The organism is Herbiconiux liukaitaii, assembly GCF_041927495.1.
Taxonomy (GTDB): domain Bacteria; phylum Actinomycetota; class Actinomycetes; order Actinomycetales; family Microbacteriaceae; genus Herbiconiux; species Herbiconiux liukaitaii.
Genome location: NZ_JBHFHG010000007.1, coordinates 1 through 439,908, shown reverse-complemented (window position 1 = coordinate 439,908; position 439,908 = coordinate 1). Strand labels below are relative to the sequence as shown.

Here is a 439,908-nt window from a genome sequence, read left to right as displayed (position 1 = left end):
GCGCACTGCTGGGTGAAGCCGTTCTGGCTGGTCACGGTGTAGCCGGTGATCTCGGCGCCGTTGTTGACCGGTGGGGTCCAGGAGAGCACGACCGTGCGGTCCTGGATGCTCGTCACCGTCGGGGTCGAGGGAGCATTCGGGCGACCCTGCACCGTCAAGCGGATGCGACCCTCGGCCGTGCGCGAGGCATCGCCGGTGGCGTCCTGCACCGTGTAGCGCACCACCATGGTGCCCACGAAGTCGGCCGCGGGGGTGACCGCCACGTCCGATCCGGTCGCCTCGGCCGTGCCGTTGCCCGTCTCCACGACGGTCTCGGTGATGGTGAGGGGGGTCTCGGGGAACGGGTTGTAGTCGTTCGCGAGCACGGGCACCGAGACGGTCTGCCCCTGGTTCGCCTGCGGCACGACATCGTCGGTGGCCGACGGCGGGTTGCGCGTGGTGGAGAGCACATTGACGATGACCGTGCCGCGCACGGGCGGGTTCACGCCGTCCGACACCTCGACCTGGATGGCGGAGGGCGCACGGGCGGCGTTCGCGGCGGCGCTCACCACGAGCGTGGCTCCGTCGATGCGAGCCGAGACGTCGGCGGCCTCCTTCTCGGCGATCGTGAACGACAGCGCCTCGAGGTCGCCCTCGTCGGGATCCTTCGAGTTCGCACGCAGATCCACGGTGCCCTCGCCGTCGCCGGCTGCCACGTCGACCGAGGCGCCCACGAAGACGGGCGGGGTGTTGTAGTCGGAGACGACCTCGATGGGGATGACGATCATCGACTTCTTGCCCGCGGGGTCATCGGGGCCGGTGCCGTCGGTGACCTCGAAGCTCAGCGCATCCGGGCCGTCGTAGCGGGCCTTCGGGGTGTAGACCATCGAGTTCTCGTCGACGAGCAGGTCGTCGCCGTTCGCCATCGACGCGCGCACGGTGGCGGCCTCGGTGATGCGCGCGGTCTTGCCCGCGGCCACGAGCACGTAGTCCTCGAGCTCGATCGACGCGGTCTCGCCGTCGTTCACGACGATCGGTTCGATGCCCGGCCGGAGCACAGGGCCCATCTCGTCGATGCCCGGCACGTAGACGAACGCCGAGGCGCTCTGCGCATCCTGGTCGGTGACCGTGTACGTGATGATCTGCGAGACCGGCAGCAGCTCGATCCGCACGAGTCCGTCGCCGATGGCCGAGGCCGTGGCGTTCGGGGCGGTCACGGGAACCGAGACGGTCAGTTCGTCGATGATGCCGTCGGGGTCGTCGTCGTTGGCCCGCACGTCGATGTCGACGAAGGGCCGGTCGAGGGCGTCGGCGGTGGGCACGGAGTCGTCGCGCGCGATGGGCGTGGCGAGAGGCGCATCCGGGCTCACCGAGAGCAGCAGGGTGCCGATGGCCGTGGCCCCCCAGCGGTCCACGATCGTGTAGAGCAGGGTGTAGTCGCCGGGCCGGTCGGGAGCCGTGACCATGACGCGACCGCCCTCGACCGTCGCCTCGATGCCCTCTGGCACCTCGAGGCCGTTCTCTCGGATGGCGATGGGATCGCCGTCGGGGTCGGTGTCGTTGGCCATCACGTCGACCGCGAGGGTGCGGCCCGGCCTCGCCGCGGAGACGTCCTTGAGCGCGTAGGGCGGCTGGTTCGATTCACTCGAGGGGATGATGCCCACGAGCACCGTGGCCGTGGCGCTCGCGCCGAGCTTGTCGCGCACCTCGTAGGTGAACGTGTCGGTGCCGAGCGAGGAGGGGTAGGCCTCGTACACGAGCCAGGCCTCGCCGACCTCGGTGATCCGCCCCTTCGCGGGAGCGGAGTCCTGGCCGATGAGGCGCACGGAGTCGCCGTCCGGGTCGATGCCGTCGAGCGGGATCGGGATGCGCACGCTCGTGCCCTGGAGCGCCCGGATGGTCACGTCCTGCGGCCTGGGCGGGGAATTGTTGCCCGCGTCGGGAGCCACGATGCGGATGGTGACGTATCCGGCATCCTTCTGCCCTTGCGAGTCGACGACCTCGTAGGTGGCGTAGACGGTCTTGGCCTCGGTGCCGGCCTTGAAGCGCACGACGTCCTCGGCCACGAAGATCTCGCCGTCGGCCGGGTCGAGCACGGGCTCGATGAGTGTGGGCGACAGGGTGATGGTGTCGCCGTTCGGGTGGTAGTCGTTGGCCAGCACGGGGATGGTGGCCACGTCACCCGCCCGCACGGTGACCGTGTCGTCGACGGCCACGGGCGGTTGCAGCTGCTCGGGGGCCGGGATGGGCGTGATGAAGACCTCGCCCTTGGCCGAGGCCACCCCGTTCGACACCGCGTAGGTGATGGTGATCGGGGCGGTGAGCCCCCTGTCCGTGATGCGCAGGATCTCGTGCTCGAGCACCTCCACGCTGACCGGAGCATCGGCGGGCACCTGCACCGACTGCACGGCGAGGATGCCGCCGTTCGGATCGGTGTCGTTCGAGAGCACGTTGACGAGCGTCGATCGGCCCGTGGGCAGTTGGGCGGTGTCGCGCACCGCGATCGGCGGATCCTCGGAGTCGTCGTTCTCCACCACGTCGACGCGCACGAGCCCCTCGGCGGTCTTGGGGCCGTCGGAGGCCAGGTACTGCACGTAGTACTGGCCGGCCGCCGCGGCCGTGAAGCCGAAGATGCCCGTGGTGTAGTCCGCCTCGATGAGCCCGCCGGGGGTCTCGTTGACCTTGGCGAGCCGCAGCGGCGCACCCGAGGGGCTGAGGTCATTGTCGAGCGGCGCCACCGTCACGCGCTCCCCGACCGTGGTCACCACGAGGTCGATGTTGGTGATCGGGGCGAGGGCGCCCACATCGCGCACCTGGAACGTCACGGTGGCCTCGGTCTCGGAGCGGCCGTCGGAGACCACCACCGTCACGTCCTTCGGACCGGTGTCGGTCGAGATGCTCGTGAACGTGATCTCGCCGTCCGGCCGGAACTGCACCTGATCCTCGGTGCCCGTGGAGGCGCTCAGCACGAAGAGGTCGTCGCCGTCGGGGTCGATCATGTCCGGCAGCACGTTGTGGCGCACGGTCGCGCCCACCTCGGTGAGCACGTCGGAGACGCGCTTCTGGTCGGGTTGGGTGTTCTCGCTGTCCTCGCGCACGGTCAGCGAGACCACGGCGGTGTCGCTCCCCCCGCGGCCGTCGTCGACCCGGTAGCTGAAGCGGCCGGTGCCCGTTGCGTCGCCCGAGACCACGATCTGGAGGGCGGCTCCGTTGAGGATGCGCTGGACTTCGCCGATGACGGGTTGGCCGCCGTCGAGGGTGGCGGTGAGCACGTCGCCGTCGGGGTCGATGTCGTTGTCGAGCACGGGGAGGATGACGGTGCGGCCGGCGCGCACGCCGAAGTCGTCGTCGACGGCCTCCGGGGGAGTGTTCTCCTCGGTGCGGTCGGGGAGCAGCACCTGCAGCTCTTCCTCGGTGGAGTCCTCTTCCTCTTCGGAGTCGCTCTCTTCGGGGGGCGGTGCGATGTCGTCCCAGTTGTCGACCTTCTTCATGTCCTGGTTCACCAGGTACACGACTCCGGTCGAGAGGTCGTTGAGGACGATGACGTCGCGGTTCACGCGGAAGCGGAGTTCGGCGTTGGCGGCGAGGCCGTCGATCTTCTGCTCGATGTCGTTGGCGTCGCCGGAGCAGTCACGGAGGTAGTCCCCGGATCCGGCCCAGGCCGCGTACGCGCATCCGTTGAGGAACGCCGGCTGAGCGGGCTCACCAGGCTCACCTGACGTCTGCACGATCGTGGCGGCCCCGCCGTCGAGCGGCTGGCGGATGAGCGCCGTCTCGGAGGCGATGAGCACGTCGGTGCTCGCCGGCCCGGCATCCTGCACCCTGCCGCCCTCGGCCTCGGGCACCTCCACCGTGGAGCCACCCGGCAGGTACACCGTGCCGGAGGAGGAGTCGAAGAGCACGGCCTGGTCGCCGACCGTGGTGAGAGCGATGGGCGTGCCCTCCTCGATCTCGGGCAGGGCCGCGCTCGTGGGCTCCTCCGCGAGCGCGCCGGTCTCGTCGAGCGCGAAGGTGAGCAGGGCGTTCGACGAGGAGGAGAGGGCGTGGATGTTGCCGTCGACATCGGTGACCGCCGCCGATCCCGCGCCGAGCTCGGCGAGCGGCTCCTCGGGGTCGATCACGAACGACCCGGCTTGAGCTGCGGGGCTGGAGTAGAGGAAGCCGGTCTCGCCGTCGAGGAGGGAGACGGTGGGCCCGCCGAGCGAGACGGAGGCCTGAGGCGGCAGGTTCACGGGTGTCTCGAGCGCGACCGTCATGGGGTTGACCGGCGTGAGGGTGGCGCCCGACTTGTCGAGCATGAGCACGGTGTCGCCCTGCTGCAGCACGTCGAAATCGTTCGAGCCGGTGCGGAGGCCACCGTCGATCACCTGAGCGGGGTAGTTGAGGTGGCCGAGCAGCAGGCCGGAGGGCTTCGTGACCCACACGCCGCCGTCGTTGAGCTCCACGTCGGCCGTCTCCACGCCCTCGTACACGAAGGCCATCGTGGCGATGCCCACGGAGAGCGCCACGATGGTGGCCACAGAAGCACTGGTCGCTTTGTGGCGGCGGATGGTCTCGAACAGCCTCACACGGTCCCCGAATCGTCGATTCATTCAAACACGGCCGACGGGCGTGACTTCACGGCGACGGCCTCGGAGGACGGGGAGAACTCCCCATTGACACTCCAGATGTGTAGTATCACTTCACAACGAATGTGTACCGTGATGTGACAGGCGCTGATGATGGCGCCGCCTGCACGGTGGGAGGCGACGATTCGATGACGAAGATCGCAGTGCTGGGAACGGGCGCCAACGGCGCCGGCATCGGTGCGGACATGGCCAACGCGGGGCTCGACGTCACGTTCATCGAGCAGTGGCCGGCGCACGTGGCCGCCATCCGGGAGCGCGGCATCGAGGTGCGCCTGCCCGACCGCACCGAGGTGACCCGGGTTCCCGTCTTCGACCTGTGCGAGGTCGCCACGCTCCGCGATCGCTTCGACATCGTGTTCGTGGGGGTCAAGGCCTACGACACCCGGTGGGCGTGCGAGCTCATCAAGCCCCTGCTGAAGCCGAGCAGCCTCGTGGTCGGGTTGCAGAACGGCATGTCGATCGACGACATGGCCGACGTGGTGGGCATCGAGCGCACCATCGGCGCGGTCATCGAGCTCGCCTCGAACATGTGGGAGCCGGGCATCACCAACCGGCAGAACCCGCCGGAGGAGACGTGGTTCGCGGTGGGCGGGCTCACTCCGGCCGCGCAGGCGCGGGCGGAGGAGGTCGCGGCGGTGCTGCGGCACGCGGGCACCGTGGAGGTGTCGGACGACATCCGCTCGTCGAAGTGGATGAAGCTCGTGGTGAACGCGGCCGAGCTCGTGCCCTCCGCCATCCTGGGTCTCGAGCTCAACACGGCCGCCGAGGCGCCCGGCATGTACGACTTCATGCTCGGTTGCGGCAAGGAGGCCGTGCGGGCCGCGGTGGCGAGCGGCAGCCGCATCCGGCCCATCTTCGGCATGGGCGACGAGAACGTGGGCGATCCGGATGCCTTCGCCGAGCACCTGTTCGAGGTCGTGCTCACCACGTTCTCGCTGCCCGACACGAAGACCACCTCGCTGCAGGACTGGCTCAAGGGCCGCCGAAGCGAGGTCGGCGAGATCAACGGGCTCGTGGTGGCCGAGCTCGCGGCCATCGACGAGCCCGCACCGTTCAACCGGCTCGTGGTGGAGCTCGCGGAGCGCATCGAGGCGGGCGAACTCGCCATCGGCCCGCAGAACGAGGCGCTGCTCCGCGATCCTTCGTGAACAGTTACTGCATCTATAAGTAAAGCCCTACTTGACACTGTTGATCAGTGTTCACATACTGAGTACGACCAGCTTGCTCGATGAGGAGAATCATGGCTGAAGACCTCGCACCCGCGACCCGCGCCCAGGCGCAGGGTTCGGGGCGCCTCCTCATCCGTGGTGCCGCCGTGGCGAGCGTCGACCCGCTGATCGGCGATCTCGAGCGGGCGGACATCCTCGTGGAGCACGGTCGCATCGTGGCCGTGAGCGCCGTGTCGGCCGAGACCGGTGAGAGCGAGCTGGCCGCGGCCGCCTCGTCCGCCGAGGTCATCGACGCCCCCGAGATGATCGCCATCATGTACGTGGGCAACTACGCCGGCGCGCTCGATGCCCTCAACAGCGGCATCACCTCGCTCGTGGACTACTGCCACAACATCCTCGACCCCGAGTGCGCGCACGGCGCCGTCTCGGGGCTGCTCGACGCGGGCATCGGCGGGCTCTACGGGCACGGGATGTCGCCCGTCACCTCGAACACCTGGTCCGAGAGCGCCGGTGGCCGCGAGGGCGTGGCCGACCCCGCCGCCTTCGAGCCGCGCGCCCGGCTCGCCCGCGAGATCCGCGAGCAGTACTTCCGCGACGAGTCGCAGCCGCTGCGCTTCGGCATGGCGCCGCAGGAACTGCCCATCGCCCCCGTCGCCGCGGTGGAGGCCGAAGAGTGGGAGCTGCTGCGCGGCACGGGCACCGCGGTGTCGGTGTGCGCCGAGACCGAGATGCAGATGGGCATGGGGTTCCCCGCCATCCGCGAGGCCACCGAGTTCACCCCTGGCCCGAGCCTCGGCATCGACTGCGTGAGCGGTGACAGCGGCGACCTGCTCTCCCACGCCCGCCTCGTGCTGCAGGCCACCAGGTGGCGCGACGACGCCGCGGGCTACGAGCGGCTCGTGGCCCCGCAGGAGATGCGGTGGACCACGAAGGATGCGCTCCGCTGGATCACGCAGAACGGCGCGACGGCGGCCGGCGTGGGCCACGAGGTGGGATCGCTCACCCCCGGCAAGCGCGCCGACATCGTGCTGCTCGACATGAGCGGCATCAGCCAGGCCGGTTGGAACCGCCGCGACCCCACCGGCGCCGTGATCGCGCAGACCAACTCGGGCACCGTCGACACCGTGCTGGTGGGCGGCCGCATCGTGAAGCGCCACGGCCGTCTCGTGCACGTCGATGTCGAGGCCGCCCTCGCGCGCACCCGCGCCTCGCACGACCACCTCTACGAGCAGATGGATCGGAACGGCGGCTTCATCCCGCAGCCGCCCGTCGACATCCCGCTCTACCGGGAACGGGCCTGATGGCCCCGCCCACCTCCGGGCCCCCCTCCAGGCACCCCGCCCCCGTCCCTCCCCGCACGACCCGCAGCATCCGAAGGAGCACACCATGACCGACTCGAGAGACATCCTCATCACCGGAGGCACCGTCCTCACCGGCATCGCCACCGACGCCGCCCTCGCCGACACCGACGTGCTGATCCGCGACGGCAAGGTGGCCGAGATCGGCAAGGGCCTCGAGGCGCCCGCGGGAGCCGAGATCATCGATGCCGCCGGCAGCATCGTGATGCCGGGCTTCGTGGACACGCACCGCCACACCTGGCAGGCCATCGTGCGCAACATCGCCTCCGACTGGTCGCTCGACGAGTACATGGTGGGCCTGCACGTGGGCCTCAGCAAGCACTTCCGGCCCGAGGACACCTACACGAGCAACTACCTCGGCAGCCTCGAAGCCCTCGACTCCGGCATCACGACCCTCGTGGACTGGTCGCACAACCTGCGCACCACCGATCACGCCGACGCCGCGGTCAAGGCGCTCGAGGACACGGGCATGCGCGCCGTCTTCGCCCACGGCGGCGGCGCCGCGCAGTGGGGCGGCGTCATGCCCTCGCCCGTCGAGCACCCGCGCGACGACGCCACGCGCCTGCGCACCGAGCACTTCGCCTCGAACGACGGCCTCGTCACCATGGCCCTCGCGCTCCGCGGCCCGCAGTTCACCACGCGCGAGGTCAACCGCGCCGACTTCGCCCTGGCCAAGGACCTCGACCTGCGGGTGACCGTGCACGTCGGCGACGGCCACTGGGGCAAGATGCGCCCGATCATCATGATGCAGGAGGACGGCCTGCTCTCCGACACCATCACCTACGTGCACTGCACCACGCTGAGCGACGAGGAGCTGCGGATCATCGCGGCGAGCGGCGGCTCGGCCTCGGTGGCTCCGGATGTGGAGGCGCAGATGGGCCACGGCTACCCCGCCACCGGCCGCCTGCTCGCCGCGGGAGTGCGCCCCTCCTTCTCCATCGACGTCTGCTCCTCCAACGGCGGCGACATGTTCGGCACCATGCGCACGGCCATCGGCCTGCAGCGCGCGGCCGACAACGAGGCGCTCGTGGCGGCAGGCGCCGTGATCGAGCGGATCGGGCTGCACTGCGCCGACGTCATCCAGTTCGCCACCCTCGACGGCGCCAACGCTGCGGGCCTCGGCGGCATCACCGGCTCGCTCGAGGTGGGCAAGGCCGCCGACGTGATCGTGGTGAGCGGCGGATCGCTCGCCATGTCGCCCCTCAACAACCCGTTCGGCAGCATCGTCTACAACGCCCACCCCGGCCTGGTCAGTGACGTCGTGGTCGACGGTGTCGTGAAGAAGCGCGCCGGCGCTCTCGTGGGCGTCGACGTCAAGGCCCTCCGCGACGACGCGGCGAACGCTCGCGACTACATCCTGTCGCAGATGCCGGAGGCCTCGGTCGACGGCGCCTGGCACCCCGGGGTCGTGCACGCATGACGATGGGCACGCGCGGCGCGACCGCCCCGCTCGGCTCCTCCCCGGAGCGGCCGAGCATCAAGCCCATCACCCCGTGGGCGAGGGTGGCGTCGTGGCCCGCGGCGCGCGCCCTCATCGCCGTGGTCGTGCTCTTCGCGGTCAGCCCGCTGATCGCTCCCGGCAGCGTGTCGGCCACCGCGATGTCGTCGATGCTGCCGTTCGCCGCCCTCACCGCCGTGGTGGCCATCGGTCAGACCCTCGTGATCATGCAGGGCGGCCTCGACCTCTCGGTGGCGGGAGCCATCACGCTCGGCGCGCTCATCGTGGCGAAGTTCGGCGGCCCCGACCAGCTCGGCATCGGTCTCGCCATCGTGGTGGCGCTCGTGGTGCCGGCGCTCTTCGGTCTGCTGAGCGGTCTCGTGATCTCGCTGTTCGGCCTGCCGCCGCTCGTGGTCACGATCGCGAGCAACGCGCTCATGGTGGGCACCGTGCAGGCCGTCTCCGGCGGCTACGGCGGCCAGGTCGTCGACTCGCTCTCGGAGTTCTCGCTCTCGCGCTGGATCGGCATCCCCGTGCTCGCGATCATCGCCACCATCGTGGTGCTCGTCGTGCACGTCGTGCTCAAGTCGCTGCGGGTCGGCCGCCGCTTCGAGCTCGTGGGCGCCAACCCCAGGGCGGCGCGCTCCATCGGGCTCTCGCCGAACGGCTACGTCATCGGGGCCTACACGCTCTCGGCGCTGCTCGCGGCGTGCTGCGGAGTGCTGCTCGCCGGCCTCCTGCGCTCGCCCACCCTCACCGCGGGCGACGCCTACCTGCTGCCCTCCATCGCGGCCGTCGTGCTCGGCGGCACCGCGCTCACGGGCGGCAAGGGCAGCGTCGTCGGCACCGCCCTCGGCGCGCTCTTCCTCGGTCAGCTCGGCCAGCTCGTGCAGACCTTCACCCAGACCACCGCTGCCCAGAACATCATCCAGGCCGTGATCATCGCCGTCGGAATCGTCGTGCAGATCAAGCTCGGCGGCGGGAACACATCGCGCTTGCGCTCGATGTTCGGCACCAGACCATCCCGAAAGAACACCGCACTCGAAGAGGAGTCACACTCATGAACACAGCACGCACCATCACACCCCGCAGGCGGGCGGCACTCGCCGTCGGCAGCGCCCTCACCGTCACAGCCCTCGCCGTGCTGCTCGGCGGCTGCTCCTCCACCAATGCCGGTGGCGCAGCGGCCCCCACCGCCTCGGGCGGTGCCGACATCGCCGTCGGCAAGGTCGGCACCATGGACGAGTTCGCGAGCATCGAGGACATCTGCCCCGAGGAGGGCGAGATCACCGTGGGAGTCGTCGACGGCTTCGGCACCAACTCGTGGTCGAAGACCGTGCTGGCCGAGATCGAGGCCGAAGCGGCCCTCTGCCCCGCCATCACGAGCGTCGAGTTCGCGGCCGGCCGCGGCGACCTGCAGGCCACCACCGCCGCCATCACGAGCATGGCGGCCCAGGGCACCGACGTGGTGCTCGTCATCCCGGATGCCGGCCCGGGTGAAGCCCACCTCTCGGCGCTCCGCAGCGCCGTGCAGTCCGGATCGACCGTCGTGGCGTTCGCCTCCGACCCCGAGGGCTCGGCAGGCGCCGACTACCTCGACTACACCGACTGGTCGCCTCAGTTCAGCGGCAAGACCTGGGCCCAGTGGGTCGTCGACCAGCTCGGCGACGCGGGCGGCAACGTCGCCTTCCTCGGCGGGCCCGCGGGCAGCGCCGTCTCGTCGCAGGAGCTCGAGGGGGTCAAGGAGGTCTTCGCCGACAACCCGCAGATCACCCTGCTCACGGATGAGCCCGTCACCACCAACTGGGACCCGGCACAGGCCCAGCAGGCGATGAGCGGACTGCTCTCGCAGTACCCGCAGATCGACGCCGTGATCTCCGACTACGGCGCATCCACCGACGGTGTCATCCGCGCGTACCAGGCGGCAGGCATCTCGCTGCCCCCCATCGCCACGACCGACCAGAACAGCCTGAGCTGCGGCTTCGACGAGCTCAAGGCTTCCAACCCGTCGTACGAGCTCGCCACGGTCTCGTCGCGCACCTGGGTGGGCCGGGTGGCCCTCCGCAAGGCCATCGCCTCGCTCTCGGGCACCTCGGACACCGAGCCCTCGATCTACGACCTCTCCCTCTCGGAGGACTCCTCAGGGTCGACCGAGGGCGCCAAGACCCCCTCCGAGGTCTGCGCGGCCGACGCTCCCGCCGACGGCTCGCCGTCGTCGCTGCTCACGCCCGAAGAAGTAGAGAAGACGTTCGCGAACTGATGAACGAGACAGCTGACCGGCAAGAGCCGCTCCTCACCCTCGCGGGAATCGGAAAGCAGTACCCCGGGGTGCGCGCACTCGACGACGTCGACGTCGCCGTGCTCCCCGGGGAGGTGCACGCGATCCTCGGCGAGAACGGAGCGGGCAAATCGACGCTGGTCGGCATCGCCGCCGGGTCGGTCGTCCCCGATTCAGGGACGATCGGCCTCGGCGGGGTCTCCCAGCCCCGCATGTTCCCGCGCGACGCCCGTGAGCGCGGCCTCGCGATCGTCTACCAGATCCCCGCGCTCGCGCCCTCCCTCTCGGTGGTCGACGCCATGCTCCTGCTGCTGCCCGAGGCGGTGCGCCCCGCCCGCCGGGCAGCCACCGCGTGGACAGCAGAGCTCTTCGCCCGCCTCGGCCTCGAGATCGACGTGCGACAGCGCGTCTCGGCGCTCTCGCAGCGCGAGGCCCACCTCGTGGAGATCGCCGCGGCCCTCGCCTCCGACCCCAAGGTGCTCGTGCTCGACGAGCCCACCGAGGCGCTCGGCGCCGACGAGACCGCGTGGCTCTTCGCCCAGGTGCACGAGCTGCTCGCCAAGGGCGCCGGCGTGGTCTACATCACCCACCGCATCCCCGAGGTGCTCGAGATCGCCGACCGCATGACCGTGCTCCGCGACGGCCGGGTGGTGGGCCGCGGCGACGTGGCCTCGTACACGGCCGACCAGATCGTGGAGCTCATCGTGGGCCGCTCCCTCGAGACCACGTTCCCCGAGAAGGCCTCGGCCCCCGGCCGCGAGGTGCTCAGCACCTCCGGCTACACCGGTCGCGCCTTCCGCGACATCGACTTCGTGGCCCGCGGCGGCGAGATCGTGGGCCTCGCGGGAGTCGAGGGCAACGGCCAGCGCGACTTCATGAAGGCGCTCGCCGGAGCCGTGCGCGGAACGGGCTCCCTGCGCCTGAACGGCCAGGAGCTGCGCGGCCACAGCTCGAAGCGGGCGACCGCCGCCGGCATCGTGACCCTTCCCGGCGACCGCCTCGGCGAGGCGATGTTCGGGCAGCTGAGCGTGCGCGAGAACGTGATCGCCCCCAACCTCCGCCAGGCCATGCCGGCCGGCTTCGTGTCGCCGGCGCTCGAGAACCGCCTCGTGCACGAGGCCATCGGCGGCCTCGCCGTGAAGACCCCCACCATCGAGACGCCCATCACCTCGCTCTCCGGCGGCAGTCAGCAGAAGGTTCTGCTCGCACGCGCCAGGCTCGGCAGCCCCACCGTGCTGCTCGTCGAGGACCCCACCCAGGGTGTGGATGCGGGCGCCAGGGTCGAGATCTACTCCTTCCTCCGCGCCATGGCCGACGACGGGGTGGCCGTGGTCATCCTCTCCACCGACGCCGTGGAGCTGGAGGGCCTGTGCGACCGGGTCGTGGTGTTCTCCCGCGGCCGGGTGCAGGCCGAGCTCGAAGGCGAACGTCTCACCGAGCGCGAGATCACGGGGGCCGCGGTGCTCGCCACCGAGACCTCGATCAACGACGACGCGGATGCGGCGGAGCTCACCTCCAAGAAGGGCCTGCCGTTCTACCAGCGCGGCGAGGTGCAGACCGTCTCGATCCTGCTCATCACGATCGTGCTCGCCCTCGTGACCACCGGCATCGCACCGTCGTTCCTCAGCCCGCTGAGTCTCGGGCAGCTGCTAGCGACGGCGTCGATCCTCATCCTCGTGGGCCTCGCCCAGCTGGCGGTCGTCATCACGGGCGGCATCGACCTCTCCATCGGATCGGTCGTGGCGCTCTCGGCGGTCATCGTCTCGTTCTTCGGCGGGGGCGGCCCCGGCCTGCTCGCGCTCGGGGTGGTGGTGGCGATCGCGGCAGGGGCTGTGGTGGGTGTCGTCAACGGCGTGCTCATCACGAGGCTCGGCATGCCGCCCGTCATCGCCACCCTCGTCTCGTCGATCGCCGTGCTCGGTGGGGCGCAGCTGCTGCGCCCCCAACCGGGCGGGCAGGCGAGCACCGATCTCATGACGGCGCTCGGCACGGCCATCGCCGGCATCCCGCTCGTGCTCGTGGTGGCGGTCGTCATCGCCGTGCTGCTGTGGCTTGGCCTCAACAACACCGGCCTCGGGCGGGGCTTCAGGGCCGCAGGGTCCGACGCCGTCAAGGCCAACCGCATGGGTGTGAACGTCAACCGCATGCGGCTCGCCGCCACGGTCGCCTCCGGCGTGCTCGCGGCCGTCGCCGGTGTGGTGCTCTACACGAAGACCGGCATCGGAGACGCGGGGGCCGCCCAGGCCTTCACCCTCACCTCGGTGACCGCGATCGTCATCGCCGGTGTGAGCATCTTCGGTGGATCGGGCTCGGCCCTCGCGGTGGCCGCGGCGGCACTGCTGCTGCAGACCATCACGAGCGCTCTGCCGTTCCTCGGCGTCAACCTCTCGTGGCAGTACTGGCTGCAGGGCCTGTTCGTGCTCGTGGCCGCCGTGCTGCCCATGGCGGTGCGGCTGCGACGCCGACGGCGGATACCCGAGGCGTGACCGGGTAGTAGGGTTCGGCCATGGAGAGAACGGGCGCGGAGTCTGATCAGGGTCGGCCGGATCAGGGTCGGCCGGATCAGGATCGTCCGGGTCAGGATCGGCCGGATCAGGACAGGAGCGTGTCCCAGGTGGGCGAGCGCATCCGCGTGGTCCGTCAGGCCCAGGGGCTCTCGCTGCGGGAGCTCGGCAGCAGGGTGGGCGTCTCGGCCAGCTTCCTCTCGCAGGTCGAGCTCGGCAGGGCGATGCCCTCGATGGGCACGCTCTGGACGATCGTCTCCGAGCTCGACCTCTCGCTCGACGCGCTGCTCGGCGCCGAGAGCGGGTCGGCGACCGGTGCGCCCTCTCCGTGCCCCGATTCCCTGGGGGCCTCCGGATTCCGGCGGCTCACGAGTGTGGGCATCCCGGGCCTGCAGCGCGCGGCCGCCGCCCCCGACATCCGCATCGGCGGTGTGCGCTGGGAGCGGCTCACGCCCACCGACGACCCCCTCGTGGAGTTCGTGCGCGTCACCTACTCGCCCGGCAGCGAGTCGTGCCCGGCCGACAACATGATGCGGCACACGGGGTGGGAGTACATGCACGTGATGAGCGGGCAGATGGATCTGCAGGTGGGCTTCGACAGGGACACCGTGCAGCCGGGCGACAGCCTCACCTTCGAGGCCTCGGTGCCCCACCGCATCGTCAATCCCTACGACATCGACTGCATCTCGCTCTGGGCCGTCGTGGGCCGCCACGGCTACGGGCACCCGCACGAGATCGCCAAGCGCCTCACGGAGATCGGCGGTGCCGCCACCGGCATCCGCTTCGGGGGGACCACCCCACCCCCCTTCCCCAGCTGACCCCGCGCTAGGCTGGCGCGGTGTCGAGGGGGAACGTGTCGAGGGGGACCGTGTCAAAGGGGACTGTGCCGAAGGGGAGCGCGTCGAGGGGGAGCTCGCAGGGGTCGCGGGCTCAGCTGCGCGACGCCAGGAGGCGGGCGAATTCGCGCCGAGCGCTGCTGGCGGCGGGGGCGACCGTACTGGTCGCGGCCGTCGTGGCGGCGGGCACCCTCGTGGCCGCCGGCGTCTGGGGCTTCGGCGCGGAGCCGGGCGGCGGGGTCGCCACCACCTCGGTGTCGAGCACGACACCGGCCGTCTCCCCGACTCCGTCTGCTACCGTGCCGCCCATCCCCTCACCTGAATTCACCCCAGCGCCCGTGCCCACGCCGCCGCCCGTCGAGCCCCCCGCGTTCGACCGCGCCGCGCTCTCGATCGACGACCCCACGAGCCCGTGGTTCGTGGTGAACAAGCTCCGGCCCATCCCGGGCGCCGCCGACTACTCGCCGCCCGACCTCGTCGATCTCCCGGCCGACATGCCGAACCCCAACGGCTACCAGATGCGGGCGGATGCCGCCGCGTCGCTCGATGAGATGTTCCAGGTGGGAATGGCCGAGACCGGGGTGCAGATGGTGGCGCAGAGCGGCTACCGCGACTACAGCGTGCAGGTGCGCGCCTACGACTACTACGTGAACTCGCTCGGCCAGGCCGGCGCCGATCTCACGAGCGCTCGGCCCGGCTACAGCGAGCACCAGACCGGCATGGCCATGGACATCCTCGACACCGTGTCGGGCTGCTCCACCGACGGCCGCTGCTTCGCCGAGACCACGGCCGGCCAGTGGCTCGCCGCCAATGCCTACCGGTTCGGCTGGGTGCTGCGCTACCCCGAGGGCAAGACGGACGTGACGGGCTACGAGTTCGAGCCCTGGCACTACCGGTGGGTGGGGGTGCCGCTGGCCACCGAGATGCACACGACGGGCATCTCGACGCTGGAGGAGTTCTTCGGCCTCCCGGCAGCCCCCACCTACTAGCGGGTCGGGCCCCTACGCGCTGAGGCGCGGGTAGTCGATGTAGCCCTCGGGGCCCGAGGCGTAGATCGTGGCCTGCTCCGGCGTGTTCTCGGGGTGGCCGCCCTGCCAGCGCTCCACGAGGTCGGGGTTGGCGATCACGGGGCGGCCCACGGCCACGGCGTCGGCGAGGCCGTCGTCCATGATCGCGTGCGCCTCGTCGCGGGTGGTCATCACCGAGAAGCCCGTGTTGAGCACCACGACTCCGCCGAAGCGGCCGCGCAGCGACTGCACGAGCTCGCTCGACGGCTCGGCGTGCAGAATGCTGAGGTACGCCAGGCCGAGCGGCGCGAGGCCCTCGACGAGGGCGGTGTAGGTGGCGCGCACGTCGTCGGCGTCGTCCTCGATCACGCCCTGCACATTGTGGCTCGGGGAGATGCGGATGCCGACGTGACCGGCCCCGACCTCCTCCACGACCGCGCGGGCCACCTCGAGCACGAACGCGATGCGCGCCTCGGGAGAACCGCCGTAGGAGTCGGTGCGGGTGTTCGAGGCCGGTGAGAGGAACTCGTGCAGCAGGTAGCCGTTGGCCGCGTGCAGCTCGACACCGTCGAAGCCGGCGTCGATGGCGCGGCGGGCGGCGGCCACGAACTCCTCGCGCACCACGGGGAGCTCCTCGAGGGTCAGCGCGTGCGGCACGCCGTAGGGCACCTTGGTGCCGTCGGCGAGCCTCGTCTCGCCCTCGATCGCGATGGCGGAGGGGGCCACGATGCGCGGGGTGCCGGTGATGCCGGTGTGCGTCACGCGCCCGCCGTTCATGAGCTGCATCACGATGCGACCGGAGGCGGCGTGCACCGCGTCCGCGACCTCGCGCCAGCCCGCGGCCTGCTCGGCCGTCTCGATGCCCGGCTGGCCGGGGTAGGCCTTCGACTCGGCGCTCGGGAACACGCCCTCGCTCACGATGAGGCCCATGCTGGCCCGCTGAGCGTAGTGCTCGGCGATGAGCGCGCCTGGCACGCCCTGCTCGTCGGCGCGCATGCGGGTCATGGGGGCCATCACGAGCCGGTTGGGGAGTTCGATGTCGCCGGCGGTGAGCGGGGAGAAGAGGGTCATGGAGCACCTGTCTGTTCAACGGGAAAGGGGTCGCGAGCGCACGAAGCGCCCACGACCCCAACCCCCGAACGGGGGTCGATCATTCCCGTCGGGACTACGGAGTCAGGGAGTCCACATACTCCTGGTTCTCGGCGGCCCACTCCGCCACGATCCGGTCGTAGTCGCCGGCCGAGGCATCGCTGTTGAACATGGCGTTCTCGAGCGAGTAGAGCTTCTCCGAGTCGAGCTCGAAGTCCTTCACCCAGCCCGCGAGGGTGGGGAAGTCCTCCTCGAACGAGGTGCTGCCGACCGAGTGGATCGACTCCGCCCCACCGAGCGCGCCCTCGGGGTCGGCGAGGTCCTTGATGCCGAACTCGTCGTAGGCCCAGTGCGGGCGCCACAGCGTGACGGCCACGTTCTCACCGGCGTCGAGCGCCGCCGTGAGCTCGGCGAGCATCGCGGGGGTCGAGGAGGTGACGTACTCCATGTCCTCGAGGCCGTAGGTCGGGATGACCTCGCCCTCCGTGATCTCGGTGAGGCCCGCGCCCGGCTCGATGCCCACGAGGGTGTTGTCGAACAGGTCGGCGTTGGCGGCGAGCTCGTCGAGCGAGTCGATGGGGGCGTCCTCGTTCACCGCGATCGTGAGCACGGCGTCCTCGTTCCAGGCGCCGAGATCCACGAGGTCGTCGCCGTACTCGTCGAAGAAGCTCTGGTGGGTGGTGGGCAGCCAGCCGTCGAAGGCCACGTCGTAGTCTCCCGTGCTGAGGCCGGCGAAGACGGGTCCGGCATCCGCGTACTCGAACTCGACCTCGTAGCCCTTCTCCTCGAGCACGTGCTTCCACAGGTACGAGGCGGCCTCGCCCTCCGGCCAGCCGTTGAAGACGCCCACGGTGAGGGCCGAGTCGTCGCCGTTCTCGACGGTCTCGGCGTCGGCGTCGCCACCGGCCGAGCAGCCCGCGAGGGCGAGGGTGGCCACGGCTCCGAGAGCCAGGGTGGACAGGATGTTCTTCTTCTTCATTTCCTACCTTTCCTTTGAGTGCTGTGAGTCCTGTGGGGTGACGCGTGGATCCGCCGCCCGGAGCCGAGCGACGCGGTGAGCCGGTCGAGGATGATCGCGAGGATCACCACGCTCAGCCCGGCCTCGAAGCCGAGCCCCACGTCGACCCGGCTGAGCGCCTGCACGATGTCCTTGCCGAGCCCGCCGGCGCCCACCATGCCGGCGATCACGACCATCGAGAGCGACAGCATGATCACCTGGTTGATGCCGGCGAAGATCGACGGCGCCGCGAGGGGCAGCTGGATCTGGCGGAGGATGCGGCCGGGAGTCGATCCGAAAGCCGAACCGGCCTCCACGATCTCCTTGTCCACGCCGCGGATGCCGAGCTCGGTGAGCCGCACCCCTGGCGCCATCGCGAAGATGATCGTCGCCACGATGCCGGGCACCACGCCCACCCGGAACAGGATGAGCGCCGGGATGAGGTAGACGAACGCCGGCATGGTCTGCATGAAGTCGAGCACCGGCTTGATCACGGCGCTCGCCGTGCTGTGGCGGGCGGCGAGGATGCCGAGCGGCACGCTCAGCAGCACCGCGATGCCGGCGGCCACGATCACGAGGGCGAGGGTGTCCATGGCGTTGTCCCACTGGGCCACGCCGTAGACGACGACGAGCCCGATGGCCGTGCCGCCGCCGAAGACCCAGCCGCGGAGCAGCACGCCGATGGCGGCGATCACCACGATGACGATCCAGAACGGGGGAGTCGCCAGCACGAAGTCGACCCCGTCGTAGAGACCGCGGAAGAGGGTGCTGATGCCCGTGAAGAGGGGGCCGAGCACGTCGGTGAGGAAATCGACGAACGAGTCGGCCCACTCGCCGAGAGGAAGGCGGAATTCCATCAGCGCTCCCCTCCCGTCTGAGCGGAGACCGGTTCGGCGGCGGCGATGTCGGGATCCGCGCCCGAACCCGTGACGGCCGTGGCCCGCAGGGTCTGCGTCACGACGTCGACGGGGATGGTTGCGGGCGGGTCGATCATCGGCAGCTCGCCCGTCGAGGGCACGTTGCCGAGCGCGGCGAGCAGGGTCACACGCGGGATGACGCCGAGCAGGCGCCGCCCGTCGTCGACCACGGCCACGGGCAGCGGGTTCTCGACCGACAGCTCCACGAGATCGGAGATGGGCGCATCCGCGGCCACCTCGGCGAAGTCGCCGTGCAGCACGGCGGCGAGGTCGCCGCTGCCGCGGGTCACGAGCTCCATCACGTCGCGGTCGCGCACGGCACCGAGCACCGTGCGGTTCTGGCCCAGCACGAGCGCCGAGGAGGTCTGCAGGTCGCGCATTGTGCGCATGGCGGCACGCGGCCCCGCCGACATCGAGACCACCGCGCGACCGGGCTGCATCACGCTCGCCGCGGTGAGCACGCGCCCGCGGTCCACATCGTGCACGAACTGCTCGACGTAGGCGTTGGCCGGGTCGGTGAGGATGCGCTCAGGCGTGTCGATCTGCACGATGCGCCCATCGCGCATCACGGCGACGCGGTCGCCCAGGTACATCGCCTCGTTGAGGTCGTGCGTGATGAAGACGATCGTCTTGCCGAGCTTCGCCTGCAGCTCCACGAGCTGCTCCTGCATCTCGCGTCGGATGAGCGGGTCGAGGGCGGAGAACGCCTCGTCCATGAGCAGGATGTCGGTGTCGGCCGCGAGAGCCCTGCCGAGGCCGACCCGCTGCTGCATGCCGCCCGAGAGCTGGCCGGGGAGCTTGTCGCCCCAGCCCTCGAGCCCCACGAGCCCGAGGATCTCGTCGGCGCGCTGCCGCCTGGCGTCGGATCCGACACCCTGGATCTCGAGGCCGTAGGCCACGTTCTCGGCCACGGTGCGGTGCGGCAGCAGGGCGAAGTGCTGGAACACCATCGAGATGTGCTCGCGCCGCACGGCGCGCACGGTCTTCGCCGAAGCGCCCGAGATGGCCGTGCCGAGCACGGTCACCGTGCCCGCCGTGGGCTCGAGCAGCCCGTTGAGCATGCGGATGAGCGTGGACTTGCCCGAACCGGAGAGCCCCATCACCACGAAGATCTCCCCGGATCTCACGGCGAACGAGGCATCGATGACGGCGGGCAGGCCGAGCTTCTCGACCTCGGAGCGGCTGGCGCCGTTCCGCAGCCGCTCCACGGCGTCGTTAGGGCGACGGCCGAAGACCTTGTAGAGATTCGACACCTCGAGGGCGACGGATTCGGTCACGTTCTCTCCTCAGGGCGCGCAGAAGCGCACCGTGCTGACGACCGGGACGGAGACGTTCGAGAACCGCGGGCCCCTTTGGTGAGGCCATCCGGAACTCCTGACGGGCCATCGGGCGCACGTCGACTTCTCCGCCCGTACGGCCCCGGTCTGCTCGCTCTGAGCACCGGGGACGCGGACTGATCGGATTGGCCGACTCCGCTCACGGGCGGTTGTCGGCGACCCCGACCATAACGGAGTCTGGCAAGACCCCGCGAATCGAGAATCGGTCATGGAGCCCTCTGGAAGACGATTCCGGAGCGCAGAACCCTGTACTGTCAGGCATCCGCTGGGGTCGATCTCGTGATCGATTCGTTATGCGCGGGTGGGCAGGATGACCCCCTCATAGGGGACGCAAATAAAAGTGTGATGACATGAGGCAATGCCCCTACGCATGACCCGATCCACGTCTCTGCTCGCCGGAATGGCCGCCATCGTCGGCCTCACCCTCACCGGGTGCGCCGCCGGATCCTCCACGGGAGCCTCGGTCGCCGAGGGGGCCGGATCGGCGGATGCCGCGGCCGCCGCCGCCCAGGTGCAGGTCGACGCGGTCGAGCCGGCCGTCGGCGCGCTCTCCGGAGGCACGACCGTCAGCATCTCGGGCGAGGGCTTCGACGGCGAGACCCCCGTGACCTCGGTGGCCTTCGGCACCGAGCCCGCGCAGGCCTTCAGTGTCGAGTCCGACGGCTCCATCACGGCCGTGACCCCGGCCTCCTTCAACTTCGTCGTGGGCGAGGTGCCCGTGACCGTCTCGCTCGAGGACGGCACCCAGGACGACACGGGAGCCGCGTACACCTACGAGGTGCAGACGCCCGTCGATTCGCAGATGGCCTACGCCTTCAAGCACTGGCAGGACTACAACCTCGCCGAGTGGGGCATCTTCTCCGACAACGACTGCGGCAACTTCGTGAACCAGGCCATGGTGGCCCGCGGCTGGGAGCAGAACGCCGACTGGTACAGCGACTACGCCACCACGGGCGACTACAGCTTCAGCTGGATCCGCGGCAACCCCATGGACGACTACTACGCCTCGCGCCCCGACACCACGCGCTACGAGTTCACCGACCGCTCGCAGCTCAAGATCGGCGACGTCGTCATGCTCGACTGGGATCCCCAGAACGACAACGGTGTCGACCACACGCAGATCATCTCGAAGATCACCACGAACGCCGACGGCTCGATCTCGATCGCCATGGTGGGTCACACCCTCGACTCCACCTACCGCGATCTCGACAACGCGGTCACCGTCGAGAAGCCGGGCGGCACCGCCCACTTCTACTCGATCGCGTAGTGCTCGGGAGCTCCTCCGCGATCGAGCGGAGCGGGCGGTGCGACCGCTCTAGGAGTGGATGCGGCGTCGGCGGGTGACTGCGAGCACGAGGGCCAGGCCGATGGCCGTGGCGGCCACGGTGCCCGCGCCCAACAGGAGCGGTGCTGCGCCGGCTCCCGTGTTGGAGAGCTGGTTCGAGCCGCCGGAGCCACCCGATCCGCCGGAGCCGCCGCCCGAGGTCGACGAGCCGGAGCCGGTCGCTCCCGGGTTGGTGCTGCCGCCGGGCGGGTTGGTGGCGCCGGGCGACTCACCGTCGGGCGATTCGCCATCAGGGCCATCCGTGCCCGGGATGTCGGTTCCGGGGGTGTCCGTTCCCGGGATGTCGGTTCCGGGGATGTCGGTTCCGGGGATGTCCGTACCGGGGATGTCGGTTCCCGGGATGTCGGTTCCCGGAACGTCTGTACCGGGGATGTCGGTTCCCGGAACGTCCGTACCGGGCACGTCGGTACCCGGGATGTCGGTGCCCGGCGCGTCTTCGGTGCAGGCCGCATCCGTGAACACCGTGTTGATGAGGGTGACAGCACCGTTCCTGGCGAGCAGGCGGCCGTCGACGGTGGTCCCGCTCTCCGTCGAGATGGAGGTGAGCGCCATCATCGTGCCCTCGAACGTGGTGGAGGCGCCCATGGTGACCGAGCTGCCGACCTGCCAGAACACCCGGCACGGGTCGGCGCCGTTGATGGTGGAGACCGTGCTGCTCGTGGCCAGGGTGAAGTCGGAGGAGATCTTGAAGAGGAAGACCGCGTCCGAATTGCCTTCGGCGTCGAGCGTCACGGTGCCGGTGAGCTGCAGCGCGCCCGATCGGGAGTGCACGCCCGGCGTGAACACGGAGTTGCCGATGTCGGCGGTCGAGATGGTGGTGTCGGCAGCCTGGTCCGTGGCGGCGAGGTAGGCCGTGGTCAGAGCATCCTTCGCCTCGAGCGCGACCGAGTCGCCGAGGTGAGTCTCTCCCTGGACCTGGCCCGGGCCGAACCCGGGTGCCGTAGTGCCAGGGTGCACGCCGAGTCCGAGCTCGAGCAGGCTCGGGCCCGTGTTGGTCGCGGTCGAACCGGCGAGCACGTTGTAGGGTGCTGCCTTGCCGAGGTCGATCGCGGTGGCTATAGCTGTGGCGGATTGCGACCCCAGGGTCGCAATCGAGACGGTGCCCACCACGAGAGCTGCTCCCACGGCACCCGACCGTAGGAAAGCGAGCGTGCGCGGGTGGAGGGGTCGGTTGTTACGCGTGCGGTTACTCATCGAGTACTCCAGAATCCCCGATACCCTCGGGGGTCATCTCACGAGATGTGAGTGTCCTCAGAGTAACCCCGATACTCAGTAAGTAACCAGGGTCCAATGGCCCTGGTCGAGCGGATTCCCAGCTATTACCGCTAAATCCAATCCGATCGTCGTGCGGAGACGAAGAACCGCGGTGTGCGTCACGCCAGTGCGCGCTCCCGTCTGCGCGGGGCGAGGAGCTCCCGCAGCTGGGCGCAGGCGGCCAGGTGATCCATGAACGCCGAGCGGCTCAGCACCATGAGCACGTCGCCGTTCGAGCGGTCCATCTCCTGGAACCCGAGGCGATCGGCCATGGCCAGCGACCTCGTGTTCGGTGAGCGGATGACCGCGGTCACGATCTTCGCGTGCAGGCTGTCGAAGGCGATCCGGATCATGGCGAGGGAGGCCTCGGTGGCGATCCCGCGGCCCGACGCGCGAGGGTGCACGATCCAGCCGATCTCCACTGTGCGCACCTCGGCGGCCACGGCGCGGAGCTGCAGGGTCGCGTCGCCGATGAGCTCGCCGTGGTGCTCGACCGCCAGCGCCAGGATGTCGTCGGCCTGCCAGAGGCGGGCCGCAGGGTGAGGCGCGGGGTGCGGATGATGTGCGCGGTCACGTGCTCCTCGGCCTCCGAACCGCGCAGGAAGCGGGGTCGGCGCAGGGCGCGGCCGAGGAGCCGGGGGTGCAGCCCGACCGTCATCGGGTGCTCGGCTGCGGGTGGTGACGCGTGCTCGTCATGGACAACAGTCAAATCAGCCGACGGAGATGCGGCGAGAGGGTTGACTCTGCGGGATCGACGGGATCGACGGGATCGCGCCGGGCGGTCAGCTCCAGAAGCCCTCGTGCGAGAGCGCCGCCTCGTCCTCGAGATGGGGGCCTGAGACCTCGATGCTGCGCTGGCCGCGGGCGAAGACCTCGCGGACCGGCAGCGAGAACGTCGGGTTCTCGGGGTGGTCGCCCGTGAGCCCGAGCAGCTGCCACTCGGAGAGCGCGTAGACGACGCGGTCGATGCCGGTCCAGTACATGGCACCCGCGCACATCACGCACGGCTCGGCGCTCGTGAAGAGGGTGCTGCCCACCATGCCCTCCGCCCCGAGCGCGCGGGCCGCCGCCGCCACGGCGCGCAGCTCGGCGTGCTGGGTGGGGTCGCCCTCAGGCGGCAGGGAGTTGTTGCCGAACGAGGCCACGACCGCGCCGCTCGCGTCGACCACGATGGCGCCGAACGGATGCCGGCCCTCGGCGCGCGACTGGTCGGCGACGCGGATGCTCTGCCGCAGGTACTCGAGATCGCGAGCGCTGAGCGCCCCGTCGCCTGCGGGAGCGGCGCTCGACGAACGGGAGCTGGGGGAGTTTGACACAGGATCCTCCACATGTGCACAAGGTGGCTTCGGTTGCGTAACAGAGTGTCACACATCCGCGTATCCACGACGAAGTGTTACGCGCCGGTTACGTCCTTGGAACAAATGGCGCTCAACTTGTCAACAAGTGGATCCGCGGAGTTAGCCTGCTGTCCACCCCACTCGAAAGGCTCGAATGTCCGTCCCTGCCCCCTCCGCCGCTCCCGTCTCCACTCGAGCACGCATCGACGAGCAGGACATCCGGCTGCTGCCGAAGGCCGAGGTGCACGTGCACCTGGAGGGCACCTTCGCCCTCGTCGACATCCTGCGGCTGGCCAAGGAGAACGGCGTGGCGCTGCCGGGCCCCGCGGCCACCATCTTCGACGTGAGCACGCACCACGCCTTCTCCCGGCCCGAGGTCACCACGGGTGGCACGGCGCAGGGCGTCGGCGGGGCCGGGCTCAGCGGATTCCTGCGCTTCCTCGACTGGCAGTGCGGTCTCGTGCGCACTCCGGAGCAGGCGGCCCGCGTGGCCTACGCCTTCGCCGCGCGTCAGACGGCCTCGGGCATCCGCTACTCCGACGTGATCGTCAACCCCACCCACTGGAACGCCTGGAAGGGCCGCGAGATCGAGCTCATGCGGTCTCTCGCCGCCGGCCTCGACGAGGCGGAGCAGGATGGCCTGAGCTCGGCCAACATCGCCTACTCGCTGCTGCGCACGCAGACCGCCCTGGAGGCCGAGCAGGTCGTCGCCGACCTGGCTCTGCACCGCCCCGCCCGCGTGGTGGCGCTCAGCGTGGACGGCGACGAGAAGGCGAGCGGGCCCACGGGCGAGAAGTTCCGCACGGCGTTCCGCGCGGCCGAGGCCGCGGGCTTCCGCCGCACCGTGCACGCGGGTGAGTCGAGCGGCCCCGAAGGCGTGTGGGAGGCGCTCGACCACCTGCACGCCGAGCGCATCGACCACGGCGTGCGCTCGATCGAGGATGGCGTGCTCGTGCAGCGGCTCATCGACGAGGGCATTCCGCTCGATGTGTGCCCGCGCTCGAACATCACGCTCGGCCTCTACGACGACTGGGCGTCGCATCCGCTGCCCCTGCTCGTGGCGGCCGGCGTGCGGGTGACCCTCAACACCGACGACCCCGCACCGCTCGCGTGCACGCTCGACGAGGACTGGGCCGTCGCCGCCGACGTCTACGGGTTCGACAGGCCGCAGCTCGAGCGCTTCGCCGCGGAGTCCATCCGCGCCTCCTTCGCCGACGACGACCTCAAGCGCGACCTGCTGGCCGAGCTGGGGGCCACGACATGATCGGGGCACGCGGCCTGGCCGCCGCCGCTGCTGTCGTAGCGGTGACCACTCTCGTCGCCGTCGCCGCCACGGCCGCCGCCGCACCTGCGGCCGAGGACGGCGCCGTGGTGGAGCTCGCCCCCCTCGTGGCGAGCTGGCCGAGCGGCTACACCGTGACCGGCACGAAGTCGGAGCCCCTCTACGTGGAGCACATCACCTCCACCCGCGACGGCTCGGTCCTCTCGCTCACCATCGACGTCAAGTCGCAGGGCGAGAGCGCCCTCGGTGTGCAGACCGGATCGGTCGAGGTCGAGGCGGATGGCAGCATCCGCTGGCTCGACGGATGCACGAAGCCGGCCGAGGACTGTCTCGACGATCCGGGGCTCCGCGGCTTCCTCGCCCTGGCGGCGCTCCTCGGGGCGGAGAGGAAGGGCACTCTGCCGGCCACGGGCCGGGCAGAGACGCTGCACGGCCACCCGGTGGTGTGCGTCAGCGATGCGGCTCTGCATCCCGACTCCCCACCCGTGGTTGATGGGCTCGACCCGTGCTTCTCGGTCGCCACGGGAGCCATGCTCGGGCACTACTCGGCGGAGAGCGCCGCCTTCGTGGGCCCCACCCTCGCCGAGGGCCTCACCGACCGGCCCCACTGACCGACCTGCCCCTTACCCCCCTTGCCCCATCCCAGCACCATCCCTCCCGCACCACTCCCGTCCCACCGCCGAAAGGAACACCATGACCAGACGAAACGGAGCCCTCCTCACCGGAGCCGTGCTCGCCACCGTGACCGCCCTCGCCCTCACGGGCTGCAGCTCAGGCGGGGCCGCGAGCACCACGGCCGCCGAGGAGTCGTCGGGAGACGTGCTGAAGGTCGGCGCGCTGACCCCGGGCAACACCAACGACGGCGCCTTCAACCAGGCCCTCGCCGATGCGCTCGCGAAGCTGCAGGACGAGGGACTCATCGAGTACGAGCTGCGCGACCAGATGTCCGACCCCGCCGAGAGCGAGCCGGTGATCGCCGACTTCGCGAGCCAGGGCTACGACCTCATCATCGGCCACGGCATCGAGCTCGGGGACGCCGTCTTCTCGGTGGCCGAGCAGTTCCCCGACGTGCACTTCACCGCCTCGGGCGGCCCCGACATCCTCGAGAAGTACACCGACAACGTCGAGACCTGGACCTACGACACCCCGCAGGTCGGCTACGTGGCCGGCTACATCGCCGGGCTCACCGGGGCCTCGCCCATCGGCCGCGTCGAGAGCCTCGAGCTCGACTTCGTGAAGGCCACCGACTCGTTCTTCCAGCAGGGCGTGACGGCGGCCAACCCTTCGGCCGAGCTGCTACCCGTGGTCTACGCCGGCAGCTTCGACGATGCGCAGGCGGCCGCCGCGGCCACCACCGGGCTCGTGGGTCAGGGCGCCAAGCTCGTCTACACCACGGGCGACGGCATCGCCACGGGCGTCGGATCGGCCGCCGCCGAGGCGGGTGTGCTGAGCGTGGGCGTCTCGTCGGCAGGTGGAGAGGCGGCTCTGGCCAACAACGTCTCCACCGTCGACCTCGACATGTACCCCATCGTGAAGGCGTGGGTCGAGGAGGTCTCGGCCGACGAGTTCGGCGGCAAGGGCGTGAACTCCACGCTGCAGAACGGCGGCATCGTCTACCAGGAGATCAACGACGTCGACGGCCTCGTGCCCGCCGACGTCGCCTCGAAGGTCGAGGAGCTCGTGGCCGGGCTCTCCGACGGATCCATCACGATCGGCTGATGACCTCCTCACCCCGCGAGATGGACCGCGTGCTCGACGCGCGGTCCATCTCCAAGAGCTTCGGCCCGGTCCGCGCGCTCAGCGACGTGTCGCTCGTGGTTCGGCCGGGCAGAGTGCACGCCCTCGTGGGCGAGAACGGTGCGGGCAAGTCCACGCTCGCGAAGGTGCTGGCCGGCATCGAGCAGCCCACCTCGGGCAGCATGACCCTCGGCGGCGAGCCCTTCGCGCCGCGCGACCGGGCCGCCGCCAAGCACGCGGGCATCAACATGGTGCCGCAGCAGCTGAGCCTTGTGGGCGAACTGAGCCTCGTGGAGAACTACCTGCTCGTGGGGCCGCGTCGCCTCGCGAACCGGCGCTCCGCGCGCGCCCTGCTCACCGAGACGCTCTCCCGGGCGGGAGTGGCCGTCGACCTCGACGCTCCGACCGCCTCGCTCACGCAGGCGCATCGCCAGCTGGGCGAGATCGTGGTGGCGCTCGCCGAGGGCGCGCACACGCTCATCCTCGACGAGCCCACGGCGAGCCTCGGTCCGCTCGAGGTGGGAGGGCTCTTCGAGCACCTGCGTTCGCTGTGCGAGCTCGGCACCGCCGTGGTGCTCATCACGCACCGGCTCGACGAGGTGCGGCGCGTGGCCGACGACCTCACGGTGCTCTCGCACGGCGAGAACGTGCACCACGGATCGGCCACGGGCCTCGAACCGAGCGAGATCGCCCGGCTCATGGTGGGTGAACTGGCCGCTCCGCCCGAGCGGTCGCGCCGCTCCGTGGGGTCGGTCGTGCTCTCGGCCACGGGGCTCGTGGCCGCCTCGCCGAGGGACGCCTCGCTCGAGGGCGTCGACCTCGCCGTGCGTGCGGGGGAGATCGTGGGCATCGCCGGCGTGGCGGGCAGCGGGCAGAACCTGCTGCTCGACGTGCTCGGCGGGTTCGTGAAGCCCCACGCCGGATCCGTCTCCCTCGCCGGGGCGGCGCACGGGGCCTCCGCCTCCGTGCTCAGGGGTGCCGGCCTCGCCTGGATCCCCGAGGAGCGCACCGAGGCTGTGGTGCCCACGATGACCCTGGCCGAGAACCTCGAGGTGTACTCGACCGCGGTCGGGGCGCACCGGGCCCGTGGTGCCGGCGGGCCGAAGGGCGCCGCCGCCGCGGTCGCGGAGCGGCTCCTGGCGTTCGACGTGCGCCCCGCACGGCCCGAACTGGTGGCGTCGGGACTCTCGGGCGGCAACCAGCAGAAGCTCCTCGCCGCGCGAGAGCTCGGAGGTGATGCGGTGCCGAGCGCCGTGCTCGCCTACGGCCCCACCCAGGGCCTCGACCTGCGGGCGGCCCAGGCCATCCGCGAACGGCTCGTGGGGCTCGCGGCCGCCGGATCGGCCGTACTGGTCGCCTCCCACGATCTCGACGAGGTGCTCGGTGTGGCCGACCGCGTGCTCGTGATGTTCGGCGGCCGCGTGGTGGCCGACCTGCCGATCGCCGAGGCCACCACCGAGCGGCTCGGCCGCGCCATGGCGGGACTGCCCGCCGATCCGGACCCCGCCGATCCGGACCCCGCCGATCCGGACCCCGCCGATCCTGACGCACAGAATCACCAGAAGGACCCCTCATGACCGAGAAGACCGCGCTCTACCCCACCGCCGCCGAGCTCGGCCGGCTGCGCGCCGTGGCCCTCGGCACCGAGCGCCCCGACTTCATCGTGCGCGGCGGCCTCGTGCAGTCGCCGGGCACCGAGGAGTGGCTCGAGCGCGACATCCTCGTGGCGGGCAGGCACATCGCCGCCCTCACGCCGTGGGGTCACGTGGCCGCGGACGCCTCGGAGGCAGGCACGACGGAAGAGCTCGACGCCACCGGTTGCCATGTGGTGCCGACCTTCATCGACGCGCACCTGCACATCGAGTACACCAACCTCACGCCGGGCGAGCTCGGCCGGCTGAGCGTGGCGCGGGGCACGGGCACGGTGCTGACGGATCCGAACGGCGCCGCCAACGTGTGGGGCGCGCGCGGCATGGACCAGCTGCTCACCACGGGCACGCCGCTGCACATCTTCCAGCAGGTCTCGCCGAAGACCCCTGGCTCACCCCACCTCGAGCGAGGCGGAGCCGTCATCCCCGAGGAGGTCGTGCGCGGCCGGCTGTGGGACGACGTGACCACCAACCTCGGTGAGGGCAACCCCTTCGACTACGGCGAGGAGTCGACAGGCCGCTTCCGCGAGGCGCTCGCCGCCGGCCGCCGCATCACGGGCCACACGGCCGCGCAGACGGAGGAGTCGCTCTGGGGCTACCTCGCGGCCGGCGTGGGCGACGACCACAACTCCGCCACGATCGACGAGGTGCTCGAGCGCGTGCGACTCGGCGCCATGATCACGATCATGGGCGCCTCGCTCACCGACAACACCATCCCGATCTTCTCCGACCTCGAGAAGGTGGCACCCGCCCTCCGCAGCCTCTGCTTCTGCGCCGACGACAAGCACGCGCTCGACCTGCACACCGAGGGCCACATCGACCACCACGTGCGCCAGGCCATCCGCTTCGGGGTCGACCCCCAGCTCGCCTACCGCATGGCCACCACGCAGCCCGCCGCCTACTACCGGCTCGACCAGGTGCTCGGCCTCCTCGCCCCCTCGCGGCTCGCCGACCTGCAGCTCATCCCCGACCTCGCCGAGGTGCGGCCCTCCGTGGTGGTGGTCGGCGGCCGCATCGTGGCTCGCGACGGCGTGGCGCTGTTCGAGAACACCGACGAGCTGCCCGAGTGGATGACCGACACCGTGCACCTCCCCGAGCAGCTCGACCCGGCGATGTTCGCCGTGCCCGCTCCCGACGCGGTGGGCGGGCGCACGCGGGTGCGCGCCATGGAGATGTACAAGGGCTACTTCAAGCGCGCCTTCGAGGCCGAGCTCGACGTGGTCGACGGCCTCGTGCAGGGCGACCTCGAGGCCGACGTGCTCAAGATCGCCGTGGTCGACAGGCACCACGGCGAGGCCCTCACCGGCATCGGCTTCGTGAAGGGCTTCGGACTGCGGAAGGGCGCCATCGCCATCACGATGAACTGCCCCAACATGAACATCGCGGTCGTGGGCGCCGACGACGCCGCGATGCTGCACGCCGTGGAGGAGCTCCGCGCCATGCAGGGCGGCTTCGTCACGGTCGCCGACGGCGAGGTCGTGGGTCGGGTGGAGCTGCCGGTGGGCGGCATGATGAGCGCTGCCCCGTTCGAGGAGACGGCCGAGGCCCTCCGGCAGGGTCACGCGGCCACCCACGCGCTCGGCTGCCCCATCCCCTCGCCGTACATCATCCTGTCGTTCGTGGGGCTCTACGTGGTGCCGGATCTCGGGGTGACCGAGCTGGGGCTCATCGACGCCCTCACGCAGTCATTCGTGGACGTGCTCGTGCCGGGCCCCGTCGACCGGTGCGGGCACGAGCACGGACACGAGCACGAGGGGAGCGCCTCGTGAGCGCCTTCGATCGACGCCGCTGGGTGCTCACCGCCGCGGTCGTGCTCGCCGTCGTGGCCGTGGCCGGTGCCCTCATCGTGTTCGCGGGGGCCGACCCGGTCGTGGGCATCCAGGGCCTCATCGAGGGCGTCTCGAGCTCGCCCTACCGCGTGGGCGAGGTGCTCGTGGGTGCCGTGCCCGTGGGGATCGTGGCGCTCACGCTCATCCCGGCCCTCCGAGCCGGCGTGTTCTCGGTGGGAGCCGAGGGGCAGATCGTGGTGGGCGCCATCGCCGCCACGGGTGCCGTGCTGGCCGTCGACTCGCTGCTCGGGGGCGCCGCTCCCAGCGTGCTGCTGTGGCCCGTCGGCCTGCTCGCGGGTGCCGCGGGCGGCGGCGCGATGGCACTGCTGCCGGCGTTCCTCGCCGTGCGCTGGCGGGTCAACGAGATCCTCAGCACGCTGCTGCTCAACTACCTCGCCGCCGGACTCCTCGGCTGGACGCTCCGCACCTGGCTCGCGAGCCCCGACGAGACCGCCACCCCGCAGAGCGCCAAGCTGCCCGAGGCGGCGGCGCTGCCCGCCCTCCTGCCCGGCACGCGCGCCCACTGGGGCATCCTGCTGGTGATCGTCATCGCCGTGGCCTTCGTGATCTGGCGGCGCACGGCCGCGAGCAACCGCCTCACCGTGTTCGCGAGCCGCCCCAAGCTCGCGCTCCGGCTCGGCGCCACCCGCTCGCGCACGATCTACTCGACCATGCTCGTCTCGGGCCTTGGTGCGGGCGTCGTGGGCTGGATCCAGGTGGCCGGCGTCAACGACCGACTGCTCAACTCGGTCTCGGGCGGCGTGGGGTTCTCGGGGCTCGCCGTGGCGCTGCTCGGCGGGCTCGCGCCCCTCGGCATCGTGGTCGCCGCGCTGTTCTTCTCCGCGCTCACCGCGGGCGCCGTCGGCATGCAGTCGGCCACGGGAACCGTGCCCTCGTCGATCGCCGAGGTCATCAAGGGTGTGCTGCTGATCGGCGTGGCCTGCATCGCCGCCTACCAGCGCAAGGCCGTGGCCGCCCTCGCACCGGCGGGCGCGCCCGTCGACGCCGAGCACGACCCGGCGCCGGCCTCCGCCACCGAACCACCATCCCTGAGCGAAGGGAGCCGCTCGTGAGCGTCGAACTCTGGGTCGCCATCCTCGCCGGCGCACTCGCCCTGGCCGCCCCGCTCGTGTTCGCCGGCATCGGCGAGGGCTTCGTGGAACGCGCGGGTCGCATCAACCTCGGCATCGAGGGGATGATGATCATGGGCGCCTTCACGGGCGTCTGGGCCGCGAGCATCGGCGGTCCCGTGCTGGGCCTCGCGGCGGGAGTGATCGTGGGCCTCGTGCTCGCGGTGGGCATGAACCTCGTCATCCACCGGCTGCACGCCAACGAGATCGTGGTGGGCCTCGCCGTCACCATGCTCGGACTGGGCCTCAGCACCTACCTCTTCCAGCTCTGGATCCCGAGCGGCCAGACCAACGTCACGGTGCAGACCGTGCCCCGCACGGGCCTCGGCCCGCTCGCCGACATCCCGGTGATCGGCCCGATCCTCTTCGGCCAGAGCCCCCTCGTCTATCTGGCAGCCGTGCTGCTCGTCGTGGCCTGGGCCGTGAGCCGGTTCACGCGCTTCGGTCTGGCCGTGCAGGCCGTCGGCACCGATCCGGATGCGGCGGCCCTCCGCGGTGTGCGAGTGCAGGCGACCGGCGCCCGAGCCCTGCTCATCGGCGGTGCGCTCGCGGGTCTCGGCGGGGCGGTCATCACCGTGGGCACCATCGGATCGTTCACCCCCGACATCACCGCCGGGCGCGGCTACATCGTGCTCGCCGTGGTGATCATGGGCCGCAGCCGCCCCCTCGGCATCGCGCTCGGCGCCCTGCTCTTCGCTTTCCTGCAGAGCTTCGCGCTGCTCTCGCAGTCCACGGCGCTGACCCTGCCGAGCGAGGTGTACCAATCCGCGCCGTATCTGGTGACACTGGTGGTGCTCGTCATCACCTCCCGCAACCAGCTGCGGAGGCTCTACCGGGCGAGAACGGGAGTGATGGCCGCATGACCAGCGAGAGCGAGCGCGTGCTCGCGGGGGTGCTGCGCTTCGTGCGCGACGCCGCCGCCTCGGGATCGACCCTGCCGGGCGAGGTGGAGATGGCCGAGCGGCTCGGCAGCACCCGCAAGCAGGTGCGCGACGTGCTCGCCTCGCTTGAGCAGCAGGGCATGGTGCTCCGTCGCCAGGGTGCCGCCACCACGGTCGACCCGGTGGCCACGCGCATGAGCGTGCGCTTCGAGGATCAGCTCGAGTACAGCGTGCTGCTGCGCCAGCTCGGCTACCAGAGCACCGTCGAGGTGCTCGAGACCTCCGAGCTGCCGATGCCCGCCGAGATCGCCGGGCTGCTCATGACCGAGGCCGGCCGGCCCGCCGCCCGCATCGTCAAGCGCTGGCGGGCCGACGGCGCCGTGGCGATGCTCTCGTTCGGCACCGTGCCGCTGCCGTTCCCGCGCGGCGAGGTCGATCTGGGCGACTCCATCTACTCGGCCATCAAGCAGGTCTGGAACGAGTCGATCGCGTGGGAGGTGGCCACCCCGTCCGCCGAGGTGCTCACCGAGTCGGATGCCGCGCTCTTCGAGCACCCGGTGGGCACCCCCGTGCTCACGCTCGACATCGTGGGCATCGGGCTCAGCGGCCGGCGGCTCTTCCACGCTCGCGAGCTGCACGACCCCAAGACCGTCTCGTACTCGATGATGCGCACCATCCGCCCGCCGCAGGTGTTCTCCACCGCGCGCTACCAGTTCTGAACCCGCCCGCCCCGCACCGTCCCCCGCACCGAGAGGTCGCCATGCTCACCCGCCCCACCCCGTTCGCCTCCCTGCGGCCCGCCGCCGAGGATCGCTGGATCGAGACCGCCGAGGCGCTCGCCGAGCCGTTCCGCGCCACGGTGGCCGCCGACGACGTCTCGGGCGAGCTGCCCCTCGAGCACCTGCGCGCCATCTCGGCGAGCGGGCTCGACGTGGCGTTCCTCCCCGTGGAGCACGGCGGAGAGGCCCTCTCGTACGCCACGCTCGCCCAGGTCGTGCGGATCTTCGCCGCCGCGCACCCCGCGGTCGCGGCCGTGTGGCTCATGCACATCGGGGCCGCCCACGCGCTCGTGACGATGTCGGCCCCTCCCGCCGCCGAGCACTTCGCCGCGGCCCTCCGCGCCGGCGACCGCTTCTCGAACGCGCTCTCCGAGCCCGCGGGCGGCAACCACTTCCTCTCGTCGCAGCAAGACGTGGGGGCGGTCGAGGGCGGCTGGTCGCTCACCGGCTCCAAGCTCTTCGTCTCGGGTGTCGAGGCGGCCGACCACGTGTTCCTCAACGTGCGGATCGACGGGGTGCCCGGCTTCTTCGGTCTCGATCGCGACGACACGATGTCGCTCCCGCCGATCGAGCAGACCATCGGCATGCGGGCCACCCGCAGTCGCACCATCGACTTCGACGGAACCCTTCTCCCCGCCGACCGCCGCTGCGGACCGCCTCCCGCCACCTACGCGAACCTCATCACCATCGGGTTCGCCGCGCTCTCCATCGGCATCGCCGAGTCGGCCATCGACGCGCTCGTGGCCACGGCCACGAGGCGCAAGCACCCGGCCGCCGAGCGGCTCGCCGACTCCTCGTGGGTCAAGCAGGAGACGGCCATGGTGTGGGCCGAGCTCGGCGCCGCCCGGCTCGTGGCCGAGCGCACCGCCTGGCTCGCCGACCAGCGCGATCCCGTGGCGATGGCCGCGGCCACCGAGGGCAAGATGCTCACCAACGAGGTCGCCAAGAAGGCGGCGGCCCTCGCCCTCAAAGTGGGCGGTGGCGGCGCCTACCTCGCGAGGTCGCCCATCCAGCGCATCTTCCGGGATGCGCAGGCGGGCGCCCTCATGGCGTACTCCGTGCCCTTCAGCCAGGAGGTCGTGGGGGAGTGGGTGCTCGCCGAGCCGGTCGCTCAGGCGCCGAGCGCCCAGGCACCCATCGTCCAGGCGCCGGTCCCAGCTCCCGCTGCCTAGCCGCCGAGCGCCGTGTCGACGATCTTCTTCGCCTCGGCCTGCACCTCGGCGAGGTGCTCGGGCCCCACGAAGCTCTCGGCGTAGATCTTGTAGACGTCTTCGGTGCCGGAGGGGCGGGCCGCGAACCAGGCGCGATCCGTCACGACCTTCACACCGCCCACCGCCGCACCGTTGCCCGGCGCGTGCGAGAGCTTGGCGATGATGGGGTCGCCCGCGAGGGTGTCGGCCGCGATGGCCTCGCCGTCGAGCTTGGCGAGCTGCGCCTTCTGCGCCTTGGAGGCGGGGGCGTCGATGCGCTCGTAGACCGGAGCACCGAACTCCTCGGTGAGCTCCGCGTAGAGCTGCGAGGGGGTCTTGCCCGTCACGGCGAGGATCTCGCTCGCCAGCAGCGCGAGCAGGATCCCGTCCTTGTCGGTCGTCCAGACCGTGCCGTCGAAGCGCAGGAACGACGCTCCCGCCGACTCCTCGCCGCCGAAGCCCACGGAGCCGTCCACGAGGCCGGGCACGAACCACTTGAAGCCCACCGGCACCTCCCACAGGGTGCGCCCGATGGCCTGCGCCACGCGGTCGATCATCGACGACGACACGAGGGTCTTGCCGATCGCGGCCTCGGGCGACCAGCCCTCGCGTCGCGAGTAGAGGTACTGGATGGCGACGGCCAGGTAGTGGTTGGGGTTCATGATGCCGGCATCCGGGGTGACCACGCCGTGCCTGTCGGCATCTGCGTCGTTGCCCGTCGAGATGTCGAAGTCGTGGCGACGTGCCACGAGCGAGGCCATGGCGTAGGGACTCGAGCAGTCCATGCGGATCTTGCCGTCCCAGTCGAGCGTCATGAACGCCCACTGCGGATCGACCGTCTCGTTCACGACCTCCATGTTGAGTCCGTAGCGGTCGCGGATGAGCTCCCAGTACTCCACGCTCGCCCCGCCCAGCGGGTCGGCGCCGATGTGGATGCCCGACTTCTGGATGGCGTCGAGATCGATCACGTTCACGAGGTCGGCCACGTAGCCCTCGCGGAAGTCGTAGCGGTCGCTCGGCACACCCTCGCCGCGCGCCACGCGCTTGACGTCGACGAGGCCTGCCGCGATGAGCTCGTTGGCGCGGTCGGCGATCCAGCCCGTCGCATCCGAGTCGGCCGGTCCGCCGTGCGGGGGGTTGTACTTGAAGCCGCCGTCGGCGGGCGGGTTGTGGCTCGGGGTCACCACGATGCCGTCGGCCTGGTCGTCGTGACCGGCGCGGTTGTAGGCGAGGATCGCGTGCGAGACGGCGGGGGTGGGGGTCCAGCTGTCGCGGGAGTCCGACCACACGGTGACGCCGTTGGCGTTCAGCACCTCGAGGGCCGTGTCCTCCGCGGGCTTCGAGAGGCCGTGGGTGTCGCGGCCGATGAAGAGCGGGCCGGTGATGCCCTGAGCGGTGCGGTACTCCACGATGGCCTGCGTGATGGCGGCGATGTGGTCCTCGTTGAAGGCCGTGTTGAACGACGAGCCGCGGTGACCGCTCGTGCCGAAGATCACCTTCTGCTCGGGGTCGGCGACATCCGGATGAAGGTCGTAGTACGCCGCCACGAGGGCGTCGACGTCGATCAGGTCTTCGGGGAGGGCGACTGTGCCTGCGCGATCATGCATGCCCCAAGTCTGGCACCGACCAGGCGCGGGTGACTCGATAGGCTCGGACCATGTCGGAGACCTACAGCTACCTGGGGCCCTCGGGCACGTTCACCGAGGCCGCCCTCGCGCAGGTGCCTGAGGCCAGAGGCAAGCCGTGGCGCTCGGTCAACAACGTGGGCGAGGCTCTCGACGACGTGGTCTCCGGCCGCAGCGTGGCCGCCATGATCGCCATCGAGAACTCGATCGAGGGCGGGGTCTCGGCCACGCAGGACGCGCTCGCGAGCATCCCGAACCTGCGCATCGTGGGCGAGTACCTCGTGCGTGTGCAGTTCGTGCTCGTGGCGCGGCCGGGCACGAGGCTCGAGGACGTGCGGGTCGTCAACGCGCATCCCGTGGCCTACGCGCAGACCCGCACGTGGCTCGACGAGCACCTGCCCACCCACGGCCACATCCCCGCCACCTCCAACGTGGCGGCCGCGCTCAGCCTGCTCGAGAACGACCTCGCCGACGCGGCCGTGGCGCCTCCGCAGATCACCGAGCACCACGACTTCGAGGTGCTCGCCACCGGCATCTCCGACAACGCCAACGCGGTCACGCGGTTCGTGCTCGTCTCGCGCACCCGCTCGATGCCGGCGGCCACGGGGGCCGACAAGACGAGCATCATCGCCGAGCTGCCCGAGGACCGCTCCGGCGCCCTGCTCGAACTGCTCGAGCAGTTCTCCACCCGGGGCGTCAACCTCTCGCTGCTGCAGTCGAGGCCCATCGGCGACGCCCTCGGGCGCTACCGCTTCGTGATCGACGCCGATGGGCACATCACGGATGAGCGGGTGGCGGATGCGCTGCTCGGCGTGCGGCGGTTCAGCCCCAAGATCGTGTTCCTCGGCTCGTACCCGCGCGCCGACAAGGCCGTGGTGCAGTACGTGCCGCGCTACGACAACGAGGTGTTCCTCGAGGCCCGCGACTGGCTGCGGGCTCTCGTGACGGGCGAACCCGAGGCCTGACCCGCGGTCTGCTCGGCCAGGCGGACCCGCCCGCCCGATCCGCTCGCCCTAGCGGGGGCGGTTGGCGAGGTGGGTGATGGCGTTCGCCGGGATGGCGACCCAGTCGGGGCGGTTGCGCACCTCGTAGCTCACTTCGTAGAGCGCCTTGTCGAGCTCGAAGGCATCGAGCAGCACACGCTGCGCCCGGAGGTCGAGGCCGGAGCGCGAGCTGTAGCCGTCGATGAACGCCTCCCGCGCCTCGTGCGCCCAGGCCCGAGCGGCCTCGGCGTTCTGCGACGCGGCGAGCGTGCCCGCCACGTAGTCGAACGAGCGCAGCATGCCGGCCACGTCGCGGAGCGGCGCATCCGGTTCGCTCCGCTCGGCCACGGGCCGGAGAGGTTCGCCCTCGAAGTCGAGCAGCACCCAGCCGCGGCCGGGCACGCCCAGCACCTGGCCGAGGTGGTAGTCGCCGTGGATGCGCTGGAACGCCGGCCACTCGGCCTTCTCAGCCGCCGCGAACACCTGCTCCACGGCGTCGGCCTGCTGCACGAGGCTCGGCAGCTCGGTCATGGCCTGCGCCGCCCTGCCGCGCATGCTCGTGAGCACGGCACCGATCTCGGCCTTGCCGGCGGCGTGCACGGGGAACAGGCGTGCGAGCTCGGTGTGCACCTGGGCGGTGGCCTCGCCGAGGGCCGTGGCCAGCTGCACGAACGACTCGCCCGACTCGGCCGAGCGCAGCGCCACACGCCACGCATCCTCGACCTCGGGGATGAACTCCTGCGCGAACGCGAGGTGCCCTGAGGCGCGCCCTGCGGTGCCGCCCGCCTCGACGCTCACCCGCGGGTCGCGCCAGGCGCCCGTGACGTAGCCGATCGAGCGCGGCACGAGGCGCGAACCGGCGTCGCTCAGGGCGGACTGCACCACGACATCCGGATTCGGACCGTCGCCGAGCGTGCGGAACACCTTGCAGATGACCGGCTGGGCCGGCTTGCCGTTCGGGTGCACGAGGTCGTAGATGATCGAGGTGTTCGACTGCTCGCCGCGCAGCACGTGCGAGTCGGTCACCCGCACGTCGGAGTTGGTGAGCGCGTGGTGGCCCTCCACCTCGGTGTCGTCGAAGGCGTCGCCCGGCTCGCTCTCGTCGTCGAGCATGAGGCTGAGCAGGGCCCGCGTGAACGCGGGGTCGTGCGGGGCGTCGTAGACGTAGATGTGCGATCCGTCGGTCTGCACGTGCTCGATGAGCGCGCGCTCGCCGCCGAGCAGGCTCGACCCGCGGAACGAGAGCGGCACCTGGTAGAGCACGGGCTCACCGCCCGACTCGACCGCCGACTCGTCGAGGATGAGGTGCGTCTCGAGAGACACCTGATGGCGGTGATCCACGAGCGACCACATGCCGACGCGAGTCAGCTTGGGGGTCTCCGAGGATGACGCGAACCATCTCTGCTGGCGGATCCACTCGGCGAGTGCCGGGCGGACCTCCCTGGACGGGGGGAAGCTCACCGTGGCTGGGCTCATGACTCGGACCCTACGCGGTGGCGGCGGGATCTGCCAGCGTGTCGCACCTGGGCATGTGCCAGGAAGGGCGGGAGCGGCGCGTGGTACGGGATGAGCGGTACGGGATCAGGCGTCGTCGCGGTCGGCGGACGCGTGGTCGCTGGCGTCGTCGCGGTCCGCTGCCACGGCGGCCTTGCCGGCCTTCACGTCTTTGACGCGGCGGTTCTCCTCGCGCACGGCGGCCTGCGTGGCGCGCTCCGTGACGAGCCACTCGGGCGGCGACTGCAGCAGGGCGGCGATCTCGGCGGTCGTGAGCGCCTCGGTCACCCCGCCCCTGGCGAGGCCCGAGATGGAGACGCCGAGCTTGCGCGCCACCACGTCGCGCGGGTGCGGACCGTGCAGGCGCAGCTCGACGAGCCACTCCGGCGGCGTCTCGAGCAGGGCGTTGAGGGCCGTGCGGGTGACGGGCTGCTCCTGGAACTCCGCGGGAGCCGCGGGCAGGTAGACACCGAGCTTCTTCGCGGCCGTGGCGGGCTTCATGGTCTGCGTGGACTTCTCGGTGCTCATCTGCCCAGCGTATCGCGGGCCGCCGGCCGCGTATTCTGTGACCGCGCACTCTGCGACCTCGTTCTCTGTGACCCCGTACTGTGGGGGGCATGGCTCTTCGCGTCGCATTCGCGCCCGGCGTGACGCCGTCCAAGTGGTTCGGTGTGTGGTCGGCCCGCATGCCAGACGAACCGCTCGAGGTGATCCCGCTCGAGTCGGTGCCCACCGCCACGGCCGACGCCATCGCGCTGCTGCTCGAGGATGCGGCCGACGTGGCGCTCGTGCGGCTGCCGCTGCCGGCCTCCGCGCCCGACGATGCCTTCCGCTCGATCCCGCTCTACACCGAGCTGCCCGTGGTGGTGCTCCCGAAGGATCACGAGCTCACGCTGCTCGAGCAGGTCTCGGACGCCGACATCGCCGAAATCGAGCAGGTCGAGGTGCAGGCGGGGCGCACTCCCCTTCGCGCGCTCGCGATCGCCGCGGGCGCCACCGGGGGTGCGGATGCCGTGGAGCTCGTGACCGCGGGCGTCGGCTACCTCGTGGTGCCCAAGTCGGTGGCGCGGCTGCACTCCCGCAAGGATGTGGTGGCGCGCGACTTCGTGCCGGCCGAGGGCGACTCCGGCGAGCAGCGGGTGGCGCTCGTGTGGCGGGCCGACGTGCAGAGCCCCGAGGTGCTCGCCGCCGAGCCCGAGCGCTGGCGCAACGTCGACGAGTTCATCGGCGTGGTGCGAGGCCGCACGGCCAACAGCACGCGCGGTGCCGACACCGTCGAGGCCATCGAGGCCGCCAAGAAGCTCAAGCCCACGGCGGTGGCCAAGGCCAAAGCCGCCGAGGCGAGGGCCGCGAAGGCCAAGTCCCAAGGATCCCGCGCCAAGAAGAAGCCCGCAGCCCCCGGCCGCACGAGACCCCGCCGCTCCCGCTGACCCACCCGCCTTATCCTCCGCCCCGGCCGATCCACCGGCTCACCAGATCCACCCGCCCGCCGCCCCTCTGATCCGTAGGCAGGGCGCATCCGTCAGCCCTCGAGGAGAGCCGCGGGCACGCGCACGAGGAGGGCCGCAGGGTCGACGCGGCAGCGCACCGCGCGGGCCGTGCCCCAGGCATCGCCGTCGAGCTGGATCTCCTCCGTGCTCTCGAGCTGCAGGTCCACGTCACGGCCCGTGGCGTACGACACCGAGCGCACGTCGTGGTTGAGATCGATCAGTCGCCGGCCCGCCGCCGACCGCCGCAGCACGCCGTTCTCGAACGCGATCGTGTTCCACACCTTGAGCCAGCCGAGCGGCCCCTGCGGCCGCAGCGCCACGATGTCGAGCACGCCGTCGTCCGGCTCCGCATCCGGGATGAGCAGCAGCCCGCCGGGCAGCAGCCCGCAGTTGCCCACGATCACGGTGTGCGCCGTCGTCGACTTCCACGCCCCTCCGTCGATCCGGTAGCGCAGCTTCACGGGCGTGAGCTCCGGCAGCGCCCGCCCGATGCCGTCGACGTAGGCGAGCCAGCCCACCGCCTTCTTGAGCTTCACGTTGGTCTTCGCGATCATCTTCGCGTCGAGCCCCAGCCCCGCCATCACGAGGAAGGCGTGCTCCTCCACGCGGCCGTCGCCGCGCGTGGCCTCGATGATCCCCAGATCGATCGCCCGCACCACACCCGTGAACGCGGTGGCCACGGCGAGCTCCACGTTCGTGAGGTTGAGCCCGAGGTTGCGCGCCAGCAGGTTGCCCGTGCCCACGGGCAGCAGCCCGATCGCCACCCCCGTGCTGCGCAGCCCCTCGGCCACCGCGCGCACCGTGCCGTCGCCGCCCGCCGCCATCACCACCGTGGCTCCCCTCGCCACGGCCTCGTGCGTGACGAGCAGGCCCGCATCCGTCGCCGTGGTCTCGAACCACTGCGTCTCGCCCCACTCCGCCGCCTTCTCGGCCGCGGCCACGATGGGGCGCAGTCGCGCGGCATCGACCTTGAGGGGGTTCACCACGATGGCGGCGTGCGGTCGCGTCACGCGTTCACCGTAGCGGCTGCGACCCCGCACAGGCCCGCAGGAACCCCGCAGGAACCCGCCTGGAGCCCGCCGACCGCCCGCATCCGCGACGGTAGGATGGATGCCGTGATCGATCCAGTCCTCCTGCGTGAACAGCCCGACGTCGTCCGCCGATCGCAGCAGGCCAGAGGTGCCTCCGTGGAGCTCGTCGACGCGGCCCTCGCGGCCGACACCGAGCGCCGCTCCGCCATCCTCGAGTTCGAGAACCTGCGTGCGGAGCAGAACGCCTTCGGCAAGAAGGTCGCTGCTGCTCCGAAAGAGGAGAAGAAGGCCCTCGTGGCCCAGGTGCAGGAGCTCGCCGGGCGCGTGAAGGCCGCCGGCCAGCGGGCCACGGATGCCGAGAGCGTGTTCACCGAGACCGCCCGCAGGATCCAGAACATCGTGGTCGACGGTGTGCCCGAGGGTGGCGAGGAGAACTTCGTGACCCTCCGCGAGGTCGGCACCAAGCCGAGCTTCGACTTCACCCCGCGCGACCACGTGGAGCTCGGCGAGTCGCTCAAGATGTTCGACCTCGCCCGCGGCGCCAAGGTCTCCGGCACCCGCTTCTACTTCCTCACCGGCATGGGCGCGCGCCTCGAGCTCGCGCTCATGAACCTCGCGCTCGACCGCGCGCTCGCCGCGGGCTTCACGCCGCTCATCACCCCCACGCTCGTGCGGCCCGAGACCATGGACGGCACGGGCTTCCTCGGCGAGCACGCCGACGAGGTCTACTACCTGCCCGCCGACGACCTCTTCCTCACCGGCACGAGCGAGGTCGCGCTCGCCGGGTTCCACATGGGCGAGATCCTCGATGTGCCGGAGGGCGGCCTGCGCTACGCCGGCTGGTCCACCTGCTACCGCCGCGAGGCCGGTTCGCACGGCAAGGACACCCGCGGCATCCTGCGGGTGCACCAGTTCAACAAGCTCGAGATGTTCAGCTACGTGCTGCCCGAGAACGCCGAGACCGAGCACGAGGCGTTGCTGAGCTACCAGGAGGGCATGCTCACCGACCTGGGCCTGTCGTACCGCGTGATCGACGTGGCGGCGGGCGACCTCGGGTCGAGTGCGGCCCGCAAGTTCGACACCGAGGCGTGGGTGCCCTCGCAGGAGACCTACCGCGAGCTCACCTCCACCTCGAACTGCACCACCTATCAGGCGCGTCGCCTCGACACCCGCTACCGCACGGAGTCGGGCAAGACGGCGCCGGTCGCGACCCTCAACGGCACGCTCGCCACCACGCGGTGGATCGTGGCGCTGCTCGAGACGCACCAGCAGGAGGACGGCACGGTCGTCATCCCCGAGGTGCTGCGCCCCTACCTCGGTGGCCTGTCGCTCATCGAGGCACCGTGATGGCGGCGAGCGGTTCGACTCCCTGGCTCATCGCGCTCGACATCGACGGCACCGTGCTGCACGAGGACGGCTCGCTGAGCGACGCCGTCGGTGCCGAGGTGCGCCGCGTGGTGGCCGAGGGCAACGAGGTCATGCTCGCCACCGGGCGGTCGTGGGCCCACACCGCTCCCGTGCTGCAGCTGCTCGACATCGCTCCCGAGTTCGTGGTGTGCGCGAACGGTGCCATCACGCTCATCCGCGATGCGGAGGCGCCGCTCGGCTACCGGCAGCACCACGTCGAGATCTTCGATCCCTCAGCCGTTCTCACGCGCATCCGTTCGCACCTCACCGAGGCCGTCTTCGCGGTCGAGGATGCGCACGGCCGCTTCCTCTACACCGAGTCGTTCCCCGACTCCGTGCTCGGGGCCTCGAGCGAGCAGGTCTCGTTCGAGCAGCTGCTCGAGACGGAGGCCACGCGTGTGGTCGTGGTGTCGCCCGACCACGACATGGAGGACTTCCTGGCCGTCGTGGAGCGGATGGGGCTGCACCGCGTCTCGTACTCCATCGGCTGGACCGCGTGGCTCGACATCGCGCCCGACGGCGTGAACAAGGCCACCGGGCTCGAGCGCGTGCGTGAGGCGCTCGGCATCCCGATGTCGCGCGTGATGGTGGTGGGCGACGGTCGCAACGACGTGGACATGCTGCGCTGGGCCGGCGTCGAGGGGCGTGCCGTGGCGATGGCGCAGGCCCCGGCCGACGTGATCGCCGAGGCCTCCGAGGTCACAGCCTCGGTGCACGACGACGGCGTAGCCGCCGTCCTCTCCACCCTCTAGCCCGCCGTCGCCGCCGTCCTCTCGGCCCTCTAGCCCGCCGCCCGGGCGGCCCCTGTACACTCGACTCGATCGCTTCGGCGGTCGGGAGGGCTGTCCGAGCGGCCGATGGAGCCAGTCTTGAAAACTGGTGAGGTGTCAAAGCCTTCGCGAGTTCGAATCTCGCGCCCTCCGCCGAGTCGCTTCATAATCTTGAGCGCGTGAGCGAAGATGAATCGTGCTCATCGCTTACATCGACGAGACCGGTGACACCGGATCGCTTTCGAAACGGGGCGCGAGTGCCTGCTACGGCCTCGGCTGCGTGGTCATCGACGCGGACAAGTGGCCGGATGCTATCGACCGCATGCTGCTGCTCCGGCGAGACCTGCGGGGCCGGCACGGGGTGCTCATCCGCAAGGAGCTGAAGTCGACCCAGATCATCAGCGGTTCCGGGGCGCTCACAGGGCTGGCCCTGCCGCCCTACGTGCGTCGCGGCATCTTCAGGGCACACCTCGAGGCGGTGCGCGACTTCGGCGGACGAGCGTTCTCGATCATCGTCGACAAGCGCGTCCACCCTCACGCGGACTGGTTCCATCTGGCCTGGGAGACGTTGCTCCAGCGCCTGGAGCGGCTGTCCTACTTCGACGAAGGCCAGAACATGCTCATCGTGCACGATGACGGCGAGAACCTGAAGGTGAGGGGCGAAGTGCGGAAGGCGCGGGTCTATCTCACGGCCGGCCGGATCGCGGGCGGAGGCCAGTTCAGGTTCGCCGCCCCGATCATCGAGGACTCGATACCGCGGGATTCGGCGTCGTCGTACATGCTCCAACTCGCGGACATCGTGGCCTACGCCGGATGGAGGACGTACGTGCCTCCGAGCCGTTTCGTAGCGCAGGTCGTGCAGCCGACCACCTGGGACGCGCTCGGCGCCGCCATTCACCGACCGGTGAACCGACTCAAGTTGAACGGAAGCGTTCCCGGCGTGGTTCTGCGCTGACTTAAAGCAGGGAGCCCCCCAACGAGTTGGGGGGCCGGGTGGGAACCTACCCCGGAGAATGCTCCGGTTCAGCGCCTGCGATGAATGTACCAGCCGCCGCCGACGTCCGGGCGTTTTGCCATCGGTAGGTCGCTATGGAGAACTGGTCCTCATTCGGTGAGGAGGGTGTCTAGGCGGGCGTAGCCCTCGACGACGCCCTGCTCCATGCCGTTGGCGAGCATGCCGTCGCGGGCCTCCACGGCCGCGAAGGTGCTCCATCCGGTGGTGCGGGTGCGATCGCCCGGCAGGGCCTCGAAGCGCAGGGACTCGAGCGAGACGTGGTCGGGAAGACCCTCCCACTCGAAGGTCTGGATGACGAGCTCGCCGGGCTTGACGGTGTGGAAAACACCGTGGAAGCCGTACTCGTTGCCCTCGGGGTCGGTGTTCACGTAGCGCCAGCTGCCGCCGGGCACGAAGTCGTAGGTCTCGATCCGCATGCCGTAGCCGTCGGGCCCGAGCCACTGGGTGGCGAGCGCGGGGTCGGCCCAGGAGTTGTAGACGGCCGCGACCGGGGCGTCGAACTCGCGCACGATCTCGATGAAGGGCAGACCCTCGGGGGCGGTGATGGTGGTGGGGTTGGTCATGATCCGGACTCCTGTTCGGGGGTGTGGTTCGCGAGCAGCGCGTCCAGCGCCCTGAACTGCTGCTCGTGCACGAGGCGGTAGCGGTCGATCCACGCCGTGAGCGGCTCGAGGGCGGCGGGTGCGAGATGCACGGGCCGGCGCTGGCCGTCGCGGCTGCGGGTCACGAGCCCGGCCGCCTCGAGCACCTTGATGTGCCGCGAGACCGCCTGGAGCGTGATGGCGAACGGCTCGGCGAGCTCGTTCACGGTGGCCGGGCCCCGGCTGAGCCGCGCGATGATGCGGCGCCGCACGGGGTCGGCGAGGGCGAGGAAGGCGACGTCGAGGAGGTCTTCGTCGATCTCCAGCATGGCCGCCTTCCGTATTCAACTGATGTGTTGAATATAGGGCGGTTGCCCGAGGGCGTCAAGGCCCGCTCGTCTCCTCACGGGTTCTCAGGATCGTCGGCGATGATGGGAGGTCTGGAAAACCCGCCCAGGCCCAGGCCCCATCCGCCCCCGATCCCGAGAACAGCACCCGCCCATGACCCATCCGATCGCCCGTCACGGTCGGCAGAAGACCCCGAAGCCCGCCGCCCTCGTGGCCAGGTGGCTCGGTGTCGCCGCCGCCGTGGTCGCCGTGAGCGGCGGCGCCTTCGCCGGTTACGCCACGTGGAGCGTCTCGAGCGAGGTGCAGACCGTGGCCCTCGCCGGTGACGTGGCGGGCGAGGTGCCGCAGATCGACGCGATCGACGGCGGCGTCAACCTGCTGCTCGTGGGCAGCGACTCGCGCGAGGGCCAGGGCGAGGCCTACGGCGACACCGAGGGCAACCTCAACGACGTCACGATGCTCCTGCACATCGCCCAGGACCACTCGAGCGCCACCGTCGTGAGCTTCCCCCGCGACATGGTGGTGCCCATCCCCTCGTGCCCCGACCCGGCCGGCGGCTCGTTCGACGCCATGAGCGCCCAGCCCATCAACGTCACGCTCTCCTATGGAGGCCTGCCCTGCACGGTGCTCACCGTCGAGGCGCTCACGGGCCTCGACATCCCGTTCGCCGCCGAGATCCAGTTCAACGGGGTCATCGAGATGTCGAACGCCGTGGGCGGCGTGCCCGTGTGCGTGGTGGATCCGATCGACGACGAGTTCACGGGCGTCTCGCTCACCACCGGCACCCACATGCTGCAGGGGGCGGATGCGCTCGGCTTCCTGCGCACGCGTCACGGCGTCGGCGACGGCAGCGACCTCGGCCGCATCTCGTCCCAGCAGGTGTTCCTCTCGTCGCTCGTGCGCACCGTGAAATCGGATGCGACGCTCTCCGACTTCGGCAAGCTCTACGGTCTCGCTCGCGCGGCCTCGGGCAACATGGTGCTCTCGCAGAGCCTCGCCTCACCCGACACCCTCGTGTCGATCGCGCTCGCGCTCAAGGACATCGACCTCGACAGGGTGACCTTCGTGGCCTACCCCGGCAGCACCGACGGCAGCGGGGAGTACGCAGGCAAGGTGCAGCCGCTCTACGACGACGCCGAGGTGCTCTTCGCGGCCATCGCCGCCGACCAGCCGGTGACCACGGCCGACCCGGCCAACACGGGTGTGGGCGCGGTCGTCGACCCCAACGCGCCCGTGACGGCGAGCGGCGAGGCGGATCTGGACGCCGCAGCCGGCGCGAGCACGGAGGCGCTGGACGCCCCCGCATCCCCCACCCCCTCTTCTGGGGCGGCGGATGCGGCCCCCGACACGAGCGGGAATGCCGCCGAGCCCGCCACCGCCCTGCCACAATCGATCACGGGACAGACCGCAGCGGAGTACACCTGCTCGAAGGGGAACGACTATTAGCCGCAAGACGTCCGGGTCGGAGCGCGCGACCCCCAAGCCGATCGCGCGGCACGGCCGCCAGAAGACCTCGCATCCGCTGCGCGCCATCGGCACCGCAGCCCTCGCCTCGCTCGCGGTCGTGCTCGTGAGCGGCGTCTCGATCGCGGCCTACGCGGCCTGGGACGTGACGGCGTCGATCACCACCGTCTCACTCGCGGGCGACGGCGAGGGCGGCGACGGCGCTGCCCCGCCCCCCTCCATCGACGCGATCGACGGCGGCGTGAACCTGCTGCTCGTGGGCAGCGACTCGCGCACCGGTCAGGGCGACGCCTACGGCGAGGACGAGGGCGGCGAGCTCAACGACGTCACGATGCTCCTGCACATCTCCGAGGACCACTCCAACGCCACCGTCGTGAGCTTTCCCCGCGACCTCGTGGTCGACATCCCCGAGTGCCCGGAGGGCGGCGGGTACACCGCGCCCATCAACACCGCGCTCTCGCAGGGCGGACTGGCCTGCGTGGCGCTCACGATCGAGTCGATGACGGGGCTCAGCATCCCGTTCGCGGCCGAGATCCAGTTCAACGGGGTCATCGAGATGTCGAACGCCGTGGGTGGCGTGCCGGTGTGCGTGACCGACGTCATCGACGATCCGTACACGGGCGTCTACCTCGAGCCGGGCACGCACCCCTTGGCGGGGGCGGATGCGCTCGGCTTCCTGCGCACGAGGCACGGCGTCGGCGACGGCAGCGACATCGGTCGCATCTCATCGCAGCAGGTGTTCCTCTCGTCGCTCGTGCGCACGGTGAAGTCGGATTCGACGCTCACCGACTTCGGCAAGCTCTACGGCCTCGCGAAGGCGGCGGCGAGCAACATGACCCTCTCCGACCGTCTGGCGTCGCCCGACACGATGGTGTCGATCGCGCTCGCACTCAAGGACATGGACCTCTCGAAGGTCACGTTCGTGGCCTACCCCTCGTATGCGGCCGACTGGGTGCCCGAGGGCAAGGTGGCGCCCGACACCGAGGCGGCCGACGTGCTGTTCGCGGCGATCCAGGCGGATCAGCCGGTGGCTGTGGAAGCGGCCGGGGGAGTGGCGTCGGTGGTGGATCCGAACGCGCCCGTCGACCCGAACGCGCCCGTCGATCCTGCGCCGGTCGACCCCGAGGTGCCTGTGGATCCGGATGCGCCCGTCGACCCCGAGGCCCCGACCGTGCCGACGGAGCCCACCGAGCCCGAACCCGGGTCGGTCAACGCCGATGGAGCCACCGTGCTGCCCTCGGCCGTGAAGGGCCAGTCGGCCGCCGACTACACCTGCTCGGTCGGCAACGAGTAGCCCGCGGGGCATGGCCGACGCACCCGCTTCCCCCAGCACTTCCGAGCTGCTCTGGGAGGGACCGGTCGGTGCGCCCGTGCTCGTGCTCGCGCACGGGGCCGGTGCGCCGATGGATTCCGAGTGGATGAACCGCATGTGCGCCCTGCTCGCCGAACGCGGGGTGCGCACGGCGCGCTTCGAGTTCGGCTACATGGCGGCCCGGCGCACGGGTTCCCGCAAGCCCCCGCCGAGAGCCGAGAAGCTCGTGGGGGAGTACCGGGGGGCCGTGGAGGCGGTGGTGGAGGCGGCCATCGAGGGCAGCGGATCGGGCGCGCGCGCCCCACGCGTGGCGATCGGCGGCAAGTCGATGGGCGGTCGGGTCGCGAGCCTCGTCGCCGACGAGCTGCACGGGGAGGGGCTCGTCGACGCGCTCGTGTGTCTCGGCTACCCCTTCCACCCGCCGGGCAGCCCCGAGAAGCTGCGCACGGCGCACCTCGAGCACCTCGAGACCCCGGCGCTCATCGTGCAGGGCTCGCGCGACCCGTTCGGAACCCGCGAGGAGGTGCCGGGCTACGCGCTCGATGCGCGCATCCGCCTGCTCTGGCTCGACGACGGCGAGCACGAGTTCAAGCCGCGCGTGAAGATCTCGGGGCACACCCACGCCGAGCACCTCGAATCGGCCGCGGATGCGGTCGCCGCCTTCCTGAACGAAGCCACGCCCCCGCATGTCGTATGATGGCGGAGGCGTAAGCCGAGGAGACGTCGCATAGTTCGGCCTAGTGCACCACCCTGCTAAGGTGGAGTACCCGCAAGGGTACCGTGGGTTCAAATCCCACCGTCTCCGCACTTCGTACCTGTTCCACCTTCACCACCCGCACACTTCGGCCCTTGGAGCTACCCGCGTATTGCGGCGACCCGGGGGCCGATTCGTTTTAACTGCTGCCCGGGTGTCTTCATTGCCCGGTGCTCGTCACCGCTCAGTCGGTCGAGCGGCGGAAGACGACCTCAGAGGCCACGACCCGACGCGTCTCCTGCAACGTGGAGCGCTCGGGGTCGGCCGCGGCGGCGATCGCGATGTCGGCGAGTTCCTGCACGGGCTGCCGCACCGAGGTGAGCTGCAGCACCTGGGCCACGAGCGTGTCGTCGAACCCGGAGACCGCGATCCGCCGATCCGGCGACGACCGGGTCGATGCAGGCGATCCGGATCCGGCAGGCCCGGCAGCGCCCAGAGCCTCCAGGTGCTCCAGCACCCCCACCGCGATGAGGTCGTTGGCGCAGATCACCGCGTCGATCTCCGGCCAGCGCTCGAGCAGCGCCTCGACGGCCGCCCGACCGGACTCCGGCGAGGTGCCCCCCGTGACCGCGCGGAGGGGTGCGCCCGCGAAGCGCTCCGACATCACGCGGGCGAACGCCACCTCGCGCTCCCGCGACGTCGCGATGCGCGGATCCTGCCCGATGAACGCCACGTGCCGGCGACCGGTCGCGATCATCCGCTCCACGAGCGCCTCCACCGGCGCCTCCTGGTCGACGCGCACGAACGGCAGGCCCTCGTCGATCACGCGGTCGATCTGCAGCACGGGCACGGTCCTCGCCGCGGCAGCCAGCCCCTCTCGACTCGCCTCGAGGTCGACGGGCGAGATGAGCAGTGCGTCGACGCGCCGGTCGAGGAGGGTGTGCACGGCCGCGGTCTCGGCCTCGACGTCGTTGCCGGTGTCGGCGATGAGGATGCTGAGCCCTCGGGATCGGGCCGCGTGCTCGAGCGCCTGGACGAGCGCGGGGAAGAACGGATTGGTGAGGTCGGGCACGACGAGACCGAAGGTGCCGGTGCGCCGGGTGCGGAGGGATCGGCCGACCGTGTCGGCCCGATAGCCGAGCTTCGCCGCGGAGTCCTGCGCCCGGCGGGCGAGCTCCGGCAGCACCGAGCGCGAGCCGGTGAGCGCCCGGGAGACCGTGGAGATCGACAGTCCCGCATCCGCCGCGACCTCGCGGATGGTGACGCGTTGGGGCCCCTGGTCCATGGCACCTCCCTTGCGCTCAGTATGCACTGCGCGTAGGTTCGAACGCGAAGCCGGAAAACGTTTGCCGAGCAGACTCCGAGTAGCCCACCCCCAGCATCCGGGAATCATCCCGAAGAACAGGAGAACCACCATGTCCGCAGAGACCCGCAGCTTGTCAGGCACCGTCGTGGCCATCACGGGGGCGAGCTCCGGCATCGGCCGTGAGGTCGCCCGCCAGCTCGTGGCCGAGGGTGCCCGCGTGGCCCTCACCGCCCGTCGCGAGGAGCGCCTCGTCGAGCTCGAGACCGAGCTCGGCAGCGACTCCGTGGTGTGGGTGGCCGGCGACATCGCCGACGCCGCCACGAGCAACGCCCTGGTGAAGGCCGCCACCGAGAAGTTCGGATCGCTCGACTCGCTCGTCGCCTCCGCGGGCATCGGCGCCTACGGCGGAGTGCTCGACGGCACCGACGACGACATGCAGCAGATGATCGACACCAACTTCACGGGCACCGTGTGGAGCGTGCGTGCAGCCGTTCCCGCCCTGCTCGAGGGCGGCGGCGACATCGTGATCGTGAGCTCGGTCGCCGGCATCCGCGGCGGCGCCGACGAGGCCGTCTACGCGGGCACGAAGGGCGCCCAGGTGATCTTCGCGGGCGCGATCGACCGCGAGCTGCGCGAATCCGGCATCCGGGTCACGACCGTGTGCCCCGCGGCCGTGAGCACCGAGTTCGCCATCGGGCGGGGTCGCACCGAGGGCGACGCATGGCTCGACGACGTGCTGATGCCGTCCGATGTCGCCCTGTCGATCGTGCAGGCGCTGCAGCAGCCGCGCCGCGTGCGCACCTCGCAGATCGCCATGTGGAGCGCCGCCCAGGGCAGCTGACCCGACCGACGGAAGACCTCGGGGCCGGCGCGATGAAGCGTCGGCCCCGTCTTGGTTCCGCCCAGCGTCGGCGGGACTTCGCTCAGCGGGATCTCGCGCAGCGAGAGTTCGCTCAGCGCTCGTTCACAGGCCTCAGAGGTCGTCGATGTCGAACGTGTCGGTGGTGTCGCCCGCAGCCTGGTCGCTGTGCACGGGATGCGCGGGCTTGAGCCGGGCCGAGCGGTGACGCAGATCCTGCACCACGGCGTCGTCCTCGAGCTCGTCGCCCTCGGTCTCCTCTGACTCGGCGAGCAGCTGGCTCGCGGGGCCGACCAGGATGTTCGCCACTCCCGCACTGCCGTCGGTGTGCCGCACCGGGATCTCGACGGTGTCGGAATCCTCGGAGACGGCGAGCGCACGCGCGTACTCCAGCAGTTCTCGGGCGATGGCCGTTCCGGTCAGCACGGAGTCTCCGGCGTAGTGAATGCGTTCCATGTCCCCATCATCGGCGTTCTCCGCGCGCAGACAACTGGGGTGCCGTATCCCCCGGATCGTGACACACTCCCCGCCCCGTCCGACTCGCCAGGGCTCCAGGTCGCCTCGAGGTCGGAGGTCGATGCCGTCGTGCCCCGACGAATCGCGAGTCCTATCGGCGCCGACGCCCGTCTGCCATCCACTCGATCATGCGCTCGGCGAACCACTCGGGTTGCTGCAGAGGGATGCCGTGGCCGCAGTCACGGACGATCTCGAGCTCGCTCGTCGGCAGCGCCGTGTGGATGGTCGACGCGGAATCGCGCATCAAGCGGCGCTCCTTCTCTCCGACCATCACGAGTGCCTGACCGGGGAACGAGGCCCACCCGGCCGGCACCTGGAACGCGATGTTGTCCCTGACCGCTGCGAGGAGAGTCGGGGCGGTGATCGCGGCGCTGGTGGAGATGTAGTCCTCCATCAGCCGGGAGGGGATGAACAGCTCCTTCGCCTGCAGCTTCGCGAACCATCTCTGACGCGCCAGGGGCGCCGTGAGCTTCAGCGCCTGGAGGGTCATCGCCGGGAACGGCAGAGGCTTTGCCTGGGCGCTGATCACGGCCACGCGCTCCACGAGGCCCGGCCACTCGGATGCGGCTCGGATGGCAAGCTGGGCTCCGAGGGAGAAACCGATGATCGAGAGGGGTCGATCCTGAACAGCCGCCGACAGACTCGATCGAAGGAGCTCGAGCGTGTGGGTGTGCGAGATGTACGGCTCATCCGCGGACCGTCCGTGCCCGGGGAGGTCAGGAACGATGACCCTGTAGGTGGTCTCGAGCCGAGCTCGCACCGCGTCCCACATCCAGCCGGCGACTCCCCCGCCATGGAGCAGAACCACCGGATCGGCACTCGTGGGCCCAGCGTCGGACACATACATGCGGACTCCGTCTTCAGGTCGTCGAGGCTGCGGCGAAACCCTCGGGGAGCCTGCGGTTCACGAGAGTCGCGATGGCTTCACTGATGGCGAAGAGGGCGATGAAGACCCCGGCGCCGAGAAGCAGGCCCCACGGGATGAACTCGATGTCGGGGAAGACGAAGATGCGCAGAAGGATGACGCCGGCGATCGCGATGAAGGGAGTCAGTCTCCGGAGCACCTGGACGGGTGCGCCCTTGCGCGTTCCCGTGAAGTTCTCCGCATAGTGTCGCGCCGGCCCGAACTCGCTCTCCGGCGTGCTGCCGCTCAAGGTCGTGGTCTCGTGCACGTCTTCCAGAGCTTCACGTACCTGCGTCTCGGTGCAGTTGCGGTTTCGCAGTGCCTTCGCAAGGGCGGCGTAGTACGTCATTCGTTCTCCTCGTTCGTGGTCGCGCGTTCTGCGGCAGGACTCGTCAGGACGGCGTCGATCTGGTTCTGGAACTGAGCCCATTGGTCCTGGAGATCTCGAAGTCGCTTCCGGCCGTCGTCGGTGATGGTCATGATCTTGCGAGCCGGGCCGCTCTCGGGGGCATGCCACCGCGATTCGATCTCGCCGGCCTCACTGAGGCGATTCAGGTGGGGATAGACCGTCGCTCCTCTGACGTCGAACCCGGATGCTCGCAGCCCCTCCATCAGTGCATATCCATGCATGGGTCGCTCAGCGAGAAAGCGAAGCAGGAGCATCGGTAGCGCCGAGCGCACCCAATCACCTGTCGGCTTGTCTGGACTCATATCTACATCGTACATCAAACTAATTCAGATTCGGACTAGTCGGGAAGTTGATCGGGTGTAAACGAGTCCCGCTCAGGCGGCCCGCGGATTGGTGCTTGCTCTTTCGGCGGGATTGTCAGACGATTGAGTGAATCTCCGAACACGTGTTCGGAGAGCGAACAGTCGGGATGAGTGTGATCTCAAAGCTGAGAGACGATGCGGCGTCGGCCGTGGCCGGGATCGAGGACGGCTCGACCGTGATGATCGGCGGCTTCGGGCTGGCCGGGCAGCCGGTCGAACTCATCGAGGCGCTGGTGGAGCAGGGTGCTCGCGGGCTCACTGTCGTGAGCAACAACGCGGGCAACGGTGACTCGGGCATCGCGGCGCTCATCGGCGCCGGGCGGGTCGACCGGATCGTGTGCTCGTTCCCCCGGCAGAGCGATTCCCACGTGTTCGACGCCGCGTACCGAGCCGGGAAGATCGAGCTGGAGCTCGTGCCGCAGGGCAATCTCGCCGAGCGCATCCGGGCGGCCGGAGCGGGGATCGGCGGGTTCTTCACGCCCACAGGTGCGGGCACGCCGCTCGCCGCCGGCAAGGAGTCCCGCACCATCGAGGGCCGCGAGTACGTGCTCGAGCACCCCCTCAGGGCCGACTACGCGCTCATCTCGGCCTTCAAGGGCGACCGCTGGGGCAACCTCGTCTACCGGCGCACCGCCCGCAACTTCGGGCCCATCATGGCCGCGGCGGCTCGCGTGACGGTGGCCCAGGTCGACGAGGTCGTGGAGCTCGGAGCCCTCGATCCGGAGTCGATCGTGACGCCGGGCATCTTCGTGGACCGCCTCGTCGCGGTCGGCGAGCGCGCCTGGCTCGACGCCGGAGTCTTCGTGGGCGCGGAGTCCGCCTCGTGAGCGGCGCACCCGCCACGGACGCCGGGAGCGGCACGCCGGCCACCTCCGACGCCACGTCCGGCACGCCGGCCACCCGTGCACCAGGCCTCGATCGGCGCGCGCTCGCCGCCCGCATCGCCCGCGACATCCCCGAGGGCTCCATCGTGAACCTCGGCATCGGCGCCCCCACCCTCATCGCCGACTCCCTGCCCGAGGGGCTCGAGATCATCCTGCACACCGAGAACGGGATGCTCGGCATGGGCCCAGCCCCGGCGCCCGGCCGGATCGACCCCGACCTCATCAACGCGGGCAAGCAGCCCGTCACCGAGCTGCTGGGCGCCTCGTACTTCCACCACGCCGACTCGTTCGGCATGATGCGCGGCGGCCACCTCGACATCTGCGTGCTCGGCGCCTTCCAGGTCTCCGAGCGCGGCGACCTCGCCAACTGGCACACGGGCGCCGAGGGGGCCATCCCCGCGGTGGGAGGCGCCATGGATCTCGCGATCGGCGCCAAGAACGTCTGGGTCATGACCGACCTGCTCACCCGCGACGGCGCCTCCAAGCTCGTGGCCGCGTGCACCTATCCGCTCACCGGCGTCGCGTGCGTGAGCCGCGTCTACACCGACCGCGCCGTCTTCGACGTCGCCGGCCCGGGCCTCATCGTCACCGAGCTCTTCGGCGACACCACGGTCGACGAGCTCCGCACCCTCACCGGCCTCGACCTGACGGACGCGACAGGCCCGACGGATGCGACGCCGACGGATGCGACTGGGCCGGATGCGACAGGGCCGGCTCACATCACCGGGCCGGCTCACACCACAGAAGGGCACTCCGCATGACCGCGAGCTTCGTCTACGACGCCGTGCGCACCCCGTTCGGGCGCTTCGGCAAGGCGCTCGCGGGGGTGCGCCCCGACGACCTGCTCGCCACGACCGTGCGCGGCATCCTCGATCGCCACCCCGACCTCGATCCCGCCACCATCGACGACGTCGTGGCCGGCGCCGCCAACCAGTCCGGCGAGGACAACCGCGACGTCGCCCGCATGGCCGTGCTGCTCGCCGGCCTGCCGACCTCGGTGCCCGGTGTCACCGTCAACCGCCTCTGCGGTTCGAGCCTGCAGGCGGTGATGGACGCCAGTCGCGCCATAGAGGCCGGCGATTCGCGACTCGTGCTCGCGGGTGGCGTGGAGTCGATGAGCCGCGCCCCGTGGGTGCTGCCGAAGCCCGAGCGCGCCTACCCCGCCGGCAACGAGACCCTGCATTCCACCACACTCGGCTGGCGGCTCGTCAACCCGCGCATGCCCAAGGAGTGGACCATCTCGCTCGGGGAGTCGAACGAGCTGCTCGCCGAGCGCTTCGGGATCACCCGCCAGGAGCAGGACGAGTTCGCCGCGGCCAGTCACGTGCGCGCGGCCGCGGCCTGGGATGCGGGGCTGTACGACGGCGAGATCGTGCGGGTTCCCGGCGTCGACCTGGCCCGCGACGAGGGCATCAGGGCGGAGTCGACGGTGGAGTCGCTCTCAGCGCTCAAGCCCGCCTTCCGACAGAACGGCACCATCACGGCCGGCAACGCCTCTCCGCTCAACGACGGGGCCTCGATGGTGATCGTGGGCTCCGAGCACGCGCCCATCGAGGCCGAGCCGCTCGCGCGCATCACCGGTCGCGGGGCGGCGGCGGTGGATCCGGACGTCTTCGGCATCGGACCGGTCGAGGCCGTCAACCGGGCGCTCGCCAACGCGGGCAAGACCTGGGCCGACGTCGACCTCGTGGAGCTCAACGAGGCCTTCGCCGCGCAGAGCCTCGCTTGCCTGCGGCTGTGGCCGGAGCTCGACCCGGCGCGAGTGAACATCCACGGCGGCGCGATCGCCATCGGGCACCCGCTCGGCGCATCCGGTGGTCGAATCATCGGGCACGCCGCGCACGAGCTCGTGCGTCGGGGTGGCGGAGTCGCGGTCGCCGCGATCTGCATCGGAGTGGGCCAGGGCCTCGCGGTGGTGCTCGAACGATGAGCGGCGTCGTGCAGGCGGCGGCCGCAGAGCTGGCGGCCACAGAGGCGGCGGCTTCGGAGACGAACGCCACCGCTTCCCCACCCGGCGAGCAGTTCGTGCAGTCCCTCGCGCGCGGCCTCGGCGTGATCAAGGCCTTCACCGCCGACCACCCCGTGCAGACCCTCAGCGAGGTCGCCCGCGCCACGGGCCTCACCCGCGCCTCCGCCCGTCGCTTCCTGCTCACGCTCGTGGAGCTCGGGTACGTGCGCTTCGATGGCAAGCAGTTCCAGCTCACGCCCCGCGTGCTCGAGCTCGGCTTCGGCTACCTCAGCGCCCTCACGCTGCCCGAGGTGGCGCAGCCGCACCTCGAGGCCCTCGCGCACGAGCTCGGCGAGTCGACCTCCGCCTCGGTGCTCGACGGCACCGACATCGTCTACGTGGCCCGCGTGCCCGTGCGCCGCATCATGGCGGTGGCCATCACGGTCGGCACCCGATTCCCGGCCTACGCGACCTCGATGGGCCGTGTGCTGCTCGCCGGGCTCCCGGATGACCAGCTCGAGCGCGCCCTCGACGCCGCCCCGCCCGTGGGTCTCACCCCGAGCACCGTCACCGACCGCGCCGCCCTGCACGAGCAGATCCTCGCCGTGCGGGAACGCGGGTGGGCCGCCGTGGACCAGGAGCTCGAGATCGGGTTGCGCTCCGTCGCCGCCCCCGTGCGCCGCGGCGGGCGGGTGGTGGCTGCCATCAACATCTCCACCACGGTGGGGGTCACCACGCTCGAACGCATCGAGGCCGACTTCGCACCCGCCCTCATGGCCACCGCGCGCGCCATCGGCACCGACCTCGACCACACCCGCTTCGGAGCCCGCTGATGCCCGCGCCCGGCCCGCTCGACGGCCTGCTCGTGGCCGACTTCTCGCGCGTGCTCGCCGGCCCCTACGCCACCCAGACTCTCGCCGACCTCGGCGCCCGAGTCATCAAGGTCGAGAGCCCCGCCGGCGACGAGACCCGCTCGTGGTCACCGCCCGAGCGCGACGGCGTCTCCACTTACTACCTCGGTGTCAACCGCGGCAAGAGCGCCGTGGTGCTCGACTTCCGCGACGACGCGGACCTCGCCGTGGCCCACGAGCTCGCCCGCCGCGCCGACATCGTGATCGAGAACTTCCGCCCTGGCTCGCTCGCCAAGTTCGGCCTCGACTTCGCCACCGTGAGCGCCACCAACCCCGGTGTGGTCTACGCCTCGATCAGCGGCTTCGGCACGGCGGGCGGGGCTGCGCTCCCGGGCTACGACCTCATCGTGCAGGCCGCCTCGGGCCTCATGAGCCTCACCGGCGACGCCGAGGGCCCCGCCTACCGCAGCGGCGTCTCGGTGTTCGACGTCATGACGGGCATGAACGCCGTCGTGGGCATCCTCGCCGCCCTCCGCCACCGGGATGCCACGGGCGAGGGCCAGCACGTGGAGGTCAACCTGCTCGCCACGGCCCTCGCCGCCATGGCCAACCACAGCTCCACGGTGGTGGCGGCGGGAACGGTGCCGTTCCGCATGGGCAACGCCCATCCGAGCCTGTTCCCCTACGAGCCGCTCCCGGCGAAGGATGGCGAGCTCATCGTGGTGGCGGCCAACGACGGCCAGTTCGCCAAGCTCGCCACGGCTCTCGCTCGCCCCGAGCTGCTGCAGGACGACCGCTTCGCCACGACCGAGGGGCGCAACCGCCACCGGGCGGAGCTCCGGCCCCTGCTCGTCGAGGCTCTCGCCGAGCGCACGGTCGCCGAGTGGTTCGATACGCTCACGGCCGCCGGGGTGCCGTGCGGGCCGATCAACACGATCGACGGCGGCATCGCGCTCGCCGAGCGGCTGGGTCTCGATCCTGTGGTCGCCGTGGGGGAGGGCGATCGCGAGGTTCCCATGATCCGCAACCCCATCACCTTCTCCCGCACCCCCGCCCGCTACGACGCACCACCACCCCGCCTCGGCGAGCACGACGCCGCCATCCGCCAGTGGCTGTCGCATCCGGAGCCCACGAAGGCGCCGAGCAGCCCGCCGCCGAGCCACCCGCAGACCACCCCCGACGAGCCCAGCAGAGACGAATCCAGCAGAGACGAGCCCACCGATGCCTGAATACCCCACCCGCATCGGCACGAGCACCGCCGACTCCATCTCACTGCTCGGCCACGACCTGCCCGGCGAGCTCATCGGTCGGATCGGCTTCGGCGAGCTCGCCTACCTCCTCGTGACCCGCCGCCGCCCCACCCCCGGCCAGCTCCGCGTGTTCGAGGCGGTGCTCGTGGCCCTCGCCGACCACGGCTTCACCCCCACCGCCATCGCGGCCCGCCTCACCCTCTACAGCGCCCCCGACTCCCTGCAGGGCGCACTCGCCGCGGGCCTGCTGGGCGGCGGATCCCGCTTCCTCGGGGTCACCGAGGACACCGGGCTCTACCTGCAGGGAGTGCTCGCCCCCTTGGGCGACACGAGCGCTTTCACCACCGCCTACTGGGACGACGCCGCGCGGGCGGCGGTGCAGGCCACCTCCGCCGCCGGAGCCAAGGTGCCCGGCCTCGGCCACCCCGTGCACAAGCAGGGCGATCCGCGCACTCCCGTGATCATCGGCATCGCCGAGGAGGAGGGCGTGAAGGGCCCGTACCTCGAGCTGTTCGAGGCGATCGGCCGTGTGCACCCCGAGATCCTCGGTCGCACCCTGCCCCTCAACGGTGCCGGAGTCGCGGGGGCAGCCCTCGCCGACGCCGGCCTCCCCGTGCAGCTTCTGCGCGGCTTCGCGCTGCTCGCCCGCACTGCAGGACTCCTCGGCCACCTCGCCGAGGAGCTCGAGCACCCCATCGCGCCGGATGTCTACCGCGAGGTCGACCGCAACGCGGTGTACATCGAACCCTCCGCCCCGACGGAGTAAAGCCCCGGGCTGCAGTTCACACCATCAAAGGAGATGACAATGACGTACGTCGCAGGTTCCCACCACGTGACCCTCTCGGTCGGCCACGCCCAGGAGGACGTGGACTTCCACACGCGGATCCTCGGACTCCGCTTCATCAAGAAGACCGTGCTCTACGACGGCGGAACGCCGGTGTACCACCTCTACTACTCCAACGCCGGGGGTGACCCCTCGGCGGTCATCACCACCTTCCCCTGGGCGCAGGTGGGTCTCATGGGCATCCGCGGCACGAACCAGGCCAGGGAGGTGCTGCTCTCGGTGCCCTCCGGATCGCTCGACTTCTGGTCGAAGCGGCTCGCCGAGCACGGCATCGACAGCACGTTCGAGGACGTCTTCGGCGGCCGCCGCCTCAACCTCCGCCACCCGTCCGGCATCGAGTACGTGCTGATCGAGGTGGAGAACGACCCCCGCGTCGGCTACACCAAGAACGGCGTCTCGATCGAGAACGCCATCCACGGCATCTACGGCGTGGGCATCCACGTGTTCGACCAGGACCGCATGGTGGACTTCGGCAAGGAGACCTTCTTCGCCTCGGACGACGTGGAGGAGGAGGGCGACCGCGCCCGCTACCGCGTGGGCACCGCCGAGGTGGGCAACTTCGTGGAGCTCACGGGCAACCGCACCGATGCGCAGGGCACATGGCGCTACGGCGCAGGCGCGTACCATCACTTCGCCTGGAACCTCGACAACCTCGAGAACCAGAACGAGGTCAAGTTCGACATCGAGGGTGCCGGCTACACCGACATCTCCGAGCTCAAGGACCGCACGTACTTCAAGTCGCACTACGTGCGCACCCCGGGAGGTGCGCTGTTCGAGCTCGCCGTGACCCACAACGAGGGCGGCTGGGACTGCGACGAGTCGCCAGAGGAGCTGGGACGCGCGTTCATGCTGCCGCCGTTCTTCGAGAGTGAGCGGGAGTCGATCATGGCCCGCCTCGAGCCGCTGCGCGACGAGGACTGACGGCACCGGATCGCGACGCACACGATCGCACGATCACCGAGGAGGGGATGACGGGATGACGGAGCCGGAGATCTGGGGCGAGGCGCACGCGGGCGATCCGCACGCGCTCGCCGTGGTGGCGCTGCACGGCCGCACGCAGGACGTTCCGTTCGTGCGCGGTCTCTCGGAGCGCCTCGGGGTGGCGGGCCTCCGCTGGTTCGCCCCCGAGGCCGAGGGCAACTCGTGGTACCCGCATCCCTTCCTCGACCCCTCTCCCGAGAACGCCGAGCACCTCGCGAGGGCGCTCGACGTGGTGGAGTCGAGCATCGCCACCGCCCGCGCGGCGGGGTTCGAGCGGGTGGTGGTGCTCGGCTTCTCGCAGGGCGCGTGCACCCTCGCGCACCTCCTTCTCACACGGGGGGTGGCGGTGGAGGGCGCCGTGCTCTTCACGGGCGGCTACGTGGGTGCCGATCCGCTGGACCCCGCCGTGGTCGCCGAGGCCAGGGCACGCGCCGGGGTGCCCGTGCTGCTGCGGTCGATCGACCGCGACCCCTGGGTGCCCGCCCACCGCGTGGCCGACACCGCGCGACTGCTCGTGCTCGCGGGTGCGCGGGTGGATGCTCTCATCGAGCCGGGCGACGAGCACGGCATCACCGACAGGGCCGCCGCCGATGCGCGCGTGCTGCTCGAGACCCTCAAGGAGTCCGCATGAAGTTCGACCACCGCACCCTCCAGCAGCGCGTGCGCTTCGGCACCGGCGACGCCGCAGGGGCGCTCGCCGCCGAGGTCGCCGAGCGAGGTGCCCGCGCCGTGATGATGATCGCGGCCCCCTCCGAGACCGAGCTCGCCCGCTCGATCGCGAACGGCGTCGACGTCGCGCTCTGGTGGCACGACGTGGCGCCGCACGTGCCCATCGCCCACGCCGACCGCGCCCGCGAGGCGGCCCGCGAGGCGGGCATCGACCTCGTCGTCTCGGTGGGCGGCGGATCGACCACCGGTCTCGCCAAGGCCATCGCGCTCACCGAGCGCCTCCCCATCGTGGCCGTCCCCACCACCTACGCGGGCTCCGAGGCCACCAACGTGTGGGGCCTCACCACGGACTCCCGGAAGACCACGGGGGTCGACGACGTGGTGCTCCCCGCCGTGGTCATCTACGACGCCGCCCTCACGCTGAGCCTGCCGGTCGAGCTCTCCGTGGCCTCAGGCCTCAACGCCATCGCGCACTGCATCGACTCCATGTGGGCACCGAACTCCGATCCGCTCAACCGAGCACTGGCCGAGGAGGGCATCCGCGAGATCGCCGCGGCCCTCCCGGTGCTCGTCGGCGACCCCGAGGACGTGCCCGCCCGCGAGCGCATGCTCTACGGGGCATACGTCTCGGCGGTGGCCTTCGCCTCGGCCGGATCCGGCCTGCACCACAAGATCTGCCACGTGCTCGGCGGCGCCTACGACCTCCCGCACGCCCAGACGCACTCGGCGGTGCTGCCCCAGGTGCTCGCCTTCAACGTCGCGGCGGCACCCGAGGCGGAGCAGCGGATCGCCCGTGCGCTCGGTGCCCCGACAGCCGTGGCCGGCCTCGAGTCGCTCTACGCCTCCCTGCCCGCGGTGCGAGCCCTCGCCGAGGTCGGGTACCGCGCCGACAGCATCGCCGAGAGCGCCGAGCTCATCCTGCCGCTCGTGCCTCCGAGCAATCCGCGACCCGTCGACGAGGCCGCCCTGGAGGGCATCCTGCGTGCCGCACTGGAGGGCCGTGCGATCGCCTGACCAGGCCGCCTGTCCTGCCGCCTGACCCGCCCGCCCCCTGTCAAGACCGGGCGGGGAGGCCACGAACACCCCATGCTGGCTATGGGCGATTCCGCTCGCAGTATGGAAGGCACAGCATGCACGATGACCGACGGAACGCCCGGACACGGCGGGTGGCACGGCCCATCGAGCGGCGCATCGACGTCGACGGCTTCGCCTTCAAGGCCTACAGCAGCCCGGCGTCGGGTGCCCGATCCGCCGGCAGTGACCGGGCCACCGCCCCCGTGCACGTGCTCATCCACGGCATCGGCGCCTCGCACCGCTACCTCTCCCTGCTGCACGACGAGCTCGCCCAGCACGGCGAGGTGCACTCGATCGACCTTCCGGGGTTCGCGGGCCTGCCCAAGCCCGACCACGCGCCGAGCGTGGAGGAGATGGCCACGGCCCTCGCGCGCGCCATCGACCGCCTCGACATCCCCCGCAGTGTGCTCGTCGGTCACTCCATGGGGTCGCAGTGGGTGGTGGAGCTCGCGGTGCAGCGGCCCGACCTCGCCGCGGGAGTCGTGATGATCGGCCCCGTCTCGGACAACGAGCACCGCTCGCTGCGAGCCCAGGCGGTGGCGCTGGGGCTCGACACCCTCATCGAACCGCCGCACGTGAACGTCGTCGTCTTCCAGGACTATCTGCGCAGCGGGCCGATCTGGTTCCTGCGCGAGGCCCGCCCCATGGTGACGTATCCGATTGAGCAGAGGGTGGCCGAGGTCGAGGCGCCCGTGCTCGTTATCCGCGGCGGCCGTGACCCTATCGCGGGCACGGCCTGGTGCCGGCGGCTGCGCGACAGGGCCATGCTCGGCCGCTTCGCGGTGGTGCCGGGCCACGGTCACGTGGTGCAGCACAGCGCCCCGCGTGCTGTGGCGTCGGCGGTGCGCTCGCTCGAGACCGGCAGGTGACGCGATGAGCGGCCGCCGCCCCGGATCTGGCTCTGGCACCGGCGCCGACCCCGGCAAAGGCACGGGCATCCGCGAGCTCCTGCGCGACGCCGACTGGTGGATCCGCGACTACGCGTACGCCGTGGTCTGGCAGCTGCGCGCCATCGTCGACCGCACCGATCCCGACTCGTTCCACGACGGCGAGCGCGCGCCGATCGTGGTCATCCCCGGCGTCTACGAGACCTGGCGCTTCCTGCAGCCGCTCATCACGGCGCTGCACGAGCGTGGGCACCCGGTGCACGTGATCGGACCGCTGCGCTGGAACAACCGCCCCGTGCCGGATGCCGCCCGCCACGTCTCCGACTACCTCGACGAGCACGACCTCACAGGCGTCGTGCTCGTGGCGCACAGCAAGGGCGGGCTCGTGGGCAAGTACTCCATGACCCTCGGATCGGCGGCGGCGCGCGTGCAGTCGATGCTCGCGGTCGCGACCCCGTTCGGCGGATCCTCGTACGCGCGCTACATGGTGGTGCCGAGTCTGCGCATCTTCCGGCCGGGCGACTCCACCCTCGTGGCGCTCTCCGAGCAGCACGACGTGAACACCCGGATCGTCTCGGTCTACGGTCGCTTCGATCCGCACATCCCGGGCGGCAGCAGCCTGCCGGGCGCCAAGAACGTGCAGCTCGACACGGGCGGGCACTTCCGCATCCTCGCCCACCCCCGCGTGCTCGCCGAACTGGCCGCCCTCGCCGGCTGAGAGCCGCTCCAACCACGCCTCGCAGGATTTGGCAACCGGGGCGCGGGATCCGCGTGCCGACCCTCGAATGAAGTCAACCGGACGCATCGCCGGGAAAATCGAGAGGGAAACCATGTCGGACATCTACGCTCCCGGGCCGCCCAGCGGCACCGAGCACTCCGCAGGCGACGACCAGGGCAAGGTCGACTCCGCCAAGCAGGGTGCAGCCGATCTCAAGAACACCGCCGCCGAGCAGGCCGGCAACGTCGCAGGCACAGCCAAGGACGAGGCCGCCGGCGTCGCCCACGAGGCCAAGACCCAGGCGAAGGATCTCTACCACCAGACGCAGCACGAGCTCAAGGAGCAGGCCGGCGTGCAGCAGGAACGTGCGGCCGCAGGGCTGCGCACGCTCGGCGACGAGCTCGGCGGCATGGCCGACGGCTCCGAGAACCAGGGTGTCGCCTCCGACCTCGTGCGCCAGGTGTCGAACCGCGCGAGCAGCGCCGCGTCGTGGCTCGATGCCCGCGACCCCGGATCGCTTCTCGACGAGGTCAAGTCGTACGCCCGCCGCAAGCCGGGCACGTTCATCGCCGCTGCCGCGATCGCCGGTCTCGTGGCCGGCCGGCTCACCAGGGCACTCGCCCAGGGCGCCGCCGAGGAGAAGGCCGCCGAGGCATCCGCGCCCCGCACGCCCGAGACCGCGCACGCTCAGACCACCCCCGCAGCGCACGCCGCTCCGGTCGCGACGACCGTGCCGCCCGTCACATCCGACGTCCCCCCGGTCACGTCGAACGTGGCCCCCGTCGCCGACGCGACTCCGCTCTACACCGAGCGCGCCTCCACCCTGGGCGACGGCTACCCGGCAGAGGGCGATCGGCGATGACCGACCCCACACCGTCGGAGCAGAAGGCCGCGGACACCTCGCTCGGCGACCTGCTCGGAGAGGTCACGCGCGACCTCTCCACCCTGATGCGGCAGGAGCTCGAGCTCGCGAAGGCCGAGCTCAAGGTGTCGGCCGCTCGCGCAGGCAAGGGAGCGGGCATGCTCGGCGGCGCGGGCTACGCGGCGTCGATGACCGTGCTGTTCCTGTCGATCGCCCTCTGGTGGGCGCTCGGCACCCTGATCGGCGGCGGCTGGTCCGGCGCGGTCGTGGCCCTGCTCTGGGGCATCGTCGCGCTGATCCTGTTCGTGGTCGGCAAGAACCGGCTGAAGGAAGTGAACGGCGCCCCGAAGACGGTGGAGTCGTTGAAGAAGGTCCCCGAGACGTTTAAGAGGAATGAGGAGAACCGATGAGCGATTCACCCGAGCAGATCCGTGCCGAGATCGAGAAGACCAGGCGTGAGCTCGGTGGCGACGTCGACGCTCTGGCCGACAAGGTCACCCCGTCGAAGATCGTGCACCGTCAGACCGACAAGATGAAGGGCGCCGTCGGATCCGTGCGCGACAGCGTGTTCGGAGCCGCCGACGACGCGAAGTCGTCGCTCTCCGACGGAGCGTCCTCCGCCTCGGGCGCCGTCTCCGGAGCCAAGAGCGCAGTGACCTCCAAGGCCGGCGGCAACCCGCTCGCCGTGGGCCTCATCGCCTTCGGCGTCGGCCTTCTCGCCGCCTCGCTCGTGCCCGCCTCCACCAAGGAGAAGGACCTCGCCTCGTCGATCAAGGACCAGGCGCAGCCCCTCATGGGTGAGATGACGGATGCGGCCAAGGAGATGGGCGAGCACCTCAGGGAGCCCGCTCAGGATGCCGCCTCCGCCGTGAAGGACGCCGCCACGGGCGCCGTCGACAACGTCAAGTCGGAGGCCACCTCGGCCGCCGACGAGGTCAAGGGCCAGGCGCAGCAGTCGAAGGACACCGTCGCCGGCAGCTGATCACCCCACCCGCGTGAGGCGGTGGAGTCGCGTCTTGTGACCTCCACCGCCTTTCGTCTCCCCACCCGCACCGGATGCCCGATCCCTTTGGAAGCCACACCCTCATGAGCAGCACCAGCAGCACCAGCAGCACCCGCAGCACCCGCGGCGCCACGGCAGGCAGGACCGAGCACGACAGCCCGGACCCCGACGACTCGCGCAAGCCCGATTCGCCGAACGAGATCACCAAGCGCTCGTGGCTCTACGTGCTGCGCAAGACGGTGCGCGAGTTCTCGGCCGACCAGTGCACCGACATCGCCGCGAGCCTCACCTACTACGCAGTGCTCGCGCTCTTCCCCGCCATGATCGCGATCTTCTCGCTGCTCGGTGTGTTCGGGCAGGGCCCTGCCGCCACAGAGGCGCTGCTCGACATCGTCGACGACGTGGCACCCGGCGGCACGGCCGACGTGGTCCGCGGCCCCATCGAGCAGTTCGCGAGCTCTCCCGCCGCCGGCTTCGCCCTCGTCTCAGGGCTCGTGGTGGCCATCTGGTCGGCCTCGGGCTACGTCACCGCCTTCAGCCGCGCCATGAACCGCATCTACGAGATCGACGAGGGCCGGCCGTTCTGGAAGCTCAAGCCGCTCCAGCTGCTCGTGACTCTCATCTCGATCGTGCTGATCGTGATCGCCGCCGTCATCCTCGTGATCTCCGGCCCGGTGGCGGATGCGGTGGGCTCGGCCCTCGGCATCGGCGAGACCGCCACCATCGTCTGGTCCGTCGCGAAGTGGCCGCTGCTGGCGATCGTGGTGGTGCTCGTGCTCGCCATCCTCTACTACGCCACACCCAATGCGAAGCAGCCCAAGTTCCGGTGGATGAGCCTCGGCGCCCTGCTCGCGATCGTGCTCCTCGTCATAGCCACGGTGGCCTTCGGTCTCTACGTCACGAACTTCTCCAACTACGACAAGACCTACGGATCGCTCGCCGGCGTCGTGATCTTCCTGCTCTGGCTCTGGATCGTGAACATCGCGATCCTCTTCGGCGCCGAGTTCGACGCCGAGCTCGAACGTGGTCGCCAGCTGCAGGCGGGCATCGCGGCCGAGGAGGACATCCAGTTGCCCCCTCGAGACACCGCGAAGAGCGACAAGGCGGCGAAGAAGGAGGCCGCCGATGTGGCCGAGGGCCGTCGCATCCGCCAGAACAACGGCTAGTCCCTGCATCACCCCCTCTCCACGAAAGGCACGATCATGACGAACGACAACCGAGACCTCCCCACCAACGAGTCCGTGCCGGCGGGCGGCACCGCATCCGTTCCCCTCGAGCAGCGGGGCACCCTCCGCGAGGAGGTCGTGGGCCGCGAGAAGGAGGAGTTCGGCGGCTTCAAGTTCGGCTCCGCCTTCTTCGGCTGGCTCACGGCCACGGGCACGGGAGTCATCCTCACCGCGCTGGTCGCGGCCACCGGAGCGGCTCTCGGCCTCGGAGCCACCGAGAACGGGCAGGCCCTCGACGAGAGCGAGGCCACCACGATCGGCATCGCCGGCGCCATCGCCCTCGCGGTGGTCGTGCTCATCTCGTACTTCTGCGGCGGCTACGTGGCCGGGCGCATGGCCCGCTTCGACGGTGTCAAGCAGGGCCTGGCCGTCTGGATCTGGGCGGTCGTCATCGCCGTCGTCGTGGCGGTGATCGGCGCCATCGCCGGCAGCCAGTTCAATGTGCTGGGCAATCTCGACACGTTCCCGCGCATCCCCATCAATGAAGGTGCCCTCACCGCCACGGGCATCATCACGGCAGTCGCCCTCGCCGTGGTGAGCCTCATCGGTGCTCTGCTCGGCGGGATCGCCGGAATGCGCTTCCACCGCAAGGTCGACCGCGCCGGGCTCGGTCGCTGACCGATGCTCCCCTCCACCAATCTGCAGAGCCTCGTGGGTGCGACCCTCTTCGGGCCCGGCGAGGTCAAGCTCGGTCGGATCGCCCAGATCTACGTGGATGCCACGGACGGTCACCCCACCTGGGCCGAGGTGCACGTGGGTGCCGTGATGCGGCACTCCACGCTCGTGCCGCTCGACGAGGCCGTGTGGGAGCACGACGACGTGCGGGTGCCGTTCGGCAAGGAGCTCGTGAAGGATGCGCCGCGCATCGAGAGCGGGCGGGGTCTCGATCCGGAGCTCGAACAGGAGCTCACGCGGCACTACTCCTCGCGGTAGCGGCGTGGGCGTCGACTGGGAGTCGTGAGACCAATCTGCGACGCGACCAATCTGTTTCCGGGGTGGTGTCGAAGTATCAGTGTCTGGCAATCACGGACATCATCCACACGGAAGAAGGCATCATGCGACACATCACCAAGGCCACGATCGGACTCGCTGCAGCCGGTCTGCTCACGTTCTCCCTGGCCGCCTGCTCCGCTTCGAGCACGACGGACACCAGCAGCCCGGCCTCGTCGAGCTCCTCCTCGGCCAACGAGACCCCCGAGCCCCTGGCCTCGATCCCCGCGCTGACCGGTGTCGACACCCAGGTCGCCGTGGACGCCGGCTTCCTCGACGCTCTCACGAGCCTCGGCCTCACCCCCGGCGTCGTCGGAACCGCCACCCTCACCGACGGTGTGCTCGCGTTCCCGATCACCGGCGGCAACGTCGACTACTACGACCCCGAGTCCGGCTACCGCCCCTACGTCCAGGGCGAGATCGAGCACGACGGATCCGGCCTCTCGCTCACCGCGGGCGACACCGTCGTCGAGCTCACCAACTTCACCATCGATCCCGGAGAGTCCAAGCTCTACGGTGACGTGACCGTCAACGGCACCGTCGCTGTCGAGCAGGCCTACCTGTTCGAGCTCTGGGGTGGCACGCTGAAGCCGCTCGAGATGGGCCCGAACGACACCGCCATCCTCGAGGGCACCACCGTGCACATCTCCGAGGACGCCGCCGGCCTCCTGAACGAGACCTTCGGCACCACCGCCGTCGAGCGCGGACTGCTCGTGGGCGTCGCCAAGATCACCGTCAACACGAAGTAGCACCTGCCCCACAGCACCACCCAGCACCACAGCAGCCGATGGCCTGCCGCACACGCGGCAGGCCATCGTTGCGTTCGGGGGGCGTCGTTCGAGGGGCACGGTCAGGGGTGCGTAGTCTGTGGGCATGTCTGCCGATGCGCTGTGCGAACCCGGGATCTACGAGCACTTCAAGGGGGCGCGCTACGAGGTCGTGGGGGTGGGGCGGCACAGCGAGACCGAGGAGCAGCTCGTGTTCTATCGCAAGCTCTACGACGACTACTCGTTCTGGGTGCGGCCGCTCGCGATGTTCGTGGAGCACGTGGAGCGCGACGGATACAGCGGGCCGAGGTTCGCGCGCGTGGCGTGAGGCCGCCGGCTGCACCTGGGCGGGCGGTGCGGCCTCAGCGCGTGAGCGCCACCACCACGAGGTACGCCGTCGCGGCGGCCAGGAGTGTGCCGGCGACCAGCTGGAGGTAGGGGTTGCCGACGATCCGGTGCCATCCGGGCTCGAGTTCGGGGCGGAAGAAGCGCCCGCGGCCCGTGCCGGTCGAGGGGGCGGGAGCGCTCGGCTGCACGGAGCGGTACCGCGGCCGGGTGTGCACGGGCACCTCGTCGTCGGATGCGGATTCGGGTGCGGCTGCGGGCGCCGGGGTGGTGGCGACCGGCGGAGCCGGCTTCATCGGCGTGACCGCATCGCCACGGGGTCGCCGCGCGGTGACGTCGATGTCCCAGAGGAAATCCTCGAACTGCTCGTCCGCCTGATCGGCTCTCTCAGGTCTGCTCGAGTGTGCCATGGGTGCCCTGCCGTTCGCGGATGCGGATGTCCTCCGAGAGTAGGCACCCGCATCCGCTCTGCCCATGGGGAGAACTCCCCATGCTTGGACGATGCTGGGGGCTGGGTGGCGCGCGGCGTGGCACCACCCGATGTCGGAGGTGCGGCGCACAATGGGCGCATGAACAACTTGGACACATGCACACGGTGCGAGGGCTCGGGTGCCGACCCGCGTCAGGCCTATTTCGACGACATGGTGGAGCTCTGCTCGGAGTGCCGCGGCGACGGCATGGTGCTCTCCCACGAGCAGTTCGTGCACGCTCTCGAGCTCGCCGGCAGTCGCGCCGCGTAGCTGCCCAGCCGCGGTTTCATGCGAACGCACTGTTCACATGAAACGAACTGGTAACGAATTCCGGAGGGGGATGCGGCGCATCCCTGTTCGGAGGACGATTCTGGCAGAGAGGTGAACCGATGGGCCGACAGCACTATCGCAGGGCGAGCCCCGCGCCGGTCCCGGTCGGCCTCACGGAGCCAGGCTCCGATCCCTATGCCGCGTATCTCGAGTGGATCGCGCGTGGTCGCCCCTCGGTCTCCGGCGGTAGCACTGTGCGTCCGGAACCGGGAACGGTGCTGCTGACCGAGCACGTGCAAGTGCAGGAGAAGGAGCTCTCCGGCGCCTCCGAGTTCGCCGGACCGATCGCGGCCCCGCAGCCCAGTGCCTGGCAGCGTCTCATGGGTGCATTCCGCCGCAACAGCTGACGAGTCTTCGCTGGCTGGGCGATCCGGCTCAGGTGCCGGGGCGGGAGAACCTCGTTGCACCCGCCTGGGTGGGATCCTCGCCGATGAGGCGCCACACGGTTCGAGTGAGAGCCGGGTGATCGAGAGCGATCTGGCGGAGCACGCGGTAGTTGCGGGCGGCGTTCGGCCTCTGCCCGCCGTTCTCGTTGATGTTGTCGGCGCGCAGCAGGTAGACGACGAGCTCGTCGACCGTGGGCAGCTGCTCCATGAAGTCCCACGGATCCTCGCCCGCCAGCAACCGCTCATGCACGATCGTCTCGCGTTCATCAGCGGCCTCGGCGCGCAGCACCTCGAGGCTCGCGCGCCCCCGGGGCAGATGCTCCTCATTCACCCTTTCGAGCCTATGCGCGCACCCGCCCCCACGCGACTCGAGCCCCCCTCACGAACGCCCATCCCGTCCCATAGAGCCAGCAACCCATCTCGATAACCCAACCCATCCCATCTTCGGCAAGCGCGGAGCGCGCGGCAGCCCCGATCGCCTCCTAGCCGTGCTCCTCGGGGGCCGACTAAGCTGCCGCGCGCTTCGCGCTTGCCATCGGATCGGATGGCTGCGTCCCAGTGTCGGTGGCTGATGATTGAATAAATCTCATGAAGCCGATCTTCTCCGAGACACCCGCTAGGGATAGCGACGCCGTCGAGCGGTGTGACGAGAAGTTCCGGATGGCGGTCGAGAGATTCACGCGGGCGGATCGGATGATCGCCGCACTGCAAGCCCGCCAGGCCCAGGCACTCGCTCAGGCGGTCGAGGCGTGTGAGACGAGGGCGGAGATCCTCGCGGGGTCGTCGACACCGGATGGCCGGGAGTGGGCTCGTCGCCTGGTGAAGTCCGAGGTCGCCACAGCAGCGAACCGCTCAGAGGGTGCAATCGTTCGTCTGATCGCCGATGCAGAAACGCTCGTCACAGACCTCCCCGACACGCTCGCCGAGCTCGGCACCGGCAAGATTTCGTACGCTCACGCCCGCTCGATGGTCACCCACGCGACCTCGCTCCCAGTGGAGTCACGAAGCTCGTTCGAGAAGGCACTCCTGCCGCGGGCAAAGGAGTGCAATGCGGCCCGCTTCGACGACGCGGCCCGCCGCCTCCGCGAAACTCACCATCCCGACTCGATTACTCAGCGCGCGAAGAACGCTCACGCCGACCGGGCCGTGTGGCTCGACGCGGAGCGAGACGGCATGGCCACCCTCCACCACCACTTGCCCGCAGTGGATGCTCTGGCGATCCACGATGTTCTCGACAAGGCCGCTCGAGCAGCGCGCTCAGACAACGAGCCCCGCACCCAAGCGCAGCTCCGCTCCGACATCCTCGCCGACACCATTCTCGGCCGCACCCACGGGGCCCTGGGATTCACCCCCACGGTGATCGTCACGGTTCCGGCGGCCATCCTCGCCGGGTGCGAAGACGAAGACGGTGGGGAGGCGGGCGCCGGGCACACCCAGTTGCACGGGTACGGCCCCATCGACCCCGAGCTCGCCACGCGGCTCGCGGCGAAGGCACCCACCTTCCTCAAGGTGCTGACGCATCCGGGGACGGGCGACACCATCGAGGTGGCCGGCCGGTACCGCATCCCCGCCGCCCTCCGCGAAGCCCTCATCGTGGCTGACGAGCACTGCCGCTTCCCTGGTTGCGGCCGCCGGGCGGCGCGTTGCGAACTCGACCACACCGAAGACTGGGCCCACGGAGGCCGCTCCACCGCCTCGAACCTCGCCCACCTCTGCACCAGCCACCACCACCTCAAGCACAACGGCGGCTGGAAGGTCGACCGCCCACCAGGCTCACCTCCGGGATCGCGAGAACTCGAATGGCGTTCCCCCTTGGGTGCCACCTACCGCACCACTCCACCCACCCGGCACACATGGGTAGCGCCGCCGACCCAGCCCGCCGCCGATGCGCCCCCGTTCTGACGTGCCGGCTGCCACTCGGGGTTCCTTCGAACTGCCACTCGGGCTTCTCTCGAACTGCCACTCCGGCTTGCCTCGAAGCGGGCAGCTCAGATCTCGGCGACGGTGGCCTCGAGGCGCACGCGGTCGCCGCGGAAGTGGTCGAAGACCACCTGGATCGGCGTACCGTCGACCGAGTAGTAGATCATCTCCCGCACGATCAGCGGCCAGCCCTCGCTCACCTTGAGCAGCCGCGCCGTGTGCGCATCCGCACGCGCACTGCTGATCGAGACGAACGCCTCGCCCGGCTGCACCCCGAAGAAGATCTCGATCGTCTGCTTCATGTCCATGGGCCCCGCCAGATCCCGCGGGTCGGTGTCGAGAGGGGTGGCGAAGTACGCCGCCCTCACCCCCACGATCTCGCCCGCGAACGAGAAGGTGTTCTCCACCATCCGCACCTCGTCGACATCCACCCCGAGCCGCTCCTTGAGCAGCCGCACGTTGGGCACGATCCGATCCTCGATCACGGCGATGTTCAGATCCTCCACGAGCGGCGGGATCTCGGCGATCGGCACGGCCAACCCGAGCTGGTTCACCCGCGTGCCCACCCGCGGTGTGCGCTCGATGAACCCGGAGTCTCGCAGCTCGTTGAGAGCCGCCCGCACCGAACCCCGGCTCGAGTCGAACAGCGCCACGAGCTCGTCTTCGGCCAGCAGCTCGTCGGCCCCGATGATGCCCTCCCGGATGGCCGCGTTCAGCAGATCGCGCACTCGACGGGCGGAGAGCTGCTTTCCGCGCGCCGTTCCGCCGTGCTCACGTGGATGCTTAGAGGTCGGGTCCATGATCCTGACCTGAATCTACCCCAGCCCGCGTGAACATATCGCAAAACGAGCACTGATCGGGCCAAACCCGTCGGCGCGAAGGCCGCCCGGGTCGCGCAATAGAAGTGTTACTTTACACGCCGCTACCGGAAATACGCCGGTGTGAGGATGGGGCAAGCCCAGGGACGCGCCCCCTGTCCGGGGCTGCATCCCTCCACCCAGCGGAGGTCATCCGAATGAGCGTGAGTGAGAGCATCGACACCGTCGACGCGGCACCACCGCCGGCCGCTACACCAGCACCCGCCCCGCCCACCGAGCCGAAGCCGCGCCGCCACGTGCCCGGCGCCTGGCTGCTGCGCCCGATCCTCACGACGGTCATCAACTTCGCGGTCTTCGTGCTCATCGCGTTCTTCCTCGTCAAGCTCATCCCGGGCGACCCGGTGGTCGCCGCCACAGGAGGCCGCCTCACGGGCGACGCCCTCGAAGCCGCCAGGGAGTCGTACGGCCTCACCGGCTCGTGGTGGGACCAGCTCGTCACCTACCTCGGCCAGATCGCGAGCTTCGACCTCGGCAACTCCATCGCCACCGGCCGCCCCGTGGCCCAGGAGCTCGCCGCCCGCATCCCCTCCACCCTCGAACTCGTCATCTCCGGCCTCGTCTTCTCCTCGATCGCCGCGGTGCTCCTGGCCCATTACGTCGTGACCCACCGCGCCAACCGCGTCTCGCGGTTGCTCACGAGCTACGCCCGCTCGGCCGGAGCCCTGCCCGAGTACGTCATCGGCATCGCGTTCCTCTTCCTCTTCTACGCGGTGCTGCACTGGGCGCCCGCACCCTCGGGCCGCCTCGACCCCATCCTCATGGCACCCCCGACGGTCACCGGATTCCCCGTGCTCGACGCCCTCCTCGCGGGCGACGTCACCGCCGCGGGCTCCTACATGAGCCACCTCGTGCTCCCCGTCATCGTCATGGTGGTCGCCCACACCGCGCTGCTCATGAAGATGCTCATCCTGAGCCTCAACGAGGCCATCGACGAACCGGCCACCAAGTTCCGCGTGGCCTCGGGCGCACCGAGGCGGGTCGTCCTGGCGAGCATCTACCGCCGCGCACTGCCCTCGGTCGTCGCCACCCTCGGCATGCTGTTCGGGCTCCTCCTCGGCGGAGCGGTGGTGCTCGAGGCCCTGTTCGGCCTCGGCGGCCTCGGTCAGTACGCGGTCGACGCCGTCAACTCCTCCGACGTCTTCGCCTTGCGCTCGTTCCTCGTGGCCACCGCGGCGCTCTGCCTCGTGATCTACCTGCTCGTCGACATCGCCACCATGCTGCTCGACCCCCGCCGCCGCTCCGGCGCGGCCCGAAAGGACTCGTGATGTCGATCAGGCTCACCGCGGTGTCGAACGCCGCCCTCGACTCGGTGCTCCCGAAGAAGACCCGCCGCCGCATGCCGCCCCGGGCCGCCTTCGCGCTGCGCGCCATTCCGTTCGCGATCGTGGTGGTGCTCGCCGCGATCGGCCCCCTGCTCGTCACGACCGACCCCACCGAGGTCTCGGGCGCCGGATCGAGCGCCCCCTCCGGCGAGCACTGGTTCGGCACCGACGCCAACGGCCTCGATGTCTACTCGAGAGTGATCGCGGCGTTCCAGATCGACGTGCTCATCGCCCTCACCATCACCGTGGTCGCCACCCTCGCGGCGCTCGTGATCGGTCTCGTCGCCGGCATGTACGAATCCCGCCGCTCCCCGCTCGGTGTCGTGGCCCGCCTGCTGGGTCGCGCCGTCGACCTGGTGCAGTCCATCCCCGTCATGATCGCGGGCCTCGTGATCGTCTCGTTCTTCGGGCGCAACGCCGTGGTCATCACCCTCGCGCTGGCCGTCGTGCTCATCCCGTTCCAGGCGAGGCTCATGCGCACCGAGGTGCTGCGCACCCGCAACGACGGCTACATCGATGCGGCTCGCATGTCGGGCGAGTCGGAGCTCAGCATCCTCGTGCGGCACGTGCTGCCGAACTCCTGGCGCCCCACCATCGAGAACACCTCCACCATCTTCGCCATGGCGATCATCTTCAACGCCGCCCTGGGCTTCCTCGGCGCCGGCATCCCCATCCCGACCCCGGAGTGGGGCAGCATGCTCGCCCTCGGCGCTCCGGATGCGGCGGTCGGGCGCTGGTGGCCGGTGCTGTTCCCGGCCCTCGCTCTCGCCTTCGCGGTCTGGGCGGCGTCGATGCTCGTCTCGGCGTTCACCTCGTATCCCCGCCGCCGCTGACCCGCTGACCCGCTGACCCGCTGACCCGCTGACCCGCTGACCCGCTGACCCGAAAGCTCCACCCGCACCACAGGCACCTCTCATCATCCCCGCACCTCCGAACGGAGAACACAGCCATGAGACACCCCCGCCCCGCCAGTCCCCGCCCCACCCGGCACCACACCACCAGGCGCCTCCTCGCCCTCGGCGCGGCCGCCACCGCGAGCGCCCTGCTCCTCGCCGGCTGCTCCACCCCGTCGGCCGGCAGCACCGACGGCACCTTCGTGATCGTCACCGCCGCCCAGCCGCCGAGCTTCAGCTACGAGACGAGCGTCACCGGCTACGAGGCCGCGGAGTTCAACACGAACATCGGCGCCACCCTCATCCGCAACCCCTACGTGGCGGGGGAGGACGGCCTGGCCTCGCACCAGGACTACTACTCCTTCGAGCCGCTGCTGGCCGAGAGCTACGACGTGAGCGAAGACGGCCTCACCTACACCTTCCACCTCGACCCGGATGCGGTGAGCGCCCAGGGCAACACCCTCACGGCCGACGACGTGGTCTTCTCCATGGAGCGCAAGTTCAACGTGGCCACGAGCATCGTGCCCTTCATCAGCAACCCGGTCTTCACCGACGTGGCCCAGCAGGTGAAGAAGATCGACGACAGCACCGTGTCGTTCACGGTCTCCGACCCCGGCTACGGCTTCACCCTGCTCTCGCTCCTGGCCAACACGCCCTACAACATCTACGACTCCACCGCGCTCAAGGAGCACGCGACCGACGACGACCCCTACGGTGTCGCCTGGTCGGAGGAGACGGGCACCTACGGCTTCGGCGCCTACTCCCTCGTGGACTACACCCCCGGCGAGCAGATGGTCTACGAGGCCAACCCCGGCTACGTGCTGGGTGAGCCCGAGGTCAAGCGCATCGTGCAGCGTGTGGTGGCGGATGCCGGCCAGCGCTCCAACCTCGTCAAGAGCGGCGACGCCCAGATCGCCACGCAGCTGCGCCCGGCCGACCAGGCCACTCTCGCCGCCGACGAGAGCGCCCAGGTCTTCGACGTGGCCACCAACGCCTTCGTCTACATGCCGCTGCTCACCACGTCCGCTCCCTTCGACGACGTGGCCGTGCGCAAGGCACTGGCCCTCGCCATCCCGTACGACGCGATCATGGAGGACGTCTACAAGGATCGCCTCGGCCCCATCGACTCGATCCTCTCCGACCAGGCCCCCGGTTACGACGGTGAGGGCCTCGCGGCCAACACCACCGATGTCGACGCCGCCAAGAAGCTCCTCTCCGACGCCGGGTACACCGAGCCGATCGAGTTCACCCTCACAGTGAACAACGCGGTGCCCGACCTGCAGGAGACCGCCGTGCAGATCCAGACCGCGGCCAAGGAGGCGGGTTTCGAGATCACCATCGACTCCGTCAACTCCGCTGCCTTCCAGGAGGGGCTCGGCACCAAGGCGTTCCAGGCGTCGATGGGCCGCGACTACGCGGTCGTGCAGTCGCCGCCCTACGTGCTCTCGCTCTTCTACACGCCCGGTTCCCCCATCAACTGGCCCGACTTCGACGACGAGGCCCTCAACGGCGCCATCGCCGCGGGCAACGCGGCGGGAGACCCCCTCTCCGACGCGGCGGGCGCGGAGTGGAACGCGGCAGAGAAGGTGCTGCAGTCCGAGCTGCCGACCATCTACATCGGCTACGTGCAGCCCCTCAATGCCTTCGCGAACGGCGTGGAGGGCTACCAGTTCCGCAGCGACAACGTCATCGACTACTCGCAGCTGAGCGTGGCGGAGTGATCATGGGAACGCCGATCGAGCAGAGCGCCGGCAACATCTCGAAGCCGGCCGAGCGCCCCGTGCTGCGGGCGCAGGGCCTGACGGTGCGCTACGGCGCAGCCCAGGCCGTGGCCCCCGCCGACTTCGAGATGCTCCGCGGCCAGCGGGTCGCGGTGGTCGGTGAGTCCGGATCGGGCAAGACGAGCCTCGCGAACGCCATCGCGGGCTTCGTCGATCCGCTAGCCGGTGTGGTCGAGGCCGATGTGCTCGAGCTCGACGGCGTTCCCCTCCGCCGCACCTTCGCCCCCGGTCAGCAGGAGCGCATCCCGCGCCGCACCCCGGGCCTCTCGATGGTGTTCCAGGATGCGATGAGCAGCCTCGACCCCGTCTGGACGATCGGCAGCCAGCTGATCGCTGTGCTCAGAGCCACCGAGGGTGTCTCGCGCAAGCGGGCCAGAGCGGATGCGCTGGTCTGGCTCGAGAAGGTCGGCATCACCGATCCGGAGCGTGTGCTGGGCGCCCGCCCGCACGAGCTCTCGGGCGGCATGCGGCAGCGCGTGATGATGGCGATCGCGCTCTCGTCGAAGCCCGTGCTGCTCATCGCCGACGAGCCCACGAGCGCCCTCGATGCCTCGCTCGCCGTCTCGACCATGAAGCTCATGGTCGAGCTCGCCGAGAGCGAGGGCACGGCGGTGCTCATCATCTCGCACGACATCGAGCTCTGCCGCCGCTTCACCGACTTCGTGATCGTGATGTACCACGGCGAGATCGTGGAGCAGCTGCCCTCCGACCGCCTGCACGAGGCGGCGCATCCGTACACCCAGGGCCTGCTGCAGTGCGTGCCCACGCTCGCGAGCGCCGAGCTCGACCAGCTGCCCACGCTCGAGTCCGTGCGTCGCGAGATGGAAGGCAGGGCCGCATGACGATCCGCATCGAGTGCCGGAACGTGGCCAAGCGCTACGGCCGCAAGACCGCGGTGCAGGACGTCTCGTTCGCCGTGGGCCAGGGCGAACGGGTCGGCATCGTGGGCGAGAGCGGATCGGGCAAGTCGACCGTGGCGAAGATCGTGGTGGGCCTCGAGCGGGCCACCTCGGGCTCGGTCACGATCGATGGCCGAGAGCTCTCGTCGCTGCTCTCCACGAGGGCCGGCACGCTCGAGTACCGCCGTTCGGTGCAGCTCGTGGCGCAGGACACCACCTCGACCTTCGACCCGCGGCACACCATCCGCCGCTCGCTCCGCGCTCCCGCGCAGCTGCTGGCCGGCCACGACCAGGCACGCGCCGACGAGGCGATCGCCGAGATCGTGAACGAGATCGGCATCGCCCCCGAGCTCGTGGACCGCTACCCCGACGAGCTCTCGGGCGGTCAGCGGCAGCGCATGGCGATCGCCAGGGCGCTCGTGATCCGCCCCGACCTGCTGGTGTGCGACGAGGCCGTGAGCGCCCTCGACGTCTCGGTGCAGGGTGTGGTGCTCAATCTGCTCAAGCGCTACTCCGAGCAGCACGGCGCCGGCATCCTCTTCGTCTCGCACGGGCTCCCAGCCACCGCGTTCCTCACTCGCGAGCTCGTGGTCATGAACCAGGGGCTCGTGGTCGAGGCCGGCCGCACCCTGCAGGTGCTAGAGACGCCCCAGCACGAGTACACCCGCTCGCTCGTCGCGGCCTACCGCGACGTCGAGCAGGCGCGCTAGCCACCTCGCGCCTGCCAGCACGCTCCACCCCGCCCCCCAGATCCCCCAGACAGTTCCCGCAACGCAGAATGGAGTCCCCCATGTTTCACCTCGCCTGGTTCCTCGGTGACGGCTTCGGCATCCACCCCTGGAGCACCATCAACGGCGACGGCCCCTGGGTCGGCAGCAACGTGAACGACTGGATGAAGCCCGACATCTACATCGACCTCGCCACGAGTCTCGAGCGGGCCGGCTTCGACTACATCCTCATCGAGGACACGGCCATGGTGGAGGACAGCTACAACGGCAGCTCCGACACCAGCCTGCGCCGCGGGTTCATGGCGCCGAAGAACGACCCCATGCCGCTCGTGCCCCTCATGACCCAGGCCACGAAGCACATCGGCATCATCCCCACCGTCTCGACCATCCAGTACCCGCCCTACCTGGCGGCGCGTCTCTTCACCTCGCTCGACCACCTCACTGGCGGCCGCGTGGGCATGAACGTGGTCACGAGCGTGACCGACCGCGTGGCGCAGAACTTCGGCTACGAGCGGCACCTCGACCACGACGAGCGCTACGAGATGGCGATGGAGTGGACGGATGTGGTGCAGCAGCTGCAGAACACGTGGAAGGAGGGCGCAGTGGTCGCCGACTCAGTGGGCGGCGTCTACGCCGACCACACCAAGGTGGAGACCATCGACCACAAGGGCAAGTTCTTCTCGTCTCGCGGTCCGCTCAACACCATCCCCGGGCCCCAGCGCACGCCGCCGGTGTGCTCGGCGGGCAGCTCGCCGATGGGCCGCGAGCTCGCGGCGCGCTACGACGACACGATGATCTCCCTGGTGAAGGACGGTGCCACGGGCCGCGCCTACCGCGACGACATGCGCGAACGGGTGGCGAGCTTCGGCCGCAACCCCGACGACGTGAAGTTCCTCTTCCTGGCCTCACCCGTCATCGGCGCGACCGACCGCGAGGCCCAGGAGAAGAACGAGGCGTTCCAGGCCTACCGGGCCAGCGACAAGGGGGTCGAGTACAACCTCTGGAACATGTCGTACACCTCGGGCGGCCGCATCGACTTCGGCGGCATCGATCCCGACACCCTGGTGAAGGACATCGACCTGTCGAAGCAGAACGGCGAGCACACGTCGATCCTCAACCTCTTCCAGGACGCCGAGAACATGACGCTCCGCGAGGCGGTCACCACCAAGTTCCAGGTGAGTGACATGGGGCTCGTCGGCTCGCCCGACACCGTCGCCGGAAAGATGGAGGACCTGATGGACGAGATCGGCGGAGACGGCTTCCTCATCTACATGCCCATGACCCGCATGAACATGGCGATCGTGGCCGACGGGCTCGCTCCGGCGCTCCGTCGTCGCGGGCTCATCCGCGAGGAGTACACGGGATCGACGCTGCGGGAGAACCTGCTCGCGTTCTAGAGCTGGCTGTGTCCCTAGAGCTGGCTGTGTCCCTAGAGCTGGCTGCTCCCCTAAAGCTGATCCGCGCCGGCCGCGAAGGTGTCGCAGGCTCCCGCCCCGGAGTCGAGGCCCGTCTCGAACCAGCGCTGGCGGGAGTCGCTCGATCCGTGGGTCCAGGAGTCGGGATCCACCGAACCGGACTGCGACTGGATGCGGTCGTCGCCGATGGCGGCGGCCGCGTTCAGCGCATCCGCGATCTGCTCGCGCGTGACCGGCTCGAGGAAGACGACGCCGTTCTCGTCCTCGATCGTCGAGGCCGCCCCCACCCAGGCGCCCGCGAAGCAGTCGGCCTGCAGCTCGGCGCGCACCGACGAGGAGTCGGGCCCGGTGTCGGAGTGGTCGATCGAACCGAGCACACCGGAGAGCTGCTGGATGTGGTGGCCCCATTCGTGTGCCACCACGTACATCTCGGAGAGGGAGCCGCCGCTGGCCCCGAAGGTCGAGCGCAGCTCGTCGAAGAACGCCGTGTCGAGGTAGATCGTCTCGTCGCTCGGGCAGTAGAACGGGCCCGTGGCGCTCGAGGCCTGACCGCAGCCCGAGCTCGTGGACTGCGGGAAGAGCACGAAATCGGTGGGGGAACGGTAGTCGAGCCCCAGCTGCGGAGCCTCCTCGGCCCAGTAGACATCGAGCGAGGTGGCCGCGCCCACCATGAGGCACTCCACGTTCGCGTTGGCGTCTTCACCGGTCTGGCAGTCGAGCGCCTCCTCGGACTGCGAGCTCGTGCCCGTGCCACCGCCCGCACCGCCGCCGAGCAGGCCCGTGAGGTCGACGCCCACGAGCTGGGAGAGCAGGATCAGCCCGACCACCACCACGGCGCTTCCGCCGCCGATGGCCGCATTGCGACCGCGCTTGCTGACCTTGCCCGAGTCGAGCTTCGAGCCGCGATTGAACGTCATGACCGCGAACCTACCGTGACTGCTCTCGCCGGGCACTGTGTATACACGGATGCGTGCCAGACCCTTGATCAGGGCTTCCTGAGGGCGTAGCCTGACCCCAATGTATACAGACGAGCGGGGGGCGTAGTGGCCCGGGCGAGTGACACCGCCTACGCGGCGCTGCGCGGAGAGATCATCTCGTGGCAGCTGGCGCCTGGCGCCGTGCTCGCCGAGGTCGAGCTCTCGCAGCGCCTCGGGCTCTCGCGCACCCCTGTGCGGGAGGCTCTCGCGCGGCTCGTGGCCGATGGCCTGGTGGCACCGTTCGGGGGCCGTGGGCTCGTGGTCTCCGACGTCTCGGCCGAGAACGTCTCCGAGCTCTTCGAGCTGCGGCAGGCGCTCGAGGCGAAAGCCGCTGCCCTCGCCGCCGAGCGCCGCGACCCGCAGCCGTTCCTCGCGCTGCAGGCCGAACTGGGCCGGGTTCCGGATCTGCTCGCCGACCCCGATCCGGCGCACACCGCCTACTACTCGCTCGTGGAGCGCTTCGACGACGCCGTCGACGAGGCCATGCGCAACCCGTTCCTCGCGCAGGCGCTCGCCGGGGTGCGCACACACCTCGCGCGCATCCGTCGCCTCTCGCACGACAACCCCGGCCGGTTGCTCGATGCGGCTCGCGAGCACCTGCTCATCGTCGACGCCATCCTCGCGGGCGACCCGCAGCTGGCCGCCGACGCCACGCGAGTGCATCTGTTCCGCAGCCTGCAGTCGACCCTGAGCTCGCTGAGCCCACCTGACCTCCAGCACATCCACGACCAGAACCCCGATCCGCAGAACCCCGACCTCCAGAACCCCGACCCCCAGAAGAAGGGCGCACCCGCGCGATGAACCTCCACGAAGTCCGCGTCCACAAGAGCGACGAGAACCTCCGCCGCGACGACCAGCTCGCCTGGAAGATCGCCGAGGTGGCGGCCGACCCCGTGGCCGTGAGCCCCGAGGTCACCGAGATGGTGATCAACCGCATGATCGACAACGCGGCCGTCGCCGTGGCGAGCATCACCCGCGGCCCCGGCATCGCGGCCCGCGCGCAGGCGCTCGACCACCCCTACAGCTACGGCCCCACCCGCAACGGTGCCTCCGTCTTCGGCGTCGAGGGCGGCTACGGCCCCGAGTGGGCGGCCTGGGCCAACGGCGTGGCCGTGCGCGAGCTCGACTACCACGACACCTTCCTCGCGGCCGAGTACTCGCACCCTGGCGACAACATCCCGCCCATCCTCGCGGTGGCCCAGCACGTGGGCTGCACCGGCGCGGATCTCGTGCGCGGCATCGCGACCGGCTACGAGATCCAGGTCGACCTCGTGAAGGCCATCAGCCTGCACAAGCACAAGATCGACCACGTGGCGCACCTCGGCCCGTCGGCCGCCGCGGGCATCGGCACGCTGCTCGGCCTGAACGGGGAGACGATCTTCCAGGCCATCGGCCAGGCGCTGCACACCACCACCGCCACGCGCCAGTCGCGCAAGGGCGAGATCAGCACCTGGAAGGCCCACGCCCCCGCCTTCGCCGGCAAGATGGCCGTCGAGGCCGTCGACCGTGCGATGCGCGGCCAGACCAGCCCCACCCCCATCTACGAGGGCGAGGACGGCGTGATCGCGTGGCTGCTCGACGGCCCCGACGCCCGCTACGAGGTGCCCCTGCCCGCCGCCGGCGAGGTCAAGCGCGCCATCCTCGACACGTACACCAAGGAGCACTCGGCCGAGTACCAGGCGCAGGCCTGGATCGACCTCGCACGCAAGCTCCACCACGAGCACCCCGAGCTCGCCGACCCCTCGGTCATCGGCAGCGTCACCATCCACACGAGCCACCACACCCACTACGTGATCGGCTCTGGCGCCAACGACCCGCAGAAGTACGACCCCACCGCGAGCCGGGAGACCCTCGACCACTCCATCCCGTACATCTTCACGGTGGCGCTGCAGGACGGCGCGTGGCACCACGTCGACTCCTACGCCCCCGAGCGTGCGGGCCGGGAGGACACCGTGGCGCTGTGGAACAAGGTGCGCACCCTCGAGGACCCGGAGTGGACCCGCCGCTACCACTCCAACGACCCCGCCGAGAAGGCGTTCGGCGGTCGCGTGGAGATCATCCTGCACGACGGCTCGACCATCATCGACGAGATCGCGGTGGCGGATGCGCATCCGCTCGGCGCCCGGCCGTTCGCGCGCGCCGACTACGTGCACAAGTTCCGCACCCTGGCCGAGGGTGTCATCGAGGAGGCCGAGATCGTGCGCTTCCTCGCCCTCGTGGAGCGCCTGCCCGAACTCACCGTCGAGGAGGTGCGCGAGCTCAACGTCGTGGCCCGCCCCGGCCTGCTCGAAGCACTGCCCACCCCGAAGGGACTCTTCTGATGCTGTACTCCACCGTTCCCGCCCACGAGAAGCGCGCCGCATTCCGTGCCGCGCTCGCCGGCGGCACCATGCTCCGGATGCCCGGCGCCTTCAATCCGCTGAGCGCTCGCCTCATCGAGGAGAAGGGCTTCGAGGGCGTCTACATCTCCGGCGCCGTCATCGCCGCCGACCTCGGCTTCCCCGACATCGGGCTCACGACCCTCACCGAGGTCGCCACCCGCGGTGGCCAGATCTCGCGGATGACGAACCTCCCCACGCTCATCGACGCCGACACGGGCTTCGGCGAGCCCATGAACGTGGCGCGCACGGTGCAGACCCTCGAAGACGCCGGGGTCTCCGGCCTGCACATCGAGGACCAGGTCAACCCCAAGCGCTGCGGCCACCTCGACGGCAAGGCCGTGGTCGACGCCGACACCGCCGTGAAGCGCATCCGGGCCGCGGTGGAGGCGCGTCGCGACCCGAACCTGCTCATCATGGCGCGCACCGACATCCGCGCCCTCGACGGGCTGGGGGCGGCCATCGACCGCGCCAAGCAGCTCGTCGATGCGGGGGCGGATGCGATCTTCCCCGAGGCGATGGCCGATCTCAGCGAGTTCGAGGCCGTGCGCGCGGCCGTCGACGTGCCGCTGCTGGCCAACATGACCGAGTTCGGCAAGAGCGAGCTGTTCTCGAACCAGAAGCTCGCCGACGTGGGCATCAACCTCGTGATCTACCCGGTCTCGCTGCTGCGCATCGCGATGGGTGCGGCGGAGCGAGGGCTCGACGCGCTCGTCGCCGAGGGTTCACTCAAGGGGGAGGTCGCCGGCATGCAGACCCGTGCGAGGCTCTACGAGCTGCTGGACTACTCCGCATACAACGCGTTCGACACGAACGTGTTCGATTTCGATGTACCCAGTGCCCGTTGAACGTGCCCGTTGAACACGCCCGCTGAACCGCCGAACCGATCACTCACCGAGGAGCTGACATGACCGAACCGTCCGACATCAAGAAGGGTCTGGCCGGTGTGGTCGTCGACTACACCGCCGTCTCGAAGGTCAACCCCGAGACCAACTCGCTGCTTTACCGGGGCTACCCCGTGCAGGAGCTCGCGGCCTCGTGCTCGTTCGAGCAGGTCGCGTACCTGCTCTGGAACGGCGAACTGCCGAGCCCGGCCGAGCTGGCCGCCTTCGAGCAGCTCGAGCGCTCGCAGCGCGCCCTCGACCCCGCCGTGAAGCGCGTGATCGACGAGCTGCCGCTCACCGCGCATCCGATGGACGTGGTGCGCACGGCCGTGAGCGTCATCGGCGCCCTCGACCCCTCGTGGGAGGATGCGAGCCCCGCCGGCACCCTCGCGAAGTCGCTCACGCTGCTCGCCAAGCTCCCCGCGATCATCTCCTACGACCAGCGCCGGCGCCGCGGCCAGGAGCTCGTGGAACCGGATGCCTCGCTCGGCTACTCCGCGAACTTCCTCAGGATGACCTTCGGCGAGGTGCCCTCCGACGTGGTCGTGAAGGCCTTCGACGTGTCGATGATCCTCTACGCCGAGCACTCCTTCAACGCCTCCACGTTCACGGCGCGCGTCGTGACCTCGACCCTCTCGGATCTGTACTCCGCGGTCGTCGCCGGCATCGGCGCGCTCAAGGGTCCGCTGCACGGCGGGGCCAACGAGGCCGTCATGCACGTCTTCGACGAGATCGGATCGGCCGACGCGGCCGAGGGCTGGCTCGAGGATGCGCTCGCGTCGAAGAAGAAGATCATGGGCTTCGGCCACCGGGTCTACAAGAGCGGCGACTCGCGGGTGCCCACCATGAAGGCCTCGCTCGACACCCTCATCGAGGAGTACGACCGGCCCGACCTGCTCGCGCTCTACGACGCGCTCAACGACGCCATGCAGTCGCGGAAGGCCATCCAGCCGAACCTCGACTACCCGTCGGGCCCTGCGTACCACCTCATGGGCTTCGACACCGAGCTGTTCACGCCGCTCTTCGTGGCGTCGCGCATCACGGGCTGGACGGCGCACATCCGCGAGCAGCTGGCCTCGAACGCGCTCATCCGCCCGCTCTCGGAGTACAACGGGCCGGACGAGCGCCACATCTAGCCGGGAGTCGGTCAGGGCAAGTCTGGGGTCAGGGCGAGCCTGGGACCGCGTCGCGGATGCGGCCCCAGGTGCCGCCCTCGTCCATGTTCTCCACCCCGATCAGGTGCTCGAAGATGATGTTGGTCTGGGTGGAGGCCACCGAGCTGTCGAGGCTCAGCTCGGTCGCCACGAAGTCGCGCAGCTGCCCCGTGGAGGAGCAGGCCACGTGGATGAGGAAGTCGTCGGGGCCGCCGAGGAAGAAGACGTTGAGCACGTTGGGCAGCGTGATCACGCGCTGCGCGTAGGTCTTGATCTGGCCGCGCGCCTGCGCCTTCAGTCGCACGGCCACGATCGCCTCGATCGAGAGGCCGAGCGACGCCCAGTCGGGCTGTGCGTGGAACGACCGCAGCACGCCGCTCCTGTGCAGGGCGCGCACCCGCATGAGACACGTGGAGGGCGCGATGCCCACCCGCTCCGCGAGCTCCTTGTTGGGCAGCCGCCCCTCGCGGCAGAGCTCCCAGACGATCCGCTCGTCGATTTCATCGATCGCGCTCATGCACGGGCCTCCTCGAATGCCTGAGGCCGAATCGGCCGTTCATCCGAATTATATTCGGGACCAGTGACACGGGGCCAAATCGCTTCGATACTTTTCCTGACCGTCCCGCCCCGCAGGACCCCGCAGAAGGAGAAGCCTCGTGATCATCGGAGTTCCGAAGGAGATCAAGAACAACGAGTTCCGAGTGGCCATGACGCCCTCGGGGGTCTTCGAGCTCGTGCGGCACGGGCACACCGTGATGGTCGAGTCGTCGGCGGGCCTCGGCGCTGCCATCTCGGATGCAGAGTACGAGGCCGCGGGCGCCTCCCTCGTCGACGTCGACACCGTGTGGACTGCCGAGATGATCGTGAAGGTCAAGGAGCCCATCGCCCCCGAGTACGGGCGACTGCGCGAGGGCCAGCTGCTCTTCACCTACCTGCACCTCGCCGCCGCCGAGCCGCTCGTCGAGGCGCTCCTGGCCTCGAAGGCCACCTCCATCGCCTACGAGACCGTGCAGCTGGCCGACGGATCGCTGCCGCTGCTCGCCCCCATGAGCGAGGTGGCCGGCCGGCTCTCCGTGCTCGTGGGCGGCTACCACCTCATGGGCTCGCAGGGCGGTCGAGGTGTGCTGCTCGGCGGTGTCCCCGGTGTGCGGCCCGCGAAGGTCACCGTGATCGGCGGCGGAATGGCCGGCGAGAACGCCGTGCAGCAGGCCGTGGCGGCCGGCGCCGACGTGACCGTGCTCGATCTCAGCATCCCGCGCCTGCGCCACCTCGACGAGGTGTACTCGGGCCGCGTCAAGACCGTCGTGTCGAACGCCTTCGAGGTCGAGCGCAGTGTGCTCGAGGCCGACCTCGTGATCGGTGCCGTGCTCGTGCCCGGTGCGAAGGCCCCCAAGCTCGTCTCGCACGAGCTCGTCTCGCGCATGAAGCCGGGATCAGTGCTCGTCGACATCGCCATCGACCAGGGCGGCTGCTTCGAAGACTCCCGCCCCACCACGCACGACGATCCCACCTACCTCGTCGAGAACTCGATCTTCTACTGCGTGGCCAACATGCCGGGTGCCGTCTCGTCGACCTCGACCTCCGCCCTCACCAACGCCACGCTGCCCTACGTGGTGCAGCTCGCCGACCTCGGCTGGCGCGAGGCCATCACGCGCAATCCCGCCCTCGTTCCCGCGGTCTCGACCGTCGACGGTCGCCTCACCCACGAGGGCACCGCCGCCGCGTTCCCCGCCTTCGGCTACACCCCCGTCACCGAGCTGGAGGAGCTCAGGAAAAGCTCGTCGTAAAGATTCGACCCGCGTAATACGCCTGTAACGCGGGACGTTCATACTGAAATGGCAACGTAAGCCGTTGCGGGCCCACCGGGCCACAAGATCTCGGTGGTGTGTGAGGGATGTCGGTGTCCCCGCCTTCGGCCTGCGATGCATCGCTTTCGCCTCGGGCACGGTTCCGGCCCTCCTCATTTCCTGACAACCGGTATGAAGTGAGAATCATGGCACTCAAAGCAACGATCGTGGTGGGCAACCCCAAGCCCAAGTCACGCACCCTCAAAGTGGCCGAGACCCTCGTGGAGAAGCTGCTGCAGCAGGGCTCGTACGAGCTCGAGGTGATCGATCTGGCCGACCACACGGCCGAGATCTTCGCCTGGCCCTCGGATGAGATGGCCGCTCTGAACGCCCGGGTCGCCGAGAGCGACTTCGTGGTGTTCGCGTCGCCCACCTACAAGGCGACGTACACCGGGCTGCTGAAGGCGTTCCTCGATCGGTATCCGGCGAACGGACTCTCGGGGGTGACGGCCATCCCGGTGCTCACCGGAGGCGACCTCACCCACGCGATGGGCCCCACCGTGAACCTGGCACCGCTGCTCGTCGAGCTCGGCGCCACCGTTCCCGGTCGCGGCTTCTACTTCGTGGCGAGCCAGATGGATCGGCTCGACGAGATCGTGGAGACCGCCGCCCAGGAGTACATCGCCAACCTCGACCGCCTCGCCGCGGTCGCGGGTGCCACCCGCTCTCTCGCCTCCGCATCCGCGCCGGTCTCGTAACCCCGCACTAGGAGCTGACAATGACACTCGACACCAGAATCGCCACCGACTCCACCGATATCGCCACCGGGCCCGCCTTCGACCCCAGGGTCTTCCGCGACACGCTCGGCCACTACGCCTCGGGCATCACCATCATCAGCGGCATCGACGAGGAGGGGCCGATCGGCTTCACCTGCCAGTCGTTCTACTCGGTCTCGACCGAGCCGCCGCTCGTGTCGTTCAGCGTGATGACGAACTCCACCACCTACCCGCGAGTGCGCGAGACCGGCAAGTTCGCCGTCAACGTGCTCGCCCACGACCAGCACACGGTCTCGAACCAGTTCGCACGCAAGGGCACCGACAAGTGGGCCGGCGTCTCGTGGAACCCCACGGTGGCCGGCAACCCGGTGATCGCCGACACCCTCATGTGGCTCGACTGCGACATCTGGGCCGAGCACGAGGCGGGCGACCACTACATCGTCATCGGCCGCGTCAACGAGATGAGCCCGGCCTCCTGGCACAAGGAGGAGCCGCTGCTCTACTTCAAGGGCCAGTACCGGCACCTGCGCGACCTCGACGCCCTCGCGGGCTGAGCGGCATGTGAGGGAGCTCAGGCGAGCAGGGCGCGGATGTCGTCGGCCGTGAGGGCGGCGTCGAAACCGGCGTCGTCGAGCACGGCGTCGAAGAGCTTCGCCTTGTGACGCTTGAGCTCCATCACCTTCTCCTCGATGGTGCCCGTCGCCACCAGGCGGTAGACGGTGACCGGCTTCGTCTGGCCGATGCGGTGCGTGCGGTCCACGGCCTGCGCCTCGCTCGCCGGGTTCCACCACGGATCGAGCAGGAAGACGTAGTCGGCCTCGGTGAGCGTGAGCCCGAATCCGCCTGCCTTGAGGCTGATGAGGAACACCGGCGCATCCCCCTCGCGGAAGCGCGCGATGACCTCGGGGCGGCGTCTCGTGGAGCCGTCGAGGTACTCGTGCGCCATCCCCTCGGCGTCGAGCCTGTCGGCGACCTTCGCGAGGTAGCTCGTGAACTGGCTGAACACGAGGGCGCGATGCCCCTCGGCGGCGAGCTCGGTGAGGTGCTGCACGAGCACGTCGAGCTTGGAGGAGGGGATGCTCGCGTGCGCCTCGTCGATGAGGCTCGCGTCGAGGCTCAGCATGCGCAGCAGGGTGAGCGAGCGGAACACGATGAAGCGGTTGCGGTCGAGATCCTCGATGAGGCCGAAGAGCTTCTGGCGCTCGCGCTGCAGCACGGTGTCGTAGAGGTGGCGGTGGGCGGGGGCGAGCTCGACCGGCAGCACCTGCTCCTGTCGCGGGGGCAGTTCGGGCGCCACCGACTCCTTGGTGCGACGTAGCAGGAACGGGCGGATGCGACGGCGCAGCGTCTCGAGGGCCCGCACATCCTGGCCGCGTTCGATCGGCCGCTGGAACCTCTCGGCGAAGCGCGTGGGGGAGGGGAAGAGGCCGGGGGCGGTGAGGTCGAAGAGGGCCCAGAGCTCGAGGAGGTCGTTCTCGAGCGGGGTGCCGGTGACGGCGAGCGTGAACGGCACGTCGAGGTCGCGGGCGCAGGCGTGCAGACGGGAGCGGTGGTTCTTGACGAACTGCGCCTCGTCGAGCACGAGGCCCGACCAGGGGATGCGCTGGTAGGCGGGGGCGTCGAGGCGGAAGAGGGCGTAGCTGGTCACGACGATGTCGGCGCCGGTGGCGGTGTCGGCGATGGTGCTGCTGCCGGCTGGGCCGGTTGCGGTGCCGGTGGACTCTGTGGCCGTGATGGTGCGGACCGTGAGGCCAGGGGTGAACCTGGCGGCCTCGTCGGCCCAGGTGGCGACCACGGAGGTGGGGGCCACCACGAGGAAGGGGGGCGCATCCGGGGCCTGCTCGCGCGTGGGGGCCTGCTCCCGGGTGTGGGCGATGAACGCGAGCGTCTGCAGTGTCTTGCCGAGCCCCATGTCGTCGGCCAGCACTCCGCCGAGCCGGTGCCGCCAGAGGAACGCCAGCCAGTCGAAGCCGGCCTTCTGGTACGGCCGCAGCTCGGCACGCACACCCTCGGGCAGTGGTGTCTCCGGCACCCGGTCGACGTCGCGCAGGCCCTCTACGGCCTCCCGCCAGGCCACCGCCTCCACGCTCTCGTCGGCGAGGTCGTCGAACTCGGCCCAGAGGGTGAGCTGGTGCCGGGCGATCCGCACACCCGTCTCCCACTCGTCGAGGGTGCCGGCCTCCTCGAGCAGCTCCTTGAGGCGGTCGAAGGCGGGGTGATCGAGCGAGAGGTAGGTCCTGTCGACCATGAGCATCTTCTTCGAGCCCTTCGAGAGGGCCTTGAAGAGGGGGCCGAACGGGATCCGGTACTCGCCGATGTTCACCACGATGCCGAGGTCGAACCAGTCGCGCTTGAGGGTCTCGACGGTCGTGAGGGTGATGTCGGGGTGGCCGGTGAGCTCGCGGTAGACCGGTCGGGGGCCGATGACCTCGACCTTCACCCCGTCGAGGGCGTCGAGCATGGGCAGGGCCTTCTCGGCGAAGGCGGCCGCGTCGACTCCCCGCAGGGTGACGCTGTCGAGCCGCGGGCCGAGGGGAGCGATGGTGGAGGGGAAGCGGGTGAGCACGGCGTCGAGCTCGATCACCGTGGCGTCGACCAGGGCGCGTTCGGCGTCGGGGTCGCGGATGCCGAGCCACTCCCAGTCGAGCTGCAGCAGGTCCTCGCCGCGGAAGCGGGCGGTGAGCAGCAGCTCGGGTGGGGGCACCTCGGGGAACTCGACCGAGCCGTCGGGGGACGCGATGTCGACGCCGCGGCGGAGGGTGGGGAAGTACTCCTCGAAGAACTGCGCGGTCTCGGCGCCGGGCACGACGACGGGCGTCCGCCCCAGCAGCGCGACCTGCTCGGGGGTGAGCGGCGTGGGAGTGAGGAGGGCAGGAGTGAGCGGGCCGGGAGGGAGCGGGCCGTTTGCTGGCGCTGGCGCTGGCGCGGATGCGGATGCGGCTGCGGGTACGGATGCGGATGTTGAGGGCCCGAGCGTGATCGTGGGGCGCTTGGCGAGGCGGTAGGCGTAGATGCCGTGGGTGCCGATGGCGCCGGCGCCGGTTGCAGCCGCGGCGGCCGCGGTGGCAGGTCCGGGTGTGGGTGCGGCCCCGGGGGCGGTCGCGGTTGCCGGCGATTCTGTTGCCGCGTGCGACGCGGTGTCGACCGGGAGGAACGGGGTGGGGCCATCGCCGACCGCCCGGTCGCGGTGCCAGAACGCGACCACGGGGTCGAGGGTGAGCGCGCCGTCGGAGCCGCGCCGCGCATCCAGGCCCACAGTGGCGCCCGCGGTGACCTCGACGGTGCCGCCCTTGGCGGACGTCACGAGCGCGATGCCGAGGCGCCTGGCCTCGTCGAGCAGCTGCCACAGCAGGGGGCTCGTGAAGTCGTCGAGAGCGAGCCAGTCGGTCTCGGGGGCGGTGAGCCCGGTGCGGGTCGCGCGGTGCAGAGCGGCGAACTGGGCGAACCACCGATGATGCTCGGGATCGAGGTTGAGCCGATTCACCTGATGCGTGAACGACCCCCACGTCACGTTGGCCTTCACGAACCCCCCGGCCCCCACCCGCACCACAGGCCGCACCCCGAGCCGCCGCGAGGGGACACTGCCCGCCCCGCCCCCGCCCGCACTCTCCGCTGCACCGGCACCCCGGGTGCCGTCCACCCCACCCGCACCCTCCGCCCCGCCGGCACTCCCGGCACCGCTCGATTCGGTGGGTGCAGCGGTGGGCGGCGTCGCGGTCTTCGAGGTGGGGCCGCGCCAGCGGTCGTGCGTGCGCGGCGTGAGCTCGCGCACCTCGAACTGCAGCCCCATCGGAGTGGTGGGCTCAGCGGAGCGCGCCGGAGCCCCGACCACGTCGCCCATCACCGCCTGCCAACTCCGCACGCTCCATGCTCCCACCCTCCACCGACCCCGAACCCACCCGTGCGCCGGCTGATGCGGGCTCGACTTTGTGCTGCATTCCGCTCGTGCTAGGCTCTGATGTTCGTGCGGAGAAGTCATCCGCACCATGCGCCCTTAGCTCAGCTGGATAGAGCGTCTGACTACGGATCAGAAGGCCAGGGGTTCGAATCCCTTAGGGCGCACCACAGAAAGCGACTCGCGAAAGCGGGTCGCTTTTGTGTTTCCCAGCACCAGTAACGTCATGCCACGAGTTCGATTGACGATTACTCGGCTTTAAGCATCCTGTTGTGGCAAGGTAGTCACCGTGTGGGTCGCCTATCTCGATGAGTCCGCGCGCAACGACGACTTCTATTTCATGGGGTCTGTCATCGTCGACAGCTCCTCCATCCAGCGGATCGAGACGAGTCTCGACCACATCGGCAGGATGATCGCCGCCGATGTCACGGGATTCGATCCGCTGGCCGAGTTCCACGGCTACGACATGTTCCACGGCCGCGGCGAGTGGGAGATCGTTCCCACCGGGTGGCGGGTGAAGGCCTGCAAGCTGGTGGCGAAGGCGCTTGCCGCGTCCGGCGCGAAGTACGTCCTCCGAGGAATCGATGTGAACAGGCTCGAGGCGCGGTACGGGGCGAGGACGCATGCACCACACGCCCTCTGCACAGCGCAGACGTTCGAATCCATCGACGAGATCGTGCGCAAGGACGCCCCCGAGGGAACGGTGGCGCTCGTGGTCGCGGACGAGCATCACTCCGCTCCGGACAGTCGCCGCAACCTGCGTCAGTTCAAGTCCACGAGCGCCAGGGGGTACACGACCAAACCGGTCGACCGGATCGCCGACACCATCTACTTCGGACCCTCGCACTCCAGTCGCCTGCTGCAGATCTCAGACGTGGCGACCTACTTCGTGAATCGGCACGAGACCGTGATCGAGTCGGATGCGCGAGTCGCAGCGGCGGTCGAGTCGATCTTCACGACGGTGATGACCGCATGCCGGTTCTACTACATCTGGAAGCCCTGAAGACAGGCTTGCGTCAAGCCCTGACTTGAACTGGAGGCTTAAACACAGATCCCCCGCACGAGGCGAGGGAACTGGCTGGGTGCGGGAGGCCCGTAGGCGTCCTGCGCGGGAAGGATAACACGTCATGCCGACACCGGGGCGGTAGCGCATGAGAGACGCGGCGGGTGAGGGGCAGGTGGGCTCAGAGGGAGAGGAAGCCGAGGATCGCGGCTGCCAGGGGGAGCAGCACCAGCACGACGGCCGGCAGGGGGGTCTCCTTGCGGCGCACGTGCACGATCACCGCCCCGATCATCACGACCGCGAGGCAGAGGCCGGCGATCGGGGAGAGGATCGGCGCGATCCCCGTGGCCATGGGGAGGATCAGACCGAGCGCTCCGAGCACCTCGGCGAGACCGATGAGCTTCACCGAGGTGCCCGAGAAGTCGTCGACCCACGCGAGGCCGCTCTGCTTGAGGGCTGCCTTCGGCCTCGCGAGCTTCATGAGGCCGAAGGCGAGGAAGGCGAGCGCGGTCAAGCCGGCGACGATGTAGAACGCGATGATCATGATGCTCCAGGTGGTGAGGGGGAAGGTGCGAGGGGGAAGGGGCGAGACGGGGGTCGGGTTACGCCGTGACCGAGAAGCCGCCGGTGAAACCGATCTTCTGACCGATCGCGAGCTGCAGCTGCAGCAGCCCGAGGGCCTCGAGCTCGCGCGCCGAGGTGAGCGGCCCGACATCGAGGGCCTTGACTCCGCCGGCCGTGACGGCAGCGGCGAGGGCGGCCTTCGCATCGGCGTCGTCACCGGCGATGAGCACCGTGGTGGGGTTGTCGCCCACCGTCCTGCCCACGAGCGAGGCGGCGAAGTTGGTGTTGAAGGCCTTCAGCACCTTCGACGACGGCAGCGCGGCGGCCAGCTCCGCGGCAGCGGCACTGTCGGCCGGCACGGCGAGCTGGAAGGTCTGGAAGTCGATCGGGTTGGTGATGTCCACCACGATGCGGCCGGCGAACTGGTCGCCGTAGGTCGCGAGGATGTCGCCGAAGGCCGCGTAGGGCACGGCGAGGATCACGATGTCGCCCGTCACGGTGGCGTTCTCGGTCGCCGTGTCGATGTGCTCCACGTCGGCACCGCCGGCCGCGAGGATCCCCGCGATCGCACTGCCCATGTTGCCCTTGCCGAAGATGGTCGCCTTGGTCATGATGTTCTTCCTCTCGTGCGGCGTCAGCTCGACGCCGGTTGTCGAATACCCGGAGATTACTTTCCAGGGCAAGTAAGAGCATGGACCGCAAAACTTTCCATGTCAAGTGAATCGACGTAGAGTGGCGGGTATGAGCACGAACGAGACGGATCCGCTGTGGCTGACCGACGACGAGGGCGCCGCCTGGAGGTCGCTGGTGACGAGCACGATGTGGCTGCCGTCGGCCCTCGACATCCAGCTGCAGGCCGACTCCGGCGTGAGCCACTTCGAGTACGGTGTGCTCTCCGCTCTCTCCGAGCAGGATGACCGCACCATGCGGCTCAGCGAGCTCGCCCGCTTCGCCAACAGCACCCTCTCCCGGCTGTCGAAGGTGGTGAACCGCCTGGGCGACCAGGGCTGGGTCGAGAGGAGACCCGATCCGGAGGACGGCCGCAGCACCCTGGCGACGCTGACGGATGCCGGATTCGCGAAGGTCGTCGCCACCGCTCCCGGGCACGTGGCCCGCGTGCGCGAGCTCGTCTTCGACCACCTCACGCGAGCCGAGGTCAAGCAGCTCGGGAGCATTGCGGCCAAGATCTCGGCGGCCGTCGGCCCGGACGGAGCATGCTCGGGCAAGCTCGGCTGAGCGGGGCCCGGTCCGGCTGAGCTCGGCTCGTCGCCCTACGCGCTCCGGAACTCCGGCTCTCGCAGGGTCTGCACGCCCAGGAAGAACTCGCGGGCCGCGACCGGGTCGCCCTCCACGCGCTGGTACTGCTCGAAGGCCTCGTCGATGTCGGCCTGCACGCCGTCGTAGACGAGGTGCTTGAAACGACTCGCGGTGGGCGACGCCTTCTCGAGGAACGCGGTGCGGCGGCGCGTGGCGTAGTCGTCGAGAGCACTGCCATCCGCCTCGCCCGCGATGACCGCCCCCAGGCGGTCGACGAGCAGCTCCACGTCGAAAACCCCCGTGGTGAGCCCCATCGCGCCCGTCGGGTTGGTGAGGTGCGCGGCATCCCCCGCAAGCAGCACCCGCCCCACGCGATACGTCTCGGCCGAGCGCTGGTGCATGTGGTACGGCGAGTACTGCACGAGCTCGTACTCCTTGCGGCCGGCAGCACCGGGCAGGAAGGCCTGCAGGAAGTCGTCGATCCGCTCGGGGATCGTCTCCTCGGGCAGCTCCTCGCTCTCGGCGAAGGTCACCCGCCACAGCCCCTCGCGGTCGAGCAGCGCCACGATGCAGCCGAGCTCGGCATCCATCACCATGTTCGCCCGGTTGAAACCGTGCGCCTCGAAGTCGAAGCGGATGTTCGTGGCCACGAACCGGTCGTCCCAGGTCATGCCGGGAAAGCCGAGACCGAGGCTCGTGCGCACGGCGCTCCGACCGCCGTCGGCACCGATCACCCAGTCGGCGCGGATCGACTCGCCCGATTCCAGCATCACGGTGACGGAGTCGTCAACCTGCTCGAGCGACACCACTCCCTCTCCCCAGCGGATCTCGGCCTCCGGCAGTCGCGCGAGGTGGTCGAGGCAGATCTGGCCGAGCCTGTCCTGACCGAGGTTGAGGTTGTAGGGGTAGGGCACGACGCCCGCGATGGCCTCCTGGCCGATGAGCACCGACTCACCCGTCGACGGCTTGCGGAACGCGTTGCCCCGCACGATCACGCCCTCCGCCTCGGCGTCTTCGCGCACCCCGAACTTCTCGAGCACCTCGAGCACGCACCAGTGGTAGACGGCGGCACGGGGGGAATCGTTGAGTCGCGTGTCCTTCTCCACGACCGTCACGCGGATGCCTCGCTGCGCGAGGGCCAGCGCCGAGAGCAACCCCACAGGGCCTGCGCCGACGACGATCACCTGGGGTGTGCTCATCCAGACCTCACTGTCTCGGAAGCGGATGCCTCGTGAGGTGATCCGACTGTCTTACAATCCGAGGTCCATCTTCGCACTCCGATGGGCCGAGCGCCATGGGGGATCGCTCGGCTCCCGAGACGGCCGTTACGCCGCCGCGGGCGTCGACGCGAAGCCGAGCCAGGTGTGGCGGTTGCCCGCCCAGCACCAGCCGACCTTCGGGGCTCCGCGGCGCAGGCGACCGTCGCGCCCGCTGCCACCCGAGATCCAGATGGCGGGGGTGCGCGTGTCGAGCCCGCCGTCGACCTTCTTGCGCGATCCGATGGTCATGAAGCAGTGGCCGGGCTCGAGCAGGTCGGGCTGCTGCAGCAGCCAGCTGAGGCCCTCGTTGACGGTGAGCGGACGGCGACCGCGAGCGGAGAGCTCGGGCAGGGCCTCGTCGGGTGTGCGGTTGGCGAGATCGTCGCCACGCTCAATGCCGTGCACGAGGTAGAGCGGCTGCTCGGTGAGGCGGAGCTCGTCGAGGGGTGCGAAGTCGTCGAGGTCGGTCATGTCCTCCACCACGAAGCCGCGCTTGCCGCCGCGCTGCAGCAGGGTGGCGAGCTTCGACGGCGGCGCGATGCAGGGGTTCACCACGAGGATCGAGTCGGGCCGCGCACGCAGCTTGCTCGCGTAGCTGCGCAGCTCCTCGGGGCTCACGCCTGCGGCCTCGGGCAGGCCGAGCTCGATGAGGCGAGCGAGCTGCTCGGTGATGGTGGGGGTGCGGGTGGTGGCGTCGGTCGTGAAGGTCAGGGACATGATGGGCGCCTCTCGTGCCGGATATGCACCCCAACGCCGAACCCCCCACCCCTATTCCACCCTCCCGGCCCGAGACGCGCCTGCAGTGCGCCCGAGCGGGTTCTCAGGCGACGCCGTCGGCGTCGAGGTTGGGGCTGTCGGCGTGCTCGTCGGCGGAAGGTTCGGGCTCGAGGCCCGAGCCGGTGACCGTCTCGGCCACGGGGTCGTCGGGGTCGGCGACGCGCTCCTCGTAGGCGAACTCGTCGAGGTCCGGATCGCGGTCGGCGTCGTCGGGCGTGGCGGCTCCCGCGAGCTTCTCGCCGTCGGCGCGCGAGCGATCGGTGCGGTCGTTTGCTGTGGGGTCGAGGTCAGGCGCGTCGTTGTCGGTGGGGTCGAGGTCGTCGGTGCTCATGCGGTCTCCGCATCCGTCGTGGTCGGAGCCGAGTGCTGCCGATGGGCGCGAGCCTACGACGGAAGGTCTCGAGCGCCGAGCGCTGCTCGACGGATGCCGGGGCTGCGAGAACGGAACGGCGAGCGGATGCGGATGCGGGCTCGGTGGCAGGGTGCGGATGGCGGGTGCAAGTGCGGGTGCAGGTGCGGGGTCCTTAGAGGGCCTCGACGTAGAGCCAGTGGCCGTTCTCGCGGAGGAAGCGGCTGCGCTCGTGCACCTCGCCGGCCGTCGCGAGCGGGCGGTCGGGCTTGGGGCGGTAGCGGGCGCGGAACTCGACCTCGCCCTCGGTGTCGAGCACGCCCCCCGCCCGGCGGTCGAGGATGTCGAGGCGGTACCAGCGCACGTCGTCGTCGAGCTCGAGCGCAGGCGGACGGGTGCTCGGATGCCAGCTGGCCCGCAGGTAGTCCGCGTCGCCGATCGCGAAGGCCGAGTAGCGCGAGCGCATGAGCCGCTCGGCTGTGGGGGCCGCGGCGTCACCGCGGTGGTAGAGCCCGCAGCACTCGCCGTAGGTGCTCCCGCTCAGGCAGGGGCAGCGTGTGGAGTCGTCGATCGCGGGCACCGGATCATTATCGATCCGCGCGGGAGGGCGACGCCACCGTGCCCGCCTAGCCTGGGAGGTGTGATGCGGAGCGCGACGTGACGAGTGGAGAGCGGATGCCCGCTCGACAGGGTGGACCTGATCGGCAGGGTGGGGTCGTCGTGCGGCCCGATGGTGTGGCCGTCGCCTGGGAGGCGCTGGGCGATGTGGCGCATCCGGTGGTGCTGCTCGTGCACGGCTTCGCCTCGAGTCGCGAGGGCAACTGGCTGCGGGCGCGCTGGGCCGAGCCGCTGCTCGAGGCCGGGTTCCGCGTGGTGACGGCCGACCTGCGCGGCCACGGCGAGAGCGGCCGGCCCCGCGCGCTCGCGGCCTACGGCCTGGCGCGCTTCCGCGGCGACCTCGTGGCCGTGCTCGATGCGGCGGGCACCGGCGGACACGAGCTGCCGGGCGAGGGCGAGGGCGAAGGTGCGGGCACCGGCACCGGCACCGGCACGGACACCGGCACCGTCACAGGCACGGGCACCGGCACCGTCACAGACACCAACACCGGCTCAGGCACGGATCCCGTCCATGTCATCGGGTACTCGCTGGGCGCGCGCCTGGCGTGGGACCTGGCGCTCCGCCATCCGCAGCGCGTGCGCTCGCTCGTGCTCGGCGGCGCTCCCGTCACCGGCTCGTTCGCGGGCTTCGACCACGCGGCGGCCCTGTCGGCGCTCGCCGAAAGCGATGACCAAGCGGATGCCGCGCCGGCCGATGCCGTGACCGCGCGCTACCTGCGCATGGCCCGCGGGGTGCCCGGCAACGACCCGCACGCGCTCGTGCGGGTGGCCGAGGCGATGCGGCGTCACGGCTTCGACCCCGCCGCCCGCGTGCCCCGCCAGCCGATGCTCTTCGTGGTGGGCGCCGACGACGACCTCGCTCCCGCCGTGCGCCAGACGGCCGCGAGCATCCCGCACGCCGACTTCGTAGAGCTGCCCGGCCGCGACCATCTCAGCGCCGTCACCTCCCGCGTCTTCAAGCAGGCGGCGGTGGGCTTTCTGCAGCGGGCCGGCGAGGCGCACGCCGCTTCTGCACCGCCTGGATAGGCCCGAGCAGCAGCAGCGCGAAGAGGGAGAACAGGCCCAGCCCCGGCACGATCTGCGACAGCACGAGCGCCACCACGAGCATCCCGAGCGCGGTGAGCGACGGCCACATCGAGAGGGTGCCCCGCACATCAGGTGCCTGCAGCTCGGGGTGGCGGATGACGATCCAGTGCGAGAGCGACGCCGCAGCGCTCGTGAGCACCATGGTGCCGATGTAGAGCAGCACGGTGGCCTGCGACGTGTTGCCCCCCTGTGCCATGAGCTCGGTGGGGAAGGGCAGGAACACGATCGTGAGCAGCCAGAACAGGTTCGTCCACATGAGCGCCGTGTTGTAGTCGGAGTACTGCTCGAACGCGCGATGATGCGCGAGCCAGAACCGGCCGATCACCGCGAAGCTGATCGCGAAGACCATGAGCGACGGCCACTCCTTGTCGAGCAGCTCACCGAGCGTCGCATCGCCCAGCTCGCCCGCGACATCGACGAGCGGCAGGATCAGGAGTGTGATGGCGATCGCCACGACGGCATCGCTGAAGTTGACCAGCCGGTCGAAACCGCGCTCGGTGCGCTTGAGCGCGGCACGGTTCGCGGGGGCTCTGCTCATGTGCCCATTATCGCGATCCGAGGCGATCAGGAATACACACGGCCTCCGACCGGTTGCACGCTAAAGTACTTTACAGGGGGCAATCATCTCGGACCAGAACTTCACGTCGATCGACACCGCCAGCACACCGTGGCTGACGGATGACCAGCGCGCACGCCTGCGCCGGCCCGTCAATCAGCGCGCCGTCGTGTTCACCCTCGCCTTCACGGGGCTCATCGCCGCGTTCATGATGACGCTGCTCACCCCGCTCGTTCCCTCCCTCCCCGATCTCCTCGGCGTCTCGGCCGAGGACTCGCAGTGGGCCGTGACCGTCACCCTCCTGGCCGCCGCGGTGGCCACCCCCATCTCGGGCCGCCTCGGCGACCTCTACGGCAAGCGCCGCATGGTGCTCGTGCTGCTGCTGCTCGTGATCGCCGGATCGGCCGTGGCCTTCTTCGCCGACGACCTCATCCTCCTCATCGTGGGCCGGGCCCTGCAGGGTGTGGGCCTCGGTGTCATCCCGCTCGGCGTCAGCATCCTCCGCGACGTGCTGCACCGCGATCGCCTCGGCGGCGCCGTGGCCCTCGTGAGCGCCACGCTCGGTGTGGGCGGCGCGGTCGGGCTGCCCGTGGCCGCCGCCATCTCGCAGTACCTCGACTGGCACCTGCTGTTCGTGCTCTCCGGAGTGCTCGCGGCCGTCGGCTTCGTTCTCGTGCTCAAGCTCATCCCGGTGAGCACGCTGCGCAGCGAGGGCACCTTCGACGTGCTCGGCGCGATCGGTCTCGGCATCGGCCTCATCGGCGTGCTCCTCGGCATCACGAAGGGCGGCAGCTGGGGCTGGGGCAGCCCCATCACGCTCGGTCTGCTCGCGGGCGGGCTCGTCGTGCTCCTGCTCTGGGGCGTCTACGAGCTCCGCATCAAGAGCCCACTCATCGACCTGCGGATCGCCGCCAGGCGCACGGTGCTGCTCACCAACCTCGCCTCGGTGACCGTGGGCTTCGCGTTCTTCGCGAGCACCGTGGTGCTGCCGCAGATCCTCGAGGCGTCACCCGCGACCGGAATCGGCCTCGGACAGTCGATGCTCGTGGCGAGCCTCTGCCTCATGCCCTCCGGCCTCGTGATGTGGGCGATGTCGCCCGTCGCGGCTCGGCTCACCCGCGCGCGGGGCGCTCGCACGAGCCTGCTGCTCGGCATCGTGATCATCGCCGTGGCGTACCTCATCGCCGTGTTCCTCATGACCGAGATCTGGCACATGGTGGTCATAGCCACGGCCGTCGGCTTCGGTGTGGGATTCGCCTACGCGGCCATGCCCACGCTCATCATGGGCGCCGTTCCCGCCACCGAGACGGCCGGCTCGAACGGCCTCAACTCCGTCATGCGCACCCTCGGCTCCACGCTGGCGAGTGCGGTGCTCGGCGTGGTGCTCTCGGCCAACATCGTCGGATCCGGCGAGCTCGCGACCCCGAGCGCCACCGGATTCCAGCTCGCGTTCATCATCTCGGGCGTCGCCGCGGTGGCGGGCGTTGTGGTGGCCGTGTTCATCCCGCGCCACCACAAGGCCTACCGGGGTGCGAGCATCCCGGACGCCGACGACGTGGCGTAGAGCAGGCAGACCGCTCAGCGCGGGGTCGCCAGGGTCGCCGGGATCGCCGGGCCTCAGACGGCCGAGATGGTCCAGGATGCCGTGGCCCGCTCGCCCGGCTGGATCAGGATCAGGTCGCGGCCCGTGTTGAACGCATCGGGCGGGCACGTCATGGGCTCGACCGCCAGGCCGATCCGCGGGCGCACCGGGTCGAGGTCGGCGGTGTGGATCTGCACCCAGCCGCACTCCTCGCCGAAGCTCATCCGCACGCCGCTGCCACTCGCATCCGTCACCCTCACCGTCGCCGTGCCGGAGGAGTCGCGGGTGAGGCCCGTGTAGGCGTGGTCGATGGCCGTCTCGGCGAGCACCCGCGGGGTGCGGAAGTCGAAGACGCCGCGCGCCTCGGTCTCCACGGCCACGAGCTCGAGGGGGATGAGCCGATCCGGTGTGACCGTGAGCACCTCGGCGGCGGGCAGATCGAGCGTCCACTCCTCGAGCGGGGCGGGGCCGGCCACGAGGTACGGATGCGGTCCGGTGCCGTAGGGCGCGGCGGTCGAGCCCGTGTTGACGGCGGTCACGCTCTGGTGCAGGCCGTCGTCGTCGAGGCGGTACTCCACCTCGATCGCGAGCCGGTGCGGGTAGCCCGCCTGGGCCGGGATCTCGGCCCGGAAGACCACGGAGTCGACCGACCTGTCGGTCACGGTGTACTCGAGCCAGGTCGCGAGGCCGTGCAGGGCGTGACCGCGAGAGGGCTCGGTGAGCGCGAGCTGCCGTTCCTCTCCCTCGAACGTGTAGCGGCCGTCGACCACCCGGTTCGGCCACGGCACGAGGGTGACGCCGCGGTAGGCGGGGCGCACCTCGTCGGCCTCGAACGGCACCACGAGGTCGCGACCGTCGTGCTGCAGCAGGCGCAGGCTCGCGCCCACGCCGGCGAGCGAGGCGCGGTAGGCGCCGTGCTCGAGATCGATGCGGGTTCCGGAGAGGGGGGCGGATGCGGGCACGGTGCTCCTTCGAACGGTTCAGATCAACGCTAGCCCGTCGTGCCGGGGCCCGCCGCCGCTCTTCCGTGCCGTGCGGAGGGCATCGCGGTACCCTGGCAGCGTCCTGGACGTTGCAGAAGAGTAAGGAATCACCATGACTGATGACTACAAGCCCCCGGTCCCGCCCCAGTCTTCGCCTCCGCCCGCCGCTCCGCAGTACCAGTCCGCGCCGCCGGTGAACCAGCAGGGCTACGGCCAGCAGCAGGGCTACGGCCAGCAGCCCGCCGCCGTGCCCGGCAAGACCATGGGCCTCGTCGGCATGATCATCTCGATCGTCTCGTTCTTCGTGTTCCCCCTGGTCGGCCACATCGCCGGCATCATCGTGAGCGCCATCGCGAAGAAGCAGTCCAAGAACGGCGGGGTGCCCAAGAACACACCCGCCACCGTCGGCATCATCCTCGGCATCATCGGCGTGGTGCTGAGCATCATCGGAATCATCCTGTTCATCGCGCTGATCGCCGGTGTCGTCGCCGAGTGCAACACGCTCGGCCCGGGGTACCACGAGCTCGACGGTCGCACCGTCACCTGCGGCTGATAACGCAACTTCTCGTTCGAGCCTGTATCCCGCGTCACAAAAAGACGCGAGGGTGCAGGCTCGAACTAATGTGGAGAGCAAGCTTCACGGCAGGACACGATCGCGCCGGGCCCCGATCCCGGTCTCATTGAGAAGGACCCATCCCATGGCAGCTCGCATCTACGACGACGTCACCGCACTGGTCGGCCGCACCCCCCTCGTGCGCATCAACCGCCTCGCCGAGGGCACCGGCGCCACGGTGCTCGGCAAGCTCGAGTTCTACAACCCCGCCAACAGCGTGAAGGACCGGATCGGCGTGGCCATCGTGGATGCAGCCGAGAAGTCGGGCGCTCTGCAGCCAGGCGGCACGATCGTGGAGGGCACGAGCGGCAACACGGGCATCGCGCTCGCCATGGTGGGGGCGGCCCGCGGGTACAAGGTCGTGCTGACGATGCCGGAGACCGCGTCGTCCGAGCGCCGTGTCGTGATGCGCGCCTACGGCGCCGAGCTCGTGCTCACCCCTGGCCCGGAGGGCATCAAGGGCGCACTGGCGAAGGCCGAGGAGATCGTGGCATCGACGCCCAACTCGATCCTCGCCCACCAGTTCGAGAACGAGGCGAACCCGGCGGTGCACCGCGCGACCACGGCCGAGGAGATCTGGGAGGACACGGACGGGGCCGTCGACATCTTCGTGGCCGGCATCGGCACGGGCGGCACCATCACGGGTGTGGGTCAGGTGCTCAAGGAGCGCAAGCCCGGTGTGCAGGTCATCGGCGTCGAGCCCCTCGACTCGCCACTGCTCACGCAGGGCAAGGCCGGGCCGCACAAGATCCAGGGCATCGGCGCCAACATCGTGCCGCCTATTCTCGACCGCGAGATCTACGACGAGATCATCGACGTGTCGCTCGACGACTCGCTCGTCACGGCCCGTCGCCTCGCTAGCGAGGAGGGCATCATGGCGGGCATCTCGTCGGGAGCCATCCTGTGGGCGGCCGTCGAGGTCGCGAAGCGCCCCGAGAACGCCGGCAAGACGATCGTGGCCATCGTCTGCGACCTGGGTGAGCGCTACATCTCGACCCCGCTGTGGGCCGGCCTCGCCGACTGAGCCGCTGCTCGTGAGCGGTGGTGCCGGGCGGGTGCCCGGTGGTGGATCGGCGCGTGGCGCTCTGGGCGCTCCGGGTGCCCTTCGCCGGGTGCTCGGGCGGGTGCGGGAGGACGTGCGGGCGGCCAGGCAGCATGATCCCGCCGCCCGGAGCGACGTCGAGGTCGTGCTCGCCTACCCCGGGGTGCACGCGGTGTGGGTCTACCGGGTGGCGCACCGCTGGTGGAGGAGCCCGGGCCTCAAGCTGCCCGCGCGGTTGCTGTCGCAGTTCGCGCGCTTCCTCACGGGCGTCGAGATCCACCCCGGCGCGCGCATCGGCCGGCGCCTCTTCATCGACCACGGCATGGGGGTCGTGATCGGCGAGACCGCCGTGATCGGCGACGACGTCATGCTCTACCACGGCGTCACCCTCGGCGGTCGAAGCGCCCGGCGCGAGAAGCGGCACCCCACGCTCGGCGACCGCGTGGTGGTGGGTGCCAACGCCACCGTGCTCGGCCCCGTCGTCATCGGCGCCGACGCGGCCGTGGGCGCCGGAGCGGTCGTGGTGAAGGATGCCCTGCCCGGCGCGGTGCTCGTCGGCATCCCGGCCCGCGACATCACCCACCTCCCGGCCCACACAGCCGCCCCCGCGGCCACGCGCGAGTCGCTCACCGACCCCGCCTTCTACCTCGACCCCGCCATCTACATCTGAGGATTGCTCGGCATCTGGTAGTGTCCTCCCATCATCGCGTCCTGTTGTGGTGATGGGCGGAGGGTCTCGTGAGGCGAGCAGTGCTGGCGATGGTTGCAGTTGCGACGGCTCTGGCGACAGCGGGAGTTGTATCCCCGAGCGCCATGTCGACGGCATCGGTCGTGGCGGTTGCTGATCTCATCCCGCCCTCTGTCACGCGGCTCGCGAGCACTACCGCGGCCGGCGCTGGGGCCAGCGGGCCCTCGCGACTTGCCTCGGTCTCGCAAGACGGCCGGTACGTCGCGTTCTCGTCCTCGGCCAGTGATCTGACCTCGACCTCCACCTCCGGCACCGACCAGGTCTATCTCCGAGACACGGTCGAGGGTACAACGACGCTCCTCAGCGCCGGGGTCGGTGCCGTTCCCGGGGATGCGCGCTCCTATGCGCCGAGCATCTCCGCCGACGGATCGCGGGTCTCCTACATCTCATACGCCAGCAACATCGCGGTCGGCACGCGGTCTCGAACCTCGCAAGTGCTGCTGTGGACGAGGGGGGCGGCCGGCGCCCAACTGGTCACCTTGAACACCGACCCCGTCCCCGTCGGTTCGTCCGGCACTGCAGATCAGGCAGTGATCTCCGGTGATGGTGAAACGGTGGTCTTCACCAGTCGTGCGAGCGATCTGACTGCCGCGAACTCGCGGGGCGAGACCCAGGTCTACAGCCGCTCACTCCGCACTCGCGCGACGACCCTGCTCAGCTCGGTGCCCGGTGCGCCGCTTCAAGGGACTCCGAATGGCGCTCGGGACATCTCCGTCTCGTTCGACGGATCGACGGTCGCCTTCGTCAGCGAAGACTCGTTCACGAGCACGCCGTCGAACGCTGTTCCGCAGGTCTTCGTGAAGAACGTTCCGGCCGATCGGGTAGTGCTGGCGAGTGTCTCGAGGGATGGCGCCAACCCTGCCTGGAGGTCGGCGGGTTCACCATCGCTGTCGGCCGACGGGAAGACCGTGGCCTTTGCGAGCGACGCTGAGAACCTGGCTGATCTCGATCCGGCTGGGGCGACACAGGTCTGGTCCCGTGATCTCGACGAGGGAATCACTCGTCTCGAGTCAGCTGACCCGGCAGGAAACCCCTCGCGGTGGTCGAGTGAGAGACCGAGGCTCTCCGGCGACGCGAACACGATCGTCTTCTCCTCGTCCGGCGCGAACCTGACGCCCGAGGCGTCGCGCGCTGAATGGAAACCCCGGCAGGTCTATCTCCGCAACCGCACAACGGGTGAGACGAGGCTCGTCTCAATCGCGGCCGATGGGTTGCTCGCGGGGGATTCCGACGGGTACAACGCGAACGTGAGCAGCGACGGTCGGGTGGTCGTGTGGGAGTCGCAGGCGGGGAATCTCATCGCCGGTGGGCCGACGCGGTTGCAGGTGTATCAGCGCAACATGACAGAGGTTGCGGGCGTGCAGCGGTTGGGCGGTGCGGACCGGTATGTCGTGTCGGCGGCGATCTCGCGGGATGCCTTCGCGGAGGGGGTGCCTGTGGCCTATGTGGCCTCGGGAGCTGGATTCGCCGACGCGCTCTCCGGATCGGCGGTCGCCGGTATCCGCCATGGACCGGTGCTGCTGGTGGGCAAGAGCTCGATCCCCCAGGCCGTCTCCGACGAGCTCGCCCGGCTGAAACCGAAGAGCATTGTGGTGCTCGGTGGCCCTAATTCCGTCGATCCCCTCGTTGAACAAGCCATGTTCGCCTACACGGGGTCGGTGACGCGGGTCGGCGGCGCCGACCGCTACGAGGTCTCGGCCAACCTCGCTAACTCGATCGATTGGGCACAGGTCGGCAGGCCGCCCGGCCAGCCGGTGGCATTTGTGGCCTCGGGCGAGGTGTTCCCCGACGCGCTCTCCGGCTCCGCCGCGGCGGGCCGCCTCGGCCCAGTCATCCTCGCGTCGAAGGGCGGGTTCTCCGCGCCCGCCCTGGCGGCTCTGCAGACGGCCGCCCCGAAGTCGATCGTGCTGCTCGGCGGGCAGGCCACACTCTCGGACGCCGTCATGCTGCAGTCCGGCACCGTGGCCCAGACCTCACGGATCGGCGGTGCCGACCGCTTCGCGGTGTCGGCCTCCGTCTCCGAGAAGCACTTCGATCCGGGCCTCCGCACCGTCTACGTCGCCTCTGGGGCGGTGTTCCCCGACGCGCTGTCGGGATCCGCGGCGGCCGCTCTCCGCGATGCTCCCGTGCTCTTGGTGCAGGCCGGTTCCGTGCCCGAGAAGGTCGCCGCTGAACTGGACCGGCTGGACCCGGTGCGCATCGTCGTGCTGGGGGGACCGAGCTCGGTCAGCGACGCCGTGGTGGCCCAGCTCGCGCAGTACGTGGTCGCGCCGAGGTGAGGGTTGACCCGGTGTCGGGGGTCATGTGTACGTTGTTCACATGAGCTTCGAGCAGCCTGTGCAGGCCACCCCTCAACCCGCCGAGACCGCCGGCGCGGCCGACGCGCATCCGCACTGGAAGCGCAACGTCGGGCTGTTCCTGAGCGGGCAGACCGTGTCGCTTTTCGGATCGATGATCGTGCAGTACGCGGTCATGTGGTACGTCACGTTCGAGACGAGATCCGGCCTCGCCATCGCCCTCTACGCGGTCGCCGCCTTCCTCCCGCAGGGTGTGGTGTCGATCTTCGGCGGCGTGCTCGCCGACCGCATGAACCGGCGCGTGCTCGTCATGGTGGCCGACGGCACGATCGCGGCGGTCACCCTCGTGCTGGCCCTGCTCATGCTCAACGGCATCACCGACCTGTGGATCATCCTGCTCGCCGTCGCCGCCCGCTCGATCGGGGCGGGGGTGCAGACGCCAGCGGTGCAGGCGATGATCCCGCAGATCGTGCCGCCCGAGCACCTCATGCGAGTGAACGGGCTGTTCCAGACCATCCAGTCCGCCATGGCCCTGCTCGCCCCGGCCGCCGCCGGTGCGGTGTTCGGCATCTTCGGCATCGTTCCGGTCTTCTTCATCGACGTGGTGACCGCAGCCATCGGCATCCTCCTGCTGGCCTTCGTGGCGGTGCCCACCCTCGCCTCGATCGCCGAGAAGACCTCGAGCTACCGGCAAGATCTGGTGGAGGGCATGCGCTACATCTGGACCCACAGGATCGTGCGCTGGCTGCTCGTGGTCTTCGCCATCATCTTCCTGCTCACCGTGGCGCCGTCGTTCATCACCCCGCTCATGGTGGCGCGGAGCTTCGGCAGCGAGGTGTGGATGGTGACGGTGCTCGAGATCGCCTTCAGCGTGGGCATGCTGCTGGGCGGGGTGCTCGTGTCGACCGTGCTCGCCAAGCGCAGTCGGATCGGCCTCATCCTGGGTGCCTCGTTCGGGTTCGCCGTGTGCACGGTCGGGCTGGGCCTCAGCCCCAACCTCTGGGTGTTCTACGCGTTCATGTTCCTGTTCGGTCTCGGAGTGCCGCTCTTCTCGGCCCCGTTCATGACGCTGGTGCAGGAGACGGTGCAGCCCGAGATGCACGGGCGGGTGTTCAGCTACGTGGGCATCGTCATGGCGCTCGCGACACCCATCGGCATGTCGGTGTTCGGGCCGCTCGCCGATGTGGTGAGCGTGCAGATGCTGCTCATCGGCGGTGGCGTGGCCACGGTGCTCGTGATGGTCGTGGCCATCATGCTCCCCTCGGGGCGCGCGGCGATCAGGGCGGCGAACGCCACGAAGTCCGAGGAGGACGCGGGAGCGGAGGTGGGCACGCGGGCCGGCGAGGGCAAGGGGGTGACCGAAGGAGACGGGTAGGAGCAGGCTCGGGGGCATGACAGACGAGCCGCTCGACGACCGACCCGCAGTGACAGACCCAGCAGGCGCGGACCCCGATCCTCGCCAGCGGCCGGGTGCGGTCCACACCCGCCCAGCCGGCGTGAGCGACGAGACGGTCGCCGCGCTCGGCAAGCTCTCCGAGGCGCTCGAGGTGGTGGAGCAGGCGCGCGGCATGCTCTACGGCTTCCACCGCCTCACCGGAACCGCCGACCTGGCGCTCGGCGAGGCCGTCGACCTGCTCCGCTCGGCGGGCCACGGTGCGGTGGCCGACCAGATCGACCGCACGCTCGTGGGCCGCAACGTGATCGACGGCCGGTGGACCTTCCAGATCGTCGAGGACTACGACGACGGCTACTACGCGGCTTTCCGCGCCGCCGACACCTCGGCGCGCGAGGCCCTGGCCGGCGGGCGGCGCCACCTCTTCGAGGCGGAGATGAAGGAGGACCGCCGCACCCACGGAGCGCCGGGGCACGAAGCCCGGCCCTGACCAGGGGCTCCGATCCGCCGCAGGGCCGGTCCAGCCTTAGGGCCGGTCTCGCCTTGGGGTCGGTCCCGCCTTGGGGCCGGTCCCGCTTCAGGCCTCGGCGCCCAGCAGCAGCTCGATGTTCTGCGGTCCCGCCTCGAGCGAACCGGACTCGATTCGTCGTGCGAGGTCGGCCACGAGCGAATTGTGCGGAGCACTACCACCCAGCCGTGCCTGCTCGCGGGCGACGAGCCCGTTGAGCTGATCGGCCTCCGAGCGGCGGCCCTTCCGCCAGTCCTGCAGCACGGTGGTCATCGTGTCGGGCAGCGTGTACCGGTCGAGCACGATGTCGAGCAGATCCTCGGCGAAGCGGTCGGGGTCGGTGGGGGAAGCACCTTCTGCGGGGGCGGCCATGCCGAAGATCGGGATGGTGCGATTGCCGAGTGCGACCGCCGTGCGCACCGCCTCTTTGCCCGTCTCCACCATGAACGAGCGCATGCCGGGCACCTTCTCGGCGTCGGCCAGCGGCAGGTCGAGGATGGCGGAGGGCACCAGTTCGGCGGCGTTCACGACGAGCTTCATCCACTTCGACGAGCGGATGTCGGCGGAGATCTCCACGACCCCGGCATGTCGCAGCACCTCGGCCACCTCGGGCTCCCGCCCGGCGGTGGAGGCATGGAAGCTCCCGAGCGCGAACCACAGCGGAGCCTGCTGGTTCACGATGCCGGGTTCGAACATGTTCGCGGCCACCTCGATCACGGCACCGAGCGTGCGGTGGGCGCCGAGGACATCCGCCATGTCGTCGAGCGTCATGCCGTTCTGCAGGCCGACGGCGAGGCCGCCCTCGGCCAGCAGCGGCCTGATGAGCGCGCACGCCCACCGGGTGTCATACGCCTTGACGGCCACGAAGACGATATCGAACGGCCGACGGATCTCGGCCACCTGGCAGAGGTGCAGCACCTCGACCCGGGTGACGGTCGTGCCGGAGGCCGTGTGCACGGTCACGCCGTCGCGGCGCATCGCCTCGACGTTCTCGGGCCACTGCTCGATGAACGTGACGTCGAGCCCCGCCCGCGTGAGGTCGGCGCCGATGGCGGCACCGTTCGCCCCGGTCCCGACCACAGCGACCCTCACGAGCCCGACCCCGCTGACGACGGCGACCCCGCTGAAGACCCCGACCCCTCTGCCGACGAATGGAAGGCTCGCTCCCGCAGCGGCTCGACCTGGTGCAAGCCGCGTTCGGCGTCGCCGCGTTCGATCTCCCGAGCCAGCTCGACCATCGCGGTGTTCACCGGCGCCGATCCACTGTGCGCAGCGAGCGTCGCCACCACGTGGCCGTTCAGCTCGTCGACCTCGCTGTGTCTGCCCTTGATCCAGTCCTGCAGCACGGTCGAGCGCGAGTGGGTGAGCACATAGTGGGCGAGCAGCTCATCGAGGATCGTCTCGACGAACGTCTCCGGGGTGGTCTCGGCCATGCCGAAGATCGGGCGGATGGTCGCGCCGTCGAGCTGGGCGGCCCTGACCGCCTCGTTGCCGGCCTCGAGCATGAGCTCGCGCATCTGCGGATGCCGGGCGCTGTCGGCGATCGACAGGTCGACGATGGCCGAGGGCACGAGCTCGGCCGCGTTCAGGATGAGCTTCATCCACTTCGCGGAGTGGATGTCGGTGGTCTCCTCCACCGTGCCGGCATGGCGGAGCAGCTCGGCCACGAGCGGCACCCGGCCCGCGGCGGCGGGGTGCACAGCCCCGACGGCGAACCACGAGCGGTCGTGTGCGCTGTGGCGCTCGACGACTCCGGGGGTGTACATCGCCGAGGTGATCTCGATCACGGCGCCCACCGCACGGTGCTCGCCCAGCACCTCGGCCAGCACCTCGCCCGTCATGCCGTTCTGCACGCCCACCACCACGCCATCGTCGGCCACGTAGGGCTTGATGAGTTCGGCGGCCCAGCGGGTGTCGTACGCCTTCACGAGCAGCAGCACGACGTCGAAGGGGCGGCGGAGCGTGGCGACCTCGCAGAGGTGCAGGATCTCGACGGGGGTGACCGTCGCATCCCCCGCCAGCTCGACCCGTACGCCGTCGCGGCGGATCGTCTCGACGTTGTCGGGCCACTGGTCGATGAACGTCACGTCGAGCCCCGCGCGCACGAGATCGACGCCGATGGCCGACCCGTTGGCGCCCGTGCCGAGAACGGCGATGCGCGGCCCCGACGCGAGGTCGGAACCCTGTGGTGTGTGCTCCATCGCACCTTCCCTGTCCCGCGTCCGCTGTGCAGCTGAGATGCACATGACAGCGCTGATCGACAGTGTTAGCGTACATCGTGATCGACATCGGACCCATGATCCCGAGGTGAGACCGTCAGCGAAGACCTCTCACTCCCCAGGCGAAGGACACACGACATGACTGAACGACTCACCGGAAAGACCATCATCGTCACGGGCGGAGGCTCGGGCATCGGGGCGGGCATCGGGCACGGACTCGCCGCCGAGGGGGCGAACGTCGTGCTCGCCGACCTCAACCTCGAGGCCGCCCAGAAGGTGGCGGACGACATCACCGCCGAGGGCGGCAGCGCGCTCGCCGTGCAGGTCGACATCACCGACCGCGCCGCCGTGGCCGCCGGGATCGCGACCACGGTGGAGGCCTTCGGTCGCCTCGACGTCTACTTCAACAACGCCGGCATGAACTCGCCCATGAAGTTCCTCGAGATCACCGAGCAGAACTTCGAGCTCATCATGAAGGTCAACGCCCTCGGCGTGCTCATCGGCACCCAGGAGGCCGCCAAGCAGTTCATCACCCAGGGCGGCGGAGGCAAGATCGTGAACACGGCCTCCATCGCGGGTCGCACCGGCTTCGCGAGCTTCGCGCCCTACAGCGCCGCCAAGGCCGCCGTCATCTCGCTGACCCAGGCGGGCGCGCGGTCGCTCGCGCCCGAGGGCATCACGGTCAACGCCTTCGCACCCGGTGTGGTCGCGACCCCGCTCTGGAAGAAGCTCGACGCCGACCTCGAGAAGATGGGTGAGGGCGACTCCGGCTTCGACTCGATGGCCTCCGGCATCCTGCTCGGCCGCCCCGCCGAGCCCGAGGACATCTCGCCCACGGCGATCTTCCTCGCCTCGAGCGATTCGGACTACATCACCGGACAGGTGATGGCCATCGAGGGCGGCATGATCCTCGTCTGAGCCGCGTGCGGCGGTGCGAGCCGCCGACGAGCGACAGCGGGACGGGCTGGAGGGCCCCGGTCACCCCTCCAGCGCGTCGCGCAGCGCCACGGCCGCCTCGATCAGCGCGAGATGGCTGAGCCCCTGCGGCAGGTTGCCGAGGAAGGAGTGGTCATCGGCCGAGATCATCTCGGCATACAGCCCCACGTCGTTGCCGAGGGCCACGAGCTCGTCCATGCGCTCCTTCGCCTCGTCCACGCGGCCGAGGTGGGTGAACGCCTCCACGAGCCAGAAGGCGCACGCCACGAAGGTGCCCTCCTCCTCCCACACATCGGAGTAGCGGTAGAGCAGCGGGCCGGCCGAGAGCTCCTCGTCGATGCGCGCGACCGTCTGCTCGATCCGCTCGCGGGGCCCGAACTCGCGGGCGGCGTGCAGCAGGATCGAGGCGTCGAGCGCATCCGACCCCGGGTGCATCGTGTACGCCTGTCGAGACTCCGACCAGGCCTCCTCGGCCAGCCACTCCTCGATGAGGCCCCGATTCCTGTGCCAGTGCTCGAGGTCGTCGTCGGTGGGCTTGATCTCGCCGAGCGACGCCAGGTGGATGGCATCCGAGATGGCCTGCCAGCAGCCGATCTTACTCGAGGTGTAGTGCTCGATCTCGGGCAGTTCCCACATGCCGGAGTCCTTCTTCTGCCAGTTGCGGCAGGCGGAATCGGTGAACTTCACGAGCAGCTCGCTCGTGCGCTCGTCGAGGATGTTGCCCGCCTCCACGTAGCGGCGCATGATGCCCACCACGTCGGCGAACACCCCGAGCTGCAGCTGTCCTGAGGCGTCGTTGCCCACGAGCACGGGGCCGATGCCGTTCCAGCCCTCGGCGGGTACCACGCGCACCTCGCCCGACCCAGGACCCTTCGGCACCGTGCCGTCGAGCTCGAAGAAGATGTGCATGTCGCCCTCGAAGCCCTTGAGCGTCTTGAGCACCCACGAGACCGCCGCGTGGGTCTCCTCGCGCAGGCCGAAGCCGATGAGGGCACCGACCGTGTAGGCGAGGTCGCGCACCCAGGCGAAGCGGTAGTCGTAGTTCTTGCCGCCGTGGAGGTTCTCCGGCAGCCCCGTGGTGGCGGCCGCGGCGATCGCCCCCGTGGGGCTGAAGATGAGCAGCTTGAGGGCCAGAGCACTCCTCCGCACGGCCTCCGCCCACGGGCCCTCGTAGTCGAACTCGTCGAGCCAGCCGGCCCAGCTCGCGACCGTGCGGTCGATGCCGCGATCCACGTTGCCGATGTCGGGCACGTGGATGGGCTCGTCGTCGGTGCCGCAGAGGGCGATGACATGGCGCGATCCCGGTGCCGTGGTGAAGGCGCCGAAGAACGAGAGCGGGCCGTCGGGGAATCCGTCGGAGGGCTCGTGCGGATCGAGCCTGCCGTGCTCGGAGCCCACCAGCACGAGGTCGATGTGGCCTGCGCGCAGCAGCGGGCCGTGCAGGGTGTCGATGCGCTGCACCGCCCTGCCCTCCTCATCGAAGACGTTGCCCGGCACGACGGCCCAGCGCATGGGCACCTCGCCCTCCACACCGTCGACCCGGCGGGCGAGCTCGAGCCAGGGCAGGCGGCCGGCCACGCCGGTCACGAGGGCGTCGGTGACGGTCACGGTGCCCGTGGAGGTGCGGAAGGTCGTGCGCAGCACGTTGCTGTCGGTCACGTACTCGCGCGTGGCCTCGAAGCCGTCCTCCTGGGGGCGCAGCTCGATGCGGCCGCCGTTCTCGGCGTCGAGCAGCCCGGCGAACACGGGAGGGGTGTGCAGAGCCGGAACCGGCAGCCAGTCGACCTGCCCGTCGAGGGCGATGAGGGCCACGGTGCGGCCGTCCCCGATGGCGGCGTAGTCGCGGAGGGGCACATAGGTGCGGAGCGGCACGAGGTCATCGGATCGGGTCATTCTCTCCTGACTACGCCACACGGGCGGCGGCGGCAACCCCGCGCGGGCGGGCAGCACCCGGCCTAGCGTCGACACCATGGCTCAGAACATGTACTCCCCCCAGGACCCGAACACCCAGTTCCCCCGCCCTCCGTTCCCGCCCCAGCAGCAGAGCGCCCCCGGTGACGTGCGCAAGATGGATCCGGCCCCTGACCACGGCGAGACCAGCTACATCGGCAACGGCCGTCTGGCCGGCCGCAAGGCGCTCGTCACAGGAGCCGACTCCGGCATCGGCCGCGCCGTCGCCATCGCCTACGCCCGTGAAGGCGCCGACGTGGCCCTCAGCTACCTCCCCGAGGAGCAGGCCCAGGCCGAAGAGGTCGCCACGCTCATCGAGGAGGCCGGTCAGAAGGCCGTGCTGCTCCCCGGCGACCTCCAGGAGGAGGCGCAGAACGAGAAGATCGTCGCCGAGACCGTGAAGGCCTTCGGAGGCCTCGACATCCTCGCCATCATCGCGGGCGTCATGCCCACGGTCGACAGCATCGACGACTTCGAGACCGCCACGCTCGACCACGTGCTGAAGGCCAACATCTACCCGCTGTTCTGGCTCACCAAGGCGGCCTCGCCGCACCTCCAGCCCGGCGCCTCGATCATCACGTGCTCGAGCATCCAGGGCTTCGTGCCGTCGCCCTCGCTCGCCGAGTACGCGGTCTCGAAGGCCGGCATCGCCAACTGGACCCGCGCCATGGCCCAGCAGCTCGCCGAGCGCGGCATCCGCGTGAACGGCGTGGCCCCCGGCCCCGTCTGGACCCCGCTGCAGCCCTCCTCGGTGCCCAACGAGAAGATCGAGTCGTTCGGCGAGGAGACCCCTCTCGGCCGCGCCGGCCAGCCGGTCGAGCTCGCACCGCCGTTCGTGTTCCTCGCCTCGCAGGAGTCGAGCTTCGTGCTGGGCGAGACCATCGCGGTCACGGGCGGCAGCCCCACCCACTAGCGCTCGGCCCACGGGGCGTCGACCGGTCGATGACCGGTCGCCCTCCCGTCACGGCCAGGTGACGAGGCCCCGGGCGGCGAGCGTGCCGCCCGGGGCGATGGCGTGCACCTCCGTGCGGCCGTCGGGCAGGTCGTGCCCGGCGATCGTGAGCGGGCGGTCGACGAAGAGCGGTGCCATCGACCGGAACGCGAAGCCCGAGGGGCGGCGTTCCGGATGCGCTTCCGCGGCGGCATCCAGCAGCAGCATGCGGGTGAGCGGCCCATGCACGAGCAGGTCGTCGAGCCCCTCGGTCTCGCGCGCCCAGACACGGTCGTAGTGCACCCGGTGCGTGTTGAAGGTGAGCGCCGAGAACCGGAACAGGTGCCGGGAATCGAGCACGCGCTCGCTCCGCCACCACTCGCCTCCGAGGTCCACCGGGTCCGCAGAGGGCGCCTCGACAGACCCGGGCGGCGTCGCCTCGAGGAACACGTCGTGCCAGATGCTCCGGATGCGCAGCTCGCCGCCCACGCGGTACTCGCGCACCGCATCCGCGAACACGAGCCGGCCGCTCCGGCCGTTCTTCTCCGTGACCTCGCCGAGCGACGTCGTCTGCTCCACGACCTCTCCGAAGCGGAGCGGCGCGAGGAACTCGGTGTCCTCGCCCGCGAAGAGCCGGCGGGGCAGGCCGAAGTCGGGGATGACGTCGGCGGAGGCGTCGGGCGACCCGTCGGCCCTGAGCCGGTCGAAGGGTGTCTCGAAGGCGAAGTACACACCCTCCCACCCCGCCGGCAGCTCGTCGCCGAGCGGAGCGGGCGTCGCGAACGTGTCGCGATAGCTCGCCGCCGGCCCCGGCCCGATCGTCTCGGTGCGCACCACGGAGGTCGCCATCACACCACCCCGCGTTCTCGCAGCCCGGCGATCCTCTCCGGCGAGTACTCGGCCAGACCCTCGAGCACGATGTCGGAGTGCTCGCCCATGCGGTTCGCCACGCGGGTGGGATCGGCGGGGGTGGCACTGAGTTTCACCGGCTGCCCGAACATGCGCAGGGTGCCGAAGGGGCCGTAGTCGGCCTCGACCACCATCTCGCGCTCGGCGGTGCCGGGATCCTCCACCACGTCGCCGATCGTCTTCACCGCGGTGAGGGGGATGATGTCGCCGGCCAGCTCCTCGAGCTCGAGGCGTGTGCGCGAGGCGAACCACGAGGTGACGAGCGGCTTGATTCGGCGCTCGTAGACCTCCTCGTCGAACCTCTTGCGCATGGTGTCGATCTCGGGATCGGAGGCCGCCTCCGGGGTGCCGAACAGCTCGCAGCTCGCCCGCCAGAGCTTGTCGGTGTAACCGCCGAAGAAGACCTGACCGTCGGCGCACGGGAACAGCTCGTACGGTCGCACCCACGCGTGCGCGTTACCGGCGGGCGAGGCCACCTTGCCGTCGACCGTGTAATCCACCACGGCGGTCTCGGTCATGGCGATGATGCTGTCGACCTGCGCCACGTCGACGAGCTGGCCCTCACCGGTCCGCTCGGCGTGCCGGAGCGCGGCCAGCGTGCCGACCACGCCGAACAGAGTGGCCGAGAGGTCGCCGATCGTGACGCCCACGCGCACGGGAGGCTGGTCTGCGTAGCCGTTCATCGACCACAGGCCGCCCGCCGCCTGGGCGGTGTTGTCGAAGGCCGGCCGTCTGCTCCGCGAGCCCGTCTGGCCGTAGCCCGAGATGGCGGTGTAGACGAGTCGCGGATTGAGCTCGATCAGCGTCTCGAAGCCGAGCCCGAGCTTCTCCATGGTGCCCGGCCGGAAGTTCTCCACGAGCACGTCGGCCTTCACCACGAGGTCGCGCAGCACCTGCTTGCCCTCCTCGCTCTTGAGGTCGAGCGCGAGGCCGAGCTTGCCGCGGTTGTACTGGGCGTAGTAGCCGCTGAACTCCTCGTCGCCCGAGGTGAGGTACGGCGGGAAGCCGCGCGAGACATCCGGATCGGCCGGGTTCTCGATCTTCACCACGGTGGCGCCGAGATCGGCGAGCATGGTGGCGGCGTAGGGGCCCGCGAGCACGCGCGAGAGGTCGAGCACGAGCACTCCGCTCAATGCGCCCGGGGTGGGGGCGAGCAGCTCGAGCGGCAGGGCGAGGGGGTTCGGTGCGGTCATGCGGTGGATCCTCGAGACGTGTTCGCGGGGGTGCGGGAGTTCTGGACGGCGGTGAGCGCTCTGACCACTCGAGAGGGCGCGGGCCGGCCGAGCTGGGTGGCCATCCACTGCGACGTGGCCACGAGGGCGTCGAGGTCGAGTCCCGTCTCGATGCCGAGGCCGTGGAGCATCCAGACCAGATCCTCGGTAGCCAGGTTACCGGCGGCGCCCGGAGCGTACGGGCAGCGGCCGAGACCGCCGGCGCTCGAGTCGAACTCGGCGACCCCTTGCTCGAGAGCGGCGAGCACGTTGGCGAGCGAGAGCCCGTAGGTGTCGTGCAGGTGCAGCGCGATGGCGTCGACGGGCACCCCGGCGGCCACGGTGAGCTCGAGCACCCGGCGCACGTGGTGCGGGGTGCCCGTGCCGATGGTGTCGGAGAGGGCGATCGTGGAGCACCCCGCGGCGTGCAGGCGAGCCGCGAACTCGGCCACACGCTCGGGGGGCACCGGCCCCTCCCACGGGTCGCCGAAGCTCATGGAGAGGTAGCCGCGCACGGGCACTCCGGCCTCCGCGGCACTGGCGGCCACCTCCGCGGCGCGCGCGAGCGAGCCCTCGGCGGTGGTGTTGAGGTTGGCGGCGGCGAAGCTGTCGGTGGCGCTCACCACCACGGAGACCGAGCGGATGCCGGCCGCGAGCGCCCGGTCGAGGCCCCTCAGGTTCGGCACGAGAGCGATCGTGCGTGGGGCGTCGGGCCCCTCCGCGTTCAGGTGACCCGTGGCGGCGAGGCCCGCCACGACCTCCTCCGCGTCGGCGAGCTGGGGGATCCAGGTGGGCGGCACGAAGCTCGTGACCTCGAGCTGCGAGACGCCGGCGGCCAGCAGCCGGCGGCAGAACTCGATCTTGGCGGCGGCGGGCAGAATGCCGGGCTCTGCCTGCAGCCCGTCGCGAGGGCCGACCTCGAAGACCCGCACGGCAGTGGGCAGCGGGGTGCCAGACGCGGAGGCGGGTGCGGGGGTCGGCTGCGGCCGGGGGAGCCAGAGCTCGGCGGGAGCCGCCGCCGCTCTGGCGCCGCTCATCCGCTCCGTCACAGCACCGGGGTGCCGGCGCGCAGCTCGGCCAGCACGGTCTCGGCGTAGTCGAGGCGGATGCGCTTCTCGCTCACGATGCGGGCGGCCACCTCGCCCACCTCGTCGGCGCGGGCACCGGCGGAGGCGGCGATGGTGCGGGCGTGCAGCGTCATGTGGCCGCGCTGGATGCCCTCGGCCGCGAGGGCTCGGCACGCGGCGAGGTTCTGGGCGAGGCCCACGGCCGCGATCACGCCGGCGAGCTCGGCCGCGGTCTCCACGCCGAGCAGCTTCACGGCGGCCTGCGCCACCGGGTGCACCCGGGTGGCGCCGCCCACGAGGCCCACCGCGAGCGGCACCTCGAGGGTGCCCACGAGGTTGCCCTCCGCATCCTTCTCGAAGCGCGAGAGCGCGGTGTAGCCACCCGCTCGGGCCGCGTGGGAGTGGCAGCCGGCCTCCACGGCGCGGGTGTCGTTGCCGGTGGCGAGCACCACGGCGGAGATGCCGTTCATGATGCCCTTGTTGTGGGTGGCGGCGCGGTACGGATCGGCTGTGGCGAAGGCGCTCGCCCGCACGATGTCGTCGACCACGTCGGGGCCGCCGAGGAGCTCGGCGTCGAACACACCCCGCACGCGGGTGAGGCGGCGGTCGGCCTTGTTGCTCAGGATGCGCAGCAGGGCGCGGCCACCGCTCAGCTCGGCGAGGCGGGGCGCGAGGGCCTCGGCCATCGTGTTGACGGCGTTGGCGCCCATGGCGTCGCGCACGTCGACGACGAGATGCACGATGACGTGCACGCCGGTGCTCGTGCCGACCAGCCGCACCTCCACGTCGCGGGCGCCACCGCCGAGGCTCACGAGCATCGGATCCTGGGCGTCGGCCGTGGCCAGCAGCTCGTCGCGGGCCTCGAGCACCCGCAGCCGGGCGCCCTCCGCATCCACGGTGTCGACGAGCTGGATCTGCGCGATCATGACGTCGCCCGTGGTGGAGGTGCGGAAACCGCCGTGCACGCGGGCCATGCGCGCGGCGTTGGAGGCCGCGGCCACGACGCTCGGCTCCTCGGTGGCCATCGGCACGAGGTAGTCGCGGTCGTTCACCCGCAGGTTGGTGGCCACGCCCACGGGGATGCCGATCACGCCGATGGCGTTCTCGATCATGTGGTCGGCCTTCTCCACGTCGAGCCCGTTCGCCGGTTCGAGCACCTCGAGCACGGCCTCGTCGATGCCGGCGTTCGAGGCCACGACGGCCCGTCGCTCGGCGGGCGTGGAGTCACGCAGGCCTGGGATGCGGCTGTTGATCGCCAATGATCCTCCTCAGCGGATGCGGGCCGGCCTCGGCACCGGCGCCACGCGCATCGCACCCCTCCGACGGTATCGACAGGTATCGAGTCGCCCTATGGAGCGATCACTCACCTCTCCGCGTCGGTCATGTGCGATTCATCCATTGAGTGAGTGGGTCTCCCGGGTCCCGGAGAGCTCGTCGCGCAGCTCGTCGAGCCGCACGGCGATGCTGAGGCGGAAGAACCTCTCGTCGCCGCGCCAGTCGTCTCCGAGCACGCGGTCGAGGCGGTCCAGCCGCTGCAGGATGGTGTTGGTGTGGAAGTTGAGGTGCCGAGCGGTGCGGGTCGGGCTCGCGTTACAGCGCACGAAGGCGCGCAGGGTGCGCAGCAGCTCGGTGCCGCGATCGGCGTCGTACCGCCGCACGGCCCCGATGGAGCGGTCGATGAAGGAGCGCAGCGCCCGTTCGTCGGCGTCGAGCACGGCGGAGTACGGCAGGTAGTCGTCGGTGGAGGCGGTGATGTCGTCGACTCCGAGGGCCCCGAGCAGCCTGGCGGTGCGCCGCGCGGAGTCGAAGGCGGCGGCGAGGTCGCGCGACGGCGGGGCCGAGACGGCGAGCACCGGGGCGGCCAGGGCAGCTGCCGTGCGCCTGCGCAGGTCGGCGGGATCGAGCGGCGACGCGGTCTCGGCCGCCACCTCACCCTGCGGTGACCCGGAGGGGCCGCTGGGCGAGAGCACCACCACGAGCCCGTTGTGCTCGCCGACGAGGCTGCGAGGCCCCACGAGGGCGGCGAGGGTGCGCGACGCGGCGGCGCGGTGCTCGCCCGGAACGGAGTAGGCGGTGAGGCCGTCGAGCTCCCTGGCGTCGACGCCGAGCCGACGCACCCGGCGCTCCACATCGCCGCGGTGCTGGGGGTCTGCGGCCAGGAGCTCGGCCACGAGCTCGCTCTGCACCCGGTGCTCGGCCTCGGCCACCGCCTGCTGCTGCAGGGCGAGCAGTGCACCCACCTGGGCGGCCCGCTCGATGGTGCGGCGATCGACGGGCCCGAGCTCGAACTCGCCGCCGCCGAGGAGCACCGCTCCGAACCGCTGCGAACCCGCCACGAGCGCCGAGACGGCGCGCACGGCTTCGCGCGGGGACCCCAGCGCCATGCCGTCCCTGTTCTCGTCGTCGTCCTCATCCACCAGCACGCAGTGGCCGGAGAGCCTGCTCTGCTCGATGGCCGCGAGGGTGGGGGCGTCGAGCCGCAGCGACCCGCCGCCCCCGGATCCGCTCTCCGCCGAGCCGCCCGAGGCCGCCATCACCACGCCGTGCTCGTCGATCACGGTGACCGCACGCCGCAGTGCCGACGAGAGCGTGCCGGCGAGCGGCGCGAATCCGCCCCCCGCGAGCACGGCGTGCACGAGCTCCTGGTGCACGGTGTTCGACCGGTCGCGCTCGGCCAGGTGGCCGGTGAGCCGGTCGAGCGCTCGCCTCGCCTCGTCCTCGCTGCGCTGCAGGCTGCGCAGGGTGCGGGCGGTCTGCAGCACGATCGACGCGTGGTCGGCGAGAGCCGAGAGCAGCGCGATCTGCTCGGGGGCGAAGCTGTACTCGGTGCGGGTCGCCACGAAGAGCACCCCCAGCACGTCATCGCCCGAGAGCATCGGCACGCCCAGCATCGAGACGATCCCCTCGGCGTTGACCGCCGCGTCGATCGACGGATCGTGCCGCTCCTCGCGGTACTCGTCGTAGCGCAGCACGGTGAGCGGCGCCCTCGTCTCCACCACCACGCTCGCGAGCCCCCGCCCCGGCGGCACGCGCAGGGTGCGGAACGCGGGGCTCACCGATCCCGTGGTGGTGCGCACGTTGAGCTCACGGCTCAGCGGATCGAACTCCGAGAGGTAGGTGAGGTCGCTGCCCATCATGTCGTGGGCGCGCTCCACGAGCCGGTCGAGCAGTGCCGCGGTCTCCCGCACCTCGGCGAGTTCGCGGGCGCTCGAGAACAGCGCGGTGAGCTCCTGCTCGCGGCGCCGCAGGCGCACGTGCTCGCGGTGGGAGCGGTTCACGGCCTCCGCGAGGCGCCGGCCGTCATCGCCCGCCACCCCCAGGGCGGCGAGGGCGTCGTAGACCTCGGCCGCACTGCGGTCGGCGTCGCCCTGGGTGGCCTCCAGCAGCACCGCTGCCGCTGCTGCTCTCTCATCCGTCATGGGTTCATCATTCACCAGAACGCGGGAACGGTGTGCGATCAGCACATGGGAGGGCCCGTGGGCGGGTGGCTAGTCTGATGCCGCGCACCGATCAGCACGACCCACGCACGAAGGAGTGTCATGGCCATCCAGAACGACATCGACGCGGCAGGACTCGACTCCCGCCAGCAGCGTCGGCACGCCATCATCGGCAGCTCGGTGGGCACGGTGATCGAGTGGTACGACTTCATGCTCTACGGCCTGGCATCGGCGCTCGTGTTCGCGCCGCTCTTCTTCGGAGACGGCGGAGTGGCGGGCACCCTCGGTGCCTTCGCGACCTTCGCCGTCGGATTCGGCGCCCGCCCCATCGGCGGCCTCATCTTCGCGCACTTCGGCGACAAGGTGGGCCGCAAGGCCACGCTGCTCGTGACGCTGCTCACGATGGGCGCGGCGACCACCCTCATCGGACTGCTGCCGACCACCGAGTCCATCGGCGTCTGGGCGCCGATCGCGCTCATCGTGCTCCGCATCTTCCAGGGTGCAGGCGCCGGCGCCGAGTTCGCCGGTGCGATGACGATGGCGAGCGAGTCGTCAGGCACCCGCAACCGTGCGTTCACGGCGGGCTTCCCCGGCGCCGCCGTCTACGTGGGCATGGCGCTCGCCACGGCCACCTTCGCCATCCTCACGGCCGTCATGCCCGCCGATGTCTTCCTCGCCTGGGGCTGGCGCATCCCGTTCATCGCGAGTGTCGTGATCGTGGCCTTCGCCCTCTACTTCCGCCTGCGGGTCAAGGAGACGGCGGCGTTCGAAGACGCCGAGAAGAAGGGCGCCGTGAAGAGCGCCCCCCTCGTGGAGGCCGTGCGGTCGCACTGGCGTGTGCTCGTCCCCGGCATGGCGCTCTTCACGTTCGCGCTGCCGTGGGTCTACGTGGTGCAGACCTTCTCGATCTCGTACACCACGGGCACCCTGTCGGTGCCGGCCACCGACGCGCTCATCGGCCTCATCGTGGCCGAGCTGCTCACGATCCCCGCCACCCTGCTGTTCGGCCGCCTGGCCGACCGCATCGGGCGAAAGCCGGTGCTCATCGGGGCGGCGATCTTCGCGATCGTCTTCGCCTACCCGATGTTCATGCTCTACCTCACCGAGTCGTCGTTCCTCGTGGGCGTGGGTCTCGTGCTGGGCCTGGCGATCGTGCAGGGCGCCACCATCGGCGTCTCGGCGGCGCTGCTGGCCGAGGTGTTCCCCACCAACATGCGCTGGTCGGGCATCGCCATCTCCCGTGAGATCCCCGCAGCTCTCGTGGGCGGCACGGCGCCTCTCGTGGCCACGTGGCTGGTCTCGATCTCGGGAGGCACGCCCTGGCTCGTGGCGGGCTACCTCGTGGTGCTCAGCATCATCGGGCTCGTGGGCATCCTGTTCCTCCCCGAGACGCTGCAGAAGAAGGGCGCGGCCCGCACCGGCTCGTTCGCCGAGGCGGATGCGGCGTCCGACGCAGCGGACGAGGCCCGCGCCGCCAGGGCGCGAGCCTCGTCCCGCTAACTGGATCCCGCTAAACCGGATCCCGCTGGCCGGATCCTGCTGGCCGGAGAGCTCTCTACTCCTCGTAGCCGAGGTTGTCGTTGAGCACCTCGACGTCGTCGTCGAAGATCGGGTCGACGGCCACGTCGTCGGTCGCCTCCACGAAGTCGTCGAGCTCCTCCGCCTCGCCGGGGTCGACCGACTCGGGGTCCACCGGGATGGGGCTCTCGAGCAGTTCGTCGTCGATGCGGTCGGTCGGGTCGGTCATGATGACTCCTCGTCTGGAAAACTGGCGATCCCACCGTAGGCACGATCCATCCGCTCTGTCGACCGCTACCTGCGATGGTGGCCCGGGTGTTCACTGAGCACATGACCACCGAGCAGAACGACCCGCAGCGCACGTCGCTCTGGCGGAGCGGCCGCGAAAGCATCCCCACGCAGCCCTTCACTCCAGGCCCAGGAGCTGACGGCACGGTCTACGACGACGTGATCGTGGGCGCCGGCCTCACCGGCCTCAGCACCGCATTGATGCTCGCCGAGGCGGGCCGCAGCGTGGTGGTGCTCGAGGCGCGCGAGATCGGCAGCCTCGCGACAGGCAACACCACGGGCAAGATCTCGCTGCTGCAGGGCAGTCGGCTCTCCACCATCCGCAGCCACCACTCCAAGCGCGTGCTGCAGGCGTATGTCGACAGCAACCGCGACGGTCAGGAGTGGCTCCTCGAGTTCTGCGAGCGCGCCGGAGTCGCCGTCGAGCGCCGCACGGCCTACAGCTACGCCCAGCACGACGACGGCGACTCCGCCTCGGCCGTCGAGGCCGAGCACAGGGCCGCTCGCGAGGCGGGCCTGCCGGTGACGCTCGTGGAGCGCGGTGACGACCTCGACGTGCCGTTCCCCTTCGCCTACGGGGTGGCGCTGCCCGGGCAGGCGCAGTTCGACGCCATGGAGGCGCTCGAAGCCCTCGCCGAGGCCTTCATCGCGGCGGGCGGCCGCATCCACGACGACACCCGCGTGCTCGGCGTGCGCGCCAGGGGTGGGGCAGCGGATCCCTGCCGGGTGCGCACGTCGCGCGGCGAGATCCTCGGCCGCGACGTCGTGCTCGCCACGGCCACACCCATCCTCGATCGCGGTCTCTACTTCACCAAGACGCACGGCCTCCGCTCGTACGGCGCCGCCTTCGACATCGAGGATGCGGGCGAGCAGGGTCTGCCGAACGGCATGTTCCTCTCCATCGGCGATGCGGATCCGAACCGGTCCAGGTCGATCCGCACCGCACCGGGCCGCGAGTTCTCGACGGGCGACCTCCTGGTGCTCGGCGGCGACGGGCACCCCGTCGGCCGGCCGGGCGACTTCACCGAGCAGCAGCGCCTCGACGACATCGCCGCGTTCGCCCGATCGATGTACCCGGGCGCGCGCCTCACCCACACCTGGTCGGCCCAGGACTACGAATCGCACAACCTCGTGCCCTTCGTGGGCCTCCTGCCGCGCGGTCGCGGCCGCGTCTACGTGGCCACGGGCTTCGCCAAGTGGGGCATGACCAACGGGCCGGCGGCGGCACTCCGCCTCCGCGACGAGATCCTCGGCGTGCCCCGCGACGACCGCAGGCACTGGCACACCGTGCTCGGCACGCGCCTCACCAAGCCCGCCGACCTGGGCCGTGGAGCCAAGGAGGGCGCGACCGTCGGCATCACCATGACGAGCGGATGGCTGGGCGCCACCTCGCGCCCGGTTCCGGTGCCGCAGCCGGCCGAGGGAGAGGGCGTCATCGCCTCCTCGCGCGGCCTGCCGGTGGGCATCTCGACCGTCGACGGCACCACGTGCGCGGTGCGCGCCGTGTGCCCCCACCTCGGTGGAGTGCTCGCCTGGAACGACGCGGAGCGCAGCTGGGACTGCCCGCTGCACGCCTCCCGCTTCGCCGCCGACGGCACCCGGCTCGAGGGCCCCGCCGTGACCGACCTTGCGGTGCTGCCCAGGAGGGGTCGCTAGCATTCCGCTATGACTCGAGTGCAGGGCGGGGGAGCCGGCCGGGAGTCGCTCACCAGGCAGACGACGGCGGGGGCCGTGAGCGGCATGCGGGAGCGCAAGCGCGATCCGCGCGATCGCGAGGCGACGGGCCACGAGGGCGCGGGCCGCACGGTGCTGAGCTGGAAGGGCATCCCGTTCGCGGCGGCCCCCGTGGGCGAGCTCAGGTTCCGCCGACCCCAGCCGCCCGAGCCGTGGGAGGGCACGCGCCCCGCCACCCGCTTCGGGCCGATGGCGCCGCAGAACGTGCTCAAGTCGATGGAGGTCGTGCCGGGGGTGGGCATCTCGGAGGACTGCCTCTCGGTGAACGTGTGGGCTCCCGCCGGCGCCGAGCGCGGATCGAAGCCCGTGATGGTGTGGATCCACGGCGGCGGCTACTTCCAGGGCTCCACCGCTCAGCGCTTCTACGACGGCCGCAACCTCGCCTCGGAGGGCGACGTCGTGGTGGTGACCGTCAACTACCGGCTCGGCGTGATCGGGTTCGTCGACTTCTCCAGCCTCTCTTCGTCGTTCGAGTCGAACCTCGGGCTGCGCGACCAGATCGCCGCGCTGCGCTGGGTGCAGGAGAACATCGCCGAGTTCGGCGGCGACCCCCACAACGTCACGCTCTTCGGCGAGTCCGCGGGCGGGGCGTGCGTGCTCGCCCTCATGGCGTCGCCGCTCACCGAGGGGCTCTTCCACCGCGCCATCGCGCAGAGCGCCCCGGTCACGAGCGTCTACGGGCGCGAGCGCGCCGCCGCCGTGGCCACCCGCTACCTGGGGCTCGTGGGGGTCGATCCCGCCGAGCCGCACCGCCTCGAGGAGCTCGATCCGTTCACCATCGTCGACGCCGGGTCGGAGCTCGTGCACGAGGTCTCCGGCGAGGTGCCCGGCACCCTCGCCCTCGCTCCCGTGCACGGCGACGACGTGCTGCCGGAGTACCCGCTCACGGTGTTCCAGGAGGGCAGGGCGCCGCGCATCCCGCTCATCATCGGCACCAATCGCGACGAGTCGTCGTTCTTCAAGCTCATGCGCTCGCCGCTGCTCCCCATCACGCCGGATGCGGTCACGCAGATGTTCCTCGAGATCGCGAGCGACCGACCCGAGTTCGAGGGAGCCGCGGAGCGCATCACGAACGCGTACCCCTCGTACCCTCGGCGCAGCACGCCCGCCGAGGTGTCGCGCGATGCCGGGTTCCGCATGCCCTCCATCTGGCTCGCCGAGGCGCACAGCCGCTACGCCCCCACCTGGATGTACCGGTTCGATCACGCCACACCGCTGCTGCGCATCACGGGCATCGGTGCCACCCACGCCGCCGAGCTCGCCTACGTGTTCGGCTCGTTCGCGCCGTGGGGCAAGGACATCGTGTTCCGCCTGGGCGGTCGTGCCGAGGCGCTCGCGGTGAGCGGGCGCATGCAGTCGCGCTGGATCGCCTTCGCGCGCGACGGCGTACCCGAGCCCGAGGGCGAGCCGTGGCCGCGCTACGACGAGGAGCACCGCAGCACACTCATCTTCGACAGGGAGGACGTGATCGAGCACGACCCGGATGCGCCCATCCGGCGCGCCTGGGGGCCGGAGATCGTCGCCTTCCGCTGATCCGTAGCCCGCAGAGCGGATGCGGATGGGCCGGGCAGCGGATGCGTGTCGCCCGCTCGTGCTAACAATGGAGCATGGTCGCCGAGCAGTTCGTCACGCCGTTCTGGCTCGACCTCGCGGCGACCGGTCTCGGCAGCGTGCAGGGCGCCATGTTCGCGGCGCAGTTCAAGGACCGCAGGCTCGACCTGCTGGGAGTGGGCGTCATCGGCCTCGTGGCGGGAACGGGCGGCGGCATGCTCCGCGACATCCTGCTCGACCAGCCGCCGGTCTCGCTCTCGAACAACTGGTTCATCCCCGTGGCCGTCGTGGCCGCGCTCGTGGGCATGCTGCTCGAGCGGCTGTTCTCGCGGCTCAACGTGGCCATCACCATCCTCGACGCGGTGAGCCTCGGCCTGTTCTGCGCCATCGGCACGAGCAAGGCGCTCGCGCTCGGGCTGCCGGTGGTGCCCGCCATCTTCGTGGGCATGGTCGCCGCGGTGGGCGGCGGCATCCTGCGCGACATGCTGCTCGGCATGCCCATCGGTGTGATGCACGTGGGCTCGCTCTACGCGGTCGCCGCGGGCGCGGGGGCGGTGTTCCTCACGGCCACCACCTCGGCGGGGCTCTCGATCGAGTTCGGGGGGATCGGCTGCGTGGTGGTGACCACGGTCATCCGGCTGCTCGCCGTGCGGTTCGGCTGGAGCCTGCCGGAGCAGCGCACCATCAGCACGCTGCGCCGACTCCGCAGGCAGCGCTCGAACGGTCGCTGAACTCGTCTGAACGATTCGCGCCGGTGCCGCGTTGAGCCGGATTGAGGCCACCCCGCGGGTTGCGCGAGGTGTCACACAGAACGCATCGGCGGCTCATAGCGGGCTGCCAGCATCGCTCAATACGTTCGAAGCCGCCGCACCGGCCGGCCTCACCACGACCGACCGCACCAACGACAGGGAGCACCATGAACATCCGCCAGAAGAAGATCGCCCTCGCCTCGATGACCGGCCTGTCCATCAGCGTGGCCCTCGCCGGGTGCGCCACCGACACCTCGGGCGCGGCCACCGACACCGAGACCTCGGCCCCCACGAGTGCGGCCACGAGTGCACCGAGCACGGGCGCGGCCACCGACTCCGGCACCACCACGGATTCCGGGTCCGCCGCCGACAGCGGCAGCGTCTACACCGACGGCACCTACGAGGCCACGGGCAGCTACACCTCCCCCAACGGCCAGGAGGAGATCGACGTCTCCCTCACCCTCGAGGGCGACATCATCACCGCCGTCACCGTCACCCCCGAGGCCACGAACCCCAACTCGGTCAACTACCAGAACCAGTTCGCCGATGGGATCGCGGCCGTCGTGGAGGGCAAGAACATCGACGAGATCGACGTCTCGCGTGTGGCCGGGTCGAGCCTCACGAGCGGTGGCTTCAACGAGGCCGTCGAGACCATCAAGGGCGAGGCCTCCTAGGCAGCCATGACAGCGACCCGCACCGGCATGGCCCCGGCCTCGGATGCCACGGCGACGGCGACACCGTCGGCGACGGCATCGAGCGATCTGCGAGGGCCCGACGTCTTCGCGTTCGACGCGATCGGCACGTCGTGGCAGATCGAGACCCCCGCGCCGCTCGAAGAGGCCGAGCGCGCCGCGGTGCTCGCGCGCATCGAGGAGTTCGACCGGGTGTACTCCCGGTTCCGCCTCGACTCGCTCGTCACGGCCATCGCCGAGGCGCCGGGTGCGGGTCGCTACGAGTTCCCCGCCGACTCGGAGGTGCTCTTCGATCTCTACGACCGGCTGGCCCTCGCCACCGGGGGAGCGGTCGATCCGCTCGTCGGTCGCGATCTCGAGCGCCTCGGCTACGACCGCGACTACTCGCTGCGGGCGGAGCCGACCAGTGCGAACCCGGCCGGTGCCGTGGCATCGCCTCGGGCATCCTGGGGCACCGACGTCTCGCGCGAGGGGCGGATGCTCCGCACCACGGCCCCGGTGGTCATCGACGTGGGAGCAGCGGGCAAGGGCTACCTCGTCGATCTCGTGGCCGAGGTGCTCCGCGAGCACGGTCGCACCGAGTTCGTGGTCGACGCGAGCGGCGACCTCGTGCAGGCGGGGCCGGAGCCCGTGCGCATCGGCCTCGAGCATCCGCTCGATCCGTCGAAGGCCATCGGGGTGGCGCGTCTCCGCAACGCGTCGCTCTGCGCGTCGGCGAGCAACCGGCGGGTCTGGGGCGACGGGCTGCACCACATCGTGGACGGGCGCACGGGCAACCCCGCACGCGAGGTCATCGCCACCTGGGTCATCGTGAACGGCACCGCACCGGCCTCCACCGCCCTCGCCGACGGTCTCGCGACCGCCCTCTTCTTCACCGGCGCGCACCGCCTCGCCGAGACATTCCATTTCAGCTATGTACGCATGTACGCCGATGGCCGCGCCGAGATCTCGCGCGACTTCCCTGGGGAGCTCTTCACATGAAAGCACGACTCGACACCCTCATCGGGCGCGTCACGATGTACAACCTCATCATCGTGGTGCTGCTCGCCATCACCGTCGTGGCGCTGATCGGCAGCCTCATCGGTCAGATCTTCTACAGCCCGGCCGCCATCCTCGCGAGCGTCGTGGTGGCCGTGGGAGCCACGCTCATCTCGAGCTGGCTGTTCGCGCGGCTCTTCCGCACGTCGGCGCACCTGCCGTCGTCGGTCATCACCGGGCTCATCATCCTCTTCGTCTTCATCCCCACGGCCGAGCCGGGTGGCCTCGCGCTGCTCGCGCTCACCGCGGTGGTGGCGTCGGCCTCCAAGTTCGTGCTCGCCATCCGGGGCCGGCACGTGCTCAACCCCGTCGCGGCAGCGGCCGTGATCATGTCGGTCACCGCGCTCAACCCCTCCGGGTGGTGGGTGGCCACGCCGCTGCTGCTGCCGTTCGTGGCCGTGGGGGCGTTCCTCGTGCTCTACCGCACGCGCAAGCTCACGATGGGGGTGGGGTTCATCGTGGTGGCGGCCGTGATCATCACGGCTCGCATGATGCTGCTCGGCACTCCCTTCGCGGATGCGCTGTGGCTCGCGGTCGGATCGTTCCCCGTGGTGTTCCTCGCGGGCTTCATGCTGAGCGAGCCGCTCACGCTGCCGCCGCGCCGGTGGCAGCAGTTCGCGGTGGCGGGGATCGTGGCCGTGCTGCTGGCCATCCCGTTCCAGATCGGCCCTGTGTACTCGTCGCCCGAGATCGCACTCGTGGTGGGCAACATCGTGGCCTTCGCGTTCGGTCAGCGTCGGGGGCTGCGGCTGCGGTACCTGGGGTCGCGAGCGCTCACGCCCACGAGTGCGGCGTTCGACTTCGAGCCGGTGGCACCTGTGCGGTCGCTGCCCGGGCAGTACCTCGAGCTCGCGCTGCCGCACCGCAAGGCAGACGCTCGCGGCACGCGCCGCATGTTCAGCATCGCGTCGGGTGCGGGTGCGGGTGCGGGTGGGCCGGCCGGCGCGAAGGCGCCGCTCAGCGTGGGGATCAAGCTCTCGCAGCCGTCGAGCTCGTTCAAGACGGCGCTCACCGAGCTCGAGCCCGGCGCGATCGTGCGGTCCACGTGGGTGGGCGGCGACTTCGTGCTGCCGTCCGACACCTCGGTGCCGCTGCTGCTCGCGGCGGGCGGCATCGGTGTGACGCCGTTCATCTCGCAGCTCGAGGGCCGTGCGCGAGGTGCATCCACACCGTCCGACGTCGTGCTGCTCTACTCGGTCTCCGGGCCGGATGAGCTCGCCTACCAGCCCGAGCTCGTCGCGGCGGGCATCCGGGTGCTCGTCACGGCACCCACCCGCCCCGTCGATCTCCCCGACACGTGGGAGTACCTCGGCGCCGGCCGCGTGACCGCCGACACCCTCAGCGCCTCGATCGGCGACCTCGCGTCTCGTCGAGCCTTCGTCTCGGGCCCTCCCGGCTACGTCGACCACGTCACCGCCGAGCTCCGCCGAGCCGGCGCCCGCCGCATCCACACCGACCAGTTCGCCGGCTACTGAGCCGCCCGCTGCTCGCCGGCTGAGGCTCAGTTGGCGGGCTGTCGAGGCCGCTCCGGCACCAGGGCCGGAACGAGCTTCACGAACACCACCATGCCCACGAGCTCCACGAGGGTCTGCGTCACCACGGCGAGCGGCGCCAGCTCGAAACCGGCGGGCAGTGCGAGCGCGATGGGAAGCACCACGAGCGAGTTGCGGGTGGCCCCGCTGAACGTCAGTGCCCGGATGCGCGGCACCGGCAGTCGGGCCACCCGCCCGGCCACGATCCCCACCCCGAGCATCACCACGAGGAACCCCACGTAGAGCGGCACCACCCGTGCGAGCGCCCCAGCTTCTGCCCCGACCGCCGCCACCTGCGAGCACACCACCACCGCGAGCGTCCCGGCCATGAGCGGCACCATCGCGCCGGCCCCCGCCATGGTGATCCGCCGCGCGGCCCCCTGGACCGCGCCCGCCCGCCCATCACTGCTCGAGCGGGCGGTGTCCGAGCCACCCACCGTGCCCACCGGGCCACGCAGGCGCGCCAGCAGCTGCACGAGCGCGGCGGCCACGAGAGGCAGTGCGATGAGCAGCACGAACGCGCGCACGAAGGGTGCGGCGTCGAGGCCGTCGGCGCCGGTCGGGGTGCCCGTCCCACCCGTCACGAGGGTGGCGTCGGGGGTCAGCGCGGCGAACACCGCGAGGTAGACCGGCAGCAGCACGATCTGCGCGAGCATCAGCAGCGGCGTCGCGGCGAGCAGCCGGCCCCGATCGCCGCCCGCGAGCCCCGCGAACACGATCACGTAGTCCACACACGGGGTCAGCAGCACGAGCAGCACCCCGGTGAGCAGCGCCTGCTCGTCGGCCACGAACCTCGACAGCCCGAACACCACCACAGGCACCACCACGAAGTTCACCACGAGCACCGCCCCGAGGAACCGCAGGTCGCGCACCGCCCGCCCCACCTCCACGAGCGGCACCCCCAGGAACGTGGCGAACAGCAGCAGCCCCAGCAGCGGCTCGATCGCCCACTCCGCCCCCGCCATCACCGCCCCGGCGACAGCCCGCGCCGGTCCGCCATCCCCGCCGCCAAGGGCAGCACCCGCACCCATGTCGCCCGCGATCCACCCCAGGAGCAGCCCCACGGCGGCGGCGAGCACGATCGCACCCAGGTAGATGCCCACCTGCCGCCGATCCCACCACCCCACCATGCGCTCCACCCGGCCAGCCTAGGTGCCCGATCCGCCCCCGAACCCCCGGATCCCTGGCCCCCGAGACCGCGGGCCGCGAGCGGCGGGCGAGCTCAGCGGATGGTGGCGTAGGCGTCGAGGGCCGCCCGGCGCGACTCCTTGAGGTCGACCATGGGCTCGGGGTACTCGGGAGTGCCGACCTCGGGCACGTACTGCGCGATGTACTGCCCGTGCGCGTCGAACTTCGACGCCTGCAGCTCGGGGTTGAACACCCGGAAGTAGGGTGCCGCGTCGGGCCCCGACCCCGCCACCCACTGCCAGTTGAGCGCATTCGACGCCGGATCCGCATCGACGAGCGTGTCCCAGAACCACTCCTCGCCCACTCGCCAGTCCACCCGCAGGTTCTTGATGAGGAACGACGCCACCACCATGCGCACCCGGTTGTGCATCACGCCGGTCTGCCACAGCTCGCGCATGCCGGCGTCGACGAGCGGGATGCCGGTGCGCCCCTGCTGCCAGCGCTCGAGCGAGGCCTCGGGCAGCTCCTGCCACGGGAACCTGTCGAACTCGGGCCGCATGTTCTCGGTCGTGATCGAGGGCAGGTGGAAGAGCAGGTGGTACGCGAAGTCGCGCCACACGAGCTGCCGGAGGAACGCGGAGGCCCCCGCAGAGGCAGAGGCTCCCGCCCGCGCCCGGTGCTTCTCGGTGGCGTGCCACACCTCGAACGGGCTCAGCTCGCCGAACCGCAGGTAGGGCGAGAGATTGGAGGTGCCGTCTTCGGCGGGGAAGTCGTTCTGCTCGCTGTACTGGTCGACCCCCGAGCGCAGGAAGGCGCTCAGACGGCTGTGCCCCTCCACGGCACCGGGCGTCCAGCGCTCCCGCAGCCCAGCGGCCCAGTCCGGGCGGGTCGGCAGGAGCGCCCAGGAGTCGAGCTCGTCCGAGTCGACCCGCCGGTGCTGCAACCCGTCATCCGCCCCAGGAGCCGGCAGCGGAGCGCGCGGACCCGGCTTGCCGAGCACGGCCCGGTAGAACGGGGTGAAGACCTTGTACCAGCCGCCCTGCCCGGTGAGCACCGTCCACGGCTCGGCGAGCACCGAGGCGTGGAAGCTCTCGACCTCGAGACCCGCCTCGCGCAGCGAGCTCTTCAGGTCGGTGTCGACGGCCCGCTCCGCCTCACCGTAGCGGCGGTTCCAGAAGGCGGCCGTGGCCTGCACCTCGTCGACGACCGAGCGCACCACGCTGCCGGCGGGCCCGCGACGCAGCGTGAGCTCGAGCCCCACCTCGCGCAGCTCCCCGGCGAGGGCCTCGAGACTGCCGTGCAGCCACCAGCGCGACGCCGCCCCGAGCGGCCGGATGCCGGGGCTCTCGTCGTCGAGCACGTACAGCACCACGATCGGATCCCCCCGCAGCACGGCCGCGTGCAGGGCGGGGTTGTCGCGCACCCGCAGATCGTCGCGCAGCCAGACCAGCGAGGTGGGGGAGGTGCTCATCGTCCCAGTCAACCCGGTTGTCGCCGTTCCCGCCCGCGGTGTAGCCTCCCGCCGCCTACCGCTCGGTCACACCCGCGCGCAGCTTGTCGCACAGCTGGGCGAGCTGCACGAGCTCCTCGGGGCTCAAGTGCCCCGCCATGTGCGCGGTGATCGACTCCGCGTGCAGCACGGCCGCTCGCCGATACACCTGCACACCCTCCTCGGTGAGCGCCACGAGAGTGCCGCGGCCATCCGTGGGGTCGTCGCTCTTCTCCAGGATGCCGCGGGCGGCGAGCCTGTCGACCAATCGGCTGATGGAGGGCTGGGTGAGCAGCACCTTCTCACCGAGATCCCGGATGCGCAGCACCTTCTGCGGCTGGATGAAGAGATTGAACATCACGTCGTACTCGTTGAGCGACACGATCTCGGTGGGGAACTCGAGGGCGAGCTGCCGCATGACCGTCACCTGCGCCCTGAACAGGGATTCCCACGCCGCCACGGGCGAGACCTCCGGCGACATCGCGACTCCTGACACTTCGATGGATGAGGGACGTAGGGATGAGGGTTCATTCTGCCACGGAGAGGGCAGTCGCCCGCGGCACGGCGCCGGTGTCGGTTCGTGAGAGGACCGGGCGTTAAATGATTGAGGGCCCGTCGTAGAGGCTAACGACGGGCCCTCTCCCTTGCACCAAGAGTGTCCTGCAATCACATTCCGCGGGAGCTGCCACAGCAAACAACTTCCGCTCTTCGAATATATAACGGTCTGGTAACGGAGCGCTAGTTATCAAAACGTTATTTTTCTGACAGTTGTCTGGGCGCCCTGAATGGAGGTCTGAGTCTGTGTTCGGGTCCGATTCGCGTCCGAAACGCTTGCATTCGGAAACAAACGGACATAGAGTCACCGAAACGCAGATTCGCACAGACGCAGAGCACGCGCAGGAGCAGGGGTCAGAGTCGACATGTACGCCATCGAACGGCACGAGCGCATCAGCGAGCAGCTCGCGGATTCCGGCCGCGTCACCGTCACCGGACTGGCCGGCGCCCTCGGCGTCACGCCCGAGACCGTGCGCCGCGACCTCGACGCTCTCGAGCGCCGCGGGGTGCTCCGTCGGGTGCACGGCGGTGCCGTGGCCAGCGGCAAGACGAGTCTCGCCGAGACCACGGTCGCCGATCGGGCCGACCGTGCCCGCGAGGCGAAGGCCGCCATCGCCGCCGCGGCCTTCGAGCTGCTGGGCGAGGGCTTCACCGGATCCGTGCTGCTCGACTCGGGCACCACGACGGCCGCCCTCGCCGAGCTCATCGCCCACCGGCGCCCGGATGCGCAGGGCGCCCGACTCACCGTCATCACCAACTCGGTGCCGATCGCGGCCCTCCTGCACCACGACGACGCGCTCGAGCTGCACCTGCTCGGCGGTCGTGTGCGCGGTGTCACGAGTGCGGCGGTCGGCAGCCCGGCCATCGACCAGCTCGCGCACCTCCGCCCCGACATCGCCTTCATCGGGGCCAACGGCGTGAGCGCCGAGTTCGGGCTCAGCACTCCCGAGGAGCACGAGGCCTCGGTCAAGGCGGCCATGGTACGGAGCGCGCGCCGGGTGGTCGTGCTCGTCGACTCCTCCAAGCTGGGCGACGAGGCCCTGCACCGCTTCGCCGAACTGCGCGAACTCGACGTGCTCATCTCCGACGCCGACCCCGCCGGCACCCTGAGCGCCGCGCTCGATGCGCACGACGTCGAGGTGATCGTCGCGTGATCGTCACCGTCACCCTCAACCCGTCCCTCGACCGCACCATCGAGCTCGAGGATCGCCTCCTCCGCGGTCAGGTGCAGCGGGCGGCCCGCATCACCCAGCAGCCGGGAGGCAAGGGGGTCAACGTCTCGCGTGCGCTGCACGCCGCGGGCGTCGACACCCTCGCCATCCTGCCCGGGGCACCGACCGATCCGATGATCGTGGCTCTCCAGGCCGACGGCATCCCCGCCGCGAACCTCGCCGTGCCGGGGCCGGTGCGCTCGAACACGACCATCACCGAGCCCGACGGCACGACCACCAAGATCAACGAGGCCGGCAGCGCCCTCGACGAGGAGGAGGCGGATGCCCTCATCCGCCTCATCGTGGAGCACGCCCGTTCGGCGAGCTGGCTCGTGCTCGCCGGCTCGCTGCCGCCCGGTGTGCCCGACGACCTCTACGCCCGCATCGTGCGCACGGTGCGCGCGGATCGAGCGGCGGGGGAGCAGCTCGGGGAGCGGATCGGCGAGTCGCTCGGCGAATCACTCGGCGAACCGCTGCGCATCGCGGTCGACACGTCGGGTGCGCCGCTGGCCGCGCTCGTGGCGTCGGGCGAGACGGTCGATGTCATCAAGCCGAACGCCGAGGAGCTCGTGGAGCTCGCCGAGGCGCTCGGTGTGCTGCCGTCCGAGCCGATCGGCGATCCGGATCTGCTCACCGTCGACGACGAGCGCCTCGCCCGCCTTGCCGACGCCGTGCTCTCGCCGGCGCTCGGTGCCGTGCTCGTGACCCTCGGTGCCGAGGGCGCCGCCCTGTTCGAGCGCGACGACGTGCACACGGCGCCCGCTCCCGTGATCGTGGCCCGCAGCACGGTGGGCGCAGGCGACTGCTCGCTCGCCGGCTACCTGCTGGCCGCCGAGTCCGGTGAGGGTGCCGCCGGCCGCCTCGCCCTGGCCATCGCCTACGGCGCGGCGGCGGCCTCCCTGCCCGGCTCGACCGTGCCCACGCCCGACCTGACCCGCCCCGAGGCGATCCACATCACCCGCCGCTCCCGCGTGCGCTCCCCCTGAGAGCGCCGCACCACCTCTCGACAGCGCTTCAGCTCCACCCCCCAACCCCGTTCGTCCCCCGCCCCGTTCGTTCCTCACCCTCGCCGCACCGCCGCGGCGCCCGCCCCCTAAGGAGTACCGATGTCCGTCCTCATCACCCCCGAGCTGGTCGTCCTCGACCAGGATCTCGGCACAGACCGCGCGCCGGTCATCCGCCGTCTCGCCCAGCTCGTCGTCGACGCCGGCCGAGCGAGCGACGTCGACGCTCTTTTCGCCGACGCCTGGGACCGCGAGAGCAAGACCGACACCGGCATCCCCGGCGGCCTCGCCATCCCGCACTGCCGCTCCACCGCCGTGCTCGAACCGACGCTGGCCATGGCGCGCCCGAACCCCGGCGTCGACTTCGGGTCGGCCGACGGCCCCGCCGACCTCATCTTCTTCATCGCGGCCCCCGACGGCGCCGACCAGGAGCACCTCAAGCTGCTCTCGACCCTCGCCCGCTCGCTCATCAAGCCCGAGTTCGTCGCCGCGCTCCGCGCCGCCGCCACTCCTGCCGAGGTCGTCGCGCTGGTCGAGGGTGCGCTGGCCTCGGCACCCGCCGCGGCGCCCGCTTCCGCAGCGCCGGCCGCTGCAGGCCCGGCTGCAGGACCCGCCGTCACAGGCCCTCCATCACCCGCGGCCAAGCCCGTCATCGTCGCCGTCACGGCCTGCCCCACCGGCATCGCCCACACCTACATGGCGGCCGACTCCCTCGTGGCGGCCGGTGAGCGCGCCGGCATCGAGCTGCACGTCGAGACCCAGGGATCCTCGGGCGCCACACCCCTCGACCCCGCGATCATCGCCCGCGCGTCCGCCGTGGTCTTCGCGGTCGACGTCGACGTGCGCGACAAGGGCCGCTTCGCCGGCCTCCCCGTGGTGCAGTCGCCCGTGAAGCGCGGCATCGACGAGCCGGACACCATGGTGGCCGAGGCCCTCGCCGCCGCCTCGGACCCGAACGCCCGACGAGTGGCCGCGACCGACGGATCCGGCGCAGGAGCGGGCGCGACGACGGACGGCCGCACCGAGCACATCGGCCAGAAGCTCAAGCGCTACCTGCTCACCGGTGTCAGCTACATGATCCCGTTCGTGGCGGGCGGCGGTCTGCTCATCGCCCTCGGCTTCCTGCTCGGCGGCTACCGCATCACCGAGAACGCCACCGAGATCGTGCTCGGCAACAGCCTGTGGAACCTGCCCGACGGCGGCATCCTCACCTACCTCGGTGCGGTCGCCTTCGTGATCGGTGCCGCATCGATGGGCTTCCTCGTGCCGGCACTCGCGGGCTACATCGCCTACGCCATCGCGGATCGCCCCGGCATCGCCGTCGGCTTCACCGCCGGTGCCGTCGCGCTCGTCATGAACGCCGGCTTCCTCGGCGGCCTCGTGGGCGGTCTGCTGGCCGGGTTCATCGCCTGGGCCATCGGTCGCATCCGGGTTCCGCGGGTCATCCGCGGGCTCATGCCGGTGGTCATCATCCCGCTGTTCGGCTCGATCTTCGCGTCGGGGCTCATGCTCCTCGTGCTCGGCGGCCCGATCGCCCTGCTCATGACGGGTCTCAACGACTGGCTCTCCTCGCTCACGGGCGCCTCGGCCGTGCTGCTCGGCGTCATCCTCGGCACCATGATGGCCATCGACCTCGGTGGGCCCATCAACAAGGTCGCCTACGCGTTCGCGGTCGCCGGCCTCGGTGCGGGAACCATCGCGAACCAGGCGCCCTGGCAGATCATGGCCGCGGTCATGGCCGCCGGAATGGTGCCGCCGCTCGCCCTGGCCCTCGCCACCCTGATCGACCGCAAGCTGTTCAGCGCCGCCGAGCGCGAGAACGGCAAGGCGGCCTGGTTCCTCGGCGCGGCCTTCATCTCCGAGGGTGCCATCCCCTTCGCGGCGGCGGATCCGCTGCGCGTGATCCCGGCGGGCATCGTGGGCAGCGCGCTCACCGGCGCGATCGTGATGGGCACGGGCGTGACCTCGCAGGCACCGCACGGCGGCATCTTCGTGTTCTTCGCCATCGGCAACGTGGGCATGTTCATCGTCGCGATCCTCGCGGGCATGGTCGTGTCGGCCGCGCTCGTGGTGCTGCTCAAGCGCTTCGTGCGCCGCCGCCCGGTGACGGGTGCAGAGACGGATGCGGAGCGCGCGACCGGTTCGGCCGTTCCCGCCAAGGGCGCCACCGCGGCCGCTCCGGCACGCACGCCCGTCGTCGCCCGCTGATCGTCGCCCGGCTGATCGCCGCTCCGCTGATCGCCCCCCACCCCCGAACGCTCCACCCCCGGAAGGAATCCACCATGACCGAACGCACCGCCACCATCGCCAGCCGGGTGGGCCTGCACGCCCGCCCCGCCTCCATCTTCATCGAGGCCGTCAAGCGCCAGAGCATGAAGGTCACCATCTCGAAAGACGGCAGCACGCCGATGGATGCCTCGAGCATCCTCTCGATCATGAGCCTCGGCGCCGCGAACGGTGACACCGTCACCCTCGCCGCCGACGGCCCGGAGGCCGACGCTGCCCTCGCGGAGCTCGTCGGCATCCTCGAGACCGACCTCGACGCCGAGTGACAGAGAGCCGAGTGGCCGTGTGACCTCGTCACCGGTCGCTCGGTGACCGACTGACATCGCGTGCTGCCCGTCTCCCGGGCAGCACGCGATCCGTCGCTCAGAACAGGTCGGGCGAGGGAGTGCTCGTGTGGCGCACCGAGACGTCGGCGTGGCGGTCGAAGCGGTAGCCGACGCCGCGCACCGTGCGCACGATGTCCTCGTAGTCGCCGAGCTTCGAGCGCAGGCGACGCACGTGCACGTCGATGGTGCGCTCGTTGGGCACCTCGTCGTCACCGGCGCTCCAGAGCGAGGTGATGAGCTCGGCGCGATCGATCGTGCGACCCTCGCGCAGCACGAGGTACTGGAGCAGCTCGAACTCCTTGTAGGTGAGGTTGGCGGGGTTGTTGTCGAGCAGCACGCGCTTGCGCGAGAGATCGACGACCACGCCGTCCCGCGCGCGGTCCTGCTCCTCGGGTGCCTGGCGCTGCTTGGCGAGCGCGGCTGGATCCTGCAGGGCGAGCCGCACCACGTCGACGTCGCGGCCGCCCACGCCGCGGGGGGCGAGGGCCACGGCGGCGTAGGTCTCGGAGGAGGGGGCGAGCTCGGCGGCGAGGGCGCGGAGCGCCTCGACGATGCGGCCGAGGTCGGTGCCGTCGGCTCCGGCCTTGACCTCGTCGATGCCGACGTAGAGCACGAAGCCGCGGGCCTCGGTGCCCTCGGGCACGGCGCGGAGGCGGGCGGCGGCCGAGGAGGAGGAACCAGCGGCGGTGGCCGAGGCAGTGGCGGGGGAGGAGGTGCGGGGGGCGAGGTGGGTGATGGTCATGGCAGTTGTCCTTCGAGCGACGACCCACGAGGGGCCGGAAGAGGTGTCGGTACGCGGGATCCACGGGGATCCGGAACGGCTCCGAGAACGGAGACCGTGAGCGCGACTCGACCGAACCGAAAGCGGTTCAGGAGTCAACGGGCGAGAGAACTCGTCAGCGACACATTCGACAACACATGACGACGCTGCCGGTCATCATCATGCCGGCATCCCCAGGGGCCTCAAAGGAGGTCAGGGCGTGCACGTTGTCAGTCATGCCCTCATCAAACCCGAAGGGCAGGCGAGAAGTCAAGTGCTCAGCGTCGGAAATCCGTCGACTCCCAGACCGAGGGGGATAGTTACCACAGGTATAGGTTGTGCCGTATGAGCTCCCCCTCTGCACTCCAGATCTCCCCCCGCGCACGCTGGCAGGCCTTCGGCGTCTGCGTCGCCGTCGCCGCCCTCACGATCCTCGATCTCTCGAAGGTCAACGTGGGGCTGCCCTCCATCGAGAAGTCGCTCGGAGCGGACTCCACGGCGCTGCAGATCATCGTGGCGGGGTACGCCCTGGCCTTCGGCCTGGCGCTCGTGCCCGCAGGGCGGCTGGGCGATCTCTACTCGCGCAAGGTCATGTTCATCGTGGGCCTCAGCGGCTTCACCCTCGCGAGCGCATTCTGCGCCATCGCGCCCGACATCGAGACGCTGCTCATCGCCCGCATCCTGCAGGGGGTCGCGGCCGGTGTGCAGATGCCCCAGGTGCTGGGGCTCGTGCAGCAGCTCTTCCAGGGGGAGGAGCGGGGCCGCGCGTTCGGGCTCTTCGGTGCCACGATCGGCATCTCCACCGCCTTCGGCCCCACGCTTGGCGGTCTGCTGATCGCCGTCGGGGGGCCCGACGACGGGTGGCGACTGCTGTTCTGGATGAACGTGCCCCTCGGCATCATCGCCCTCGTGCTGGCCCTGTGGCTGCTGCCGAAGACGCAGCCGCACCAGCCTGGTGCGCGCAACCTCGACCTCGTGGGTATCGTGCTGCTCGGCGCCTCGGTCTTCTTGTTCATGCTGCCGTTCGTGCTCACCACGGGCGGGCCGGATGACAGCCCCCTGAGGTGGCTGTCGCTCGTCGGATGCGCGGTCGCCGTCGTGCTGTTCATCGCGTGGGAGCGGCGCTACGAGGCCGCGGGCAAGTCGCCCGCCATCCACTTCGCGCTCTTCAAGCTCGGCTCGTACCGCAACGGACTGCTGCTCGCCGCCGCCTATTTCGCCGCGATCCCGGCGGTCTTCCTGCTCACGACGCTCTTCCTGCAGGAGGGTCTCGGCTACGAGCCGGTGTTCGCGGGCATGGTGAGCATCCCGTTCGCCCTCACCTCGGCGGTCACGGCGCTCATCGGCGGGCGGCTCGTGGCGAAGTACGGGCGCTCACTCGTGGTGATGGGGCTCGTGGTGGCGTTCGTGGGCTTCGTGCTCGTGCTGCTGGGGGCCACGCTACCGCCCGCCGAGTACTCGATCTGGTTCATGGCGGGTGCGATGGCGGTGGCCGGAGCCGGTGGCGGCTTCGTGATCTCGCCGAACCAGACGCTCACGCTCGCCGAGATCCCGGTCACCGAGGGTGGCGTGGCGGGGTCGATGGCGCAGGTGGGTCAGCGGGTCGGCACCGCCGTGGGTGTGGCGGCGGCCTCGTCGATCTTCTTCTCGACCCTCTACAGCGAGGGGCCCGGCAACTCGGACAACGTCGAGGTGTACCACGACGGCTTCCGCAACGCGTTCTTCGTGACGCTCGCGCTCATCCTCGTGGCGCTGGCGATCGGGCTCGTCGATCTGCTGCGGCGGAAGCGGGAGGCCGACGACCCGGAGGATGACGCTTCTGACTCGGATACTGCGGCTGCGGTGCCGGTGGCTGACCCGGTGGCGACTGACGAGTAGTCAGGCTGTCGTGACGCTTGGGCGCTGACACTGGTCATCCGCAGGGACCGCCGACGATTCCCGAAGCTGCAGGCCGTACTCGCTGACCCAGGGTGAGGGCGTGGCCGCGAAGCGACCACACCCGAACATGTCGCCTCGCGCCGCAGAGGCGGCGGCGCGAGCGGAACGGTCTGCGGCCGTAGGCCTCAGACCGTTCCGTACAAGCGGTCTCCGGCGTCTCCGAGGCCGGGCACGATGTAGCCCTTCTCGTTGAGCTTCTCGTCGAGGGCGCCTAGTACGAGCGTGACGTCGCGGCCTGCGGTGGCCTTCTCGAGGGCGGCGACACCCTCGGGGGCGCCGAGCAGGCAGATGGCGGTGACATCCTGGGCGCCGCGCTTGAAGAGGAACTCGATCGCGGCGCTCAGCGACCCACCGGTGGCGAGCATGGGGTCGAGCACGAAGCACTGGCGGTCGCTCAGGTCGTCGGGGAGGCGCTCGGCGTAGGTGGTGGGCTCGAGGGTCTCCTCGTTGCGCACCATGCCGAGGAAGCCGACCTCGGCGCTCGGCACGAGCTTGACCATGCCCTCGAGCATGCCGAGCCCCGCACGGAGGATGGGCACCACGAGCGGACGCGGCTCGGCGATCGCCACGCCCTGCGCCTCGGAGACGGGCGTCTGCACCGTCACCGGCACGACGGTCACGTTGCGGGTGGCCTCGTAGGCCAGGAGGGTCACGAGCTCTTCGGCGAGAGCGCGGAACGTGGGCGACGGGGTCGCCTTGTCGCGCAGCACCGTGAGCTTGTGCGTGATGAGCGGGTGATCGGCAACGTGTACTCGCATAGGCTCAATCTACTGGACGCGGAGGGGGGCGATCGTGGCGGAAGAGTCGGCGAGGTGGGCAGCTGCCGACGTCGCCCCGGCTGCACGGGATCACTTGGTCGCCCCGGATCGCTCTGCTGATTCGGATCACTCGTCGGCTCGAGATCTCGCACCCACTCGGGAGCGGTCGGTCGTGCCGCTCGGTCCTCTTCCCTCCGACGCCGTGCTCGAGGAGTGGATGGCTCTCGCGCTCGCCGAAGCGCGCCGGGCCCTCAGCTGGGGTGACGTGCCCGTCGGCGCGATCGTGGTGGGGAGCGATGGCACCGTGCTCGGGGTGGGCCGCAACGAGCGGGAGCTGCACCAGGATCCGACCGCGCACGCCGAGGTCGTCGCCCTCCGTCAGGCGGCGGCGGCCCTCGGCGACTGGCACCTCTCGGGGGCCACCCTCGTGGTCACGCTCGAGCCGTGCGTCATGTGTGCGGGGGCCATCCTCGCCGCGCGTGTGCCCCGTGTGGTCTTCGGCGCCTGGGACGAGAAGGCGGGGGCGGCCGGTTCCGTCTACGACGTGCTGCGTGATCGGCGGCTCAACCACCGGGTCGAGGTGGTCGCAGGCATCGAGGCCGAGGCCTGCAGCGAGCTCCTCACGACCTTCTTCCGAGGCGCCGACCGGTCCTAGCGCCGCAGCGGCGCAGCGGATGTGCGGCGGCGTGGCGGTGCGGTGGCGCGGGCGTGCCGGCGCGATGAAGCGGAGGTGCGGGTGTGCGGCGGGAGCTCAGCGGGGGGCGAGGCCGTCGAGGTACTCGCCGAGGAGGCGGGCGGAGGCCTCCTGCAGCGCGGCGCCGTGCTGCGCGCGCTCGGTGCGGAGGGTGGCGGGGTCGATCCCGTGGCGCTCGAGATAGGCGGCGTCGGAGACGACCCACTGCTCGTGCATCGCATCCGTGAGCTCGGGGTGGAACTGCACCGCGAGCAACCACCCGCCGATCCCGAACGCCTGGTTCTCGTAGGCCTCCGACGAGGCCAGGAGCGTGGCCGCAGCGGGCAGCTCGAAGGTGTCGCCGTGCCACTGCGCCATCGGCGTGCCCGCCACGTGCCGCACGGGTGAGGCGAGGCCCGCACCGGTCGGCGTCACGAGGCGGTAGCCCACTTCGGGCGCACGGCCGGGCTGCACCTCGCCGCCGAGCGCCGCTGCGATGAGCTGCGCGCCGAAGCACACACCGAGCGTTGGTCGTTCGGCGGCGATCCGCTGCCGCACGAAGGCGATCTCGGGCTCGATGAACGCGTGCCTGTCGGTCTCGTAGACGCCGGCCGTGGAGCCGAGCACGATCACCAGGTCGGCCCCGGCTGCCCGCTCGAGCGCGGCGGATACATCCTCGGCGGTGTGGCTCTCGAGCACCTCGACGACGTCGATCCCGTAGCCGCGCGCCTCGAGCACGGGCCCCAAGTTCCCGAGCCCGATTGTCTCCGCATGCCGCACCACCGCGACCCGCCGCCCCGACCGACTACCGCCCCTGAGCCCCGATCCTCCACCGGCCCCGAGCCCAGATCCGCTGCCGCCCCGGGGCCCCGATCCGCTGCCGGGTTCGACGGCCGATCCGTGACCGGCCTCGAGATCCGGTTCGCGTCCGGGGTCGCGGTCCGATGCGCTTGTCAATCGGCGCTCTTGATGACGATGGCCGAGGTGCTCGTCTCCACTTCGAGCGGCTCCACGTAGACGTCCGGCTCGATGTAGATGACCCGGGCCACGGGCACCGCCTGGCGTATGCTGCGCTCGACCGCGTTGATGGTGTCGGCCACGTCGCGCAGCTCCGAGTCGGGGGCGAGCGCGATCTTGGCCGCGACCATCAGCTCGTCGGGCCCGAGGTAGAGGGTCTTGATGTGGATGAGGCGATCGACCTTGGCGGTGCTCGTGATGGCGCCTTCGATCGCGGCCTCATCCGCATCGCTCGCACCCTCTCCCACCAGCAGGCTCTTCGTCTCGATGCCGAGGATGATCGCCACGAGCACCAGCAGGGCCCCGATGAAGAGGGTTCCGATGCCGTCCCACAGGCCGTTGCCCGTGATGGCCGAGAGGCTCACGCCCACGAGCGCGAACGCGAGACCGCACAGGGCCGCGGTGTCTTCGAGCAGCACCACGGGCAGCTCGGGGGCCTTCGCGCGGCGCACGAACTGCACCCAGGTCTGCTTTCCGCGGTGGTGGTTCGACTCCTTCACACCCGTGCGCAGCGAGAGGCCCTCGAGCACCATGGCGATGATGAGCACGCCGATCGGGATCCACGGCGCCTCGATGGGGTGGGGATCCTCGATCTTCTCGATGCCCTCGTAGATCGAGAACACACCGCCGACCGAGAACAGGATGATCGACACCACGAAGGCGTAGACGTAGCGCTCGCGACCGTAGCCGAACGGATGCTCCTTGTCGGCCCTCTTCTTCGCCTTGCGACCGCCGAGCAGCAGGAGCAGCTGGTTGCCGGAGTCGGCGAGCGAGTGCACGCTCTCGGCGAGCATCGACGACGAACCCGAGATGAGGTAGGCCACGAACTTCGCGATGGCGATGCCGACGTTCGCGAGCAGTGCCGCGATGATCGCCCTGGTGCCGCCCGATGCGCTCACGAGCATCCTCCCTGCCGGTGCGCCGGTCTGGCCGGCCCGTCTCCTCCGCCCGCCCGGAGGCCGGTCGAGCGCCGGGCCCGGTCGGTCCGACCAGGCCAATTCTAGGATGGACGGATGAGCCTCGCTTCGCCCTCCTCCCAGATCGTCCGACTTCCCTCCATCGCACTGCTGGGGGCCGGCTCCATGGGGCGCGCGATCCTCAGCGGACTGCTCGCACCGACGGTGTCGGTGGAGGGTGGCATCCGAGTGACGAACCGCTCGGCGTCGCGCGCCGCCGAGCTCGACGGCACCCCGGGCGTCACCGCTCTGGCCACCGACGATGATCCCGACGCCAACCGCAAGGCGGTGGCCGGAGCCGCAATCGTGCTCGTGGCCGTGAAGCCCGCGATGGTGCCGGCGCTGCTCGACGAGATCGCCGACACGTTGGAGGAGGGCGCGGTGGTGGTGAGCGTGGCCGCTGGCGTGACCGTGGCGACCTTCGAGGAGCACCTGCCTGCCTCGGTCGCCGTCATCCGCTCGATGCCGAACACGCCGGCCGTGGTGGGAAAGGCGGTCACCGGACTCTCGGCGGGTACGCGCTCGACGGCGGAGGAGCTCGCCCTGGTGCGGTCGCTCTTCGAGACGGTGGGGACTGTGGTGGAGGTGCCGGAATCACAGCTCGATGCTCTCAGCACCATCTCCGGCTCGGGCCCCGCCTACGTGTATCTGTTGATAGAGGCGCTCACCGAGGCTGCTGTGCAGAAGGGGTTCACCGAGGCGCAGGCGGCCGAGCTCGTGAACGGCACGTTCGCGGGGTCGACCGAGCTGCTCGTGGCCTCGGGCAAGTCGCCCACGGAGCTGCGGGTGCAGGTGACGAGCCCGAAGGGCACCACCGAGCGCGCCCTCGCGGTGCTGCAGGAGGCCGCGCTGCCGCAGCTCTTCGCCCGAGCCACCGACGCCGCCCTGGCCCGAGCCCGGGAACTGGCCGCCGGCTGAGCCGTGCCGGTCTGGGGATGGGGCGCGGCTCAGGGTTCGAAGCGGGCGTCGCGGGCGAGCATCGCGGCCTGCAGTCGCGAGGAGCAGCCGAGCTTGGCGAGCACGCGGCTCACGTGGGTCTTGGCGGTGGTCTCCTCGATCACGAGGCGCTCGGCGATGCCCTGATTGCTGAGGCCGTCGGCGAGGCAGCCGAGCACGTCGCGCTCGCGAGCGGTGAGGTCGGCGAACGGGGCCGGTGCCACCGCGGCGCGGCGCGCGTCGGGTGGCAGCGTGTCGGCGGGCCGCCGGTCGGCTGTAGGCACTTCGGGGGCAGGGGCCACGGCCACGGCCGCATCCACGGCGGCAGCGGTGGCGGCTGCGCGGAGCACGCGGCGGGTCACCTCGGGCGAGAGCATCCCCTCGCCGACGGCCGCCCGCTGCACCGCCGCGATGACCGTCGCCGCATCCGAGGTCTTCACGAGGAAGCCCGCCGCCCCCGCCCGGATCGCCCCGAACACGTACTCGTCGAGGTCGAAGGTGGTGAGCACGATCACCTCGGCGAGCCCCTCCGCCACGATTCGGCGGGTGGCCTCGATGCCGTCGGTGCCGGGCATCCGCACGTCCATGAGCACGACGTCGGGCCGCAGGTCTCGCGCGAGTCGCACGCCCTCCTCGCCGTCTCCCGCCTCGCCCACGACGGCGATGTCGCCGGCCGTCTCGAGCATCATCCGCAATCCGCCGCGGATCATCGCGTGATCGTCGACGAGCAGCACCCCGATCACGCGCGACCTCCGAGGGTGCGGGTGGGGAACTCGGCGTGCACGATCCACTCGCCCTCGGACGGCCCGGCCATGAAGACGCCGCCGAGCGCCAGAGTCCTCTCGCGCATGGTCACGATCCCGAGCCCGCCGCCCCGGGATCGCCCGGTCGCCGCGACCCCTGCCCTGCCACCCGCTTCGGGGTGCGGGGCGAGTGGGTTGCGGGACTCCACCACGAGGCGCTCGCCGGCGGGGTCGTCGCGGAGGGCGACGGTCACGGGCAGGCCGGTGGCGTGCTTGCCCGCGTTCACGATCGACTCCTGCACGATGCGGTACGCCGCCTGCTCGACCGCGGTCGGCGGCCCCACCCTGGCGAACGACCAGGGCGGGTCGACCCGCACGTCGATCCCCGCTCGCCGCGACGCCTCCGCGAGCTCGCCGAGGCGCTCGAGCCCGGGTGCTGTGGCGAGCGGATCGGCGTCGCCGTCGCGCAGCAGCCCGATCATCTGACGCATCTCCCCGAGCGATCGCACGGCCGACTCCCGCACCACGGCGAGGCTCTCGCGGTCGCGCTCGGCGTCGGCGGGATGCGCGAGACTCGCCTCGGCGCGGATGGCGATGACCGAGAGCTGCCCCGCGATCGTGTCGTGGAGGTCGCGCGCCATGCGTGCCCGTTCTGCGCGCACGGCGTCGTCGCGGTCGGCGGCGGCCACGCGCTCGAGGGCGTCGGCGCGATCCCGTTCGAGATCGGCCCGCTCGCGTTCGAACTCGGCGGCGCGGGCGGCCAGCTCGGCGAGCTCGCCCTTCTGCACCACGTTGAGCGCCCACCACACGGGCACGAGCAGCAGTGCGACCGTCTGCAGCGCGAGCAGCACCGCGACCTGCAGCGAGGCTCCGAGGAGGAGGGGCACCACGCCCACCGCCACCACGGCCGCCACGGCTCCCCGCACCACGAACCGGCGCCGACACTCCGTCGTGTAGGCGGTCGCGGCGTAGAGGAGGTCGAACAGCACCACGATCATGGCGACGCTGCCGCCGAGCCCCCAGTCGACCACCACGGCGGCGACGCCCACGAGCAGCATCGAGATCGGCCGCCGCCGCTTGAGGAGCATCGCCCCGCAGCCCACCGCGAGCGGCACGAGGTGCACCCAGGGCGAGACGTCGTCGCCGAGCCAGCGCGGCGCATCCGACCACACCCCGCTCGAACCGAGCGCGACCAGCAGCACCCCGAGCGCGAACACGACCCCTGCCGCCAGCGCATCCTCCCCCCGCGCCCCGACCCCCCGCGCCTCCGCGGTCGCACTGGAAGAGGCGGATCCGCCGGGCGGGGTGGTGGATGCGTCGCGTGGGGTGGGGATGCCGGGCGGGGCGGTGGGGCCGTCGGGTGGGGTGGGGGTGCCGCCGGGCGGGGTGGGGGGCTCGCTCCGGGGGGTCATGTCCGCCATCCCATCACAGGGCCTGCCGGGGCGCATCCTCCGAAGGATGGAGGAGGTGCCGTCCGGGGCGATCGGCGATGGCATGCCGGTGTGGGAGATGCTTCGTTCGGCCGACGACAGCGGGCCCGGGTGGCGCGAGCCTGGGTGCATGAGCATCGAACTCCTCGGATCCCTCGCCGTCCTGGCCCTCATCGACAGCACCAGCTTCGGCACCCTGCTCATCCCGATCTGGCTCATGATGGCCCCCGGTCGCATCCGGCCCGGCCGCGTGATCGTGTTCCTCGGCACGGTCGGCGTGTTCTATCTGGGGGTCGGGATCGCCCTGCTCACCGGGGCGCGAGCGCTCACCGGGGCGCTCGGCGGCGAGGTGGAGTCGCTGCTCGAGAGTCCCGTGGTGCGCGGGGTGCAGCTCGTGCTGGGCGTGGGGCTGCTCGTGCTGAGCTTCGGCATCGACTCACCGAAGCGCCGCGCCCGCGCCTCGGGCGCCGAGCCGGGTCGCGTGCACCGCTGGCGCGAGCGCGCCATGGGCACGAGCGAGGAGATGCCCGCGGGTGCGCCATCGCGGGTCGCCGTCGCGCCCGCCGCCGGGCTGCTCAGCCTCATGGGGCTCGCGCTCGCCGCGGCCGCCATCGAGGTCGGCAGCATGATCCCCTACCTCGCCGGCATCGGCCTCATCAGCACCTCGGGCCTCACCTGGCCCACCGCGGGTGTGCTCCTCGCCGCTTACTGCGCCGTCATGATCCTGCCCGCACTCGTTCTGCTGACCGCACGCATCGTGGCGGCCCGCGCCGTGGAACCCGTGCTCTCCCGCCTCAGCGCGTGGATGACGAAGCACGCCGCCTCCACCACCGCCTGGATCGTCGGCATCGTGGGCTTCCTCATCGCCCGAGACGCCGCCATCGCCCTCGGCCTCTTCGGTGAGCTGAGCAAGCTCGGCAGCTGAGCGAGCTCGGCACCTGAGTACCTGAGCGCCGAGCGCACCCGCGCAGCTAGCTCCCGATCGCCGCGAACACCTCGATGTCGGACGACTTGCCCGACACGATGATGAGATCGTGATTCGACACCACGGTCGTCTCCGTCGCATACGTGAACGGCTTGCCGGGGCTCTTCACTCCCACGACGGTCACGTGGTACTTCGACCGCACCCCCGACTCCGTGAGGTTGAGCCCCCGGATCGGCTTCGGCGGATACATCTTCACGAGAGCGAAGTCGTCGTCGAACTCGATGAAGTCGAGCATGCGCCCCGACACGAGGTGCGCCACCCGCTCGCCGGCCTCGGCCTCGGGGTAGATGACGTGGTTGGCGCCGATCCGCTCGAGGATCTTGCCGTGCGAGCGCGAGATCGCCTTCGCCCAGATCTGCGGGATGCGCAGATCGACGAGGTTCGCCGTGATGAGCACCGACGCCTCGATCGAGGAGCCCACCGCCACCACAGCCACCTGGAAGTCGGCGGCACCGATCTGCCGCAGCGCCTCGACGTTCTTCGCATCCGCCTGCACGGTGTGCGTCACACGCTCCGACCATTTCTGCACGAGACGCTCGTCCTCGTCGATGGCGAGGACCTCCCGACCGAGCCGATCGAGCTCTCCCGCCGTGGCCGCGCCGAAGCGGCCGAGGCCGATGACGAGCACGGGTGCGTCGTGCTTGATGCGATCAACCAACGATGGGCCTCTCTTCCGGGCGCTTGTACAGCTGCTGCCGCTGGCTCGCTGCCAGGGCGGCGGCAAGAGTCACAGTACCAACGCGGCCCATGAACATGGTGGCCGCCATGATGTAGACGCCCTCATCCGGCAACGACGCCGTGAGCCCCGTGGTGAGCCCCGAGGTTGCGAACGCCGAGATCACGTCGAACAGCACGAAGTCGAGCGGCGCCTTCGAGATCTGCAGGATGAGCACGCTCGAGACCGCCACGGTCGTGGCCCCCCACAGCACCACCGAGACACCGAGCCGCAGCACGTCGCCCGGGATGCGGCGACCGAACGACTCCATGTCCTGCACACCGCGCGCCTCGGCGAAGGCCGCGAGGAACAGCACGGCCAGGGTCGTGACCTTGATGCCGCCCGCTGTCGACGCCGATCCGCCTCCGATGAACATGAGCATGTCGGTCACGAGCAGACTCGACCCGTTGAGGTCGGCGATGTCGATGGTGGAGAAGCCGCCGGAACGCGTCATGACCGAGAGGAAGAAGCTCTGGAACACGGTGTCGGCGGCGTCGAGCGTTCCGAAGGTCTCGGGATTGTCGAACTCGAGGATGATGTAGAGCGCGGCTCCCGCCACGATCAGCAGCGCACTCGTCACGAGGGTGAGCTTGACGTGCACCGACCAGCGCACGCGCATCTCGGGCCCGTGCCCCTTCGTGCGCTTGCGCCACGCGCCGAGGCTGCGGGCGAGCGCGTAGATCACGGGGAAGCCGATGGCGCCGAGGAAGACGCCGACCATGAGGATGCCGAGGAAGAAGTAGTCGTCGGCGAACGGCGTGAGCCCCTCGGCGTTGGGCGCGAAGCCCGTGTTCGTGAAGGCCATGGCCGAGTAGTAGAGGCTGTGCCAGACCGCCTCGCCCAGCTCGATGCCGTCGATGAGCATGCGGGGCAGCAGCAGTGCCGCGATCACGAGCTCGATCACGAGGGCGCTGATGGCCACGGTCGCGAGCAGCGAGCCGATCTCGCCGAGCCGCACGGCCTGACCCTCGGCGACGGGGCCGTGGTGCATGCGGAGCGGGTTGGTGTCGCTCGCCGCGATGAGGCGGGCGCGCAGCCCGAGCCGGCGGGAGATGACGAGCCCGAGGATGCTCGCCAGGGTGAGCACGCCGAGGGCTCCGATCTGCACGCCGATGTAGACGACGACGTGCCCGAAGACCGACCAGTGCGTGGCCATGTCGACGGTGGAGAGCCCCGTGACGCAGATGACCGAGACCGCTGTGAAGAGGGCGTCGGCGAAACCCGTGGCCTTGCCGGAGGCGCTCGAGACCGGCAGCGAGAAGAGGATCGTGAAGATCACGATGAGGCTCGCGAAGATGAGGATCGCGAACCGGGACGGCGACTTCTCCGAGAACTCGCGCATGCCCTGGCGCACCCGCCCCGCCCAGGTGCGGCTGCGATTGAAGGGGTTGCGGCCGACGACGGTGCTGCGGATGCTCATCCCAGTTCCTCGCTTCGGCCGGGCATCGGCGCCGCCAGTCGGCCGCCCTCGGTGAACGCTGCAATGCTACCCGGAGGTGGCGCGGATGAGGGGCCACCCCACTACCCTTGGGGAATGGCCGACATCTTCTCCGTGATCGCCGACCCCACACGGCGCCAGCTCCTGTCGCTGCTGCTCGAGAGGTACGTCTCCACCGACCAGGTGAGCGCCTCCGGAGCGGGTGACGGCGAGTTCAGCGTCTCCGAGCTCGTGGCGCAGCTGGAGCTGAGCCAGCCGACCGTGTCGAAGCACCTCAAGGTGCTGCGCGACAACGGTCTCGTGGCGGTCCGCGAGGAGGGCCAGCACCGCTTCTACAAGATCGACGTGTCGCCGCTCGAGGATGTGGAGGACTGGCTCATCCCCTTCCTCTCGGCCGATTTCGACACGGCGGAGGAGGACGAGCTCTGGGACAACGCCTCGGATGCCGTCAAGTCGGCTGCCGCCGCGTTCGGCCAGAACGTGGGTCGCCGCGCCGCCGCCACCTCGTACGCCGTGAAGACCGTGGCCGACGACCTGGTGTCGAAGCTCCGCCGCTGAGCTCGCTCCACCACGCACCGGGGGCGCTCCGCACCGGTTTCGTGTGCGGTTCATCGATGTGACCTGAGTGACTGCTGTTGCCGCTGAGGGTGCCTGGGCCCTATAGTTTCGCCATGACCCAAGACCTCGACGACGTGCGCTTCCTCACCGTCGCCGAGGTGGCCGAGATGATGCGTGTCTCGAAGATGACGGTCTACCGCCTCGTGCATGCCGGTGAGCTGCCCGCCATCCGCTTCGGCCGATCCTTCCGGGTGCCCGAATCCGCCGTGGCCTCCGCCGTCAGCAAGCACATCGCCGATTCGGCCTGACGCGGCCTGCTACACTTCTCCGAGGCTCTTCAGCCTTCTGACCGCCGGAACTGCGCGGTCTTCCCTGATACGTGTGAGGTTTGTGTGGGTTCTGTAATCAAGAAGCGTCGCAAGCGCATGGCGAAGAAGAAGCACCGCAAGCTGCTTCGCAAGACTCGCCACCAGCGTCGCAACAAGAAGTAGCGCCAGACTCACGTCTCGCGCGCTACGCGAGCAGAGCGCCAGGTTCCGACCTGGCGCTTTTTGCTTTGCCGGCGCACGATCTCTCTATGGCATCTCCCGAGTTCTGCGCCACCCTGGTCGTCCGCGATGCGGTGACCAAGCTCGACGCGCTCGCGATCGTGTCCCTCGCGGTCGACCGGCCGGTGTCGGGGGCTCGCACGGTGCATCCGTTCATCGAGCTCGAGGGCGGGGCGCGGGTGGAGATCGAGATCCCCAGGTTCGGTGAGCCACCGCCGCTCGCGCTCGACGTGTACTCCACGCTGAGCTTCGACCACGCCGCGATGAGCGCGCTCGCGCTGCTCTCGCGCCTCGAGGCGACGACGGCCTGGACGGTCAAGCCCGACTTCACGCTCTGAGCGGCCGGCTCGCTAGGCTGGCAGCGTGCCCACGCCCGTCGCCCTCGCCCTCATCGGCAAGCCGGGTTGCCACCTGTGCGATGACGCCCGCGCGGTGGTGAGCGGAGTGATCGCCGACCTCGGCGACGCCGTCTCGGTCGAGATCACGGAGCTGTCGATCCTCGAGAACCCCGCCCTCATGGACGAGTTCGCCGAGGAGATCCCGGTCGTCATGATCGACGGCCGCGTGCACACCATCTGGCGGGTCGATGAGGCCCGTCTCCGAACCGCCCTGCTGGAGGCCTCCGCATGATCCGCCACATCGTCGCCTGGAAGCTCGCCGCCACCGATCCCGACCAGAAGGCCGCCGATGCGGCCGAGATCGTGCGGGTGCTCTCGGCCCTCCGCGACACCGTGCCCTCGGTGAAGGCGCTGAACGTGGGCGCGAACATGGCGTACTTCGAGAAGAACTGGGATGTCGTGCTCGTGGCCGACTACGAGACGCTCGCCGATCTCGATGCCTACCAGACGCATCCGGAGCATGTGGCGGCGGCGCCGGTGGTGGCCGCGCGGGTCTCCGATCGCGCCTCGGTCGACATCGAGATCTGACGTCGTGGCCCGATAACTACAGAAATGAAGAGGACCGACGCCCTATACGGGGTCGGTCCTCTTCATTCTGTTACTTACCGGGGCTACGGGGTGAGGCGCGTCGGCCCGCGGAACAGGTAGACGACCTCGCGCAGGTTGGTCTGGTGCAGCATGAGCATGAGCACCCGCGAGAGCCCCATGCCGAACCCGCCGTGCGGCGGCACGCCGTAGCGGAAGAAGTCGAGGTAGAAGTCGAGCTCCTCGGGGTCGAGCCCCTTCTCGCGCGCCTGCTCGATGAGCACCTCCACGCGGTGCTCGCGCTGGGCACCGGTCGAGATCTCGACGCCGTTGTAGATGAGGTCGTAGCTGTTCGTGAGCCCCGCGTCGCCCTCGTGGCGCATGTGGTAGAACGGCCGGATGCTCGAGGCGTAGTCGGTGAGGAACACGAAGTCGTGCCCGAACGTCTCCTTGACGTAGGCGGCGATCTGGCGCTCGCCCTCCGGGTCCATGTCGTCGTCCTCGCGCGGCACGACGTACCCGCGGTCGGCCACGATCTGCTTCGCCTCGGCGAGCGGGATGCGCGGGAACGGCTGGGTGGGCACCTCGACGTCGACGTCGAAGAGAGCCTTGATCTCCGCGCCGTGCTTCTCCTTGACCGCGCGGAGACCGGCGACCATGAGCTCCTCGTGCAGCTGCATGACGTCTTCGTGCGAGTCGATCCAGGAGATCTCGGCGTCGACACTCGTGAACTCGGTGGCGTGACGGCTCGTGAACGAGGGGTCGGCGCGGAACGCGGGCCCGACCTCGAAGACCTTGCCAAAGCCGGCCGGCTGCGCCATCTGCTTGAAGAACTGCGGGCTCTGCGCGAGGTAGGCCTTGCCCTCGAAGTAGTCGACCTCGAAGAGCTCGGCGCGCGACTCGCTGGCCGAGGCCATGAGCTTGGGGGTGTGGATCTCGATGAAGTCGTGCTCGACCCAGTAGGTGCGCCAGGCGTGCTCGAGCGTGGTCTGCACGCGGAACACGAGGTTCTGCTCGGGGCGGCGCAGGTCGAGGAAGCGCCAGTCCATGCGCTTGTCGACACCGGAGTCGGGCGCGATCGGCGTCTCGGGGATGGCCGCGGTCACGACCTCGAGGGCGGTGAGCTTGACCTCGATGCCGCCGAGCTTCACGCGCTCGTCGTGCTTGAGTTCGCCGGCCACCGTGATGAAGGAGCCCTGCGCGAGGCTCGAGATCGTCTCGGAGATCGCCTCGGTCTCGTCGGTGCGCGGGTTCACGAGCTGCACGGCCCCGGACTCGTCGCGCAACACGACGAACTGCACCTTCTTCTGGTCGCGAACGGTGTCGACCCAGCCCGAGACGACGACGGGGCCGGCTTCGAGGGCGGAGAGGTTCTTGACGAGGGTGCGGGAGCGGGGTTCAGTCACGGTAGAGGAGTCTACCGGGCGGGCGCGCCGTGCCCCGAGGGCCTGGCGTGCCCGGCGGCCGGTGAGCTCAGACTCGGTTGGCTCAGACCCGGCGGGTGGGCAGACGGTGGTAGCCGTCGATGCCGATGGCGCGGATGGTCGCTGCGATGCCGGCGACGGAGACGAGGGCGAAAGCGGAGAGGGTGATGATGGTCATGGTCGGTGCCTTTCTTCCTCTCTATTGCAGCTGCTATGACTGTTCAGCACAATCACGGAGTTCTACACGTCTCGTGTAGCTGAGCTACATGATCCCGTTCTCGGCGGTTACACGGCGACCGCGATCGTAGACTGGATGGGTGCCCGCCGCCCAGCTCCATCTCGTCCGTCACGGTGAAGTCTTCAACCCCGACGAAGTGCTCTACGGGCGCCTGCCGAACTTCGGCCTCTCCGAGCTCGGGCACCGCATGGCCGGAGCGGCCGCCGACGACCTCCTCGCCCGCAACCGCCCGGTGAGCGCGCTCTACACATCTCCTCTGCAGCGGGCGCGCGAATCGGGTCAGCCGATCGCGCAGGCCTTCGAGCTCTCGCCGCGCATCGAGGAGCGGATCATCGAGCCCACGAACGCGTTCGAGGGTCGCCGCATGAAGGGCAAGGGCGGGGCGCTCCGGGATCCGCGTATGTGGCGCTACCTCTACAACCCGTGGAAGCCGGCATGGGGCGAGGCGTTCTCGAGCGTCTCCGCGCGCATGCTCGCGGCCATGAACGCCGCCTTCGACGTCGCAGCCGCTTCCGCCGCCGCTGAGGGCGATGAGGATCACGGGGACGTCATCATGGTCAGCCACCAGCTCCCGATCTGGATGGCGCACCGCACGATCGTGGGGGAGCGCCTGCCGCACGACCCGCGCAAGCGCCGCTGCGCCCTCTCGAGCATCACCACGTTCGAACGCCGCGACGGCCGCTTCGTGGAGGTCGGCTACTCCGACCCCGGCGCACCGCTCGCGGCCACGGCGCTCGACGTCGGGGCGGTGTGACCGGCATGCGCATGCGTTCGCGCGGGATCCGCGTGGCACTGGCGGCGACGCTGGCCGCCACGGCCCTCGTGCTCGCCGGGTGCTCGAACGATCCGCTCGCCGAGCAGTACCGCGAGGGCAGCAACAAGGGCTACATCTCGGGCGACGGGGTCGTGACCGAGTTCGCCGAGTCGGAGCGCACCGATCCGATCGCCTTCGAGGGCGTCGACGAGTCGGGTGAGCAGGTCTCCTCCGACGACTACGCAGGCCAGGTGCTCGTGCTCAACTTCTGGTACGCCGGATGCGCGCCGTGCCGTGCCGAGGCACCTCTGCTCGAGGAGGCCAACGCCGAGTTCGCCGGCCGTGGGGCCTCGTTCCTCGGGGTGAACGTGCGCGACCAGGCCTCCACTGCCGCCTCGTTCTCGAAGACGTTCGACATCACCTACCCGTCGGTGGTCGACACCGACGGCGCGATGCAGCTGGCCTTCGCGGGCAAGGCCGCGGCCAACGCCGTGCCGACCACCCTCATCCTCGACACCGAGGGTCGGGTCGCCGCTCGCATCCTGGGTCAGGTCAAGGATGCGTCGATCCTCGAGACGCTCATCGAGTCGAATCTGCCGGATGGTGCGGATGGCGCGGATTCCAGCGACTCCGGGTCGACCGATTCCGGGTCGACGGGCGAGCCCACCGAACCGGCTGAGCCCACCGCACCGGCCGAAGCCGACTGACAGTGGACAATCCCTTCGCCGAGATCGTGCTGAGCGGTCAGCTGCTGCTCGCCGTTCCGGTAGCCCTGCTCGCGGGGCTCGTGTCGTTCGCGTCGCCGTGCGTGCTGCCACTCGTGCCCGGATACCTCGGCTACGTGGGCGGCATCTCCGAGGCGGGGCGCGCATCGGTGGGCAGTCGTGCCGGATCCGGCGCCGCCGGTATCGCAGGCACCGCCGACGCCGCCGCGAGCGAGAGATCCGCCAGGCGAGCCGGTCGTCGGCGCATGCTGCTCGGCGTGGCCCTCTTCATCCTGGGCTTCTCGCTCATCTTCCTCGCCTACTCGGCCGTGTTCGGCACCCTCGGCTTCTGGCTGCTGCAGTGGCAGGACACCATCACCCGCGTCATGGGCGCCGTGGTGATCGTGCTCGGTCTCGTGTTCATCGGCCAGTTCAGCTTTCTGCAGCGCACGTTCAAGCCGAGCTGGCGGCCCGCGACGGGCCTCGTGGGCGCACCCCTGCTGGGCATCGTGTTCGGGCTCGGCTGGACCCCGTGCATCGGCCCGACGCTCAGCGCCATCCAGGCTCTCGGCCTCACGAGCGGCTCCGCGTGGAGCTCCGTGCTGCTCGGCCTCTTCTACTGCATCGGGCTCGGCGTGCCGTTCGTGCTCGTGGCTCTCGGCTTCGAATGGGTCGCGGGATCCGTCGCATTCCTCAAGCGGCATATCCGCGCCATCAACATCATCGGCGGCGTGATGCTCGTCGTGATCGGAGTGCTCATGGTCACCGGCCTCTGGACCCTCTGGATCTACGAGCTGCAGGCGGTGATCACCGGTTTTGTCACGCCCATCTGATCACTACGACTCCGCCGAGGTCGTGCAGCCCCGGCTCGGACCCGTGGGCTGGCTGCGCTGGTTCTGGCGGCAGCTCACGAGCATGCGCACGGCGCTGTTCCTGCTCCTGCTCCTCGCACTCGCCGCCGTGCCCGGATCGCTCGTGCCGCAGCGGGCCGCGGATCCGAACGGCGTCACCCAGTACTTCGTCGACAACCCCGACCTCGCTCCCGTGCTCGACCAGGTGCAGGCCTTCGACGTCTACACCTCGGTGTGGTTCTCCTCCATCTACCTGCTGCTGTTCGTGTCGCTCATCGGCTGCGTCATCCCGCGCACCAAGCACCACCTCGACGCGCTGCGGGCCAAGCCCCCGCGCACGCCGGCGCGCCTGTCGCGCCTTGCGGGGTTCACGACGCGCGACGTCGAGGGGAGCTCTGCCGCCTCCGTCATCGACTCGGCCAAGACGCTGCTCAAGCGGCAGCGCTATCGCACGGTCGTGTTCACGAACGTCGACAAGCGCACCGGCCAGGAGGTCGTCTCGGTCTCGGCCGAGCGCGGCTACATGCGCGAGACCGGAAACCTCGTGTTCCACTCCGCGCTCGTCGGCATCCTCCTCGCGGTGGGCATCGGCGGCGGCTTCGGCTACAGCGGGCAGCGCGTGATCGTGGAGGGGCAGACCTTCGTCAACACCCTCCTCGCCTACGACTCCTTCAATCCCGGCCGCTTCTTCGACGACAGCGGACTCGATCCGTACTCCATCACCCTCGACCAGTTCGACGCCACCTACGAGACCCAGCCGAACAACGCCTTCGGCCAGCCGCTCGATTACACGGCCTCGGTGACGACGTCGGAGGACGGCCAGGAGTCCGAGGCCGCCATCAAGGTCAACGAACCGCTCAAGATCGGCGGCACCGACGTCTTCCTGCTGGGCAACGGCTACGCGCCCACCATCACGGTGCGCGATCCGCAGGGCGAGGTGGTGTTCACGGATGCCGTTCCGTTCCTGCCCCAGGACTCCAACCTCACCTCGCTCGGCGTCATCAAGGTGCCGGACGGCCTCGACGAGCAGGTCGGGCTCATCGGGTTCTTCTACCCCACGCAGGCCGAGTCGAGCACGGGCGCCTACTACTCCTCCTTCCCGTCACTCGAGTACCCGGTGCTCACGCTCAACGTGTACGACGGCGATCTGGGCCTCGACGAGGGTGTGCCCGCATCCGTCTACTCGCTCGACACCGACTCGATGAACCAGCTCACGGGCGGATCGACCGGGGTCGACTCCATTGAGCTCGCACCAGGCCAGACCGCCGACCTGCCGAACGGGCTCGGCACGGTGAGCCTCGACGAGGTCAAGAGGTTCGCCTCGTTCGACGTGCACCACGACGCCACGCAGGGGTGGGTGCTGCTGTTCGCCATCCTGGTGCTCGCGGGGCTGCTGACGTCGCTGTTCATCCCGCGGCGCCGGCTGTGGGTGAAGGCGACCTCGCGGGCCGACGGCACCGTGCAGGTCGAGTACGCCGGACTCGCCCGCGGCGACGACCCCCGGCTCGACGAGGCCGTGGCCACGCTCGCGTCACGGCATGCCGCGCAGTTCCCGTCGGCTGCGAGCTCGTCGGATCCCTCCACCACCCCCGAAATCAAGGCTTAGGCTCTTCCTGTGACGCAAACGCTCGATGATCTCTCCCTCATCCTGATCTACTCGGCCATGGGGGTGTACGCGCTGGCCTTCATCGCGTTCACGCTCGACCTGGCGCGTCGGTCGTCGACGGTGAAGAAGGCCGTCGTGGCCGAGGTGCCTGTGGCGGTGGGGGCCGGGGGTGTGGGCGCCTCCGGAGCCGGTGCGTCCGGTGCCGGTGCCGGTGCGGGTGACGCCGACTCGTCGCTGCTGTCGCTCGAGGGGCGCGACTCCTCCGGTCGTCGGTCGCTCGCGCTGCGGCTCGGCGTGGTGTTCACGGTGCTCGCGTTCGTCATCCAGCTCGTCGCCGTCGTGCTGCGCGGCATCGCGGCCGCCCGGGTGCCGTGGGCCAACATGTACGAGTTCTCCATCACGGGCACCGTGCTCATCGTGGCGGTGTTCCTCGTGCTGCTCCTGCGCGAAGACCTGCGGTTCCTCGGCACCTTCGTGACGGGCCTGGTGCTCGTGCTGCTCGGCGTCTCGACCATCAACTACTACGTGGCGATCTCGCCGTTGCCGCCTGCACTGCAGTCGGCGTGGCTCGTCATCCACGTGCTCGTGGCCATCCTGGGTACGGCGTTCTTCGCTCTCGGTGGTGCGCTCTCGATCGTGCAGCTGCTGCAGACGAAGGGCGACGCCATGGGGCGGCTCGGCAGCGCGCTGCGACTGCGTTTCCTGCGCACGCTGCCCGACGCCGACACCCTCGAGCGGCTCGCCTACCGGGTGAACATCGTGGGCTTCGTGTTCTGGACCTTCACGCTCATCGCCGGTGCCATCTGGGCCGAGCGCGCGTGGGGCCGGTACTGGGGCTGGGACACCAAGGAGGTCTGGACCTTCATCATCTGGACCATCTACGCGGGCTACATCCACGCGCGGGCCACACGCGGGTGGCGCGGGTCGCGGTCGGCGTGGCTGGCGATCGTGGGTTTCGCGGCCGTGCTGTTCAACTTCGGTGTGGTGAACGTGTTCTTCAAGGGCCTGCACGCCTACTCGGGGCTGTAGACCGCCCCTTTCGGCTCTGTGTCCGCAGTGCTCGCGTCAGAGGAGGGCGTGCACGCGGGTGATGCGGGCGCGCCACCACGTGTCGCGGTTGGGGTCGGCGCTCTGGGCCGCCAGGAGGGCGGGGTCGGGCGTGACGCGCTCGACCGGGATGCTGCCGCCGCGGGGCCGCAGGCTGCGCTCGGCGCTCACGACGTCTGCCTCGAAGAGGTCGACGGTGGCGAGCCCGCAGTCGTAGGGCAGCTCGGGTAGCGCCGCGGCGAGGTGCGCGCCCATCGCGATGCCGATCGAGCTCTCGAGGGCAGACGAGATCACGGCGGGGAGGCCCGCCTCGGCCACCACGTCGAGCGCCCGTCGGATGCCTCCGAGCGGTTGCGCCTTCACCACGAGGAGGTCGGCGGCGCCCGCGCGGGCGACCGCGAGCGGATCCTCGGCCTTGCGCACGCTCTCGTCGGCCGCCACCGGGATGCCGAGGTACTTCGTGCGGCGGCGCAGCTCGGCGAGCTCCTCCACGCTCGCGCACGGCTGCTCGAGGTACTCGAGGTCGAACTCGGCGAGGCGGTGCACGGCGTGCTCGGCCTCGTCGAGGTTCCAGCCGCCGTTGGCGTCGAGGCGGATGCGACCCTCCGGCCCCAGCAGCTCGCGCACGCGGGCGATGCGCTGCACGTCGTCGTCGAGGGTCTGGCCGCTCTCGGCGACCTTGACCTTCACGGTGCGGCAGCCGTCGTAGTGGGCGAGAACGCGCTCCACGTCGTGGGCGGCGACGGCGGGGAGCGTGGCGTTCACCGGGATGCTCGTGCGGATCGGTGCCGGAGGCGTCGACCAGCCGAACTCCAGTGCTGCGCGGAGCCAGGCGGCGGCTTCCTCGTCTGCGTATTCGGGGAAGGGGGAGAACTCGGTCCAGCCCTCCGACCCCTCGAACAGGGCGATCTCGCGCACGGTCTGGCCGCGGAAGCGGGTGTGCAGGGGGAGTGCCACCACGTGCAGGCGGTCGAGCAGGTCGGCGAGCGGGGGGAGGGGGGTGTCGGTGTCGCGATCGTCGGCGGTGGTGGTCACGTCGGTGTCGCGTTCGTCGTCCTGCACTCCACAAGTGTCGCCCCGCGCACATCCATCCACAATCCCGCTCGGCCATGGGGGCTTCCCTGTGGGGCGCGTACCCTTGCAGCATGAGCGATCGCACCACCGTCTCCGACATCTTCGACCCGGCCGAGTGGGTCGTGGCGCCGGGTTCCGAGGGGTTCACCGACATCACCTACCACCTCGACCACGCGAGCCAGGTGGCGCGCATCGCCTTCGACCGGCCCGAGGTGCGCAATGCCTTCCGGCCCAAGACGGTCGACGAGCTCTACGCCGCGCTCGACGATGCGCGGCAGAACCCGCGCGTCGGGGCGGTGCTGCTCACGGGAAACGGGCCGAGCCCGCGCGACGGCGGGTGGGCGTTCTGCAGCGGGGGTGACCAGCGCATCCGGGGTCGAGACGGCTACAAGTACTCCGACGAGGAGACGGCGGCCGGCATCGACACGGCGCGGGCCGGGCGGCTGCACATCCTCGAGGTGCAGCGGCTCATCCGCTTCATGCCCAAGGTCGTCATCGCGGTGGTGCCCGGGTGGGCGGCCGGGGGCGGGCACTCGCTGCACGCCATCTGCGACCTCACCATCGCGTCGGCCGAGCACGGCCGGTTCAAGCAGACGGATGCGGATGTGGGGTCGTTCGACGCCGGCTACGGCAGCGCCTACTACGCGAAGCAGATCGGGCAGAAGTTCGCGCGCGAGGTCTTCTTCCTCGCCGAGGAGTACAGCGCGCAGCGGGCCTACGAGATGGGGGCGGTCAACAAGGTGGTGCCGCACGCCGAGCTCGAGACCGAGGCGCTCGCCTGGGCGCGCATCGTGCTCGGCAAGTCGCCGACGGCCATCCGCATGCTCAAGTACGCGTTCAATGCGGTCGACGACGGGCTCGTGGGGCAGCAGATCTTCGCGGGCGAGGCCACCCGCCTGGCCTACGCGAGCGACGAGGCCGTGGAGGGCCGCGACTCCTTCCTCGAGAAGCGCGACCCCGACTGGTCGTCCTTCCCCTACCACTTCTGATGCCCACCCCAGCGGTGATGGCGGTCGCGGCGATGCCGGTGGCACCGGTCGCCGTAGGTGCGATGGTGCGCGTGCGGGTGGCGCCCGCCGCAGCGCCGGCGGTGGCTGGGGCGGTGCGGTCGTGAGCCGGCGGCTCGAGGTCATCGACGGGTCTGACCCCGGTGTGGTCGAGCGTGAGCTCCGGCGCGCGCTGGCGAATGACGGCTCGGCGATCCTTCCGCGCGATGCTTCCGTGACCCCACCGCGAGACCAGCCGAGCGATCCCGCAAGCGGATCGACGAGCACCGCGGTGGCCGACGTTCCGGCAGCTGGCGGGCGTGGTGCGGCCAATAACCGCGGGGCAGATCGTGCGCGCAGCGCGGGTGACGAGCGCGTGGTGGGTCGTGGGGGCGGTGTCCGGGAGGGCGACGTCCATGGGGGCGGGCGCGGGGTGGGGCTGCCGGGGGAGGTGGCTAAGCGGGTGTCGGTGGTGATCGAGACGTCGGGGTCGTCGGGGGAGCCGAAGCGGGTGGCGCTGAGCTCTGATGCGCTGCTGGCGTCGGCCGGGGCCACCGAGGCCGCGCTCGGCGGCCCGGGGCAGTGGCTGCTCGCCCTGCCGACGCACTACATCGCGGGGGTGCAGGTGCTCGTGCGCTCGATCGTGGCGTCGACGAGGCCGGTCATCCACCCGCGAGGTCACTTCTCCGTCGAGACGTTCGTCGACCTCGCCGCTCAGCTCGACGCCCCCCTGCGCTTCACGTCGCTCGTGCCCGCCCAGCTGCTGCGGCTCGTGGAGGCGGCCGAGGCCGACGCCCGCATCCGCTCGGCCGTGGCCCGCTTCGACGCGGTGCTCGTGGGTGGGCAGGCGCTGCCTGAGCTGCTGGGGGAGCGCGCGAGCGGGCTGGGGATCCGGGTGGTGCGCACGTACGGCTCGAGCGAGACGGCGGGCGGCTGCGTCTACGACGGCGTGCCGATCGGGCGGACGACGGCGCGCATGGTGGGCGGCGAGATCGAGCTCTCGGGGCCGACGCTGGCCGAGGGCTACCTCGGCGACGACGAGCTGACCGCCGAGCGCTTCCACACCGAGGTCGATGGGCGCTGGTACCGCACGGGGGACACCGGGACGGTGGTCGACGGGGTGGTGCGCGTCTCTGGCCGCAAGGACAACGTGATCATCTCTGGCGGAGTGAAGGTGTCGCTCGACCTCGTGGAGCGCCTCGTGCAGAGTGTCCCCGGCTTCGAGCAGGCCGTGGTGGTCCCGCGCGCGAGCGAGCGCTGGGGTCAGGTGAGCGAGCTCGTGCTCGAAACCGGCGAAGGAGCAGGCTCTGGTGCTGGTGCTGGTGCTGGTGCTGGTGCCGCGGGCGCGGGTGGTGGCGGTGCGGGTGGCGATGATGGCGCAGGTGGGCGTAGCGGTGCGCGCGGTGACAATGGCGCAGGCGCAGGCGCAGGTGGTGGCGCGGGCGCGGGCGCAGGCGCAGGTGCAGGTGGTGGTGGCGGTGTGGGTGTGCGGGGGCCCGACAGTGCGCTCGAGGCGGTGAGGGCCGTCGTGATCGAGGCGGCCGGGCGGGCCGCGGCGCCTGCCGGGCTCACTCAGGTGCAGGCCCTGCCGCGCCTCGCCTCGGGCAAGCCCGACCGCGCCACCCTCGCCCGCTGGTTCGAGACTCCCCGCCCCTGAACCGACGACCCCACCTCTGCCCGTTGGTGCGAGACGCCCCGCCCCTGAGCCGCCACCACCCGTCCTCGCCCGCCGGTTCGACCCCCCATCCCTGAACCGACGACCCCGCGTGTGCCCGCTGGTTCGGCCCTCACTGCCAGGCGGGGCGCGGGGTGCGGGGCGGGCTGGCAGGTGGCGGGAATAGGATCGGGGCGATGTCGAAAAGCAAGAGCAAGCGACCCTCCGGCCATCCTGCGCGCGTGAACCGCGGCGCCGCTGCGCGCGGTGCCGGTGGCGGCGCCGGTTCGGGCAACCGCACCCCATCCGCCGCGGGCGTCGGTCCAGGGGCGCGCGCCGCCGCCGGGGCAGGGGGGCGCGCCGCCGCCGGGCCGCGGTCGGCTGCCGGGGCCTGGATCGCCGGGGCCCGACTGCGCACCCTCACCCTCTCCATCGCCCCCGTCGCCCTCGGCGCGGGAGCCGCCGCCGTGATGACCGACATCGACATCACCCTCGCCCTGCTCTGCCTCGCCGTCTCGGTGCTGCTGCAGGTGGGCGTCAACTACGCCAACGACTACAGCGACGGCATCCGCGGCACCGACGACTACCGCGTGGGCCCGCCCCGCCTCACCGGATCGGGGCTCGTGCCCGCCAAGCGTGTGCTCGCCGTGGCGATCGTGTGCTTCGGCCTCGCGGCGGTCGCGGGCCTCGCCATCACCGTGATCACGGGCCACTGGTGGCTTCTGGCCGTCGGTGCCGCCGCGATCGCCGCCGGCTGGTTCTACACGGGCGGCAAGCATCCGTACGGCTACTACGCCCTCGGTGAGGTCTTCGTCTTCGTGTTCTTCGGGATCGTGGCGACCGCGGGCACCACGTTCATCCTCGCCGGCGACGTGAGCACCGAGAGCTGGCTCTCGGGCATCGCGATCGGCCTCATCGCGTGCGCGGTGCTGATGGCCAACAACATCCGCGACATCGACCAGGACAAGCTCGCCAAGAAGCGCACGCTCTCGGTGCTCATCGGGCGCACCGCATCCCGCGTCGTGTACGTCGTGTACCTCGTGCTCGCCTACGCGATCCTGTGGTTCTTCAGCCTGCTGTACCCGCTCGCGCCGCTGGTGTTCTTCACGCTGCTCATCACGGTGCCGGCGTCGATCATCATGATCACGGCCAGGCAGCCACGCGAGTTCATCATCGTGCTGCAGCTCACGAGCCTGTTCGGGCTGCTCTACGGAGTCGGGCTCGGACTGGCGTTCGCGCTCTAGTCGGAGCTCTTCGTGCCGCTCCGGTCGATCGCGGTGTCCTCCACGTCCTCATCCTCCGAGGCGGCGGCGGGCTTGGTGCTCTGCGCCTGGCCGCGGTTGGCGCGCGCCTCGTAGAGCGATCGGGACGCCTCGTCGCGAGGCTTGCGCAGCACGATGATCGAGATGCAGAGCGAGATGAGCGCGGCGATGACGGCCGCGAGCCACGGCGTGATCTGCAGCACCAGCAGGAGCGCGAGCACGGCGGCGAAGATGCCCACACGGATGAGGGTGTACACGAGCCAGGTGCGTCCAGGATTCACGCTGTCGAGTCTAAAGCGTGCATCCTGACCGCCTGCCGGGACGCCGGAACGGGTGCCGATCCGCGGGGCGGACCCCGGTCCGGATCGACCACCGGAGATGCCCAGGTCACGGTCCTGCAACACGCAGTCTGCTCCCGGATGCCGGGGGTACGCTTACTCACATGGCCCGCGTCCTCCTCGCTCTCGTCATCGTCGTCGTGGCGTTCACCGTCTACGCCCTCGTCGATTGCCTGATGCTCCCGAAGGCCCGCGTGAAGGTACTTCCGAAGGTCGCGTGGGTGTTCATCATCATCCTGTTCACCCCCATCGGCGGCATCCTGTGGCTCATCTTCGGGCGTGCCCGCCGTGTGAACTCCGCGCCAAAGCGCGCGATGGGGCCGGACGACGACCCCGACTTCCTCGGCACCATGCGCGTCGTGCCCGACCCCACTGAGGACGAGCGGATCCGCGAGCTCGAGAAGCGTCTGGCCGAGACCGACGACGAGACGGACAACGACAGAACCGACCGGTGAGCCCGACCGAGCCGCGGGCCGACCGCGCAGGTGGTTCGGCAGACGACCGCGAGCCCCTGGTAGGCCTCGATCCCGACCGCGCAGAGGGTTCAGCAGGCGATCGCGAGCCCCTGGCGGGCCTAGATCCCGATCACGCAGAGGGTTCAGACGATCGCGAGCCCCTGGCCGGCCTCAATTCCGATCACCACGAGGTCATAGCCGCAGACGCGGGCGCACCCACGGCGAGTGCCGCCGCCACGTTCGCCGACCGGCTGCTGCGTGCGTTCGTCGAGCGCGGGGTGCAGCACGCGATCGTGTCGCCCGGCTCACGTTCGCAAGCCCTCGCGCTGGCGCTCGCGGCGCTCGAGACGGAGGGCCTCGTGCGACTGCACGTGCGCATCGACGAGCGGGTCGCGGCCTTCACCGCCCTCGGCATCGCCCGCGAGACCGGCCGGCCGGCCCTCGTGGTGACGACCTCGGGCACCGCCGCCGCCAACCTGCTGCCGGCGGTCGTGGAGGCGGGCCACTCCGGCGTCCCCATGATCGTGCTCACGGCCGACCGCCCCTCCCACCTCCGCGGCACCGGATCGAACCAGACCACGTGGCAGCCCGGTCTCTTCGGCCGCTTCGTGCGCTCCGAGATCGACGTGCCGGCCCCCACGCTCGAGGCGATCCCGGATGCGCGGGCGCTCGCTGCCGCGGCGTTCGAGACGGCGACGGGCGCAGCGCGGGGGCCCGTGCACCTCAACCTGCAGTTCGTCGAGCCGCTCTCGGGCCCGCTGTTGCCGGAACCCCCGGATTCGCTGGAACCCAGCGATGTTAATGGCGACCTGATCCTGGGCTGGGCGGGCGCGACGGCCGTCGCCGCATCCGTGCCCCGCATCCTGCACCTGGCCCGCGGCCCGCGCACTCTCGTGGTGGCCGGTGCCGACGCGGGGGAGCGGGCCAACGCCGTCGCCCTCGAGGCGGGCTGGCCGCTCGTGGCCGAGGTGTCGAGCGGGGCGCGCTTCGGGCCCAACCTCGCGCAGCACCACCGCGAGCTGCTCGACCACCCCGACTTCGGTGGCCGCGTGGAGCGCGCCGTCGTGTTCGGCCACCCCACGCTCAGCCGCCAGGTGGCGGCCCTGCTCGCCCGTGACGGGCTCGAGCTCGTGGTGGTGGAGGGGCCGGGGGAGCCCGTGGTCCCGCATCCGGATGCCGTGCTCGTCGACGACGTGACCGTCGACCCCGAGGACCGCTCCGACCGCGCGGCCCGCGCCTGGACGGGCCAGTGGGTGTTCGCCGGCCGCGAGCTCGCCGAGCTGGCGGCGGAGGGCGACGACGTGGCGCCCCCGGTGATCGTGCAGGGCGGCAGCGACGACATCGAGGGCTCGCGCGCCTACGCCAAGCGCGAGCTCGAGGTGCTCAACGCCCCCATCACGCGCCGTTCCCTCGTACTCGCCGTGTGGCGGGCCACCTGGCCGCACGACCGCCTGGTGCTCGGCGCCTCCCGCCTCATCCGCGAGCTGGATGCTGCGGCGCCCGGCAAGCGGATCCCGGTGCACTCCAACCGCGGCCTCGCGGGCATCGACGGCACCATCGCCACCGCCACGGGCATCGCCCTGGGCAGCCAGACGGCGGCGGCCCGCGCGGGCACCACACGCGTGCTGCTCGGCGACCTCACGCTGCTGCACGACGTGGGAGCGCTGCTTCTGCCGATCGGCGAGACGGAGCCGCGTGTGCAGGTGATCGTGGGCAACGACGGCGGCGGCACCATCTTCGACGGGCTCGAGGTGGCGGGATCGGCCTCTCCGGACGCCTTCGACCGCGTGATGTTCACCCCGCAGGGCGTCGACATCGCGGCGCTCGCCGCGGCCTACGGCTGGAGCCACCGCCTCATCGCCCGCCGCGGCGACCTCGACTCTGCACTGGCCTCGCCTCCGGCGGGTCGCAGCATCGTGGAGGTCCGCTTCGGGCGCTGAGCGGATCGCGGGACAGCGCCGGGCCAGACCTGGCAGGCGACCTCTCCTGCACAATCGCGCTCGGCGCGTGACGGATCAAGGGACCTGGGGAGAACAGCTCGCTGTCGGATCCGCGAACTAGGCTCGACACGTGACAGACACCACAGCCTCCGCCGCTCTCGACACCCTCAGCCGGGTGTTCGGCTACGACTCGTTCCGCGGCGACCAGGCCGAGATCATCGACCACATGATCGGCGGCGGCGACGCCGTGGTGCTCATGCCCACGGGTGCGGGCAAGTCGCTCTGCTACCAGGTGCCCTCGATCGTGCGGAAGGGCACGGGGGTGGTGGTCTCGCCGCTCATCGCGCTCATGCACGATCAGGTCGAGGCCATGAAGGCCGTCGGCGTGCGTGCGGCCTTCCTCAACTCCACGCAGGACTCGGCCACGAGGGCCGAGGTCGAGAACGCTTACCTCGCAGGCGAGCTCGACCTGCTCTACGTCGCTCCCGAGCGGCTCTCCTCCGAGAGCACGAAGCGCTTCCTCGCCAGCGGCGAGATCGCGCTCTTCGCGATCGACGAGGCTCACTGCGTGTCGCAGTGGGGTCACGACTTCCGGCCCGACTACCTCGCGCTCGCGGAGCTCGCCGAGCGCTGGCCGGATGTGCCGCGCATCGCCCTCACAGCCACGGCCACCGAGGCGACCCACAAGGAGATCACGTCGCGGCTCTCCCTCGGCGAGGCCAGGCACTTCGTGGCGTCGTTCGACCGGCCCAACATCCAGTACCGCATCGATCCGAAGAACGAGGTGCGCAAGCAGCTGCTCTCGTTCATCCGTGCCGAGCACGCGGGCGATGCGGGCATCGTGTACGCGATGTCGCGCAAGACCGTGGAGCAGACGGCGCAGTTCCTGGCCCAGAACGGCATCGACGCCATGCCGTACCACGCGGGGTTGGATGCCGGGGTGCGTGCGCGCACGCAGGCCAGGTTCCTGCGCGACGAGGGTGTGGTGATCGTGGCCACGATCGCGTTCGGTATGGGCATCGACAAGCCCGACGTGCGGTTCGTGGCGCACATCGACCTGCCGAAGTCGGTGGAGGGGTACTACCAGGAGACCGGTCGCGCGGGGCGTGACGGTCTGCCCTCGACGGCGTGGATGGCGTACGGCCTCAACGACGTGGTGCAGCAGCGGCGCATGATCGACGAGTCGCCCGGCGACCTGGCGCACCGCCGCCGGCTGTCGTCGCACCTTGACGCGATGCTCGCGCTGTGCGAGACCGTGCACTGCCGCCGGGTGAACCTGCTCGGCTACTTCGGGCAGCCGAGCGAGCCGTGCGGCAACTGCGACACGTGCATCACGCCTCCCGAATCGTGGGACGGAACGGTGCCGGCGCAGAAGCTGCTCTCCACGGTGGTGCGGCTCGATCGCGAGCGCAATCAGCGCTTCGGGGCGGGGCACCTCATCGACATCCTGCGCGGCAAGCGCACCGACCGGGTGGGTCAGCAGGGTCACGACACGCTGAGCACGTGGGGCATCGGGGAGGATCTGAGCGAGTCGCAGTGGAGGGGCGTGGTGCGGCAGCTGCTGGCGCAGGGCCTGCTCGCGGTGAACGACGACGGGTACGGCACCCTGGTCATCACGCCCGCGAGTGCCGAGGTGCTCTCGAGCACGCGCACGGTGCAGCTTCGGCGCGAGCCTGAGCGGCCGGCGCGGTCGGGGTCGGGCAGCGCATCGGGAGGCGCGGGCGGATCGGGTCGCACCCGCTCGTCGGCGGCCAAGGCCGATCTCTCCGATGCTGACGCCGACCTGTTCGAGGAGCTGCGTGCCTGGCGTGCCGCCACAGCGCGCGAGCAGGGGGTGCCCGCCTACGTGGTCTTCCACGACGCCACCCTCGCGGCGGTCGCGTCGTTGCGACCCGCCTCGGTCGAGGCGCTCGAGGGCATCGCCGGCATCGGGGAGCGCAAGCGCGACTCGTACGGCGCCGGTCTCGTGGAGGTGGTCACCGCGGGTGTCTTCACCCCGTCGGAGGAGTCCGCAGACGGAGCCGCCCCGGCTCCCCGAGCGGCCCGAGCGACCTCGTCGCCCTCCGCTGGCGGCACATCGGGAGGCTCGCCATCCTTCGGCTCACGGTCGGGCGGCACGCGCTCGGGTGGCGCCGGGTCGGGCGGCTCGCGCTCGGGTGGCTCGCGATCCGGTGGTCGCAACGACCGGCGTTCGGCGCCGGCGCGGGGCGCCCAGCCCTCGTTCGACGACGCGCCCCCTTACGACGCGCCACCCCCCTTCGACGACGTGCCGCCGGACGACGAGTACCCCCCGTTCGACGACATCCCTCCCTACGACGACGCAGACGCCCCCCGCTGACGCACCTGCCCCCCCGTTGACGCACAGGGGTGGGCGGCCGAGGCCGGTGGGGCGGGCGCTACGTGCGGGCGGCCAGGAGGGTCTGCATGTACTCGATCTCGCTCTGCTGGGCCACGATGATGGCGTCGGCGAGCGTGACCACGAGCGGGTTGGTGGTGCGTGAGACGGCCGCCTCGGCCATTTCCACGCCGCCGCGGTGGTGCGCGATCATGAGCTCGAGGTAGAGGCGCTCGGCGTCGACGCCCTGCAGCTGCTGCAGCTCCTGGAGCTGCTCGAAGGTGGCCATGCCGGGCATCTCGCCGCCCGGGGTCATCGGCTCGGCGGTCGCCGCCGTGCCCGTGCTCGCGGCGTCGCCGGTGCCGGTGCCGGTGACGGCGTCGGCGCCGTGGCCGTGGCCCGAGTCGGAGCCGTCGAGGGTGGGCTGCGACATCCAGCTCATGACCGGCTGGCTCGACGCCTGCGGGAGGCCCCACGAGTTGAGCCAGGCGTACATCTGCCCCGACTGCTGCGACTGCGACGTGGCGATGTCGTAGGCGAGCGATCGCACCTCCGGATCATCGGTGACGTCGCGCAGGATGAGCGACATCTCGACGGCCTGGTTGTGGTGAGTCTGCATGTCGCGCGCGAAACCCGCCTCGACGCTCGTGTCGGTGGGAGTCGGCACGCGGGGTGCGGCCAGCCATCCGGCCGAGAACGCAGCGACCACGAGCACCGCCACCGCCACGACGGCCGCGAGCACGACCCGACCGCGCCCCGCGCTCTTCACAGCGACCGCGGGGTCGGACGGGGCGGTCGGGTCGCCGGAGGAACGAGGGGCGCTGCCGCCCTGCTCAGCCCCGGTCGTCAAGCGACCTTGCCCGCGGCGTCGAGCCCGCCGGTGCACGCGGCACCGGGCTCGGGAGCGTCGTTGGAGCGCCAGAACTTCTGCACGAAGTCGCCGAGGCGCTCGTCGTTCACACCATCGAGGAAGACCTGGTTGTCCCACGCCGAGATCACCACGGGCGAGCTCAGGCCGGGGAACGGCGAGAGCACCACGTAGTTATCGGGCAGCTGGTCGCGCAGGGTCTGCACACCGGCCTCGTCGACGACGTCGGGGTTGTACGTGACCCACACGGCACCGTGCTCGAGGGCGTGCACGGCGTTCTCGTTGGGCACGGCCTCCTCGTAGACACCGCAGTTGAGCCAGACGGCGTTGTGGTCACCGCCGGCGGGCGGGGTCTGCTCGTAGTCGACCGTGCCCTCGACGTGGTTGGCGGTGAGGTCGTAGGTCTGCAGGTCGGCGATCGAGATCGAGGCCGGATCGACCTGCGGCTCGGCGCTCGTGACCACGAAGGTGATGATGAGCCCCACGGCCACGACACCCGCCACGGCCCCACCGATGATGCCGAAGCGCTTGTTGCGCTGCTGCCGCTTCTGCTGCGCTACGAGGGCGGCGACCTTCTCGGCCCGGCGGGCGTCGCGCTCCTCTTTGACGGTCAGCTTCTTGGCCTGCTCCTTCGCCTTGGGGGGCACGCCACCGGCCGAACCGGAGGAGGACGACGAGGAGGAGGACGAGGAACGGGTGGCGTCGTCGTTGCGAGGAGTCACGGGTCTCATTTCGAAAGGGACTTATTGTCGAGACAACTATTCCGGATCCTGCTGGGGAATGCATGAATACACGCGCATACCCGATGGGGAATGTGCGCCGTGTGAGGGTAGGGGCATGTTCAAATCCGTGCTGCGCGGCGTCACCCGACCCGTGGCCCGGGTGCTCTACCGACCGACCGTCGAAGGGCGCGAGAACGTGCCCCGCGAGGGGCCCGTGCTGTTCGCCAGCAATCACCTGAGCTTCATCGACAGCGTGGTCATCACGCTCATCGCACCCCGTGACGTGCGGTTCCTCGCCAAGTCGGAGTACTTCGACGCCCCCGGCGCGAAGGGCAGGCTCTCGAAGAGCTTCTTCGAGTCGATCGGCGCCATCTCCGTCGACCGCGAGAGCGCCACCGCCGCGCAGGACTCGCTCGAGAGCGGTCGCGAGGTGCTCGAATCCGGCGGCGCCTTCGCCATCTACCCCGAGGGCACCCGATCCCGCGACGGTCGCCTCTACAAGGGCCGCACGGGCGTGGCCTGGCTCGCACTCACCACGGGGTGCCCCATCGTGCCCGTCGGCCTCACTGGCACCGAGGAGCTGCTGCCGGTGGATGCGAAGATCCCGCGGATCCGGCCGGTCACCATCCGCTTCGGCGAGCCGATCGACCCCACGACCTATGGGGAGGCGGGCGCCGCGCGGGCCCGCCGGCGGCTGACCGACGACGTGATGGCGGCCATCGGCACCCTCTCGGGCCAGGTGCTCGCCAACGCCTACAACGAGCCGCCTCCCGCCTCGGTGGTGGAGCGGGTGCGCCGCGCCCTGCACCGCAACGACCCGCTCTGACCCGCGACCCGCTCTGAACGACCCGCTCTGACCCGCTCGGCAGCCCCCAGCCAGCCAGAGCGCGTTTGTCTCTCTCGGCTGGGAGAACGCCCCGCTGACTGTGGGATCCCTACAGTCGACCATCGAGCGCCCCGGCCCCTCTTTGTAGGCCGCTGACGGGTGATTTCGAGGCGGATCGAAGGCCTCTTAGCGTGGGAGTCGACTCAATCAGCGATGAAGAGGACCAGAGATGACGAACACGCTCGACACCGAGACGGCCGAGATCGAGAAGGACCTCGACGAGACCGCCCGAGTGCCCCAGAAGGGTGCAGGCAAGAACGGCAAGGGCGCCGGACGAGACGGCCGGAGCGGCAAGCCCGCCAAGACCGACCGCGCCGACGTGGTGGTCGCCCGCACCGACGTGGAGTGGCTCGGCCGCTACCTGCTGGGCACCTGGTCCGAGGTGCGCCTCGCCTCCCGTGAGCTGACGGCCCGCCCCGAGATGCAGCGCATCGACGGCCAGAGCGTGGCCGAGCACCGCGAGCGCGTGTTCGAGCAGCTCAAGCTCCTCGTCAAGGACGGCGCCGTGCACCGCGCGTTCCCCAAGTCGGTCGGCGGCCAAGACGACCACGGCGGCAACATCGCGGGCTTCGAGGAGCTCGTGACGGCCGATCCGAGCCTGCAGATCAAGTCGGGTGTGCAGTGGGGCCTCTTCGGTGCGGCCGTGCTGCACCTCGGCACGAGCTACCACCACGAGACGTTCCTCCCCGCGATCATGAGCCTCGACGTGCCCGGCGCCTTCGCGATGACCGAGACCGGCCACGGATCCGACGTCGCCTCCATCGGCACCACCGCGACCTTCGACGAGGAGTCGGGCGACTTCGTGCTGAACACCCCGTTCCGCGGCGCGTGGAAGGACTACCTCGGCAACGCCGCCCAGCACGGCATCGCCGCCGTGGTGTTCGCCCAGCTCGTGACGAAGAACGTGAACCACGGCGTGCACGCCTTCTACGTGCCCATCCGCGATGCCGCGACCGGTGAGTTCCTGCCGGGCATCGGGGGCGAGGACGACGGCATCAAGGGCGGCCTCAACGGCATCGACAACGGCCGCCTGCACTTCGACGACGTGCGCGTGCCGCGCGTCAACCTGCTCAACCGCTACGGCGACGTGGCAAAGGACGGCACGTACTCGAGCCCCATCGAGAGCCCCGGTCGCCGCTTCTTCACCATGCTCGGCACGCTCGTGCAGGGCCGCGTCTCGCTCGACGGCGCCTCGGTGGCCGCGGCGAAGATCGCCCTCACCATCGCCGTGACCTACGGCAACGAGCGCCGCCAGTTCACCGCCGGCAGCGACACCGACGAGGAGGTGCTGCTCGACTACCAGCTGCACCAGAAGCGCCTCATGCCGAAGCTCGCCACCACCTACGCCGCGAGCTTCGCGCACGAGCAGCTGCTCACCAAGTTCGACCAGGTGTTCTCGGGTGCCGCCGACACGGATGCCGACAGGCAGGACCTCGAGACCCTCGCGGCCGCCCTCAAGCCGCTCAGCACCTGGCACGCGCTCGAGACGCTGCAGGAGGCTCGCGAGGCCTGCGGCGGCGCCGGCTTCCTGGCCGAGAACCGCCTGGTGGGCCTGCGCGCCGACCTCGACATCTACGCCACCTTCGAGGGCGACAACCACGTGCTGCTGCAGCTCGTGGCCAAGCGCCTGCTGAGCGACTACAGCCGCCGCTTCGCCAAGGCCGACTTCGGGGTGCTCGCGCGCTACGTGGTGGAGCACGCCTCCGACAGGGCGGTGCACGGATCGGGTCTGCGCTCGCTCGCGCAGCGGGTGGCGGACTTCGGATCGACCGCCCGCTCGGTGGGGCAGCTGCGCGAGACCGCCGCCCAGCGCCAGCTGCTGACCGACCGCGTGGAGACCATGGTGGGCGAGGTCGCCACCAAGCTGCGGCCCGCCTCGAAGCTCTCGCAGAAGGCCGCTGCCGATCTGTTCAACCAGCACCAGGCCGAGATCATCGAGGCCGCACGAGCGCACGCCGAGCTGCTGCAGTGGGAGGCGTTCACGGATGCCCTCGAGGGCGACGCCGTCGGCGCAGGTATGGACGACGGCACCCGCGTGGTGCTCACCTGGCTGCGCGACCTCTTCGGGCTCGGCCTCGTGGAGAAGCACCTCGCCTGGTACCTGCTCAACGGTCGCCTGTCGCCCCAGCGGGCCCAGGCCGTGGGCCTCTACACCCAGCGGCTCTCGGCGCGCATCCGCCCGCACGCCCAGGACCTCGTGACGGCGTTCGGCTACGGCCCCGAGCACGTGCGCGCGGCCATCGCGACCGGCGCCGAGAAGGCCCGCCAGGTGGAGGCCCGCGACTACTACAAGGCCGCTCGAGCCGATGGCACCCTTCCCGCTCCCGAGAAGAAGCCCAAGGCTCCGCGCCGGTAGCACGTACCGCGCCCGTCGGAACGGGGCTGACGGGCTTCGTAGAATGAACCCGTGACCTCGGCTCCGCGACCCTTCGATCCGCCGCAGCTCGAGGCCACGGCGTCGATGGTGCGCGGCATGAGCCTGGGGCTGGCCTGCCTGTCGATCGTGCTGCTCGTGTTCGTCGTGGGCCTCGAGACGGTGCTGCCGGTCGCGCCGGGCAACGCGGTGCGCGACGGCATCGGGCTCGGCATGGTGGCGGTGGGCTCGTGGGCGCTCTTCGCGGTGGCCGCCTCGGTGCGCTCACGGTCACGGTCGCGCCCCGGGCGACCGGATGCGGGTGCCGCGTTCGGCTGGACGGTCGCGCTCATGGTGGTCTTCGGCGGCGGCAGCATCCTCACCGCCTTCGCGCTCGACATCGCGCTCGAGACGTCGGTGCTCGCCATCGCCACACCCGCGGCGGTCGTGCTCTGCATCGTGGTGCCCGGGGTGTACATCGCCTTCGCGGCCCGCGGCGTGCAGAGGGCCGCGCGGGGGGTGCCGCCGCACCCCGCCGATCCGTCCGCCGCGTCCGCCGCGGGCACTGCCGACTGGCTGCATCCCGCCGATCCTGCGTGGGCAGGCAACCCGCCCCACCCCGCCCACCCTCTGCCGCCTCCGCCCGGCGCCTTTCTCACCGTCCAGCAGGCCGAGGCCGCCCTCGACCTCGCCGTCTTCCCCGCGTGCGCCGTCACCGCGAGCCCCGAGCACATCGACGCCGCGGCGATGCTGCTCGACCAGCAGCTGCGCACCGCTGACTACCGCCCCGCCGAGCCCAGGACGCCCACGCCCTCCGTGCGCCTCTTCGAGCGGGGCCCCGGCCGCCGGGCCCTGGCGCTCGCGGCCGACGTGCTCGTGCAGGGCGGCGGGGGAGACTTCACCCTCGCCCTGCGGGTGCTGCTCGAACGCACCTCGCCCACCGAGCTGCTCGTCTCGGTGCACGGCGTCGACACGACACTGCGGGCGCGCTTCGACCCGGAGGCGGAGTTCGGCGACACGCTCGACACCGTGCGGTCGTCCATCCCCGGCGTGCAGGTGAGCCCCTGGTTCGGCGCGAGCTCCCTGCCCCCGCACCTCGCCTCCTCCCCCTCCGGCTTCCGCCACCTCGTGTAGCAGGCCGCGCACGCCCGCGCGGAACCCCTGGCGCCCGCGCCCCGTCGCCCGACTGGTACCGGGGTACCACGCTGCGCTGCGCGGCGGGCCGAAGGACCAGACCTGGGGCGGATGAGCGCGCCGGGCGCCGTCCGTAGCGTGAGAGATGCGCAGAGAGCGCACCCATCACGACCCAGGAGGACGGATGATCGAGGCGACGACCTTGACCAAGCGCTACGGCGCGAAGACAGCGGTGGACGGGGTGAGCTTTGTCGTGCGGCCCGGCCAGGTGACGGGATTCCTCGGCCCGAACGGCGCGGGAAAGTCCACCACCATGCGCATGATCGTGGGGCTCGACCGGCCCACGAGCGGCCGCGTGACGGTCAACGGCATGCCCTACTCCGAGCACCGCTCGCCGCTGCACGAGGTGGGGGCCCTGCTCGAGGCGAAGGCCGTGCACACCGGCCGCAGCGCCCGCAACCACCTGCGCGCCATCGCCGCAACCCACGGCATCCCGCGCCGTCGCGTCGATGAGGTCATCGACCTCACGGGCCTGCACTCGGTGGCCGGCCGTCGCGTGGGCGGCTTCTCGCTCGGCATGGGCCAGCGGCTCGGTCTCGCCGCCGCCCTGCTCGGCGACCCCGCCACCCTCATCCTCGACGAGCCCGTGAACGGTCTCGACCCCGAGGGCGTGCTGTGGGTGCGCGGCTTCGTGCGGCAGTTCGCCGCCGAGGGCCGCACCGTGCTGCTCTCGAGCCACCTCATGAGCGAGATGGCCCTCACCGCCGACCACATCATCGTGATCGGCAAGGGCCGGGTCATCGCGGATGCGCCGGTCGGCGACATCGTCGGCTCCACCCAGACCTTCGTGCGGGTGCGCAGCCCCCGAATCGACGAGATCGCCCGCCGCCTCTCGCAGCCCGACGTGGAGGTCACGAGCACGACCGCCGACACCATCGAGGTGCGCGGGCTCGACGCCGACGTGATCGGCGACGCCGCCCTGCAGCTCGGGGTGCCGCTGCACGAGCTCACCCCCGTGCAGGGCTCGCTCGAGGACGCCTACATGAGCCTCACCCGCGACGAGGTGGAGTACCGCACCGCCGTGCCCTCCGAAGCCGCCACCACCGAAGGAGCACTCCGATGACCGCCGTGACCGCGCCCGCCGTGGCCCGCCTCTCGCACCAGCCCCTGCCCGACGCGAAGCTCACCTTCGGGGGAGTGCTGAAGAGCGAGTGGATCAAGCTCACCACGGTGCGCTCGACCATCTGGGCGTACGCGATCATGATCGCGCTGCAGGTGGGCATGGGCGCGCTGATCGTGCTCACCCAGGAGCCGGAGTACCTCGCCGCCTCACCCGCGGCCGACACCGTGGTCTTCTCGGCGAGCCTCGGTGTGATGCTCAACCAGCTCGTCATCTCCGTGCTCGGTGTGCTCGTGATCACCGGGGAGTACGGCACCGGGCAGATCCGCTCGAGCCTCACCGCCGTGCCGCGTCGACTGCCTGTGCTCTGGGCGAAGGCGATCGTCTTCAGCGTCACGAGCTTCGTGGTCGGCCTCGTCTCGGTGTTCGCGAGCGCCGCGGTCAACTGGGGGCTGCTCGATGCGCGCGGGGTCTCGCTGAGCCCGTTCGACATCGAGGTCTGGCCGCACCTCGTGGGTGCCGCCGGCTACCTCGCGCTGCTCGGGCTGATCGCCTTCTTCGTGGGTGCCCTCATCCGGCACACCGCCGGAGGCATCGCCGCGGCGATGGGCCTCATCCTCGTGGTGCCGAGCGTGCTGGCCTTCATCACCGCCGAGTGGGTGACCGTGCTCAGCCAGTGGCTGCCCTCGAGCGTGGGCCAGGGGCTGTTCTTCGCGAGCGACGTGTTCGAGCCGTGGCAGGCGCTGCTGGTTATGCTCGGGTGGATCGCGGTCGTCGCCACGCCCGCCGCCGTGCAGCTGAAACGGAGAGACGCCTGACCGACGAAAGACGCACGGCCGACGAGAGACGCACGGCCGACGACCTGCGCCTGCCCAAGCCGCCCGGGTTCATCCGCTCCTACTTCGCCCGCTACCCGTGGGTGCTGGACGGACTGATCGCGGGCGGCTACGCGGTGCCGATGGGCGTCGTGGCGCTCCTCTCCTTCGGGGGCGCGGTGTTCGGGTCGTCTCCGTACGGGGACGACCCGATCCGCAGCACCCCGCTCTGGGGTCTGTTCCTCATGTACGTGACGGCGGGCCTCGCCATGGCGCTGCTCTTCCGCCGTCACGTGCCCGTGGTCACGGCGGCCATCTGCGCGGCCTCGATGTTCGTGGTGCCCCCCTTCACGAACCAGCTCGACGTCGTCCCCATGATGTTCGCGCTCTACGCGCTCGCCGTGTACCGCTCGGCCAGGTCGGCCTGGCTCTGGACGGCGATCGGCGCAGGCATCGCCGTGCTCTCGACCGTGCTGGCGAATCCCTTCGAGCTCGCCGTGATCGTGGGCTACGTGGTGCTCACCACCATGCTCATGACCATCGCCACCCTCGTGGGCATCACCTTCGGCAACCGCCGCCGCTACATCCTGGCCCTGCTCGACCGCGCGAGGCAGCTGGCCCGCGAGCGCGACCAGCAGGCGCAGCTCGCGGCCGCCGCCGAGCGGGCCCGCATCGCCCGTGAGATGCACGACATCGTGGCGCACTCCCTCACCGTGATCGTGGCGCTCTCGGATGGCGCGGAGGCGAGCATCGACCGCTCGCCCGAGACGGCCAGGGAGGCCGTGCGGCAGACGGGCATCACGGCGCGGAGGGCCCTCACCGACGTGCGGCGCTCGCTCGGCGTGCTCACCGAACCCGGTGGCGAGGGCGCGACGGGCCGTGCGACCGGCGAGCCCGCTCCCATCGCTCCCCAGCCCGGGCTCTCCGACCTCCCCGAGCTCATCGCCTCCTTCCGCGCCGCCGGGCTGCCGGTGCGCTTCACCACGGCCGGCGACCCGCCCACCGACCTGCCGCTGCAGGTGACCGTCTACCGCGTGGTGCAGGAGGCCCTCACGAACGCCCTGCGCTACGCCGTGCAGGTGACGGCGGTCGATGTGGTGCTGCGCTACGTGGCCACGCCGGGAGGGGGATCCGCCGTGTCGATCGAGGTGGCCGACGACGGCGTCGACCCCGGTCGCGAGGCCTCCTCCACCGGGTCGGGCCGTGGACTCATCGGCATGCGCGAGCGCGTGGCCGTCTACGGCGGCACCGTGAGCGCGGGCCCCGCAGGCAGCCGCGGCTGGCGTGTGCACGCGACCCTCCCCACGACCCCCCGCGACGACGACGGAGCCCCACGATGACCGACGACGCCCCCGCGCTCTCCGCGCCCGCCCCGGGTGACGGAGCCGCCCCCACCGCCGGCCGCATCCGCCTGCTGCTCGTCGACGACCAGCAGCTCATCCGGCTCGGCATGCGCATGGTGCTCGATGCCGACCCCGGTTTCGAGGTGGTGGGCGAGGCGGGAGACGGGTACGAGGCCGTGGCCGCGGTGGAGCGGCTGCGCCCCGACGTCGTGCTCATGGATGTGCGGATGCCCGGCATGGACGGCATCGAGGCCACCAGGCGGGTGGTCGCGGCGCACCCGCAGAGCCGCATCATCATCCTCACGACCTTCGACCTCGACGAGTACGCGTTCGCCGGGCTCAACGCCGGGGCCAGCGGATTCCTGCTCAAGGACGCCAAGCCGACCGAGCTCGCCACGGCCATCAGGGCGGTCGCCTCGGGAGATGCGGCCGTGTCGCCGCGGGTCACCAGGAAGCTGCTCGAACTGTTCGGCCCGCAGCTGCCGAGCTCCGCACCGGGGACGGGTGCAGGCACCGGCTCCGCCGCGCCCCGGGAGTCCGCCTCCGATCCGCGCTTCCAGAGCCTCACCGAGCGCGAGCGCGAGGTGCTCGTGGCCATGGCGGAGGGCCTCACCAACACCGAGATCGCCGCGCGCTTCTACCTCTCGGAGTCGACCGTCAAGACGCACGTGGGCCGTGTGCTGCAGAAGCTCGAGCTGCGCGACCGCGTGCAGGCGGTCATCTACGCCTACGGCGCCGGGCTGGTCTGAGGGCCTGGCTGGTCTGAGCGCCGGATCGGGCTGAGCGCGCACGGTACTCTTGGCTCACCCGCCCCCGATCGAGGAGAACGCATGTCCGTCGGACTGCTCGCCGTCGTCGACGACATCCTGACCGCCGCCCTCAAGGCCAGCGCCAAGACCGCCGGCGTCGTGATCGACGACGCCGCCGTCACACCGCAGTACGTGCAGGGCCTCACGCCGGCGCGCGAGCTGCCCGTGGTGTGGAGGATCGCGCTCGGCAGCCTCTTCAACAAGTTCATCATCATCATCCCGCTCGCCCTGCTGCTCTCGGCCTTCGCGCCCTGGGTGCTGCCGTTCCTGCTCATCATCGGCGGAACGTACCTGTGCTTCGAGGGTGCGGAGAAGGTGACCGAGTGGTTCGGGGTGCACCACGGTGCCCACGACGAGGGGGCTCGGGATGAGAAGAAGCTCGTGTTCGGCGCCATCCGCACCGACCTCATCCTGAGCACCGAGATCATGCTCATCGCCCTCGCGAGCCTCGACCCCGACTTCGGCATCTGGATGACGCTCGGATCCCTCGTGGTGATCGGCCTCGGCATGACCGTGATCGTCTACGGTGCCGTGGCCCTGCTCGTGAAGATCGACGACGTGGGCCTCAGGCTCATGAAGAGCCCCACCAGGCGGGTGCGCCGCACGGGGGCCCGCATCGTGGCGTCGATGCCCGCCGTGTTCCGCGTGATCAGCATCGTGGGCACCGTGGCCATGCTCTGGGTGGGTGGCCACCTCGTGATCGCCAACCTCGCCGAGACCTTCTGGCACGGACCCTACGACCTGCTGCACGTCGTGACCCACGCCGTGGAGGGTGCGGGCCCCGTGGTGGTGTGGATCGCCGACACCGCGATGTCGGCCGTCTTCGGACTCGTGCTCGGCATGCTCATCGTGCTCATCATCACGGGCATCAAGCGCGTGCTGCCGCGCCGCGAGACGGCCGCCGCCGCGCACTGACCCGTCGCGCACTGACATCCCCTGACGAGAGGATCCCGATGTTCCAAGCCCAGGAAGTGCTCCGCAGGAAGCGCGATGGACTCGAGCTGTCGACCGAGGACATCCGTTCGTTCGTAGCCGGCATCGGCACGGGCGAGGTGGGTGAGGCGCAGATCGGCGCCTACACGATGGCCACCTACCTCAACGGCATGACCACCCGCGAGATCGTGGACCTCGTGCTCGCCATGCGCGACTCGGGCACCGTGGCCGACTGGACCGCCGCGGGCGTCGACCACTCCAAGGTGATCGAGAAGCACTCCTCGGGCGGGGTGGGAGACGAGAAGATCACCCTGCTCGTGGTGCCGATCGTGGCGGCCGCCGGTGTCTTCATCCCGAACATGTCGGCCTGGGGGCTCGACTACTGCCCGGGCGAGATCGACATGCTCGACTCGGTGCCCGGTTACCAGGGTGCACCGAGCGTGCAGACCTTCGTCGACACGGTCGCCCGCACGGGAGGCGCGATCATCGGCCCGAGCCCGGAACTCGCACCGGCAGACGGCACGATCTTCAAGGTGCGCGACACCACGGCCACGGTCGAGAGCGTGGCGCTCATCACCGGCTCGATCATGTCGAAGAAGCTCGCGGCCAACCCCTCTGGCGTCGTGATCTCGGTGGGCTGCGGCAACGGCGCGTTCATGCACACGCTCGATCGGGCGCGCGAGCTCGCGAACTCGATGTCGAACGTGGCGACGGGCGCGGGCATCCCGAGCGTGATCATGATCACCGAGCTCAACTCGGTGCTCGGCACGACCGTGGGCAGCGCCGTCGAGATGATCGAGACGATCGACTTCCTCACCGGGGCCGAGCGCGACCCGCGGGTGCTCGAGCTCGTGCTCGAGCTGTGCTCCGAGATCATCGCGATGGCGGGCCTCGCGGGCGACGCCGCCGGGGCACGTGCGATCGCGCTCGAGCAGCTGGAGTCGGGGCGAGCGGCCGAGAAGTTCGGCGAGATCATGGCCGCTCAGGGATGCCCGGCCGACCTCGTGCAGAATGCGCGCGCGATCCTGCCGACGGCCACCGTCATCCGCCCGGTCGTCCCGGCCACCGCGGGGTTCCTCGCCGCGATGGACACCACCGAGGTGGGGCTCACGCTCGTGGAGCTCGGCGGCGGGCGGCAGAAGCCCGAGGACGACATCGACTTCACGGTGGGCTTCAGCCGGTTCGCGCAGCTCGGCGACGCGGTCGGGCCTGAGGCGCCGATCTGCGTGGTGCATGCGCGGAGCGAGGCAGAGTGGGAGCGGGCTGCCGCCCGCGTTCTGGCCGCGATGACCGTCTCGGTGGAGCCCGCAGCGCCCGCCCTCCCCATCGTCATCGAGAAGATCGTCGCCAGGTGAGACGCGGGGCGCTCGTCCCGCTGGCCGCCACGACTCTCGCCCTCGTGCTCACAGGGTGCGCGGCGTCGGGGGTCGGACAGGCCGGGGTGGCACCGCTGCCCGCTGACGCGGTCGTGGACTACCAGCTCGGTGGTGCCTACCCTCCGCCGGACGGCGTGACGGTCGTGGCGCGCGACAGCACCGACGAGCCGGCGGAGGGGATCTACAGCATCTGCTACGTCAACGGCTTCCAGACCCAGCCCGGCGCGGACTGGCCGAGCGAGCTCGTGCTGCACGACGCATCCGGAGCCGAGGTGTTCGACCCCGGCTGGCCCGACGAGCGGCTCCTCGACATCCGCACCGCCGAGAACCGGGAGCGCGCGGCCGCCGAGATCGGGCGAGCGATCGAGGGATGCGCCGACGACGGCTTCGAGGCCGTGGAGTTCGACAACCTCGACTCGTACACCCGCTCGGGCGGCGCCTTCGGCCTCGAGGAGGCGGTGGCCTTCGCGACCCTCCTGGTCGACCGGGCGCACGCCTCGGGGCTCGCCGCGGGCCAGAAGAACACGCCGCAGCTCGGCGAGAGGGGGCGCGACGACGTGGACTTCGACTTCGCCGTGGCCGAGGAGTGCGTTCACTACGAGGAGTGCGGCGCGTACACGGATGCCTACGGGCAGCAGGTCATCGACATCGAGTACGAGGGCTCCATCGAGCAGATCTGCACCGACCCCGAACGACCGGCGGGCACGGTGCTGCGCGACCGCGACCTCACCCCCGCGGGCGACCCCGCCCACGTCTACGAGCACTGCTGACGCCCAGCCCGAGAGCAGCCGCCCGCGACTTCACCTCCCGTTCACCCGACATTGGGTTGCGGCGACGCGTGCAGGCCGCTTCGGGCACGGAGGATGGTCGGCATGGGTGGCGTCGCGGGTCGAGGGTCGGGCCGCACCGGCGTGCCCGAGATCGACTCGAGGCTCTGCGAGACGATGGTGATGTTCGCCTGGAACGGCACCATCGTGGTGGATGCCGATCGCGCTCGCGCCGCCCTCAACCACGTGCTCGTGCGCCGTGGCCTGCCCGCCCTCGGGGAGGCCGAGTTCGCTGTGCGGTTCCGGCTGCCGATGGGTGAGCTGTTCGAGCGCCTCGGGGTGGAGACGGGCGACCTGCCCGGCGCCGAGGAGGAGTGGGCCGTGGAGCTCGCCGCCGTGCGCGCCCACCTCAGGGAGGGCGCCGTGGAGTGCCTCGGTGCGCTCAGGGGTGCCGGAGCCTGGCTCGGCGTGATCTCGTCGGCGTCGACCGCCGCGGTGCGCTTCGACCAGCGCTCGCTCGCGGTGCCCGCGGTCTGGAACTCGGTCGACACCGCGGTGTCGGACACCTTCGAACTGCTGCTGAGGCACCGCCCGGTGCGCCCGATCGCCTACTTCGTGGGGGATGCGCCTGACGACCTGCGATCGGCGTCGGCCGCGGGCTACACGCCCGTGGGAGTGTTCGACCCCGCCACCGCGGAAGCGGGGCGGGGTCGGGACGCACTGCGCGCGGCCGGGGCGACCCATGTCATCGACAGCCTCGAGGAGCTGCTCGACATCGTCGCCTGACCGCCCGCCCGATCAGTGGGCGTGCGAGTGGGCGGGTGCCGCGGGGGCAGCCTCCGCAGCGGCCGGCTGCTCGGCGTCGTCCTTGAGGTACTGGTACGGGTTCGTGAGGATCTCGACCTCGGGGATCTCGGGGTTCATGCCCGACTTCCAGGTCTCCTCGCCGAGCTCGCCCTGCAGGTAGGCGACCGTGTCCTCGAGCTTCGCGCGCACCGAGGGCAGGTGGCCGCCGGTGAGCTTGCCGTCGAACTTCACGGCCTCGCCGCCCACGAGCACGGTGTGCACGTCGCCGCGACCCACCTGGTAGACCACGTGGCCGTAGGGGTTCACGATCGGGGTCATGGTGGGCGAGTCGTCGTTCTTGAGCAGCACGATGTCGGCGAGCTTGCCCTTCTCGAGGCTGCCGATCTGGTCGAACTTGCCGAGCGCCTTGGCGCCGCCACGGGTCGCCCAGTCCACCACGTCCTCCACCCGCAGCACGGCGTGGGTCACGGTCTCGCCCTTCTCGTGGGCGATCAGGTGCTCGAACGACCGGTCGGCGCCGATGGTGGAGCGCATGGCCGCGAACATGTCGGCGCTGAACCACACGCTCGTGTCGACCGAGAGCGAGGTCTGGATGCCGTGGCGACGCAGAGCGTGCGCCGGCGGGTAGCCCTGGCCGCACGTCTGCTCGCTCTCGGTGGAGAGCGAGACGGTGCCGCCGGTGCCCGCGATCATCTGGTACGACTCGTCGTTGAGGCTCGCGGCGTGCACGTAGACGGTGCCGGGATCCATGACCTTGTTCTCGTACATGCGGCGCACACCGGTGTCGTCGGTGGCTCCCCACACGCCCACGTGGGTGGTGACACCCACGCCGAGCTCGCGGGCCGCCTCGAAGGCGGCCTTCTCGAGGAAGTCCTCCTCGGCGGCAGGCACGTCGAAGGCGAGCTGAGCGCCGAACAGGCGCGAGTCGTCGCGAGCGCGCTCCACGAGGCGGCGCACCTCGGGATCCTTCGTCCACTCCCAGGGGGCGGCGGCGAGGTTGCCGTAGGCGAAGACGAAGCGGCCGGGCGAGCCGGCGAGCGCGTCGAGCGCCGCCTCTCCGTGCTCGGGCGTGCGCAGGCCGTGAGACCAGTCGACGCTCGTGGTGACGCCGGACTCCACGGCATCGAGCGCCGAGACGAGGTTGCCCGCCGCTACGTCCTGCGGGCGGAACTTCATGCCGTGCTCGAGGTAGTACCACACGAAGTACTGCGTGAGGGTCCAGTCGGCGCCGTAGCCGCGCATGGCGGTCTGCCACATGTGGCGGTGCGTGTCGACCATGCCGGGCATGACGATCCCGCCCTTGGCGTCGATCTCGAAGGCGCCGTCCGGCACGGCCAGGTCGACGCCGACATCAGCGATCTTCCCGTCGATCACGAGCACGTCGCCGCGCGGGATGATGGTGTGGGCGTCGTCCATGGTGAGGACGATGGCGTTCCGGAACACGATGGGCTGATCGGGCCGGGGGGTAGGGGTACTGGACATGGTGGGCGCTCATCCTCCTTGACTTGCGATTCACTGCTGAGTTCACATTAAGCGTTGCTGCACAGGCTGTCGAGTAGAGCTTGTCATAATTGTCGGACAATATAAACGCACATTTAGTTATAGTGTGTACAACGAACACGCGCGAAGAAGGGCTGGTTGAAGTGAGCGATCGAACCATCGTGATTGTCGGGGGCACCTCGGGCATCGGACTGGAACTCGCGAAGGACTGCATCGCGCAGGGCGACAGCGTGGTGATCACCGGCCGGGACCAGACCCGCACCGAGGAGATCGCCGCGACGCTCGGCTCCTCCGCCACGGGCATCGCCCTCGACATCTCCGAGCCGAGGACCATCGCCGAGCAGCTCAAGCCCGTCGGCCAGGCGCACGGCCTCGTGCTCGCCGCCATCGAGCGCGACCAGAACACCATCCGCGACTACGACATCGAGCGCGCCATCCGCCTCGTGACCCTCAAGCTCGTGGGCTACACCGAGACCGTGCACGCCCTGCTCGACCGGCTCGACCCCACGGTCGACACCGGCATCGTGCTGTTCGGCGGCCGGGCGAAGGATCTGCCCTACCCGGGCTCCACCACCGTCTCCTCCATCAACGGAGGGGTCACGGGCCTCGTGACCACGCTGGCCCTCGAACTCGCCCCCATGCGCGTCAATGCGCTGCACCCCGGCATCATCGGGGACAGCCCGTTCTGGGCGGGCAAGCCGGCCGGAGTGCTCGACGGCTACGAGAGCCGCACCCCGGGCGGAAAGCTCGCCACCATGGAGGACGTCGTGGGCGCCACGCAGTTCCTCCTCCGCAACCGCGGTGTCTCCGCGGTCAACCTCTACGTCGACCGCGGCTGGTCGATCACCTGACCCGACACCCGCACGGGTGCCTTTTCAACGACGAAAGGAACGCACGATGACCATCACCGAGGAAGCCAGAGTGACCGGGATCCACGAGGATCCGGCTGCCGTGGAGAAGCGACTCGTCGCCACCGCCCGTGCCATGAGGGACGAGATCATCTCGTACTCCGCCGAAGGCCAGGAGGTCACCCACATCCCCGAGGGGCTCCGCCGTCGTTTCGACGAGGAGGGCTTCTACGGGATGTACATCCCGCGCGCCCACGGCGGGCTCGAGGTGACCCCGGTGACCTTCTTCAAGGTCGTGCAGGAGATCGCCCGTGCCGACATGGGCATCGCCTGGAGCTTCTGCCTCTCGGCCAACCACGCCCTCATGTTCGCGAACTGGTTCCCCGAGGAGATCCACGAGGAGGTGTACGACGGCGGCAACTTCCGCGCCGCGTCGATGTACGCCCCCACCGTGGCCGCCACTCCCGTGGAGGGCGGCTGGGAGCTCAACGGCGTCGTCAACTACTGCTCCGGCATCCCGTGGTCGACCTACTTCCTCGGCCAGTGCCGCCTGCCGGGCCAGGCGGAGCGGGGAGGGCCCCGGCTCGGCCTGTTCATCGCACCCCGGGAGACGTTCGAGATCCTCGACGACTGGGGCAACATGATCGGCCTGAGCTCGTCGGGCTCGAACAGCATCCGGTTCGACGGCACGTTCCTGCCCGAGCGCTTCCTCGTGGAGGACGCCGACCTCATGGACTACGCCTTCGACGGCGACAGCCCCGGATCGCGCGCCTACGGCAACTCGATGTACTCCGCGAGGCACATGAGCTCGTTCGGGCTCGCGCTCGCCGTGCTCTGCCTCGGCGGTGCCTACGGCGCGCTCGACGAGTACGCCGAGCAGATGACGACGCGCAAGACCACGATCCCGCCCTTCGTGCTGCGCAGCCAGGACCCCGACTTCCTGCGCTACTACGGCGGCGCCATCGCGAAGCTCGCCACCGGTGAGGCCGCGACCTTCAAGGCGCTCGAGAAGTGGCAGGAGGCCGCCGCCGACAACGTGAGCGGCGCCGCATCCTTCTCGCAGGAGACGGATGCCATTCTCGGTGCGATCGGCCGCGAGGTCATCATCCAGGCCTGGGAGGTGGTGGAGCGGGATCTCTACCGCACCATCGGCGCCTCGGCCTCGAAGAAGGGCGAGCGGTTCGAGCAGATCTTCCGCGACATGGCGCAGGCGGCCGGCCACCGCAACCCGCAGCTGCGGGATGCGACGTTCCAGCTGATCGCCCGCCAGTCGCTGGGCCTGATGTGAGCGGGGCGGCACAGCTGCCCCGGGAACTCGCGCACTACCCCGTCCGCTCCGTGCGGCGCGGCCACTTCTGGATCATGGGCGAGCGGGTGGAGGGCGAGCGCGGCACGGTGCAGCGCGCGCCCCTCTTCGTGGAGTGGGAGGCGCCGGAGGAGATCACTCGGCCCTACCCGCTCGTGCTCGTGCACGGCGGCGGCGGTCAGATCACCGACTGGCGCGGCACGCCGGACGGCCGCCCCGGCTGGGCCGACCTGTTCGTGGATGCCGGGTACCTCGTGTATCTCGTCGATCGTCCGGCCCACGGCCGCTCCTGGTCGCACCCCGACGTCGTGGGGGCGCCAGGCGCCCAGTTCAGCTACGAGATGTCGATGGGGCTCTTCGACACCGGCATCCCCGGCCACGACCAGGCTCCCTGGAGCGGCGGCATCGGCGATCCGCTGCTCGACCAGCTGACTGCGGGCATGGGCTTCCTCCCCGCCGATCTCGCCGAGTCGCACCGCATGGACCAGGACAGGGTCAGCCGACTGCTCGACCGGATCGGCCCCGCTGTGCTCGTGACGCACTCGGCGGGCGGCCCCACGGGCTGGCTCGTGGCCGACGCCCGACCGGAGCTCGTGAAGGCGCACGTGGCGATCGAGCCGATGGGCCCGCCGTTCCACGAGTTCGGGCCGGGAACGCGCCTCGACTGGGGCATCGCCGCGGCTCCGCTGCGGTACGAGCCCCCCGTGGCGGATGCGGCGGCCTTCGAGGCGGCCGTGACCGCCGCACCGGGTCGGCACACCCTCCCGGCGCTCGTGGACCTGCCCGTCGTGGTGGTGGTGGGGGAGACCTCGCCGTTCACGGCCTGGGCGCCGCTCATGGTCGACTTCGTGAACGCCGCGGGTGGGAGCGCTGAGTTCCTCAACCTCGGGGAGCACGGCGTGCGCGGCAATGGCCACGCCATGATGCTCGAGAAGAACTCCGACGAGGCCATCGTGCCGATCCTGGACTGGATCGCCCGGATCTCCTGACGGATCACGCCCTCCGGCGGGCGAGCACCGTGACCGTGCCGAGCGCGAGCAGAGCGATCGCGAGCGCCGATCCGATGGCCGTGATCGCGGGCGCGGTGCCCGCCGCCGCTCCGGTGGCCGCGAGCTCCGCCGAGGGGCCTCCGGCGGGAACCGGCACGGGCGCGGGGGTCGGCACAGGTGCGGGTGACGGCACGGGAGTCGGTGCCGGTGTCGGTTCGGGAGCCGGCTCGGGCAGCGCCGCGAGGAACCCGGCGGCGTCCACGAGGCCTGCACCGGCCGAGTCCTCGGCGGTCACCGAGGGCACGATGCCCGGGATCTCCTGGGCGGTCGACAGAAGGGCGGAGCGCACCGCCGCCTCGGTGGCGGCCGGTCGCAGCTGCAGGCCGAGAGCGGCGACGGCGGCCACCGACGGGGCGGCGGCCGAGGTGCCCGTGAATGAGTAGACGCCCTCCTGGCCCTCGACCGGTTCTCCGAAGAAGTCCGTCCATCCGTCGTCGACGCCCGTGAGTGTCGGCGCCCCCACTCGGAATGGTGCCGGGAGTGCATCCGTGCCGGGGTAGGGCTCGAAGTAGAGGGTGATCGGGCCGGTGCCGCTGAACCGCTCGAGTGTCGTGGGTGTCTGGGCTGAGGCGGCGGCGACCCCCACGGCTGCGGGGGTGCCGGCGTGGCCGTAGATGCTGGGCCCCACGATGTCGCCGTCGCGGCTCTCGAAGTACTCGGCCTGCCACACGTTGCCGCCCGTGAAGATCGCCTTCACGCGCGGCAGCGAGGTGGGCGCACCCGTGCTGGTGTCGCGCACCACGATGAAGTCGTAGGTGCCGCCGGAGGGTGCGAAGTTGCCGTACTGCACCGGGAAGCCGTCGGTGGGCGGCGGGGTGAGCGCCACGAGGGTCCCGGTCGAGTCGACGAAGGCGCCCAGCAGCCTCGTCTCGGCCGCGCCGAGCGGCTCGCCCCACTGCAGCATGAACGACTGGGATCCACCCACCGATGCGAGGTTCGGGAGGTAGAGCGAATCCGTGGCGTCCTCGCCGGCGCCCGGATCGAAGTCGAGGCAGTCGGCCGCGGTGATGCCGAGCTCGGCGAGCCCGACATCGATGGTGGTGGGGCACTCCATCGGGCGGTACTCCGGTGTCTCCCACGACGAGATGACCGCCCCCTCGCTCGCGCCCCCGAGACCGATCGAGGTGTCGTTGCCCGCAGCTGTGAAGAACGGGATGCCGAGGGCGACCGCGTCGCTCACCGAGTTGGAGACCGGGCCGTCCTGGAACATCGGCTCGTTGAGGTACCCGATGTCGTCGACGATGATGTCGGCCCCGGCCTCGGCGAGCTCCTCCACGGAGCTCGCGAAGTCGGCGGGGCCGTCACCGGTCGAGAACATCAGCGTGCTGCCCGGGGCGATGCTGTGGATGAGCTGCGCCATCGCGCGGCCCTCGTCGGCGAGACCGCCGGGCACGGACGTGTCCTTGAGCACCTCGACGGGCTGCGTGTAGCCGCAGGGATTGCCGGGGCCAGGGAGCATGCCGAGGGAGATGTCCTCGTCGGGGGTGGTGGGGCGGGGCGACCTGGCCCTGTCGAACGAGTCGGAGATGATGCCCACGCGCACGCCGGTGCCGTCGACCCCGTACAGCTCGCGGGCGAGGGGCACGTTGAGCGGATCGGCGAGGTTGGCGGGCACGGCGCGGCACGAGTCGTCCGGACCGTCCGGAGCTGCGGCAGCGGCGGGAGCTGCGGGCGCCGATGACTCCCGTGCCGCCGTCGCGGATCCGCTCGTGAGCGGAACGGGGTTCTCCTCCACGGCCGTCACGTTCGGCAGTGCAGCCACCGCGGTGAGCTGCCCGGTGGGCACCGAGGCATCGACCACGAGGTACTTCGCGGCCACGGCGCGCACGGTGCCGAGGGCCTCGAGTGACGCGATGTCGGAGGCCGTGGGAGGGGCCGAGTAGTAGACCGTCACGGCGACGCTGTCACCGGTGACCTGCAGGCTGCCGGGGCCGGACGCGGCGACCGCGAGGGAGTCGAAGGTCGCCTCGATCTGGGACTGCGCCTCGGCGGGATCGCTCGAGGTCGGGAGCTCGGAGAGGATGGACAACCGCCCCGAGAGCTTGTCGTCGCCCTCCCCGGCCGGTGCCGCCGCGGCCCCGCTCACCCCGGCCAGCACGATGCCCGCCGCCATCGCCGCCGCTGCGCATCGCGCGATCGTCGTCATCGGAATCGCCATGATCTCCCCCATCGTGTGCCCCGAGCCGAACTTAGCGCATCCGTGCGCCGAGGTCACGAGCCCGGTCGAGGTCAGCCCGGCGCTCGGCGATCAGTAACTGGGCGGCGTGATGGCCACGATGTACGTGGCGGGCTTCGCGCTCGCGTTGAAGAGACGGTGCGGCAACCGCGAGTCGTAGTGGCAGCTGTCGCCCGCCTGCAGTACCACGGTGCCGCCGTCCACGTCGATCGACAGGGTGCCCGCCACCACCACGATGCACTCCTCCGAGGCGTGGCTGCGCGGCTCGGTGCTCGACTCGCCTCCCGGCGCGATGTCGCCCTGGAGCACCTCGAGCTGACCGCGGGGCTTCGACAGCCGCGTGTAGGTGATCGAGGTCGCCGGCGCGGTGATCTCGATGTGCTCCCCCTGCCGCATCACGGCCACACGGCCCGACTCCTCGTCGTCGACGAAGAGCTCGAAGAGCGGCACCTCGAGCACTCGCGCGATCTGCCGCAGCGTCTCGAGGCTCGGATCGGCGAGGTCGCGCTCGACCTGGCTGATGAGACCGCTCGACACGTGGGCCGCGGCGGCGAGCTGCGCGACGGTCAGGCCCCTCTGCGCGCGGATCTCGCGGATTCGGAAGGTCATAGGGTGATTCTACGATCCCGCCGATCCGCATATTTCAATCACGTTAACTCTCTTTCACCCAGGTGATGGATGGGGTTAGAGTCGCGTCCATGACGACGACGTACCCCCTTCAGGCGACCGCCTTCTCGGCGGAGTCCTTCCGCTCGAACTTCCCGCCGCTCGACTCGATGGTGCACCTCGCGAGCTGCAGCCAGGGGGCGCTCTCGAACGAGCTCTCCGCGGCTCTCGGCGCTGTGACGGACTCCATCACCGAGTCCGCCGCCCCGTGGGGGCTCTGGATGGACGAGGTCGAGTCCCTCCGCCGGCGCTTCGCGGCCTTCATCAACGCCTCACCCGACGAGATCGCCATCGTCTCCTCCGCCTCCGAGGCCGCCTACCAGATGGTGTCGAGCTTCGACTGGTCGAAGGGCGGGGCCATCGTGACCTCGGCCCTCGAGTTCCCCTCGGTGGGGCACGTGCTGCGGGCGCAGCAGGCCAACGGTGCCGAGATCCGCTCGATCGACGACCGGTTCGCCGCTCTCGACGTCGACGCGTGGGCACCGCTCATCGATGGCGACGTGCGGCTCGTCTCGGTTCCGCTCGTGAGCTACCACGACGGATCGCGCGCCCAGGTCGACGCCATCACCGCCCTCGCCCACGAGGCGGGAGCCCGCGTCTTCGTCGACGCCTACCAGGGGGCCGGCGTGGTGCCCATCGACGTCAAGGCGCTCGACTGCGACTACCTCACCACCGGATCGCTCAAGTACATGCTCGGCCTCGCGGGCGTCGCGTTCCTCTACGTGCGCGGCGGCATCACGAGCGAGCGGGCACCCGAGCTCACCGGCTGGTTCGGCCGTGTCGATCCGTTCGCGTTCGACCCCACCCTGGTCGACTACCCCGAGACCGCGAGGCGCTTCGAGAGCGGCACCCCCGGCATCCCCGCCGTGTACGCCGCCGGCGCCGGGCTCACGCTGCTCGAGTCGATCGACCGGCAGGCCGGCTGGGCCCACGTGGTCGGGCTCACCGACCTCCTCGCCGACGGGCTCACTGAGATGGGTGTGCAGCTCAGCCGGCCCGCCTCGCCCGACCAGCGCGGCCCGCAGGTAGCGCTCTACGACGACGACCCCGTCGCCCTGTCGGCCGCCATCCACGAGCACCGCGTCATGTCGGCTCCGCGCAGCCGACTGCTGCGCCTCTCCCTGCACTACTACAACACCGAGAGCGACGTCACCGCCGCCCTCGCCGCCATCTCCACCGCACGTCGAGCCAAGGAGCAGTCATGACCGAGAGCACCACCACATCACACACCGGTGCCGGGAGCGCTGAGGCGACGGAACCGCTGAAGTTCCGGATCGGGATCGTCGGTGCCCTCGTGGCGCCCTTCATCTTCCTGATCGGCGTCATCGCCTACTTCGTGATCTTCGCGGTGTTCGACATGAACGCGCTCACCGCGTCCGGACTCGCGGGCATCCTCATCGCGGCGCTCTTCGCCCGCAAGTACAGCCGGTTCTGGGAGGCCGTGATCTCGGGTGTCTCGTCGCGGCCCTCGGTGACGCTGCTGCTCATCCTGCTCGCGGTGAGCCTCGTCTCGGCGCTCATCACCGCCACCGACGTCTCGGGCGGCTTCGTCTGGCTCGCCAGCACGCTCGGGGTGAGCGGCGGGCTCTTCATCGCCGTCATCTTCCTCATGGCCTGCGCCATCTCGATGTCCACCGGAACGTCGATCGGAACGCTCTTCACGGCGTTCCCGATCTTCTACCCGGCCGGTGTGCTGCTCGGCGCGGATCCGCTTCTGCTCGCCGGTGCCATCCTCTCCGGAGCGCTCTTCGGCGACAGCCTCGCGCCCATCTCCGACTCCACGATCGTCTCCGCGTCGACCCAGCGCTACCGGCGCAAGATCGGCACGGCGGAGATCGGCGGAGTGGTGCGGTCGCGCGCCAAGTTCGCGCTGCCGGCCGCGGCCGTGAGCGCCATCCTGTTCCTCGTGATCGGCTCGATCGTCTCGCCCGGCACCGACCTGAGCGCCTCCGACATCGTGGACGCCACCGGAGCCGGCCCGCTGCCGCTCATCATGCTCATCCCGATCGCCCTGCTGCTGTTCACGGCGTTCTGGAAGCGCGACATCTTCCTGGCGACGACCGTGGGGCTCATCTCGGGCACCATCCTGGGGCTCGTCACCGGGCTGCTCAACCCGGCCGACATCATCTCGGCGAACGACGACGGCACCCCTGGCGGGTTCCTGGTGGCCGGCATCGCCGACATCATCCCGCTCATCGGGCTCGGCATCGTGATCTTCGGCATGATCGGCGTGATGCAGGAGGCCGGTGTCTTCGACGCGATCGTGAACGCGGCGAGCCGCTCCGCCTTCGCCCGCACCCCGCGTGGAGCCGAGGTCGTGATCGGCCTCGGAGCGCTCGCCACCGCGACCGTCTTCGCCGGCGTCAACGGGCCCTCGATGATCATGTTCGGCCCGGTCGCCGACCGCATCGGTGCCGCAGCGGGGCTGCACCCGTACCGGCGCGCGAACGTGATGGAGGGCTTCACGCTGGGTCTCGGCTCGGTGGTGCCCATCGTGAGCTCGTTCCTGCTCATCGCGAGCCTGCTCACCCAGGGCCACGAGGGGGTTCCCGAGGTCGCGGCGCCCGCGATCTTCCTGGGGGCCTTCTATCCGCTGGCCCTCACGGTGGTCGTGGCCATCTCGGTGCTCTCCGGCTGGGGCCGTCGCTTCGAGGGTGAGAACGGGGCCGAGTCGAGGACTCCCGTGGCACCCGTCACGGCCGACGCCGCCTGATCCATCGGGGTGGGGAGTTGTCCCCATTGAGACGGTGCGGCTCCTCGACCAGTCTGGAGGAGAGCCGCACCGGCTCGACCGAACACGAACAAAGGGGAGATCGATGCACAGCGAACTGCGCACTCACAAAGCACCGCGCACTCACACGACACTGCGGCGATCGATCGCATCGGCCGCCATCGCGGCACCTGTCGCTCTGCTGCTCGCGGCGTGCGGCATTCCAGCCGACCTGAGCCTCGGCGACAGCGTCGACATCTCGAACGGATCGGTGACCGTCACCTCCATCGAGGAGCGCCCGGCCTCCGACGTCGCCGACATCGAGCTCGACGAACTCGCGGGCCAGACCCCGTACTTCGTGCGCTTCGAGGTGCAGGCCGAGGGAGACGACTTCGACGAGAACCTCTGGAAGGGCAAGGCCACAGGCGGAGAGGTCACCCCGCTCAACATCATCGACATCAGCGGCGGCTTCGACTGCAACGGCCTCGGCGAGATCGTCGACGGCACGGCCGAGGGCTGCCAGCTCATGATGGTCGAGAGCGGAGAGACGCTCGAATCCGTCTCCTACGGCCAGGCGGCCACCTGGAAGGCCTCCGAGTAGATCCTGTCTTCGATGGGCCGGTCCACCTTGTGGACCGGCCCATCGGCATCTCTCACATGGTGAGCGGCTGGCCGAGGAGCACCCGGCCGAGAGAGGCCAGCAGCACGTCGTGCTGGGCGCCGATGTGCGTGCGGTACATCGCCGCATCCAGGTAGTACTTGCCGAGCTTGGTGCCCGCGAGGCCCGCCGAGGTGGTGCCCGCCGTGGAGAAGGCCACGTCGATGGCCTCCTGCGCGAGGCGCGCCGCCTGCACGATCTGGCCGCGGATGCGCACGTCGTCGCGCGTGGTGAACTCGGGGCCGCCGTCGACCCACGCCTGGTTGAGCTGCTCGAACTCGCGCACGGCGGCGAGCAGCAGGGTGGCCGACGACTCGGCGAGCGAGACGGCCTTGCCATACCAGAGCTGGTACTCGGGCGACTCGCTGCGGGGGATGCGCGGAGGGAAGCTCGATCCGCGGTCCATGAGGCGCTCGTACTCGTCTCGGCAGGCGAGAGCGCAGCCCACCATCGTCTGGGTGAGCCCCGCGATGAAGATGGAGGAGGTGCGGCCGAGGTAGAGCGGGTTCTCGTGCAGCTGGTAGCCGGGAGTGCCCTCGTCTCCCCACTCGATGTCCTTGAAGTTGAACGGCACCGCGTTGTAGTCGGCCACGAACGCGTCGTGGATCTCGATGGAGTTGGAGCTCGAGGCGTGCAGGCCGATGGTGCGGCCCTCGCCCCAGTCGTCGATGATGGTGAAGTCCTCGCGGGGGAGGATGAACATGAAGGGCCGCTTGGAGCCGTCGGCCTGCGTCACGAACGCCACGGGCATGAAGTGGGTGCTGAAGGTGCAGCCGGAGTTGTAGTCCCAGCGGCCGGTGAGGCGGTAGCCCCCCTCGACCTCGGTGACCGTGGCCTTCTGAGGGAACGCGCGCGATGCCGAGACGAACGGCTCGGATCGGAACGCCTCCTCCTGGGCGCGCTCGGGGAAGTGCGAGGCGAACTGGTAGGCGTGGCTCGAACCGAGCTCCCACGACCAGCCCACGGCGGGGTCGCCGCGCGAGATCTCGATCGCCACGCGGAAGTAGGTCTCGAGGCCGAGCTCGAGGCCGCCGTACCTCTTGGGGCGCAGGATGTCGTAGAGGCGGCCGGCCACGAAGGCCTCGTGGATCTCCTCTGAGTAGGTGCCGAGGCGCGCGTGCTCGGGCTGCAGTTCGCGCAGGCGGTCGCGCAGACCGCGGGCGTACTCGACGAGGTCGTCGGCCGTGGGGGTCTCCGTGATCGGGGTGTCTTGCAGGAGCGACATGCGTGCTTCTCCGATTCGCGTCATTGCGGTTCCGGCAGGCGGCCGAGACTCGGTACTTATAGTAGCTATAACTATATGGATCGGCCGCTCGTCCTGCAAGGGGCTCGGATGCCCCGCGCTACACTCGACGGATGACCGGCACCCGGCCCCGCGCCGAGCTCCTCGGTGAGCTGGGCGAAAGCGTGATCGAATCCTTCCGCTACCTGCAGCGCGAGGTCACCGTGCCGCATGCGGGGCTCATCCACATCACGCGCTCCGAGGCCGACATCATGCGCATCCTCATGGAGGCTCCGGGCACCACGGTCACCGAGATCGCGCGCACCTTCGGCCAGCACAAGAGCAACACGAGCGCGCGCATCGCGGCCCTCGTGGAGAAGGGCCTCGCCGAGAAGCGCTCGGCCGCGGGCGACGGTCGTGAGGTGCGCGTCTACCCCACAGACACCGCGCGCTCCAACCTCGCCGGCTACCGCACCATCTGGGCCGAGCACCTCGCCCCGCTCTCCACCGCCGACGACGAGCGCCTCGCCATCGCCGTGGAGGTCCTCGCCGAGATCGCCGAGGCCCTCGCCGCCGAGTCCCGCCGCACCCCCACCCCCGACTGACCCCCGCACCCGGGTCTCGACGCAGGGCGGGTCAGGGGAGGAGGACTCCCGTGAGGTCGTCTTGGGAGAGGGAGCGGCGGAGGGTGGTGTCGATGTCGGCGAGGGCGTAGCGGCGGGTGATGAAGGGGGAGGGGTCGAGGGCACCCGACTCGAGGAGGGACATCCAGCGCGGCATGTCGTGGCGGGGGCTGATCTGGCCGTTCTGGCAGCCGAGGATGCGTTTGCCGTGCACCGTGAGCTGCAGCTGCGGGAGGTCGACCTCGGTGGCGGAGTGCGCCACCCCCGCGAGCACGATGGTGCCGGCTCGCCGCGCCATCATGACCGCCTGCCGCGTGGCGAGGGCCGGGCCCGCCGCCTCGATCACGACATCCGCACCCCGACCCGACGTGAGCTGCTGCACGGCGGTCACCGGATCGACGCGGGCCGAGTCGACGGCATCCGTCGCCCCCATCTCGAGCGCGAGTCGGCGACGGGCCGGGTGCCCGTCGACGCCGATGATGCGCCCGGCACCCGCCAGCCGCGCCGCCTGCACGGCCCACAGCCCCAGGTGCCCGAGCCCCACGATCGCCACCGACTGCCCCGGCTGCACCTCGGCGACCGTGAAGACCGCGCCCAACGCGGTCGAGATGCCGCAGCCGAGCAGGCACGCCACCTCGTCCGGCAGCGAGTCCGGCAGGCGGTGCACCTGGAAGGCGTCGGCGAGGATGAGCTCCGAGTATGCGCCCACGCGCCCAGCGGCCCGCACCTCCTGCCCGTCGGAGAGTGTGGCGACCACGGGATCCGTGCCGTCCATGAGCACCGAGCACTGATCGGGCCGCCCGATGCCGCAGTAGAAGCACTCGCCGCACTCGGGTGTGCCCGCCACGAGCACGCGGTCGCCGGGCACCAGATCCGCGACGGCCGATCCGACGGCCTCCACCACCCCCACGGCCGTGTGCCCGAGGATGACGGGCGGCTGCTTGCGCCGCATCGCCCGCCACCCCATCCAGTCGGTGGAGCAGAACGGCGCCGCGGTGGTGCGGATGACGAGCTGCCCGGGCCCCGGCTCGGCCAGCTCGACGGGCCCCACGAAGAAGGGGCTCTCGAACTCGGTGAGCACCGCGGCGACGCTCCGCATCAGACCGTCTCCTGGGCACCGCCGCTGTGGATGAGCCGGGCCACGTGGCCGCGGAGGTGGATGAACGCCGGATCCTCCCGCGTGGTGATCTGGTCGCGCGGTTCGGCGAGCTCCACGCGGATGTCCTCCACGAGAGTGGCCGGCGGCCGCGAGAGCACGAGCACGCGGTTGGCGAGGTAGACGCTCTCGTCGATGTCGTGCGTGACGAAGAGGATGGTCATGTCGTAGCGATCCCGGATCGACAGCACGAGGTCTTCGAGGCCCTCGCGCGTCTGTGCGTCGACCGAGGCGAACGGCTCGTCCATGAGCAGCAGCTTGGGCCGGTAGGCGAGAGCGCGGGCGATGGCCACACGCTGCTGCATGCCGCCGGAGAGCTGCCACGGGTAGCGCTTCTCGAAGCCCTTGAGCCCCACGGCCTCGAGCGACTCGTCGACGATGGCGGTGCGCTCGGCCTTGGAGAGCGACGAGCCGGCGAGGGGGAACGCGACGTTCTTCTCGACCGACAGCCACGGCAGCAGCGAGCGGCTGTAGTCCTGGAACACCATCGCCATGCCGTCAGGCACCCCGGTGTTGCGCTTGCCGTTGACGAACACGGCGCCCTCGCTGGGCTGCAGCAGCCCCGCCAGGGTGCGCAGGAGCGTGGTCTTGCCGGCGCCGGAGGGCCCGACGATCGAGACGAACTCGCGGGGCTGCACCGAGAAGGCCAGATCGCGGATGGCGTGGTGCGCGGTGTCGCCGCGACCGTAGGTGTGCGAGACGTGGTCGACCACCACGGTCGCCTCGGCGAGGACCGAGGCGGTTGGTGAGGCGGCAGGGGTGGGGTTCGGGCTGTCGGTCATGGGAGCACCGTCTTTCAGATCTTCTGGCGGGAGAGCGAGTGCCACGAGAGCACGCGGTTCTCCACGGCGTCGAGCAGGACGTTGATGAGCAGGCCGAGGAGCGCGAGCGCGAGCATCCACGACCACATGTTGAGCAGCTGGAACCGCCCCTGCGCCTGGATCAGCTGGAAGCCGATGCCGTTCGAGGCGAGGATGAACTCCGACACGATGGCCAGCAGCAGCGCCGCCGTGCTGGCGATGCGCAGCCCCGCGAAGATCTTGGGGCTCGCGGCCGGCAGCACGATGCTGAAGAGGCGGCGGGCGGGCGAGATCTTGAACACCTTTCCGAGGTCGAGCATGGTGCGGTGGATCGATCCCACACCCGAGGCGGTGTTGATGAGCACGAACCACGAGACGCCGTAGGCGATGAAGACGATGCGCATGTCGTCACCGCCGCCGAGCAGGATGATGAAGAGCGGCAGCGTGGCGGTGGCCGGGATGGAGCGCAGGAACTCCACGATGGGCGTCACGGTCTCGCGCGAGGCCTGGCTGAGCCCCATGGCGGTGCCGATCACGATGCCCCAGGCGGCTCCGATCGCGAAGCCCGCGAGCATGCGCCCCACGGTGGCGAGCAAGTCCTCGTAGAAGACCGCCGTGAAGAACGCGTCGCCGCCCACGAGCAGTGTCACGAGGTTCTCGCCGATCTCGACGGGAGGCGGGAAGAACGGGGAGGGCGCCACGGTGGTGGCGATCTGCCAGAGCACCACGAGCACCACGAGCGGCACGAAGAAGTAGGCGAGGCCGACGAGCACACCACGACCACGGCCAGGGCCGCGATCACGATCACGGCCGGCACGGGATGACGGACGCCCCGGCCCTCCGGTCCGGGCACCGGCACCGTTCTTCTTCTCGGGCGCGACGGTCATCACGCACCCCCTCTCGCGGTCGAGTCCCAGCCGAAGAAGCGGCGCTCCAGCCAGCCGATGCCGAGGTTGATCACGAGGCCGAGCAGCCCGGCCGTCACGGTCGCGGCGAGCACGGCGAGGTAGCTCTCGGCGTCGCTGAACGCGCGTTCGCGCGAGATGAAGGCGCCGATGCCCTGGGCGCCGCCCGCGATGAGCTCCACCGTGATGACCACGATCAGCGCGATCGACGAGGCGATCCGGATGCCGGTCATCACGAACGGGGCCGCCGAGGGGATGACCACACGTCGGATCACGCCGAACCGGCTCACACCGAAGCTGCGGGCCATCTCCTTGGCGTACGGATCGACGTCGTGCACGCCGTAGAGCGTGTTGAACATGATCGGCCAGATCGCGGCGAACACCACGATCACGAGCTTCATCTCGAGGCCGGCGCCCAGCACGAGCAGCACGAGCGGCACGAGTGCCACGGGCGGGATCGGACGCATGAGCTCGACGATGGCCCTCGCCCCACGGTAGGCGGGGCGGAACATGCCGAGCACCACGCCGAGCGGGATGGCGATGGCGCAGGCGATGAGCATGCCGTAGACGTAGGTGAGCAGGGTCGAGAGCACGTCGGCGCGGAAGACCTCGTCGCCCCAGAGCGTGACGGCCTTCACCAGCACGCTCGAGAACGGCGGCAGGAAGTTCGTGTTGACGAGCCCCGAGCGCGACACGAACTCGAGCAGGAGGATGAGGCCGAGGGCTCCTCCGAGGCCGCGCAGCACGGCGTTGCGGCGCGCGGTGCTCTTCGGGCGGGCGGGGGTGCCCGCCGCGGGATCCCGCGTGGGGGAGGGGGTGGGCGGAGTGGGAGTGGCGATCGCCAAGGCGGTGGTCTCCAGACGGTCGGATGCGGCCGGTCGGGCGGGTGTGCGGGTGCTCCCACCCGAAGGCGGGAGCACCCCGTGCGTCACGCCGCGTCGCAGCTCTCGGGAGCGGGCAGCACGTACTCGGTGAGGTCGAACTCCTCGGTGAGGCGCCCGCTCTCGAAGTAGACCTCGGCGTTGCGCTGGATCTCGTCGAGACGGTTCTCGGTCTGGTACTCGAGCATCACCTCGGCGGCGGCGACCGCGGGAGGAGCGCCGAGGAAGGCCGAGAACTGCTCCTCGAAGTAGGCGCGGTCCTCCGCGAGCGCACCCTGGGCGGTGAAGAGCGAGCACTGGATGGCGGCGATCGTGTTGGGGTTGGCCTCGGCGAACTCGCGGGAGGCGACCCAGCCCGATTCGGCCATGCCCTCGTAGTCGCCCGATCCGTAGTCGAACACCGTGACGCTGCCGAGACCGCGCACGGCGGCCAGGGTGGGGCCCACGGCGCTCGAGGCGTCGATGGTGCCCTGCTCGAGGGCGGCGGCGACCTCGCCGTACGGCAGTTCGACCCAGTCGACGGCGTCGGGGTCGAGCCCATCCTTGAGCATGGTGTCGCGCAGCTTGATGGCGTGGCTCGACGAGAGCGAGATGACGTTCACGGTCTTGCCCTCGAGATCGGCGAGGCCCGTGATGCCGGAGGATTCGAGCGCCTCGAGCGATCCGGTCTGCGGCGTGGAGGCCCAGCCCTCGGCGATCACCACGAGGTCGAGGCCCTGCTGGATGGCGTCGATCACGCCGAAGTAGCTCGTGTTCGCGGCGGCGGCGTCGCCCGAGATGACCGAGGTCACGGCCACGCCGCTGTTGTCGACGAAGTACGGCTCGATGGCGAGGCCGAACTCGCTGCCGGTGGAGTCGGCGGCCACCTGGAGCGGCACGGTGCCCGGCCCCTTGATGCCGGTGAGCGAGACGTCGGCGGTCTCGGGTGCGAACGGATCGCCGGGGGTGATCTCCTCGGCGGCCTCACCGCCGCCCTCCGGTGCGGAGTCTCCTGACGAGCAGGCGGCCAGTGAGGCGGCGAGTCCGAGGGCGGCGACGCCGGCGAGAGTGCGGCGGATGGCTGTGCTGTGCTGTGTGCGGGCAGGCATGATGATGGGTCCTCTCCATTGAGAATGATCATGGCTTTTGTCGGACAATATTACGGGCAGTCCGAATGGTCAAGGGCCATGACCCCATGCCCAGCTACACGGGAGGTTCGCCTCCGGGGTGTGGCTGGGCTCAGCCGGCGTCGGGCCCGTTCTCGGCAATCCGCAGGCTCTTGAGCGCGGTCTTCGAGGCGTTGCGCACGTGCGTGGCGCACAGCTGCGCGGCCAGCGCGCCGTCTCGCCGCACCGCGGCGTCGGCCATGGCCTTGAGCTCGGCCGCGGCCAGCTCGGCGCGCCCCGGCTCGCCCATGGAGGTGGCGCGCAGGATGCGCACGCGGGCCTGGATGCCCTCGATGATGTTCTTGAGTGCCGGGCTCGCGGCCCCCTCGATGAGCACGACGTAGAGCACGTCCTTGGCATCGAGCACCACGCGGATCTCGTTGCTGCCCGCTGTGGCGGTGGCGAAGTGCTCGACCGCGTCGACCAGCCGGGTCATCTGCTCGTCGGTGGCGCGCTCCACGAACCGCTCCACGAGGATCGCCTCGAGCACGGCACGGATCTCGTAGAGATCCTCGGCCTCGGCGAGGGAGGGAGCGCTCACGATCGCCCCGCGCTGCGGCACCACGGTGACGAGGCCCTCGCTCGTGAGCTCGCGGAGCGCCTCGCGGATGGTGGTGCGGGAGACGCCCAGCTGCTCGATCAGCTCGCGCTCCACCAGCCGCTGGCCGGGGCGCAGCGTGAAGTCGAGGATGGCCGACCGGAGTGCGGTGATGACCTGCTCGCGGAGGGGGGCTGCCACGCGTTCCACGTGCGCGCTCGACCAGGCCGCGGAGAGAGTGTTGGGAGCGCTCATGGTTGATCCTTACTGCGTGACGGTGTGCCGATCATACAGTGACCTGTTGCGCTGGCCGGGAGGGGACTTGCGGCGCGTGCGAAGCGCTCGGCACTATATTACTGTCAGACAATCCATGGGGGCAGATCCGACGCGACGATGCATCGGGCGGCCATGGACGACCGGAGGGATTCCGGGCAGCGAAGGGCGGCACGATGACGTACGCAGGACTCGAGGGCAAGGTCGCGATCGTGACGGGGGGCGTGGGCGGAATCGGATCCGCCGTGGTCGACCGGCTGTCGGCGGCTGGTGCCCGTCTCGTGATCGTGGACCTCGACGGGGACCGTGCCAAGGCGGCCGCCGATGCGCTCGACGGCGAGGCCATCGGCGTGGGGGCCGACGTCTCCACCGAGGCCGGCGTCGACGCCTACCTCGAGGCCGCCCTGCAGACCTTCGGATCCGCCGACCTGCACCACCTGAACGCCGGCATCGCCGGCAGGCCGCGCCTGCAGCTCACCGAGGCGACCGTCGACGAGTGGGACGCGGTGATGGCCGTGAACCTCAGAGGGCCGTTCCTCGGCACCCGCGCGGCTCTGCGGCACTTCGTGAAGACGGGCACCACGGGCTCGATCGTGGTGACGGCGTCGATCGCGAGCCTGAGGGGTGCCGCCGACCTGCTGGCCTACACGACCTCGAAGCACGGCGTGATCGGCCTCGTGCACGGCGCCGCCGTCTACGCGGGCCCGATCGGGGTGCGCATCAACGGCGTGGCGCCCGGCATCGTGCCCACCCCGATCTTCGGCGAAGCGGGCATCCAGGACATGAAGAAGCGCGCGAGCACCTCGCCCCTCCGTCGCGCGGGAGAGCCCGACGAGGTCGCCGCGGCCGTGGCGTTCCTCCTGAGCGACGACGCCTCCTACGTGACGGGAGCGGTGCTGTCGGTCGACGGCGGCGCGAGCGTGCAGAACACCAACCGCTGGGGCGGGGGAGCCGGGCTCTGGGATCCGACACCCATCGACGCCGATCTGATCGCCGCGTTCCACGCCGACTAGACCCACGTGATTGTCATACAATATTGACATCATACAATCCGTGGGCAACCATGGACCCAGGAGCCGCGACGACGCGGACGAGCAGTTTCGAAGGGGAAACCGCATGCACATCGTGACCGGAGTTGGCGGCTACGTCTCGGGAGCCGTGGCCGAGCAGCTGCTGGCCGAGCTCGGACCGGGCGAGATCATCGTCACCAGCCGAGACGACAGCACACTCGAGAGCTGGAGGCGCCGCGGCGTCTCGGCGCACAAGGCCGACTACACCGACAAGCAGTCGCTCATCGAGGCGTTCCAGGGCGGAACGCGGCTCTTCATGGTCTCGGCCATGGAGGCGGGGCAGAGCAGGCAGGCCCAGCACCGGAACGCCGTGGAGGCGGCGGTGGAGGCGGGTATGCAGCACATCGTCTACACCTCCTTCATCGGCACCGAGCGGCCCGAGGTCAACTCCGTCGAGGTGGCCGACCACAAGTTCACCGAAGCCCTCATCCAGGGCAGCGGTCTCACCTGGAACTTCCTGCGCAACAACCAGTACGCGGATGCGATGGCCGAGAACCAGGCGGCCATCGCCATCACCTCGGGGCGGAGCATCGGCAACGCGGCCGACGGCCTGGTGGCCTTCGTGGCACGCGCCGACGTGGCCGCCGTGGCCGCCGCCCTGCTGAAGGGCGAGGGGGAGCCCGACACGGGCTACGACGTGACGGGCCCCGAGCTGCTCACGTACCGGCAGGTCGGCGAGATGATCGCCGAGCTGAGCGGGGCCGAGATCGAGATCATCGATCTCACCGACGACGAGATGTACGCGATGTGGGATGCGCTCGGCGTGCCCCGCGATGCGACGGGCGACTTCTCGAACTCCCCGGTGCCGTGGGGCAGTGACGGCATGGTGACGTTCGGCCGGATGATCCGCGCAGGTCACCTGGCGCGCACGACCGACGTGGTCGAGCGCTTCACGGGCCGGCCGCCGCGCAGCCTGCGCGACCTCATGCTCGAGCGCCGCAGCACGTGGCCGCCCGCGCCCGCGCCCGCTCGCGTGTCGGCGGAGACCAGCGCGTGACCACGGGCAGCGAGCAGTACGAGTTCACGATCGTGCAGTACGGCACCCGCCAGGGTCATCGTGCCGAGGTGTTCCTCAACTACCACGTGCACGGGCAGCCCGACGCGCCGATCGGCATGGACTACTTCGTGTGGATCGCCCGCAACGAGAACCGCACCGTGCTCTTCGACACCGGCTTCTCGGTGCAGGGCGGTGCGAACCGCAACCGCACCTTCGTGGCCGAGATCCCGGATGTCTACGCCGCTCTCGGTGTGGACATGGCCGCCGAGCAGACCCTCGTGGTCACGCACGCGCACTACGACCACATCGGCAATCTCGCGGCCTTCCCGAACGCGAGGATCGTGATCGCGCAGTCCGAGCTCGACTTCTGGCTGTCGGCGATGGCCGACCGGGCGCAGTTCGCGTGGTCGACCGAACCGGAGGAGCTCGACGCGCTGCGCACCGCCCTCGAGGAGGGGCGCGTGACGGCCTTCGAGGGCTCGATCGAGGTCGCACCCGGCATCGAGGTGATCGAGGTCGGCGGCCACACCCCCGGCCAGGCCATCGCGAGGATCGCCACGAGCGAGGGCGAGGTGCTGCTCGCCTCAGACGCCCTGCACTACTACGAGGAGTTCGAGGAGGACATGCCGTTCGCCTACGTGGCCGACCTGCCGGCCATGTACGCGGGCTTCGACCGCATCCGGGAACTCCTCGACGGCGGGGTACAGCACCTCGTGAGCGGGCACGACCCCGACACCCTCACTCGCTTCACGATGGTGCGCGAGGGCCCGCTCGCGGGCATCGCAGCCACCATCGGCACCCGCATCGGAACCACCAGGAAGGACGCCTGACATGGCCGACAGCATCGGTTTCATCGGCCTCGGCAACATGGGCGGCCGCATGACGCGCCGCATCGTGGACGGCGGGGTGGAGGTGCGCGGCTTCGACATGCAGCGCGCCGCCGTGGAGGCAGCGGGAGCGGCTCCCCTCGGGTCGGCCGCCGAGGTGGCCGCCGCGAGCGACGTGGTGTTCCTCTCGCTGCCCGACAGCAAGGTGGTGGAGAAGGTCGTGCTCGAGAACCCCTCGTTCATCCCGGCCCTCCGCGACGGCGCCGTGGTGGTCGACCTCAGCACGGCGGCCCCCGCCTCGACGAAGCGCATCAGCGAGCAGCTCGCCACCCGCGGTGTCTCCTACCTCGACGCCGGGATCTCGGGCGGTGCCGCGGCCGCCGAGAAGGGCGCGCTCACCCTCATGGTGGGCGGCGACGAGGCCGCGCTCGACCGGGTGCGTCCGGTGCTCGCCCACTTCGCCACCAACGTGTTCCTCATGGGGGGATCCGGTGCGGGCCACAGCACGAAGCTGCTCAACAACTTCCTCAACGCCATCAGCCTCGCGGCCACCGCCGAGGTCATGGTGGCGGCCAAGAAGGCGGGGCTCGACCTCGCCACCGTGCTCGAGGTGCTCAACGCGAGCTCGGGTGTGAACTTCGCCACGCTCAACCGGTTCCCCAAGATCATCACGGGCGACTACCTCAAGGGCGGCCTCACCAACGCGCTCATGATGAAGGACGTGGTGCTCTACGTCGATCATCTGCACGAGCTGGGTGTGGCCTCGCTCAACTCCGCCGGCCCGCTCGCGAGCTTCGGGCTCGCGGGAGCGCTCGGCTACGGCAACGAGATCAGCAACACCGTCGTCGATGCCATCGGAGACGTCTCGGGGGGCGTGCGGCTGCACGAGCCCGACCCACAAGCCACCGACACGAAGGACTGAAGCCATGACCGATCAGGATCAGACTCGACGGCAGACCTACGAGGCCGGTCTGAACGTGCGCCGCGAGGTGCTCGGCACCGACCACGTGGATCGCTCGCTGGGCGCGGTGACGGAGTTCTCCCGCCCCATCCAGGAGCTCGTGACCGAGTACTGCTGGGGAGCGGTATGGACGGGCGACGGCATCGACCGACGCACCAGGAGCCTGCTCAACATCGTGATGCTCACGGCGCTCAACCGCTCGCACGAGCTCGGGGTGCACGTGCGCGGAGCCATCCGCAACGGCGTGACGATCGAGGAGATCCAGGCCACCCTGCTGCAGACCGCCATCTACGTGGGAGTGCCCGCGGCGCTCGAGTCGTTCCGCGTGGCCGAGGCGAAGCTCACCGAGATGAAGGCGGCGGGCGAGCTGTGAGCGGTGGTTCCGAACGCCCCACGATCGGCTTCGTCGGTCTGGGCAACATGGGCGGCCCGATGTCGGAGCGGCTCGTAGCAGCCGGCTACCCCGTGGTGGGCTTCGACCTCGCTCCCGCCGCACGCGAGCGGCTCGAGGCAGCGGGGGGCTCGACCGCCGACACCGCGGCCGAGGTGGTCTCGCGCTCCGACGTCGTCATCCTCATGCTGCCGAACTCCGACATCGTGGAGGCTGTGCTGACCGGTGCGGGGGCCGCGGAAGCGGGCGGCGTGCTCGCCGGTGCGCGCGCCGGCACCCTGTTCGTCGACATGAGCTCCTCGGAGCCGCTGCGCACCCGCGCGCTCGCCGAGGTCGTGGATGCTGCAGGATCCCGGCTCATCGACGCCCCGGTCTCCGGCGGCGTCAAGGGCGCCCTCGCCGGCAGCCTCACCATCATGGTCGGCGGTGCCGAGGAGGATCTCGCTCGCGTGCTCGACGTGCTGCAGGTGCTCGGCAAGCCCACCCTCGTGGGCCCGATCGGTGCAGGCCACGCCCTCAAGGCCATCAACAACCTCATGTCGGCCGCGCACCTCTGGGTGACGAGCGAGGCGATGCTCACGGGCATCGGGTTCGGGCTCGATCCCACCGTGATGCTCGACGCCATCAACACCTCGAGCGGGCGCAGCGGATCGACACAGCTCAAGTGGCCCAACTTCATCGTGGGCGAGACCTACGACTCCGGCTTCGGGCTGAGCCTCATGCTCAAGGACATGCGGATCGCCACCGGCCTCGCCGAGAGTCTCGGGGTGCCCCATACGCTGAGTGACCAGGCCGTCGCGCACTGGAGCGCGGCGAGCGGCGACCTCGGACCCGCCGCCGACCACACCGAGGTGGCGCGCTGGCTGCGCGAGCGCGAGAACGAGCGCGAGAACGAAGGGAGCGGGGCATGACAGACGACACCCGCAAGGCCGACATCCGCCGCGAGTACGAGGCCTCCCACGGCGAGTGGGATGCCGGCACCCAGGCCGTGCTCGACCTCGACCCCGAGTTCCTGGCCGCCTACTCCCGGCTCGCCGGTGTGCCCGCCAAGGTGGGCGCCCTCGAGGAGAAGGTGCAGCACTTCGTGCGCCTGGCCGTGGTGGCCAACTCCACGCACCTCTACCTGCCTCCCGTGCGCGGCCACATCCGTCGCGCCCTGCAGGCCGGTGCCTCGCCCGCCGAGGTCATGGAGGTGCTCGAGTGCTGCGCCACCCTCGGCATCCACTCGATGAACATCGGGGTGCCCATCCTCGTCGACGTGCTCGAGCAGGAGGGCCTGCGCACCGAGGCCGCCGAGCTCGACGACCACCAGGAGCGGCTCAAGGCCGAGTTCACCGAGAAGCGCGGCTACTGGCACAGCTTCTGGAACGAGATCCTCGAGCTCGCACCCGAGTTCTTCGACGCCTACACCGAATTCTCCTCGGTGCCGTGGGTGAGCGGAACGCTCGAACCCAAGGTGAAGGAGTTCATGTACATCGCCTTCGACACGGCGGCGACGCACCTCTACACCTCGGGCCTGCGCCTGCACATCGAGAACGCGGTGCGCTACGGCGCCACGGCGGGCGAGATCGTGGAGGTCATGGAGATCGCGGCGACCCTCGGCATGCACGGCGTGTTCGAGGCGGCCCCTGTGCTGATCGAGGAAGCGAGGAAGCTCTCGTGACCCCCGACACCACGCCCTACGTGCTCGGCGACGACGCGGTCGCGCGGTTCCGCGAGGTGCTGGGCGACGAGGCGGTCGTGACCGACCGGGCCGGCCGCGACGAGTACTCCGATCCGTACTGGGTCCGGGGCGACCGCACCTACGACTCCTCCGCCGTGCTCTACCCGTCGAGCACCGAGCAGGTGCAGGCCGTCGTGCGCATCGCCGACGAGCTCGGAGTGCCGCTCTGGGTCTCGTCGCAGGGCCGCAACAACGGCTACGGCGGCCCCTCGCCGCGCGTGGCCGGATCGGTGCTCGTGAGCCTGCGCCGCATGAACCGGGTGCTCGAGATCAACGCCCAGCTCGCCTACGCGGTGGTGGAGCCCGGTGTGAGCTGGATGGACCTGCACGCGGCCATCGCCGAGGCCGGCCACGACGACCTGCTCGTCTCGGTGCCCGACCTCGGTTGGGGCTCCGTGGTGGGAAACTCGCTCGACAGCGGCATGACGTACCTGCCGCTCGGTGTGGACTTCCAGGCCCCCACGGGCATGGAGGTCGTGCTCGCCGACGGCTCGCTGCTGCGCACCGGCATGGGCGGCATCCCCAACTCCAAGGCGTGGCACGCCTACAAACGGGGTCTCGGCCCGAGCCTCGATCCGCTCTTCGTGCAGTCGAACTTCGGCATCGTCACGAAGATGGGCTACTGGCTCATGCGCAAGCCGGAGGCCTACGCACCCGTCTTCCTCACCGTGCCGCGCGACCACCAGCTCGAGCAGGCCATCGACATCCTGCGCGAGCTGCGGCTCGACGGCGTCATCCGCGGTGTGCCCGTGATGCAGAACACCCTCACCCTCGCATCCCATTTCCCCGACCTGCTCGGTCAGATGCAGGCGGGTGGCACGCTCGGGCCGGAGCAGCTCGACGAGCTCGCCGACGTCTCGGGCGTGGGGCGCTGGGGCATGCGCTGCGCCGTGTGGGGCGACGAGGTGGTGGTGGCCCGCCACGTGCAGAAGATCACCGAGGCGTGGTCGGCCATCGAGGGCTCGAGGGTGGACCACCACCGCACCTACCTGCGCGACGAGTGGGACCAGATCGAGCACTTCGTCGACAAGGTGCAGGCCGGCATCCCCACCCTCGACATGCTCGAGTCGCTGCCGCCGGACTTCGGGCACGTGGGCTTCTCGCCGGCCGTGCCGCTCGTCGGCTCCGAGATGCGGAAGGTAGTCGACACGCTCGAGCACATCGTGACCCGTGACACCGGCAACAGCTTCCTCGTGGGCATCTGCGTGTCGAGCGAGCGTAGCGCGCTCGTGGTGAGCGGCTTCGGCTTCAACACGGCCGACGACGAGGAGACCCGCACCGCCTACGCGACCGTGAAGACGATGATCCGCGAGGTGGGCGAGCTCGGTTACGGCGAGTACCGGGCGCACCTCGACTTCATGGAGGAGGCCTCGGCCGAGTACTCCTTCGGAGACCACGCCTACCGGCGCTTCGTGGAGCGCATCAAAGACGCCGTCGACCCGAAGGGCATCCTCTCGCCCGGCAGGCACGGCATCTGGCCCTCGGGCCGCCGCACCAGCTGACCCCTTCGCCACCCACACCCGAGGAGCAACGATGCCCACCCTCTCCGAGACCGACCTCGCATCCTTCCGGTCCGCACTCAGCGGACCGCTCCACGAGCGCGGCGACGACGGCTACCAGGCCGAGATCGACGGCTTCAACTCCCTCTCGCCCATGCGCCCCGACCTCGTGGTGGGGGCCGTGGACGAGGCCGACGTGCAGACCGCGGTGCGATTCGCGGCCGAGCACGGTCTCGAGGTGATCGTGCAGGCCACCGGTCACGGCTCCTACCGGGGGGTGGAGGGCGGTGTGCTCATCCGCACCCATCGCCTCGACTCCATCGAGATCGACACCGAGGCGCTCACCTTCACCATCGGGGCGGGCGGCAGGTGGATGGACATCCTGCCGAGGCTCGGCGAGCACGGGCTCGCGGCGGTCACCGGATCGTCGCCGAGCGTGGGCGCCGTCGGCCTCGTGCTGGGCGGGGGAGTGGGGCCGCTCAGCCGCACGCTGGGCTGGGCCGCCGACCGGGCCGTCTCGTTCCGCGTGGTGATCGGCGACGGGTCGGTGGTCGTCGCCAGTGCGTCGAGCGAGCCCGACCTCTTCTGGGCGCTCAAGGGCGGCAAGGTGGGCCTCGGCGTGGTGACCGAGCTCACGCTCGAGGCCCTCGCGCTGCCCTGGATCTACGGCGGAGGGCTCTTCTTCGCCCAGGAGGACATCGACACCGTGCACCGGGCCTGGCTCGACTGGACGGCCACGCTCCCCGAGTCGGCGAACACCTCGATCGCCATCCTGCGCCTGCCTCCCGTGGGGGTGCCGGAGCCGCTCGCCGGCCGCACCCTCGCGCACGTGCGCTTCGCCTACGTGGAGGAGGGGGCGGATGCCGGGCAGCTCGCGGAGCGGGGAGCGGCCCTGCTCGCGCCGATGCGCGAAGCGGCGCCCGTGTACCTCGACGGTGTCGACGTGATGCCGACCTCCGAGTGCGGCTCGATCCACGCGGAGCCCTTCGGACCGCTGCCCATCTGGGAGCGCGGCGAGTTCCTCGACGAGATCGATCAGGGGTACGTCGAGAGCATCCTCGCGCACGCCGGCGGCTCGGTGGAGTCGCCGTTCGCGACCGTGGAGACCCGGTTCCTCGGCGGCGCCATCGCCCGCGAGCCCCGGTCGCCCAACGCGATCGGCGGTCGGGGGGCAAAGTTCTCGCTGCTCGTGATCGCCGCGGTCATCCCCGGCCTCAACGACGAGCAGCTGCCCGTGGCCGGGCCGGCGCTGTTCGACTCCGTCGCCGACTACTCGCACGACGAGATCAACTACAACTGGGCCGGGCATCCGAGCCCCGAGGTCTTCGCGCGGCTGTGGCCCGCCGACATCGCTGCCCGCCTCGCCGAGGTGCGGCACCGCTACGACCCGGCCGGCACCTTCGGCTACGGCAACTGACCCACCCCTCGAGGAGCGAACATGACCAGCATCACAGGGCGCGTGGCCGTCGTCACGGGCGGAGCCTCCGGCATCGGCCGCGGCATCGCCGAGCAGCTCATCGCGGAGGGCGCGCAGGTGGTGATCGCCGACGTGCAGCAGGATGCGCTCGACGCGACCGCCGCCGAGATCGGGGCCACCGGCATCCGCGTCGACGTCACCGACCCGGAGAGCGTGGAGGCGCTCGCCTCCGCGGTGGTGGAGCGCTTCGGATCCGTCGGCATCCTCGTGAACAACGCCGGCGTCGGGCCGCTCGCGCGCATCGCCGAGCTCTCGCTCGCGGACTGGAAGTGGCTGATCGACGTGAACCTGTGGGGCGTCATCCATGGGGTCACGACCTTCCTGCCGCTGCTGCAGGCGAACCAGGAGGGCGGCCACATCGTGAACACCGGATCAATGGCCTCGTTCTCGCCCATGGCCGGCGGAGGCGCCTACTCGGTCACCAAGTACGGCGTGGCCGCGCTCACCGAGTCGCTCGCCCTCGAGCTCGAGGAGGACGGATCCGACGTGCACGTGACCCTGCTGGCTCCCGGCACCGTGCGCACCAACATCAAGAACAGCCTGCGCAACCGGCCCGAGGGTCTCGCGGGGGTGCTCGCCGACGTCGACATCTCCGAGGGGGTGGCGGCGGATCTGCGGTGGATCGACCCGATCGACGCCGGGCGCATCGTGACCAGGTCGATCCGCAACAACGATCTGTATGCGCTGACCCACCCCGACTGGTGGCACATCGTGGAGGGGCGGCAGGCCACCATCAGGGCGGCGTTCGAGAAGTACCCGGTGGATGCGTCTTCTGGGGCGTCCGCATGAGCACCTGGCGCGGTCGCGCCGGAGTGCTCCGGGCCATCAAGGAGCCGTTCTCGATCGAGGAGGTCGATCTGCTGCCGCTCGGCCCCCACCGGGTGGTGGTCAAGACGCATGCGAGCCCGTTCTGCTCGACCGATGTGAAGAACTGGAAGGGCAAGCTCTACAAGATCCCACCCACCATCCTCGGCCACGCCTCGATCGGGGAGGTCATGGAGGTGGGGTCGGCCGTCACGGGCGTGCGGGTGGGTCAGCGTGTGGTGGTGCCCGGAACGCCCGAGTGCGGCGTGTGCTACTACTGCTCCATCGGGGAGCCGTGGCAGTGCGGGGAGCTCTTCGACCTCGGGGGCATCTACCCCGACATCGCGGCGGGCGACGACGGTGCGCGCATCTCGTGCGCGGGGTGCGTGGGCGGCTACGCGGAGTACATGTCGATCTCGGGCAACCAGGTGTTCCCGATCGAGTCCTCGCTGCCGTCGGACGTGCTCTCGATGCTCGGGTGCGGCATCTCCACGGGGGTCGGATCGGTGTTCAACGTCGCCCAGGTGCAGCCGGGGGAGTCGGTGGCCATCGTGGGGGCCGGGCACCTCGGGCTCTGGATGGTGCAGGCCGCGCGGCTCGCGGGAGCCGGAACGGTGGTGGTGGTCGAACCGCATGCCGGGCGGCGTGCACTCGCGGGCTTGCTGGGGGCCGACCACCTCGTGGATCCTGGTTCGGATGAGGAGGGTGCGGCGTCGGCGCTCGCCGAGGTGCGCGCGCTCACGGGTGGGCGCGGGGCGGATGTGGTGCTCGAGGCCGCCGGCCCCGCCGTGTCGCAGAGCTTCGCGGTGCAGGCGGCGCGTCGAGCCGGCCGCACGGTGCTCACGGGGTTCGAGATCGGGGGCGCCACACTGCCGCTGCCCCAGGTCGAGACCGCGCTGCAGAGTCGGCGCATCCTGAGCTCGCAGAACGGGCAGGTGCACATGAGGAGCGACCTGCAGCGCTACGCGGGCCTGCTCGAACGGGGGCTGCTCGATGCGGAGCCGATCCTCACCCGTCGGTATGCGATCGACGAGCTCGACCTGGCGCGCGACCGGTCGGAGAGCTACGACGACGTGTGCGGTGTGATCGTGTTCGATCACTGATACTGGATGCTGCTCAGTGACCCCCGGCGCGGGCGGATGCGCGTGATGCGGGGCACACTCGGGAGTGGGACGGCTCGCGTCCTCGGACGAGGAGCAGCATGCGCATCGTGATCATCGGAGCATCCGGCAACCTGGGCACGGCTCTGCTGCGCCGGGCGGCGCGGGAGCCCGACACGGAGCTCGTGGGCGTCTCGCGACGGCGGCCGGGGCATGCCGAGCCGTACGCGTCGGCCACCTGGCACACGATCGACATCGGGTCGCCCTCGGCCCCCGCGCGGCTGCGGGTGGCTCTGCACGGTGCGGATGCGGTGGTGCACCTCGGGTGGGCCCTGCAGCCGAACCATCGCGAGCCCGTGATGGCGCGCACCAACGTGGGCGGCACGCGCGCCGTGCTCGATGCGGCGGCCGCTGTGGGGGTGCCGCATGTGCTCGTGGCGTCGTCGGTGGGGGCGTACAGCTTCGGGCCCAAGCACTCGCGGGTGTCGGAGGACTGGCCGACCGGCGGGTTGCAGACCTCGCACTACTCGCGGCACAAGGCCATCAACGAGCGGGCCATGGACGTGTTCGAGGAGGAGAACCCCGAGACGGTGCTCACGCGGCTGCGGCCAGGGCTCGTGTTCCAACCGGATGCGGCGCGCGAGATCGCGCACCTCTTCGCCGGGCGGCACATCCCGGTGCAGCTGCTCGGGCTCATCCGCCACCTGCCGGTGCTGCCGCTGCCCACGTCGCTCATCTCGCAGGCCGTGCATTCGGACGATGTGGCGGAGGCGTTCTGGCTCGCGATCTCGCGGCGGGCCGGCGGGGCCTTCAACATCGCGGCGGAGCCGGTGCTCGGTCCGTCGGAGATCGCGGCGGCGCTCGGCGTGCCGTGCACGGTGCCGTTCCGGCGGGGCGTGCTGCGGGCGATCGTGGCGCTCAGCTGGCGGCTGCGGCTGCAGGCCTCCGACCCGGGGTGGATCGACATCGCCACGTCGGTGCCCGTGATGTCCACGGATCGCGCGCGCCGCGAGCTGGGCTGGGAGCCCACGATCTCCTCGACAGAAGCCCTCCGCGCCATAGCCGACGCCTTCGCAGTGAACCGCGGCCTCCCCGGATCCCCATCCCTCGGCGGCTGAGTCTGGGGTCGACTGGGCTGCCGCGCGCTGCGCGCTTGCCATCGGATCGGATGGCTGGGTCTCAGTGTCGGTGGCTGCTGATTGAATAAAGCTCATGAAGCCGACCTTCTCCGAGACACCCATTACGGGTAGCGACGCCGTCGAGCGGTGTGACGAGAAGTTCCGGATGGCGGTCGTCAGGTTCACGCGGGCGGATCGGATGATCGCCGCACTGCAAGCCCGCCAGGCCAAGGCGCTGGCGCAGGCGGTGGAGGCGTGTGAGGCGAGGGCGGAGATCCTGGCGGGGTCGTTGACTCCGGATGGCCGTGAGTGGGCTCGTCGCCTGGTGAAGTCCGAGGTGGCCACGGCCGCACGCCGTTCGGAGGGCACAATCGTCCGCCTGATCGCCGACGCAGAAACGCTCGTGAACGACTTGCCCGCCACGCTCGCCGAGCTCGGCACCGGGAAGATCTCGTACGCTCACGCCCGCTCGATGGTCACCCACGCTACCTCGCTCCCAGTGGAGTCACGAGGCTCGTTCGAGCAGGCGATCCTGCCGTGGGCGAAGGAGTGCAACGCGGCCCGCTTCGACGACGCGGCCCGTCGCCTCCGCGAAACCCACCACCCCGACTCCATCACTCAGCGCGCCAAGGCCGCGCACGCTGATCGGGCAGTATGGCTCGACCCAGAGCGAGACGGCATGGCCACCCTCCACCACCACCTCCCGGCGGTCGATGCCCTCGCGATCCACGACGTCCTCGACCAGGCCGCCCGAGCAGCCCGCTCCGACACCGAGCCCCGCACGCAGGCGCAACTCCGCTCAGACATCCTCGCCAACACCATCCTGAATCGCACCGACGGCGCCCTGGGCTTCACCCCCACGGTCATCGTCACGGTCCCCGCCGCCACGCTGGCTGGATGCGAGGGCCCGGAGGGTGGGGAGGCAAAGTTGCACGGCTACGGCCCCATCGACCCCGAGCTCGCGCGACGCCTGGCCGCGAAGGCACCCACGTTCCTCAAGGTGCTCGTGCACCCGGGCACCGGCGACACCATCGAGGTCGCCGGCCGCTACCGCATCCCCGCGGCACTCCGCGAAGCGCTCATCGTGGCCGACGAGCACTGCCGCTTCCCCGGCTGCGGCCGCCGAGCAGCCCGCTGCGAACTCGACCACACCGAGGATTGGGCCCTCGGAGGCCGCTCCACCGCCTCCAACCTCGCCCACCTCTGCACCAGCCACCACCACCTCAAGCACAACGGCGGCTGGAAAGTCACCCGCCCACCCGGCTCCTCACCAGGCTCCCGAGACCTCGAATGGCGCTCCCCCCTCGGAGCCACCTACCGCACCACCCCACCCACCCGGCCCGCCACGCAGTTCCGCCACGCCGCCAACTTGCCCCACCGCTCAGCGGCAGACCCGCCCCCGTTCTAGCACTTCCCGCCCGAGCACTCCGTCCCCCCCCAGGCACCCGACCCCCGGGCGCGTAATCCGCGCTCGACGGCGCGCTGCCTTCCACTCTGCGCCGCCGCGCCGCCGCGCGCCGTGTTCCGGCGACACCCGGCTCGCCGCGCGCCAACGCCCACCGGGCCCTCGGCCGGTCAGGCGGGGGCGGCTGCGGTGGCGGGGTCGGGGTCGGGGGCGGCGCCTGCGTCGGCGAACTGGGAGGCGTAGAGGGTGGCGTAGGCGCCGCCCGCTTCGAGCAGGGAGGCGTGGGTGCCCTGCTCCACGATGCTGCCCGACTCCATCACCAGAATGAGGTCGGCATCGCGGATGGTCGAGAGGCGGTGCGCGATCACGAAGCTCGTGCGCTCGGCCCGGAGCGCCGACATGGCCTTCTGCACGAGCTGCTCGGTGCGGGTGTCGACCGACGACGTGGCCTCGTCGAGGATGAGCACACTCGGCTCGGCCAGGAACGCCCGCGCGATCGTGAGCAGCTGCTTCTCACCGGCCGAGACGTTCGACGCCTCGTCGTCGAGCACGGTGTCGTAGCCCTCGGGCAGCGAGTGCACGAAACGGTCGACGTAGGTGGCCTTGGCCGCCGCGAGGATCTCCGCCTCCGTGGCAGAGGGCCGCCCGTACGCGATGTTGTCGCGGATCGTGCCCCCGAACAGCCACGTGTCCTGCAGCACCATGCCGGTGCGCGACCGCAGATCCTCCCTCGTCATCTGCGCGATGTCGACCCCGTCGAGCGTGATCCGCCCACCATCGAGCTCGTAGAACCGCATGATGAGGTTCACGAGAGTCGACTTGCCGGCCCCCGTGGGCCCCACGATCGCCACCGTCTGCCCCGGCTCCGCCACGAGCGACAGATCGTCGATGAGCGGCCGATCCGGCGTGTAGCGGAACGAGACGTTCTCGAAGCGCAGCCGACCGGGCCCATCCACGGGCGGCGTCTGGGCGGGCACCGGATCCGGAGTCTGCTCGGGCGCATCGAGCAGCTCGAACACCCGCTCGGCCGACGCCACCCCCGACTGCAGCAGGTTCACCATCGACCCCAGCTGGGTGAGCGGCTGCGTGAACTGCCGCGAGTACTGGATGAACGCCTGCACGGCCCCGATGCTGAGCGCCCCCGTCGCCACCTGCAGCCCGCCCACCACGGCGATGACCACGTAGATCAGGTTCCCCACGAACATCATCGCCGGCATGATGATGCCCGACACGAACTGCGCCCCGAAGCTCGCGGTGTACAGCTCCTCGTTCTTCGCCGTGAAGGAGGCTTCGGTCTCGCGCTGCCGACCGAACACCTTCACGAGCGCGTGCCCGGTGAAGTTCTCCTCCACCTGCGCGTTGAGCTCGCCCGTGGTCTTCCACTGCGCCACGAAGAGCTTCTGCGACCGCTTGGCGATCACCGCCGTGATGAGCACCGTGAGCGGGATCGTGACGAGCGAGATCACCGCGAGCAGCGGCGACGTGATGAACATCATCACGAGGATGCCCACGACCGTCAGCAACGAGGTCAGCAGCTGCGAGAGGGTCTGCTGCAGGCTCTGCGCCACGTTGTCCATGTCGTTCGTGACCCGACTGAGCAGCTCACCCCGCGGCATCGTGTCGAAGTACGACAGCGGCAGCCGGTTGATCTTCGACTCCACCTCCTCGCGCAACGCGAACGTCGTGCGCTGCACGACCGTGTTGAGCAGCCGCCCCTGCACCCACGAGAACACCGAGGCCAGCACGTAGAGCACGAGCACCGTGCCGAGCACCATCCCGAGCGCCGTGAAGTCGATGTGCTGACCCGGCACGAGGTCGATGCCGCTGATGAGGTCGGCCTGCGAGTCCTGACCACTGGCCCGGAGCCCCGCGATGACCTCCGCTTTGGTGGAGCCCGCGGGCAGGGTCTGGCCGATGGCCCCCGCGAAGATGAGGTTCGTGCCCATGCCGAGCAGCCACGGCCCGATCACGGTGAACCCCACACTGATGGCACCGAGCAGCACCACCACGAGCACCGGGATGCGGTGGGGGGCCAACCGGCGCACGAGACGCAGAGCGGATGGCCCGAAGGTCATCGACTTCTCGGCCGGCAGCTGGGCACCGCCGAACGGACCACCGCCCGGGCCGCCACGACGAGGGCCGGGGGCAGCCGCCGGTGCACCACTCCGAGGCCCGCTCATACCGCCTCCTCCGCCGTGAGCTGCGACGCCACGATCTCGGCGTACGTCTCCGAGCTCTCGAGGAGCTCCTCATGGGTGCCACGCCCCACGATCGCCCCGTCCTCCAGCACGATGATCACATCGGCGTCGAGGATCGTCGACACCCGCTGCGCGACGATGATCATGGTCGCCCCCTTCACGTCCGCACGCAGGGCGGCGCGGAGCCGCGCATCCGTCGTGAGGTCAAGCGCAGAGAACGAGTCGTCGAACACGTAGATCTCGGGCCGCTTCACGAGCGCCCTGGCGATGGCGAGCCGCTGCCGCTGACCGCCCGAGACGGTCGTGCCGCCCTGGGCGATGGGAGCCTCCAGCTGCCCCTCCATGGCCCTCACGAACTCGGCGGCCTGCGCCACCTCGAGCGCGTGCCACAGCTCCGCCTCGGTGGCGTCGGGCTTGCCGTAGCGGAGGTTCGAGGCCACCGTGCCCGAGAAGAGATAGGGCTTCTGCGGCACCAGCCCGATGCGACTCCACAGCAGATCCGGATCGAGCGAGCGCACATCGACCCCGTCGACGAGCACGGCCCCCTCGGTGGCGTCGAAGAGGCGGGGGAGCAGGTTCACGAGCGTGGTCTTGCCGGCCCCCGTCGATCCGATGATCGCCAGGGTCTGCCCGGGCGAGACCGCGATGTCGAGGTCACGCAGCACCGGCTGCTCGGCGCCGGGGTACGAGAACGAGGCGCCGCGCAGCTCGACCGTGCCGTGCTCCGCGAGCTCGTGCACCGGCTTCGCGGGCAGGGTCACCGAGGTCTCCGTCTCGAGCACCTCGGTGATGCGATCGGCGCACACCGAGGCGCGCGGGATCATCATGGCCATGAAGGTCGCCATCATCACGGCCATGAGGATCTGCACGAGGTAGCTCAGGAACGCGATGAGCGTGCCGACCTGCATCGAGCCCGAGTCGATCCTGAACGCCCCGAACCAGATCACGGCCACGCTCGAGACGTTCAGGATGAGCATGACGGTGGGGAACATGAGCGCCATCAGCCGCCCGGCCCTGAGCGCCGAGTCGGTGACCTCGCGGTTGGCCTCGGCGAAGCGCTCCGTCTCCACCCCCTCGCGCACGAACGCCCGCACCACGCGGATGCCCGTGAGCTGCTCCCGGAGCACCCGGTTGACGGTGTCGATCCGCTTCTGCATGCGCCGGAACTGCGGCACCATGCGCACGATGATGAGGCTGAGCGCCACGAGCAGCACGGGAACGCTCACTGCGATGATCCACGACAGCTCCAGATCCTGCTGCAGCGCCAGCACCACTCCGCCCACGGCGAGGATGGGGGCCGAGACGAGCAGCGTGAAGGTCATGAGCGCGAGCATCTGCACCTGCTGCACGTCGTTGGTGGAGCGCGTGATGAGCGAGGGCGCCCCGAACTTCGAGACCTCGCGCTCACTGAACCCGCTCACGCGGTGGAAGATGGCACCCCGCAGATCGCGCCCGAGCGCCATGGCGACCTTCGCGCCGAAGTACACCGCCGTGATGGCTGCCGCGACCTGCACGAGCGTGATGCCGAGCATCCAGAGGCCCGTCGACAGCACGAACGCGGTGTCGCCCTTGGCCACGCCCTCGTCGATGATGTCGGCGTTGAGGGTGGGCAGGTAGAGCGACGCCACCGACTGGATGAGCTGGAACAGCACCACCAGCACGATCGGGCGCCAGTGCGGGCGGAGGTAGCGCCCGAGCAGTCGGAGGAGGGTCACACCCTCCAGGGTAGGCGCGTCAGTCGTCGTCGCGGTACTTCGCCGGCCACACCCCGTGGCGGCCGGGCGAGAGGATGCCCTTCGGGTCGACCGCGTCCTTGATGGCCTGGGTGAAGCGCCGGTAGGCGTGGTCGCCGAACGAGTATTGCTCGGAGGCGAGATCCATGAAGTCGAGGTGCGCGCGGTACTCGCCGTAGCCGAGAGCCGCGACCTCCTCGATGAGGATCTTGACGGTCTCGAACGTGCGCGCCACATCCGCCGCGTTCGTGCGGTCGAAGCTCACCGAGCTCACGATCATGGCGCTGCGGTCGTTGGTGGGAAAGATGGCGCACACGAAGTTGGTGCCCGTGCGCTCGATCACCCGCGCCTTGATGCGGTCGACGACCTCCACCACCTCGGAGCCCTTGAGCGGCACGATCGGTGAGAACCCCACGTGACCCACCCAGTCGGGCATCTGCTCCATCATCTCCATGGTGGGGATGCCGGCCGAGATCTTCTGCATGAACGTCGAGATCTCGTGCCAGTTGTCGGGCCCGAACCGCCCGAGCTCGTCGATCCGCGAGCCCTCGATGGCCGACCAGGCCTCGCGGATGCGCGAGAGGTGGTGGTCGATCACGGGACCGTCACCCCAGAGCGCCGTGCGCACGCCCCAGCGGCCGATGCCCGTGGTGTCGGCGAGGGCGTCGAGACGATCCTCCGACCAGGTGGCGTCGGCACCGGGGAACATGCCCATGTGCTCCGGGAACTGGGTGCCCATGGTGATGAGGTTCTGCAGGTTGGGCACTCCGCGGATGACACCGTCTAGCCGCAGCTCCCGGATGATGTCGATGGCCCGGGCCAGCTGGTGGTCGCGCGGCACCGAGAGATAGAGGGGAGCGTAGGCGCGCGGGCGGCGCATGAGCCACACACCCATGCGCGTGACGATGCCGTAGTTCGACTGCGTGAACAGCGGATCCAGCGTCGGTCCGAGACCCCGCTTGTAGACGTGCCACGACTTCGACTCGGGGATCGCGCCCATGCCCGTGCGGAGCAGCGAACCGTCGGCGAGCACGACCTCCATTCCCGTCGGAGCCTGGAAGTCGACCCCGAGCGGCAGATAGGTCATGCCGTTGTCGAGCGAGTTGCCGATGATCGAGCCCCAGCCGATGTCCGGCACCGACAGCATGAGCTCGTCGCCGAGCTCGTGCAGCGCGGCGTGCAGGTCGAGCCAGCGCACGCCGGGCTCCACCACGGCGTAGGCGAGCTCGGTGTCGATGTGCAGGATGCGGTTCATGTTCCGCAGGCTGATGAGCACCGATCCGGCCACCCGCGGCGACGGGCCGCCGTAGCCGTTGTTGCGGCCCTGCGAGGAGGTCCACACGGGCACCTCGTGGCGGCCCGCGATGCGCACGATCTCCTGCACCTGCTCCACGCTCGTGGGGAAGACCACGGCCGAGGAGTCGTAGGTGCGGTCCTCGTGGTGCCAGTAGGGATCGCGGAAGGTGTCGCGCTCCTCCTCGGTGAGCAGGATGTTCTCGCGACCGACCACGGCGATGAGCTCGTCGCGCGCGGCTTCGGGGAGGGTGGCGGGGGTCGGGGTGCGCGCGGTCACTCTGCCGTCAGCTCCGCTGCAGCCGCGTACTCCTCGTCGGAGACCTCCTCGAGCCACACGGTGTCGCCGAGCGTGATGGCGGTGTGCCCGAGCAGCGACTCCGCGGTGCCGCCGTGCCAGTGCCGCTCGCCCGGCTCGATCCAGACGGTGTCGCCCTCGGCGATGATCCTGGGCACCCCGTCGGCGCCGGCCACGAAGCCGCGACCGCGGAAGACCTGCAGGATCTGCCCCTGCGAGTGGTGGTGCCAGTAGGTGCGCGAGCACGGGGTGAACAGCACGGTGTTGATCTTCACGTCGCTGCGATCGGTGATGACCGGATCCTGCAGCACCTGACCCGTGAAGGTGCCGGTGGCCGTGATGGAGGGGGCGCCGGATCGGCCCGAGATGATGCGCATGTCGCTCGCTTCCGTGAACGTCGTCGTTCGGATTGTCAGACAGTACTATAGCTCGCGACCGAGCCAGCAAACTAGTTGTAGGTGTTGTAACTAAATGCTAGCATCGGCCCCACATCGAAGTCAGCGCAAAGGGGCGAGACATGACCGTAGTCGACACCACCACCACGGATGGACCCAGCAAGGGTGAGTTCCGCGACGTCATGGGGCGATTCGCGAGCGGGGTGACCGTGATCACCACGCACTTCGAGGGCGAGGACCTCGGGGCGGCCGCGAGTGCCGTGAGCTCGCTCTCGGACGAGCCGCCGAGCCTCCTGATCTGCCTCAACGTCACCTCCACCACCGCCCAGGCGATCGTGAAGACCGGCACCTTCGCCGTCAACGTGCTCGCCGAGGACTCGGCGCCGATCGCCCAGCGCTTCGCGAGCAAGGCGCCCGACAAGTTCGCCTCGATCGCCTTCGAGCGCGGTCACGCCGACGTGCCGCTCATCGCCGGCAGCATCGCGCGCTTCGAGTGCGTGGTCGACGAGACCGTGCGCGGCGGCACACACCTCGTCTTCCTCGCCAGGGTGGTGCGCGTCTCCTCCGAGCCGGGCAACCCTCTCGCCTACTTCCGCGGCTCGTTCGGGCGCATGGAGACGGCACCGGATGCCGCGGCCCTGCACGCCGTGCGCGACTACGTGGTGGCGTCGGTCTCGGACGAGTCCGTGCCGCTCGACGCCGAGGCCATCGCGGGCGAGCTCGGCATCGAGGTGGGCCGCACCTTCCAGGCGCTCGTGGCGCTCACCGCCGAGGGTCTCGTGCGGCGGGCCGGTGGCACCTTCGAGGTCGAGCCCGTTCCCGACGAGGTCATCTACGACTACTACGCCGCCAAACTCGCCATCGAGGTGGGTGCCGCCGCGCAGACCGTGGGCTCCGTGCAGGAGGATCAGCTCGCCGAGCTGCACCGTCTGCTCCAGGAGACCCTCTCGTTCAGCGTCGACGAGCAGTTCAGCGACCCCAAGGGCTGGATCAAGGCGAACGCCGACTTCCACGAGTACCTCGTGGGGCTCGCCGGCAGCGTCATCCTCACCGAGACCTACAAGGGCCTGCAGCTGCCCGCCCTCGAGCGCCGCTCGATCAAGCCGTCCACGAAGGCCACGGCCGTGCTGCACGACGACCACAAGGCGATCGTGGAGGGCTACGAGAGCGGCGACGTCGAGCTCGTGCTGCGCACCCTCGCCGCCCACAACCGCCGCCCGCAGGAGATGCGCACGCTCGCCTGAGGGCCGTCCGTCACATGACCATGCCGCCGTTGGAGTTGACGGTCTGGCCCGTGATGAACTGCGCCTCGTCGCTGCACAGGTAGACGATCGTGGCCGCCATCTCGGAGGGCGGCACCACGCGCGGGATCGGCTGCAGCTTCACCATCGAGGCGAGCAGTTCCTCGTCCTCCGGCAGCATCGCCGTCTGCGTGGCCGCCGGTGCCACGGCGTTGATGCGGATGTTCTCCACCCCCACGAGGGCGGCGATGGCCCGGGTCATGCCGAGCACGCCCGCCTTCGAGGCGGGGTAGGCGGCGGCGAGCGGATATGGAGCGAGCGCCCCTACGCTCGAGATCGTCACGACGGCGCCTCCTCGGGGTCCGTTGCGGCGCAGCAGGGGCAGGGCGGCGCGCACGCAGTAGAACGTGCCGGTGAGGTTGACCCGGATCACCAGGTCCCAGGCCTCGTCGTCGATCGTGGCCGGATCCGGGTCGCTGTTCATCTCGGTCAGCCGCCACGGCGCATCCGAGATGCCCGCCGCCGTCACGAGCACATCGAGTCTGCCGTGCTCGGCCTCGACCTGCGCGAAGGCCGCGTTCACCTGCGCGCTGTCGCCCACGTCGACGCCGAGGGGCGTGACCTCGGCGACGCCCGCCCACACGGCCTCGAGCGCCTCGGTGGAGCGGTCGAGCGCGTAGACCACGGCGCCCTCGGCCACGAGGCGCTCCACCACGGCTCGGCCGATGCCCGAGGCGGCGCCCGTGACGACGGCGATGCGCTCGCCGAAGCGATGGGCGCCGTAGGTCTCGACCTCGGTGGTCCCGACACGGATGGGTGGGGTCTGTTCGTGGTTCGGCATCGTCGCCTCCTGGTCGTTCCGGCCGACACCGTCGTCCGCCGGTTGCAATATGTCTGATTGTCGTACAACAATGAGGCCGATGGTAGATGCGGCATGAGCGCACCGCCACCGCATCCGCAGATTTCGAAGGAGAGATCGACGTGCACACCTTTCCCCGACCCCGATCAGAACGCCTGTCGGTCGAGCGCGAACCCGTCGAGGCGACCTGCCCCGAGTGCGGCGGCTCCGACATCAAGCGCTATCGAGCACTCAGCGAGGGCGGGTGGTGGACGGTCGTGAAGTGCCAGGACTGCCTCGCCTCGCTCGAGCGCACGCCGGCACCCGCCCTCGGTTCGTTCGTGCCGCTCGGCACCACGGTGGGAGGCGCCGCATGATCGGCGTCGACGTGGGGGGCACGTTCACCGACGTCGTCGCCATCCGCGACGGCAGGGTGACGGTCACGAAGGTGCCGAGCGGGCGCAGCGACCCCGCCGGCTCGGTGGTCGAGGGCGCGCGCCGTCTCGGCGTGGAGGGCAGCGCGGTGTTCAACCACGCGAGCACCATGGGCCTCAACGCCGTGCTCGAGCGCCGGCTGCCGAAGGTGGCGTTCCTCACCACCGAGGGCTTCCGCGACGTGCTCGATCGCGGATCCGTGCACCGCCCGTTGAGCGCGCAGACCGATCCGTCGTGGCGCCGGAGCTTCGGCGACGCGGCCCGCCCGCTCGTGCCCCGCTACCTGCGGCGCGGCATCGTGGAGCGCAAGACCGCGGATGGCGGCACCCTCATTCCGCTCGACGAGACGCAGGCCAGGCACGAGCTCGAGATCCTCGGCCGTCTCGACGTGGACGGCGTGGCCATCTGCCTGCTCAACGCGTACGTCGACGACTCGCACGAGGTGCGCCTGCGCGAGCTCGTGCGCGAGGTGCTCGGCCACGAGGTGGAGGTGTCGATCTCGTCGGCCACCTCGCCGCTCGCCAAGGAGTACGAGCGGGCCTCGACGACCGTGATCGACGTGGTCATGAAGCTCCTCTTCAGCGAGTACTCCGAGCAGCTGCACACCGGGCTCGGCGACCTCGGCTTCCACGGTCAGCTCAACTTCGCCGACTGCGCGGCCAACCTGCTGCCGTGGCAGGAGGCGCTCGAGCGCCCCTTCCGCATCCTGTTCGCCGGTCCCGCCGCCGGCACGGTCTCGAGCGGCCACCTCGGAGCCGCCATCGGGCGGCCCGACCTGCTCTGCGCCGACGTGGGCGGCACCTCCACCGACGTCTCGATCATCGTGGGCGGCGCACCCTTCGTGCAGAACACCTTCGAGATCGAGCACGACCTCATCATCAACGCGCTCTCCACCGAGGTGTCGAGCGTGGGCGCGGGCGGCGGCAGTCTCGTGACGGTCTCCTCCTCCGGCGGCATCCTCGTGGGCCCCGGCAGCGCGGGCGCGGAGCCCGGCCCGGCCTGCTACGGGCGCGGCGGCACGCAGCCGACCGTCACGGATGCGGCGCTGCTCATCGGCATCCTCGACCCCGCCGGGTTCGCGGGCGGCGAGTTCGAGCTCGACAGGGAGGCCGCGCGGCGGGCGTTCGAGTCGCTCGACACCCCGGTGCCGTTCGACGAGCGGGTGCGCACGGCCTACCGGCTCGCGGTGGCGCACATGGCCGAGGAGATCCTCAACGTGGCCGTGCGGCACGGTGTCGACATCCGCGACTTCAGCCTCATGGCCTACGGCGCGGCGGGCGGCATGCTGCTGCCGTCGGCGCTCGAGCTGCTGCCGCTCAAGGACGTGGTCATCCCTCCCCACCCCGGCCTGTTCTCGGCCATCGGACTGCTCTCGGCCGATCAGGTCTACTACGAGGCCGAGAGCGCCTACGTGGTCTTCGGCCCCGAGAGCGCCGAGGGCATCGACGCCGTGTACTCGCGCATGGAGGCTCGCCTCCGTGAGCGACTGGGCGAGGCGGCCGACGGGCTGCCCGTTCGCCGGAGCTTCGACGGGCGACTGGTGGGCCAGAGCTGGGAGACGCCGTTCGTGCAGATCCCCGCTGGGCCCATCACGGCCGAGAGCATCGGCGCCGTGGTGGCGGGATTCCACGACACCTACGAGGCCCGCAACGGCAACCGCTTCGACGCCTTCCCGGTGGAGGGCGTGACCTACCGGGTGGAGCTCGTGGTGCCGTCGGAGAAGATCGACTACACCCCGGCCGAGGCCCGAGATCCGTTCCCCGCCTCGCCGCAGGGCACGCTCACCTTGACGCACCTGACCGGGGAGCCCGTGGAGGCGGAGTGGTTCAGCCGCACAGCCCTCGAGGTGGGTGCCACCGTCACCGGTCCCGCCGTCATCCGGGAAGAGCTCAGCACCACCTTCGTGGCGCAGGGGCAATCCGCCGTCGTGGGCCGCTGCGGCGAGCTCGTCATCACCTCCGGGAGTGCATCATGACCGCCACCACCACCACCATCACCACCACAGCCAGGACCGCAGCGCTCATCCGCGATCTCGACGAGACCGCGTTCCGCGAGCACTACGACTGCGACCGCTACACCGCCACCGTGCTCGGCAACCGCTTCGACTACCTCGTGGAGCATATGAGCGCGCGCCTCCTCACGGGTGCGTTCTCACCCGTGCTGCGCGACTTCTACGACCTCGCCTGCACCGTGGCGGGCCCCGCGGAGCTCGGCTACCCGGTGCCCGCGGCATCGAACGGCATCGTGCTCATGGCGGGCACCACGATCGACGCCGTGCCCACCATGGTGGGGGAGTACGGCGCCGAGCGGCTGCACCCGGGCGACGTGCTCATCGCCAACGACCCGTACCGCACCGGCAACCACAACAACGACCTCGTCTTCACCCGGCCCGTGTTCGTCGACGGCGCGATCGTGGCGTTCGTGACCCTCAATGCCCACCAGCTCGACATGGGCGGCACGGTGCCCGGCGGCTTCAGCGCCACCAAGCAGAACGTGTTCGAGAACGGCCTCGTGCTCTCGCCCCGACTGCTCGTGAGCCAGGGTGTGAACGTGCAGGAGACGTGGAGCGTGATCTTCGACAACGTGCGCATGGCCGAGGTGCTCCACCCCGACATGAAGACGGTCTGCTCGAGCCTCGAGCTCGGCGAGCGGCTCGTGCTCGAGTCGATCGAGCGCTACGGCCTCGCGGCGTTCCACGGCGCCATGCGCTATGCCACCGACGTGGCGGCCGAGCGCATGGCGGTGGGCATGGCCGAGCTGCCGGACGGCGACTGGGAGGCCGAGCACGGCGTGGACTGCGACGGGATCGACGACACCGAGGGCTACCCCGTGCACGTGGCCATCCGCAAGCGCGGCGACCGCATCGAGGTGGACTTCTCGGGCACCCACCGGCAGGCCCGCACCTCCATCAACGCCACGGTGTGGGAGGTCAAGACCGCCATTGGTGTGGCCCTCAAGTACAACTTCGATCCGCGCGGCCGCTTCAACTCCGGGCTCTTCCGCAACATCGACATCGTCATCCCCGAGGGCACCGTGGTGTCGGCCCTGCCGCCCGACGGCGCGGTGTTCCTCTACTTCGAGCAGAGCCAGGTCATCCTCGCCACCGTGCTCATCGCGCTCGAGAAGGCGCTGGGCGAGCGGGCGATCGCGGGCGACCGCGCCGGCACCAACCTGCACACCGCGTTCGGAGCGCATCCGGATGGCACCCCCTGGGTCTCCGCGATGCAGTGCGGCGGCGAGATCGGGCCGTTCGGCGCCAACCGGCACGGCGACGCCGACACGCAGTGCATGTCGTACCTCGCCAACGGGGTGGCGCCCTCGGTCGAGGCGATCGAGAAGGGCAGCCCCGTGGTGATGCTGCGGCACGAGCCCGTGGCCGACACCGCGGGCCCCGGCCTCAACCGCGGCGGCAACGCCATGCTGCGCGACACCCTGTGGCTCACGGATGCCGCCCACTCGATCATCGAGCTCAGGCACAAGACGGTCACCGGTTTCGGGGTGCACGGCGGCGGGGGCGGTGTGAACGGCGGGGTGTGGATCTACCCGCCCGACGCCGCGGGCCACGCGGTGGTGCCAGGCACGGGGCGCGACTCCTTCGGTGCAGGCACGGCGTGGGCCGGCGTGATCGATCCCACCTCGAACGGGCCGTCGCCCACGGGCGAGTACGTCTATCCGTTCGCGAACGCCAACACGAGTGCGGAGCAGTCGGTGCTCCGCTACATCACGAACGGCGCCGGCGGGTGGGGCGACCCGCTCGACCGCGAGCCGGAGCGCGTGCTCGTCGACGTGCGCGACGAGTACGTGACCATCGAGGGCGCAGCGAGGCTGTACGGCGTGGTCGTCTCGGGCGACCCGCACGAGGATCCCGAGGGCCTCGTGCTCGATCTCGAGGCCACCGCAGCCCTGCGCGGGCGCCTGCGGGCCTGATCGCCGAGGGCCCGACGAAGCGTAAAGCACGGGTTTACAACAACCGCAAAATGCCCCTGGTGTTCGTGCACCGCGAGTGTATGATTACCCCATTGTCCGACAATTATTGTCCGACGCTATGACAATGACGTCACTAGAAAGTGAGCAATCACATGCACACACGCACCATTGCGACGCTGCGCACCGCAGCCGTGCTCGCCGCCCTCTCCCTCCTCGCCACCGGGTGCTCCGCGGGCGGCACGAGCGACGGCGGCGACGGCGGGGGATCCGGCGACGAAGCCGCCCTCACCTACCAGACCGCCGACGGCGAGTGCGAGTCGGGCCCCGCCGAGGGCGTGGACTACGACACCGCCAACGAGCTCGTCAAGTCGTTCCAGGAGCCGTCGACCACCCTGCTGCAGACCGAGGCGCTGCCGGAGCCCGTGACCGCCGACACCACCGTGGCCTTCCTCAACAACGACACCGCCGTCGCCGGCATCATGTACTCCTCCATGCAGCTCGCCGCCGAGGCCGCCGGCATCAACCTCGTGAACGTGAGCACCGGCACCGACGCGCAGAGCATCAACACCGCCCTGAACACCGTGGTCGAGCTCGATCCGGATGCCGTGATCTCGGTGGCGATCGACGCCACGTTCTACCAGGAGCAGCTCGCGCAGCTCGAGGAGAACGGCGTGGCCGTGGTGTACTCCTCGCAGCCCAACGCCGACGACTTCGGCCTCGACGACTCGCTCGGCGGCTACAACGGATCGCTCGTCAACGGCCGTGTGCTGGCCGCCGGCGCCGTGGCCTTCACGTGCGGGACCGGTGACGAGTTCGTCTTCTACAACATCCCCGAGCTCGGCTTCTCGGCCATCCAGCTCGAGTCCACCCAGGAGTACCTGGCCGAGCTGTGCGCAGACTGCAACCTCCGGGTGGTCGACATCTCGATCGCGGATGCCAGCCCCGCCGACAAGATCGTGAGCGACCTGCAGTCGCACCCCGAGACCGACTACTTCATCACGCCGGCCGACCAGTACCAGGTGGGTCTCGCCGACAAGGCCCAGCTCGCCGGGCTCACGAACGCCTACGGCTTCGGTCAGTCCTCTCTTCCGCCGAACATCCAGCAGCTCGCCGACGGGCTGCAGTCGGCCGGTTTCGCGGTGGACCTCAACATGTACATGTGGCTCACGCTCGACGAGGCGTTCCGCAAGGTGCAGGGCGTCTACGAGCCGTACTCCGACTGGGAGGCCGTGAACCGGTCGATCTCGATGGTGCTCACCCCGGCCAACGCCTCCGAGTACCTCGACGGCTTCGTGGCGTACCCCGACATGGAATCCGACTTCAAGACCCTCTGGGGCAAGTAGGGGGTCAACCCTCCCACCGGTCCTCCTCTTCCCGACACCGCTGTCACCCTGAAAGGGATCACTCACATGCAACGACGCATCACCAACGCCCTCCGAGCCGCAGCCGTGCTCGGATCCATCTCCCTCCTGGCTGCGGGCTGCTCCGCCGGGGGCGGCGACACGGGAGGGGGTGACACCGGGGGAGGCGAGGTCGAGCTCACCTACGTGGCCGAGGACGGTTCGTGCGCCTCAGGGCCCGCCGAGGGCATCGACCTCGAGGCCGCCGACGAGGTCGTGGCGAGCTTCGAGGTGCCCAACGAGAAGATCCTCGCCACCGAGCCGCTCGACGAGCCGATCGATCCGAACACCACCGCCGTCTACCTCAACAACGGCACCCCCGTGGCCGGTCTCTTCCAGGCCGGTCTGCAGGCAGCTTCCGAGGCCGCCGGCATCAAGTTCGTCAATGTCGACACCGGCACCGACGCGCAGAGCATCAACTCGGCGCTCAACTCGGTGGTGGAGCTCAAGCCCGACATCGTCTTCGACCAGTCGGTCGACGCGCGCTTCTTCCAGGACCAGCTCGAGCAGCTCAAGGAGCAGGGCGCCGCCATCGTCTACGGCGGTCAGCTCAACGCCGAGGAGTTCGGGCTCAAGGACTCGCTCGGCGGCGCCGGCAGCATCGAGGTCAACAGCAAGGTGCTCGCCAACGCGGCCATCTCGCTCACCTGCGGCACCGCGACCGAGTTCGTGATGTACTCCATCCCCGAGATCCCGGCCTCCGAGATCCAGAACGAGGCCGTGCCCGCCGCTCTCGCCGAGCTGTGCCCCGAGTGCACGCTGCGCATCGTCGACATCTCCATCTCCGACCCGAGCCCCGCCGACAAGATCGTGAGCGACCTGCAGGCCAACCCGCAGACCGAGTTCTTCATCACCCTCGCCGACCAGTACCAGATCGGCCTCGACGAGAAGGCCCAGCTGGCCGGTCTCACCAACGCCTACGGCGTGGGCCAGTCGTCGCTGCCGCAGAACATCCAGCAGATCGCCGACGGCACCGAGGTGGCCGGCTACGTCGTGGACTTCAACATGTTCATGTGGCTCCAGGTGGATGAGGGCCTCCGCACCATGCAGGGCATGGAGGTGCCCTACCTCGACGGCGACTGGGACTCCGCGGCCAAGGCCGTCTCGCACATCGTGACCGTCCGCAACGCCGACCAGTACCTCACGCCCGCGGGCTACGTGGCGCTCGAGGGCTTCGAGGACGAGTTCCTGACGCTCTGGGGCAAGTGATCCGATGACCATCGAGACGCCGACGACGGCCGATCCGCGCACCGCTTCGCCGCTGCTCCGCATCGAGGGGATGGTGAAGGACTTCCCGGGGAACCGGGCCCTCGACTCCGTCTCGCTCGATGTGGCGAGCGGTGAGGTGGTGGCGGTGGTGGGTCACAACGGCTCCGGCAAGTCCACGCTCGTGAAGATCCTCGCGGGCGTGTACACCTCCGACGGAGGCACGGTGGAGCTGTCCTCCGAGGACGGCTTCGACACGGAGCTGCACATCATCCACCAGGATCTCGGCCTCGCCAACGAACTGACGGGCATCGAGAACCTCGGCATCACGCACTACCACGGCGCCTCATCGTTCGCCCCGTTCAACCGCAGGAAGGAGCGGGCGAAGGCCCTCGAGCTCATCGGCCGCTTCGGCGAGCCGTTCGACGTGGACATCCCCATCTCCAAGCTCGCCCCCGCCCAGCGCTCGATCATCGGCATCGCCCGGGCGCTCGACGGGTGGCAGCACCCCCGCAACGTGCTCATCCTCGATGAGCCCACCGAGGCGCTGCACGCCACCGAGGTGCGGGTGCTCTTCGACGCGGTCAAGAAGCTCGCCGCCGATGGCGCGGGGGTCATCTTCATCTCGCACCGGCTCGACGAGGTGCTCGACCTCGCGGATCGTGTGGTGGTGCTGCGCGACGGCCGCAAGGTCGCCGATCAGGAGCGCTCCTCGCTCGATCACGACCAGCTCGTCTCCTACGTCACGGGCATCCCGGCCGGCGAGGCGGAGCACGGCGAGAACGCGCGGAACGCCGGCGAGGTCGTGCTCGACATCCGGGGGCTGACGGGGGAGATCCTGCAGGGGATCGACCTGCAGGTGCGGGCGGGCGAGGTGGTCGGCGTGGCCGGCGTGCTGGGCTCGGGCCGCGAGGCTCTGCCGGCGATGATCTACGGATCGATCGACGCCGACGTCGACGGGTTCACGCTCGCGGGCAAGCCCTACCTCAAGCGGTCGCCGAGCGAGAGCATCCGCCGGGGCACCGCCTTCGTGCCAGGCGACCGGGCGAAGCTCGGCTCGGTGCGGCCCATGACGGCACGCGAGAACGTGACGCTGCCCGAGCTCAAGTCGCTCACGGGCGCCTCGGGGTCGATCAACCTCAAGCGGGAGCGCGAGCACGCCGCAGCTCTCATGCGCGACTACGACGTGAAGCCGCCGCGCGCCGAGCAGGTGTTCGCCCAGTTCTCGGGCGGCAACCAGCAGAAGATCGTGTTCGCGAAGTGGTTGCGCAACCGGCCGCAGCTGCTGCTGCTCGAGGAGCCGACGCAGGGTGTCGACATCGGCGCCAAGCAGGCCATCTACGACGCCATCGACGGGGCGGCCTCGGCCGGCACCGCTGTGCTCGTCTGCTCCTCGGAGGCGAAGGAGCTCGTGCGGCTGTGCGACCGCGTGCTCGTGCTCCGCGAGGGAAGGATCGCCGCCGAACTGGCGGGCGACGAGCTGACCGAGACGCAGCTCGTCATCGAAGGCTATGGACTGAAGAGCGAGGACGAACTGTGAAGAAGACCGAGGGTATCCAGACAGTCGACCCGGCGGTCGCCGAACGGCAGCCGGCCAAGCCGAGCGGTGTGCTCGCGGCGCTCTCGTTCCGCAACATCAGCGCGATCTACATCTTCGTGGTGCTGTTCGTGATCTTCGCGATCATCACCCCGCGCACCTTCCTCACCCCCGGCACGTGGCTCGTGCTGCTCGACGCGCAGTCCATCACGGTGCTCGCAGCCATCGCGGTGCTGATCCCGCTCGTCAACGGCGTGTTCAACCTGGCGATCGGTGCGGAGGTCGGCTTCTCCGTCATCCTCGTGGCGGTGCTGCAGGCCAAGCTCGACATGCCGTGGGGCATCGCCATCCCCGTGGCCATCCTCATCGGCGCGTTCATCGGACTGGTCTCGGGCCTCATCATCACCAAGGGCAAGATCGACTCGTTCATCGCCACCCTCGGCATGAGCTCGATACTGCTCGCTGGGCTCGCGTTCCTCTCCGAGAACCGCCAGATCATCGGCCTCGAAGACGGCTTCCGGCTGTTCGCCACGGGCGGTCTGCCGCTCGCGGCCGACAACCCGAACTTCAAGATCACCAACCCCGTGTTCATCATGCTGCTGGTCGCGTTCATCGTCTGGTACGTGCTCGAGCGCACCCCCGTGGGCCGTCGCATGTACGCGGCGGGCTACAACCCCGACGGCGCCCGGCTCTCCGGCGTCAACGTGGGCCGACTGCAGATCGCCTCGCTCGTGGCCGGCGGCATCATCGCCGCCCTCGCCGGTGTGCTGCTCGCCTCGCGCATCAACGCGGGCGACCCCACGGTGGGCCCAGGCCTGCTGCTGCCCGCCCTCACCGCGGTGTTCCTCGGATCGACCCAGTTCAAGGGTGGCCGGTTCAACGTGTGGGGCACCGTGATCTCGGTGTACGTGCTCGCGGTGGGCATCAAGGGTCTGCAGCTGCTCGGCGCTCAGAACTGGGTGAGCGACCTGTTCAACGGTGTGGCCCTGCTCGCGGCCGTCGGCCTCTCCCGCTGGGAGCGCACCGCGAAGCGCGGCAGTGCCATCAAGCGGGCGACCCCGAGGTTCGGACGCGGCAAGTAGCGCGCACGAAGAAGCCCCCTCCGCGAGTGTGCGGAGGGGGCTTCTCGTTGTGCCTGAGTGCCGGTGTGCCGGTGCGTCAGAGCAGGTCGCGGCGGGAGACCTCGGCGATGGCGCTCCAGTCGGATTCCTTGAGATCCGGATCAGCCAGAGCTCGGTCGAACACCGCGATGAGGGCCGGGAGTGTGGCGGGGGTGACCCCACCGGCCTCGGCGACCTCCTGGGCGAGCCCCAGATCCTTGCGCCCGAGGGCGATGTGGAAGCCGGGAGGGGTGTACTCGCCGCGGGCGATCATGCCGCCGTAGCCCGAGTAGACGACCCCGCCGAAGAGCGTCGACGAGAGCAGCTCGGTGAACAGCTCGGGATCGACACCCTGGCGCTCGGTCATGGCGACCGACTCGCCGATGGCCTGCATGGCGTGGATGATGTTGTAGTTCACCGCGGCCTTCACGGCGTTCGCCGCCGAGGGCCGCTCACCGAGCCGCCAGGTGCGCTTGCCGAGCTGGGCGAAGAACGGCTCGAGCGCGTCGAGCGCCTCCGCCGGGCCGGCGGCCAGGATGTTCAGCTGTCCGGCGGCGGCCACGGGAGGGCGGCCCAGCACGGGAGCCGCCACGTAGGTGGCCCCCGCCTCGGCGAACGCCGCCGCCAGCCTGTCGGCGAGCGACGGGCTGATGGAGGCCATCACCACGTGCGTGCGGCCGGCGAGCGAGCGGATCGCCTCCTCGTCGAGAACGGACTGCACGGCCAGGTCGTTCGCGAGCATCGAGAACGACACCTCGGCCGCGAGGGCCTCGGCGGGCGACTCGGCCCGACGTGCCCCGGCGGCGACGAGGTCGTCGGCGGCAGCGGGCGAGCGGTTCCACACCACGACGTCGTGACCGGCGTCGAGAAGCCGCTTGGCCATGCCCTGGCCCATGGAGCCGAGGCCGAGGAACCCGAGGGTCATCACGCTTCCCCGCGTCCCCAGGTGGTGTTGAGGTGCGACTGCGAGTCGCGCTTGAGGTCGAGGGGCCCATCGATCGTGAAGTACCGCTTGCCGGCCACCAGCAGTTCCTCGGCGGGGAACTTGGTGATGACCTCGCAGCCGTCGGCCGTGACCACGACCTCCTCCTCGATGCGGGCGGCGCCCCATCCGTCGGCGGCCGGCCAGTAGGTCTCGAGGGCGAAGACGTTGCCCTCCTGCAGCACCTCGGGGTGGTCGAGCGAGGTGAGGCGCGAGAAGATCGGCTTCTCCCAGATCGACAGCCCAACACCATGTCCGTACTGCAGGGCGAAGGCGGCTTCCTCGTCCTCGAAACCGAACTCCTGTGCAGTGGGCCACACCGCGCAGATGTCGGCGGTGGTCGCACCGGGCTTCACCAACGCGATGGCGCGGTCCATGTACTCACGGGCGCGGGTGTACGCGTCGCGCTGGGCCGACGACGCCGACCCCACCGCGAAGGTGCGGTAGTAGCAGGTGCGGTAGCCGTTGAAGGAGTGCAGGATGTCGAAGAACGCCGGGTCGCCGGGGCGGATGAGGCGGTCCGAGAACACGTGCGGGTGCGGCGAGCAGCGCTCGCCCGAGATGGCGTTGACACCCTCGACGTACTCGGAGCCGAGGTCGTAGAGCGTCTTGGCGACCAGGCCCACGGCCTCGTTCTCGCGCACACCGGGGCGGAGGAAGCGGTAGAGCTCCTCGTAGGCGGCGTCGACCATGGAGGCGGCTTGGGTGAGCAGGCGGATCTCGTCCGGCGTCTTCACGCGGCGGGCCTCCATGAAGACCTGCTGGCCGTCGACGACCTGGATGCCCTCCTGCTGCAGGGCGAAGAGGATGGGGAGCTCGATCACGTCGACACCGAGCGGCTGGTCGGCGAGACCGAACTTCTCGAGCTCGCGCTTGATCTTCTTGGCCACCTTCTCGGCGATGTGCGCATCCGGCGGGAACGCACCGCGGAGGGTGGAGATGCCGGCGCGGGCACCCGACTCGAGGCGGGGGCGCTTGGCGCCCTCGTGCGGGGCGTTGGGGTCGGCGTCCATCTCGGCCGTGGTGGTGTCGAGCCACGGGTTGTAGAGCTTGTGGTGCTTGGCGGCGGAGCCGAAGTCCCAGACCACCGGGTCGGTGTTGCGCGTCAGCAGGGAGAACCGGATGAGCTTGTCCATCGCCCAGGTGCCGATGTGGGTGGCACTCATGTAGCGGATGTTCGAGAAGTCGAACGCGAGCACGGCTCCGAGATGGGAGATGTCGAGCTCCGCCTTCAGGCGCGCGAGCCGGGCATCGCGCAGCCGCTCCATGTCGACCCGCTCCTCCCAGTCGACGGCGTTCGTTCCTGTGGTGCCGGTGCTCTTCATCGAGTCCTCCTGTATAGCGGTGGCCGCATGTGCTGATGATGGGATGCCGCGCTTTACACGCGTACAGCGTTACTTAACACTACAACACCGGCATTCCGTTCGCGCGGGCTCTACTATGGACTCCATGCCTGACGGACTCGGTGCGCGACTACGCGAAGCTCGCTTGAAGCGGGGGTTGAGCCTGCGCAGTGTCGCCCAGTCGCTCGGCGTCTCCGCCTCCCTCATCTCGCAGGTCGAGATCGGCAAGACACAGCCCTCTGTGGCCACTCTCTACGCCATGGCGAGCCACCTCGGCGTCTCGCTCGACGACCTGCTCGGCATGGGCCCCGGATCGATCGCCTCGGCAGGCGGCGCGAGCGCGGGGTCCGGATCCGGATCCGGTGACGCTCCCACACAGATGTTCGGTCACGCCGGCCCGCCGCTGCCCGACGTGCAGCGCGCCGCAGAGAACCCCGTCATCGAGATGGAGAACGGCGTGCGCTGGGAACGGCTCGCCGCCGGCGCGGGCGGTCCCGTCGACGCCCTGCTCGTCACATACGAGCCCGGCGCCTCGAGCTCGGTGGAGGGCAAGCTCATGCGGCACGCGGGCTTCGAGCACGCCTACCTGCTCGAGGGCGAGCTCACGCTGCACATCGACTTCGAGACGCACGTGCTCGGCCCGGGCGACTCGCTGCAGTTCGACTCGGTGCGCCCGCACCTCTACTCCAACCGGGGGTCGGTGCCGGCCAAGGGCGTGTGGTTCGTCTTCGGCCGCCGCCAGCAGAATCTCGCCATGCGCGACGCCCCGCAAGGCGAGACGGGCGCCCCCGAGGGTTCCCCGGGGTCGGCCGTCGACGTGCTGCGGCAGATGGACGGGCTGGGCGTCTAGCTCGAGTGCCCGCTGGCCCGCCCGCCCGCTCTGCGTCTAGCTCGAGTGCACCGCCGGGCGCGACTCCGTGGCCCACGGGTCCACGAGCGTCTTGATCTGCGCCGAGCGACCGTCGATGAGCGGCTGCAGGGCGCCGTCCGCCACGCGGTCGAGGGGGATGACCTCGCTCGCGATGTCCGACCAGTCGGGCCGCGTGCCGAGCAGGCGCACCGCCTCGGGGAAGTCGATGGCGAAGACGTGCGCCACGGTGCCGATGATCGTGTACTCCCGGAGCGTCCACGAGCCGAGCGGCAGAGCCGGCTCGCCGTTCTGGATGCCGACGGGCACGATGGTGGCGCCGGGCTTGGCCGCCTCGAGCACGGAGGCGAGGCCGGGGCCCGATCCGCTCACCTCGAAGAAGACATCGGCATCCATGCCGAGCTCCTCGAGACGGTCGGCGATCGTCCCGGTGCCCGCCTTGAGGGTCTCCGAGGCGCCGAGGCGCATCGCGAGGTCGAGGCGGTCGTCGTTGAGGTCGACCACGAGCACGCGGGCTCCCGTGGCGGCGGCCGCCACCGTGAGGAACGCGCCGATGCCGCCGACGCCCACGACCACGGCGTCCTGCCCCGACGTGAGACCGCTGCGGCGCACGGCGTGCACGGCGATGGCCATGGGCTGGGTGAGGCCGAGCGTGTCGAGGGAGAGGCCGGAGTCGCTCACATCGAGGGTGATGGCGGCGGGCGAGATCACGTAGCCGGCGAGCCCGCCCTCGTGGTGGAAGCCGATGGTGGAGTAGGTGCGGCACAGGTTGGTGCGGCCCTGAAGGCACGGCTTGCACTCGCCGCACGAGATGCCCGCGCCGCTCACCACGGTGGCGCCCACGGGGGGTGAGGTCACGCCCTCGCCGACCGCCGCCACGGTGCCCGCGAACTCGTGGCCGAGGGCCACGGGCGGAGAGGCGAGCAGGATGTGCCTGCCGAACTCGGTCGCGTCGCTGCCGCACACGCCGCAGACGGCCACGCGGATGAGGACCTCGCCAGGCCCCGGCTGAGGCACCTCGCGCTCCTCGATGCGCAGGTCGCCGACGTCGTGGAGCACGGCCGACTGCATGGTGGTCTCGAGCTGAGGTGTCTCGGTGGTGGTCACGCGAACGATCCGTTCTCGATGGGCAGCTGCACGGCGGAGCGCTCGGCGATGAGGCGGCCGAGGTGCTCCTCGTAGACGGCCTTGTGGGCGGGGTGGTCGAGGTAGGCGTCGAGGCCCGCCGCGTCGTCGACGATCGCGACCACGCCGTAGTCGGAGCCCCCGGGGCGCAGGTGCAGGTTGGGGCCCGCGGTGTAGGACTTGATCTCGGGGATGCCGGCGGCCATCTCGGAGAGGGCGGAGGTGAGCGCGCTCACGTCGGCCTCGGTGACGTCGTCTTTCCACCGGAAGGCGGCGATGTGGAGGATCATCGGTTCCTGCTCTCTTCGTCGAGTTTGTCAAGCGTCAACTTACAGTGCCGCGCTGATGGCTTCAATTTATCAGCGATTGTGTGACCGTTGTACATCGGTGCTGTATTCTCGACAGCGCCGATGAGGGCTGCCGGCTGAGGCTGCCGATGAGGGCTGTGGAGGGACAACGATGAGCGACCCACGAATCGCCGTGCTCGGCGCCGGAGCGAACGGGGCCTCCATCGGAGCCGACCTCACCGAGGCGGGGCTCGACGTCGTGCTCGTGGAGCAGTGGCCCTCCCACGTGGAGCGCATGCGGGCCGACGGCGTGCGCATCATCACGCCCGAGAGCGAGCTGCACGTGCGGCCCCGCGTCATCCACCTGTGCGAGGTCGCGGAGCTCAAGCAGCCCTTCGACATCGTGCTCATGCTCATGAAGGCCTACGACTCGCGCTGGGCCGCGGAGCTGCTGCGCCCCCACCTCGCCGCCGACGGGCTCATGGCAGGGGTGCAGAACGGCATGACCGCGCACGTCGTGGCCGACGTCGTGGGCGCCCACCGCGCCATCGGGGCCGTGATCGAGTGCTCGGCCACCATGGACGAGCCCGGGATCGTGCACCGCCACACAGGAGTCGAGCGCTCCTGGTTCGCCGTGGGGGAGCTGCCGGGCGGGCCCGCCGGCCGTTCCGAGGAGGTGGCGGCACTGCTCAGGCACTCCGGCACCGTGCAGCACTTCGACGACATCGAGGCCGCCAAGTGGATGAAGCTCGTCTCGAACAGCACCCTGCTCGTGACCTCCGCCATCCTGGGCCTGCCGATGCTCGACGCCCTGCACACCCCCGGTTACCGCGAGGTGATGGTGGCCGTCGGCGACGAGGCGCTCGCCGTGGGAGCCGCCGCCGGGCACCCTGTGCTGCCCATCTTCGGTCTCACGCCCGAGGAGATCGCCGAGCCCGACCGGGTGGTCGAGATCATGACCGACAAGCTCTTCAGCGGTTTCGTGGTGCCCGGCGCCACCACCACCGTGCTGCAGGACTGGCGGAAGGGCAGGCACAGTGAGGTCGACGACCTCAACGGCCACGTGGTCGACCGCGGCCGGGAGCTCGGCGTGCCGACCCCCGTCAACGCAGCCGTGGTGGAGCTCGCCCACGCCATCGAGCGCGGCGACCTGCAGCCGGAGCCACGGCATCTCGAGGTGCTCACCCGGGCCAGAGGGTGACCTCCGACACCCCCACGAAGGCTCGACCCGTCGTCGCCACCCTCGCAGCCCTCCTGGCGGGCGCGGCCGTGGCGGCGCAGACCTCGATCAACGGGCACACGAGTGTGGCCGTGGGGTCGCCCGTGCTCGCCACCGCCGTCAACCACGGTTCGGCGCTGCTGCTCTCCCTCATCGTGGCGCTCGCGATGGGAGCCCTGCCGAGAGCGGCCCGAGAGCTGCGTCGGCGGCGGGCCGAGCTCAAGTGGTGGTGGTTCCTCGGCGGGCTCATGGGCTTCGTGGCCGTCTTCGCGATCATCTCGGTGACCCCCACGGTGGGTGTGGTCGCCGTGGCCGTGGCGGTCACGCTCGGCCAGCTCATCGGATCGGTGCTCGCCGACTCGTTCAGCATGGGGCCCGGCGGGCGACGGCCGCTCAACGTGCTGCGCTCGGTGGGGCTCGGGGTGGCCGTGATCGCCGTCATAGTGGGCGCCGTGGGGCGCTTCGATCTCGGCAACCTCATCGTCATCCCCATCGTGGTCGCGGCCGGAATCGTCATCGCCATCCAGCAGGCCTGGAACGGGTGGATGGTCGTGGTCTCCGGCGAGTTCGCCGCCATGTCGGTCATCAACTTCGCCGTCTCCGGACTCTTCGTGGGCACGGCCCTGCTCGTCTCGGCGCTCTCGACCCCCATCGACTTCGCGGCGCTGCCGCCGTGGGCTCCGCTCGGCGGCGCCGTCGGAGCCGCGATCGGCGTGGTGACGGCACTGACCGTGCGCACCATCGGAGTGCTCAGCGTGATGCTGTGCATCGCCGCGGGGCAGGCCGTCTCGGCGGTCGTGCTTGACCTCGTGGTGCCCGTCGACGCTCTCGGGCTCACTCCGGCGGCCGTCGTGGGGGCGGCGCTCGCCGTGGCCGCGGTGGGCATCGCGGGGCTCGGCGCGCTCTCGGCGGGCGCGGCTCGGCGGCGGGCCGCGACGCTGCCCACCTAGGCCTGGCAGCCCGGACTTGCCCACCCAGACCTGCCCACCCAGACCTGTCCACCCAGATCTGTCCACCCGAGGCGTCACCGATCGAAAGGGATCCACACATGCCCACCACCGTGCAGGCCGCCGTCGCCCACCTGGGCGCTCTCGAGCTCAGCGTCGAGCCGCTCGCGCTGCGCGATCCCGGGCCGCGCGACGTGGTGGTGCAGATCGACGCCACGGCGTTCTGCTACAGCGACTGGCTCGCCGTGCGCGGCGACACGGGGCTGCCGGAGCTCGGCCTGCACCCCGTGGTGCTCGGGCACTCCGCGGTGGGCACCGTGGTGGAGGCCGGCGCTGCGGCGCGGCACGAGGTGGGCCGGCGGGTGCTCGTCACGGCCACCCCTGAGTGCGGCGAGTGCTTCTGGTGCCTGAGCGGCCGCATCGACCAGTGCGAGGGGCTGTTCGTGCCCGCTCCCGTCATCGGCACGCTCGACGACGGTCGCGAGGTGCGGGCACCCGGGTCGGCGGCGACCTACGCCGAGCTCAGCGTGATCCGCGACATCCAGGTCTTCCCGGTCGAGAGCGGGCTGCCGGATGCGTGGCTCGCCATGGTGGGCTGCGGCATCATCTCGGGCATGGGCGCCGTGGTGAACGTGGCACGCATCGAGCCGGGCAGCTCCGTGGTGGTCGTGGGCTGCGGGCAGGAGGGGCTGTGGATGGTGCAGGCCGCCGTGGCGAGGGGCGCCAGGCGGGTCGTGGCGGTGGAGCCGCTCGCTGCGCGCCGAGCGCTCGCGCTGCGGCTGGGGGCCACGGATGCCGTCGACCCAGGGGCGTTCGACACCGACGCGGAGGTGCGGGCGGCGGTGCTCGAGCTGCTCGACGGGCGAGGGGCCGACTACGGCTTCGACGCCGGAGGATCCGTCTCGTCGGTGCAGCAGGCCTTCGCCTTCACACGGCTCGGCGGGGTGGTGACGCTCACCTCGTACGTGCGACGCGACACCACCGTCGCCCTGCCGCTGTTCGACCTCGCGCTGCGGGGTCGGGATGTGCGCAGCTCGCAGAGCGGGCGGCTCGACATGCGGCGCGATCTGGCGCAGTTGCTGCCGTGGCTCGAGTCGGGGCTCGTCGACGCGGAGGCGATGCTCGGCGGGGTGCGGCCGCTCGCCGAGGCGAACGCCGCCCTCGCCGCCTCGCGCGACCGCACCGAGCTCACACCGGTGCTGCTGCCCTGAACTGCCCTGAGCTGCCCTGAACTGCGCTGGTCAGGCGCGCCAGACCGACTTGAGCGAGACGAACTCGCGGATGCCCTCGATCGAGAGCTCGCGGCCGATCCCGGAGTCCTTCGTGCCGCCGAAGGGCAGCTCGGGGTACGAGATCGACATGCCGTTCACGAACACGGCGCCCGCGGTGAGCCCCGCGATGAGGTGCTCCTCCTCGGCGGCGTCGTTGGTCCACACGGCAGAGCTCAACCCGAACGTGGTGTCGTTCGCCACGCGCAGCGCCTCATCCGCATCCGTCACCCGGAACACGGTCGCCACGGGGCCGAAGGCCTCCTCGGCGTAGAGCCGCATGCCGGCGTCGATGCCCGTGAGCACGGTGGGCGGGTAGTACCAGCCGGCGCCCTCGGGTGCCGCGCCGCCGGTGGTGGCCGTGGCACCCTTGGCGAGCGCGTCCTCCACGAGGCCTGCGAGCTCGTCGCGGCCCGAGGCGGTGGCGAGCGGGCCCACGTCGGTGGCGTCGTCGGTGGGGTCGCCCACGGTGAGGGAATCCATGGCGCTCGTGAACTTCTCCACGAACGCGTCGTAGACCTCGGTGTGCACGAGGAAGCGCTTGGCGTTGATGCAGGCCTGGCCGTTGTTGGAGGTGCGCGAGGTGACCGCGGTGGCGACCGCGGCATCCAGGTCGGCGCTCGGCATCACGATGAACGGGTCTGAGCCGCCGAGCTCGAGCACCACGTGCTTCACCTCGGAGCCCGCGATGGCTGCGAGCGAGCGGCCGGCCGGCTCGGAGCCCGTGAGGGTGGCGGCCACCACACGGCGGTCGCGCATGACCTTCTCCACGCGCGCGGCGGGGATGAGCAGGGCGCGGAACGAGCCGGTGGGGAAGCCGCCGCGCTCGAACAGGGTGTCGAGGTAGAGGGCGGCCTGCGGCACGTTCGAGGCGTGCTTGAGCAGGCCCGTGTTGCCCGCCATGAGGGCGGGGGCGGCGAAGCGGATGACCTGCCAGATGGGGTAGTTCCAGGGCATGACGGCGAGCACGGGGCCGATGGGCTCGTAGCGTGTGTAGGCGCCGGAGGCGTTCATGCGCTCGGGCTCCTCGATGGTGCGGCCGCTCAGGAACTCCTCGGCGTGGTCGGCGTAGAAGCGCATGGTCTTGGCCGACTTGAGGGCCTCGGCGCGTGCCTGGGCGAGGGTCTTGCCCATCTCGAGGGTGAGCATCGTCGCGACCTCCTCGACCTCGCTCTCGAGCACGTCGGCGGCCGCGTGCATCCAGCCGGCGCGGTCGGCGAAGGTGGAGCGGCCGAGGGCTTCGAAGGCGCTCACGGCCTCGTCGATGCGCGCGTCGACCTCGGCCTCGGTGTGCGCCTCGAACTCGCGCTCGGTGACGCCGGTGGCCGGGTTGATGGTGGCTATCGCCATGGAAGTGCCTTTCGTCGAGCTGGAGTCAGGGTGTGTCGAAGATCAGGGTGTATCGAAGATCTGGGGGTGCCGCGCGAGCTCGAGGCGCGTGCGGCGGATGTGCGAGGCGAGCACGCGCTCGGCCTCGTCGGAGTCGTCGCGGCGGATGGCCGAGACGAGCAGGTGGTGCTCGTGGTGCACGCTCCGGTCGCCCTCCGAACGGAACACGGAGGTGTAGGCGCGGCGGTACGGCTGGGTGCGGTTCCACAGCCGCAGCACGGTGTCGTGCAGCATGGTGGTGGCCGCCACGGAGTAGCAGGAGAGGTGGAACTCGCGGTCGAGCCGCAGGAACGTCTCCACGTCGTTCGACCGCTCCATCTCGTGCGCGAGCTCGTCGAGGGCGTCGATGCGCTCCGCCGAGAGCAGCGGCACGTTGTAGCGCAGCAGCAGCGGTTCGAGCCGTTCACGCACCTGGTAGATCTCCTCGCACTCCTCGAGGTTGAGGCTCGTGACCCAGGCACCCGTGTTCGCGACGACCTTCACGAGACCCTCGGACTCGAGAAGGCGCAGAGCCTCGCGCGCGGGCACGCGGCTCGCGCCGTGCCTGCCCGCCACATCCTCCTGGCGGATGCGGGTGCCGGGAGGGTAGGTGCCGGCGAGGATGGCGTCGCGCAGCTCGGCGGCCACGCGCGTGCCGGCCGAGCCGTGGACGAGGTCGGAGGTCATGGCCCTCACTCCGCCGGGTGGGCGGGGTGCCAGAGACGCACGTCGGCATCCCTCTCGTACGCCTTGCCCTGCGGGAAGCTCACGAGCTCGAACTGCATGCCCCACGGGGCGCGGAAGTAGAGCCAGCGCTGGCCCTCAGCGGCCTGCTTGCTCGCCACGGGCACACCCATGACCTCCACCCCCTTCTCGCGGAGAAAGCTCTCGGCGGCATCCATGTCGTCGACGTAGAGGGCGAGGTGGTGGCCGCCGATGTCGCTGTTGAGGGGTTGAGGGGCCTGCGGTCGACCGTCGGCGGGCACCTCGTACTGGAACACCTCGAGGTTGGTGCCCGTGCCGAGCCGGTAGAAGCGGATCTCGCGGATGACCGTCTGCGGATCGACGCCGATCTGCACACGCATCCAGTCGTCGTCGGCCTGCTTGGCGCCGAGCGTGTAGATGGGCACGGCGCCGAGGACGCCGACGAGGAACTCCTCCGCCTCGTCGAGGTCGGGGACCGTGAAGCCCACGTGGTCGATACCGCGGGAGCCCGGGATTCCTTCGGACATGCGACCTCCTTGACGCTTGATTGGATCCATTGTGCGCCACCTGCTCGGAAATATCCACCGAATCCCGATCCAGACGTTGATATTGGATGCAATCCCTCGTATCGTTCACTGCAACCGAGATGCGTCGCCAGACGTGTCCGCGCGGAAGGAACGTGGCGAAGATGCCGAAGACCCGTCGATTGCAGACCGGAGTGGAGTGGCAGGAGCTCACCACCACCTCCGCCGACTGGAAGGCCGCAGACCCGGCCCTCCTCGGCACCATGCTCGCCGAGCTCCACCTCATCCGGGCGTTCGAGGAGACCGTGCTCGACCTCGCGGGCGAGGGCCTCGTGCACGGCCCGGCCCACTCCAGCATCGGCCAGGAGGGCGGCGCCGTCGGCTCCATCGTGGGCCTCAGCTCGGCGGATGCGGTGAACGGCTCGCACCGCGGGCACCACCAGTTCCTCGCCAAGGCGCTCACGCACGTCTCGGGCGGCACCATCGACCCGGCCGACGCGGTCACCGAGCCCATCCAGGCCGTGCTGCAGCGCACGCTCGCCGAGATCCTCGGTCTCTCCCAGGGCTACTGCTCGGGGCGCGGCGGCTCCATGCACCTGCAGTGGTTCGAGGCCGGAGCCCTCGGCACCAACGCCATCGTGGGCGGCGGCGCGCCCATGGCCGCCGGCAACGCCTGGGCGCAGAAGCACTCGGGCACCGACAACGTCACCATCAACTACTTCGGCGACGGCGCCGCCCAGATCGGCTCGGTGCTCGAGTCGATGAACCTCGCGGCGGCGTGGAAGCTGCCGGTCATGTTCTTCATCGAGAACAACATGTACGCCGTCTCCACGAAGGCCGACGAGATCACGGCAGACACCCGCTTCTCGGTGCGCGGCCAGGGCTTCGGCATCCGCTCCTGGCGGGTCGACGGCATGGATCCGCTCGCCGTGCACCTCGCCACCAAGGCGGCCGAGGAGCACATGCGCTCCGGCGAGGGCCCCACCATCATCGAGGCCGAGGTCTACCGCTTCTTCCACCAGAACGGCCCCTACCCCGGCAGCGCGTTCGGCTACCGTCCGAAAGACGAGGAGGCGACCTGGAAGTCCAGGGACCCCCTCGAGCGCATGGCCAAGGAGATGATGGCGCTCCGTCTCATCGACGAGGCGGGTGTCGTCGCGCTGCGCACGCAGGTGAAGGAGGCCATGACCGCTGCGGTCGCCGAGCTCATCGAGGCCGACCCCGACTCCGACGGCAAGCGCCGCATCCGCCCCTCCCTCTGGCCCGACACGAGCTACGTCAATGTGGGCGTGCGAGGCGATGCGAGCGAGCTCGAATCGCTCACGGTGGCCGATCCGCTCGACCACACCGGCGAGTGGCGCGACCTCAAGTTCGTCGACGCCGTCTCGGGGGTCATGGACCGCCGCATGGAGCAGGACGACCGCATCGTGGTGATGGGCGAAGACGTGCACCGCCTGAACGGTGGCACCAACGGCGCCACCAAGGGCCTCGCCAAGAAGTACGGATCCGATCAGCAGGGCGACGGCCGGGTGCTCGGCACCCCCATCAGCGAGAACGCCTTCACGGGTCTCGGCGGCGGGCTCGCGCTCGACGGCCGGTTCCGGCCCGTGGTCGAGTTCATGTACCCCGACTTCATGTGGGTGGCCGCCGACCAGGTGTTCAACCAGATCGGCAAGGCCCGCCACATGTTCGGGGCCAACACCCCCGTTCCGTTCGTGCTGCGCACGAAGGTGGCCATGGGATCGGGCTACGGCTCGCAGCACCTCATGGACCCGGCGGGCATCTTCGCCACGAGCCCCGGCTGGCGCATCGTCGCACCGTCGACCGCGGCCGACTACGTGGGTCTCATGAATGCGGCCCTGGCTCTGGAGGATCCGGTGCTCGTGATCGAGCACGTCGACCTCTACGGCACCGCCGATCGCGTGCCCGAGGGCGACCTCGACTACATCCTGCCCCCCGGCCGCGCCGCCATGCGCCGCACCGGGTCGGAGGTCACCGTGATCAGCTACCTCTCGATGGTGCGGCACGCCCTCGAGGCCGTGGAGCAGACCGGGATCGACGCCGACGTGATCGACCTGCGCTGGCTCGACCGCGCGTCGATCGACTGGGACACCATCGGGGAGTCCATCAAGAAGACCAACAGCGTGCTCATCGTGGAGCAGGGCGCAGAGGGGACCTCGTACGGCGGCTGGCTCGCCGACGAGATCCAGCGCCGCTACTTCGACTGGCTCGATCAGCCGATCGAGAGGGTGCACGGAGGTGAGGCGTCGCCCAGCATCTCCAAGGTGCTCGAGCGCGCCGCCATCGCCCGCACCGAGGAGGTCGTCGCCGGCCTCGAGCGCGTGCGACTCGGATTCGGAGAGCGCTGATGTCGACCGTCATCCGTATGCCGGAGGTTCTCGCGGGAGCCGCCGAAGGTGCCATCCAGTCGTGGCTGGTGCAGGTGGGACAGGCCGTCGTGGTCGGCGAGCCGCTCGCCGAGGTCGAGACCGAGAAGGCCACCGTGGAGTACGCCGCCGAGATCGGGGGCACGCTGCTCAAGGTGCTCGTCTCGGAGGGTGTGTCGGTGAACGTGGGCGAGCCCATCGCCGTGGTGGGGGAGCCGGGGGAGAGCGCCGATGAGGCGGACGATCCCGGTGCGCCCGAGGGCGATGGTGCTGTGGCCGGTGATGCCGGGGCTTCGGCCGCTGCCGGGGCTGTTGCCGGTGCCGGCGAGAGCGTGCCTGCGGGGTCTGCGCTGGCCGATTCGTCGGCCGAGTCCGACGAGCCTCGAGAGGCGCCCGAGCCCGAGACCGCTCCGGAGGGCGACGAGTCGCCTGTGGCGGATCTGCCGACGGGATCCGGTGGGTCTGAGGCTGGAGCATCCGCGTCAGGCTCTTCCGAGTCCGGGGGGCGTCTGTTCGCGAGCCCCATCGTGAGGCGGCTGGCGAAGGAGCGCGGGGTCGATCTGGGGTCGCTGCGCGGCACCGGGCCCGGCGGGCGGATCGTGCGGGCCGACCTCGAGCGGGCACCGGAGGCTGCGCCTGCTGCTGCGCCGGCAGCGGAGGCTGCACCTGCGGAATCCGCTCCGGCGGCTGCACCCGCATCCGCACCGGCTCCGACTGCTGCGGCGTCCGCTTCGGCTCCGGCTGCTGCTGCTGCGCAGCCCGCCTCGGGGGCCGGGTTCACCGAGGTGAAGCACACCGGCATGCGGCGGGCCATCGCGAGGAGGCTCACCGAGAGCAAGTCCACGGTGCCGCACTTCTACCTCGTGGCCGACTGCCGGGTCGACGAGCTCATCGCCCTGCGCAAGACGGTCAACGCGGCCACGAGCACCAAGGTCTCGCTCAACGACTTCGTGCTGAAGGCTGCTGCGGCGGCGTTCCAGGACGTGCCGGAGGCCAACGCCACCTGGGGTGACACCGCGGTGCGCCGCTACGACACCGTCGACATGTCGGTGGCCGTGGCCATCGAGGGCGGTCTCGTGACCCCGGTGCTGCGTTCGGTCGAGAAGCTCACGCTCACCGAGGTGGCACGCACCGTGGCCGACCTCGCCGGTCGTGCCCGCGAGGGCAAGCTGCGGCAGAACGAGCTCGAGGGCGGCAGCTTCGCCGTCTCGAACCTCGGGATGTACGGCGTCACGGAGTTCTCGGCCATCATCAACCCGCCGCAGTCCGCCATCCTCGCGGTGGGTGCGGCCCGTCCGATGCCCGTCGTGGTCGACGGCGAGCTCGCGGTGGGCACGGTCATGACGGTCACCCTCTCGGCAGACCACCGGGTGCTCGACGGCGCTCTCGCCGCCCAGTGGCTGGCCGCCTTCGTGAAGCGCATCGAGACCCCTCTCTCGATCATCCTGTAGCGGTCCTCGCAGGTCCCATCCGGCCCCTCACCCCGCTGCGGGTGGGGGGCCGGACGTGTGTCAAGCCCGCTGGGGGAATCGGGGTCGGTCGTACGGTGAGGGGATCACCCGACGAAAGGCACCTCATGGACATCGGATCGCTCGGCAGCTACCGCCTCCCCCTCGCACTGCGCGACGCCTACGGCGTGGGCACGGCGCAGGAGCTCGCCGACCAGCTCGGCGTCACCACGAAGCCCGGCCCCGAGCTCGGCCCTGAGGCCGACGCCGCCTACACGGCCCTCAAGTCGGGCGACCAGGCCCCCGCCCGGGCGCTGCTCGTGACGAAGCTCGGGGTGAGCGAGGCCAACGCCGACGCCGCCCTCGCCAAGCTCCCCCGCCTCTGACGTGGCACGCCCCCGCCCGGACCGGCGACCCGCCGACGAGCGCTACTCGGCGCCCCCGCCCGCGGAGTCCGAGCGGGCGCTCCGCGAGGGTGGGCCCGGCGACGGTGCGCGGCGGGCCGAGCTCGAGCGGCACGCGGCGGTGCTCTTCGTGGGCGGCGCCCTCACCATGGCGATCATCTGCGGCGCCGTGATCGTGTCGGGCTGGTTCGCCGGCGTCATCGTCGACAGCTGGGAGCGGCTGTTCTGGCTGGGCGCGTTCCTCGGCGGTCTCATGGTCGCCACCTTCGCGGCGGCGGCCGCGCCCGGTGGCCGCAACGCGCGACGGGCCACCCTGCGCATCACCTGGCTGCTCCGACTCGGCCTGCTGCTCTTCGTGCTCGCGCCGACCCTCTGCATCCTCTCCCTCGTCGGCGACTACTACCGCCTCTGACCCGCGCCTCCCGTGAGGGCGGCGGTCACCGCGGAGGCTGCTGCGCGGCCGGCGCGGTTGGCGCCCACGGTCGACTGCGAGGGGCCGAAGCCGATGAGGTGCACCCGTGGATCCGCCACCACCTCGGTGCCGCGCAAGGTGATGCCGCCCTGCTCGTTGCGGAGGTGCAGCGGGTCGAGATGGGCGAGATCGGCGCGGAACCCCGTGGCCCACAGCACGGTGTCGACCGAGGTGAAGCTGCCGTCGGCCTCGCGCACGCCGTGGGGCTCGAGGGCCGTGAACATCGGGCGGCGCTCGAGGGCACCGCGGTCGCGGGCGGCGAGGGCGTACGGGGTCCAGATGAGGCCCGTGTACGAGACCACGCTCGAGCTCGGCCGGCCCGCCTCGACGTCGGCGGTGACCCGCGCGATGGTGTCGCGGCCGGTCTCGCTGCCGAACTCTCCCTCGAGGAAGACGGGTTCGCGGCGGGTGTACCAGGCCGTCCACGCCACCCGCGAGATCTCCTCGAGCTGCTGCACGGCCGAGATGCCGCCGCCCACCACCGCCACCCGGTGCCCCCGGAACTCCTCGAGATCCACGTAGTCGCGCGTGTGCAGCTGACGCCCGAGGAAGGACTCCTGCCCCGGGTACGCCGGCAGCACGGGGTTGCCCCACGTACCGGTGGCGTTGATGATCCGCTCGGCGAGCCAGGTGCGGGGCATGCCCCCTCCACCAGCAGTTGCGTCGGTCTCGACGAGGAGCGGGCCGCGAGGGTTGGCGTCGGGGCTCGGATCGGCCGGACGCACCGTGGTCACCCGCACCGGGCGCAGCACCGGCAGGTCGAAGCGCCGCTCGTACTCCGCGAAGTACCGCGGCACGGCCTCCCGGCTCGCCTCCGCCGCATCGATCGGCGGCTTCTCGAACCCCGGCAGGTCGAAGATGCCGTTGACCGTCGCCATGCGCAGCGACTCCCAGCGGTGCTGCCAGGCTCCCCCCGGCGCCGCGTCGGCGTCGAGCACCACGAAGCTGAGGCGGGCCTCAGGATGCTCGAGCGCACTCACGACACCGCGCCGCTGCAGGTGGTACGCGGCCGACAGCCCGGCCTGACCGGCCCCCACGACCACGACGCCCACCCGCCGCGCCTCATCCGTCATGCGGAATACAACGCCTGCCGCCCCGGGATGTTCCTCACGGGGTGGGTGTGGGCGTCGAGTCGACGTAGGCGGCCACCTCGGCCGTGATCACCTCGGGGGCCGACGCGGCGTCGACCGTGATGCCGTGCTCGGAGGGGCCGAGCGGCTCGAGCGTGGCGAGCTGCGAGTCGAGCAGCGAGGCGGGCATGAAGTGCCCGGCCCTCGACCGCAACCGCTGCAGCAGCAGGTCACGATCGGCGTGCAGCATCACGAACCGCGCGTGCGGCGCGCGCACCCGGATGGCCTCGCGGTAGCTCGCCCGCAGCGCCGAGCACGCCACCACGACGCCCGTCGTCTCCGCCGCCGCGATCGCCTGGCCCACGGCGTCGAGCCACGGCCAGCGGTCGTCGTCGTCGAGCGCCACACCCGCCCGCATCTTCTCCACGTTGGTGAGCGGATGCAAGTCGTCGGCATCCACGAAGGGCACCCCGAGTGCGTCGGCGAGCTCCGCCCCCACGGTCGACTTGCCGGCACCGCTCACACCCATCACGACGAGGCAGGGGAGGGAGGTCATCCCTCCACCGTACCCAACAGCGGCGAACCCGCCCGCGCGCGCCCTCCCTCAGGCGCGGGGCGCCCCTCGGCGCATGAGAAGGCCCGACGTCACGGTGGCCGCGAGCACGAGCGCCACGAACACGAGCAGCACGGGCGTGGGCGGCTCCACGAGCAGCACGGCTCCGATCGCGAGCACGGGCAGTGCGAGGCCCGCGTAGGCCACGAGGAACATGAGCGCGAGGCTCTCACCCTTGCGAGCAGGATCGGCGACCGCCACGGCCGTGCCGAGCGCGCCCTTGAAGAGCACTCCCACCCCCAGCCCGGCGAGCACACCACCCGCGAGGAACACGACCAGCAGCGGAGCGACGGCCCCGATCGCCACGCCCACGAGCCCCACCGCGCACCCCGCCACCGCGACCGTCAGCTGCGTGCGCAACCCGACCCGCGCGAGCAGGATCTGCCCGGCCGCCGCCGCGGCGAAGACCGAGAACGTGGTGGCGCCCGCGAGCAGGTGATCGCCCTGGCGGAACGTGGTGACGAGGAAGGTCGGGGCCAGCGAGGTGAAGAGCCCCAGCACGGCGAACCCCGAGAAGGCCCCGAACGCCGCGATGAGGAACGCCCGCCGCGACTGCCGCGGCACCGAGACTCGCTGCGGCCGCCAGCGCGGCGGGTCGCTCGGCACCTCCACCGTCTCGGGCACCATGAGCAGCACCAGGGCGGCCACGAGCAGCACCACGAGGAACACGACGTGCGGCAGCAGGAGCGGGTCGGGCAGGAACTCGGCGAACACCCCGCCGATGAGCGGGCCGAGCGCGAGCCCCCCGAGGTTCGCAGCTCCCGAGACCGAAGCGGCCACGATGCTGTTCTCGTCCGGCCTCGCCACCCGCCGGAGCTCGCCGAGGTGGGCGGTGGCGGTGGCGGTGAGGATGCCGATGCTCGCGCCGTTCACGATCCGCGCCACGATGAGGCCGGGCACCTCCGACCAGAACACGAACATGAGCGCGCTGAGCGCCGAGAGCAGCACGGCGATGAGCAGCACCCGACGGCGACCCACCCAGTCGCTCACGTGGCCGAAGAGGTAGAGGCTGATCATGACACCCACGGCGTAGGCGGCGAAGATGACGGTGATCGTGAACGTCGGGAAGCCGTCGCGCTGCTGGTAGAGCGGATAGAGCGGCGTGGGCACGGTGGAGTAGGCCATCACGAGCAGGAACGTGACGGCGATGATCCAGAAGCCGGCGGCGTGCCGCACCTGCGGCAGCGACCCGACCGCGCCGCGCGTCGTGCTCTTGGCCGTGCCCCTCATCTCGCTCTTCTTCTCGCCGCTCATCAGAACGTCTCCGCGAGGTAGCGGTGTGCGAAGGTCACGGCCATCGCCCCCTCGCCCACGGCCGACGCGACCCGCTTCACCGAGTTGCGCCGCACGTCGCCCGCGGCGAACGACCCGGGCACACTCGTCTCGAGGTAGAACGGCGGCCGCTCGAGCGGCCAGGTCGCCGCGAGTGCGGTGGGGTCGAGGTCGGGCCCCGTCACGAGGTAGCCGAGCCGGTCGCGCTGCAGCGGGGTGTCAGCCGCCCATCCGGTGTCCGGCGCTCCGCCGATGCAGACGAACAGGCGACTCGTCTCGACCGTCTGCCTGGTGCCGTCGCGGGTGTCCTCGAGCTCGATCGAAGCGAGCGAGTCGTCTCCGTCGAGCCTCGACACCCGGGTGTCGAGGAGGATGCGCACGTTCGGCTGCCTCGTGACCCGCTCGGCGAGGTAGCTCGAGAGCGTGTCGGAGAGGTTCGGTCCGCGCACCACCATGGTCACCCGTCGCGCGTGCGCCGAGAGGTTCATGACCGCCTGCCCCGCCGAGTTGCCGCCCCCCACCACGTAGACCTCCTCGCCCGCGCACTGCGGGGCCTCGCTCGTGCCCGCGCCGTAGTAGAGCCCGAGGCCGAGCAGGTCGTCCTCCCGGTCGAGCCCGAGCCGACGCCACTCGACCCCCGTGGCGCAGATGGTGGAGCGCGCCACCATGGTGCTGCCGTCGGTGAGCCTGGCGTGGATGCGGTGGTCGTGGAACTCCCCGCGGATCCCGCCGCGCATGAGCAGCAGCTCCGCTCCGAAGGTCACCGCCTGCTGGCGTGCCCGCTCCGCGAGCTCGGCGCCCGGGATGCCGCCGGGGAAGCCGAGGTAGTTCTCGATGAGGCTGCTCGACCCGGCCTGGCCGCCCACCGCCTCGCGCTCCACCAGCACGACCGAGAGACCCTCCGAGGCGGCGTACACCGCGGCGGAGAGCCCCGCCGGCCCTGCGCCGTAGATGGAGAGGTCGTACTCACGGAGGCGCGGCGTGCTCACCCAACCGAGTCTCGTGGCGATCTCGGTGAGATCCGGATCGTTCAGCCGGCTCCCGTCGGGCAGCACGACCACGGGCAGGCGCGCGTCGGCGAGCACGCAGCCGACGAGACGCACGCAGTCCGCATCCGTCTCGATCGGCGTCCAGTCGAAGTCGACGACGCTGCGGGTGAGGAAATCGCGGATCGCGTAGGCATCGCGGCTCTGCCTGCTGCCGTAGACGTGGACTCGTTGCATCCGTCTAGAACCTCCCGGTCGACTCCCACTGGCGGACGAGTTTGAGACACAGGTGCAGCGTGCTGCGGGCCACACCGTCGTCGAGGGCCTCGCGCACCACCTCCGGCATGTTCTCGAGGCGGTAGTAGAGCGTGGTGCGGTGCACGTGCAGCAGCTCGCACGCGGCGCGCACGTTGGCCCCGGCGTCGAGGTACTTCTCGATCGTGGTGCGCTGCACCGTGTCGCCACCGACGCACAGGGTGTGCGCGGCGGGGGAGTACGTGGCGAGGTCCACGCCCTCGCCGGCCACGGCATCCAGCAGCAGCCAGGTGCCGAGCTGCGAGATGTCGGCGCGACCGGCGTACCGGGCGGCGGCCTCAGGGGGCAGCCCCTGCAGAACACGGGCGGCCGTGAGGGCGCGTTCGGCTGCGGGCAGCAGGTCGTCTTCGCGACGGCCGGGGTGCGCCGTGCCGAGCGCCAGGAGGCGCACCGATTGCACGGCCGCCTCGCGCCTCGCGCTCTCCACGGCGGCGTCGGCGTGCTCGCTGCGCCCCGCGAGCAGGAGTGCACCCTCGCGCTCGCCGAGGAGCACGAGCGGTGTGGAGCGGAGCGCGGCGAGGTGACGGCCGAAGGCGATGCGTGCGATCGTGCTCACGGTCGGATCCAGCGCGATCGCGAGCACCACGGTGCCCGATCCCCGTTCGAGGACGTGCTGGGAGGCCGCGGCGGAGAACGCGCTGCGGCGCACGTGCACGTCGTCGGCGAGCAGGCGCGCCACGAGGGCCGCCCTGGTGCCCGAGGCGCTCGAGGGGGCGGATCCGGTCTGCGTGCCTGGCGTGCCCTGTGTGCCCTGTGTGCCTGCCGTGCCCTGTGTGCCCTGCATGCCGTGTGTGCCGGTCGTGCCCGGCGCGCTCAGCGCCCCCGGGTGTCCCGCGCGGCCGGTGCCCGAGAGCGCGTCGCGGGCGAGCAGCACGGCGGCGTCGACGGCCTCGAAGTCGGCCGAGCCGAGCGGCCGGAGCCCTCCGGTGATGAGCCACAGCACGGCGAGCGGCCCGTTCTCGTCGCGCACCGGAACGGCCAGTCGTGCACGACCGCCGAACGGAGCGAGCTCGATGGTCATGGGTCTGGGCGACTCGTTGACCTTGAGCCGATCGAGGTAGGCCCGCGCCTCGGAGGGGGCGCTGCGCCTCAGCAGCGTCGTGGTGCGCAGGGCGTCGATCTCCTCCCCCTGGGCGCTCGCCGCGAGCGGGCGGTACTGGAGGTCGTTGATCACGACGGAACGGCCGAGCGTGTCGGCGAGCTGGTCCACCACATCCTGGAGATTCATGCTGCCGCCACGGTAAGCCTCCACCGGCCGGCTCCGCGTGGCCCCCTGACTACCACCCAGGAATCGCGAGCGGAGGTGGGGGGCGCGCGGCGTCAGGAGAGCTGCGACTGCCAGTCGGCGGGCACCCGGTCGGCGGGGCCGGGGGTGGTCTGGGTGAGCGGATGCGCGTGCGGCGGCGCCAGGGTGGGGCCGTCGGTGTAGTCGTCGGTGTCGTAGTTCCAGAACCAGTCCTCGCCCGGCTCGAAGCTCTGGATCACGGGGTGCCCCGTGGAGCGGTAGTGCGCGGTGGCGTGCCGGTTGAGGGAGTCGTCGCAGCAGCCCACGTGCCCGCACGCGGCGCAGCGACGGAGGTGCAGCCACCAGCTGCCGGTCTGCTCGCACTCCACGCAGCCCGGCCCGCTCGGGGGGACGGATGCGTCGATGGCCTGCTCGTTCGCTGTCATGGGGCGATTCTGCTCCCGTGCGGGTTGTGGGGCAACGGCTCGAGTCGAGGGGGTTTCCGACAATCGTCGGCAGACGGTGCCCCCCGTGAGCGACTAGACCTGGGGCGACGGGTCGGCCGAAGGAGGACGGACATGGCGGAGGGCGCGGTGCCGGAGGACGGCGGGCCGGTGGACGGCGGGCTGGTGGACGGCGGGCCAGGCGACAGCGCAGCGCGGGAGAGGTTGCGTGCGCTCGTCGATGCGTGGCCGGGGGTGCCCGCGTTCGTGCACGACAGGCACCTCACCGTGGTGGTCTCGAACGCCATCGCGCGGGCGCTCACACCGAACTTCCGCGAGGGCATGAACCTCGCACGGTCGACGTTCCTCGATCCGGAGGTCGCCCGCACCCAGCCCGGCTGGCAGGCCCTCGCCGGCCAGGTGGCGGGGAGCCTCCGCGAGTCCCTCGACGAGAACGACGCCGACGACGCCTTCCGGAGCATCGTGGGCGAGCTCTCGGCGCACAGCCGCAGCTTCTCCGAGGCGTGGGCCGACGAGTCGGGCCCGACGGAGCCGACGGGATCGTGCCTGTTCCCGCACCGGGTGGTGGGCGACATGCACCTCGCCTTCCACCGCTTGCGGCCCCCCGGTCAGACCGACGACACCATGGTGGCGTGGCGGCCCGTCGACGACGCCTCCGCGCGGTCGCTCGCGATGCTGGCCGAGCTCGTCACGGGCGGGTCCGAAGCCTGAGGGCCAGGTCCTCCACCGCGAGGGCCGCCGGACTGCCCGCGGGGCACCAGTAGCTGAGCACCACGTACCCGGGGCTGTTCGGCACCTCGAGCACCTGCCACGAGAAGTCGACCCAGCCGTGCCCCTCGATGCGCATGCGGGTGGGGCCGGCCACGAGGGGGCGGGCGTCGTACCGTGCCCAGATCTCGCGGAACGCTCGGTGACGCACCGAGAGGATGCCCAGGATCTCCTGGAACCGCGGGTCGCGCGGCTCGCCGTGGTAGCGCAGCGCCGCCACCATCTGCGCGGCCTTCTCGTACCAGGCGGCGCGCTGCGCGGCGGCGTTCTCGGAGGTGGGGGAGCTCTCGAAGGCGGCGGCGCCGTCGAAGGTCGCCAGCACGAGATTCACGCCCTGGTTGAGGAACCCGGGGGCGAGCGCTTCGGCGAGCGGGGTCGAGGCCGCCACGTCGAGGTTGCGGTCGAGCACGACGGCCGGGGTGTCGGCCCACTGCGCGAGCAGCGCCTGCACTCCGGGTCACAGCTCCCGCCCGGCATCCGTCGGCACGTCGGCGGTGGCCTGAGCGCTCCTGGCGAGCCGGGTGAGGTAGCGCCGCGCATCGGGGTCGAGCTGCAGAGCGCGGCCCAGGGCGGCGAGCACCTGGTCGGAGGGCTGGTGCTCGCGACCCTGCTCGAGCCGCAGGTAGTACTCGGTGCTGATGCCGGCGAGCGAGGCCACCTCCTCGCGGCGCAGCCCAGGCACGCGGCGGGCCGTCGAGCCGGAGGCGGGTGTGCCCACGAGCCCAGCGGCCTCCGGTGTCACGAGCCCCCGGCGCGCGCGCAGGAACTCCCCGAGCGCTCCGCTCTCCTTCGCCATCCGGCCCGTCCCCACCCACCGCTCGACGTCATCTGCCAGACGTCGTTCCGAGCGTAGCGCCCGTCGGCCCGCCGAGCGCCGACGGGGAAGCTTCCGACTTCTTGACGTGGCCGCCGCCCGAGCCCCTGACTAGCGTGTCGCCATGACGAACCACTCCACCTCCCGCCACGTGCGATCGCTGCTCGAGGCCCCCGCCCAGCACGAGAGCCCCGCGGGCTCCATCCGTCGTCTCACCGCCGACGACTTCCCCCTGCTCGAGCGCCTGTCGATCAAGCGGCTCGTGCTCGAGCCCGGCAGCATCCGTGAACCGCACTGGCACGCCAACGCCCACGAGCTCGGCTACTGTCTGAGCGGTTCGCTGCTCGTCTCCATCCTCGACGACGGTAGCACCTTCTCCTCCTTCACCCTCACCGCGGGTCAGATGTTCACCGTCCCCTCCGGCTCGCTGCACCACCTCGAGAACATCGGCGACGACGCGGCGGAGGTGATCGTGGCGTTCTCGCACGAGCGCCCGGAGGACTTCTCGCTGCAGGCGGCGTTCGGCACGATGACGGATGCGGTGCTCGGCAACACCTACGACCTCGACGCGTCGGCGTTCGAGCCCCTCGTGCGCGACACCGGGTCGCGCGACATCGTGGTGCGGCAGGGGGAGCCCGTGGTGCCGGACACCGCCGGCTTCAGCAACCCGCACAAGTTCGACGTGGAGGGGCAGAACGCGCCGCTCAGCTATCCGTTCGCCCACGTCAAGCTCGCGCGGAGCCAGTTCTGGCCCGCGCTCGAGAACCTCTCGATGTACTCGCTCACCGTGGAGGAGAGCGGCATGCGGGAGCCGCACTGGCACCCGCGCACCGCCGAGATGGGCTACGTGCACCGGGGGCGGGCGCGCATGTCGATCCTCGACCCCGACGGCACCGTCGACACGTATCTGCTCGAGGCCGGTGACGTCTACTTCATCCCGCGCGCGTACCCGCACCAGATCGAGGTGCTCGGTGACGAGCAGATCCACTTCCTGATCTTCTTCGACCAGCCGACGCCCGGTGACATCGGCTACCGGGCCTCGGCCTCGGCGTTCTCCCGCCCTGTGCTCGCGGCCACGTTCGGGGTCGACGAGGCAACGCTGCCGTCGTTCCCGTTCACCCCGGCGGATCCGCTGCTCGTGGCGAGACGGAATCCCACCGACCCGGAGTGAGGGCGGCGGTATCGGGTGCCGTGGCCGGTGCCGCGGCCGGTGCCTCAGCGGGTGCTAGGCGGTGAGGCCCGGCATGGTGCTGACGCCGTTGCGGATGAGGTCGATCGTGAGGACGATGATCACGATCGACGCGATGATCGACATCGCGATGAGGGCGAACGACACCCACATCGGTGCGATGCCGCGACCCGAGCGGCGGCGCACCACGATGGAGCGCCCGATGGGGTAGACGGGGTTGAGGAACGCGAACGCCCAGTGGAACGGCTGGGCGTAGCCGCGGGCCAGGAGCCACTTGCGGTCGAAGAAGGCCAGCACGATGCCCACCGCGTAGACGGCCCAGGTGAGGAGGGTGCCGACGGCCTGCGCCGCGAGGGAGGCCGCGGAGGCCCCGCCGAACGGGTCGGTGGTGGCGGCCTGGAAGGGGGCGTTGATCTGCTGCTCGTAGTCGGCGAGTGTGAACGGCAGGGTGAGCAGGCCGATGAGGGGGAGGAGCGTGATGATCCAGATGAAGGGTCCGTACGCGGGAGTGCCCGGAGCCACCTTCGGGATGGGTGCGGGGCCCTGCGCCGGGTAGGGGTAGGGGTAGGCGTTCTGGGCCTGGCCCGGGTACCCGGGCTGGCCCGGGTACTGCGAGGGGGCGGCCGGGGTGAACTGGGGCTGCGGGGCCGGCTGGGACTGGGGGGCCGGCTGGGACTGGGGGGCCGGCTGGGACTGCGGTGCCGGCTGGGACTGGGGGGCCGGCTGGTAGTGCTCGGTCCAGGTCGTGCCGTCCCACCAACGGAGGGATCCTGACCCTGCCGGATCCTGGTGCCAGCCCGCCGGAGTGCGTCGGTGGTCGTTGTCGCTCACTGCATCCCCCTGCCGTTCACGGCCGAGCAGGCCGCCGCAGCCAGCTTAGGCGCGCATCCGTTCAGAGCGGAGCGGTATCCTCGGTGGGGGAAATCGACGGGATGCACATGACCACCACCGACACCGACTTCGACACCCGCGGGGTCGACGGCCTGCGCGTGCCCGCGCTCGACGACTCGGTGCGCGTGGAGGGCGGGGCTGTGCACATCCTCGATCGTCGCGTGTTCCCGGAGGCCGTGCAGTGGGTCACCGCCACCGATGCCGAGCAGGTGGCCTCGGCCATCGCGGCGATGGTGACGCAGAGCTCCGGACCGCTGTTCGCGGCCTACGCGGGGCTCGAGATCACGGCGCTGCAGGTGGCGGGCCTTCCTCCCGCGGCGGCACGCGAGCGCATGCGCGAGGCCGGGCGGGTGCTCGAGAGCGCGCGCCCCACGAACAACCACCCCCGCGAGGCCGTGGCCCACGTGCTCGCCGCGGTCGATCGCGCCCTCGCCGACCCCGGTGCGACCGACGTGGACTCGCGTGGCGCGGGCGCGCTCGGTGGCGGGTCGACCGCGGAGCTCGTGACGGCGGTCGTCGAGGCGGCCCGCGAGGGTGCGCGCCACTACCGCGAGCGCAGCCACCGCTTGGGTGCGGCGACCGTGGCTTTGCTGCCCGACGGTGCGCGCATCCTCACCCACTGCTGGATGGACACCTACCTCATCGAGCTCGTGCGCGCCGCCCGTGCCGCGGGCAAGCGCTTCGAGTGGATGGCCACCGAGACCCGGCCCTACCTGCAGGGCGCCAGGCTCACCGCGCACACCCTCGCCGAGCTCGGGGAGCGCGTGACGCTCATCACCGACGGCATGGGGGCGGCAGCGCTCGCCGCGGGACGCGCCACAGCGGCGAGCGGGATCGCCGGGCTCGGCGCCGCCGGTGGGTCTCGGGCGGCCGGTGGGATCGGCGGGTCGGATGCGGCCAGCGTGCTCGGCGGGGTCAGCGGTGGCGGCCGGACCGGTGGGATCGGGCCCATCGATGCGCTCGTGACGGCGGCGGATCGGGTGTCGCTCGACGGCAGCGTCGTGAACAAGGTGGGCACGCTCGGTCTCGCCGTGGCCGCCCACGCCTTCGACGTGCCGTTCTACGCGCTCGTGCAGGCACCGGATCCGGAGGCCCCCACCGCCGACGACATCGTGGTGGAGTCGCGCGACCCCGCCGAGGTGCTGCACACCCTCGGCCGGCGCACGGCCTCCCCGCTCGTCACCGAGGCCTGGTACCCGGCCTTCGACGTCACGCCCGCCCGCTTCGTCACACGCATCGTGACCGACCGCGGAGCCTTCGAGCCCGCACGGGTCGGCGAGCTCTACGCCGCCGCGGGGGAGCGCGCATGAGCGTGCCCGAGTACGACCTGCTCGTCACCGCCGACGACGTCATCGCCCACCTGGCCCGCCGCGACCTCCTGCACCACGTGCTCGGAGGCGATGCGGATGCCGCGGACCCCATCGAGCCAGAGCGCGCCGGTACCATCGCGCCCAGTGCCGGTGCCGGCGGGGGTGCGGATGCGGGTTCCCCGACCGGTGACGGGCGCGCGGCGATCCGGGTGGTCGAGGTGACCGCGGGCAACATGAACCGCGTGTTCTTGGCGCGTGGCCCCGCGGGGTCGCTCGCCGTCAAGCAGGCGCCGCCGTGGGTGCAGGTCGCGGGTCCGGACTGGCCCATCGACCCCACCCGCATCGCCTCCGAGGCCCGCACCTACGAGCTGCTCGCCGAGCGGGTGCCGGAATCGATCCCGCACATCGTCGACTTCGACGAGTCGCGCTTCGTGCTCGTCATGGAGGACCTCTCCGACCTCGCCGTGCTGCGCGACGCCCTCGTGCGCCGCATCTCGACACCCGGCGACGCCCTCGAGATCGACTTCACCGACCTCGGATCCGTGGTCGGCCGCTTCGTGGGCGAGCTCGCCGTCGCGACCTCGGCGCTCGCCCTCGGTGACGAGGAGCACGCCCGCCTCATCGAGCTCGCCGCGAACCCGGAGCTCTGCGCCCTCACCATCGACGTCGTGCTCGACGAGCCCTACCGCGAGCACGAGCACAACCACTGGCACCCGTCGCTCGAGCAGCGCGTGCGGGCCCTGCACGCCGACGCCGACGGGGCCGTGCGAGCTGCTGTCGCGCGCATCCGCGAGGTGTTCGAGACCAGGCACGAAGCGCTCGTGCACGGCGACCTGCACAGCGGATCGGTCATGATCGGCCGTCGTGACGGCGTGCAGCACGTCAAGGTCTTCGACCCCGAGTTCAGCTTCGTGGGGCCCATCGGGCTCGACCTCGGACTGTTCTGGGCCAACCTCGAGCTCGCGGCCCTCGCGGCCTCGGTCGTGGGGGACGAGGAGCTCGCCACCCGGCGCTACTCGGCCGTGACGGCGTCGCTCGAGGCCTTCGCCTCGGTGTGGCTCGCGGCGGGGCACGACGAGGAGTCGCTCGCCCGCATCGTGCGCGATGCCTGGGGGTTCGCGGGAGTGGAGGGCATCCGTCGCGCGGCGGGCTACTCGCACGCCGCCGACATCGAGTCGCTCCCCTCCGCCCTCCTCCCGGAGGCCTCCGCCCGCCTCTTCGACGCCGCCCTCCACCACCTCCTCACGGGCGAGCCAGCGCCGTCTGCGCCGGGCACCCCGACCGAGCCCACCGGCCCGTGACACCGTTCTCGTCCCCCATCCCCCTCCCGAGGAGCGCACCGTGACCGAAGACAGCACCCCCACTCCCACGCCCGACCCCCTCGCCATCTCGGCGCGCGCCGTGGTGGTCGACATCGAGGGCACCACGAGCGCCGCGGGCTTCATCCTGGGCGACCTCTACGACTACGCCCGCCCCCGCCTCGCCGCCTGGCTCGACGACCACGCCGCCGATCCCGCCATCGCCGAGGCCCGCGCCCAGGTCATCCACGACGCCGACCTCGCCACCGATGCCTCGACCGACCAGATCGTGGCGGTCATGCACGAGTGGATGGAGCGCGACGTGAAGGCCACCCCGCTCAAGACCGTGCAGGGCCAGATCTGGGCCGAGGGCTTCGCACGCGGAGAGATCTCGTCGCACTTCTTCGACGACGTCATCCCCGAGCTGCGGGCCTGGCACGAGCAGGGAGTGGGCCTCGCGGTGTTCTCGTCGGGCTCGATCGCCTCGCAGGTGCCGTGGTTCCGGCACTCGCCCGACGGCGACCTCACGGGGCTCATCACCGACTTCTTCGACACCGTGAGCGCGGGCCCCAAGAAGGAGACCTCCTCCTACGACGCCATCGCGGCGGCGCTCGGCATCCCTGCGGCGGAGCTCGTGTTCTTCACCGACAACCCCGGGGAGGTGGAGGCGGCCCTCGCGGCCGGCTGGCAGGTCGTGGCCTTCTCGCGCGAGGGCGAGCCGTTCTTCGAGGCCGACTTCGGCGAGGCCGCCGTGGTGTCGTCGTTCGCCGACGTCGAGGTGGTCGCCCCGTGACCGAGGCGGGTGCTGCGGGCGATTCGGGCGGGGCGCCCGTCGTGGCGCACGTGCTGGGTGACGGCGTGGTCGACGATGCCTCGCTCGCCGCAGCCGGGGCATCCCTGGCCGCCGAGTCGGCGCGCTTCGCCGGCCTCGGCTGGATGCCGGGCACGGCCGGCAACCTCTCGGTCACCCTGGCGCGCGACCCGCTGCGCCTCGCGGTCACGGCCTCCGGCCTCGACAAGGGCGAGCTCACCTCCGCCGACATCGTGCTCATCGACGGCGACGGCGAATGGGTTCCGGATGCGCCGGCCGACGACGTCACGGCCCGGCTGGGCCTCGCGCGCAAGCCGTCGGCGGAGGCCGGGCTGCACGCGCGGATCGCGGCGGTCACCGGAGCAGGTGCGGTCATCCACGTGCACGCGCTCGCGGCGGTGCGGGCCGCGCACGCCTGGCCGGAGGGGGTCGTGCTGCACGACCTCGAGATGCTGAAGGGCATCGGGCACTCGGCGCACGGCGAGCGGGTGGTGCTGCCCGTGGTGCAGAACCACCAGGACATGCGGGTGCTCGGCGACGACTTCGAGCGCGTCTACCTGCCGCGCACGCGCGACGTGGCGGAGGTGCCTGCGCTGCTCGTGGCGAGCCACGGCATCTACGCCTGGGGCGCCGACCTGCGCCAGGCCCGCTGGCACCTCGAACTCACAGAGGCCCTCCTCCAGATAGCCCTCGCCACCCGCTAGCTCGCCGGCTCCACCTCTGGCGAGGCGGGCATCATCTGAGGAGCGGCGGGCCCCACCGTCGGCCCCGCGGGCCCCACCTACCGCGCTGCGTACCCGAGGTGCGCGCCGTAGTCCGCGACCCCCGCCTCGACGTCGGGGCCGATGTGGCCCACGTAGCCATCGGGGCGCACGATCACCACCCCTCCCGCGGCGAGCCCGGTGGATCGCCGGAGTTCGGCGGTGTCGTGGTCGGTGACGATCAGCTCCGTCACCCAGTCCCTCTGCCCGCCGCTCTCCCCGTCCGTCGTCCAGTCGGTCGACCGTGTGGCCGGCGCCCCGTTCGCAGCGGGCAGCAGGATGGCCAGGTGGTTCGGCCGCCCCGCCAGCCCGCGCGCCACGATCGTGTCCGGCAGGTGCAGGAAGTCGCCAGGCCGGAGCGACTTGCCCGACCCGGAGACGACGGGGCTGTCGCGGTAGCGCACGTTCTGCTGCTCGACCGTGCCCGCGAGGCGTTCGGCCACTGCGGGCAGCTCGAGCCCCAGGTGGATCAGGATGTTGCGGGCGTGCTGGGCCACGGGATTGCTCAGGGTGCCGACCGTCGACAGTCGGGTCGTGAACGCGATCACGGAGGCCGCGACGGGATGGCGTTCGGCGTGATAGCTGTCGAGGAGGGCAGACGCATCGCCGACCCCCGGCTGCGCGGCTGCGGCGAGCTTCCAGCCGAGGTTCATCGCATCCTGCATTCCCGTGTTCATGCCGAGCCCACCGGCCGGGCTGTGGATGTGCGCTGCATCGCCCGCCAGGAACACCCGGCCGTCGCGATACCGCGGAACCTGTCCGTGCTTGAGCTGCACGCGGGTGAGCCAGTGCGACTCGCGGATGTGCAGGCGCACGCCGCGCTCGTCCAGCGCATCCTGCAGCCATTCGATGGTGACGGGCCGTTCAGGATCTGTGTCGGGAGCGAGCTGCGCGAAGACCCGCACCCGGTCGCCGGGGAGCGCGAAGAGCAGGCCCGTCGCCTTGCCGGGTGCGAAGAAGGTGTGGAACGAGGATCGGTCGTAGTCGTGATCGCCCTCCACGTCGCCCAGCAGGAAGTCCTCTCCGGCGAACGAGCCCTCCAGCTTCTGCCCCATTCCGTGGCGCACGACGCTGCGGGCGCCATCAGCCCCCACGAGGTAGCGTGCTCGCACCCGGTGCGACTCACCGTCCGCCCCGGTGAACTCGGCGTCGACCCCGTCGGCATCCTGGCTGTACCCGGTCAGGGTGCTCGAACGCTCCACCGTGACTCCGAGTTCGGTCAGCCGACCGGTCAGCACCGCCTCGGTGTCGGTCTGCGCGAGTGCCGCCGAATAGGGGTGCACGGCATCGATCGATTCGAAGGAGATCTGCGCCACGGTCGTGTCGCCGGCGTGCATCTGCATGCCGCGGGCCACGACGGCGTGCGCCATGAGGGCATCGAGGGCGCCGAGCGCTTCGATGTGGTCGAGCGACCGTGAGTGCACGACGATCGCTCGGGACTCGGTCGTCGGGGCGGGGAGGGACTCGATGATGCGCACGGGGGTTCCGCGCCGCGCCAATTCTGCGGCGAGCACGAGCCCGACGGGGCCCGCGCCGGCGATGAGCACGTCGGTGATGGTCGCGGTCATGCGCGGTGCCTCCCTGTCGCGGCGGGGTGAGTGGCCGCATCCGCTCACAGCATGTCAGACCGCGCGGGGGCGCGGCAGGCCCCCATGAGGGCGGGTTCTGGGCGCGCTGGGGGAGTCGTCGCCGGGTCAGAGGCCGAACGTGCGCTCGAGGAGCAGGCGGGTGAGGACGGCGTCGACGGGGAGCGGGTGGCCGTCGAGCTCGCGCACGGGTGCGAGCAGTCGGCCGCTCGAGAGCAGCCAGAGGCCGTCGGCGGCCACGAGCTCGTGCGGGGCGAGCACGGCTTCGGCGGTCTCGAAGCCGAGGTCGCGCAGGGTCTCGAACACCGCGGCCTGCGTGGTGCCGGCGAGGATGCCGAGGTCGAGGCGCGGAGTGCGGAAGGTGTCGCCGTGCCGCACGAGCACGTTGGAGGTGGGCCCCTCGAGCACCACGTCGTCGGAGCTCACGAAGATCACGTCGTCGGCCCCGCGCCTGGCGGCTTCGCGCAGGGCGGCCTTGTTCACCGCGTACGAGAGCGTCTTGGCGCCCTGCAGCAGCCACGGCGAGGTCTGCGCCACATCGTGCTTGTAGCCGCGGTCGAGGGTCACCACGCGGATCCCCTGCTCGCGCGCCGGGCCGTGATCGGGCCCGCTCAGCACCTGCACCCATCCGCTCGCGCTGCTCTCGCCCTCGATGCCGCGGCTGTGCAGGAGCTTCACGAGCAGTTCGCGCTGGGGTGCCCGGGAGGCGACGCCCAGTCGCGCGGCGCGTTCGAAGGCCTCCACGTCGGGCTCGGGCAGGTCGAGCATCGCGGAGGAGTGCTTGAGCCGCTCGAGGTGCCGGGGCAGTTCGAGGAACCGCCCGTCGATGACCCCGATCGACTCGAACACCCCGTCGCCCCGAGTCACGGCCAGGTCGGCCACGTTGACCGAGGCCTCGGCCTGAGGCACCACGACCTCACCGCCCTCGCCACCCACGAACACCACGACATCGCCGTCCAGCACCACGTCACTCATCCCCCCAGTCTCCCCCACTCGCGCACCCCAGCCGCCCCGCGGGTAACGCAACGCACCTCTAACGCCCGAGGTGGGTCGTCTTGCGCTACCCCGCGACCGAGCCAGGGGCGGGGGTCAGGGGTGGATGGCGGCGCGGAGGGTGGCGAGGGTCTCGGCCGAGAGCGCCGTCACCGAGGGGATGCCGTGGCGGTTGAGCGCGAGGGCGCGGCCGGCGCGGAGTGCTCCACGGGCGGCCCGCTCGCGCAGCTCGGGCGGGAGCGTCTCGAGGTCGCTCGCCTTCGCGAAGCCCACGATGCGCCGGATGGTCTTGGCGGCGGCGAAGACGGCAGCGTCGTCGCGGATGCCGTCGAGCAGCCCCTCGAGCACGCCGTCGCCCCAGACCCGCGGGTCGACGCGGGAGGGCCAGAGGGAGCGGTACTCGGCCTCGAAGGCGTCCCATAGACGGGCCGGCAGGTCGAGGAGCTGCTCGGCGCGGTCGCTCTCGCCGAGCGCCTCCGCGCGCGCCGCCGCGAGCACGAGGTTGGCCCACAGCGCCCCGAGGTCGAACCCGGTGGGCCCCACGAACCCGAACTCACTGTCGAACGCCCGCACCGACGCCGTGCCCGACGCGCTTGCCACCGCGTCCGACGTGCCCGCCACCGCATCCGGGGTGCCCGCAGCGGGGCGCACGAAGACGGAGCCCGTGTGGAGGTCGCCGTGGATGAGGGACTGGGCCGTGGTCATGAACTTCCACTTCGCGAGCCCCATCTCGCGCACGAGCGCCGCGTCGCCGCGGAGCGCCTGCACGTCGGCCTCATTGCCGGGCAGCACCACGTTGTGCGGGTGCGGGATGTACGGCTCCGTGAACACGAGGTCCTCGGTGATCTGCGCGAGCTCCGGGTTGACCGCCCGCGCCACGAGGGCCTTGTGCTCGAGCGGATCGAGGCCGAGCGGCGAGGTGGCGAAGGCGGTGCGGGCCACGTAGCGCCCGATCTCCTCGGCCGCGTAGGCGTGCACCCGCCCCTCGTTGAGCTCGTTGCGCCACACCCGGTGGTCGCTGAGGTCTTCGAGGGCGAGCACGTAGTGCACCTCGTCGAAGTCGTGGAACGCGGGCACGTGCTCCGGGTCCGCCGCCGCGTGCGCCCCCAGCACGGTGGCCTCCCGCGTGGACCGCTCGCGGGTCATCGGCCACGACGGATCGGTGCGCACGTGCGGCAGCGACTGCTTGAGCACGAGCGAGGCGCCCGTCTCGTCGGCCACGATGAACACGAGGTTGAGATTGCCGTCACCGACCTCGCGCACCGAGGCGATGCGCGAGACGTCGATCCGCGAGCCCAGTGCGGGCCGGCTCGCGAGGTAGGCCACGACCGTCTCGGCGGTGAGCTGCGTGAAATCGGTGATGCTGTCGGTGGGGGAGTCGGTCATGCGCGGATCCTGCATCGCTACGAGGTCGAGGTGGTGGAACCGGCGGTCACCACGGTGCGCCGCCTGGAGAAGGTGAAGCTGAAGAGCAGGGCGATGAGGAGCACGATGCCCTTGCCGAAGTCCTGCGCGTAGTAGGGCAGCCCGATCATGGTGAACCCCGTCACCATGACCGCGATGAGCACGGCGCCGAGCGCCGTGCCCCACGCGTTCGGCCGGCCGATGCCGAGCACCGAGACGCCCACGAGCGCCACGGCCACCGCATCGAGCAGCAGAGAGTTGCCGGCGCTCACGTCGCCCTGACCGATGCGCGCCGCGAGCAGCAGCCCCGCGATCGAGGCGAGCAGACCGCAGCCCATGTAGGCGATCGTGCGGTACCACTGCACCCGGATGCCCGCGAGCCGCGCCGCCTCGGGGTTGGCGCCCACCGCGAACAGCGCGCGACCCCAGCGCGTGCGCTCGAGCAGGAACCACAGCAGCACCGTGATGACCACGAGGATGATGACGGGCACCGGCACGGGCCCGATCGACCCGCGGTCGAGCCACAGGAAGTCGGCGGTGAAGCGGCCGGGCGCCGTGGTGCCGTTCGACAGCGTCATCTGCGACGAGATGGACTTGCCGTCGACGATGATGAGCTTGAGGCCCACGATCACGAACATCGTGGTGAGCGTGGCGAGCAGATCCGGGATGCGCGCCACGACGATGAGGAACGCGTTGAGTGCTCCGATGAGCAGCCCGCAGACGAGCACGACCGAGACGGCGACACCGCCGACCTGGTTGCCGATCACCATCGTCCACGCCGCGATCGACACCGCGAAGCCCGCGGATGCCCCCACCGAGAGGTCGATGCCGCCGACGGTCATGGCCAGCATGACGCCGAGACCCGCGATGGCCGTGGGGGCGATGAACTTGAGCATGCCGAAGAAGTTCTCCGGCGTGCGGAAGTTCGGCTCGGTCACCACGAAGAAGAGGATGAGGGCGGCCGTGACGGCCACGAACCCCCACTTCACCACGAACGCGGCGACGCGCTCCGAGGTCTTAGCCGAGGCGGCGCGCGAGCGCGGTGTCTTGCCGGGGGTGCCGGGTGCGCCGGCGGGGGAGCCGCCGGTCGAGGTGCCCGTGGGGGTGCTGCTCATGGGGTTGATCCTTCGGGGGAGGACGGATGCGAGGTGCCGAGGAAGGCGCCGATGACGCTCTCCCTGGTGGTCTCGTCGGCGTACTGGTCGAGCTCGATGCGGCCGGCGACGAGCACCACGATGCGGTCGGCGACCTCGAAGATCTCGTCGACGTCGCTCGAGAGCACCACGGCGGCGGCACCGCCCGCGGCGATCGTGGCGAGGCGGGCGCCGATCTCGCGCCGGGCGGAGATGTCGACGCCGCGGAACGGTTCGTCGAGCAGGGCGAGCCGCGGATCGGCCGAGAGCCAGCGGCCCACGACGACCTTCTGCTGGTTGCCGCCCGAGAGGTCGTCGATCGACTCCTCCGGACCGGTGGTGACCACGGAGAGCGTGTCGATGACGGTCTCGGCCCGCGGGCGCTCGAGCTTCGACCGCAGCAGTCCACCGGCGCTGGACGCGCGGAGGAACGGGATCGTCACGTTGCGGAGCAGTGACCAGCCCGGCAGGATGCCCTGCCGCTGGCGGTCCTCCGGCACGAGCACGACGCCCGCGGCGATCGCGTCTCCCGGCCGCTTGGGCGCATAAGGCGCTCCGCCGAGGGTGAGGGAGCCTCCGACCGGCGTGGCCAACCCCGCGAGCACCTCGGCGAGCTCGGTCTTGCCGGCGCCGATGAGGCCCAGGATGCCCAGCACCTCGCCCGCGCGGATCTCGAGCGAGACGGGAGGGGCCTCCGGCAGCAGCGTGATGCCGTCGACGGTCGCGACGACCTCGTGGCCCCGCTGCGCCGCACCGCGGTCGTGCGAGAGCTCGGCGGCCCGCCCGAGCATGTCGTGCAGGATGCCGTGCCACTCGAACGGCCGCGCGCTCTCGCTCTGCACCCGCCCGTCGCGGAGCACCACGACACGATCGGCGAGGGCCTCGATCTCGCCGAAGCGGTGCGAGACGTAGACGATCGAGAGCCCGGTGGCGCGGAGGGATCGCAGCACCTCGAAGAGGCGCTCGGCCTCGGCGGCGGTGAGCGCGGAGGTGGGCTCGTCGAGGATGAGCAGTCGGGGAGTGCCGCGGAGTGCTCTGGCGAGCACCACGAGCTGCGCATCCGAGATTGCGAGGTCGGCGGCGTCGCGCCCGAGCACGGCCTCCGACCAGTCGAGGCCGAGGGTGGCGAGCGCCGCCCTCGCGTCGGCGAAGGCGGAGCTGCGCGAGCGCAGCGGGCGACGGGAGGCCTGGGCCAGGTCGTCGAGCGTGAGGTTCTCGGCCACGGTGAGCCCCGGCACGATGCCGTCGGCCACCTTCTGGTGCACGGCCGTGATGCCGAGCTGCCTCGCCTGCACGGGCGAGGAGAGGTGCACGGCCTCACCGCCCACCCGGATGGCGCCGCTGTAGCGGGGGTTGGCCCCCGAGAGCGCCTTGATCAGCGTGGACTTGCCGGCCCCGTTCGCTCCGAGCAGCGCCACGATCTCGCCGGCCGTGAACTCGAGCGTGACGTCGGTGAGCACCACGTTCGATCCGTAGGCCACCGACACGCCCGCAAGGGACACGACGCGTGCGTCGTGCCCCTCGTCAGGTGGCACCGGGGCTACGACGCTCGCGTCGCGCCCCCGGTTCGAATCGGATCGGTCGGAGGTCATCCGGAGACCGCGGGCAGCCAATCCGCCACGACGACGTCGGAGAGCTCGAGGCTCGGCTCGGCGGTGCGGAGCTCGGCCACGTTGGTGACCTCGTTCTCGGCGAGGAACTCCTGCGTGATGGTGATGGCCGGGAACAGCACCTCGGTCTCGTCGAGCTCACCCGCGAGGCTCAGGGCCAGGGTGCGCACGACGGCGGCGCCCACGGCGGCCGGGTCGGTGGCCGAGGTGGCGACCCACGGGCTGCCCTCGGCGTTCATGACCTCGAGGTCGGCGTTCGAGATGTCGATGCCGTAGACCTTCACCTTGTCTTGCAGGTTGTTCTGCTGCACAGCCAGAACAGTACCCTTCGTGATCTCGTCGTAGGGCGCGAAGATGGCCTGCACGTCGGGGTTCTGCTTGAGCGCTGCGTCGACGAGCGGCACGTTGTCGCTCGCCGTGGAGTCGGAGACCTCACCGGTGGAGAACACGACGTCGAGGTCGTTGTCGGCCACCACCTGGTCCCACACCTCGGCACGGCGGTCGAGGGGCGCGAAGCCCGTGGCCGAGACGTAGCCCACCTTGGCGCCCTCGCCCACGTCGGCGATGAGCTGCTCGAGCACACCCTCGGCCATCGACTTGTCGGACTGCGCCGTGACGATGACTCCCTCGGTGTCGGTGAGCGCGAGGTCGTAGACCACCACGGGGATGCCGGCCTCGACGGCTTTCGTGACGAGCGGCTGGATGGTGTCGGTCTGGCCGTGGTCGACGATGATGGCGTCGGGCTTCGCGGCGATGGCCTGCTCGAGGTCGCTCGCGTGCTTGGCGTTGTCGTTGCGCGCATCCGTGACCTGCAGGTCGATGTTGGCGAACGAGGCCTGCGCCTCGGCACCTGCGCCCCACGCCTCGAAGTAGTCGCCCGCGCCGCTCTGGCGCACGAGCGCCACGGTCACGGGGTCGTCGCCGTCGAAGGGCGCGGGCAGCGCGGCGGCGGCCGTGGGTGCCGCGGTCGAACCGGAGGTGGCGGCGGGGGTGCCGTTGGACTGCGCGCAACCGCTGACGGCGAGGGCGCCGGCGGCGACGAGGGCGGTGACGACCGCTGCTCTGCGGAGGATGGCCATGGGTGTCTCCTTCAGGAGGACGAGATGCTTCGGGACGGGATGCTGCAGGACTGGGTGCTTCAGTACAGGGTTCTTCGGAACGGGGTGCCGGGTCGGCGTGCTGTGATGACGGTTCGATTCAACCGCGACGGCATGGCGTGCGGCCAATCGTGTTTCATTCTGTTACTCCCGCGGGCAAGAAAGGGCCCTGTGCAGGAGAGGACGAATATCATGGAGCCATGACCCTCCTGACCGTGTGGAACGACACCGACCCCTCGACGCCCGAGCTGCAGACGCGCGACTTCGACACCATCCACGACGTGCTCGCCGGCCTCGGTGCGCGCTTCAGCCGCTGGGAGCTCAAGGAGCTGCCCGAGGGCGCCACCCAGGAGCAAGTGCTCGAGCTCTACCGCGACGAGATCGACGCCGTCAACGCCGCGCACGGCTATACCCTCGTCGACGTGGTCACGATCGAGCGCGACGACAGCCCCGCCTACCGCGAGCAGGCCGACGCCGCCCGCCAGAAGTTCCTCAACGAGCACCAGCACGACGACGACGAGGACCGCTTCTTCGCGAGCGGATCCGGCGTCTTCTACCTGCACGTCGGCGGCAAGGTGCACGCCGTGTTCTGCGAGGCGGGCGACCTGCTCTCGGTGCCGAAGGACACGACCCACTGGTTCGACATGGGCACGAACCCCGAGTACGTGTCGGTGCGCTTCTTCCACGACGACGACGGCTGGGTGGGCAACTTCACCGGCAGCGACGTGTCGAGCCGCTTCGCCACCTACGACGAGCTCGCCTCCGTCTCGGCCTAGCCGCCGAGGGACGCTCCGAAGAGGAGCCCCAGCACGTAGGTGACGCCGGCCGCGCTGTAGCCGATGGCGAGCTGCCGCAGCGCTCGCCGCAGCGGCGGCCCGCCCGAGAGCAGCCCCACCACGGCACCCGTGCCGAGCAGCGCGAGCCCCACGAGCACCGAGGCGAGCAGCACGGCCGCGAGGCCGCTGAGCCCGAACAGGTACGGCAGCACCGGGATGACCGCTCCCGACGCGAAGAAGCAGAACGACGAGAAGGCGGCCTGCCACGCGGTGCCGATCTCCTCGTGCTCGTCGGCGGGGGAATCGGATGCGCCGCTCCCCGCGGCCGGCGTGATCGACCCGGGTCCCTCGGCGCCGGGCGCGGTGAGCCCCGCGTCCCCCGCCCGCGGCAGGCGGATGGCGGAAGTCGCCGTCGTGAGCCCCCCGAACACGTCGCGCGCCTTCGCCTCGGCCTCCGGCTCGCTCATGCCGCGCGCCCGGTAGACGAGCGCGAGCTCATTGGCGTCGACGTCGAGCTGCGGCACGGCCGTGCTCGCCCGGAGGTCGGGCGTGGAGGCCGCCAGCAGCTCGCGCTGCGAGCGCACCGAGACGAACTCGCCCGCGCCCATCGAGAGCGCCCCGGCGAGGAGTCCGGCGATGCCCGTGGCGAGCACGAGCGAGGCGGGAACACCCGTGGCTCCGATGCCGAGCACGAGCGCGAGGTTCGAGACCAGGCCGTCGTTGGCGCCGAACACCGCGGCGCGGAAGGTGCCCGAGAGGCGGCTGCGCCCGCGTGCCGCGAGCCCCCGCACGACCTCGCCGTGGATGCGCTCGTCGGCGGCCATGGCGGCGGTCGCGTCCACGTCGGTGTCGTAGGGCGAGCGAGCCTCGGCGCGCTGCATGAGGGCGAGCACGAAGACCGAGCCGAAGCGGCGCGCCATGACGCCGAGCACGCGCGTGCGCACATCCGCTCGCCTCGGCTTGCCCACGTCGTCGCCGAGCAGCTCGAGCCAGTGGGTCTCGTGACGGCCCTCCGCGTCGGCGAGGGCCTCGAGGATGGCGCGTTCGGAGCCGGTGCGCCGCTGGGCGAGCTCGCGGTAGACCTGGGCCTCGGCGCGCTCGTCGGCGAGGTACTGCCGCCATCGGCGGAGGTCGGCCGGGGTCGGGGTGGGCGCCGCGGCGGCGGGCGCGGGAATAGGAGGAGTAGTCATGGGGATCGCCTACATCCTGGCAGTCGGCGGGCCGGCGCCGGGCCCGGATGCCGCGAATCCCAGGATTTCGAGCCCCCGAAACGGCGCCCGGACATCGCCTCGGGGGAGGGGGAGAAGGGGATCAGCCCGTCGCCCAGCCCGCGGATCCGCCCTCTGTTCGGCCCCCTGTTCAGCCCGTGGTCTCGAGTGCGGGCGCGCTGATCGCCGCCGTCAGCAGCCGCAGCAGTTCCTCGCCCGCGAGGATGCCCCGCGCCTCCGTCACCGTGAGGTTCGCCGCCGCGTAGCCGGCATCGTGCAGCTCGCCGTGGGCCGGCCGGAAGGCCGCATCCGCCCCCTCGAGCATGGGCTGGTCGAGCAGCGAGTCGCCGGCCGCGAGGATGCGCACGCGGGCGTCGCCGGTCGCCGCCGGCCCCGTCGAGCCCGGCTCGGCGGCCTCCAGCCGCTCGGCCACCTCGGTCACCGCGGCCCGCTTCGTGAGCACACGCGGCACGCAGTAGAGCTTGCGCCCCTGCACCGACACCGACCACTCGAACGCCTCGCACGTGGCGTGCAGTTCGGCGAGCCACGCCTCGGGCATGGTCTCGCGGTCCACGATCGAGTAGACGAAGAGCTCGTCGGCGACGTTGGTCTTGAGGATCCACCCGGCGGCGAGCGGATCCTCGAGCAGTGCCCGCACCTCGGCCAGTGGAGCGCTCGACGAAGCCAGGCGGGAGCGCACCCCGTCGCCCCAGGCCGCATCCCGCACCCCGTCGACGAGGATCTCGCCGCCGTTGCTCGTGACCGCGAACCGCGGCTGTGCCCCGAGCTGCACGCGCTGGTACTGCGCGATCGTGCGCGTGGTGACGGGCACGAACTCGGCCCGCAGGCGCAGCTCGGCGAGGAGTCGCTCCGACTCGCGGGTCATGAACGAGATCGGCACCCCGTTCCAGAGCTCGGAGACGATGATCGGCGGCGCGAGCGCATCCGGGGTCTCGAGCCAGAACGCCTTGGGCGAGTAGATGAGTGTGCGGTCGAGGTCGCACGCCACGAGGGCGCTCACTGCTCGCTCCCCGCAGGTGCGCCGGCGACGGGGTGGATGAGGCCGACGCAGCTGTAGGGCAGCCCCGGCACGTACTCCACGGGCACGCCGCGCTGCTCGGCGAGCAGCAGCACGTGCGCGACGTCGTCGAGGGCGTCGGGCCGCACGAGGATCTTCCACGGCACCCGTCGCAGCAGCACCCGTGTGGTCTCGCCGACTCCCGGCTTCACGAGGTTGATGCTCTCGATGCCGTACTCCTCACGGATGCGCTCGACGGCGGCCCAACCGGTCCAGGTGGGCGTGCGGTCCTCGGCGAGGGCGGCGCGCACCTCGTCGGCCACCTCCTGCTCCACCTCGGCGAAGCGGTCGCAGACGGTGTCGAGCAGCTGCCCAGAGACGTCGTGGTCGGCGAGCTCGCGGTAGAACTTGGCGCCGTGGAACATGTCGTCCGAGATGAGGTCGGTGTTGTAGACCGTGCGGGAGACGAGGCCCGAGACCGTGGAGTTGAGACACGCCGAGGGGATGAGGTAGTCGTCGCGGGTGCCGTAGATGCTCACGCAGTGGCCGGGATCGGCCAGCACGGCGAGCTCGTCGGGGAAGCGCACACCGTCGGTGCTCGCGTAGAGCTCCAGGGCGGCCGTGAGCTCGCGGGCGATCGCGCCCTTGCCGGTCCAGCCGTCCACGAAGGCCACGCGGGCGGGATCGTGGTGGGCGGCGAGGTAGCGCAGGGCCGTGCGGTCGACCCCGACACCGCGCACGATGCTCATCGTGTAGTGGGGCGCGTCGACGCCGCGCATCCGCTTGGCCCAGCGGCGCATGAGGATGCCGATGGGGGTGCCGGCCCTGGCGAGCGAGACGAGAACGGGTGCGTTCTGGCGCTCGGCCAGCACGAGGTCGGTCACGACGCCCACGGCCACCGCGAGACGGCGGCTCGAGCGGGCGAGGGCGTCGCGGTAGAGCTCCTCGTACTCGGGCGAGGGGAGGTACTCGATGGGGAGCGACTCGGCGTAGTGCGCCGCGCCGCTCTGGATGGCCTGCTCGCGCTCGGCGGCGGGCGCCTCGAGCACGGTGTCGCCCAGGTCGGTGAGCAGCCACTCCACGTCGTCGGCGGAGTAGGAGCCGAAGGCGGGGCCGGTGAGCGGCTGGGGGAGGGCCGGTGCGGTGGCATCGGTCATGCGTGGTTCGTCCGTTCGAGGGAGGGGCGGGCGGTGGCTTCGGGGGTGGTGGCGGATGCTCGGGCGCCGGTGGTGGCGGGCGGGGCGGCGGATACGCGGGCCCCGGGTGCGACGGAGGCGGTGGCGGGCGGGGCGGCGGATGCGCCGACGGCTGGCGGGGTGGCCGCAGAGGTGGTGGATGCGCGGGCCCCGGGTGCGGCGGAGGCGGAGGCGGTGGGGGCGGCCTCGGGGAGGAGGGGGAGCAGCACGTGGTCGGTGATGCGGCGGAGAGCCTCGACGGCTCCGGCCGGGGCGAGGAGCCGCTCGCGGTCTACGCCGGGCTCGGGGAAGAGCACCACCGCGGCGAAGCGGTGCCCGCCCCTCGTGAGGTTGTAGGCGAAGCGCGGGCCGGGGCCGTCGACCGTGGCGTCGTGGCTCGCGAAGGCGATGCTCGAGGCGATGGCGTAGTCGGGCCGGTCGATGGAGGCGATGGGGGAGCGGGTGGTGGTGGAGAAGAGCACTCCGCCGCGAGCGCGGTCGAGCTCGGCGGCCACCGCGAGCGGCAGGGCGATGAACTCCTCCGAGCCGAGCACGAGCACGTCGTCGGCGACGTCGCCGGGCAGCGAGGCGATCAGCGAGCGGGCGATCTCGGAGGCCGAGGCCGGATCGAGTCGCCCGTCGATCCCGAAGCGCGCGCTCCGCACGGGCGCCACGTCGGGCTCGAGGATCGTGAGCGCGCCCTTCCGCTCGGGCTCCGGCGCCGGCGCGGGCGCGAGCTCCGGCCTCGGCGTGGGCTCCGATCCGGGCGCGGACCCCGGCTCGGCTGCGGGCTGCGGCACCCGGAGCGCCTCGATGAGGTCGCGCGAGCGCTGCAGCACGTCGGCCGGCAGGTCGATCGAGCCCACGCCGAGCGCCACCGCGGTGATGCGCGTGCCGAGTCGCGCGGCCAGCTCGTCCAGGGCCGCGCGGTCGGCCGCCGAGCGCAGGTCGATGAGCGAGGCCACCACCCAGTGCGCCTGCGGCGACTGCTGCTGCAGCGCGGTGATGGTGTTGCGCACGGTGCGCCCGGTGCTGAGCTCGTCGTCGACGAGCACGGTGGTGCCGTGCGGAGGCAGCCATCCTGTGCTGGTGCTGGTGCTGGTGCTGGTGCTCGCGTCCGTGCGGATGCCGGTGCTGGCCGGAGTGCCCGTGCCGGCCGAGGTGCCCGTGCTGGCTGTGGTGCTCGCGCCTGTGCCGGCGGTGGCGCTTGCGGCTGTGTCGGCCGCGGGGCCGATGCCTGCGCTCCACGCGGCGTCGGGGTAGAGGCGGTGGTCGCTCGCGTGCGAGTGCTCCTCCTCGAACGCCGTGTACGCAGCCCCGGGCACGTCGTGCCTCGTGGAGTGCAGGTAGGGCGAGCCGAGCGCATCCGCCACGAGGTGGCCGAGCCCCGTGGCCGTCTCGGCGTATCCGATCGTCACGATCTCCGGATGCCGAGCCGCCTCGCTCGACCGCCGCAGGGAGGCGAGCAGGTCGTGCAGCTCGCGCCGATCCGCCTCGTCGAGGGGGCCGCCCTCCGCGAGCAGTCGGCCGAAGGCGGCGAAGTCGCCCTCCTCGGGCCGGGTGCCGTCGATGGCCTCCCGCACGAGCTGCCCGAGCAGCGCGCCGGCCGCGAGCGCGAGGGCGGGAACAGTCGGCACGTGCTTGGCGAGCACCGTCGACACGAGCAGCTGCGCGCGCTTGGGGTTGTCGCGCAGCGCGAGTCCCACGAGCGCCTCGAGCGCAACCCGACTCCGCCCGGCATCCGTCTGCAGCGAGATGCCCACGGTGTCGCGCACGAACCCACCCGTCCACACGGGGAGCCCTTCCGTCACCGCATGCTCGCTTCGAGCAGGTCCACGAACGTGGTCTCCTCGGCAGCCACCCCGAACGCCTCCGCCCGCAGCAGCGTCTTGCGGGCCCAGGCCTGGTGCGGCTTCATCTCGTTCATCTTGTTGCGGTACGGGGAGGCCGTGGCCCCGCCCCCCACACCGTCGGCGATCGCGGCCGCGTCGAGGTACTCCTCGTGGCTCACCACCGAGAGCGCGTGCACCACGGGCACGTGGCTCGGGTGGATGACGGTCTTGCCGAGCAGCCCGTTGGCCTGGTCGAGCGAGATCTCGCGGATGAGCCCGTCGAGGCCCGCCAGCACGAGTCGGTGCCGCAGCTTCTTCTCGTTGGCCTCGGCGAACGGCGTGACACGCAGCTGGGGGCGCATGAGGCGCTCGGCGGTCTGGAAGTGCTCCCACACGGGGCCGGTGATCACGAAGTCGTCGGCGGGGCGGCCGAACACGTTCACGATCTCGGCGATCACGAACGACACGAGGGTGACGTCGTACACCGTGAGGTCGCGCGAACGCCGCAGCCCGAACGCGCTCGAGAGATCCGTGGCGCCGATCCGCACCGCCAGCACGTCGTCGCGATTGGCCTTGGTGACATCGGCGATGGCCTGCATGGCGCTCGCCCGCGTCTCGGCGTGGATCATGACGGGCGACTCGAGGATCGGCATCACCCGCAGGCGGTGGCCGTTCGCGCCCGTGCGGCCGTACTCGGCCTGGATGGTGTGCAGCGCGTCGAAGAACCCCTGGGCGTAGCCGTTCTCGTTCTCGTACTTCGGGATGACGAAGCCGCTCAGCAGGTCGAGGCCGGCACCGCTCTGCGCCGCCACCCTGATCATCTGCTCCGCCGTGCGCACCCGCACGAAGAGCAGAGGCAGCGCGGGCGGTTCGTCGCCGGCTGCGAGCGTGGCCAGCTCACCGAGCACGGCCGCCACGTTCTTCTCGGCGAACTCCACGGCGTCGTCGGCCACCGAGTCCTCGAGGCACAGCACCATGCTGAAGCACCCGCGCGCGCCCTGCTTGACCACATCGGCCACGAGGGTCGTGCGGTTGCCCGGGCTGTAGAGCGTGCCGCCGAGGGCTGAGGCGAGGATGGCGGGGGGCGAATCCACTCCCACCTCGGAGGGCAGCTTGTGGAAGAGCCGCTCGGACTCGTCGTGGTCGATGAAGCTGAAATGGCGCATGGTCAATTCGTCCTGGTGCGGCGTGGAGCCACAGAAGTGGTCGGCACGAAGCCGAACTCCCGCAGCAGGGCATCGAGCGGCAGACCGGGGGTCACGGGTTCCGCACGCAGCTCGAGCCGCGCACCGACCCTCAGCAGCGAGAGCACGAAGGCTCGGCCGTCGTTCGCGGGCACCGTGAAGTTCTCGTCGTCGAAGAGCTGCACACCGAGCGGAGCGTCGCCCGCCACGAAGAGCGCGCGCCGGAGCGACCGCAGGTGGCGGAGCGCCACGATCGCGTCGCCCTGGTCGAAGCCGACGAGCGGCCGGTTGCCCGAGGTGGTGACGGGGGTGCCCAGGGCGCCGCCGTCGAGGGTGAGCGCGCCGGTGACGAGGTCGGTGGACTCCCAGGCCACGGCGGTGGCGCCTGCGACGATGAGGCTGCCGATGGCCGACTGCCGCGGGTCGAGCCGCACGAGCGGCACGTCGGCGCTGAGCTCGCGCACCTCACGCACCGTGGGCGCGGGGAACGGCTCGGGCCCGCGCGGGCGAGCCGGAGCCGCGGGCCGTGAGGAGCCCGAGCCCGAGGCCGGCGCGGAACCTGACGCGGAGGGACGCTGCCCGAGATCGAGCCCACCCGACCCGCCGGATCCACCGGACGGTCGCTGCCCCAGATCGAGCCCGCCGGATGCGCCGGATCCACCGGAGGGGCGCTGTCCGAGGTCGAGCCCACCAGATCCGCCGGACCCGGCAGGGGGGCGCTGCCCCAGGTCGAGCCCGCCCGATCCGCCTGATGGTGCTGATCCGCCCGACCCGCCGGAGGGGCGCTGTCCGAGATCGAGCCCGCCCGATCCGCCTGACCCGCCGGATCCGCCCGAGTCAGCGGCGGGGCGCTGCCCGAGAGGGTGCCCGCCCGACCCGCCCGATCCGCTTGGGGCGGCGGCGGGGCGCTGCCCGAGAGGGTGCCCGCCCGACCCGCCCGATCCGCTTGGGGCGGCGGCGGGGCGCTGCCCGAGAGGGTGCCCGCCCGATCCGCCGGTGGGCACCTGAGCGGCCGGCGCGGGCGTCGAGGGCACGGCGGGTGAGGCCGTCGCCGTCTCGACCACCACGGGCTGCGGCTTCACCCGCCGGCGCAGGAAGACGAGATCCGCCCTCACGGGCGACGTGTTGCGCGGCACGGCTCAGACGTCGATTCGGAAGTCGGAGGCGATGCCGGCCAGCCCCGAGGAGTACCCCTGGCCGAGCGCCCTGAACTTCCAGTCGTCGCGGTGCCGGTAGAGCTCCGCGAGCAGCAGCGCCCGAGTGCTCCGCGCATCGCTGAGCGGCACGTCGAAGCGCACGAGCTCGCGCCCCTCCGGCGTCGAGACGCTCACGTAGGCCGAGCGCACAGGCGAGAAGTCACCGGGCCCCCGCACATCGGGATCGACATAGACGAAGAACGCGATCTTGGCGACCTCGGCGGGGATGCGCGAGAAGTCGACGTCGATCTCCTCCACGTCGTCGGCCGACGCGAACGAGACCGACCCGTCCTCGCTCTCGATCTGGTTGAAGAACACGAGGTGGTCGTCGCTCAGAGCCCGGCCGTCGTCGCCGCACAGCACAGCGATGGGCACGAGCTCGGTCTGCGGGCCCCTGCTCGGGATGATGTCCCAGCCGAAGCCCACGAGCACGGAGGCGAGCCCGGGGTTCTCCGCCGTGAGTGCGGCGTTGGCCCCGGCGACGAGTGACCCCATCAGCTGCCACCCAGCACGAGGCCCTCGTCGGGCGTCTGGAACTTGTCGGCCAGGAACCGGCCGTGCGTCGAGAGCTCGGCGATCGCACCGATGCGGATCTGGTTGAGCAGGTCGTGGATGGTCTCCTCGATCAGCTCGAGCTGGCGCGCGAAGAGCTCGGTGGCGCGCGACTCCTCGGCGCGATCCGGGGCGGGGAGCGCGAGGAAGGCGTGCAGCGGCGTGGCGATGTAGTCGGTGATCATGGCCTCGAGCAGCACACGCTGCTCGGTTGAGGCATCCTGAGCCGCGATGGTCGCCACGACCACCCGCAGCACGTCGTCGATCTGCCGCAGGCGCGACGACACGATGCCGGGAAGCTCACGCCCCGAACGGCGCGCGAGAGCCCGCAGTTCATCGAGCTCCCGAGCGGTGCGCTCGTCGTCGGTCTCGTTCGCCGGCGGCCGCGACGGGCGGTCGGCCGGAGTGAGCTCCGGCTCGCCCTCCTGCCGCACCTGCCCCGTGGGCGCGGGCGCGCCGTGGAGGATCGAGTTGACCAGTCGTCCTAGCGCCATGATCTGCCTTCAGTAGGGTCTCAGGAATCCAGCGGCCGTGGATCAGCGCAGCTCGCCGAGATCCTGACGCTCCGACTGGCGGCTCCGCTCGAGGTAGGGCTTCGCCCGCTCCAGGCCGGATTCGAGGGCGGTCACTGTGCCCTGCATGTTCTTGGCGGCCTCGGCGCGGAAGGTGTCGATGGCGTCCATGGTCTGGAACACGTTGTCGAAGGCCTTCTGCAGGGTCTCGACGCTCACACCCGAGGTGGAGGCCTGCTCGTGGATGCGCGTGGTCTGATCCTTCAGCATCTCGCTCGTCGAGAGGATCATGTTGTTGGTGGTCGTGTTGATCGCGTCGATCTGGTCGAGCACCATCTTCTGGTTCGCGAGCGCCTGGGCCACGATCACGGCCGTGCGGAGCGCCGCGATGGTGGTGGTGCGCGCGCGATCCACACCCTTGATGAGCTCGGTGTTGTTCTTGCGGATGAGATCCATGGCGAGGTAGCCCTGCACCGAGACGGCGAGCTGGGTGAGGATGTCCTGGTGCCGCTGGCGCACGGGGAACAGCACGTCGGCCTCGAGCTTCTGCGCCTCCTCCACGCGGCCCGCGGCGCGGCTGGCCTCGATCTTCTCCACGCAGGCCGCGTCGAGCGCCTTGGCGAACACGGCGTACTCGCTGAGCTGCTGCATGGTCTCCCACAGCTGCACCTTCTCGCCGGCGAGCGAGGCGTTGTCCTTCAGCAGCTCGTCCTGGCCCGCCATGAGCGACTTGATGATCTTGTCGAGCTGCACCTGCGCCGATTCGTACTTCTGGAAGTACTTCGCGAGCTTGTTGCCGCCGGGGATGAAGCCGAGGATCTTGCGCCCCACGCCGAGGTCGGCCTGGTTGGGGGTGAGGTCCTCCACCGTGCTGCGCAGGTCGCCCAGCGTGCTCGCGACCTTGATCTGGGCGTTGTTGCCCGAGCGCTTGGCGCCCGCCACCGAGGTGGAGGAGCGCTCCAGCATGCGGCTGGAGTAGCCGGAGGACTGCACCATCTCCTTGCCGCCGATCTGCGAGATCCCCTCCACCTTCTGGGTGAACTCGGGAGCGCGGGGATCCATCGCCGCCACCTCGGCCACGAAGGCACGGGCCTGCTGCTGGATCTCGCTCTGGCGCTCCACGGGAACCGGCACCATGCCGGGTGCCTGCTCGGCCTGGACGATCTCGGGGGCGTCAGGGGCGTGCAGCACCAGCGATGCTGCTGCGGACTCGTCGGCGCTCGGAGGAGTGAGGGGCGTGCTCATGACGATTGACTTCTCTCGTGTCGGAGGAATCGAAGGGGGTGGATCGAGTGCCCGGCGATCAGCCGAGCGAGACGCCGAAGTCGGTGGCGATGCCGGCGAGACCGGTGGTGTAGCCCTGGCCGACGGCCTTGAACTTCCACTCGGCGCCGTTGCGGTAGATCTCGGAGAAGAGCATGGCCGTCTCGGGCGCCGCATCCTCACTGAGGTCGAAGCGCACGATCTCCTGGCCGTCCTGGTCGACCACGCGGCAGTACGCACCGCGCACCTGGCCGAAGTTCTGGCGACGCTCGTCCGCCTTGTCGATCGACACCGCGAAGATCACGCGCTGCACATCGGCCCCGACCTTCTGCAGGTCGACCGTGATCTGCTCGTCGTCTCCCGCGCCGTCTCCGGTGCGGTTGTCGCCGAGGTGCACGACCGACTGGTCGGCGCTCGCGGGCTGGTTGTAGAAGATGAAGTCGGCCGAGGAGCGCACCTTGCCGTTCTCGGCCACGAGGAGCGCCGAGGCGTCGAGGTCGAATGCCTCACCCGTGGTGGTGCGGGGATCCCAGCCGAGCCCGACCGTGGCGACCGTGAGGCCGGGGCTGGTCTTGGTGAGAGAGAGGTTGCTGCCCTTTTCGAGGCTGAGTCCTGCCATGGCTGTTGCTCCTTCGGTGGTGCGGGCTAGAGGGTCTGGGCGGCCGGGCCCAGGAGGTCCATGACCGAACGGCCGTTGGCGCGCTCGCCGATGGCCTTGAAGCTCCAGCCGGCGCCCTCGCGCGAGACCTTCGACATGATCATCGCGGTGTGCGGGCCGGAGTCGGTGAGCTGATAGCGGGCGACCTCGGGGGCGCCGGGCGTGGAGTCGTCGACCACGCGGCTGAAGGCGTTCTTGACCTGATCGAAGGTCTGCCGGCTGTAGCTCGAGATCACGAAGACGATCTGCGCCACGGCGGGGGAGACCTTGGAGAGGTCGACCAGGATGGTCTCGTCGTCGCCGTCACCGGCACCCGTGAGGTTGTCGCCCGTGTGGGAGGCCGATCCGTCTTTGCTCTTGAGCTGCTGGAACCAGATGGTGTCGAGCACCTTGCCCGACGCGTCGAAGAAGATGGCCGAGGCGTCGAGGTCGACCTCAGCGCCGCCCGTGAGGCGACCGAAGAGGCCCTTCTTGACCGGCGCCGCGCTGTCCCAGCCGAGGCCGAGGCGGATGCGGGTGAGCGCTCCTCCGTCGGTCTTCGTGAGCGAGAGCGACTGGCCTTTCTCAAGACTCAGACCCATGTGTTTCTCCTTGCTGCTTCGAATCTCATAGACGTCATCGTGCACGATCAGGTCTCGGGTCCCGGAGGCGCACTGCCTACGTTAGTAGGATCCGGTGCGCCTCCGCTTGGAACCCGGTGTGCAAGGGCTAGTTGAGGCCCTTGGAGTCGGCGCTCTGGGTGCCGCGCTGGGCGTGGGCCGCCGCGAGGCGCTCGTGCAGCGTCTCGTCTTCTGCGGCCTTCTGCTGGTACTTGGCCGGCAGGGCCTCGAGCTGCTTCTCGCGCTCCACCATGCGGGTGAAGGTGGTCTCGCGGGCCACGTCGTCGCCCTTGAAGTCGTACTCCACGAACCGCTTGGCCTGAGCCTTGGCGTCGGCCATCACGGTGTGGGCGCGGCCGGCCGGGCTGAACAGCGAGAGCACGACGGTGACGGTGAGGATGCCGATGATCACGATGAGCGAGACGCCGGTGCTGAACTCGAACACCGGCACGTGCTCGCCGCCGTTGATGAACGGGAGGGTGTTCTCGTGCAGGGCGTGCAGCACGAGCTTGATGCCGATGAAGCCGAGCACGGCGGCGAGGCCGTAGCTGAGGAAGATGAGCCGGTCGAGCAGCCCGTCGATGAGGAAGAACAGCTGGCGGAGGCCCATGAGCGAGAACGCCGTGGCCGTGAACACGATGTACGGGTTCTGGGTGAGGCCGAAGATGGCGGGGATCGAGTCGAGCGCGAAGAGCAGGTCGGTTCCACCGATGGCCACCATGACCAGCAGCATCGGGGTGAGGACCTTCTTGCCGTTCTCGATCGTGAAGAACTTGTCGCCGTCGTAGCGGTCGGTGGTGTTGAAGAGGCGCTTCGCGAGGCGGATGAAGACGTTGTTGGCGTCGTCGCTCTCCTCCTCGGGGCGGAGCAGCTTGATGGCCGTGAAGATCAGGAACGCGCCGAACAGGTAGAAGAGCCACGAGAACGAGTTGACGAGCGCGGCACCCAGGAAGATGAACCCGGTGCGGGCGATGAGCGCGAACACGATGCCGAAGAGCAGCACCTTCTGCTGGTCGGCGCGAGGCACCTTGAAGCTCGCGATGATCACGAGGAAGACGAAGAGGTTGTCGACCGAGAGCGCCTTCTCGGTGATGTACCCGGCGAAGTACTCCGAGCCGAGGGTCCCACCACCGAAGATGAGCACACCGATGCCGAAGAGGATGGCGATGCCCACGTAGATGGCCGACCACTTGGCCGCCTCGGGGAGCGTGGGCTCATGGGCCTTCCGCACGTGGAAGATGAAGTCGAACGCGAGCAGCGCCAGGATGCCGACGATCGTCAGCACCCAGACGTATGCGGGGATGTTGTCCATGGAGGGATTGTCTCTCGGGTGGGAGGGCGGAAGGGGAGGGGTGTCTTGCTGACCATGTTAGTTGGGTTTATCCAACCATTCTCGACTTCTTCGCATCTTGATCAGGAATGATTCAGCTATGAGCGAAGAGAGCGACCCCGGTGCCGTCATCCAGGCGTCGTTGTCCACCGTTCTACGCTGGTCGACCCGATCCGACAACCGGCGTTCGCTCCACCATTCCGAGGGCGCCGCTCTCACGAGCACGGATGCGTGGCTGCTGGAGTACATCGCCACCTCCGGCCCCGTGCGCATGTCGGCGCTCGCCGAGTGGCTCTCGGTCGACCGCTCGACCATCACCACCGAGGTGCGCAGGCTCGAGGAGGCCGGCCTCGTGGTGCGGGCCCCCGACGAGAGCGATCGCCGCGCCGTGCTCGTGTCGGCGACGCCGGAGGGGGCGGAGGCGCTGCGCCTGCACCTCGAGGCCGCGCAGGCCGTCTACACCACGCTCGTGGGCAAGTGGAGCGAGCACGACCGCACTGAGCTCGCGCGGCTGCTCGAGCGCTTCGTGCACGAGTTCTCATGGGTGACGGACGCCATCCCGAGGCACAACGCGTCGCGCTAGCTGTAGCCGGAGGGCTCGGGGAAGGCTCCGCGCAGGGCGTGGTCGCCGACCTCCCGCGCCTTGTAGGCCACGGGGTCGTGCAGGGTGACCGTGCGGGCGTTCCGCCAGAACCGGTCGAAACCGTACGGGGTGCCCGTGGCGCGGGCGCCGGTGAGTTCGAACACCCTCGAGGTCACGTCGAGGGCCACCTTGGTGGTCACGACCTTCGCCGCCGCGATCTCCACGGCCGCCTCGCCGCGGTCGGCGTCGGTGAGCGCCCAGCCGCGCTCGGCGACCTCGGCCAGGAGGTCGGTGGCCCGCCAGGTCAGCGCATCCGCCGCCCGGGTGGCCGAGGTGAGCTCGCCCAGGAGCTCGCGGATGTAGGGGTCGTCGAGGGCGCTCTCGACGCCGCTCGTGGACCACGGCTTCGTGCTCGTCCGCACGTACTGCGCGGCCGCCTCGAGGGCGCCCTCGGCGAGGCCGACGTGCACGTGGTCGAGCGCGAGCTGGAAGAAGAGGATCGAGAGGGAGGAATAGGGGTGGTACCGCGGGCCGTCCTGCCCGCCGAAGCCGAGCACGTGCGCCTCGGGAACCCAGGCCGCATCGAACGACACGGATCCGGAGGCCGAGAGCCGCTGGCCGTTATTGTCCCAGTCATCGTGGTGGGTCACGGCCGGCTGGGTGGAGTCGACCACGATGGCGAGCCGCTCGCCCGTGTCGACCCGGGTGCCGCTCGCGGTGAGCCGCTCGGAGACCTGGGCGCCGGTGGCGAAGAACTTGCGGCCCGAGACCGTGAAGCCGCCCTCCGAGGGGGTGAGGGCGAGGCCGGCGTCGCGCGGGTTGCCCGCGCCGCCCCAGAACCAGTGCTGCTCTGCGAGGCCGCGCTGCAGGGCCTCGATGCGCTCGGTGTTCTCGTTGAGCACGACCCGCCACGAGTTGACGAAGTGGTAGGTGAAGAGGTGGCCGAGACCGCCGTCGGCGCGGATCACGGGGCGCAGGGCGGTGAAGACGGTGCGCCAGTCGAGACCGCCGCCGCCGAGCTCACGCGGCACGAGCGCGGGGAGCGTGCCGGTGGCGCGGAACGCTGCGACCTCGCCGAAGGGAGCGGTGCCCTCGTGGTCGCGCTCGGCCGCGACCGTCTCGAAGCCCGCGGCCAGGGCCGCGAGGGCGTCGACGGCCTCGGCGGGGTCGGAGACGACCCGCGCGGGGGCCACATGCTCGGTGACCGGCAGGCTCACCCCGCCACCTCGCTCCAGGGGGTGCGGTTCCAGCCGCGCAGCACCTGGTTGCCGTGCTCGAAGCCCAGCACGCTCACGGCGGCGGTGTCGAGCACGAGGTACTCGCCGAGGCGGATCGGGGCGCCCATCCAGGTGGCGGCGAGGGTGCGCAGGTAGTGCCCGTGCGAGAACACGAGCACGTCCTCACCCTTGTTGAGCGTGAGGTGGAGGCGGCGGATGACGGCCTGGTTGCGTGCCAGGAGATCGGCGGCCTGCTCGCCGCGGCCCTCCGCATCCGGCACGACGCCGTTCTCCCAGAGGTTCCAGTCGCCCCCGAACGCGGCGGCGATCTGGGGGCTCGTGAGGCCCTCGTACGAGCCGTAGTCCCACTCCACCAGATCGGCATCCTGCACCGCGTCGGGGTAGCCCACGATGGCGGCGGTGTCGACGGCGCGGCGGCGGGGGCTCGTGAGCACGAGGCCGAAGCGGCGGCCCGCGAGGGCGCGGCCCACACTGCGGGCCTGCTCCACGCCGCGCTCGGTGAGCGGGATGTCGGTGCGACCGGTGTGCCGGCCGTCGAGACTCCACTCTGTCTCGCCGTGCCGCACGAGCACCACCTGGGGGGCGGTGCCGCGGGGGGCGTGCTGGAAGGTGGCGCCGGCGTCGGGGTGGCCCTCGGGGAGGGCGGCCGGGTGCGGATCGGAGAATGTCATGGGGGCCTTCGGACTCTCGGGAGGCGAGCGCGGGAGGTCGCCTCGTCCAGGGTACCGGCAGGGCGGAGACCCGTGCGCGGAGCTGTTACCTCCGAGGTCATGCGGCGAAACCTGGCTGCAATGTCGGCGCGCGAGGATGACGGCATGAGTCTCACGGTGGTGAATGCGGTGGTCATCCCGATGGCCGACGGGGTGGAGTGGTTCAGGGGCTGGCTGCGGGTGGGCGACGACGGGCGCATCGCGGGGCTAGGCGCGGGGGATCCGCCGGCGCTCGACGACGGTGACGACGGTGCCGCCGGTGACGAGCCCGGGGAGCACGACGTCTTCGACGCCCGCGGCGCCTTCGTGGCCCCCGGCTTCATCTCGGCGCACAGCCACCTCTTCACCTCGGGCATGCGCGGCATGACGCCCGGTGACAACCTCTACGGCTGGGTCGGCGAGCAGAGCACCTTCATCGCGGGCGCCGACGTCGACGACATCTACTGGTTCACGCTGCACGGCTGCCTCGACTTCCTCGTCAACGGGGTCACGAGCGCCTACAACTTCACCGACTCGCGTGTGGTGGGCAAGTACGACGCCGAGACCGACAGCCGCGAGATCTACGCCATCCGCCCCGAGGAGTACCTGCACAGGCAGATCGACGCGGCGCGCGACGCCGGGCTCCGCACCATGAACGCCCTCCGCCTCGACAGCGAGTTCCAAGACGTGGAGGAGGCGTTCGAGGTGTTCGCGCGCGCCGTTGCCCACCTCAAGAGCGCCGTGCCGCCCGAGCTCGACCTCGGGGCCTCGGTGTTCGGGGCCGTGCAGTGGTCGGCCTCCGAGCAGGCGGCGCGCGACGAGGTGCGGGCCATGGATGCGCACGGCATCGGCAACCAGGCGCACTTCCTCGAGACGAGCGAGGCGCTCGACCAGCAGCGGGAGAAGTTCCGCTGGTACGACGAGGCGGGGGCGCTGCGGCCCGGCTTCCTGTTCGGGCACTTCGTGCATCCCGACGCGTACATGGCCCGCGTGGCCGCCGAGAAGGGCGCGGGCATGGTGTGGCAGCCGACCTCGAACGGGCGTCTCGGATCGGGCGTGGCCGACATCCTGCGCTATCTCGCCCTGGGCATGCCCGTGGGGGTGGGGCTCGACGATCAGAGCTGCACCGACGTCTCCGATCCGTTCCAGAACCTGCGCATCGGCGCGTACACGCAGCGCGCGGTGGCGCAGGACGCCTCGGTCGTGATGCCGCGCGACATGCTGCGGCTGCACACGCTCGGCTCGGCCGAGGCGCTCGGGGTGGCGGATCGGATCGGCTCGCTCGAGGTGGGCAAGTTCGCCGACTTCCTCGTGGTCGACCCGACGGCGCCCGACACCGGACCGGTGTGGGACGTCTACGCGCACTACGCCTTCGCGTGCGGGCTGCGCAACCTCACGCGTGTGTACGTGGGGGGTGAGCTCGTGGCGGAGGGCGGTGTCTCCACCAATCCGCTCGCCGCCGACGCCTCGCGCGAGCTGCACACCCGCGTGCGGGAGGTCGCGGGCCGGTCGGCCTCGCGGAGCACGGAGCGCCTCGCTTGGTGAGAGCTGAGATATGCTCAGTCGATGGGAGTCGCTGAGCTCAAGGCCGCCGTGGCCGAGCGCCTCGAACCGCTCGTGGGTGGGGAGGGGTTCGGCTGGCGGGTGTCGACGGCGTCGTTCGTGCGCAGGTCGCCTGGCGTCGTGGCCCAGCTCGTGGTGCGCGTGGAGCGGTCGAGGTTCCGCGAGGAGTACACGCTCAGCTATCCGCTCGTCGTGCGGCACGACGACGTGGAGGTCGCCTACCACCGCATCGTCGGCACCGAGAGGTCGCAGCTCGACGCGGGCCTCTCGCCTGCGGAGATCCGGCGCCTCATGCACGGGTCGCAGACCGTGGTCTCGAGCTGGGACCGCACCGAGATGTATCCGCCCCTCACGATGAAGCAGCTGATCGGGCCGGGCGACCCCGTGGTCGATCCGCGGAGGAACGCCGCTCGTGCGCTTCCCTGGCTCGAGAGGCACTCCGACCGAGCGGGCCTGCGGTCATCGCTGGAGCGGCTGAGCGGCATCGTCGGTCTCGACGCACTCGAGAAGCGCCTGGCCCTGCACCTCGCCGACGGCGACCGGGAGGGCGCCAGGCGGCTGGCGCTGCAGCTTCTCGCGGAGCCGCCGTTCACCCACGCCGATCCGGCGGGTCTCGTCGCCGTGTGCACTCGCGTCGTCGACGAGACCCGCTGACCGGATCGCCCTGCGGGGTGGTGGGTTACAGCGTGATGAGGCCCTGGGTCTTGGTGCGGGCGGCGGTGAGGCGTTCTGCGACGTTGGACCAGTTGGCGATGTTCCAGACGGCCTTGATGTAGTCGGCGCGCACGTTGAGGTAGTCGAGGTAGTAGGCGTGCTCCCAGACATCGAGCATGAAGAGGGGGACGACGCCGAGGGGCACGTTGGACTGCTGGTCGAAGAGCTGGAAGACGGTGAGGTTGCCGCCGATGGAGTCGTAGCCGAGCACGGCCCAGCCGGAGCCCTGCACGCCGAGGGCTACGGCGGTGAAGTGGGCCTGGAACTTCTCGAACGAGCCGAACGCGTCGTCGATGGCGGCTTTGAGCTCGCCTTCGGGGGTCTGGGTGTCGGGGGTGAGGTTGGTCCAGAAGACGGTGTGGTTGACGTGGCCGCCGAGGTTGAAGGCGAGGTCCTTCTCGAGCTTGTTGACGTTGCCGAGGTCGCCGGATTCGCGGGCGGCGGCGAGGGAAGCGAGGGCGGTGTTGGCGCCGGCGACGTAGGTGGCGTGGTGCTTGTCGTGGTGGAGCTGCATGATCGTGCCCGAGATGTGGGGCTCGAGAGCGGCGTAGTCGTAGGGGAGTTCGGGCAGCGTGTAATCGGTCATGACTCCACGCTAGAACCTCGACTACGGTTGAGGTCAAGGAGGTCGGCGGATGCCCAGTATCGACCCGGCCCGCAGTCTGCTGGCGATCGGTCAGCTCGCCGAGCGCAGTGCCACGAGCGTGTCGGCGCTGCGCTTCTATGAGAAGAACGGCCTCATCACCGCCGAGCGCACCGTGGGCAACCAGCGCCGCTACCGGCGAGACGTGCTGCGGCGCATCGCGTTCATCCGCACCTCGCAGCGCGTGGGCATCTCGCTCGCCGACATCCGCGCCGCCCTCGACTCGCTGCCGGACGGCCGCACCCCCACCCGGGCCGACTGGCTGCTCATCTCCGCGGGCTGGCGGGTGGAGCTCGAGCAGCGGATCGCCGACCTGCAGCACCTGCGCACCGAGCTCGACGGCTGCATCGGCTGCGGCTGCCTGAGCCTCACCACGTGCGCACTCACCAACCCCGGCGACGTGCTGGGCGAGGAGGGTGCCGGCCCCGTGCGCTGGGGTGGTGTGGCGGGCGAGACGACTGGATAGGGTGTCGCCATGACGAAGCAGGCGCAGGCGGGCGGCACGTGGGGTGAGCGACTGAGGATCGAGCCGGGGCGGGGGCTTCTCGACCTCGCGGCGATCCCCACCGATGCCACACCCGGAGTGGCCGACAAGTTGTCGGCGGCCGAGCTCTCCTCCGCCACGGCGCCGTCGCTCGCCGAGCTGCAGGAGAAGCTGTTCGCCTCGAGCCTGTACGGCGGCACCCGCTCGGTGCTCCTCGTGCTGCAGGGCATGGACACCGCGGGCAAGGGCGGGGTGGTGAAGCGTGTGGCGGGCAGCATGGATCCGCAGGGGGTCGCGCACCACGCCTTCAAGAAGCCCACCGAGGAGGAGCTCGCGCATCCGTTCCTCTGGCGCGTGGAGAAGCGGCTGTCCGCCGCGGGCTATGTGGGGATCTTCGACCGCTCGCACTACGAGGACGTGCTCGTGCCCGCTGTGCACGGGAGCATTCCTGCCGTTGATCTCGCCGCCCGGCGCGACGAGATCAACGCCTTCGAGCGGCGGCTCGTGGGGGCGGGCACCGTGGTGGTCAAGGTGCTGCTGCACCTCGGGTACGACGAGCAGCGGTCGCGGCTGCTGCGACGGCTCGACCGCCCCGACAAGCACTGGAAGTTCTCCACGGCCGACGTCGACGATCGGGCGCTGTGGCCGCGGTTCCAGGCCGCCTACGCCGAGACCATCGCGGCCACGAGCACCTCCTGGGCGCCGTGGCACGTGGTGCCGGCCGACCGCAAGTGGTACTCGGCGCTCGCGGTGCAGCAGCTGCTCGACGAGGCGCTGCGGGGGCTCGACCTCGAGTGGCCTGTGGCGGAGTACGACGTGGAGGAGCAGCGCGCGCGGCTGCTCGCCACGTGAGCGGCTGGGCTGATGGGTGACTGAGCGATGAGCATCGATCTCGACGAGCTGCGGCGCCTGCGTCGTGCTCGCGACCTCATGGACCGGGAGTACGCCGCGCCCCTCGACGTGCCCGCGCTCGCCCGTTCGGCGCTCATGTCGACCGCGCACTTCAGCCGCCGCTTCCGCGAGGCGTACGGCGAGACCCCGTACGCCCACCTCATGACCCGGCGCATCGAGCGGGCGAAGGCGCTGCTGCGGAGCGGTGGGGTGAGCGTCACGGATGCCTGCTGGGCCGTCGGCTGCACGAGTCTCGGATCGTTCAGCGCGCGCTTCACCGAGATCGTGGGGATGACCCCGAGCGCGTACCGGGCGCTCGACCACGAGGCGATCCGGGTGGTGCCGAGCTGCGAGGCGATGGTGCTGGGGCGGCCACGTCGCACACCCGCCGCCCACCGAACATAAACGCAGCGAGCAGAAACGGAGAAGCGCGGATCCGCTGGCCGTCGCTAACGTCGAGCCATGACCATCTCACTCAGCCACGTGCACCTGCTCGCCGACGACCCCGACGCCGCCCTCGCCTTCTATCGCGACACCCTGGGGCTCGAACTCCGCTCGGAGGTGGAGAACGACGGCTACCGCTGGATCACCCTCTCGACCGCGGATCAGCCTGAGATCGAGATCGTGATCTCGCAGCCCCGCGCCGGTCACTCCGATGAGGACGGCGCGGCCATCGAGGCGCTGCTCGCGAAGGGCGAGCTGCCCGGCCTGCTGTTCCGGAGCGATGACCTCGACGCCACGTTCGAGAAGGTGCGCGCGGCCGGCAACGCCGAGATCGTGCAGGAGCCCACCGATCAGTTCTGGGGCGTGCGCGACGCGGCGTTCCGCGACCCGGCCGGCAACATGGTGCGCATCAGCCAGTCCTGACGCTTGACGGCGACGCCGCCATACTGTTAAGTGCTTAACGTTATGGCCACATCCACCACTCCCTCGTCCTCTTCTCCGTCGTTCACCGACAGCCCCGCGTTCAAGCTGCATCGCGCGACCGCGCTGCTCGACCGTGTGTCGGACCGCTATCTGCGGGCGCACCACGGCATCCCGTACTCCGACTTCGTGGTGCTGCTCGTGGTGCGGGTGCTCGAGGAGCCCACGCAGCGGCAGATCGCCGACGACCTGTCGGTGTCCAGAGCCTCCGTCACGCAGCGACTCGACGGGCTGCGGGCCCGCGGTCTCGTGGAGGTGCGACCCGACCCCGCTGATGCACGGGCGAAGAGGGTGCGGCTCTCGGCCGAGGGCGATGCGCTGCTCGATCGGGCGTGGCGCGGGCTCGAGGAGCACCAGGACGGCGTGGACGCAGGTGTCGACCTCGCCGCGCTCGGCGCCCTGCTCGACCGCGTGATCCACAACGCGCTCGAGGTGCTGCGGGCCGCCGAATCGGGCGCTGCGTCGTGAAACGCATCGAGACGCGGGACGGGCTCGTGGCGGAGGAGCTGGGGGGCGGGGGCGGTGAGACGCTCGTGCTGCTGCACTCGTCCAACACCGCCGGCTGGATGTGGGGCCCGCAGCTCGAGGGCCTCGCGGGGCATCACCTGCTGGTGCCCGACCTGCCCGGGTTCGGATCGAGCGCCGGGCTGCGCTGGGGATCGGTGGCGCAGGCGGCCGACCGCGTCGCCGAGCTCATCGCGGAGTTCGCGCCGGGCGGGCAGGCGCACCTCGTGGGGCTGTCGCTCGGTTCGTCGGTGGCGCTCGAGCTGGCGGCCTCGCATCCGCTCCTTGTGCGCAGCGTGTTCGCGGGGAGCGCGGCGCTCGCCCCGCCGTCGGTGTTCGCACGCGTGGCGAGTCGCGTGGCGATCGGCTTCTGGGAGTCGCCGGCGTACTGGCGCGGAACAGGCAGGAGCTACGGGCTCGCGGGTGAGGACCTGGAGCTGTTCGTGCGGACGGGTGCCGGCATCAGGAAGGAGACCGCCGAGCAGATCTACCGCGAGGTGCGCCAGGGTATGCCCGCCGCGACGCTCGCGCGGGTGCAGGCGCCCGTGCTCGCCGTGGCCGGGGGGCGCGACGCGGCCTTCGTGCGCGAGGCGTCGCTGCGGCGGCTGGGGGAGGCGCTGCCGTCGGCGCGGCGGGCGGTCGCGCCTGGGCTCCACCACCACTGGAGCGCGGAGAGCCCGGCGCTCTTCGTCGAGGCGGTCTGCGCGTGGGTGGAGCGGGGCGAGGTGGCGGCCGGGCTGAGGGCGCACGCCGGGCGCGGGTGACGGCACGGGCCTCGTGCTGGGCCAGGTTCTGGGCGGCTACTGCGGGGTGGTGACGGCTCCGGAGCGTGAGCTGCGGCGGGGGAGCCACAGGGCGAGGAACAGGCCGCCGAGCAGCGCGCAGGCGAGGTAGACGAGGCCGATGGGGGTCTGGTCGTCGTCGGGGAGGGCGGCCGCCGATCCGAGCGTGATCGCCACCAGGAGGTAGCAGACAGCGCTCGTGAGACCGCCGATGAGGCCGAGGTGGCGGTCGAAGAGACCGAGCGCGAGGCCGTAGGCGAGCGGGCAGATGGCACCGCAGCCCAGCATCACGAGCATGCCGCCGAGCGTGATGAGCACGATGTCTGGGCCCACGAGCAGGCCGCTGCCGGCGAGCACGAGCGCACCGGCCGTGAAGATCGCGAGGGCCGAGAAGCCGAGCACGCGAGAGGTGAGGCGGGTGGCGAGGGCGCCGGTGGCGAGCTCGCCGCTGAGGTTGGCGGCGCCCACCAGGAGCGCGATGAGGCTGTAGGTGACCGTGGGCAGGCCGAGCACCGTCTGGTAGAGCAGCGGGGCGACCACGCCGAAGAGAAGCTGCGCGCTCGCGAAGACCGCGAACACCAGGGTGAGCCCCACGAACACGCGGTTCCGCAGCGTTCCCCCGAGCACACGGGCGATCGCGCGCGGGCGGATGGGGGTGGCGGCCTCGGCGGTGAGCGTCTCGGGCAGCAGGCGCCACACCGCGAGGGCCGCCAGGGCCGCAAGCACCGCCACGAGCACGAAGTTGCCGCGCCAGGAAACGAACTCCGAGAGCACCCCACCCACCGCGGGCGCGATCACGGGCGCGAGCCCCCACGACGCCCCCAGCCATCCCGAGACCGAGGTGAGCTTCTGCCCGCGGAAGGTGTCGGCCGCGATCGCGTAGACGAGCACCATGCACGCGCATCCGCCCAGCCCCTGCACGAACCGCAGCACGAGCAGCACACCGATGTCGTTCGTGAAGACGATGGCGACGCTCGCGGCGACGAGCAGGGCGAGGCTCACGAGCAGCGTGGGCTTGCGGCCCTTGGCGTCGGCGATGATGCCGACCGGGAGCAAGCCGAGGCTCATGCCGAGCACGTAGGCGGCCACGGTGTTCTGCACGAGCGTGGTGGAGGTGCCGAGATCGCGCACCATCTCGGGGATCACCGGGGTGTACACGTCGATGGGGAACTGGCTGAGCGGAATCACTCCGAGGAGCAGGGCGAAGAGGATGCGGCGGTCGCGCGCTGTGCCGTTCGTCGTGCCCGTCGTGGTGCTTCTCGTCGTCATCCGCTTGCCCCCTGCGGCCCGCCCCGCCGCCCCGTTCCGAGGCCCGGCCCCCGGGTCCCGCGCGTCAGCCTAGCGGCGGGGGCGGCTCGGCTCTGCACCCCAGAACGGGGCAGGAGGGAACAACCGGGCGGCGGCGCGTGTTCGAACTCACGGGCCGGCTACGACGGCTCGCTGACGAAGGGAACTCTCATGACGTCGAAGACCTGGTTCATCACCGGCACCTCCCGCGGCTTCGGCCGCGAGTGGGCCATCGCCGCCCTCGAGCGCGGAGACAGCGTCGCCGCCACCGCACGCGACACCTCCTCGCTCGACGACCTGGTGGAGCGGTTCGGCGACCGCATCCTGCCCCTCGCCCTCGACGTGACCGACCGCGAGGCCGGCATCGCCGCCGTCGACCGCGCGTTCGAGCACTTCGGCCGGCTCGACGTGGTGATCAACAACGCCGGTTACGGCCACTTCGGCTTCATCGAGGAGATCACCGAGCAGGAGGCACGCGCCCAGCTCGAGACCAACGTGTTCGGAGCCCTCTGGATCACGCAGGCCGCCCTCCCGCACCTGCGGGCGCAGGGCAGTGGCCACATCATCCAGGTGTCGTCGATCGGCGGCATCTCGGCGTTCCCGCTCGTGGGCATCTACCACGCGTCGAAGTGGGCGCTCGAGGGGTTCTCGCAGGCGCTCGCGCAGGAGGTGGCCGACTTCGGCATCCACGTCACGCTGGTGGAGCCCGGCGGGTTCAGCACCGACTGGTCGGGATCGTCGGCGGCCACGTCGGAGCCCCTCGAGGCCTACGCCGAGCTGCACGAGAAGGTGGCCGAGAGCCGCAAGGCGCGCGTGGGCAGCCCGGGCGACCCCGTGGCCTCGGCCCGCGCCATCCTGCAGGTCGTCGACGCGGAGGAGCCGCCGCTGCGCGTGTTCTTCGGCACGGCGCCGCTCGGCATCGCGAAGGCCGACTACGCGAGCCGCATCGAGACGTGGGAGAAGTGGAACGACGTGTCGGTGATCGCGCAGGGCTGACGAGTCAGTACGGAAATGCGAAGGACCGACCCTCTATACGGGGTCGGTCCTTCGCATTTCGGGAGAAGCTAATCAGGGCTGACGGGTGACCTCGCGGCGCGGGCGGCCGCGACGGCCGCTCGGGTGTCGTCGCCCACGAGGTCGGCGTTGATGGCGGCGGCCGCCATGGCGCCCATCCCGGCCGCCACCACCACGAGCGCCCCCGCGTTGGCGGAGTTGCCGGCCACCCACACGCCGGGCACGCTCGTGAGGCCCGTGAAGTCGGAGCTCGTCCACTCGCCCATCGGGCCGGTGGCGGTGGCGGCGCCGAGCTGGCGCAGCAGGTCGTCGTGGGCCACCAGGCGCGGGCCCACGAAGAGGCGGTCGAGCTCGAGCGTGCTGCCGTCGTCGAGGGTGACGCCGGTGAGGGTGCCGCTTGTGTCGCCGTCGTCGGTGAGCACGCCGGTGACCGCGGTCTCGACGATGCGCACGCCGCGGGCCTCGAGGCCCTCGCGCACGTCGGGCTCGAGGTCGGCGGTGAGGGGGCCGAGGAAGGTCACGTCGTCCGACCACTGGCGCACGAGCGAGGCCTGGTGCACCGACATCGCGCCCGTCGCGAGCACGCCGATGCGCACGTCGCGCGCCTCCCAGCCGTCGCAGTACGGGCAGGCGACCGCGCCGCGGCCCCACTGCTCGGCGAGGCCGGGGATGCCGGGGAGCTCGTCGCGCAGGCCGCTCGCCACCACGAGGCGGCGGGCCGTGAGGGTGCGGGTGGGGGTGGGGTCGACCGCCGTGGTGGTGGCGGGGGAGCCCTCGGTGGCTGCGAGGGTGGCGGAGGCCGGGTCGACCTCCACCGTGACCTCAAAGGCGCCCGCCGCTCCGGTGGCTGCGACGGCGCGGCCGGCGAGGAACTCGCCGCCGTAGCCGCGCACCTCCTCCCGGCCCAGTTCGAGCAGTTCGAGCGGCGAGAACCCGTCGCGGGTGAGGAAGCCGTGCATGTGCGCGGCGAAGCGGTTGCGAGGCGCACCCGCATCCACCACGAGCACGCTGCGGCGGGCGCGGGTGAGCACGAGTGCGGCGTTGAGTCCGGCGGCGCCTCCGCCGATGATGATGACGTCCCAGGTGTTTTCGTTCATGCCTCCACGATCGCTGCCCGTCTCGACTTCGGCAATCCGATGTGCTGAAATGGCAAGATGGAGCAATCGAGAGGGGCGCGGATCGGCGCCCGCCTGCGCACGGCCCGATCCGATCGCGGGCTCACCCTGGCCGAGCTCGCGGCGTCGACGGGCATCTCGGCGAGTACGATCTCACGGCTCGAGGGCGGAGGGCGGCAGCCGAACCTCGACCTGCTCATCCCTCTGGCGAAGGCGCTCGAACTGAGTCTCGACGAGCTCGTGAGCGACGAGGTGCCCGATCCGCGGGTGGCGACGCGGCGATCCCGGGCCGACGGTCGCGTGATGTACAGCCTCTCGAAGGAGACGTCGCCGAACCAGGCGGTGCGCATGGTGATCCCGGCCACGAGTGGGGTGCCCGCCGAGGCGCCCTCGCTCAAGACGCACGAGGGGTTCGAGTGGGTCTACGTGCTGAGCGGGCGGCTGCGGCTCATGCTCGGCGAGCACGACCTCGTGCTGCGGCCGGGCGAGGCGGCGGAGTTCGCCACGCGGGTGCCGCACTGGCTCGGGAGCGCCGACGGGGAGGAGGTCGAGATGATGTGCATCTTCAACCGGGATGGCGAGCGCATCCATGTGAGGGCGCAGACGGAGCCCGACCGGAGGGTGGGTCGCTGAGCCCGCGCCGCCGGAGGCCGGGTGGAGGGTTGCCGGGTAGCCTCGGGGGATGGCTGAGAACGTGAGCGCGGCCCGCCCGGGCGACCCCGTCGACGTGCGCGGCGGCGACTGGCTCGACGACAATCGGGCGACCTGGAACGAGCGCGTTCCGCTGCACCTCGAAGGCGACTTCTACGACTCATCCGCTCTGCTCGCCGGTCGCGGGCGGCTGCTGGAGCTCGAGGAGGAGGCGCTAGCCCGCCGCTTCCCCGACGGCTTCGAGGGGCTGCGTGTGCTGCACCTGCAGTGCCACTTCGGTGCCGACACCCTCGTGTTCGCGCAGCGCGGGGCCGAGGTCGTGGGGCTCGACTTCTCGCAGCCCGCCATCACCGCCGCCCGCGAACTCGCCGCCACGGCGGGGCTTGCCGATCGCGCGCGCTTCGTGGTCGCCAACCTCTACGACGCGAGGCACCTGCTGCCGCAGCCGGGATCGTTCGACCTCGTCTACACGAGCTGGGGCACCATCGGCTGGCTGCCCGACGTGGCGGAGTGGGCGCGCATCGTGGCGTGGTTCCTCAAGCCTGGCGGGCGGTTCTTCTTCGCCGACTCGCATCCGGCCGCCTGGGTGTTCGACGATGCGGGGCCAGGCGAGCTGCCGCGCTTCGCGTACCCGTACGACGACGGAGGGGTCGCCACGGTGGAGGAGCAGCAGGGCGACTACGCCGACGAGTCGGCCGTGCTCGAGAACCCGCGCACGTGGGAGTGGACGCATCCGCTCTCGTCGACTCTCGGCGGCCTGCTCGACGCGGGCCTTCGGCTCGACCGGCTGGGGGAGCACTACGAGCTGCCGTGGCGCATGTTCCACCCGCTCGTGCGCGGCGACGACGGGCTCTGGCGCTGGCCGGAGCGGCGTTGGCTGCCGCTCGCCGTCACCCTCGAGATGACCCTCCCCGCATGACGCCCACCGGTGGGGTGTCGGGCGCGGATGGTGGCGCGGGCGGGGTGCTGCGGTTCTCGGGGCGCATCGCGGGGTTCGGCACGGCGTCGGGCACACGGGTGGTGACGGGGCTCTGGGAGCGCTCGCCGTTCGGTCGCTTCGCCGACGTCATGGTGGAGGATGCGCGGGGGCACCGCACGCTGCTCGCTCCGAGCGAGGAGGTGGCCGAATTCGTCTCCTCGACCTACACGTTCGACGAGGTGCGACTCATGCCCGTGAGCTGGCGCCGGGTGGCCGGCGGCCTGCACGTGACCGCCGGTTCAGGACCGGGCCGAGCGGGATCGGAATCGGGGGCGGATGCGGTGGCGGGCTCGGCTGCGGGCGCGGGATCGGCTGGTGGCGCGGGATCGGCCGCAGGCGCAGGCGCAGGCGCAGGTTCTGGCGCGGAGGGCGGGCTCGAGGCCCGCATCCTCGTGGGGGCCCTGCCGCCGCTCGGGCGGCTGCTCCGGGTGGTGCCCGCTCCGATCGCGACGGCGCCGCTGTGGCTCGAGGCCATCGACCCCATCGCGCGCATCCTGGTGCCCGGTGTGCGCACGGCCGGGAGCGCGGGAGGTGGGCGCCGCGAGTACTACGGGGTGAAGACGCTCCGCCGCATCGCGTGGGCGGGGGCGACCCTCGACGGCGTGGACCTGGGCGCGTTCGCACCGCTCGACCCGCCCGTGCGCTTCGGCTTCGGATCGGCCCCGCCCGAGCCCCACCTCGTCGACCTCGTCACCACCATCCGCCTCCCGCGCACCCCCTAGGCGCCCCCGGCTCAGCCACCTCAGCCAGGCGCGCCTTCCGCCACGTGTGGGGGCCGTGCGGATCCCCGGGCGCCACCCGCCACCTGCCACCCGCTACCCGGCGCCGGGGGCTAGCGGGCGTCGCCGGCGTAGACGTAGACCCAGGCCTGCTCGCCGGTGGCGAGGGGGACGAGCACGCGGCGGTAGTCGTCGACCTCGTAGGCGTCGGCTGCTGCGAGCTCGTCGGCGGTGATCTCGAAGACGGTGCCCTCGACCTCGGCCCTGGCGTCCAGCTCGGCCTCGGCGTGCACCTGGGTGGCGATCCCCGCATCTGATTCGGTGTCCACCGCTGCCTCGGCCTCGGTGGCGACGTCGGCGTTCACTTCGGCATGCGGGGCGGGGGCGGTGGGGGTGTCGGACGCGGGTACGAGGAGCGGGTGCCGGTCGGTGCCGCTCGTGGCGATGACGTGCGGATCCGTGATGGTCAGCCACTCCAGCCGATACCCCACCACCGCTGTGCGTCGGCCGGTGAGCAGCCGCCCGAAGGTCGCCCGCTGCACCTCGGGCAGCTGCAGGGTGCCGTACGAGAACAGCAGCACCGCACCCCGATCGCTCACGATCCGAGCCTAGCCAGCGGCCGCCGCGTGTGCTGCATGCGAATGACCTGTCAAGGCCTTGGGGGTGCCAGGGGCCCGTTGTTGGCTGGGGAACGGAGTGCGACCCGGTGGGGGACGCGGAGACGAGGAGCCATGCGACCCGGTGCCGTGACACTCGAACCCGGCTCCCTGCCGTCGCTCCTGGCCGCGGCCCCGATCCCTATCTCGGTCCCCGGAGGGCCCTCCGGCAGCAGGGAGGGTGCCGTGTCGGGCAGCCCGGCGGCCGCCGGCTCGGTGCAGAGCCCTCCCGGACGGGCGCGGCCCGAGCTCGAAGTGCTGTTCGGGCAAGCAAAACGCGCGCGCCACGACGTCGGCCACTCGCTGGAGCTGGCGACCAGGGTGACCCGACGCATCCCGCGCCCTGGTGGCGGGGAGACCGCGCTCTACCTCGAGACGCTCGCCACGCTCGCCGCCGCCGATGTGACGGTGGCGCGGGTGGTGGAGCCGCACGTGGATGCGGCGATGATCCTGGCGGAGTGCCCCGATGCGGTCGACCTCGAGGCCATCGGTGCCGGCCGCGAGAGCACGTGGGGTGTGTTCGCGGCAGAGGGGCCGGGTGTGCGGCTGACGGCGACTCCGGATGCGGACGGCTGGCTGCTCGAGGGCACGAAGCCCTGGTGCTCCCTCGCCGGCCGCCTCACCCACGCCCTCGTGACGGCGCACGTCGACCCCGAACTGGCCGACGATGCCGCCCCGCACAGCGGCGGCGTGCGCGTGGGCGGCGGGCGGCGGCTGTTCGCGGTCGATCTGCGGCAGGGCGGAGTGGTGGCGCACGAGGAGCAGTGGGTGGCGCGCGGGTTCCCCTCGGTGCCGAGCGGACCGACCGACTTCGAGCGGGTGCGTGCTGTGCCGGTGGGGGAGACCGGGTGGTACCTGCACCGCGCCGGGTTCGAGTGGGGCGGGATCGGCGTGGCCGCGTGCTGGTTCGGCGGCGCCGTGGGGGTGGCGCGTCGAGTGGTGGAGGCCGCCGTGACGCGGGGCGACGACATCGCCCTGCTGCACGCGGGCCGAGCCGCCCTCGCCATCGAGACCGCAGCCTCGGCCCTAGCCGCAGCGGCCACCGCCATAGACGCCCGCGCCGCCGCCGACGGGCATGCCGGTGGAGCTGGCGACGTGGGGGTCGGTGGTCTCGGCAGGGTCGATTGGGCGGATGAGGGTGCGCGCGAGGCGATCGGGGTGGTTGCTCACACCCAGGTGGGGCGTGGGGGTGAGGAGGATGCGCTGCTGGCGCAGGTCGCTCGCTCGCTCGTGCGGCGGGCCGCCGAGGATGTGCTGCGCGAAGCCGCCCACGCCCTCGGCCCCGCGCCGCTCGCCCTCGACGCCGACTACGCCGCCCGGGTGGCCGACCTCGAGCTCTACCTCCGCCAGGATCACGGCACCCGCGACGAGGCCCGCGTCGGCCGCCAGCTCGCCGCCCTCGCCGCCCTCGCGGCCCTCGCGGCCACCGCCGATACAGCCCCCGCGGCCGCTTCCGCCGACGCAGCACCAGGCGCAGGCGCGCCCGCCGACCCGCCAGCCGCGGTGACTGCGCGATCCGCCACCGCGGCCGGCAACGGGGCAGCACGCGCAACAGGCGCACTCGGCGCTCACGGTTCGCCGGGCTCGACCGACGCACCCGCTGACGACGCACGCGCTGACGACTCGCTCGATGCGACCGACGCCCGGGAGGGGAGCAGCGCATGAGTTTCACCCATGACATCGACGGCACCGCCGAGGGCGAGTGGGGCGTCGCCTTCCGCACGCGCGACCTGGCCGTGCTGCCGGAGGAGCTCTTCGTGGAGTTCGACCACGTGGTCGTCGTGGCCGCGCATCCCGACGACGAGACCCTCGGCGCCGCCGGACTGCTCGCCCGCGCCTACGCCGCCGGAGTGCGCATCACGGTGCTCGTGGCGACCTCGGGCGAGGCCTCCCACCCCCACTCCTCCACCCACCGCCCCGCCGACCTCGCCCGCCTCCGCGAGACCGAGACGACCGCGGCCGTGGAGCTCGTCGCCCCCGGCGCCACCCTCGAGTTCGCCCACCTCGCCGACGGCGGCCTGAGCGAGCCTGCCGCCCTCGCGGCCCTGCGCGAGCACCTCGACATGATCGTCGGCTCCGCCCGTGCCGGCCGCGTGCTGCTCGTGTCGCCGTGGGTGGGCGACGGTCACCCCGATCACGACGCCGCCTGCGAGACCGTCGCGGCCGTCGCAGCCGAGCACGGCCTGCTGCACCTCGCCTACCCCATCTGGCTGTGGCATTGGGCCTCGCCCGACGACCCGGCCGTGCCGTGGGATGCCCTCGTCTCCCTCCCCCTCGACCCCGCGCTCGCCGAGGCCAAGCAGCGCGCGCTCGCCGTGCACACGAGCCAGGTCTCCCCGCTGAGCGCCCTGCCCGGCGACGAGGTGCTGCTGCACGAGCGCATGCTCGACCACTTCACCCGCCCGTTCGAGCTCTTCGTCGACGTGACCCCGCCCGCCGACGCGACTCACGACGGCGACGCGACACCGACCCGAGACGCGGCTCGACCAGACGACGCCGACCTCACCACAGCTCCCGCCCACCTCCACGACCCCGCCGTCGCCACCGACTACTTCGACCGCCTGCACGAGCGCGCCGCCGATCCGTGGGGCTTCGAGACCCGCTGGTACGAGCAGCGCAAACGCGCCATCCTCGCCGCCACCCTCCCGGATCGCCGCTTCGCCGACGTGCTCGAGGTCGGCTGCTCCACGGGAGTGCTCTCGGCCGAGCTCATCGCCAGAACCACCCACCGCTTCGTGGGGGTCGACGTCTCCGAGGTCGCACTCGAACGCGCCAGAGCCCGCGTCCAAGGCACGCACGACCCCCACGACGCACCCAGCGCCGACGCCCACGCACACGATGCGCCCAGCGCCCACGCCCACGCCCACGACGCCCCAAGCGCAGGCCACCCCGCACCCCCCACCATCTCCTTCGAACGCATGCTCGTCCCCACCGAGTGGCCGGAAGGCGTCTTCGACCTCGTGGTCGTGAGCGAGGTCGGCTACTACCTCGACCCCGCCGACCTCGAGGGCCTCATCGACCGCGCCGTCGCCGACCTCGCCCCCGCGGGCGCCATAGTCTGCTGCCACTGGCGCCACCCCGTGAGCGGCCGCGCCACCACGGGCGACGACGTGCACGCGGCCTTCGCCGCGCGTGCAGCCCTCGAGCCCCTCGCCCACCACCTCGAGGAGGACTTCGTGCTCGACGTCTTCGCCCTCGCCCCCTCCGTCTCGGTGGCGCGCCGCGAGGGGATCCTGTGATCGAGCGCATCGACGTGGTCGTGCCTGCCCGCAACGAGGAGGCCCTGCTCGGCGCCTGCCTCGAGTCGGTGATCGTGGCCGCGGAGGCGCTCCCCGACGGCATCCCCTCGCGCATCGTGGTGGTGCTCGACGACTGCACCGACGGATCCTCCGATGTGGCCCATTCGTTCGGCTCGCGCATCCGCATCGTGCGCACGGCGTTCTCGAACGTGGGCCGGGCCCGCGCCGCCGGAGTGGAGGAGGTGCTCGACGGAGCCACCCCCAGGCGCACGCACTGGATCTGCTCCACGGATGCGGACAGTGTCGTGCCGAGGATGTGGTTGCGCCAGCACCGCGCGGCAGCCGAGGCGGGCGCGCTGCTCGCGGTCGGCCGGGTCGAACCCCGACCGACCGACATCGACGCGGCCGTGCTCCGCGCCTGGAACGACGCCCACCGAGATCCCGAGCGTCACGTCTACGGCGCCAACCTCGGGGTGCGCGCCGATGCCTACCTGCTCGCCGGCGGCTTCCCGCCGCTCGCCTCGGGTGAGGACGAGGCACTCGTGCAGGCCGTCGAGGCCCTCGACCCCGGGCTGCTGCCCGCGCTCGGCAGGGAGCACACCGCCGGCCCGCTCGTGGTCGAGCTCCTGAACTCGGTGGTCGACACCTCGGGCCGCACCCAGGGCCGCACAGCAGGCGGATTCGCCGGCTACCTCCGGCTTCTCACCGACCGATCCCCGCATCCGGCCGTCAACCCCCTCGCCGCGGAGCGCCCACCGGCGTAAGCCGGAAGCATGAGAGCACTCACCTACCAGGGCACCATGAAGGTCCGCGTCGACGACGTTCCGGATCCCGTCATCCAGGAACCGACCGACGTCGTCATCCGTGTCACCTCCACCGCCATCTGCGGCTCCGACCTGCACCTCTACGACGTGCTCGGACCGTTCCTCGACAAGGGCGACATCCTCGGCCACGAGCCGATGGGCATCGTGGAGGAGATCGGCTCCTCCATCACGAAATTGAAGGTCGGCGACCGGGTCGTCATCCCGTTCGTGATCGCCTGCGGCCACTGCCACATGTGCACCCGCGGTCTCACCACCCAGTGCGAGACCACCCAGAACCGCGCCTCAGGCACGGGCGCATCGCTCTACGGCTACACCGAGCTCTACGGATCGGTTCCCGGCGGCCAGGCCGAGCGCCTGCGTGTGCCGTTCGCCGACTTCAACGCCCAGAAGGTGGGCACGGAACTGCCCGACCACCGCTACCTCTTCCTCTCCGACATCCTGCCCACCGCCTGGCAGGGCGTGCAGTACGCGGAGCTCGAGGAGGGCGACGTGCTCGGCGTGATCGGCCTCGGCCCCGTCGGCCAGTTCGCCGCCCGCATCGGCCGCCTGCTCGGGCACCGCGTCATCGGCGTCGACCCCGTGCCGGAGCGCCGCGCCATGGCCGAGCGCCACGGCATCGAGACCCTCGACCTCACCGACGACATCGTCGACCGCCTGCGCGAGCTCACCGACGGCCGCGGCCCGCACTCGGTGATCGACGCCGTGGGCATGGAGGCGCACGGCAACCCCGGTGCCGCGTTCGCGCAGTTCGCGGCGGGCCTCCTGCCGGATGCGCTCGGCAAGAAGGCGGCAACGACCGTCGGCGTCGACCGGCTCGCAGCGCTCATGCTCGCGCTCGACTCGGTGCAGCGCGGCGGCACCGTCTCGCTCAGCGGCGTCTATGCGGGAGCAGCGGATCCCGTGCCGTTCATGACCATGTTCGACAAGCAGCTCACGATCAAGATGGGCCAGTGCAACGTGCACAAGTGGCGCGACGAGATCCTGCCGCTCGTGGAGGACCCGGCCGATCCGCTCGGCATCGACGACCTCGTGACCCACCGGGTCTCGCTCGAGGAGGCGCCGGAGATGTACGAGATCTTCAAGAAGAAGGAGGACGGCTGCATCAAGGTCGTCCTCGTCCCGTAGACGGATGCCGCCCCGCCCGCACCCCTCATCGGGTGCGGGCGGGGCGGTTCTGTGTCAGCAGTGGTTCTGTCAGAAGCCGTTCTGCGTCAGAAGCCGTAGAACGCGTTGATGACGATCGGGTAGAGCACCGAGCTCAGCACGTTCACGAGGAGCGCCCCACCCAGGGCGGTGCCCGCACCGGCCATGGCCTTCGACTTGCCGGATCCCGGTCGCACGAGCGCGAGGATGCCGAGCACGAGGGCGGCGATGCCGAGGAGCGCCTGCAGGGTGAGCTGCACGCCGGAGATGGCACCGTACGCGTCGGAGCCGCCGCTCGAGAGCAGTGCAGCCTGCACGAGCAGGAAGAGCAGTCCGAGCACCGTGGGGATCACACCGAGGATGAGCGAGGCGAAGGCGAGCGGATTGCGGGTGGATGCCGCCTTCTGCGGCTGCTGCCCGTAGCCCGGGTACTGCTGCTGCTGGCCGGGCTGCTGCTGACCAGGCTGCTGCCCGTAGCCAGGCTGCTGCCCTGGCTGCTGGGGGCGGTACTGCGGCGCCTGGTACGGAGGCTGCTGCTGGGGCGGCTGGTACTGAGGCGGCTGATACTGCGGCTGCGGCGGCCCCTGCGGCGGCTGGAACTGCGGGGGCTGCCCGTAACCGGGCTGCTGGCCTGAGGAGGTGGGGTCAACGGGGGGCTGGCTCATGGTCATCCGATCGACGAGGTGGGCCGGTCTCGTACCCGCCCTGCTCCATGCCTACCGCACTTCGCGCCCGCGAACACGGTTCGTGACTACGCGAGCGGGTCGCGCTGCAGCTTGACGAACACCACTCCGCCCACGATGAGCGCCCCGCCGAGGGCCTGCACGAGCGTGGGCACCTCGCCGAGCAGCAGCCACGCGAACAGCACCGCGAAGAGCACCTCCACGAGCCCCACGAACGACGCCACGCGTGAACCCAGCCGAGCGGCCCCGAGGATGCCGGCGACGTAGGCGAACGAGGTGGCCACGATCACCACCACCGCCATCGGCACCATCCACGACACCTCGCCCACGAGGGGCATCACCACGTCGTCGAACGACATCGTGAAGGGCAGCAGTCCCGTGAGCCCCACGAGCCCGAGGGCCAGGCCGCCCACGAGGAGCCCCGCGCAGACGAGCGCCACGGGCGGCACGTCTCCGCTCGGCCTGGCCGAGATGAGGTAGTAGCCCGCCAGGCAGACCGCGGCGGCCAGGGCGAAGAGCACGCCGAGGACATCGAGCCCCCCTGCTCCCGACGGATCGATCACGAGCACGAGCCCCGCGATGCTCAGCACGGCACCCACGATGGTGAGCAGCGCCGGGGGGATGCGTGTGCGCGCCCAGGCGAGCAGCACGAGCAGGATGGGCGCCGAGTACTCGATCAGCAGGGCGATCCCCACGGGCATGCGGGAGATGGCCGCGAAGTAGAAGACCTGCGCGCCCACCACAGCGACGAGACCGTAGAGCAGCACGAGACGCCAGGCCGAGAGGAGGGCGCGGAAGCGGCCCCTGAGCGCCCAGAGGGCGGGGCCGAGCAGCACGAGACCACCGCAGAGCGCACGCACGGCGACCGCGGCGACCGGTGACCAGCCGGCCTCGAGCAGCGGCTTGACGAACGGACCGCTCGTGCCGAACGCCGCAGCGGCCGCGAGAGCGAGGAGGAGGCCCGACGCGCGGTGGCCCGCGAGGCCACCCGCCACCATGCTGGCCGGACTGGCCGGCCCTGCCGGCCCGACCGGGGCGCCGGACTTCTTCGCGATGATGCTCATGGCGCCGCCTGTCAGGAGTCAAAGGGTTTACGCTAGTGACACTATCCTCGCTCGACGTCAGGAGTCAACATGCTCTTCGCCTATGACACGGAAGAGACCCTCGCGTTCGCGGCTGCGATCGTCAACACCGAGGCTGCCGTCTCGAACAGCGGTGTCGACGAGCTGGCCGACGTTCCGGCCCTCGTGGCGGTGCTCGACCACTACGACTACTCCGGCCGTCGCGACGGCGACGAGGCCGAGCTCAGCGCGGTGCGGGCGCTCCGCCCCGAGTTCCGTCGCTACTGGGAGGTCGATCGCGATGAGGCGGTCGAGCTCGTCAACGCCACGCTCCGCGAGGCGCGCGCCCTTCCGCAGCTCGTGCGGCACGGCGACTGGGACTGGCACCTGCACGCCACCGACGCGGAGGCGCCCCTGGCCACGCGCATGCGGGTCGAGGTGGCCATGGCGTTCATCGACGTCATCCGCAGCGACGACTTCGACCGCTTGCGACTGTGCGCGGCCGACGACTGCGAGGCCGTGCTCGTCGATCTCTCGCGCAACCGCTCCAAGCGCTACTGCGACGTGGGCAACTGCGGCAACCGCATGAACGTCAACGCCTACCGGGCCAGGCTGGCCGCCGAGGCCTGATCGGCGCGACTCGCCTCGACGACCCGCTAGAGGAGCTTGCGCAGGGTGCGCAGGTTGCGGGTGGTCGTCGTGGCCTTGAAGCGCGGCTTGGCCAGGAACTTCGCGAGCGCCGTCTCGGTGCTCGAGCCCTTCGGCACCTCCCAGTAGAAGACGGGTTGACCGCCGGGCCCGTCGCCCGGCGTCCCGCTCTCGCCGTCGACGGACGGGTCGACGTTCGCCGCGAACTCCGCGATCTCGTCGAGCGCCTCGGCGGTGGAGGAGAAGAGCACGTAGGGCTGCCGCTCGTCGACCTCCTCGAACGGGTACCCGGCGATGATGTCGGCGAGCTCGTCGTGATCCACGAGCACGATCCAGGCGTCGTAGCCGAAGCGCTCGCCGAGGCCCTTCTCGATCTGCGTCTTCACGCGCTCGTGCTCGGCGCTCGAGGCGTCGGCGGAGGGGGTCGAGAACAGCACGTTGCCCGAGGCGAGCACGGTCTTCACATCGCTGAAGCCCAGAGAACGGAACAGCTCGGCGAGCTCGGCGCTCTTCACCGTGATGCCGCCCACGTTCACGCCCCTCAGGAGCGCTGCGTACCTCGCCATGCGTTCACACTAGCGGCGGCCGTCGCCGGCGGTCGAGGCCGGCGGCCGACGCCAGTGATCGATGTCAGTGGCGGTGCAGCACCAGCACCGACTCGGGCGAGCCGTGCTTGCCGCGCTGCACCTCGGCGAACCCGAGCCGCTTGGCCAACGCCACCGACCGGGTGTTGCGCGCATCCGTCACCGCGGTCACGGTCTGCGCGCCCACGGTGTCGAAGGCGAAGCGGAGGAGTGCTGCGGCCGCCTCGGTGGCGAACCCGTGCCCACTGTGCGCCGGGTGCATGACCCAGCCGATCTCCACGTCGCGCGAGTCGGCGTCGACCGACCGCAGGTGCAGCGACACGTCGCCGATGACCCGGCCCTCACGCACCACGGCGAGGGCGAGGAAGTCGTCGGCCTGCCACAGCCGGGTGTGCTTGGTGCGGTCGCGCAGATGGCGGCGCGAGGCGCGGCGGTCGCGTTCGGGCCAGGGCAGGAACTGCGTGACGGAGGGGTCGGACTGGAGGTCGTACCAGTCCTCCGCGTCGTCGATGCGGTGGGGGCGGAGCTCGAGCTGCTCGGTCGAGAGGGTGGGCGCGTCGAACGGCATCTCGGTGCGGGGGCCGCGCAGCACGCGGGGCCGGCGCACGCCCGCGGAGGCCAGGGCGTCCCTGACCTTCGTGCGAAGGGGAACAGTGGGGCCGTCGGAGTGCGCGACCCTGGCGGAGGTGCTCCACGGCGAACGATAGCCGAGAGCTCTGATCTGGGTCATGGGGTGACGGTACGTGATCGATGCAGGTGCATCGTGTGGAAAGATTTGAGGTCTCTATGAATCGATGCGGATGCCCGCGGCATGGTGCACACGCCACCCACAATGAATCGTGGCGAACTCACCGATCTCGGAGGAACTCGTCTCGTCGGGGCGCCGGCGGGCCGTGCTCGCCAAGCTGCCCCGAATGTACCGGGCCGACGGCTCGCCCATCCGTGTGCTCCTCGTCGACGACGAGATGGTGCTCACGAGCCTCGTGAGCCTCGCGCTCGCCTATGAGGGCTGGACGGTCGACATCGCCCACGACGGCGAGACCGCTCTGCAGAAGTACCGCGAGGAGCGCCCGGACGTGGTGGTGCTCGACATCATGCTCCCCGACACCGACGGCATCACGCTGCTCAAGCAGCTGCGCGACATCGAGGGGGCGTCGCCCACGCTCTTCCTCACGGCGCGCGACTCCGTCGACGACAGGATCATCGGTCTCACCGCGGGCGGCGACGACTACATGACGAAGCCGTTCAGTCTGGAGGAGCTCGTGGCGCGGCTGCGCGGTCTGCTGCGCCGCTCGATGATGACGGTGTCGGATGAGGACTCCCGCATCGTGGTGGGCGATCTCCTGCTCGACGAGACGAGCTACGAGGTCGCCCGTGCGGGCTCCCCGATCCAGCTCACCACCACCGAGTTCGAGCTGCTCCGCTACTTCATGCGCAACCCGCGCCGTGTGCTCTCGAGGGCCCAGATCCTCGATCGCGTCTGGAACTACGACTTCGCCGGGAAGGCCTCGATCGTCGACCTCTACGTCTCCTACCTGCGCAAGAAGATCGATGCCGATCGCCCGTCGATGATCCACACCGTGCGCGGCGTCGGCTACGTCCTCAGGCCGGCAGAGTGAGCGGCACCGACGGGCGTCGGGGCACCGTCTCGACCCGACGCCGACCCTGGAGCCTCAGCAACCGCCTCGTGGTGGGAACGGCCGCCGTGGTGGCGGCCGTGCTCGCGACCGTGGGTGTGGTCAGCATCGTCACCCTCTCGAGCTCGGTCACCCAGGTGGTCGACACGCAGCTCGGCGGATCCATGTCGGCCCTCAGCTACTCGGTGGAGAAGTTCCACTACGGCAACTCGCCCTCGGGTCAGATCCACGCCGACAAGCCCCTCACCGAGTTCACCGGCCACGGCCCTGGCGCCATCATCGCCACGGCATCCGACGGGCGCATCACCGATTCCGCACGGTTCTCCGACACCGACGCCGAGGCGCTGCCCCCGTCCGCTGTGGCGCAGCTCGAGCAGAACGCGCTGACCTCGGGCAGCTCGGAATCGATCGTGCTCGACGGTTTCGGCCACTACCGCTTCAGCACCGAGACCGACAGCGAGGGCAATCTGCTCATCGCGGGCGTCTCGCTCGCGGCCGCCGATGCCTCGGTGCTGCAGCAGACGGTCATCACGGTGGCCCTCGCCATGCTCGCCCTCCTCGTGATCGTGGTGGGGCTGATCGTAGTCGTGCGGCTCGCGCTCCGACCGCTCGGCCGTGTGGTCGGCACCGCGGTGGAGGTCACCAACCTGCCGCTCGACCGCGGCGAGGTCGAGATCACCACCCGGGTGGGCGAGGCCGACACGGATCCGCGCACCGAGGTGGGCAAGGTGGGCGAGGCGCTCAACCGCCTGATCTCGCACGTCGACGAGGCCCTCGCGGTGCGTGCGGCCACGGACAAGCGGATGCGCCGCTTCGTGACCGACGCGAGTCACGAGCTGCGCACCCCGCTCGCCGCCATCCAGGGCTACGCCGAGCTCACCAGGCAGGAGAACGCCGAGCTCCCCGACATCACCGAGTACTCCCTCGCCCGCATCGAGTCGGAGGCGAAGCGCATGAACTCGCTCGTGAGCGACCTGCTGCTGCTCGCCAGGCTCGACGAGGGGCAGGATCTGCACCTCGACCAGGTGGACCTCGCCGAGATCGTCGTCAACGCGGTGAGCGACGCCAAGGCCATGTCGGCCGCGCACACCTGGCTGCACGAGGTGCCCGATGCTCCCGCGCTCGTCTCGGGTGACCGGGAGCGACTGCACCAGGTGGTGCTCAACCTGCTCTCGAACGCGGCGCTGCACACGCCGGACGGCACCACGGTGACGGCCGGACTCCGCTTCGCCGAGCACGACGGAGCTCCCGCGATCGAGCTCACCGTGCGCGACGACGGGCCGGGCATCGATCCCGACCTCGTTCCCGAGCTGTTCGAGCGCTTCGCCCGCGGCGACTCCTCGCGCTCGCGACGCTCGGGCAGCACCGGCCTGGGGCTCGCCATCGTGGCCTCGATCGTGGAGGCCCACGACGGCGCGATCGACGTGACGTCCTCCCCGGAGGGCACCGTGTTCACGCTGTGCTTCGCACGCGTGGCGGGCGCTACCGCCGGCCCGCTCGGGGAGCGGCGCGTCGTGCGCGAAGACGCACGACGACAGTGACCAGCACCACCGCCGAGGCCGCCACGACGGCGGCGATCGCGACGGGTGGGGAGAGCAGTTCGCCGGTCAGGCGCGAGACGGCCACCCAGGCGAGCCCCCACGCGAGCGAGGCGGTGGGGGCCAGACGGCCCTGATCCCACACCGCGAGCCCGATGCCGAGCACGGCGGTGACCGCCACGATCGCCACACCCCAGCCATCGGGGGCGAGCCCGAAGCCGTCGAAGCCGGCCGCCACGAGCGCGGCCGTGATGTTGGCGGCGGTCGCCACGCTCACCCAGCCGAGGTAGAGGCCGACGGTGCCGTCGACCACGAGGGACTCGACGATGCCCTGCTGCGGGCGCCGGGTGCGCACCACGCGCACGAACGTCACGAGCAGAGCCACGAGGAGCAGCGCGATGACCACGACGCTCAGTGCCAGCAGCCCCGCCTGCACGCTCAGGATCCACGCGGCGTTCAGCAGGAGGGTCGCGGCGATCGGGTAGCCCAGCGCCCGCTGCCGTGACGAGGCCCTCTGTGCGGGCAGCGCCTGCCACACGGCGTAGGCGATGAGGCCGAGGTAGATCACCGACCAGATCGAGAACGCGGGCCCGGCCGGGGCGATGAGGGTCGAGTCGGCGCTCAGGGCGCCGCCGGCCGCTTCGGCGATCGGTGTGCCCCCCGCGGCGCCGGAACCCACGAAGCTCCCCACCACGGCCAGCACCGCGCTCACCGCCACGATGATCTGGCGCACGCGGTCCGATGTCTTCTTTTCGCTAATCACCTTAACTACTTTGCCACCCGACGACCCTCTGCGCACGTTTCGTAGGCCGAGACTCGGTCGTGGTCCGCCGGTCGATGCCGTCGGGCACCACGGCGAGGAGTCTCGTGCCGGCGCCTCCGGGAGCGGGGGAGAGCTCGAGGCGCCCGCCCACCAGCTCGAGGCGCACCTGCAGCCGCTGCAGGCCGTTCAGCTGCACGGGGGGCACGAGCCCGGTGCCGTTGTCGTCGAAGGTCACCTCGAAGGCGGCGTCGGCGTGGGTGATGGCGAGCTCGAGGGCCGTCGCCCTGCCGTGCTTGAGGGCGTTCGACAGCGCCTCCTCCACGATGCGCACGAGCAGCAGCCGCCGCTCAGGGCTGAGCGCCTTGGCGCCGTGGCTCTCGAGCTCGAGCACCTCGTCGCCGAACGACACCACCGTGGAGATGGTGGCCGGCACCCGCTGGAACAGGGCGCGCACGGCGGGCACGGCGCCCTGGTCGAGGCGATCCGGATAGAGCAGGCGCGACATGCCGCGCAGGTCCTGCTCGCGCAGGGCGTCGAGATCCTGCCGGATGGAGCGCAGCTCGGCCGCCACGGCCGGATCTCGACGGTCGAGGTCGCCCTCGGCGAGCAGCGCCTCGAGCCGGGTGCCGAGCAGCACGAAGCGGTGCTGCACCGTGCCGTGCAGGCCGTCGGCCACCTCGCGGCGCACCCTCAGCTCCTCGCCCTGCAGCGCCTCGAGCGCGGCGGAGGCGCTGAGCGCTCGGAGGGCGGAGGCGCGCTCCTCGGATCGCAAGCGTCGGCGGGCATCCGACTGCGCGAGGGCGAGCACGAGCGAGATGGCGGCCGCCACCGAGGCCGTCACGAGCTCGGCGGTGAGCTCGGTGAGGTCGTCGGGGGCGTAGATGCCGAGGGCGATCTGCAGCACGGCGCGCACGGCGGCGGCGGAGAGGGCGATCACGAGCCCTGTCCAGACGCGGCCGGCGGGGCCGCGCTCCTGCGGCGAGAGCAGGGCGATGGCGGCGAGGGCCGCGCCCACGGCTGCCGCGTTGGCGCCGAGGCGCATCGCGAGGTTGAGCCCCACGTCGAGCGGCACCGCGGCAGCCGCGGCGTCCGCGCCGCCGCGCACCATCGAGTGGGGCAGGATCCCGAGCACGAAGACCGACTGGATCGAGGCGCCCGTGGCGAAGAGGCCGAGGATGACGCCGAAGGTCAGCAGCGTGATGCGAAGGTAGTCGATGCGGTCGGTCGGGGTGACGGTGGCGGCCTCGCGCAGCGCGTCGCTGCTCATGAGGAGGTGCTCATGATGCGGTGCTCATGATGCGGCTGTCTCTTCGAGGAAGCGCAGGGCCGCTCCCACCCGCGGGTTCACCACGCCGCCCGAGGCGAGCCCCAGCTCGGCGTAGACGGCGGCGATGTGGTTGTCGACCGAGCGCGGCGCGAGCCCGAGCCGCGAGGCGATCCCGGCGTTGGAGAGGCCCTCGGCGAGCAGTCGCAGCACCTCGTACTGGCGGGCGCTCAAGCGTGTGAGCCCCGATCCGCGGCGGGGCTTCCTGCGGGCCACGAGCTCGGGGTCGAGCACGGTGCGCCCCTCCGCGGTCACCTCGATGGCGCGCACGAGCGCCGGCAGGCCGAGAGAGGAGGTCTTCGACAGGCAGCTCCAGCCTTGCGAGTCGGGCCGCGGCAGCTCGAGCAGCACGTCGAGGGCGTCGGTGGCCGAGAGCAGCACGATCCCGAGGCCGGGGCGGGTGGCGCGCAGCTCGAGCCCGAGCTCGATGCCGTCGCCGTCTCCGAGCTGCACGTCGAGCAGGGCCACGTCGACCGCGTCGGGGCGGAGGCCCGCGAAGATCTCGCGCGCGGCACCGGCTCCGGCGGCCACACCGACCACCGTGATGCCGGGCGCCGACGACAGGGTCGACGCGAGCATCTGTCGATAGAGCGGCTGGTCGTCGACCACGACCACTCTGATCCCTGCTGAAGCCCCCACTCTCCTCATTATTGCGGCAACCGGGGGGTGGGGACCGCACTTTTCGCAGCCTGGGCGGGCGGATCCGTGGGCTTGCTCGGCGTGGTCGCGTGCTCGGCGTGGGCGGGGCGTCGGGTCTGTCGGCTGGGTCGGGGCGGTCGGGTCTGTCGGCTGGGTCGGCCCGGTCGGGCTCGTCGTCGTCGGGGACCGTGGCGTCAGAGGCGGATCTGCCCGTACGACTCGAGCCTGGTCCAGCGACGGCCCGCGGCACGGAGGGGGGCGAGGTAGGCGTCCGCGGCCCTGAGCTCGGGCATGGCGGCGCCCACGAGCGCGGCGATGTCGGCGATCGGCACCTGGAAGGTCCTGAACGGCCCCAGGGGAGGTGGTTCGGCCAGCGCTCGGGCGCCGGCGCGGGCGGTCTCGAGGTCGATGCCGTAGAGCTGGGGCGACTGGTCGAGCAGGTAGCCGGTGGCGCGCAGCCGGCCGCTCGAGGCGTCCGCCCAGGCCGCGACCTTCCAGAAGCGCTCGGGGATGCGGATGCCGCGGTACACGGAGTCGGCGGGGTCGAACACCGGGCCGGTGAACACGCAGAGCCGCTGACGGTAGGTCTCGGCGTAGTCGAGCACGTGATCCTCGATGCCGTTCCAGAGCTCCTTCGACTGGTTGAAGCCCGCCGCCTGGGGGGCCGCGTTGGTGTAGACGAAGGTGTCCTCATTGGCGCGTCGGGCCTCGGCGGCGGGGCCCCACACGGGGTCGCGGCGGCGCACGAGGTGGCCGCGGTCGAGGTCGTTCCTGGCGTAGAGCTCGGGTCCGGCCTGCTCGTCGGCGGGAACGCGGGGGTCGAGGCGCCAGTCGTCGCTCCGCGGCACGTCGGCGAGGGTGTCGCCGTCGATGTTGACGCCGGTGACGGCCGCCAGGCGGCGGTCAGCGTCGAGCAGCACGGTGAAGTGCGTGTAGTCGAGCCGGCGGATGCGGCGCTCCGGCAGCGCTTCGGCCGCCGGCACCGCCGCCGCGGGCACCGCCGGTACCGCGGGTGCGGCGGCGGGCGTTCCAGCGGAGGGGTCGGGGAGGGGGCAGGTCGCGGGGAGGAAGGTGGGGTCGTATCCGAGGGCCATGCCCCCAGTCGAGCACGGAGCGCGCGTTGCGCAAGTGCGACCGGTCCCACGGCGCGTCCGGCCACTTTCGGGCGCCGGGCGCCCCGAACGCCAGGCGTCGGGTTAGGAGCCGCGTCCCGCGTGCTGCGTGCCCGGTCCCGCGTCCCGCTTGCTGCGTGCGGGTGCGGGGCGTCGCGTCAGCTGGCGAGCGGTTCGATGAGGGTGCGGTCGTCTTTCGCCACCGAGGTGTCGCGCACGTTGTTGACGCGCTTCGAGACGGGGTAGGTCGTGATGGTCGCCGCCACCGCCAGCGAGGTGCGGTCGAGCATGGCCACGAGCTCCTGCTTCTCGTCGGGCTTGTCGATCTTGGCGGGGCTCGTCCAGTCGTCCCAGGTGTCGGGGGTGAGGAACACGGGCATGCGGTCGTGCACCTCGCCCGAGGCATCGGCGGCCTCGCGGGTGATGACGGTGAAGCTCAGGTGCCAGCCGTCGTCGCCCTTCTTGAGCTCGTAGAGGCCGGCGGCGGCCAGCAGGTCTTCTGGACCGTGGATGAAGTGCGGCTGCTTGCCCTCCGGGGTCGCCTCCCACTCGTAGTAGCCGTTCATCGGCACGAGGCATCGCCGCTGGGCGAAGGCCCCGCGGAAGAGCCCGTTCGTGGACACGCTCTCGAGACGCGCGTTGATGGGGGCCGGCCCTCCCGGTTTCGCCCACGCGGGCTTGAGACCCCAGGCGGCGGCGTCGACCTCCCGCACGATCTCCCCGTCGACCACGCGCTCGCGCACGATCGGCGAGAGCTCGGTGGGCGCGACGTTGTAGGAGGGGCGCCACTCCTCCAGGGTGCCGCCGCGGGCGATGAACTCGGTGATGAGCTCGTCGGTCTCGGCGCTCATGCTGAATCGGCCGCACATGGTGCTCACCGTCCTCTCGTGGGTGTCTCGGTCACGGGCGCGGTGGCACTCGTGGTGGCGTCGCTCGGGCCGCGTGTCTCGCCGAACGGGGAGCGGTCGGTCGGCGTGGTGGCGTCGCTCGGGCCGCGTGTCTCGCCGGACGGGGAGCGGTCGTCGGGCGTGGCGGCATCACACGGGTCGCCGGTGTCACCGGACGGAAATCTGTCGTTGGGCATGGGGGCGTGGGAAGCGGCGGCAGAGCCGGGGAAGGGGAGGTCGTGGGCGTCGAGCACGGCGCTGGGATGCGGGCCCGCCCGGCGCAGGTCGTCGGCGAGGTCGAGCACGGCCGGGTCGCGCGAGGCGAGGATGACGGCGTTGCCGGCCTGCGCCTCCGTCAGCACCGAGGTCGGGCCGAGCACGAGCCGGTACGGCAGAGCGGGTGCGATCGCCGCGAGCCTGCTGCGCACGCCGGGCAGCCCGTCGTCGTCGGCCACGTTGACCACGAGCATCCCGCGCGGCCCGAGCAGCCCGCCGACCGCGGAGTACCACTCCGGCGTCGTGAGATGCGCGGGCGTCGTGAGCCCGCTGTACAGATCGTCGACCACCAGATCAACCCGCCCCGCCCATGCGCCACCATCCTGGGCGCTGCCGTCCTGGGCGCTGCCGTCCTGGGCGCTGCCATCAGGGGCGATCAGGTCGGCCACGACGGCCGCGGCGTCGCCCTCGCGGAGAGTGAGGTGCGTGCCCGCCGGCACGGGCAGGCGCTCGAGCACGGCGTCGACGAGGCCGCGCTCATACTCCACCACGAGCTGTTCGCTGCCCGGCCGGGTGGCCTGCACGTAGCGGGCGAGCGTGAGCGCCCCGGCCCCGAGGTGCACCACGGTGAGCGGGCGCCCTGGCAGATCGATGCGGTCGATGACGGCGCCGATCCGCCGTACGTAGTCGTAGAAGAGCGACCCCGGATCGCCGAGGTCGACGTGCGACTGATCGACGCCCTCTATCGACAGCACCCACGATCCCGGCACGAGCGGATCGACGGCCACCCCCGCGGATCGCCCACTCGCCAGCCCGAACCGCCCCTCGAGGCCCCTCACGTCACCCACGGGCGCCCACCTCCACCGCGAGCGGCAGCCCCAGGAGCCACGCGTGCCGGTCACCCATCGTCGCCGTCCCCTCCACCGTGAGCGAAGACCCCAGGAGCCATGCGTGCCGGTCATCCATCGTCGCCGTCCTTCAGCGTGAGCGGCAGGTCGAGGAAGCGGGCGTAGCTGCGGAGGGCTCGTGCGAAGCCGGCGCGGGCGTTCGCCGAGAGGGGCTCGAACGGCACGGTGGTGAGGGTGACGCCGGCGGGGGTGATCCGTCGCCGCCACGTGCCCACCACGGTGCCGTGCGCCACGAGCATCGGCAGGAAGACCCCGTTGTTGCCCGGCACGATCCGCTGCGCGTACTCGGCGGCCACGGCCGGAACCCGCTCGGGGTACCCCAGCAGGAACTCATCGAATCCCGGCAGCACCAAGAACGCCGCCGCTTTCCCCGCAGTGCCCTCCGCGACATCCACGCCCGCTGCGCCTGCCACGGCCCCACCGCCAGCCTCGGAACCGGTCTGCCCATCGCCCTCGCGTCCGGCCCGCCCGCCCGCTTCGGATCCGGCCCGGTCAACCGCCTCCGCGGCCGGCGCTTCATCCGCTGCTTCGCCTCGGGCTGCGACGGTCCAGTACTCGGAGTTGTTGATGTGCTCGAGCGACAGCCTGTCGCGGATGGCTGCGAGACCTCGCTGGGCGTCGGCCACGGTGACCTTCGACCACCAGCAGAAGTCCTTCAGCGTGGCCGGCCCGTGCCCGGCCAAGTACTTGAGCACGAACTCGCCGAGTGCCGCATCGCGCCGCGGATCATCGGCCGCCGCGTCGGCCACCCCCTGCGAGACCGCCGCACCGGGGCCGGGCGGAGTCCACTCGTCGAAGAGAACGAGCTTTTGACGCCCCGCGGCGGTCGGCCCCCAGCACACCACGCCGTCGTGCGCGAGTCGCCCGATCACGTGCGTGCCCCGCTGCCCACCCGGGTCGATGCCCTCGGCGGCGAGCAGCGCGAAGAACTCCTCGCGACTCGCCCGCCCACCCCCGCCCAGCTCGGCGAGTGCCAGCTCGCGAGCCCGCGCGTGGATCTCCTCGGTCAGCCCCAGCTCGCGATACCGCGGCAGGATGCTCCGGATGGTGCGCGCAGCGGTGATCGAGAGCATGAGCCGCAGATTGTCTGGCGTGCTGAAGTGCAGAGTGCCCCGCATGGGCCACGACCGCACTACCGACCCGGCGTCGAGCGCCGCCTCCACGTCGCGCAGCGTGCTCCCCGCGCTCCGCACCCCGAGCGCCCACACGGCCTGCCCGAAATCCTGAGCCTGCACGGCCAGCATCCGCCCGACCACCCGCCGGATCCGCGCAGCACCCGCCCCAACCGACGCAGCGCCCGCCCCGATCGGCGCGGCACCCGCCTCGATCGGCTCAGCGCCCGCCACGACCTCGGTGCGCGCTTCGGCGTCATCACCCGCGCGGGGGGCAGGCAGCGGGGGAGCCACCCACTGCATCGCGAGCCTCCGAGCCATCAGCGAGCGCGCGGCAGCCCTCGACCACCCGGCTCCCTGCTTCGCCATGCGCCCAGTATGCCGCGCACCCCCGACATCGCGAGGGACTCGATCGACCGCCGCCGCAGAGCCCGGGAAAAGCGAATGCGGCACCTGGCTGAGCCGCGGTGCCGCATCCATCCCATCCTCACGAAGAGGATCCACCGCATCCGGTCCCGAATCCGTTGCGACTTGAGATCCCAATATTGCATACCCAACGTCAGAAAGCGAATGGGTCCGCTGATGTCGCTGCATTAAACTCAAGAGCGCTCGCACCGGCGCCCGCCGCGGCGAAGTCATCGGCCTTGGGCTCGACCGAGTCGGAGACGACCTCGAACTGCACTGGCAACCGCAACGCATCATCTGGGCCCACGGCTGCGGCACATCCACCCGCAGAGCCGACGGCACACCCATCTACAGGTGCAAGCGCATCCGTGGGACCGACTGCGACCGCCGCCTCGACGACCCCGCCAATTAGGACTACCGCCCCATCGAAGGCGGCCTCTTCTGGACCGCCCCAAGTAGAACTGAGGCTGGCGAGTCATCCCCCTCGTCGATCCGCTGCGCTCTATCATCGAACGCCGCATCGAGACCATGGACCCGAATACTTGCGGCCCGCTCTTCGCATACAACGGGGGAGCGATCGATCCCAACAGGGACACCGCCCGCTGGAAGACCGTCCTCGGTGAGACCGGCAACCAGCGAAGATTAAAGCTCGAACGTCTGACCGGTGGCGTCGCCGCTATTCCAAGCGTCGTCGACGAGTTTGTAATGATCCAAGACGTATTTCAGCTGCCCTTCAGGCAGAACATCGTCCATACGCAGGTACGCCGCCACGTAAGTCTCGACGGCATACAACAGCTTCTTTTGGACCCGGTAAATGGGTTCAGTCAGGTGTGGTTCAGCTGGCCCCATCGAGTTGATGATTTGCGCGGTCCTGCGGACGCACTGCCGAACGTTTTTGTCCGAAATCAGCTTGCCACCGACGGCGATTGCATCGACGTCGGTGGCGTCGAACTCGAAGCGCCCGTCTGCCGGCCTGGCCTCAAAGCGAACTTCTGCACTCATCTCAGTGACCTTCGTCAGGACGGTGCGCGCGTTGGCTCTTCCGAACTCGTCCCTCGCATCCTGCAGGGCGTCGAGGCGCTCCCGCTCACGAATGCCATCCTCCCGAGCTTCTTTGAGCTTCTCGCGCTTTCCCGCCAGCCACCACTGCAGCAGCGTGCCCCCGAGTGTGAGCAAGGCCCCCGAAATGAGAAGGAAAGCATCTCGAACGAGTTGATCGTTGAAGATTGCAGCCAGGTTCCAGATGTGCACGCCCGAACTCTAGCTGCGGCGATCCAATTAGCTGAACTCGTCCAAGGTCTCGAAATGGAATTTGAGGGCCTTGGAGAAGAAAATGCCTGGCTCGCTGCCATCAGCGGCTTGGAGCATGAGGTGCCCGCCTCCGAGTTGGATCTGTCGGGCGATACGCTCCTGCAGGGCAGGAATGTCGACGTCATCGGCGAGCACAATCTGGCTTCCGTCGACGACCAGCATCGTTTGCTTCATGCCCTCACTGTATTGGCGGTCACCGCATGATTACCGTCACCGACCTGTTCGCTGGCGCCGGCGGCTGATCCACAGGCATGACCCAAATCCCGGGCGTCCAGATCAAGATCGCCGCGAACCACTGGCAGCTCGTCACCGACATCCATAACCTCAACCACCCAGACACCGACCATGCTGTGGTCGACCTCCATCAGGAGCGACCGTCGTTCTTTCCGAAGACCGACAGGCTCTGGACCTCGCCGGAGAGTACGAAATGGTCGCAGGCCAGCGGCATCGCAGAGCCCCCGATCGAGGGAAGGACTGTTCGAGGACCCGCTGTCCGACAATGCGAAGGCCCGCTCGTGGCTGCTGATGTTCGACGTGCTCAAGTTCATCGATTACCACCGCTACCGCCTCGTGATCGTCGAGAACGTTGTCGATAGTTCGCTGAGCACGTCGCCGGATCACTCACGAAGGGCAGCCGCGTCGTCGCGACCGGTCGCCTGCGGCAGCGCTCCTACGAGACCAAGGAGGGCGACAGGCGCACTAGCACCGAACTCGAGGTCGACGAGGTCGGCCCCTCACTCCGCTACGCGACCGCGGCCGTGGTCCGCGCCAGCAGCGGAACCCTGGCGCCCCGCGAGGAGCAGCAGTGGGAGACCACCCCGTCGGCCGCCGATGAGCCGTGGGCGGGAGGGAGTAGCTATGGAGACGGAGTCCCATTTTGATCGGTTCTTAGTTGGACCTCTCGAGGTCTGTTTCGAAGTATCGAATGAGTTCGTCAGATGCATTCGCGTACTCGATAGCCGCGGAAGAGGTGATGCTGAAGTCCGCACTGTGAGCAGCTCTATTGCGGAGATCGGAGATGACGGAGAGCGACCTTCGGACCGTTACCGGAATCTCATTGTTCCGGCGAAGGGCTGCGGTAGGGCTGCCCTTGTATTGGAAGCCCTTCGCCATGAGCCAGCGAGAGACGGCACGTTCGACGTCGATGTAGGACTCAATTACTGCTTCTCGCGGAGCTACCTCTGCCAGAGTTGCCACGCGCTGCGCACGCTCTTCGTTCTCACTCTTTGTAGCGGATGGCAAGCCGCCGGCACCGCCATCCCCGTGTCCAGCTCCGGTTGCCTCGTTCAACTGCGCGACCGATGCGCCAGCTTCCGCGGCCTGCCGCTTGAAGGTCGCCGCATTGTTGCCGATCTTCAACTCCGACAGATCGTCAATTCGCGAAAGCAGCCCCTTCACCACCGCAACGACCTGGGAGCGGAACACCAGCAAGAGTGTGGTTACTGCCACAGGCCAGGCCAGCGCAGAGATGAGTGCTGCGACAAATTGCTGCCAGTCGGTCACGGCAAGCGACTCCCTATGTACGTGGGCGGCAGCTCACCCCCGGCTGCCGGGAATGATCCTCCCATGTCTGACCGAAGGACCACCAGCCCCCGACAGTGCCAGCGAAAGGAGAACTGATGATTAGCAACATCACCACCGACCCCGACTGTCTCGCAGGGAAGCACCGCGACTGCGACGGCACAGGCTGGGACATCGCGAATGATGAGCCCACCGCGTGCCCGTGCACATGCCACGGTAGGAGCGCCGCATAACGTTCCGTGGCACGTTCAACGCCGGTATCCACGCTCTCACCTCACACAAACACGACACCAGCACCGATGCAAGAGGTCCTGCAGTTGGACACCGTTCGGGCACGCCTTCCGTGAGGGATGCGAATGCCACACCACGCCCCAAGAGATCCTGACCCGGCTCCGAGTGCGAGTCTCCCCAACGCAGGAGACCCCATGACCAAACACACAGACCTCCTCGCCGCAGTCCAAGCCCTCACCCGCCCCGACGTCGATCACTTCACCCAGAAGACCGACGAAGGTGTGCTCGTTATGATCCACTCCATCGAGGAGGCACCCCTCCTGGAGCAGCTGTACGCCGCGGTGAACCCATCGACGAACACGTCCGCAGGGTCCGCGTCACTGCCCTCGACCCGGAACCTCATCGACGGTGACGCCCCCTTCGATTACGCGAAGATGGCGACCACAGTGAAGGACTGGTGCCGCATGGTCCGCGTCACCGCCCCCTCTCTACGGTGGGGGTCCTTTCGAGTACCAGCTTCGCGGTGCCCTCCACACGCACCGACATGCGCCCCTCACCCCCACCGAGGCGGCCGAATCCGATCCCGGGTGCGAGACCGCGAACCCTCCTAGCTGTGTACCGCGCCTAGCCCGCCTCACCCGCGGCACGGCGACCGGAGCGGAAGCCCCTCGAGGCGGGTGCCTCAATGCGAGGGCCCCGACACCACCTCGCGAGGGAGCAACCACGAAGCTGCTCCCATGGGCTCATTCGTCTGCGGGCAACGACGACGGCTGCTCACCGCCCTCTACCGCACGGTACGCCTGCGCGAGAGCCAACACGGCTCGCGCCTGGTGCGCTGCGCCGCCGATGGTGGGTATAGCTTTCGCAACTCGCTCGATCTCCGAGTACAGCGCCGCCGTAGCGTCTCCCTTGCCCATGATTTTCTTTCCAATCCGACCCGCACCATGCGGAGCCTCTTCGGACGCTAGCGCAGTGCACCGACATCTCCAGTTTTGTGGCGCGAAACTATGTCTGGCCGATGAGCAACCGCAGTATCCGCGACGGCAAGGGCCTACCGCGCCTACCACCGACAGCAGGCCGCGCTGAAGCGCCGCACCGCCGTCGACAACCTGCCCTGCGGGTACGGATCACCCACGGTGAGGGATGCGGGCAACCCATCGACACCTCCATCCCAGCCGGCGAACGCATGTCGTTCACCGCCGACCACCCGGACGCACTCGACTACGGCGGCCGCCTCGTCGGACCGTTCCTCGTCCCAATGCACCTGTCCTGCAACAGCGGCAAGGGGAACTACGCGCCCGCCGAGATCTGGGCCGCCACCGGACCGCGAGGAGGAACGCATGCTGCACCTCGACGTGTACAAGCGCACCGACCAGCTTGGGGCCTGGCGCGTCGTCGCCGACAACGGCCACACCATCGCCACCGACGACGGCCGGGGCTACGAGAACCGGGACGACTGCGAACAGATGGCCCGCGGCATCATCAGCGGCTACTACCGCCCGAGACGACTGGGAGCACCCGTGAACACCAGCCAGCACGTCGACGTCGTCATCGCGCACGGAGAGCCCGCCACCACACCCACTGAAGCCACCGATGTCGCACCCCCGCCCGAGTGGCGCATCGTCCTCCTCGCCCGCACCAAGCAGGAGGGCATGGCCGAGGCAACGAGGCGAGGCTTCACCCCCGCCGCATCGTCACACCGCGAGCACTCCAGGACGACGCATCACCGCCGACGAGGTCGTCGTCTCCACCGCACTCACTGACGCAGAGCGAAAAACGCCGATGCCGTATGCGTTACCGGCCAGAGCTGCCGCATAGACCGGGCCAAGGCGGACTGCCAGGATGAGCTCATGCTCTCCGGAACCTGCGCCTTCTGCGGTAATCAGACTCATTTCACAGCGCGAGCCGGGCGTGTAAACAGCCTTGATCTCGTCCAGCAAACAAGTCGGCATTCTTATCGGCTCGAGATTTCAGCTACCTGCGATGCATGTCAGCGCTTCAACTCCGCGTACGGTGTCAGCCGAGTTGCTGATCGCCGCCTGGTCAATGGCAGCATGCTCTCCGGCAGCGACGTCGTGACAGAGGGAGAAGCTATGAGCATCGACTCCTGGTCCCCACCGCCTATGCGCCCAGTTGACACCGCTTTCATCCCAGATGGAGTCGCTGGTTTCTACAAGGAAGCGCACGACGCATTCAGCATCGGTGCTTACCGCGGCGTCCTCCTCCTCGTCCGAAGCGTCATCGAGGCGACCGCGAAGGACCGAGGCGTAGGAACGGGCACTCTCGTGCAGAAGATCAACAAGCTCTTCGACGAAGGTCACGTACGTCGAGGCACGAAGGACATGGCCCATGCGCTACGCATCCTTGGCAACGACATGGCTCACGGCGACATCGACGACATCCCCACCCAAGAGGATGCCGATGACGCACTCACCATCGCCCGGTTCGTCCTCGACGACGTCTACGTGGCCGACGCGCGCAGGGCCGACATGATGGCACGACGTCAGCCGCCCGAGGCCTGAATAAATCCAGCACCACCCCTTCGGTGCCAACCTCCCGCGCGGTCCTGGCAGCTCTCTCCGAGGGTAAATTCGGGGCTGCGGGGGAATTGGAGGGCCCAGTGAGCAACCCGAAGGCCCCTTGTGGCACCGACACGGCCTACCGGCGACATCTGAAGCACGATGAGCCCGTAGATGATGTGGGGTCCGACCCAACCGGCGCCGCGAATCATTCCTGCGACGATCGGCGAACAGCAGCCTGTCAGTGCTGATGCGATCCGGTCGCTTCTGGATTCCGGCGCGATCGAGTACGACGAACCGCTCGAGGTTTACCTCCGTGAGAAATTCGGCCTGCCTGTGACGGACACCAGCACCGCACGACCTGCACCGAGGAGGCAGCATGAATCAGCACGCCAAGGGCGCCCACCGCTTCTGGGGTGAGAAGCCCCTTCCGAAGTCGAAGCTCGAGTTTTTCAACGCGGTAACCACCCCCGCGCCGACAGGCGACGGCGCAGTCGCCACGATCCGCGTGTGCGTCCCATCGACTCGTGGGACGGCTATTGGGGCATCTCGACGAAGGACGTCGGCCAGGTCCTCGGCGCTCTCCCGAACTCGGTGTTGCAGATCATCCTCCGAGTGAACTCGCCGGCGGCGAAGCATTCGAGGGCGTCTCGATCCTCGCGCTTCGTCGTCACCGACGAGATTGACTTGGCGGGGATCATCTCGGTGCTGGCCTTGCCGACCGACGCGCTGGCCAAGTACCCGCAGCTCATCTAACGGCTCCGCGGGTGACACGAGCAGCGGCTGGGGGAACGGAATCGGCGGCTGCTCCGCCGCGACGAGTGATTCAGTCATCGAAGACACCGAGAATCTATCGGAGATGCAAGAAACCCCCACCATGTAGAAGCTAGGCGGGGGTTCCAGTGGCTCCGACGGGCGTCGATCCCGTGACCTCACGATTTTCAGTCGTGCGCTCTACCAACTGAGCTACAGAGCCGAAATCAACACACGAACCGCGATTCTGGCTGATCTCTAGCGAAAAGCCCTTCCGATGTGGAAGGGCTTCACGCCTTGCGACCCTGACGGGACTTGAACCCGCGACCTCCGCCGTGACAGGGCGGCACGCTAACCAACTGCGCTACAGGGCCTTATGTGTTGTTCCTATTGTATGTGTTGTCAGCCCGGTGCTTTCACACCGGCCATCGTGACCCCAACGGGATTCGAACCCGTGCTACCGCCGTGAAAGGGCAGCGTCCTAGGCCGCTAAACGATGGGGCCGCGGCGACAACTCATCGAGTATGCCACAACTCCTGCACAGTCTCCAATTCGCGACCAGTTGAGCAAATTCGGGGGAATGTCCGTGCATTCTGCGCCCGCCCGCGTTAGATTCGCCGGAGCACTGTGACAGATGTTACAGAAGAGCACTGTGGAAATTTGCTCGGCAAAACAGGTACGGCAGGGGAACATGAGCACCGAGAAGTCCGCCAGCAGGCCCTCCCGCCCGTGGCGTCTGAGGCACGGGGCGATGGCGTTCGCCGTCGCAGCCACGCTGGTCGCGCTCACCGGCCTCACCTCGAGCCCCGCCTACGCCGACGAGTACCCCACGTGGGACGACGTGAAGAACGCCCAGGCGAACGAATCGGCGAAGTCCGAGGAGGTCACGCGCATCCAGGGCCTCATCGAGGGCATGAACGCGGCCGTTGCGGATGCGCAGGCCGTCTCGGTGCAGCGAGGCACCGAGTACCAGGTGGCTCAGGAGAAGTACGACACCGCCGAGTTCCGCGCCACCGAGCTCGAGACCCAGGCCGCCGACGCCACGGCGCGGTCGGCCGAGTCGAACAAGCAGGCCGGCCAGCTCGCCGCCCAGCTCTCCCGCTCGGGCGGCAGCGACCTCACCGTCAACCTCTTCGTGGGCGGCGAGGTGTCGAGCGACCTGCTCTACCAGCTGAGCACGATGTCGAAGCTCACCCAGAAGACCTCGCAGATCTACGCCCAGGCCGAGCAGGACAGCAACACGGCAGAGGCCCTCACCGCCCAGGCCGAGGTCGCGCGCGACGAACTGAAGGGCCTCGCCACCGAGGCCGAGCGCCTGCGAGACGAGGCCGTCGCGGCCCAGCTCGCCGCCGAGACCGCTCTGCAGGAGCAGCAGGACCACCAGGTCGAGCTGCAGACCCAGCTCACCGTGCTGCAGGAGAACCGGGTCGCCACCGAGGCCGACTTCCAGGCCGGCGTCAACGCGCGTGCCGAAGCGGCCAGGGCGGCTGCTGCGGCCGGTCTGCCCACGCTCCCCTTCATCGCGGCGAGCGGATGGGCGAGCCCGTTCCCGGGCTCGCACTCCTCGGATGAGTTCGGCATGCGCGTCAACCCCGTCTCGGGCGCCTACATCCTGCACTCGGGCATCGACCTGGTGTACAACGGCGGCACCTGTGACGCCGTCGTCTACGCCGCCGCTGAGGGTCTCGTGAACTACGCGGGCTACAACGGCGGCTACGGCAACTTCATCCGCATCGACCACGGTGGCGGCATCGCCACCGCCTACGGCCACAACACCACGCTGCTCGTGGGCAACGGCGCCTACGTCTCGGTCGGTCAGCCGATCGCCTACGCCGGCACCACGGGCAACTCCACCGGCTGCCATTTGCACTACGAGGTGCGCGAGAACGGCACCGCCATCAACCCCCGACCGTTCATGGCGGCGCAGGGCATCGAGTTCGGATGATCCAGATGACGTCCACCAGCACAGGCACCACCCGACGCACCCCCTCCGGCACCACCGAACGGGGCCGTAAAGGCCGCAGGCGGGCGACCCGCTGGGTCGCGGCCCTCACGCTCGCGGCGAGTCTCGTGGCGGTCGACGTGCTGCGGGGCGAGGGTGGCGCGGCCTTCGCGGCCGACTACCCCACCTGGGAGGACGTGCTGGCGGCCAAGGGCAGCGAAGAGGCGAAGAACGCCGAGGTGGCCAACATCCGCGCGCTCATCGACACCGCGCAGGCCGAGCTGCAGGCCGCCGAGGAGTTCGCCATCCTGAAGGCCGACGAGTACTCCGCTGCTCAGGACGCCTACGACACCGCGGTCTTCCGGGCCGACGAGCTGGCCGCCCAGGCCGCGGAAGCCACCGCGAGGGCCGAGGCGTCGAACAAGCAGGCCGGCATGCTGGTGAGCCAGTTCACGCGCACCGGTGGCGGCGACCTCTCCCTCAACCTCTTCGTGTCGGGTGAGGACTCCGACGACCTGCTCTACCAGCTCGGCGCCATGAGCCGCCTCTCCGAGACCACGGGCAAGCTCTACGAGCGCGCCGCGCAGGACAGCAACACCGCCGCGTCGCTCACCGAGCAGGCCGACATCGCCGAGGGCGAGCTCGAGGCGCTCAAGGTCACCGCCCAGGAGGCGTTCGACGCCGCGGTGGCGGCCCAGGCGGCGGCGGAGGACCTGCTGGCCGAGCAGGAGGCGCAGCGTGTGGTGCTGGATGCGCAGCTCGCCGCTCTGCAGTCGGCGACGGCTCAGACCGTGGCCGAGTACGAGAAGGGCGTGGAGGAGCGACGCAAGGCCGAGGAGGCCGCTCGCGCCGCCGAGGCCGCCCGCAAGGCCGCCGAGGACGCCGCACGGCAGGAGGCAGGCGGAGGTCCGCCTCCCGTGTCGGTCTCCGGCTGGGGTGCGCCGCTCTCCGCGTGGCGCGTGACCTCGGAGTGGGGCATGCGCTTCCACCCCATCGCCCGCGTCAACCGACTGCACGCCGGGATCGACCTCGTGCAGGCAGGTGGTGGCACGTGCGGCGCGCCCGTCTACGCGGCGGCGGCGGGAACGGTCATCCAGTCCGGCTACAACGGCGGCCTCGGCTACTCGGTCACCATCAACCACGGCGGCGGCCTCACCACCGTGTACGGCCACAACAGCTCGCTCGTGGTGGGTTACGGGCAAGACGTGGGCGGTGGCGAGCTCATCGCCTACGCCGGCACCACGGGATCCTCCACCGGCTGCCACGTGCACTTCGAGACCCGCGTGAACGGCACATCGCAGAACCCGCGCAACTACGTGGGTTTCTAGCTGCTGGAGGCAGCCGTGCTTCGCGCGGCTGTCTCCAGTCTGCGCCGGTCCCCGCCCGGCGCAGGCGACATGTTCCGGTGCGGTCGCTTCGCGGCCGCGCCGTCACCCTGGGTCGTCGAGTACGGCCCATCACCTTCGGACCAGTGCGAACGTGTGGGGAAGGGACCCCGACCGTCTGACTTAGGTCGAGTGGGTTAAGAAAAGCGGACGTCGCGGCAACCGGAGTGCCTTGGGAGGCGGTTGCCGCGACGTTTGCGCTTCTGGACTCGAAGGGCTAGTGAGAGCCCTCTTCGGCCAGCTTCGTGATGCCTGCCTGGATGATGGCGTCGGCTTCTGCGGCGTCGCCCCAGCCCTCGATCTTGACCCACTTGGAGGGCTCGAGGTCCTTGTAGCGGGCGAAGAAGTGCTCGATCTCGTTGCGGGTCTGCTCCGGAACGTCAGAGATGTCCTGGATGTGCGCCCAGCGCGGATCCTTGTGGGGCACCACCACGACCTTGGCGTCGGAGCCGGCCTCGTCGCTCATGTTGAGCACACCCACGGGGCGCACCTTCACACCCACGCCGGGGAACACGGGGTACTCGAGCAGCACGAGCGCGTCGACGGGGTCGCCGTCGAGGCCCAGGGTGTTCTCGAAGAACCCGTAGTCGGTGGGGTACACGAAGCTCGTGAAGAGCACGCGGTCGAGGTAGACGCGACCGGTCTCGTGGTCGACTTCGTACTTGTTGCGGCTCCCCTTGGGGATCTCGACGACGACGTCGTACTCGGCCATATGGTGCTCCCTACGTGTGTGTCATGGGCCCGGGCGTGCGCAGGATGCGCCGCCGGAAACTGCAATAACGTTACTGGATGCAGATGCCCGGCCGCCGCCCCCGGCTCACGCCCGCGATCGCCGATGTGCGCCGTGCCGTGCGGCAGGGACTCGAGCAGGCCGACGCCGCTTTCGTGCTCGTGGCGCTGAGCGGCGGGCCCGATTCCCTGGCCCTCGCCGCGGCGACCGCCTTCGAGGCGGAGCGGTCGGGGAGACGTGCCGGTGCGGTGATCGTCGACCACGGTCTGCAGCAGGGTTCGGATGCGGTGGCCGAGCGCGCGGCCCGCCAGGCGCGCGCTCTCGGCCTCGGTCCGGTGAGCGTCGTGAGGGTCTCCGTCGACGACGGGCGGGCCGACGGGCGAACCGACGGTCGAGCCGCCGCGGGAGGCCCGGAGGCCGCCGCCCGCACCGCCCGCTACGCCGCCCTCGACGAAGCCCTCCGAACCACCGGCGCCGACCACATGCTCCTCGGCCACACCCTCGACGACCAGGCCGAGACCGTGCTGCTCGGCCTCGCGAGGGGGGCGGGCGCCGCCAGCCTCTCCGGAATGGCGCCCGTCACCGGCACCCGGATGCGCCCGCTGCTCGGCATCCGTCGCGCCACCACCGAGGCGTTCTGCGCCGACTCCGGCCTCGACCCCTGGCACGACCCCCACAACCTCGAGGATCGCTTCTCCCGCGTGCGCGTGCGCCAGAGTGTGCTGCCCGTGCTCGAGAGCGAGCTCGGCCCCGGCATCGCCGAGGCCCTCGCCCGCACCGCCGAACAGCTGCGGGAGGACGACGAGACGCTGCACGACATCGCCACCGAGACCATCGAGGATCTCGTGGAGCACGCCGAGGCCGGCATCGCCGTCTCGGCACGCGCGCTCGCGGCGAACCCTCCCGCCCTGCGCAACCGCATCATCCGCTACGTCGTCGAGAGCGAGTTCGGTGTCTCACCGAGCCGCGTGCAGACGCTCGCGGTGGCGGCGCTCGTGACCGACTGGCACGGCCAGAAGGGCGTGGATCTGCCAGGGATTAGAGTGGTGCGGCAGGGGGCGCTGCTCGTCTTCACGCGCACCGGACACCACGAGGGATAGGGACCAATGGACGTCAGCGACATCGAATCCGACATCACGGAGGTTCTGCTCACCGAGGAGCAGATCGCCCAGACGATCTCGGGGCTCGCCCGCCAGATCGAGGCCGACTACACCGATGACGACAACGTGCTGCTCGTGGGTGTGCTGCGCGGTGCCGTGATGGTCATGGCCGACCTCGCCCGCGAGCTCACGCTGCAGCTCAACATGGACTGGATGGCGGTCTCGTCCTACGGCTCAGGCACCCAGTCGAGCGGCGTCGTGCGCATCCTCAAGGACCTCGACACCGACATCACGGGCCGCAAGGTACTCATCGTCGAGGACATCATCGACTCCGGCCTCACCCTCTCCTGGCTGCTCGCCAACCTGCGGAGCCGCGGAGCTGCCTCGGTGGAGATCTGCGCACTGCTGCGCAAACCCCTTGCCGTGAAGGTCGAGATCGACGTGAAGTACATCGGCAAGGACATCCCCAACGCCTTCGTGGTGGGCTACGGCCTCGACTACGCCGAGCGCTACCGCAACCTCAAGTCCATCGGCGTGCTCGCTCCCCACGTCTACGCCTGAGCCCCGGCGCCAGACCCCTCGCGCCCTCCGGCACTTACGCCCACGGGGAACATGGAGGGTGCGTCCAGTCGCCGACGGGTACCCTGAGGCAACGACCCAAGCCCCGTGCCGATCCTGCAGGCACCAGAGCGATGAAGAGACATGAACGCGAAACGCATCCTTCGATCTCCCATTCCCTACATCCTGCTGGGTGCGATCGCGCTCTGGATCGGGTTCAGCCTGATCACCAGTGCCGGCTACCAGCAGGTCACGACGCAGGAGGGGCTCTCCTACCTCTCGAGCGGCAAGGTCGCCGAAGCCACCATCATCGACGGTGAGCAGCGCGTCGACATGACCCTCACCACCGCCGACCAGGAGCACGGCGAGAAGGTGCAGTTCTACTACGTCGCCCCCCGCGGTGCCGAGGTCGTGGCGGCGGTCACGGATGCCGACCCGAGCGACGGCTTCGACGACGAAGTGCCGCAGACCAGCTGGTTCGTCTCGGCCCTCAGCATCCTGCTCCCGCTCCTGCTCATCGGTGCGTTCTTCTGGTTCATGCTCTCGGGCATGCAGGGCGGCGGCAACCGCGTGATGCAGTTCGGCAAGTCGAAGGCGAAGCTCGTCTCGAAGGAGTCGCCGAAGGTCACGTTCGACGACGTGGCCGGCGCCGAGGAGGCGCTCGAGGAGCTCGAGGAGATCAAGGACTTCCTCAAGGAGCCCGCCAAGTTCCTCGCCGTGGGTGCCAGGATCCCCAAGGGTGTTCTGCTCTACGGCCCTCCCGGAACAGGCAAGACCCTGCTCGCTCGCGCCGTGGCGGGCGAGGCCGGCGTGCCGTTCTACTCCATCTCGGGATCCGACTTCGTGGAGATGTTCGTGGGTGTCGGCGCGAGCCGTGTGCGCGACCTCTTCAAGGAGGCCAAGGAGAACTCCCCGGCCATCATCTTCATCGACGAGATCGACGCCGTCGGCCGCCACCGCGGCGCCGGCATGGGCGGCGGTCACGACGAGCGCGAGCAGACGCTCAACCAGCTGCTCGTCGAGATGGACGGCTTCGACGTGAAGACGAACGTCATCCTCATCGCGGCCACCAACCGGCCCGACATCCTCGACCCCGCTCTGCTCCGGCCCGGCCGCTTCGACCGCCAGATCGGCGTCGACGCCCCCGACCTCAACGGCCGCAAGAAGATCCTCGAGGTGCACGGCAAGGGCAAGCCCCTCGCCGCCGGTGTCGACCTCGAGGTCGTGGCCCGCAAGACCCCCGGTTTCACGGGTGCCGATCTGGCGAACGTGCTCAACGAGGCGGCGCTGCTCACGGCGCGCTCCAACGCGCAGCTCATCGACATGCGTGCGCTCGACGAGGCGATCGACCGCGTGATCGCGGGCCCGCAGCGCCGCACGCGCATCATGCGCGACCAGGAGAAGCTCGTGACGGCCTACCACGAGGGCGGCCACGCCCTGGTGGCGGCCGCCATGAACAACACCGACCCGGTCACGAAGGTCACCATCCTGCCCCGAGGCCGCGCCCTGGGCTACACAATGGTGCTGCCGCTCGAGGACCGCTACTCGGTGAGCCGCAACGAGCTGCTCGACCAGCTGGCCTACGCCATGGGCGGCCGCGTGGCCGAAGAGGTCGTGTTCCACGACCCCACCACCGGTGCCTCCAACGACATCGAGAAGGCCACGGGCACCGCCAAGAAGATGGTGACCGAGTACGGCATGACGGCCAGCCTCGGTGCCGTCAAGCTGGGGGCCGCCTCGGGCGAGATGTTCCTCGGCCGCAACATGGGCCACGAGCGCGACTACTCGGAGAGCCTCGCACAGCAGGTCGACAACGAGGTGCGCAACCTCATCGAGGCCGCGCACGACGAGGCCTGGCAGGTGCTCAACGACAACCGCGACATCCTCGACAAGCTGGCCGCCGAGCTGCTCGAGAAGGAGACCCTCGACCACGACGAGCTGGCCGAGCTCTTCAAGGACATCAAGCACCTCCCGCCGCGCCCGCAGTGGCTCTCGAGCGAGCGCCGCCCGGTGTCGTCGCGGCCCCCCGTGGCGTTCCCCGCCAAGGCCCCGATCGATGCCGGTGCCGTCGACGGCGGAGTCACGTCGGAGCCCGAGCCCGACGCGACCCCCTCCAAGCCGACGCGCTCGCCCGTCATCAACCCCCGCCCCGCCACCGCCTAGCCGCCCGTGCCGAGCGTCGACCGAGCGAGGATCGAGGCCGCCGTCAGCGAGATCCTCGCGGCGATCGGCGAGGACGGCGCGCGCGAGGGCCTCGTCGAGACCCCTCGGCGCGTGGCGGAGTCGTACGCCGAGCTGTTCGCCGGTGTGGGCAGCGACCCCGCCGAGGCGCTCGGCGCCACGTTCGAGGCCGCGCCGTTCGAGGCAGTGCCGGGTGAGGCCGTGCGGGGCGACGCCCAGCCGGTGCTCCTCCGCGACATCACGTTCCGTTCCATGTGCGAGCACCACCTGCTGCCGTTCGAAGGCGTCGTGCACGCGGCCTACCTGCCGGGCGACGCGCTCGCGGGGCTCGGCGGCATCGTCTCGGTGATCGAATCCGCATCGTCGCGCCCGCAGCTGCAGGAGCGCCTCACCGACGACATCGCGGAGGCCCTCGAGCGCGGCCTCGGCGCCAGGGGAGTGCTCGTGGTGATCGAGGCCAAGCACGGCTGCGTCTCGGCGCGGGGGCGCAGGCAGGCGCTCAGCACCACCGTGACCCTCGCGGCGAGGGGCGAGCTGTCAGAGCCGGCGGCCCGGGCGGAGCTCATCGCACTGCTCGGCACGAGACCTGGGGACGGTGGCACGCGGTGAGGCGGAGCGGCACGTCCATCATGGGCATCCTCAACGTGACCCCCGACTCGTTCAGCGACGGCGGACTCTGGCTCGACCGCGACGCCGCCGTGCGGCACGCCGTGGGCATGGTCGACCGCGGGGCCGACATCATCGACGTGGGCGGCGAGTCCACGAGGCCCGGATCCTCGAGGGTGCCGATCTCGGAGGAGCAGCGACGGGTGCTGCCCGTGGTGCGCGACCTCGTGGACCGCGGCATCACCGTGAGCGTCGACACCATGAACGCCTCCACCGCCGAGGCCGCCCTCAAGGCGGGGGCCTCCATCGTCAACGACGTGTCGGGAGGGCTCGCCGATCCGGACATGGATGATGTCATCCTCAACTCCGACGCCCGGTTCGTGGTGATGCACTGGCGCGGTCACGCCGACTCCATGGACGATCTCGCACGCTACCGCGACGTCGTGGGCGAGGTCGTGGGTGCCATCGAGCTGCGCGCCGCCGAGCTCATCGTGAAGGGCATGGCCCCCGAGCGCCTCATCCTCGACCCCGGTCTCGGCTTCGCCAAGAAGTCGGGCCACAACTGGACCCTGCTCGGCCATCTCGACCGCCTCGTGGCGCTCGGCCCGCCCGTGCTCATCGGAGCCTCCCGCAAGAGGTTCGTGGGCGAGCTCGTGCCGGGCGGGGCGCAGACCTCCGAGCGGGACTTCGCCTCGGCGGTGCTGGCCGCCCTCGCGGCCTCCCAGGGCGTGTGGGGGGTGCGCGTGCACGACGTGTCGAGCACGGCAGCCGCCCTCGACGTGGCGGCGGCCGTGGAGCGCGGCCGCACGGGGCAGCCGTGAGCGGCGGCGACCGCGCGGGGGACGCCGTGACCGCGACCGCGACCGGCAGCGGCGACCGCACCGAGGCGGCTCCGGCGACCTCGCGGATCGGGCTCGACCTGCTCACCCTCACCGGGCTCGAGGTGTTCGCCCATCACGGCGTCTTCGACTTCGAGCGCGAGAACGGCCAGCGCTTCGTGATCGACGTGGAGCTCGCGCTCGACACCACACCTGCGGCCGGCGGCGACGACCTCGCGAAGACCGTGCACTACGGCGATCTCGCCCTCGAGATCTCCGAGGCGGTCGCCGCAGATCCGGTGGACCTCATCGAGACGCTCGCCGAGCGGATCGCGGGAGTCGTGCTTGCCCACGAGCCCGTGGAGCGCGTGAAGGTCGTGGTGCACAAGCCCGACGCGCCCATCACGGTGCCGTTCGGCGACGTCTCGATCACGATCGAGCGCGAGCGCGCCCGCCGCAGCACCCCGGTGCCCGCCGTGCCCGCGCTGCCCGCGGTGCTGGCCTTCGGCAGCAACCTCGGCGAGCGGGAGTCCACCATACTCGCCGCCGTCGACGAGCTGCGGGCCGAGCCCGGCATCGAGGTGCTCGCCCTCTCGCGCCTCTACGAGACCTCGGCGGTCAAGCCCGCCGGCATCGACCTCGAGGCGCCGGCCTACCTCAACGCCGTCGCGCGCATCCGCACGACGCTGCGGCCCGAGGCCCTGCTCGACGTCGTCAACCGGATCGAGAACGAGCACGGCCGGGTGCGCGAGGAGCACTGGGGCGATCGCACGCTCGACGTCGACATCATCACGATGGGCTCGATCATGCAGCAGACCGAGCGCCTCACCCTGCCGCACCCCCGCGCGGCCGAGCGCGACTTCGTGCTCGTGCCCTGGCTCGAGATCGCGCCCGACGCCGTCATCCCGGGTGCCGGCCGCATCGACGAGCTCGCGGGCCGCATCCCCGAGTCGACCCTCCGCCCGTACGCGGGGGAGCCGCGATGAGGCACACCCGCCCCGCCACCATCGCGGTCTTCGCGGTCGTGGGGCTCGCCGTGGGCTTCGTGCTCGAGGTCGCACTGGCCTCGATGGGCCAGCCCGTGCTGATCCCGCCCATCACCCTCGCCATCACGCTCGCGGTCGTGGGCGCCATCGTGGTGGCGCTCGCGCTGCCCATCCGCCGGGCCATCCGAGGCGCCTCCAGCACGAGGATCGATCCGTTCCGGGCGATGCGTGTGGTGGTGCTCGCGAAGGCCTCCACGCTCGTCGGCAGCCTCATGGCGGGCTTCGGCGCTGGGGTGCTCGTGTTCCTCCTGAGTCGCCCGGTCGTGGCGGATGTAGGCTCGCTCTGGCCGTGCGTCGCCGCCGCGCTGTCGGGCCTCGTGCTCGCCGTGGCGGGGCTCGTGGCCGAGAGGCTGTGCACCCTGCCGCCCGACGAACCCGACACGGAGGCCTGACATCGTGACCGACCCCGAGGTGGGAACGCGTTCGCCGGCCGGCTTCGAGAGCGGCGAGTGGCAGCGGGTGAGCCCCAAGTACCTCGGCGTCGAACTGGTCTCGAGCGCCATCGGCGCACTCGTGCTGTGCGGCATCACCGTGCCCTTCATCATGCTGGGAACGTGGTTCGGCTGGCCCGCCCTGGCCGCAGCCGTCGTGATCGGCGTGCTCACGCTCGCCTTCGCCCCCCGCCGGGTGCGTTCGATCGGGTACCGGCTGCGGGCCGACGACCTGGTCTTCCGCCGGGGCATCATGTTCCACCGCGTCGTCTCGGTGCCGTACGGCCGCATGCAGCTCATCGACGTGAACCGCGGCCCCGTGGCGCGCGCGCTCGGGCTCGCCGAGCTCAAGTTCGTGACCGCAGCGGCGGCCACGGGGGTCTCCATCCCCGGGATCGCCGAGGCCGAGGCGGATGCGCTGCGCGACCGGCTCGTGGAGCTGGCCGAGTCGCGGCGCGTCGGGCTGTGACCGACCCCGCCTCCACCCCCGCCCCGCGCGACGACCTCGCCGACGGCGAGTGGCACCGCCTGCACCCCGCCACCCCGTTGCTCCGTGGCGGCATCGCGCTGCTCGCGGTGCTCGGTTTCGCCCTCGCCAACTTCCGCGAGCGACTCGTCGAGCTGCTCTTCGGCGGATCCTCCCTGCCCGATGACCCGTTCCAGACCGCCTACGAGCGCGGCCACCTCGGCTGGGTCGGCGCTGCGGTCGTCATCGGCCTCGTGCTGGGCGTCGCCGGCTTCTATGCCTCGTGGCGCATGCACACCTTCCGGGTGGGCGACGACGTCGTGGAGGTGAAGAGCGGCATCCTCTTCCGCACCCACCGCCGTGCGCGACTCGATCGGATCCAGGGCGTCGCCATCTCGCGTCCGCTCTTCGCGAGGCTCTTCGGCGCAGCCAAGCTCGACGTGAGCGTGGCCGGTCAGGATGCGAAGGTGCAGCTCTCCTACCTCGGCTCCGCCGACGCCGATCGGCTGCGGCGCGAGGTGCTGCTGCTTGCCTCGGGGGTGCAGGCCACGGAGCGGCCGACGGCGGGTGGCGCGGCACCGTCGGTGCAGGGCCTGGACAGCGCAGACGCAGACGCGGGCGCGGGCTCGGGCTCGGGCGCAGCCGTGGGGGCGAGTGCAGGCGCAGGCCAGGGCGCCGACCCGCAGGCCCCGGGCATCGTGAATCAGCGGATGCGCGAGCTGCTCGCACCCGAGCTCGATCCGTCGATCGCGGCGCCGGAGTCGATCGTGCGCATCCCGCCCGGCCGCCTCATCGCCTCGCTCCTGCTCAGCGGTGTCACCGTAGCGATCCTCGTGGCCGCAGTCGCCGTGGTGGTGGCGGGGTTCACGGGCCGGCAGGAGTTCGTGGTGTTCCTGCTCATCCCCGGGGCCCTCGCGGCGGGCGGGTACTACGTCAACCGCTTCACGAAGTCGCTCCGCTACAGCATCGCCGGCACCTCCGACGGGGTTCGGATCGGCTACGGCCTGCTCTCGACGAGCAACGACACCCTGCCGCCCGGTCGCATCCACGCCGTCGAGGTGAGCCAGCCCCTGCTCTGGCGAGCGAGCGGCTGGTGGACCGTGCGGATCAACCGGGCGGGCGCCGCGGGGGAGGGCAGCGCCCAGGCCAGCACCACCATGCTGCCCGTCGGCACGATCGACGACGTGAGCAAGGTGCTCGGCCTCCTGCTGCCTGGCCTCGCGGGGGAGCATACGCGTGAGCTCGTGCTCGCGGGACTCGTGGCGAAGAGGGGTGAGGGCTTCGTGGGAGTGCCGGGGAGGTCGTGGCCCTACCAGCCGCTCTCGTGGCGGCGCACCGGGTTCGCCACCACGGATGACGCCGTGCTGCTGCGCTCTGGCCTCATCTGGCGCCACCTGTCGATCGTGCCGTTCGCCCGCATGCAGAGCCTGCGCCTCACCGACGGGCCGCTTTTGCGGGCGCTCCGCCTCGTGGAGCTCACGGTGCACACGGTGGCGGGCCCCGTTCGCTCGAGGATCGCCGCGGTCGACCGCGACGACGGAGCCGAGGCGTTCGAGCAGTGGGGCCGCAGCGCCGTACGCGCCGCCGACACAGACCCCACCGACCCCACCCTCCGCCGCGCGACCCCACCCGCCACCCCGCCCGCGGCTTCAGGCTTGCCCGACGCCCAGCTCGGGGCCGGCACCGGCGAGAACGAAGGAGAGACGCGATGAGGCCCTCGGAACGCAGCGGGCGGCTCGGGATCGGGATCATCGGCGCAGGCCGCGTGGGGCCCGTGCTCGGTGCAGCGCTCGCCGGTGCCGGCCACGCCGTGGTGGGAATCTCGGCCATCTCCGAGTCGAGCCGCGACCGCGCCGAGGCGATGCTGCCGGGAGTGCCCGTGCTCACGATCCCCGAGATCGTCGAGCGCAGCGAGCTCGTGCTGCTCGCCGTGCCCTCGGCCGAGCTGCCCGCCCTCATCGCGGGCCTCGCCGAGACCTCCACCTGGCAGATGGGGCAGCTCGTGCTGCACACGGCCGCGGAGTACGGCATCGACGTGTTCGCTCCCGCTCGCACCGCCGGGGTCATCCCGCTGGCCGTGCACCCGGCGATGTCGTTCACCGGCACGAGCATCGACGTGGCCCGCCTCGCCGGAGCCCACTTCGCGGTCACCGCGCCCGCCCCCGTGCTGCCGATCGCGCAGGCCCTCGTGGTCGAGATGGGCGGCGAGCCCGTGGTCGTCGCCGAGGAGGACCGCCGTGCCTACGCCGAGGCCATCGAGACCGCCACGACCTTCTCCACGGCGATCGTCGACCAGGCCACGAGCCTGCTGGCCGGCATCGGCATCGACGATCCTGGCCGGGTGCTCGCGCCCCTCGTGCGCTCCGCCGTCGACAACGCCCTCGCCCGCGCCGGCGGGATCGCCCCCGCGTGAGCCACCCGCGCACGAGCCGGTAACATCGTCGTGGCGACCGGCACCACGCGGCCGCCTGCACCATCACCCTGCACAGCCAAGGAGTCCCGGTGACCGAAGCCTCCATGGCCGCCCGCCCGTCTGCATCGCGCCCGGCTGCATCCAGTCCGTCCGCAGCCCCCACGGTCGTCACGACCATCGCCGAGGTGCGGGCCGCCATCGCCGACCGCCGGGCCGCCGGCCCGCTGCGCGTGGCCCTCGTGCCCACCATGGGCGCCCTGCACACCGGCCACGTCGCCCTCGTGGAGCGCGCGGCCGAGGTGGCCGACCTCGTGGTGGTCTCCGTCTTCGTGAACCCCCTGCAGTTCAGCGACCCGTCCGATCTCGACCGCTACCCGCGCGACCTCGACGCCGACATCCAGGCCCTCACGGGCCACGGGGCCGACCTCGTCTTCGCCCCCGAGGTCGACGAGCTCTACCCGCGCGGCCTCACCGCCACTCGAGTCACGGCCGGTCGCATCGGCGGTCTGTTCGAGGGCCGCAGCCGCCCAGGGCACTTCGACGGCGTGCTCACGGTCGTGGCGAAGCTCATCCACAGCGTGGGGCCCGACGTGGTGCTGTTCGGGCAGAAGGATGCGCAGCAGGTCTTCCTCGTGCAGCAGATGGTCACCGACCTCGACATGCCCGTGCGCGTCGAGGTGGTCGAGACCGTGCGCGACGACGACGAGCTCGCGCTCTCGAGCCGCAACCGCTTCCTCGACGAGCGGGAGCGCCGCGCCGCCGTGACCCTGCCGCACGTGCTCGAGGCCGCCGAGTCGGCCTCCGACCGCGGCATCGACGCCGTGCTCGCGGCCGCCCAGTCGGCGGCCATGGGGGAGCAGCTCGTGGAGCTCGACTACCTCGCCATCGTGCACCCCGACACGTTCCTGCCCGTCGACGACGGGTACACGGGCCGGGCCACGGTCATCATCGCCGCGACCGTGGGCGACACCCGCCTCATCGACAACGCCTCGATCTACCTCGGCGCCTGAGCCCGCCCGGCCTGGGCCCCGGTGCCTGAGCCCGTGGCGCCTGGAAGCGCAGCGTCAGCGCGCAGCAGGGGAGAGGTTCAGCGTCTCGCCCGCGGCGACCTCCACGTCGTCGAGCACCCCGCCCTGCCCGATGCGGCCCGCGTTGAGGTAGAGGATCGCCTGCTCCGACACCCCGAACCGCTCCGCGATCTGCGAGAGAGTGTCGCCCTCCTCCACCACGTACGACGTGAGGCGGCCCTCCTCGTCCGAGACCGCCTCGCCCGTGGCGCCCGCGCGGATGCCCGAGTCCTCGGTGTCGGGCACATCCTGGGGCGTCAGCCACTCGAGGTCGGCGATCGCCACCGTGTCGCCGTAGCAGCCGGCGGGCAGGGTCGACGGATCGGCGACCGCGTACACGACGGCCTGGTCGAGGAAGCTCGGATCCCCGCTCGGCAGCTCGTCCATGGGCCCCATGGGCGTGCGCTGCTCGGCGTCGCCCGTGGGCGGCGCGGGCTGGAACGAGTAGCCCGCGGTGTCGTAGCAGCCGATCTCGCCGATGGGCTCGGAGAGCAGGGTGAGCTGCACGGGGCGCTCACCGAGCGCGGCCCCGTCGAGGGCGAAGTCGGAGAGCACGATCTCCACGTTGCGCTCGGCATCGGTGACGATCGCGATGTTGCCCACCACGGCGCCCTCGGGGGAGTCGAAGGTGCCCGTGGCGAGCACGGCGTTGCCCGGCAGCGGTTCGGGCGCCCACGTGGTGGCGCCGCCCTCGCCTGCACTGTCAGCGTCGGCACCGTCTGCGTCCGCACCACCCCCGTCTGCACTGCCCTCGTCGGCCGGCGCCGCTGCGCTCGCCTCGGGCGGGGCGACCGTGCCGGCGACCGTCGATCCGGTGTCGCCCGCACCACCCGTGCAGGCCGTGAGCAGCAGCGCGCTCGCCGCCACGATGCCCGCGAGCAGAGTCGCGCGGTGCCTCGAGCGCCTCTCCGCAGTCATCCCACGACGATAGCCGATGCCCTTCGCCACCGCCCCTGCCGGGTACACTGGGCCCGACTTCAAGGAGACCCTTCGGAATGACCGCAGCACCCGCCGAGAACACCCCGTCCGCCCCGGTCGCCGCCGAGGCGGGCAGCGCCATCGACGACGCGGCCGCAGAGGCCCGCGCCGCCGAGGAGCTCGCCGCCGCCGAGGCGGAGGTCTCCGAGCAGAAGGCCGTGCGGCTCGCCAAGCGCGACAAGCTCAACGACTCCGGCGCCGAGGCGTATCCCGTTGCCGTGCCGATCACCACCACCATCCCGGCCGTGCGCGCGCAGTGGGGCCACCTCGCCGCCGACGAGGTCTCGGGCGAGACGGTCGGCATCGCGGGCCGCGTGGTCTTCCTCCGCAACACCGGCAAGCTCTGCTTCGTCTCGCTGCAGTCGGGCGACGGCACGCGCATCCAGGCCATGCTCTCGCTCGCGAACGTGGGCGAGGAGTCGCTCGCCGACTTCAAGGAACTCGTCGACCTCGGCGACCACCTGTTCGTGGCCGGCGAGGTCATCTCGTCGCGCCGCGGCGAGCTGAGCATCATGGCCACGGAGTGGAAGATCGCCTCGAAGGCCATCCTGCCGTTGCCGAACCTGCACTCGGAGCTCTCCGAGGAGACGCGCATGCGCAACCGCTACCTCGACCTCATCGTGCGCGACCAGGCCCGCCAGGTGGTGCGCACGCGCGCCGAGACCATGGCTTCGCTCCGCCGCACTTTCAGCGAGCGGCAGTACCTCGAGGTCGAGACGCCCATGCTGCAGACCATGCACGGGGGAGCTGCGGCCCGCCCCTTCTCCACCCACTCCAACGCGTTCGACACCGAGCTGTTCCTGCGCATCGCCCCCGAGCTGTTCCTCAAGCGCGCCGTGGTGGGCGGCATCGACCGGGTGTTCGAGATCAACCGCAACTTCCGCAACGAGGGCGCCGACTCCACCCACAGCCCCGAGTTCGCCATGCTCGAGGCCTACGAGGCCTACGGCGACTACACCTCCATCGCCGAGCTCACGCAGACGCTCATCCAGAACGCCGCGCTCGCCGTGGCCGGTTCGCACGTGGTCACGTGGGCCGACGGCACCGAGTACGACCTCGGCGGCGAGTGGGATCGCATCAGCATGTACGGCTCGCTCTCCGAGGCGGCCGGAGTCGAGATCACGCCCGCCACGGGGGTCGCCGAGCTGCTCGAGCTCGCCGAGCGCGAGGGCGTGGAGGTGCACCTGCCGAACCACGGCAAGCTCGTGGAGGAGCTGTGGGAGCACTTCGTGAAGGGCGGCCTCACCCGCCCCACGTTCGTGCTCGACTTCCCGGTGGAGACGAGCCCCCTCACCCGCGCCCACCGCAGCATCGACGGCGTGGTCGAGAAGTGGGATCTGTACATCCGCGGCTTCGAGCTGGCCACCGGCTACTCCGAGCTCGTCGACCCTGTAATCCAGCGCGAGCGCTTCGTGGAGCAGGCCAGGCAGGGTGCCGCGGGAGACGACGAGGCCATGCGCCTCGACGAGGAGTTCCTGCGCGCACTCGAGTTCGGCATGCCCCCCTCGGGCGGCATGGGCATGGGCATCGACCGGCTGCTCATGGCCCTCACGGGTCTCGGCATCCGCGAGACGATCCTGTTCCCCCTGGTCAAGTGAGCCGGCCGGTAGCCGCTTCGGCGCGTCGGCGGGGAGAATGAGGGCATGAGCTTTCTCGGTGGCGCCAAGCCCGATCCGTTCGAACCAGGCAAGACCGAGCGCGAGAACAAGCAGAAGGCGGCCGAGCAGGCCGGCGGCAAGCCCCCCGCCGACGAGAACGACCCCCGCAAGCCCACCATGACGCGAGTGGCCATCTGGCTCGTGGCCGGAGGCTTCGGCCTCTACCTCCTCGGCTCCGGGATCTTCCAGCTCATCACCCAGGGTGGGTGACGTATCCTTGACGCGATGAACGACTTCTGGCCCGCGATCTACGCCGTGACCCCCACCATCCTGCTCGGTGTGGTGTTCTGGTTCATCATGCGATCCGTCATCAGGGCCGACAAGTCCGAGCGCAAGGCGCTCGCCAGGGTCGAGGCCGAGGAGCGCGCACGACTCGGACTGCCCGTGGAGAAGACCGCCGCCGAGTAGCCGCTACGGTATCCCTGTGGGCAGAGGGCCCAGGGGGAGGCCGACGTGTCGAGTGTGGATGTGGCCGCGATGGTGGCCCTCGTGCTCCTCGCACTCGACCTGGTGCTCCGCGTGATCGCGGTCATCGTGGTGCCACGCAACCGGAGACCCTCCACGGGCATCGCCTGGCTCATGGCCATCTTCGTGCTGCCGTTCGCGGGATTCCTGCTGTTCCTGCTCATCGGCAGCTACAAGCTCCCGAAGGCCAGGCGCGACAAGCAGCACGCCATCAACGAGTTCATCATCGAGACCACAGAGGGCATCGAGCGGGTCAGCGACGACCACCCGTGGCCGCCATGGTTCAAGAACGTCGTGGAGCTCAATCGCACCCTCGGCGCCATGCCCCTCGTGGGCGGCAACGACGCCACCCTGCTCGGGGAGTACGACGAGTCGATCCGCCGCATGACCGAGGACATCGACAACGCGCACCGCTACGTGCACGCCGAGTTCTACATCCTCTCGTACGACGCCACCACGAAGCCCTTCTTCGAGGCGCTCGCCGCGGCCGTCAAGCGCGGCGTCACCGTGCGTGTGCTGCTCGACCACATCGCCTCGGTGCGGGCACCCGGTCACCGCAAGACGGCGAAGATGCTCGACGCGGCGGGCGTCAAATGGCACTACATGCTCCCGGTGCAGCCGCTCAAGGGCAAATGGCAACGGCCGGATCTGCGCAACCACCGCAAGATCCTCGTGGTCGACGGCGAGGTGGCCTACATGGGGTCGCAGAACGTGGTCGACCGCAGCTACAACAAGCCCTCCAACCTCAGGCGCGGCCTCAAGTGGAAAGACCTCATGACCCGCCTCGAGGGGCCGATCGTGACGGGCATCAACGCCATCTTCATCACCGACTGGTACAGCGAGTCGAACGAGCTGCTGCTGCGCGAGACCCGCGCCATCACCGACGAGATCATCGACAAGGATCCGCAGGCGCTCGACATGCAGGTCGTGCCGTCCGGCCCCGGATTCGAGGGCGAGAACAACCTGCGCTTGTTCCTCTCGCTGCTCTACGCCGCCCAGAAGCGCATCATCATCACGAGCCCCTACTTCGTGCCCGATGACGCCATGCTCTACGCCATCACCACCGCCACCCAGCGCGGGCTCGTGGTGGAGCTCTTCGTCTCCGAGATCGGTGACCAGGCGCTCGTCTACCACGCTCAGCGCTCGTACTACGAGGTGCTGCTGCGCGCCGGAGTGCGCATCTACATGTACCAGGCGCCGTACATCCTGCACTCGAAGCACTTCACGATCGACGACGACGTGGCCGTGATCGGCTCGAGCAACATGGACATGCGCTCGTTCAGCCTCAACATGGAGGTCTCGCTCATGGTGCGCGGCCGCACGTTCGTCGACGCGATGCGGACGGTCGAAGACGGCTACCGTGCGGTGAGCCGCGAGCTCACGCTCGAGGAGTGGCACAAGCAGCCGCTCCGCTCCACCATCCTCGACAACCTCGCCCGCCTCACCTCCGCCATCCAGTAGCCTCCCCCCCCCGGGGCTGGGCGCGAGGCTAGGTGCGGGGTTTGAGGCGCACCGTGGGGAGCTCGGGGGCCGGCAGGGGGCTTCCCGCGAAGTGGTGGTCGGTGGCGCCGAAGCGGGCGGGCTCCGGATGCGCCGCGTCGGGTGCGGTGCGGTCGGCGGGCGCGGGCGCGAGGCCTGCCTCGTGCTGCCAGGCGGCGCGGTAGGCCACGATCTCGTCGTGGGAGCGGCCCACGAAGTTCCACCACATGAGGATGTGCTCGTCGAGCGGCGCCCCTCCGATGAGCAGCAGACGCACGCCGCCGGCACCCGCATCGGCGCCGGCTTCGAGGCTCACGGCATCGCGACCGAGACCCATGTACGCCAGCTCGGTGCGGGCCACCTCGGTGCCCGCCACGAACGCAGGCCCCGCATCCACGAGCACGCCGTACTCGAAGGAGGGGTCGAGCGGCAGCTCGCAGCGACCGCCGGCGGGCAGCACGATCTCGGCGGCCACGAGGGGAGTGAACGTCGTGGCGTCGACTCGGGATCCCGCGAGCTCGCCCAGGAAGACGCCCGCGCGCGCGTCGCCGACATCCGTCCACTCCGCTGCGCGGTTCTCGAAGAACGGATCGACCTCGCGCGAGCCCTCGGGGAGCGCCACCCACAGCTGCACGCCGTGCAGGGTGGAGGTGGCCTCGGTGGAGACCTCGGAGTGCGAGATGCCGTGGCCAGCCGTCATGAGGTTGAGCTCGCCCGGCCGCACGAACGCGTGGCTGCCCACGCTGTCGCGGTGCTCGATCTCGCCCTCGAACAGCCAGCTCACGGTCTGCAGGCCGGTGTGCGGATGCGGCGGCACCACCATGCCGCCCGTCACCGAGACATCCGAGGGTCCGTAGTGGTCGACGAAGCACCACGCTCCGATGAGGGTGCGGGCGCGGCTCGGCAGCGTGCGGTGCACGGTCATGGCACGCGGACCGCCGAGCGGCACCTCGCGCGGCGCGATGATCTGCACGGGGGAGGCGCCCGCCTCGACGGCGTCGCAGGTCACCTCGGTCTCGCGCGGCTCGACCTCGAGGTTGCTCATGCCGCCATCCTAGGCACGGGATCGCCCGCAGCCATCGCCCTCTCGCTCCCTGCTCCGCTGCGATCCACGAGTGGTATCACGCCCACGGCGAACAGGGGCTGTCGGGCCCCTGTTCGCTGGCTAGTCTCTTCGTAACGGTCGCCATCCACCTGCCCTGGCGACCAGGGAGACTGACATGTTTGAGAGATTCACCGACCGAGCCCGTCGTGTCGTCGTCTTGGCGCAAGAAGAAGCCAAGATGCTCAACCACAACTACATCGGCACCGAGCACATCCTGCTCGGTCTCATCCACGAGGGCGAGGGTGTCGCTGCCAAGGCGCTCGAGTCGCTGAACATCTCGCTCGACGCCGTGCGCGAGCAGGTCCAGGACATCATCGGCCAGGGCCAGCAGCAGCCCACGGGGCACATCCCCTTCACGCCGCGTGCCAAGAAGGTGCTCGAGCTCTCGCTCCGCGAGGCCCTGCAGCTCGGCCACAACTACATCGGCACCGAGCACATCCTGCTCGGGCTCATCCGCGAGGGCGAGGGCGTCGCAGCCCAGGTGCTCGTGAAGCTGGGCGCCGACCTCAACCGGGTGCGCCAGCAGGTCATCCAGCTGCTCTCCGGCTACCAGGGCAAGGAGCAGGTCGCCGTCGGCGGCAACGACCAGGCCCCCGACAAGGGATCCCAGATCCTCGACCAGTTCGGGCGCAACCTCACGCAGGCCGCGCGCGACAACAAGCTCGACCCCGTGATCGGCCGCGAGAAGGAGATCGAGCGGGTCATGCAGATCCTCTCGCGCCGCTCCAAGAACAACCCCGTGCTGATCGGTGAGCCCGGCGTCGGCAAGACCGCCGTGGTCGAGGGCCTCGCCCAGGCCATCGTGCGCGGAGACGTGCCCGAGACGCTCAAGGACAAGCAGCTCTACACGCTCGACCTCGGTTCGCTCATCGCCGGCAGCCGCTACCGCGGTGACTTCGAGGAGCGCCTGAAGAAGGTCACCAAGGAGATCCGCACCCGCGGCGACATCATCACCTTCATCGACGAGATCCACACCCTCGTGGGCGCCGGTGCGGCCGAGGGCGCCATCGACGCCGCGTCGATCCTCAAGCCGCTGCTCGCCCGCGGTGAGCTGCAGACCATCGGTGCCACCACGCTCGATGAGTACCGCAAGCACTTCGAGAAGGATGCCGCTCTCGAGCGCCGCTTCCAGCCCATCCAGGTCGCCGAGCCGTCGCTGCCCCACGCGATCAACATCCTGAAGGGCCTCCGCGACAAGTACGAGGCGTTCCACAAGGTGTCGATCACGGATGGCGCGATCGTGGCCGCCGCGAACCTCGCCGACCGCTACGTGCAGGACCGCTTCCTGCCCGACAAGGCGATCGACCTGATCGACGAGGCCGGCGCACGCCTGCGCCTCTCGATCCTCTCGGCCCCGCCGGAGCTGCGCGAGTTCGACGAGCGCATCGCCGCCGTGCGCGGCCAGAAGGAGGCCGCGATCGAGGATCAGGACTTCGAGAAGGCCGCCTCGCTCCGCGACGAGGAGAAGAACCTGCTCGGTGAGCGTCTTCGTCTCGAGAAGCAGTGGAAGGCCGGAGACGTGCAGACGTCCGGCATCGTCGACGAGGGCCTGATCGCCGAGGTGCTGGCCCAGGCCACGGGCATCCCGGTGTTCAAGCTCACCGAGGAGGAGTCGGCTCGCCTCGTGTTCATGGAGAAGGCCCTGCACCAGCGGGTCATCGGTCAGAACGAGGCCATCGCCGCACTGTCGCGCACGATCCGTCGTACGCGTGCCGGCCTCAAGGACCCGAAGCGCCCCTCGGGCTCGTTCATCTTCGCCGGCCCCACGGGTGTCGGTAAGACCGAGCTCGCCAAGGCGCTCGCCGAGTTCCTCTTCGACGACGAGAACGCACTCATCTCGCTCGACATGTCGGAGTACGGCGAGAAGCACACCGTCTCGCGGCTCTTCGGTGCCCCTCCCGGGTTCGTCGGCTTCGAGGAGGGCGGCCAGCTCACCGAGAAGGTGCGCCGCAAGCCGTTCTCCGTGGTGCTGTTCGACGAGATCGAGAAGGCCCACCCCGACATCTTCAACTCGCTGCTCCAGGTGCTGGAGGAAGGCCGCCTCACGGACGGCCAGGGTCGAGTGGTCGACTTCAAGAACACGGTCATCATCATGACGACCAACCTCGGCACGAAGGACATCACGGGCTCGCCCATCGGTTTCCAGGTGTCGGGCAACGAGGCGACCTCGTACGACCGCATGAAGGCGAAGGTCTCGGAGGAGCTGAAGAAGAACTTCAAGCCGGAGTTCCTCAACCGCGTCGACGACACGATCGTGTTCCCGCAGCTCAACAAGGTCGAGCTGCTGCAGATCGTCGATCTCTTCGTCAAGCGCCTGCGCGACCGTCTGCTCGACCGCGACATGACGATCGAGCTCACGGTGCCCGCCAAGGAGCGCCTCATCGAGGTCGGGTTCGACCCGTCGCTCGGTGCCCGGCCGCTGCGTCGTGCCATCCAGCACGAGGTGGAGGACCAGCTCTCCGAGCGCATCCTGCAGGGTGAGCTCAACGCGGGCGACCACGTGCACGTCGACTTCATCGACGGCAAGTTCGTGTTCACGCAGACCTCGCGGGAGCCCGTCGCAATCGGCGCCGGTGCCATCACGGGCGCCGACTCCCAGGCCTCCGCGGCAGCAGCCGCGGCCGCCCTGGGCGATCTCGACTAGCACTCAGCACCACCCCTCGAGGGGCCGGCCACTTCGGTGGTCGGCCCTTCGTCGTCTCTGAGGGTCCCTCCGCCGTCCGTTCGCCGTGCCCGGCCGGGATTACGCTGGGGGGATGAGTTCGAGTAAGGCGCCCGTGACCGTAAGGCGGGCGCGCACCAGCGATGTCCCGTGGATCCAGTCAGTGGTGGAGCCCCTGGTGCAGCGACGCATCCTGCTCGGCAAGGACGCCGTGGTGTTCTACGAGGCCGTGCAGGAGTTCCGCATCGCGGAGACCGCCGACGGCACCCCCGTGGGCTGCGGCGCCCTGCACGTGTTCTGGGAGGACCTCGGCGAGGTGCGCACTCTCGCCGTGCACGAGGACTGGCTCGGCCGCGGCGTGGGCCGTGCCCTGCTCGAGCGCATCGAGGCGGATGCGATCGAACTCGGCCTCTCGCGCCTGTTCTGCCTCACGTTCGAAGTGCCGTTCTTCGAACGCAACGGCTACACCGCCTCACCGCTGGCCCTCGTGGAGCCCGAGGTCTACGCCGAACTCGTGCGCTCGCCGGACGAAGGCGTGGCGGAGTTCCTCGACCTCGCCCGCGTCAAGCCGAACACCCTCGGCAACACCCGCATGCTGAAGCACCTCTGATGAGCGACGAAGCACAGAGGAAGAGCTTCAACCAGCGCCTGCGCGACCGCTACTTCGGCCGACGGGGCGCGGCTGCGGAGGCGGGTGAGGTGTCGGATCCGGACACCGTGCTCACCAAGTCGAACCAGATGGGCTTCTTCGGTCGTGTGCAGCGGCCGGGCGGGTTCGACACCCCTCCCGACGAGCCGATCGAGTTCGAAGGGCCTCTGCCGTGGGAGCTCCGCGGCGAGGGCGACGGGGACGATCAGGGCTCGAAGGTCTGACCCGAGAGGGGTGCGTAGGCGGTCCAGCTGCCGCCGTGCGATGTGCTCGTCTCGTGCACGTGCTGGTGCACGCCGGGGCCCGCAGCGCCGGCACGGCCTCCGCCGGCGCCGCTGCCTCCGCCGCCGAGGAGGCTGCGGGTGAGGTGGGCGCTCGCGTCGAGCAGGCCGTTGAGGGCCGCGGCGAGGTCGGCGTCGGTGACCTCGCGCGACTCCTCGGCCGCGGTGAGCACGGCCCGCCGCACGAGCTCCTTGGCGAACGAGCCCGTGGTGCCCGCGGCCCGATCCGCTGCCGCGTCGAGCGCCTCGGTGCTCAGCGGGAGCCCCGCGGCGTAGCGCCGGAACAACCGTCGTCGGGAGTCGTCGTCGGGCAGCGCCACCTCCACCGCCAGGTCGACCCGCCCCGGCCGCTCGGCCAGGGCGCGCTCGAGCATCTCGACCCGGTTCGTGGTGAGCACGAACGCCACATCCGCGTCTCCGTCGAGCCCGTCCAGGGCGTCGAGCACGGCGAAGAGCAGCGGCTGGGGGCCGTGCAGGCCGCGCTCCTGCGCCACGAGATCGACGTCTTCGAGCACCACGATGGCCGGCTGCATGGCGCGGGCGAGCTCGGCCGCCTCGGTGATGAAGCGGATGCTCGGGCCGGTGAGGAGCACCGCCGTGGTGCCCGGCGTGCGGGTGAGCAGGTGCCGCACGGTGAGGGTCTTGCCTGTGCCGGGCGGGCCGTAGAGCAGCACTCCGCGCTTGAGGTGCTGGCCGGCCTCGAGCAGGCGCTCGCGCTGCTCGCCGACGCCCACCACGTGGCGGGTCACCGACTCGAGCACCCCCGGGGCCAGGATCACGTCATCCGCCGGCACCTGCGGCCGGTGCAGGAAGGTGGCGCCGGCCGCACCGTTGCCGTACTCGTTGCCCGTGAACGAGAGCACCTGCCCGCGCAGCACCGAGAGCGAGAGCATGCGCCGCGAGAACTCGGCGAGAAAGGCGCCCGCCACCTCGGCATCCGCCGAGAGCACCTCGACGGACGCCGAGGAGCGCCCCCGCTCGGGCTTGGCCGCGCGCTGCAGCGCCACCACGGGCCGTCCGTCGACGTGCAGCAGCACGAGGCCGAACGACATCACCCGACGCACGGAATCGGGCCCGTCGGCCACCGACACGTAGTCGACGGGGCCGGGCGCGAAGCGCTGGTGCCGGGATCCGGCCAGGAGCTCGGGCAGGGCGCTCTGGTCGCGCATCTGCCCGCCCGAGACCCCGAGGGGCTCAGCCCCCGACTCCGCCGCGAGCGACGAGAGGGCGAGATCGGCGTCGACGAGGCGGTGGGCCGCGATCTGCTGCGTGATCACCGGCAGCTCGCGGATGGGCACCCCCACGTGCTGCTCCACGAGCTGGCCGAGCGGTGAGAGCCCATCGTCTTCCGCCCGCTCGCGGTGCACCACCTCCTCGAGGAAGGTGCGGAAGGTCTCGATGAAGTCGTGGGTGCTGTCGTCCATGTCGTTCTCCTGTCGTGGATGAGAGAGGGGGAGGCGGCCTCACCGCGGCGAGGCGCACTCCACGCAGAGCGAGGCGGTGGGGCGCACCTCGAGTCGGCCCGGGGCGATCTGCCGCCCGCAGTGCAGGCATCGCCCGTAGCTGCCGTCGTGCACACGCGCGAGCGCGGCATCCGCCTCATCGCGCCGAACTTCAGCGGCGCTCAGCAGCCCCTGGATGCGCGACCACTCGCTCGAGAGGGTGGGCCCCTCCGGATCGTGCTCGTCGTCGTCCGACGCCGACTCGCGCATCCGCCGCAACGACTCCATGGCCACCGTGAGGTCACCGATGTCGGCGAGTGCCTCGGCGTGAGCCCGGTGCAGCGGATCGGTGGAGCTCATGGGGCACACGCTACGCCGCACCGCCGACGCCCGTAACCCGAAACATGCCGAACACATGCCGGGGATATCATCCACAGGTGTCCCCCGTCTCCCCGTACCAGGTCTGCGTGGCGTTCCTCCTGCGCGAGGGTGCCGACGGCCGCACCGAGGTGCTGCTCGGTCGCAAGAAGACGGGGCTCGGATCCGGCAACATCGTGGGGCTCGGCGGCAAGGTCGAGCACGGGGAGTCGGCGCTCGAGGCGATCGTGCGCGAGATCGAGGAGGAGTCGAGCCTCGTGGTGGAGCCCGGCGACCTCACCGAGATGGGGCTCGTGAAGTTCGCCTTCCCCTATCGGGAGAACTGGAGCCAGGACTCCACGGTCTTCGTGGGCGCGCGCTGGAGCGGCGAGCCCCAGGAGTCCGACGAGGTCTCGCCGAGCTGGTACCCCATCGACGAACTGCCCCTCGACGGCATGTGGGATGACGCCAAGTACTGGCTCCCCGCGGTGCTCGCGGGCGAGCGCGTGCTCGGCGACTTCACTTTCGGCGAGGACTGCGCCACCGTGAGCGACCACGAGCTTCACCGCCCCTAGACAAGCACCGCCCCTGAGCCGTACACACGACGGAAACACCACCGTGACGTCACCGTAATCGAGATATTAGATCCTAGATCTTAAGAGGATCGATACCGGACGGTGGCCTGATGGCGAGCGAACACGACGAGCCCGGCAACGGGCGCATGCTGCATCTCAACCTGTTCATGCGGCTCTACGGGCACCACCCGGCGGCCTGGCAGCGGCCGGGCACCGAGGTCGAGAGCGCCTTCGACCCCGACACCTTCGCCGCCCTCGCGCAGACCTGCGAGCGCGGCCTCTTCGACGCCGTGTTCCTCGCCGACTCCCACCTCGCCACCTTCGGCGGCCTCCACAACAGCTCGGCCTCCCTCTTCGAGCCGCTCACCCTGCTCTCGTACCTCGCCGCCAAGACCTCGCGGATCGGCCTCATCGGCACGCTCTCGGCCTCCTTCCACGACCCCTACAACGCGGCCAGGTCGCTCGCCTCGCTCGACTTGCTCAGTGGCGGCCGCGCGGGCGTGAACCTCGTGACCTCGCAGAGCGACGCCGAGGCGCCCCTGCACGGCATGGCCGCGCTGCTGCCGCCCGCCGAGCGCTACGCCCGCGCCCGCGAGTTCGCCGAGGTGCTGCTGGCGCTCTGGCAGAGCTACCCGCGCGAGGCCGTGCTCATGGACAAGGTGGGCGGCGACTTCCTCGACCCCACGGCCTTCACGCCCGTGAGCCACCACGGTGCGGCCTTCGACGTGGAGGGCCCCCTCAACATCCCGCGGAGCGCTCAGGGTCGGCCCGTGATGGTGCAAGCGGGCGCCTCGCCGGAGGGGCGCGACCTGGCCGCGCACTACGCCGAGGCCATCTACGGCATCGGTTCGACGCTCGAGGATGCGCGCGACTACTACGAGGACATCAAGCGGCGCACCCGCGAGCACGGCAGGCACGAGCACGACATCGTGGTGCTGCCCGGTGTGGTCACGATCATCGGCGACACGATGGCCGAGGCCCGCGACACGAAGCGTCAGCTCGACTCGCTCAAGTCGCTCGACCGCCAGCTCGCGGTGCTGAGCGGCTACATCGGCCGGGACTGCGCAGGGCTCGATCCGAACGACCCGATGCCGGCGCTGCCCCCGCTCCACGACTTCCCGGGCCCGAAGGGCAGGTACGTCATGATGCAGACGCTCTCGGTCGACGACGACGGCCGCACGGTGTCGGTGGGCACCATGCTCGAGCGCATCTCGGCGGGCGGCGGCCACTTCACCGCCGTGGGCACGCCCTCCTCGATCGCCGACGAGCTCGTGACGTGGTTCGAGGGTCGGGCCGCTGACGGCTTCAACGTCAACGCCTCCACCCTGCCCGAGGGCATCGAGCAGTTCGTCGACAAGGTGGTGCCCGAGCTGCAGGAGCGCGGGGTCTTCCGCACCGCCTACGAGGGGTCGACCCTGCGCGGGCACTTCTCCGAGCGGCGAGCGGTGGTCTCGCGATGAGCGCCTCCGCCCCCGCCACCACGGCCGCTCTGCGGGAGTCGGTGGGCACCCTGTGGCCCGCCCTCCTCGAGCATCCCTTCCCGCGGGGTCTCGCCGACGGCACCCTCCCGCTCGAGCGGTTCCGCTTCTACGTGACCCAGAACCTCCTCTACCTGCCCGACTACGCGCGCATGCTCGCCGTGGGCGCCTCCCGCTCGCAGAGCGGAGTCGTGCTCGAGGAGTACACCGACGCCCTCGTCAACATCGTGAAGGTCGAGCTGCCGCAGAACGAGCGCATGCTCGCCGACGTGCTCGCCCTGGCCGGTGCCGGCCCGGAGAGCGAGCTCGTGCGCGCCCCCGCCACGGTGGCGTACACCTCGTGGCTGCTCTCCGTCGCCTCGGCGGGAGACGCCAACGACATCGCCGCCGCACTCCTCCCCTGCGCCTGGAGCTACGGCGAGATCGCACGCGGTCACCTCGCCACGGCCGTGCCGCACCCGGTCTACCGCGGCTGGATCGAGTTCTTCGCCTCCGACGCCTACGACGCCGTGGTCACGACCCTGCGGGCCTCCTTCGACCGCGAGCTCGAGGCTATGCCCGAGGCCGCTCGCCGACGCGCCGCCGACATCTTCATCACGGGCTGCCGCCTCGAGCGCCAGTTCTGGGACCAGGGGTTCTCCGGAGCCACCTGGGCCGACCTCGAGCCCCACGGATAGGAACCACCATGACCCTCCAGATCGACGCCCACACCCACATCCTCTCCATGGGCACGGATGCGGCCTTCACGAAGCGCTACGGGCGCGAGGGCTCCCTCACCATCTACCGCGCCGAGGGGAAGCTGCCGAGCCACCGCTGCCCGGTGGACCACGAGTGGGAGGAGATCGAGGCCGCGGAGGGCAAGGACGGCTTCGGCGTGGTCGGTCCGCACGAGACCGTGGCGGCGCATCCCGGCTTCGACAAGATCGTGGCGCTCGCCGTGAGCCCGCAGTACCTCGAGGGCCGCCTCATGGGCACGGTCGACGTGCTCGGCCAGACCGACGTCACGGGGGAGCAGCACCCCGAGCGGTGCAACGAGTACATCGCCGGCTGCGTGCGCGCCGAACCCGAGAAGATCATCGGCTTCGCCTCGGTCAACCCCGCCTACCGGGGAGTCAAGGCCGCCGTCGACGAGCTCGCCCGCGCGGTGCAGGAGGACGGCCTGCAGGGTGTGAAGCTCTACCCGATGTACCAGCACTGGTCGCCCGTCGACCGCGACCTCGCCTTCCCGGTGCTCGCGGCCGCGCGCGATCTCGGCATCCCCGTCATGATCCACCAGGCAGGATCCACGCGCATCGACGCGAAGATGGAGCTCGGCCGCCCGGCGCTGCTCGACGACATCGGCCGCAACTTCCGCGACCTGACGGTGATCATGGCGCACTGCGGCATCCCGTGGATCGACGAAGCCATGTTCATGCTCACCAAGCATCCGAACTTCTATACCGAGATCAGCTACCACATCGCCACCATCACGAGACGCGATCTGTTCCTCTTCCTGCACCGCGCGGAACCGTTCTTCGTGCCGCTCGAGAAGATCATGTTCGGCACCGACTTCCCCGGCTTCCTCTACGACCCCGTGGGCCTCCGCGAGAAGCTCCTGACCGTCAACGACGAGGCGGCGGCCCTCGGCCTGCCGCCGATCCCGCAGTCGAAGCTCGACGGGGTCATGGGCGGCAACTTCGCCGCCCTCCTGGGCCTCGACGAGACGACGCAGAAGGCGGAGGTCTCGGCATGAGGATCGTCATCGCGGGTGGAGGCAACGGCGGCCTGCTCGCCGCCCACCGGCTGGCCGACCTGGCCGAGGTCACCCTCATCGAGGCGGGCGCCGATCCGGGGGATCCCGTGCCCCACCGCTACCTGCACGAGCACGCGTTCCCGGATGCCGACTGGGACTACACCGACCTCGACTCCGGCCGCCACCTCGTGCGCGGCAAGGTGCTCGGCGGCGGCTCGAGCGTCAACGCCGCGGCGGGCTCGCGCGGCCAGCCGAGCGGATTCGAGGCGTGGGGCGAGGGCTGGCAGTGGGACGACCTGCTGCCAGGACTCCGCGCCATCGAGACGGACGAGCAGTTCGGCGACCGGCCGTACCACGGCAGCGAGGGCCCGATCCGCGTCACACGCCTCTCGCAGAGCCCTCTCGACCTCGCGTTCGCCGCGGCATCGCGCGACGCGGGGCACCCGGACTGCGCCGACCACAACGCCCCGCACACGCAGGGTGTCGGGCCGTGGCCGACCAACCGCGTCGAGGAGGGCCGCTGGGGAGCGCTCGCCGCCGTGGCCCCGCTCGTGCGCCCGCGCGTGACCCTGCGGGACCGCTCGTTCGTGCGCCGCATCGTGATGGAGGGCGTCCGCGCCGTGGGGGTGGAGATCGACGGCCCCGGCGGCGTCGAGATCCTCCCCGCCGACCTCGTGATCGTGGCGGGAGGTGCGTTCGGCACCCCCGAGCTGCTCTGGCGCTCCGGCTTCGACCTGCCCGGCATCGGCCAGGGCCTGCAGGATCACCCCTGGCTCATGATGAACGTGCTGGCGCGCGACGAGGCCGACGTGTTCGCCCGCCCGGTGAGCGGATCGCTGCTGCGCGCCGGTGTCGCCGACGACCCGGCCGACGAGTTCCAGGTGTTCCCGTTCTCCACCTGGCTCTACGACCGCTCGGCTCCCCGCAACGGCTACAGCGTCTCGGTCGCCCTCATGCAGCCCGAGGCGCGCGGCAGCATCACGCGCGGAGAATCGGGGGCGGACCGCGACCGCGGTCGCATCCGTCTCGGCCACCTCGGCACCGACTCGGATGCCGAGCGCATGGCGATCGCGGTGCAGAAGACCGCCGACGTGATCGACGCCATGGCCGACGAGGGCATCATCACGGTGCCCGAGGACGCCTGGTGGAAGACCACCGACCTCGTGCCCGAGCTGCGCCGACGGGTCGAGACCTACAACCACCCGGTGGGCAGCTGCGGCATCGACCGCGTGGTCGACAGGCGGCTGAACGTGCTCGGCACCGAGGGCCTCAAGATCATCGACGCCTCGGTCTTCCCGCGCATCCACGATGCCGGCCCGAACCTCGTGACCATGGCCGTCGGCTGGCTCGGCGGCGGCCTCGTGATCGACGACGAGCGGCTCTGAGGTCGGTGTGTTTCGAGCGTGTTACCGCGTGTGAACACTGATCGATTCGGCTTGAAGAGGGCCTCCGGGGCCCCTAACCTCTAAATAAGATCTTAGATCTGAAACCCTGATCGCCTCCCGGAAGACGAGAAATGTCCCGCATCCACCTCACCAACGGCATGGTCCTCACGCTCGACGACGAGGGCACCTACCTCGAGAACGGCACCGTCGTGCTCGACGACGACCGCATCAGCTGGATCGGCCCTGTGGCCGACGCTCCGGCCCCCGCGGCGGGCGACACGGTGATCGACGCGACGGACAAGATCGTGATGCCCGGCCTCATCGACCTGCACTTCCACACCGCGCTCGGCAAGGGCTACAACGACCACCTGCCGCTCTGGGAGTACCTCGACGAGTGCTGGTACCCGCTCATCCGCGCCCTCGACTTCGACGCGGCCTACTGGGCCGCCATGGCGAGCTACACCGAGTCGATCAAGGCCGGCGTCACGACCGTCAACGACATGTACCGCAAGCTCGACGCGCTCGCCGTGGCCGCCGAGGAGATCGGCATCCGGGTGGTGCTGTCGAACGACATCGCGCTCGACGAGTTCCGGCTCGACACCCTGCAGGACAACGTGGAGGCCTTCCACCGCAGCCACGGAGCCGCGAACGGACTCATCGAGGTGCGCTTCGGCATCGAGTGGCTGCCGCTGGCCTCGCCCGAGCTGCTGCGCGAGACCCGGGGGCTCGCCGACGAGCTCGGCATCGGCATCCACATCCACCTCAACGAGTCGATGTCGGAGGTCGAGAACAGCCTCGAGCGCTTCGGCAAGCGGCCCACCGAGCTCGCCTACGAGACCGGACTGCTCGGCCCCGACGTGGTCGCCGCGCACTGCGTGCACCTGAGCGACGACGAGATCAGGATGATGGCCGAGACCGGCACCCACATCTCGCACAACCCCTCCTCGAACGCCAAGCTCGGCAACGGCATCGCGAGGGTGCCCGAGATGCTCGCCGCGGGAATCAACGTGGGGCTCGGCCACGACGCCGTGGAGTGCAACAACTCGGCCGACATGTTCGAGGTCATGAAGTACTCCTCGCTCGTGCACAGGGCCCAGCGTCAGGATTCCTCGCTCATGCCCGCCGCCGACGTGCTGCGCATGGCCACGAGGAACGGCGCGAAGGCGCTCGGGCACGAGACCGGTCAGCTCGTGGTCGGCGCGAAGGCCGATGTGATCCTCGTCGAGACGAACTCCGTGGAGTTCACCCCCATGCTGCGGGAGACCCCCGTGCACATGACGAGCCACCTCGTGTTCGCCGCGAACGGCGGCATGGTCGACACCACCATCGTGAACGGTCGCGTGCTCATGCAGGGCCGCACGCTCACGACCGTCGACGAGTCCGAGATCGTGCGCCAGACCAACGCGGCCTTCCGCCGCACGGTCGAGCGCATGGAGGTCGTGCACCGCCCCTCCTGAACCCCCCCACCTGAGCCCATCCCATCCCCATCCCCACCACCGCAAGGCCCCCTGCACCGCCCGACAACGAAAGAGGACCACGCACATGACGAAGAAGCGGAACTTCACCGCCGGACTGGCCTTCGTGGCCACCGCCGGTCTGCTCGCCGCCTGCTCGAGCGGCGGCTCGGCGGCCGAATCCACCGATGTGGCGGAGGGCGAGCTCACCCCCATCACCTTCGCCCTCGACTGGACGCCCAACACCAACCACACCGGTCTCTACGTGGCCATCGAGAAGGGCTATTTCGAAGAGGCCGGTCTCGACGTGGAGGTGCTGCCCTACAACGGCTCCTACCCCGAGACGCTCATCGACGCGGGATCCGCCGACTTCGGCATCGGGTTCCAGGACGTGTCGACCTTCTCGATGGCGGCGGGCGCCGACGTGCAGGCGATCATGGCCCCCATCCAGACCTGGGTGACGGCCATCGGCGTGCGCGCCGACGACGACTCCATCCAGAGCCCCGCCGACCTCGACGGTCTCACCTACGCCGGGTTCGGCAGCCCCTCTGAGGAACCCACCCTCAAGGCCGTCATCGAGGCCGACGGCGGGACCGGCGACTTCGAGAACGTGACCCTCGGCACCTCCGCCTACGAGGCGCTCTACTCGGGCGACGTGGACTTCACCATCCCGTTCGAGACCTGGGAGGGCATCGAGGCCGAGCTCAACGGCACGCCCATGAAGTACTTCAAGTTCACCGACTACGGCTTCCCCGACAACTACGGACTGCTCGTGCTCGGCAACAAGACCTGGATGGGCGAGAACGCCGAGACCACGAAGGCCTTCACGCAGGCTCTCGCCAAGGGCTACGAGGATGCGATCGCCGACCCAGAGGGCAGCGCCGAGATCCTCATGGCCGCCAACCCCGACGTGCTCACCGAGGAGGAGCTCGTGGTCGAGAGCCAGACCCTGCTCTCGAGCGACTTCATGCTCGACGACAACGGCGAGTTCGGCCTCATGACCGACGAGCAGTGGACGGGACTCGGCGAGTTCTACCTCGAGGCCGGCCTGCTCGCCGACATCGACGGCAACACTCTCACCGAGGCGCCGGACTGGTCGAGCTTCTACACCAACGAGTACCTGACCGACTGATCAGCTCCCGAGCAGAGAACACGACATGACAGACAGCCCAGCCCGCCCGCTCTCCGCGCGCCTCACCGCGATCATCGCGGAGGGTGTGGCGGGCTGGGCCGATCTGCCCATCCTCGCCGGCATCCGATCCGGCACCCTCGATCCCGCCCTGTTCCGCAACTACCTCGAGCAGGACTACCTCTACCTCCGCGCCTACGCCAGGCACTACAGCCGGCTGGCCGCCACCTCCACCGACGACGAGACGCTCGAGTACTTCGTGGCCCTCGCCCACGGCGTGGTCGCCGTGGAGCTCGAGCACCACAAGCAGGCCGCGCTGCCCTTCGGCTGCGACTTCAGCGACGTGCGGCCTTCGCCCGAGACGGCCGAGTACCTCGCCTTCTACGACGGCTTCGCCGACGACTTCGACGGGATGCTCGTGGCGATGCTGCCCTGCATCTACGGCTACGGCGTGGCCCTGGAATCCCTCCGCGGCGCCGCGGAGGGCGCCTACCGGGAGTGGGTCGACATCTACACCGGCGGCGACTACGCCGCGCTCGTCGACCGGCACCTCCGCCTCGTCGACGACGCGCGGCTGCCCGAGCACCGGGCCCTCGAGATCACCGACCGCGCTCTCGAGCTCGAGCGCCGGTTCTGGAACCAACTACCCGAGACCGTGGAGGCCTGATGACCAGCGTCGAGAACAGGAAGAGCGCGTCGCCCGCGGCGGGAACGGCCGCTGCCGGCTCCCCGCCGCCGCGCGCCGCGCAGAAGAGCAGGCGCAAGCGCCCGCGCCGCGACTCGTTCTGGGGCAGCGTGGTGCCGCCCGTCGTGATCGTGGTGCTGCTGCTCGTGGGCTGGGAGCTAGCGGTCACGCTCACGGGCATGCGGCCCCAGGTGCTGCCCGCCCCCTCGCGTGTGGTGGTCGAGGGCTTCGAGCGCGCCGACATCATCTGGGGCCACACCCTCTCCACCCTGCAGGTGACCCTCATCGGGTTCGCCTTCTCGCTCATCGTGGCGTGGGTGATCGCCGTGGCGATCGACTTCTCCGGCGTGCTCCGGCGCGGAATCATGCCGCTGCTCGTGGCCTCGCAGACCATCCCGATCATCGCCATCGCGCCGCTCATGATCATCTGGTTCGGGTTCGGACTGCTGCCGAAGATCCTCGTGGTGGCGCTCGTGACCTTCTTCCCCATCGTGGTGGGGCTCATCGAGGGCTTCAACAAGGCCGATCGCGAGACCAGCAACCTGCTCCGCAGCATGGGCGCGAGCCGGTGGAAGGAGTTCACCTTCGTGAGGCTCCCCTCGGCGATGCCGTCGTTCTTCACCGCCCTGCGCATCTCCATCACCTACGCGGTGGTGGGCGCGATCTTCGCGGAGTACGTGGGCGCGCAGTCCGGTCTCGGCATCTTCATGTCGACGCAGAAGAACGCGTTCCGCACCGACCTCGTGCTCGCTGCGGTGGCCGTCACGGCCGTGCTGAGCATCTCGCTGTACCTGCTGACCTTCGTGATCGAACGCTTGGTCATCCCCTGGAGCTTCAAAGAGAGGAAGGCGCGAGGTGACCGCTGAGATGAGTGCAGGCGCACACGTCCCCAAGATCGAGATCGTGGGTCTCGACAAGCAGTTCGACCTCGGCGGCGGCGAGACCCGCCACGTGGTCGACGACATCTCGTTCTCGGTGCAGCCGGGCGAGTTCGTCTCCGTCATCGGCCCCTCGGGCTGCGGCAAGAGCACGATGTTCAACATCATCGCGGGGCTCGAGGATCCGGATGTCGGTGAGGTGCGCGTCGACGGCGCCGACGTGGTGGGGCAGCGCGAGCACTTCGCCTACATGCCGCAGAAGGATCTGCTGTTCCCGTGGCGCACGATCGTGGAGAACGGTGCGCTGGGCCTCGAGGTGCAGGGCATGCCCAAGAAGAAGGCGCTCGAGCGGTCGAAGTCGTTCTTCCACACCTTCGGTCTGGCCGGGTACGAGAACGCGCATCCGTATGAGCTCTCCGGAGGCATGAAGCAGCGGGCCGCTCTGCTGCGCACCGTCGTGCAAGGGCGCGAGATCCTGCTGCTCGACGAGCCGTTCGGCGCCCTCGACTCGCTCACCCGCATCGAGATGCAGAACTGGCTGCAGGGGGTGTGGTCGGAGTACTCCTGGACGGCCGTGCTCATCACGCACGACATCCGCGAGGCCGTCTACCTCTCCGACCGCGTGATCGTGCTCACCGCGCGACCCGCCTCGGTGCGGCTCGAGCTCGAGATCGACCTGCCGCGCCCGCGCGACCTCTCCGTCACGACCTCGCCCGAGTTCATCGCCTACGAGGAGCAGCTCATCGAGGTGCTCCACGAGGAGTCCCGCAAGGCGTTCGCCCAGCAGAATGGAGCCCCCCGCTCATGAAGGACATCGAGTACGGCATCTTCATGCCCGTCGGCTCCGGGGGCTGGATCCCCTCGGGCAACATCCCCGAGCTCGACGGCAGCTACCGCTACAACCTCGAGGTCGCGCGCGACTCCGAGCGCTTCGGCTTCGACTTCACGCTCTCGCAGGCGGTCTGGCGCGGGTACGGCGGGGTGTCGAAGCACTTCGACGTCAACCTCGAGTCGCTCGTGACGAGCGCGGGGCTGGCCCAGGCCACGACCGACATCGGTGTGTGGTCGACCGTCAACACGGCGCTCCTGCACCCGGCGGTGGCGGCCAAGATGGTGGCCACGCAGTCCGAGATCTCGAACGGGCGCACCGGACTCAACATCGTGGCGGGCGGCAACCGCATGTCGGAGAAGCAGATGGGGTTGGGGCTCGACCTCGACAATGCCGCGAAGTACCGCAGGGCGGGGGAGTGGGTCGAGATCGTCAAGGCGCTCTGGACCTCGGCGTCGGTCGACTACGACGGCGAGTTCTTCACCCTCGAGGACTGCCAGAGCGACCCGAAGCCCGTGGGCGGCATCCCGCAGATGATCTGCGCCGCGACCTCCGACACCGGGCTCGCCTTCGTGGCCAAGAACCTCGACGGCGTGCTCTTCGAGGGCACCTCGCGCGACTCCGTCATCTCCATCGGGCAGCGGGCGCGCAGCATCTCGCAGGCCAACGGCGACAAGCTCAAGACCTACTGCGTCTTCATGATCATCCCCGGCGACACGGATGCGGATGCGCAGCGGCGCATCGACCACTACAACGCCGGGCGCGATCTCGTGGCCATCACGAACATGGCGCGGGAGTGGGGGGCCGTGCAGCACGACCCCACGGCCTACAACCCGGACAACGAGAACTGGGCGTCGTCGACCGCCATCTCGACAGGCACCGTGGCGGGCTCCACCGAGTCGATCGCGGAGCAGCTGGCCGACATGATCGAGCACGCCGACGTCGACGGAGCGGTGTTCATCATGCCCGACTTCAAGGACGACCTCGCGGCCCTCGGCGAGGAGATCATGCCCATGCTCGTGAAGGGCGGGTTCGGCAGAGTCGCTGCGGCGTAGAATCTCGTGTGACCTTCGACGACACCGATGCCTCTGCTGGCTCCGACGCCTCTGACGCTTTCGGGCCCCGCATCGATCGTGGGGAGCTCGAGGTCGCGCTGCGGGTGCTGCGGCAGATGGTGGAGCTCGACGAGGAGCACCCCGACTTCGTGACCATGCGCCATGCCACGGCGCACATGTTCAAGGCCGTCAAGCACAAGCGGCGGCGCGAGATCAGGCAGGCGATCGCCGAGGCCGATCGGGGCGTCGTGGCGGCCACGGCCACCGGGGCGCCGGACCGGATCGACGACGAGACCCGCGGGGTGCCGCTCAGGGCCGCCGGCGCGGTCACCGATGGCACTGCCACCACCGCTGCGACGGCCGGCACCCTGCTCAAGGCCCGCAAGTGCTACATCTGCAAGCAGCCCTACACGCTCGTCGACGCGTTCTACCACCAGCTCTGCCCCTCGTGCGCTGCCCTCAGCCATGCCAAGCGCGAGGCCCGCACCGATCTCACCGGTCGTCATGCGCTGCTCACCGGGGGCCGCGCCAAGATCGGCATGCACATCGCCTTGCGGCTGCTGCGCGACGGCGCCCACACCACCATCACCACGCGCTTCCCGCGTGACGCCGTGCGCCGGTTCAGCAGCCTGCCCGACTCGGCGGAGTGGATCGGCCGGCTCAAGATCGTGGGCATCGATCTGCGCGACCCCGCCCAGGTCATCGGGCTCGCCGACGAGGTGGTCGCGGCAGGCCCTCTCGACATCCTCATCAACAACGCCACCCAGACCGTGCGGCGATCGCCGGGCGCCTACCAGCCGCTCGTCGACGCGGAGTTCGCGCCGCTGCCCGACGGTCCGCTGCCCGAGCTCGTGACCTTCGGCCACACCAACGACCAGCATCCGCAGTCCCTCGCCCGGTCGGTGAGCGCGCACCCGATCCTTGCGGCGGCCGCCACCGCGGCCACGGCGGCCGACGAACTCACCGCGCAGGCCCTCGCCCCCGGTTCGAGCTCGCTCGAGCGTCTCGCGGCGGGCACGGCCATCGACGCCGGCGGCCTCGTGCCCGATCTGCACGACGTCAACTCGTGGACCCAGCGCGTCGACGAGGTCGATCCGCTCGAGATGCTCGAGGTGCAGCTCGCCAACACGACGGCGCCGTTCATCCTCATCTCGCGTCTGCGGCCGGCGCTCGCCGCGAGCGAGGCTCCCCGCCGCTACGTCGTGAACGTGAGCGCCATGGAGGGCGTCTTCGCGCGCGGCTACAAGGGCCCCGGCCACCCGCACACCAACATGGCCAAGGCCGCGGTCAACATGCTCACCCGCACGAGCTCGCGCGAGATGTTCGAGACCGACCGCATCCTCATGACGAGCGTCGACACGGGCTGGATCACCGACGAGCGCCCGCACCCCACGAAGGTGCGCCTGGCCGAGGAGGGCTTCCACGCGCCCCTCGACCTCGTCGACGGCGCGGCCCGCGTCTACGACCCCATCGTGCGCGGCGAATCAGGCGAAGACCTCTTCGGCGTCTTCCTCAAGGACTACACCCCCGCCGCCTGGTGACCGGGCTGCCTGGCAACCACCCTGCAGCCTGATCCGCTGAGCGCTACTGCGACTGGAGGTCGAGCACGAGGCCCTCCGTGAGGCGCAGGATGGCCGCCTCGCAGTCGAACTCCGGATCCGGTTCGAGCAGGGCGTCGACGAGCGCGTCGACGGCGAGTGAGGCGATGGGGGTGGGGCAGGAGGGACTGCCGTAGGCGGCGCCCCACACCGTGTGCAGGCTGTGGCGCACCACGCCGAGACCCTCCAGGGCGGCCACGAGCAGCACACCGAAAGCTCGATGGTCGTCACGGAGCGACGACCGCAGCCGAAAGCCCACGAGCGGCAGGATGTTGCGGTAGAACTCGCCCATCCGCGTCGCGAAGGCCTCCTCCGCCGCGGACATCTCGGTGCGGAGCGATTCGGCCAGCTGCGGCGAGGAGCTCGCGGAGGTGGTGCACGCCACGTAATTGCGCCACTCCATCGACCCCGTGAGCTCGGAGAAGGACTCCACCGTGAGCAGCTGGATCAGCTCGTCGAGCACCGCGCGCCGCTCTGCCGGGTCGCGAAGGCGCTCGCTCTGCCGGGCCACGAGGTTCCAGGCGTCGATCAGGTTCTCGTCGTCGGCCTTCGTGCCCAGGCCGTCTTTGGCCAGGTGCAGCAGCACGTCGGCTTCCATGATCTCGGAGCTCGGCCAGAGCGCTCGGACCCGAGCGACGGGCACGCCGAGCGTCGAGGCCACTCGCGACAGCAACCCGGGGGGTACCCCGACGACGACACCGGAGCGATTCAGCTCGTCGACGGCCGCTGCCAGCACCGACACGCGGCACAGGTGCTCCTCGGCCTCGGCGGCGGCACGCGAGAAGGTGGTGTTCCCGCCGACCGGCCGGCCGACGGGGAGGCCGTGTGCGATGCCCGACCGCTCGAGTTCGGTTGCAAGAGACTCCTCCAGCGTCGCCAGCTCGGCGAAGAAGGCCTGTGCGCGAAGGCACGCATCGTTCCACCTGGCCGTGCCTCGGGAGCGGACGAGCTCCCGCGATGCCAAGCCTGCTCGCTCGCGCGCGATCCGGTGATCCGCCACGAGTCCCGCCAACGGCGTGCTCTCCGCGCCTCCTCCCGTGAGACCCGTGACGATCGACCCCGCCGCCGAGGCGGCCCTCGACTCCCACGCGGCGACCGCCGCGATCGTGGCGTCGAGATCGGTGGACCGCAGGCTGCCGGTCACGACCGTTCCCGAGCGCGACCACTGCACGCTGTAGCTGTACCACCCGGAGTCACCGCATCCGGGATCGTGGAAGTAGTCGCCGGCCGGGTGGGCGTGCGCCTCCACGAGCGCGCACGGCCTGCCGTGTTCATCCCGCACGAGGTGCAGGGTCTCCTGGGCCCCGTCGCCACGGTGGAGTACCTCGTGCGAATGGGTTGCGTCGGCCATCGCGGCCCTCCCGATCTGATAGTGAGCAATGGTCACTATAGTGCCGTCGGGCGGGAAGGGGCGGGGCTGGGCGGGTCAGAAGGCGAGGAGGTTCTCGCGGAAGGTGGGGGCCGTGTAGGCGGTGCGCACGCGGGCGCGGCGCTGCAGGGCGGGCACGAGGGCGTCGGTGATGCTCAGCACGAAGGCGCGGCTGGGCTGGAAGCCGGGGGCCTCGATGAGGTAGCCGTCGCCGCCCACCTCGTCCATCACCGCGCACATCTCGTCGGCGACGGTCTCGGCCGAGCCGATGAGGTCGACGCTGTCGGAGGAGAAGCCCATCTCCACGATGCACTGCCGAAGCGTCTTGCCGCTGTCCCACTGGGCCAGGCGCTCGAGGATCCCCTGGCTGCCCTCGGTGTGGATGCGGGGGAGCGGCGCGTCGAGGTCGTAGACCGAGAGGTCGTGGCCCGTCCACCCCGACATGCGGGCGAGGATGTCGAGCTGCGAGCGCTCTGTGGCGAGGATCGAGTCGTAGAGCGCCCGCGCTTCCCCATCGGTGCGGGCCACGATCGGGGTCACCAGGTACATCACCTTGCAGCTGTCCGGCTCCCGGCCCGCGAGCACGAGACGGCGGCGGATGTCGTCGCGGAACGCCCTCATCGCCTCGGGTCCGCGCTCGGTGGCCACGATGCACTCGGCGTGCTTCGCCGCGAAATCGCGGCCGGCCGACGACGAGCCCGCCTGGATGAGCACGGGCTGCCCCTGGGGCGACCGCACGGTGTTGAGGGGGCCGCGCGAGGAGAAGTGCGCGCCCCGGTAGTTGATCTCGTGCACCTTCGAGGGGTCGGCGTAGACGCCCGTCTCGTGATCGCGCACGACCGCATCCGGAGCCCAGGAGTTCCACAGCGCTTTCGCGATCGACACCGTCTCGTCGGCGATCGCGTAGCGCTCGTCGTGCCCCGGATAGCCGTCGAGACCGAAGTTCTCGGCGATGCCGGCGCCGGCCGTGGTCACGAGGTTCCAGCCGAAGCGGCCGCGGGTGAGGGAGTCGATCGTGGAGGCGAGCCTCGCCACCGAGTACGGCCGGTTCCACGTGGTCGACATCGTGGCGGCCACACCGAGGTGGCGGGTGTGCGAGCCGATCACCGCCGTGAGCGGTACCGGATCGTGCTTGGGTGCCACGAAGGCGTGCTCGAGGTAGACGTCGCGCGATCCCCCGTACGAGTCGGGCACGGCGATCGCATCCTCGATGAGCAGGAAGTCGAAGCACGCCCGCTCGAGATCGCGGGCGATGTCGACGTAGAAGTCGCCCGTCCAGAAGTCGCCGCCCCCCGAGGCCATCGGCCCGTTCCACTCATCGGGCGCGAACGCCGTGAAGAAGCCGAGGTGGAAGGGCCTGCCACTACCGGACATCGAGACTCCCGAGCGTCGAATCAGATCTGATATCTGAAACGCTACTGAGCCCGTGTTTCCCCGACGTTTCCGTCAGGAGAAGAAGAGGGGCTAGACGCCGAGGGCCTCTACCTGCTGGCGCTGCACGGAGTGAACGTGGGCGCGCAGGGCGGCCTCGGCCGCATCCGCGTCGTGCGCTGCGACCGCCTCGATGATCGCGCGGTGCTCGGTGAGGGAGCGCGCGATGGAGTCGGCGGAGAGGTTGACCCGCCCCACCCGCCGCAAGTGCATGCTGAGGCGCTGGCGGATCTCGTCGAGCAGGCTGTTCTGCAGCTGCTCGAACAGCACCTCGTCGAAGTCGTCGAGGCTCGCCGCGGCCTCGGCGATCTCGCCCCGCTCCACGGCGCTCTCGGCGGAGGCCACCGTGCCCGCGAGACGCTCGGCCGTCGAGGGCCCGTCGGCGAGAGCGGCCCGACGCACGCACTCCACCTCGAGGATCTCGCGCGCCTCGAAGATCTCGGCCAGGTCGGCAGAGCTGTACGACGACGCCCTGGCGCCCCGGTAGGCGGCGATCTCCACCAGTCCGTCCTGCTGCAGGCGCACGAGGGCCTCGCGGATCGGCGTCTTGCTCACGCCGTACATCTCGGTGAGCGTCGCCTCGCGGAGCGGCTCACCCGGCGCGAACACCTGATCGATCAGCGCTTCACGTAACCGCTCGTAGACCCGGTCCTTCACCTGCAGGGGCGAGACGCGCTCGTCGCCGGTCAGAGACATGCTGCTCCCGTGGGGTCGAATGGTGTGGGCACCATCCTGACACGGCGCGCGCTCAGCCGAGGTCGATCCACACCGTCTTGGTCTGCAGGTAGGGCTCGAGCGCCTCGGCGCCGAGCTCCTTGCCGTAACCGCTCGCCTTGAAGCCGCCGTAGGGGATGGCCACGTCGAACATGCCGTACGTGTTCACCCACACCACGCCCGCCTGCAGGGCGGCCGAGACGCGGTGCGCCCTGGCCACGTCGCGGGTCCACACGCCCGAGGCCAGGCCGAACGCGGTGTCGTTGCCGAGCGCGAGCGCCTCCTCCTCGGTGGAGAACCGGCCCACCATGCCCACGGGCCCGAAGATCTCCTTGCGCATGATGTCCATCTCGGCCCTCACATCGGTGAAGAGGGTCGGCTGCACGAAGTAACCGCCGGCGAGCGACGAGGCCTGCGCCGAGGAGGAGACCGGCGCCCCGCCCACCACCGCGGTGGCGCCTTGCGAGATGCCGGAGGCGATGAGCGAGTCGACCCGCTGCTGCTGCTCCTCGCTCACGAGCGGTCCCATCGTGGTGGCCGGGTCGAGCCCGTTGCCGAGCCGCACCCCCGAGACCCTCGCCGCGAGCCCCTCCACGAAGCGGTCGTAGATCGAGTCGTGCACGAACACCCGGGCGCCGGCGATGCAGCACTGCCCCTGGTTGAAGTAGACGGCCCCGAAGGTGCCCTCGATCGCCTTCTCCAGGTCGGCGTCTCCGAACACGAGCGAGGGCGACTTGCCGCCGAGCTCGAGCGAGAGCCGCTTCATGTTGCCGCCCGAGGCCTCGAGGATCTTGCGGCCGGTCGCGTTCTCGCCCGTGAACGTGATCTTGTCGACGTCGAGGTGCCGCGAGAGCGGGGCGCCGGCGCCGGGCCCATCACCGGTCACGACGTTCACCACACCGGGCGGGAACCCGATCTCGAGCATGAGCTCGACGAGTCGCAGCGCCGAGAGCGGGGTCTGCTCGGCGGGCTTCAGTACGAGGGTGTTGCCGGCCGCCAGGGCGGGCCCGAGCTTGTAGCCGCACATGAGCAGTGGGAAGTTCCAGGGGATGATCGCACCCACCACACCCACGGGCTCCCGCCGCGTGTAGACGTGGAAGTTCATGCCCGACGAGGGCGCGATCGTCGATCCCTCGATCTTCGTGGCCCAGCCGGCGTAGTACTTGAAGAGGGATCCGGCGAGCGGCACGTCGAGCACGGTGGACTCGCCTGTCGGCTTGCCGTTGTCGAGCGTCTCGAGCTGGCCGAACTCGGCGGCCCGTCGCTCGATCTCCTCACCCAGCTTCCACAGCAGGTTCGCGCGCTCGGCGGGAGCGAGGCCGTTCCAGACGGGCAGGGCCGCCCGGGCGGCGGCCACGGCGGCGTCGACGTCGGCGGCGGTCCCCGACGCCACGGTGGTCAGTTCGCTGCCCGTGGCGGGGTCGTGGACCGTGATCCTGGCGCCGTCGCTCGCGGGTCGCTGCTCGGCCCCGATGATGAGGCCGTGCTCGCGGTCGAGGAAGCTGCGGACCTCGGGGAGGATGACGTCGCTCGGTGCCGACATGAAGGACTCCTGCTCATAAAAGATCTGATATCTCATTTCACCCTAAACGCAGCGGGCTCGCGTGAGTCGTCGCCTCCGCGAGTCGTTACATGGTGTTAACGCAGCCCCGGGAGAGAGAAAAGATCTGAGATACGATATGGCTGTGACCACCGTGCCCGCCCGAGACGCGCTCGAGCCCGTCCAGGTCAAGGATGTCGTCTACCTGCGCATCCGCGACCGCATCGTCGACCTCACCTTCGCGCCGGGCGAGTCGCTCCGCGAGGTCGCGCTCTCGGCGATGTTCGGCGTGAGCAAGACCCCCATCCGCGAGGCCCTCGTGCGCCTCGAGCGCGATGGGCTCGTGGAGATCGTGCCGTATCGGGGTGCGCGCGTGCGTCGCTACACCGAGGAGGATGTGCGAGAGCTCTTCGACGCCCGCGGCATCCTCGAGACCGAGTGCGTGCGCCGAGCCGCCTCCACGAGGGATGCCGCCGTCATCGCCGCCCTCACCGCCAACATCGAGGAGACGGCCCTCGCGCTCGAGGCCCACGACGAGGATCGCGCGGCCGCCGGGCTCGACGCCTTCGACGACATCCTCTTCGGCATGCTGCACAACAAGCTGCTCTCGGATGTCTTCGACCGGTTGAGCGTGCACCTCAAGCGCATCGGCAAGATGGGCGCGAGCGTGGAGCGCTTCCGCGACTCGCTGCAGTTCCACCGCGAGATCGTGTCGGCCATCGAGGCGGGTGACCCGGCCGGCGCGGCGGCGGTCATGCGCGAGCACATCGGCTCGGTCCGCGAGCTCTCCGCTCCGTAACAAGCTGTTTACGTGATCGACTCGCGATCGGCGTGAAGCGGGCAGGCCCCCAGATAAGATCTAATACATCAGATCTAATCAGAGAGGGGGCGTCGGATGACCGACCTCGCCAGGAGCGACCTTGACGTCGCAGCAATCGTCGCGGCCCACATCGATGTCGACCGTGTGGTCCGGCTGGTGCAGGACGTGTGCCGCATCCCGAGCATCCTGGGGGAGGAGGGCCCGCTCGCGGACTACCTCGTGACGGTGATGGCGGAGTCCGGCTTCGACGACGCCAGGGCCCAGCCCGTGCTGCCCGATCGCCCCAACGCCATCGGTCACCTCGACTTCGGGCCGGGCAAGACGGTCGTCATGACGGGCCACATGGACACCAAGCCCGTCTCGCACGGCTGGACGCTCACGGAGCCGTTCTCCGGCGACATCATCGACGGCGCCGTCTACGGCCACGGCATCATGGACATGAAGGCGGCTCTGGTCTGCCAGATCGTCGCCCTCGAGGCGGTGCGCTCCGCCGCGGCCGAGGGCCTCCCGATCGCCGGACGGCTCGCGATGGCCGCCGTGAGCGACCACATGGGCGACCAGCTCGGTTCCATCAAGTACTTCGAGGAGTACGACGCCGACTACTGCGTGCTCGGTGAGCTGAGCGACAACGAGATCTTCCTCGGGCACCGCGGCCGCTACTACTACGACATCATCGTGCGCGGCATCTCGGCCCACACCTGCCACAAGCCGCTCGCGGTCAACGCCAACATGCTCGCGGCGCACGCCATCATCGAGCTCGACGCCTCCAAGCTCGAGCCTCAGCTCGAGAGCTGGGTCTCGAGCCTCTTCGGCAGCGAGACCTTCATGGCGCCGGGCCGTGTCTACGGGGGTCTGCCGCCGGGAGGCCCGTCGATGATCCCCGACGAGTGCGTCATCCGCGTGGACTGCCGCCCGCAGCCCGGTGTGAGCCTCGAGGAGGTGCGCGACGAGATCGAGCGCTGCCTCGCCAAGGCGAAGGAGCGCGAGCCGCGCTTCGAGGCCGAAGTCGTGCTGGCTGACGTGAAGTCGGGCTACCTCGCCCGCCCCGAGGCCGAGGTGACCGAGCTCATGGTGCGCGCGGTGCGTTCGGTGCGGGCAGAAGGCACCACCGGCACCGGCCGCAGCGCAGAGCCCGAGCTGCAGGTGGCCGGCTGGCTCGGCGACACGGCGAGCTTCGGCGACCGCATTCCCACCATCATCTTCGGCCCCGGCGGCGAGCCCGTCTACTGCCCCGACGAGCACCTGTCGATCGAGGACATCGTGGAGGCCACGAAGGTCTACGCCGCCTTCGCCGCCTACGCTCTGCTCCAAGACTGACCCGAAGGAGTCCACCATGCGCTCAGGCGTCGCCCTCCAGCCGGCCTACGACCCCGAGGTCTTCGGCGACATCGTGCAGAAGTCCGAGGAGTGGGGTCTCGACGAGCTCTGGCTCACCGACTCGTCGCTGCACTCCCGCTACTCGTACTCGTACCTCACCATCGCCGCGCTCCGTACAGAGCGGATGACGCTCGGCACCGCGGTGACCAACCCGGTCACGCGGCATCCGGCCCTCGGAGCGGTCGCGATCTCGACGATCGACGAGATCTCGAAGGGCCGTGCCATCTACGGCATCGGCGCGGGGGACCGCCCGCTCGAGGCCCTCGGCTACAAGCCCGCCAAGCTCGCGCTGCTCGAGGACTCGATCGAGGCCGCGAGGCGGCTCTGGACGGGCGACAGCGTCACCTGGCAGGCACGCGGCTTCGAGCTCGATGACGCGCACATGCGGTTCCCGCCGGCGCGCCCCGACATCCCGGTCTACATCTCCGCCTCGGGCCCGAAGACGCTCGAGCTCGCGGGGCGGGTCGCCGACGGCGTCATCCTGCTCGCGGGATTGCACCCCGACGGCCTCACCTACGCGCTCGAGCACATCGACCGCGGCGTCGACATGGCGGGCCGCTCGGAGCGGCCGCAGATCTCGGTCTTCGCCTACGGCCAGATCTCCGACGACGAGGAGGCCGCCCTCGCCTCGGCCCGCACCATCGCCGCCTGGTTCCCGCAGACCGCGCCGATGTACTGCGAGCTCGCCGGGCTCTCGAAGGAGCTCATCGAGAAGGTGCGCGGGCTCTATGCGGGAGGCGAGTTCCAGGAGGCCGAGGAGGCCGCCAAGCTGCTGCCGGACGAGTTCGTCCACCGCATGGCGCTCGCGGGCGGCGAGGCCACGGTGCGCGAGCACATCGCCACTCTCGAGGGCCTCGGCATCGACTCCATGACGGTGTTCCCCATCGGTGGCACCGTCGAGAGCCGTTTCGCCACCATCGAGGCATACGCCGACATCGTGAGCCGCACGTGATCCCGTTCGTCCCCCGGCCGCAGCCGGCGCCGTTCGTCATCCCCGAGGCGACCGTGGCGAGGGTGCTCGACACCTGCCTCGGCGTCGCCGCGGGGGAGCGCGTGGTGCTGCTCCGCGACGGGGGCACGGATGCGGTCGTCGTCGCGGCGCTCGCCGCGGGTCTCGCCGAGCGGCGTGCCGTGCCGATCGTCGTCGACGTGCCCACCTTCGTGGTGCCGGGCACCGAGCCGCCCGCCTCCGTGGCGGAGGCCCTGCTGGCCGCCGACGCCGGCATCGAGCTCACGAGCGCCTTCATCGGCTCGAGCCTCGCCAGGCAGCGCGCCACCGCCGCCGGCCGCCGCTACCTCGCGATGCCCGCCGTCGTGGCCGACACCTTCCGTCTCGGCGGTCCGCTCGACGTCGACTTCGACTCCCTCGTCGACACCACCACGGCCCTCGCCCGAGCCTGGGAGGCGGCGTCCGAGTACCGCATCACCACCCCGGGCGGCACGGATCTGCGCGGTTCCGTGAAGGGCCGGAAGGGTAGGGCGCTCACGGGTGTGGCGCGCAACGCCGGTGACTACATGGCGCCGCCGGACGTCGAGTCGGGCACCGCGCCGGTGGAGGGCTCCTCGAACGGCGTGGTCGTGATCGACGGAGACTTCCTCTTCATGGGCAAGGGTCCCGTCACGTCGCCCGTCACCCTCGAGATCCGCGCGGGCGAGCTGATCGGGCTCAACGGTGCCGATCTGCGGGGCACCGAGGCCGAGCGCCTCACCGAGATGATCGGCCGGGTCGCCGATCCCCGCATGACCAACCTCGCCGAGGTCGCCGTGGGCCTCAATCCCAACGGCTCGGTGTGCGGCGTGCCCATGGAGACCGAGTCCACCAAGGGATCGGCGCACATCGCGTTCGGTAACTCGATCGCCTACGGCGGCACCGTGGCGGCCCCCGCCCACCTCGACTGCGTCATGCGCGACGCCACCGTGTACCTCGACGGCGTTCCCCGCATCGTCGCGGGCGAGCTCGTGGACTAGAGACCCAGAGCCCCGAGACCTCCAGAACCAGAGAACAGGACGCACCATGACAGGCCAGGCTCCTACCCTCCCCGCGAAGAGCGCGGCGGCGCCCTCGTTCGAGGCGCTCCTCGACCGCGACGACATCGTGTGGATGGGCCAGAACACCACGCACCTGCCACCGGCCCCCGAGGTGGTCGCGGCGCTCGAGCAGAGCACCGCCAAGCACGAGTTCAACGTCTACGCCCCCGCCGGCGGCTTCCAGGAGCTGCGCGAGCGCATCGTGGACGACCTGCGCGGCCCGGACTCCGATCTCCCGCTCGACGCCTGGATCACCGACGGCGCCGTCGGCGGCCTCCACCACATCTGCACCGCCCTCGCGCCCCGGCTCTCGCAGATCATCGTGAGCGATCCGGGATGGCCGTGGCCGGCGCGCTTCGTCTCGCTCTCGGGAGTGCCGATCCGCGTGCTCCCCGTCTACGACGAACCCACCCACCTCATGCAGGCCGCGCAGATCGCCGAGGTCATCCAGCCGCAGTCGCTGCTCTACCTGATCGACCCGCTCAACCCGCTCGGCTCGAGCTACACGCGCGACGAGCTGCAGGCGATCGTCGACCTCGCCCGCGAGACGGGCTCGACCATCATCCACGACTGCACCTATCGGCACTTCGCCGACGGCCACTCCCTCGCGGCCGAGCTCTACCCCGAGGGCACCTTCAGCACCTACAGCTTCTCGAAGTGGCTCGGGCTCGCGGGCCTCCGCGTCGGCGCGATCGTGGCCGATCCCTCGCTGCTCGCCTCCCTCACCGCGGTGCCCGCCAATCCGCTCGGTGCGAGCATCCAGGGCCAGCGGGCGGCGCTCGCCGGCCTCAGGGTGAAGGGGCCGTGGCTGGCGAACCTGCGGGCGGTGAACCGCGGCAACCTCGAGCGCGTGGAGCAGATCGTGGCGTCGAGCGGCCTGGGCACCGTGGTGGTGTCGCCCTCGCAGGGCAACTTCCTCGCCGTCGACCTCGGCGACTCGGGCTGGACGGCGGATGCGCTGTGCGAGTCGCTGCTCGAGGAGGGTGTGTTCATCCGCCCCGGCACCTACCAGTCGCCACTCCACGGCGAGCGGTTCGTCAAGATCTCGACCTCGGTGCCCGCCGAGTGGATCGAGCGCTTCGGTGCGGTGTGGGCGGATCGGGCCGCACGGGGCCCCGAGGTCGCCGCCCCGGTGGCACCCCAGGCCACCACCGCTCCCGCAGAGGCGGTCGAGGCGTGACCGGCACCGGCACCTTCACCGACCTCGGCGTCGAGGAGTACCAGGCCTCGAGCGCGCTCCTCCTCGGCGAGCGGATCGCCCGGGGCGAGCTCTCGCCCGTGCAGCTCGCCGAGTGCGCCCTCGAGATCGCCCGCGAGCACGAGCCCCGCATCAACGCCTACGCCGCCTTCATGCCCGAGCGCGCCCTCGCCGAGGCTGCCGAGCGCGAGGCCGAGGCACGTGACGGCCGTGTGCGCAGCCGGCTGCACGGCGTGCCCATCGCCTCGAAGGACAACCTGTACATCGAGGGCGAGCCCCTCGGCAAGGGATCCCTCACGAGCCCTGACACCATCGCCACGACCTCGTCGCCCATGACCGCGCGGCTCCTCGCGGCGGGCGCCGTGATCATCGGCCGCACCACCACACCGGAGTTCGGCTGGAAGGGCACGGGCATCTCGCCGCGCACGGGCATCAGCCGCAACCCGTGGGATCCGACCCGCAACACGGGCGGCTCGAGCGCCGGATCGGGCGCCACCGTGGCCTCGGGCGCCGTGCCGCTCGCCACGGGCACGGATGCGGGAGGCTCGGTGCGCATCCCGGCCGCCTTCTGCGGTGTGGTCGGCTTCAAGCCCACGCTCGGCGCCATCCCCGTGTGGCCGGGCACGGTGAACGAGAACCTCTCGCATGCGGGGCCGCTGGCCCGCACCGTGGCGGATGCTCGGGCCATGTTCGAGCTCACGAGAGGGCCGGATGCGCGGGATCCGCAGTCGTCCTTCTCGGCACCCGTTCCTGCCGGGAGCGCGACGGGGCATGTCCTCCGCGTGGCGGTCGTGCGGGAGCCCTTCGGCATCGCGCCCTCCGACGAGGTCGGTGAGGTGTTCGACGCCTCGCTCGCGCTCCTCCGTGCGGCCGGCCTCGCCGAGTTCACCGAGTTCGAGCTGCCCGCCGAGCTGCCGAGGCGCATCTTCGAGGCGCTGTGGGTCACGGGCAGGGGGATCGGCTTCGACGCCCTCATCCGCGAGCACGGCGACATCATGGATCCGGGACTCGCCCGCCTCGGTGGCCCCGACGGACTCGCCGCCGGGTACTCGCTGCCCGACTTCCTGGGGGCGCTGCAGCAGCGACGCGCCTTCAACGCGGCCTTCTTCGGCATCTTCGACGAGTTCGACCTCGTGCTCACCCCCACGATGCCCATCACGGCGTTCGCGGCCGAGGCCGAGGTTCCCGAAGGCGGCGAGCACGACGCCGAACTGCCGTGGATCACCTGGACCCCGTACACCTACCCCTTCAACATCACCGGGCAGCCGGCGGTCACCATCCCGAGCCACCTGCGGGCCGGGCGACTTCCCGTCGGCCTGCAGATCGTGGGCCCGTGGGCGCACGACCTGCGGGTGCTCGGGTTCGCCGAGCTGTGCGAGGAGGCGCTCGCCGTCACCAACGAGCTGAGGGTGGCGCCGAGCAGCAGCTGAGCGCCAGCGGCGCCGCTCAGACCGCCGCTCGGACGCCGCTCACACCACCGGCGCCACCGCGGGCTCCACCGCCGGCTCGAGCCGCACCACGATCGCCTTCGACACGGGCGTGTTGCTGCGGTCGGCCGTCGAGTCGAGCGGCACGAGCACGTTGGCCTCGGGGAAGTAGGCGGCGGCGCATCCGCGGGCCGTCGGATACGAGACCACCCTGAGCGCGCGCATCTCGCGATCCGGCTGCCCCGGCCACTCACTGAACACGTCGACGAGCTGCTCGTCGTCGAGCCCGAGCTCGGCCAGGTCGTCGGGGTTCACGAAGATGACCCTGCGGCCCTTCTTGATGCCGCGGTAGCGGTCGTTGAGGCTGTAGATCGTGGTGTTGAACTGGTCGTGCGAGCGCAGCGTCTGCAGCAGCAGGCGACCGGGAGGGCGCACCACGGGCTCGAGCTCGTTCACCGTGAGCAGGGCCTTGCCCACGGCCGTGTCGAAGCGGCGGGCGTCGCGCGGGCCGTTCGGCAGCACGAAGCCGTCGCGGCGGCGCACCTTCTCGTTGTAGTCGTCGCATCCGGGCACGACGTTCGCGATGTGGGTGCGGATGAGGTCGTAGTCGTGCTCGAAGGCGGCCCAGTCGATCCGCGGGGCGTCGCGCCCGGCCTCACGGGCAGCACCGAGCGTCGCCTCGGCGAGGCGGGCGATGATCGCGATCTCCGAGAGCAGGCCCTCGGCCACCGGCGGGATGCGCCCGTGCGAGGCGTGCACCGCGCACACCGAGTCCTCCACGGTCACGAACTGCGTGCCTGTCTGCTGCAGGTCGATCTCGGTGCGGCCAAGGGTGGGCAGGATGAGCGCCGCCTCGCCCGTGACGGCGTGCGAGCGGTTGAGCTTGGTCGAGATCTGCACCGTCAACTTGGTGCCGCGCATGGCCGCCTCGGCGGCCGCGGTGTCGGAGATCGCCCCCACGAAGTTGCCGCCGAGCGAGAACCACGCCTTGATCTCGCCCCGCTGCAGCGCGCGGATGCCGTCGACCGAGTCGACACCGACCTTGCGCGGCACCGGGAAGTCGAACTCGCGCTCAAGGGCGGCGAGGAACGACTCCGGCATGCGCTCCCAGATGCCCATCGTGCGATCGCCCTGCACGTTGCTGTGACCGCGGATGGGCGAGGCTCCGGCGCCCGGCTTGCCGATGTTGCCGCGGAGCAGCAGCAGGTTCACGATCTCCTTGATCGTGTCGACGGCCTTCTTGTGCTGGGTCACGCCCATGGCCCACGTGATGATGACGCGGTCGGAGCTCAGGTAGTGCTCGGCCAGCTCGTCGATGGCCTCGCTCGTGAGGCCCGTGGCCTCTTGCACGGCGTCGTCGTCGAGAGCCGCGAGGTGCGCGGTGAGCTCATCGAGGCCCACGCAGTGCTCGGTGAGGAACGCGTGGTCGAGCACGGTGCCCGGCCTCTCGGCCTCAGCCGCGAGCACTCGCTTCGAGAGCGCCTGCAGCAGCGCCATGTCGCCCCCGAGGCGGATCTGCAGGAACTGGTCGGCCAGAGCGGTGCCCTTGCCGATCGTGCCGCGCACGGTCTGCGGGTTCTTGTAGCGGTGCAGCCCCGCCTCGGGCAGCGGATTCACGGTCACCACGGTGGCGCCGTTGCGCTTCGCGTCCTCGAGGGCGGTGAGCATGCGCGGGTGGTTCGTGCCGGGGTTCTGACCCATCACGATGATGAGCTCGGCCTGCTCGAAGTCGTCGTACGAGACGGTCGATTTGCCGATGCCGATGGTCTCCACGAGCGCCGATCCGGTGGACTCATGGCACATGTTGGAGCAGTCGGGCAGGTTGTTGGTGCCGAAGGCGCGCACGAAGAGCTGGTAGAGGAACGCGGCCTCGTTGGAGGCGCGACCGCTCGTGTAGAAGGCCGCCTCGTCGGGGGAGTCGAGGTCGTTGAGGGCCTCGGCCGCGATCCTGAAGGCGTCGTCCCAGCTCACCGGGCGGTAGTGGTCCTCGCCGGCGGGCTTGTAGACGGGCTCGGTGAGGCGGCCCTGCTGGCCGAGCCAGTACTCGCTCCTGCCGGCGAGCTGCTCGACGGAGTGCGCGCTCCAGAACGTGGAGGGGATGGTGAGGGGAGTCGCCTCCCAGATCACGGCCTTCGCGCCGTTCTCGCAGAACTCGAGCTTCTTGCGGTGGTCGGGATCCGGCCACGCGCAGCTCATGCAGTCGAAGCCGTCCTTCTGGTTCATGGCAGTGAGGAGCTTGAGGGTGCGCACGGGGCCGAGATCGGCGAGGGCGGGGCCCATGGAGTGCAGCACGCCCGGGATGCCGGCGGCGGCCTCGCCGGGGGAGGTCACGTGGAGCAGAGCGTCGGTGAAGTCGTCGATGGGCGGCTTCGGCGGCTTGGGGGTCATGCCCGTGCTCCTTGGGGTGCGTGGTCGAGGTGGGGTGCGGGGGTGGCGGTGGTGGTGGGCTCTGGGGTCGGCTCCGCGCTGGGCTCTGCGGTCGGGTCTGCGCCGGGTGCCGCGATCCGCTCTGCGCTGGGTGCTGCGATCCGCTCTGCGCCGGAGTAGACGACCATCGAGTCGCCGCGCAGGAAGCCGACGAGCGTCATCCCGAGCTCGGTGGCGAGCTCGGCGGCGAGCGACGACGGCGCCGAGACGGCCGCGAGCATCGGGATGCCGGCCATCGAGGCCTTCTGCGTGAGCTCGAAGCTCGCGCGCCCGGAGACCATGAGCACCGTTCCGCGGAGCGGCAGCCGGTTCTCCTTCACGGCCCAGCCCACCACCTTGTCGACGGCGTTGTGCCGGCCCACGTCCTCGCGCAGCACGAGCAGTTCGCCGGTGCGACCGTCGAAGAGGGCGGCGGCGTGCAGCCCCCCTGTCTTCTCGAACACGTCCTGCTTCTCGCGCAGTCGCTCGGGGAAGGTCACGAGCAGGGCGGGGTCGAGCACGAGGTCGTCGCCCGCCACCTCGTAGTGCGAGAGGGTGCGCACGGCGTCGATGCTCGCCTTGCCGCAGAGGCCGCAGCTGCTGGTGGTGTAGAAGTTGCGCTCGAGCGACGGATCGGGGGCGGGCACCCCGGGTGCGAGCGTCACGTCGAGCACGTTGTAGGTGTTGAGGCCCTCGTCGGTGGCTCCCGCGCAGTAGCGGGCCGCGGCGAAGTCGTCCCCGTGCGCGATCACGCCCTCCGACACGAGGAAGCCCGCCGCGAGGTCGAAGTCCTCTCCCGGAGCGCCGGGCGAGCGCATCGTGATGGCGAGCGAACGCCCGCCCACCCTGATCTCCAGGGGCTCCTCCACGGCGAGCACGTCCTCCCTCCGCCGAGGCGCCGAGCCCACCGTGATGCGGCTGACCCGCCGCCGTGCCGTGATCCGTCCCATCCCCCAGGCATAGCACCCGCACCTGAGCACCCCAACCCCACCGCGCCGAGCACCCCCTCATCCCGCCCACCCCGCGCCCCCTCATCCTGCCCACCTCGCGCCCCCTCATCCCGCCCACCCCGCGCCACCCCCACCCCCACTCCCGCGCCGCGCCGCGCCGAGCACCCTCCTCCCCGCGCGCCTAACGCCCCGTCATCCCGCGCGCGTTCCGCCCCGCCATCCCGCGCGCGTTCCGCCCCGCCATCCCGCACCCCCACCGTCCCGCGCCCGCGCCTACCTCGCCCCCGCATTCCGCCACCTCTTCCCGCCGAGCGCCCTCGCCCACCCGCGCCCCCACCCCTCCCACCTCCGCTGAGTCGCGCCTTCGTGTCGTCATTCGGCCGTTCTCGGGGGTTTTGACGACAGTTTGCCGCGACTCGGGAGCGTGGGTGGGCGGCGGGGGAGTCGTAGGGTTGAGGCGTGCAACTCGACGCGATCGTCCTCGCCGGGGGCCGGTCGACGCGGCTCGGCGGATCGCCCAAGGCCCTGCTGCAAGTCGACGGCCGCCGCCTCGTCGACATCGCGGTCGACGCCGCTCGTGAGGCAGGCGCCCGCCGCATCGTGGTGGTGGGCCCGCCCGTCGACCTCCCACCGCCTGCGTCTCCCCTCTCGACTTCCGCGATGGGGACCGTGCGCGAGGATCCTCCCTTCGGCGGCCCGGCGGCGGGCATCGGCGCCGGCCTCGCGGCGCTCGATCCTCCTGATACCGATCTCGGGGACAGCCGATACGCGGATGCGGATGCGGATGCGGATACGGGTGGCCGGGCCGTGCTGGTGCTGGCGTGCGATGTCCCGGCGGCCGGCGGTGCGGTCGGGCCGGTGCTCGTCGAGGCCGAGCGGATCGCGGCGACCCGTGCGCGCGGGTGGTGCGCCGCCGCGGTCGACCCCAGCGGTGCACGGCAACTGTTGCTCGCGGTCTACGACGCAGGCCTGCTCAGCGAATGCGTTGCAGCCCACCGTGTCGCCGGAACCCTGAGCGGCCTGGCGGTCCGCATCCTCGTCGCCCCGTTCGCGGTCACCGAGGTCATCGTGCCCCCCGGCTCCACCGCCGACGTGGACACCTGGACAGACGCCGAAGCACTCGGCGCCGTCCCCGATTCCGACGTCCCCGATTCCGTCGTCTCCGATTCCGCCTCCCATCTCTCCGCCCCGCACCCGAAGGAGCACCGATGACAGCCGCCGACGACCAGTCCCTCGAACTCGCCGCCTGGGCCGCCCGGGTGGCCGCCGAGCTGCGCCTCGAGGGTTTCACCATCGACGTCGACGCCCTCCTCGCGCTCGCCGGAGCCGCGGCCCACTCGGTACGGCGACCGGCTGCACCCCTCACCACCTACGTCGTCGGCTTCGCAGCGGGCCACGCCGCGGCAACGGGATCCGACCCGGCAGCCGCCCTCGCCGCAGCCATCGACACCGCCACCCGCCTCGCCGCCACCGCAGCGGCCGAGCGCGATGCCGCCGCCGACATCCCCCCAACAGTCCCATTCGACCCCGCCGCGACCGACCAGCCCGCGACCGAGCACCCCGATCCGTCCGACCCCACCGCGACCGAGCACCCCGATCCGTCCGACCCCATCGCGACCGAGCGCTCCGATCCGTCCACCACCCCCGACCTCGACCCCACTTCGACCGAGCACCTCGAGCCAGCCGCGACCGACCGTCCCGCGCGCCAGGAATGACCGAGTGACTGTTCCCGCCCCGTCCGCCCCCGCCGATCCACCCGTCGCCGGCCCCGGTGCTGGCCCTGGTGTCGACGGCCCCGGTGTCGCCGGCCTCGGTTCCGGCCCCGGTGGAGCCGGCCCGGTCGACTGGTTCGCAGCCAGGCGGATCGCCCAGGCCGCCGGTGCGCAGGCGCGTGCCACCTCGGACCGCGGCGCCGAGGTCACCCCGCTCGAGACGGCCCTCGCCCGGGTGGTCGCGGCGCCGGTCGCCGCACTCTGCGACATCCCCCACTACGCCTCGTCGGCCATGGACGGATGGGCGGTCTCCGGCGCTCCGCCCTGGCGCCTCACCGGAGCTTCGCCCGCCCCATCGGAGCACTCGAGCACGGCCGTCCCGATCGTGACCGGGGGAGTGGTCCCCTCGGGCACGTGGTCCGTCCTCCGCAGCGAGTTCGGCGAGCTCACCGCGAGTGGCAAAGGTGGCGCCGGCGCCGGCGACGGCGATCGTGCCGGCGTGTTCACCGCGAGTGGCGAAGGTGGCGACGGCGAGGTCCTCCTCGCGCTCAGCGCCGACGCGCCGCCGAGCGAGCTGCGCCAGGGCCGCCACATCCGCCCTCCCGCCACCGAGGCCCACCTCGGCGAGACGGTCATCGCCGCTCGGACCGTGCTCACCCCCGTGCACCTCGCTCTGGCAGCGGCGGCCGGTCACGACGCGCTGCCGCTCGCGCCGCGTCCCCGCGTCTCCCTCCTCCTCACGGGCGACGAGGTCGTCACGAGCGGCATCCCCGCCCCCGGTCGCGTGCGCGACAGCTTCTCCCTCACCCTGCCGCCGATCCTCGCAGCGCAGGGCGCCGACGTCTCCACCCCCCAGCGCGTCCCCGACGACCTCCCCTCCACCCTCGCCGCCCTCACCCACCCCACCCTGTCCGCTCCCCGCACGGCCGCCACCAGCCTCACCGCCTCGGGCACGGCCGCCACCGGCCCCGCCACTTCCACCGCCACCGAGCCGAGGCCCGTCGACCTCGTGGTGACGACCGGCGGCACGGGCGGCTCCGGATCGGATCACGTCCGCGCCGCCCTGCTCGCCCTCGGGGCCGAGCTGCTCGTCGACGGCATCGCCGTGCGCCCGGGCGCCCCCGCCCTGCTCGCCCGCCTCCCCACCGGCGTGCTCGTCGCGGCGCTCCCCGGCAACCCCCTCGCAGCCCTCCTCACCCTTCACGCACTCGTGCATCCGCTGCTCGCCGGATGGCAGGGCCGCGACCTCCCCGAGCTCATCGAGGTGACCACCGCCGTCGACCTCGCCCCCCACCGAGCCCAGCTCTCTCTCCGCCCCTACCGCCTCACGCATCCGACCACGTCCCCCGCGCCGACCGCGCCGACCGGGGCGGCGGGGCCGAGTGTGGTGGCCGAGCCGAGCGAGTGGCAGGGGTCCGCCATGCTCCGGGGTCTCGCCGATGCCGACGGGGTGCTCCTCGTGCCCTCGCGCGGCGCGGCGGCCGGGGAGCGCCTGCAGGCCATCGCGCTGCGGTGACCGCCGCCTCTGGCTTCTCCCGCGCACGCGAGCGATACTGGAGGCGACGCCGGAGCCGGCGACACGCGACCCGCCCCCAGCGGTGAGGGCCGCGCAGCGAACGGCCCCACGCACCACACCCCTCGATCGACGACGATTGGCGGTCCAGATGAGCAGCCCCTGGCTCGCCCTGCCCGGTGCCCGCGAGCGTCGCAGCCCCCGCCGGGTCGTGAGCGAGTCGTGGGAACGCGCCAAACGCCACGCCCTCGACCCAGAGCACCTGCTGCCCGACCTCGAAGTGGGCGAAGACGTGCTCGCCGAGTTCCGCCGCGCGCATCCGCTCGATCGGGTGCTCCCCGTCATCCGCAAGCTCCTGGTGCGGGATGCCGAGGGCTCCGGCCTGCTCGTGGCCGTCGGCGACGAGATGGGTCGACTGCTCTGGGTCGAGGGAGACGCGGCCGCCAAGCGCGCCGCCGAGCAGATGCGGTTCGTCGAGGGCGCGGGCTGGGCGGAGCGCCAGGTGGGCACCTCGGCCCCCGGCACGGCCCTCGAGCTCGACCACGGCATCCAGATCCACGACTCCGAGCACTTCAACCGCCTCGTGCACGGCTGGAGCTGCACGGCGGTACCCGTGCACGACCCGGAGACCCGCCGCATCATCGGCGTCATCGACATCACAGGGGATGCGCGGGCCGTCGACCCCCACACCCTCCCGCTCGTCGAGGCCACGGCGGCCGCGGCCGAGGCGGAGCTCATGGTGCTCCGGCTGCGAGCCCTCCGCGACCACCCGGCTCCGGGCGAGCGGATGTCCGTGGCCGGTTTCGCTCCGCGTCTCGCCCCCGGCAAGGCTCCCGGCGTGGCCCCAGGCTCCGCTCCCACCCAGCGGATGCGCCCCCGCGCGGTCTCGATGCACGTGCTCGGCCGCGACACGGGAGCTCTGGCCACACCGACCGCCGCCGGCCCGCTCGAGCTGAGCCTCCGCCACTCCGAGATCGTCACCCTGCTCGCCTGGCACCGCGAGGGCCTCTCGGCCGCCCGCCTCGCCGAGCTCGTCTACGGCGACGACTCGGCCACGGTCACCCTCCGCGCCGAGATCGTCCGCCTCCGCCGCATCCTCGCTCGCGCCGCCGCCGCGACCCTCGGCATCGAGTCGCGCCCCTACCGCCTCACGGCCCCCCTCGAGCTCGACGCCCACCACGTCACCTCCCTCCTCGACCGCGGCGCGCACCGGGTCGCCCTCGCCGCCTACCGCGGCCCCCTGCTCCCAGGGTCGGAGTCGCCCGGCATCGAACGCATCCGCGCCGAGCTGCGGTCCCGCCTCCGCGAGGCCATGCTCGGCGACGCGGCCGTCGACGTGCTCCTCGACTACGCCGCCACCGACGACGCCCACGACGACGCCGAGGTCTGGACCACGGCCCTCCGCCTCCTCCCGCCGCGCTCCCCGAAACGCGCCGGCATCGTCCTCCACCTCGAGCGCCTCGAGGCGGAGGCGGTCGCCTCCGCCCACCCCGGCGAGCCCGTCTGAGAGCTGCCGACGTGCCCTCCCGATGACCGTTTCGTGAACGGCACGTGAAGGTGCACCACTTGCACCCACTGCAAGTGGAATTGCGCTTAGCGTCCTGATCGTGTTCATCACCGACCTCGTCAAGAGCAGGGGCCACAAGCTCACCGAAACCGACCGCCGCCTCGTGGCGGTGCTCCAGGCGCAGCCCGCCGAGGCGGCGTTCTGGTACGCCAACGACCTCACCTCGCCGCTGGGCCTGCACCAGTCGGCGGCCACCCGGCTGGCGCAGCGCCTCGGCTTCGCCGGGTACCCGCAACTGCGGGATGCGCTCCGCCAGGACTACCTCGCCGGCGACGGGCCCTCCCAGCGACTGCAGGGCCGCCTCGACCAGCACCCGCACGAGGAGGTGCTGCGCTCCTTCGTCGACGACGAGGTCCAGGTGCTCCGCGCCCTCACCCAGCACGTCACCCAAGCCGAACTCGACGATCTGGCCCGCCGGGTGGTGTCGGCCCGCACGGTGTTCCTGCACGGTCAGGGCAACGCCACCGTCCTGGTCGACCTGCTCGGCCGCCGTCTGCAGCGCTTCGGCATCCGCTCGGTGCGCCTCGTGGGTTCGCGCCGCGACATCGCCGAGGCGGTCACCGCTCTCGGAGCCGACGACCTGCTGCTCACCTTCGCCTTCCGGCGTGCGCCCTCCACCCTCGCTCCTCTGCTGAGCGTCGCCGAGACGGCAGGTGCGCACAGCGTGCTGATCACCGACAGCCTGCTGTCGATGTCTCCCCGGCCCGGAGCCATCATCGCCGCTCCCCGCGGTGCCACCGACTCCTATCTCTCGCTCACGGTGCCCATGGCGATCGCGAACGCCCTCGTGCTCACGATCGCGCGAGACGCTCCGGATGAGGCGGTGCGTGCTCTCGACCGCCTCGGTGCCGTGCTCGAGTCGTTCGAGGCCTGACCCGCCGCCGGCCCGATCCCTTCTGTCCCGCCCGACCCGACACGCACACCACCCGCACCACCAGCCTGCCCGACCCGACCCGACCCGACCCGAATCGAACCAGGAGACACCCATGCCGAACCGCGCCCGCATCCGCCCCCTCGCCGCTCTCGCGGCCCTGCCCCTCGCCGCTGTGCTCGCCTCGTGCAGCGCCCCCGCCGAAGCGGAGAGAGACGCCGTCGACTTCTCCGCCCTCAGCCATGACGAACTCGTCGAGCTGGCCACCGAGGAGGGCGAGGTCTCGGTCTATGCCTTCACCAGCCGCATCGCCAGCGTCGAGGAGTCGTTCGAGGCCGAGTATCCCGGCATCGACGTGGTCTCCACCGATGTCTCCTCCACCGAGCTCATCACCCGTCTGGCCACCGAGCACGCCGCCGGCAGCACGACGGCCGACGTCGCCTACGTCTCCGACGCGCCCGTCGTGGTCTCCGAGCTGCTCGCAGATGGTGTGCTCGAGAATTGGCTGCCGCCCCGCGTGGCAGACGCCCTGCCCGCCGAGTACCAGACCCCGCTCGTGGCCAACCGTCTCTCCACCAAGGTCCTCATGTACAACGAGGAGGCGTACCCCGACGGCTCGCCCATCTCGAACCTCTGGCAGCTCACCGAGCCGGAGTGGGCCGGCAAGGTCGTGCTCGTCGACCCGAACGTGCGCGGCGACTACCTCGACCTCGTCACCGAGATGTCCCTCCGTTCGGAGGAGATGGCCGATGCCTACGAGGAGCACACGGGCTCCCCGCTGGAGCTCGATGAGGGTGTGGAGGATGCCGGACTGCAGTTCGTGGCCGATCTCTACGCCAACGACGCCGTTCTGGTCGACGACACCGACACCGTGAACGCCGCCATCGGTGCGCTCGGCCAGGCCGAGCCGCCCGTGGGCTTCACCTCCTACTCCGATCGTCGCGACAACGAGGACGAGGGGTGGGCCCTGCAGGTCTCGGCAGGCACGGTCCCCTCGCCCGGCATCGTGTTCCCCGCCATGCTCGGGGTCACGGCGAACGCTGAGCACCCGGCCGCCGCGCGCCTCCTGATCGACTACATGATGGGCGACGACTCCGAGACGGGCGGCCCGGGCTTCGAACCGTTCTACGTGGCCGGCGACTACCCCACCCGCTCCGACGTGGTTGCGCCTGCGGACGCCCTGCCGCTCGACGAGCTCGGGGGCTGGATCATCGACCCCGAGGCCTCGGCCGAGCGCCGCGACGCGGTGGCCGACTTCCTGCTGACCGTCCAGTAGCGCATGAGACGTGTGACCACGGCCCTCGGCCGTCCCCTCACCTGGCTGGCCGTGGCCGTGCTCGCCGTCCTCGTCGTGCTCGTCGCGTTCCCGCTCGCCGGTCTCGTGGCGGCCACCCTCGAACCAGGCGCCTCCGGATCCTGGACAGACGTGCTGGCGAGCCCGCTCTCGGCCAACCTGTTCTGGATCCCGCTCGGCAACTCCCTGGTGGTCGGTCTCGGCACCGGCCTCATCGCCACCGTGCTCGGAGCCTTCCTGGCCTGGGTGGTCGTGATGAGCGACGTGCCGGGCCGGCGGGTCATCGGCGTGCTCGCCACGATCCCGTTCGCCCTGCCGAGCTTCGCGATCGCACTGGCCTGGGAGAGCGTGTTCCGCAACGATCGACTGGGCGGCAGCCCCGGCCTCCTGGCCGGCCTCGGGGTGGCGGTGCCGGATGCCGTCTCCTGGGGTGCACTGCCCATCACGCTCACCCTGGTGGCCCACTACTACTCGCTCTCGTTCGTGGTGGTGGCCGCTGCCCTCTCGAACGTGGGCGGCGACCTGCTCGCGGCCGCCGAGCTGACGGGGGCCTCCCGCCTCCGTGTGGCCGGCCGCATCGCCCTCCCGGTGGTGCTGCCCGCGCTCGTCTCCGGCTTCCTGCTGGCCTTCGCCGAGGGCGTGAGCAATTTCGCGGTTCCTGCGCTGCTCGGTCTCCCCGTGCGCTTCCAGACCCTCAGCACGAGGCTCTACGGTTCGATCGCCACGGGAGACACCGAGCGCGGCTACGTGCTCGCCATCCTCCTCGTCGTCATCGCCGCGGTGGTGCTCTACGCCGGCAACCGCCTCACGGCGGGCCGTTCCTTCGCCACCATCACGGGCAAGAGCTCACGGCCCAGGCGCATCCGCACCGGCCGGTGGAAGTGGTTGCTGCTGGCACTGAGCGCCGCCCTGGTCACGGCCACCACGATCGTGCCGGGTGTCGTGCTGGCTGTCAGCACAGTGCTCCGGCGCACCAACAGCTTCGATGCGGGGCTCACCTGGCACTACTGGGTGGGGGAGTCTGACCCCGCGATAGCCCAGGGCATGCGCGGGGTCCTCCGCGATCCGATCGCTCTGCAGGCCCTCGGCAACACCGTGCTGCTGGGTCTCGCTGTGGCCGTCGGCGCCATCCTCGTGGGCCTCATCGCCTCCTACGTGGTGGGGCGGATGCGGCGGGCCCGCGTGGTCACGGGCTCCATCACGCTGCTGAGCTACGTGCCGTTCCTCATTCCGGGGATCGCCTTCGGTGCCGCCTTCATCGCCCAGTTCGGGGCGCCGATCGGCCCCTTCCCCGCCCTCTACGGCACCTTCGCCATCCTCGTGGTCGCCGGCATCGCGGCGAGCGTGCCGTTCGCTTTCCAGACATCGCGCTCGGCCCTCGGCCAGGTGTCCGGCGAGCTCGAGGAGGCGGCGGTGATCGCAGGGGCGGGCACCGCCAGGCGGATCGGGCGGATCGTCCTGCCGCTCGCCTCCCGCGGCGTCGCGAGCGGCGGCATCCTCGTGTTCGTCACCATGGTGCGCGATCTCTCGCTCGTGGTGCTGCTCGTCACCCCCGCCACCCCTCTGCTGTCGGTGATGACCTACCGGTACGCCTCGGAGGGCTTCACGCAGTCGGCCAATGCCATCACCCTCGTGATCGTGATCGTCTCGGTCGCGGCCACTCTTCTCGCCCGGCGCCTGCAGGGCGCCCGTCAGCCCTGGAGCAGCGCATGACCAGCATCACCCTCGACCGCCTCGGCAAGCACTTCGGCGGCAGCGCCGCGCTGCACGAGGCCAGCCTCGAGCTGCCCTCCGGCTCGTTCGTGGTGCTGCTCGGCCCCTCCGGCTGCGGCAAGACCACGACCCTCCGCATGCTCGCCGGACTCGAGCAGCCCACGAGCGGGCGCATCCTGTTCGGCGACCGCGTGGTCGCCGACGGCGACACCGGCGCCTCGGTGCCCGCGGAGAAGCGCGGGCTCGGCATGGTGTTCCAGAGCTACGCGCTCTGGCCGCACATGACGGTGCGCACCAACATCGACTGGCCGCTCAGGGTCGCCCGCTGGGCGCCTCTCGAGCGGAAGGCCCGGGTGGAGGAGGTCCTCGCCATGCTCGACATCTCGGCGCTCGCCGAGCGGCACCCCGCCGAGATCTCGGGCGGGCAGCAGCAGCGCGTGGCGATCGCCCGCACCATCGCGGCGCGACCGCAGGTGCTTCTCTTCGACGAGCCGCTATCGAACCTCGACGCCCGGCTGCGGGTGGAGACCCGCGCCGAGCTCGCGCGGGTGCATCGTGCCACGGGAGGCACGAGCGTGTACGTCACCCACGACCAGGTGGAGGCGCTGGCGCTGGCGACGCACATCGCCGTGATGCGTGAGGGGCGGATCGAGCAGTTCGGCACCCCCGACGACCTGCTCGAGCGGCCGGCCACGGCGTTCGTGGCGGCGTTCCTCGGCACGCCGCCTGCGGTGCTCCTGGCGGGGGAGGTGCGTGAGGGGCGGCTGGTGCGAGACGGCGTGGTGCTCGCCGAGTCGGCGGGCGGCGGTGGAACGCTCCGAGCGATGTACCGCCCGCAGCACGTGGGCGTCTCACCCGAGGGCGGTCTGCCGTTCGACGTGGCCGAGTGCACACCGTTGGCCGGTCGCTACGTCGTCTCGGGCTTCACAGGAGGCGACCGGGTCTCGATCGTCTCCGAGCACCCGGTGCCGGCGGGAACCACCACGCGACTCGTGCTGCCCCCGCGCCCCGAGGTCCTCTTCGGCGCCGACGACCGGAGGCTGGGCGCGTGACCACCCTCCTCCTCGTCCGCCACGGAGCCACCGACTGGACGGGGCAGCTGCGCCTGCAGGGGCGCACCGACATCGGCCTCTCCGAATCGGGCCGTCTGGATGCCGCAGCCCTCGCGCCGGTCGTGGCGAGCTGGCGTCCCGTCTCCCTCGTGGTGTCGCCGCTCTCCCGCAGCCGCAGCACGGCCTCCATCCTGACCGGGTTGGAGCCTGTGATCGACGACCGCTGGGCCGAGGCCGGTCTCGGTTCCTGGGAGGGCCGCCGCGCCGACGAACTCGGTGCCGACTACGCGCGCTGGCGGGCCGGCACCCTCGTGCCTCCAGGAGGGGAGCACCCCGAGCTCGTCACCGAGCGGGTGCGCGCGGCCACCCTGGCCGCGGTCGCCGCTCCCGGCCCGGTGCTCGTCGTCACGCACGGCGGCACCATCCGCACGGCCCTCGCGAGCTTCGTCGGCCTCACCGCCGACCACCTCGAACCGGTCGCGGCGCCGAGCCTCACCGTCCTCGACGTGGAGCCCGACGGCGCGGCCCGCCTCCGCCACTACAACCTGCGCTGACCGCCCGCCCCCCGCGCAACCGCATGCAACCTCCCGCGGCGTAACGTCGCCCTCGTCCGACACCGTCGTCGAGAAGGAGATCCCATGACCATCACCGATCGTCCACAAGCCGGGTCAGAGGCCGAGCCCACCCCGGCCCCCTCCGCCCCCAACGTCTACGCCAACCCCGGCACCCCGGGCAGCGTCGTCACGTTCAAGCCCCGCTACGACAACTACATCGGCGGTCGCTACACCCCGCCCGCCAACGGCCAGTACTTCCAGAACCCCAGCCCCGTCACGGGCCAGATCTTCACCGAGGTCGCCCGCGGCACGGCGGCCGACGTCGACGCAGCCGTCGAGGCCGGCTGGAAGGCCTTCCCCGAGTGGAGCACCACGAGCGTCGCCGAGCGCGCCGTCATCCTCAACAGGATCGCGGATCGCATGGAGCAGAACCTCGAGCTCCTCGCCGTGGCCGAGACCTGGGAGAACGGCAAGCCCGTGCGCGAGACGCTCGCCGCCGACATCCCGCTCGCCATCGACCACTTCCGCTACTTCGCCGGCTGCATCCGCGCGCAGGAAGGGGGCATCAGCGAGATCGACCACGACACCATCGCCTACCACTTCCACGAGCCGCTCGGCGTCGTGGGCCAGATCATCCCCTGGAACTTCCCCATCCTCATGGCCGTCTGGAAGCTCGCCCCCGCGCTCGCCGCGGGCAACTGCGTGGTGCTCAAGCCGGCCGAGCAGACCCCGGCCAGCATCCACGTGCTGCTCGAGCTCATCGAGGACCTGCTGCCCGCGGGGGTGCTCAACATCGTCAACGGCTTCGGCATCGAGGCGGGCGCCCCGCTCGCGAGCCACAGCAACATCCGCAAGATCGCGTTCACGGGCGAGACCACCACGGGCCGCCTCATCATGCAGTACGCGAGCGAGAACCTCATCCCCGTCACCCTCGAGCTCGGCGGCAAGAGCCCCAACGTGTTCTTCGCCGACGTGGCCGACCAGAAGGACTCCTTCTACGACAAGGCGCTCGAGGGCTTCACCTTCTTCGCCCTCAACCAGGGCGAGGTGTGCACGTGCCCGAGCCGGGCGCTCGTGCAGCGCTCCATCTACGACGGCTTCGTGGCGGATGGCCTCGACCGCGTGGCGAAGGTCAAGCAGGGCAACCCGCTCGACGTGTCGACCATGATCGGCGCCCAGGCGTCGAACGACCAGCTGGAGAAGATCCTGAGCTACATGGACATCGGCAAGCAGGAGGGCGCCAAGCTCCTCACGGGCGGCGAGCGGGCCGACCTCGGGGGCGACCTCAGCGGCGGCTTCTACGTGCAGCCCACGGTGTTCGAGGGCCGCAACGACATGCGGATCTTCCAGGAGGAGATCTTCGGCCCCGTGCTGGCGCTCACGAGCTTCGACGACTACGACGACGCCATCTCGATCGCCAACGACACGCTCTACGGTCTGGGCGCGGGCGTCTGGTCGCGGTCCGGATCGCAGCTCTACCGAGCGGGTCGCGCCATCCAGGCCGGTCGCGTCTGGTCGAACACGTACCACCAGTACCCCGCCCACGCGGCGTTCGGCGGCTACAAGCAGTCCGGCATCGGGCGGGAGAACCACCGCATGATGCTCGACCACTACCAGCAGACCAAGAACCTCCTGGTCTCCTACGCCGATGGGCCGATGGGGTTCTTCTGATGCCGGAGGCCCCCCGCTCGCGGGTCGATGTGACGGATGCCGCAGCAGCCATGCTGCGGCATCTCGCCACGACCCACGGGCCGCTCATGTTCCACCAGTCGGGCGGCTGCTGCGATGGATCGTCGCCCATGTGCTACCCGGTGGGCATGTTCCGCACGGGCGGTTCCGACATCCTCCTCGGCACCCTGCAGGTCGAGGGCATCGACCCCGTCGAGGTCTTCATGTCGCGCTCCCAGTTCGAGTACTGGAAGTACACCCACCTCACCATCGACCTCGTCGACGGCCGGGGCAGCGGATTCTCCATCGAAGCACCGGAGGGCAAGCGGTTCCTCATCCGCTCCCGACTGCTCGACGACGGCGAACTCGAAGCCTTCGGCCTCGCGACTCACGGGGGCGTGACGGGGTAGACGCGCCCGGGCTGGTTACCCTGAGGTATGTCGACGCTGAGGCATCCGGTGGGGCCGCATTCGAAGAAGATCTACTGGCGCCGCCGCGCCTTCGTGCTCGCCATCCTGGTGGCCATCATCGCCATCGTGGTGCTCATCGTGGTGCGGCCGGGGGCGAGCGCAGAGGGCGAGACGCAGGGCGCCTCCTCCGTGGCGCCGGCGACGGATGACGCAGCCGGTTCGGAGGGCGCGACCGACGGTGCCGCCGACACCTCCTCGGGTGCCGCAGCCTCGGATGCAGCACCCGGCACGGTCGACGCCGCAGCGGATGCGAGCGGTGAGGTGCCCGCGTGCGCGGCGGGCAACATCGCGGTCGCCGCCGTGACCGACGCCGACACCTATCCGGCGGGTGTGAACCCGCAGCTCTCGTTCACCATCCAGAACACCGGTGCCGAGGCCTGCAAGCTCAACGCGGGCACGTCGCAGCAGCTCTACACGATCACGAGCGGCGAGGAGACCTACTGGGTCTCCACCGACTGCCAGACCGGCGCCTCGGACACCGAGGCCGTGCTCGAGCCCGGCGTCGTGGTCGCCTCCACGCCCTTCGGCTGGGACCGCACGCGCTCCTCCACCGAGACCTGCGAGGCGACGGATCGCCCCCAGGTGCCGGCGGCGGGCGCTTCGTACCACTTGAACGTGCAGGTCGCGGGCATAACCGCTCCCGACTCGAAGCAGTTCATCCTCCAGTAGCGCGCGCGGCTCAGAGCCCCAGGACGAGCCCGCCCGCGGCCCCCAGCAGCACCACGGCCCAGGCGGGCGCGCGCCACGCGGTGAGCAGCACGAAGCACAGCAGGGCGAGGCCGAAGGATGCGGGCCCGGTGACGGCTGAGACGAACACGGGGTCGTAGAGCGCCGCCGCGAGCAGTCCCACAACGGCCGCATTGGCGCCGCGCACGAGGGCGGTGGCCCAGCGGCGGCGGGAGAACGCGTTCCAGAGCGGCAGCACTCCCACGAGCAGCAGGAACCCGGGCAGGAAGATGCCGGCCAGCGCGATCGCCGCACCCGCGATGCCACCGGGGCCCACGGTCGAGAGGGCGCCGAGGTAGGCGGCGAAGGAGAAGAGCGGTCCCGGCAGTGCCTGGGCCGCGCCGTACCCGGCCACGAAGGTGTCGGCCGAGACCCAGCCCGGGTCGACGACGCCGGCCTCGAGCAGCGGCAGCACCACGTGCCCGCCGCCGAACACGAGCGCGCCCGAACGGTAGAACGCGTCGAAGAGCTGCAGCCACCCCCACCCGGTCGCCGACGCGAGCACCGGCAGCCCCACGAGCAGCACCCCGAACACCCCGAGGCACACCCACCCGGTCACCCGCCCCACGGGAATCCGCAGCCCGCCTTCCGCGGTGCCCGCGCCAGCATCTGCCACTCCGCTCTTCGCCACCCCACCCGCGGCGCCGCGGCCATCCGCCACCCCGCCCGACGTGGCGGCCGGTGCGACCGCGGAGGGTGCCGGGTCGCGGCACAGGAGCAGGCCGGCGAGGGCGCCCACCACGATCACGCCCACCTGCGCGAGCGGCCCCGAGACGAGCAGCACGCCGATCGCCGCCACCACCGCGATGGCGGCCCGCTGCCTGTCGGGTGTGAGGTTCCGAGCCATCCCCCACACCGCTTGCGCCACCACGGCCACCGCCACCACCGAGAGCCCCGCGACGATCCCCCCGCCCACGGGCCCGTCGAAGAGCGAGGCACCAGAGGCCACGGCCACCATGATGACCGCCGAGGGCGCCGTGAACGCTGCGAACGCGGCCAGCGCCCCGAGCGGTCCGGCGCGCAGCCAGCCGAGCCCGAATCCCACCTGGCTCGACGCAGGCCCCGGCAGGAACTGGCTGAGCGCCACGAGATCCCCGTACCCGGCGTCGTCCACCCACTTGCGCCGCTCCACGAGCTCGCCGCGGAAATATCCGAGGTGCGCGATCGGCCCCCCGAACGAGGTCAGCCCGAGGCGCAGGAACGCCAGCAGCACCTCACCCACAGACCCCCGCATGGCCGAATGCTAGACGATCGGGGTGAACCGCCCGCGTCACCCACCCTCCCGGCAGGCTCCCATTCATGCGTGCGGGCTACGATGCGGCACGTGGATGACGAGTCGGCGAATCACGGTCGGGGCGGCCACGGCGTGTCCGATCTCGACGTGCGGACCACCGGCGGCATCGTGCGCGGTGCCCGCAGGCGCGGTCTCGTCTGGTGGCGCGGCATCCCGTTCGCCGCCCCTCCGGTGGGGTCGCTGAGGTTCCGCGCCCCGCGACCCGCGCGGCCCTGGCAGGGGGTTCGGGATGCGAGCACGTTCGGCCCGGTCGCCATGCAGTCCCGCAACGGCAACTTCATCGGCACCTCACGCTCCACACCGATGTCGGAGGACTGCCTCACCATCAACGTCCTGCGCGCGGACCGCCAGGCCGCCGAGGACGCGACAGCAACAGCCCCGACCCCAGCCACGGCCTCCGCCGACGAGAAGCTCCCCGTCATGGTGTTCATCCACGGCGGCGCCTACAGCGTCGGCTCCTCGGCCGAGCACCCGCAGAACGGCGAGACCCTCGTGCGCGAGGGCGGCATCGTCTACGTGAGCTTCAACTACCGCCTCGGCGCCCTCGGCTACCTCGACTTCTCCCGCTACTCCACCCCCGAGCGCCCGATCGACTCGAACCTCGGCCTGCGCGACCAGGTCGCAGCCCTCCAGTGGGTGCAGCAGAACATCGCGGCGTTCGGCGGCGATCCCGCCAACGTCACGGTCTTCGGCGAATCGGCGGGCGGCAACGCCGTCACCACGCTCATGGCCGTGCCGTCCGCTCGCGGTCTCTTCGCGCGTGCGATCGCGCAGAGCTCACCCGCCAACGCCATCTACCTGCCCGAGATGGCGGCGATCTGGGCGGAGGAGTTCGCCGAGCGCCTCTCGGACTCCATCGACACCGACGCCGTCGAATCCACCTCCGACGACTCCGCCGGCGCGCTCCTCGTCGACGCCTCGGCCGAGGAGCTCGTCGACGCCGCGGTCGCCCTCACGCTCGACACCCCGGATGCGCACCCCGGCACCATCGCGCTTTCCCCCGTGATCGACGGCGACTTCCTGCCCGAGCGCCCGCTCGACGCCTTCAAGGAGGGGCGGGCGGCCCGCGTGCCCCTCATCATCGGCACCAACGATCGCGAGGGTGCCCTCTTCACCGGGCGACTCGACATCCTCGCCACCACGCCCAAGCGCATCCGCGCCATCTTCGCGCGCACCAAGAAGAAGTCGCGCAAGGCCATCAAGGCGGAGTACCCCGGCCTGCCCGCCCAGCGCCCGGCGGCGGACTTCGGCGGCGACTACGCCTTCTGGTACCCCACGGTCAAGGTGGCCGAGCGGCACTCCCGCTACGCGCCGGTGCACTTCTACCGCTTCGACATAGCACCCCGACTCGTGCGCCTCGCGGGCTTCGACGCCACGCACGGTCTCGATCTCTTCGCCGTCTTCGATCGCCTCGACGGCACCTTCGGTCGCTTCATGACCATCCTGGGCGGCCGCCGGGAGTTCCGCGGGGCGGCCGAGCGCATGCGCGCGCACTGGCTCGCCTTCGCGCGCGACGGCCGTCTCGATGAGACCGCCTGGCCTCTCTACGACGAGACCGACCGGCTCACGCTCATCATCGCCCCCGTCGACCGCATCGAGGCCGACCCCCGCAGCACCCGCCGCCAGGCCTGGCAGGCCTTCGTCCCCCACGTCTGAGCGCCGAGGCCGCCACCCTCAGCGGAAGGCGCGCCCCAGCGCCTTCACGAGCTGCCCCGCCTCGTCGTCGATGATCGTGGTGAACCCCAGCCGTCGAGCCTCCGCGGCCCTGATGCGACTCGACGACACCGGCCGCACCTCACCCGCGAGGCTGATCTCCCCGAACGCCGCAAGGTCGTGCGCGAGCGGCTTGTCGTTCGACGCCGAGGCCAGAGCGAGCGCGATCGCCAGGTCGGCCCCCGGCTCGGTGAGCTTGACCCCGCCCACCGTCGACACGTACACGTCTTTGTCGCTCAGCGGAATGCGCGCCCGCCGCTCGAGCACCGCGAGGATCATCGCCACCCGAGACGCATCCACCCCGTTCGTGACCCGCCGCGGGTTGGGCGACGGCGTCGACACCACGAGCGCCTGCACCTCCACGGGCAGCGCCCGCCGCCCCTCGAGCGCCACCGTCACGCACGTGCCCGACACCGCATCCGACCCCCGGGAGAGGAACAGTCCGCTCGGATCGGGCACCTCGCGGATGCCGTCGGAGGTCATCTCGAAGCAGCCCACCTCATCCGTCGGCCCGAAGCGGTTCTTGAGCGCCCGCACGAAGCGCAGAGCGGTCTGCCGGTCTCCCTCGAACTGGCACACCACGTCGACGAGGTGCTCGAGCACACGCGGCCCCGCGATCGAGCCGTCCTTCGTGACGTGCCCCACGAGCAGCACGGGCAGCGACCGCTCCTTGGCCACCCGGATGAGCGAGGATGCGACCTCCCGCACCTGGGTGGGGCTGCCCGCGGCGCTCTCGAGCGACGACGACGAGACGGTCTGCACCGAGTCGACGATCACGAGGTGCGGCTGCACGGCGTCGATCTGCCCGAGCACGGTGGCCAGGTCGGTCTCGGCGGCGAGCATGAGCGTGGGCGAGAGCGAGTGCGTGCGCTCCGCCCGCAGCTTGACCTGCGACACCGATTCCTCGGCCGAGACGTAGAGCACCCGCAAGTGCTCCTCGGCGGCCTTCGCCGCCACCTCGAGCAGCAGCGTGGACTTGCCCACGCCCGGTTCGCCCGACAGCAGGATGGCGGCACCCGGCACGAGCCCGCCGCCGAGCACGCGGTCGAACTCGCCGATGCCGGTGGCCCAGTGCGCCGCCACGTCGGAGGAGATCTCGGTGATCGGCCGCGCGATGCGGGCGGCGTCGAGCACGGTGGCCTTCACGGCTCTGGCGATGCCCTCGTTCTCGGCGGCCGAGACGACGGTGCCCCACGACTGGCACTCGCCGCAGCGCCCCACCCACTTCGCGGTCTGCCACCCGCACTCGGTGCAGCGGTACGCGGTAGACGATCTCGTGGCCATGCGCCCACCCTAGACGCGCCCCCCGACACCGCCCGGCAGCAACCGGATCAGTCGCGGGAGACGGAGCGGATCAGTCGTCGGTCTCGGTGTCGGCGGCGGTCGCGCGCCCCTTGGCCGAGATGGTGGCGGCGCGCTCCGCGAGGCGGCGGCGCACGTCGGCCTGCGCGCTCTCCACGAACGCCGGATCGAGAGGCGCACTCGGCGCGTGAGGATCCCCGTGCTTCGCCGCGATGTACGCGTCGAGCTCCGGCCCCGACTCCCACGACGTGATGAGGCAGTAGCGGGGCTCCGGCCCCTTATGCCACACGGCGTGCCAGAACCGCTGCGTGTCCACGATCACCTGGGCGCCCGCGGGCAGCGGGATGCGCACCTCGGTCTCGGGATCGAAGCGGTCCTCGCGCAGGATGAGGAACGACGACGGGTCGTCGGAGAGGTTGAAGAAGCCGCGCACGATCCAGCCGGTGCCATCGGGGTTCAACCGGTTGTTGTCGTCCTGGTGCAGGTTGTAGAGGGCGTTGGCGTAGTCGTTGGGCTGCAGCTCGATCACGCGGCACCGCCCGATGTTGGCGCCGGGCTCCTCCGCGCGGGCCTTCAGGATGGGGGCCTTCGCCACGTTGGCAGGCACCCACACGCCGTCTTTGTCGGTGCGCGCGGGGGAGTGGTTCCAGAAGCCGTCGCACTCCATCTCGCCGAACGCGCTGGCCAGAGGGGCGAAGCGGGTCTCGCCGGAGGACTTCCAGTCGACGTACTCCAGATCGAGCCATTCCTCGGGATCGCCGGCCTGGTCGTAGCGGTCGAGGACGACGTAGCCGGTCTCCTCGAAAGCGGTGGAACGGATGTAGCTCATCGCGAAATGAACCTTTCGATCGGAGGGCGAGCATGTTGCGACATGTCGACTTAGGCAAGGCTAACACGCGGGGTTCCCGCCGTTCCGGTGATCCGACCCACCCCGGGAGGGCGTAAAATGAAGGGTCCGGCACCACTGACGAGGAGACCCGACGAACCCCAGAACCGACGCGAGGAGCCCGCAGTGACCGATGATGTGACAGGCGCCCCGCACCTCGAATCCGTGCTGCGAGCGGCTCCCGCGCATCCTGTGGCCCTCGGTCGGGACGACCTGGTGCTCCGCAAGGGCCAGCTCACGCTCCTCAACGGCCACGCCACTCCCCGCGAGTCGATGATCGAGGATCTCTTCTTCATCGCCGACACCCTCGAGGCCGCGGGAGTCCGGTTCCTCCTCGTGCGCGGCAACGACGAGCGGCCCGTGCTGGCCGTCGACTGGGCGCACCGCAAGCGTGCGCGCACCGCCCTCATCGAGGCGATGGCCGAAGAGCCCTTCTACGCCAAGTCGCCCGGCTCGCCCGCCGTGCTGGTGGCCGACGGCAAGCTCGCGCGCGATCCGAAGACCAGGGTGCTGCGGTTGTACCGCCCCCGCATCGAGCCCATCGGCCGTTTGCGCTACGGCGTCGAGTCGGCGGTGCAGCTCGAGTTCTGGCAGCGCGACGGAGACGTGGTGGAGGCGCCGCAGGAGAACTCGCTCACGCGCCGCACCATCCCGGCCGACGAGATGGTCGAGACCTCCGTCGACCTCTACGGTCGCACCTGGGCCACCATCGAGGGCATGTTCACCACCCTGGCGAGCGATGTCGGCTTCGAGATCGACATGGTCTTCTCCTGGGTCGACGGCACGGCCATCGAGTTCCAGCGGGCCCGCGCCAAGCGCATGGCGAGCTACGTGGTGGGCGACGGAGACGACTCCGAGGCGCGCTACCGCCAGATCGACGAGCTCAAGTACGCCCTCCGCAGCGTGTACATGTTCGCGCCGTGGGTCCGCCGCATCTTCATCGCCACGGATTCGCCGAAGCCGGCCTGGCTCGCCGACGACCCGCGGGTCACCATCATGCCGAGCGAGAAGTTCTTCAAGAACCTCTCGGATCTGCCCACCCACAACTCCCACGCCGTCGAGGCGCAGCTGCACCGCATCCCGGGCATCTCCGAGCACTTCCTCTACTCGAACGACGACATGTTCTTCGGGCGGCCGGTCTCACCCGACCTGTTCTTCTCGCCGGGCGGCATCACCAAGTTCGTCGAGGCCGACACCCGCATCGGTCTCGGAGGCAACGCGCTGCACCGCAGCGGCTTCGAGAACGCGGCCAGGGTCAATCGCGAGCTCCTGCAGAACCGCTTCGGCCGCGTCACCACCCGACACCTCGAGCACTGCGCGGCACCGCTCCGCAAGAGCGTGCTGTTCGAGATGGAGCAGGAGTTCTCCGCCGAGTTCGCGCGCACGGCGGCGAGCCCGTTCCGCTCGGCCACCGACATCTCGGTCACGAACTCGTTCTACCACTACTACGCGCTCATGACGGGCCGTGCCGTGGTGCAGACCGAGGCGAAGGTCAGGTACATCGAGACCACGCTCAAGGTGGCGCTCAAAGAGATGGATGCGCTGCTCAAGAAGCGCTCCATGGACATGTTCTGCCTCAACGACGGCTCGCAGCCCGAGATCGGGGTCGAGGAGCGCACCACGGCGGTCATCTCGTTCCTCGAGCGCTACTTCCCGTTCCCCGCGCCCTGGGAGGTCGTCTCGAGCGAGAGCAGCAGCGACTCCGAGAGCCCGGTCAGCCCGGTGGGGGTCACGCGTCCGTCGGCACCAGAGCAGGCCCGTGCACAGGTGCCGGCTCAGGGGCGGCCTCGGGCAGCGTCAGGGTCAGCGGCGGCTCGGGAGCGACCAGCGGGCTGACCGCATCCGCGATCCGCACGCCCTGCGCGGCGAGCCGCGTGCGCGTCTCCTCGGCCGAGATATGGTCGAGCGCCGGGTAGCTGCCGAGCGGCACCACGGAGTGCAGCACGGTGTGCTCGTAGACGTGCACGAGGTTGAACGCCTGGGCGCCCGCGCGGCCCTTGGTGCCGCCCACCTCGACCGTGAGGTCCTGGGTGTAGCAGGTGGCGGATGCCACGGAGACGGGGATGCCGGCGAAGGTGGCGGTGGTCGAGTAGTGCAGGTGGCCGGCGATGATCGAGCGCACATCCGAGCCCTCGAGAACCTCGGCGAGCCCGCGCTGGTCGCGCAGCTCGACGGAGACGGCGAGGTCGAGCACGCTCGGCACGGGCGGGTGGTGCATGGCCAGGATGGTGCCGTGCGGGGCGGGGGAGGAGAGCTCCTCGGCGAGCCAGTCGAGCTGGTCGCCCGAGACCTCGCCGTGGTGGTGGCCGGGCACGGTGGAGTCGAGCGTGATGACGCGGAGGCCGTTGACATCGTAGACGCGGTCGACGCTGCGGTCGGTCGGCACCTCGCCGAGCAGGCCCTCGCGGAACGAGGCGCGGTCGTCGTGGTTGCCCATCACCCAGATCACCTGGGCGCCGAGCCGCGCGGCGGCGGGCTCCACGATCTCACGGAGCCGGTCGTAGGCATCCGGTTCGCCCTTGTCGGCGAGATCTCCCGTGAAGACGATCGCCTCGGGTCGCCCGCCCGAGGCCTCGAGCTCGTCGAAGAGCGTGCGGAGGAGGCTCTCGCTGTCCACGACGCCGTAGAGCTTGCCACCTCCGGCCAGCAGGTGCGTGTCGCTGAGATGCAGGAGGAAGTGGTTCGGCCTCGGGTACTCGGCCGTTCTGATACTCACAGGAGTTCCATTCGGTGAGGTGCGGGCCTCGGGGTGCGACCCGTCCGTGGTGCTTTCCGTTGAGCCAAGCATGCCAGTCTGAACGCAAGGAGAACATCTCCCCGCGAGTCGCTGTCTTCGCGCTGCGGGTTCGACGGGTGTCGCTCAACGACACGATCGCGGCCGTCGCCACATACACGCTCTCAGAATGGACCGCGGTCCGCCCGATTGGCGACACGCGCGCGGCTCGCGTACACTCTTCCTCGGTACCGTGTCCGAGCGGCCGAAGGTGCAACTCTCGAAAAGTTGTGTGGGGGAGACTCCACCGTGGGTTCAAATCCCACCGGTACCGCCACTCTTGATCCCCCTGGGTCCCTTGTCTGCAAGGGAGCCAGGGGGATTCTTCTGTTTCCCGGTGAGGCTTTACCCGGTTACAAGTCGCGCCCCTCTCAGAGGCGGACGTACACCTGGCGGTTCACCACGCGAACGAGGGTTGCATGGCGTTCACGATGGATGACCTCAGCGATCCGGTTGAACGCTCGCTTGGCGCGGATAGCGACGACCATCGCCATCACCATCACCGCTATCAACACCAGCACGATCACGATGACCACCGTGCCGTAGCCCGGAGCAGTGACGAGCGCAGGCCCGAAGATCGCGGTGAGAAAGCCCAGGGCAGGGGTCAACAACGCCGCGGTGAAGAGCACAGTCAACGCAGTGCGTGCGTGACTGGCTGCGCTGACCACGTCGGGCATCGAGGCGTTCAGGGCCTCAGTGGCCTCTCGGCTGAGCTCAGCTCGCATCTCATTCACGTGACCACTATGCCTCTTTTCCTCGAGGGAATCAGGGGCATGCAGAAGGATGGTTGCACGTCATCCAGACGCGGCGCGGGAATGCAACCCCCTAGAGGTGGCGCGGGGGCGGGCCGTATCTTCGGCGGAGGGGAGCGGGCTCGGGCACCCCACGTGCCTCCGGGTCCGCTCCCGTCGTTTCCTTGCCGGAAAGTTCGGTGGCCGCCGCAAGGATGGGGATCAGAACGGCGGCCATGGCAATGGTAGGCAGCCGTCAGAGCGCCGGATCGCTGTTTCCACCAGCTTCACCCGGCATATCACCTGCTGGATGAGAGTTGCGCCTGAGCGGCGTGGGGATCGACCGAGTGCGACACCTTTTATACAGGTGTTGTTCGACTTCGCCGGGCAGACTTCCGCCATGGGGCAGGGGATTCTGGGGCGGCGAAGAGCTGTGGGGCGACCGGTGGAGGGCGAGGATCCCTACGCGGACTACCTCGCCTGGATCGCCGACGGCAAGCCCACCCTCGCCGCGGCCGATTTCCTCACCGGCGGAGCCCTTGCGATGCCCGCCGCAGACGATGCGCCGGAGGATGCCCCCGCCGTCGCGGCACCCCCCACTCGTCGAGGTCGCCACTCCGGTGAGCCGCCGCGAGGGTGAGACTGGAGGGGAACGCATCATCACCGCATCCAGCAAGGAGCACGACATGACCAGCCCCTCTCCCTACGACGCCATTGCGAAGGTCCCGACCTTCGAGCTCACCAGCACCGACATCATCGACGGCGGCGTGCTCCAGCCCGCCCAGGTCAGCGGCATCTTCGGCGCCGGCGGCCAGGACGTAAGCCCCCAGCTCTCCTGGAGCGGCTTCCCCGAGCAGACCAAGAGCTTCGCCGTGACGGTCTACGACCCCGACGCCCCCACCACGAGCGGCTTCTGGCACTGGGCGGTCGCCAACGTGCCGCTCTCCACCACCTCGCTCCCGAGCGGAGCAGGCGACGACAGCGGATCGGGTCTGCCCGATGGCGCCGTGCAGCTCAAGAACGACGGTGGGCTGGCACGCTTCCTCGGAGCGGCACCGCCGGCCGGCCACGGCCCGCACACCTACTTCGTCGCCGTGCACGCGCTCGACGTGGACTCGCTCGAGGTCGGCCCCGACGCGACCCCGGCGTTCCTCGGCTTCAACCTCTTCGGGCACACGCTCGCCCGCGCGGTCATCTCGGCGACCTTCGAGGTCGAGTAGCAGCCACGCCGAAACGGCAGCAGGCAGCCGGCAGCCGGCGGCGGATGGCGGGCCGGGTCGCATCCCGCTCCCCATCCGCTGCCGGCGGCCAGGTCAGCGACCGGCCAGGAGCTCCCGTGAGCGCTGCTCCAGGAACGTGCAGAGCGCGGCAGCCAGACCCAGGTCGTCCGCCAGCGACTGCACCCCATCGGCCCTCAGGGCGAAGTCGCGCTCGCGGGCTCCGAACACCACCTCGTAAGCAGGATCTCCGGGAGCCACCGGCTGCAGATAGACCTCGGTCAAGGTGCTGCGCAGGCGCACGATCACGAGCCCGGTGTCGTCACCGCTCTCGCCGTCGTGCCGCAGCACATCCACAACCCCCGTGTGCGGAGGCCGCTGCTGCTGCTGCTGGAACTCCTCGACCCAGCGCTGCAGGGTCTCCTGACTGCGGAACGGCATCGCGATGGCCCCGGTGCGTCAGTACCCGACACCCGGCTGCGGACCCCCCGGCGACGGGAGGGGCTGCACGCCGAAGGCGCGGGCCAGCTTGTCGATCTTCTCGGCGCGACCGAGACGCGGCAGGTCGCTGCCGTCGCGGATGACGCGGCCCCTGGCCTCGAAGTCGTCGAGGAAGTCGCGGGCCCACGTCACGTCGGACTGAGTGGGGCTGATGGCCTCGTTGATCACCGGCAGCTGCTCGATGTCGAGGCACAGCTTGCCGGTGAGGCCGAGCGTCACGGCCACGGCTGACTGCTCGCGCAGCACGGGGTGGCTCGAGCTCACGGTCGGGCCGTCGATGGGGCCGGGCAGGTTGCCCACGCGGCTGGCGATCACGAGGCGCGAGCGCGGGTAGGCCATGGCGATGTCCTCGGCGCTCGTCCCGGTGTCGCGCCGGTAGTCACCGCTGCCGAAGGCGAGGCGGAAGGCGCCGCGGGCCCGGGCGATCGAGACCGACTCTTCGATGCCGAGCGCCGACTCAACAAGGGCCAGCACCGGGGTCCTGCCGCCGAGGCGGTCGAAGGTCTCGGTCACGTCGGCGGCCGACTCGGTCTTGGCGAGCATCACGCCGCGGAGGCCGGGCGCGTCCTTCAGCTGGTCGACGTCGTCGCCCCAGAAGTCGGAACCGTGGTCGTTGATGCGCACCCACCCGGTGCCGTCCTCGGTGTTGAGCCACTCCACCACGTCGGTGCGGGCCGCCTCCTTGTTCGACGGGTCCACGCCGTCCTCGATGTCGAGCACGACCTGGTCGGCGCGCGAGTTGCGGGCCACGGGGAAGAGGTCGGTGCGGGTCGCCGAGACGAGCAGCCACGAGCGGGCGATCTCCGGGGGCACGGTCTGACGGCCCCAGGTGCGCTTCGGTTCGGAGTTCGTGGGATTCGAGGTCATCGGGCTTCTCTGCTCGTCTCTGATCGCGGTTGGAGCGGGTGGCCGCCTGCGCGACCGCCTCAGGCAGATTATCAGGTGGGTTCTCTGCCCCCGTCGGGAACTATTCAGGCAGAACGGTTGTTCTTCTTGATGACCGCCGCAGCCAGCGGTGGGAATGACGAGGAGACCAGATCGTGACCACCGAGTACCAGAAGACCCAGGAGTCGCTCGCGCGCCTCACCAAGCGGCAGTACGCCGTCACCCAGGAGGACTCGACCGAGCCCGCCTTCCGCAACGAGTTCTGGAACAACCATGACGACGGCATCTACGTCGATGTCGTCTCGGGCGAGCCCCTCTTCTCGTCGACCGACAAGTTCGACAGCAGTTCGGGGTGGCCGAGCTTCACGGCGCCCATCGATCGCTCGACCGTGGTCGAGAAGACGGATCGCAGCTGGGGCATGCGCCGCACCGAGGTGAGGAGCGCGAACGCCGACAGCCACCTCGGCCATCTCTTCCCCGACGGCCCTCGTGAGGCGGGCGGTCTGCGCTACTGCATCAACTCGGCGGCGCTGCGCTTCGTGCCGGTCGCCGAGCTCGAGGCGCAGGGATACGGGGAGTTCGCGGCGCTGTTCGGCGCGACCGCCGGCACCACCGCTGTCAGCACCACGACCACCGACACCACCGAGACCACCGACACCACCGGGGAGAACGCACGATGACCACAGAGACCGCGATCCTGGCCGGAGGCTGCTTCTGGGGCATGGAGGATCTCATCCGCCGTCGCCCCGGAGTGACCAGCACCCGAGTCGGCTACACCGGTGGCACGGTGCCGAACGCCACCTACCGCCATCACGGCGACCACGCCGAGGCGATCGAGATCACCTACGACCCCACCGTCACGAGCTACCGCTCGATGCTGGAGTTCTTCTTCCAGATCCACGACCCGTCCACCAAGGACCGCCAGGGCAACGACAGGGGCACGAGCTACCGCTCGGGCATCTACTACCTCGACGAGGAGCAGCGCCGCGTGGCGGAGGACACGATCGCCGACGTCGACGCGTCCGGTCTCTGGCCGGGCAAGGTCGTCACCGAACTCGCTCCCGCCGGTGACTTCTGGCAGGCCGAGCCCGAGCACCAGGACTACCTGGAGCGCTACCCGAACGGCTACACGTGCCACTACGTGCGACCCGGCTGGGTGCTCCCGCGCCGCGGTGCGGAGACCGTCGACGCGTCCTAGCGGCATGCGGTCCGGCGACGCCCCTCTTGGCGTGTCGCACCGGGATGGATGACACTGGACACTCGAACATACATTCGAATGTCTGGAGGTCATCATGAGCACACTCGATCTCACCGACGTCGCCACCCTGTGGTTCGGCGAGCGGGAGTCGGCGACCGTCCCGGTGCGCATGCTGTGGAGGGGTGAGCGCTGGCGGGTCACAGACAGGCCCACGGAGCCCGAGGGCCTGTACTGGACCACCCACCCACCCGAGTTCGCCGCCTGGCGCTTCCAGGCGACGGATGCGCACGGCTTCAGCCGGGTCTTCGACCTGGTGCGCCACGACGGCGACCCGCACTGGGTGGTCGTGCACGTCTACGACTGAGCGGGCTGCTCTCGGGTGAGTGTCACGAAGCGGTAGCGGATGCCCGAGCGTGACTCATTCCAGCCTTCGGCGGGCGTCACCACCCGGCTCCACCCGGCGCCTCCACCGGTGCCGTCGCCATCGCCCGTGCCCGCACCGACATCCGGCGCCATGGTGTCCCCGTCCACCTCCACGTCGACCTCGGTGACCTCCACCCGATCCGCGAACGGCAGCGCCTGCCGGTAGATCTCCCCTCCGCCGATCACCCAGACGGTCCGCCCCTCCGAGCCGTGCGCCTCCAGCGCCTCCTCCACGGAGCCCGCGGTCTCGGCCCCCTCGGCCGCCCAGCCCGCCTGCCGCGTGACGACCACATTGGTGCGCCCCGGCAGCGGCCGGATCCGCTCGGGCAGCGAGTCCCACGTCTTCCGCCCCATCACGACGGCCGACCCGGTGGTGAGCTCCTTGAAGTGCGCGAGATCCTCCGGCAGGTGCCACGGGATGCCACCGCCCTGCCCGATCACTCCGCCACGGGCCTCGGCCCAGACGAGCGCGACGCTCATCGCGAGACCACCTGCGCGTCAGACCGCGACGGCGGCGCGGATGGCCGGGTGGTGCACGTAGTCGACGATCTCGAGGTCGTCGTACTCGTAGTCGAACACGCTCGGCCGCTCGTTCAGGATGCGCAGCTTCGGCGCCGGGAACGGATCGCGCTGCAGCTGCAGCTCCACCTGCTCGACGTGGTTGTCGTAGATGTGGCAGTCGCCGCCCGTCCACACGAAGTCGCCCACGCCCAGACCGGCCTGCTCGGCGATGAGGTGCGTCAGCAGCGCGTAGCTGGCGATGTTGAAGGGCACTCCGAGGAAGAGGTCGGCGCTCCGCTGGTACAGCTGGCACGAGAGCTTGCCGTCGGCCACGTAGAACTGGAACAGCGCGTGGCACGGCGCCAACGCCATCTCGGGGATCTCGGCCACGTTCCAGGCCGACACGATCATGCGCCGGGAATCCGGATCGGTGCGGATGGTCTCGAGCACCTGCGAGATCTGGTCGATGGGCTCGCCCGAGGGGGTGGGCCAGGATCGCCACTGCACTCCGTAGACCGGGCCGAGCTCTCCGTCGGCGTCGGCCCACTCGTCCCAGATCGAGACGCCGTTCTCCTGCAGCCAGCGCACGTTGCCGTCGCCGCGCAGGAACCACAGCAGCTCGTAGGCCACCGACTTGAAGTGCACTCGCTTCGTGGTGATGAGCGGGAAACCCTCGCTCAGGTCGAAGCGCAGCTGGCGGCCGAACACGCTGCGCGTTCCCGTGCCGGTGCGATCCGACTTCGGCACCCCGTTCAGGAGCGTCTCGCGCAGCAGATCCTCGTACGGTGTCGCGATGGCCATGCCCTCGAGCGTACGGCCAATCGAGGCTGGTTGCGAGCTTGCCCGGCCCTCGTCGAATACTCTGATCGTGAGAGCGGGAGACGACCATGAAGCGCATCAACATCCTGTACGGCGGCAAGCAGTACTCCATCTCGGGTCGCGACGTCGACGAGGTCAAAGAGGAGATCAGGTCGGCCATCGCCGCCCCGGAGCCCTCCTGGTACGAGGTGAACGTGGGTGAGGGCCGCTTCAAGCGCGCGAGCATCCTGCTGGCGACCGGAGTCGACGTCGCCGTGATCGGCATCGACCCGGAGGATTGAGCGTGACGCCCGCGCCGCTCTCCCGCACCGCACCGCCCCTCGGCGATCGTCAGCACGAGCAGGACTGGCAGTCCCTCACCTTCCTGCACTGGCGGGTCGATCCGAAGGTCGTGGCGCCGCACCTCCCGCCCGGCACGGAACCCGACGTCTTCGACGGGTCGGCCTGGGTGGGTCTCATCCCGTTCCGGCTCGCCAATGCCACCGCGCCGGGGTTCAGCGCCCTCGGTCCCATCCCGTACGCCGGCACCTTCCCCGAGGTCAACGTGCGGCTCTACTCGGTCGACGGCACCGGTCGGCGCGGAGTGGTCTTCTCCTCCCTCGAGGCGTCGAAGCTGGCTGCGGTCGGCGCGGCGAACGTGCTCTTCGGCCTGCCGTACCGCTGGGCCAGGATGTCGATCACCACGAGCCGCGATGGTGCCATCACCTACCGGTCCGAACGCCGGGGAGCCGCAGGCCTCGGCGGTCGCACCGGGCCGCACACCGTCATCGAGGCACGACCGGGCACCCGCGATCTCTCGCACGACGAGCTGGCCGTCTTCCTCACCGCCCGGTGGGGTCTGCACATCGCCCGCGGGGGCCGCACCCGCTACATCCCCAACGAACACGAGCCGTGGCACATCACCGACGCGGAGCTCCTGCACCTCGACGACGAGCTGCTCGCGGCGGCGGGCTTCGGCGACCTCGCGAGCCGAGCGCCGGACTCCGTGCTCTTCTCCCCGGGGATCCACACGGCCTTCGGTCGCCCGTTCCCCCTCTGAGGACCCGCGCGGTGCACGCAGCCACCACCACACGGGCGCAAGGCGGCCGCCGTCCCGACCGAGCCGGCTCCATGCCGCCGACCATAATGGACGGGTGACCTCACCCACCCCGGATCTCGGCCTGCTGCTCGACGTCGACGGGCCGATCGCGAGCCCGATCACCCGCACCATCGCCATCCCCTCCATCACCGCCGATCTCGTCGCGCTCGCGAACGCCGGCGTGCCGATCGTCTTCAACACGGGCCGCTCCGACGAGTTCCTCCGCGGTGAGGTCGTGGAGCCGCTCGTGACGGGCGGGCTCGGCGACCACGCCCGCGTGTTCGGCGTGTGCGAGAAGGGTGCCGTGTGGTTCCGCATCACGCCCACGGGCGTCGGTGATCTCTCCATCGATGAGTCCCTCGTTCTCCCGGTCGAGCTCCGCGCAGGCGTGGAGGAGCTGGTGGCGGCGCGCTTCGCGGAGTCGATGTTCTTCGACCGCACCAAGCGCACCATGGTCTCCGTCGAGCAGCGCACCGACGTCGACAGCACCGACTATCTCGCCATCCAGCCCGTCTTCGACCGCGCGGTGCTCGATCTGTGCAGAACTCTCGATCTCGGCGCGATGTGGAGGAATGAACGGCAGCCCGCCTCCGAAGGCACCGTGCCCTACCGCCTCGACCCGTCGATCATCTCGACCGACATCGAGTCGGTGCGCGTCGGCAAGGATCTGGGGGCCGAGCGCGCCATCGCCCTGGTGGCCGAGCTCGGCACCGTCCCCCGCCGGTGGCGCACGGTCGGCGACTCCCGCAGCGACTACGCCATGGCCGACTGGATGCACGCGCAGCACTACGACGTCGCGCACGTCGACGTCCGCCCCGCCGAGGGGGTGCCGCAGAAGCCCTACGGGGTGCTCACGGCCGAGGAGCACGAGGTCAACGACGCCGCGGGAGCCGTCTTCCTGAGGCGCTGGGTGGCCGAGATCCTCGAGGGCGCCGCCCCAGGGCAGTCCTGATCACCGCAGGCCGGATCACAGCGAGCCGGATACGGTCGGGCCTGCTCAGATAGAGCCTGATCAGTGCGTGCCGGACGCCCTGCGGATCCTCGCGATCCGCCCGCGCACCGCTGCCACGAGGTCATCGGGCGCGATCTCGAGATCGAACCCCCGCCGGCCGCCGGAGACGAACACGGTCGGGAAATCCCGAGCGGCATCGTCGATCACCGTGTCGAGCGGTGTGCGCTGCCCGAACGGGCTGATCCCGCCCACGACGTAGCCGCTCTTGCGCTCGGCGACGGCCCGGTCGGCCAGGGCGGCCTTCTTGGCGCCGAGCTCCGCCGCCAGTGCCTTGAGGTCGAGTTGGTCGCGCACCGAGACGATTCCGATGCCGAGCCCCGCATCCGTCTCCACCATGAGCGTCTTGAACACACGGGCGGGGTCGATACCGAGTTCGCGCGCGGCCTCGGCTCCGAAGTCCTTCGCGGCGGCGTCGTGACGGTAGGCGTGGGGTGTGAAGGGGATGTCCGCCGCCCGCAGCGCCTGGGTCGCGGCCGTCGTGGGCCCGGCGGCGTCGCCCTTCCTGGCCATCAGCCCTGCTGCAGCAGCGTGTCGCGCAGGAAGCGGGCGACGTCGTCGGCCTCGTCCCGCGAGATGGAGTGCGCGATGCCCGGGTACTCGCGGGCCGTCACGGTGAAATGCCCGGGCACGAACGCCGCCGTGCGGTCGATGCCGCTCTGCGGGATGATCGGGTCGTCGATGTCGCGACCCCAGAAGAGCGGCGGCAGCGTGCGGGCGAGCACAGCGTCACCGGGCTCGGTCTCGGTGGCCACGAAGCCGGAGAGGTTGACAGCAGCGGCGAACCGCTCGGGAGAAGCCCGCAGCAGCTGCACACTCATCGCTCCGCCCTGCGAGAACCCGAGCGCGGCGACCGCAGGGGGCGCGCCGAACGCAGCCTCCACCCGGTCGAGCCAGGCCAGCACGGCGGCGACCGAACCCTGCACGGAGTCCACCGGGGGAAGGGCGGGGGCACCGGGGGTGAACCAGCTCCAACCGCCCATCCCGTAGGGCTCGCCCGAGAGCGGTGCCCGCAGCGACGCGTAGACGATGCCGTCGGGGAGCAGGGGGAACAGCGACGGCAGGTCGTTCTCGTGCGAGCCGCGCCCGTGCATCACGATCACGAGCGGCTGCACGGCGAGTCGCGAGGCGATGGAGTCGGCGGGCACCGACCACACCACGGCCTGATCGTCGATCACGAAGGGAGTCGCTTCATCGGAGGTCACCCGCCGAATCTAACAGCCGCACCCCACCACCCACCTCAGTGCTGGCAGTTCGGGCACCAGTAGGTCACGCGCTGGCTCAACTCCGTCGCGCCGAGCGACCCCGAGCGGATCCGCGTGCCGCAGCGCAAGCACGGCTTGCCCCCGCGCCCGTAGACGTAGGTGCGGCGCCCAGGGCGGGTGTCCCCGGTCGTCGTGCGCTCGGAGCGGTCGCGATTGGCCGTGATGAGCCGGTGCGCCAGATCCACGACGGCCGGCAGATCCGGCACGTCGCGCACGGGCCGTTCGGGGTGCAGCCCGCGGATGAAGCACATCTCGTTGGCGAAGACGTTTCCGAGCCCCGCCAGGTTGCGCTGGTCGAGCAGGGCCACGTCGATCTCCCGCGACTCGTCCGAGGCCAGTCGGCGCACGGCCTCCTCGGCATCCCAGTCGGGCCCGAGAAGATCGGGCCCGAGGTGCCCCACGGCCTCACCCTCCTCGGCGAGCGGCAGCACCTCCACGGTGCCCAGATCGAACCCCACGGTCACCCAGTCGGCGTTCGCGAGCACGATGCGCGCCTGGTAGGCGGGCCGCCGCCACTTCGTGCCGTGCCGGTAGATGTGCCAGGCACCCTCCATCTTGAGGTGGGTGTGGATGCTCATGCCGCCCACCCGCGTGAGCAGGTGCTTGCCACGTGCCACGACTTCATCCACCACCTCGCCGCGCAGGTCGACGGAGGCGTACTTCGGCACGCGCACGTCGCAGACCGTGAGCGCGCGACCGGCCAGGGCCTCGTGCAGGTGCACGGCCGTGCGGTAGACGGTGTCGCCCTCAGGCACGCAGCCTCAGCCCCCGGGGCGTGCCGGTGAAGCCTGCGGTCTCGAGGGCGGTGCCCACCGGGGTGCCGAGCACGAAGTCGCCGTTCACCCGCTCGACCGCGAGACGGTCGACCCGCCCCGTGGTCACGGCGCCGGCCACCGAGCGGGCCGCTGCAGCGATCTGCCCCTGGTCGTCGGTGAAGGCGAGCGCCGACTTGCCACCCCGCTCGAGGTAGAGCACGAGGTCGCCATCCACGAGGCACACGAGCGCTCCCGCCTTGCGGCCGGGCTTGTGCCCGGTGGAGTCCTCGATCGTGGGCCAGCCGAGAGCCGCGCCGTAGGGGTTGGCAGGGTCGGTGGCGGCGAGGGTGATGGCCTCGAACTGCCGCTCGCGACCCTCGCGGCCCACGGCATCGGGCGAGAAGCCGCGCAGTCGATCGACGGTGCCCCCGGTCGCGAACTGCGCCGCACCCAGAGTCTCCACGAAGTAGCCGCGACGGCACCGACCGCTCTCCTCGAACTGGCTCAGCACGCGGTAGACGAGGGCGAAACCGCCCGGAACCCGCTCGCTCACCACCGAGCCGCGGGTCACGATCCCGTACCTGTCGAGCAGCATCTCGGCCGTCGCGTGGGCCCTGAGGGTCGGATCGGCGACCGGTTCGGGCAGCATCGACCAGCGGCCACCCGCGGTGGGCGGCCCGACCCTCGTCTGCATGGTGGCGCGGGCCACACTCCGCCCGCGGTACATCCGCGAGCGGGGCGCTTGGCGCTTGGTGCTGTGCGCCGCCTTGCCCGATCCGGTGAGGGTGCGGAGCGGAGCGACGGTGTCGTTGGTCACGAGGCCCGCCCAGACCAGATCCCACAGGGCCTCCACCACCGCGGCGTCCTCAGGCACGCGGTCGGGCATACGCGTCGCCACGTCGTCGGCGAGGGAGCGGAAGAAGAACCCGCCGCCGCGTGACAGCGCGTCGCGCAGAGCGGTGTGCACCTCGGTCTCGTCGAGCTCCTCCAGGGCAGCGGTCGTCGCGGAGAGCGGCAGGGTGTCGAGTGTGTGGAAGGCCACCCAGCCGTCGCTGCCCGGCAGCCGACCGCGCCCCGACCACACCACTTCGCCCGACGCGGTGAGCTCGTCGAGCATCGCGGGGCTGTAGTCGCGCACACGGGCAGGCAGCACGAGGTGCTCCCACGCGGAGGCGGGCACGGGAACCCCGGCCAGTTGCTCGATGACGGTCAGCACGCCGTCGACACCACGGAGAGAACCGCCCACGTGCTGCCAGGCGGGCAGGAAGCGCGCCAGCGTGGTCGTCTCCACCGGCTCGACCTCGTGACGGAGCGCCGCGAGGGAGCGGCTGCGCAGCCGCCGGAGCACCTCGGCATCGCACCACTCGGTCGATCCGGTGCGCCCGCTCACGACGGGCGACGACGGCTCGGGTTCGGCGAGACCACTCGGCCTGAACTCACCCTCGATCACACGGCGATCGGCGCCCAGCCGCCGCAGCGCATCCGTCACCACGGCGATGCCCAGCCCGAACCGCTCGGCCACCTCGTGGGCGAGGAACGGCCCGTGGGTGCGGGCGTACCGGCTCACGAGGTCGTGCACGGGCTGCTCCACGGGCGCGATGAACGCATCCGGAACCCCGAAGGGGATGGGCACTCCGAGTGCATCGCGCAGACGGCCCGCGTCTTCGATGGGCGCCCACCACTCGGTGCCCGCGAAGCTCACGCGCAGAGCGCGCTTGGCCGTCACGAGCTGCTCGAGGGCTGCGGCCACATCGAACTCCTGCGATCGGGCGACGACCTCGGCGGTGGTCAGAGGCCCGAGCATGCGCAGCAGATCGGCCACGCCCTCGATGTCGCGCGCCCGGCGCTCGGGCACGAGCCGCTGCAGCTCCTGCTGGGTCTCCACGATCACCTTCGGATCGAGCAGCTCTCTCAGTTCTGCACGACCGAGGAGCTCCGAGAGCAGGCTCGGGTCGAGCGAGAGCGCGGCCGCCCTCCGCTCGGCGAGCGGGCTGTCGCCCTCGTAGACGAAGGATGCGACGTAGCCGAACAGCAGCGATCGCGCGAAGGGCGAGGCCTCCGGCGATTCGATCTCGACGACCTTGATGCGCCGCGACTCGAGATCCCGCGCGATGCCGAGCAGCGAGGGCAGGTCGTAGACGTCCTGCAGGCACTCGCGCACGGTCTCGAGGATGATCGGGAACGTCGGGTACTTGCGCGCCACCTCGAGCAGCTGAGCCGAGCGCTGGCGCTGCTGCCACAGCGGGGAGCGCTTGCCGGGGTTCTGCCGGGGGAGCAGCAGCGCGCGGGCAGCGTTCTCGCGGAAGCGCGACGCGAAGAGCGCCGACCCGCCCACCTCGTCGGTCACGACCTGCTCGAGGTCGGCCGGCTCGAACAGGAACAGCTCGGCCGAGGGCGGCTCGCTCTCGGTGTCGGGCAGCCGCAGCACGATCCCGTCGTCGCTCGCCACCGCGCTCGCGTCGAGGCCGAAGCGCTCGCGGATGCGGCCGTTCACGGCTAGGGCCCACGGCGAGTGCACCTGCATGCCGAACGGCGAGTGCAGCACCACGCGCCAGTCGCCGAGTTCGTCGCGGAAGCGCTCGAGCACGAGCGTCTTGTCGCTCGGCACGTGCCCGGTGGCCTCGCGCTGCTCAGTGACGAAGGTCACGAGGTTCGACGCCGCCCACGGATCGAGCCCCGCACTCCGCGCGAGCGTGGCGGCCTCCTCCGGGGAGGCCGCGGCCACCTGCCGGGTGAAGGCGCCGATGGCCTCGCCGAGCTCCGCCGGGCGGCCGATGCCCTCGCCGCGCCAGAACGGCAGCCGACCCGGCTGCCCGAACGCGGGCGTCACGAGCACACGATCGTGCGTGATCTCGTGGATGCGCCAGCTCGTCGCCCCGAGCGCGAACACGTCGCCCACGCGCGACTCGTAGACCATCTCCTCGTCGAGCTCGCCCACGCGCCGCCCGGGAGCGGAGCGGGTGGAACCTCCCGCGCTCGCCGTCGGATCGGCCTCCGTGGGTTCGCCGCCCACCATGAACACGCCGAAGAGCCCGCGGTCCGGAATGGTGCCGCCGCTCGTCACGGCCAGTCGCTGAGCGCCGGGCCTGCCGGTGAGGGTGCCCGCGTCGCGATCCCACACCAGCCGGGGTCGCAGTTCGGCGAACTCGTCGGAGGGGTACAGGCCGGAGAGCAGATCGAGTGTGGCCTCGTAGGCCGAGCGCGGAAGGTTCGCGAACGAGGCGCTCCTCCGCACCACGTCGAACCACTCCTCCACATCGATGGCCTCGAGCGCGCACGCGGCGACCGTCTGCTGGGCCAGGATGTCGAGCGGGTTCGCCGGGATCGACAGCGTCTCGATGAGCCCTTCGCTCATGCGGATCGAGACCACCGCGGAGTGGATGAGGTCGGCGCGGTGCTTCGGGTACAGCAGCCCCTTCGAGATCTCGCCCACCTGGTGGCCTGCACGCCCCACGCGCTGCAACCCGCTCGCCACCGACGGGGGAGCCTCCACCTGGATCACGAGGTCGACGGCGCCCATGTCGATACCGAGCTCGAGGCTCGAGGTCGCCACCACGCACCGCAGCCGACCGGTCTTCAGGTCGTCCTCGATGAACGCCCGCTGCTCCTTGCTCACCGATCCGTGGTGCGCCCTGGCGAGCAGCGTGTCCGCGCCCTCGATCCGCCCCTCCTGGCTGAGCCCGGCGGTCTGCCCGGCCTGCCCCATCACCTGCGCGGGGGCCGACGCCGGGCGCGCGCCCTCGCCGTCCTCATCCGTCGCGTACCCCATCCGCTCGGCGTAGATCTCGTTGAGCCGTGCCGTGAGCCGCTCGGCCAGCCGCCGCGAGTTGGCGAACACGATCGAGGAGCGGTGCTCCAGGATGCGGTCGACGATGTCCTCCTCGACGTGCGGCCAGATCGACCCCTGCTCCGGTGCGTTCGCCGCCGACGCGGCCCCCTCGAGCGAGGCGGACTCTGGCGGCGGGATCTTCGTCATGTCCTCCACCGGAACGACCACCTGGAGGTCGAACTTCTTGGTGGAGGGAGGCGCCACGATCGCGACCGGGCGGCCGCCCGCGAGAAAGCGCGCCACCTCTTCGCGAGGGCGCACGGTGGCCGAGAGCCCGATGCGCTGGGCGGGGCGCTGCAGCAGCGTGTCGAGCCGGTCGAGGCTCACCGCGAGGTGCGCACCGCGCTTGGTCGCCGCCACCGCGTGCACCTCGTCGATGATCACGGTCGTGACCTCGCTCAGCGACTCGCGCGCCGCCGAGGTGAGCATGAGGAAGAGCGATTCCGGCGTCGTGATGAGGATGTCGGGCGGCGTCTTGGCGAGCGTTCGACGCTCGTTGGCCGGGGTGTCTCCGGATCGCACACCCACCGAGATCACCGGGGGAGCGGCACCCAACCGCTTGGCCGTCTGCGTGATGCCCACGAGGGGCGAGCGGAGGTTGCGCTCCACGTCGACCGCGAGCGCCTTGAGCGGGGAGACGTAGAGCACCGAGGTCTTGCGCGGCTCCTCGCCCGAGGCGAGGGGAGGTGCCGCCGAGAGCCTGTCGAGGGCCCAGAGGAACGACGCCAGAGTCTTGCCGGAGCCCGTGGGCGCCACGACGAGCGCGTGGTCGCCCCCCGACACCGCCTCCCAGGCACCAGACTGCGCGGTGGTGGGGCCCGAGGGGAAGGCACCGAGGAACCACTCGCGTGTTGCGGGGGAGAACCTGTCGAGCACATTGCTCATGCGTCCATCATCACCCGAGCCACCGACATCGGCATCGAGGCGGGCGATCCGTGGGTAAGAATGGACTATGAGCGTGCGCACCCCCGACCCCAACTCCGGCTGGTTGAGCGACCAGGAGCTCGCCGAGATCAGGCAGCGACTCCCCCTTCTCTACGTCGAGGCCGTGCCGGTGCGGGTCGATGGTCTCGGTCAGGTCGTCGAGGTCGGTGTGCTGCTGCGGGTGGGATCGAGCGGCACCATCACGCGCACCCTCGTCTCGGGCCGGGTCATGTACGGCGAGACCCTCCGCGATGCGCTCTTCCGCCACCTCGAGAAGGATCTCGGGCCCATGGCGTTCCCGCAGCTGCCCGCGAGCCCCATCCCGGTGCACGTGGCCGAGTACTTCCCGCTGCCCGGTGTCTCCGCGTTCTACGACGAGCGCCAGCACGCCGTCTCGCTCGCCTACGTCGTGCCTGTCACCGGCACCTGCGACCCGCGGCAGGATGCTCTCGAGCTCACCTGGATGACACCGGAGGAGGCAGCATCCCCCGCCGTCTCCGACGAGATGGAGGGCGGCCGCGGAGCCCTCCTCCGCGCAGCGCTCGCCTCGGTCGGCAAGCTGGTCTGAGTCGGGCCGTGGCCGAGCCGAGACCTGAGTACGAGCACCTCCAGTTCGACGACGACGCCGGCTGGGATGCCTGGCTCACGGTGAACGGCGGGTCCTCGGAGGGCGTGCGCCTGCGCATCGCCAAGAAGAGCAGTGCGCACACGATGCCCAGCTACGTCGAGGCGCTCGACGTGGCGCTCTGCCACGGCTGGATCGACGGCCGTCGCAATGCGTTCGACGACGACTTCTTCCTGCAGACCTTCACCCCTCGACGGGCGAAGAGCATGTGGTCCACGATCAATCAGGAGAAGGTCGCCGTGCTCATCGAGGCGGGGCGGATGCGCGAGGCCGGCTTCCGCGAGATCGAGCGGGCCAAGGCGGACGGCCGCTGGGAGGCCGCGTACGCCCCCGCGTCCTCCATCGAGGTGCCGCCCGAGTTCGCCGCAGCGCTCGAGGCCAACCCGGAGGCGGCCGCCTTCTTCGCGACCCTCACGGGCTCCCCGCGCTACGCCTTCCTGTTCCGCCTGCACCACCTCAAGCGCCCGGAGACCCGCACCCGCCGCATCGCGGAGTACATCGCGCTCCTCACCCGCCACGAGACCCTCCCCTAGGCCTCACTCAGGCCCGTGGGAGCGCCGAACGGCCCACCTCACGAGGAGACGGGCCGTTCGAGGAGTCAAGCGGATGCGCGACTAGCGTGCGCGACGACGCCCGCCCGCGGATCCGGCCGAGAAGGCCGCCGCGGACTGACGCGGGCGACCGGTGCCTGCCGCAGCACCCGAGCCGGAGCCCGAGCCGCCGCGACGTGCGCCGCCCTCGCCCGAGCCTGACGCTGATCCTGCGCCCGAGCCGCCGCGGCCCTGGCCGCCACCGCTCGCGCCATCCGACGAGGTGCTGTAGAACGAGCGGCTTCCGCCACCGGCGCTGCCACCACGGCCGCCACCGGCACCGCCGGCGCCACCGCCGCGGCGTGCGCCGCCGGAACCGCCCTGGCCACCACGGCCTGAGCCGGCGCCTGCACCGGCGCCCACACCCTCGCCGTCACGACGAGCGCGCTTGCGCTGCGCGTTGGCGCCCTGCGAACCGCCGCTGCGGCCGGTTCCGTCGTTGCCGGTGCGGCGCTGGCCGGAGGAGGGCAGCTGGTTGGTCGTGCGGGGAGCCGGCTTCACGTAGGCGGCGACATCGCCGGTGAGGGCGTTCACCGAGGCCGAGTCGGCCGAGACGACCTCGGGGGTGACGTTGATCGCGGCCTTGCGGAGCAGATCCTTCACGTCCTTGCGCTGCGCGGGCAGCATGATCGTCACGACGTCACCAGCCGATCCGGCGCGGGCGGTGCGGCCCGAGCGGTGCAGGTACGCCTTGTGCTCGGCCGGCGGGTCCACGTGGATGACGAGCTCGATGTCGTCGACGTGCACGCCACGGGCGGCCACGTCGGTCGCCACGAGCACGCGCACGGAGCCGTCGGAGAAGGCCGCGAGGTTGCGGTCGCGGGCCACCTGCGAGAGGTTGCCGTGCAGGTCGACCGAGGGGATGCCCGCCTCGGTCAGCTGCTTCGCGAGCTTCTTGGCCTGGTGCTTGGTGCGCATGAAGAGGATGCGGCGGCCGGAGCCCGAGGCGAGCTTCTCCACGAGCACGCGCTTCGACTCGACCGACTCGGTCTCGAACACGTGGTGGGTCATCGCGGCCACGGGGGAGTTGGCCTCGTCGACCGAGTGCAGCACCTCGTTGTGGAGGAACTTGCGCACGAGCTTGTCCACGCCGTTGTCGAGCGTCGCCGAGAACAGCATGCGCTGTCCGTTCGACGGGGTCTTGTCGAGGATGCGCGTGACGACGGGCAGGAAGCCGAGGTCGGCCATGTGGTCGGCCTCGTCGAGCACGGTGATCTCCACGGCGTCGAGCGAGACGAAGCCCTGCTTCATGAGGTCCTCGAGGCGGCCGGGGCAGGCCACCACGATGTCGACGCCGGCCTTGAGCGCGGTCACCTGTCGGCCCTGCGAGACGCCGCCGAAGATCGTGGTGGTGGTCATGCCGTAGGCCTTGGCGAGAGGAGCGACGACCGCATCGATCTGCGTGGCGAGCTCACGGGTGGGAGCCAGGATGAGGCCGACGGGGCGGCCGGGGCGGCGCTTGCCGCCCGCGAGCTCGCCGCCGAGGCGGGCGACCATCGGGACGGAGAACGCGAGGGTCTTGCCCGAGCCGGTCTTGCCGCGGCCGAGCACGTCGCGGCCGTTGAGGGTGTCGGGGAGGGTGTCGACCTGGATGGGGAACGGCTCCGTCTTGCCCTGTGCGGTGAGCACCGAGACGAGGGGAGCGGGCACGCCGAGCGCGCTGAAGGATGAGGGGGTAGTGGACAACGTGGTGCCTTTCGGGCATCAGTCCGGTGCGCGCGTCTCTGCAGAAGGCCCACTCGGATGTGAGGCGAACGCACCGACGGTGCATCCGTTCGCCGCAAGAAGTATCTGCAGATGATCCGCCCCGCTGCTACAGCCCTGCTGTGCCTGCGGTTCCTGGATCGATCGGAGAGGGAGCGTTCTTTCGACGCACGGGGCTCCCTATCGAGCCCTCGAGTACCCCCAGCCTAGCGCATGGATGCGGAGTAGGACTCGCCGACCGGGATGTCGACGTCCACGCGGTTGCCCGGCTGGGCCAGCGGGCACGCCCAGGCGGGGTCATAGGCGCACGACGGGTTGTACGCGAAGTTGAAGTCGAGCACGAGGTGCGCGCCGGAGGCGCTGCCGCCATGCGCTTCAAGGGTGTCGTTGAGGTGCGCGCCCTTGATCGTGTCCACGAGGTAGCGGCCACCGCCGTAGGTGCCGTGCGGCTTGCCGGCGCGGCCGTCCTTCACGGGCACGAACAGTCCGCCCCCGTACGAGGCCAACCGCCACACGTCGAGCTCGCCGACACCCTCCAGGTGCGCCACGCCGAGCAGCTCGAACGGCACGACGCCGTCGGTCCCCGTCTCGAAGTCGAATCGCCTCGGCCTCGGGTCCGAGTCGTCCACGGGTTCGATCGACACCTCGAACCGCCAGGCCGCGTCGTACTCGGCCACGAGCAGCCCCGCGAACGCGGCCCGCTCGTCGGGCAGCAGCGGTGAGGCGGCGTGTGAGGCGAAGAGCCGGTCGCGCTCGAGCCGCCAGTGCTCGTGGGCGGCGGCCACGTCGCCGGTGGCGCTCCTCCGGCGCACCTCCTCGTAGATCTCGAAGACCCGCAGCCGCCAGTCGGCGGTCTCGAGGGCCGTGATGGCGGAGATGCTCATCGGTCGTGCCCTCCGTCGGTGTCTGGCTCGTCGTCGACGGGGAGGTCGTAGGCCCAGGTCGGCGCGAGCTTCTGCAGCTTGTGCCCGCGGAACTGCCAGAACGCCCACAGGCTGTACCAGGCGAATGGCGTCAGCAGTCCGGCACCGATCACGAGCTGGTCCCGATAGAGCGTCTTGCCCGTGCCGGCGGGGTCGGGTGCGATGGCCATCTTGTGGTCCCAGAGCTTGATCGTGCTCACGGCTCCCGTCACGCCCTGGCCGGAGTCGTGCACGATCCGCACGTCTCCGTGCTGCCGGGTCTCGAAGTCCAGCCGGATGATCTGCTTGCCCATCGGCACCACGCCGCCGCCGCGCATCAGCACCGGATGCTGCCCCGGCTCCCACACGGTGGGGAACCCGTCCGCCGCGAGCGATTCGATCTCCACGAGCGGGCTCGACACCTCCCGGAAGACGGCGGGGCTCCGGATCGCCCTCCAGGCCGCATCGGGATCGCAGTCGAGGATGAGTTTCAGCAGCACGCGCATCCCCCCAGTCAACTCGGTCCCACGACGTATTCCCACCACGAGCGGGTAACCATTGCTCATCACACCCTCGGTGCTCCCTGTGGTGCTCTAGCTCGATGACAACCACGACCTCCAGCTCCCGCATCGCCGCAGCCCTCGTCCTCTCCCTCGTCACGCCTCTCGCGGCCCTCGGCCCGGTCGTGTCGGTCGCAGCCCTCGACCTCCCACCGGCCGGCATCTCGCTCTGGCACGACGTCCCGCTGGCCAACCCGAGCGGCATCGCCGAGGTGGTCACGAGCGATGCGCGGGGCGACATCTGGTACTACGACAGCCGCGACGAAGACCTGGTGCGGGTCGACTCGGCCACTCGCTCGCAGCAGACCTTCGCCCTGGGCCCGCGCGCGTGGGTGCTGGGCATCGTCGGGGTGCCCGACGGCACCATCTGGTACACGGATCTGCGCGACCACACCATCAACCACCTCGATCCGGGGACCGGCTCGATCGACTCGTTCCCACTCACCGGGGTGAGCTACACCCCGTCGTCGCTGGCGCTGGGATCCGACGGCAACGTCTGGTTCGGGGATCCGTTCGCCACGAACCTCGTCCAGGTGAGCCCGGCGGGCGTCCTGACGATGGTGGCCGAACCCCGCGACGAGCGCATCCTGGCCGTCGCGACGGCTCCCGACGGCCGTCTCCTCTACACCCGCACCGGATCCGATCGCGTGGGAGCGCTCGACCTGTCCACAGGCACTTTCTCCGACCTGGGGGTAGGAGCGTCGGCGGGAGCCGCCCTCACGGTCGGCGCGAGCGGGGCGGTCTGGATCGACGGAGTCGGCGAGTTCACCAGGATCGCGCCCGACGGCACCATCACGACGCATCCGATGTCGGTGCCCGGCCCTATCCCGGTGCGGCCGATCGCCCTGGCCGGGGGAGACCTCGCAGGCGACGACGACGTCGAGCTGTCCTTCATCGACCCCGAATACGGCTTCGGCACGGTCGATGCCTCAGGAGCTCCGCAATTCAGTCGCCTCGACGGCGCCCGCACCTCCCTCGCGCTCGACGGAGCGGGGCACGTGTGGGTGAATGACCTGTGGGGTGCCTCCCTGCAGTGGCGCTGAGGCGTAGCGTGGAGGTGACACAGGAGGTCAACACATGAAGGCAGTTCTGGGCGACATCGTGATCGCCGAAGCACCCAAGGAAGACCTGATCGCCATCGAGGGCAACTGGTACTTCCCGCCGTCGAGCGTGAAGTCCGAGTACCTCGAGAAGAGCGACACCCCCTACACCTGCCCGTGGAAGGGCGAGTGCCAGTACTTCGACGTCAAGGACGGCGACGAGTCCCTGAAGGACCGCGCCTGGAGCTACCCCACCCCCTACCCGGCCTCCTTCGACCGCGTCGGCAAGGACTTCAGCAACTACGTAGCCTTCTGGAAAGAGATCCAGGTCACCGACTGACCCACCCGAGCGCGCGGCGGCCTGGGTAGAAACTGCTCAGGCCGCTCTGCGGTTCCGCACCTCTACGGTGGGCGGATGCTCCGTCGAACCACCGCCCTCCTCGCGGTCACCGCTGCCGTCTCAGCCCTGCTGACTCTGGGCTCCGTCGCCGCGTCGCCGGCCGCGGTGCAGGCCCTCGACCCGTTCCCGCGTGACTTCGCCACCTGGCACGAGACACCGCTGGCCACCCCAGGCGGTCGAGCGGATGCGATCGCGACGGATGCGAGCGGCCAGGTCTGGTACTCCGACTCCCTCAGCAACCAGATCGTGGGCCTCCGCCCCGACACGGGTACGCAGACGGTCCACGACCTCGGCGCCGTGCGCCCGGGAATCACGAGCCTCGCCATGGGTGCCGACGGGATGCTCTGGTTCAACGACCTCTCCCACGGAGCCGTCGGCCGCCTCGACCCGGTGTCCGGCGCGGTCGAGACGTTTCCCCTGGGCGCTCCGACCGACTCGGCCATGTCACTCACCTCCACCCCCGACGGCCTAATGTGGTTCGGCGACCTCGACCATGGCGGCCTCGCCTCCATCACGGGCGATGGAACCATCACGCGCCACCCCGACCCCGACGGTGCCCTCGCCATGCACCTCGTGCGCGCCACAGACGGTCGGCTCTGGTACACCCGAGATGGGCTCACCTCGCTCGGTGTGCTCGATCCCCGCACCGGCGCGGTCGATCTCGTGCCGCTCGGGCTGGTCGGCTTCTCCGGCCTCGCGGCCTCGCCCGCGGGAGACGTGTGGGTGGGTGGCTTCGGCGGCGTCGCGAGGGTCTCCCCGGCCGGCGGCGTCACCATCGTCCCCGTCTCCGCCGTGCCCTGGGCACCGGCCGTCCCCGTCTCCCTCGTGGCGGGCGAGCACTCGGCCCTCTACTTCACCGACGAGAACGGCGGTCTCGGTCGCGTCGACTTCGCCGACCACGTCGACTTCCTCCGCCCCCCGTTCACCGGCGCCACCCCCGACCGCCTGGCGGTCACCCCCACAGGCACCCTCTGGTACACCGACTTCACCCGCTCCACCCTCGGCTCCCTCTGACCCACCCCTCACCGCACCCAGTAAGCACACGATGACCTCCACACCCGTGTCCGCCGCCGCAGTCTCGCTCGAATCGCGGCGGCCGTCACTGCGCTCGCCGCAGGTCTCAGCGTTGCGACCTCCGCCCACGCCTTCGTCCCCCGCCCGTCCTGGCATGAGATGGCTGTCGCCACACCAGGAGGCACGCCCAGCGGGATCACCAACGGGCCCCTCGGCGACATCTGGTACGTCGACAACGTCAACCGCCAGGTCGTGCACGAGCTCTACGCCGCCGGAGTCTCCAAGACGTACTCCGTCGCACCGTTGGGCTACATCTCGGACGTGACGCGCGGCGCCGACGGAAACCTCTGGATCTCGGCACCGCTCGACAACGCCCTCGGGCGACTCGACCCGGCCACGGGCACGATCGACGTCATCCCGCTCTCCTCCCGGGCGTCATCCGCGGGTTCCCTGGTGAGCGCGCCCGACGGAGTGTGGTTCACCGATGCGGGCCCGGGCAACCTGGTGCGAGTCGGGTACGACGGGACGCTCTTCGAGGTCGCTTCACCGAGCAGCTGGATCGGCGATGGGATCGCGGTCGACAGCCGAGGTGCGGTGTGGGTGAGCGATCCGCTCTCCACGGACATGTTCGTCTTCGATCCGGCGACGGGCGTCTTCACGACCGTCGCCACCGGGATCACGGGCATTCAGGCCATCACCCCGTCGGCGCGTGGCGGGGTCTGGGTGGCGGGAGCCGCGGAGCTGGCACGGGTCACGTCGGTCGGCGTCAGCGAGACGACGAGCATCCCGGTCACCACCGGAGGGTCGGCCTACATCCGCACCATGGAGGAGGGCGCCGACGGCGCCGTCTACTTCGCCGACTTCGCCGAGGGATTGGGATGGAGGAATCCCTCCGGCGCTGTCTCGTTCCTGGCGCCGCCGATGGCCGGGGCGAAGCCCGAGGAGGTGTCCGTCACCTCAGACGGCCTGCTCTGGTACACAGACTCTGCTCGGGGAACGATCGGGTGGAGGTTCTGACCACCGACGAAGTCGACGAGTCAGCGGGTCGGGGTCAGCGGGTCTGCGCGAGGGTGCTGCGGCGCACGGCGGAGACGTCGCGGCGGGACCAGTCGATGAGGTGCGCCGAGCTGAAGCCCCGGGCGCACAGGCTGCACGAGAGGCGCGACTTCGGGCGGCGGTGGCGGTAGAACTCGTGCCCGGCGGGGCACCGCCCGATCCACGGCGCCAGCTCGTCGGCCCGCGTGCCGTCGTGCAGCCGCGAGCCCTCGTAGCCCAGCTCTCGAGCGACAGCCACCCACCGGGGCCCGTGCCCCGCGGCCGAGCCCGCCAGCGCGTGCGCCACTTCGTGCAGCAGGATCTGGTGGATCTCGTCGTCGTCGTACCGCGCCGCGAGATACCGCGACACCGTGATCCGGTGCGCCGTGTAGTTGCACTGCCCGGCCCGCGTCTTCGCGTTGTCGAACCCGAAGCTCCAGAGCGACGCGTCGAGGTGCAGCGCGATGAGCGCGTTCGCCCAGCGGGTCACCCGCGCGAGATCGGCCATGGTGCGCGCCTCAGGCCGAGAGGAACGACTCGGTCACGGCGACCGCCACGAGAGAGCTCTCGAGCTGGTCGATCGAGGCGCCCTGCTTCTCCATGAGGAACACCGCCGACTTGAAGTCCGCGAGCGCCGCCTCGTACTCGGCCATCTCGAACTGCACCTTGCCGCGCGCCAGAGTCGCGATCGCCTCGAGGGCACCCCACTCGTGCGTCTGCGCCTCCTCGACGCACAGCCCGAGCTCCTGCAGAGCAGCCGGGTACTTGCCCTGGTACTGCTGCACCTGGGCGCGACGGATGCGGGCACCCAGCGCGATCTCACGATCCCCCGAGAAGCGCGCCTGCCGCAGCGCCTCGTTGGCGATCGTGTACGCCTCGTCGAGCCGTTCGAGCAGGCGCAGCAGCACGACCTTCTCGTTCAGAGCCGAGAGGCTGCGCAGCTTGCCGAGCTCGTCGAGTCGCTCGGTCGCCGCGCGAAGGTCGACCTTCTCGCGGAGGGTGGTGGTGTCATAACCGGTGATGATGCTCAGTTGGTGCTCCAGGTGCGTGCGTTCCCGTGCTGTCACGATACCCAGGGCATCCCGGATGCGCCCGTGCGGATCTCGGCAGGTCGTCGAATGGTCCGGCGATCCGCCCCTGTGCAGGAGAGGACAGACCGGAGAAGAACTCGCTCAACCAGCCGGCACCAGATTCACCTGGTACAGCACGTCATCCCCCTCCCGAGGGGTCCCCCGCCCGTCGGTGTTGTTCGTGATCAGGTAGAGAGACGACCCCGGCCCGCGCACCACGTCGCGCACCCTCCCGAGCTGCCCGCCCTGGTACCACTCGGCCGACGCCCCGTCGAACCCGATCGTCCACAGGCGCTCGCCGCCGAGGGCCGCCATGAACACGGTGTCGCCCACAACGGCGATCCCGGAGGGCGACGCCTCATCGGTGCCCCACTGCTGCACGGGGTTCGCGAAAGCCGGATCCGATCCGAACCCCTCCTCCACAGGCCACCCGTAGTTGGCGCCCGGGGTGATCACGTTGATCTCGTCCCACGTGTTCTGCCCGAACTCCGCCGCCCACATCGTGCCGTCCGCCGCCCACGCGATGCCCTGCGGATTGCGGTGCCCCACCGACCAGATCGGCGACCCCGCGAACGGGTTGTCGGCGGGCACCGATCCGTCGGGCGCGATCCGCAGGATCTTGCCGCCGAGCGAATCCAGCGACTGCGCGTTCGCGGGCACGTTGGCGTCGCCCGCCGTGATGTAGAGCATGCCGTCGGGCCCGAACGCGATGCGACCGCCGTTGTGGTTCGAGGCCCGCGGGAGCCCGGTGAGCACCGGCTCGACCGCCCCGACCGTGCGGGCACCTGGCGTGCCCGAGACCGGCATCCGCACCACCCGGTTGTCGGATGCGGTCGTGAACTGCGCGTAGAGATAGGTTCCGCCCGAGCCCTCCAGTGCGGCCAGCCCCAGCAGCCCACCCTCGCCCGCGGCGGCGACATCGGGCACGGTGAACACGGGCACCGCCTGGCCGTCGACGATCTCGAGGATGCGCGCGGTGTCGCGTTCGCTCACGAACATCGATCCGTCGGCCAGCTGCGCGATCGACCAGGGTGCCTGCAGGCCGCCGACCACCGGCGCCGGATCGCCCGAGGGCACGAGCGGCCCGAGATCCTCGGCCGCAGGCGTAGGCGCAGCAGACGGCGACGGCGACGCAGAAGAAGGCGACGGCGAAGAAGACGGAGAAGGGCCAGCGGATGCGCTCGGCGCCACCGTGCGCTCCGGCTCCCCGCTGCACCCCGCGAGCACGAGCCCCACGACCGACGCTCCCACGAGCAGACCGAATCCCCTGAACGTGCTCATCCGCGCCTCCGATGTGTGTGGCTTACTCGTCCAGTCTCTTCCGATCGACCTGGAAAATGCTCCGAGCCGGCGCAGGAGACTTCGTCGACGTCTGATCGGTGGCCACGGGAGCCCCCGCGACGAAGTTCACGAGCTCGCGCCCCGCCACCACCTTGGCGGCCACCGGATCGCTCGCGAGCAGCCGCGGCAGCCCGTCGAACGGCAGTGGCAGGGCCGAGGCGAACGCCACCACGTTGCCGAACCGCCGAGCCTTGAGCATCTGCGGGTCGACGGCCAGCGCCACGTCGGCGAACACGTGCGAGAGCGTCGCCGCCTGGCTGCGGGCGAAGGCGAGTCCGGCGCCGTCCGCCACGTTCACGGCCACGATCCCGCCGGGTCGCAGCAGCGCGGCCACGGCGGTGTAGAACTCCACGCTCGTCACGTGGGCCGGCGTGCGCGCCCCCGCGAAGACGTCGACGACCACCACGTCCACGGTGCCCTGCAGTCCAGGCGGGAACTTCGACAGCACCTCCCGCGCGTCACCGTGCCGCACCCGGATGTTCGCGCTCTTGGGCAGCGGCAGGTGCGATCGCACGAACGCCACGAGCGAGCTGTCGATCTCCACGACCTGCTGTCGGGACCCCGGCCGGGTCGCCTCCACGTAGCGGGGGAGTGTGAACGCGCCCCCGCCGAGGTGCACGGCGGTGAGGGGCTCGCCGGGCGCGGCCACGAGGTCGATCCCGTGGCCGATCCGCCGCACGTACTCGAACGAGAGGTACGTGGGGTCGTCGACGTCCACGTGCGACTGCGGCGTGCCGTCCACGATGAGCACCTGCGATCCGGGCCGGAACCGGTCCTCCTCGAGGGTCGCGAGCAGCCCGTCGTCGAGCCGGGTCGACGGATGCTCGCGCGGCTCCCCGCGCTTGTCCCGTCCCTTGGCCATCCGTCGACCCTACCCGGGCCGTCGTGGCGGATACACCCAGGTCACGAGCACCACCGAGATGATCATGAGCAGGAACCACGAGCCGAGCTTGGCGAGCGAGACGAGCTGCCACCCCTCCATCTGGTCGGGGTAGCTCCAGGCCTCGGAGAACGTGGCGATGTTCTCGGCGAACCAGATGAAGAGCGCCACCAGCAGGAAGGAGAGCAGCACGGGCATGCGCAGCGTGCGCCTGAACACCCGGTAGTGCATCCAGGTGCGCCCGAAGATCACGACCACGGCGGCGAGCAGCACCCACCGAAGGTCCCAGATGTAATGGTGCGTGAAGAAGTTCAGGTAGATCGCGCCGGCGAGCACCGCCGTGACCCAGAACGGCGGGTAGCGCGTGAAGCGCAGATCGAACAGTCGGTACACGCGCACGATGTACGAACCCACGGCGGCGTACATGAACCCGCTGAAGAGCGGCACGCCGGCGATCCGCAGCACCCCCTCGCCCGCGTAGGTCCACGACCCCACATCGGTCTTGAAGATCTCCATCACCGTCCCCACGATGTGGAACAGCACGATCACCCGCAGTTCGCGGAACGTCTCGAGCCGGGCCGCGACCATCACGATCTGGATGGCGATGGCGGCGAGCGTGAGGAAGTCGTTCCGCGCGAGCACCGACTCGGCCGGGTACCAGAGCCGGGCGGCGAAGATCACGGCGAGCAGCGCCCCGCCGAAGACGCAGGCCCAGGCCTGCTTGAGCCCGAAGGCCAGGAACTCCACGAGCCACGAGACCGGCCCGCGGGTGGGGGTCGCGGCGAGGATGCGCCGCCACCGCGACTCGAGGCCCCGCTCGATGTCGCTCATGCGCCGGTTATACCTGAGAAATCGAAACCGGTCAAGGATTCCACTGGACAGGCGTGTCGAACGGGCCTATAGTTGTTCTTTGCGCTCCCAGAACAACCATGCCTTCATATTGTGGTCGGCAGCTGCGCCCCCCGGTGTAGCAACACTCTAGAACCATATTGCGGGTTCAGACCATATCTCGGGAGTACTCGACACACATCGACCGTAAGTATCGCATGGCCCCACGGGGCCCACGGAGGTTATTTTCTTGGCTGCTGCGCGCAACGCAACCACCACTTCACCCAAGAACGGTCGGGCCGCATCGCGGCTCTCGTTCGCCAAGATCACCGACACCCTGACGGTTCCGGATCTGCTCGCCCTGCAGACCGAGAGCTTCGACTGGCTGGTCGGCAACGACGTGTGGAAGGCACGCGTCGCAGAAGCGAAGAAGGCCGGTCGTCAGGACCTGCCGAACAACTCGGGTCTCGATGAGATCTTCGAGGAGATCTCCCCGATCGAAGACCTCGGTGAGACCATGCAGCTCAGCTTCACGAGCCCGTTCCTCGAGCCCGAGAAGTACACGATCGACGAGTGCAAGGAGCGCGGCAAGACCTACGCCGCCCCGCTCTACGTCGAGGCCGAGTTCATGAACCACCAGACCGGTGAGATCAAGACCCAGACGGTCTTCATGGGCGACTTCCCGCTCATGACCGAGCGCGGCACCTTCATCATCAACGGCACCGAGCGTGTCGTCGTGTCGCAGCTGGTCCGCAGCCCCGGCGTCTACTTCGACCGCACCCCCGAGAAGACCTCCGACAAGGACATCTACTCCGCTCGCATCATCCCGAGCCGCGGTGCCTGGCTCGAGTTCGAGATCGACAAGCGCGACCAGGTCGGCGTGCGCATCGACCGCAAGCGCAAGCAGTCCGTCACGGTCTTCCTGAAGGCCCTCGGCCTCACCAGCGAAGAGATCCTCGAGGAGTTCAAGGGCTTCGCGTCGATCGAGGCCACCCTGGAGAAGGACTCGATCCTCACCAAGGAAGAGGCCCTGAAGGACATCTACCGCAAGCTGCGCCCGGGCGAGCAGGTCGCCGCCGAGGCCGCGCGTGCGCTGCTCGACAACTTCTACTTCAACCCCAAGCGCTACGACCTCGCGAAGGTTGGTCGCTACAAGATCGACCGCAAGCTCGGCATCGACGCGCCGCTGTCCGACTCGGTTCTCACGAACCAGGACATCATCGCCACGATCAAGTACCTGGTGGCCCTGCACGACAACCAGACCACCATGTCCGGTGTCCGTGACGGCAAGAAGGTCGACATCCGTCTCGATGTCGACGACATCGACCACTTCGGCAACCGCCGCATCCGTGCGGTCGGCGAGCTCATCCAGAACCAGGTCCGCACCGGTCTCTCCCGCATGGAGCGCGTCGTCCGCGAGCGCATGACCACGCAGGACATCGAGGCGATCACCCCGCAGACCCTGATCAACGTGCGCCCCGTCGTCGCTGCGATCAAGGAGTTCTTCGGAACGTCGCAGCTGAGCCAGTTCATGGACCAGAACAACCCCCTCGCGGGTCTGACGCACAAGCGTCGTCTCTCCGCGCTGGGCCCTGGTGGTCTGAGCCGTGAGCGCGCCGGCGTCGAGGTGCGAGACGTGCACCCGAGCCACTACGGCCGCATGTGCCCGATCGAGACCCCGGAAGGCCCGAACATCGGCCTGATCGGTTCGCTCGCCTCGTTCGCGCGGATCAACTCGTTCGGCTTCATCGAGACCCCGTACCGTCGCGTCGTCGACGGCGTGGTCACCTCGAACATCGACTACCTCACCGCGTCGGAGGAGGACGAGTACATCGTCGCCCAGGCCAACGCGCCGCTGACGGCAGACGCCATGTTCGCCGAGGCCCGCGTGCTCGCCCGCAAGAAGGGCGGTGAGGTCGACCTCTTCCCGAAGGAGGACATCACCTACATGGATGTCTCGCCGCGCCAGATGGTGTCGGTCGCGACCTCCCTCATCCCCTTCCTCGAGCACGACGATGCGAACCGCGCGCTCATGGGCGCCAACATGCAGCGTCAGGCCGTGCCGCTCCTCCGTTCGGAGAGCCCGCTGGTCGGTACCGGTATGGAGGGCTTCGCAGCCATCGACGCCGGTGACGTGGTCACCGCGAACGGCGCCGGTGTCGTGCAGGAGGTCTCGGCCGACTCCGTCACCGTGCTCCTCGACGACGCAGGCACCGAGACCTACTACCTGCGCAAGTTCGACCGCTCCAACCAGGGCACGTCGTACAACAACCGCGTCATCGTCTCCGAGGGCGAGCGCGTCGAGGCCGGTCAGGTCATCGCGGATGGCCCGGCCACCGAGAACGGCGAGCTCGCGCTCGGCAAGAACCTCCTCGTGGCGTTCATGCCGTGGGAGGGTCACAACTTCGAAGACGCGATCATCCTCAGCCAGAACCTGGTGAAGGACGACGTGCTCTCCTCGATCCACATCGAGGAGTACGAGGTCGACGCGCGCGACACCAAGCTCGGCAAGGAGGAGATCACCCGTGACCTCCCCAACGTCAGCCCGGAGCTGCTCGCCGATCTCGACGAGCGCGGCATCATCCGCATCGGTGCCGAGGTCCGCCCCGGCGACATCCTGGTGGGCAAGGTCACGCCGAAGGGCGAGACCGAGCTGAGCGCCGAGGAGCGACTGCTCCGCGCCATCTTCAACGAGAAGTCCCGCGAGGTCCGTGACACGAGCCTCAAGGTGCCCCACGGTGAAGAGGGAACGATCATCGCCGTCAAGGAGTTCTCCGCCGAGAACGACGACGAGCTCGGCTCTGGCGTCAACCAGCGCGTCGTGGTCTACATCGCCCAGAAGCGCAAGATCACCGCGGGTGACAAGCTCGCCGGCCGTCACGGCAACAAGGGCGTCATCTCGAAGATCCTCCCGGTCGAGGACATGCCGTTCCTCGCCGATGGAACTCCGGTCGACATCGTCCTGAACCCCATGGGTATCCCGGGGCGCATGAACTTCGGTCAGGTGCTCGAGACCCACCTCGGGTGGATCGCGAAGCAGGGCTGGGAGGTCGAGGGCAAGCCCAAGTGGGCGGCGAACCTGCCTGAGCAGGCGCGTTCCGCAGCTCCCGGCACCAAGGTCGCGACCCCCGTGTTCGACGGCGCGTCGGAGGAGGAGATCGCAGGTCTCCTCGACTCGACGACCCTCACCCGCGACGGTGAGCGCCTCATCGGCTCCTCGGGCAAGACCCAGCTCTTCGACGGCCGCTCCGGCGAGCCGTACCCGGAGCCCGTCTCGGTCGGCTACATGTACATCCTGAAGCTGCACCACCTGGTGGACGACAAGATCCACGCCCGCTCGACCGGCCCGTACTCGATGATCACGCAGCAGCCGCTGGGTGGTAAGGCGCAGTTCGGTGGTCAGCGATTCGGTGAGATGGAGGTGTGGGCACTCGAGGCATACGGTGCCGCCTACGCCCTGCAGGAGCTCCTGACCATCAAGTCCGACGACATCCTCGGCCGCGTCAAGGTCTACGAGGCGATCGTCAAGGGCGAGAACATCCAGGAGCCCGGCATCCCCGAGAGCTTCAAGGTGCTCATCAAGGAGATGCAGTCGCTGTGCCTGAACGTCGAGGTCCTCTCGGCAGACGGCACCGCGGTCAGCCTCCGCGACACGGACGACGAGGTCTTCCGTGCAGCAGAAGAGCTCGGCATCAACATCTCCAGCCGCTTCGAGTCGTCGTCCATCGACGACATCTGAGCCGGCAACCACTAGAAGACTTTTTCCAGGAGAGAAGGAAAATTGCTCGACGTAACAACTTTTGATGAGCTGCGGATCGGCCTCGCAACGGCCGACGACATCCGCAAGTGGTCGCACGGTGAGGTCAAGAAGCCCGAGACCATCAACTACCGCACGCTGAAGCCCGAGAAGGACGGCCTCTTCGGAGAGCAGATCTTCGGGCCGAGCCGTGACTGGGAGTGTTCCTGCGGCAAGTACAAGCGGGTGCGCTTCAAGGGCATCGTCTGCGAGCGCTGCGGCGTCGAGGTCACGAAGTCGTCTGTGCGCCGTGAGCGCATGGGCCACATCGAGCTCGCCGCCCCGGTCACGCACATCTGGTACTTCAAGGGCGTCCCCTCGCGCTTGGGCTACCTGCTCGACATGGCGCCGAAGGACCTCGAGAAGGTCATCTACTTCGCCGCGTACATGATCATCTCGGTCGACGAGGACGGCCGTCACGACGACATGCCCGGCCTCGAGAACGAGCTGCGCCTCGAGATCAAGACGCTGGCCGACCAGCGCGATGCCCGCATCGCCGAGCGTCTGACCCGTCTCGAGACCGACCTCGCCGAGCTCGAGAACGAGGGCGCCAAGGCCGACCAGAAGCGCCGCACGAAGGATGGCGCCGAGAAGGAGATGTCGCAGACCCGCAAGGCCTACGACGACCAGATCTCCCAGCTCGAGCGCGTCTGGGAGGACTTCCGCAACCTCAAGGTCGGTGAGCTCAAGCCGGAGGACGCGATCTTCCACGAGCTCCAGGACCGCTACGGCATGTACTTCGAGGCCTACATGGGCGCCGAGGCCATCAAGAAGCGCCTCGAGGCCTTCGACCTCGAGACCGAGGGCGAGAACCTCCGCCTGCAGATCTCCGAGGGCAAGGGTCAGAAGAAGATCCGCGCCATCAAGCGGCTCCGCGTCGTGAGCTCCTTCCTCGCCACCGGCAACTCGCCGGCAGCGATGGTGCTCGACGTGGTCCCCGTGATCCCGCCGGAGCTCCGCCCGATGGTGCAGCTCGATGGTGGCCGCTTCGCGACCAGTGACCTCAACGACCTCTACCGTCGTGTGATCAACCGCAACAACCGCCTTCGTCGTCTGCTCGATCTCGGTGCCCCCGAGATCATCGTCAACAACGAGAAGCGGATGCTGCAGGAGGCCGTCGACGCACTGTTCGACAACGGCCGCCGCGGTCGCCCCGTCACGGGTACCGGCAACCGCGCCCTCAAGTCCCTGAGCGACATGCTCAAGGGAAAGCAGGGTCGTTTCCGCCAGAACCTGCTCGGCAAGCGCGTCGACTACTCGGGCCGTTCGGTCATCATCGTCGGCCCGCAGCTCAAGCTGCACCAGTGCGGTCTGCCCAAGCAGATGGCTCTGGAGCTGTTCAAGCCGTTCGTCATCAAGCGCCTGATCGACCTGAGCCACGCTCAGAACATCAAGGCCGCGAAGCGCATGGTCGAGCGCAGCCGTCCCCAGGTGTGGGACGTGCTGGAGGAGATCATCCGTGAGCGCCCGGTTCTGCTGAACCGCGCACCCACGCTGCACCGTCTCGGCATCCAGGCCTTCGAGCCTCAGCTCGTGGAGGGCAAGGCGATCCAGCTGCACCCGCTCGTCTGCGCCGCGTTCAACGCGGACTTCGACGGTGACCAGATGGCCGTTCACCTCCCGCTGTCGGTCGAGGCCCAGGCCGAGGCGCGCATCCTCATGCTCGCGTCGAACAACATCCTGAAGCCGTCCGACGGCCGCCCGGTCACCCTGCCCACGCAGGACATGATCATCGGTCTGCACCACCTCACCACCATGAAGGATGGGGCAGTCGGCGAGGGCCGCGCGTTCTCGTCGATCGCCGAGGCGATCCTCGCGTTCGACCAGAAGACGCTCGACCTCAACGCCGCCGTGCGCATCCGTCTGACGGACGTGCACTTCCGCGAGGACGAGCGCCCCGAGGGCTACGTCGACGGCCCCGTGCTCGTCGACATCTCGCTCGGTCGCGCCCTGTTCAACGAGGCTCTGCCCGTCGACTACCCCCTCACCAGGGACGTCGCCGACAAGGGCATGCTCTCCGGCATCGTGAACGACCTGGCGGAGCGGTACCCGAAGGTGGAGGTCGCTGCATCGCTCGACCGCATCAAGGACGCCGGCTTCTACTGGGCCACCCGCTCGGGTGTCACGGTCGCTCTCTCCGACATCCTGACCCCGCCCAACAAGCGGGAGATCGTGGCGGGCTACGAGAAGCAGGCCGCGAAGGTCCAGGGCCAGTTCGAGAAGGGTCTCACGACCGACCTCGAGCGTCGCCAGGAGCTCATCCAGATCTGGACGAAGGCCACCGAGGAGGTTGCGCAGGCGATGCGTGCCAACTTCCCGACCGACAACACCATCAACCGCATGGTGTCGTCCGGTGCCCGAGGCAACTGGCTGCAGATCCGGAACATCGCCGGTATGCGAGGCCTGGTGAACAACCCGAAGGGTGAGATCATCCCTCGCCCGATCATCTCCTCGTACCGCGAGGGCCTGTCGGTGGCGGAGTACTTCATCGCCACCCACGGTGCTCGCAAGGGTCTGGCCGACACGGCTCTGCGTACGGCCGACTCGGGCTACCTCACGCGTCGTCTCGTCGACGTCTCGCAGGATGTCATCATCCGCGAGCCCGACTGCGGCACCTCGCGCGGTCTCGACCTGCCGATCGCGATCGAGGGCGCCGATGGCGTCTGGACTCGCGACGACAACGTGGAGAACTCGGTCTACGCTCGCTCGCTGGCTGCGGATGCGGTCAACGAGAAGGGCGAGGTCGTGGCCGAGGCCGGTTCCGACGTCGGTGACGTGCTGATCGAGAAGCTCGTCGAGGCGGGCGTGCGCAACATCAAGGTGCGCTCGGTCCTGACCTGCGAGTCGGCCGTCGGTGTCTGCGCGACCTGCTACGGCCGGTCGCTCGCCACGGGCAACCTCGTCGACATCGGAGAGGCCGTCGGCATCATCGCGGCCCAGTCGATCGGCGAGCCCGGCACGCAGCTCACCATGCGCACCTTCCACACCGGTGGTTCGGCTTCGGCCGACGACATCACGCAGGGTCTTCCCCGCGTGCAGGAGCTCTTCGAGGCCCGTACCCCCAAGGGTGCGTCGCCCATCGTCGAGGCCGCAGGTCGCGTCACGATCGAAGACACCGACCGCAGCCGCAAGGTGATCCTCACGCCCGACAACGGCGACGAGCCGATCGCCTACCCGGTGCTGAAGCGTGCGACCCTCCTCATCGAGGACGGGCAGCACGTGGAGCTCGGTCAGCAGCTCATCGTGGGTGCCGTCGACCCCAAGGAGGTCCTTCGTGTGAAGGGCGTCCGCGAGGTGCAGAAGCACCTCGTCGGCGGTGTGCAGGGCGTCTACCGCTCGCAGGGTGTGCCGATCCACGACAAGCACATCGAGGTCATCGTGCGCCAGATGCTGCGCAAGGTCACCGTCGTGGAGCACAGCGACACCGACCTGCTCCCGGGTGAGCTCGTCGACCGGGCGCGCTACACCGAGGTGAACCGTGCCACGGTCGCCGAGGGCAAGCGTCCCGCGTCGGCTCGCCAGGAGGTCATGGGTATCACCAAGGCCTCGCTCGCGACCGAGTCGTGGCTGTCGGCCGCGTCGTTCCAGGAGACCACGCGTGTTCTCACGCAGGCCGCCATGGAGGGCAAGTCCGACCCGCTGGTGGGCCTCAAGGAGAACGTGATCATCGGAAAGCTGATCCCGGCTGGTACCGGGCTGCAGCGCTACCGCAATGTCACGGTCGAGGCAACCGAAGAGGCGAAAGCCGAGCGCTACCCGAACCGCATCTTCACGGATGACTCGGTGTTCTCGGAGGCGGACCTCTCGTTCGTCGACTTCGACAGCTTCTCGAGCGACGACTACACCCCCGGTACCTACAACTAGGCAGGCACCGGAACACCTCGGAAGGCCCCTCACCGCTCAGGTGGGGGGCCTTCCGCCATGTCGGCGCGCATCCCGGGCAATGCACCCGCCGATTGTTAGAGTTCACGTCATGAGCACCGACGACCGGCCCGACGACAAGCCCGAGTTCCCGAAGGGCGATCCGGCCGCGGAGAACCGCGACGGAGCCGCCGGCGCCACCCCGCCGCTGCCGGAGATCCCCGCCTGGGAGGCCCCTGCGTCCGCCGCGGCTCCCGCGTCCGCCGAGACCGCAGCAGACGCCCGCGCCGAGCAGCCTCGCCCGGCCGCGGCCCCCATCCCCATCCCGGAACCGATCCAGATGCCCTCAGAGGTGTCGCCCGCTCCTGAGACGTCCGCAGACTCCACGCCGGGGGAGGACTCCGCCACGCGTGCGCCCCTCGGAGGCCCGTACGTGGTCTCCGAGACCGGCGCCCCGATCGCGGAGCAGGCCGCCACGGCCTACGACCGCCAGCCGTCCGGCGGCCCCTACGTCACCTCGTCCGAGCCGCCGGTCGACGCAGAGCCGAGGGAGGCGCGCACGCCGTACCCCGCCGCCGCCTTCGCACCGGCCCCAGCTCCTGCCGGTGCCGCCGCCGGTGCCGCCGGTGCGTCGCCCCAGGAGGCCCCGACAGGCCACACGGCGCCCATCGACCCGCAGAGCGGCTACCCGACCGGGTACGCCCCCTACCAGGCCGCCCCGCAGCCCCTTCCGCCACGGCCGCCGCGCCCCCGCGGCAACCGCGGTGTCGGCTCGCTGCTGGCGCTCGCGGGTGCCGTCGTCTTCGCGGCGGTGTACGCGGGTGCCGCGTTCCTCATCATCGCGGCCAACCTCGCCGGAGACGCCGCGGTCACCGCCTTCTCCGACTTCCTGCTGAGCGCCGCGTTCATCGTGCCGGTGGTGGCGTTCGCCCTCACGATGATCCTGCTCGTCCTCATCCTCAACCGCGCCAGGTGGTGGACGTTCGTGCTCGGCGGGTTCCTCGTGGGCATCGTGGTCTACTTCGCCGGCATCGCGGGCGCCCTCGTGCACGTGCAGGCCTGGAACTGGCAGGCGCAGCAGCAGTACGAGTTCGTACGATCCCTCACCATGGATCCGCTGACCCTAGCGGGCGCCATCATCGCCAGGGAGGCGGCCATCTGGACGGGAGCGGTCATCGCCCTCCGAGGCCGCCGGCTGAAGGCCCGCAACGCCGCCGAACGCGAGGAGTTCGAGCGCGGACAGGCCGAGACGCGCACGGCCTCCGCCGAGGGCCAGCCCGCCGTCACCACGACCTGGTAACATCACTGGGTCCACCCGCCTCGTGCGGGAGACACCCGCGGTGCCGGAGGTCATTTGACCGCACGGGGCCTAGCGGCTATTATTTTCCGGGTGTGTGCATACTTGCATGCCCAGATTTTCGAGCGAAGCAGAACTGCCCGGCGACAGCCGATCAGAAGCTCCACCGCTCTACCAACCAGCGATACCAGAGCTATTTTGTACCGCCGGTGGGTCCAAACGATCTCGACACGCCACCTCGAGTGGCCGAGATACGCGAACGAACGGGTTCCGGACGTCCGTGCCCGATAGACAGACACTGAGCAGTACGAATACAAGGAGTAAGTAGTGCCAACCATTCAGCAGTTGGTCCGCAAGGGTCGCACCCCCAAGGTCGTCAAGACCAAGGCCCCCGCCCTCAAGGCCAACCCCCAGCAGCGCGGCGTGTGCACCCGTGTGTACACCACCACCCCCAAGAAGCCGAACTCCGCGCTTCGCAAGGTCGCCCGCGTCAAGCTGTCGAACGGCACCGAGGTCACCGCTTACATCCCCGGTGAGGGCCACAACCTGCAGGAGCACTCGATGGTGCTCGTGCGCGGCGGTCGTGTGAAGGACCTCCCCGGCGTTCGGTACAAGATCATCCGCGGCGCGCTCGACACGCAGGCCGTGAAGAACCGCAAGCAGGCTCGCAGCCGTTACGGCGCGAAGATGGAGAAGAAGTAATGCCTCGCAAGGGTCCCGCCCCGAAGCGTCCCGTTGTCGCCGATCCGGTCTACAACGCGCAGATCGTCAGCCAGCTCGTCAACAAGATCCTCCTCGATGGCAAGAAGGCCACCGCTGAGCGCATCGTGTACGACGCTCTCGAAGGCGTCTCCGCCAAGAACAGCCAGGATGCAGTCGTCACCCTGAAGAAGGCCCTCGACAACGTGCGCCCGACCCTCGAGGTCCGCTCGCGTCGTGTCGGTGGCTCGACCTACCAGGTGCCGATCGAGGTCAAGCCGCACCGTGCGAACACCCTCGCACTCCGCTGGCTCACCACCTACGCCAAGGCTCGCCGCGAGAAGACGATGACCGAGCGTCTCACCAACGAGATCCTCGACGCATCGAACGGTCTGGGCGCCGCTGTCAAGCGTCGCGAGGACACCCACAAGATGGCCGAGTCGAACAAGGCATTCGCCCACTACCGCTGGTAGTCGTTCGACCCCCTCTTTACCGCTCTTACCCAACCGGAGGCTATTCGTGGCACAGGACGTGCTCACCGACCTGAACAAGGTCCGCAACATCGGCATCATGGCTCACATCGATGCCGGCAAGACCACCACGACCGAGCGCATCCTGTTCTACACGGGTATCACTCACAAGATCGGTGAGGTCCACGACGGCGCTGCCACGATGGACTGGATGGCTCAGGAGCAGGAGCGTGGCATCACGATCACCTCTGCTGCGACCACCTGTTTCTGGAACAAGAACCAGATCAACATCATCGACACCCCCGGGCACGTCGACTTCACGGTCGAGGTGGAGCGTTCGCTCCGCGTGCTCGATGGAGCGGTCGCCGTCTTCGACGGCAAGGAGGGCGTCGAGCCCCAGTCCGAGACGGTGTGGCGTCAGGCCGACAAGTACAACGTTCCCCGCATCTGCTTCGTCAACAAGATGGACAAGCTGGGCGCCGACTTCTACTTCACGGTCGACACCATCATCAAGCGACTGGGTGCCAAGCCCCTCGTGATCCAGCTCCCGATCGGTGCGGAGTCGACCTTCGAGGGCGTCGTCGACCTGGTCGAGATGCGTGCGCTCACCTGGCGCGGCGACTCCAAGGGTGACGTCGAGCTGGGCGCGAAGTACGAGATCGAGGAGATCCCGGCCGACCTCAAGGAGAAGGCCGACGAGTACCGTCAGCTGCTCCTCGAGACCGTCGCCGAGACCGACGACGCTCTGCTCGAGCGCTACTTCGGTGGCGAGGAGCTGACCGTCGCCGAGATCAAGGGCGCGATCCGCAAGCTCACCGTCAGCAGCCAGATCTACCCCGTGCTCTGCGGCTCCGCGTTCAAGAACCGCGGTGTCCAGCCGATGCTCGACGCCGTGGTCGACTACCTCCCCTCCCCGCTCGATGTGCCCGCGACCGAAGGTCACGACATCCGCGACGAGGAGATCGTCGTCGAGCGCCACCCCGACCCGTCGAGCCCGTTCGCGGCCCTCGCCTTCAAGGTCGCGGTGCACCCGTTCTTCGGTCGTCTCACCTACATCCGCGTGTACTCGGGCCACCTCGCGTCCGGCGGTCAGGTCATGAACTCGACCAAGGGCAAGAAGGAGCGCATCGGCAAGATCTTCCAGATGCACTCCAACAAGGAGAACCCGGTCGACTCGGTCACTGCAGGCCACATCTACGCGGTCATCGGCCTGAAGGACACCACGACCGGTGACACCCTGTCCGACCCGTCGAACCAGATCGTCCTCGAGTCGATGACGTTCCCGGAGCCGGTCATCGAGGTCGCCATCGAGCCGAAGACCAAGGCCGACCAGGAGAAGCTGGGTGTCGCCATCCAGAAGCTCGCTGAGGAGGACCCGACCTTCCGCACGGAGCAGAACCAGGAGACCGGTCAGACGGTCATCAAGGGAATGGGCGAGCTCCACCTCGACATCCTGGTCGACCGCATGAAGCGCGAGTTCAACGTCGAGGCCAACGTCGGCAAGCCCCAGGTAGCCTACCGCGAGACGATCCGCAAGACCGTCGAGCGTCACGACTACACGCACAAGAAGCAGACCGGTGGATCCGGCCAGTTCGCGAAGATCCAGATCGCGATCGAGCCCCTCGAGGTGACCGCGGAGACGATCTACGAGTTCGTCAACAAGGTCACGGGTGGTCGCATCCCGCGCGAATACATCCCCTCGGTCGACGCCGGAATCCAGGATGCGCTGCAGGTCGGCGTTCTCGCCGGCTACCCGATGGTGGGCGTCAAGGCGCTCCTGCTCGATGGCGCATCGCACGATGTCGACTCCTCGGAGATGGCGTTCAAGATCGCCGGCTCCATGGCGTTCAAAGAGGCAGCTCGCAAGGCCAGCCCCGTGCTGCTCGAGCCGCTCATGGCCGTCGAGGTCCGCACCCCCGAGGAGTACATGGGCGACGTCATCGGCGACCTGAACTCCCGTCGTGGTCAGATCCAGTCGATGGAAGACGCCCAGGGCGTCAAGGTCGTGCGAGCTCACGTTCCGCTGTCCGAGATGTTCGGCTACATCGGCGACCTCCGGTCGAAGACCTCCGGTCGTGCCGTCTACTCGATGGCGTTCGAGAGCTATGCAGAGGTCCCGAAGGCTGTGGCCGACGAGATCATCCAGAAGAACAAGGGCGAATAGCCCCTCGTTCTGCGGGCCATGTCGGTTCGCGTAAAATATCAACAAACCCCCGCCTGAACCCCGGATGCAATCCAGCATCCGTGTATCGGGCATGAGCGTCCTGAGGAGGACCTAGTGGCTAAGGCCAAGTTCGAGCGGACCAAGCCGCACGTCAACATCGGAACGATCGGTCACGTTGACCACGGTAAGACCACTCTTACCGCTGCCATCTCGAAGGTCCTGGCGGACAAGTACCCGTCGGCGACCAACGTTCAGCGCGACTTCGCGTCGATCGACTCCGCTCCTGAAGAGCGCCAGCGCGGCATCACCATCAACATCTCGCACGTCGAGTACGAGACGCCCAAGCGTCACTACGCTCACGTCGACGCCCCCGGCCACGCCGACTACATCAAGAACATGATCACCGGTGCGGCTCAGATGGACGGCGCGATCCTCGTGGTCGCCGCCACTGACGGCCCGATGGCTCAGACCCGTGAGCACGTGCTGCTCGCCAAGCAGGTCGGCGTGCCGTACCTGATGGTGGCTCTCAACAAGTCCGACATGGTCGACGACGAGGAGATCCTGGAGCTCGTCGAGCTCGAGGTCCGCGAGCTGCTGTCGAGCCAGAACTTCGATGGCGACGACGCCCCCGTCATCCGCGTCTCGGGCCTCAAGGCTCTCGAGGGCGACGAGAAGTGGGTCCAGTCGATCGTCGAGCTGATGGACGCCGTGGACGAGTCGATCCCCGACCCGATCCGCGACAAGGACAAGCCCTTCCTCATGCCGGTCGAGGACGTCTTCACGATCACCGGTCGTGGAACCGTCGTCACGGGCCGCGCCGAGCGTGGCACCCTCGCCATCAACTCCGAGGTCGAGATCGTCGGCATCCGCCCGACGCAGAAGACCACGGTCACGGGTATCGAGATGTTCCACAAGCAGCTCGACGAGGCATGGGCCGGCGAGAACTGTGGTCTGCTCCTCCGCGGCACGAAGCGTGAAGACGTGGAGCGCGGTCAGGTCGTCGTGAAGCCGGGTTCGGTCACGCCGCACACCGACTTCGAGGGCACCGCGTACATCCTGTCCAAGGACGAGGGTGGGCGTCACAACCCCTTCTACACGAACTACCGCCCGCAGTTCTACTTCCGCACCACCGACGTCACCGGCGTCATCACGCTGCCCGAGGGCACCGAGATGGTCATGCCCGGCGACACCACCGACATCTCGGTCGCGCTGATCCAGCCGATCGCGATGGAAGAGGGCCTCGGCTTCGCGATCCGTGAGGGTGGCCGCACCGTCGGTGCCGGCACCGTCACCAAGATCAACAAGTAACAACTCGCTTCACCAGAAGGGCCGTGCCTCCGGGCGCGGCCCTTCTGCTTTCCCAGGTGGGGATGCCACGATGGAGTCATGGCTATCGACGACATCACCAAGAAGGCTCAGGCGTTCCTCAACGACAACAAGGTCAAGGATGCGCTGAAGAGCGAGAAGGCCGAGGAGATCAGCGACAAGCTCCTCGACGCTGCGGCCTCCGCGGCCAAGAAGGCGACGGGCGGCAAGCACGACGCCAAGATCGACGAGGCGAAGGCCAAGGCCGACAGGGCCATCGGCAACGAATAGCCCGTTCCCCGGGGGTTGGTAGGCTCGATTCTCGTGTCAGAGACTCTTGATCGCGCCCCGGTGCCGCAGCAGAACGATCCCGCCTTCGATGATGTGTGGGACGAACTGCGGTATCGCGGGCTCGTGCACGTCTCCACCGATGGGGATGCGCTGAAGGCACTGCTGGCGGGCCCTCCGATCACGTTCTACTGCGGCTTCGACCCCACGGCGCCGAGTCTGCACCTCGGCAACCTGGTGCAGCTGCTCGTGATGAGGCGACTGCAGCTCGCCGGTCACCGGCCGCTCGGGCTCGTGGGGGGATCGACCGGACTCATCGGTGATCCACGACCCACGGCGGAGCGCACCCTCAACACGAGGGAGACGGTCGCCGAGTGGGTCGGCTACCTGCAGGGTCAGATCGAGCGCTTCCTCAGTTTCGAGGGGGAGAACGCAGCCCGCATGGTGAACAACCTCGACTGGACGGCGCCTCTCTCGGCGATCGACTTCCTGCGCGAGGTGGGCAAGCACTTCCGGGTGGGCACGATGCTCAAGAAGGATGCGGTGTCCGCCCGCCTCAACTCGGATGCCGGCATCAGCTACACGGAGTTCAGCTACCAGATCCTGCAGGGAATGGACTTCCTCGAGCTCTACCGCTCATACGACTGCGTGCTGCAGACCGGGGGGAGTGACCAGTGGGGCAATCTCACGAGTGGCACCGACCTCATCCACCGTGCGGAGCAGGCGAGTGTGCACGCCATCGGCACCCCGCTCATCACCAATTCGGACGGCACGAAGTTCGGCAAGAGCGAGGGCAATGCGGTCTGGCTGGATCCTGCACTCACGAGCCCGTACGCGTTCTACCAGTTCTGGCTCAACACCGATGACGCCGACGTCGTCGAGCGGCTCAAGATCTTCACCTTCCTCTCCCGCTCCGAGCTCGAGCGGCTGGAGACATGCGTGCGGGATGAGCCGTTCCGCCGGGAAGCGCAGCGCACGCTCGCCTTCGAGGTGACCGCGCTCGTGCACGGAGTCGAGGCCACCGAATCGGCGATCGCCGCTGCGGCCGCGCTGTTCGGCCAGGGTGAGCTGGAAGCGCTGGATGCGCCGACGCTGACGGCCGCGGTCTCCGAGTTGACGACCACGCAGGTGTCGGGGGAGACCACGGTGATCGAGGCGCTCGTGAGCACGAAGCTTGTCGCGAGCGCCAGTGAGGCGCGGCGTGCCATCTCCCAAGGTGGCGTGTACCTCAACAACGTCAAGGTCACGGGTGACGATGCGGTGGTCGGCGAGGCTTTCCTCGCCGGCGGAGTCGCTGTGCTGCGCCGGGGTAAGAAGACCCTGGCGGGTCTGCTCCGATCCGCGTGATCCCGGGCGACACGCCCGGGCGGCATGCGGAGTTGCGGCCCCCTCGGCGATCCGCGTAATGTGATCCCTCGTCACCCCACAGGTGCGGAAAAGCGGAAGAGCTTACCGGCCTCAAGCGGAGACCAGACCCCCTACTGAATCTCGCTCCGGCGTGAACTTCGGTTTGACTTGCGAGTCGAGAGTGGTAGGGTAGAGAAGTTGCCCGGAGGGCTGCCAGTTTTGCTGGTGGGGCCGGTGCGTCCGATCCTTGAGAACTCAACAGCGTGCACAATGTCATATGCCAAAAACCCGTGCGGTCTTCGGATCGTATGGATTCCTTTTG

At 70.4% G+C, this 439,908-nt stretch carries 418 protein-coding genes, 7 tRNA genes and 3 pseudogenes; 264 read left to right on the top strand and 164 right to left on the bottom strand.

Annotation, left to right across the window (positions count from 1 at the left end; all coding sequences use genetic code 11):
• Positions 1–4,499, bottom strand: a 4,499-nt coding sequence (locus tag ACEXQC_RS16540; RefSeq protein WP_374824863.1) for an Ig-like domain-containing protein, incomplete at its 3' end; no start/stop codon positions are given.
• Between the two features lie 236 nt (positions 4,500–4,735).
• Here ACEXQC_RS16540 and ACEXQC_RS16535 point away from each other — a divergent pair.
• The 8 genes from ACEXQC_RS16535 (at position 4,736) to ACEXQC_RS16500 (ending at position 15,179) form a co-directional block, all read left to right on the top strand.
• Positions 4,736–5,755, top strand: a complete 1,020-nt coding sequence (locus ACEXQC_RS16535) for a ketopantoate reductase family protein (RefSeq protein WP_374824860.1) — start codon at positions 4,736–4,738, stop codon at positions 5,753–5,755.
• Positions 5,756–5,847: 92 nt separating this feature from the next.
• Positions 5,848–7,077, top strand: a complete 1,230-nt coding sequence (locus tag ACEXQC_RS16530) for an amidohydrolase family protein (RefSeq protein WP_374824857.1) — start codon at positions 5,848–5,850, stop codon at positions 7,075–7,077.
• An 85-nt stretch (positions 7,078–7,162) separates the two neighbouring features.
• Positions 7,163–8,554: an amidohydrolase family protein gene (locus ACEXQC_RS16525; RefSeq protein ID WP_374824854.1), complete on the top strand. Its 1,392-nt coding sequence runs from the start codon at positions 7,163–7,165 to the stop codon at positions 8,552–8,554.
• The gene (locus tag ACEXQC_RS16520; RefSeq protein WP_374824851.1) at positions 8,551–9,636 is read left to right on the top strand and encodes an ABC transporter permease; all 1,086 of its coding nucleotides are present in this window, start codon (positions 8,551–8,553) and stop codon (positions 9,634–9,636) included. Before ACEXQC_RS16525 ends, ACEXQC_RS16520 begins: the two co-directional genes overlap by 4 nt.
• Positions 9,633–10,832, top strand: coding sequence for a substrate-binding domain-containing protein (locus ACEXQC_RS16515; protein ID WP_374824848.1), 1,200 nt, complete (start codon positions 9,633–9,635; stop codon positions 10,830–10,832). Before ACEXQC_RS16520 ends, ACEXQC_RS16515 begins: the two co-directional genes overlap by 4 nt.
• Positions 10,832–13,336 carry an ATP-binding cassette domain-containing protein gene (locus ACEXQC_RS16510; protein WP_374824845.1) on the top strand — a complete coding sequence of 835 codons (2,505 nt, stop codon included), beginning with the start codon at positions 10,832–10,834 and terminating at the stop codon, positions 13,334–13,336. Before ACEXQC_RS16515 ends, ACEXQC_RS16510 begins: the two co-directional genes overlap by 1 nt.
• Before the next feature lie 119 nt (positions 13,337–13,455).
• Positions 13,456–14,172 carry a helix-turn-helix domain-containing protein gene (locus ACEXQC_RS16505; protein WP_374824842.1) on the top strand — a complete coding sequence of 239 codons (717 nt, stop codon included), beginning with the start codon at positions 13,456–13,458 and terminating at the stop codon, positions 14,170–14,172.
• Positions 14,173–14,222: 50 nt separating this feature from the next.
• Complete coding sequence (locus tag ACEXQC_RS16500; protein WP_374824839.1) at positions 14,223–15,179, top strand: M15 family metallopeptidase; 957 nt, start codon at positions 14,223–14,225, stop codon at positions 15,177–15,179.
• Between the two features lie 12 nt (positions 15,180–15,191).
• Here the strand turns inward: ACEXQC_RS16500 and ACEXQC_RS16495 are convergent, their stop codons facing one another.
• The 4 genes from ACEXQC_RS16495 to ACEXQC_RS16480 form a co-directional block, all read right to left on the bottom strand.
• On the bottom strand, positions 15,192–16,268 hold the full coding sequence (locus ACEXQC_RS16495) for an alkene reductase (RefSeq protein ID WP_374824836.1): 1,077 nt from the start codon (positions 16,266–16,268) through the stop codon (positions 15,192–15,194).
• Between the two features lie 94 nt (positions 16,269–16,362).
• On the bottom strand, positions 16,363–17,265 hold the full coding sequence (locus ACEXQC_RS16490; protein ID WP_374824833.1) for a glycine betaine ABC transporter substrate-binding protein: 903 nt from the start codon (positions 17,263–17,265) through the stop codon (positions 16,363–16,365).
• Entirely contained in the window at positions 17,262–18,140 is an 879-nt protein-coding gene (locus ACEXQC_RS16485; RefSeq protein ID WP_374824830.1) for an ABC transporter permease, read from the bottom strand. Before ACEXQC_RS16485 ends, ACEXQC_RS16490 begins: the two co-directional genes overlap by 4 nt.
• The gene (locus tag ACEXQC_RS16480) at positions 18,140–19,477 is read right to left on the bottom strand and encodes a quaternary amine ABC transporter ATP-binding protein (protein ID WP_374824827.1); all 1,338 of its coding nucleotides are present in this window, start codon (positions 19,475–19,477) and stop codon (positions 18,140–18,142) included. Before ACEXQC_RS16480 ends, ACEXQC_RS16485 begins: the two co-directional genes overlap by 1 nt.
• A 430-nt stretch (positions 19,478–19,907) precedes the next feature.
• On the opposite strand from ACEXQC_RS16480, the gene ACEXQC_RS16475 reads away from it, so the two are divergent.
• Entirely contained in the window at positions 19,908–20,804 is an 897-nt protein-coding gene (locus ACEXQC_RS16475; protein WP_374824824.1) for an amidase domain-containing protein, read from the top strand.
• A gap of 48 nt (positions 20,805–20,852) precedes the next feature.
• Here the strand turns inward: ACEXQC_RS16475 and ACEXQC_RS16470 are convergent, their stop codons facing one another.
• The 3 genes and pseudogenes from ACEXQC_RS16470 to ACEXQC_RS16460 form a co-directional block, all read right to left on the bottom strand.
• A complete protein-coding gene (locus ACEXQC_RS16470) occupies positions 20,853–22,007 on the bottom strand; it encodes an ice-binding family protein (protein ID WP_374824822.1) in 1,155 nt (384 codons plus the stop codon).
• Positions 22,008–22,255: 248 nt separating this feature from the next.
• Positions 22,256–22,678, bottom strand: a pseudogene (locus tag ACEXQC_RS16465) (GNAT family N-acetyltransferase); the annotation flags it as partial.
• A 240-nt stretch (positions 22,679–22,918) separates the two neighbouring features.
• Positions 22,919–23,452, bottom strand: a complete 534-nt coding sequence (locus ACEXQC_RS16460; RefSeq protein ID WP_374824819.1) for a nucleoside deaminase — start codon at positions 23,450–23,452, stop codon at positions 22,919–22,921.
• Between the two features lie 175 nt (positions 23,453–23,627).
• On the opposite strand from ACEXQC_RS16460, the gene add reads away from it, so the two are divergent.
• The 9 genes from add (at position 23,628) to ACEXQC_RS16415 (ending at position 33,932) form a co-directional block, all read left to right on the top strand.
• Positions 23,628–24,737, top strand: coding sequence for an adenosine deaminase (gene add, locus ACEXQC_RS16455; RefSeq protein ID WP_374824817.1), 1,110 nt, complete (start codon positions 23,628–23,630; stop codon positions 24,735–24,737).
• A complete protein-coding gene (locus tag ACEXQC_RS16450) occupies positions 24,734–25,366 on the top strand; it encodes a hypothetical protein (RefSeq protein WP_374824815.1) in 633 nt (210 codons plus the stop codon). Before add ends, ACEXQC_RS16450 begins: the two co-directional genes overlap by 4 nt.
• An 82-nt stretch (positions 25,367–25,448) precedes the next feature.
• A complete protein-coding gene (locus ACEXQC_RS16445; RefSeq protein ID WP_374824812.1) occupies positions 25,449–26,474 on the top strand; it encodes a BMP family lipoprotein in 1,026 nt (341 codons plus the stop codon).
• A complete protein-coding gene (locus ACEXQC_RS16440) occupies positions 26,474–28,069 on the top strand; it encodes an ABC transporter ATP-binding protein (RefSeq protein ID WP_374824810.1) in 1,596 nt (531 codons plus the stop codon). The genes ACEXQC_RS16445 and ACEXQC_RS16440 overlap by 1 nt, the downstream gene beginning before the upstream one ends.
• The gene (locus tag ACEXQC_RS16435) at positions 28,066–29,910 is read left to right on the top strand and encodes an adenine deaminase C-terminal domain-containing protein (protein WP_374824807.1); all 1,845 of its coding nucleotides are present in this window, start codon (positions 28,066–28,068) and stop codon (positions 29,908–29,910) included. The genes ACEXQC_RS16440 and ACEXQC_RS16435 overlap by 4 nt, the downstream gene beginning before the upstream one ends.
• A complete protein-coding gene (locus ACEXQC_RS16430) occupies positions 29,907–31,043 on the top strand; it encodes an ABC transporter permease (RefSeq protein WP_374824804.1) in 1,137 nt (378 codons plus the stop codon). The genes ACEXQC_RS16435 and ACEXQC_RS16430 overlap by 4 nt, the downstream gene beginning before the upstream one ends.
• Complete coding sequence (locus tag ACEXQC_RS16425) at positions 31,040–31,963, top strand: ABC transporter permease (protein WP_374824802.1); 924 nt, start codon at positions 31,040–31,042, stop codon at positions 31,961–31,963. The genes ACEXQC_RS16430 and ACEXQC_RS16425 overlap by 4 nt, the downstream gene beginning before the upstream one ends.
• On the top strand, positions 31,960–32,700 hold the full coding sequence (locus ACEXQC_RS16420; RefSeq protein ID WP_374824799.1) for a GntR family transcriptional regulator: 741 nt from the start codon (positions 31,960–31,962) through the stop codon (positions 32,698–32,700). Before ACEXQC_RS16425 ends, ACEXQC_RS16420 begins: the two co-directional genes overlap by 4 nt.
• A gap of 41 nt (positions 32,701–32,741) precedes the next feature.
• On the top strand, positions 32,742–33,932 hold the full coding sequence (locus ACEXQC_RS16415; RefSeq protein WP_374824796.1) for an acyl-CoA dehydrogenase family protein: 1,191 nt from the start codon (positions 32,742–32,744) through the stop codon (positions 33,930–33,932).
• Here ACEXQC_RS16415 and pgm read toward each other — a convergent pair.
• Entirely contained in the window at positions 33,929–35,557 is a 1,629-nt protein-coding gene (gene pgm, locus ACEXQC_RS16410) for a phosphoglucomutase (alpha-D-glucose-1,6-bisphosphate-dependent) (RefSeq protein ID WP_374824793.1), read from the bottom strand. The two genes, ACEXQC_RS16415 and pgm, sit on opposite strands and share 4 nt — an antisense overlap.
• 50 nt (positions 35,558–35,607) lie before the next feature.
• On the opposite strand from pgm, the gene pheA reads away from it, so the two are divergent.
• Positions 35,608–36,540 carry a prephenate dehydratase gene (gene pheA, locus ACEXQC_RS16405; protein ID WP_374824790.1) on the top strand — a complete coding sequence of 311 codons (933 nt, stop codon included), beginning with the start codon at positions 35,608–35,610 and terminating at the stop codon, positions 36,538–36,540.
• A gap of 48 nt (positions 36,541–36,588) precedes the next feature.
• Here the strand turns inward: pheA and ACEXQC_RS16400 are convergent, their stop codons facing one another.
• Together ACEXQC_RS16400 and ACEXQC_RS16395 are read right to left on the bottom strand one after the other, a co-directional pair.
• Complete coding sequence (locus ACEXQC_RS16400) at positions 36,589–38,034, bottom strand: maltokinase N-terminal cap-like domain-containing protein (protein ID WP_374824787.1); 1,446 nt, start codon at positions 38,032–38,034, stop codon at positions 36,589–36,591.
• 105 nt (positions 38,035–38,139) lie between these two features.
• Positions 38,140–38,580: a DUF5997 family protein gene (locus ACEXQC_RS16395; protein ID WP_374824784.1), complete on the bottom strand. Its 441-nt coding sequence runs from the start codon at positions 38,578–38,580 to the stop codon at positions 38,140–38,142.
• Between the two features lie 89 nt (positions 38,581–38,669).
• Here ACEXQC_RS16395 and ACEXQC_RS16390 point away from each other — a divergent pair, with 89 nt between their 5' ends.
• Positions 38,670–39,482, top strand: a complete 813-nt coding sequence (locus ACEXQC_RS16390; RefSeq protein WP_374824781.1) for a LysR family transcriptional regulator substrate-binding protein — start codon at positions 38,670–38,672, stop codon at positions 39,480–39,482.
• A 92-nt stretch (positions 39,483–39,574) separates the two neighbouring features.
• Here the strand turns inward: ACEXQC_RS16390 and ACEXQC_RS16385 are convergent, their stop codons facing one another.
• On the bottom strand, positions 39,575–40,552 hold the full coding sequence (locus ACEXQC_RS16385; protein WP_374824778.1) for a diacylglycerol/lipid kinase family protein: 978 nt from the start codon (positions 40,550–40,552) through the stop codon (positions 39,575–39,577).
• A gap of 105 nt (positions 40,553–40,657) precedes the next feature.
• Here ACEXQC_RS16385 and serS point away from each other — a divergent pair, with 105 nt between their 5' ends.
• From serS to ACEXQC_RS16365, 4 genes are all read left to right on the top strand, one after another.
• Positions 40,658–41,920, top strand: a complete 1,263-nt coding sequence (serS, locus tag ACEXQC_RS16380) for a serine--tRNA ligase (RefSeq protein ID WP_374824775.1) — start codon at positions 40,658–40,660, stop codon at positions 41,918–41,920.
• A complete protein-coding gene (locus ACEXQC_RS16375; protein ID WP_374824772.1) occupies positions 41,920–42,732 on the top strand; it encodes an HAD family hydrolase in 813 nt (270 codons plus the stop codon). Before serS ends, ACEXQC_RS16375 begins: the two co-directional genes overlap by 1 nt.
• A gap of 84 nt (positions 42,733–42,816) precedes the next feature.
• Positions 42,817–42,903, top strand: a tRNA-Ser gene (locus ACEXQC_RS16370).
• A gap of 43 nt (positions 42,904–42,946) precedes the next feature.
• Positions 42,947–43,705, top strand: a complete 759-nt coding sequence (locus ACEXQC_RS16365; RefSeq protein WP_374824770.1) for a DUF3800 domain-containing protein — start codon at positions 42,947–42,949, stop codon at positions 43,703–43,705.
• A gap of 149 nt (positions 43,706–43,854) precedes the next feature.
• Here the strand turns inward: ACEXQC_RS16365 and ACEXQC_RS16360 are convergent, their stop codons facing one another.
• Positions 43,855–44,328 (bottom strand): SRPBCC family protein, encoded by a 474-nt coding sequence (locus tag ACEXQC_RS16360; protein WP_374824768.1) that lies wholly within the window; start codon positions 44,326–44,328, stop codon positions 43,855–43,857.
• Positions 44,325–44,675: an ArsR/SmtB family transcription factor gene (locus ACEXQC_RS16355; RefSeq protein WP_374824765.1), complete on the bottom strand. Its 351-nt coding sequence runs from the start codon at positions 44,673–44,675 to the stop codon at positions 44,325–44,327. The genes ACEXQC_RS16360 and ACEXQC_RS16355 overlap by 4 nt, the downstream gene beginning before the upstream one ends.
• Positions 44,676–44,847: 172 nt before the next feature.
• Between ACEXQC_RS16355 and ACEXQC_RS16350 the strand changes: the two genes are divergently transcribed.
• From ACEXQC_RS16350 to ACEXQC_RS16335, 4 genes are all read left to right on the top strand, one after another.
• On the top strand, positions 44,848–46,140 hold the full coding sequence (locus ACEXQC_RS16350; RefSeq protein ID WP_374824762.1) for an LCP family protein: 1,293 nt from the start codon (positions 44,848–44,850) through the stop codon (positions 46,138–46,140).
• Between the two features lie 118 nt (positions 46,141–46,258).
• Positions 46,259–47,452 (top strand): LCP family protein, encoded by a 1,194-nt coding sequence (locus ACEXQC_RS16345; protein WP_374824759.1) that lies wholly within the window; start codon positions 46,259–46,261, stop codon positions 47,450–47,452.
• Between the two features lie 10 nt (positions 47,453–47,462).
• A complete protein-coding gene (locus ACEXQC_RS16340; RefSeq protein ID WP_374824756.1) occupies positions 47,463–48,167 on the top strand; it encodes an alpha/beta family hydrolase in 705 nt (234 codons plus the stop codon).
• A 19-nt stretch (positions 48,168–48,186) separates the two neighbouring features.
• Positions 48,187–48,275 (top strand) — tRNA-Ser (locus tag ACEXQC_RS16335).
• A 133-nt stretch (positions 48,276–48,408) separates the two neighbouring features.
• On the opposite strand, the gene ACEXQC_RS16330 is transcribed toward ACEXQC_RS16335, so the two are convergent.
• The gene (locus ACEXQC_RS16330; protein ID WP_374824754.1) at positions 48,409–49,449 is read right to left on the bottom strand and encodes a LacI family DNA-binding transcriptional regulator; all 1,041 of its coding nucleotides are present in this window, start codon (positions 49,447–49,449) and stop codon (positions 48,409–48,411) included.
• A gap of 130 nt (positions 49,450–49,579) precedes the next feature.
• On the opposite strand from ACEXQC_RS16330, the gene ACEXQC_RS16325 reads away from it, so the two are divergent.
• Positions 49,580–50,311, top strand: a complete 732-nt coding sequence (locus tag ACEXQC_RS16325) for an SDR family oxidoreductase (protein WP_374824751.1) — start codon at positions 49,580–49,582, stop codon at positions 50,309–50,311.
• A gap of 132 nt (positions 50,312–50,443) precedes the next feature.
• Here the strand turns inward: ACEXQC_RS16325 and ACEXQC_RS16320 are convergent, their stop codons facing one another.
• From ACEXQC_RS16320 to ACEXQC_RS16305, 4 genes are all read right to left on the bottom strand, one after another.
• Positions 50,444–50,785 (bottom strand): hypothetical protein, encoded by a 342-nt coding sequence (locus tag ACEXQC_RS16320; RefSeq protein ID WP_374824748.1) that lies wholly within the window; start codon positions 50,783–50,785, stop codon positions 50,444–50,446.
• A 151-nt stretch (positions 50,786–50,936) separates the two neighbouring features.
• Positions 50,937–51,692 (bottom strand): alpha/beta fold hydrolase, encoded by a 756-nt coding sequence (locus ACEXQC_RS16315; protein WP_374824745.1) that lies wholly within the window; start codon positions 51,690–51,692, stop codon positions 50,937–50,939.
• A 13-nt stretch (positions 51,693–51,705) separates the two neighbouring features.
• Positions 51,706–52,098, bottom strand: a complete 393-nt coding sequence (locus tag ACEXQC_RS16310) for a hypothetical protein (protein WP_374824742.1) — start codon at positions 52,096–52,098, stop codon at positions 51,706–51,708.
• Positions 52,095–52,460: a PadR family transcriptional regulator gene (locus ACEXQC_RS16305; RefSeq protein ID WP_374824740.1), complete on the bottom strand. Its 366-nt coding sequence runs from the start codon at positions 52,458–52,460 to the stop codon at positions 52,095–52,097. Before ACEXQC_RS16305 ends, ACEXQC_RS16310 begins: the two co-directional genes overlap by 4 nt.
• A gap of 167 nt (positions 52,461–52,627) precedes the next feature.
• Between ACEXQC_RS16305 and ACEXQC_RS16300 the strand changes: the two genes are divergently transcribed.
• The 19 genes from ACEXQC_RS16300 (at position 52,628) to ACEXQC_RS16210 (ending at position 67,802) form a co-directional block, all read left to right on the top strand.
• On the top strand, positions 52,628–53,347 hold the full coding sequence (locus ACEXQC_RS16300) for a 3-oxoacid CoA-transferase subunit A (protein ID WP_374824737.1): 720 nt from the start codon (positions 52,628–52,630) through the stop codon (positions 53,345–53,347).
• Entirely contained in the window at positions 53,344–54,165 is an 822-nt protein-coding gene (locus ACEXQC_RS16295; RefSeq protein ID WP_374824734.1) for a 3-oxoacid CoA-transferase subunit B, read from the top strand. The genes ACEXQC_RS16300 and ACEXQC_RS16295 overlap by 4 nt, the downstream gene beginning before the upstream one ends.
• Positions 54,162–55,334, top strand: coding sequence for a thiolase family protein (locus tag ACEXQC_RS16290; protein ID WP_374824731.1), 1,173 nt, complete (start codon positions 54,162–54,164; stop codon positions 55,332–55,334). The genes ACEXQC_RS16295 and ACEXQC_RS16290 overlap by 4 nt, the downstream gene beginning before the upstream one ends.
• Positions 55,331–56,185, top strand: coding sequence for an IclR family transcriptional regulator domain-containing protein (locus tag ACEXQC_RS16285; RefSeq protein ID WP_374824728.1), 855 nt, complete (start codon positions 55,331–55,333; stop codon positions 56,183–56,185). The genes ACEXQC_RS16290 and ACEXQC_RS16285 overlap by 4 nt, the downstream gene beginning before the upstream one ends.
• Complete coding sequence (locus tag ACEXQC_RS16280; RefSeq protein WP_374824725.1) at positions 56,185–57,432, top strand: CaiB/BaiF CoA transferase family protein; 1,248 nt, start codon at positions 56,185–56,187, stop codon at positions 57,430–57,432. Before ACEXQC_RS16285 ends, ACEXQC_RS16280 begins: the two co-directional genes overlap by 1 nt.
• Positions 57,425–58,219: a citryl-CoA lyase gene (locus ACEXQC_RS16275; protein WP_374824722.1), complete on the top strand. Its 795-nt coding sequence runs from the start codon at positions 57,425–57,427 to the stop codon at positions 58,217–58,219. The genes ACEXQC_RS16280 and ACEXQC_RS16275 overlap by 8 nt, the downstream gene beginning before the upstream one ends.
• A 39-nt stretch (positions 58,220–58,258) precedes the next feature.
• On the top strand, positions 58,259–59,218 hold the full coding sequence (locus ACEXQC_RS16270; protein ID WP_374824719.1) for a VOC family protein: 960 nt from the start codon (positions 58,259–58,261) through the stop codon (positions 59,216–59,218).
• Between the two features lie 55 nt (positions 59,219–59,273).
• Positions 59,274–59,909, top strand: coding sequence for an alpha/beta hydrolase (locus ACEXQC_RS16265; RefSeq protein ID WP_374824716.1), 636 nt, complete (start codon positions 59,274–59,276; stop codon positions 59,907–59,909).
• Entirely contained in the window at positions 59,906–60,961 is a 1,056-nt protein-coding gene (locus tag ACEXQC_RS16260) for a maleylacetate reductase (protein WP_374824713.1), read from the top strand. Before ACEXQC_RS16265 ends, ACEXQC_RS16260 begins: the two co-directional genes overlap by 4 nt.
• Positions 60,962–61,113: 152 nt before the next feature.
• Complete coding sequence (locus ACEXQC_RS16255) at positions 61,114–61,890, top strand: alpha/beta fold hydrolase (protein WP_374824709.1); 777 nt, start codon at positions 61,114–61,116, stop codon at positions 61,888–61,890.
• A gap of 4 nt (positions 61,891–61,894) precedes the next feature.
• Positions 61,895–62,626: an esterase/lipase family protein gene (locus ACEXQC_RS16250; protein ID WP_374824706.1), complete on the top strand. Its 732-nt coding sequence runs from the start codon at positions 61,895–61,897 to the stop codon at positions 62,624–62,626.
• A gap of 112 nt (positions 62,627–62,738) precedes the next feature.
• A complete protein-coding gene (locus tag ACEXQC_RS16245; RefSeq protein ID WP_374824703.1) occupies positions 62,739–63,488 on the top strand; it encodes a hypothetical protein in 750 nt (249 codons plus the stop codon).
• The gene (locus ACEXQC_RS16240) at positions 63,485–63,898 is read left to right on the top strand and encodes a phage holin family protein (protein ID WP_374824700.1); all 414 of its coding nucleotides are present in this window, start codon (positions 63,485–63,487) and stop codon (positions 63,896–63,898) included. Before ACEXQC_RS16245 ends, ACEXQC_RS16240 begins: the two co-directional genes overlap by 4 nt.
• Complete coding sequence (locus ACEXQC_RS16235) at positions 63,895–64,470, top strand: DUF3618 domain-containing protein (protein ID WP_374824697.1); 576 nt, start codon at positions 63,895–63,897, stop codon at positions 64,468–64,470. Before ACEXQC_RS16240 ends, ACEXQC_RS16235 begins: the two co-directional genes overlap by 4 nt.
• Positions 64,471–64,574: 104 nt before the next feature.
• Entirely contained in the window at positions 64,575–65,657 is a 1,083-nt protein-coding gene (locus ACEXQC_RS16230; protein ID WP_374824694.1) for a YihY/virulence factor BrkB family protein, read from the top strand.
• 36 nt (positions 65,658–65,693) lie between these two features.
• Positions 65,694–66,335: a hypothetical protein gene (locus ACEXQC_RS16225; RefSeq protein ID WP_374824691.1), complete on the top strand. Its 642-nt coding sequence runs from the start codon at positions 65,694–65,696 to the stop codon at positions 66,333–66,335.
• Between the two features lie 3 nt (positions 66,336–66,338).
• The gene (locus ACEXQC_RS16220) at positions 66,339–66,650 is read left to right on the top strand and encodes a hypothetical protein (protein WP_374824688.1); all 312 of its coding nucleotides are present in this window, start codon (positions 66,339–66,341) and stop codon (positions 66,648–66,650) included.
• Positions 66,651–66,772: 122 nt separating this feature from the next.
• Positions 66,773–67,456 carry a hypothetical protein gene (locus ACEXQC_RS16215; RefSeq protein ID WP_374824685.1) on the top strand — a complete coding sequence of 228 codons (684 nt, stop codon included), beginning with the start codon at positions 66,773–66,775 and terminating at the stop codon, positions 67,454–67,456.
• 124 nt (positions 67,457–67,580) lie between these two features.
• The gene (locus tag ACEXQC_RS16210; RefSeq protein ID WP_374824682.1) at positions 67,581–67,802 is read left to right on the top strand and encodes a DUF1653 domain-containing protein; all 222 of its coding nucleotides are present in this window, start codon (positions 67,581–67,583) and stop codon (positions 67,800–67,802) included.
• A 34-nt stretch (positions 67,803–67,836) separates the two neighbouring features.
• On the opposite strand, the gene ACEXQC_RS16205 is transcribed toward ACEXQC_RS16210, so the two are convergent.
• The gene (locus ACEXQC_RS16205; RefSeq protein ID WP_374824679.1) at positions 67,837–68,229 is read right to left on the bottom strand and encodes a hypothetical protein; all 393 of its coding nucleotides are present in this window, start codon (positions 68,227–68,229) and stop codon (positions 67,837–67,839) included.
• Positions 68,230–68,388: 159 nt separating this feature from the next.
• Here ACEXQC_RS16205 and ACEXQC_RS16200 point away from each other — a divergent pair, with 159 nt between their 5' ends.
• Both ACEXQC_RS16200 and ACEXQC_RS16195 read left to right on the top strand, forming a co-directional pair.
• Positions 68,389–68,559, top strand: coding sequence for a hypothetical protein (locus ACEXQC_RS16200; protein WP_374824677.1), 171 nt, complete (start codon positions 68,389–68,391; stop codon positions 68,557–68,559).
• Positions 68,560–68,813: 254 nt separating this feature from the next.
• The gene (locus ACEXQC_RS16195) at positions 68,814–68,966 is read left to right on the top strand and encodes a hypothetical protein (RefSeq protein ID WP_374824674.1); all 153 of its coding nucleotides are present in this window, start codon (positions 68,814–68,816) and stop codon (positions 68,964–68,966) included.
• 28 nt (positions 68,967–68,994) lie between these two features.
• Here the strand turns inward: ACEXQC_RS16195 and ACEXQC_RS16190 are convergent, their stop codons facing one another.
• Positions 68,995–69,336: a tryptophan synthase subunit alpha gene (locus ACEXQC_RS16190; protein WP_374824671.1), complete on the bottom strand. Its 342-nt coding sequence runs from the start codon at positions 69,334–69,336 to the stop codon at positions 68,995–68,997.
• A 329-nt stretch (positions 69,337–69,665) separates the two neighbouring features.
• Between ACEXQC_RS16190 and ACEXQC_RS16185 the strand changes: the two genes are divergently transcribed.
• Positions 69,666–70,907 (top strand): HNH endonuclease, encoded by a 1,242-nt coding sequence (locus ACEXQC_RS16185; protein WP_374824668.1) that lies wholly within the window; start codon positions 69,666–69,668, stop codon positions 70,905–70,907.
• An 86-nt stretch (positions 70,908–70,993) separates the two neighbouring features.
• Here ACEXQC_RS16185 and ACEXQC_RS16180 read toward each other — a convergent pair whose 3' ends face one another.
• A complete protein-coding gene (locus tag ACEXQC_RS16180) occupies positions 70,994–71,725 on the bottom strand; it encodes a GntR family transcriptional regulator (protein WP_374824665.1) in 732 nt (243 codons plus the stop codon).
• A gap of 221 nt (positions 71,726–71,946) precedes the next feature.
• Here ACEXQC_RS16180 and ACEXQC_RS16175 point away from each other — a divergent pair, with 221 nt between their 5' ends.
• The 6 genes from ACEXQC_RS16175 to ACEXQC_RS16150 all read left to right on the top strand — a co-directional run bounded on the left by ACEXQC_RS16175 (position 71,947) and on the right by ACEXQC_RS16150 (position 78,823).
• The gene (locus ACEXQC_RS16175) at positions 71,947–73,068 is read left to right on the top strand and encodes an ABC transporter permease (RefSeq protein ID WP_374824662.1); all 1,122 of its coding nucleotides are present in this window, start codon (positions 71,947–71,949) and stop codon (positions 73,066–73,068) included.
• Positions 73,068–73,958, top strand: coding sequence for an ABC transporter permease (locus ACEXQC_RS16170; protein ID WP_374824659.1), 891 nt, complete (start codon positions 73,068–73,070; stop codon positions 73,956–73,958). Before ACEXQC_RS16175 ends, ACEXQC_RS16170 begins: the two co-directional genes overlap by 1 nt.
• A 116-nt stretch (positions 73,959–74,074) precedes the next feature.
• Positions 74,075–75,739 carry an ABC transporter substrate-binding protein gene (locus ACEXQC_RS16165; RefSeq protein WP_374824656.1) on the top strand — a complete coding sequence of 555 codons (1,665 nt, stop codon included), beginning with the start codon at positions 74,075–74,077 and terminating at the stop codon, positions 75,737–75,739.
• Positions 75,740–75,741: 2 nt separating this feature from the next.
• Entirely contained in the window at positions 75,742–76,641 is a 900-nt protein-coding gene (locus tag ACEXQC_RS16160; RefSeq protein WP_374824903.1) for an ABC transporter ATP-binding protein, read from the top strand.
• On the top strand, positions 76,638–77,408 hold the full coding sequence (locus ACEXQC_RS16155; RefSeq protein WP_374824653.1) for an ABC transporter ATP-binding protein: 771 nt from the start codon (positions 76,638–76,640) through the stop codon (positions 77,406–77,408). The genes ACEXQC_RS16160 and ACEXQC_RS16155 overlap by 4 nt, the downstream gene beginning before the upstream one ends.
• An 80-nt stretch (positions 77,409–77,488) precedes the next feature.
• Positions 77,489–78,823, top strand: coding sequence for an NtaA/DmoA family FMN-dependent monooxygenase (locus ACEXQC_RS16150; RefSeq protein WP_374824651.1), 1,335 nt, complete (start codon positions 77,489–77,491; stop codon positions 78,821–78,823).
• Positions 78,824–78,873: 50 nt separating this feature from the next.
• On the opposite strand, the gene ypfJ is transcribed toward ACEXQC_RS16150, so the two are convergent.
• Positions 78,874–79,758 carry a KPN_02809 family neutral zinc metallopeptidase gene (ypfJ, locus tag ACEXQC_RS16145; RefSeq protein WP_374824649.1) on the bottom strand — a complete coding sequence of 295 codons (885 nt, stop codon included), beginning with the start codon at positions 79,756–79,758 and terminating at the stop codon, positions 78,874–78,876.
• Between the two features lie 126 nt (positions 79,759–79,884).
• On the opposite strand from ypfJ, the gene ACEXQC_RS16140 reads away from it, so the two are divergent.
• From ACEXQC_RS16140 to ACEXQC_RS16125, 4 genes are read left to right on the top strand one after another with little or no spacing between them, the layout of a single operon-like run.
• The gene (locus ACEXQC_RS16140) at positions 79,885–80,619 is read left to right on the top strand and encodes a GntR family transcriptional regulator (RefSeq protein ID WP_374824646.1); all 735 of its coding nucleotides are present in this window, start codon (positions 79,885–79,887) and stop codon (positions 80,617–80,619) included.
• Positions 80,616–82,139, top strand: coding sequence for an MmgE/PrpD family protein (locus ACEXQC_RS16135; protein ID WP_374824643.1), 1,524 nt, complete (start codon positions 80,616–80,618; stop codon positions 82,137–82,139). Before ACEXQC_RS16140 ends, ACEXQC_RS16135 begins: the two co-directional genes overlap by 4 nt.
• Positions 82,139–83,044: a methylisocitrate lyase gene (gene prpB, locus ACEXQC_RS16130; RefSeq protein WP_374824640.1), complete on the top strand. Its 906-nt coding sequence runs from the start codon at positions 82,139–82,141 to the stop codon at positions 83,042–83,044. Before ACEXQC_RS16135 ends, prpB begins: the two co-directional genes overlap by 1 nt.
• 59 nt (positions 83,045–83,103) lie before the next feature.
• Positions 83,104–84,216: a bifunctional 2-methylcitrate synthase/citrate synthase gene (locus ACEXQC_RS16125; RefSeq protein WP_374824638.1), complete on the top strand. Its 1,113-nt coding sequence runs from the start codon at positions 83,104–83,106 to the stop codon at positions 84,214–84,216.
• A gap of 28 nt (positions 84,217–84,244) precedes the next feature.
• Here ACEXQC_RS16125 and ACEXQC_RS16120 read toward each other — a convergent pair whose 3' ends face one another.
• A complete protein-coding gene (locus ACEXQC_RS16120) occupies positions 84,245–84,751 on the bottom strand; it encodes an Lrp/AsnC family transcriptional regulator (RefSeq protein ID WP_374824635.1) in 507 nt (168 codons plus the stop codon).
• A gap of 139 nt (positions 84,752–84,890) precedes the next feature.
• Here ACEXQC_RS16120 and ald point away from each other — a divergent pair, with 139 nt between their 5' ends.
• The 3 genes from ald (at position 84,891) to ACEXQC_RS16105 (ending at position 87,351) form a co-directional block, all read left to right on the top strand.
• On the top strand, positions 84,891–86,021 hold the full coding sequence (gene ald, locus ACEXQC_RS16115; protein WP_374824632.1) for an alanine dehydrogenase: 1,131 nt from the start codon (positions 84,891–84,893) through the stop codon (positions 86,019–86,021).
• A gap of 206 nt (positions 86,022–86,227) precedes the next feature.
• The gene (locus tag ACEXQC_RS16110; protein WP_374824629.1) at positions 86,228–86,779 is read left to right on the top strand and encodes an NADPH-dependent FMN reductase; all 552 of its coding nucleotides are present in this window, start codon (positions 86,228–86,230) and stop codon (positions 86,777–86,779) included.
• A 20-nt stretch (positions 86,780–86,799) separates the two neighbouring features.
• Positions 86,800–87,351: a flavin reductase family protein gene (locus ACEXQC_RS16105; protein WP_374824626.1), complete on the top strand. Its 552-nt coding sequence runs from the start codon at positions 86,800–86,802 to the stop codon at positions 87,349–87,351.
• Positions 87,352–87,368: 17 nt separating this feature from the next.
• On the opposite strand, the gene ACEXQC_RS16100 is transcribed toward ACEXQC_RS16105, so the two are convergent.
• Positions 87,369–90,659 (bottom strand): DEAD/DEAH box helicase, encoded by a 3,291-nt coding sequence (locus tag ACEXQC_RS16100; protein WP_374824623.1) that lies wholly within the window; start codon positions 90,657–90,659, stop codon positions 87,369–87,371.
• A gap of 126 nt (positions 90,660–90,785) precedes the next feature.
• On the opposite strand from ACEXQC_RS16100, the gene ACEXQC_RS16095 reads away from it, so the two are divergent.
• Both ACEXQC_RS16095 and ACEXQC_RS16090 read left to right on the top strand, forming a co-directional pair.
• Positions 90,786–90,862, top strand: a tRNA-Arg gene (locus ACEXQC_RS16095).
• 119 nt (positions 90,863–90,981) lie between these two features.
• Positions 90,982–91,695, top strand: coding sequence for a DUF3800 domain-containing protein (locus ACEXQC_RS16090; protein WP_374824620.1), 714 nt, complete (start codon positions 90,982–90,984; stop codon positions 91,693–91,695).
• A 181-nt stretch (positions 91,696–91,876) separates the two neighbouring features.
• Here the strand turns inward: ACEXQC_RS16090 and ACEXQC_RS16085 are convergent, their stop codons facing one another.
• Both ACEXQC_RS16085 and ACEXQC_RS16080 read right to left on the bottom strand, forming a co-directional pair.
• Complete coding sequence (locus ACEXQC_RS16085; RefSeq protein WP_374824617.1) at positions 91,877–92,239, bottom strand: DoxX family protein; 363 nt, start codon at positions 92,237–92,239, stop codon at positions 91,877–91,879.
• Between the two features lie 58 nt (positions 92,240–92,297).
• Entirely contained in the window at positions 92,298–92,870 is a 573-nt protein-coding gene (locus ACEXQC_RS16080; RefSeq protein ID WP_374824615.1) for an NAD(P)-binding domain-containing protein, read from the bottom strand.
• A 130-nt stretch (positions 92,871–93,000) separates the two neighbouring features.
• On the opposite strand from ACEXQC_RS16080, the gene ACEXQC_RS16075 reads away from it, so the two are divergent.
• Positions 93,001–93,495 (top strand): MarR family winged helix-turn-helix transcriptional regulator, encoded by a 495-nt coding sequence (locus tag ACEXQC_RS16075; protein ID WP_374824612.1) that lies wholly within the window; start codon positions 93,001–93,003, stop codon positions 93,493–93,495.
• Positions 93,496–93,530: 35 nt separating this feature from the next.
• Here the strand turns inward: ACEXQC_RS16075 and ACEXQC_RS16070 are convergent, their stop codons facing one another.
• The 4 genes from ACEXQC_RS16070 to ACEXQC_RS16055 form a co-directional block, all read right to left on the bottom strand.
• Positions 93,531–94,715, bottom strand: coding sequence for an FAD-dependent oxidoreductase (locus ACEXQC_RS16070; protein WP_374824609.1), 1,185 nt, complete (start codon positions 94,713–94,715; stop codon positions 93,531–93,533).
• A gap of 126 nt (positions 94,716–94,841) precedes the next feature.
• Complete coding sequence (locus ACEXQC_RS16065; RefSeq protein WP_374824606.1) at positions 94,842–95,492, bottom strand: DUF5701 family protein; 651 nt, start codon at positions 95,490–95,492, stop codon at positions 94,842–94,844.
• Between the two features lie 103 nt (positions 95,493–95,595).
• Positions 95,596–95,883 carry a hypothetical protein gene (locus ACEXQC_RS16060; protein ID WP_374824602.1) on the bottom strand — a complete coding sequence of 96 codons (288 nt, stop codon included), beginning with the start codon at positions 95,881–95,883 and terminating at the stop codon, positions 95,596–95,598.
• A gap of 193 nt (positions 95,884–96,076) precedes the next feature.
• Complete coding sequence (locus ACEXQC_RS16055) at positions 96,077–96,472, bottom strand: YchJ family protein (RefSeq protein WP_374824900.1); 396 nt, start codon at positions 96,470–96,472, stop codon at positions 96,077–96,079.
• A gap of 104 nt (positions 96,473–96,576) precedes the next feature.
• On the opposite strand from ACEXQC_RS16055, the gene ACEXQC_RS16050 reads away from it, so the two are divergent.
• Entirely contained in the window at positions 96,577–97,545 is a 969-nt protein-coding gene (locus ACEXQC_RS16050) for an alpha/beta fold hydrolase (protein ID WP_374824599.1), read from the top strand.
• Here ACEXQC_RS16050 and ACEXQC_RS16045 read toward each other — a convergent pair.
• Positions 97,475–98,143 carry a TMEM175 family protein gene (locus tag ACEXQC_RS16045; RefSeq protein ID WP_374824596.1) on the bottom strand — a complete coding sequence of 223 codons (669 nt, stop codon included), beginning with the start codon at positions 98,141–98,143 and terminating at the stop codon, positions 97,475–97,477. The two genes, ACEXQC_RS16050 and ACEXQC_RS16045, sit on opposite strands and share 71 nt — an antisense overlap.
• Before the next feature lie 187 nt (positions 98,144–98,330).
• On the opposite strand from ACEXQC_RS16045, the gene ACEXQC_RS16040 reads away from it, so the two are divergent.
• Entirely contained in the window at positions 98,331–99,725 is a 1,395-nt protein-coding gene (locus ACEXQC_RS16040; protein WP_374824593.1) for an MFS transporter, read from the top strand.
• 53 nt (positions 99,726–99,778) lie between these two features.
• Here ACEXQC_RS16040 and ACEXQC_RS16035 read toward each other — a convergent pair whose 3' ends face one another.
• Positions 99,779–100,705 carry an aldose 1-epimerase family protein gene (locus ACEXQC_RS16035; protein WP_374824590.1) on the bottom strand — a complete coding sequence of 309 codons (927 nt, stop codon included), beginning with the start codon at positions 100,703–100,705 and terminating at the stop codon, positions 99,779–99,781.
• A gap of 133 nt (positions 100,706–100,838) precedes the next feature.
• Between ACEXQC_RS16035 and ACEXQC_RS16030 the strand changes: the two genes are divergently transcribed.
• The 6 genes from ACEXQC_RS16030 (at position 100,839) to ACEXQC_RS16005 (ending at position 107,309) form a co-directional block, all read left to right on the top strand.
• Positions 100,839–101,279, top strand: coding sequence for a hypothetical protein (locus ACEXQC_RS16030; protein WP_374824587.1), 441 nt, complete (start codon positions 100,839–100,841; stop codon positions 101,277–101,279).
• 145 nt (positions 101,280–101,424) lie between these two features.
• A complete protein-coding gene (gene cysK, locus ACEXQC_RS16025; protein WP_374824584.1) occupies positions 101,425–102,363 on the top strand; it encodes a cysteine synthase A in 939 nt (312 codons plus the stop codon).
• A gap of 61 nt (positions 102,364–102,424) precedes the next feature.
• A complete protein-coding gene (epsC, locus tag ACEXQC_RS16020) occupies positions 102,425–103,051 on the top strand; it encodes a serine O-acetyltransferase EpsC (RefSeq protein ID WP_374824898.1) in 627 nt (208 codons plus the stop codon).
• A gap of 1,325 nt (positions 103,052–104,376) precedes the next feature.
• The gene (locus ACEXQC_RS16015; RefSeq protein WP_374824581.1) at positions 104,377–105,408 is read left to right on the top strand and encodes a cell wall-binding repeat-containing protein; all 1,032 of its coding nucleotides are present in this window, start codon (positions 104,377–104,379) and stop codon (positions 105,406–105,408) included.
• A gap of 40 nt (positions 105,409–105,448) precedes the next feature.
• On the top strand, positions 105,449–106,801 hold the full coding sequence (locus ACEXQC_RS16010) for an MFS transporter (RefSeq protein WP_374824578.1): 1,353 nt from the start codon (positions 105,449–105,451) through the stop codon (positions 106,799–106,801).
• 16 nt (positions 106,802–106,817) lie between these two features.
• Positions 106,818–107,309, top strand: a complete 492-nt coding sequence (locus ACEXQC_RS16005) for a hypothetical protein (RefSeq protein WP_374824575.1) — start codon at positions 106,818–106,820, stop codon at positions 107,307–107,309.
• 87 nt (positions 107,310–107,396) lie between these two features.
• Here the strand turns inward: ACEXQC_RS16005 and ACEXQC_RS16000 are convergent, their stop codons facing one another.
• Both ACEXQC_RS16000 and ACEXQC_RS15995 read right to left on the bottom strand, forming a co-directional pair.
• Positions 107,397–108,407 carry a ketopantoate reductase family protein gene (locus ACEXQC_RS16000; RefSeq protein ID WP_374824572.1) on the bottom strand — a complete coding sequence of 337 codons (1,011 nt, stop codon included), beginning with the start codon at positions 108,405–108,407 and terminating at the stop codon, positions 107,397–107,399.
• A gap of 8 nt (positions 108,408–108,415) precedes the next feature.
• Positions 108,416–109,528, bottom strand: coding sequence for a ketopantoate reductase family protein (locus ACEXQC_RS15995; RefSeq protein WP_374824569.1), 1,113 nt, complete (start codon positions 109,526–109,528; stop codon positions 108,416–108,418).
• Between the two features lie 156 nt (positions 109,529–109,684).
• Between ACEXQC_RS15995 and ACEXQC_RS15990 the strand changes: the two genes are divergently transcribed.
• Positions 109,685–110,464, top strand: a complete 780-nt coding sequence (locus tag ACEXQC_RS15990) for an SDR family NAD(P)-dependent oxidoreductase (RefSeq protein WP_374824566.1) — start codon at positions 109,685–109,687, stop codon at positions 110,462–110,464.
• Between the two features lie 60 nt (positions 110,465–110,524).
• Here ACEXQC_RS15990 and ACEXQC_RS15985 read toward each other — a convergent pair whose 3' ends face one another.
• Positions 110,525–112,375, bottom strand: a complete 1,851-nt coding sequence (locus ACEXQC_RS15985; protein WP_374824563.1) for a glycoside hydrolase family 15 protein — start codon at positions 112,373–112,375, stop codon at positions 110,525–110,527.
• A gap of 76 nt (positions 112,376–112,451) precedes the next feature.
• Here ACEXQC_RS15985 and ACEXQC_RS15980 point away from each other — a divergent pair, with 76 nt between their 5' ends.
• The gene (locus tag ACEXQC_RS15980; RefSeq protein WP_374824560.1) at positions 112,452–113,345 is read left to right on the top strand and encodes an SDR family oxidoreductase; all 894 of its coding nucleotides are present in this window, start codon (positions 112,452–112,454) and stop codon (positions 113,343–113,345) included.
• Between the two features lie 48 nt (positions 113,346–113,393).
• Here ACEXQC_RS15980 and ACEXQC_RS15975 read toward each other — a convergent pair whose 3' ends face one another.
• The 5 genes from ACEXQC_RS15975 to ACEXQC_RS15955 form a co-directional block, all read right to left on the bottom strand.
• Positions 113,394–114,212, bottom strand: coding sequence for an HTD2 family dehydratase (locus tag ACEXQC_RS15975; protein ID WP_374824557.1), 819 nt, complete (start codon positions 114,210–114,212; stop codon positions 113,394–113,396).
• Positions 114,212–115,465 carry a CaiB/BaiF CoA transferase family protein gene (locus ACEXQC_RS15970; protein ID WP_374824554.1) on the bottom strand — a complete coding sequence of 418 codons (1,254 nt, stop codon included), beginning with the start codon at positions 115,463–115,465 and terminating at the stop codon, positions 114,212–114,214. Before ACEXQC_RS15970 ends, ACEXQC_RS15975 begins: the two co-directional genes overlap by 1 nt.
• Positions 115,462–116,520 carry a hydroxymethylglutaryl-CoA lyase gene (locus tag ACEXQC_RS15965; protein ID WP_374824551.1) on the bottom strand — a complete coding sequence of 353 codons (1,059 nt, stop codon included), beginning with the start codon at positions 116,518–116,520 and terminating at the stop codon, positions 115,462–115,464. Before ACEXQC_RS15965 ends, ACEXQC_RS15970 begins: the two co-directional genes overlap by 4 nt.
• 8 nt (positions 116,521–116,528) lie before the next feature.
• A complete protein-coding gene (locus ACEXQC_RS15960) occupies positions 116,529–117,809 on the bottom strand; it encodes a hydroxymethylglutaryl-CoA reductase, degradative (protein ID WP_374824548.1) in 1,281 nt (426 codons plus the stop codon).
• Between the two features lie 132 nt (positions 117,810–117,941).
• Positions 117,942–119,969, bottom strand: a complete 2,028-nt coding sequence (locus ACEXQC_RS15955; RefSeq protein ID WP_374824545.1) for a helix-turn-helix domain-containing protein — start codon at positions 119,967–119,969, stop codon at positions 117,942–117,944.
• A gap of 120 nt (positions 119,970–120,089) precedes the next feature.
• Here ACEXQC_RS15955 and ACEXQC_RS15950 point away from each other — a divergent pair, with 120 nt between their 5' ends.
• Positions 120,090–121,487, top strand: a complete 1,398-nt coding sequence (locus tag ACEXQC_RS15950) for an MFS transporter (RefSeq protein ID WP_374824542.1) — start codon at positions 120,090–120,092, stop codon at positions 121,485–121,487.
• Positions 121,488–121,542: 55 nt separating this feature from the next.
• Here ACEXQC_RS15950 and ACEXQC_RS15945 read toward each other — a convergent pair whose 3' ends face one another.
• Positions 121,543–121,734, bottom strand: coding sequence for a hypothetical protein (locus tag ACEXQC_RS15945; RefSeq protein ID WP_374824539.1), 192 nt, complete (start codon positions 121,732–121,734; stop codon positions 121,543–121,545).
• A gap of 101 nt (positions 121,735–121,835) precedes the next feature.
• Between ACEXQC_RS15945 and ACEXQC_RS15940 the strand changes: the two genes are divergently transcribed.
• The 6 genes from ACEXQC_RS15940 (at position 121,836) to ACEXQC_RS15915 (ending at position 129,032) form a co-directional block, all read left to right on the top strand.
• On the top strand, positions 121,836–123,449 hold the full coding sequence (locus ACEXQC_RS15940) for an FAD-dependent oxidoreductase (RefSeq protein WP_374824536.1): 1,614 nt from the start codon (positions 121,836–121,838) through the stop codon (positions 123,447–123,449).
• 9 nt (positions 123,450–123,458) lie between these two features.
• Positions 123,459–125,060, top strand: a complete 1,602-nt coding sequence (locus ACEXQC_RS15935; RefSeq protein WP_374824533.1) for a carboxylesterase/lipase family protein — start codon at positions 123,459–123,461, stop codon at positions 125,058–125,060.
• Between the two features lie 74 nt (positions 125,061–125,134).
• Positions 125,135–125,809, top strand: a complete 675-nt coding sequence (locus ACEXQC_RS15930; RefSeq protein WP_374824530.1) for a trimeric intracellular cation channel family protein — start codon at positions 125,135–125,137, stop codon at positions 125,807–125,809.
• A 185-nt stretch (positions 125,810–125,994) separates the two neighbouring features.
• Positions 125,995–126,501 (top strand): FMN-binding protein, encoded by a 507-nt coding sequence (locus ACEXQC_RS15925; RefSeq protein WP_374824527.1) that lies wholly within the window; start codon positions 125,995–125,997, stop codon positions 126,499–126,501.
• Positions 126,502–126,507: 6 nt separating this feature from the next.
• A complete protein-coding gene (locus tag ACEXQC_RS15920; protein ID WP_374824524.1) occupies positions 126,508–127,500 on the top strand; it encodes an FAD:protein FMN transferase in 993 nt (330 codons plus the stop codon).
• Complete coding sequence (locus ACEXQC_RS15915; RefSeq protein WP_374824521.1) at positions 127,497–129,032, top strand: oxidoreductase; 1,536 nt, start codon at positions 127,497–127,499, stop codon at positions 129,030–129,032. Before ACEXQC_RS15920 ends, ACEXQC_RS15915 begins: the two co-directional genes overlap by 4 nt.
• Before the next feature lie 26 nt (positions 129,033–129,058).
• On the opposite strand, the gene ACEXQC_RS15910 is transcribed toward ACEXQC_RS15915, so the two are convergent.
• From ACEXQC_RS15910 to ACEXQC_RS15900, 3 genes are all read right to left on the bottom strand, one after another.
• Positions 129,059–130,219 carry an arsenic resistance protein gene (locus ACEXQC_RS15910; RefSeq protein WP_374824895.1) on the bottom strand — a complete coding sequence of 387 codons (1,161 nt, stop codon included), beginning with the start codon at positions 130,217–130,219 and terminating at the stop codon, positions 129,059–129,061.
• A gap of 92 nt (positions 130,220–130,311) precedes the next feature.
• Positions 130,312–131,688, bottom strand: a complete 1,377-nt coding sequence (locus ACEXQC_RS15905; protein WP_374824518.1) for a cryptochrome/photolyase family protein — start codon at positions 131,686–131,688, stop codon at positions 130,312–130,314.
• 55 nt (positions 131,689–131,743) lie between these two features.
• The gene (locus tag ACEXQC_RS15900) at positions 131,744–132,187 is read right to left on the bottom strand and encodes a MarR family winged helix-turn-helix transcriptional regulator (RefSeq protein ID WP_374824515.1); all 444 of its coding nucleotides are present in this window, start codon (positions 132,185–132,187) and stop codon (positions 131,744–131,746) included.
• 439 nt (positions 132,188–132,626) lie between these two features.
• Here ACEXQC_RS15900 and ACEXQC_RS15895 point away from each other — a divergent pair, with 439 nt between their 5' ends.
• The 4 genes from ACEXQC_RS15895 to ACEXQC_RS15880 all read left to right on the top strand — a co-directional run bounded on the left by ACEXQC_RS15895 (position 132,627) and on the right by ACEXQC_RS15880 (position 137,028).
• On the top strand, positions 132,627–133,415 hold the full coding sequence (locus tag ACEXQC_RS15895) for a DeoR/GlpR family DNA-binding transcription regulator (RefSeq protein ID WP_374824512.1): 789 nt from the start codon (positions 132,627–132,629) through the stop codon (positions 133,413–133,415).
• Positions 133,412–134,458, top strand: a complete 1,047-nt coding sequence (locus ACEXQC_RS15890) for a 1-phosphofructokinase family hexose kinase (protein ID WP_374824509.1) — start codon at positions 133,412–133,414, stop codon at positions 134,456–134,458. The genes ACEXQC_RS15895 and ACEXQC_RS15890 overlap by 4 nt, the downstream gene beginning before the upstream one ends.
• Before the next feature lie 120 nt (positions 134,459–134,578).
• On the top strand, positions 134,579–136,684 hold the full coding sequence (locus ACEXQC_RS15885) for a PTS fructose transporter subunit IIABC (RefSeq protein ID WP_374824506.1): 2,106 nt from the start codon (positions 134,579–134,581) through the stop codon (positions 136,682–136,684).
• A 74-nt stretch (positions 136,685–136,758) separates the two neighbouring features.
• Entirely contained in the window at positions 136,759–137,028 is a 270-nt protein-coding gene (locus ACEXQC_RS15880; RefSeq protein ID WP_374824503.1) for an HPr family phosphocarrier protein, read from the top strand.
• A 97-nt stretch (positions 137,029–137,125) separates the two neighbouring features.
• Here the strand turns inward: ACEXQC_RS15880 and ACEXQC_RS15875 are convergent, their stop codons facing one another.
• Positions 137,126–137,830: a winged helix-turn-helix domain-containing protein gene (locus tag ACEXQC_RS15875; RefSeq protein WP_374824500.1), complete on the bottom strand. Its 705-nt coding sequence runs from the start codon at positions 137,828–137,830 to the stop codon at positions 137,126–137,128.
• A gap of 363 nt (positions 137,831–138,193) precedes the next feature.
• On the opposite strand from ACEXQC_RS15875, the gene ACEXQC_RS15870 reads away from it, so the two are divergent.
• Positions 138,194–139,726, top strand: a complete 1,533-nt coding sequence (locus tag ACEXQC_RS15870; RefSeq protein ID WP_374824497.1) for an MFS transporter — start codon at positions 138,194–138,196, stop codon at positions 139,724–139,726.
• A 185-nt stretch (positions 139,727–139,911) separates the two neighbouring features.
• On the opposite strand, the gene upp is transcribed toward ACEXQC_RS15870, so the two are convergent.
• A complete protein-coding gene (gene upp / locus ACEXQC_RS15865) occupies positions 139,912–140,544 on the bottom strand; it encodes a uracil phosphoribosyltransferase (RefSeq protein WP_374824494.1) in 633 nt (210 codons plus the stop codon).
• A gap of 217 nt (positions 140,545–140,761) precedes the next feature.
• Between upp and tadA the strand changes: the two genes are divergently transcribed.
• Positions 140,762–141,199: a tRNA adenosine(34) deaminase TadA gene (gene tadA / locus ACEXQC_RS15860; protein WP_374824892.1), complete on the top strand. Its 438-nt coding sequence runs from the start codon at positions 140,762–140,764 to the stop codon at positions 141,197–141,199.
• A gap of 96 nt (positions 141,200–141,295) precedes the next feature.
• Here the strand turns inward: tadA and ACEXQC_RS15855 are convergent, their stop codons facing one another.
• Positions 141,296–141,955 (bottom strand): glutamine amidotransferase-related protein, encoded by a 660-nt coding sequence (locus ACEXQC_RS15855; protein WP_374824491.1) that lies wholly within the window; start codon positions 141,953–141,955, stop codon positions 141,296–141,298.
• 215 nt (positions 141,956–142,170) lie between these two features.
• Positions 142,171–143,133 carry a cation diffusion facilitator family transporter gene (locus ACEXQC_RS15850; RefSeq protein WP_374824488.1) on the bottom strand — a complete coding sequence of 321 codons (963 nt, stop codon included), beginning with the start codon at positions 143,131–143,133 and terminating at the stop codon, positions 142,171–142,173.
• Between the two features lie 114 nt (positions 143,134–143,247).
• Here ACEXQC_RS15850 and proC point away from each other — a divergent pair, with 114 nt between their 5' ends.
• Positions 143,248–144,108 carry a pyrroline-5-carboxylate reductase gene (gene proC / locus ACEXQC_RS15845; RefSeq protein WP_374824485.1) on the top strand — a complete coding sequence of 287 codons (861 nt, stop codon included), beginning with the start codon at positions 143,248–143,250 and terminating at the stop codon, positions 144,106–144,108.
• Between the two features lie 29 nt (positions 144,109–144,137).
• On the opposite strand, the gene ACEXQC_RS15840 is transcribed toward proC, so the two are convergent.
• On the bottom strand, positions 144,138–144,869 hold the full coding sequence (locus ACEXQC_RS15840; protein ID WP_374824482.1) for a response regulator: 732 nt from the start codon (positions 144,867–144,869) through the stop codon (positions 144,138–144,140).
• Positions 144,866–146,281 carry a sensor histidine kinase gene (locus ACEXQC_RS15835; RefSeq protein ID WP_374824480.1) on the bottom strand — a complete coding sequence of 472 codons (1,416 nt, stop codon included), beginning with the start codon at positions 146,279–146,281 and terminating at the stop codon, positions 144,866–144,868. Before ACEXQC_RS15835 ends, ACEXQC_RS15840 begins: the two co-directional genes overlap by 4 nt.
• Positions 146,282–146,429: 148 nt before the next feature.
• Here ACEXQC_RS15835 and ACEXQC_RS15830 point away from each other — a divergent pair, with 148 nt between their 5' ends.
• Positions 146,430–147,224 (top strand): GAP family protein, encoded by a 795-nt coding sequence (locus ACEXQC_RS15830; RefSeq protein WP_374824478.1) that lies wholly within the window; start codon positions 146,430–146,432, stop codon positions 147,222–147,224.
• 46 nt (positions 147,225–147,270) lie between these two features.
• On the opposite strand, the gene ACEXQC_RS15825 is transcribed toward ACEXQC_RS15830, so the two are convergent.
• Together ACEXQC_RS15825 and ACEXQC_RS15820 are read right to left on the bottom strand one after the other, a co-directional pair.
• Positions 147,271–147,942, bottom strand: a complete 672-nt coding sequence (locus ACEXQC_RS15825; RefSeq protein WP_374824475.1) for a potassium channel family protein — start codon at positions 147,940–147,942, stop codon at positions 147,271–147,273.
• Complete coding sequence (locus tag ACEXQC_RS15820) at positions 147,935–149,341, bottom strand: TrkH family potassium uptake protein (RefSeq protein ID WP_374824889.1); 1,407 nt, start codon at positions 149,339–149,341, stop codon at positions 147,935–147,937. The genes ACEXQC_RS15825 and ACEXQC_RS15820 overlap by 8 nt, the downstream gene beginning before the upstream one ends.
• A gap of 192 nt (positions 149,342–149,533) precedes the next feature.
• On the opposite strand from ACEXQC_RS15820, the gene ACEXQC_RS15815 reads away from it, so the two are divergent.
• The 6 genes from ACEXQC_RS15815 (at position 149,534) to ACEXQC_RS15790 (ending at position 151,469) form a co-directional block, all read left to right on the top strand.
• On the top strand, positions 149,534–149,995 hold the full coding sequence (locus ACEXQC_RS15815) for an ArsR/SmtB family transcription factor (protein ID WP_374824472.1): 462 nt from the start codon (positions 149,534–149,536) through the stop codon (positions 149,993–149,995).
• Between the two features lie 113 nt (positions 149,996–150,108).
• Positions 150,109–150,303 carry a helix-turn-helix domain-containing protein gene (locus ACEXQC_RS15810; protein ID WP_374824469.1) on the top strand — a complete coding sequence of 65 codons (195 nt, stop codon included), beginning with the start codon at positions 150,109–150,111 and terminating at the stop codon, positions 150,301–150,303.
• A gap of 84 nt (positions 150,304–150,387) precedes the next feature.
• The gene (locus tag ACEXQC_RS15805; RefSeq protein WP_003792170.1) at positions 150,388–150,486 is read left to right on the top strand and encodes a 30S ribosomal protein bS22; all 99 of its coding nucleotides are present in this window, start codon (positions 150,388–150,390) and stop codon (positions 150,484–150,486) included.
• Between the two features lie 86 nt (positions 150,487–150,572).
• On the top strand, positions 150,573–150,881 hold the full coding sequence (locus tag ACEXQC_RS15800) for a hypothetical protein (RefSeq protein ID WP_374824466.1): 309 nt from the start codon (positions 150,573–150,575) through the stop codon (positions 150,879–150,881).
• A 25-nt stretch (positions 150,882–150,906) separates the two neighbouring features.
• Positions 150,907–151,173: a glutaredoxin family protein gene (locus ACEXQC_RS15795; protein WP_374824463.1), complete on the top strand. Its 267-nt coding sequence runs from the start codon at positions 150,907–150,909 to the stop codon at positions 151,171–151,173.
• Positions 151,170–151,469 carry a Dabb family protein gene (locus ACEXQC_RS15790; RefSeq protein ID WP_374824460.1) on the top strand — a complete coding sequence of 100 codons (300 nt, stop codon included), beginning with the start codon at positions 151,170–151,172 and terminating at the stop codon, positions 151,467–151,469. The genes ACEXQC_RS15795 and ACEXQC_RS15790 overlap by 4 nt, the downstream gene beginning before the upstream one ends.
• Before the next feature lie 83 nt (positions 151,470–151,552).
• On the opposite strand, the gene aspS is transcribed toward ACEXQC_RS15790, so the two are convergent.
• Positions 151,553–152,872 (bottom strand): aspartate--tRNA(Asn) ligase, encoded by a 1,320-nt coding sequence (gene aspS, locus ACEXQC_RS15785; RefSeq protein ID WP_374824457.1) that lies wholly within the window; start codon positions 152,870–152,872, stop codon positions 151,553–151,555.
• Positions 152,873–153,207: 335 nt separating this feature from the next.
• Between aspS and ACEXQC_RS15780 the strand changes: the two genes are divergently transcribed.
• Genes ACEXQC_RS15780 through ccsB form a run of 5 tightly spaced genes read left to right on the top strand, consistent with a single transcriptional unit; the run spans position 153,208 to position 158,072 of the window.
• The gene (locus ACEXQC_RS15780; RefSeq protein WP_374824454.1) at positions 153,208–153,882 is read left to right on the top strand and encodes a histidine phosphatase family protein; all 675 of its coding nucleotides are present in this window, start codon (positions 153,208–153,210) and stop codon (positions 153,880–153,882) included.
• Between the two features lie 11 nt (positions 153,883–153,893).
• Complete coding sequence (locus ACEXQC_RS15775; RefSeq protein WP_374824451.1) at positions 153,894–154,589, top strand: TlpA disulfide reductase family protein; 696 nt, start codon at positions 153,894–153,896, stop codon at positions 154,587–154,589.
• Between the two features lie 41 nt (positions 154,590–154,630).
• On the top strand, positions 154,631–155,419 hold the full coding sequence (locus ACEXQC_RS15770; RefSeq protein WP_374824886.1) for a cytochrome c biogenesis CcdA family protein: 789 nt from the start codon (positions 154,631–154,633) through the stop codon (positions 155,417–155,419).
• Complete coding sequence (gene resB, locus ACEXQC_RS15765; protein WP_374824448.1) at positions 155,403–157,043, top strand: cytochrome c biogenesis protein ResB; 1,641 nt, start codon at positions 155,403–155,405, stop codon at positions 157,041–157,043. Before ACEXQC_RS15770 ends, resB begins: the two co-directional genes overlap by 17 nt.
• Positions 157,044–157,052: 9 nt before the next feature.
• Positions 157,053–158,072 (top strand): c-type cytochrome biogenesis protein CcsB, encoded by a 1,020-nt coding sequence (gene ccsB, locus ACEXQC_RS15760; protein ID WP_374824445.1) that lies wholly within the window; start codon positions 157,053–157,055, stop codon positions 158,070–158,072.
• 36 nt (positions 158,073–158,108) lie between these two features.
• On the opposite strand, the gene ACEXQC_RS15755 is transcribed toward ccsB, so the two are convergent.
• Positions 158,109–159,125 (bottom strand): o-succinylbenzoate synthase, encoded by a 1,017-nt coding sequence (locus ACEXQC_RS15755; protein ID WP_374824883.1) that lies wholly within the window; start codon positions 159,123–159,125, stop codon positions 158,109–158,111.
• 110 nt (positions 159,126–159,235) lie between these two features.
• Here ACEXQC_RS15755 and ACEXQC_RS15750 point away from each other — a divergent pair, with 110 nt between their 5' ends.
• The 3 genes from ACEXQC_RS15750 to ACEXQC_RS15740 all read left to right on the top strand — a co-directional run bounded on the left by ACEXQC_RS15750 (position 159,236) and on the right by ACEXQC_RS15740 (position 163,048).
• A complete protein-coding gene (locus tag ACEXQC_RS15750) occupies positions 159,236–160,153 on the top strand; it encodes a 1,4-dihydroxy-2-naphthoyl-CoA synthase (protein ID WP_374824442.1) in 918 nt (305 codons plus the stop codon).
• 460 nt (positions 160,154–160,613) lie between these two features.
• Positions 160,614–161,807, top strand: a complete 1,194-nt coding sequence (locus ACEXQC_RS15745; RefSeq protein WP_374824439.1) for an AMP-binding protein — start codon at positions 160,614–160,616, stop codon at positions 161,805–161,807.
• A 194-nt stretch (positions 161,808–162,001) separates the two neighbouring features.
• Positions 162,002–163,048: a 1,4-dihydroxy-2-naphthoate polyprenyltransferase gene (locus ACEXQC_RS15740; protein WP_374824437.1), complete on the top strand. Its 1,047-nt coding sequence runs from the start codon at positions 162,002–162,004 to the stop codon at positions 163,046–163,048.
• On the opposite strand, the gene ACEXQC_RS15735 is transcribed toward ACEXQC_RS15740, so the two are convergent.
• Entirely contained in the window at positions 163,045–163,347 is a 303-nt protein-coding gene (locus tag ACEXQC_RS15735) for a DUF4229 domain-containing protein (RefSeq protein ID WP_374824434.1), read from the bottom strand. The two genes, ACEXQC_RS15740 and ACEXQC_RS15735, sit on opposite strands and share 4 nt — an antisense overlap.
• Positions 163,348–163,508: 161 nt before the next feature.
• Between ACEXQC_RS15735 and ACEXQC_RS15730 the strand changes: the two genes are divergently transcribed.
• The 3 genes and pseudogenes from ACEXQC_RS15730 to recQ all read left to right on the top strand — a co-directional run.
• Complete coding sequence (locus tag ACEXQC_RS15730; protein WP_374824430.1) at positions 163,509–163,859, top strand: PLDc N-terminal domain-containing protein; 351 nt, start codon at positions 163,509–163,511, stop codon at positions 163,857–163,859.
• Complete coding sequence (menD, locus tag ACEXQC_RS15725) at positions 163,856–165,799, top strand: 2-succinyl-5-enolpyruvyl-6-hydroxy-3-cyclohexene-1-carboxylic-acid synthase (RefSeq protein WP_374824427.1); 1,944 nt, start codon at positions 163,856–163,858, stop codon at positions 165,797–165,799. Before ACEXQC_RS15730 ends, menD begins: the two co-directional genes overlap by 4 nt.
• A gap of 130 nt (positions 165,800–165,929) precedes the next feature.
• A pseudogene (gene recQ, locus ACEXQC_RS15720) lies at positions 165,930–167,783 on the top strand (DNA helicase RecQ); the annotation flags it as partial.
• Between the two features lie 412 nt (positions 167,784–168,195).
• Here the strand turns inward: recQ and ACEXQC_RS15715 are convergent.
• Complete coding sequence (locus ACEXQC_RS15715; RefSeq protein ID WP_374824424.1) at positions 168,196–168,984, bottom strand: DUF305 domain-containing protein; 789 nt, start codon at positions 168,982–168,984, stop codon at positions 168,196–168,198.
• Positions 168,981–169,724 carry a thioredoxin-like domain-containing protein gene (locus ACEXQC_RS15710; RefSeq protein WP_374824421.1) on the bottom strand — a complete coding sequence of 248 codons (744 nt, stop codon included), beginning with the start codon at positions 169,722–169,724 and terminating at the stop codon, positions 168,981–168,983. Before ACEXQC_RS15710 ends, ACEXQC_RS15715 begins: the two co-directional genes overlap by 4 nt.
• Positions 169,725–169,839: 115 nt before the next feature.
• Here ACEXQC_RS15710 and ACEXQC_RS15705 point away from each other — a divergent pair, with 115 nt between their 5' ends.
• The 11 genes from ACEXQC_RS15705 (at position 169,840) to ACEXQC_RS15655 (ending at position 182,046) form a co-directional block, all read left to right on the top strand.
• Complete coding sequence (locus ACEXQC_RS15705) at positions 169,840–170,550, top strand: lysophospholipid acyltransferase family protein (RefSeq protein WP_374824418.1); 711 nt, start codon at positions 169,840–169,842, stop codon at positions 170,548–170,550.
• A gap of 229 nt (positions 170,551–170,779) precedes the next feature.
• Positions 170,780–172,966, top strand: a complete 2,187-nt coding sequence (locus ACEXQC_RS15700) for an acyl-CoA dehydrogenase family protein (RefSeq protein WP_374824414.1) — start codon at positions 170,780–170,782, stop codon at positions 172,964–172,966.
• A gap of 51 nt (positions 172,967–173,017) precedes the next feature.
• Positions 173,018–174,097 (top strand): hypothetical protein, encoded by a 1,080-nt coding sequence (locus ACEXQC_RS15695; RefSeq protein ID WP_374824411.1) that lies wholly within the window; start codon positions 173,018–173,020, stop codon positions 174,095–174,097.
• A gap of 184 nt (positions 174,098–174,281) precedes the next feature.
• Positions 174,282–175,220, top strand: coding sequence for an ABC transporter ATP-binding protein (locus ACEXQC_RS15690; RefSeq protein WP_374824408.1), 939 nt, complete (start codon positions 174,282–174,284; stop codon positions 175,218–175,220).
• Positions 175,217–176,035, top strand: coding sequence for an ABC-2 transporter permease family protein (locus ACEXQC_RS15685; protein WP_374824405.1), 819 nt, complete (start codon positions 175,217–175,219; stop codon positions 176,033–176,035). The genes ACEXQC_RS15690 and ACEXQC_RS15685 overlap by 4 nt, the downstream gene beginning before the upstream one ends.
• Positions 175,978–177,372 (top strand): sensor histidine kinase, encoded by a 1,395-nt coding sequence (locus tag ACEXQC_RS15680; RefSeq protein ID WP_374824402.1) that lies wholly within the window; start codon positions 175,978–175,980, stop codon positions 177,370–177,372. Before ACEXQC_RS15685 ends, ACEXQC_RS15680 begins: the two co-directional genes overlap by 58 nt.
• Positions 177,369–178,124, top strand: a complete 756-nt coding sequence (locus ACEXQC_RS15675; protein WP_374824399.1) for a response regulator — start codon at positions 177,369–177,371, stop codon at positions 178,122–178,124. Before ACEXQC_RS15680 ends, ACEXQC_RS15675 begins: the two co-directional genes overlap by 4 nt.
• 81 nt (positions 178,125–178,205) lie before the next feature.
• Positions 178,206–179,099: a DUF808 domain-containing protein gene (locus tag ACEXQC_RS15670; protein ID WP_374824396.1), complete on the top strand. Its 894-nt coding sequence runs from the start codon at positions 178,206–178,208 to the stop codon at positions 179,097–179,099.
• A gap of 38 nt (positions 179,100–179,137) precedes the next feature.
• A complete protein-coding gene (locus ACEXQC_RS15665) occupies positions 179,138–180,472 on the top strand; it encodes a thymidine phosphorylase (RefSeq protein WP_374824393.1) in 1,335 nt (444 codons plus the stop codon).
• The gene (locus tag ACEXQC_RS15660) at positions 180,469–181,263 is read left to right on the top strand and encodes an endo alpha-1,4 polygalactosaminidase (RefSeq protein WP_374824390.1); all 795 of its coding nucleotides are present in this window, start codon (positions 180,469–180,471) and stop codon (positions 181,261–181,263) included. The genes ACEXQC_RS15665 and ACEXQC_RS15660 overlap by 4 nt, the downstream gene beginning before the upstream one ends.
• 102 nt (positions 181,264–181,365) lie before the next feature.
• Positions 181,366–182,046 carry an HAD family hydrolase gene (locus ACEXQC_RS15655; protein ID WP_374824387.1) on the top strand — a complete coding sequence of 227 codons (681 nt, stop codon included), beginning with the start codon at positions 181,366–181,368 and terminating at the stop codon, positions 182,044–182,046.
• 12 nt (positions 182,047–182,058) lie between these two features.
• Here the strand turns inward: ACEXQC_RS15655 and ACEXQC_RS15650 are convergent, their stop codons facing one another.
• Complete coding sequence (locus ACEXQC_RS15650) at positions 182,059–183,549, bottom strand: amidohydrolase family protein (RefSeq protein WP_374824384.1); 1,491 nt, start codon at positions 183,547–183,549, stop codon at positions 182,059–182,061.
• A 161-nt stretch (positions 183,550–183,710) separates the two neighbouring features.
• Here ACEXQC_RS15650 and ACEXQC_RS15645 point away from each other — a divergent pair, with 161 nt between their 5' ends.
• From ACEXQC_RS15645 to ACEXQC_RS15635, 3 genes are read left to right on the top strand one after another with little or no spacing between them, the layout of a single operon-like run.
• Complete coding sequence (locus ACEXQC_RS15645) at positions 183,711–184,418, top strand: SDR family NAD(P)-dependent oxidoreductase (RefSeq protein WP_374824381.1); 708 nt, start codon at positions 183,711–183,713, stop codon at positions 184,416–184,418.
• A gap of 46 nt (positions 184,419–184,464) precedes the next feature.
• Positions 184,465–185,703: an acyl-CoA dehydrogenase family protein gene (locus ACEXQC_RS15640; RefSeq protein ID WP_374824378.1), complete on the top strand. Its 1,239-nt coding sequence runs from the start codon at positions 184,465–184,467 to the stop codon at positions 185,701–185,703.
• The gene (locus ACEXQC_RS15635; protein WP_374824375.1) at positions 185,700–186,710 is read left to right on the top strand and encodes an alpha/beta fold hydrolase; all 1,011 of its coding nucleotides are present in this window, start codon (positions 185,700–185,702) and stop codon (positions 186,708–186,710) included. The genes ACEXQC_RS15640 and ACEXQC_RS15635 overlap by 4 nt, the downstream gene beginning before the upstream one ends.
• Before the next feature lie 4 nt (positions 186,711–186,714).
• Here ACEXQC_RS15635 and ACEXQC_RS15630 read toward each other — a convergent pair whose 3' ends face one another.
• Together ACEXQC_RS15630 and ACEXQC_RS15625 are read right to left on the bottom strand one after the other, a co-directional pair.
• The gene (locus ACEXQC_RS15630) at positions 186,715–188,928 is read right to left on the bottom strand and encodes a S8 family serine peptidase (protein ID WP_374824372.1); all 2,214 of its coding nucleotides are present in this window, start codon (positions 188,926–188,928) and stop codon (positions 186,715–186,717) included.
• A 90-nt stretch (positions 188,929–189,018) separates the two neighbouring features.
• Positions 189,019–189,555: a helix-turn-helix domain-containing protein gene (locus ACEXQC_RS15625; RefSeq protein ID WP_374824369.1), complete on the bottom strand. Its 537-nt coding sequence runs from the start codon at positions 189,553–189,555 to the stop codon at positions 189,019–189,021.
• Between the two features lie 89 nt (positions 189,556–189,644).
• On the opposite strand from ACEXQC_RS15625, the gene ACEXQC_RS15620 reads away from it, so the two are divergent.
• The 3 genes from ACEXQC_RS15620 to ACEXQC_RS15610 all read left to right on the top strand — a co-directional run bounded on the left by ACEXQC_RS15620 (position 189,645) and on the right by ACEXQC_RS15610 (position 192,923).
• The gene (locus ACEXQC_RS15620; RefSeq protein WP_374824366.1) at positions 189,645–190,817 is read left to right on the top strand and encodes an aminotransferase class V-fold PLP-dependent enzyme; all 1,173 of its coding nucleotides are present in this window, start codon (positions 189,645–189,647) and stop codon (positions 190,815–190,817) included.
• Complete coding sequence (locus ACEXQC_RS15615; RefSeq protein WP_374824363.1) at positions 190,814–192,325, top strand: Na+/H+ antiporter NhaC family protein; 1,512 nt, start codon at positions 190,814–190,816, stop codon at positions 192,323–192,325. The genes ACEXQC_RS15620 and ACEXQC_RS15615 overlap by 4 nt, the downstream gene beginning before the upstream one ends.
• 103 nt (positions 192,326–192,428) lie before the next feature.
• Positions 192,429–192,923 carry a hypothetical protein gene (locus tag ACEXQC_RS15610; RefSeq protein WP_374824360.1) on the top strand — a complete coding sequence of 165 codons (495 nt, stop codon included), beginning with the start codon at positions 192,429–192,431 and terminating at the stop codon, positions 192,921–192,923.
• 52 nt (positions 192,924–192,975) lie between these two features.
• Here ACEXQC_RS15610 and ACEXQC_RS15605 read toward each other — a convergent pair whose 3' ends face one another.
• Positions 192,976–194,205, bottom strand: coding sequence for an acyl-CoA dehydrogenase family protein (locus ACEXQC_RS15605; protein WP_374824357.1), 1,230 nt, complete (start codon positions 194,203–194,205; stop codon positions 192,976–192,978).
• A 131-nt stretch (positions 194,206–194,336) separates the two neighbouring features.
• Between ACEXQC_RS15605 and ACEXQC_RS15600 the strand changes: the two genes are divergently transcribed.
• Positions 194,337–194,807 carry a MarR family winged helix-turn-helix transcriptional regulator gene (locus ACEXQC_RS15600; RefSeq protein WP_374824354.1) on the top strand — a complete coding sequence of 157 codons (471 nt, stop codon included), beginning with the start codon at positions 194,337–194,339 and terminating at the stop codon, positions 194,805–194,807.
• A gap of 31 nt (positions 194,808–194,838) precedes the next feature.
• On the opposite strand, the gene ACEXQC_RS15595 is transcribed toward ACEXQC_RS15600, so the two are convergent.
• The 6 genes from ACEXQC_RS15595 to ACEXQC_RS15570 all read right to left on the bottom strand — a co-directional run bounded on the left by ACEXQC_RS15595 (position 194,839) and on the right by ACEXQC_RS15570 (position 200,505).
• A complete protein-coding gene (locus ACEXQC_RS15595) occupies positions 194,839–195,924 on the bottom strand; it encodes a zinc-binding dehydrogenase (RefSeq protein WP_374824351.1) in 1,086 nt (361 codons plus the stop codon).
• Entirely contained in the window at positions 195,924–196,763 is an 840-nt protein-coding gene (locus ACEXQC_RS15590) for an ABC transporter ATP-binding protein (RefSeq protein ID WP_374824347.1), read from the bottom strand. The genes ACEXQC_RS15595 and ACEXQC_RS15590 overlap by 1 nt, the downstream gene beginning before the upstream one ends.
• Positions 196,764–196,777: 14 nt before the next feature.
• Entirely contained in the window at positions 196,778–197,668 is an 891-nt protein-coding gene (locus ACEXQC_RS15585; RefSeq protein ID WP_374824345.1) for an ABC transporter permease, read from the bottom strand.
• Positions 197,668–198,531: an ABC transporter permease gene (locus ACEXQC_RS15580; protein ID WP_374824342.1), complete on the bottom strand. Its 864-nt coding sequence runs from the start codon at positions 198,529–198,531 to the stop codon at positions 197,668–197,670. The genes ACEXQC_RS15585 and ACEXQC_RS15580 overlap by 1 nt, the downstream gene beginning before the upstream one ends.
• Before the next feature lie 83 nt (positions 198,532–198,614).
• Positions 198,615–199,655, bottom strand: coding sequence for an ABC transporter substrate-binding protein (locus tag ACEXQC_RS15575; RefSeq protein ID WP_374824339.1), 1,041 nt, complete (start codon positions 199,653–199,655; stop codon positions 198,615–198,617).
• A 130-nt stretch (positions 199,656–199,785) separates the two neighbouring features.
• The gene (locus ACEXQC_RS15570; RefSeq protein ID WP_374824336.1) at positions 199,786–200,505 is read right to left on the bottom strand and encodes a GntR family transcriptional regulator; all 720 of its coding nucleotides are present in this window, start codon (positions 200,503–200,505) and stop codon (positions 199,786–199,788) included.
• A gap of 194 nt (positions 200,506–200,699) precedes the next feature.
• Here ACEXQC_RS15570 and ACEXQC_RS15565 point away from each other — a divergent pair, with 194 nt between their 5' ends.
• From ACEXQC_RS15565 to ACEXQC_RS15505, 13 genes are all read left to right on the top strand, one after another.
• Positions 200,700–201,536 carry an SDR family NAD(P)-dependent oxidoreductase gene (locus ACEXQC_RS15565; RefSeq protein WP_374824333.1) on the top strand — a complete coding sequence of 279 codons (837 nt, stop codon included), beginning with the start codon at positions 200,700–200,702 and terminating at the stop codon, positions 201,534–201,536.
• 103 nt (positions 201,537–201,639) lie between these two features.
• The gene (locus ACEXQC_RS15560; RefSeq protein ID WP_374824330.1) at positions 201,640–202,590 is read left to right on the top strand and encodes an NAD(P)H-binding protein; all 951 of its coding nucleotides are present in this window, start codon (positions 201,640–201,642) and stop codon (positions 202,588–202,590) included.
• A complete protein-coding gene (locus ACEXQC_RS15555; protein WP_374824327.1) occupies positions 202,587–203,420 on the top strand; it encodes an N-acyl homoserine lactonase family protein in 834 nt (277 codons plus the stop codon). The genes ACEXQC_RS15560 and ACEXQC_RS15555 overlap by 4 nt, the downstream gene beginning before the upstream one ends.
• A 1-nt stretch (position 203,421) precedes the next feature.
• A complete protein-coding gene (locus ACEXQC_RS15550) occupies positions 203,422–204,339 on the top strand; it encodes an NAD(P)-dependent oxidoreductase (RefSeq protein ID WP_374824324.1) in 918 nt (305 codons plus the stop codon).
• Positions 204,340–204,343: 4 nt separating this feature from the next.
• Entirely contained in the window at positions 204,344–204,751 is a 408-nt protein-coding gene (locus ACEXQC_RS15545) for a carboxymuconolactone decarboxylase family protein (protein WP_374824321.1), read from the top strand.
• A complete protein-coding gene (locus ACEXQC_RS15540) occupies positions 204,748–205,680 on the top strand; it encodes an NAD(P)-dependent oxidoreductase (RefSeq protein ID WP_374824318.1) in 933 nt (310 codons plus the stop codon). The genes ACEXQC_RS15545 and ACEXQC_RS15540 overlap by 4 nt, the downstream gene beginning before the upstream one ends.
• Positions 205,677–206,432 carry a carboxymuconolactone decarboxylase family protein gene (locus ACEXQC_RS15535; protein WP_374824315.1) on the top strand — a complete coding sequence of 252 codons (756 nt, stop codon included), beginning with the start codon at positions 205,677–205,679 and terminating at the stop codon, positions 206,430–206,432. The genes ACEXQC_RS15540 and ACEXQC_RS15535 overlap by 4 nt, the downstream gene beginning before the upstream one ends.
• Positions 206,429–207,994 (top strand): FAD-binding oxidoreductase, encoded by a 1,566-nt coding sequence (locus tag ACEXQC_RS15530; RefSeq protein ID WP_374824312.1) that lies wholly within the window; start codon positions 206,429–206,431, stop codon positions 207,992–207,994. Before ACEXQC_RS15535 ends, ACEXQC_RS15530 begins: the two co-directional genes overlap by 4 nt.
• 31 nt (positions 207,995–208,025) lie before the next feature.
• Positions 208,026–209,408, top strand: a complete 1,383-nt coding sequence (locus ACEXQC_RS15525; RefSeq protein ID WP_374824309.1) for an FAD-binding oxidoreductase — start codon at positions 208,026–208,028, stop codon at positions 209,406–209,408.
• A 21-nt stretch (positions 209,409–209,429) separates the two neighbouring features.
• Positions 209,430–210,257, top strand: coding sequence for an SDR family NAD(P)-dependent oxidoreductase (locus tag ACEXQC_RS15520; RefSeq protein WP_374824306.1), 828 nt, complete (start codon positions 209,430–209,432; stop codon positions 210,255–210,257).
• Positions 210,254–211,375, top strand: a complete 1,122-nt coding sequence (locus ACEXQC_RS15515; protein ID WP_374824303.1) for a zinc-binding dehydrogenase — start codon at positions 210,254–210,256, stop codon at positions 211,373–211,375. The genes ACEXQC_RS15520 and ACEXQC_RS15515 overlap by 4 nt, the downstream gene beginning before the upstream one ends.
• 98 nt (positions 211,376–211,473) lie before the next feature.
• Positions 211,474–212,490, top strand: coding sequence for an NAD-dependent epimerase/dehydratase family protein (locus tag ACEXQC_RS15510; protein WP_374824300.1), 1,017 nt, complete (start codon positions 211,474–211,476; stop codon positions 212,488–212,490).
• Between the two features lie 166 nt (positions 212,491–212,656).
• Positions 212,657–213,898, top strand: coding sequence for an HNH endonuclease (locus ACEXQC_RS15505; protein ID WP_374824297.1), 1,242 nt, complete (start codon positions 212,657–212,659; stop codon positions 213,896–213,898).
• A gap of 167 nt (positions 213,899–214,065) precedes the next feature.
• Here the strand turns inward: ACEXQC_RS15505 and ACEXQC_RS15500 are convergent, their stop codons facing one another.
• Genes ACEXQC_RS15500 through ACEXQC_RS15485 form a run of 4 tightly spaced genes read right to left on the bottom strand, consistent with a single transcriptional unit; the run spans position 214,066 to position 219,794 of the window.
• Positions 214,066–216,075, bottom strand: coding sequence for an ABC transporter ATP-binding protein (locus ACEXQC_RS15500; RefSeq protein WP_374824294.1), 2,010 nt, complete (start codon positions 216,073–216,075; stop codon positions 214,066–214,068).
• Positions 216,072–217,808 (bottom strand): ABC transporter ATP-binding protein, encoded by a 1,737-nt coding sequence (locus tag ACEXQC_RS15495; RefSeq protein ID WP_374824291.1) that lies wholly within the window; start codon positions 217,806–217,808, stop codon positions 216,072–216,074. The genes ACEXQC_RS15500 and ACEXQC_RS15495 overlap by 4 nt, the downstream gene beginning before the upstream one ends.
• 19 nt (positions 217,809–217,827) lie before the next feature.
• Positions 217,828–219,399 carry an FAD-binding oxidoreductase gene (locus tag ACEXQC_RS15490; RefSeq protein ID WP_374824288.1) on the bottom strand — a complete coding sequence of 524 codons (1,572 nt, stop codon included), beginning with the start codon at positions 219,397–219,399 and terminating at the stop codon, positions 217,828–217,830.
• A complete protein-coding gene (locus ACEXQC_RS15485) occupies positions 219,396–219,794 on the bottom strand; it encodes a cupin domain-containing protein (RefSeq protein ID WP_374824285.1) in 399 nt (132 codons plus the stop codon). The genes ACEXQC_RS15490 and ACEXQC_RS15485 overlap by 4 nt, the downstream gene beginning before the upstream one ends.
• Before the next feature lie 140 nt (positions 219,795–219,934).
• On the opposite strand from ACEXQC_RS15485, the gene ACEXQC_RS15480 reads away from it, so the two are divergent.
• Positions 219,935–221,056, top strand: a complete 1,122-nt coding sequence (locus tag ACEXQC_RS15480; protein WP_374824282.1) for a flavin reductase — start codon at positions 219,935–219,937, stop codon at positions 221,054–221,056.
• Between the two features lie 10 nt (positions 221,057–221,066).
• Here the strand turns inward: ACEXQC_RS15480 and ACEXQC_RS15475 are convergent, their stop codons facing one another.
• Complete coding sequence (locus tag ACEXQC_RS15475) at positions 221,067–221,894, bottom strand: SDR family NAD(P)-dependent oxidoreductase (protein ID WP_374824279.1); 828 nt, start codon at positions 221,892–221,894, stop codon at positions 221,067–221,069.
• A gap of 140 nt (positions 221,895–222,034) precedes the next feature.
• Here ACEXQC_RS15475 and ACEXQC_RS15470 point away from each other — a divergent pair, with 140 nt between their 5' ends.
• The 7 genes from ACEXQC_RS15470 (at position 222,035) to ACEXQC_RS15440 (ending at position 231,478) form a co-directional block, all read left to right on the top strand.
• Positions 222,035–222,268: a hypothetical protein gene (locus ACEXQC_RS15470; RefSeq protein ID WP_374824276.1), complete on the top strand. Its 234-nt coding sequence runs from the start codon at positions 222,035–222,037 to the stop codon at positions 222,266–222,268.
• Complete coding sequence (locus ACEXQC_RS15465; RefSeq protein WP_374824273.1) at positions 222,265–224,301, top strand: hydantoinase/oxoprolinase family protein; 2,037 nt, start codon at positions 222,265–222,267, stop codon at positions 224,299–224,301. The genes ACEXQC_RS15470 and ACEXQC_RS15465 overlap by 4 nt, the downstream gene beginning before the upstream one ends.
• Entirely contained in the window at positions 224,298–226,253 is a 1,956-nt protein-coding gene (locus ACEXQC_RS15460; RefSeq protein WP_374824270.1) for a hydantoinase B/oxoprolinase family protein, read from the top strand. Before ACEXQC_RS15465 ends, ACEXQC_RS15460 begins: the two co-directional genes overlap by 4 nt.
• A gap of 152 nt (positions 226,254–226,405) precedes the next feature.
• Complete coding sequence (locus ACEXQC_RS15455; protein ID WP_374824267.1) at positions 226,406–227,596, top strand: sugar ABC transporter substrate-binding protein; 1,191 nt, start codon at positions 226,406–226,408, stop codon at positions 227,594–227,596.
• Positions 227,597–227,662: 66 nt separating this feature from the next.
• On the top strand, positions 227,663–228,862 hold the full coding sequence (locus ACEXQC_RS15450) for a hypothetical protein (protein WP_374824264.1): 1,200 nt from the start codon (positions 227,663–227,665) through the stop codon (positions 228,860–228,862).
• A 4-nt stretch (positions 228,863–228,866) separates the two neighbouring features.
• Entirely contained in the window at positions 228,867–230,399 is a 1,533-nt protein-coding gene (locus ACEXQC_RS15445) for a sugar ABC transporter ATP-binding protein (RefSeq protein WP_374824261.1), read from the top strand.
• Positions 230,396–231,478 (top strand): ABC transporter permease, encoded by a 1,083-nt coding sequence (locus tag ACEXQC_RS15440; RefSeq protein WP_374824258.1) that lies wholly within the window; start codon positions 230,396–230,398, stop codon positions 231,476–231,478. Before ACEXQC_RS15445 ends, ACEXQC_RS15440 begins: the two co-directional genes overlap by 4 nt.
• 76 nt (positions 231,479–231,554) lie before the next feature.
• Here the strand turns inward: ACEXQC_RS15440 and ACEXQC_RS15435 are convergent, their stop codons facing one another.
• Both ACEXQC_RS15435 and ACEXQC_RS15430 read right to left on the bottom strand, forming a co-directional pair.
• Positions 231,555–232,442, bottom strand: a complete 888-nt coding sequence (locus ACEXQC_RS15435) for an NAD(P)-dependent oxidoreductase (RefSeq protein WP_374824880.1) — start codon at positions 232,440–232,442, stop codon at positions 231,555–231,557.
• A complete protein-coding gene (locus tag ACEXQC_RS15430; RefSeq protein WP_374824256.1) occupies positions 232,421–233,803 on the bottom strand; it encodes a M24 family metallopeptidase in 1,383 nt (460 codons plus the stop codon). The genes ACEXQC_RS15435 and ACEXQC_RS15430 overlap by 22 nt, the downstream gene beginning before the upstream one ends.
• 124 nt (positions 233,804–233,927) lie before the next feature.
• Here ACEXQC_RS15430 and ACEXQC_RS15425 point away from each other — a divergent pair, with 124 nt between their 5' ends.
• A complete protein-coding gene (locus tag ACEXQC_RS15425; protein ID WP_374824253.1) occupies positions 233,928–234,671 on the top strand; it encodes a helix-turn-helix domain-containing protein in 744 nt (247 codons plus the stop codon).
• A 36-nt stretch (positions 234,672–234,707) separates the two neighbouring features.
• Here ACEXQC_RS15425 and ACEXQC_RS15420 read toward each other — a convergent pair whose 3' ends face one another.
• Both ACEXQC_RS15420 and ACEXQC_RS15415 read right to left on the bottom strand, forming a co-directional pair.
• Positions 234,708–235,796, bottom strand: coding sequence for a zinc-dependent alcohol dehydrogenase (locus tag ACEXQC_RS15420; protein WP_374824250.1), 1,089 nt, complete (start codon positions 235,794–235,796; stop codon positions 234,708–234,710).
• Positions 235,793–236,104: a Dabb family protein gene (locus ACEXQC_RS15415; protein WP_374824247.1), complete on the bottom strand. Its 312-nt coding sequence runs from the start codon at positions 236,102–236,104 to the stop codon at positions 235,793–235,795. The genes ACEXQC_RS15420 and ACEXQC_RS15415 overlap by 4 nt, the downstream gene beginning before the upstream one ends.
• 169 nt (positions 236,105–236,273) lie before the next feature.
• Between ACEXQC_RS15415 and ACEXQC_RS15410 the strand changes: the two genes are divergently transcribed.
• The 3 genes from ACEXQC_RS15410 (at position 236,274) to ACEXQC_RS15400 (ending at position 239,478) form a co-directional block, all read left to right on the top strand.
• Positions 236,274–237,302, top strand: coding sequence for a ketopantoate reductase family protein (locus ACEXQC_RS15410; RefSeq protein ID WP_374824244.1), 1,029 nt, complete (start codon positions 236,274–236,276; stop codon positions 237,300–237,302).
• Positions 237,299–238,270: a DMT family transporter gene (locus ACEXQC_RS15405; protein ID WP_374824241.1), complete on the top strand. Its 972-nt coding sequence runs from the start codon at positions 237,299–237,301 to the stop codon at positions 238,268–238,270. The genes ACEXQC_RS15410 and ACEXQC_RS15405 overlap by 4 nt, the downstream gene beginning before the upstream one ends.
• Before the next feature lie 98 nt (positions 238,271–238,368).
• Complete coding sequence (locus ACEXQC_RS15400; RefSeq protein WP_374824238.1) at positions 238,369–239,478, top strand: zinc-binding dehydrogenase; 1,110 nt, start codon at positions 238,369–238,371, stop codon at positions 239,476–239,478.
• A 30-nt stretch (positions 239,479–239,508) separates the two neighbouring features.
• On the opposite strand, the gene ACEXQC_RS15395 is transcribed toward ACEXQC_RS15400, so the two are convergent.
• From ACEXQC_RS15395 to ACEXQC_RS15385, 3 genes are read right to left on the bottom strand one after another with little or no spacing between them, the layout of a single operon-like run.
• Positions 239,509–240,885: an aldehyde dehydrogenase family protein gene (locus ACEXQC_RS15395; protein WP_374824235.1), complete on the bottom strand. Its 1,377-nt coding sequence runs from the start codon at positions 240,883–240,885 to the stop codon at positions 239,509–239,511.
• 42 nt (positions 240,886–240,927) lie between these two features.
• The gene (locus tag ACEXQC_RS15390; RefSeq protein WP_374824232.1) at positions 240,928–241,590 is read right to left on the bottom strand and encodes a GntR family transcriptional regulator; all 663 of its coding nucleotides are present in this window, start codon (positions 241,588–241,590) and stop codon (positions 240,928–240,930) included.
• A gap of 5 nt (positions 241,591–241,595) precedes the next feature.
• Complete coding sequence (locus ACEXQC_RS15385) at positions 241,596–242,135, bottom strand: VOC family protein (RefSeq protein WP_374824229.1); 540 nt, start codon at positions 242,133–242,135, stop codon at positions 241,596–241,598.
• A gap of 161 nt (positions 242,136–242,296) precedes the next feature.
• Between ACEXQC_RS15385 and ACEXQC_RS15380 the strand changes: the two genes are divergently transcribed.
• The 4 genes from ACEXQC_RS15380 to ACEXQC_RS15365 all read left to right on the top strand — a co-directional run bounded on the left by ACEXQC_RS15380 (position 242,297) and on the right by ACEXQC_RS15365 (position 246,783).
• Complete coding sequence (locus ACEXQC_RS15380) at positions 242,297–244,501, top strand: alpha-ketoacid dehydrogenase subunit alpha/beta (protein ID WP_374824226.1); 2,205 nt, start codon at positions 242,297–242,299, stop codon at positions 244,499–244,501.
• Positions 244,501–245,970, top strand: a complete 1,470-nt coding sequence (locus ACEXQC_RS15375; protein ID WP_374824223.1) for a dihydrolipoamide acetyltransferase family protein — start codon at positions 244,501–244,503, stop codon at positions 245,968–245,970. Before ACEXQC_RS15380 ends, ACEXQC_RS15375 begins: the two co-directional genes overlap by 1 nt.
• Positions 245,971–246,095: 125 nt before the next feature.
• Positions 246,096–246,353 carry a hypothetical protein gene (locus ACEXQC_RS15370; RefSeq protein ID WP_374824220.1) on the top strand — a complete coding sequence of 86 codons (258 nt, stop codon included), beginning with the start codon at positions 246,096–246,098 and terminating at the stop codon, positions 246,351–246,353.
• Position 246,354: 1 nt separating this feature from the next.
• Positions 246,355–246,783, top strand: a complete 429-nt coding sequence (locus ACEXQC_RS15365; RefSeq protein WP_374824217.1) for a hypothetical protein — start codon at positions 246,355–246,357, stop codon at positions 246,781–246,783.
• On the opposite strand, the gene ACEXQC_RS15360 is transcribed toward ACEXQC_RS15365, so the two are convergent.
• The 6 genes from ACEXQC_RS15360 to ACEXQC_RS15335 form a co-directional block, all read right to left on the bottom strand.
• Complete coding sequence (locus tag ACEXQC_RS15360; RefSeq protein ID WP_374824214.1) at positions 246,771–247,916, bottom strand: NAD(P)-binding domain-containing protein; 1,146 nt, start codon at positions 247,914–247,916, stop codon at positions 246,771–246,773. The two genes, ACEXQC_RS15365 and ACEXQC_RS15360, sit on opposite strands and share 13 nt — an antisense overlap.
• A 34-nt stretch (positions 247,917–247,950) precedes the next feature.
• Positions 247,951–248,469, bottom strand: a complete 519-nt coding sequence (locus ACEXQC_RS15355; RefSeq protein ID WP_374824211.1) for a gluconokinase — start codon at positions 248,467–248,469, stop codon at positions 247,951–247,953.
• Between the two features lie 48 nt (positions 248,470–248,517).
• A complete protein-coding gene (locus ACEXQC_RS15350; protein WP_374824208.1) occupies positions 248,518–249,780 on the bottom strand; it encodes an MFS transporter in 1,263 nt (420 codons plus the stop codon).
• Positions 249,780–251,021 carry an NAD(P)/FAD-dependent oxidoreductase gene (locus ACEXQC_RS15345; protein WP_374824205.1) on the bottom strand — a complete coding sequence of 414 codons (1,242 nt, stop codon included), beginning with the start codon at positions 251,019–251,021 and terminating at the stop codon, positions 249,780–249,782. The genes ACEXQC_RS15350 and ACEXQC_RS15345 overlap by 1 nt, the downstream gene beginning before the upstream one ends.
• Positions 251,022–251,025: 4 nt before the next feature.
• On the bottom strand, positions 251,026–252,327 hold the full coding sequence (locus tag ACEXQC_RS15340; protein ID WP_374824202.1) for a helix-turn-helix domain-containing protein: 1,302 nt from the start codon (positions 252,325–252,327) through the stop codon (positions 251,026–251,028).
• Positions 252,328–252,419: 92 nt separating this feature from the next.
• Entirely contained in the window at positions 252,420–252,770 is a 351-nt protein-coding gene (locus ACEXQC_RS15335) for a UBP-type zinc finger domain-containing protein (RefSeq protein ID WP_374824199.1), read from the bottom strand.
• Positions 252,771–252,902: 132 nt separating this feature from the next.
• On the opposite strand from ACEXQC_RS15335, the gene ACEXQC_RS15330 reads away from it, so the two are divergent.
• Positions 252,903–253,499, top strand: a complete 597-nt coding sequence (locus tag ACEXQC_RS15330; RefSeq protein ID WP_374824196.1) for an MmyB family transcriptional regulator — start codon at positions 252,903–252,905, stop codon at positions 253,497–253,499.
• On the opposite strand, the gene ACEXQC_RS15325 is transcribed toward ACEXQC_RS15330, so the two are convergent.
• Together ACEXQC_RS15325 and ACEXQC_RS15320 are read right to left on the bottom strand one after the other, a co-directional pair.
• Positions 253,477–254,007: an MmyB family transcriptional regulator gene (locus tag ACEXQC_RS15325; RefSeq protein ID WP_374824193.1), complete on the bottom strand. Its 531-nt coding sequence runs from the start codon at positions 254,005–254,007 to the stop codon at positions 253,477–253,479. The two genes, ACEXQC_RS15330 and ACEXQC_RS15325, sit on opposite strands and share 23 nt — an antisense overlap.
• A gap of 6 nt (positions 254,008–254,013) precedes the next feature.
• Positions 254,014–254,352 (bottom strand): helix-turn-helix domain-containing protein, encoded by a 339-nt coding sequence (locus ACEXQC_RS15320; protein WP_374824190.1) that lies wholly within the window; start codon positions 254,350–254,352, stop codon positions 254,014–254,016.
• A 142-nt stretch (positions 254,353–254,494) separates the two neighbouring features.
• Here ACEXQC_RS15320 and ACEXQC_RS15315 point away from each other — a divergent pair, with 142 nt between their 5' ends.
• On the top strand, positions 254,495–255,541 hold the full coding sequence (locus ACEXQC_RS15315) for a cupin domain-containing protein (protein ID WP_374824187.1): 1,047 nt from the start codon (positions 254,495–254,497) through the stop codon (positions 255,539–255,541).
• A 54-nt stretch (positions 255,542–255,595) separates the two neighbouring features.
• Here ACEXQC_RS15315 and ACEXQC_RS15310 read toward each other — a convergent pair whose 3' ends face one another.
• A complete protein-coding gene (locus ACEXQC_RS15310; protein WP_374824185.1) occupies positions 255,596–256,390 on the bottom strand; it encodes a DUF2510 domain-containing protein in 795 nt (264 codons plus the stop codon).
• Between the two features lie 107 nt (positions 256,391–256,497).
• On the opposite strand from ACEXQC_RS15310, the gene ACEXQC_RS15305 reads away from it, so the two are divergent.
• From ACEXQC_RS15305 to mtnB, 4 genes are read left to right on the top strand one after another with little or no spacing between them, the layout of a single operon-like run.
• A complete protein-coding gene (locus ACEXQC_RS15305; RefSeq protein ID WP_374824182.1) occupies positions 256,498–257,760 on the top strand; it encodes a translation initiation factor eIF-2B alpha/beta/delta subunit family protein in 1,263 nt (420 codons plus the stop codon).
• The gene (locus tag ACEXQC_RS15300; protein WP_374824179.1) at positions 257,757–259,061 is read left to right on the top strand and encodes a phosphotransferase; all 1,305 of its coding nucleotides are present in this window, start codon (positions 257,757–257,759) and stop codon (positions 259,059–259,061) included. Before ACEXQC_RS15305 ends, ACEXQC_RS15300 begins: the two co-directional genes overlap by 4 nt.
• A gap of 40 nt (positions 259,062–259,101) precedes the next feature.
• Complete coding sequence (gene mtnC / locus ACEXQC_RS15295) at positions 259,102–259,851, top strand: acireductone synthase (RefSeq protein WP_374824176.1); 750 nt, start codon at positions 259,102–259,104, stop codon at positions 259,849–259,851.
• Positions 259,848–260,573 carry a methylthioribulose 1-phosphate dehydratase gene (gene mtnB / locus ACEXQC_RS15290; RefSeq protein WP_374824173.1) on the top strand — a complete coding sequence of 242 codons (726 nt, stop codon included), beginning with the start codon at positions 259,848–259,850 and terminating at the stop codon, positions 260,571–260,573. The genes mtnC and mtnB overlap by 4 nt, the downstream gene beginning before the upstream one ends.
• Positions 260,574–260,650: 77 nt before the next feature.
• On the opposite strand, the gene ACEXQC_RS15285 is transcribed toward mtnB, so the two are convergent.
• The 6 genes from ACEXQC_RS15285 to ACEXQC_RS15260 all read right to left on the bottom strand — a co-directional run bounded on the left by ACEXQC_RS15285 (position 260,651) and on the right by ACEXQC_RS15260 (position 268,435).
• Positions 260,651–262,198 (bottom strand): FAD-dependent monooxygenase, encoded by a 1,548-nt coding sequence (locus ACEXQC_RS15285; protein WP_374824171.1) that lies wholly within the window; start codon positions 262,196–262,198, stop codon positions 260,651–260,653.
• A 126-nt stretch (positions 262,199–262,324) separates the two neighbouring features.
• Positions 262,325–263,191: an aminodeoxychorismate lyase gene (locus tag ACEXQC_RS15280; RefSeq protein WP_374824168.1), complete on the bottom strand. Its 867-nt coding sequence runs from the start codon at positions 263,189–263,191 to the stop codon at positions 262,325–262,327.
• 114 nt (positions 263,192–263,305) lie between these two features.
• A complete protein-coding gene (locus ACEXQC_RS15275) occupies positions 263,306–264,595 on the bottom strand; it encodes an S-methyl-5-thioribose kinase (RefSeq protein ID WP_374824165.1) in 1,290 nt (429 codons plus the stop codon).
• A gap of 17 nt (positions 264,596–264,612) precedes the next feature.
• Positions 264,613–265,728, bottom strand: coding sequence for an ABC transporter permease (locus ACEXQC_RS15270; RefSeq protein WP_374824162.1), 1,116 nt, complete (start codon positions 265,726–265,728; stop codon positions 264,613–264,615).
• Positions 265,725–267,248 (bottom strand): sugar ABC transporter ATP-binding protein, encoded by a 1,524-nt coding sequence (locus ACEXQC_RS15265; protein WP_374824159.1) that lies wholly within the window; start codon positions 267,246–267,248, stop codon positions 265,725–265,727. Before ACEXQC_RS15265 ends, ACEXQC_RS15270 begins: the two co-directional genes overlap by 4 nt.
• Positions 267,249–267,334: 86 nt before the next feature.
• A complete protein-coding gene (locus ACEXQC_RS15260; RefSeq protein ID WP_374824156.1) occupies positions 267,335–268,435 on the bottom strand; it encodes a substrate-binding domain-containing protein in 1,101 nt (366 codons plus the stop codon).
• A gap of 218 nt (positions 268,436–268,653) precedes the next feature.
• On the opposite strand from ACEXQC_RS15260, the gene ACEXQC_RS15255 reads away from it, so the two are divergent.
• Positions 268,654–269,229, top strand: coding sequence for a 1,2-dihydroxy-3-keto-5-methylthiopentene dioxygenase (locus ACEXQC_RS15255; RefSeq protein WP_374824153.1), 576 nt, complete (start codon positions 268,654–268,656; stop codon positions 269,227–269,229).
• Here ACEXQC_RS15255 and ACEXQC_RS15250 read toward each other — a convergent pair.
• The 12 genes from ACEXQC_RS15250 to ACEXQC_RS15195 form a co-directional block, all read right to left on the bottom strand.
• On the bottom strand, positions 269,226–270,419 hold the full coding sequence (locus ACEXQC_RS15250; RefSeq protein WP_374824150.1) for a VIT1/CCC1 transporter family protein: 1,194 nt from the start codon (positions 270,417–270,419) through the stop codon (positions 269,226–269,228). The two genes, ACEXQC_RS15255 and ACEXQC_RS15250, sit on opposite strands and share 4 nt — an antisense overlap.
• Before the next feature lie 169 nt (positions 270,420–270,588).
• Positions 270,589–271,458 carry an HAD family hydrolase gene (locus tag ACEXQC_RS15245; protein WP_374824148.1) on the bottom strand — a complete coding sequence of 290 codons (870 nt, stop codon included), beginning with the start codon at positions 271,456–271,458 and terminating at the stop codon, positions 270,589–270,591.
• Positions 271,455–272,612: a cysteine protease StiP family protein gene (locus ACEXQC_RS15240; RefSeq protein WP_374824145.1), complete on the bottom strand. Its 1,158-nt coding sequence runs from the start codon at positions 272,610–272,612 to the stop codon at positions 271,455–271,457. Before ACEXQC_RS15240 ends, ACEXQC_RS15245 begins: the two co-directional genes overlap by 4 nt.
• Positions 272,609–274,441, bottom strand: a complete 1,833-nt coding sequence (locus tag ACEXQC_RS15235; protein ID WP_374824142.1) for a phosphoribosyltransferase domain-containing protein — start codon at positions 274,439–274,441, stop codon at positions 272,609–272,611. Before ACEXQC_RS15235 ends, ACEXQC_RS15240 begins: the two co-directional genes overlap by 4 nt.
• A complete protein-coding gene (locus ACEXQC_RS15230) occupies positions 274,438–275,628 on the bottom strand; it encodes an HpcH/HpaI aldolase/citrate lyase family protein (protein ID WP_374824139.1) in 1,191 nt (396 codons plus the stop codon). The genes ACEXQC_RS15235 and ACEXQC_RS15230 overlap by 4 nt, the downstream gene beginning before the upstream one ends.
• A 2-nt stretch (positions 275,629–275,630) precedes the next feature.
• Positions 275,631–276,761, bottom strand: a complete 1,131-nt coding sequence (locus tag ACEXQC_RS15225) for a hypothetical protein (protein WP_374824136.1) — start codon at positions 276,759–276,761, stop codon at positions 275,631–275,633.
• A 24-nt stretch (positions 276,762–276,785) separates the two neighbouring features.
• On the bottom strand, positions 276,786–277,337 hold the full coding sequence (locus ACEXQC_RS15220) for a TerD family protein (RefSeq protein ID WP_374824133.1): 552 nt from the start codon (positions 277,335–277,337) through the stop codon (positions 276,786–276,788).
• Positions 277,337–277,888, bottom strand: a complete 552-nt coding sequence (locus ACEXQC_RS15215) for a hypothetical protein (protein ID WP_374824130.1) — start codon at positions 277,886–277,888, stop codon at positions 277,337–277,339. The genes ACEXQC_RS15220 and ACEXQC_RS15215 overlap by 1 nt, the downstream gene beginning before the upstream one ends.
• Before the next feature lie 42 nt (positions 277,889–277,930).
• On the bottom strand, positions 277,931–279,151 hold the full coding sequence (locus ACEXQC_RS15210; protein WP_374824127.1) for a toxic anion resistance protein: 1,221 nt from the start codon (positions 279,149–279,151) through the stop codon (positions 277,931–277,933).
• A 58-nt stretch (positions 279,152–279,209) separates the two neighbouring features.
• The gene (locus ACEXQC_RS15205; protein ID WP_374824124.1) at positions 279,210–279,788 is read right to left on the bottom strand and encodes a TerD family protein; all 579 of its coding nucleotides are present in this window, start codon (positions 279,786–279,788) and stop codon (positions 279,210–279,212) included.
• Positions 279,789–279,814: 26 nt separating this feature from the next.
• Positions 279,815–280,408 (bottom strand): TerD family protein, encoded by a 594-nt coding sequence (locus ACEXQC_RS15200; protein ID WP_374824121.1) that lies wholly within the window; start codon positions 280,406–280,408, stop codon positions 279,815–279,817.
• 127 nt (positions 280,409–280,535) lie between these two features.
• Positions 280,536–281,738 carry a TerC family protein gene (locus ACEXQC_RS15195; RefSeq protein ID WP_374824118.1) on the bottom strand — a complete coding sequence of 401 codons (1,203 nt, stop codon included), beginning with the start codon at positions 281,736–281,738 and terminating at the stop codon, positions 280,536–280,538.
• Positions 281,739–281,856: 118 nt separating this feature from the next.
• Between ACEXQC_RS15195 and ACEXQC_RS15190 the strand changes: the two genes are divergently transcribed.
• Positions 281,857–282,339: a MarR family winged helix-turn-helix transcriptional regulator gene (locus tag ACEXQC_RS15190; protein ID WP_374824115.1), complete on the top strand. Its 483-nt coding sequence runs from the start codon at positions 281,857–281,859 to the stop codon at positions 282,337–282,339.
• Here ACEXQC_RS15190 and ACEXQC_RS15185 read toward each other — a convergent pair.
• Together ACEXQC_RS15185 and ACEXQC_RS15180 are read right to left on the bottom strand one after the other, a co-directional pair.
• Entirely contained in the window at positions 282,336–283,556 is a 1,221-nt protein-coding gene (locus ACEXQC_RS15185; RefSeq protein ID WP_374824112.1) for an acyl-CoA dehydrogenase family protein, read from the bottom strand. The two genes, ACEXQC_RS15190 and ACEXQC_RS15185, sit on opposite strands and share 4 nt — an antisense overlap.
• Positions 283,553–284,248, bottom strand: a complete 696-nt coding sequence (locus ACEXQC_RS15180; RefSeq protein ID WP_374824109.1) for a histidine phosphatase family protein — start codon at positions 284,246–284,248, stop codon at positions 283,553–283,555. The genes ACEXQC_RS15185 and ACEXQC_RS15180 overlap by 4 nt, the downstream gene beginning before the upstream one ends.
• A gap of 144 nt (positions 284,249–284,392) precedes the next feature.
• Here ACEXQC_RS15180 and ACEXQC_RS15175 point away from each other — a divergent pair, with 144 nt between their 5' ends.
• Positions 284,393–285,811, top strand: a complete 1,419-nt coding sequence (locus ACEXQC_RS15175; RefSeq protein WP_374824106.1) for an amidohydrolase family protein — start codon at positions 284,393–284,395, stop codon at positions 285,809–285,811.
• A gap of 21 nt (positions 285,812–285,832) precedes the next feature.
• A complete protein-coding gene (locus ACEXQC_RS15170; protein ID WP_374824104.1) occupies positions 285,833–286,483 on the top strand; it encodes a hypothetical protein in 651 nt (216 codons plus the stop codon).
• A gap of 25 nt (positions 286,484–286,508) precedes the next feature.
• Here the strand turns inward: ACEXQC_RS15170 and ACEXQC_RS15165 are convergent, their stop codons facing one another.
• A complete protein-coding gene (locus tag ACEXQC_RS15165; protein ID WP_374824101.1) occupies positions 286,509–287,129 on the bottom strand; it encodes a superoxide dismutase in 621 nt (206 codons plus the stop codon).
• Between the two features lie 49 nt (positions 287,130–287,178).
• Between ACEXQC_RS15165 and soxR the strand changes: the two genes are divergently transcribed.
• The 6 genes from soxR to ACEXQC_RS15135 are packed head-to-tail and all read left to right on the top strand — an operon-like array spanning position 287,179 to position 290,753.
• Positions 287,179–287,652, top strand: coding sequence for a redox-sensitive transcriptional activator SoxR (gene soxR / locus ACEXQC_RS15160; protein ID WP_374824098.1), 474 nt, complete (start codon positions 287,179–287,181; stop codon positions 287,650–287,652).
• 9 nt (positions 287,653–287,661) lie between these two features.
• Positions 287,662–288,522 (top strand): PPK2 family polyphosphate kinase, encoded by an 861-nt coding sequence (locus ACEXQC_RS15155; RefSeq protein ID WP_374824096.1) that lies wholly within the window; start codon positions 287,662–287,664, stop codon positions 288,520–288,522.
• 27 nt (positions 288,523–288,549) lie between these two features.
• A complete protein-coding gene (locus ACEXQC_RS15150; RefSeq protein WP_374824092.1) occupies positions 288,550–288,966 on the top strand; it encodes a helix-turn-helix transcriptional regulator in 417 nt (138 codons plus the stop codon).
• Positions 288,967–289,023: 57 nt separating this feature from the next.
• Positions 289,024–289,428 (top strand): VOC family protein, encoded by a 405-nt coding sequence (locus tag ACEXQC_RS15145; RefSeq protein ID WP_374824089.1) that lies wholly within the window; start codon positions 289,024–289,026, stop codon positions 289,426–289,428.
• Between the two features lie 42 nt (positions 289,429–289,470).
• The gene (locus ACEXQC_RS15140) at positions 289,471–289,953 is read left to right on the top strand and encodes a MarR family winged helix-turn-helix transcriptional regulator (protein WP_374824086.1); all 483 of its coding nucleotides are present in this window, start codon (positions 289,471–289,473) and stop codon (positions 289,951–289,953) included.
• Complete coding sequence (locus ACEXQC_RS15135) at positions 289,950–290,753, top strand: alpha/beta fold hydrolase (protein WP_374824082.1); 804 nt, start codon at positions 289,950–289,952, stop codon at positions 290,751–290,753. Before ACEXQC_RS15140 ends, ACEXQC_RS15135 begins: the two co-directional genes overlap by 4 nt.
• Positions 290,754–290,789: 36 nt before the next feature.
• Here the strand turns inward: ACEXQC_RS15135 and ACEXQC_RS15130 are convergent, their stop codons facing one another.
• Complete coding sequence (locus tag ACEXQC_RS15130; protein ID WP_374824079.1) at positions 290,790–292,040, bottom strand: multidrug effflux MFS transporter; 1,251 nt, start codon at positions 292,038–292,040, stop codon at positions 290,790–290,792.
• Between the two features lie 189 nt (positions 292,041–292,229).
• Between ACEXQC_RS15130 and ACEXQC_RS15125 the strand changes: the two genes are divergently transcribed.
• Positions 292,230–293,054 (top strand): SDR family oxidoreductase, encoded by an 825-nt coding sequence (locus ACEXQC_RS15125; protein WP_374824076.1) that lies wholly within the window; start codon positions 292,230–292,232, stop codon positions 293,052–293,054.
• A 68-nt stretch (positions 293,055–293,122) separates the two neighbouring features.
• Here the strand turns inward: ACEXQC_RS15125 and ACEXQC_RS15120 are convergent, their stop codons facing one another.
• Entirely contained in the window at positions 293,123–294,169 is a 1,047-nt protein-coding gene (locus ACEXQC_RS15120; RefSeq protein WP_374824073.1) for an FAD-dependent oxidoreductase, read from the bottom strand.
• 57 nt (positions 294,170–294,226) lie between these two features.
• On the opposite strand from ACEXQC_RS15120, the gene ACEXQC_RS15115 reads away from it, so the two are divergent.
• Genes ACEXQC_RS15115 through ACEXQC_RS15105 form a run of 3 tightly spaced genes read left to right on the top strand, consistent with a single transcriptional unit; the run spans position 294,227 to position 296,539 of the window.
• Entirely contained in the window at positions 294,227–294,820 is a 594-nt protein-coding gene (locus ACEXQC_RS15115; protein ID WP_374824070.1) for a helix-turn-helix domain-containing protein, read from the top strand.
• 49 nt (positions 294,821–294,869) lie between these two features.
• A complete protein-coding gene (locus ACEXQC_RS15110) occupies positions 294,870–295,757 on the top strand; it encodes a class I SAM-dependent methyltransferase (protein WP_374824067.1) in 888 nt (295 codons plus the stop codon).
• Positions 295,754–296,539 carry a hypothetical protein gene (locus tag ACEXQC_RS15105; protein ID WP_374824064.1) on the top strand — a complete coding sequence of 262 codons (786 nt, stop codon included), beginning with the start codon at positions 295,754–295,756 and terminating at the stop codon, positions 296,537–296,539. The genes ACEXQC_RS15110 and ACEXQC_RS15105 overlap by 4 nt, the downstream gene beginning before the upstream one ends.
• 110 nt (positions 296,540–296,649) lie before the next feature.
• Here the strand turns inward: ACEXQC_RS15105 and ACEXQC_RS15100 are convergent, their stop codons facing one another.
• Entirely contained in the window at positions 296,650–297,135 is a 486-nt protein-coding gene (locus ACEXQC_RS15100) for a gamma-glutamylcyclotransferase family protein (RefSeq protein ID WP_374824061.1), read from the bottom strand.
• Positions 297,136–297,378: 243 nt separating this feature from the next.
• Between ACEXQC_RS15100 and ACEXQC_RS15095 the strand changes: the two genes are divergently transcribed.
• Genes ACEXQC_RS15095 through ACEXQC_RS15080 form a run of 4 tightly spaced genes read left to right on the top strand, consistent with a single transcriptional unit; the run spans position 297,379 to position 302,380 of the window.
• The gene (locus ACEXQC_RS15095; RefSeq protein WP_374824058.1) at positions 297,379–298,857 is read left to right on the top strand and encodes a hypothetical protein; all 1,479 of its coding nucleotides are present in this window, start codon (positions 297,379–297,381) and stop codon (positions 298,855–298,857) included.
• Positions 298,854–300,431: a PIG-L family deacetylase gene (locus ACEXQC_RS15090; RefSeq protein WP_374824055.1), complete on the top strand. Its 1,578-nt coding sequence runs from the start codon at positions 298,854–298,856 to the stop codon at positions 300,429–300,431. The genes ACEXQC_RS15095 and ACEXQC_RS15090 overlap by 4 nt, the downstream gene beginning before the upstream one ends.
• Positions 300,428–301,195, top strand: coding sequence for a glycosyltransferase family 2 protein (locus ACEXQC_RS15085; RefSeq protein WP_374824052.1), 768 nt, complete (start codon positions 300,428–300,430; stop codon positions 301,193–301,195). Before ACEXQC_RS15090 ends, ACEXQC_RS15085 begins: the two co-directional genes overlap by 4 nt.
• A gap of 9 nt (positions 301,196–301,204) precedes the next feature.
• The gene (locus ACEXQC_RS15080; RefSeq protein WP_374824049.1) at positions 301,205–302,380 is read left to right on the top strand and encodes a zinc-dependent alcohol dehydrogenase; all 1,176 of its coding nucleotides are present in this window, start codon (positions 301,205–301,207) and stop codon (positions 302,378–302,380) included.
• Positions 302,381–302,466: 86 nt separating this feature from the next.
• On the opposite strand, the gene ACEXQC_RS15075 is transcribed toward ACEXQC_RS15080, so the two are convergent.
• Both ACEXQC_RS15075 and ACEXQC_RS15070 read right to left on the bottom strand, forming a co-directional pair.
• Positions 302,467–303,063: a hypothetical protein gene (locus ACEXQC_RS15075; protein ID WP_374824046.1), complete on the bottom strand. Its 597-nt coding sequence runs from the start codon at positions 303,061–303,063 to the stop codon at positions 302,467–302,469.
• Between the two features lie 86 nt (positions 303,064–303,149).
• Positions 303,150–304,145, bottom strand: coding sequence for an EamA family transporter (locus tag ACEXQC_RS15070; protein WP_374824043.1), 996 nt, complete (start codon positions 304,143–304,145; stop codon positions 303,150–303,152).
• 69 nt (positions 304,146–304,214) lie between these two features.
• Here ACEXQC_RS15070 and ACEXQC_RS15065 point away from each other — a divergent pair, with 69 nt between their 5' ends.
• Complete coding sequence (locus ACEXQC_RS15065; protein ID WP_374824040.1) at positions 304,215–304,772, top strand: CGNR zinc finger domain-containing protein; 558 nt, start codon at positions 304,215–304,217, stop codon at positions 304,770–304,772.
• A 26-nt stretch (positions 304,773–304,798) separates the two neighbouring features.
• Here ACEXQC_RS15065 and ACEXQC_RS15060 read toward each other — a convergent pair whose 3' ends face one another.
• Both ACEXQC_RS15060 and ACEXQC_RS15055 read right to left on the bottom strand, forming a co-directional pair.
• On the bottom strand, positions 304,799–305,356 hold the full coding sequence (locus ACEXQC_RS15060; protein ID WP_374824037.1) for a DUF1697 domain-containing protein: 558 nt from the start codon (positions 305,354–305,356) through the stop codon (positions 304,799–304,801).
• A gap of 64 nt (positions 305,357–305,420) precedes the next feature.
• On the bottom strand, positions 305,421–306,104 hold the full coding sequence (locus ACEXQC_RS15055; protein ID WP_374824034.1) for a GNAT family N-acetyltransferase: 684 nt from the start codon (positions 306,102–306,104) through the stop codon (positions 305,421–305,423).
• A gap of 184 nt (positions 306,105–306,288) precedes the next feature.
• On the opposite strand from ACEXQC_RS15055, the gene ACEXQC_RS15050 reads away from it, so the two are divergent.
• Positions 306,289–306,993, top strand: coding sequence for a response regulator transcription factor (locus ACEXQC_RS15050; protein ID WP_374824877.1), 705 nt, complete (start codon positions 306,289–306,291; stop codon positions 306,991–306,993).
• Positions 306,990–308,552, top strand: a complete 1,563-nt coding sequence (locus ACEXQC_RS15045; protein ID WP_374824031.1) for a sensor histidine kinase — start codon at positions 306,990–306,992, stop codon at positions 308,550–308,552. The genes ACEXQC_RS15050 and ACEXQC_RS15045 overlap by 4 nt, the downstream gene beginning before the upstream one ends.
• Here the strand turns inward: ACEXQC_RS15045 and ACEXQC_RS15040 are convergent.
• The 11 genes from ACEXQC_RS15040 to ACEXQC_RS14990 all read right to left on the bottom strand — a co-directional run bounded on the left by ACEXQC_RS15040 (position 308,494) and on the right by ACEXQC_RS14990 (position 317,591).
• Positions 308,494–309,282, bottom strand: coding sequence for a TspO-related membrane protein (locus ACEXQC_RS15040; RefSeq protein WP_374824028.1), 789 nt, complete (start codon positions 309,280–309,282; stop codon positions 308,494–308,496). The two genes, ACEXQC_RS15045 and ACEXQC_RS15040, sit on opposite strands and share 59 nt — an antisense overlap.
• A gap of 31 nt (positions 309,283–309,313) precedes the next feature.
• A complete protein-coding gene (locus ACEXQC_RS15035; protein WP_374824025.1) occupies positions 309,314–310,579 on the bottom strand; it encodes a sensor histidine kinase in 1,266 nt (421 codons plus the stop codon).
• 24 nt (positions 310,580–310,603) lie between these two features.
• On the bottom strand, positions 310,604–311,284 hold the full coding sequence (locus tag ACEXQC_RS15030) for a response regulator transcription factor (RefSeq protein WP_374824023.1): 681 nt from the start codon (positions 311,282–311,284) through the stop codon (positions 310,604–310,606).
• Between the two features lie 185 nt (positions 311,285–311,469).
• A complete protein-coding gene (locus ACEXQC_RS15025) occupies positions 311,470–312,369 on the bottom strand; it encodes a DNA/RNA non-specific endonuclease (RefSeq protein ID WP_374824020.1) in 900 nt (299 codons plus the stop codon).
• A gap of 176 nt (positions 312,370–312,545) precedes the next feature.
• Positions 312,546–313,256, bottom strand: coding sequence for an SOS response-associated peptidase (locus ACEXQC_RS15020; protein ID WP_374824017.1), 711 nt, complete (start codon positions 313,254–313,256; stop codon positions 312,546–312,548).
• A 5-nt stretch (positions 313,257–313,261) separates the two neighbouring features.
• Complete coding sequence (locus tag ACEXQC_RS15015; RefSeq protein ID WP_374824014.1) at positions 313,262–314,338, bottom strand: spermidine synthase; 1,077 nt, start codon at positions 314,336–314,338, stop codon at positions 313,262–313,264.
• Positions 314,331–314,456: a hypothetical protein gene (locus tag ACEXQC_RS15010; protein WP_374824011.1), complete on the bottom strand. Its 126-nt coding sequence runs from the start codon at positions 314,454–314,456 to the stop codon at positions 314,331–314,333. Before ACEXQC_RS15010 ends, ACEXQC_RS15015 begins: the two co-directional genes overlap by 8 nt.
• Positions 314,449–315,879 carry a winged helix DNA-binding domain-containing protein gene (locus tag ACEXQC_RS15005; protein WP_374824008.1) on the bottom strand — a complete coding sequence of 477 codons (1,431 nt, stop codon included), beginning with the start codon at positions 315,877–315,879 and terminating at the stop codon, positions 314,449–314,451. The genes ACEXQC_RS15010 and ACEXQC_RS15005 overlap by 8 nt, the downstream gene beginning before the upstream one ends.
• 678 nt (positions 315,880–316,557) lie before the next feature.
• Positions 316,558–317,166, bottom strand: coding sequence for a hypothetical protein (locus ACEXQC_RS15000; RefSeq protein WP_374824005.1), 609 nt, complete (start codon positions 317,164–317,166; stop codon positions 316,558–316,560).
• Positions 317,167–317,193: 27 nt separating this feature from the next.
• Positions 317,194–317,400 carry a hypothetical protein gene (locus tag ACEXQC_RS14995; RefSeq protein WP_374824002.1) on the bottom strand — a complete coding sequence of 69 codons (207 nt, stop codon included), beginning with the start codon at positions 317,398–317,400 and terminating at the stop codon, positions 317,194–317,196.
• Positions 317,397–317,591, bottom strand: a complete 195-nt coding sequence (locus ACEXQC_RS14990) for a hypothetical protein (protein ID WP_374823999.1) — start codon at positions 317,589–317,591, stop codon at positions 317,397–317,399. Before ACEXQC_RS14990 ends, ACEXQC_RS14995 begins: the two co-directional genes overlap by 4 nt.
• Positions 317,592–317,822: 231 nt before the next feature.
• Here ACEXQC_RS14990 and ACEXQC_RS14985 point away from each other — a divergent pair.
• Positions 317,823–318,107 (top strand): annotated as a pseudogene (locus tag ACEXQC_RS14985) (single-stranded DNA-binding protein); the annotation flags it as partial.
• Positions 318,108–318,114: 7 nt separating this feature from the next.
• Here ACEXQC_RS14985 and ACEXQC_RS14980 read toward each other — a convergent pair.
• Positions 318,115–318,729, bottom strand: a complete 615-nt coding sequence (locus tag ACEXQC_RS14980; protein ID WP_374823996.1) for a hypothetical protein — start codon at positions 318,727–318,729, stop codon at positions 318,115–318,117.
• A 986-nt stretch (positions 318,730–319,715) separates the two neighbouring features.
• Here ACEXQC_RS14980 and ACEXQC_RS14975 point away from each other — a divergent pair.
• The 4 genes from ACEXQC_RS14975 to ACEXQC_RS14960 all read left to right on the top strand — a co-directional run bounded on the left by ACEXQC_RS14975 (position 319,716) and on the right by ACEXQC_RS14960 (position 322,253).
• On the top strand, positions 319,716–319,946 hold the full coding sequence (locus ACEXQC_RS14975; RefSeq protein WP_374823993.1) for a hypothetical protein: 231 nt from the start codon (positions 319,716–319,718) through the stop codon (positions 319,944–319,946).
• A 372-nt stretch (positions 319,947–320,318) separates the two neighbouring features.
• Positions 320,319–320,741: a YegP family protein gene (locus ACEXQC_RS14970; RefSeq protein WP_374823990.1), complete on the top strand. Its 423-nt coding sequence runs from the start codon at positions 320,319–320,321 to the stop codon at positions 320,739–320,741.
• 87 nt (positions 320,742–320,828) lie between these two features.
• Positions 320,829–321,500, top strand: coding sequence for a DUF4145 domain-containing protein (locus ACEXQC_RS14965; protein WP_374823987.1), 672 nt, complete (start codon positions 320,829–320,831; stop codon positions 321,498–321,500).
• 507 nt (positions 321,501–322,007) lie between these two features.
• Positions 322,008–322,253, top strand: a complete 246-nt coding sequence (locus ACEXQC_RS14960) for a hypothetical protein (protein WP_374823984.1) — start codon at positions 322,008–322,010, stop codon at positions 322,251–322,253.
• A 147-nt stretch (positions 322,254–322,400) separates the two neighbouring features.
• Here ACEXQC_RS14960 and ACEXQC_RS14955 read toward each other — a convergent pair.
• The 3 genes from ACEXQC_RS14955 to ACEXQC_RS14945 all read right to left on the bottom strand — a co-directional run bounded on the left by ACEXQC_RS14955 (position 322,401) and on the right by ACEXQC_RS14945 (position 322,754).
• Positions 322,401–322,473: transfer RNA gene (locus ACEXQC_RS14955), tRNA-Phe, on the bottom strand.
• Positions 322,474–322,550: 77 nt separating this feature from the next.
• A tRNA-Asp gene (locus tag ACEXQC_RS14950) sits at positions 322,551–322,624 on the bottom strand.
• Between the two features lie 57 nt (positions 322,625–322,681).
• Positions 322,682–322,754: transfer RNA gene (locus tag ACEXQC_RS14945), tRNA-Glu, on the bottom strand.
• A 187-nt stretch (positions 322,755–322,941) separates the two neighbouring features.
• Here ACEXQC_RS14945 and ACEXQC_RS14940 point away from each other — a divergent pair.
• On the top strand, positions 322,942–324,195 hold the full coding sequence (locus ACEXQC_RS14940; protein ID WP_374823981.1) for a M23 family metallopeptidase: 1,254 nt from the start codon (positions 322,942–322,944) through the stop codon (positions 324,193–324,195).
• A gap of 5 nt (positions 324,196–324,200) precedes the next feature.
• Positions 324,201–325,520 carry a M23 family metallopeptidase gene (locus ACEXQC_RS14935; protein ID WP_374823978.1) on the top strand — a complete coding sequence of 440 codons (1,320 nt, stop codon included), beginning with the start codon at positions 324,201–324,203 and terminating at the stop codon, positions 325,518–325,520.
• 274 nt (positions 325,521–325,794) lie between these two features.
• Here the strand turns inward: ACEXQC_RS14935 and ppa are convergent, their stop codons facing one another.
• Entirely contained in the window at positions 325,795–326,289 is a 495-nt protein-coding gene (gene ppa, locus ACEXQC_RS14930) for an inorganic diphosphatase (protein ID WP_374823976.1), read from the bottom strand.
• Between the two features lie 83 nt (positions 326,290–326,372).
• Between ppa and tilS the strand changes: the two genes are divergently transcribed.
• The 11 genes from tilS to panC all read left to right on the top strand — a co-directional run bounded on the left by tilS (position 326,373) and on the right by panC (position 336,936).
• Positions 326,373–327,407: a tRNA lysidine(34) synthetase TilS gene (gene tilS, locus ACEXQC_RS14925; protein ID WP_374824874.1), complete on the top strand. Its 1,035-nt coding sequence runs from the start codon at positions 326,373–326,375 to the stop codon at positions 327,405–327,407.
• Positions 327,408–327,413: 6 nt separating this feature from the next.
• Positions 327,414–327,968: a hypoxanthine phosphoribosyltransferase gene (gene hpt / locus ACEXQC_RS14920; RefSeq protein ID WP_374823974.1), complete on the top strand. Its 555-nt coding sequence runs from the start codon at positions 327,414–327,416 to the stop codon at positions 327,966–327,968.
• Positions 327,969–328,109: 141 nt separating this feature from the next.
• Positions 328,110–330,128: an ATP-dependent zinc metalloprotease FtsH gene (ftsH, locus tag ACEXQC_RS14915; RefSeq protein ID WP_374823971.1), complete on the top strand. Its 2,019-nt coding sequence runs from the start codon at positions 328,110–328,112 to the stop codon at positions 330,126–330,128.
• 6 nt (positions 330,129–330,134) lie between these two features.
• Positions 330,135–330,755, top strand: a complete 621-nt coding sequence (gene folE / locus ACEXQC_RS14910; RefSeq protein ID WP_374823968.1) for a GTP cyclohydrolase I — start codon at positions 330,135–330,137, stop codon at positions 330,753–330,755.
• A 20-nt stretch (positions 330,756–330,775) separates the two neighbouring features.
• The gene (gene folP, locus ACEXQC_RS14905) at positions 330,776–331,573 is read left to right on the top strand and encodes a dihydropteroate synthase (RefSeq protein ID WP_374823965.1); all 798 of its coding nucleotides are present in this window, start codon (positions 330,776–330,778) and stop codon (positions 331,571–331,573) included.
• A complete protein-coding gene (gene folK, locus ACEXQC_RS14900) occupies positions 331,570–332,556 on the top strand; it encodes a 2-amino-4-hydroxy-6-hydroxymethyldihydropteridine diphosphokinase (RefSeq protein ID WP_374823962.1) in 987 nt (328 codons plus the stop codon). Before folP ends, folK begins: the two co-directional genes overlap by 4 nt.
• A complete protein-coding gene (locus tag ACEXQC_RS14895) occupies positions 332,553–333,008 on the top strand; it encodes a DUF3180 domain-containing protein (protein ID WP_374823959.1) in 456 nt (151 codons plus the stop codon). Before folK ends, ACEXQC_RS14895 begins: the two co-directional genes overlap by 4 nt.
• Positions 333,009–333,012: 4 nt before the next feature.
• Complete coding sequence (locus ACEXQC_RS14890) at positions 333,013–333,516, top strand: PH domain-containing protein (protein ID WP_374823956.1); 504 nt, start codon at positions 333,013–333,015, stop codon at positions 333,514–333,516.
• Positions 333,513–335,225, top strand: a complete 1,713-nt coding sequence (locus ACEXQC_RS14885; protein ID WP_374823953.1) for a PH domain-containing protein — start codon at positions 333,513–333,515, stop codon at positions 335,223–335,225. Before ACEXQC_RS14890 ends, ACEXQC_RS14885 begins: the two co-directional genes overlap by 4 nt.
• Positions 335,222–335,926: a Rossmann-like and DUF2520 domain-containing protein gene (locus tag ACEXQC_RS14880; protein WP_374823950.1), complete on the top strand. Its 705-nt coding sequence runs from the start codon at positions 335,222–335,224 to the stop codon at positions 335,924–335,926. Before ACEXQC_RS14885 ends, ACEXQC_RS14880 begins: the two co-directional genes overlap by 4 nt.
• A 104-nt stretch (positions 335,927–336,030) precedes the next feature.
• Positions 336,031–336,936, top strand: a complete 906-nt coding sequence (gene panC, locus ACEXQC_RS14875) for a pantoate--beta-alanine ligase (RefSeq protein ID WP_374824871.1) — start codon at positions 336,031–336,033, stop codon at positions 336,934–336,936.
• Positions 336,937–336,990: 54 nt separating this feature from the next.
• Here panC and ACEXQC_RS14870 read toward each other — a convergent pair whose 3' ends face one another.
• A complete protein-coding gene (locus tag ACEXQC_RS14870; protein WP_374823947.1) occupies positions 336,991–337,911 on the bottom strand; it encodes a LysM peptidoglycan-binding domain-containing protein in 921 nt (306 codons plus the stop codon).
• 77 nt (positions 337,912–337,988) lie between these two features.
• On the opposite strand from ACEXQC_RS14870, the gene lysS reads away from it, so the two are divergent.
• The 4 genes from lysS (at position 337,989) to cls (ending at position 341,555) form a co-directional block, all read left to right on the top strand.
• The gene (gene lysS / locus ACEXQC_RS14865) at positions 337,989–339,569 is read left to right on the top strand and encodes a lysine--tRNA ligase (protein ID WP_374823944.1); all 1,581 of its coding nucleotides are present in this window, start codon (positions 337,989–337,991) and stop codon (positions 339,567–339,569) included.
• Between the two features lie 45 nt (positions 339,570–339,614).
• A complete protein-coding gene (locus ACEXQC_RS14860) occupies positions 339,615–339,839 on the top strand; it encodes a hypothetical protein (protein ID WP_374823941.1) in 225 nt (74 codons plus the stop codon).
• A 15-nt stretch (positions 339,840–339,854) separates the two neighbouring features.
• Positions 339,855–340,037: a hypothetical protein gene (locus tag ACEXQC_RS14855; RefSeq protein WP_374823938.1), complete on the top strand. Its 183-nt coding sequence runs from the start codon at positions 339,855–339,857 to the stop codon at positions 340,035–340,037.
• Between the two features lie 69 nt (positions 340,038–340,106).
• Positions 340,107–341,555: a cardiolipin synthase gene (cls, locus tag ACEXQC_RS14850; RefSeq protein ID WP_374824868.1), complete on the top strand. Its 1,449-nt coding sequence runs from the start codon at positions 340,107–340,109 to the stop codon at positions 341,553–341,555.
• A gap of 28 nt (positions 341,556–341,583) precedes the next feature.
• Here cls and ACEXQC_RS14845 read toward each other — a convergent pair whose 3' ends face one another.
• A complete protein-coding gene (locus tag ACEXQC_RS14845) occupies positions 341,584–342,618 on the bottom strand; it encodes a pirin family protein (protein ID WP_374823935.1) in 1,035 nt (344 codons plus the stop codon).
• Between the two features lie 175 nt (positions 342,619–342,793).
• On the opposite strand from ACEXQC_RS14845, the gene ACEXQC_RS14840 reads away from it, so the two are divergent.
• The 3 genes from ACEXQC_RS14840 to ACEXQC_RS14830 all read left to right on the top strand — a co-directional run bounded on the left by ACEXQC_RS14840 (position 342,794) and on the right by ACEXQC_RS14830 (position 346,213).
• The gene (locus ACEXQC_RS14840) at positions 342,794–345,322 is read left to right on the top strand and encodes an ATP-dependent Clp protease ATP-binding subunit (protein ID WP_374823932.1); all 2,529 of its coding nucleotides are present in this window, start codon (positions 342,794–342,796) and stop codon (positions 345,320–345,322) included.
• A gap of 112 nt (positions 345,323–345,434) precedes the next feature.
• Positions 345,435–345,950 carry an amino-acid N-acetyltransferase gene (locus ACEXQC_RS14835; RefSeq protein WP_374823929.1) on the top strand — a complete coding sequence of 172 codons (516 nt, stop codon included), beginning with the start codon at positions 345,435–345,437 and terminating at the stop codon, positions 345,948–345,950.
• Positions 345,950–346,213 carry a hypothetical protein gene (locus ACEXQC_RS14830; RefSeq protein ID WP_374823926.1) on the top strand — a complete coding sequence of 88 codons (264 nt, stop codon included), beginning with the start codon at positions 345,950–345,952 and terminating at the stop codon, positions 346,211–346,213. Before ACEXQC_RS14835 ends, ACEXQC_RS14830 begins: the two co-directional genes overlap by 1 nt.
• Here the strand turns inward: ACEXQC_RS14830 and ACEXQC_RS14825 are convergent.
• Positions 346,195–347,694, bottom strand: a complete 1,500-nt coding sequence (locus ACEXQC_RS14825; protein WP_374823924.1) for an AAA family ATPase — start codon at positions 347,692–347,694, stop codon at positions 346,195–346,197. The genes ACEXQC_RS14830 and ACEXQC_RS14825 overlap by 19 nt on opposite strands.
• Before the next feature lie 39 nt (positions 347,695–347,733).
• Entirely contained in the window at positions 347,734–348,072 is a 339-nt protein-coding gene (locus tag ACEXQC_RS14820) for a TraR/DksA family transcriptional regulator (protein WP_374823921.1), read from the bottom strand.
• Positions 348,073–348,149: 77 nt separating this feature from the next.
• Here ACEXQC_RS14820 and ACEXQC_RS14815 point away from each other — a divergent pair, with 77 nt between their 5' ends.
• The 12 genes from ACEXQC_RS14815 (at position 348,150) to ACEXQC_RS14760 (ending at position 360,810) form a co-directional block, all read left to right on the top strand.
• Entirely contained in the window at positions 348,150–348,644 is a 495-nt protein-coding gene (locus ACEXQC_RS14815; RefSeq protein ID WP_374823918.1) for an 8-oxo-dGTP diphosphatase, read from the top strand.
• 110 nt (positions 348,645–348,754) lie between these two features.
• Positions 348,755–350,104, top strand: a complete 1,350-nt coding sequence (locus ACEXQC_RS14810) for an NtaA/DmoA family FMN-dependent monooxygenase (RefSeq protein ID WP_374823910.1) — start codon at positions 348,755–348,757, stop codon at positions 350,102–350,104.
• The gene (tenA, locus tag ACEXQC_RS14805; protein WP_374823907.1) at positions 350,101–350,799 is read left to right on the top strand and encodes a thiaminase II; all 699 of its coding nucleotides are present in this window, start codon (positions 350,101–350,103) and stop codon (positions 350,797–350,799) included. Before ACEXQC_RS14810 ends, tenA begins: the two co-directional genes overlap by 4 nt.
• A gap of 8 nt (positions 350,800–350,807) precedes the next feature.
• On the top strand, positions 350,808–351,854 hold the full coding sequence (locus tag ACEXQC_RS14800) for an amidohydrolase family protein (protein ID WP_374823904.1): 1,047 nt from the start codon (positions 350,808–350,810) through the stop codon (positions 351,852–351,854).
• Positions 351,851–353,239 (top strand): GMC family oxidoreductase, encoded by a 1,389-nt coding sequence (locus tag ACEXQC_RS14795; protein ID WP_374823901.1) that lies wholly within the window; start codon positions 351,851–351,853, stop codon positions 353,237–353,239. Before ACEXQC_RS14800 ends, ACEXQC_RS14795 begins: the two co-directional genes overlap by 4 nt.
• 131 nt (positions 353,240–353,370) lie before the next feature.
• A complete protein-coding gene (locus ACEXQC_RS14790; protein ID WP_374823898.1) occupies positions 353,371–354,696 on the top strand; it encodes an amidohydrolase family protein in 1,326 nt (441 codons plus the stop codon).
• 85 nt (positions 354,697–354,781) lie between these two features.
• On the top strand, positions 354,782–355,825 hold the full coding sequence (locus ACEXQC_RS14785; RefSeq protein WP_374823895.1) for an ABC transporter substrate-binding protein: 1,044 nt from the start codon (positions 354,782–354,784) through the stop codon (positions 355,823–355,825).
• Positions 355,826–355,850: 25 nt separating this feature from the next.
• A complete protein-coding gene (locus tag ACEXQC_RS14780; RefSeq protein ID WP_374823892.1) occupies positions 355,851–356,489 on the top strand; it encodes a TenA family protein in 639 nt (212 codons plus the stop codon).
• On the top strand, positions 356,489–357,373 hold the full coding sequence (locus ACEXQC_RS14775) for an ABC transporter permease (RefSeq protein WP_374823889.1): 885 nt from the start codon (positions 356,489–356,491) through the stop codon (positions 357,371–357,373). Before ACEXQC_RS14780 ends, ACEXQC_RS14775 begins: the two co-directional genes overlap by 1 nt.
• Before the next feature lies 1 nt (position 357,374).
• Positions 357,375–358,193 carry an ABC transporter ATP-binding protein gene (locus ACEXQC_RS14770; protein ID WP_374823886.1) on the top strand — a complete coding sequence of 273 codons (819 nt, stop codon included), beginning with the start codon at positions 357,375–357,377 and terminating at the stop codon, positions 358,191–358,193.
• Positions 358,190–359,269 (top strand): LLM class flavin-dependent oxidoreductase, encoded by a 1,080-nt coding sequence (locus ACEXQC_RS14765; protein ID WP_374823883.1) that lies wholly within the window; start codon positions 358,190–358,192, stop codon positions 359,267–359,269. Before ACEXQC_RS14770 ends, ACEXQC_RS14765 begins: the two co-directional genes overlap by 4 nt.
• Before the next feature lie 71 nt (positions 359,270–359,340).
• Positions 359,341–360,810: an SDR family NAD(P)-dependent oxidoreductase gene (locus tag ACEXQC_RS14760; protein ID WP_374824866.1), complete on the top strand. Its 1,470-nt coding sequence runs from the start codon at positions 359,341–359,343 to the stop codon at positions 360,808–360,810.
• 43 nt (positions 360,811–360,853) lie between these two features.
• Here ACEXQC_RS14760 and ACEXQC_RS14755 read toward each other — a convergent pair whose 3' ends face one another.
• The 4 genes from ACEXQC_RS14755 to ACEXQC_RS14740 all read right to left on the bottom strand — a co-directional run bounded on the left by ACEXQC_RS14755 (position 360,854) and on the right by ACEXQC_RS14740 (position 365,924).
• Positions 360,854–362,218 carry a hypothetical protein gene (locus tag ACEXQC_RS14755; RefSeq protein WP_374823880.1) on the bottom strand — a complete coding sequence of 455 codons (1,365 nt, stop codon included), beginning with the start codon at positions 362,216–362,218 and terminating at the stop codon, positions 360,854–360,856.
• Between the two features lie 75 nt (positions 362,219–362,293).
• The gene (locus ACEXQC_RS14750) at positions 362,294–363,610 is read right to left on the bottom strand and encodes an NtaA/DmoA family FMN-dependent monooxygenase (protein ID WP_374823877.1); all 1,317 of its coding nucleotides are present in this window, start codon (positions 363,608–363,610) and stop codon (positions 362,294–362,296) included.
• A gap of 90 nt (positions 363,611–363,700) precedes the next feature.
• Positions 363,701–364,363: a GntR family transcriptional regulator gene (locus ACEXQC_RS14745; RefSeq protein ID WP_374823874.1), complete on the bottom strand. Its 663-nt coding sequence runs from the start codon at positions 364,361–364,363 to the stop codon at positions 363,701–363,703.
• Positions 364,364–364,415: 52 nt separating this feature from the next.
• Positions 364,416–365,924 carry an aldehyde dehydrogenase family protein gene (locus ACEXQC_RS14740; protein WP_374823871.1) on the bottom strand — a complete coding sequence of 503 codons (1,509 nt, stop codon included), beginning with the start codon at positions 365,922–365,924 and terminating at the stop codon, positions 364,416–364,418.
• Positions 365,925–366,066: 142 nt separating this feature from the next.
• Here ACEXQC_RS14740 and ACEXQC_RS14735 point away from each other — a divergent pair, with 142 nt between their 5' ends.
• From ACEXQC_RS14735 to ACEXQC_RS14710, 6 genes are all read left to right on the top strand, one after another.
• A complete protein-coding gene (locus tag ACEXQC_RS14735; RefSeq protein WP_374823868.1) occupies positions 366,067–366,720 on the top strand; it encodes a GntR family transcriptional regulator in 654 nt (217 codons plus the stop codon).
• Between the two features lie 96 nt (positions 366,721–366,816).
• Positions 366,817–368,058: a M20 family metallopeptidase gene (locus ACEXQC_RS14730; protein ID WP_374823865.1), complete on the top strand. Its 1,242-nt coding sequence runs from the start codon at positions 366,817–366,819 to the stop codon at positions 368,056–368,058.
• A gap of 16 nt (positions 368,059–368,074) precedes the next feature.
• Positions 368,075–369,070 (top strand): LLM class flavin-dependent oxidoreductase, encoded by a 996-nt coding sequence (locus tag ACEXQC_RS14725; RefSeq protein ID WP_374823862.1) that lies wholly within the window; start codon positions 368,075–368,077, stop codon positions 369,068–369,070.
• Positions 369,067–370,086, top strand: a complete 1,020-nt coding sequence (locus tag ACEXQC_RS14720; RefSeq protein ID WP_374823859.1) for a 2,5-dihydroxypyridine 5,6-dioxygenase NicX family protein — start codon at positions 369,067–369,069, stop codon at positions 370,084–370,086. Before ACEXQC_RS14725 ends, ACEXQC_RS14720 begins: the two co-directional genes overlap by 4 nt.
• 46 nt (positions 370,087–370,132) lie before the next feature.
• On the top strand, positions 370,133–371,326 hold the full coding sequence (locus ACEXQC_RS14715) for an aminotransferase class I/II-fold pyridoxal phosphate-dependent enzyme (protein WP_374823856.1): 1,194 nt from the start codon (positions 370,133–370,135) through the stop codon (positions 371,324–371,326).
• The gene (locus ACEXQC_RS14710) at positions 371,323–372,774 is read left to right on the top strand and encodes an amidase (RefSeq protein WP_374823853.1); all 1,452 of its coding nucleotides are present in this window, start codon (positions 371,323–371,325) and stop codon (positions 372,772–372,774) included. Before ACEXQC_RS14715 ends, ACEXQC_RS14710 begins: the two co-directional genes overlap by 4 nt.
• A gap of 39 nt (positions 372,775–372,813) precedes the next feature.
• Here the strand turns inward: ACEXQC_RS14710 and ACEXQC_RS14705 are convergent, their stop codons facing one another.
• Both ACEXQC_RS14705 and fdhD read right to left on the bottom strand, forming a co-directional pair.
• Positions 372,814–375,159 carry an FdhF/YdeP family oxidoreductase gene (locus ACEXQC_RS14705; RefSeq protein ID WP_374823850.1) on the bottom strand — a complete coding sequence of 782 codons (2,346 nt, stop codon included), beginning with the start codon at positions 375,157–375,159 and terminating at the stop codon, positions 372,814–372,816.
• Positions 375,156–376,127 carry a formate dehydrogenase accessory sulfurtransferase FdhD gene (gene fdhD, locus ACEXQC_RS14700; RefSeq protein WP_374823847.1) on the bottom strand — a complete coding sequence of 324 codons (972 nt, stop codon included), beginning with the start codon at positions 376,125–376,127 and terminating at the stop codon, positions 375,156–375,158. Before fdhD ends, ACEXQC_RS14705 begins: the two co-directional genes overlap by 4 nt.
• 459 nt (positions 376,128–376,586) lie before the next feature.
• Here fdhD and mobA point away from each other — a divergent pair, with 459 nt between their 5' ends.
• The 12 genes from mobA to ACEXQC_RS14640 all read left to right on the top strand — a co-directional run bounded on the left by mobA (position 376,587) and on the right by ACEXQC_RS14640 (position 389,210).
• Entirely contained in the window at positions 376,587–377,339 is a 753-nt protein-coding gene (gene mobA, locus ACEXQC_RS14695; RefSeq protein WP_374823844.1) for a molybdenum cofactor guanylyltransferase, read from the top strand.
• Positions 377,336–377,842 carry a DUF6457 domain-containing protein gene (locus ACEXQC_RS14690; RefSeq protein WP_374823841.1) on the top strand — a complete coding sequence of 169 codons (507 nt, stop codon included), beginning with the start codon at positions 377,336–377,338 and terminating at the stop codon, positions 377,840–377,842. The genes mobA and ACEXQC_RS14690 overlap by 4 nt, the downstream gene beginning before the upstream one ends.
• Before the next feature lie 4 nt (positions 377,843–377,846).
• Positions 377,847–379,355, top strand: coding sequence for a molybdopterin-binding protein (locus tag ACEXQC_RS14685; RefSeq protein ID WP_374823839.1), 1,509 nt, complete (start codon positions 377,847–377,849; stop codon positions 379,353–379,355).
• A 148-nt stretch (positions 379,356–379,503) separates the two neighbouring features.
• Positions 379,504–380,859, top strand: coding sequence for a GAF domain-containing protein (locus ACEXQC_RS14680; protein ID WP_374823836.1), 1,356 nt, complete (start codon positions 379,504–379,506; stop codon positions 380,857–380,859).
• Positions 380,860–380,959: 100 nt separating this feature from the next.
• Complete coding sequence (locus ACEXQC_RS14675; protein ID WP_374823834.1) at positions 380,960–381,793, top strand: MurR/RpiR family transcriptional regulator; 834 nt, start codon at positions 380,960–380,962, stop codon at positions 381,791–381,793.
• A gap of 112 nt (positions 381,794–381,905) precedes the next feature.
• Positions 381,906–383,066 (top strand): ABC transporter substrate-binding protein, encoded by a 1,161-nt coding sequence (locus tag ACEXQC_RS14670; RefSeq protein ID WP_374823831.1) that lies wholly within the window; start codon positions 381,906–381,908, stop codon positions 383,064–383,066.
• 3 nt (positions 383,067–383,069) lie between these two features.
• On the top strand, positions 383,070–384,797 hold the full coding sequence (locus tag ACEXQC_RS14665) for an ABC transporter permease (protein WP_374823828.1): 1,728 nt from the start codon (positions 383,070–383,072) through the stop codon (positions 384,795–384,797).
• Entirely contained in the window at positions 384,794–385,849 is a 1,056-nt protein-coding gene (locus ACEXQC_RS14660; RefSeq protein WP_374823825.1) for an ABC transporter ATP-binding protein, read from the top strand. Before ACEXQC_RS14665 ends, ACEXQC_RS14660 begins: the two co-directional genes overlap by 4 nt.
• A complete protein-coding gene (locus ACEXQC_RS14655; RefSeq protein WP_374823822.1) occupies positions 385,846–386,403 on the top strand; it encodes a histidine phosphatase family protein in 558 nt (185 codons plus the stop codon). Before ACEXQC_RS14660 ends, ACEXQC_RS14655 begins: the two co-directional genes overlap by 4 nt.
• An 84-nt stretch (positions 386,404–386,487) precedes the next feature.
• Positions 386,488–388,074 (top strand): acetaldehyde dehydrogenase ExaC, encoded by a 1,587-nt coding sequence (gene exaC / locus ACEXQC_RS14650; protein ID WP_374823819.1) that lies wholly within the window; start codon positions 386,488–386,490, stop codon positions 388,072–388,074.
• On the top strand, positions 388,074–388,481 hold the full coding sequence (locus ACEXQC_RS14645; RefSeq protein WP_374823816.1) for a DUF779 domain-containing protein: 408 nt from the start codon (positions 388,074–388,076) through the stop codon (positions 388,479–388,481). Before exaC ends, ACEXQC_RS14645 begins: the two co-directional genes overlap by 1 nt.
• 27 nt (positions 388,482–388,508) lie before the next feature.
• Positions 388,509–389,210 (top strand): hypothetical protein, encoded by a 702-nt coding sequence (locus tag ACEXQC_RS14640; RefSeq protein ID WP_374823813.1) that lies wholly within the window; start codon positions 388,509–388,511, stop codon positions 389,208–389,210.
• Between the two features lie 10 nt (positions 389,211–389,220).
• On the opposite strand, the gene chrA is transcribed toward ACEXQC_RS14640, so the two are convergent.
• The gene (gene chrA / locus ACEXQC_RS14635; RefSeq protein WP_374823810.1) at positions 389,221–390,501 is read right to left on the bottom strand and encodes a chromate efflux transporter; all 1,281 of its coding nucleotides are present in this window, start codon (positions 390,499–390,501) and stop codon (positions 389,221–389,223) included.
• Between the two features lie 90 nt (positions 390,502–390,591).
• Here chrA and ACEXQC_RS14630 point away from each other — a divergent pair, with 90 nt between their 5' ends.
• Positions 390,592–392,217, top strand: coding sequence for a carboxylesterase/lipase family protein (locus ACEXQC_RS14630; protein WP_374823807.1), 1,626 nt, complete (start codon positions 390,592–390,594; stop codon positions 392,215–392,217).
• An 18-nt stretch (positions 392,218–392,235) separates the two neighbouring features.
• On the opposite strand, the gene radA is transcribed toward ACEXQC_RS14630, so the two are convergent.
• Both radA and ACEXQC_RS14620 read right to left on the bottom strand, forming a co-directional pair.
• Positions 392,236–393,558, bottom strand: a complete 1,323-nt coding sequence (radA, locus tag ACEXQC_RS14625) for a DNA repair protein RadA (RefSeq protein ID WP_374823804.1) — start codon at positions 393,556–393,558, stop codon at positions 392,236–392,238.
• Positions 393,559–393,628: 70 nt separating this feature from the next.
• Complete coding sequence (locus ACEXQC_RS14620) at positions 393,629–394,405, bottom strand: hypothetical protein (protein WP_374823801.1); 777 nt, start codon at positions 394,403–394,405, stop codon at positions 393,629–393,631.
• A gap of 117 nt (positions 394,406–394,522) precedes the next feature.
• Between ACEXQC_RS14620 and ACEXQC_RS14615 the strand changes: the two genes are divergently transcribed.
• On the top strand, positions 394,523–396,298 hold the full coding sequence (locus ACEXQC_RS14615) for a stealth family protein (RefSeq protein WP_374823798.1): 1,776 nt from the start codon (positions 394,523–394,525) through the stop codon (positions 396,296–396,298).
• Here the strand turns inward: ACEXQC_RS14615 and ACEXQC_RS14610 are convergent.
• Entirely contained in the window at positions 396,192–397,178 is a 987-nt protein-coding gene (locus ACEXQC_RS14610) for a phosphodiesterase (protein WP_374823795.1), read from the bottom strand. The genes ACEXQC_RS14615 and ACEXQC_RS14610 overlap by 107 nt on opposite strands.
• 244 nt (positions 397,179–397,422) lie before the next feature.
• Here ACEXQC_RS14610 and ACEXQC_RS14605 point away from each other — a divergent pair.
• Positions 397,423–397,512 (top strand) — tRNA-Ser (locus ACEXQC_RS14605).
• A 94-nt stretch (positions 397,513–397,606) separates the two neighbouring features.
• Here ACEXQC_RS14605 and ACEXQC_RS14600 read toward each other — a convergent pair.
• Positions 397,607–397,969, bottom strand: coding sequence for a hypothetical protein (locus ACEXQC_RS14600; RefSeq protein WP_374823792.1), 363 nt, complete (start codon positions 397,967–397,969; stop codon positions 397,607–397,609).
• A gap of 397 nt (positions 397,970–398,366) precedes the next feature.
• Between ACEXQC_RS14600 and ACEXQC_RS14595 the strand changes: the two genes are divergently transcribed.
• Together ACEXQC_RS14595 and ACEXQC_RS14590 are read left to right on the top strand one after the other, a co-directional pair.
• Positions 398,367–398,606, top strand: coding sequence for a hypothetical protein (locus tag ACEXQC_RS14595; protein ID WP_374823789.1), 240 nt, complete (start codon positions 398,367–398,369; stop codon positions 398,604–398,606).
• A gap of 46 nt (positions 398,607–398,652) precedes the next feature.
• Positions 398,653–399,186 (top strand): YbhB/YbcL family Raf kinase inhibitor-like protein, encoded by a 534-nt coding sequence (locus tag ACEXQC_RS14590; protein WP_374823786.1) that lies wholly within the window; start codon positions 398,653–398,655, stop codon positions 399,184–399,186.
• Positions 399,187–399,279: 93 nt separating this feature from the next.
• Here ACEXQC_RS14590 and ACEXQC_RS14585 read toward each other — a convergent pair whose 3' ends face one another.
• Complete coding sequence (locus ACEXQC_RS14585; protein WP_374823783.1) at positions 399,280–399,624, bottom strand: hypothetical protein; 345 nt, start codon at positions 399,622–399,624, stop codon at positions 399,280–399,282.
• A gap of 18 nt (positions 399,625–399,642) precedes the next feature.
• Entirely contained in the window at positions 399,643–400,551 is a 909-nt protein-coding gene (locus ACEXQC_RS14580; protein WP_374823779.1) for an HpcH/HpaI aldolase/citrate lyase family protein, read from the bottom strand.
• A 173-nt stretch (positions 400,552–400,724) separates the two neighbouring features.
• On the opposite strand from ACEXQC_RS14580, the gene msrB reads away from it, so the two are divergent.
• The 3 genes from msrB to ACEXQC_RS14565 all read left to right on the top strand — a co-directional run bounded on the left by msrB (position 400,725) and on the right by ACEXQC_RS14565 (position 402,131).
• Positions 400,725–401,249 carry a peptide-methionine (R)-S-oxide reductase MsrB gene (gene msrB / locus ACEXQC_RS14575; RefSeq protein WP_374823776.1) on the top strand — a complete coding sequence of 175 codons (525 nt, stop codon included), beginning with the start codon at positions 400,725–400,727 and terminating at the stop codon, positions 401,247–401,249.
• Positions 401,246–401,767, top strand: a complete 522-nt coding sequence (msrA, locus tag ACEXQC_RS14570; RefSeq protein WP_374823773.1) for a peptide-methionine (S)-S-oxide reductase MsrA — start codon at positions 401,246–401,248, stop codon at positions 401,765–401,767. Before msrB ends, msrA begins: the two co-directional genes overlap by 4 nt.
• 94 nt (positions 401,768–401,861) lie before the next feature.
• On the top strand, positions 401,862–402,131 hold the full coding sequence (locus ACEXQC_RS14565) for a hypothetical protein (protein ID WP_374823770.1): 270 nt from the start codon (positions 401,862–401,864) through the stop codon (positions 402,129–402,131).
• On the opposite strand, the gene ACEXQC_RS14560 is transcribed toward ACEXQC_RS14565, so the two are convergent.
• Entirely contained in the window at positions 402,122–402,670 is a 549-nt protein-coding gene (locus ACEXQC_RS14560; RefSeq protein WP_374823767.1) for a dihydrofolate reductase, read from the bottom strand. The genes ACEXQC_RS14565 and ACEXQC_RS14560 overlap by 10 nt on opposite strands.
• Positions 402,671–402,688: 18 nt before the next feature.
• On the bottom strand, positions 402,689–403,492 hold the full coding sequence (locus ACEXQC_RS14555) for a thymidylate synthase (RefSeq protein ID WP_374823764.1): 804 nt from the start codon (positions 403,490–403,492) through the stop codon (positions 402,689–402,691).
• Between the two features lie 86 nt (positions 403,493–403,578).
• Here ACEXQC_RS14555 and ACEXQC_RS14550 point away from each other — a divergent pair, with 86 nt between their 5' ends.
• From ACEXQC_RS14550 to ACEXQC_RS14540, 3 genes are all read left to right on the top strand, one after another.
• A complete protein-coding gene (locus ACEXQC_RS14550) occupies positions 403,579–403,791 on the top strand; it encodes a hypothetical protein (protein WP_374823761.1) in 213 nt (70 codons plus the stop codon).
• Between the two features lie 2 nt (positions 403,792–403,793).
• Positions 403,794–404,549 carry a YqjF family protein gene (locus ACEXQC_RS14545; RefSeq protein WP_374823758.1) on the top strand — a complete coding sequence of 252 codons (756 nt, stop codon included), beginning with the start codon at positions 403,794–403,796 and terminating at the stop codon, positions 404,547–404,549.
• 94 nt (positions 404,550–404,643) lie between these two features.
• The gene (locus tag ACEXQC_RS14540; protein WP_374823756.1) at positions 404,644–405,540 is read left to right on the top strand and encodes an HAD family hydrolase; all 897 of its coding nucleotides are present in this window, start codon (positions 404,644–404,646) and stop codon (positions 405,538–405,540) included.
• A gap of 60 nt (positions 405,541–405,600) precedes the next feature.
• Here ACEXQC_RS14540 and ybaK read toward each other — a convergent pair whose 3' ends face one another.
• The 4 genes from ybaK to ACEXQC_RS14520 are packed head-to-tail and all read right to left on the bottom strand — an operon-like array spanning position 405,601 to position 412,331.
• Entirely contained in the window at positions 405,601–406,110 is a 510-nt protein-coding gene (gene ybaK / locus ACEXQC_RS14535) for a Cys-tRNA(Pro) deacylase (RefSeq protein ID WP_374823753.1), read from the bottom strand.
• A complete protein-coding gene (locus tag ACEXQC_RS14530; RefSeq protein ID WP_374823751.1) occupies positions 406,110–406,802 on the bottom strand; it encodes an alpha/beta hydrolase in 693 nt (230 codons plus the stop codon). The genes ybaK and ACEXQC_RS14530 overlap by 1 nt, the downstream gene beginning before the upstream one ends.
• Positions 406,803–406,837: 35 nt before the next feature.
• Complete coding sequence (locus tag ACEXQC_RS14525) at positions 406,838–407,617, bottom strand: Fpg/Nei family DNA glycosylase (protein ID WP_374823748.1); 780 nt, start codon at positions 407,615–407,617, stop codon at positions 406,838–406,840.
• The gene (locus ACEXQC_RS14520; RefSeq protein ID WP_374823745.1) at positions 407,610–412,331 is read right to left on the bottom strand and encodes an ATP-dependent helicase; all 4,722 of its coding nucleotides are present in this window, start codon (positions 412,329–412,331) and stop codon (positions 407,610–407,612) included. Before ACEXQC_RS14520 ends, ACEXQC_RS14525 begins: the two co-directional genes overlap by 8 nt.
• 67 nt (positions 412,332–412,398) lie before the next feature.
• Between ACEXQC_RS14520 and ACEXQC_RS14515 the strand changes: the two genes are divergently transcribed.
• Entirely contained in the window at positions 412,399–412,938 is a 540-nt protein-coding gene (locus tag ACEXQC_RS14515; RefSeq protein WP_374823742.1) for an NUDIX hydrolase family protein, read from the top strand.
• Between the two features lie 8 nt (positions 412,939–412,946).
• Positions 412,947–413,528, top strand: coding sequence for a YdeI/OmpD-associated family protein (locus ACEXQC_RS14510; protein ID WP_374823740.1), 582 nt, complete (start codon positions 412,947–412,949; stop codon positions 413,526–413,528).
• 81 nt (positions 413,529–413,609) lie between these two features.
• On the opposite strand, the gene ACEXQC_RS14505 is transcribed toward ACEXQC_RS14510, so the two are convergent.
• The 3 genes from ACEXQC_RS14505 to ACEXQC_RS14495 form a co-directional block, all read right to left on the bottom strand.
• Positions 413,610–415,271, bottom strand: a complete 1,662-nt coding sequence (locus tag ACEXQC_RS14505; protein ID WP_374823737.1) for a DEAD/DEAH box helicase — start codon at positions 415,269–415,271, stop codon at positions 413,610–413,612.
• 224 nt (positions 415,272–415,495) lie between these two features.
• Entirely contained in the window at positions 415,496–416,173 is a 678-nt protein-coding gene (locus tag ACEXQC_RS14500; protein ID WP_374823734.1) for a DUF1684 domain-containing protein, read from the bottom strand.
• A complete protein-coding gene (locus ACEXQC_RS14495) occupies positions 416,170–416,697 on the bottom strand; it encodes a hypothetical protein (protein ID WP_374823731.1) in 528 nt (175 codons plus the stop codon). The genes ACEXQC_RS14500 and ACEXQC_RS14495 overlap by 4 nt, the downstream gene beginning before the upstream one ends.
• 95 nt (positions 416,698–416,792) lie before the next feature.
• Between ACEXQC_RS14495 and ACEXQC_RS14490 the strand changes: the two genes are divergently transcribed.
• From ACEXQC_RS14490 to ACEXQC_RS14475, 4 genes are all read left to right on the top strand, one after another.
• Complete coding sequence (locus ACEXQC_RS14490; RefSeq protein ID WP_374823728.1) at positions 416,793–417,794, top strand: Vgb family protein; 1,002 nt, start codon at positions 416,793–416,795, stop codon at positions 417,792–417,794.
• A 34-nt stretch (positions 417,795–417,828) separates the two neighbouring features.
• Positions 417,829–418,131 carry a DUF427 domain-containing protein gene (locus ACEXQC_RS14485; protein WP_374823725.1) on the top strand — a complete coding sequence of 101 codons (303 nt, stop codon included), beginning with the start codon at positions 417,829–417,831 and terminating at the stop codon, positions 418,129–418,131.
• A 75-nt stretch (positions 418,132–418,206) separates the two neighbouring features.
• Positions 418,207–419,205, top strand: coding sequence for a Vgb family protein (locus tag ACEXQC_RS14480; protein WP_374823722.1), 999 nt, complete (start codon positions 418,207–418,209; stop codon positions 419,203–419,205).
• Positions 419,206–419,364: 159 nt separating this feature from the next.
• On the top strand, positions 419,365–420,222 hold the full coding sequence (locus ACEXQC_RS14475) for a Vgb family protein (RefSeq protein ID WP_374823719.1): 858 nt from the start codon (positions 419,365–419,367) through the stop codon (positions 420,220–420,222).
• A 34-nt stretch (positions 420,223–420,256) separates the two neighbouring features.
• Here ACEXQC_RS14475 and ACEXQC_RS14470 read toward each other — a convergent pair whose 3' ends face one another.
• The 5 genes from ACEXQC_RS14470 to ACEXQC_RS14450 form a co-directional block, all read right to left on the bottom strand.
• Entirely contained in the window at positions 420,257–420,748 is a 492-nt protein-coding gene (locus ACEXQC_RS14470) for a SprT-like domain-containing protein (protein ID WP_374823717.1), read from the bottom strand.
• A 10-nt stretch (positions 420,749–420,758) separates the two neighbouring features.
• A complete protein-coding gene (locus ACEXQC_RS14465) occupies positions 420,759–421,307 on the bottom strand; it encodes a hypothetical protein (protein WP_374823714.1) in 549 nt (182 codons plus the stop codon).
• A gap of 105 nt (positions 421,308–421,412) precedes the next feature.
• Positions 421,413–422,591 (bottom strand): PQQ-dependent sugar dehydrogenase, encoded by a 1,179-nt coding sequence (locus ACEXQC_RS14460; protein WP_374823711.1) that lies wholly within the window; start codon positions 422,589–422,591, stop codon positions 421,413–421,415.
• Between the two features lie 22 nt (positions 422,592–422,613).
• Positions 422,614–423,513, bottom strand: a complete 900-nt coding sequence (locus tag ACEXQC_RS14455; RefSeq protein WP_374823708.1) for a spermidine synthase — start codon at positions 423,511–423,513, stop codon at positions 422,614–422,616.
• A gap of 9 nt (positions 423,514–423,522) precedes the next feature.
• Positions 423,523–424,362 (bottom strand): DUF817 domain-containing protein, encoded by an 840-nt coding sequence (locus ACEXQC_RS14450; protein WP_374823705.1) that lies wholly within the window; start codon positions 424,360–424,362, stop codon positions 423,523–423,525.
• A 247-nt stretch (positions 424,363–424,609) separates the two neighbouring features.
• On the opposite strand from ACEXQC_RS14450, the gene rpoB reads away from it, so the two are divergent.
• The 9 genes from rpoB to tyrS all read left to right on the top strand — a co-directional run bounded on the left by rpoB (position 424,610) and on the right by tyrS (position 439,586).
• Positions 424,610–428,098: a DNA-directed RNA polymerase subunit beta gene (gene rpoB, locus ACEXQC_RS14445; RefSeq protein ID WP_374823703.1), complete on the top strand. Its 3,489-nt coding sequence runs from the start codon at positions 424,610–424,612 to the stop codon at positions 428,096–428,098.
• Positions 428,099–428,140: 42 nt separating this feature from the next.
• Positions 428,141–432,019 (top strand): DNA-directed RNA polymerase subunit beta', encoded by a 3,879-nt coding sequence (locus ACEXQC_RS14440; protein WP_374823700.1) that lies wholly within the window; start codon positions 428,141–428,143, stop codon positions 432,017–432,019.
• 109 nt (positions 432,020–432,128) lie between these two features.
• The gene (locus ACEXQC_RS14435; protein WP_374823697.1) at positions 432,129–433,316 is read left to right on the top strand and encodes a hypothetical protein; all 1,188 of its coding nucleotides are present in this window, start codon (positions 432,129–432,131) and stop codon (positions 433,314–433,316) included.
• Between the two features lie 324 nt (positions 433,317–433,640).
• Entirely contained in the window at positions 433,641–434,015 is a 375-nt protein-coding gene (rpsL, locus tag ACEXQC_RS14430; RefSeq protein ID WP_022882694.1) for a 30S ribosomal protein S12, read from the top strand.
• Positions 434,015–434,485, top strand: coding sequence for a 30S ribosomal protein S7 (rpsG, locus tag ACEXQC_RS14425; RefSeq protein ID WP_374823694.1), 471 nt, complete (start codon positions 434,015–434,017; stop codon positions 434,483–434,485). The genes rpsL and rpsG overlap by 1 nt, the downstream gene beginning before the upstream one ends.
• Before the next feature lie 46 nt (positions 434,486–434,531).
• Positions 434,532–436,646, top strand: a complete 2,115-nt coding sequence (gene fusA, locus ACEXQC_RS14420) for an elongation factor G (RefSeq protein WP_374823691.1) — start codon at positions 434,532–434,534, stop codon at positions 436,644–436,646.
• A 114-nt stretch (positions 436,647–436,760) separates the two neighbouring features.
• Positions 436,761–437,954 (top strand): elongation factor Tu, encoded by a 1,194-nt coding sequence (tuf, locus tag ACEXQC_RS14415; RefSeq protein ID WP_374823688.1) that lies wholly within the window; start codon positions 436,761–436,763, stop codon positions 437,952–437,954.
• A gap of 78 nt (positions 437,955–438,032) precedes the next feature.
• The gene (locus ACEXQC_RS14410) at positions 438,033–438,242 is read left to right on the top strand and encodes an Rv0909 family putative TA system antitoxin (RefSeq protein WP_374823685.1); all 210 of its coding nucleotides are present in this window, start codon (positions 438,033–438,035) and stop codon (positions 438,240–438,242) included.
• A 33-nt stretch (positions 438,243–438,275) separates the two neighbouring features.
• The gene (tyrS, locus tag ACEXQC_RS14405; RefSeq protein WP_374823682.1) at positions 438,276–439,586 is read left to right on the top strand and encodes a tyrosine--tRNA ligase; all 1,311 of its coding nucleotides are present in this window, start codon (positions 438,276–438,278) and stop codon (positions 439,584–439,586) included.
• The last annotated feature ends 322 nt before the right edge of the window (positions 439,587–439,908 follow it).

Coding starts and splice junctions, on each gene's coding strand:
- ACEXQC_RS16535 (WP_374824860.1), top strand. CDS start 4,736: ATGACGAAGATCGCAGTGCTGGGAACGGGCGCCAACGGCGCCGGCATC.
- ACEXQC_RS16530 (WP_374824857.1), top strand. CDS start 5,848: ATGGCTGAAGACCTCGCACCCGCGACCCGCGCCCAGGCGCAGGGTTCG.
- ACEXQC_RS16525 (WP_374824854.1), top strand. CDS start 7,163: ATGACCGACTCGAGAGACATCCTCATCACCGGAGGCACCGTCCTCACC.
- ACEXQC_RS16520 (WP_374824851.1), top strand. CDS start 8,551: ATGACGATGGGCACGCGCGGCGCGACCGCCCCGCTCGGCTCCTCCCCG.
- ACEXQC_RS16515 (WP_374824848.1), top strand. CDS start 9,633: ATGAACACAGCACGCACCATCACACCCCGCAGGCGGGCGGCACTCGCC.
- ACEXQC_RS16510 (WP_374824845.1), top strand. CDS start 10,832: ATGAACGAGACAGCTGACCGGCAAGAGCCGCTCCTCACCCTCGCGGGA.
- ACEXQC_RS16495 (WP_374824836.1), bottom strand. CDS start 16,268: ATGACCCTCTTCTCCCCGCTCACCGCCGGCGACATCGAACTCCCCAAC.
- ACEXQC_RS16490 (WP_374824833.1), bottom strand. CDS start 17,265: ATGAAGAAGAAGAACATCCTGTCCACCCTGGCTCTCGGAGCCGTGGCC.
- ACEXQC_RS16485 (WP_374824830.1), bottom strand. CDS start 18,140: ATGGAATTCCGCCTTCCTCTCGGCGAGTGGGCCGACTCGTTCGTCGAT.
- ACEXQC_RS16475 (WP_374824824.1), top strand. CDS start 19,908: ATGACCCGATCCACGTCTCTGCTCGCCGGAATGGCCGCCATCGTCGGC.
- add (WP_374824817.1), top strand. CDS start 23,628: ATGTCCGTCCCTGCCCCCTCCGCCGCTCCCGTCTCCACTCGAGCACGC.
- ACEXQC_RS16450 (WP_374824815.1), top strand. CDS start 24,734: ATGATCGGGGCACGCGGCCTGGCCGCCGCCGCTGCTGTCGTAGCGGTG.
- ACEXQC_RS16445 (WP_374824812.1), top strand. CDS start 25,449: ATGACCAGACGAAACGGAGCCCTCCTCACCGGAGCCGTGCTCGCCACC.
- ACEXQC_RS16440 (WP_374824810.1), top strand. CDS start 26,474: ATGACCTCCTCACCCCGCGAGATGGACCGCGTGCTCGACGCGCGGTCC.
- ACEXQC_RS16435 (WP_374824807.1), top strand. CDS start 28,066: ATGACCGAGAAGACCGCGCTCTACCCCACCGCCGCCGAGCTCGGCCGG.
- ACEXQC_RS16420 (WP_374824799.1), top strand. CDS start 31,960: ATGACCAGCGAGAGCGAGCGCGTGCTCGCGGGGGTGCTGCGCTTCGTG.
- ACEXQC_RS16415 (WP_374824796.1), top strand. CDS start 32,742: ATGCTCACCCGCCCCACCCCGTTCGCCTCCCTGCGGCCCGCCGCCGAG.
- pgm (WP_374824793.1), bottom strand. CDS start 35,557: ATGCATGATCGCGCAGGCACAGTCGCCCTCCCCGAAGACCTGATCGAC.
- pheA (WP_374824790.1), top strand. CDS start 35,608: ATGTCGGAGACCTACAGCTACCTGGGGCCCTCGGGCACGTTCACCGAG.
- ACEXQC_RS16400 (WP_374824787.1), bottom strand. CDS start 38,034: ATGAGCCCAGCCACGGTGAGCTTCCCCCCGTCCAGGGAGGTCCGCCCG.
- ACEXQC_RS16395 (WP_374824784.1), bottom strand. CDS start 38,580: ATGAGCACCGAGAAGTCCACGCAGACCATGAAGCCCGCCACGGCCGCG.
- ACEXQC_RS16390 (WP_374824781.1), top strand. CDS start 38,670: ATGGCTCTTCGCGTCGCATTCGCGCCCGGCGTGACGCCGTCCAAGTGG.
- ACEXQC_RS16375 (WP_374824772.1), top strand. CDS start 41,920: ATGGCGGCGAGCGGTTCGACTCCCTGGCTCATCGCGCTCGACATCGAC.
- ACEXQC_RS16360 (WP_374824768.1), bottom strand. CDS start 44,328: ATGACCAACCCCACCACCATCACCGCCCCCGAGGGTCTGCCCTTCATC.
- ACEXQC_RS16355 (WP_374824765.1), bottom strand. CDS start 44,675: ATGCTGGAGATCGACGAAGACCTCCTCGACGTCGCCTTCCTCGCCCTC.
- ACEXQC_RS16350 (WP_374824762.1), top strand. CDS start 44,848: ATGACCCATCCGATCGCCCGTCACGGTCGGCAGAAGACCCCGAAGCCC.
- ACEXQC_RS16340 (WP_374824756.1), top strand. CDS start 47,463: ATGGCCGACGCACCCGCTTCCCCCAGCACTTCCGAGCTGCTCTGGGAG.
- ACEXQC_RS16330 (WP_374824754.1), bottom strand. CDS start 49,449: ATGGACCAGGGGCCCCAACGCGTCACCATCCGCGAGGTCGCGGCGGAT.
- ACEXQC_RS16325 (WP_374824751.1), top strand. CDS start 49,580: ATGTCCGCAGAGACCCGCAGCTTGTCAGGCACCGTCGTGGCCATCACG.
- ACEXQC_RS16320 (WP_374824748.1), bottom strand. CDS start 50,785: ATGGAACGCATTCACTACGCCGGAGACTCCGTGCTGACCGGAACGGCC.
- ACEXQC_RS16315 (WP_374824745.1), bottom strand. CDS start 51,692: ATGTATGTGTCCGACGCTGGGCCCACGAGTGCCGATCCGGTGGTTCTG.
- ACEXQC_RS16310 (WP_374824742.1), bottom strand. CDS start 52,098: ATGACGTACTACGCCGCCCTTGCGAAGGCACTGCGAAACCGCAACTGC.
- ACEXQC_RS16305 (WP_374824740.1), bottom strand. CDS start 52,460: ATGAGTCCAGACAAGCCGACAGGTGATTGGGTGCGCTCGGCGCTACCG.
- ACEXQC_RS16300 (WP_374824737.1), top strand. CDS start 52,628: ATGAGTGTGATCTCAAAGCTGAGAGACGATGCGGCGTCGGCCGTGGCC.
- ACEXQC_RS16290 (WP_374824731.1), top strand. CDS start 54,162: ATGACCGCGAGCTTCGTCTACGACGCCGTGCGCACCCCGTTCGGGCGC.
- ACEXQC_RS16285 (WP_374824728.1), top strand. CDS start 55,331: ATGAGCGGCGTCGTGCAGGCGGCGGCCGCAGAGCTGGCGGCCACAGAG.
- ACEXQC_RS16280 (WP_374824725.1), top strand. CDS start 56,185: ATGCCCGCGCCCGGCCCGCTCGACGGCCTGCTCGTGGCCGACTTCTCG.
- ACEXQC_RS16275 (WP_374824722.1), top strand. CDS start 57,425: ATGCCTGAATACCCCACCCGCATCGGCACGAGCACCGCCGACTCCATC.
- ACEXQC_RS16270 (WP_374824719.1), top strand. CDS start 58,259: ATGACGTACGTCGCAGGTTCCCACCACGTGACCCTCTCGGTCGGCCAC.
- ACEXQC_RS16265 (WP_374824716.1), top strand. CDS start 59,274: ATGACGGAGCCGGAGATCTGGGGCGAGGCGCACGCGGGCGATCCGCAC.
- ACEXQC_RS16260 (WP_374824713.1), top strand. CDS start 59,906: ATGAAGTTCGACCACCGCACCCTCCAGCAGCGCGTGCGCTTCGGCACC.
- ACEXQC_RS16250 (WP_374824706.1), top strand. CDS start 61,895: ATGAGCGGCCGCCGCCCCGGATCTGGCTCTGGCACCGGCGCCGACCCC.
- ACEXQC_RS16245 (WP_374824703.1), top strand. CDS start 62,739: ATGTCGGACATCTACGCTCCCGGGCCGCCCAGCGGCACCGAGCACTCC.
- ACEXQC_RS16240 (WP_374824700.1), top strand. CDS start 63,485: ATGACCGACCCCACACCGTCGGAGCAGAAGGCCGCGGACACCTCGCTC.
- ACEXQC_RS16235 (WP_374824697.1), top strand. CDS start 63,895: ATGAGCGATTCACCCGAGCAGATCCGTGCCGAGATCGAGAAGACCAGG.
- ACEXQC_RS16230 (WP_374824694.1), top strand. CDS start 64,575: ATGAGCAGCACCAGCAGCACCAGCAGCACCCGCAGCACCCGCGGCGCC.
- ACEXQC_RS16225 (WP_374824691.1), top strand. CDS start 65,694: ATGACGAACGACAACCGAGACCTCCCCACCAACGAGTCCGTGCCGGCG.
- ACEXQC_RS16220 (WP_374824688.1), top strand. CDS start 66,339: ATGCTCCCCTCCACCAATCTGCAGAGCCTCGTGGGTGCGACCCTCTTC.
- ACEXQC_RS16215 (WP_374824685.1), top strand. CDS start 66,773: ATGCGACACATCACCAAGGCCACGATCGGACTCGCTGCAGCCGGTCTG.
- ACEXQC_RS16210 (WP_374824682.1), top strand. CDS start 67,581: ATGTCTGCCGATGCGCTGTGCGAACCCGGGATCTACGAGCACTTCAAG.
- ACEXQC_RS16205 (WP_374824679.1), bottom strand. CDS start 68,229: ATGGCACACTCGAGCAGACCTGAGAGAGCCGATCAGGCGGACGAGCAG.
- ACEXQC_RS16200 (WP_374824677.1), top strand. CDS start 68,389: ATGAACAACTTGGACACATGCACACGGTGCGAGGGCTCGGGTGCCGAC.
- ACEXQC_RS16185 (WP_374824668.1), top strand. CDS start 69,666: ATGGCGGTCGAGAGATTCACGCGGGCGGATCGGATGATCGCCGCACTG.
- ACEXQC_RS16180 (WP_374824665.1), bottom strand. CDS start 71,725: ATGGACCCGACCTCTAAGCATCCACGTGAGCACGGCGGAACGGCGCGC.
- ACEXQC_RS16170 (WP_374824659.1), top strand. CDS start 73,068: ATGTCGATCAGGCTCACCGCGGTGTCGAACGCCGCCCTCGACTCGGTG.
- ACEXQC_RS16165 (WP_374824656.1), top strand. CDS start 74,075: ATGAGACACCCCCGCCCCGCCAGTCCCCGCCCCACCCGGCACCACACC.
- ACEXQC_RS16160 (WP_374824903.1), top strand. CDS start 75,742: ATGGGAACGCCGATCGAGCAGAGCGCCGGCAACATCTCGAAGCCGGCC.
- ACEXQC_RS16155 (WP_374824653.1), top strand. CDS start 76,638: ATGACGATCCGCATCGAGTGCCGGAACGTGGCCAAGCGCTACGGCCGC.
- ACEXQC_RS16150 (WP_374824651.1), top strand. CDS start 77,489: ATGTTTCACCTCGCCTGGTTCCTCGGTGACGGCTTCGGCATCCACCCC.
- ypfJ (WP_374824649.1), bottom strand. CDS start 79,758: ATGACGTTCAATCGCGGCTCGAAGCTCGACTCGGGCAAGGTCAGCAAG.
- ACEXQC_RS16135 (WP_374824643.1), top strand. CDS start 80,616: ATGAACCTCCACGAAGTCCGCGTCCACAAGAGCGACGAGAACCTCCGC.
- prpB (WP_374824640.1), top strand. CDS start 82,139: ATGCTGTACTCCACCGTTCCCGCCCACGAGAAGCGCGCCGCATTCCGT.
- ACEXQC_RS16125 (WP_374824638.1), top strand. CDS start 83,104: ATGACCGAACCGTCCGACATCAAGAAGGGTCTGGCCGGTGTGGTCGTC.
- ACEXQC_RS16120 (WP_374824635.1), bottom strand. CDS start 84,751: ATGAGCGCGATCGATGAAATCGACGAGCGGATCGTCTGGGAGCTCTGC.
- ACEXQC_RS16110 (WP_374824629.1), top strand. CDS start 86,228: ATGGCACTCAAAGCAACGATCGTGGTGGGCAACCCCAAGCCCAAGTCA.
- ACEXQC_RS16105 (WP_374824626.1), top strand. CDS start 86,800: ATGACACTCGACACCAGAATCGCCACCGACTCCACCGATATCGCCACC.
- ACEXQC_RS16085 (WP_374824617.1), bottom strand. CDS start 92,239: ATGATCATCGCGTTCTACATCGTCGCCGGCTTGACCGCGCTCGCCTTC.
- ACEXQC_RS16080 (WP_374824615.1), bottom strand. CDS start 92,870: ATGACCAAGGCGACCATCTTCGGCAAGGGCAACATGGGCAGTGCGATC.
- ACEXQC_RS16075 (WP_374824612.1), top strand. CDS start 93,001: ATGAGCACGAACGAGACGGATCCGCTGTGGCTGACCGACGACGAGGGC.
- ACEXQC_RS16070 (WP_374824609.1), bottom strand. CDS start 94,715: ATGAGCACACCCCAGGTGATCGTCGTCGGCGCAGGCCCTGTGGGGTTG.
- ACEXQC_RS16065 (WP_374824606.1), bottom strand. CDS start 95,492: ATGTCCCTGACCTTCACGACCGACGCCACCACCCGCACCCCCACCATC.
- ACEXQC_RS16060 (WP_374824602.1), bottom strand. CDS start 95,883: ATGAGCACCGACGACCTCGACCCCACCGACAACGACGCGCCTGACCTC.
- ACEXQC_RS16050 (WP_374824599.1), top strand. CDS start 96,577: ATGCCCGCTCGACAGGGTGGACCTGATCGGCAGGGTGGGGTCGTCGTG.
- ACEXQC_RS16045 (WP_374824596.1), bottom strand. CDS start 98,143: ATGAGCAGAGCCCCCGCGAACCGTGCCGCGCTCAAGCGCACCGAGCGC.
- ACEXQC_RS16030 (WP_374824587.1), top strand. CDS start 100,839: ATGACTGATGACTACAAGCCCCCGGTCCCGCCCCAGTCTTCGCCTCCG.
- cysK (WP_374824584.1), top strand. CDS start 101,425: ATGGCAGCTCGCATCTACGACGACGTCACCGCACTGGTCGGCCGCACC.
- ACEXQC_RS16010 (WP_374824578.1), top strand. CDS start 105,449: ATGAGCTTCGAGCAGCCTGTGCAGGCCACCCCTCAACCCGCCGAGACC.
- ACEXQC_RS16005 (WP_374824575.1), top strand. CDS start 106,818: ATGACAGACGAGCCGCTCGACGACCGACCCGCAGTGACAGACCCAGCA.
- ACEXQC_RS15995 (WP_374824569.1), bottom strand. CDS start 109,528: ATGGAGCACACACCACAGGGTTCCGACCTCGCGTCGGGGCCGCGCATC.
- ACEXQC_RS15990 (WP_374824566.1), top strand. CDS start 109,685: ATGACTGAACGACTCACCGGAAAGACCATCATCGTCACGGGCGGAGGC.
- ACEXQC_RS15985 (WP_374824563.1), bottom strand. CDS start 112,375: ATGACCCGATCCGATGACCTCGTGCCGCTCCGCACCTATGTGCCCCTC.
- ACEXQC_RS15980 (WP_374824560.1), top strand. CDS start 112,452: ATGGCTCAGAACATGTACTCCCCCCAGGACCCGAACACCCAGTTCCCC.
- ACEXQC_RS15975 (WP_374824557.1), bottom strand. CDS start 114,212: ATGGCGACCTCCGTGGTGCGCACCGAGACGATCGGGCCGGGGCCGGCG.
- ACEXQC_RS15970 (WP_374824554.1), bottom strand. CDS start 115,465: ATGACCGCACCGAACCCCCTCGCCCTGCCGCTCGAGCTGCTCGCCCCC.
- ACEXQC_RS15965 (WP_374824551.1), bottom strand. CDS start 116,520: ATGAGCGGCGCCAGAGCGGCGGCGGCTCCCGCCGAGCTCTGGCTCCCC.
- ACEXQC_RS15955 (WP_374824545.1), bottom strand. CDS start 119,969: ATGACGGATGAGAGAGCAGCAGCGGCAGCGGTGCTGCTGGAGGCCACC.
- ACEXQC_RS15950 (WP_374824542.1), top strand. CDS start 120,090: ATGGCCATCCAGAACGACATCGACGCGGCAGGACTCGACTCCCGCCAG.
- ACEXQC_RS15945 (WP_374824539.1), bottom strand. CDS start 121,734: ATGACCGACCCGACCGACCGCATCGACGACGAACTGCTCGAGAGCCCC.
- ACEXQC_RS15940 (WP_374824536.1), top strand. CDS start 121,836: ATGACCACCGAGCAGAACGACCCGCAGCGCACGTCGCTCTGGCGGAGC.
- ACEXQC_RS15935 (WP_374824533.1), top strand. CDS start 123,459: ATGACTCGAGTGCAGGGCGGGGGAGCCGGCCGGGAGTCGCTCACCAGG.
- ACEXQC_RS15930 (WP_374824530.1), top strand. CDS start 125,135: ATGGTCGCCGAGCAGTTCGTCACGCCGTTCTGGCTCGACCTCGCGGCG.
- ACEXQC_RS15925 (WP_374824527.1), top strand. CDS start 125,995: ATGAACATCCGCCAGAAGAAGATCGCCCTCGCCTCGATGACCGGCCTG.
- ACEXQC_RS15920 (WP_374824524.1), top strand. CDS start 126,508: ATGACAGCGACCCGCACCGGCATGGCCCCGGCCTCGGATGCCACGGCG.
- ACEXQC_RS15915 (WP_374824521.1), top strand. CDS start 127,497: ATGAAAGCACGACTCGACACCCTCATCGGGCGCGTCACGATGTACAAC.
- ACEXQC_RS15910 (WP_374824895.1), bottom strand. CDS start 130,219: ATGGTGGGGTGGTGGGATCGGCGGCAGGTGGGCATCTACCTGGGTGCG.
- ACEXQC_RS15905 (WP_374824518.1), bottom strand. CDS start 131,688: ATGAGCACCTCCCCCACCTCGCTGGTCTGGCTGCGCGACGATCTGCGG.
- ACEXQC_RS15900 (WP_374824515.1), bottom strand. CDS start 132,187: ATGTCGCCGGAGGTCTCGCCCGTGGCGGCGTGGGAATCCCTGTTCAGG.
- ACEXQC_RS15895 (WP_374824512.1), top strand. CDS start 132,627: ATGTACGCCATCGAACGGCACGAGCGCATCAGCGAGCAGCTCGCGGAT.
- ACEXQC_RS15885 (WP_374824506.1), top strand. CDS start 134,579: ATGTCCGTCCTCATCACCCCCGAGCTGGTCGTCCTCGACCAGGATCTC.
- ACEXQC_RS15880 (WP_374824503.1), top strand. CDS start 136,759: ATGACCGAACGCACCGCCACCATCGCCAGCCGGGTGGGCCTGCACGCC.
- ACEXQC_RS15875 (WP_374824500.1), bottom strand. CDS start 137,830: ATGACCATCACCCACCTCGCCCCCCGCACCTCCTCCCCCGCCACTGCC.
- ACEXQC_RS15870 (WP_374824497.1), top strand. CDS start 138,194: ATGAGCTCCCCCTCTGCACTCCAGATCTCCCCCCGCGCACGCTGGCAG.
- upp (WP_374824494.1), bottom strand. CDS start 140,544: ATGCGAGTACACGTTGCCGATCACCCGCTCATCACGCACAAGCTCACG.
- tadA (WP_374824892.1), top strand. CDS start 140,762: ATGGCTCTCGCGCTCGCCGAAGCGCGCCGGGCCCTCAGCTGGGGTGAC.
- proC (WP_374824485.1), top strand. CDS start 143,248: ATGAGCCTCGCTTCGCCCTCCTCCCAGATCGTCCGACTTCCCTCCATC.
- ACEXQC_RS15835 (WP_374824480.1), bottom strand. CDS start 146,281: ATGACCCCCCGGAGCGAGCCCCCCACCCCGCCCGGCGGCACCCCCACC.
- ACEXQC_RS15830 (WP_374824478.1), top strand. CDS start 146,430: ATGAGCATCGAACTCCTCGGATCCCTCGCCGTCCTGGCCCTCATCGAC.
- ACEXQC_RS15820 (WP_374824889.1), bottom strand. CDS start 149,341: ATGCGCGAGTTCTCGGAGAAGTCGCCGTCCCGGTTCGCGATCCTCATC.
- ACEXQC_RS15815 (WP_374824472.1), top strand. CDS start 149,534: ATGGCCGACATCTTCTCCGTGATCGCCGACCCCACACGGCGCCAGCTC.
- ACEXQC_RS15810 (WP_374824469.1), top strand. CDS start 150,109: ATGACCCAAGACCTCGACGACGTGCGCTTCCTCACCGTCGCCGAGGTG.
- ACEXQC_RS15800 (WP_374824466.1), top strand. CDS start 150,573: ATGGCATCTCCCGAGTTCTGCGCCACCCTGGTCGTCCGCGATGCGGTG.
- ACEXQC_RS15790 (WP_374824460.1), top strand. CDS start 151,170: ATGATCCGCCACATCGTCGCCTGGAAGCTCGCCGCCACCGATCCCGAC.
- ACEXQC_RS15775 (WP_374824451.1), top strand. CDS start 153,894: ATGCGTTCGCGCGGGATCCGCGTGGCACTGGCGGCGACGCTGGCCGCC.
- ACEXQC_RS15750 (WP_374824442.1), top strand. CDS start 159,236: ATGAGCGATCGCACCACCGTCTCCGACATCTTCGACCCGGCCGAGTGG.
- ACEXQC_RS15740 (WP_374824437.1), top strand. CDS start 162,002: ATGTCGAAAAGCAAGAGCAAGCGACCCTCCGGCCATCCTGCGCGCGTG.
- ACEXQC_RS15730 (WP_374824430.1), top strand. CDS start 163,509: ATGGCCCGCGTCCTCCTCGCTCTCGTCATCGTCGTCGTGGCGTTCACC.
- ACEXQC_RS15705 (WP_374824418.1), top strand. CDS start 169,840: ATGTTCAAATCCGTGCTGCGCGGCGTCACCCGACCCGTGGCCCGGGTG.
- ACEXQC_RS15700 (WP_374824414.1), top strand. CDS start 170,780: ATGACGAACACGCTCGACACCGAGACGGCCGAGATCGAGAAGGACCTC.
- ACEXQC_RS15690 (WP_374824408.1), top strand. CDS start 174,282: ATGATCGAGGCGACGACCTTGACCAAGCGCTACGGCGCGAAGACAGCG.
- ACEXQC_RS15685 (WP_374824405.1), top strand. CDS start 175,217: ATGACCGCCGTGACCGCGCCCGCCGTGGCCCGCCTCTCGCACCAGCCC.
- ACEXQC_RS15675 (WP_374824399.1), top strand. CDS start 177,369: ATGACCGACGACGCCCCCGCGCTCTCCGCGCCCGCCCCGGGTGACGGA.
- ACEXQC_RS15670 (WP_374824396.1), top strand. CDS start 178,206: ATGTCCGTCGGACTGCTCGCCGTCGTCGACGACATCCTGACCGCCGCC.
- ACEXQC_RS15665 (WP_374824393.1), top strand. CDS start 179,138: ATGTTCCAAGCCCAGGAAGTGCTCCGCAGGAAGCGCGATGGACTCGAG.
- ACEXQC_RS15655 (WP_374824387.1), top strand. CDS start 181,366: ATGGGTGGCGTCGCGGGTCGAGGGTCGGGCCGCACCGGCGTGCCCGAG.
- ACEXQC_RS15650 (WP_374824384.1), bottom strand. CDS start 183,549: ATGTCCAGTACCCCTACCCCCCGGCCCGATCAGCCCATCGTGTTCCGG.
- ACEXQC_RS15640 (WP_374824378.1), top strand. CDS start 184,465: ATGACCATCACCGAGGAAGCCAGAGTGACCGGGATCCACGAGGATCCG.
- ACEXQC_RS15630 (WP_374824372.1), bottom strand. CDS start 188,928: ATGGCGATTCCGATGACGACGATCGCGCGATGCGCAGCGGCGGCGATG.
- ACEXQC_RS15625 (WP_374824369.1), bottom strand. CDS start 189,555: ATGACCTTCCGAATCCGCGAGATCCGCGCGCAGAGGGGCCTGACCGTC.
- ACEXQC_RS15620 (WP_374824366.1), top strand. CDS start 189,645: ATGACGACGACGTACCCCCTTCAGGCGACCGCCTTCTCGGCGGAGTCC.
- ACEXQC_RS15615 (WP_374824363.1), top strand. CDS start 190,814: ATGACCGAGAGCACCACCACATCACACACCGGTGCCGGGAGCGCTGAG.
- ACEXQC_RS15610 (WP_374824360.1), top strand. CDS start 192,429: ATGCACAGCGAACTGCGCACTCACAAAGCACCGCGCACTCACACGACA.
- ACEXQC_RS15605 (WP_374824357.1), bottom strand. CDS start 194,205: ATGTCGCTCCTGCAAGACACCCCGATCACGGAGACCCCCACGGCCGAC.
- ACEXQC_RS15600 (WP_374824354.1), top strand. CDS start 194,337: ATGACCGGCACCCGGCCCCGCGCCGAGCTCCTCGGTGAGCTGGGCGAA.
- ACEXQC_RS15595 (WP_374824351.1), bottom strand. CDS start 195,924: ATGCGGAGCGTCGCCGCGGTGCTCACCGAGTTCGAGAGCCCCTTCTTC.
- ACEXQC_RS15590 (WP_374824347.1), bottom strand. CDS start 196,763: ATGACCGACAGCCCGAACCCCACCCCTGCCGCCTCACCAACCGCCTCG.
- ACEXQC_RS15585 (WP_374824345.1), bottom strand. CDS start 197,668: ATGACCGTCGCGCCCGAGAAGAAGAACGGTGCCGGTGCCCGGACCGGA.
- ACEXQC_RS15575 (WP_374824339.1), bottom strand. CDS start 199,655: ATGCCTGCCCGCACACAGCACAGCACAGCCATCCGCCGCACTCTCGCC.
- ACEXQC_RS15570 (WP_374824336.1), bottom strand. CDS start 200,505: ATGAGCGCTCCCAACACTCTCTCCGCGGCCTGGTCGAGCGCGCACGTG.
- ACEXQC_RS15565 (WP_374824333.1), top strand. CDS start 200,700: ATGACGTACGCAGGACTCGAGGGCAAGGTCGCGATCGTGACGGGGGGC.
- ACEXQC_RS15560 (WP_374824330.1), top strand. CDS start 201,640: ATGCACATCGTGACCGGAGTTGGCGGCTACGTCTCGGGAGCCGTGGCC.
- ACEXQC_RS15550 (WP_374824324.1), top strand. CDS start 203,422: ATGGCCGACAGCATCGGTTTCATCGGCCTCGGCAACATGGGCGGCCGC.
- ACEXQC_RS15545 (WP_374824321.1), top strand. CDS start 204,344: ATGACCGATCAGGATCAGACTCGACGGCAGACCTACGAGGCCGGTCTG.
- ACEXQC_RS15535 (WP_374824315.1), top strand. CDS start 205,677: ATGACAGACGACACCCGCAAGGCCGACATCCGCCGCGAGTACGAGGCC.
- ACEXQC_RS15525 (WP_374824309.1), top strand. CDS start 208,026: ATGCCCACCCTCTCCGAGACCGACCTCGCATCCTTCCGGTCCGCACTC.
- ACEXQC_RS15520 (WP_374824306.1), top strand. CDS start 209,430: ATGACCAGCATCACAGGGCGCGTGGCCGTCGTCACGGGCGGAGCCTCC.
- ACEXQC_RS15515 (WP_374824303.1), top strand. CDS start 210,254: ATGAGCACCTGGCGCGGTCGCGCCGGAGTGCTCCGGGCCATCAAGGAG.
- ACEXQC_RS15510 (WP_374824300.1), top strand. CDS start 211,474: ATGCGCATCGTGATCATCGGAGCATCCGGCAACCTGGGCACGGCTCTG.
- ACEXQC_RS15505 (WP_374824297.1), top strand. CDS start 212,657: ATGGCGGTCGTCAGGTTCACGCGGGCGGATCGGATGATCGCCGCACTG.
- ACEXQC_RS15500 (WP_374824294.1), bottom strand. CDS start 216,075: ATGAGCGGGCCTCGGAGTGGTGCACCGGCGGCTGCCCCCGGCCCTCGT.
- ACEXQC_RS15485 (WP_374824285.1), bottom strand. CDS start 219,794: ATGCGCATCATCTCGGGCCGATCCGGCGCCCCCTCCATCACGGCCACC.
- ACEXQC_RS15480 (WP_374824282.1), top strand. CDS start 219,935: ATGACCGTAGTCGACACCACCACCACGGATGGACCCAGCAAGGGTGAG.
- ACEXQC_RS15475 (WP_374824279.1), bottom strand. CDS start 221,894: ATGCCGAACCACGAACAGACCCCACCCATCCGTGTCGGGACCACCGAG.
- ACEXQC_RS15465 (WP_374824273.1), top strand. CDS start 222,265: ATGATCGGCGTCGACGTGGGGGGCACGTTCACCGACGTCGTCGCCATC.
- ACEXQC_RS15460 (WP_374824270.1), top strand. CDS start 224,298: ATGACCGCCACCACCACCACCATCACCACCACAGCCAGGACCGCAGCG.
- ACEXQC_RS15455 (WP_374824267.1), top strand. CDS start 226,406: ATGCACACACGCACCATTGCGACGCTGCGCACCGCAGCCGTGCTCGCC.
- ACEXQC_RS15450 (WP_374824264.1), top strand. CDS start 227,663: ATGCAACGACGCATCACCAACGCCCTCCGAGCCGCAGCCGTGCTCGGA.
- ACEXQC_RS15445 (WP_374824261.1), top strand. CDS start 228,867: ATGACCATCGAGACGCCGACGACGGCCGATCCGCGCACCGCTTCGCCG.
- ACEXQC_RS15430 (WP_374824256.1), bottom strand. CDS start 233,803: ATGAAGAGCACCGGCACCACAGGAACGAACGCCGTCGACTGGGAGGAG.
- ACEXQC_RS15425 (WP_374824253.1), top strand. CDS start 233,928: ATGCCTGACGGACTCGGTGCGCGACTACGCGAAGCTCGCTTGAAGCGG.
- ACEXQC_RS15415 (WP_374824247.1), bottom strand. CDS start 236,104: ATGATCCTCCACATCGCCGCCTTCCGGTGGAAAGACGACGTCACCGAG.
- ACEXQC_RS15410 (WP_374824244.1), top strand. CDS start 236,274: ATGAGCGACCCACGAATCGCCGTGCTCGGCGCCGGAGCGAACGGGGCC.
- ACEXQC_RS15400 (WP_374824238.1), top strand. CDS start 238,369: ATGCCCACCACCGTGCAGGCCGCCGTCGCCCACCTGGGCGCTCTCGAG.
- ACEXQC_RS15395 (WP_374824235.1), bottom strand. CDS start 240,885: ATGGCGATAGCCACCATCAACCCGGCCACCGGCGTCACCGAGCGCGAG.
- ACEXQC_RS15390 (WP_374824232.1), bottom strand. CDS start 241,590: ATGACCTCCGACCTCGTCCACGGCTCGGCCGGCACGCGCGTGGCCGCC.
- ACEXQC_RS15385 (WP_374824229.1), bottom strand. CDS start 242,135: ATGTCCGAAGGAATCCCGGGCTCCCGCGGTATCGACCACGTGGGCTTC.
- ACEXQC_RS15380 (WP_374824226.1), top strand. CDS start 242,297: ATGCCGAAGACCCGTCGATTGCAGACCGGAGTGGAGTGGCAGGAGCTC.
- ACEXQC_RS15375 (WP_374824223.1), top strand. CDS start 244,501: ATGTCGACCGTCATCCGTATGCCGGAGGTTCTCGCGGGAGCCGCCGAA.
- ACEXQC_RS15370 (WP_374824220.1), top strand. CDS start 246,096: ATGGACATCGGATCGCTCGGCAGCTACCGCCTCCCCCTCGCACTGCGC.
- ACEXQC_RS15360 (WP_374824214.1), bottom strand. CDS start 247,916: ATGACGGATGAGGCGCGGCGGGTGGGCGTCGTGGTCGTGGGGGCCGGT.
- ACEXQC_RS15355 (WP_374824211.1), bottom strand. CDS start 248,469: ATGACCTCCCTCCCCTGCCTCGTCGTGATGGGTGTGAGCGGTGCCGGC.
- ACEXQC_RS15350 (WP_374824208.1), bottom strand. CDS start 249,780: ATGAGCGGCGAGAAGAAGAGCGAGATGAGGGGCACGGCCAAGAGCACG.
- ACEXQC_RS15345 (WP_374824205.1), bottom strand. CDS start 251,021: ATGCAACGAGTCCACGTCTACGGCAGCAGGCAGAGCCGCGATGCCTAC.
- ACEXQC_RS15340 (WP_374824202.1), bottom strand. CDS start 252,327: ATGAATCTCCAGGATGTGGTGGACCAGCTCGCCGACACGCTCGGCCGT.
- ACEXQC_RS15335 (WP_374824199.1), bottom strand. CDS start 252,770: ATGACAGCGAACGAGCAGGCCATCGACGCATCCGTCCCCCCGAGCGGG.
- ACEXQC_RS15330 (WP_374824196.1), top strand. CDS start 252,903: ATGGCGGAGGGCGCGGTGCCGGAGGACGGCGGGCCGGTGGACGGCGGG.
- ACEXQC_RS15320 (WP_374824190.1), bottom strand. CDS start 254,352: ATGGCGAAGGAGAGCGGAGCGCTCGGGGAGTTCCTGCGCGCGCGCCGG.
- ACEXQC_RS15315 (WP_374824187.1), top strand. CDS start 254,495: ATGACGAACCACTCCACCTCCCGCCACGTGCGATCGCTGCTCGAGGCC.
- ACEXQC_RS15305 (WP_374824182.1), top strand. CDS start 256,498: ATGACCACCACCGACACCGACTTCGACACCCGCGGGGTCGACGGCCTG.
- ACEXQC_RS15300 (WP_374824179.1), top strand. CDS start 257,757: ATGAGCGTGCCCGAGTACGACCTGCTCGTCACCGCCGACGACGTCATC.
- ACEXQC_RS15285 (WP_374824171.1), bottom strand. CDS start 262,198: ATGACCGCGACCATCACCGACGTGCTCATCGCCGGCGCGGGCCCCGTC.
- ACEXQC_RS15280 (WP_374824168.1), bottom strand. CDS start 263,191: ATGAGTGACGTGGTGCTGGACGGCGATGTCGTGGTGTTCGTGGGTGGC.
- ACEXQC_RS15275 (WP_374824165.1), bottom strand. CDS start 264,595: ATGACCGACTCCCCCACCGACAGCATCACCGATTTCACGCAGCTCACC.
- ACEXQC_RS15270 (WP_374824162.1), bottom strand. CDS start 265,728: ATGAGCAGCACCCCCACGGGCACCTCGACCGGCGGCTCCCCCGCCGGC.
- ACEXQC_RS15260 (WP_374824156.1), bottom strand. CDS start 268,435: ATGGCCATCCTCCGCAGAGCAGCGGTCGTCACCGCCCTCGTCGCCGCC.
- ACEXQC_RS15255 (WP_374824153.1), top strand. CDS start 268,654: ATGACCCTCCTGACCGTGTGGAACGACACCGACCCCTCGACGCCCGAG.
- ACEXQC_RS15250 (WP_374824150.1), bottom strand. CDS start 270,419: ATGACTACTCCTCCTATTCCCGCGCCCGCCGCCGCGGCGCCCACCCCG.
- ACEXQC_RS15240 (WP_374824145.1), bottom strand. CDS start 272,612: ATGACCGATGCCACCGCACCGGCCCTCCCCCAGCCGCTCACCGGCCCC.
- ACEXQC_RS15230 (WP_374824139.1), bottom strand. CDS start 275,628: ATGCGCCATTTCAGCTTCATCGACCACGACGAGTCCGAGCGGCTCTTC.
- ACEXQC_RS15220 (WP_374824133.1), bottom strand. CDS start 277,337: ATGGGGTCACTCGTCGCCGGGGCCAACGCCGCACTCACGGCGGAGAAC.
- ACEXQC_RS15215 (WP_374824130.1), bottom strand. CDS start 277,888: ATGGCGCTAGGACGACTGGTCAACTCGATCCTCCACGGCGCGCCCGCG.
- ACEXQC_RS15210 (WP_374824127.1), bottom strand. CDS start 279,151: ATGAGCACGCCCCTCACTCCTCCGAGCGCCGACGAGTCCGCAGCAGCA.
- ACEXQC_RS15205 (WP_374824124.1), bottom strand. CDS start 279,788: ATGGCAGGACTCAGCCTCGAAAAGGGCAGCAACCTCTCTCTCACCAAG.
- ACEXQC_RS15200 (WP_374824121.1), bottom strand. CDS start 280,408: ATGGGTCTGAGTCTTGAGAAAGGCCAGTCGCTCTCGCTCACGAAGACC.
- ACEXQC_RS15195 (WP_374824118.1), bottom strand. CDS start 281,738: ATGGACAACATCCCCGCATACGTCTGGGTGCTGACGATCGTCGGCATC.
- ACEXQC_RS15190 (WP_374824115.1), top strand. CDS start 281,857: ATGAGCGAAGAGAGCGACCCCGGTGCCGTCATCCAGGCGTCGTTGTCC.
- ACEXQC_RS15180 (WP_374824109.1), bottom strand. CDS start 284,248: ATGACATTCTCCGATCCGCACCCGGCCGCCCTCCCCGAGGGCCACCCC.
- ACEXQC_RS15175 (WP_374824106.1), top strand. CDS start 284,393: ATGAGTCTCACGGTGGTGAATGCGGTGGTCATCCCGATGGCCGACGGG.
- ACEXQC_RS15170 (WP_374824104.1), top strand. CDS start 285,833: ATGGGAGTCGCTGAGCTCAAGGCCGCCGTGGCCGAGCGCCTCGAACCG.
- ACEXQC_RS15165 (WP_374824101.1), bottom strand. CDS start 287,129: ATGACCGATTACACGCTGCCCGAACTCCCCTACGACTACGCCGCTCTC.
- soxR (WP_374824098.1), top strand. CDS start 287,179: ATGCCCAGTATCGACCCGGCCCGCAGTCTGCTGGCGATCGGTCAGCTC.
- ACEXQC_RS15155 (WP_374824096.1), top strand. CDS start 287,662: ATGACGAAGCAGGCGCAGGCGGGCGGCACGTGGGGTGAGCGACTGAGG.
- ACEXQC_RS15150 (WP_374824092.1), top strand. CDS start 288,550: ATGAGCATCGATCTCGACGAGCTGCGGCGCCTGCGTCGTGCTCGCGAC.
- ACEXQC_RS15145 (WP_374824089.1), top strand. CDS start 289,024: ATGACCATCTCACTCAGCCACGTGCACCTGCTCGCCGACGACCCCGAC.
- ACEXQC_RS15140 (WP_374824086.1), top strand. CDS start 289,471: ATGGCCACATCCACCACTCCCTCGTCCTCTTCTCCGTCGTTCACCGAC.
- ACEXQC_RS15130 (WP_374824079.1), bottom strand. CDS start 292,040: ATGACGACGAGAAGCACCACGACGGGCACGACGAACGGCACAGCGCGC.
- ACEXQC_RS15125 (WP_374824076.1), top strand. CDS start 292,230: ATGACGTCGAAGACCTGGTTCATCACCGGCACCTCCCGCGGCTTCGGC.
- ACEXQC_RS15120 (WP_374824073.1), bottom strand. CDS start 294,169: ATGAACGAAAACACCTGGGACGTCATCATCATCGGCGGAGGCGCCGCC.
- ACEXQC_RS15115 (WP_374824070.1), top strand. CDS start 294,227: ATGGAGCAATCGAGAGGGGCGCGGATCGGCGCCCGCCTGCGCACGGCC.
- ACEXQC_RS15110 (WP_374824067.1), top strand. CDS start 294,870: ATGGCTGAGAACGTGAGCGCGGCCCGCCCGGGCGACCCCGTCGACGTG.
- ACEXQC_RS15105 (WP_374824064.1), top strand. CDS start 295,754: ATGACGCCCACCGGTGGGGTGTCGGGCGCGGATGGTGGCGCGGGCGGG.
- ACEXQC_RS15090 (WP_374824055.1), top strand. CDS start 298,854: ATGAGTTTCACCCATGACATCGACGGCACCGCCGAGGGCGAGTGGGGC.
- ACEXQC_RS15080 (WP_374824049.1), top strand. CDS start 301,205: ATGAGAGCACTCACCTACCAGGGCACCATGAAGGTCCGCGTCGACGAC.
- ACEXQC_RS15075 (WP_374824046.1), bottom strand. CDS start 303,063: ATGAGCCAGCCCCCCGTTGACCCCACCTCCTCAGGCCAGCAGCCCGGT.
- ACEXQC_RS15070 (WP_374824043.1), bottom strand. CDS start 304,145: ATGAGCATCATCGCGAAGAAGTCCGGCGCCCCGGTCGGGCCGGCAGGG.
- ACEXQC_RS15065 (WP_374824040.1), top strand. CDS start 304,215: ATGCTCTTCGCCTATGACACGGAAGAGACCCTCGCGTTCGCGGCTGCG.
- ACEXQC_RS15060 (WP_374824037.1), bottom strand. CDS start 305,356: ATGGCGAGGTACGCAGCGCTCCTGAGGGGCGTGAACGTGGGCGGCATC.
- ACEXQC_RS15055 (WP_374824034.1), bottom strand. CDS start 306,104: ATGACCCAGATCAGAGCTCTCGGCTATCGTTCGCCGTGGAGCACCTCC.
- ACEXQC_RS15050 (WP_374824877.1), top strand. CDS start 306,289: ATGTACCGGGCCGACGGCTCGCCCATCCGTGTGCTCCTCGTCGACGAC.
- ACEXQC_RS15035 (WP_374824025.1), bottom strand. CDS start 310,579: ATGAGCAGCGACGCGCTGCGCGAGGCCGCCACCGTCACCCCGACCGAC.
- ACEXQC_RS15030 (WP_374824023.1), bottom strand. CDS start 311,284: ATGAGGAGAGTGGGGGCTTCAGCAGGGATCAGAGTGGTCGTGGTCGAC.
- ACEXQC_RS15025 (WP_374824020.1), bottom strand. CDS start 312,369: ATGGCCCTCGGATACGACCCCACCTTCCTCCCCGCGACCTGCCCCCTC.
- ACEXQC_RS15020 (WP_374824017.1), bottom strand. CDS start 313,256: ATGTGCGGCCGATTCAGCATGAGCGCCGAGACCGACGAGCTCATCACC.
- ACEXQC_RS15010 (WP_374824011.1), bottom strand. CDS start 314,456: ATGGATGACCGGCACGCATGGCTCCTGGGGTCTTCGCTCACGGTGGAG.
- ACEXQC_RS15005 (WP_374824008.1), bottom strand. CDS start 315,879: ATGGCGAAGCAGGGAGCCGGGTGGTCGAGGGCTGCCGCGCGCTCGCTG.
- ACEXQC_RS14995 (WP_374824002.1), bottom strand. CDS start 317,400: ATGAAGCAAACGATGCTGGTCGTCGACGGAAGCCAGATTGTGCTCGCC.
- ACEXQC_RS14990 (WP_374823999.1), bottom strand. CDS start 317,591: ATGGAGGTCGACCACAGCATGGTCGGTGTCTGGGTGGTTGAGGTTATG.
- ACEXQC_RS14975 (WP_374823993.1), top strand. CDS start 319,716: ATGGGCTCATTCGTCTGCGGGCAACGACGACGGCTGCTCACCGCCCTC.
- ACEXQC_RS14970 (WP_374823990.1), top strand. CDS start 320,319: ATGCTGCACCTCGACGTGTACAAGCGCACCGACCAGCTTGGGGCCTGG.
- ACEXQC_RS14965 (WP_374823987.1), top strand. CDS start 320,829: ATGCTCTCCGGAACCTGCGCCTTCTGCGGTAATCAGACTCATTTCACA.
- ACEXQC_RS14940 (WP_374823981.1), top strand. CDS start 322,942: ATGAGCACCGAGAAGTCCGCCAGCAGGCCCTCCCGCCCGTGGCGTCTG.
- ACEXQC_RS14935 (WP_374823978.1), top strand. CDS start 324,201: ATGACGTCCACCAGCACAGGCACCACCCGACGCACCCCCTCCGGCACC.
- ppa (WP_374823976.1), bottom strand. CDS start 326,289: ATGGCCGAGTACGACGTCGTCGTCGAGATCCCCAAGGGGAGCCGCAAC.
- tilS (WP_374824874.1), top strand. CDS start 326,373: ATGCCCGGCCGCCGCCCCCGGCTCACGCCCGCGATCGCCGATGTGCGC.
- hpt (WP_374823974.1), top strand. CDS start 327,414: ATGGACGTCAGCGACATCGAATCCGACATCACGGAGGTTCTGCTCACC.
- ftsH (WP_374823971.1), top strand. CDS start 328,110: ATGAACGCGAAACGCATCCTTCGATCTCCCATTCCCTACATCCTGCTG.
- folP (WP_374823965.1), top strand. CDS start 330,776: ATGGGCATCCTCAACGTGACCCCCGACTCGTTCAGCGACGGCGGACTC.
- ACEXQC_RS14895 (WP_374823959.1), top strand. CDS start 332,553: ATGAGGCACACCCGCCCCGCCACCATCGCGGTCTTCGCGGTCGTGGGG.
- ACEXQC_RS14880 (WP_374823950.1), top strand. CDS start 335,222: ATGAGGCCCTCGGAACGCAGCGGGCGGCTCGGGATCGGGATCATCGGC.
- panC (WP_374824871.1), top strand. CDS start 336,031: ATGGCCGCCCGCCCGTCTGCATCGCGCCCGGCTGCATCCAGTCCGTCC.
- ACEXQC_RS14870 (WP_374823947.1), bottom strand. CDS start 337,911: ATGACTGCGGAGAGGCGCTCGAGGCACCGCGCGACTCTGCTCGCGGGC.
- lysS (WP_374823944.1), top strand. CDS start 337,989: ATGACCGCAGCACCCGCCGAGAACACCCCGTCCGCCCCGGTCGCCGCC.
- ACEXQC_RS14860 (WP_374823941.1), top strand. CDS start 339,615: ATGAGCTTTCTCGGTGGCGCCAAGCCCGATCCGTTCGAACCAGGCAAG.
- ACEXQC_RS14855 (WP_374823938.1), top strand. CDS start 339,855: ATGAACGACTTCTGGCCCGCGATCTACGCCGTGACCCCCACCATCCTG.
- cls (WP_374824868.1), top strand. CDS start 340,107: ATGGTGGCCCTCGTGCTCCTCGCACTCGACCTGGTGCTCCGCGTGATC.
- ACEXQC_RS14845 (WP_374823935.1), bottom strand. CDS start 342,618: ATGAGCAACCTCGAGGTCGAGCCGCGCGAGACCGAGGTGACCTGCGAC.
- ACEXQC_RS14840 (WP_374823932.1), top strand. CDS start 342,794: ATGTTTGAGAGATTCACCGACCGAGCCCGTCGTGTCGTCGTCTTGGCG.
- ACEXQC_RS14835 (WP_374823929.1), top strand. CDS start 345,435: ATGAGTTCGAGTAAGGCGCCCGTGACCGTAAGGCGGGCGCGCACCAGC.
- ACEXQC_RS14830 (WP_374823926.1), top strand. CDS start 345,950: ATGAGCGACGAAGCACAGAGGAAGAGCTTCAACCAGCGCCTGCGCGAC.
- ACEXQC_RS14825 (WP_374823924.1), bottom strand. CDS start 347,694: ATGGACGACAGCACCCACGACTTCATCGAGACCTTCCGCACCTTCCTC.
- ACEXQC_RS14820 (WP_374823921.1), bottom strand. CDS start 348,072: ATGAGCTCCACCGATCCGCTGCACCGGGCTCACGCCGAGGCACTCGCC.
- ACEXQC_RS14810 (WP_374823910.1), top strand. CDS start 348,755: ATGGCGAGCGAACACGACGAGCCCGGCAACGGGCGCATGCTGCATCTC.
- tenA (WP_374823907.1), top strand. CDS start 350,101: ATGAGCGCCTCCGCCCCCGCCACCACGGCCGCTCTGCGGGAGTCGGTG.
- ACEXQC_RS14800 (WP_374823904.1), top strand. CDS start 350,808: ATGACCCTCCAGATCGACGCCCACACCCACATCCTCTCCATGGGCACG.
- ACEXQC_RS14795 (WP_374823901.1), top strand. CDS start 351,851: ATGAGGATCGTCATCGCGGGTGGAGGCAACGGCGGCCTGCTCGCCGCC.
- ACEXQC_RS14790 (WP_374823898.1), top strand. CDS start 353,371: ATGTCCCGCATCCACCTCACCAACGGCATGGTCCTCACGCTCGACGAC.
- ACEXQC_RS14785 (WP_374823895.1), top strand. CDS start 354,782: ATGACGAAGAAGCGGAACTTCACCGCCGGACTGGCCTTCGTGGCCACC.
- ACEXQC_RS14780 (WP_374823892.1), top strand. CDS start 355,851: ATGACAGACAGCCCAGCCCGCCCGCTCTCCGCGCGCCTCACCGCGATC.
- ACEXQC_RS14775 (WP_374823889.1), top strand. CDS start 356,489: ATGACCAGCGTCGAGAACAGGAAGAGCGCGTCGCCCGCGGCGGGAACG.
- ACEXQC_RS14770 (WP_374823886.1), top strand. CDS start 357,375: ATGAGTGCAGGCGCACACGTCCCCAAGATCGAGATCGTGGGTCTCGAC.
- ACEXQC_RS14765 (WP_374823883.1), top strand. CDS start 358,190: ATGAAGGACATCGAGTACGGCATCTTCATGCCCGTCGGCTCCGGGGGC.
- ACEXQC_RS14755 (WP_374823880.1), bottom strand. CDS start 362,218: ATGGCCGACGCAACCCATTCGCACGAGGTACTCCACCGTGGCGACGGG.
- ACEXQC_RS14750 (WP_374823877.1), bottom strand. CDS start 363,610: ATGTCCGGTAGTGGCAGGCCCTTCCACCTCGGCTTCTTCACGGCGTTC.
- ACEXQC_RS14745 (WP_374823874.1), bottom strand. CDS start 364,363: ATGTCTCTGACCGGCGACGAGCGCGTCTCGCCCCTGCAGGTGAAGGAC.
- ACEXQC_RS14740 (WP_374823871.1), bottom strand. CDS start 365,924: ATGTCGGCACCGAGCGACGTCATCCTCCCCGAGGTCCGCAGCTTCCTC.
- ACEXQC_RS14730 (WP_374823865.1), top strand. CDS start 366,817: ATGACCGACCTCGCCAGGAGCGACCTTGACGTCGCAGCAATCGTCGCG.
- ACEXQC_RS14725 (WP_374823862.1), top strand. CDS start 368,075: ATGCGCTCAGGCGTCGCCCTCCAGCCGGCCTACGACCCCGAGGTCTTC.
- ACEXQC_RS14715 (WP_374823856.1), top strand. CDS start 370,133: ATGACAGGCCAGGCTCCTACCCTCCCCGCGAAGAGCGCGGCGGCGCCC.
- ACEXQC_RS14705 (WP_374823850.1), bottom strand. CDS start 375,159: ATGACCCCCAAGCCGCCGAAGCCGCCCATCGACGACTTCACCGACGCT.
- fdhD (WP_374823847.1), bottom strand. CDS start 376,127: ATGGGACGGATCACGGCACGGCGGCGGGTCAGCCGCATCACGGTGGGC.
- ACEXQC_RS14690 (WP_374823841.1), top strand. CDS start 377,336: ATGACAGCCGCCGACGACCAGTCCCTCGAACTCGCCGCCTGGGCCGCC.
- ACEXQC_RS14680 (WP_374823836.1), top strand. CDS start 379,504: ATGAGCAGCCCCTGGCTCGCCCTGCCCGGTGCCCGCGAGCGTCGCAGC.
- ACEXQC_RS14670 (WP_374823831.1), top strand. CDS start 381,906: ATGCCGAACCGCGCCCGCATCCGCCCCCTCGCCGCTCTCGCGGCCCTG.
- ACEXQC_RS14665 (WP_374823828.1), top strand. CDS start 383,070: ATGAGACGTGTGACCACGGCCCTCGGCCGTCCCCTCACCTGGCTGGCC.
- ACEXQC_RS14660 (WP_374823825.1), top strand. CDS start 384,794: ATGACCAGCATCACCCTCGACCGCCTCGGCAAGCACTTCGGCGGCAGC.
- exaC (WP_374823819.1), top strand. CDS start 386,488: ATGACCATCACCGATCGTCCACAAGCCGGGTCAGAGGCCGAGCCCACC.
- ACEXQC_RS14645 (WP_374823816.1), top strand. CDS start 388,074: ATGCCGGAGGCCCCCCGCTCGCGGGTCGATGTGACGGATGCCGCAGCA.
- ACEXQC_RS14640 (WP_374823813.1), top strand. CDS start 388,509: ATGTCGACGCTGAGGCATCCGGTGGGGCCGCATTCGAAGAAGATCTAC.
- chrA (WP_374823810.1), bottom strand. CDS start 390,501: ATGCGGGGGTCTGTGGGTGAGGTGCTGCTGGCGTTCCTGCGCCTCGGG.
- radA (WP_374823804.1), bottom strand. CDS start 393,558: ATGGCCACGAGATCGTCTACCGCGTACCGCTGCACCGAGTGCGGGTGG.
- ACEXQC_RS14620 (WP_374823801.1), bottom strand. CDS start 394,405: ATGAGCTACATCCGTTCCACCGCTTTCGAGGAGACCGGCTACGTCGTC.
- ACEXQC_RS14615 (WP_374823798.1), top strand. CDS start 394,523: ATGAAGGGTCCGGCACCACTGACGAGGAGACCCGACGAACCCCAGAAC.
- ACEXQC_RS14595 (WP_374823789.1), top strand. CDS start 398,367: ATGGGGCAGGGGATTCTGGGGCGGCGAAGAGCTGTGGGGCGACCGGTG.
- ACEXQC_RS14590 (WP_374823786.1), top strand. CDS start 398,653: ATGACCAGCCCCTCTCCCTACGACGCCATTGCGAAGGTCCCGACCTTC.
- ACEXQC_RS14585 (WP_374823783.1), bottom strand. CDS start 399,624: ATGCCGTTCCGCAGTCAGGAGACCCTGCAGCGCTGGGTCGAGGAGTTC.
- ACEXQC_RS14580 (WP_374823779.1), bottom strand. CDS start 400,551: ATGACCTCGAATCCCACGAACTCCGAACCGAAGCGCACCTGGGGCCGT.
- msrA (WP_374823773.1), top strand. CDS start 401,246: ATGACCACAGAGACCGCGATCCTGGCCGGAGGCTGCTTCTGGGGCATG.
- ACEXQC_RS14565 (WP_374823770.1), top strand. CDS start 401,862: ATGAGCACACTCGATCTCACCGACGTCGCCACCCTGTGGTTCGGCGAG.
- ACEXQC_RS14560 (WP_374823767.1), bottom strand. CDS start 402,670: ATGAGCGTCGCGCTCGTCTGGGCCGAGGCCCGTGGCGGAGTGATCGGG.
- ACEXQC_RS14555 (WP_374823764.1), bottom strand. CDS start 403,492: ATGGCCATCGCGACACCGTACGAGGATCTGCTGCGCGAGACGCTCCTG.
- ACEXQC_RS14550 (WP_374823761.1), top strand. CDS start 403,579: ATGAAGCGCATCAACATCCTGTACGGCGGCAAGCAGTACTCCATCTCG.
- ybaK (WP_374823753.1), bottom strand. CDS start 406,110: ATGGCCAGGAAGGGCGACGCCGCCGGGCCCACGACGGCCGCGACCCAG.
- ACEXQC_RS14520 (WP_374823745.1), bottom strand. CDS start 412,331: ATGAGCAATGTGCTCGACAGGTTCTCCCCCGCAACACGCGAGTGGTTC.
- ACEXQC_RS14515 (WP_374823742.1), top strand. CDS start 412,399: ATGAGCGTGCGCACCCCCGACCCCAACTCCGGCTGGTTGAGCGACCAG.
- ACEXQC_RS14500 (WP_374823734.1), bottom strand. CDS start 416,173: ATGAGCATCTCCGCCATCACGGCCCTCGAGACCGCCGACTGGCGGCTG.
- ACEXQC_RS14495 (WP_374823731.1), bottom strand. CDS start 416,697: ATGCGCGTGCTGCTGAAACTCATCCTCGACTGCGATCCCGATGCGGCC.
- ACEXQC_RS14490 (WP_374823728.1), top strand. CDS start 416,793: ATGACAACCACGACCTCCAGCTCCCGCATCGCCGCAGCCCTCGTCCTC.
- ACEXQC_RS14485 (WP_374823725.1), top strand. CDS start 417,829: ATGAAGGCAGTTCTGGGCGACATCGTGATCGCCGAAGCACCCAAGGAA.
- ACEXQC_RS14480 (WP_374823722.1), top strand. CDS start 418,207: ATGCTCCGTCGAACCACCGCCCTCCTCGCGGTCACCGCTGCCGTCTCA.
- ACEXQC_RS14475 (WP_374823719.1), top strand. CDS start 419,365: ATGGCTGTCGCCACACCAGGAGGCACGCCCAGCGGGATCACCAACGGG.
- ACEXQC_RS14470 (WP_374823717.1), bottom strand. CDS start 420,748: ATGGCCGATCTCGCGCGGGTGACCCGCTGGGCGAACGCGCTCATCGCG.
- ACEXQC_RS14460 (WP_374823711.1), bottom strand. CDS start 422,591: ATGAGCACGTTCAGGGGATTCGGTCTGCTCGTGGGAGCGTCGGTCGTG.
- ACEXQC_RS14455 (WP_374823708.1), bottom strand. CDS start 423,513: ATGGCCAAGGGACGGGACAAGCGCGGGGAGCCGCGCGAGCATCCGTCG.
- ACEXQC_RS14450 (WP_374823705.1), bottom strand. CDS start 424,362: ATGAGCGACATCGAGCGGGGCCTCGAGTCGCGGTGGCGGCGCATCCTC.
- ACEXQC_RS14435 (WP_374823697.1), top strand. CDS start 432,129: ATGAGCACCGACGACCGGCCCGACGACAAGCCCGAGTTCCCGAAGGGC.
- rpsG (WP_374823694.1), top strand. CDS start 434,015: ATGCCTCGCAAGGGTCCCGCCCCGAAGCGTCCCGTTGTCGCCGATCCG.
- ACEXQC_RS14410 (WP_374823685.1), top strand. CDS start 438,033: ATGGCTATCGACGACATCACCAAGAAGGCTCAGGCGTTCCTCAACGAC.